The following is a 456,201-nucleotide window of genomic DNA, read 5'->3' on the forward strand; positions in this document are numbered from 1 at the left end:
GCGAAGCCCCCGGCGACCAGCGTGTCCAGCACGGCACGACCCACCGACCCGCGCTTCCGGCCGGCGCCCACCACCGCGACCGAACGGGGCCGCAGTGCCGGTTCCAGACCGGCGCGTCCAGCTCGGGACGACCGGGTGAGTGCGGCAGCCGTGTACCGGGCGGTGCCCTCGGGATCGTCGTCGTCGGGCAGCGTCACGACGACATGCATCGACGGGCCGTCCTGGCGCCGGATGGTCGGGAGGCCGAGATCGGCGAACACCCGCACCATCGCGGTGTTCTCGGTCAGCACCTCCGCGGTCCAGCGGCGGATGCCCTGGCGACGGGACTCGAGCACCGCCCGCTCGAGCAGGGCGGTGCCCACGCCGTGCGCCTGCATCCGATGGCCGACGGTCACGGCCACCTCGGCCTCTGCGGAGGCGGCGGCGTCGCGGGCGAGGTGCATCGCCCCGACCAGCTCGGCACCCAGGAAGGCTCCCCACACCTGGCCGGAGATCGCCGCCGCGGTCGCGTAGGGCGCGAGACCGTGGGAGGACACGGTGGCGAAGCGCAGCCAGCGGTCATGCTCGGGCAGCTCCCGGTGCAGGCGCACGAGCGCCTCGGCGTCGTCGGGGCCGAGCGGCCGGACATCGACGGGGGTCCCGTCGGCGAGCAGGATCCGCTGGTCGAGGGACGCGCGGGAACCGTCGAGGACGCTCATGGCCTCATCCCACGCCGCGGCGTCCTCGATCGTCAGGGTCGTCGGGCCGCGGGACCCGGGACCTCCGGTCCGGCGGGGCGTCGGGCGTGGGTCCCCGTGGCCGCGGGGGAGGGGACCAACGACCCTGACGGCGTACCGGCACGGTGTCGGACGCTCACCGTGGCCGACGTCCGCCGGCGCCCGTATCTCTGGGAGGAGGCGCCGGGATGCTCATCCGCGACGTGATGACACCGGCACCGCTCACCGTGTCGTCGGGGACGTCGGCGCACCGCGCCGCCCGGCTCCTGAGCCGGTACGGGTTCGCCCTGCTGCCGGTCGTCGCCGGCGGGGCGCTGGTGGGAGTGGTGACCGTGTCCGACGTCCTGCGAGCCCGCGACGCCGACCCGGGGCCGCCGGCCCGGGTCGGCGAGGTGATGACCCGGACCGCGTGCGCCGTGCCCCCCGACACCGACGTCGCCGAGGTCGCCGTGCTCATGGTGGACCGCGGCCTGCGCAGCCTCCCCGTCGTCGCTGACGACGGGCTCGTGGGCATCGTGACCCGGCTCGACATCACCCGGGTCCTCGCCCGTAGCGACGCCGACCTGCGCGCGGCGGTGGAGCGCAAGCTCGACGCCTACGCCGGATGGAGCCGGTGGACGGTGCACGCGAGGGAGGGCGAGGTCGCGCTCTGCGACGATTTCGACGATCCGGTGGAGCAGCACCTCGCCACGGTCATCGCCGCCGCCGTCCCCGGCACCGTGCACGTCGACACCCACCACCGGACCGCGTGCCCGCACCATCCCCCGGTGGCCGCGTGAGCGTCGGGACCTCCGACCCTGGTCACGCCGCCGGCCCAGGGCCACGATGGGGCCCGGAGTCCGCCCCGAGGAGCAGGAGACACACATCGTGGGCGACAGCACCGGCGCCCGGCGGCGAAAGCTGACGTCGGTGGGTCGGCACGAGGGTCCCGCCGCCGGCACCGGGGGCCCGGAGCACGTCGGGGCCCTGTACTCCTCGATGATCGCGGTCGCCGAGGGACTGGATCTGGACTCGACGCTGCGCCGGGTGGTCGAGGTGGCGTCCGAGCTGGTCGACGCCCGCTACGGCGCGCTGGGCGTCCTCGACGAGGCCGGCACCGGACTGGCCCGTTTCGTGACGACCGGGCTCGACGACGAGACCCGGGCGCGGATCGGGGACCTGCCCCGGGGCCTCGGCCTGCTCGGTGAGCTGATCCGCCGCCCCGAAGCCCTCCGGCTCAGCGATCTCCACGCGCATCCGTCCTCGGTCGGCTTCCCGGCCCACCACCCCCCGATGGCGAGCTTCCTCGGGGTGCCGATCCGGGTCCGGGGCGTGGTGTTCGGAAACCTCTACCTCACCGACAAGCGTCGCGGTGACTTCACCGCCGAGGACGAGGACGTGACGGTCGCCCTCGCGGCCGCGGCCGGTGTCGCCGTCGAGAACGCGCGTCTGCACCAGGGCACGGAGCGGCTGGTGCTCGAGGGGCAGCGCAGGCGACGCTGGCTGGAGGCCTCCGGCGAGATCACCACGCAGGTCCTGGCCGGCGCGGACCCGGGTGAGGCGCTGGTGCTCGCGGCCGAGCGCGCGGCGGAGCTCGCCGACGGGTCCGGGGCGATCATCACGACGCCGCCGTCGGCCGTGGCCGAGGGCGACGTGGCGCCTCCGGTGCGGGTGACGGTGAGCGTCGGTCTCGAGGACCGTCTGCCGGTCGGGGCCCGGCTCGGACTCGACGGCTCCGCGTTGGCCTCGGTCGCGCGCATCCACGCGCCCCGCGTGGAGGAGGACCTCGTGCTGACCGTCGACGGGCAGGACCGTCGCTTCGGCCCGGCCCTGCTGGTGCCGCTCGACGGCACCACGGCGATCACCGGGGTGCTCGTCGTGGTGCGTCGTGCCGGCTCGGAGGCACTCGACGCCGAGGGCCTGTCCGCCGTGGCCTCCTTCGCCGACCAGGCCGCCCTCGTCCTGCGTCTCGCGGAGTCGCAGCGCGCGCGCCGCCAGCTCGACGTCGCGTCCGACCGCGAGCGGATCGCCGCCGACCTGCACGACCACGTGCTGCAGCGGCTCTTCGCGGTCGGCCTCGGGCTGCAGGCCACCCAGGCCCGCCTCGCCGCGCTTCCCGAGGCGGCGCACAGGGTGAACGAGGCGGTCGACCAGATCGACGGCATCATCCGGGACATCCGCACGAGCATCTTCGACCTGCACGTCGTCGGAGGGGGCACCGGCCTCGGCGGGCGTCTACGAGGCGCGGTCGCCGAGATGTCCGCGCACGTCGCCCTCGAGCCGGTGGTGCGGCTCTCGGGGGCGGTCGACACCGTGCCCGAGGAGCTCGTCGTGCAGGTCGAGGCCGTCGTGCGGGAGGGCGTGTCCAACGCCGTCCGGCACGGTGCCCCGCACTCCGTCGTCGTCACCGTCTCGGTGGACGACATCCTCGCGGTGGACGTGACCGACGACGGGGCCGGTATCCCCGAGAACGTGGCGCGCAGCGGTCTGTCCAATCTCGTGGCCCGCGCCCGTGCCCTCGGCGGGGACGCCGACGTGGGCCGCTCGGCCACCGGTTCCGGGACGCGGCTCTCCTGGTGGGTCCCGCTCGACCCTCAGCCCTCCGAGTGACGACGCGGGGTCGGGTACACCGGACGCCCCCGACCCAGCCGGAGCACGACCTGGGGCCACATCACGCCGCCGAGCAGGGAACGGACCTCGGTCCGGACGTCCGGGAGCTCCACCGGGGGCGCGATGAAGGAGGCGCCCACGCCCCGGGCGGTCGCGGTGAGCAGTACCTGCTGCATCGCCTGTCCGGCCTTGACGTGGGTGAGCGCGGTGTCGTCGTAGGACGTGAGCACGGCGATCGTCGGTTCGTCGTGGCCGGGCTCCGCGGGTGCGGTCGGGCGGTCGGCGTCGGGGACCGCCCCCCCGAAGTCCCGCGGACGCCAGGCACCGTCCGGGCGGGGTGCGCGCCGGGCGTCCGCGGGTGGGAGTCCGTCGTCGACCCGCTCGGGGTTCCCGACCCAACGCTCCCACTCCGCGAGGAAGGCGGGATCGCTCTGCTGCTGCCGGTGGGCCTGGACGGTGATCTCACGGAGCCGGCGTCGCTCCCGCGGGTCCGCCACGACGATCAGCCGACAGCGCTCCCGCCAGGCCGCCCGTTCGAGCTCCGCGCGCAGGGTGACCGACAGCGGTGGCCCGGTGAACGGGTGCCGGTTCGTGTGCCGGCGCGGGATGGCCGCCGCGAGCTCGACCTCCCAGTCCGACGGGATCAGCGGCGCTCCGGGCCGCACGCGACCGAGGAACCAGGGGTCCTCGGGGTCCGGCATCAGCTGTGCGTGCACCCGGCGACCCTGGGTGCGGGCCTTCAGCCGGACGTTGACGAGGGCTGCCCCGCACGCCATCCGCAGCTCGCGTCCCCCCGGATCCGCGGCGGGGAGCATCCGCGCCGGGTCACCGTGCACCTCGACCGCGCCGTCGTGCCAGCGCACCCGCCACGGCTGGCTGTTGTGGCTCGACGGGGCGAGCGCCGCAGCGTGCAGCAGCTCCTCGACCTCGGTCCCGGTCGGCGGTCCGCCCCCGCGGGCCGGCGCGCTCGGCGTCTCCTGGTGCACGGGGCACCTCCTCGTCCTCGATCACCAGCCTCCGTGCCGCTCCGGCGGGTCACCAGGGACCGAAGGACCCCCGAGGCAGGGCCGTCCGCCTCCGGTGCCGTGGCCCTGCCCGTCGGCACGCTGTCCCCGGGAACAACCGCTGATCGGACGACGGGAGTGCACGATGGACGGAACGGAGAACGGCCCCGGAACGATCGTGGTGGGGTTCGACGGCTCGGCCCACGCCGAGGAGGCCCTGCGGTACGCCGTGGACGAGGCCGCCCGGCGTGGTCTCGGTGTGCGTGCCGTGGTCGCGCACGAGCCGCCCGACGCCTGGATGGCCGACTACGGGATGCCGCTGCTGGCGGACGACGGCAGCCTTCGCCAGGCCGTGCAGGACAGCGCGCGCGACCGGGTGGAGGAGCTCCGCGGCGGGATGGATGCCGAGGAGCAGGCCGTCCCGGTCGAGGTCGTGGCCCTGTCGGGGTCTCCGGCGCACGTGCTGGTGCAGGAGGCCGAGAACGCGGCCCTGCTGGTCGTCGGCCACCGGGGCCGGGGCGGCTTCCGCAGTCGGCTGCTCGGCTCGGTCGGCCTGGCCGTGGTCCTGCGCGCCCCGTGCCCGGTGACGGTCGTGCCGCCGTCGCGGGGCGTGGAGGAGACGGCGCCGCAGGACGCGTCGGCGCTGGCCGGACCGCTGCCCGTGGGACCGATCGCCTGAGTGGCACCGCCGACCGCGGCCCACGCCGGCTCATGAGCGCGACCCGTGCACCCTCGACCCCGGCCGGCCGGTGGTCCCCGGCCGAGATCTCCGCTCTCCTGCAGGCGCTCGAACCTCTCGGTGGGCCGGCGGCACCCGCATGCTCGGTGTCGGTCCACGACCGGCGCATCGAGCTCGCGCTCGACCCGTCGGCGGGGATCCCCCGCCATCGTGCGCTCGTGCAGCTCGGGCGCCTCGTCGGAGCGGTCGAGAACACCCTGCGCGCACTCGGGTGGGCGCCCCGCACCGTCATCGCCGAGACCCCGGACGCGCAACCCCTGGCCGTGGTCGCGGGCACCCGCCGACGGCCCGCGGCCCCGATGGACCTCGCGCGACGTCGCGTCAACCGGTACCGGGGGACCGGAGCGTCGCCGCGCTACGCCGCGCCGGCCGACCAGGCGCGCGTCGTCGACGTGGCCCACGCTGCGGGGTCACGCGGCGCCTGGCTGCACCTGCTCAACGGTCCGACCCGTGACGGGAACCCCGCCTGGCACAGCCCGGGCTCGGTGCCCGCGGACACCCTGACGCTCGATCTGCCGTGGCGACGTGACCCCGTCGTGGCGGTGTGCACCCACACCGACAGCGTCCGTGAGGCCGTCGTGGCCGGCATCGTGGCCGAGTCGGCGACCGTGGAGGCCGCCCTGCGCGGTCTACACGCGGACGTGTACGTCGACGCCTTCGACGACGATTCCGTCCGAGGGGCCGTCCTGCTCGCGGACCCCCACGAGACCGGCGTCGGGCACGCGGTGCTCCGCCTCCGGTCCTGACAGCCCGGAGGTCCTCGTGCTCGCAGCGGTGCTCACCCGGTACGGCGGCGTCGACGCCCTGGAGGTGCGCGAGGTCGCGGCGCCGAGCCCCGGGCCGGGAGAGGTCCTCGTCGACGTCGCCGCGGCGGGGGTGAACAACACCGACGTGTGGACCCGCCAGGGCGCCTACGGCCGCGACGAGCCCTCCGGGTGGCTCGGCCCCGTGGACTTCCCCCGCATCCAGGGCGCCGATGTCTGCGGCTACGTCGCGGCAACCGGCGAGGGCGTCGATCCGGCACGGCTGGGCCGGCGTGTGCTGGTGGACCCCGTGCTGCGCTACAGCGACGGGCCCGAGCCCCTGGTGGCCGAGGTGCTCGGCAGCGAGGCCGACGGCGGATACGCCGAACAGCTGGTGGTGCGGGCCGACCGTGCTCACGACGTGACCGGCTCCCCCCTGACCGATGTCGAACTGGCGTGTCTCCCGATCTCGTCGGGCACCGCCATCGGGATGCTCGAACGGGCCGCCGTGCATTCCGGCGAGACCGTGCTGGTCACCGGAGCCTCGGGCGGGGTCGGTCTCGGCCTGGTCTCGCTGGCCGCGGGGCGGGGCGCACGCGTGATCGCGCTGTGCTCGGCGGACAAGGCCGACGCCGTCCGGGCGGCCGGCGCGGACGAGGTGCTGGACCGCCGGGCCGGTGACGTCGGGCAGCGGCTCTCCGAGCTCGTCCCCGGCGGGGTCGATGCCGTGGCCGACGTCGTCGGCGGCGACTTCCTCACCGGCCTCCTGCCGCAGCTCCGGGCCGGGGGTCGATGGGTGGTCGCGGGATCCCTCGCGGGCCCCGTCGTCGAGCTCGACCTGCGGACCCTCTATCTCCGCTCCATTGCGCTGCTGGGCTCCACGATGCACACCCCCGGGCAGTTCGCCCTGCTCGTCGAGGCCGCCCGTCGCGGCGACGTACGGCCCGTCGTGGCGGCGACGTACCCGCTGACCGAGGTCCGTGCCGCGCACGCACGGTTCGAACGCCGCGATCAGGTCGGCAAGATCGCCCTGCTGCCGAGACCCTGAGGTCCGGCGAGACTGCGCAGGACCGTTCGCGCGTCGAGCAGGCCGCGAGCCTCGCCGCCGGACGCCACGAGCAGCAGCGTGTCGTCGTGGGCCAGCATCAGCTCCGCAGCCCGGGAGCGGCGCAGCTCCGGGTCGACGGTCGGCGCCGGGTTCGCGATCGACGAGATCGGGTCGAGCATCCGTGCCGGTCGTGTCCCTGCCTCGAGGAGATGGCGCAGCAGGTCGACCTCACCGACGGCGCACAGCCGGCCGTGGTTGCGGAGCACGAGGTGATCGGTCCCGCGCTCGCGCAGGGCGTGCAGCGCGGTGGCCACGGGCATGGTGAGCGGTACCTCGCTCGGCTCGATCGGGGCCATCACCAGCCGGACGGGCGGATCCTCGAGGAGGGCTTCCGGGGGCGCGACGGGCCCTCGGGACGGTGTGGCCGCGGCGTTCGCGCTCATGCCCCGACCGTCGGGTCCGGACGCGGCTGCGCGCAGGGCCGGAGGGCCCGGACGGACAGGGCCTCCCGGACGCCGCTGCGGGATACCGGAGACCCTGCCGCCGAGCCCGGCTCCCACGACACGGTGATCTGCGGGCGGGAGACCCGTCGCAGCGTCGAACGTGGAGGGAACGTGACGGAGACGAGGGAGTCGGAGCCGGTCCTCGAGAGCGCGACGGCGGCGTCGCCCGCCCTGGCGGACCGTTATCGGGACTGCTCGGTGTGCTCCGCCGCCGCCGGCGTGGTCGGTGCGCGGACCCGGAGCCGCGGGCTCATCCGGATCGGCGCCCTGTGGTGGCCGTTCCGCAGCCACGAGGTGACGCTCCCGACGCACGGGTACTTCCGCGAGATCCGCATGGTCGGCGGCCTCCGGGTCGTCGACTCCTGGGTGGACGGCGAGGCGAGACGGAGCACGACCCTGCTGGGACGGAGCCTCCACCCCGCTCTCGTCGGACCGGACCTCGCCCGCGCCGACGTCGCCCACGCCGCCCTCAGCGCGATGTGGGTCCCGCCGGTGCTGCTGCCCTCGGACACCGCGCGCTGGACCGTCGAGGACCGGGACAGCGCTTCGGTGGCCCTCGTCGTGGCCGGGGCCCCGGTATCGCTGCGGCTCACCCTGCACCGGGGCGGTCTGCCCCGTCGGATCAGCACGATGCGCTGGGGCGACCCCGAGGGCTCCGGCCGCTTCCGCGAGGTGCCCTTCGGCGCGGAGATCCTCGAGCACCGCATGTTCGGGGGGCTCACCGTTCCCAGCACCGGCGTGCTCGGGTGGCGGCTCGATTGCCCGGGGCCCGTCCGGGAAGTCGTGCGCTTCCAGCTCACCGCCCTCGAGCCCGTCCGGTGCACGGCGCCGTTGCCCAGGGAGCTCGTCGACCCGCCGGGCCTCTCGGGAGAGTCCGCGGAGGGGGAGCCCTGAGGTCGTCGGCCGGCTCGCCCCCTGCACCCTGACCGTCCGGCGGGCTAGGGGGTGGGCGCTCCGGGGCCGTTGTCGGCGCGTCGCCGATCCACCTCGCTGCACAGGAAGCGGGCGACGTCGATGAGCTTGACGTTCGTGTCCTGGGAGGCGGAGACGAGCATCTGGAACGCCTGGTCGTCGCTGAGGGTGTGCCGTTCGCGCAGGATGCCCTTCGCCTGGCCGATGACGTCACGGTTGTCGAGCGCCGAGCTGAGGCCGGCGGCCTCGTCGGCACCACGGAGCAACATCGCGGCCTGGCTGGCGAACAAACTGGCCACCCGCTGGTCGCCGTCGTCGAAGGCGTCCGGGCGACGGGAGTAGAAGTTCAGCGCGGCGTGGCCGCGGCTGTTCCTCGAGTACAGCTGCACGGAGAGCATCGCCCGATAGCCGAGCTCCACCGCGCGCGGCGCGAACTCGGGCCACCGGGGCGCGTCGCCGTCCGCGAGGTCCCGCACCAGGATGATCCCGTCGGCGGGCGGGTCGTAGGCGGCGGTCAGGCACGGCCCCTGCCCGAGCTCGGACTGGAGTCGGTCGAGCTCGCCCACGAACGCGTCGGTGGCGTGGCTGGAACGGACCTTGTCGGCCTCGACCCGCGAGAGGCCGCCGCCGTCGGCCCCGGCCACGGTGGACACGCCGGCCGCGACGATGTCGCCGAGCAGACCGTCGCGGTCGCCGAGGTTGCTGTGCAGGACCAGCGACCGAGCTGCTCGACGCAGAGCGCTGACCAGCTCGTCGGTTCCGCTCATCTCCTGTGTCACTGTGCCCGCAGCCTAGGCGCATCCGCTGCTCGCGGGGGCGTCGAGCGCCCGGTGGAGCCCGTCCTACGCGACGAACGAAGCTCCGTCGCCGGCGGCGGACCCCCGACGAACGGAGCTCCGCCGCCCGGCTGCGCTTCTGAACCGGACCTCCGGCGTGCCTCTGGCACGCCGCCCGGACCGGTCCCAGCCCACAGCGCGGTAGCCCCTGTTTGCCCGAACTCGTTGCGTACCGAAACCACACCGCCTCGTGCCGAGGGGCGGGAGCGCGAGCGGACGGACCTCGCGGTCGTCCGCCTGCTGCTGCCCGACAGGCGCCGGAACTGAGCCGTCACCGGTCCGCAGCGAGGAGCGTTGAACGTTCGCCTGTCCCACGAACCCAGGAGCGTCATGGTCCTCTCCGGCCTTGCCCTGAAAGTCCTCGGCTCTGTCGTGAAGTTCGTCGCGGTGGCCGTGGCCCCGGTCGTCGGAGTCCTCGCGTGGGGAGCGGTCGAGGACGGGATCGACAAGAGGAAGAACAGGAACGAGGACGACGCGACGCGTCGGTAGGTTCAGCCGGTTCCGGGAGCGTGCGATGTCCCGGGCTGCCGGTGTTCTCTTCCGCGAGGACGATGAGCCCATGGCCTTCTCCCGCGCTCACGCCAAGGACGTGTCGCGGGCCGCGATGATCGAGGTCGCCCACCTGACCGGCAAGGACGCCGAGAAGGTCGTCGCGCTGCGTCGGGAGGGCGACGACTGGGTGCTGGACGTCGAGGTCGTCGACCTGCGCCGGGTTCCCGACACCACCGATTTCATGGCCACCTACCGTGTCCACGTCGATGACGCAGGCAACGTCCTGCGCATGCACCGCGTTCGCCGCTACGTCCGTGCGTGGGTCGGCGACCAGAGCTGACTAGGGACGGAACCCGGCCCGTTCTGCCAAGGCGATGAGCTCCTGGTGGAGTCGGTGGGGCTGTTCGAGGGGCAGGAAGTGCGTGCCGACGAGGGGCACGAACCGGGCCTGCGGGATCGTCGTGGCGACGGAGCGGATGTCGGCGGCCGCGACGGCGATGTCGAGGGTGCCGCCCACGAGGGTGACCGGGAACGCGACGAAGCCCGTGTCGATCGGGGGATGGTTCCCGGCGGCCAGGAGGAGCTCGGAGTACCAGGTCCACGGGTGCATCGCGAACTCCCGAGCGACCTGCGTCGACGCCGCCAGGTCCGGCAGCGGGGCGACGTGGTCGACCCCGAGTGCCCGCGCGACATTCACCGCCGGGTACGCCAGTGCCGCCGCGGGCGGCCCCATCAGACGCAGCAGCCACGCGGCGCCCCGACCGAGCCCCTCGCGCACGGCCGCAGGCTGAACCGGTGGGCCGAACGCCCGGAACGAGCCGCCGGGCAGCCCGCCGACCCCGAGGATGCCCGCCACCCGTTCGGGGTGGGCGCGGGCGAACTCGAAGGCGACGTCGACCCCGATGGACCACCCGAGCAGCACCGCGCGTTCGAAGCCCGCGTCGTCCATGGTCGCTTCGAGGTCGGCGGCGTGGTCCTCGACGGAGATGCGGGCCGGGTCGACGGGACGCTCGGAGCCACCGAGGCCTCGGTGGCTCCAGGACACCGCCGAGAAGCCGCAGCCGGCGTCGGTCAGCAGAGGCCACGCCGCCGGAGGCGCCCCCAGCCCGTTGCTGATCACGAGAGGGATGCCGTCAGCGCCGTTGGTCCACGAGCGCAGACGAGTTCCGTCACGGCTGACCAGGCCACCGGTCGACGCCGTGCCTCGTGCCGGGTGCGACGGAGCTGTCACCTGGTGCCTCCCGATGCTGTTGTTCCTCGAGGACAGCGACGGAGCGGCGAGGCTAGCCACCGAAGGGCCCGGACGAATACGCGCGCCCGACCGCCACGAGCGGTCGCACCCGCAAGGCGGCCGGCCGCGTGCTCTCGGGGGGAACCGGAGCTCATGGGCTGTGGGGCGAAGGGCCGCCCCGAAAACGGAGACGAGGCCGGGACCGTCCAACGAGGGGCCTTGCCGCCTCCTGGGTGGGACGGCGGTCAGGTCGGCACCGGCTGGGATCGGCTGCGCTCGACGGCCGTCGTACGGGTCGGAAACCGCCGTTGAACTTGATCTGGGCGAGGTGACACTCCATCGATCTGGATTCGCTCGTTCAGCGGATTGCCCAAGGCATTAAATGTAAGTGAGAGTTGAGCCCAACGTCGTACACCTGCCCCCGGTGCCTGTCGTTCGCGCACGCCGTGGTCCGGAGGGGGCGTCACGATGGTTTCGCACGGGCACGAATTCATCTCCGAGTATCGGGCGATGGAGGCGGTCAGGTGGGTGATGTGAGGCATCTGTTCGACACCGGACGGCGTCCCTTGAAAGGGGCTGGCGACACTTCCGTGCCGGGCAGCGCCAGAATCCTCGATCTTGAGAGCTTGCCCGGCATTCTTGGGTCTATCCCCAACGGGTGTGGTGAGGGCAAGGAGCGCGCACTCGACCTCGGCGAAATACTGGATGCCGCCCTGGGATTCCCGCCCGCCGAGGACTACATTCTCCTCGCCGCCGATCTGTCGGTCGGGGGCATCCATGTGTACGGCCCCTACCCCGAGGACGCCGTCCACGACGCGGCGGCCGCGCTGCGTGAGCAGCTCGTGGTCGAAGGCGTCGAGGGCGTCTCGGTCAACATCCTCGCGCTTCACGGCCCGGGGTCTTGAGGTTTCCGGCTCAGCGGTTGGCACTCCGGCCCGGTCAAGGTGACGTGGCCGGATCGCAGGCCTCGACCACCGGCGGCGGCCCCGTCTACGACCATCGCCGATCTCGCCACGGTTGCCGACCCACGGATTCGAGCTCCTTGCGCCTCGTAGATCCACGACTCCGCGCCGCACTGACCGCCTCAGGTGACACGAAAGACCGGCCAGCCGATCTCGGTGCGCCACGCCGCAGGATCGGGTGTGTCACGTGGGCCGACGACATAGACCTCCCGGACCGGCCCGGCCACCGACATCGCGTTCTCCACCACCCAGGCCCCGAGTTCGCCGTACGTGACCTCGATGCCGTCGTGCTCGCCGACGTGGGTGGTGACGGCCAGTTCTGCGGCCGGCAGGGTCGCGGGGTGCACGCGCCCGGTGCGCGGTGGCGCAGCGGTCGGCAGGTAGACGAGCGCGTGACCGCGCTCCTGTTCGAAGAGGGCGTTGTCGTAGCTGCCGCCCGGCGGTCCGGCCACGGCGACGCCGACGGCCGCCTCCAACTCCGCCATCGCGCCTGCGTACCAGGTCGTCACGTCGCGATGCCCGACGACGTCCGCCACCGCAGCGACCGTCCGGGCGGGCTCCGCACGCAGCTCGACGTCGATCGGCGCGGCGTCGGGCCGGAGCAGGCGGCGCAGCGACACGACCGCGGCCCGGGTGCGGTCGAGCTCGTCCTCGAGGCGTTGCAGGTGGCCCGCAACCAGGGTCGCCCGGACACCGGGATCGGAGGTCCGAAGTATCCGTTGCACATCGCTCAGGGGGACGTCGAGTTCGCGGAGCCGGTGGATGACCTGCGCAGTCGGGATCTGGTCGACGCCGTAGTAGCGGTAGCCGGTGGTCCCGTCCACCACGGCGGGTTCCAGCAGAGCCGCCTCGTGATACCGACGCAGGGTCCGCACACTCAGATGGGTCAGCCGCGAGAACTCCCCGATGCTCAGCACCCCCTCACCCTGAACGCTCCCCCCAGGGGAGAGTCCACGGCTTGACCCTCCCGCGCCGGGAGGTCACACGGTGGGCTCATGACACAGCACACCGACCTCCCGACCGATTCGCTCCCGGCCACCGTCCGCGACTTCCTCTCCGCCCACGTGGTTCACGACGCCGCCACCGCCTCGTCGTACCTCGCCGAGGATGCGGTCGTCGTCGACCAGGGCGAGACCGTCCGCGGCCGGGAGCAGGTCCACGCGTTCCTCCGGGACGCCGGGTCCGAGTTCGAGTACACGACCGAGCAGATCGGCGCCCGCCGGGTCGATGACGCCCACTGCGTGGTCACCCTGCGACTCGAGGGCACCTTCCCGGGTGGCGTCGCCGAGCTCGACTACCGGTTCACGCTGCGGGATGACCTCGTCACCGAACTCGTCATCGCCAATCACGAAGCCTGACACGTCGATCGTCACCGGAGAACAGAATGTCCAGTTCAGATCGCGATCGTCTCGACGGTCGCCGAGCGCTGGTCACGGGCGGTTCGAAGGGCTCGGGCAAGGCCGTCGTCGAGAGACTGCGAGAGATGGGCGCCGACGTCTGGGTGACGGCCCGGACGATGCCCGACGGATACGAACCCGCTGACCGATTCATCCGAGCGGACGTGTCGACGATCGACGGTGCCGACGCCGTGGCCGCTCGGATCGCTGGGGCCGGCGGCGCACTCGACATCCTGGTCCACGTCGTCGGGGGCGCATCGACACCGTCCGGTGGATTCGTGGTCATCACCGACGACCAGTGGCTCACCGAGCTGAACCTCAACCTGCTGGCAGCGGTGCGGCTCGATCGAGCTCTTCTCCCGGCAATGCTCGAGGCCGGGTCGGGCGTGGTGCTGCACTTCACCTCGATCCAGCGCGAACTGCCCCAGTACGACGCGTCCCTTGCGTACGCCGCAGCGAAGGCCGCGCTGCGCACCTACAGCAAGGGACTCGCCAACGAGCTCGCGCCGCGCGGCGTACGGGTCAACGCCGTCAGCCCCGGCGGGATCGAGACCGAAGCCTACGAACGCTTCGTGGACCGGATCGCCGAGGGCAACGGCCTCACACGTGAAGCAGCCGAGCAGACCATCTACGACTCCCTCGGAGGAGTGCCTCTGGGACGATTCGCGAACACCGAGGAGATCGCGAACCTGGTCGGGTTCCTGGTCTCGGACCGCGCCTCGGCGATCGTGGGCGCCGAGTACGTGATCGACGGCGGGACCGTTCCGACCGTCTGAGCCAGGCGCCGGGTCCGGAGCAGACACTCGCGACCAGCGGGTCCGGCGGCAGGGCAGCGGGCGCCGAGCTCTCCGAGGCCCAGCTGGCCGCGGCGAGGTTGCGGCCAGAGGCGTTCGGTGGGCGAGGTGAACGCAGTCACGCAGAGGCGCCCCCGTGACGCGCGCAGCGCTCGGATGGTGTTCGACTCCGTCATGAGGACGGGAACGAGAGGCCGACCGTGTCGCCGGTACCCGCCCGACGACGAGCCTCCACCCTCGCCCTCGTGTGCCTCTTGCGGCTGCCTTGCAGATCACCGTCCGCGAACTCGGATGTGAGCTGGTCGGAATGAGTCGCGGCGCCGTACCGGACCCGGCCCGTCCCCCCCTCCGCGGGTCACGGGGTCGCGATGGGTGGTGGTCCGAGGATTTCGAGGTGATGCCGGGCGGCGGCGTGGCCGAGGACCCGAGGGTCGCCCGGGCCTGGTTCGGGGAGTTCGCGCCGGCTCGCCGGCTCGCCGACCTCGGCCGCGAACTCCTCGAACCCGGCCGGTGTGGTGATCTGCAGGGCGCGCAGTTCCTCGTCGGCGCCGACGACGAAGGTGTGCGGCCGCCCGACCGGGAGCAGGACGAAGTCTCCCGGTCCGGCGTCGAACACCAGCTCGTCGCAGTGGAACTGTGCGGTGCCCGAGAGGACGTAGAAGGCTTCGTCCTCCTCGAGGTGGCGGTGCAGCGGCGGAGCGAAGCCGGCCGGGTTGACGAACTCGACCACGGTGAGTCGGCCCCGGGTGTGGGCGCCCCCGACCTTGATCGTGGCGAGGCTGCCGAGGAATCACAGCGCCTCGCCTTCGTCCGCGCGGTAGTGGTGGGGGCGAGCGGTCGTGGAACTCGACATGGTCCCGCCTTTCGGTAGACGACGTCTATTGGATAGACGCGAGTATGCTCGCGAGATGGCTGAGGTCAAGGCGGACCGGCGCCGGTACCGGTCCCCGGTCCGGGAGGAGGCTGCGCTGCGGACACGGCGCGCCGTGGTCACCGCGGCGGCGGAGTTGTTCGCCGAGCGTGGCTACACCGCGTCGTCCCTGCGGGAGGTCGCCGACGCGGCTGGGGTGGCGCGACCCACGGTGGCGGCCGCATTCGGGTCCAAGCCCGCGTTGCTGCGGCAGGTTGTCGATGAGGCGCTGGCCGGCGATGACGGGCCGGTGTCGGTGGCTGACCGGCCCTGGTTCGCGCCGGTGTGGCAGGCCGAGCAGCCCTCGGCGGTGCTCGCGGCCTATGCCGAGGTGTGCACGCTCATCGGGCGCAGGGCGGCTTGGATCTTCGAGGTCGTCCACCGGGCCGCCGCCGACTCCTCCGAGATCGGCGAGCTGTGGACGACCCTGGTCCGCAACCGCCGCCTCGGCGCGCAGATGGTGCTCCGGCGCGCCCGCGAGACCGGGCCCCTGCGGCCCGATCTCGCCGAGGGCCACGCCGTCGATGCGCTGTGGGTGCTCAACGATCCCGCGCTCTACGGCTCGCTCGTGCGGGACCGCGGGTGGTCCGAGGATCAGTACCGGAGATGGCTGGCCGCCCAGATGCAGGCCGCTGTGCTCCCGGCTGCCCCCGGTCGGTGAGCGCGACCGCGCCGGCGCCCGACGTGCCTCGCCGGCGCTTCTCCGACTCGCCGCGGACGAGGACGCCTCGGTGGCGTCTGCGGATGCCCCACGGCCGGACCGCGCAACGCTGGGGGTGACCCCCAGGGTGTTCGGGCCGGGGTCCGCGCAGCCCGGGTATGGCTCGCGAACGCCCGCCGCGCACGCGTCCTCCGCTGCGGCGGAATCGAATGCCGTCGCCCGACCGGTCCCGCCCGACAGAAGGGCGGCCGAGGCAGCAACCGACGGCCGGTCCGCACTCTCGGGGCTCGCGAATTCGGACCCCCGCCCGTTCCTGGCCGTGTGCGCCAGGTGTTCGCTCAGACGCGCCCGGTGTCGGCCTCGACGTTCGTGCGTAGCAGGGTCAGCACCCGGCGCGCCGCGGCGAGGTCGTCGGGGTCGAGGCCGGCGTGCAGGCGCCGGTCGTGGTCTTGAGCGACGCCGCGGAGCCGGGCGAAGGCGTCGCGCCCGGCGTCGGTGAGCTCGACGAGGTGGACCCGGCGGTTCGCCGGGTCGCGGCGACGGGTGAGCAGGCCGTCGGCCTCCATGCCGTTGAGGTGGTGTGTCAATGTCGCGCCCTGGATGCCGACCTCGACGGCGAGCTCGCGCTGGCTGGCGGTGCGGCGGGTGGTCAGGGCGAGCAGCACCAGCCACGTCGACCGCGATCCGCCGGCGGCGGCAAGCGCGGCGTCGAAGGCTCGGCTGACCTCCCGCGCGGTGGTGGTGAGCAACCGACCCAGCGGCAGTCCACCGTGCGGCGACTCGGACTCGGGCATGGGGCCACCCTAGCCCCTCGTCGTCTAACGCATTGACGACTAACCGTTCGATATCTAACGTAATCCTCGACCCGAGGAGGCTCGATGGACACCGTGGTTCGCAGGGGGTCCGGCGTCGCCGCGCCGCCGGCCCGGCGCTGGGTCGCGCTCGTCGTCGTCGCGCTGGCGCAGCTCACGATCGCCCTCGACGGGACGGTCGTGAACGTCGCGCTGCCCTCGGCCCAGGCCGCGCTGGGCTTCCCCGACGTCCAGCGCCACTGGGTGATCACCGCCTACACCACCGCATTCGGGGGGTTGCTGCTGCTGGGCGGCCGGGTCTCCGACCGGCTCGGCCGCCGCCGGGCGTTCCTGGTGGGGCTGGCCGGGTTCGGGCTCGCGTCCGGTCTCGGCGCGCTGGCGCCCGACCTCGCGGTGCTGGCCGCGGCCCGGGGTCTGCAGGGCGCCTTCGCCGCGCTGCTCGCGCCCACCGTGCTCGCGCTGCTGTCGGTGAGCTTCCCGACCCACGCGACCGCGGACGTGCCTTCGCGGTGTTCGGCGCCGTGGCCGGCGGCGGCGGCGCGATCGGGCTGGTGCTCGGTGGGCTGCTGGCGGAGACGGTCGGGTGGCGCGGCTGCCTGTTCGTCAACGTGCCGATCGTCGCGGTGACGGCCCTCGGGGCGCGGTACCTGCCGCGCGCCGGCGGTGACGTGGCCGGCCGGCGCTGGGACGTCCCGGCGCGCTGCTGGTCACCACCGCGCTGATCGCGGTGGTCGTCACCTGCTCGGGCGCGGTGCCCGCGGCGTGGGCGGTCGGGCTGCTTCTGGTCGGGGGCGTCCTGCTGGCCGCGTTCGTGCGTCGGGAGTCCCGCGCGCCGGCGCCCCTGCTGCCGCTGCGGATCCTCGCCGACCGCGTCCTGGTCGGCGCATGCCTCACCGTGGCCCTGGCCGTGGCCGGGATGCTCGGCGCCTTCCTCGTCCTGACCTACGTCCTCCAGGTCGTGCTCGGGTTCTCGCCGCTCGACACCGGGCTGGCCTTCCTGCCGTTGTCCGCGGCGCTGTTCGCGAGCGCACAGGTCGTCGGCCGGGTGATGGCCCGGGTCGCGGCCCGTGTCCTGGTCGTGCCCGGCCTGCTCGTGGCCGCGGCGGGCATGGTCCTGTTGACCCGCCTCTCCGCGCAGAGCACCTTCCTGACCGATGTCCTGCCTGCCGAGCTGCTGGTCGGCCTCGGGATCGGCGCCGTGTTCACCCCCGTGATCAGCTTGGCCACCGGCCGGGCCCCCCGACAGGACGCCGGCGTCACCGCCGCGGTCGTCTCCACTGCCCAACAGCTCGGCGCCTCGATCGGGGTCGCCGTGCTCAACGCCGTCGCCGCCGTGGCGACGGCCGCGGCCACCACGTCGTCGGGCCGACCCACCGTCGACGCCCTGGTCGCCGGCTACACGACGGCCGTCGGGGCGGCGGCGGGCGCGCTCGTGGCCGCCGCCGTGCTGGCCGCCCTCCTGATCACGACGGGGCGCCCCGCCGCCTCCTCCGCCCGCTGAGATCGACCCCAACCGGAAGGAACACCCGCCATGACCGACACCGAGGTCATCCTGGTCACGGGCGCGAGCGGCCATGTCGGCGGCGAGCTGGTCGCCCAGCTCGCGGCGACCGGTCACCGCGTCCGCGCCATGACCCGCAAGCCCCACGACCTCACCGTCCCGTCCGGGGTCGAGGTCGTCGCCGGCGACGCCGCGGACCCGGCGTCCCTGACGCAGGCGTTCACCGGTGTGGACCGGGCGTTCCTGATGTCCGCCGAGAACGTCACCGCCACACGGCCGACCCACCTGCCCGCTCTGGTCGACGCGGCCGTGCGTACCGGTGTCCGGCACCTGGTGCTGCTCTCGGTGTTCCAGGGCGGCGAGGGCGGCGACGTGTTCGCCGACTGGTGGGGCCACTCGGAGCGATCGGTCACCGAGAGCGGTCTGCGGACCACCGTGCTGCGGCCCGGGCGCTTCATGTCCAACGCCCTGGCCTGGGCCCCGCAGATCGCCCGCGGCGACGACGTCGTCATCCCGTTCGCTCACCGCCCCACGACCTCGATCGACCCGGCCGACATCGCCGCCGTCGCCGCCGCGGCGCTCACCGACACCGCGGGTCACCATGACGGCGGGGTCCACCCACTCTCCGGCCCCGCGGTGATGACCCCGGTCGAGGAGCTCGCCGCGATCGCCACGATGGTGGCCCGGCCGCTGCGGGTCGTCGAGCCGCCCCTCGAGCAGATCCGCGCCGGGATGGCCCGCGGGGGGATGTCCGAGGCGGCCATCGACGCCGCGCTGGCCCGGACCCTCGACAGCGACGCCGGCACCGAGGTCCTGCCCACCGTCGAGCGCGTGCTCGGTGGTCCCGCCCGCCCCTTCGCGGCCTGGGCCGAGGCCCACCGCGACGCATTCGCCGGAGTGCGGCCGTGACCGACCTGACCGGGCCCCTCATCGGGGTGAGCTTCCTGGGCGGCGTCGGGGGCGCGATCGCGCTGGCCGAGACCCCCTTCCCGCGTCCCTGGGCCGACGGCGCCGAGGTGCGTACCTACTTCCGCGGCAGCCGCCGCGCCGCCCGCCTCAGCGCCCTCGGCCAGACCGCCTCCGCCGTGGCCCTGGCCCGTTTCACCCGCACCGTCGCCCGTCGCGCCGCCACCCGCTCCCCGGCCCTGCAGCGAGCCGCCGTCGCGGGCGGCGCGGTCGCCGCAGTCTCGCTCGCCACCTCCGCGGCCCTGGCCACCACCCTGACCCTGCGCGACGTCGACGACGACACCGCGCTGCGGATGTCGCGCACCGCGTTCGTCGCCGGCGGTCCGGTGCACGGCGTCGGCTTCGGTGCCCTGACCGCGGCGCTGGTCCTCGGCGGCTCCGCCGACCTGCCCCGCTGGGTGGTGGTCACCGGCCTGGCGTCCGCGGTGTGCGGCGCCGGTTCACCGCTCTACTTCCTCTGGACCCCGGCCGGCTGGCTCATCCCGGCGGGCCGGTTCCCCGGCCTGGTCGTCGCTGCCGTCGCCGGACCGCTCCTGGCCTCCCGGCTCGCCACGGTCGGGTCCCAGCCCTGACGAACGACCACACAGGAGGCGAAAGCGATGGGACGATCGTCGTCACGGAGTCAGGGGCGAGACGGACCGTGTCCGGGCCCGCGCAGCCGTGCTGACCTGTCGCGAGCTGTGCCCCCGGTGGGACTCGAACCCACACCGGACGGGTGCTGAGTCTTCCAGGCTGTGGTGGTTCACCGTGATCATCGGTGCTGCTCAGCGGCCATGCTCGCCAATGTCGATCAGGTGCTGTCTCGACCCATCGGCGGCCGTGGTGTGACGTAAGCGGTACCCAATGCGGTACCCGGTCGGCGGCAACAGCCAGCGCCGCTCAACGGTCGCTCGGGGTCCCTGGAGCTGCCTCTCATCGGGCCATCTCCGTCGTCCCAACGGAACCAGCCTGGCGTCCGAAGATGTGACCGCGATGTGGGACGACGGCCCTCGGATCCTCAGGTCGTCGCGGACGTCGGGGAGAGCCGTGACGGGTCGACGGAGAAGCCCACGCGGGCCCCGCCGTCCGGTGCGTCGGCGACGAACGGGCTGCCGCCGTGGGACTCCGCGACCTCACGGACGATCGAGAGCCCGAGCCCGGACCCGGGCAGGCCACGCGAGACGTCGGCGCGGTAGAAGCGGTCGAACACGCGGTGCGCGTCGCCCGCCGCGATGCCGGGCCCCTGGTCGGTGACGGTGACGACCCCGTTCCGGATGTTGACGTGGATCGGCTCGTGGCCGTCGGCGTCGAACTTCGCGGCGTTCTCGACGAGGTTGCTGATCGCTCGCCCGAGGCCGTGACGGGAGCCGCGCACGACCGAGCCGTCGCCGTCCACATGAATCTGCCGTCCGGTGCGCCGCCGGACGCGCTCGGCGGCGTGCTCGGCCGCCTCTGCGAGGTCCACCGGCTCGTCGCCCCGGTCCTGAGGTCCCCGGCTGGACAGCGAGAGCTCGACGAGCTCGTCCACGAGGTGGCTGAGCTCGCGGGTCTCGCCGACCACGTCGTCGACCAACCGGTCGCGTGCGGTGGGGGAGAGCGCGGCGAAACGGCGCATCACGCTGGCGTTGGTGCGCAGGCTGGTGAGCGGCGTCCGCAGCTCGTGCGCGGCGTCCTGCACGAGGCGTTCCTGGTCGGCGCGCGCGGCGGCCAGCCGGTCCAGCATCGTGTTGAGCGACGCGGAGAGCCGCCCGACCTCGTCCTTGCCGCCGACCGGGACCTGAAGGTCGAGCTCGCCGCTCGCGGTGACCTGCTCGGCCACCCCGACGAGGGTCTTCAGGCGGCGGGTGATCCGCCAGGCCAGGAGCCATCCGGCCGCCGCGGCCACGACGAGCACGCCGAGGCTGACCAGGGCGATCTCGATGGCGACGCCGGTCAGGACGTCCTCGGCCTCGTCGACATCGGCCGCGACCTGCAAGGCGCCGCGACCGTCGCCGAGGGCCGTGGTGAGTACGCGAAAGGTGTCGGACCCGACGTCGACTTCGACGACCTGGGTGTCGCCGGCGGTGCCGGAGGCGGCCAGGCTCCGCTCGGCGTCGGTGATGGGGAGGGTCACCGGCAGGCCACCGATCGCCTGCACGGCGCCGTCGGCTGTCACGGCCTGGGCCACGAGCTGGCGCCCGGCGATGCGCGGGCCGTCGCCATCGCGGCCACCATCGCCGTCGCCACCACTGCCGCCACCGCCGCGGCCGCCGCCCGCATCACCGGAACGGCTCGCCGGGACCGGGGCCAGGATCTGCGTCTGGCCGCTGGCGATGGCGGTGGTCGCCGACCGCAGCTGGGTGTCGATCTCCCCGATCACGCGGTCGGAGGCGGCGTGGAAGCTCAGGACTCCGACGAGGCCCGCGACGACCGCGGCGACGAGCGCGAACGACAGGGCGAGGCGGGTGCGCAGGTTCACGACAGCCTCATCGTGTAGCCCACGCCCCGGACGGTGTGGATCAGCGCCGGTGCGCCGGCGGCCACGAGCTTGCGGCGCAGGTACCCGATGTAGACCGCGAGGTTCTTCGAGTCGGCGCCGAAGTCGTAGCCCCAGATGCGTTCGTAGACGGTGGAGTGGTCCAGGACGATCCCCGCGTTGCGCACCAGCAGCTCCAGCAGGTCGAACTCGGTCTTCGACAGCGTCAGCTCCGCCTCGGCCCACCACACCCGGCGGGCGGCCGGATCGACGCGCAGCGAGTCCAGGCTCAGCGCGGGGTCCTGCCCGGGGGCGACCGCGACCGGCGCGGCTCGGCGCAGCAGGGCCCGGAGGCGCGCGAGCAGCTCGTCGAGCTCGAAGGGCTTGGGCAGGTAGTCGTCGGCGCCGGCGTCGAGTCCGGCGACACGGTCGGGGGTCTCGACGCGCGCGGTGAGCATGAGGACCGGGGTCCGGTCGCCCTCGGCGCGCAGGACGCGGCACACGGCCAGCCCGTCGATGGTCGGCATCATGACGTCGAGGACCAGGGCGTCGAAGTCGGCCTGCCGCGCCCGGGCCAGCGCGCCGACGCCGTCGTCGACCTGCGCGACCTCGTATCCCTCGAGCTCGAGGGCCCGGGCCAGGGACTCCCGGATGGCCCGGTCGTCGTCGGCGATGAGCACGCGGTTCGCCATGGACCCCATCCTCTCGTCGTTAACGCGGACACCCCGAGCGGGACGCCCACCGGGCGGACCCCGCGGCTCACGGCGGGGAGGCGGTCCGGCTCGTGACGCCGGTCCCAGGTCCGAAGCAGGGCACGGTGCGCCGGGCGTTCGACGAACCGGGTCAGCAGCGCCCCGACGGCCACCCCGTTGAGGAGCATCGCCGCGAGCTGCAGGCCGGGACCGGCGCCGAAGTCCTCCTGCAGGCGCAGCATGAGGACGTCGCCGAGGGTCTGGTGGACCAGGAAGATCCCGTAGGAGCAGCCCGCAAGGGAGGTCACCGCACGGACGACCGGGCCGGGAAGCCACGCCGCGACGTCGGGGCCGATCGCCGCCGCCGTCATGGCCAGCAGCCCGAGTCCGACCCCGAGCACCGACCACGGGTCGGTCGCGAGGCCGCCGTGCTGCAGGAGCGTCCCGATCTGCACGGCGTGGGCCGCTACGCAGGTCGCGAGCAGCGCCGCGCCGTGTCCGCGACGCACGCGGCCGGTAGCGAGCATCCAGACCGTTACCCCGGCGACGAACAGGTGCCAGCGGTAGAGCCCGAGGCCGTCGGCGACGGTGTCGTAGATCGGCCCGGCGGTCTGCTCGAGGGGCCACTGCGCCAGCGGGACGAGCACCGCCGCCCACAGCAGCACTCGCAGTCCCCGCCCGCGACCGAGGCGGCTGCGCCGCAGCAGGGGGGCGAGGCTGAAGGCCATGAGCTGCAGCGGGAGCGTCCAGTACGACGGGTCGACGTAGAACCAGTGCCGCACGCCGTTCCAGTTCCACAGCATCACCAGGTTGGTGACCAGGTTGTAGAGGCTCGGGTGGAACATCCCTGCGGGGGCGAGCCAGCGCAGCGCCGCGAACGCGAGCAGGGTGGCGACGACGAAGGCGGGGAGCAGGCGCGTGACGCGGGACCACCACCACCGGGCGGTCGCGCGGGCCGGATCGCTCAGTCCGGCGGCCACGAAGTACGCCGAGAGCGCCAGCAGCAGGCTCGCCCCGATCTGGTGGGCGAACACGAGGATGCGCGGCGCGAACTGGTGGTAGACCAGCGGCGCGATGAACGTGCCGTGGTAGAGCACGACCATCAGCAGGAAGGCGCAGCGCAGCAGGTCCCAGCTCACCCGCCGGGCGGGTCGCGCGGCGGTCATCGCTGCCCGACCTGGTCGTCCGCCCACCGCCGGACGATCGAGAAGGCCGCCTGCTCGCCGAGGGACCCGTCCACCTGGTCGAAGGCGTGGTCGGCGTAGGGGATCGACACCAGCCGCGCGTCGACGCTGACGTCGCGGGCGGCGTGCACGAACCGCGCGGGCCCGCCCGGCGGCACGGTGCCGTCGCGCGCCGGCACGATCACCAGGGTCGGCGGCGCCCCCGCCGTGACGGCCGCAGCACCGGAGACGGCGCGGTACCGCTCGGGGACCTGGTCCGGGCTCCCGCCGGTGTAGGTCGAGCGCGAGCCACCCGCGTAGCCGTCCGCCAGGTCGACCGCCGGGTACTCGACGGCGACGGCCCGCGGGGTGGGGACCGCGCCGCCGCACCACGAGGGCTGGGTGCCCGAGGCGGCGTGGTACCCGACCGAGACGGCCAGCTGGCCGCCCGCCGAGTCGCCGAGGAGCACGATGCGCGTCGGGTCGGCGCCCTGCGCGGGCGCGTCGGCCGCGACCCGGGCCGCGGCGCAGGCCACCTCGGGCCCGGCGACGTCCCAGGTCGGCGCGCCGTCGCGCGCCAGGGTGTACTCGACGCTGACGACGAGCCAGCCGGCGTCGGCCCACCGTCGCATCTCCGTGGCCCGGACCAGCTCCGATCCACTGACCCAGCCGCCGCCGTGGACGTAGATCAGGATCGGGCGCGGCGCCCGGGTGGCAGGGGCCGGGCGGTAGATCGCCAGGTGCAGCGGCAGGGCGTCCGGTCCGGTGCTATAGACGGGGGACTCGTCGGGGCCCGCCGGCGCCGGGGACGGCATCAGGAGGGCGCGGACGGGGTCCACCGAGCCGCCCGCGGCGACGGTCGCCGTGACCACCGCACCGACCGGCACCGCGAGCGCCGCGGTGGCGACGACGCAGACCACGGCCGCGGCCCCGGCGAGGCGCTGCACCCCGCGGCAGCGCCAGGCGAGGACCGACGCGCCCGCCGTCGCGGCGAGGCCGACGGCGACGAGGGCCGGGCCGTAGACGGGGACGATCAGGGGCGTGAGCGGGCCGAGCAGGCCTGCGCGGGGCACGAGGGCGTCGTGGGCGGGGACGAGCAACGCCACCCCGAGGAGGCCCAGGACGACCGCTCCGCCCGCGGCGAGCCCCCGGACGATCGGTCGCTCGGTCACGTCGGCGCCCTCGCGGTCCGCATCCTGTCGGCGACCTGCCGGACGCCGCTGGTCGCGAGCCACCAGGCGACGATCCCGACGAGCAGGTCGACCGGGACGAGCAGCACCGGGGGCACGCCGACGGTGAGCAGGGGGAGCAGGGCGAAGTGGGTGAGGTAGATACCCAGCGACGCGGCGGCGACGGCGCCGACCGGCCCGGCGAGGACGCGGGGCAGCCGGACGCGGGGCACGAGCATCAGGACGGCGAGTCCGGCGAGCACGATGCCGGCGCGGTCGTACTCGGTGCCGAAGAACGGGACGACCAGCGCGGCTGCCGCGATCGCCGTGACCCACTTCTGCGGGACGGTGGTGGCCCGCTGGAGCATCCATCCGAGCACGAACAGCCAGAGCACCAGGTGGGTGCTGTAGAGGTCGGCGACCATGGTGTGGTCGTAGCTGGGCAGCAGGCGCAGGGCGAGCGCGGCTGCCATCGTGGCCGCGGCCAGCCCGAACGGGGCGCGGCAGTCGAGGCGCCGCACGGCGGGTATCGCGAACAGCGCCGCCGTGATGACGAGGATCTGCACCAGGGCGTCGACGAACCAGTAGCCCTGGACCAGCGGGTGGAACACCGAGCCGAGCAGCAGGGCGTCGGCGGCGTGGACGTCGCTCTGGGTGGTGGCGCGGAAGAGGATCCACAGGGCGCTGGGTACGGCGACCAGCGCGGCGCTGCGCAGGATCCGCAGCGAGCGCGCTCGCCCGGTGTCGGCGCCGGGGCCGAGCAGGAAGCGCGCGAAGGTCCAGCCGGCGACGGCGAGCAGCAGGTGCGCGCCGCCGAGCAGCGTCCAGAGGTGGTCGTGCTCGCCGACCACCAGCAGGATCGCCAGGGCCCGCAGCACCACGACGGATTCGAGGGTGGCGCCCCGGGACCGCCGCGGGCTCCGCCGGGCCAGCTCGCCCAGGGGCGTGCGGTCCCACTCGTGGGGCAGGTGTCCGAGGGCCCGCTCGATCTCGGTGGACACCCGGACGTAGGTCAGGGAGTCGCCGCCGAGGTCGACGAACGAGGCGTCGTCGGGCAGGTCGCGGCCCGGGAAGGTTTCGGCGAAGATTCCCCGCACCGTCCGGGTGGGCCGATCGCCGCGGAGACGGGAGCGCAGCCGGGCGACGAGCCCGGTGCGGACCGCAGCAGGCGCCGACGGGGCCGGCACGAGCGCGGCGACGGCGGGGTGGTCGAGCTTGCCGTTCGCCCGGCGGGGGAGCTCGTCGACCACCACGACCGTGATCGCGTGGGCGGGGAGGGGGAGCCGGGCGGTGAGGAGCTCGGTGACGGACGCCGCGAGGTCGTGCTCGCGGCTGGCGGTCGTGAGCGGCCCCGCGTCGTGGGGGGCCTCGTGCACGGCGGCGACGACCAGGCCCTCGTCGGTGCCCGTCACCGCGGCCGCGACGCCCTGGCCGGCGAGCAGGGCCTCGAGACCGTCGAGGTCCACGCGGACACCGAAGGGCTTCACGAACCGGGCCCGGCGCCCGACGACCTCGACCAGCCCGTCGTCGCGGCGCCGCCCCAGGTCGCCGGTGCGCAGGGCGTCGACGGTGCGCCCGAGCGCGAGGTCGGCGGGGGTGGTGGCGTAGCCGAGCATGACGTTGGGACCCGCGTAGACGAGCTCGCCGATCCCGTCGGCATCCGGTCCGTCGATGCGGAGCTCCCCGCCGGGGACGGGGACGCCGATCGCCTCCGGGGCGGCGAGGGCCCGCGACGGCGGCAGGTAGGCCATGCGGGCCGTGGCCTCGGTCTGCCCGTACATGACGACCAGGTCCCAGCCCCGCTCGGCGCCGAGCCGGGCCCACCGGCGCACCTGGTCGGGCGCGAGGCGCCCGCCGGCCTGGGTGACGTAGCGCAGGTGGGGGAGGTCCATGCCGGTGAACCCGGCGCGGTCGAGCAGGTCGAAGGTGTAGGGGACGCCGTGCAGGCTGGTGCCGCGGCGGGCCCGGAAGTCCGCCCAGAACGACGGATCGGTCACCGAGCGCTCGTCGAGGATCAGGGCCGCGCCGGCGTGCAGGTTGCTGTGGACGACCGAGAGCCCGTAGCAGTAGTGCATCGGCAGGGTCGTCACCGCGCGGTCGTCGGAGCGGATCCCGAGCGAGGAGGCGATCGCCACCGCGTTCGCGTCGAGGGAGGACGCGGTCAGGCGGACCAGCCGCGGCGAGCCGGTGGACCCGGACGTCGCCATCAGCAGGCTGAGGTCCGGGTGCAGGTCGTGCCGGCTCACCGCACGGTCGACCCGCAGCTGTCCGTCGGCCGCGACGACGACGTCCGGCTCCCACGCGGCGACGAGCCCGCTCGTCGTCGCCGCGTCGGCCCCGGGGGCGAGCAGGACGACGTGCCCCGCCCGCAGCGCCCCCAGGTAGCCGACCAGCGCCGGGAGGGTGTTCGTCGCCTCGACGAGGACGAGCCTCCGCGGCCCGGCCACCCTCACAGCAGCGGTGTCGACCCGGTCGGCGAGCTCGAGGTAGGTCAGCGACTCGTCGCCGTCGAGCACCGCGATCCGCGTCCCGTGGTCCCGGAGGCCGGTGACGAACGCGGGGGCCGAGGGGTTCCGCGTCGGCCGCGGAGCGGTGTCGATGCTCATCGTGCGCTCGGCGAGGACGCGATCTCGGCGGTGGCGCAGGCAGCGAGACCGCGGGGGCGGTCGACGCGGGTGATGGCGAAGTAGGCGACGACTGCGACGATGACGACGGTCAGGACGATGCTGACCGGCTCCATGCCCAGGGCGATGCCGCCGCGGCCGCGGGGACCGCCGAAGTAGTCGGCGAACGAGGCGCCCAGCGGGCGGGTCATGATGTAGGAGAGCCAGAAGGCGACGATCGCGTTCAGCCCGAACCATCGGTAGGCGACCGCGGGCAGCACGAAGGCGACGAGGAAGATCAGGCCCGAGGGCAGGTAGCCCAGGTGCAGCGTGCTCGCGGTCCAGTCGCCGGCCGCGGTGCCCAGCGCGAAGGTCAGCAGGACGGCGGTCCAGTAGAAGACCTCGCGACGGCGGGTCGTGATCGAGTGGATCGACAGCGTCCCCTCGACCCGGTACCAGAGGGCGAAGGTGAGCCCGACCAGGCCCAGGAGCACGAGGGTCGAGACGGTGTACGGGATGCCGAAGTCGTTGTGGGCCAGGTCGGCGATCGTGGTGCCGAACACCGAGACCATGACGATCGCGAACCAGTAGGCCCAGGGGTTGTAGGCGCGGACCGCGAACTGGGTGACCATTGCGGCCACGAACAGGACGCTGGTGAGGGAGACGGCGACGGCCTGGCCGAGCGAGCCGTCGAACCAGTCCCACGTGGTCTCGCCCATGCCCGTCGTGAGCAGCTTGGCCACCCAGAACATGACCGTGATCTCGGGGACCTTGCTCAGGGCAGGTCGCATGCGCGCGATGAGGTCAGACATGACCGGGGGCTCCAGGGAGTCGTCGGGGACGCGAGGTACCGCCGGCCGCAGGACCTGTGAGGTCCCTGTACCGACGATGAAAAGATCGCGGACCCAGGTGAAGCCCCGACGTGGTCGACTTCCGAGTTCGGTAAGAACCCGCCCTCAGGCCGCGACGACGGCCGCGACCTGGCTCACAGGCTCGTCGAGCGCGTCGATCGACTCGGTCATCCGGCGTGTGTCGTCCGGAGTCAGCTGCGTGTAGAGCACGAAACCGTCACCCGCGCGGTACTGCTCGAGGAGCCGGTCGACGTCGGCGAAGCGCGCGTCGATCGTTCTCCTCGTCAGAGGGTCTGGCGGGCCACGGAACCCATGTCCGACGGGGCCCTCGGGGTCGCCGGCACACGGGGACGGCGGAGGAACAAGGTGAGGACGACGGCGACGTACAGCGCCCAGACGACGGCCTGGAGCACCGTGGTCTGCGGGGAGAAGTTGAAGACGCCCTTGAGCAGGACGCCGTACCAGGAGTCGGCCGGGATGGTGGCGCTGACGTCGAAGGCCAGGGTGCTCAGGCCGGGCAGGAGTCCGGCCTCCTGCAGGTCGTGGACGCCGTAGGCGAGGATCCCCGCCGCGACGAAGACCAGCAGCACGCCGGTGACGGTGAAGAACTTCCCCATGTCGAGCTTCACCGTGCCCCGGTAGATCAGGTACGCGAGCACGATCGATACCGCGATCCCGATCAGGAAACCGATCAGCGGCCCCGTGGTCTCCCCCGCGGCCTGGACCGCGGCGAAGAAGAACACCGACGTCTCGAGACCCTCGCGTCCGACGGCCAGCGCGGCCATGACGACGACTGCGACCGAGCCCATCGCGATCGCCTTCTCCAGGCCACCACGCAGCTCGCTCGAGATCGACCGGGCGACGCGGCGCATCCAGAAGATCATCCAAGTGACGAAGCCGACCGCGACGATCGACAACGACCCGCCGAACGTCTCCTGGGCCTCGAACGTCAGCGCCTGCTCGGTCAGCGTCAGGGCGAGGGTCACCCCGATGCTCACGGCGACCGCGAGCCCGACGCCGAGCCACACCTTCGGGAGCTCTCGACGACGATCGGTGCGGACCAGGAACGCGACCAGGATGCTCACGACCAACGAGGCCTCGAGGCCCTCGCGCAGCCCGATCAGGGCATTCCCCAGCATCCACTACCCCCGTCGTCCGAACTCAGGCGAGCCTCACCGATCTGAGGTGAGGCTCGTCTTATTACTACAGAGAAGTAGGATTTGGCAACGGCGCGCCGCGGCGGATCGGATCAGCGCCGTGTGCCGACCAGGACCGGGGGAGTCGCGCGGCGACCGTCGGGCCGGTCGGGCCTCTGCGTGACGGCCGGGTCGATCGTTCGCGCCGAGGCCCCCTGGATCACCCCGATTCCGAGCAGCAGGACGACGCCGCTCCCGGCGGCGAGCGCGATCGACGCGGCGGTGACCGTCACCTGCTCGCCGAACCCGAGTATGCCGGCGACGAGTCCCACGAGGGGATCGACGACGAGGATCAGCGAGACGACCGCGGTCACCACACGGCCGTGCTGGAGCGCGTTCTGGCTGAGCAGGATCGAGAACGGGCCCAGCACGAGCGCGACGTAGAGCGCGGGGTGGGTCAGCGGCTCGAGCCAGCCTCCCGCGAGCTGGGTGCCGACGAGCTTCAGCGCGATCGCGGTGACCCCGTACCCCAGGCCCGTGGCCAGGGCCGGTGCGAGCGACGCGGCCGCACCGCGACCCCGGCGCGCCCAGGCGGTGAGCGCGACCACGGTGGCCGCGCACGTCGCGCCGAGCACCCAGGTCGCGGTGGTCGACGGGGCGGCGCCCACGGGTCCAGGGGTGGGCGAGAGGGCGAGCAGCACCCCGACCAGTCCCACGGTCGTCAGCAGCATCCCGGCGGTCGCGCGTGCTGTGGGTCTGCGGCCCAGGATCGCCCACTCGGCCAGCGTCACCGACACGATGCTGCTGGTCATGGTGCTCTGGACGACGATGATCGGCCCGAGGGTCAGGGCCAGGACCTGGAGGCCCAGCCCGCCCAGCGAGGCGACGGTGCCGGCCCACCACCACGGCCGTCGGACGAGAGCGCCGACCAGCCGCGGGTCGCCGGCCCGGTAGGTCGGCACCGCACGCGTCGCCCGTTGCTGGGCCACGCTGGCGCTCCCCAGCAACGCCGCCGCGACGACCGCGACGACCGCCGCCCACCAGATCGTCGGGATCATCAGAACCCGCTCACGAGCTGCAGTTCAGGGTGGTGGGCGGACACGGCGTGGGCGACGACCTGCGCGGCGTCGGCGCCCTCGAACCATGGGCGACGCGCGGTCCGCGGCGTCCGGTGGATGCGCTCGATCGCGGCCACGAGGTCGGGGGTGCTCCGGGGCCAGGGCGCGATCCCGGCGTCCTCCAGGACGGCCGCGTTGGCGCGCCCGTGGCCGGGGATCGGCAGGAACGTGACGGCCGGCAGGCCCGCCACGAGGGCCTCGGTGAACGACAGCCCGCCGGCGTTGTGGATCAGCACGTCGGCGCCCGACATGAGGTCGGCGACGTCGTCACGCCACCCGAGGGCGATCACGCGGGCGACGGCCGCGAGCCGGCGGCGCAGCGACTCGTTGCGGCCGCAGAGGACGACGACGCGGGCGGTCGGGTGCGCGAGCACGGCGGTGACGGTCTCGGGGACGGCGCCCATGCCCAGCGACCCGGCGCTGAGCAGGACCACCGGCACGGTGTCCGGGAGCCCGAGCTCCGCACGCAGTGCCCGGCGCCCCTGGACGGGGCGGGCGAACCGCGGGGAGCACAGCGGCCCGGCGGAGACGGCCGCGACGCCGTAGCGGGTGGCGTCGAGCGCGGTCGCCCGCGTCGCCGTGAGGTGGGTATCGACCGAGGGGTGGCACCACAGCGCATGCGCCGCGGGGTCGGTGAGGTAGGTGATCGCGGTGGCCGACAGCCGGCCGGCGTCGCGCAGCCGGCCGAAGGTCTGACCGGCGAGCGGGTAGGTGGCGACCACGACGTCCGCGTCCCGAGCGGCGTAGGCGACCCCGTCCTCTGCGGCCCGGATCACCCACTGCGCGACGTTCCGGAGTCCGCCGCGGTGCTCGAGGCGCTGGAACATCCACTCGAACAGCGCCGGGGTGTACTGCACCGCCGGCGCGTAGAGGTCGCGCAGGGCGTGCCGGACCGTCCACGGCAGCGTGTCCAGGTAGTCCACCACCTCGACCTCGAGGTCCCGACCGGTGAGTCGGCGCGCGAGCTCGCGGGCGGCGCCCTCGTGGCCCTGGCCCACCGAGGCGCTGACGACGAGCACGCGCCCGCGAGGCGCCGGCCGGCGGACCGTGCGCGATGCGGTCGGGACCGGGGCGAGGCGACGGCGCCGGTGGGTGAACTCGGCGCTCGTGATGACGGACATCGTCGGACCCTTCTTGCGAGGACGGGGGTGAAGTCGGGCACCAGCGAGGAGCGGTGTCAGCCCGGCAGGACGGGGGCGGGCGGGGGCAGCGGGGCGTCGTCCCGGTCGTGACCGTGGTGCTCCAGGTGGTTCTCGACGGAGCCCACGGAACCGATCTCGCCGAGGAACGCGCCGCCGGCGCCCCCGACGACGCCGAGTCCGACGGCGGCGGCCAGCAGGATCGCCGCGGGACGGCGGCGGAGGGCGCGGAGCCGGGGGCGGGTCCCCGGGACCTCGGCGCTCACGCGCTCACCAGCGCGGCACCGGCGACCGCGCAGACGAGCAGCCAGACGAGGGCGAGCGAGGCGATCAGCGCCGCGGTCCGTTGCTGGACAGCGGTCGGGAGTCCCTGGCTGCGGTCGCCGGTCACGAGCATCCGCGCGCGCCGGACCAGCGAGGCCCAGAGGTCGGCCCAGGAGGGTGCGTCCGGCCCGGTCGTCCCGCCGGTCGGGAGGTCGGCGAGCAGCGGCGGCAGCTCGTGGCAGTGGCGTGCGGCATAGGCCGCGGCCACCCGGTCGCCGGTCTCCTCGACGTCGAGTCGCCCCTCGCCGAGGGCCCGGTGCAACGCCTCGACGGTGGCTTCCCGGTCGGCGTCCGAGGCGCGGAGCGCGGGGGTTTCCGGCGTGCTCCGGGACTCCTGTGTGGTGGACATGTGGCCTCCTGTGAGGGGGAGCGATCCGATGTGGTTCACAGTGATCGCGGAGGGTGAATCGACGACGTGCTCCCGGTCGGAACCAGGTAAGAGAGCGCTCAGAACGCAAAGGCCTCCTCATGGAGATGCATGCGGGGAAGGCCCGCGTCGCGCAGGGCGGCGCGGACCACCGCGGAGAGTCCTGGGGAGGCGCAGAGGTAGACGTCGCGCGCGGTGATGTCGGGGACCAGCCGGCGCAGGTTGGCGGCGGTCACCGCGTTCTCCGGCCGCGACGACGGGCCGACCATCCAGACGATCTCGGCGCCGCGGCGGCGGGCGATCTCCTCGAGCTCGCCGCGGAACACGACGTCCGCCGGGCTCGAGGCCCGGTAGAGGAGCGTGAGCCGGCCGCCATGCAGGTCGAGGGATTCGAAGAGGGCCCGCATGGGCGTGATCCCCACACCGCCGGCCACGAGCAGCACCGAGCGCCGGGTGCGCCGCCGGGAGGTCAGTGCCCCGGACGGACCTTCCGCGAGGACCAGGGTGCCGGGCTGCACCGAGTGGATCAGTCGACTGCCGTCACCGAGCGCCTTGACGGTGATCCGCAGCAGGTCGCCCCGCGGGATCGCGGACAGCGAGAACGGGTGGGCGGTCCGCCACGTGGTCCGGGTGAGGAACCGCCACCGGAAGAACTGCCCGGCCTCGACATCGAGCTCGGCGACGTGGCGTCCACGCATGATCACGCTCACCACCCCGTCGGCCTCGGGGACGACGGCCTCGACCCGGAGCCGGTGGCGCCAGACGCTCTCGAGTGGGGCGATCACCCGGTAGCGCAGGACCAGGGCGAACGCCCAGGCGTGCATCAGCGTCCAGACCACTTGCACCACGGGCTGCCCGGCGAGGTTCGGCCCGGCGAGCTCGTGGACGAACGACAGCGCGATCGCCAGGTAGGTCAGCAGATGGACGAGATGCCAGACCTCGTAGGACACCCGGCGCCGCGCGGCCCAGACCGAGATCCCGACGATGGCGACGAACAGCAGCGTGCCGACAGTCGCCGCGAGCAACCCAGGCAGGCCCAGGACGGCGATCAGCGCCGTGACGGGATCCTGGCCCCGGCTGCCGGCCCAGGCCGCGACGGCGGTCACGGCATGCGTCCCGACCAGGGCCATGAACGCCCGACCGCCGTGGGCGTGCCAGCGGGCGAGGACGTCGGACCCGACCCGGCGCTCCAGCACCGGCGTGCGTGACATGAGCGCCACCATCACGGCCGAGAGGTAGCCCGCGAGCAGCCCGGTGACGTGGGCGATCAGGCCGGCTTCGACGGCCAGCGGGCCCGGGGGGAGGCCGATGAGGGCGAGGGCGGCCGCAGCGAGGCCGCCGAGCCAGAGCCCCGCCAGGACCCGACGGGCGAACGGTGTCGCGCTCATCCGCGGCGTCCCTGTCCGCCCCGTCCGCCCTGTCTGCCCTGCCCGCCCTGTCCGCCGTCGCCGCGTCCGCGGTCCACCCGGAGGGGCGGGCCGTCGGCGACGGTGACCGCCGGGGCGTCCGCCGCGGCGGCGACGTCAGTGGCGACACCGGCTGGGGGCGGTGCGACCGGAGACACCTGTGCGCCCTGGAGACCGACGCCGACACCGGCCACGGTCGCGGTCAGGAAGACGCCGGCGGTCACCGTCCGGCGGACCCGCTGCCACACCGAGGGGGCGAGCGGTCGTGGGGGAGCGGGACGCGGCCGGTGGCGGCCGGGAGTGGCGTTCATCGATCACCTCGTTCGTCGAACTGGTGATCGCCACCGTGCGCGGCCGTGGTGAAGCGTCGACGTGGCTCAGGTCGGAGGGCGGTAAGAGGTGATCGCCCCCGGACTTACGTCATCATCGCCAACAGCGAGAACACGGCGCCGGTGAGGAGGACGGCGAGGAGTAGGACGGCATCCAGGGCCCAGGGGTGAACGCGGCTCATGGCTCGAGGATGCGTCGCCGACCATGAGACCTGGATGTGTGGCGCGGCCCGGGAGCGCTCTCATGGCCGGTACATGTGCGCGGCCCAGGGTGCGGGTCATGACCCGTCCGATCGCGACACCTCTCCGGCCGCGGGCCGCGCGCCCTCCCCGGACCTGGCCGGTCGCCCTCGCCGCCGTGGCGGCCGTGCTCGTCCCGGTGCTCGGGGCGTGCTCGTCGCCGGCGACCCCGGCGGTCGCGGCCCCGCCCGCCTCCTCGGCCCCGCCCGCGTCCCCGGCGGCACCGGTCCCGGCGACGGGACCGCCGACGTCGGCGGGCCCGCCGGAGGTGAACCCGAGCGGCGACATCCCCGACAACCAGGTCTACGTCCCCTACCCGGCGCCCGACGGCACGTTCACGGTGTCGGTCCCCGAGGGGTGGGCGCGCTCGACGGCGGGAGGCGCCGTCGTCTTCACCGACAACCTCAACGCCGTGCGGCTCGAGACCCGCCCGATGCCGGCAGCACCGACCGAGGCCGGCGTGACGGCCCAGGACCTGCCCGCGCTGCAGGCGAGCGTCCCGGGCTTCGTCCCCGGGCCCGTGACGACCGTGACGCGCAACGCGGGCACCGCCGTGCTGGCCACCTACCAGGCCGTCGCGCCGCCCGACCCCGTCACCGGACGGACACGGACCGACACCATCGAGCGTTACGCCTTCTGGCACTCCGGCCAGGAGCTGGTGATCAGCCTCTCCGGCCCGGTCGGCGCGGACAACGTCGACCCGTGGCGCGCCGTGACCGACTCCCTGCGGTGGATGCGATGAGCGCTCCGGAACCCAGGGAGGCGGTGCTGACCGGCCGCGACATCCACCGCTTCTTCCGTGTCGGGGGCCACGAGACCCTCGCGCTGCGCGGGCTGTCGATCACGGTGCGGCGCGGGGAGATGGTGGCGCTGGTCGGACCGTCCGGCTCGGGCAAGTCCACGCTGATCTCCTGCCTGGCCGGCCTCGACCGCCCCGATGGGGGCGAGATCCACCTCGCGGGCCACCGGGTCACCGGCGTGAGCGAAACGGAACGCTGCCGGCTGCGGGCCCGGCACCTCGGTGTCCTGCGACAGTCGGACAACCTCGTCGAGCATCTCTCTGTCGCCGGCAACATCGCCGTGGCACAGGCCCTCGGCGATCGCCCCGTGCGCCCCGAGCCCCACGCCCTGCTCGGTGACGTGGGTCTGGCGTCCCGGGCCGAGGCACGCCCCAGCCGGCTCTCCGGCGGGGAGGCCGCCCGCGCGGCGCTGGCGGTCGCGCTGGCCAACGATCCGCCGGTCCTGGTCGCCGACGAACCGACCGGCGAGCTCGACGGCGAGACCGAGGCGCAGGTGCTGGCGCTGCTCCGGGACACGGTGGCGCGCGGGGTCGGGGTCCTCGTCGCGAGCCACAGCCCGGCCGTCGCCGCGGCCGCCGACCGTCGCGTGCACCTCGTCGACGGGGCGGTCCGGTCGTGAAGCTCCCGGATGCCGGGACCTCGGCGTGGGCGAGGCGGCACACGGAGCCGCTGCTGTCCTGCGAGCACCTGAGCCGGCACTACCGCGTGGGCACCCACCGCGTGACCGCCGTCGACGACGTCGACGCCTCGATCACCGGCGGGGCGAGGGTGGCGCTCACCGGCCCGTCCGGTTCCGGGAAGTCGACACTGCTGCACCTCTGGGCCGGCCTCGAGGATCCGTCTGCCGGACGGCTCGCCTGGCCGCGGTGGGGCGGGACCCCGACGGGACGCCCGGACACCGTCGCCATGGTCTTCCAGGGCCCCAGCCTGGTGCCCGACCTCGACGTCGCCGAGAACGTCGCGCTGCCCCTGCTGTTCGCCGACGCCTCCGGCGCGACCGAGGATCTCGTCGCCGGAGCGCTGGACCGCGTCGGGATCGGCGAGCTCGCCGCGAAGCACCCCGACGAGATCTCGGGTGGGCAGGCGCAGCGCGCGGCCGTGGCCCGGGTCCTCGTGGCGAGGCCGCAGCTGATCCTGGCCGACGAGCCCACCGGGCGGCTCGACCGCGAGACCGGCGACGCGGTGGTCGGCGCGCTGCTCGAGGTCGCCGACGACCTCGACGCCGCGCTCGTCGTCGCGACCCACGACCCCCGGGTGGCCGAGCGGCTCACCGACCACTGGTCGATGCGCGACGGGCGGCTGCGCCGGGCGCCGGCGACCGAGGGGAGGTGCCGTCGTGACGTGGCTCTGGCTGACGGGCCTGGTCCGTCGCCGGCCGGGACGGCTCGCCGCCACCGCGCTGGGCATCGCGATCGCGGTCGCCCTGCTCGGGGTCCTGGGCACCTTCCTCGCCGCCTCCCGGGCGACGATGACGACCCGCGCCGCCGCGGGAGTCGCCGTCGACTGGCAGGTCCAGGTCGCTTCCGGCGCGGGCGCGGACCAGGTTCGCGAGGTCGTGGCGTCCGCGCCCGGGACCAGCGCCGCGCTCCCGGTCGGGTTCGCCCGCGCCGACGGCCTCGGGGCCACCACCCCGACGTCCCGGGCGACGCCCGGGTCCCCGGTGAGCACGCAGACCACGGGCGGCGCGGTGGTGCTCGGCCTGCCGGCGGGGTATCTCTCGACGTTCCCGGGCGAGGTCCGGGTGCTGGCGGGGCGGGCCGACGGGGTGAGCCTCGCCCAGCAGACCGCCGCGAACCTGCACGCCGTGCCCGGCGACACCGTGACCGTCGACCGCCCGGGCCTACCCCCGGCGTCCGTCGTCGTCGAAGGGATCGTGGCGCTGCCGCAGGCCGACTCGCTGTTCCAGCAGGTGGGCGCCCCGGGCGGCGCGCAGCCGTCGGCGCCGCCGGACAACGTGCTCCTCCTGCCCGAGGCCACCTGGCGATCCCTCGCCCTGCCGTCCGTGACCCAGATCCACGCCGCGCGCAGCCACGCCCTGCCCGACGACCCGGCGGCCGCCTACGTCGCGGTCACCGGAGCGGCCCGGAACCTCGAGGTTCGCGCGGCCGGCGGGGCCGTGGTCGGGGACAACCTGGCGGCGACCCTGGACAAGGCGCGCTCCGACGCCGCCTACGCCCAGGTGCTGTTCCTGTTCCTGGGCGTCCCCGGGGCCGTGATGGCCGGGCTGCTCACCGCGGCGACGGCCGCGGCCGGGGCCGAGCGGCGCCGGCGGGAACAGGCCCTGCTGCGCGTGCGCGGTGCGCCCGCCCCGGTCCTCGTGCGTCTCGCCGCCGTCGAGGCCGCCCTGGTCGCCGTCGTCGGCGGTGCGATCGGCGTCGGAGCGGCCGCGGCGATCGGACGGCTCGCTTTCGGCTCGGCGCGCTTCGGGGCGACGCCGGGAGCGGCCGTGGCCTGGGTGGGCGCCGCGGTCGCGGTCGGCGTGGTCATCGCGCTCGCCACGGTGCTGGTGCCCGCGTGGCGCGACCTGAGCCGGGCGACCGTCGCGGACGCCCGCGCCCCGGCGACGGGAGCCACGGCCCCGTGGTGGTCGCGCACGGGTCTCGACGTCGTGCTGCTCGCGGCGGCGGGCGTCGTGTTCTGGCTCAGCAGCCGCGGCGGCTACCAGCTCGTCCTGGCTCCCGAGGGGGTGCCGAGCATCTCGGTGTCGTACTGGGCGTTCGCGGGGCCTGCGCTCCTCTGGATCGGCGCGGGGCTGTTCGTCCTCCGGCTGGCCGACCTGGGTCTCGGGCGCGGCCGCGGGGTGGTCGCCCGCGCCCTGCGCCCGGTGGCGGGCCGGCTCGCGCCGATCGCGGCGTCCATGGCGTCGCACCGGCGCCGGGCGCTGGCCCGGTCGATCGTGCTGCTCGGGCTCGCCCTCGCCTTCGCCGCGTCGACGGCGTCGTTCACCGCGACCTACAAGGCGCAGGCCGAGGTGGACGCGCAGCTCACGAACGGCGCCGACGTCACCGTGACCGAGCCGCCGGGCGCCGCCGTCGGACCCGCCGCGGGAGCCCTTCTGCAGACCGTCGCGGGCGTGCGGGCGGTGGATCCGCTGCAGCACCGCTTCGCCTACGTCGGCAACGATCTCCAGGACCTCTACGGGATCGACGCGGCCACCTTCCCGCGGGCGACGACCTTCACCGACCAGTACGTGCAGGGTGGATCGGCCCGCGCCCTGCTCGACCGTCTCGCCGCGACCCCCGACGCCGTCCTGGTCAGCGCGGAGACCGTCACCGACTTCCAGCTCGTCCCGGGGGACCTGATCAACCTCAGGTTGACCGACGCGCGGACCGGCACACCGAGGACGGTGCCGTTCCACTACGCCGGCATCGTCACGGAGTTCCCGACCGCCCCGAAGGACAGCTTCCTCGTCGCGAACGCCGGGTACGTCGCGTCCGCCACAGGGAGCGACGCGGTGGGCTCCTTCCTCATCGACACCGGGGGCCGGGACACCGCGGGCGTGGCCGCGCGGATCGGCGCGCTCCTCGGGCCGGGGGCGGCCGTCACCGACATCGCCGCTGCGCGTCACCAGATCAGCACGAGCCTCACCTCGGTCGACCTCGCGGGCCTCGGGCGGGTGGAGCTCGGGTTCGCGCTGGCCCTCGCGGCTGGGGCGGGAGGCCTGGTGCTCGCGCTCGGGCTCGCGGAGCGGCGCCGGAGCTTCGCGATCGCGGCCATGCTGGGCGCGCGGCCCGCCCACCTGCGGCGGCTCTCCGGTGCCGAGGCGATCCTGCTCGGCGCGGGCGGCCTGGCTTCCGGGGCGGCGCTCGGCTGGGCGCTCTCCCGCATGCTCGTGTCCGTCCTCACCGGGGTGTTCGACCCGCCACCCGCGGCGATGACGGTGCCGTGGGGCTATCTCGCGGTCGTCGGGGTGGTCACGGTCGCGGCCCTGGCCGCTGCCGCGGCGACCGCGACCGGCCTGGCCCGGAGGGCGGCCCCCTCTGTGCTGCGCGACCTGTGACGGGGGCGAGCTGTGACCGACGCGATCTCATGAGCCTCACATCGGCCCGGGGACAGGCTCGGGGCCATGGACCTGACGTCGATGCTCCACGCCGTGACCGGACCGTGGACCTACGGCCTCGTGGCACTCCTCGCGGCCCTCGAGTCCGCGGCCTTCGTCGGTCTCTTGTTCCCGGGGGAGACCGTGATGCTCCTGGGCGGGGTGCTGGCGTCCCTCGGGCAGGCCGACCTGACGGGCATGGTGCTGGCCGCATGCGTCGGCGCCGTCGCCGGCGACCAGGTCGGCTACGGCCTGGGACGGGCGCTGGGGCCCTCGCTGCGCTCCGGGCGCCTCGGAGCCTGGGTCGGCCACGAGCGCTGGGCCGCCGCCGAGGACCTCGTGGCGCGCCGGGGCGGGCCCGCGGTCTTCGTCGGGCGCTGGATCGGGTTCCTGCGGGCCGTGGTCCCCGCGGCGGCCGGGGCGGTCGGGGTCCCCCGACCGGTGTTCCTCGCCTGGAACGCCGTCGGCGGGGTGCTGTGGGCGACCACGGTCGTCGGCGCCGGGTTCCTCGCCGGGACGTCGTGGCCGGCGGTCCAGCACGCGCTGGGCGTCGGCGCCCTCGCCGGTGGAGCGATCGTCGCCGCCGGCGTCGCCGGACTGGTGATGTGGCGCCGCCGTCGGGCCGCGGGAGCGCGGGATCCGTGGCGCCCGGGCCGCATCGTCGTCGCTCTCGGGTGGGGAGCCGGGGTCGCTCTGGCCGTCGCCGTCGGTGAACTGTCGGACGAGGTCACCGACCACACTGGCGTGACGGGCTTCGACCCCGCGGTGCTCGCCTGGGTCGTCGCCCATCGCACCCCGGGACTCACCGCCGCCGCCGACGTGATCGGTGTCGTGGCCGGGGGCCTCGCGATGGCGGCGCTCGGCCTCCTCGTGGTCGCCGTGCTCGCGCACCGGCGGCGCTGGCGGGAGGCCCGCCTCGTCGCGGGCGTGACCCTCGGCGCCGGCCTGCTCGTCGAGATCCTCGAACTCGTGGTCGACCGACCTCGTCCACCGGAGACTGTCCGGCTCGCCGTGGAGACGAACTCGTCGTTCCCGTCCGGCCACACCGTCGTCGCCTCCGCGGTCCTCGGCGTCCTCGCCGTGCTGCTCGCGCGGCGCTCCGGGGCGGTGGCCCGGGTCGTCCTCCCGGCGGCGGCCGCCGCCGTCGCTGTCCTGGTCGGGCTCAGCCGGCTCTACCTCGGGGTCCACTGGGCGAGCGATGTGCTCGGCGCCTGGATGGTCGGAGGATGCTGGCTGGTCCTCTGCCTCACAGCGGAGGCGCACCTGGCCGCCGCGCGCACCCGGCCGGACGAGGTGCCGTCCGAACTCGTTCCTACAGAACTGTAGGTTGTCGCGACGATGAGCTGGTTCGAAGCAATCGTGCTGGGCCTGGTGCAGGGCCTGACGGAGTTCCTCCCGATCTCGTCATCGGCGCATCTGCGGATCACGTCGGCGTTCTTCTTCGGCCACGACGCGGGGGCGGCGTTCACCGCGGTCTCGCAGCTCGGCACGGAGACCGCGGTCCTGATCTACTTCTGGTCCGACATCTCGCGCCTGCTGCGGGCGTGGTTCGCCGGGCTGCGCGACCGGGGCGCGCGGGGCTACGACTACCGCCTCGCCTGGTACGTGATCCTCGGCTCGATCCCCATCGGGGTGTTCGGGCTGCTCTTCAAGTCCGCGATCGAGGGCCCGGCCCGCAACCTCTACCTCAACGCCACCGTGCTGATCGTCTTCGCCCTGGTGCTGGCCGCGGCCGAGCGCTACGGGCCGCAGCGGCGCGGCCCCGACCAGCTGACGCTGCGCGACGGACTGCTCATGGGCCTCGCCCAGTGCCTGGCCCTCGTGCCCGGGGTCTCGCGGTCGGGCGGGACGATCAGTGCCGGCCTCGCGCTCGGTCTCACGAGGCCCGTCGCGGTCCGGTTCTCGTTCCTGCTGGCGCTGCCCGCCGTGCTGGCCTCGGGCCTCTACTCGCTCAAGGACGTCACCGAGCCGGTGGCGCCCGGCCAGGTGGTCGCGTCGCCGCTGCAGATCACGGTGGCGACGATCATCGCGCTTGCCGTGGGGTACGCGACGATCGCCTGGCTGCTGCGCTTCGTGGAGAACCACACGATCTACGTGTTCGTCTGGTACCGCGTCCTGCTCGGGCTCTTCGTCCTCGTCGCCGTCTCGAGCGGGTTCGTGGCCGCCGTGTGAGTCGACGGGAGGGAGCGCCGTGATCGTGGACGTCGACGCGCTCGTGCGGCTGGTGGTCGCCCTCGTCCTGCTCCTGCTGCTCCTCACCGTCGTGCTGCGTCTGGGCGGCGTGCGCCTCGGGTGGGCCCCGATCACCGCGGTCCTGCGCGGCGCCGTCCAACTGACCCTCGTCGGGCTCGCGCTGGGCGGTGTGTTCGCGGCGCCCCCGCTGACCGCCGTCGTCCTGCTGGTGATGATCAGCACCGCCACCTGGACCGCCACCCGACGTCTCCAGGGGCTGGAGGGCGCGGGTCGCGCCGTGGTCGTGTCGTGCGTGGCCGGAGCGGCCGCGACGCTCGGGATCGTGTTCGCCGTCGGCGTGCTGCCGTTCTCCGCGCGCTATCTCGTCGCGGCCGGCGGCATCGTCATCGGCGGCACGATGACCGGCGCGACACTGGCCGGGCGCGGCCTGCTCAGCGGTCTGCGGGCCCGCCGGGACGAGGTCGAGGCGTGGTTGGCGCTCGGGGCGACGTCGCGCCAGGCGGCGCGCGACGTCGCCCGCACCGCGGCGGGCGAGGCCCTGGTGCCGGCCATGGACCAGACCCGCACCACGGGCCTGGTGACCCTGCCCGGCGCGTTCATCGGGGCGCTGCTCGGCGGCGCGAGCCCCCTCGACGCCGCCCGCTTCCAGCTGGTCGTGCTGGTCGCCCTGCTCGCCGCGCAGGCGATCGTGGCTGTCCTGCTGACCTTCCAGCTCGGCGCCCCCAGCCCGCTGCCTGGAGACCCACCGGCACGGCGGTGACCGGTTACGGCGAGCTCGTCGTGCCGGCGGCGGTGACGGCCAGGAAGTCGCGCTGGTCGGGCTCGAGGTAGCGCACCGGGCCGGCGTGCATGCCGGGCAGGAGCCGCGATCCCCGGCCCGAGGAGGCGGCCTGGCCCGGGCGGTACTTCAGGAAACCGACCGTCTGCGAATGGATGTCGAGCTGCATGCCACGGACGATCCCGGCCGCGGTCATCGCCTGGGCCAGCCCGGAGAGGGATATCTGGTCGGCGGCCACGTAGACGAGGTTGCCGCCGGCGTCGAGGCCGAGCCCGGAGCGCCACGTGTACTGGAGCTGGTTGCGGGAGGTGCCCCAGGCCGAGGTGCGGTTCGCGTCGAGTCCGGGGACCGGGGCGCCGCCGTCCACGACGAGCGCGAGGTTCTGCCGCACGGCCGCGACGTCCGGCCCGGAGCGGACGTCGCGGCCCCACTGGCCGATCGTGATCCGCCCGGACGTGTCGATCACCAGGGAGGCGGCGCCGTCGACGAGAGGGCGGATCTCGCGGCCGTTGACGGCGTAGCCGCCCCGGGCGTCCTTGAGCCTGAACCCGGAGTTGAAGGTCGCCAGGAGGTCGGGGCGCAGCGAGGTCGGGACCTGGCCGCCCGCCTCGTCGGCGGGCGCCGCGGTTCCGGGCGGCACGGGCTCGATCGTGCCCGCGATCAGGTGGCTGCTGATCAGCGACCTGTTCATCCAGGCCACACCCGCGATGACGCTCGGCGCGGTCGGGTCGGGCCGGAAGTACCCGGTGTACAGGGGGTGGTCGGCGCCGACGACCTGGGCCGACGGAACCCACTGGGCCTCGCCCGGCAGGGCGCCGCTCGCGGTCACGGGCAGCGGGGTGGGCAGCACCCCGGTGGCTCCCGCCGACGACGCGACGCGCGGGAGGCTGGCGGGGTCGGGGGCGGCGCCGGTGGGGCGGTTGCGGGAGTAGACCCAGTACTCCACCAGGTCGACGACCGGTCCGGCGCCGTGGTCGCGGAGCCACTCCACGGTGCGGACGGACACGGGCGCCGACCCCGGTGCGGCGAGGGCCCGGCCGTAGGAGAACTCCACCGGCACCAGGAGCAGCGCCAGTACGGTCGCGACGATCACGAGCCGGCTCGGACGGCGGGGCCTGCGGTGCGGGCCCGGCGGCTCGGGGGACGGGCGGTTCGGGGCGGTGTCGAGCATGCCCACGAGATTCGGGAATCACCGATGTGACCGTGATGTGTGCGGTCCGCGCCGCCGGTGATCACGATGGCGGCGCACATCGTCCTCACATCGCCGGGCTGGGAACCTTGCTCCCGAGGGACAGCTCCAGCGTGACTCTGGCGCCCCCGGCCTCGCTGTTGGCGGCGTTCACCCGCCCCTGGTGGGCTCTCACGATCGTCTCGACGATGGCCAGCCCCAGGCCGCTCCCGCCGTCCGCCCGGGCTCGGGCGGTGTCGGCGCGGCGGAACCTCTCGAAGGCGTGCGGCAGGAAGTCCTCGGGGAACCCGGGACCCTGGTCCGTGACCTCGATCCGCGCCACCCCGTCTGCCGGGGTGGACAGCGTCACGAGCACGATGCCGTGCTCGGGGGAGTGGCGGACGGCGTTGGCGAGCACGTTGTCGAGGGCCTGCCGGAGCCGGTCCGGGTCGGCGTTCAGCTCGAGCCGGTCGGGCCCCTCCACGACGATGTCGATGTCCCGCGCGCCGGACCGGGCGGAGGCCCCCCGGGCGGCCGCGGCCGCGACGGTCGTCACGTCCATCGGCACCGTGCGCAGGAAGGGTCGGTCGCCCTCGGCGCGGGCGAGCAGGAGCAGGTCCTCGGCGAGCCGGATCAGCCGCTCGGTCTCCTGGGTCGCCGAGGTCACGGCGAGGCGCAGCTCGTCGGCGTTGCGGCCCGGGCGGGCGGCGAGCTCCAGCTCCGCGCGCAGCGTCGCCAGGGGGGTGCGGAGCTCGTGACCCGCGTCCGCGACGAAGCCGCGTTGGAGCTCCAGGGAGTCCCGGAGCCGGTCGAGCAGCCCGTTCATCGTCCGGGCCAGTGCGGCGATCTCGTCGCGGGTGGCGGGCACGGCGAGGTGGGCCCCGTCGTCGTGTTCGCTGAGCTCCGCGGTCTGGCGTCGCATGCGCTCTACGGGGCGCAACGCCGCGCCGGCGAGCCACCAGGCGCCGAGCCCCGCGATGAGCACCGTCGGCGGCCCCAGGAACAGGAACCCCTGCTCGACCCGCTCGTCGGCGGCCTCCGCGATGTCGGTCCCGGTGCCCACGATGAGGATCTCGTCGGCCGTGCCGGGCAGGATCGCGGCGAGGTAGCGGGTCGAGTCGTCGCCCTCGGCGACGGTGAACCGCAATGGCCGCGACCCGCCGTGGCGCCGCGCCAGGACGTCCCTCCGGGCGGCCGCGCCGAGGACGGGCGCGCCGGCGACCTCCGGGGAGCTCGCGACGATGGCGCCGTCCGCGGTCAGGACCTGGATCGGCTCCTCGTCCTGGTTCAGGCGCAGCGCGCCCGGCCCGCCGAGCGCGTACTGGTCGGCGAGCACGGCCGCCCGACTCTGCAGGGAGGTGTCGAGGGTTGCCTCGAGGCTCGCGCGCAGCTGCAGGAGGAAAACGAAGGCGACGGCACCGACGAGGGCGGCGGTCGCCAGGGCGAAGAGCAGGCCGAGCCTCACCCGCAGCGGCATGGTCCCACCCCCAGGGGTCGCTCGTCCGCGATCATTCCGTGCGCGCGGCGCGGTGGTCGACGGCGGGGGAGCGCAGGCGGTACCCGGCGCCCCGCACGGTCTCGATCTGCTCGACGCCGTAGGGGCGGTCGACCTTGCGGCGCAGGTAGGACACGTACTGGTCGATCACGTTGGAGACGCCGTCGTAGGCGAAGTCCCACACGTGCTCGAGGATCGTCGTGCGGGACAGCACCTCGTCGGGGTGGCGCAGGAACAGCTCGAGCAGCGCGAACTCCTTGGTCGACAGCACGAGCTCGTGCTCGCCCCGCCACGCGCGCCGGGAGGCGGGATCCAGCGCGAGGTCACCGACGCGCAGGACCGTCGGACGGTCGCCGCCGCCGCGGCGGATGAGGGCACGCACCCGCGCGGCGAGCTCGCCGAAGCTGAAGGGCTTGGTCAGGTAGTCGTCGGCGCCCACGTCGAGCCCGCGAATGCGGTCGGTGACCTCGTCGCGGGCGGTCAGCATGAGGATCGGCGCCCACCGGCCGTCCTCCCGCAGCTTCCGGCACACCTCGAAGCCGTCGGCGCCGGGCAGCATCACGTCGAGCAGCACCGCGTCGTAGGGGAACTCGCCGGCCTGCCAGATGGCGTCCGTGCCGGTGGCGGCCACGTCGACGGCGTAGCCGTCCTCCTCGAGGCCGCGCTTGATCAACGCGGCCATCCGCACCTCGTCCTCGACCACCAGCACGCGCATGAGGTCACGGTAGGACGACGAACATGTCCGCCGGATGAGAGAGACGTCAGTCCCGTGCGCCCAGGTAGCGCCGCCGCAGGCCGGCCACGTCGGGCAGGCGTCCGGGATCGAGCTCGGGCATCGGCTCGCCGACGGCCCGGCGCAGCAGGTGGTCGGCGAGCAGCGGGTTCCGGGCCAGCACGGGCCCGTGCAGATAGGTGGCCACGATCCCCGGACCCTCCGGGTCCTGCGCTGCGGTGGCGGACAGCGCGCCCTCGTCCTGTCCCGACGGATCGTTCGCCGGCCCCCGCTCGCGACGGGCGAGCGGCCAGGCCCCCGGCCCGAGCCGGCTGACCCCGCGGTGGTTGTGGAAGCCGGTCAGACGCCCCACCCCGGGCAGCCCCGACCGGCTGACCGCCTCGCCGACCTGGCGGCGCGCCGCGGCGCGGGTGGTGAGGTCGAGAAGACCGAGGCCCTCCCGGGTGACCCCCGCGGCATCCGTGGTCCGGTGACCGAGCAGCTGGAGCCCGGCGCAGACCGCGACGACCACGGCGTCCTCGGCCGCGTCGGCGAGCACCGCGCGGTGGCGCGCGAGCCAGCCCGCGGCCGCGTCCTGCGCGGCGTCCTCGCCGCCGCCGAGCAGGTAGAGCCGGCAGTCGGTGGGAGGGGCCGCCCCGCTCGGGACCGGCACGATCCGCGCGGCGAGCCCGCGCCAGCGCAACCGCTGAGCCAGGACGTGCGCGTTGCCGGCGTCGGAGTAGGTGTCGAGCAGGTCCGGCAGCAGGACCGCGATGCCGACCTCGCTGTCAGCGGCCACGGCCGGCCCCCACGAGCTCCCGGGACGCGGCGGGCGCAGTGAGGCGCGCGCGCAGGTCGGTGAACGCGGTGTAGGTCGCCAGCACGTCGACGTCCCCGTCCGGCAGGCGGTCGAGGGCGACGAGGGGGTCGGGCTCGGTGTCGTGGGCGATCTCGGCGTACCCGAGCCGGACGCCGAGGTCGGCCGCGCGGTCGCCGGCGGCCACGACGAGTCGCCCGGCCAGGGGACCGGTCTCGAGGTCCCAGAGCCAGGAGACGTCACGGCCGTCGGCCTCGCGGGCGTTGATCGCGACAACCACGGGCCGGCCGGGGACGAGGACGTCGACGGCCTCCCGCCATCCCGCGGGGTTCTTCACCAGCAGCACCCGGACCCGTCGCCCGTGGTGGACGACGACGCCGTAGCGGCCCGCCACATCCCGCAGCGCGCCGAGTCGCGGCGCCGCACGGTCCATCGGCGTCCCGAGGGAGTCCGCCGCGGCGAGCGCCATCACCGCGTTACCGAGGTTCGCCCGACCCGGCAGGTGCAGCGGCAGCGCCACCGGCGGAACGAAGCGGTGGCCGACGGTCGCGCCGTCCACGGTCTCCTGCCACCACCACGCGGGGTCGGGGCGCCGCAGGCCGCAGCCGCTGCACGACCAGGGTCCGTCGTGCGGTCTGTCCAGGAGGGCACCGCACGCAGGGCACACCCGGGTGTCGCCGTCCCACCCGCCGCCGGCCGCGACCCAGACCACCCGCTCCCGGGCGGCGCCGACCGTCCACACCACCATCGGGTCGTCGGCGTTGGCCACGACGACGGTGCCCGGGTGAGCGGTCACGGTGCGGTGGACCGTCTCCGCCACCGCCCGGACCTCGGAGACCCGGTCGAGCTGGTCCCGGCTCAGGTTGAGCACCACCACGACCGCGGGTCGCACCGCACGGAGGATCTCCCCGAGATGGAGCTCGTCGACCTCCAGCGCGGCCAGTCGCGCCGTCGGCGCCGCGAGGAGGGCGCTCACCGCACCGTCGGTCATGTTCGAGCCGGCGGCGTTGTGGGCGATCGGTCCCAGCCCATCGGGACCACCGAGTGCTGCGACCACCAGGTGGGTGGTCGTCGTCTTGCCGTTCGTCCCGGTCACGACCACGGTGCGCCGGCCGGCGGCCAGCGCGGACAGGACGTCCGGCCGGAGGCCGAGCGCCACACGCCCGGCGATGACGGAGCCGGCGCCGATCCCGAGGCGGCGCGAGGTGCGGGCCGCCAGACGTCCCGCGCCGGTGGCCAGGCGCAGAGGGATGCGGACGCGGAGGGCGTGCGATACGGGGGACACTCGGCGACGGTGCGCCGGGGTCGATGAGACGTCGATGTGAGAGCCCGGCTCTCATCGCACTGACATGTCCACCGAGAACGCTCGTCCCATGACCCTGTCCCGTACGTCCGAACCCGCCGATCCGGTGCCACCGGTGCGCCCGGTCCCGGCGGCGTCCCCGGTGCTCATAGCGGTCGTCGTGACCCTGGTGGCCCTGGGAGCCTTCCTGGCCCTGTGGGCGACGCTGGTGTCGACGCCCTTCCTCGCGGCCTTCGACACGGCCGTGGTGACGGAGATCGCGGCGCACCGACCGGCTGGCCTCACCGCCGTGATGGTGGTCGTCACCGATCTCGGGAGCCCGACCGCGATGATCACGCTGCTCGTGGTCGTCGCGCTGGTGCTGGGTCTGCGACGGCGCTCGTGGCACCCGGTGTCCTTCGGGCTGGGCGGGCTGGCTGCGGTCCTGGTCGTCGATGTCGGCATGAAGCTCGTCGTGGTACGCCCGCGACCGCCGCTCGAGCTCCGGGCCGTGGCCGCGAGCGGGTTCTCGTTCCCATCGGGACACGCCCTGGTCTCGGCGGGTGTCCTGCTGCTGATCGCCCACCTCGTGCTCGCACACCACCACCGCCACCTCGTCGCCGCGACGCTCGGCGGTGGACTCGCCATCGTCGCGGTCGGGGTCTCGCGGGTTGTGCTCGGCGTGCACTACCCGAGCGACGTCCTCGCCGGCTGGTGCCTCGCGGTGGTGGCGGTCGGGGCGGTGGTCGTCGTCGACCTGGTGGTCGCGCGGCGGCGGGACGGCCTCAGCGGGGAGGTTCCTCGGAGGCCCTTCGACGGTTCCTGACGATCTCGATGGCCAGCGGGAGCAGGGACACGACGACGATCACGGCGATGACGGGGAGCAGGTACTGGTCGACGCCGGGGATCGAGGCCCCGAGGACGTAGCCGGCCACGGTGAGCAGGACGCTCCAGAGGAGCCCGCCGACCACCTGCCACAGCGTGAAGGTCCGGGTCGGGACGCCGAGCGCCCCGGCCAGCGGGTTGAGCACCGTGCGCACGATCGGGACGAAGCGGGCGAGGACGATCGCCTTGCCGTGGCCGTACCGGGCGAGATACCCCTCGGCCTGTGCGGCGCCCTCGTGGAGCCGGCGCGAGCGCGATCGGGACATCAGCGCCGGCCCGGCACGCCGGCCGATCACGAAACCGGTCTGGGCGCCGAGCAGGGCCCCGGCCACCGCCGCGACGAGGACCCACGGCAACGACAGGTGCAGCGGCGCCGTGACGCTGGTGCTCGCCAGCAGGCCCGCAGTGAAGAGCAGCGAGTCCCCCGGCAGGAAGAACCCGATCAGCAGCCCGGTCTCGGCGAACAGGACCAGGAACACGCCCAGGGTGCCGAGACTCGAGAGCCACGACGTCGCGCTGAGCGGGTTGAATGCGAGCAGCACCGGCGGCCACCTCCCTCGCATTCCGACCCTACAGACGTGTAGGAGGTGACCCCGATCGACGGAGGAGCGGACGTGGTGGACGGCGGCGGCGAGGGAGCGCGGCGCCCGCGCGGGACGCTCGAGGCGGCGGTGCTCGAGGTCCTCTGGGCGTCGGGCACCCCGATGACACCGTCGGAGGTGCAGGTGGCCGTCGGCGGCGACCTCGCCTACACGACCGTGCAGACGATCCTCACGAGGCTGCACGAGAAGGGCTCGCTGCGCCGGAGCCGGGCCGGTCGCGCGCACGCCTACGAGCCCGTGAGCGACGAGCCGGGCCTCGCCGCCCGCCGGATGCGCCGGGTGCTCGACCAGCGGCTCGACCGCGACACGGTGCTCGCGCGTTTCGTCGACGACCTCTCCGACGACGACGAACAGCTCCTGCGGCGGCTGCTGGGTGAGTGACATGACTCTGGCCGTCTACGTTCCTCTGCTGGTGTCCCTCGCTGTGATCGCCCGCGGCTCCGCGGGCACGGCGCGCTCTCTGCCGGATCACCTGCACCCGCGCACGGCGCTCGTGCTCCTGGGTGGCGGCACCGTCCTCGTCGCCGCGGCGAGCACGACGTCGCTGGCGCTGCTCGTGGCGGCGGCGATCGCGCAGATTCCTCAGGTCGCCCGGATCGGCGAGTGGTCGCCGGACGTGCTCGCGCTGCACCAGCCCTGGGCGATCCCGATCGGGGCGCTCGCGGCGCTCGTCCTCGCCGCCCTGCTGGTGCGGGCGACGGTCACCGTGGCCGGGCTCGTGCGGCGCTACCGGCTCGTGGTCCGTGACCTGCCCGCCGACCCGCGGTCCGCCGCCGACGTCGTCGTCGTCGTCGATCCCATGCCGTACGCCGTGGCCCAGCCGCGCCTTGGCCGGCGACCGGGGCACGTCGTCGTCAGCAGCGGCATGCTCGACGGGCTTCGCGACGACGAACGCGGCGCACTGGTCGCCCACGAGCGGGCCCACATCGCCAAGCACCACCACGTGGTCCTGGGCCTGGCCGCGATCGCCGAGGCCCTCAACCCGCTGCTGGCGCCCTGGGGTCGGGCCGTCGCGTACGCGGCCGAGCGCTGCGCCGACGAGGAGGCCGTGCGGTCGGTGGGGGACCGGGGTGTCGTCGCGCGCGCGGTCGGTCACGCGGCGCTCCTGGTGCACCGGGCCGGTCCCGCCATGCCGGCGTGGGGTCCGGGCATGACCTCGGGACCCGTGCCGCGGCGGGTCGGGGCCCTGCTCGTCCCGCCGCCGACCCGGTCACGGCGTCTCGGTCTGGTCGCGGCCCTGCTCGTCCTCGCCGCCGCGGTCGCCCTCGGGGCGACGTTGGACGCCGGCCTCGACCTCCACGGCCTCCTGGAGACGGCCGAGTACGGCGACTGACGACTCATCGTCGGCACATCCGTCGCGAGCACCGTCGTGGCGGTGTCCCGAATCCGCGTGAGGCCCGCGCACGGCGTCGTGGTCGCCGCCCTGGTGCTCCTGCTCACCGGGTGCGGTGGCCGTCCTCCGGTGGCGCCGACTGCGACCGGATGCGCCCCGGTGGAGATCGCCTTCGCCCGGGGGACGAGCCAACCACCAGGCCTCGGCCGGATCGGGGACGCCTTCGCCCGGGCCGTCGTCGCCGCGATGCCGCCGGGCACCGTCCGCGCCCGGGGCGTGGAGTACCCGGCCGCGGGCGACCAGGACGTCGGGTCCGGTGTCGTCGACGTCGTGGAGCACACGCGGGCGGTGGTGGCCGCGTGTCCCGGCACGGTGTTCGTCCTGGGCGGCTACTCGCAGGGCGCCGTGCTGATCTCGGCGGCTCTCGGGCTGCCCGCCGGCGACCGGTCCCGGGGGCTGCCGGTCCTCGACGCCGCGGTCGTCGCGCGCACCGCGGCGGTGGTGGTGTTCGGCAATCCGCTCGGGTCCCGCGGCACCACCCTCGAGACCGCACCGAGCGCGGTGCGCGACCGTGCGCTGGACCTCTGCACCACCGGCGACGCCATCTGCGGTCGTCGCGGGCCCCTGCTCGGGACACACCGCTCCTACGACGAGGGCGCCACCGACCGGGCCGCCGCTTTCGCCGTCGGCCATCTGACGTCGACGCCCTTCCGGTGAGAGCTGCTCACATCACTGTCACATCGAACGCTGCCGATCGTGTGCGCCATGACGACCCACCAGGCGCTCGCAACGCGGCGCGTGATGCTGAACAAGGTCCCCGAGGTCACCGTCTACTTCTGGATCATCAAGGTGCTCTGCACGACGGTCGGGGAGACGGCGGCCGACTTCCTCAACATCGACCTCGGATTCGGCCTGACCGGCACCTCGATCGCGACCGGCGTGCTCCTCGCCCTGATCATGGTCCTGCAGTTCCGCGCCCCGCGGTACGTCCCGGGCCTGTACTGGACGGCTGTCGCGCTGGTCAGCGTCTTCGGCACGCTGGTCACCGACAACCTCACCGACAACATCGGCGTGCCGCTCCAGGCGAGCACGATCGGCTTCGCCGTGATCCTCGCGGGGATCTTCCTTGCCTGGTACGGCTCCGAGCGGACGCTCTCGATCCACTCGATCACGACCACACGGCGGGAGACGTTCTACTGGCTCGCCGTCCTCTTCACCTTCGCCCTGGGCACGGCCGCCGGCGACCTGATGGCGGAGGCCCTCAGCCTGGGGTATCTCGTCTCCCTGGCGATCGTCGCCGGTGTGATCGCCGTGATCGCGATCGCCTGGCGGATGGGGCTCCACCCGGTCCTGGCCTTCTGGATCATCTACGTGCTCACCCGGCCGCTCGGCGCCTCGCTGGGTGACCTGCTCGCGCAGACCCCCGACCACGGCGGGCTCGGCCTGGGCAGCACCGTGACCAGCGTGATCTTCCTCGTGGCCATCGTCGGCACGGTGATCTACCTCGCAGTGAGCCGGGCCGACGTCACCGAGCTCGTGACGGACGAGGACCCGGTCACCGGGCCGGTCCAGGTGCGGCCCCAGCGTGCGAGCGGGCTCGTGCAGACCGTGGTCGTGGTGGGCGTGCTGGTCGCCGCGGCCGGCGCCGGCTACGTCGCTCGCACCGCCGCCCTGCAGGACGCGAGCGCGCCCGCGGCGAGCGGTGCGGTCGCCCAGGGAAGTGCCGCGCCCGCGGCCGGCGCCCCCGCGACGGGACCGAACGCGTCCCTCGGGGATCTCTCGGAGTTCCGGACCATCACCCAGGACACGCTCGACCGTCTGAATGCCGGGGACCAGTCCGGGGCCACCACCCGCGTGACCGACCTCGAGACCGCCTGGGACCAGGCCCAGGGCCGGCTCGAGGCCCGCGACGACGCGGCCTGGACGCGCGTGGACACGAAAATCGACGACGTGCTCACGCAGCTGCGTGCGGGCACGCCGGACCCTGCCGCCGAACGCCAGGCGCTCACCGCCCTGCTCGCCGAGCTCGGCTGAGGTCGCGCGCTGCCCGGCGACAGGTGGATCGCGGGGCGGTGCAACCCGGGAAACGGCGCCGCCTCACGATGGCGTGGCGGGTCGACCAGGACACCCGCCGCGCCGAGGTGCGCGAGTCGTTCATCGATGCGGTTCTCGACGTCCTGGCCGAGCGGGGCCACCACGGCCTGAGCGAGGCCGTCGTGGCGCACCGGGCCGGACGGACGCCGGCGGCGCTCGTCCAGCGCTTCGGGACCGTCGGGACGCTGCTCGACGTCGCGTGGGCGGAGCGATGGCCCCGTCAGCGAAACGCATCTCCTCGGCTCACTGACGAACACGGGTACGGAACCCGGCGCTCGCCTGCGGCTCTTCGTCCTCGATCTCGCGGACCTCTTGCGCAGTGATCCACGCTCGGCGGCGTTCGCCCGCATCCTCTTCCTCGGCGGTGCGCTGCCCGACCCGTTCGCGTCGGAGGTCTCAACGTGGCGGGACTGGTGGAGGAGCGAGGTCGAGGCGACGTTCGAGCGCGGGCACACGATCGAGCCCGGGACGCGCCGGGTGTGGGTTGAGATCCTTGTCGGGGGGCTGGCGGCGAGAGCGGTACCGCCGACCGGCGAGGAGATTCGGGCGCTCGTGGACCGGGTGCTCGGATCGTAACGAGGCGCAAGCTAGTGGCCGTCCTGCAGAGCCTCCATCTGCACGATCTCGGTCTCCTGGGCGGCGACGAGCCGGCCGGCGAGCGCCATGGTCCCGGGATCGAGTCCCTCGGCGAGCTCGAGCTGAGCAGGTCGGGTCGCCGCACGATGGTGATCGATCATCAACTGGAGGAACAGGTGGTCGAACGCGGGCCCGCCGGTCGCCGCCAGCTGCTGCAACTGATCGTCGCTCAGCATCTCGCCCGGGACGGTCGTGCCGGGCTGGGGACGGCGTTCCCCCCAGTTGATCAACATCTGGTTCATCTGATCGATCTCGTGTTCCTGCTCCATGTCGATGCGTCCCGCCAGGGCCTTCACCTCCGGTGACGCAGCCCTCGACCCGACCTGACTGACCATGGCGACGCCCTGGATGCGCTGCGGGATCAACTCGCGCAGGAAGCGCACGTCCGCCGCGTTGTGGCCGGGACAGTGATCGACATTGTGGTCGAACCGTGGAGGGGGCTGCGCCGCCGCACTGGCGCCGCAGCCGCCGAGCACCACGGCGAGGGCCGCTCCGGTGACGGCGAGGCCGAGGCGCGCCCTCGAGCACGGCGCCGCGGACGGCCCGCGGGAGTGGAACATCGGCAGAGTGTGTGCGGCTCCAGATGTCACGACGATGAGGAGCGCGGCCGGGCGGCCGCTCGACGCGGCCCCTCAGATCGCGTAGTCGGTCGAGGTTTCCGTGGCGTAGCGCGACTGGGTGGCGGCGATGTCGTCGGTCGGTCGGTCGGTCGTCGGACGGCCGGTCCCGGCCCACCATGGTCCTCGACGCGATGCAGCATCGGCGAAGGTCGCGGAGCGCACCCCACCAAGACGAGGCAGGTCGATCAGTTCGCCGTATCGATCAGGGTGCCAGCCGTCGAGTGTCGGGTGGAGCCGAAGGTCCAGGCGTGGCCGATGCCCGGGCGCCGTGCTCAGCTCACGGTCGGCTGAAGTGTTCAGCTCCGGTTGGCTACGGCGATCTCGCTGTCGTGTCGGGCATAGAGCGCGGCCATCGCCTCGGGGTCCGGCGGGCCGTCGCCGCCCATGAGGGTGTAGATGTCTTCGACGAGCTGGATCGCCCCGGGCGTGGTGATCACAAGAATCTTGGCGGGCATGTCGGCCGGGTTGTCGAAACCATGTGGCACCCCGCGCGGGATGAACACACACGATCCGGCGGGACAGTCCCTGGTCTGTCCATCGAGGGTGAATGCCACCGACCCGTCGAGGACGTAGAAGGCCTCGTCGTAGACGCGATGCACGTGCGGCGGTGGTCCGTCGAACGACGGCGGCAACGCGGACTCGAACATCGCGAAGTCACCGCCGTCCCCGAGTTCGACCTTGACGTTGATCCCCGGGCCGAACGACCGACCGCCGCCGGGTGCAAGAGCATGTGCTGACACCGCAGCCACCTCCCCAAGATTGAGTACACCGCGGCTGGGATGAACTGACTGATACTGTCCTCAATATGGGAGGGCCGGTCAAGGGGCGGCGGCGTACCTACCGGTCGGTGGTGCGCACGGAGCAGATGCACAACACCCGACGGCGCGCCATCGACGCCGCCCGGCGGCTGTTCCTCGAGCGGGGATACGCCGGCACGACGATCGCGGCGGTCGCCGAAGAGGCCGAGATATCCCCCGAGACGATCTACTCCTCGCTCAAGGGCAAGAGCGGCCTACTCGAGGGCGTGATCGAGGCGGCGATCATGGGACCGGAAGGTGCGGTCAGCGAACAACAGCGATGGCTCGAGTCCGTCGCCCGTCTGCCGAGCCCACGCCAGCGGCTGCGAGGCTGGGTCGATGCCAGTTGTCACACGCTGGCGCGCACCAGCCCGATCCACGCCGTGATCCGCGCCGCGGCCGACCGGGAACCCTTCGCGGTCGCGCTGCGGGAACGACTGCTTCAACGCCGGCTCGCCCAGGTCACCGCCCTCGCCGCGGACTTCCTCCACGGCGCCCTACGCCCGGGAATCTCGGGCGAGGACGCCGGACACCGCTACGCGGCACTACTCAGCCCGGAGATGTATCACCTGTGCACCGCAGACCTAGGCTGGACACCACAGCGCTTCCAGACATGGGCGACACAGCTACTGGAAACCGATCTACTCGACGAGAGCACCGACGCTGAACAACGCTGACCCCGCGCGCACCGCACAACGCGGTCGTCCTACCGGCCGTCACTCCGCATCGAAGCGGCCGCCGAGTGCCACGCAATTCACTGCCGGCGGCAGCTGTCGTTTAAGCGTCGTCCCGCACGGCCGCCGCGCTGACCAGCCTCAGAAATGCATGAGCGGTTGCAGTGAACGGCGGGCAGGAGGCCTAGATGATGCCCGGTCACGCCTCCTCGCCACACCGGGCAGCGGCCGCAGCGACGCGACCGGCAAACTGGCTCCCTATCGGGTCCACTGCGTCCACCCGCCGCGAGCGCGGTCACGACACCTAAGGCCTTGGCCTAAGCGATGATCGCCGGCGGTGGAGTCTGCGCTACCTCCCGATTGCGCCGTGGTGCGGACTAACGGCTAACGGCGGTTCGTGGTGCGGTCAGAGGAGGTTGCTGTCGTTGGCGGACTGCTGCGATCTCCCAATCCGCATTCATACCGGACGAGTCGCGAGTGCAGTTAGCGTCGAGTGTGTCGGAGCGGTAGTTGCCGAAGAGGTTCTTGCTGAGGGGGCCTCGGGCCTTGACCTCGATGCCTTCCTCGTTGGCCCATGCCCGGATGCGTTCGCGCTCGTCGCTGGTGAGTCCGTCCGGGCCCAGACGCGGGGCCGACGAGTCGGTTGTGGCCGGTGAGGGATCTGGGGTCGGCTCCTCGCTCGCCTGCGAGGTAGCGACGGGCGTGGTCGTGCTGGTTGGGGCGCCGGGGCTGGGGAGGCCAGTCGGGTCGCCACGGTGGAACGCGTCGCTGACGGCGCCGGGATGCGACCGCGCGTGGAGATCGGGTGCCCGTGGCGGCTCGCCGGGGTGTCGAGGCGACGCTCTATTACCTGCACTGCGAACGACGGCAGCGGGAGGAGCCTCAGGGCCGCGTCGCTCTTGCCCTCATGTCTGGTGAGGCCCTTGCCCTTGACCCATACGAGGTTCTCGGCGACCGCGAGCACCGGGACTCGCACCTCTCCGGCGCTGGTGCGCACCACGGCACCCTCGAGGTCGATGTCGAGCCGGCGGATGGCAAGACCTTCTCCGATGCGGAGACCGGTGCCGAGGAAGAAGCGAACGAGGTCAGGGAGCTCGGCCCGACGTGCCAGGCGCTGCAGGCGGTGGACGGTCGGGTCGGGCGACGAGGAGTCAAGCCACTCGAGCAGGGCCCGACGTTCGTCGACAGTGAGTCCACGCGGGCCAGCCCTCCGCTTCCCGCGGGTCTGCTCGATGCGTTCGATCTCGCGAGCCGGGTTGCTGTCGATCGCACCGTGGATGACCGCTTGCTGCATGACGCCGACGACCACCGTTCGCACGCTGCGGCGGGTGTTGGCGGAGTACCTCTCGCTCAGCGCGTCGAAGTAGCGGTCGAGCTGCGCGACGGTGCACTCCCGCAGTCGGAGCGCACCGAGCGCGGGCAGGACGTAGTTGTCGAGCCGGGCTCGGTACTCGACCAGGGTCGTGTCCTCGCGCTTGCGGGCGATCTTGGCGAGGTAGAGCTCGGCGGCCTCGGCGAAGGTCGCGCCGGGGGAGAGGCCGCCTGCTCGGGAGGTGCCTCTCTGACGCTCCTCGATCGCCTTGTGGAGCTCGGCTCGGGCGGCAGACTTGGAAGCCCCGTGCTTGCGCAGTCGGCGAGTGACACCGTCGTGTCCCCGGAATCGGCAACGAGCGACCCAGACCCCCGGACCTTCTTGGTTGACGGTGATCGAGCCAGGTGTTCCGAGAGCCAGGGGCGGTCGAGCCGTGTGTCCACCGAGCCGGGTCAGACGAGTAAGCGGCCCGTCAACGGACCACAGGGCCGGCTCCGTGCCTCACGGCAAGCCTGTGACCCGCCACGAAGAGTGCCCCCGGTGGGACTCGAACCCACACCGGACGGATTTTGAGTCCGCTGCCTCTGCCGATTGGGCTACGGGGGCGTGTTACGGCATCCACAGGAGAAAAGCGTCACCGTCGGTGGGTCACCGTAGTCGAGGTATCGTCCCTGAATCGAAACGGCCTGCCCGAACCGGTCGTCACGGCCCTGTGCCGGACCGGCGGGCGGGACCGCCGCCCGGGGTCGACGCAGCGTCGCGCGTGCTGGGGTGGCGCGACGACGCGCATCGAGAGGGAGCCGCACATGAGCCAGTCGGCCGACATCGTCACCGAGACCGACATCGAGGCCGCCGCCGCTCCGGAGGCCGAGGCCGCGCCCGCCGGGCTGCGGGTGGTCGTCGCCGAGGACGAGGCGCTCATCCGTCTCGATCTCGTGGAGATGCTGCGCGAGGAGGGGTACGACGTCGTCGGCGAGGCCGGCGACGGCGAGGAGGCCGTGCGCCTCGCCCGCGAGCTCCGCCCGAACCTGATCATGATGGACATCAAGATGCCCGGCACCGACGGGCTCGAGGCCGCGCGCACGATCGCGGGGGAGCGCCTCGCCCCCGTCGTCATGCTCACGGCGTTCAGCCAGCGCGAGCTCGTCGAGTCCGCCCGCGATGCCGGCGCCATGGCCTACCTGGTCAAGCCGTTCTCCAAGACCGACGTGGTCCCGGCGATCGAGCTCGCGGCCTCCCGGTACGCCGAGGTCGCCGCGCTCGAGGCCGAGGTCGCGGGTCTCACCGACCGTCTCGAGACCCGCAAGGCCGTCGAGCGCGCCAAGGGCCTGCTGATGGCCAAGAAGAAGATGACCGAGCCCGACGCCTTCCGCTGGATCCAGCGCACGGCGATGGATCGGCGCACCACCATGCGGGCGGTCGCCGACGCCGTCGTCGAGACCTTCGGCTGACGTCACCCAGCGTGAGCGCGGCCTGTGGGTGACCAGCCGTCACCTGCTCGGGTCGCGCCGCGCTGATCAGCGCGGATGGGCCGTGACGGTCCCCGTCGCGGTCGTCGCCCGGCCGTGACCTACCGTGGACTCCCGCCACGTATCGAGGTCGGACACGGCAGGGGTTGAAACGAGTGGGCGCGCGAGGACGTCGGGGAGGCCGGGAGACGGAGCGCAGCGGAGCTCGACCCACGGTGGCTGTCGCGGCGCTCGTCGCGACCCTCGCGCTGGTGGTCGCCGGCTGCGGGGGATCCGGCGGCTCGTCGGGCGACGGCGGCGACTGCGACACCAGCCGCGGCACGCTGGTCGTCGGGCTCATCGCGCCGCTGTCGGGCGAGCTGGCGTCGGTCGGTGTCGGCATGAAGAACTCGGCGGACGTCGCGATCAACCAGGCCAACGCCCGCTGCGCCGTGCCGGGCTACCACCTGGCCGTGCAGAGCCAGGACGACCGCGCGGACCCCGCGGTCGGCGCGGCCGCCGCGGCGACACTCGCCCGCGACCCGTCCCTGATCGGCGTCCTCGGTCCGTTCAACTCGTCGGTGGCCCAGGCCGTGCAGCCCGTCCTCGGCGAGGCCGGCGTCGTCCAGGTCTCCCCGGGCAGCACGGCGACGAGCCTGACCCGCGGCGCGAACGCCGTCACCGCACCCCTGCGCCAGTACCAGACCTTCTTCCGCACCGTGGCGACCGACGCCGTCCAGGGCCCGGCCGCGGCCACCTACCTGTCGCGCACCGAGAACAAGCGCCGCGTCGCGGTGGTGTCCGACGGCAAGACCTACGGCGACGGCATCGCCGAGGAGTTCGCCAAGCAGCTGGCGACCCAGGGCGGCCAGGTCGTCGCGCGCGTCCGGGCACCGGTGGGGACGCCGCGCGCCCAGGTCGTGTCGACCGTGGCCGCCGCCCGACCCGACGCCGTGTTCTACGGCGGCGAGTACCCGGAGGGCGGCCCGCTGTCGGCGGCGCTCGCCGCCGGGGGCGTGAGCGTGCCGGTCGTGGGTGGCGACGGCATCGTCAACCCCGGCTACGTCACGGCGGGTGGTCGCGAGGGTGACCTCGGCACCTCCGTCGGCCCTCCGCCCGAGACGCTGCCGGCCGCCCGCGAGTTCGTCGACGCGTACCGCCGCGCGGGCTATCCGGAGAGCATCGGCTCGTACGGGGCGTTCACGTTCGACGCGGCGAACGTCCTCGTCGACTCCGCCGTGCGGAGCCTCGCCGAGGACGGCGAGTGGACGCCGGCGTTGCGCCCGGAGATGGTGCGCGCGGTGCAGGGATTCCACGGCGACGGCATCACGGGGCCGCTCTCGTTCGACCGTTTCGGGGACGTCAGCACCGATGCGGTGACCGTGTACCGCGTCCAGCAGGGGCGGTGGGCGGTCGTCGGCCCTGCCGACTGAGCCACCCGGCCCTGCCCGCCTGCGTCCACGGAGCGGATCTCTGGACCGGTTCGGACGTTACGGTCCGGATACGACAGCGCATGCGCTTGCGTCCGAGACCTCACACGCCTATACCTTCCACACCCGACCGGGCGAGCGGTGATCACGCGACCCCGACGTGAACTGTGACGGAGGTGGACGTGATCCGACGACGGATCGCAGCCGTGGGTGCGCTCGCGGCAGCGGTGGCGCTGGTCCTCAGTGGCTGCGCCAACCAGGGGGGAGGCGAGCAGCAGGGCGGCGGTCCCGCGGCCGGGGCACCGTCCCAGCCCACCGACGCCGCGCTGCCCGCCGGCAACGGCCAGGGGCGCTGCGCTCCCGGGACGTCCATCGGCTACGCCGGCACCATCGCGGGCCAGAACGCCGCTCTCGGCATCGCCATCGTCAACGCCGCGCAGCTCGCGGTCGACCAGCACAACGCGGCGAACCCGAACTGCCAGGTCACGCTGGTGCGCGCCGACACCGGCGGCACGCCGGACACCGCGGTGGGCCCGACCACCGGTCTGATCAACAACCCGGCGGTCCTGGGTATCGTGGGCCTGCCGTTCTCCGGTGAGTCCCGCGCCATGGGCCCGGCCCTCAACGCGGCCGGCCTCGTCAACATCACCCCGTCGGCGACCAACCCCGGCCTGACGCAGAACGGGTGGACGAACTTCTTCCGCGGCCTGGGCAACGACGCCGTCCAGGGCCCGGCCGTCGCCGGGTACATCCAGAACCGCCTCAACGCCCAGAACGTCTGCGTCATCAAGGACGACTCGGACTACGGCATCGGGCTCGCGGGCACGGTCACGCAGGCCCTCGGCCCGCGCGCGAGCTGCCAGATCGACGTCAAGACCAACCAGCGCGAGTTCTCGGCGATCATCGGTCAGGTCCAGCAGGCCAACCCGCAGGCGATCTTCTACGCGGGCTACTACCAGGAGGCCGCGCCGCTGATCCAGCAGCTGCGTGACGCCGGCGTGCAGACCACGTTCATCGGCCCCGACGGCGTGAAGGACGAGCAGTACGTCGTCAACGCGGCCGGGTCCGCCGACGGCAGCCTCCTGTCCTGCCCGTGCGTCCCGCAGGAGGGGTTCACGGACTTCACGAACGCCTACCGTCAGGCCTTCGGCGTCCCGCCGCAGACCTACTCGGCGGAGTCGTACGACGTCACCACGATCCTGCTGCGCGGCATCGACCAGGGTGCCGCCGACCGCGCCGCGCTCCTGAACTTCGTGCGCAGCTACCAGGGCCAGGGGCTCACCAAGCGGTTCGCGTGGAGCCCGACCGGCGAGCTCACGAACACCCCGGTCTGGATGTACCGGGTGCAGGGCAACCAGATCGTCACCGACACCCAGATCGGCTGACCGACCCGTCTGACACCCTCGGCCGCGTCCCCGCGCAGCGTCGCGCGGGGGCGCGGCCGTCGGGTGTCGGACCCCTAGTGGCGGACCCTCTGTGGCACCCGACGCCACGCTGATCGACACTGCCCAACCGGCACCCCTCCGTGCCCGCCCCGGCGGGCGCCCGACGCACCCGGGGAGCGCGTCATCCCGACTTCCGTCCTCGACCTGGCCGTGGCGCACGCCGCGCCGCTGGTCGTGCACGCCGAGCCCTGGATCAACTTCGACGTCGGTCTGCTCGCCGACCGCTTCTGGGCGAACACGATCAACGGGCTCGCCTACGGCAGCGTCTACGCGCTCATCGCGCTGGGCTACACCCTCGTGTACGGCGTGCTCCAGCTGATCAACTTCGCGCACTCCGAGATCTTCGTGATCGGGGTGTTCGCGACCTACCTGACGTTCATCAGCCTCGGCTTCGAGCCCGGCGCGATCCCGAACCTGCCGATCGCGGCGATCATCCTCGACCTGATCCTCGCCGGGCTCGTGGCGATGGCGGTGTCCGGCCTCGCCGCCGTCGGCCTGGAACGGGTGGCCTACCGACCACTGCGACGGCGCAACGCACCGCGCCTCGCGTTCCTCATCACCGCGATCGGCGCCTCGTTCGCCATCCAGCAGGTCATCCGCATCTGGCGGGGGTCGAACCCCGAGGGCACGATCCGCCTGCTGCCGCCCCAGCCGGTCTTCACGATCTTCGGCGCCCCGATCACGAACCTGCAGATCGTCATCATCCTGGCGTCGCTCGCGATGTTCGTCGTCGCCGACCAGTTCGTGAACCGCAGCCGCCTCGGACGCGGCATCCGCGCCGTCGCGCAGGACCCGGCGACGGCGACGCTGATGGGCGTCAACCGCGAGCGGGTCATCATGATCACGTTCGCCGTCGGCGGCATCCTCGCCGGCGTCGCGGCGCTCTTCTACCTCATGACGATCCCCCAGGGCGCGGTCTACAACGGCGGCTTCCTGCTGGGCATCAAGGCGTTCACCGCGGCGGTGCTGGGCGGGATCGGCAACCTGCGGGGCGCCCTGCTCGGCGGGCTGATCCTCGGCGTCGTCGAGAACTACGGGCAGAGCCTGTTCGGCGGCGACTGGCGCGACGTCGTCGCGTTCGTGCTGCTGGTGCTCATCCTGATGTTCCGGCCGACGGGCATCCTGGGCGAGTCGTTGGCGAGGTCCCGCGCATGAGGGAACGGATGGCGGGAATTTCGCACTGGTGGAACGCCAAGAGCCGGCCGGCGCAGTGGGGCTACATGGTCCCGGTCGTGCTCTTCCTGCTCGCGCTGCCGGTGCTCAACCCGCCGATCATCACGACCGAGCCCTACACCGACTTCCCGATCTCGCTGTTCAACGCGGCGGTGTTCGCGCTCATCGCGATCGGGCTCAACGTCGTCATCGGGCAGGCGGGCCTGCTCGACCTCGGCTACGTCGGCTTCTTCGCCATCGGCGCGTACACCGCGGCGCTGCTGTCCAGCCCGGACTCCGAGCTGGGCGTGCGCTACCCGTGGCTGGTCATCGTGCCGATCGCCATGGTGGTCACGATGATCTCCGGGGTCATTCTCGGGACGCCGACGCTGCGGCTGCGCGGCGACTACCTGGCGATCGTCACCCTCGGCTTCGGGGAGATCGTCCGGCTGCTCGCCGACAACGTCGACCCACTGCGCGGCAACCGCGGCTTCCAGAACATCGCGCGTCCCGGGGGCGACTTCCCCGACGGCACCCCGATCTTCTCGCAGACCGACGCCCTGGGCTTCTACTGGCTCGCGGTCATGATCATCGTGATCGTCCTGCTGTTCATGGGGAACCTCGAGCGCTCGCGGGTCGGGCGCGCGTGGATCGCCGTGCGCGAGGACGAGGACGCCGCGGAGCTCTCCGGCGTCCCGACCTACCGGTTCAAGATCTGGGCCTTCGCGATCGGCGCGGCGGTCGGTGGCCTGTCGGGCACGCTGTTCGCCGCCCAGGTCGGCTACGTCAACAACCAGCGCTTCGACATCACGACGTCGACGCTCTACCTCGCCGCGGTGGTGCTCGGCGGGCAGGGCAACAAGGTCGGCGTGATCCTCGGGGCGTTCCTCGTCTCGTACATCCCCGACCGCTTCCAGTTCGAGCCGACCTACCGTTTCCTGATCTTCGGCGTCGCCCTCATCGTCCTGATGATCTTCCGCCCGCAGGGCCTGCTCGGGATGCGCCAGCACCTGCTGGCCAACGGCAGACAGGCGTACCAGAAGTTGTTCGGGGCGGGGACGGCCGTGGCGCCGAGCGGGTTGACGGCGTCGAGCAAGGCGCGGGGCGACCTGCCGGAGACGGTGCCCGACGACCACGCCGGCACCTCGCCGCGAGGAGGTGGGGAATGAGCGAGCCGTCGTCCACCGACACGTCGCTCGACACGCCCCCGAGCGAGGAGGGGCTGCTCGAGTCCCTCGAGCGCATGGACGCCGCCGAGCGCGCGGAGCACGACGCGGCGGTGTCGGCCTCGGTCGCGCCCGACCGGGAGATCAGTGTCGCGAAGGGCGAGACCCTGCTCGCGGTGGACGGGCTGACGGTGCGCTTCGGTGGCCTGACGGCTCTCGACGACGTCAGCTTCGACGTCCGCCGCGGCGAGATCCTCGGGCTGATCGGCCCGAACGGCGCCGGCAAGACCACCTGCTTCAACATCATGACCGGCGTCTACCGGCCGACGTCGGGCGACATCCTCCTCGAGGGCCAGTCGCTGGCGCGGATGAAGCGCTACAAGATCATCCAGACCGGCGTCGCCCGGACGTTCCAGAACATCCGGCTGTTCGGGGCGATGACGGCGCTGGAGAACGTCGTGGTCGGCACCGACGCGCGGCACCGGACGTCCGTGCCCGGGGCGCTGCTGCGGCTCCCGCGCCACCGCCGCGAGGAGCGCGAGGCCGTCGAGAAGGCCATGGCGCTGCTGGAGTTCGTCGGCATCGCCGACCGCGCGGCGGACAAGGCGACGGCCCTGCCCTACGGCTACCAGCGCCGGCTCGAGATCGCCCGGGCCCTGGCGACCGAGCCGAAGCTGCTGTGTCTCGACGAGCCCGCCGCCGGGTTCTCGGCCAGCGAGAAGGACGGGCTCTCCGAGCTCATCCTCAAGATCCGCGACGACGGGTACACGGTCGTCATCGTCGAGCACGACATGCGCGTCGTCCTCGGCGTGACCGACCGTCTCGTCGTGCTCGACTTCGGCCGCAAGATCGCCGACGGGATCCCCGACGAGGTCCGCAGGGACCCGGCGGTCGTCTCGGCGTACCTGGGCGGCGACCTCGATGAGGAGTCCGACCAGTGAGCCTGCTCGAGCTCGAGGACGTCCACGTCGCCTACGGGCGCATCCAGGCCCTGCGGGGGATCGATCTCCGCGTCGAGGAGGGCCAGATCGTCTCGCTGATCGGGGCGAACGGCGCGGGCAAGACGACCACCATGAAGGCGATCTCCGGGATCCTCGGCCTGCAGTCGGGGTCGATGCGGTTCGACGGCGAGGACCTCAACTCCGTCCGCGCCGACCTGCGGGTGGCCCGGGGCATCAGCCAGGTGCCCGAGGGGCGCGGGATCTTCCCGGGCATGACGGTCGCCGAGAACATCGACATGGGCGCCTACCTGCGCTCCGACCGGCGCACCCCGCAGTTCGCGGCCGACCTCGAGCGCGTGTACGAGATCTTCCCGCGGCTCGCCGAGCGGCGCTCGCAGGCCGGCGGCACGCTCTCGGGCGGCGAGCAGCAGATGCTCGCCATGGGCCGCGCGCTCATGGCGAAGCCCCGCCTGCTGCTGCTCGACGAGCCGTCGATGGGGCTCGCGCCGCAGTTCATCGCCCAGATCTTCCGGGTGATCACCGAGATCAACAACGAGGGCACGACCGTCCTGCTCGTCGAGCAGAACGCGAAGCAGGCCCTGGGCCTGGCGCACTTCGCCTACGTCATGGAGACCGGCGAGGTCACCCGCTCCGGCACCGGCGCGGAGCTCCTCGCCGACTCCACGATCCAGGACGCCTACCTGGGCGTGAGCTGAGGCTCGGGCTCGCCGGTCGTTGCAGCGAACGAGTGGTTCGCTGCTTCTAGGCGTACGAACTCCCCGTTCGCTCGGGCACCGGTGAGCCCGACGGCCGCCGCGACGGCGTCGGTGAGCGCTCCGACGGCGTCGGCGACGGGTGCGTCCGCCCGCCAGGCGACGTGGCCGTCGGGACGCACGAGCACCGCACCGCCCTCGGCGAGCCGGTAGGCGCTCACGAGCCGGGGGCCGGCGAGGTCGGGTGCGGCGAGCGACACCTGCGCTGCGGCGGCGCGCCACGACGGGTCGGCGGTCACCAGCGTCAGGCGCCCGTCCCACAGGTCGAGGGTCGAACACCGCCGGCCGTCGACCGTGACCCACACGTGCGGGGCCCGCTCGCCGGGTGCCGCGGCGAGGTCGGCCGGCTCCACGAGAGCCGGGGCGGCGCCGGCGAGCACCGCGGACGTGTAGCCCGTGCCGAGGTCGCCGGCGAGGCCGTCGGCGGGGTGGGGTACGCCCGGCTGCACCGAGCGGCGGGCGTTCCGCGCGCCGATGGGCGCTCGCTCGGCGGCGTAGCTCGCGAGCAGCGGCTCGCCGGCACGGTCGGCAGCCGCCCACGTCAGCTTCCAGCCCAGGTTGTGTCCGTCGTGGACCGCGGTGTTGAGCCCGACCGCGCCGACCGGGGTCATGCGGTGCGCGGCGTCGCCGACGAGGAACGCCGACCCTGCCCGCGACGCCGTGGCGAGCTCGGCGACGAGGTCGAAGACGGCCGTCCCGAGCAGCTCGGGACACAGGTCCGGGATGCCGGTGGCCGTGCGCAGCAGCGCCGTCCAGTGCGCGTCGTCGACGGGGATGTCGGCGTCGGTGGGGCACGGACGGGCGTAGCCCCACCGCTGGTCGCCGAACGCGATGATCAGGCCGCCCTCCAGGGCGTACAGCCCGTGGGCCCGGTCGCCGATCACGGCTCCGAGGTCGGCCCGGAACAGCACCTGGACGTGGCGACCGATCCCGCCGAGGTGCTCGACGTCGATGCCGAGCGCCGTCCGCACGCGGCTGCGCGGGCCGTCGGCACCCACGACGAACCGGGCGCGCACCGCCGTCGTCGCGCCCGTGTCCCGGTCGCGGACGTGCGCCCAGGCGCCCTCGTCGTCGACGGCGAGGTCGACGAGCTCCGTCGCGAACCGGATCTCGGCCCCGGCACGACGGGCCGCGTCGAGCAGGATCGGTTCGAGGAGATCCTGCGCGCAGCAGGCCGGGAAGGACGGGCTGACGGCGAGGGCCTCGCGGGGGAGGGGGAAGCCGATCGGGTTCTCGGTGAGGTCGGGGTCGACGAGGGTCCGACCGAACGCCGCCCGGGCGATGACGTTCGAGCTCGCCGCGCGCACGTCGTCGGCCACGCCCCAGGTTCGGAAGATCTCCATGGTGCGCGTACTCAGCCCCGAGGCCCGGGGGTGGATCGAGGTGCTGTGGTGGCGCTCGACGACGAGCACCCGCGCTCCGTGACGGGCGGCGGAGATGGCGGTGGCGAGGCCCGCGGGGCCGGCGCCGATGACGAGGAGGTCGTTTCCCATGGCGTCGAGCGTCGTGGCGCGGCCGCCGCACCGGATCCGTGCTGACTACGGAATCAACGGCGCCTCCCGCGCCCACGTCCGTAGCCCGCTGCGGTCGGACGTCCCCGTCTTGGCCAGCAGCCGGGCGACGTGGGACTCGACGGTGCGCGTCGAGAGGTGCAGGCGCCCGGCGATGTCGGCGTTGGACAGGTGCTCGGTGACGAGCCGGAGCACCTCGGCCTCGCGGAGGGTGATCCCGAGCCGGCGCAGGTCCGGCGGCACCGGGTCGGCGGTGCGCGACGTCCGGGTGGGTGCGCCGGCGGCCCGCAGCAGGTCACGGCACGTGCGGGCGAGCGCGCGGGCACCCGGGTCGTCGCCCTGGGAGTGCACCGCGAGGTCGGCGCGCAGCGCCGGCACCGGGTCGCCCCAGCCGTCGCGCACGGCGGCGTCGAGGACGACGGTGCGCACGAGGCGGTGCCACCAGGACGTGTCGTCGAGGAAGCCCGCCGCCTCGGCGGCCAGGGTCGTCGCCTCCGCACCGCGCCCCGCCCGCCCGGCGGCGATCGCGTCGGCGTAGGCGAGCATGCCGGCGTTGGGGCGCGTCATCATCATGTGGTGCCCGCGCACCCGGTCGCGGGCCTCGGCGTCGCGTCCCCCGACCGCGGTGCGCAGCAGCGGCCAGAGCCCGTAGAAGGCGAGGGGGCCGCGCTGCGGTGGGCCAGCGCGGCGGGGACGGAGCGGTCGAGGAGCTCTGCGGACCGCGGGAGGTCGTGGGCGAGGAGCGCGGCCAGCGCCGGCACGAGCGGCCCGAGGACGGCGATCTCCGGGGAGACGTCCGCCCGCGAGAGGCCGGCGGCCTGCAACGCGGCGGCCTCCGCCCGCTCGCCGGCGAGCGCGGCGGCCCCGCCGGCGAACAGCTCGGCCATGCCCTGCAGCGAGGTGAGGTGCAGGAGCCCCAGCCGCTCGATCGCGGGCCGGGCGATCGCGAGTGCCGCCCGCGGTCCGTCGAGCTGCAGCGCGGCGTCCGAGCGCAGCAGGTCGCACTGGGCGGCCTGGGCGAGCATCCCGTGCCGTTCGGCCAGCTCCCGGGCCTCGGACAGGCCCGTCGCGCGGACGTCGCCGGCGCTGAGGCGTCGCGCGCCCAGCGCGAAGAGCGCCTCCACCCGCCAGGGCGTCAGCCCGTGCTCGCCGGCGAGGCGCGCCGCGCGCTCCCCGATCGCCGCGCCGTCGAGGTCGTCGTCGGTCAGGGCGCAGCGGCCGAGGACCAGCAGCGCCTCGACGAGGGTCTCGTCCCTGCCGGACCCTGCCTCCGCGGCCGCCACGGCTGCCCGGGCGCGCACGGTGGCGGCGGCGGTGTCGCCGGCCCCGAACGCGGCGTCGGCGGCGAGCACGAGCGAGCGGGCGTCGTCCGGACGGCCGGCGCGCGCGATCCACTGCTCGGCCTCGGCCCAGCGCCCGCCGAGCACCGCGGCCCGGGCGAGGCGCAGGCAGAGCTCCGCGTGCTCGTCGCCGACCACCTCGCCGGACTCGAGCGCCGCGGCGCCGACCGTCAGCGCCTCGGCCGCCCGGCCGCGCAGTCCGAGCACCCGCACCCGCTCGGCGGCCACGCGACCGGGCTCCGCGCCCAGCTCCCCGGCCCGCACGAGCAGTTCCTCGGCGTGGCCCAGGGCGCCCCGGGAGGCGTCGCGGCGCGCGAGGTCGACCAGCAGGGTCGTCGCCCGCCCGTGGTCGCCGGCCTCGGCGAAGCGCGCGGCCGCCGCCTCCCGGTCGCCGGGGAGGCCCGCGCCTCCAACGCCGCCGCGAGCCGGCCGGCCACCGCCGCGCGGTCGGGCGGGAGGAGGGCCGCGAGCACCGCGTCGCGGGTCAGGGCGTGGCGCCAGGCGAGACGTCCGTCGGCGGCGGCGAGCAGGCCCGCGGCCACCGCCGCCCGTAGCGCCGCGAGCACCCCGGCCTCGTCGACGCCGGTGGCCGCGGCGAGCAGGCGGTGGTCGGGGTCTCCGGGGGCGACCGCCGCGGCGTCGACCACGGCGCGTGCCCCGTCGGGCAGAGCTCCCAGCCGTCGGGCGACCAGCCCCGCCCAGCTCGGGGGTACGGCGCCGGGGCCGGCGTCGAGCAGCTCCTCGACGAGGAAGGGCAGGCCCTCGGAGCGGGCGAGGAGATCGCCGAGATCGCGCGGCGGGCTCGCCCGGGTACCGGCGAGGGCGGCCACCGCCTCGGCGCCGAGCCGGTCCAGCGCGACGACGGTGACGTCCGGGTGGGCGGCGAGGGCGGCGACGCCGTGGTGGTCCTCGTCGTCCCGTGCGGCCAGGGCGAGCAGCACGGGGCCCGCGTCGACGGTGCCGGCCAGGTAGTGCAGGAGGTCGAGGGTGTCGGCGTCGGCCCAGTGCAGGTCGTCGAGCACGAGCACGGCGCCACCGTCGCCGTGGAGCTCGGTGAGCAGCGCGAGGACCCCCTCGCCGAGCACGACGGCGGGGTCGGCGCCCGGGCCCGCTGGCGGGTCGACGGGACCGTCCACCGCGCCCGGGACCAGCCGCGCGAGCGCCGTCCGGAACGGCCGCAGCCGGGGCGTCTCCGGGAGCGGTCCGGCGCGCAACGGCGGGGCGAGGGCCTCCGCGAGGGCCGGTACGCGCCTCCGCCGGGCACCGCGCGGCCCCGCAGCACCGGGAGCCCCGCGGCGCGGGCGGCGTCGGCGACCTCGGCGAGGAGTCGTGACTTCCCGATCCCGGCCTCGCCGGTGACCAGGACCGCGCCGCCGGCGCCGTCGGTCAGCGCCCCGACCCGCCCGTGCAGCAGGGCGCGCTCGGCGTCCCGGCCGACGACGGGACAGGGGCGGGACATGGGCCCATTGCAGCGCGCCCGCGGCCCCGTCCACCAGAGCGTCGGACGGGGGCCACGGAGCGGGGTCGCCGTGCCACCGCCCGCGAACCGTCCGGCGGTGGGGCCGTTCGGCGGTGGGACCGCCCGGTCCGGTGTGGTCGGGTCCGGGCAGGCCGTGCCCGTGACGGAGGTGGCCGCGATGCCGAGGACCACGTTCACCGACCTGGTCGGGTGCCGCCTGCCCGTCCAGCAGGCCCCGATGGGGGCGATCTCCCCGCCGGCCCTCGCCCGGGCGGTCGCCGCGGCGGGCGGGCTGGGCACGATCTCCGTGCCGCCCGGCGGCGAGGTCCCTGCGGACCTCGCCGAGCAGACCGACCTGGCCGGCGGGGTGTTCGCGGTCAACCTGGTGGGCGAGGGCGTCGCCCTCGACACGGTCCGCCGCGCCGCCGCGCATGCCCGGGTGGTCGACTTCTTCTGGTCGTGGCCCCACCGTGCGGCCGTCGACGCCGTGCACGCCGAGGGCGCGCTCGCGAGCTGGCAGGTCGGGTCGCTCGCCGAGGCCGTCGACGCGGTGGACGCCGGTGTCGACCTGGTCACCGCGCAGGGGCGCGGGGCCGGCGGCCACGTCCGGGGGACGAACCGCTGGGTGCCCTCCTCGCGAGCGTGGTCGCGGCGGTGCCGGTGCCGGTGCTCGCCGCGGGCGGGATCGAGGACGCCCGGAGCCTGGCCGACGTGCTCGCCGCCGGCGCGGCCGGCGCACGCCTCGGCACCCGCCTCGTGGCGACGCCCGAGAGCGGCGCGCACCCGGACTACGTGGCGGCGGTGCTCGCCGCCCGCTCCGGGTCGACCGAGATCACCGACGCGTTCGCGGTGTGCCCGCTGTGTGCCACCCGGCCGACGGCCCGGGTGCTGAGCTCCGCCGTCGCCGCGGTCCGTGCCCTGCCCGAGGGGCAGGTCGGCGTCCTGCGCACGCCGAACGGCGAGATGGCGCTGACCCGCGGGCACGGGATGCCGCCGTCGCGGGCGGTCACGGGCACGGTGGCGGCGATGGCGCTCTACGCCGGGGAGGCGGTGGGCGCGGTCTCCGACGTGCGCCCCGCCGGCGACGTCGTCGCGGCGATGTGCCGGGGGGCCGACGCGCTCCTGGTCGGCGCCGTCCCTCAGCCGCGGGAGCCCGGCGGCCGCGAGCGATAGACGCAGGTGAGCTTGGCGGTGCAGACGCGGCGGTCCTCGGAATCGGTGATCACGATCTCGAAGGTGCCGATCGTCCGGCCCACCGACAGGGGCGTGCAGACGCCGGTGACCAGGCCGTCGAGGGCCGAGCGGTGGTGGGTGCAGGAGAGCTCGAGGCCGACGGGGAGGCGCTCGGGCCAGCCGTGCATCGCGGCGGCCGTGGAGCCCAGGGTCTCGGCGAGCACGCCGTTCGCGCCGCCGTGCAGCAGGCCGAAGGGCTGGCGGTTGCCGGTGACGGGCATCGTGCCCACCACCCGCTCCTTGGTCCACTCGGTGATCTCGATGCCCATCCGGGCGGCGAGCTGCTCGTCGGGGTACTGGACCTCGATCTCGGGCACCGCGGAGGACTCGGGGGCCGGGGAGCTGGTCATCCCCGCAGGGTAGGGCGGGCGATCGGGCGCGGCCGCCCGGGCGTCCGGGGTGTGTCGGGGGTCGCCCCTAGACTCGCGGCGTGGCTCCGACAGGCACGGCGACCCAGCACGAATCGACGCAGCCCGAGACCGTCCCGGACGCCCCGGCGGGCGGGCGCGGACGTCTGCTGCTGCTCGACGGGCACTCGTTGGCCTACCGGGCGTTCTTCGCCCTGCCGACGGAGAACTTCAGCACCACGACGGGCCAGACGACGAACGCCGTCTACGGCTTCACGTCCATGCTCATCAACCTGCTGCGCGACGAGGAGCCGACACACGTCGCGGTGGCCTTCGACGTCTCGCGGCAGACCTTCCGGGCCGAGACGTTCGCGGCCTACAAGGCCAACCGGTCGGCCACGCCCGACGAGTTCCGCGGCCAGATCGACCTCATCAAGGACATCCTGCGGGTGCTCGCGATCCCGGTGCTCGCGGTCGAGGGCTACGAGGCCGACGACGTCATCGCGACGCTCACCACGCAGGCCGTGGCCGAGGGCATGAGCGTGTCGATCTGTACCGGCGACCGCGACGCGTTCCAGCTGGTCAGCCCCGAGGTCACGGTGCTCTACCCGCGCAAGGGCGTGTCCGATCTCGTGCGCTACACGCCCGAGCAGGTCATGGAGCGCTACACCCTCACGCCCGAGCAGTACCCCGACTTCGCGGCGCTGCGGGGCGACCCGAGCGACAACCTCCCGAGCATCCCCGGGGTGGGGGAGAAGACGGCGCAGAAGTGGGTCCGGGAGTTCGGATCCCTCGACGCGCTGGTCGACCGCGTGGACGAGGTGCGCGGCAAGGCCGGCGACGCGCTGCGCGAGAACCTCTCCTCGGTGGTGCTCAACCGCCAGCTCACCGAGCTCGTCCGCGACGTCGAGGGCATCGGCGCGGGCCCGCACGACCTCGAGGTCCGCCAGTGGGACCGCGACGCCGTGCACCAGCTGTTCGACCAGCTCGAGTTCCGGGTCCTGCGCGAGCGGCTGTTCTCCACGCTCACGGCCGCGCTCCCGGAGGCCGACGAGGGCTTCGAGGTCCGCGGCGCCGCCCTCGAGCCCGGCGCGGTGGCCGACTGGCTGGACGACCACGCCCGCGACGGCTCGCGCACCGGCCTCTCGTTCCGCGGCACCTGGGCCCACGGCGCGGGCGACCTCGAGGGCATCGCGCTCGCCGCGGCCGACGGCGAGAGCGCGTTCGTGGACGTGCGCACGCTCTTCGAGAACGACGAGAAGGCCCTCGCCGGCTGGCTGGCCGACCCCGCCCTGCCGAAGGCGGGCCACGAGATCAAGGGTCCGAGCCACGCGGTGCGGGCGCGCGGCTGGGCGCTCGCGGGCGTCACCAGCGACACCGCCCTGGCCGCCTATCTCGCCCGTCCGGGCGAGCGCAGCTTCGACCTCGCCGACCTCGCGCTGCGCTACCTGCGCCGCGAGCTGCGGGTCGAGGAGAGCGGTGACGCCGGCGACCAGCTCACGCTCGACGGCGGCGAGGAGGAGGCCGACACCGCGCTCGCGCAGGCCGAGATGCTGCGCGCCCGCGCCGTCACCGACCTCGCCGAGAAGCTCGACGAGGACCTCGCCGAGCTCGGCGGCACGGCGCTGCTCACCGAGCTCGAGCTGCCCCTGCTGGCGGTGCTGGCCGACCTGGAGGCCGCCGGCATCGCGGTCGACGTCAGCGCGCTGCACGACCTCGAGTCGCAGTTCGGGGCGCGCGTGCAGGCCGCGGCGCAGGCCGCGTACGACGTCATCGGCAAGGAAATCAACCTCGGGTCGCCGAAGCAGCTCCAGGTGGTGCTGTTCGACGAGCTCGAGATGCCGAAGACCAAGCGCACCAAGACGGGCTACACCACCGACGCGGACGCGCTGCAGACGCTGAACGAGTCGAACCCGCACCCCTTCCTCGAGCACCTGCTCGAGCACCGCGACGCCACGCGCCTGCGCGTGACGGTCAAGGGGCTGCTCGACGCGCTGTCCGACGACGGGCGCATCCACACCACGTTCAACCAGACCATCGCGCGCACCGGCCGGCTCTCCTCCACCGAGCCGAACCTGCAGAACATCCCGGTGCGCACGGCCGAGGGCCGCCGCATCCGCGACACCTTCGTGGTCGGCTCCGACTCCGCCGACGGCGCGTTCGGCGAGCTCATGACCGTCGACTACTCCCAGATCGAGATGCGCATCATGGCGCACCTCTCGCGCGACGAGGCGCTGATCGAGGCGTTCCAGTCGGGCTACGACTTCCACTCCGTCACCGCGGCGCACGTGTTCGGGGTGGCCGAGGACGAGGTGTCGCAGGGGCAGCGCGCCAAGATCAAGGCGATGAACTACGGCCTCGCCTACGGCCTGTCCGCCTACGGGCTCTCCGCCCAGCTCCGGATCTCCACCGACGAGGCCAAGGAGCTGATGGAGGAGTACTTCACGCGCTTCGGCGGGGTGCGCGACTATCTGCGGCAGGTGGTCGACCAGGCCCGCAAGGACGGCTACACCAGCTCGATCCTGGGCCGCCGCCGCTACCTGGCCGACCTCACCAGCGACAACCGCCAGCGTCGCGAGATGGCCGAGCGGATGGCGCTCAACGCCCCGATCCAGGGCAGCGCCGCCGACATCATCAAGGTCGCGATGCTCGGGGTGCACCAGGCGCTGCGCGACGAGGGCCTGCGCTCGCGGATCCTGCTGCAGGTGCACGACGAGCTCGTCCTCGAGGTCGCCACCGAGGAGAAGGACGCCGTGACCGATCTCGTGCGCCGCGAGATGGGCGCCGCGTTCGAGCTCGACGTCCCCCTCGAGGTGTCGGTCGGCTTCGGCCGGTCGTGGGACCAGGCCGCGCACTGACCACCGGGGTGTGACGGCGGGCCCGCTGACTGGTACCGCCGCGTACCGCCCGCTACGGTGGTACGCGTGAGTACCGAGCACCTCGACGTGGTCATCGTCGGCGCGGGACTGTCCGGGATCGGGACGGCCTGCCACCTCGAGCGCGATCTGCCGGGCACCCGGTACGCGGTGCTCGAGGCTCGCGAGGACCTGGGCGGCACCTGGAGCCTCTTCCGCTACCCGGGCATCCGGTCGGACTCCGACATGCACACGCTGGGGTACCGGTTCCGGCCGTGGAGCAGCGCGACCGCCCTGGCCGACGGGCCCTCGATCCTGGAGTACGTGCGCGACACCGCGCAGGAGTACGGGGTCGACGAGAAGATCCGCTACGGCCACCGCCTCACCCGGGCGTCGTGGGACTCCGACGCCCAGCGATGGACGCTCGAGCTGCCCGGCCAGGAGCCGCTGACCTGCTCGTTCCTGCTCATGTGCTCGGGCTACTACCGCTACGACCAGGGCTACACGCCGGACCTGCCCGGCCTCGAGCGCTTCGGGGGCACCGTCGTGCACCCCCAGCTCTGGGACCCCGAGATGGACTACGCCGGCAAGCGCGTCGTCGTCATCGGCAGCGGCGCGACCGCCGTGACGCTGGTGCCGGCGATGCTCCAGGGCTCCGATGACCACGGCGCCGCCGCCCACGTCGCGATGCTGCAGCGCTCTCCGAGCTACGTGCTCTCCATCGGGCGCACCGATCCCGTGGCCGAGGTGCTGTCGCGGTGGCTCCCGCGGTCGGTGGCCGACCCGCTGACCCGCACCAAGAACATCGCCCAGATCATCGCGCTCTACCAGATCAGCCAGCGCTTCCCGCGGTTCGTGCGCGGCCTGCTGCGCAGGGCGACGCAGGCGGCGCTGCCTGAGGGCTACGACGTCGACACCCACTTCAACCCGCGCTACGACCCCTGGGACCAGCGGATGTGCATGGTCCCGGACGGCGACCTCTTCCGCGCCGTCCGCTCCGGGCAGGCCGACATCGTCACCGACACCATCGAGACCTTCACCGAGGACGGCATCCGCCTCGCGTCCGGTCAGGAGCTCGAGGCCGACGTCGTCGTCACCGCGACCGGGCTGAACCTGCAGATGTTCGGGGGCGCCGAGGTCGTCGTCGACGGCGAGCCCGTGCACCTCCCCGACACCATGGCCTACAAGGGCATGATGCTCAGCGGGGTGCCCAACCTCGTCTACATGATCGGCTACACCAACGCGTCCTGGACGCTCAAGGTCGATCTCGTCGCCGAGTACGTCGTCCGGCTCCTGCGCCACCTGCGCGACCACGGGCTCGGCGTCGCGGTGCCCGAGCGGGACCCGGACGTCGAGGAGGCACCGTTCCTCGACTTCGGCGCCGGCTACGTCCAGCGCTCCATCGACGAACTGCCCAAGCAGGGCACGCGCGCGCCGTGGCGCCTCGCGATGAACTACGCCATCGACGCGGTGGCGCTGCGTCGCAGCCGGGTCGACGACGACGCCGTGCGCTTCGTCCCGGCGCGGGCCGGTCGGGTACCGGAGGCCGAGCGCGCGGCGGGATGATCAGCGACATGATGCGGGCATGACCACCGTCGGCGTCGTCGCCCCCGGCGCGATGGGCACGGCCCTCGGCCGGTGCCTGGCCGAGGGCGGCCACCGGGTGCTGACGAGCCTCGCAGGGCACTCGGGCGACACCGTCGCCCGCGCCCGCGGTGTGTTCGAGGACGCGGGCGGGCTCGAGGACCTGGTGCGCGCTGCCGACGTGGTCCTGCTCGTCGTCCCGCCCGGCGCGGCCCGCGCGGCCGGCGACACCCTCGCCGCGGCGTGCGAGGCCACCGGCGCCCGGCCCCTGACCGTCGAGATGGACGCCGTCTCCCCGGACACCGTCCGGGCCGTCGCCGAGCGACTGCCGGGCGACCTCGTCGACGGCGCGATCTCGGGCCCGCCGCCCCGTCCGGACGCGTCCACCCCGACCCGGGTGTTCCTGTCCGGGCCGCGTGCCGGGGACGTCGCCGCCCTCGCTGCGCCCGGTGTGCGCTGGATCGTCCTCGACGGGCCGGTCGGTGCGGCCAGCGCCGCCAAGATGTGCACCGCCTCGGTGCGCAAGGGCTACCAGGCGCTGCTGGCGCAGGCGTTCGTGACCGCCGACGCCCACGGGGTGCTGGACGAGGTGCTCGCGGACGTGCGCCTCGACTTCCCCGGCGCGGGCGTCGCCTCGGCGGCGGTCGCGGCCACCAAGGCGTGGCGCTTCGTCGACGAGATGACCGAGATCGCCGCGACGCAGGAGGCCGCCGGGCTGCCGCCCGCGCTCGCCGAAGGACTCGCTGAGGCGTACCGCGCGTTGGCCACCAGCGGATGGGGCACCCGACGCCCGGACGAGGTCCCGCCGGACCTCGCCGACCCCGCCGATCTGCGTCCGCGCCGTCATGGGGGGGACGCGTCAGGAGAAACAGACCGCATCCCCCGGTCAGTGACGTCGGAGGGCGCGCGGGCCGTCACCCCGCGTGCTCTTCCGTCCCCGGAGCATCTGGCCACTGCCGGCGTGCTCCGACCGGTCGAAGGGCGGGGACCGGACGCTCCGGGAGGATTCTTCTCCTGACGCCGCCCGGACCACGGGCGGCGCACGCCCGGACTCTTTCGGACGCTTTTTCCACGGCCTGTCGGCGTTCGTGAACACACCCGGACAGCCCAGAGGCGACGCGCCGGACGGCGCTGTCGACCTCGGCGTCCGGCCGCTGTGGACACACCCGCGAATGCGGTGTGTGAAATCGTGGGCGACCGATCGGCACGGTGGTACCCCGTTTCCCGGTTCTCCGCGGGAATGGTGAACGGCGCGTGTACGGTTCCGCGCGTTCGTCATCCGCCTCCGGAGTAGGACGGTGAAACGCCGGATGGTCCGTGTCCTGGACTACCTCCCCCGCGGGGACATGGTCGACGACGCGGCATGGCTGCGGCGTCACCATTTCCTGCTGTCGGTCCTGATCGCGCAGACGCCGATCCTGCTGATCTTCGGTCTCGTCGTCGGCAACCCCCCGGCGCTGACGACCGTGATCGCCCTGGTCCCGCTGGTCACGGCGGCGGCCGGATGGTTCTCGAAGGGGCGCATGGCGGGCTCGCTGTGGGTCACCGCGGGCCTGTCGTCGTGCTGCGTCGGGCTCGTGATCCTCTCGGGCGGGTCGATCGAGGCCCACTTCTCGTTCTTCGTGATCATCGGTTTCCTGACGCTGTACCAGCACTGGGCGCCGTTCGTCTTCAACATCGCCTTCACGACGCTGAGCCACGGCATCGGTTCGCTCCTGGTGCCGTCGCTGATGTTCAACCACCACGCGGCGCAGCACTCGCCGTGGGTGTGGTCGATGATCCACGGCGGCGCGGTGCTCCTCGCGTGCCTCGGTGTCGCGATCTTCTGCAAGCTCACCGAGGACGAGCAGCGGCGGCGGGCGGATCTCGCGACGGAACTGCACGACGCGCAGGTGCGCCAGCAGAAGTTCACCTCCGAACTGCTGCTGAACCTGGCGCGGCGCAACCAGAGCATGTTCCACCGGCAGCTCGACATCATCAACGATCTCGAGGAGCGCGAGCGCGACCCCGACGCGCTGGCCGACCTGTTCCGCCTCGACCACCTCGCCACCCGGGTCCGGCGCAACGCCGAGAGCCTGCTCGTGCTCTCCGGGGAGCAGCCCGCCCGTGTGTGGTCGGCGCCGGTGGCGCTGCGCGACGTCGTCCGGGCCGGTGTGGCCGAGACCGAGGACCTCGAGCGCGTCACCCTCGCCGTCGACGAACGGCCCCGCATCCTCGGCAGCACCGTCGCCGACCTCACGCACATGATCGCCGAGCTGGTGGAGAACGCCGCGCGCTACTCGCCGCCGACGGCCGTGGTGTCGATCCAGAGCCGGCCCCACCTGCGGGCGCCGGGCTCCCACCTGCTGATCATCGAGGACACGGGCATCGGGATGCCGCCCGTGGAGCTCGCCGCGGCCAACGAGCTGCTGGCCAACCCCAAGGACGTCGACGTCTCGGACGCGGCGCGCCGCCTCGGCTTCCACGTCGTGGCCCGGCTCGCCGAGCGCCACGGGATCGAGGTGTCGCTGACCCCGACCCCCGGGTGCGGCGTCACCGCCGTCCTCGTCGTCCCGGCCACCCTCTTCGCCGAGACCTCCCCGACGGTGCCGACGGTCGGCGACCAGGGGATGCGGGGCCTCGAGCGGGTGCCCGCCTCGGCGGTGCCCGCGCCCCGCCGCGGGTCCGGCGACAACGGCAACGACTCCACCCCCGCCCACGGAGCCCCGGTCTCGGGCCCGATCGCCATCGACGGCCGGCACGCCTGGCCGGGCGAGCGACGGACGAACGGGGCAGCCGGGTCCAACGGGTCCAACGGGTCCAACGGGACCCACGGCACGGACCCGGCGCTCGGGGACGGCCCCGCCCGGCGGGGGGCGCACGCGGCCCCGGGGGCCGACCAGGACGGCGACCGCTCCTCCGACACCCCCGCGACGGCGGACGCCCCGGTGTCGGCCGAGGCGAAGGCCGGGGCCGGCACGAAGGGCGAGGCCGCCGACGGGTCCGACGGGCACGCCACGGTCGAGGACATGCCCGCCGGCGGCCGCCCGGCCGGCGCGGCCCGGCGGGGGCTCATCCACCCGATCGTCGTGCCGCCCCCGGCGGCCCCCGACCCCGCCCCCGACCCGGCCCGAGCCCCGGTCGTCGAGACCCACGGCGGAGGCAGGCGCCACGCCGGCACCGAGGTGCCGGAGACCGCCGGTACGGCCCCGGCGCCGCGCCGGTCCGACGAGGACGCCCCGCCGGTCGTCGGCCCGAACGGGATCGTCCTCGCCCGCCGCCGCCCGCAGAGCCACCTGGCCCCCGAGCTCATCCGGCGTCCCCGGAGCCGGCCGCGGCGGTGACGCCGGGCATCCCGGCGGCGACCGCCGCGAGCCCGGCCGCGCCGCCCGGGGAGACGCCGGGCACCGGCGCCGGGCGGAACGCCATGGACGCCCTGTCGGCCTACCAGGCCAGCCGCGCCGCGGCCCGCTCCGCGATCGGCGAGCCCGCCGACGTGTCCGGCTCCGCCGCGGACGACCACCACCCGCACCGCGGGACCACCTCCGGGAGGCAGACGTGAGTGCACCGACCGACAGCGGGCTGGACTGGCTGCTCTCGGACTTCGCCGGCGGGACGCCGGGGGTGCGGCACGTCCTCGTCGTCTCCGCCGACGGCCTGCGCCTCGCGGTGAGCGACGGGGTCGACCAGCACCTGGCGGACCAGCTGTGCGCCGCCGTCTCCGGGCTGGTGAGCCTGGCGCGGGGGACCGCGACGCTGCTCGAGTCGGAGCCGGTCGCCCAGACCATCGTCGAGATGGCGGGCGGCTACCTGTTCGCGACCTCGATCAGCCTCGGCTCGACGCTGGCCGTGGTCACCGACCGCACGGCCGACATGGGTCTCGTCGGCTACGAGATGACCATGCTGGCCTCGCGGGTCGGGCACGCCCTCACGCCCGGCGCGGCGCGATCGGCCCGGGCCCAGGACCCGATCGCACCGTGACCGTGGACCGTCGCCAGCGTCCGCACGCCGACGGCGGCCGGGTCGTCCCCAACTACGCGTTCACCGCGGGTCGGACCCGGTCGGCGGCCGGGACCGACATGCCCATCGAGGCGCTGGTGACGGCCACCGACACGGGTCTCGCCAAGGCGCCCGGCCTTCCGCCCGAGGCGCGCGCGATCGTCGAGGCCAGCACCGTGCCGCAGTCGCTCGCCGAGATCGGCGCGCTGCTCGGCGTCCCGATCGGCGTGGCCCGCGTCCTCGTCAGTGACCTCGCCGCCGAGGACCACCTCGCCGTCCACCTGCCGCTGGTGGGGTCCGACGGCCGTCCCCGCCGTGAACTCCTGGAGAGGCTGCTCGATGGACTCCGAGCCCGGTGACCGCAGGGTGAGCGCCGGGGGTACCGCCACCCGCGAGGCCCGCGACCTGCTCCCGCTCAAGATCCTCATCGCGGGCGGCTTCGGCGTGGGGAAGACGACGCTGGTCGCGGCGCTGTCCGAGGTGCCGCCGCTGTCGACCGAGCAGCAGATGACCAGCCTGTCCGACGGCGTCGACGACACCTCGATCGTCCCGGACAAGACGACGACCACGGTGGCCATGGACTTCGGTCGCGTCACCGTCGACGACTCGCTCGTGCTCTACCTGTTCGGGACGCCGGGCCAGTCGCGGTTCTGGTTCATGTGGGACGAGCTCGCCCGCGGAGCGGTGGGTGCCGTCGTGCTCGTCGACCTGCGGCGCATCGACGACTCCTTCGCGGCGATCGACTACTTCGAGAACCGCGGGCTGCCGTTCGTCGTCGCCCTCAACTCGTTCCCGGGCACCGACGGCGTCGACGTCGACGTGGTGCGCGACGCCCTCGCCGTGCCGGCCCGCTGCCCGATCCGCTCCGTCGACGCCCGCGACGACGCGTCGTGCACGGACGTCCTGATCACGCTCGTGGAGCACGCGCTGGCGCGCAGCGTCTGAGGGCCTCCGAGGATCACCGCAACGCGGTCGCGGGCCGGACCTCCCAGAGCGTCCACAGCGGCCGGTAGCCGAGGCGCGGCCAGAACACCGAGGACACCGGGTTGGGCGGGTTGTAGTAGAGGTAGGTCCCCCGGGACCCGGGCGGCTCGAGCCCGGGCAGGGCGGCGGCGACCAGCGCGTGCCCGACCCCCTGCCCGCGGCGACCCGGCAGCACCGACGCGCAGTTGACGTAGCCCCAGCGTCCGACGGGCAGCAGGCCCGCGAGCCAGCTGCCCGGCGAGGCGTCGGCGAGGCCGCACTCGAGCAGCCCGATCATGCGTCCGTCGCGCTCGGCGACCCAGATCGGTTCGTCGCGCCCCCAGCGCTCGCGCAGCGCGGTCCGCTTCACCGCCTCGGCCTCGGGGCGCATGACGCTGCCGCCGACGAGGCTCGAGTACGCGATCTCGTGCATGGCCAGCTCGACGCACCCGTCGAGGTCGTCCTCGCGGGCGCGCCGGACCCGCAGGTGCGGGTCCGGGGACGGCGGGGGCGGCGGCGGGCCGGGGCGGCGCACGGCGAGCACCGCCAGGGGCACGAGGCCGTGGTCGAGGAACGCGCGCGACGCGACGACGTCCCGGCTGGGCCAGGTGACCACGGCCGCCGAGTCCGACGCGTGCCGCACGCGGGCGGGGATGCGGGCGCGCCACTCGGCGACCAGGCCCTCCACGCCGCGCAGGCCCGCGGAGCCCAGGACGGGGTGGAGCTCGGTCACCTCGGCCGCCGACCACAGCAGGGGAGCGCTGCCCGCGGGCCAGCTGTGGTGGGTGAGGACGCCGGCCGCCTCGCCGCCGTCGCCCGCCACCACGATGACGTCGCCGGGCGGGGGAGCACCGCGGGCGGGAGCGCGGGGTCGAGGTCGGCGAACCGGGAGTGCTGCTCGCGCAGGAGGTCGTCGAGCACCACCTCGGGCGCCCGGCCCGACGGCGTGGTCCGCGACCGGCCGATCACGCGACCGCGCTCCCGGGCCGGCGGCAGCAGAAGATCGCGGTGCCGGGGAAGAGGGCCCCGCGCAGCGGCGACCACTGGCCCCACACCTCGTCGAGGTCCTCGGGCCACTCGGGTTCGACGAGGCGCTCGAGGACGAGGCCTGCGCCCACGACGTCGGCCACGCGGTCGCCCAGCGTGCGGTGGTGCTCGACGTAGACGACGCGGTCGGCGTCGTCGACCTCGGCGTAGGGCGTGCGGTCGAAGTACGACTGCGACACCGTCAGCCCGTCCGGGCCGGGGTCGTCGGGGAACATCCAGCGCATCGGGTGGTTCACCGCGAACACCCAGGGCGCCCCGGGCCGCAGCACGCGGGCCACCTCCCGCACCACCGCGGCGGCATCGGCCACGAACGGGAGGGCGCCGAACGCGGAGAACGCGGCGTCGAGGGAACCGTCCCGGAAGGGGAGGGCCCCGGCGTCGGCCTGGACCAGGGGCACGACGGCCCCGGTGCGCCGGTCGGCGGCCCGCGCGTGGGCGAGCATCCCGGCCGAGAGGTCGAGGCCGACGACCCGGGCGCCGCGGCCGGCGAGCCACCGCGAGCACGACGCCGCCCCGCAGCCGACCTCGAGCACCCGGGCGCCGCGCAGCGCGTCCGGGCCACCGAGCAGCCGGGCGTCCTCCTCCCGCAGGCGCTCGGGGCACCAGACGAAGTCGTCGTCGCCGAGGAACGCGCCGTGCTCGTCCTGGTAGTCGTCGGCGTCGGCGTCCCACCAGGCGCGGCTGGCCGCGCTGGACTCCGCGGGCCCGACCGAGCGGCGGGCGACGCCGGCGGCGCCGAGGAGTTCCTCCGCCGAGACCCCCTCTGTCGAGCCCGCCTCTGCCGAGACCCCCTCTACCGAGGACCCCGCCGCGGGCACCCCCTGCGCATGCCCCTCCGCGCGCGCGGAGGAAGGAGGGGGCGCCACCGGGGCATCCTGACACGCCCGGATGCGCGGGCCGTGCCCCCCGGCGACGCTCCTCGAGGAGCGCGACACGCCGTGGCGGTGCCCTGCGACACGCCGGGCGCGAACGAGAGGTGCCCCGATTGCCGGGCACTGCCGGGCGTGGTTACGATGAAGGTCCACGTCAGTGGTCTCGCCCTGTTCCGCGTGCCCTCTGTGGCAGCGGTGGGCGGCGGTCCTCGTCTCCGGTCCTGCTCGAGGTTCACCGGTGCACGCGTCGCAGAGACGACCCACTCCCGTGGAGCCCTTGCCCACTCGATCTGACCATGTTCCCGGAGCCGTCCACCGTATGTCCATCGACACCCACACCGCCCCGCAGTCGACCAGCCCCCAGGTTGCGATCAACGACATCGGGTCGGAAGAGGACTTCCTCGCCGCCATCGACGAGACGATCAAGTACTTCAACGATGGCGACATCGTCGAAGGAACCATCGTCAAGGTCGACCGGGACGAGGTCCTGCTCGACATCGGCTACAAGACCGAGGGGGTCATCCCCTCGCGCGAGCTGTCCATCAAGCACGATGTCGACCCCAACGAGGTCGTCGCCGTCGGCGACGAGGTCGAAGCCCTCGTCCTCCAGAAGGAGGACAAGGAGGGTCGGCTGATCCTGTCCAAGAAGCGCGCGCAGTACGAGCGCGCCTGGGGCACGATCGAGCAGCTCAAGGACAACGACGAGCCGGTCAAGGGCACCGTCATCGAGGTCGTCAAGGGTGGACTCATCCTCGACATCGGCCTCCGCGGCTTCCTCCCCGCCTCGCTGGTCGAGATGCGCCGCGTCCGCGATCTCCAGCCCTACGTGGGCAAGGAGATCGAGGCCAAGATCATCGAGCTGGACAAGAACCGCAACAACGTCGTCCTCTCCCGCCGTGCGTGGCTGGAGCAGACCCAGTCGGCGGTGCGCAGCGAGTTCCTCAACCAGCTCGCCAAGGGCCAGATCCGGTCCGGCCAGGTCTCCTCGATCGTCAACTTCGGTGCGTTCGTCGACCTCGGCGGCGTCGACGGTCTGGTCCACGTCTCCGAGCTCTCCTGGAAGCACATCGACCACCCCTCCGAGGTCGTCGAGGTGGGCCAGGAGGTCAAGGTCGAGGTCCTCGACGTCGACCTGGACCGCGAGCGGGTCTCGCTGTCGCTCAAGGCGACGCAGGAGGACCCCTGGCGCCAGTTCGCCCGGACCCACCAGATCGGCCAGATCGTGCCCGGCAAGGTCACGAAGCTCGTGCCGTTCGGTGCGTTCGTCCGCGTCGACGAGGGCATCGAGGGCCTGGTCCACATCTCCGAGCTGGCCGAGCGCCACGTCGAGGTGCCGGAGCAGGTCGTGCAGGTCGGCAACGACGTCATGGTCAAGGTCATCGACATCGACCTCGACCGTCGCCGCATCTCCCTGTCGCTGAAGCAGGCGAACGAGGGGATGACCACGGAGACCGAGTTCGACCCGGCGCTCTACGGCATGGCGGCCGAGTACGACGACGCCGGCAACTACATCTACCCCGAGGGCTTCGACCCCGACTCGGGCGACTGGCGCGAGGGCTACGACACCCAGCGCGAGGAGTGGGAGCGCCAGTACGCCGCGGCGTACGCCCGCTACGAGCAGCACATCGCGCAGCTCCAGCGCACGCAGGAGCAGGAGGCCGAGGCCGCCGAGGCGGCGCCGGCCAACTACTCCTCGGGCGGTCCGTCGTCCGAGGGTGGGGACGACGAGGCCCCCGCCGCTCGCGACAACGACGAGTCGGACCCGGGCCAGGGCCCGCCGTCCCAGAGCGGCGGCGGCGCGCTCGCCAGCGACGCGCAGCTCGCGGCACTCCGCGAGAAGCTCTCCGGCGGCTGATACCTCCGGCACTGCTCGACCTCGGGCCCTCACCCCTCGCGGGGTGGGGGCCCGTCGTCGTTCCCGGGCTCGGCGTGCGGTACAGCGAACGCCTCGAGAGGGTGCAGCGAACGCGCCGTTCGCTGCTTCTACGCGCGCAAAGTCCCCGTTCGCGGCGCGCGAGGCGCACGGACGTGGGGGAGCGAGGGACGCCCCGGCTGCGTGGGGCGCAGCGAAGGGCGCCCTCGCTGCGTCAGGCGACGGCGGCGCGGGGCGCCGGGCGCGCTGCGGAGCGCTCGAAGGCCGGGCGCAGGTGCCGGGAGCCGGCGAGCAGGCGCTCGACCAGGCCGCGGCGGGCGATCTCGGGCACCGCGAGGGCGGCCGCGATCTGGGGGATGGCCCGGCACGAGACCAGTCCGGGGTCGCCGAGGCGATGACGGCCCGCAGTGCGGCGCGAACGGAACACGGCGGCGACTCCCCGAAAAGTGTGGTGCTGGTGAGGTGCCACCGTAGCGGTGTGACGACTGGGACACGAGTGACTCGCCGATCGGTCTCGACCCCGGGTCGAGTGACGCCCACCCCCGCTCGGGCAGACTGCGGGGGTGCTGAGGCTGGGACTCACCGGTGGGATCGGAGCGGGCAAGTCGACGGTCGCGGCGACGCTGACCGAACTGGGCGCGGTGGTGATCGACGCCGACGCGATCGCCCGTGAGGTGGTCGAACCCGGCACCGACGGGCTCGCCGAGGTCGTCGCCGCGTTCGGGGAGGAGGTGCTCGACGCGGACGGGGCCCTCGACCGGCCGGCGCTCGGGCAGATCGTCTTCGCGGACGACGCCAAGAGGCAGAAGTTGAACGGGATCCTGCACCCGCTGATCGGCGGGCGGACCGCCGAGCTGGTCTCCGAGGCCGACGAGGACGCCGTCGTCGTGCACGACGTCCCCCTGCTGGTCGAGAACGGCATGGGCGCGGCGTTCGCGCTGGTGCTCGTCGTCGACGCTCCAGTGGACGTCCGGGTCACCCGCCTCACCGAGGCGCGCGGCATGACCGTCGAGGACGCCCGGGCCCGGATGGCCGCGCAGGCCGACGACGACGCCCGCCGGGCCGCCGCCGACGTGTGGCTCGAGAACGCGGGGGCCGCGGGCGCGCTGCGCGAGCAGGTCGAGCGCCTGTGGCACTCCCGGCTCGTCCCGTTCGCCGGGAACGTCGAGCGCCGGCGCGCCGTCGAGGTGCCGACCGACGTCGTGACGCCGGCCGAGGACCGCGCCGCCGTCGGCCGGCGGCTGGCCGCCCGCGTCGCCGTGGCCGGCGGCGAGACCGTGCGCCGCGTCGAGCACGTCGGCCCGGGTGCCGTGCCCGGCCTGCCGGCGCCGGCTGTCGTCGACCTCCTCGTGGAGGCCGACCGTCCCGGGATCGAGCTCGCCGAGGCGCTCGCGGTGTCCGGGTTCCCCGTCGTCGACGCGGGTCGGCACGGCTCGGCCGACCCCGGCTGCCCGGCGCGCATCCTCGTGCTCGACGCGAAGGACCGGCGTCAGGCCAAGCAGGCGCGCGGGATCGTCAAGGCGCGCGACGCCGCGCGCAAGGATCCGGAGCGCGTGCGCACCGACCCCGACGCCGTGCGGACCGAGGTCGCGCTGCCCTGAGGAGACTCACCCGGCGGGGCGCCTGCGCAGCTCCAGGCTGATCTGCTCCGCGTCGAGGTTCTCCAGCGCCGTGGTCAGCGCGGCCGAGGCGAACCGGCCCTCGTCGCGGGCGTCGAGCAGCGCGGCGCGCTGTGCCTCGATCATCTCCAGGCGGACGCGGACGCGTCTGTCGGACGAGAGCGCCGGGTCCGGGCGCCCGTCCCGGTCGGCCAGGCGCGCCCGGAAGGCCGCGACGTCGGGATCCTCGGCGTAGCGGTCGAGCACCTCGATGTCGGCGTCCGTCAGCCGCTCGGCCAGCACCGCCTGCTCCTGTGCCGTCGGGACCTCGGCCGGCGCGGGCGCCACCCACCGCACGAGCATCGCCAGCGTGCCGCCCTGCAGCAGCAGCGACCCCGTCGCCACGAGGAACGCCACGAAGACCAGCAGCGAGCGCTCGGGGAAGTCCGCGGGCAGGGTCTGGGCGGCGGCGAGGGTCACCGCACCCCGCATGCCCGCCCACACGATCACCGTGCCCTCGCGTGCCCCGAGCGGGGCGGCGCGGAAGTAGTCGATGTCGGCGATCTGGAGCCGCAGCCGGTGGCGGAACGCCGCGAGACGTCTCGGGCTGGTGAGCGAGACCGCGCGGCCCCGGATCGTCACCTGCTCGCCCGCCTCGAGCTGCGCGCTCATGTTGCTCAGCGTCGGGAGTCTCTCGGCCCCGCGGCGGGCGCTCGAACGCAGCCAGACGACCAGGACGGACACGTAGCCCGAGCGCACCGCGACCGTCGCCACCAACGCCGCGGCCGCGATCCCGAGACCGGGGCCGACCGAGCCGCCGTCGCGGTGGAGCTCCTCCAGCACGCCGGCGAGCTGCAGCCCCATCAGCAGGAAGATCGTCCCCTCGAGGACGAGCTCGACGGTCCGCCAGTTCTCCTTGTCCGACAGGCGGTGCTGCGGGGAGAGATGGCGGATCGCGCCGTGGCCGGTGACGAGCCCGGCCGCCACCGCCGCGACGAGCCCGGACGCCCCGAGCGCCTCGGCGGGCAGGGAGGCCACGAAGGGCGTCGCGAACGAGAGGACGGTGTTGACGGTGGGGTCGGCCACCCGTCGCCGCGCCATCAGGCCGAGGCGGCCGACCACCAGGCCCAGGACCACGGCGACGACCACGGCGAGCGCGAACTCCCCGAGCACCCCGCCGATCGACACCGAGGCCGCGCCGGCGGCGATCGCGGCGCGCAGGAGCACCAGGGCCGTCGCGTCGTTGAGCAGGCCCTCGCCCTCGAGCACGGTGACCACCCGCGAGGTGACCCCGGTGCGGCGCACGATCGCCGTGGCGGTGGCGTCGGTCGGGCTGAGGATCGCGCCGAGGGCGATGCCGCCGGCGAGGCCCAGGTCGGGCACGAGGACGGTGAGCAGCAGCCCGATCGCGCCGGCGGAGAGGACCACGAGCAGCACCGACAGGCCGCTGACGGCGCCGAACGCGCGCCGGAACTCCATGGCGGGCATCGCCACCGCCGAGGAGAAGAGCAGCGGCGGGAGGATGCCGGCGAGGATCCACTCCGGCTCGATCTCCACCACCGGCACGCTGGGCAGGAGGGCGACGCCGACGCCGAGGAGCACCAGCAGCAGCGGTGCGGCGACGCCGATCCGGTCGGCCAGCAGCCGGACCGCCGCGATCGCCAGCAAACCCAGGACGACCACGACGAGAGGGCCCATACCCGGAGCCTCTCGCGATCAGTAGCGGGTCAGCGACCCGATCCCCAGCGACCCCGTCCACGCGTCGAGGTCGTGGCGGGCCTCGCCGAGCTCGCCGAGCACCCGGTGCACCGTGCTCATCGCCTCGTCGGCGTCGGTGGCCGAGAGGACCCCGCCCGCGACGGCGGCGGCGAAGTCGGCGTGGTGCGCCACCCGGGCCGGGCGCCCGTCCAGGATCTCCAGGCCGAGCAGGAGGTCGGTGCAGCGCCACCGCGCGTCGTCGACGTCGATGCGCACGGCGCCGATCTCGGTGGTCACATCGGCCGCGTCGGTGTCCCGCGGCCGGCGTCGCCGCAGGCGCAGGCCGTGCTCGGGCACGTACCAGCAGGTCTCGGCCAGCACGAAGGGGTCCTCGGGGCTCAGGACCGTGGTGCGCAGGCCACCTTCGGTGACCTGCCATCGGTCGAGGGCCTGTTCGAGGACCTCGTCCGGGGCGAGGGGGAGGGTGCGGGTCGCGCTACGGATGTCGACGACCTCGACCAGCTGGCGGGAGACGACGGGGCTCACGGAGCAGGACCCTAGGACACTCGATGGAGGGTCACCGAGGCGGGCCCTACCCGAATGTCAGACGTGTCATTCACGGGGTGACGCGGATCACTCCCACGTCAGGGCAACCTCGTGACCCGCGAGCCAACGGTCCAGGTCGTGGCCGTGACCCGCCAGGCCGGCGAGCGTGCGGTGGCTCGTCCCCAGGGCCCGCTCGGCCCGCTCTGCGTCGAGGACGCCGGCCGCGACGGCCTCGGCGAACTCGTCGAGGTCGAGCACCTCGGTGCGCTCCGCGGTGTGCACGACGAGGTCGATGTAGTGGTCCTCGGTCCACCAGGTCGTCCCGTCGCGGGTGATGTCGACGATGTCGAGGTAGTGGTCCTGGAGGCGCTCGTGGCCGGGCCGCCAGCTGAAGTCGGTGACCCGGACGCCGAGACCGGGCAGCAGCCACGATCGCAGGTGGGTCAGCGTCGGGTGGTCGACCATCGGACGGCTGACGTAGAGCCCGAACGGCTCCTCGCGATAGACCTCGACGGCACGCACGAAGCCCTTGGGGTCGGTGTTCGTGCCGGCGGCGACGTCGAACGTCTCGATCTTCGGAGGGTGCAGGCCCACGAGCGGCGACCCTAGGTCACCAGGGCGGTCCCCGACGACGTCTCGGCACCCGCCCCCACGAGGCGGACGGGTGCCGGGTCGGGGTGAGTCAAGAGGTGTGCGTGGGTGCCGCCTCGCCGGAGGCGACGGCCGGGTCCATCCACACGGCCTCCCAGACGTGGCCGTCCCGGTCGGTGAACGAGCACCCGTACATGAAGCCGTGGTCCTGGTTCGGCTTCCACTCCCCGCCGCCGTGGGCCAGGGCCGCGGCCCGGAGCCGGTCGACCTCCTCGCGGCTGTCGGCGGAGAGGGCCACCAGCACCTCGGTGGTCTTCTGCGCGTCGGCGATCTCGCCGTTGACGAAGTCGCCGAAGCGCTCCGGGGTCATGAGCATCGCGAAGATGTTCTGCTCGATGACGAGGCAGGCGGTCCTCGAGTCGCTGAACTGGTCGTTGAAACCGAAGCCGAGGGCGGCGAAGAACGCGCGGCTGGTGGCGACGTCGGCGACGGGCAGGTTGACGAAGATCGAGCGCACGGTGGTCCTCCGGGGTGTCGGGGGTGTCGGATCAGGAGCGGGCGCGCACGAAGGCGGGCACGAGGACGGCGCCGACGGCGAGGTGGACCGCGACGAGGGCGACGCGCGTCGCCGTGGTCGCCTCGACCAGCGCCACCGGGATCATCGAGGCGGCCACGACGACCACGGCGAGCACGGTCCAGACGGTGGTGCCGTGGCGGCTCAGGCGCTCGAGCAGGGCGAGCACGCCCCAGCCGACCAGCCCGAGCACCACGGTGACCTGGGCGGTGACCACGCCGTCGATGCGGACGGTGCCCTGGCTGTCGGTGATCCAGTAGTCGGCGCCCGCGAGGTGGCCCAGCAGCCACACCGCGAGCGTCACCACGACGGCGAGGACGATCCCGAGCGCCCGCCGGCGGCGCCGGACGGCAGCGCGGCCACGGGAGGCCGTGGTGTCGGTGGTCGGGGTCGGGGCGGTGAGCGTCATGGCGACCTCCGTCGGAGAAACTGTGTCCCGTGGATACTGTGTACGCTAGACACAGTAAGACCGCCGAGGCAAGGGACGGGTCGGATGAGCAGCACGACCGGGACGGACGACCCGGCGTCGGCGCAGGGGCCGAAGGGCCCTCTCCTCTGGCGGAGCCCGGACGAGCCGACGCGGGGCCCGCGTCGCGGTCTGTCGCTCGACGAGATCGCGTGGGCCGCCGTCGAGGTGGCGGACCGCGACGGACTGGCCGGGCTCTCGATGCAGCGGGTGGCCGCCGAGGTGGGGCTGACCAAGATGGCGCTCTACCGCTACGTCGCCAACAAGGACGAGCTCGAGGCGATCATGATCGACGCCGCCGTCGAGGAGCCGCCGGGGCCGGAGGCGCTGGCCGGGACGTGGCGCGAGCAGGCCGAGGAGTTCGCCCGCCTGGTGTCGGACGTCTGGACGAGGCACCCCTGGCTGCCGTGGGTCACCGTCGGCGAGCGGGTGATGGGGCCCCGCGAGGTCGGCTGGGTCGAGGCCGCCGTGCGCGTCGTCGAGCCGCTCGGGCTGGCGCCCGACGAGCGGATGGACGCGGTGTCGATGCTGTTCGGGCACCTGCGCACCACCCTCGCGACCGCCTCGGCCGGCACCCGGCCGTGGACCGCCGACCCCGCGGGCGGGAGCACGATGCGCGACCTCGTCGCCGCCCACGCCGACCGCTATCCCGCCCTCACCGCGGTGATGACCGACCCCGGCCGTCCGGTGGGGTCGCGCTGGGACTTCGGCCTCAGGTGCCTCCTCGACGGGTTCGCGGCGGCCGCCCGGCGGCGCGAGGAGCGCCGGTGACGACGCCGGAGGTCCTGCACCGCTACCTGGCCGCGCTCGACGCCGGCTCGGTCGACGAGGTCCTCGCGTGCTTCGCCCCGGGCGGCGAGGTGGCGTCCCCGCTCTACGGGACGCTGCCGGCCGAGCGCTTCTACCCCGGGCTGTTCGCGGACTCGTCGGCGTCGAGCACCGAGCTGCGGCGCATCTACGTCGATCCCCGGGACGACCGGGAGGTCGCGCTCGCCTTCCACTACGCCTGGGTGCTCGGCGACGGCACGCCCGCGCCCTTCGACGTCGTCGACCTGGTGACGCTCACCGACGAGCGTGACCTCATCGCGCGGCTCACCATCTGCTACGACACCGCGCCCCTGCGGAGCTCGTGGCAGCGGGTGGCGAGCGGCGGCGACGGCCCCTGACCCCCGGCCGACACGGTCGCGCCCCCCGCTGTCGGGGGGCGCGGTTAACCTCGATCCCATGGCGTTCGCGACAGAGGTTCCCGGCTCGGCCCGTGAGGGGGAGAACCCCGAGGGGCTGCCCGACGAGGCGCTCGCGCACTCCGAGCACCGCCCGGTGGGCGAGATCGAGCGCACCGGTGTGCCGTTCGAGGTCGTCAGCCCGTACTCCCCGGCGGGCGACCAGCCCGCGGCCATCGAGGACCTCGAGAAGCGGGTGAAGGGCGGGGAGCACGACATCGTGCTGCTCGGCGCCACCGGCACCGGCAAGTCGGCCACCGCGGCCTGGCTCATCGAGCGGGTGCAGCGCCCGACGCTCGTGATGGCGCCCAACAAGACGCTGGCCGCCCAGCTGGCCAACGAGCTGCGCGAGCTGCTGCCCAACAACGCGGTCGAGTACTTCGTCTCGTACTACGACTACTACCAGCCCGAGGCGTACATCGCGCAGACGGACACCTACATCGAGAAGGACTCCTCGATCAACGAGGACGTCGAGCGGCTGCGCCACTCGGCCACGTCCAACCTCCTGAGCCGCCGCGACGTCGTCGTGGTCGCCTCGGTGTCCTGCATCTACGGCCTCGGCACGCCGCAGTCGTACCTCGACCGCTCGGTGCAGCTGGCCGTGGGGGAGGAGCTCGACCGCGACACCCTGCTGCGCGCCCTGGTCGACGTGCAGTACCAGCGCAACGACATGGCCTTCGCCCGCGGCACGTTCCGGGTCCGCGGCGACACCGTGGAGATCATCCCGGCGTACGAGGAGCTCGCGGTCCGCATCGAGTTCTTCGGCGACGAGATCGAGGCGCTCTACTACCTCAACCCGCTCACCGGCGACGTGGTCCGGCAGGTCGACGACGTCCGCATCTTCCCGGCGACCCACTACGTCGCGGGGCCCGAGCGCATGGAGAAGGCCATCAAGGCCATCGAGGCCGAGCTGGAGGAGCGCCTGGCCGAGCTCGAGCGCCAGGGCAAGATGCTCGAGGCCCAGCGGCTGCGCATGCGCACCAGCTACGACGTCGAGATGATGCGCCAGGTCGGCTTCTGCTCCGGCATCGAGAACTACTCGCGCCACATCGACGGCCGTGGTCCGGGCACCGCGCCGGCCACGCTGATCGACTACTTCCCGCAGGACTTCCTGCTGGTCATCGACGAGTCGCACGTGACCGTCCCGCAGATCGGCGGCATGTACGAGGGCGACATGTCCCGCAAACGCAACCTCGTCGAGTACGGCTTCCGGCTCCCGTCGGCCACCGACAACCGGCCGCTGACCTGGGAGGAGTTCGCCGACCGCATCGGGCAGACGGTCTACCTGTCGGCGACGCCGGGCGACTACGAGATGCGGATGGCCGGCGGCGAGTTCGTCGAGCAGGTCATCCGCCCCACCGGTCTGATCGACCCCGAGGTGGTGGTCAAGCCGACCAAGGGCCAGATCGACGACCTCGTCGGCGAGATCCGCACGCGCGTCGAGAAGGACGAGCGCGTCCTGGTCACCACGCTGACCAAGAAGATGGCCGAGGACCTCACCGACTACCTGCTCGAGCTCGGCATCAAGGTCCGCTACCTGCACTCCGAGGTCGACACCCTGCGGCGCGTGGAGCTGCTGCGCCAGCTGCGCTCGGGGGAGTACGACGTCCTGGTCGGCATCAACCTGCTGCGCGAGGGGCTCGACCTCCCGGAGGTGTCGCTGGTGGCCATCCTCGACGCCGACAAGGAGGGCTTCCTGCGCAGCGAGCGCTCGCTGATCCAGACGATCGGCCGCGCGGCCCGCAACGTGTCGGGCCAGGTACACATGTACGCGGACAAGATCACCGACTCCATGCGCTACGCGATCGACGAGACCAACCGGCGTCGCGAGAAGCAGGTCGCCTACAACACCGAGCGGGGTGTCGACCCCCAGCCGCTGCGCAAGAACATCGCCGACATCCTCGACCGCGTCTACCGCGAGGCCGAGGACACCGAGGAGTCGGTGGAGGTCGGCGGCTCGGCCCGCAACAGCTCCCGCGGCCGGCGTGCGGCGGGCGAGGCCGGCGGCCGCGGCAGCTCGGGCATCGTCGAGCACCGCAGCACCGAGGGCATGGCGCGCGCGGAGCTGGCCGACCTCATCCAGCAGCTCACCGACCAGATGATGGCGGCAGCGCGCGACCTGCAGTTCGAGCTGGCCGGACGCCTGCGCGACGAGATCGCCGACCTCAAGAAGGAGATGCGGGGGATGGACGCGGCCGGGGTGAGCTGAGCGCCGCCGCCCGTACCGTGACCCGGACCACACCGATGACCTAGCATCGCTGTGCCCGGTCCGGGCTCGGGGAGGTGGGTGTGGCTGCTGTCCCCGCCGAGCCCGGTCCCGCGGCGAGCCCGCCCCTCGCGAGCGCCGTGCGGGCGCTCGCGGAGGTCGAGGCCCTCGACATGGCGTTCGCCGCGTCGCTGGACGCCCGGGACGGCACCTTCTGCCTCGGGCACATGAGCGGCGCGCGGGCCGGGAGCATGGACGGCCTGGTCACCGCGGTCGGGCAGGGGCTCGGCGGCAAGGTCCTGGCGGTCGAGCGGCCGCTCGCCGTCGCCGACTACGCCCGCGCCCCGGGCATCACCCACCAGTTCGACCAGGCCGTGTCGGCCGAGGGCCTGCGCGCGGTCTTCGCGCTGCCGGTCCGGGTCGACGGCACCCTGCACGGCGCCGTGTACGGCGCGATGCGGCGCCCGGTCGAGTTCGGCGAGCGGTTCCTCGCCCGGATGGCCGCGACGGTGCGGGCCGCCGTCCGGCCCGGGCCGTCGAGATCCCAGGCCGCCCCGGTCCCGACGCGTGCGACGTCCTGCTCTCGCGCGAGGAGGCCCGCGAGCTGCACGCCGTCCTGCGTGCGGCGCGGGCGAGCACCACCGACCCGGCCGCCCGGTCACGGCTCGACGTCCTCGCGGCGCGACTGCACCAGCCCGGGGCGGCGTCCCCGCCGGCGGTGCACCTCTCGGCCCGGGAGCTCGACGTCCTCGCCCTCGTGGCGGTGGGCCATGCGAACGGCGAGGTCGGGGCGCGCCTCGGGCTCACCGTCGAGACGGTGAAGTCCTACCTCAAGTCCGCGATGGCCAAGCTGGGCAGCCGGACGCGGGGCGAGGCCGTCCACCGCGCCCGCGCGGGCGGCCTGCTGCCCTGAGGCGCCCCCTCGTTCGTGGGTAGTGGGGGCAGGACGCTCCCCCTAACGTCCGCCGCGTCGGACCCGGTCGGACGACGAGGAGCGGCCCGTGGACGTGCCCAGCCTGATGCGCCAGGCCATGACGCTGCACCGTGACCGCACGGCCCTCGTCACCGACCGCCGGAGCCTCACCTTCGACGAGGCCTGGGATCGGGGTGTCCGCACCGCCAACGGTCTGCGGGCGCTCGGGGTCCGGCCGGGCGACCGTGTCGCGAGCGTGGAGGACAACGACCTCGGCGCCGCGGACCTGTTCCTCGGTGTCGCGATCGCCGGGGCGGTCCGCGTCCCGCTCTACGCGCGCAATGCCCGCCGGGCGCACCAGCAGATGATCGAGCAGACGCAGACCCGGGTGCTGGTCGTCGACGCGACGCACGCCGACGAGGTCAAGGGCCTCGACGACCCCACCGACGGGGCGGCCGGCCTGGAGCACCTGCTCGTCCGCGACGAGGGCTACGAGGACTGGCTGGCCGCGCAGTCCGCCGTCGACCCGGAGATCCGCGTCGAGGCCGACGACTGGTACGTCATCCGGCACTCCGCGGGCACGACCGGCCGGCCCAAGGGCGTCGGCTACACCCAGCACGACTGGCTCGTGAACTGCCGCAACTGGTACTACCGCCTGCCGAACCTGCAGAACCACAGCGTCGTCGGCCACGCCGGGCCGATCTCGCACGCGTCCGGCTACCTGTTCCTGCCGGCGTGGCTGCACGGCAGCGCCAACCTGCTCTTCGGGGCGTTCGAACCCGCCAAGGTGCTCACGCTGATGGAGCGGCACCGCGTCACGCACATGTTCGCGCCGCCCTCGATGGTGCAGATGCTCACCGCCGACCCCTCGCGGTCCGGACGGGACCTCGGGGCGCTGGAGTGCCTGCTGGTCGGCGGGGCGCCGATCACCGACGCCACCGCGCTGGCCGGGCGGGCGGCGTTCGGCGACGTCCTGCACCAGGTGTTCGGCCAGACCGAGGCCGTCCCGCTGACCGTGATGACGCCGCAGGAGTGGTTCTCCGACATCCCCGGGTCGTCCCCGCTGCGCGCCGCGGGCAAGGTGCTGCCGTTCGCGCGGATCGAGGTCCGCGACGAGGACGGCACCGTGCTGCCCCTCGGGGCGGAGGGCGAGCTCTGGGCGCAGGTCGAGGGTCAGATGCGCGGTTTCTGGGACGACGACGAGCTGACCGCCACCCGCCTCGTCGACGGGTGGGTCCGCACCCGGGACATCGGCCGGATCGACGGGAACGGCTACGTCTACGTCCTCGACCGGGCGGACGACATGATCGTCTCCGGCGGCTTCAACATCTGGCCCGCCGAGCTCGAGTCCGCCATCGCCGACCACCCCGACATCGTCGAGGTGGCGGTGTTCGCGGTGCCGCACGAGCGCTGGGGCGAGACCCCGATGGCCGTCTGCCGCGTAGCCCCCGACGCGACCGTCACCGCCGCGGAGATCACCGAGCTGGTGCGCGGGGCCCTGGGGTCCTACAAGAAGCCCGGGGCCGTCGAGTTCACCCACGACCCCCTGCCCAAGAACGTCGTCGGCAAGCTGCTGCGCAAGGCCCTGCGCGAACCGCACTGGGCGGGGCAGGCCAGTCGGGTGGCCGGCGCCTGACCTCCACGACCAGGAGCCCGCGATGACTCAGACGTCCGACCGCCCCAGCGGCATCGACCCCGAGCTCGAGCCCGACACGCTCGACGACCAGGACTACGGGGTGCCCTGGGCGCTCGAGGACCACCACCGGGACTGGCAGACGACGTTGCGGGGGTTCTGCGAGCGCGAGGTCGCCCCGGGCGCGGCCGAGCGCAGCATCGCCGGGGTCTTCGATGCCGACCTCGCCCGCGCGGCCGGCCGGCTCGGCGCCTACGGGCTGCTCGCCGACGAGCGCTACGGCGGCGGTGGCGCCGACCTGCGCACGCTCTGCCTCACCGCCGAGGAGCTCGCCCGCGTCGACTCCTCGCTGTCCGTGACCGTCCACGTCCAGGCCATCAGCATCGCCCTGCTCGCCCACCTCGCCAAAGGCCGCGAGGACCTGCTGGGCGAGGTGCTGCCCGGCGCCTGCACGGGGGAGACCTTCGTGTCCTTCGGGCTCACCGAACCCACCGGCGGGTCCGACGCCGGCAACATCGCCACCACGGCGCGCCGCGACGGCGGCGACTGGGTGATCTCCGGGTCGAAGCAGTTCATCACGAACTCCGGCACGCCGTTCTCCCGCTACGTCATCCTCTTCGCCGCCACGGGCGACGCCACGCCGGGCGCGAACGGCCGGTCCCGGCGTCCGGTCTCGGCCTTCCTCGTGCCGCTCGACGCGCCCGGCGTCACCGTCGGCGCGCCCTACGCGAAGCTGGGGTGGCGGTCGTCCGACACCCACCCGCTGTTCTTCGACGAGGTCCGCGTCCCGGGCTCCGCCCTGCTCGGCGAGGAGGGGCGCGGGTACCGCGAGGCGCTCGGCTTCCTCACGTGGGCCCGGTTCCCGATCGCCGCGATGAGCACGGGGCTCGCCCTCGGGTGCCTGGACGACACCCGGCGCTTCGTCGCCGACCGCACCTCGTTCGGCACGCCGCTCGGGGGCCACCAGGGGGTGGCCTTCCAGGTCGCCGACATCGCCGCGCTGGCCGCCACCGCCCGCGTGATGACCTACGACGGCGCGTGGAAGTACGACCACGGCCGGCCGATCGCGAAGGAGGCGGCCACCGCGAAGCTGGTGGCCTCGGAGGCGGCGAACAAGGCGGCGTACCTGGCGACCGAGGTCGCGGGCGGCTACGGCTTCATGGCCGACACCGCGGTCACCCGGCACTACCAGGACGCGCGCATCCTCACGATCGGCGAGGGCACGTCGGAGGTGCAGCGCATGCTGATCGCGCGAGGCCTGGGGCTGCCCGTGTAGTCAGGCGGTGTCGTCAGGCGTGCAGCAGCTCGCCCGCGCGGCGCAGGTCGGCGACGAAGCCCTCCATCATCTCGTCGCGGTCCTGCCCGCGGCTGGGGTCGGCGCGCAGGATCGCCGACGGGTGGATCGTCGGCACCAGGGTCAGGTCGTTCCACGGGCGGGGCTCGCCGCGCTCGGCGGTGATGCGGAACGACGAGCCGAGCAGGGCCTTCCCCGCCGTCGCGCCCAGGGTGAGCAGCACCTGGGGCTTCACCAGCGCGAGCTCGGCGTCGAGCCACGGCCGGCAGGCCTTGATGTGGCCGGCCTTCGGCGTCTCGTGGATGCGCCGCTTGCCCTGGTAGCGGAAGTTGAAGTGCTTGACGGCGTTCGTGACGTAGGCGTCGTCGCGGGCGATCCCGGCGCTCTCGAGGGCCTCGTCGAGCAGGCGTCCCGCCGGTCCGACGAACGGCGCACCCTGCCGGTCCTCCTGGTCGCCGGGCTGCTCGCCGACCATCACCAGGCGCGCCTGCGGGGGACCGGAGCCGAAGACCGTCCCGGTGGTGTCGTGGTGGAGCTCGCACGCCGTGCACCCGGCGGCGCGCTCGCGCAGCGTCTCGAGGTCGGGCGCGTCCGTCTCGAACAGATCCAGCGGCTCGGTCACGGGGCGGGGTGCCCGGTGTCAGTCGAGGCAGAACTCGTTGCCCTCGGGGTCGGCCAGGATGATGTGCCCGCCCTGCAGCGGGGGCGCGGGCTCGTGCCGTTCGAGGCGGGTCGCGCCGAGGCCGACGAGCCGTGCGGCCTCCGCCTCGAGCGCCGCCATGCGCTCCTCGCCCGCGAGCCCGGGCGCCGCGCGCACGTCGAGGTGCACGCGGTTCTTGACCTGCTTGCCCTCGGGCACCTTCTGGAAGAACACGCGCGGGCCCGGGCCGTCGGGGTCGTTGACCGCCGAGGCGTCGTTGCGGTGCTCGGGCGGGACGCCGAACGCCTCGAGGGCGTCGTCCCAGGTGGCGAAGCCCTCCGGCGGGTCCTGGAGGCGGTAGCCCAGCGCCTCGGCCCAGAACGTCGCCAGCTTTCCCGGGTCGGCGCAGTCGAAGGTGATCTGGATGTCGCGGCTCATGCCCGCAGGCTCGCACCGATGGCGGACAGGTGCGGTCCGCCTCGCCGCGAAGTTCGGCGGGCAGGGAACGGCGGCCGGTCTATGGCGCGGCTCACGAGCGCTGCCTAGGCTGCGGCGAGGTCCGTCGACGTCGAGGGGGTTCTCGTGCCTCACGGGGACGACGGGGTCTGCGCGGTCACGCGCAGCACCGACCTTCGTCAGCACGCCCGCCTGCTCCACCAGGCCCATGACGCGCGGCTGCAGGGCACCCGGCCGACGACGGCGCTGCGCCGGGTGGTGAGCCGGTCGTGGGACCGGGTCCTGTCCTACGGCGTCGCCCCCGACGGGCGGTCCCTCGAGGACCCGGCGGCGCCGGACGTCGTCGAGCGCCGGCGGGCGGAGTCGCCCATCGCCGGCGTGCTGCCCCAGCTGCGGGCGAGCCTCACGGCGGTCGCCGAGGACGCCGAGCACATCATGGTCGTCACCGCCGCCGACGGCTTCGTGCTCTGGCGCGAGGGCGCGGTGCGGGTCGGGCGGCTCGCCGACTCCCTGGGCTTCATGCCGGGGGCGGACTGGACCGAGGCCTCCGTCGGCACGAACGCCATCGGCACCGCGCTGGCCGAGCACGCGTCCGTGCAGCTGTTCTCCGCCGAACACTTCGTGCGCGCCCAGCACCCGTGGACCTGCACGGCCAGCCCCATCCACGATCCGCGCACGGGGGAGATGCTCGGCGTCGTCGACCTCTCCGGGCCGGCGCCGACCGTGCACCCGACGACGGTGGCCCTCGTGCACACCGCGGTCCGCCTCGCCGAGACCGGCCTGTGGGGCGCGCACGAAACGCGCCTCGAGGGCCTGCGCGCCATCGCGGCCCCGATGCTGGCGCGGAGCACGGGGCCCGCGCTCGTCGTCGACGACCACGGCTGGGTCGCCGCCGCCACCGGCCTCGCCCCGCGCGAACGCGTCGGCGTGCCCCGGGCGGGCGAGGCGATGCTCGTCCACGGCCTGGGCGCCTGCCTGCCCGACCGCGTGCCCGGCGGCTGGATGCTGCGCCCGTCCGACGCCGCAGGCCCGGGCCGGACGCGCCTGCGCCTCGACCTCGACGCGGAGCCCGCGGGCGCGGTGGTCGAGGGCAACGAGGTGTGGCGGCACGCCCTGAGCCGGCGCCACCTGCAGATCCTCGCGCTCCTCATGCGCGCCGGGAGCCGGGGGATGGACGCCGCGGCGATCAGCCGCGTCCTCTACGACGACGGCGCCCACCTCGTCACTGTCCGCGCCGAGCTCTCGCGGCTGCGACGCGTGCTCGGCGGGCTCATCGCCGCCCGCCCGTACCGGATCGCGCCCGGCGTCGAGGTGCTCGCGCCGACGCCGCAGGACGAGGCGCGCCTCTTCGGCGTCGGGAACGCAACACCGCTGCAACCCTGGTCGTGACCGGGCTCACTCCCGTGGGATGGGGTCACGCCCACCTCAGGAGGACCCATGAAGGCCGCTCGCTTCCACGGACGCGGTGACGTCCGCGTGGAGGACGTCCCGGAGCCCCGACCCGGGCCCGGGCAGGTGCAGATCGCCGTCGAGTGGTGCGGCATCTGCGGCACCGACCTGCACGAGTACCTCGACGGGCCGATCTTCGCGCCGACGACGCAGGCGCCGCACCCACTGACGGGGGGCGCGGTGCCGATCACCCTCGGCCACGAGTTCTCGGGGATCGTCTCCGGTGTCGGCGAGGGCGTCACGGGCGTGTCCGAGGGCGACCGGGTCGTCGCCGAGCCCTACGACGTGTGCGGGGTCTGCGTCGCGTGCCGGGCCGGGCGCTACAACATCTGCCGCTCGCTGGGTTTCGTCGGCCTCGACGGCGACCAGGGCGGGTTCGCCGAGAAGATGGTGATCGACCAGCGGTGGGTGCACCCGATCGCCGGCCTCACCGCCGAGCAGGGCGCGCTCGTCGAGCCCCTGGCCGTCGGCTACCACGCCACCAAGCTCTCCGGGATCGAGAAGGGGCAGACCGCAGCGGTCTTCGGCTCCGGCCCGATCGGGCTGGTCACCGCCGCCGCGCTGAAGGCGCTGGGCGCCGGTCAGGTCGTCGTGGTCGAGCCCGCCGACGCCCGCAAGGCCAAGGCACCGGGCGCGGGTGCCGACCACGTCCTCGACCCCACCGAGGTCGACGTGCCCGAGGCGATCCGCGACCTCACCGACGGCGCCGGCGCGGACGTGACGTTCGAGTGCGCAGGCCTCGATCCCGTCCTCGCGCAGGCCGTCGCGTCCACCCGTCCCGGCGGGACCTGCATCAACGTCTCGATCTGGGGCCACCCGGCGACCTTCGACGTGAACTCGCTGGTGTTCTCCGAGATCCGGCTCATCGGGTCGCTGGCCTACGCGGGCCGGCACCCCGAGGTCATCGACCTCATCCGTGACGGCGTCGTCGACGTCGACCAGTTCATCACCGGCCGCATCGCCCTCGCCGACATCGTCGACCAGGGCTTCCGCGAGCTCATCGACCACAAGGAGACCAACGTGAAGATCTTGGTGCACCCGTGACCGCCGCGGGGACGCGCGTCGCCGTCGTCACCGGCGCCGGACGGGGGATCGGCGCTGCCATCGCCCGCCGGCTCGCCTCCGACGGGCTGGCCGTGATGGTGTCCGACATCGACGCGGCGACCGCGGCCGAGGTCGCGCAGGAGATCACCGACAAGGGCGGGCAGGCCGCGTCGACCGTCACCGACGTCGCCGACCGCGAGGCCTGCCAGGCGCTCGTCGCCGCGACCCGCGAGCGGTTCGGGTCGATCGACGTGATGGTCGCCAACGCAGGGATCGCGCAGGTCAAGAAGCTGCTCGAGGTCTCGCCGGAGGACCTGCAGCGGATGCTGTCGATCAACGTCGGCGGAGTGCTGTGGTGCCTGCAGGCGGCCGCCGAGGCGATGATCGAGCAGGGGCACGGCGGGAAGATCATCAATGCGGCGTCGATCGCCGGGCACCAGGGGTTCGACCACCTCGGGCACTACTCGGCGTCGAAGTTCGCGGTGCGGGCGCTGACGCAGGCGTCGGCGAAGGAGCTGGCGCCGCACCAGATCACCGTCAACGCCTACTGCCCGGGCATCGTCGGCACCACGATGTGGGACGAGATCGACGAGGGCCTCGGCGGCTACCTCGGCACCGGCAAGGGCGAGGCACTCCAGCAGTACTCGCAGCTCATCGCGCTGGGCCGGGTGCAGACGCCCGAGGACGTCGCGTCGTTCGTCTCCTACCTCGCCAGCCGCGACGCGGACTACATGACCGGGCAGGCGGTGATGATCGACGGCGGGATCGTGATGGTCTGATCCCGACGGGCGGCGGGTCGGTTCGACGCAGTGGGAGTGGCGGGGGTAACATCATCGTCATGCAGGCGAAGCGTCTCGAGGTAGTACTTCGGCGCGCCGGGTAGCCAGGGCCCCGGCGCGCATCACCGCTCACCATCAGTGGGCGGTCCGCCGAGACCTGGCTCGGATCCACCTCTCCCACGGATCCCTGGAGTCACCCGTGACCACGCTCGAGCAGCCCGCCACCCCGGCGTTTCCCGCCGCCCCCCGCCGCATGTCCCGGCTGCCGCGCCCCTTCACGATCCTCACCACCGGCGGCATGCCCGGGGTCATGGACCTGGCGTCGGCGCTCTGCTCGTTCGGCTACCGCGTCCCCGACTTCTCGGTCGACGTCCACGAGGGCGTCAGCTGCTCGTGCATCCAGTGCACGGTCGCGCTGACCAGCGCGGAGTGCGCCGAGTTCGCCGACCGCGTCCGCACCCTGCCGGGCGTCCTGTCGGTCGAGCCCGCCTGCTGACTCCTGCCTAGGCGCATGATGGAGCGGTGAGCGACGACGCCCGCCGCGGGCCCGACCGTCCCGGGGAGTGGTCCAATCCCTTCGAGGACCTGATCGGCAAGCTCGTCGAGGGCTTCGGTGATCTGGGTGCCCCCGACGGACGGGACGGCCGGGACGACCCGCCGCCCGGGCGGCCGCGCGGGGACACCCGCACCCCGGTGCTCGACCGCTTCGGGCGCGACCTCACGGCCGAGGCCCGCGCCGGGCGCCTCGACCCGGTGGTCGGACGCGAGCGGGAGGTCGCCGCCGTCCTCGAGATCCTGGGGCGCCGGACCAAGAACAACCCGGTGCTGGTCGGCGACCCGGGCGTGGGGAAGACCGCGATCGTCGAGGGCATCGCCGCCCGCATCGCCGCCGGCACCGTGCCCGGACCGTCGGGTCGGCGAGTCGTGGCCATCGACCTCGCCGGGCTCGTCGCCGGCACCAAGTACCGCGGGGAGTTCGAGGAGCGGCTGCGCCGGCTCGTCGACGAGGTCACCGCCACCGACCGCGGCGTCGTGCTCTTCCTCGACGAGCTGCACACCGTCGTCGGGGCGGGCGCGGGCGTCGAGGGGACGATGGACGCCGCGGACATCCTCAAGCCGGCGCTGGCGCGCGGCGAGCTGCAGGTCGTCGGCGCGACGACGCTCGAGGAGTACCGCCGCCACGTCGAGTCCGACCAGGCGTTGGAGCGCCGCTTCGCCCCGATCACCGTCGACGAGCCGACGATCGAGCAGACCGTGGCGATCCTCGACGGCCTCAAGGGCCGCTACGAGGACCACCACGGCGTGCGGCTGCCCGAGGACACCCGCCGGGCCGCGGTCGAGCTCACCGCCCGCCACGTGCGCGACCGCTTCCTGCCCGACAAGGCCATCGACGCCCTCGACACCGCCGCGGCCCGCGTGCGGCTGCGGCGCGCGGAGGACCCGGGCGCCTCGGGGACGGTCTCGGTCTCCGACATCGCCCAGGTCGTCGCCGACCGGACCGGTCTGCCCGTCGCCCACCTCACCGACTCCGAGCGGACCCGCCTGCTCGGCCTCGCCGACCACCTGCGGCGGCGCGTCGTCGGCCAGGACCACGCGCTCGACGCCGTCACCGACGCCGTGCTCGCCGGGCGCGCGGGGATGGGCGCACCGGGACGACCGGTGGCGTCGTTCCTGTTCGCGGGGCCCACCGGGGTGGGCAAGACCGAGCTCGCCCGTGCCCTGGCCGAGGCCCTGCACGGCTCCGACGAGCGCCTCGTGCGCCTCGACCTCGGCGAGTTCCGCGAGGCCCACACCGTCGCCCGCCTCACCGGCGCGCCGCCCGGCTACATTGGCCACGACCGCCCCGGCGAGCTCACCGAGGCGATCCGGCGCACGCCGTCGTGCGTGGTGCTCCTCGACGAGATCGAGAAGGCGCACCCCGACGTGCTGGCCCTGCTGCTCGGGGTGCTGGACGCGGGCCGGCTGACCGACGGGCGCGGGCGCACGGTCTCGTTCGCCGACGCCGTCGTCATCCTCACCAGCAACCTGGGCGCGAGCGCGCTGACCGAGGGCCGCGATCCCGACGAGGCGCGGTCGGCGGTGCTCTCCGCGCTCGCGCGTGCCCTGCGTCCCGAGTTCCTCGGCCGGGTCGACGAGGTCGTGCTGTTCACCCCGCTCGACCCGGAGGCCCGGCGCCGGGTGGTGGAGCTCCTGCTGGACGGCACGCGCGAGCGCCTCGCGGCCCAGGAGGTGTCGCTGGAGGTGACGCCCGCCGCCGTCGACGCCCTCGTCGTGCGCGGGCACGACCCGACGCTGGGCGCCCGCCCGATGCGCCGCGTCGTCACCCGCGAGGTCGACCGTGCGCTGTCCAAGCGCATCGTCGCCGGGGCCCTGCGCCCGGGCGGCAAGGCGACCATCGACGCGCCCGACGCCGAGGGGCCGCTGACGATCGAGGTCACGGGCTGAGGGTCCGCACGCGCTGACCGGGGCTCTCCATGTCGATCTCTCGGGAGTGCCGTCAGTGTTCTTCGGCGCGACCGCACTGACGACACTGTCGGGAGATCGAACTGGCGAGGCCGCCTGTAGAGGTCCTGCACTACCGTCGCCGACAGGAGCGCCGGCGGGTTCGTCGTGGTGCTCAGGACCCCGCACGTGACCGTCCGGGCCCGGGCGGCGGTGATCGAGATCCGGCAGCGACGACGACTGGGGATTCGCGAGCGTGCTGGTCCTCGCCGTGAGCTGCGTGGCGTGGACGCCCGGCGCGTCGTGCACACCGCGGCGGAGGTCGCGAGGACCCAGCACTCCTGACCGCCGCGAGCGGCACGTTGCGCATGATCGACCGGCGTCGCGGCCTGCGGAACGTGCCCGTCGCGGCGCGCCGGAGCGCCCCGGATCGCCAGGCGTCGCCCTCGGTGATCGACGCGGATTTCCTGGCGCTGAGTGCCAGCGTGGACGCAGGGCTTGCACACGGAGTGCGCCGGTCGGGCTAGCTCGTGATGTCCTTGCGGCGGAACCACCAGACCGCCGTGGCGCCGAAGGCGATGCACCAGACCAGGGCGGAGAGGACGCCGCGGGCGAGGTCGGTGCCGTCGACGTCGAGGGTGAGCAGGTCGGCGAAGGCGAACACGTCGTGGGTGGGCAGCACGTTCCGGATCGAGCCCAGCGCGTCGACGGTGTCGAGGATCTGGGACAGGATCGAGATCAGGACCGCGCCGCCGACGGCGCCGAGCGGGGCGTCGGTGACCACCGAGAGCAGCGAGGCCACGCCGGCCACCCAGAGCAGGTGGACCGCGAGGTAGGCGACGGCGAGGGCGATGCGCACGAGCGCCGTGCCGTAGGGCAGCGACTCGCCGGTGGGGGAGAGGTAGTCGCCCGCCCCGTACACCAGCGTGCCGAGCACCACGGCCACCAGCGGCAGCACGAGCAGCGTCGCCAGCGAGAGCAGCGCGGCCACGATCGCCTTCTGGCGCAGCAGGCGCACCCGGGGTACGGGGATCGCCAGCAGGTAGCGCAGCGACGACCACGACGCCTCGCTGGCGACCGTGTCGCCGAAGAACAACGCCACGACCACCACGAACAGGAAGCTCGCCGAGGAGAAGAGCGCGAAGACCGCGAAGTTCACCCCCGACGCCTGCGCGAGGTCGGTGAGGCTGGTGGCCGCGGCGCCCTGGTCGGGGGCGTCGCCGACCGAGAAGGCGATCCAGAGGATCACCGGCAGCAGCGCGAACAGCGCGAGCGTCACCTGCGTGCGGCGCCGGCGCCACTGCCGGGTCAGCTCGACGCGCACGGGCAGCGTGCGGGACCCGTCCACGGTGGTGGTCACGAGCGGGGCACCTCCTCACCGATCAGCGCGAGGAACGCGTCCTCGAGACGGCGCCGGGGCCCGACGCCGCGGACGTCGAAGCCGGCCTCCACCAGCGTGCGGACGACGGCGGCGCGGTCGACGTCGCCGAGGTCGACGAGGACCACGTCGGCGTCGCCCGGGTCGGCCTCGACGTCGCGCACCCCGTTGCGCCCGCGCAGGACCGAGACGGCCTCGTCGCGCCGGGTGGCGTCGACGGACACCGCGACCTGCCCGTTCGCGACGAGCTCGGCCACCTCGCCGGTGGCGACGACCCGGCCGCGATGCATGACGACGACGTGGTCGCAGGTCTGCTCGACCTCGGCCAGCAGGTGGCTCGAGACCAGGACCGTGCGGCCCTCGGAGGCGCGGGCGTAGGAGCGCAGCACCTCCCGCATCGCGTGGATCTGGGGCGGGTCGAGGCCGTTGGTCGGCTCGTCGAGCACGAGCAGGTCGGGCAGCCCGAGCATGGCCTGCGCGATCGCGAGGCGCTGGCGCATGCCCTGGCTGTAGGTGCGCACCGTCCGGTCGACGGCCGATCCGAGCCCGGCGATGTCCAGGGCCTCCTCGAGGTGCGCCTCGTCGCGGGGGCGTCCGGTGGCCGCCCAGTAGAGCTCGAGGTTGTCCCGCCCGGTGAGGTGCGGCAGGAACCCGGCGCCCTCGACGAAGGCGCCGACGCGCCCCAGCACCGGCGCCCCCGCGACGACGCGCCGGCCGAAGACGCGCAGCTCGCCCGCCGTCGGGGCGATGAGCCCGAGCAGCATGCGCAGCGTCGTCGTCTTGCCGGCGCCGTTGGGGCCGAGCAGGCCGAGGACCTGGCCGCGTTCGACGGTGAACGAGACGTCGTCGACGGCGACCAGGCCGCTCGGCCACGACTTCGAGAGCCCGCGGACGACCAGCGGGGTGTCGGCGAGCGCCTCCTCGAGGGCGAGCACACCGCCGGGCTCCAGGTCGCGGCGCCGGCGGCGGACCGCGAGGACCCGCGCGACGAGCCAGGCGACGAGCACGCCGAGCAGCAGCACGCCCGCCGCGGCGAGCGGGGCGATCGGCACCGAGGTCCCGCTGCGGACGTCGCCGGGCACCGAGGGCACGGAGAGCGTGGAGTCGCCGGCCAGGCCGATCCGGTGCACGGCCGGGGCGGTCGCGGCGGCGTAGGCCTGGTCGGTGGTCGAGACGACGACCTCGAGGCGGTGGCCGGCGGCGAGCGTCGCGACCACGGCGGGGAGGCTCACCGACACCTCGGTCGGCGTCGGTCCCGGGGTGGGCAGGCGCATCGGTGAGACCGCGTTGCCCAGCAGCGTGCGGGTGCCCGGCGCGCCGTCCCCGGCCGCGACGTCGTAGACCTTCGCGAAGAGCACCGGCTCGCCGGCGACCGCGCCCGGCACCGACGACACCGTGAGCCGGACCTCCGGCGTACCGGCGACCACCGTGCGGGCGGGCAGCGGGTCGGTGGAGAACCGCGCCGCCTGGCCCGGGAGGTCGTTCGCGAGCCGGCCCAGCAGCGCCGAGGCCCCGCCACCCCGCCGCCGGCACCGCCGCCGCCCCCACCGCCGCCGGAGCTGCCGCCGCCGTCGTCCTCCTCCTCGTCCCCGGAGCCGTCCCCGGAGCCATCACCCGAACCACCGGCCGCGCCCCCGGCCAGGCCCGCGAGGCCCGGCACCGACGAGATCGCGGACGGGGCGCCCCGGCCGGCGCGACGATGTCCTGGGCCTCGCCGCGCAGCGGCAGCGGGGTGCGGACGGTCCCCGGCCCGCCGTCCAGGCCGGGGTAGACGCTCGCGGTGATCGTGCGCTGCGTGGGGGCCCGGCGGGCCTGCACCCCGGACGGGACGACGTAGGTGAACGCCGCGCCGGGGTCGGCGCCGGTCCCGGCGAGGTGGTGGTCGAACCAGGCCTGCATCCGCTCGGTCGTGCGCCGGTCGGGCTCGCCCCCGTCGTGGCCGCCGGCGAACCAGCTGACCGCGACGGTGCCCCCGCCGGCCGCGATCTGGCGGGCGGTGGCGTCGGCCTGGTCGAGGCCGAAGAGCGTGTCCTGCTCGCCCTGGACGAGCAGCGTCGGCGCGCTGATGCGGCCGGCCACGCTCGCGGGCGAGGCGCGGTCGAAGAACGACGCGAGGGCCGGGGCTCGCGCCCGGTGGTGATGGCGGCGACGTACCCCGCGCAGACCTCGGGGACGAAGCGCCCGCAGACCTGCGGCGGGGCCTGCTCCTGGCCCGGCCCGGGCCGCGAGCCGCTGCCGAAGAACAGCGCCGACCACGCCCGCTTGAACACCCCGTCGGGGGCGGCGGCGCTCGCCGCGGGCGTCGTGGCGGGGTCCGGGCCGGCCCGGTCGGGGAAGAGCGACTGGCCGAGGTCGTTCCAGGTGATGATCGGGATGGTCGCGTCGACGCGCGGGTCCGCGCCGGCGAGCAGCAGCGCCAGCGCCCCGCCGTACGAGGCGCCCGTGACGCCCACCCGCGGGTCGCCGGGCCCGTCCTGGCGCACCTCGGGCCGCGCGGCGAGCCGGTCGACGAGCTGGCGGGCGTCGGTGACCTCGTACTCCGGGGAGTTCAGGGCGATCTGCCCGGTGCTCTCGCCGAACCCGCGCGCCGACCAGGCGAGGGCGACGTAGCCGCGCTCCGCCCAGGCGCGGGCCTCGTCGGCCACCGAGTCCTTGCTGCCGCCGAAGCCGTGGGCCACGAGCACCGCAGGCGCCGGGCCCGAGGTCGCCGGCAGCCAGAGCGTCGCGTCGAGGCTCTGTGGCTGGTCGCGCGCCGGGCCGTCGAGGACGTCGATGCGCAGGTCCTCGCTGCGCACCGAGCCACCGGGCGCGGGAGCTGCGGCCACCGTCGCGGCCCCGACGAGCAGGACGGCGAGCAGGACTCCGAGGGCCCGGAGCGGGCGGCTGATCACGGGCGCACGGTATCCCGGTTCGTCTGAACCGGTCGTGAGCGACCTATTCCCCACGGCCCGGTGCGCATCGCCACCGAGGGCCGCCTTCGCCCTGCGCTCACATCAGTGACACACTCCGTAGCGGAGGGGAGTATCCCCACGCGGGGGCCTCGTCAGCACGGCATCGGAAGTCTCGGTGCCCGGGGCCCTCGGTCGCCGATTCGGCGGCGGGAGAGACCTCCGGTGGATGGCGTCCGTCCCGACGTGCCCCCGGAGATCGGAGAACCCCCGTGAACGTGCCCTTCTGGGTGTGGGCCGCCACGATCGTCGGCCTGCTGGCCGTCCTCGCGCTCGATCTCGCGATCGTCGGCCGCCGCCCCCACGAGGTGGGTGTCCGCGAGGCGGCGCGCTGGGTGGCGGTGTACATCGCCCTCGCCGCGGTCTTCGCCGTCGGCCTGTTCCTCGTGGCCGGCCAGGAGCCCGCGACGGCGTTCGTGGCCGGCTACGTCACCGAGTACTCGCTCTCGGTCGACAACCTCTTCGTCTTCCTGCTGATCATGGGCGCCTTCGCGGTGCCCAAGGTGCACCAGCACCGGGTGCTGCTGTTCGGCATCCTCATCGCCCTGGTGCTGCGCGGGGGGTTCATCCTCGCCGGCGCCGCGGTGATCGAGCGGTTCAGCTGGGTGTTCTACCTGTTCGGCGCGTTCCTCGTGCTCACGGCCATCAAGGTCGTCACGACGGACGACGAGGACGAGGAGTTCCGCGAGAACGCCGCCCTGCGCCTCGTGCGCCGGGTGCTGCCGGTGACCGACGACTACCTCGGCACCAAGTCGGTCGTCCGGCGCCGCGACGCGCGGGGCCGGCTGCGGCTCATGGTCACGCCGATGCTCATGGTGATGATCGCGATCGGCATGACCGACCTGCTGTTCGCGCTGGACTCGATCCCCGCGATCTTCGGCCTGACCCGCGACCCCTACATCGTGTTCACCGCGAACATGTTCGCGCTGATGGGCCTGCGCCAGCTCTACTTCCTGCTGGGCGGGCTGCTGCAGAAGCTCGTCTACCTCTCGTACGGCCTGGGCGTGATCCTCGCCTTCATCGGCGTGAAGCTCATCCTCGAGGCCCTGCACACCAACACGCTGCCGTTCCTCAACGACGGCGCTCCCCTCGACGTCCCCGTGATCGGGATCGAGGTCTCGCTGGCGGTCATCGTCGGTGTGTTGCTGATCACGACCGTCGCGAGCCTCGTCAAGGTCCGGTACTTCACGGCGCCCGAGCCCGAGCAGCCGTCCGACCAGCCGCCCGACCAGCCGACCGACCGGGCCGGCGCGAACGATCCCGTCACCGTCGCCCGCACCCCCGGCGACTAGCGCCTCACCAGGGAGCCACCGCCCGCACGGTTCGGTGGCACCCTCGAACGGGGACGTGAGTGAGGGGAGTCGGGACGCCGGTGGCGGGACGGTCGGGGACGGCCGCGGGGCGTGCCCTGTGGCGATGGGCCGTGGTGGCCGTGGTCGGCGCACTCCTGGTGGGGGTCCCCGCGCTGCTGGCGGCGCGTCCCAGCGACGCGCAGGCCGACCCGCAGCAGCTGCGCGACCGGATCGCGGCGTCCGCGGGGGTCGGGTGGACCGGCTACGCCGAGGCCCGCGCGACGCTCGGGCTCCCGCGTATCGCCGCCCTCGCCGACGTCACCACGCTGCTCTCGGGCGTGACGCGGATGCGCGGCTGGTACGCGGGCCCGGACCGGGCACGCACCGACGTGCTGTCGGCGGTGGGGGAGCGCGACCGCTACGTCACCCCGCGCGGCCAGGCCGTCTGGGACTACGGCGCCGAGCTGCTGACCATCGTCGCCCGTGACCCGGAGGTGCGCCTGCCCCGCTCCGAGGACCTCCTCCCGCCCGACCTGGCCCGGCGCCTGCTCGCCGGCACGGCCTCAAGTGACCCTGCGACGGCCCTGCCCTCCCGGCGGGTCGCGGGCGTCGACGCCGCGGGGGTGCGCGTCACGGTCGCCGACCCGGAGACCACGGTCGACGCGCTCGACGTCTGGGCCGACCCGGCGACCGGGCTGCCCGTCGCCGTCGAGGTGCGGGCCCGCGGGGTCGCCGAGCCGATGATCAGCACGGCGTTCGGCGACCTGGAGGAGGGTCCGCCCGACCCGACGGCCCTCGAGCCGCGCCGCGGACCGGGCGCCGGCGTGACGCGCAGCCCCACGTCCGACCTCTTCGGCGTCCTCGGCCGCGGCGACGGCAGCACCCTGCCCGCAGTGCTCGCCGGGCGGGAGCGCGTGCCGCCGGAGCGCCGCTTCCCGGCGCTCGGCCAGTACGGCACGACGCTCGGGCAGCTGATCGCGGTGCCGCTGCCCGCCGACTTCGCCGGCACCCTCCTCGGCGGCATCGACCGCGCCGGGGCCGGGCGCACCCTGACCGTCGACGGGCAGGGCTCGGCGCTGGAGACCCCGCTGCTCTCGCTCGCCGTGGTGCGCAGCGAGGACGGCGCCCGGGCCTGGGTACTGGCCGGGCTCGTCCCGCCCGCCGCGCTCGACTCCGGGGCCGCGGACCTGCTGGCGGGGGGCCGTCAGTGAGCACGCGGGAGACCCAGCGGATCGACGCCCGGCCGCCGTCGTCCGGGCTCGTGATCGAGACCCGCGGCGTCACCAAGCGCTTCGGGTCGCACGTCGCCGTCGACGACGTCGACCTGCACGTCGCCGAGGGCGCCCGCTACGGCTTCCTCGGCCCGAACGGGTCGGGCAAGACGACGATGGTCCGGATGCTGCTGGGGCTCGTGTACGCCACGCGCGGCGAGATCACGGTCCTCGGGGCGACGGTGCCGAACCGGGTGGCCGACGTGCTGCCGGAGATCGGGGCGATGGTCGAGGGCCCGGCCGCCTACCCGCACCTGTCCGGGCGGACCAACCTCGCGCTGCTCGACGCGTCCGGGCCCCGGCGTGGCCGGGACGGGCGCCGGCGCCAGCGGGTCGAGGAGGTCCTCGAGCGCGTCGGGCTCGCGGCGGTCGACCGGCGGCCCGTCCGCACGTACTCGCTCGGCATGCGCCAGCGCCTCGGTCTGGCGGGCGCGCTGCTGAACCGGCCCCGGCTGCTGGTGCTCGACGAGCCGACGAACGGGCTCGACCCGCACGGCATCCGGGAGGTCCGCGACCTGCTGATCGAGCTGAACGCCGCGGGCACCACGGTCTTCCTGTCGAGCCACCTGCTCGCCGAGATCGAGGCGCTGTGCACCACCGTCGGCGTCGTCGACCGGGGCCGGCTCGTGCTCGAGGACGCCCTCGACGCGGTGCGGGGCCCGACGGGACGGCTCGTGGTGCGCACCCCCGACCCGGACGGCGCGGCCCGGCTGCTCGGCCGGGCGGTGGCCGAGCGCCACGACCACACGCTCGTCGTCGACGCCGCCCCCGGCGGCCCGTCGGCACTGGCCCGCCACCTGGTCGAGCACGGCGTGCCCCTCGACGGGCTCGCCGAGCAGCGCCGCAGCCTGGAGGACGTCGTCGTCGCACTGACAGGGCCAGGCTCGGACACCGCGCGCGACCGGGGGGCCCGCGCGTGATCCGCGTCGAACTGATCAAGCTCGCCGGCCGTCCCCGCACCTGGGTGGCGATCGGCCTGCTGTGCCTGCTGCCCGCGGTGGTCGCCGTCTTCCTCGCGACCACACGCATCTCCCCGCCGCCGGGGCAGGGCGCGGCGTTCCTGTCGGCGGTGCTGCAGTCCGGCTCGCTCTACCCCGCCGCGGCGCTGGCGCTCGTCCTGCCGATCTTCCTGCCGGTGGCCGTGGCCGTCGTCGCGGGCGACGCCGTGGCGGGCGAGTCGTCCCAGGGCACGTTGCGCTACCTGCTCGTACGCCCGGTGCGCCGCACCGCGCTGCTGGGCGCCAAGCTCGTCGCGATCGTGGTGTTCGTCGTGGTCGCGGTGCTCTCGGTCGCCGGCACCTCCTACGTCGTCGGGGTCTCGCTGTTCGGGGCGGGCGACCCGGTGGCCGTGGTGCGCGCGCTGCCCGAGGTCACCGGCGGGGACGACGCGGTCGCGGGCGCGGGACCGGCCGGCGGCCAGCAGCCCTCCTCGGCCGGCGGCCAGGTCGGCGGGTCCGACGCGTCGCAGTCGGGGGCGCAGCCGGGCGCCGAGACCGGCGACAGCACGGTGGCCGCCGACGACCAGGCCGCGCGTGAGCGGGCGCAGTCGTCGGTCTCGTCGCTGTCCGGGGAGGCGCTCGGGCCCGCCGACCTCGCGGCGCGCCTGCTCGGCGCGATGGGCTACGTGGTCGTCTCGATGCTCGGCGTCGCCGCGATCGCCCTGTTCCTCTCGACGGTCACGGCGTCCTCGCTCGGCGCGACCCTCGGGGCCCTCGCCGCACTGATCACCAGCCAGGTGCTCGTGAGCCTCGACGCGGCGTCGTCCGTGACGCCCTACCTGCCGACGCGGTACTGGCTGGCCTGGGTCGACTTCTTCCGCGACCCGATCTTCCTGCGCGACATCTCGTCCGGGCTGTGGCTCCAGGCGGGCTACGTCGTGGTGCTCATGCTCGCCGCCTGGGCGAACTTCACGACGAAGGACGTCACCAGCTAGGTCTCGGGGTCAGCTCCGGCCCTCGTCGCGCAGGGCGTCGCAGGCGTCCGGGTCGGCGGTGGGCAGGGGACCGGTGCCGAGGCCCCGCAGGACGAGCCCGACCGCCAGCGGGTCCACCGGCAGGCGCGAGTGGGGGATCGTCGCGTCGGAGCAGACGTCCTGGAGGCGCACGGCGTCGGTGCCGGGGAGCTCGGCGGAGTCGGGCGGGGTGACGGTCTCGTCGTCGGCGGTCCACAGCGACAGCCAGGGCACCCCGGCCGGCGCGGTCGCGAGGCCGGTGAGCAGCGCGCTCCCCGGCGCGAGCTGCTGGCACGCGCGCGGGCAGGCCCCGGGCACCAGCGCGCCACCCGCGGCGGCGAGCTCGGCGCCCCGCAGCGGCGAGCCGAGGGTGACGACGCGGCGCACGGCCGGGGCGGTCCGCCCGCGGTCGAGGTAGACGCGGGTGGCGACCCCGCCGGCGGAGTAGCCGACGACGTCGACCGAGGGCGCGCCCTCGTCGAGCAGCCCGCGGACGGTGTCGTCGATCGTGGCGGCCTGGGTCACGAGGTCGCCGGTGCCGCCGGAGGGCAGCTCGACGATCACCGAGCGGCGACCCTCGGCGCGCAGGCGCTCGGTGAGCGCGATGAACGCCGCGCGGTTGCCGCCGTACCCGGGCACGAGCACCACGGCGCCGGGGACGGCGGGGTCGGCGGGCGGCGGCACCCGGTACTCGCGGGCCACCGCGATCCCGATCAGCACCAGCAGCACGGCGCCGACCCCGAGCAGCGCTAGCACGAAGGCGCGCCGGCGCGAGGCCAGCCCGCCGAGCGGGGCCCGCGTGGGCCAGGACGCCATGGGTCCCAGTGTGCCGGGCGCGCGGGCGGGCTCCGCGTGAGACGGTGACCGCCGTGGCTGCCCCGACCGACACCGTCTCCCCTGCCGACGCCGCCGCCCTCACCGGCCGGCTCGAGCCCCTGCACTCGCAGATCTACTTCGTCCCGGAGGTCGGCGAGGAGCTCGCGCCCCTGGGGATCACGAAGCCGCGCGCCCAGTACTTCGCCCAGCGCGCCGCCCCGATGGGCGCGGTCGGGCCCGGCGTCGTGGCGGCCACGTTCTTCAACTTCAACGCAGGCCTCTTCGCGCGCTCGGTGCCGGGCGTCTGGGCGTCCGCGGCCCCCGCCGACGTCGTCAACGCCCGGCTGCGGGCCGCCGACTCGTCGCTGCGACGGCTGCTGGGCGACCAGGTCTCCTCGGCCGCGGTGACCGAGTCCGCCGAGCTCGCCCGCAAGGCCTGCGAGGGCGCCACGGGCGAGGACCGCCCGCTCTACGCCGCCCACGCCGACCTGCCCTGGCCCGACGAGCCGCACCTCATGCTCTGGCACGCGGTGACGCTCCTGCGCGAGCACCGCGGCGACGCCCACCTGCACGCCCTGCTCTCCGCCGGGCTGTCGGGCATCGAGGCGCTGATCACCCACGTCGCCACCGGCACGGGCTTCACCGTCGGCTTCGCCCAGCAGAGCCGCGGGTGGTCGCCCGAGCAGTGGAGCGACGCCTCCGCCGGGCTCGTCGAGCGCGGCCTGCTCGACGGCGACGGCGCGCTCACCGAGGACGGTGCCGCGCTGCGTCGGGAGATCGAGGAGCACACCACCCGGATGTCCCTGGGGCCCTGGCGCCATCTGGGCGCCGAGGGCATGGCCCGCCTCGCCGAGGTCTCCCGCCCGCTCTCGAAGGCGGTCCTGCCGGCCTTCGCGGTCGAGGGCGTCTTCTCACCCCGGTCGCCGCGCGCCCAGAAGGGCTGAGCCCGGGTGACACTCCCCGCGTGACCCGGCCGACCGCCCGCGTACTGGCGCTGCTGGAGATCCTGCAGCGCGGTGGGACACGGACGGTCGCGGAGCTCGCCGAGCGGCTCGGGGTCGACGAACGCACGGTCCGTCGCTACGTCGCGCACCTGCTCGATCTCGAGGTGCCGGTGCGCTCGATCCGGGGGCGCTACGGCGGATACGAGCTCGCGCCCGGGTTCCGCATGCCGCCGCTCATGCTCACCGACGACGAGGTCCTGGCCGTGCTGCTCGGGGTCCTCAGCGCCGAGCGGGCGGGACTGGCCATCGATGACGCCGGTGAGAGGGCCGCGGCGAAGATTCGCCGGGTGCTGCCCGCCGCGCTCGCGCGCCGGCTCGACGCGCTGCTGGAGACCGCGAGGATCACCGGTCCGGCGCGGGAGCCGGAGGCGTCCCCGGAGACCCGCGTGATGCTGACGCTCGCCGAGGCCGCCCGGGACCACCGGCCCGTGGCGCTCGAGTACACGTCCCGCGACGGACGGACCAGCACGCGCACCCTGCACCCGTACGGGATCGTCGCCCACGCCGGTCGCTGGTACGTCACCGGCGACGACTCCGCGAGCGGCGAGGTCCGCACGTTCCGGCTCGACCGCGTGCACCACGCCCGGGTGATGACGGGCGAGTTCACGCCACCGTCGGGCTTCGACCCCGAGGAACGCGTGCTGTCCGGTCTTGCCGCCGCACCCCGCGGCACGCCCGTCTCGGTCCGGGTCGAGGCGTCCGCGCAGCACGTCCGAACCCGGCTCCCGCGCGGCGTGGCGGTCGTCGAGCCGGTCCCGGACTCCGACGGCTGGGTGCGCGTCCGCCTCCATGCCGAGCGTCTCGACTGGGTCCCGGCCGCCCTCGCCGGGCTCGACCGGCCCTTCGTCGTCGAGGAACCCGACGCGCTGCGCGACCACGTCCGGGACCTGGCCCGGAGACTCGCGAACTCGGCCGGGAATCCGGGCGCTTCCTGACCGCATGCCCTTCTAGCGTCGACGACATGAACCTCGTCTCCGTCCGCGTGATCACCGATGACGTCGCCCGGCTCGTCGCCTTCTACGAGCGGGTCACCGGTGCGTCCGCCACGTGGTCGACCCCGGACTTCGCCGAGCTGGTGACGATGTCGGGCACCCTCGCGATCGGCAGCACCCGCACCGTCGGTCTCTTCGGCGCCGGCTCGGCGGAGTCCGGTGCGAACCGGTCGGCCATCCTCGAGTTCCTCGTCGACGACGTCGACGCCGAGTTCGTCCGGCTGCGCCCGTGGGTGCCTGCGTTCGTCACCGAGCCCACGACCATGCCCTGGGGCAACCGCGCGCTGCTCCTCCGCGACCCCGACGGCACCCTCGTCAACCTGTTCACGCCGGTCACCGAGGAGGCCGTCGCCAAGTTCGCGGCGACGCCCCGCTGAGGCTCAGCGGATCTGCTGCGGCCGCCCCCGCGCGCCCACCTCCTTGCGGTCCCGCGACCGCTTGACGAGCCAGACCCCGCCGCCGACGACCAGCGCCGCCGGGATCAGCCACACCAGCGTCCCGAGCAGCCACTGCACGAGCGGCAGGACCACCCCGCCGAGCAGCACCAGCGCACCGACACCCACCAGAACCCACACCACGATCCTCATGGCCTCGATGCTGCGCGCCGCTGCGGCCCGGCGAATCGGGGTGCACCCTGAGCCCGACTCGGGGTCGGGAGGGGTGCACATGCGGGTCGTGGTGGTCGGCGCCGGGATCGTCGGGCTGTCGGCGGCGTACGCGCTGCGCGGCACGGGCGCGACGGTGCGCTGCGTCGATGCGGGCGAGCCGATGTCCGGGCGGTCGGCGGGGGACACCCGCATCTTCCGCACCGCGCACGGCGACGCCGCGCTGGTCGCCGAGGCCCGCCGCGCCGCGGAGCTGTGGGACGAGTGGTCGTTCCGGGCGGGCCGCACGTTCCTCGGCGCCGGGGGCACGATCGTCAGCGGGCCGCGGGTGCCTGCCTGGGCGGCGGCGATGGCGGAGGCCGGCGCGATCCACCGGGTCGTGCGCGGAGTCCTGCACGACGCGGCGGGCGGGGTGCTCGACCTCGCCGCGGCCGGGGCGTTTCTGTGCGCGGCCGTCGACCCGGAGCGCCGGGCCGTCGAGGCCGTGACGGCCGACGGGACCGTCCGGTACGCCGACGAGGGCAGCGACGCCGCGGACGCCGTCGTCGTCGCCGCGGGCGTCGGCACCCCCGCCCTGGTGGCGCCGCTGGGCATCGACGTGCCCGACGCGCTCGAGCACCACGCCCGCTTCGCCTTCGACGGGCCCGCCGACGGGCCCTGTCACCTCGACGGACGCCCCGACGGGCCGCTCGCGAGCACCTACCAGCACCGGACGAGCTCCCGGCACTGGGCCGTCGGCGGGCACCTGCCGGACGAGGACACGGCGTGGGAGCTCGGCGCCGACGAGGTCGCCCGCCGGTCCCGCGAGGCGGTCGTCGACCACGTCCGCCGGCACCTGCCCCGCCTCGACCCGAGACCGGTCGCGGAGCTGCGCTGCGTGTCCGGACGGGGCCTCGGTGACGGGGTGCACCGGGCCCGATCGGGGGCCGTGCACGCCGTCTGGGGTGACAATCTGGCCAAGCTCGCACCCCGGATCGGGGAGGTCCTCGCGGCCGACGTGTCCGGGGACACCCCGGTCGCCGCCGGTGGTCGAGATCACGGGCCGTAACCTGGAGAGGTCGAACTGTCTTCTCCGGCTGGAGTCCCTCGCGTGTCCGTCACCGCCCCCGAGCGTTCCGAGTCCACTTCGGGACGCGCCGACCTGCGCAACGTCGCGATCGTCGCGCACGTCGACCACGGCAAGACGACCCTGGTGGACGCCATGCTGCGTCAGTCCGGGGCGTTCGCCGCGCGCGCCGAGCTGGTCGACCGGGTCATGGACTCGGGCGACCTCGAGCGCGAGAAGGGCATCACGATCCTCGCGAAGAACACGGCGATCCACCGGGACGGCGTGACGATCAACGTGATCGACACCCCCGGCCACGCCGACTTCGGTGGCGAGGTCGAGCGCGGCCTGTCGATGGTCGACGGCGTGGTGCTCCTGGTCGACGCCAGCGAGGGCCCGCTGCCCCAGACGCGGTTCGTGCTGCGCAAGGCGCTCTCGGCGCACCTGCCGGTGATCCTGGTCGTCAACAAGACCGACCGCGCCGACGCGCGCTGCGCCGAGGTGGTCGACGAGTCCCTCGAGCTGCTGCTCGAGCTGGCCACCGACCTCGACCTCGACGACGACGTCGTCGCGCACCTGCTCGACCTGCCGGTGATCTACGCCAGCGCCCGCGCCGGCAAGGCCTCGACCCAGCGGCCCGTCGACGGCGAGGTCCCGGACTCCCCGGACCTCCAGCCGCTGTTCGACACGCTGATGACCGAGGTGCCAGCCCCGGCCGACGACCCGAACGGCGTCCTGCAGGCCCACGTCACCAACCTCGACGCCTCGGCCTACCTCGGCCGCATCGCGCTCTGCCGCGTGCGCTCCGGGCGCATCCGCCGTGGCCAGCAGGTCGGCTGGTGCCGCGAGAACGGCCAGGTCACCCGCGTGAAGGTCACCGAGCTTCTGCGCACCGAGGGCCTCGAGCGGGTCTCGGCCGAGTACGCCGACGCCGGCGACATCGTCGCGGTGGCCGGGATCTCCGAGGTGACCATCGGCGACACCCTCGCCGACCCGGACGACCCGCACCCGCTGCCGCGCATCACCGTCGACGAGCCCGCGATCGCGATGACCATCGGCACCAACACCTCGCCGATGGCCGGGCGGGACCCCAAGCCCGGCTCCAAGCTCACCGCACGCCTGGTGAAGAACCGGCTCGACTCCGAGCTCGTCGGCAACGTGTCGATGCGCGTGCTGCCCACCGAGCGCCCCGACACCTGGGAGGTGCAGGGCCGCGGCGAGCTGGCCCTGGCCATCCTCGTCGAGCAGATGCGCCGCGAGGGCTTCGAGCTCACCGTCGGCAAGCCCGAGGTCGTCACCAAGGAGGTCGACGGCAAGGTCCACGAGCCGTTCGAGCGCCTCTCGGTCGACGTCCCGGACGAGCACCTCGGCGCCGTCACCCAGCTGCTCGCGGCCCGCAAGGGCGAGCTGCTCGAGATGCAGCACTCGGCGTCGTCACAGAACGTCCGCATGGAGTTCCGCGTGCCGTCGCGGGGCCTCATCGGCTTCCGCACCGAGTTTCTCACCGAGACCCGGGGCACGGGCATCGCGAACCAGCTCTTCGACGGCTACGGCCCCTGGGTCGGCGAGCTGCGCGCCCGCATCTCCGGCTCGCTGATCGCCGACCGCCCGGGTGCGGTCACCGGCCACGCCGTCGGCCTGCTCGCGGACCGCGGCGACCTCTTCGTCGGCCCGACCACCACGGTCTACGCCGGCATGGTGATCGGCGAGAACTCCCGGTCCGAGGACATGGAGGTCAACATCGTCCGCGAGAAGAAGCTGACCAACATGCGTCAGTCCTCGCAGGACGTCCTCGAGCGCCTCACCCCGCCGCGCATCCTGTCCCTCGAGCAGGCCCTGGAGTTCTGTTCCGAGGACGAGTGCGTCGAGGTCACCCCCGGCTCGGTGCGCATCCGCAAGGTCATCCTGGACTCGAACGAGCGGCACAAGGCCCGCAACCGCTCGAAGATGGGTCTCGCGTAGCTCGTCACCAGAAGGTCGGGCGCTCGATCACCTGGGTCTCCGCCTCCATCTTCCTGACCTCGCGGTGGCGCCGGTAGCGCCGGATCAGCATGGTGATCACGAGCGCACCGAGCACGACGATCACGGCCGTCTCGAAGAACCCGGCGTAACGCTCCACGAGGTGCCAGCGCGAGCCGAGGGCGTAGCCGCCGCCGACGAAGACGGCGTTCCAGATCAGGCTGCCGAGCAGCGTGAGCGCCGTGAACTCGTACCACGGCATCCGGCGCTGACCCGCCGGGATTGAGACGAACGAGCGCACCCCGGGGATCATGCGGCCGACGAACACCGCGAGGCGCCCGTTGCGGTCGAACCATTGCTCGGCCTTGATCACGTCGCGCTCGTGCACCAGCGGCATCGTCGCGAGGGCGCGGCGCAGCCATGCGTCCGAGGCGAGCATGCCGATCAGGTAGAGCACGAGCGCACCGACGACCGAGCCTGCCGTGGTCCAGACGATCGCCGAGATCACCGAGAACTCGCCGCGCCCGGCGGCGAAGCCTGCGAGCGGCAGCACGATCTCGCTCGGGATCGGCGGGAACAGGTTCTCCAGCGCGACGATCAGGCCGGCGCCGGGCGCGCCGAACGTCGCCATGAGGTCGGTCGCCCATCCGGCGAGGCCGGAGTCGGTCGGGGGAGTGGCGGCGAGCATGACCTCCCAACGTCCGGAGATGCCGCCGTTCTCCCGCCGCGGCGCGAGATCGCCTTTCCACCATTCTCGACCGATCTGACCATATTGTTGTGCACTCTGCGCAGCAGATGCTGCTCTTCTCGGGTGACTTGATCGCCACACGGGAATGGTCGCGAGTACTTTGCGTCAACATTTCCGCAGGTGGTGCTGGTCCACGGGGGTGGAGTGCGGTGGGTACAACGGTGGCGCGCGATGTCGCGGCGACGGGCATGGGATTCGACGGACCCGCGAACGCGGTCTGGGTGGCCGGTCCCGGGGGAGCCATCACGACGATCCGGCTGTTCGACGGGGCGGTGCGCAGGCGCGGAGGAGGCTTCGCCGACCCCGTGGCCGTCGGCGCCCTCGCGGACGGTCTGCGGGTCGTGGTGGCGGAGCGCGGGGGCGCGGTGTGGGTGGCACCGCGCGACCGCGTCGACCGCGCCGGCGCGCTCGCGCTGGCCACGATGCCCGGGCCGATTCTCGCGGCCGAGACGGACGGGATGCTCGTCCTGCTGCTCGTCGACCGGGGCGGGAGCGCCGACCTGATGTGTCTCGACCCGGACACCGGCGACGCCACCGTGATCGTCGCGGACCAGCCCGCCGCCCGGGCGATCGCGGTCGATCGTGAGCGCGGACGGACGGTCGTCCTGCAGGGCCCGCCCGACGGGGATCAGACGGTCGTTCTCGTCGACGGCGCGGGCGCCGTGGCCGCCCTGCCGCACGCGCTCACCGGGATCGTCACGGTGCTCGACGCCCCGCCCGGCACGGACGGCGTGCTCGCCGTCGACGACGCCGGTGGACTGCATCTGCTGGGCGTCGACGGCTCGGAGGTGACGGAGTCCGGCGCGGGCCCGGTGTCGTGCGCGGCCCGGTGGGGGTCGGCGATCCTGCTCGCCACGATCGGCGGGGAGCTCATCGCCCGGGAGTGGGGGCTCGACGAGGGTGACCTGCCGATGACGCCGGCGCTCGCGCTCCTGGCAGTCGGCGGGTGGACACGGCTACGAGTGGACCTCGGAGGTCGGGCTCTCGACGACGTCGACTTCGCCGTGGTGGAGGGCCCGGACGGAGGCTCGGTCTCCGCGGGACGGGAACCTCGGGCGGATGACGGGACCGACGGCATCGTCGTGCTGGCCGGGATGCGAACGGGGGAGTACCACGTCCAGGCACTCGAACGGTCGACCGGCGACGTCCTCGGCACCCACCGCTACCGGGTGACCGCCGGCTGGCCCGACGACGAGATCGGCCCGCCCGTCGTGCTCACGGGTCCGTCAACGCTGTTCAACTGGGGTGGTGCCGGGGCGACCCCGAACTACACCGAGGGTCAGGCGGCGCCGGGGACCTGGAAGGTCGCGGTCGTCCTGGCCAGCACCGCGGAGGGGTCCTTCACCCCTTCCGAGGTCACCGCGCTCACCGCGGAGTGGGACGAGCGGCTGCGCGGGCCGGCGGTGTCGGCCCGCACGTACTTCGAGGAGGTGTCCTATTTCGAGGCCGGAAGCCACGGCACGACGATCGAGCTGGCGGGGGACCGTGTGCTCGGGCCGGTGACCATCGAGGACGAGATCGGGCCGTTCTCCTTCCAGTACGGCTGGGGCACACTGTTCGAGCAGAGCACTCCCGGCGACCTGGACGACGGCTGGATCCACCGCGACGAGGCCCGCGACGTCCTGGGCACCTCGGTGAGCCGCTATCTCGACGGTGAACTCGACGGCGACGCGATCCTCCGAGGGGCCGACGCCGTGGTCCTCGTCGTACGCACGCCGATGCCGGACTCGCCGGTGCCCGTGGGCGACGGGACGTCCCTGCCCGCTCGGTACATCCACGCCATTGAGGACCCATTCGTCTACTGGGAGTGGAGCCCGATCGTCGGCGCGCATGCGCCACGGAAGATACCGACGGTCCTGATGCCGAGCGCCTTCCCCGGATACCTCGCGACGGACCCCCTCCACCCCTATCACCGTCCGGAGACGAACACCTTCGACCTCTGCCACGAGCTCGGACACACCCTCGGCCTCGACGACCTCTACGACGGCGGCTACGACATCCCGTCCGAGATCGCGCCCCGGTTGATCGGCGCCGGCGACCTGATGCACGCCAATGTCCGGGGCCCGCACCTGTCGGTCGCCAACCGCATGCGGCTCGGATGGTTGCCCCGCAGCTGGGTCCAGGTCTTCGACTTCCGTGTCAGCGACAGCGGCGGCGAGGTCACGCTGCACGCCATCGAGGCCCTGAACGCCGCCGGACCGCCCGGCACGGAGAAGGCGGCCGTCGAGATCCCGATCGACGACGGATGGAGCTACTTCTTCGAGTACCGCAGGCGACAGTCCGGTCAGGTCGGCGACCAGCACGTCAAGGAGTTCGACGAGGAGTTCCACCACCCGGCGCAGTCCCGTCTGGTGCTGGGCACGGATGTCCGGGTCCCGCCCCCGGGGACGAAGCCGCGTGACGAGCTGCCCTTCCTCGGCGGCGTGGCCCGCCCGCCGATCCTGCGGCTCCCGCTCGACGTCGACCGCGACGGACCAGGTCTGGAGACGGGGCAGAACTACCGCGACAGCGACGTCACCAACCCGGACCGGATGTACGACTTCGTCGCCACGGCGACCGCGGTGCCCGGGGCCGGTGGCGCCGACACGGCGACGATGACGATCGAGTACCTGGAGGCCAACCGACCTCAGCTGCTCATCCATCCCGCACCCGGACGGGGGGACTATCGGAGCAAGGACATCGAGCTCTTGCCAGCCGCCGACGACGTTGCGCCGCGCGTCACCGTGGGCGTCCCGAACACCATACGGGTCACGGTCTGGAACACCGGCACCCTCGACGCGACCGAGGTGCAGATCCGCGTCGGGTGGCTCCCGTTCACCACGACGGGGGGTGCGGTCGAGTGGCTCCCCGATCCGGACAAGTTCCCCGTCCCTAAGCGCATCTCGTCCAGCCAGCCCGGCTCGAACCAGGCGCTCGTCACCTGGGTGCCCGAGTCGGTCACCGATCCGGTCACCGGCGCGGAGGTCGATCACTACTGCGTCCAGGTCCAGGTCCTCGCCTACAAGGACCCGAGGGACGACACGAAGGAGATCGTGCTCGACGACAACTGGGCCCAGTCCAACTTCTCGACCAAGTGGCTGACCCACGGTTCACCCTCGGAGCGCTCCGCCACCGTCGTCACGGCGACCAACACGCGGTCCCGGCCGACGCGCTACCGGTTCGCACTCCATCAGAGCGGTGAGCTCTTCCGCGTGTACCTCGACGCCGCGTGGCGCCGGCTGAACAGCGGCGAGACCGCGTCCGTCGGGATGGCCTACGAATCGTTGGCCGGTGACCCCGTCCACGGGCCGGCCTTCGACAGCGTCGCTGCGGAGCACGTTCCGGTGAGCACGTTGTCCGTGTCGAGCTGGGCCGACCCGGGGCCGGGCACCCGGTGTCGCACGCCGCGCCCGCATTTCGGCGGCACCCTCACGCTGCATGCTGGGCGCCGGTGTTGGGTCTCGGAGGTCGTGCTGACCCCCGACGGGGTCCGAGCGACGTTCCGCTACGGCTCGCCCGAGGCTCCCGACCCCGTGGACGGCGGGGACGCCCGCCTGGTCGCCTGGTGGACCGGAGCGCCGAAGGACCAGTGGCGCTCCGCCGCCACGATCGGTGGAAGCGGTGAGGCGTACCTCCCGCTGTCGCGGGACCTGCGCACCCGGGTGGAGGTCGGCGATGAAGTCGTGTGCCTTGTCGCCCGGGTGGGCGACGTGCATTTCGCCGAGGTCGTCTCCCCGGTCACCCGCCTCTTCGAGGGCTGACCGGAGAGCGAGGACGGGCCGGCATCACCGCTCCTCCTGCGCGCGCCCCTCCTCGGCCCAGAGGGTGTGGAACGTGCCCTCGCGGTCGGTGCGCCGGTAGGTGTGGGCACCGAAGAAGTCGCGCTGGCCCTGGACGAGGGCCGCGGGCAGGCGCTCGGCGCGCAGCGCGTCGTAGTAGGACAGCGCCGTCGAGAACCCGGGCGCCGGGATGCCGAGCTGGGCCGCGACGGCCACCACGCGCCGCCAGGAGTCCTGCGCGCCCGCCAGCGCCTCGCGGAACGAGGAGTCGGTGAGCAGGGTGGGCAGCTCCGGGTCGCGCCGATAGGCGGCGGTGATCTCGTCGAGGAAGCGGGCCCGGATGATGCAGCCGCCGCGCCAGATCGAGGCGACCGCGCCCAGGTCGATCGACCAGTCGTACTCGGCGGCGCCGGCCTGGATCTGGTTGAAGCCCTGGGCGTAGGCGACGATCTTCGAGGCGTAGAGCGCCTGCTCGATGTCGTCGGCGAAGCCCTCGGCCGCCGCGCCCTCGAGCACCGCTCCGGACGTGCCGGGCAGGTCGCGGGCGGCGTCACGCAGGGAGCGGGCGCCCGAGAGCGAGCGCGCGAACACGGCCTCGGCGATGCCCGTGACCGGGACGCCGAGCTCCAGGGCGCCCTGGACGGTCCAGCGCCCGGTGCCCTTCTGCTCGGCCTCGTCGGCGACGACGTCGACGAACGGCTTGCCCGTGTCGGCGTCGACGTGCGAGAGCACCTCGGAGGTGATCTCCATGAGGTAGGAGTCGAGGCGCCCGGCGTTCCACGACCGGAACGTCTCGGCGATCGCCGCGGGGTCGAGACCCAGCCCCTTGCGCAGGAGGTCGTACGCCTCCGCGATGAGCTGCATGTCGGCGTACTCGATGCCGTTGTGGACCATCTTGACGAAGTGGCCCGCGCCGTCGGCGCCGATGTGGGTGCAGCAGGGCTCGCCGTCGACCTTCGCCGCGATGTCCTCGAGCAGCGGGCCCAGCGCGTCGTAGGCCTCCTTGGGCCCGCCGGGCATAATCGACGGCCCGTTGAGGGCGCCCTCCTCGCCGCCCGAGACACCCATGCCGACGAAGTTCAGGCCCAGCTCCCTCAGCGCCTTCTCGCGACGGCGGGTGTCGAGGAAGTGGGCGTTGCCGGCGTCGATGACGACGTCGCCCTGCTCGAGCAGCGGGGTGAACTCGTCGATGACGGCGTCGGTGGCCGCGCCCGCGGGCACCATCAGCACGATGCGGCGCGGGCGCTCGAGGGAGTCGACGAACTCCTGCGCCGACTCCGCGGCGACGAAGGTGCCCTCGTCGGAGAAGTGGTCGACCAGGTCCTTCGTCTTCTGATAGGTCCGGTTGTGCAGAGCCACGGCGTGCCCGTGACGGGCGAGGTTGCGGGCGAGGTTGCGCCCCATGGTGGCCAGTCCGCTGACGCCGATCTCGGCTTTCGCACTCACGCCGCACAGTGTGGCCCGTCGCCCCTGCCACAACACACCCGTTCGGATCACATCCTTTCGTGTCGCCCGCAGTTGAGCGGCCGACGACTTCTGCGGGGGGACGACGATGGCCGAGGGCCTGGCACGACTGCGGTACGCGAATCGCTGGATGATCGGCGCGCTGATCGGGGCACTGATGGCGACGGGCCTGTTGGCCGGGGCGGGGTCGGGGCAGGCGGCGCCCGCGCGCACCTGCGACCAGTTCGGGTCGTTCCCGCTGGCCGGCGCGATGTACGTCGCGCAGAACAACCGCTGGGGCGCGAGCACCGAGCAGTGCATCACCGCGGCGGGCAGCGGCGTCGGCTTCACCGTCGACACCGCCCGGCACACGAACACGACGGGCCCGGCGAGCTACCCGTCGATCTACCGCGGCTGCGTCTACGGCTACTGCACGGTGAAGAGCCCGTTCCCGCGCAAGGTCTCCGACCTCGGGAACCTGCGCTCGAGCTGGGTGACGTCGCGGCCGACCGGCGGCGGCACCCAGCAGTACAACACCGCCTACGACATCTGGTTCGACCCGATCGCCACCCAGGCGGGACGCAACACCGGCGCCGAGATGATGATCTGGCTGAACCGGACCTCGTGGGTGCAGCCGATCGGGACGAAGCGCTACGAGATCACGCTCGCCGGCGCCCGCTGGGAGGTCTGGTACGGCCGGATCGACCTGCCGGTGATCTCCTTCGTGCGCAAGACGCCCGTGACCTCGGTGTCGAACCTGCCGCTGACCGACTTCGTCCGCGAGGCCACCCGGGCCGGGGTGGTGAAGTCGAGCTGGTACCTCACCAGCGTCCAGGCCGGCTTCGAGCCCTGGACCGGGGGCACCGGGCTGCGGACCTCGTCGTTCTCGGTGACGCGCAACGGCGCCTGATCTTCACCTGACGGTCACGCCCCCGTCCGCCGGTCCTCCGCGGGCGGGGTCGCTCGCCGGGTGCGATGGCCGGGTGACGGAGTCGGGCGCCCGGAGGCGCTTCCGCGCGGCCTGCACGGCCGTCGTCGCCGTCCTGCCGCGGCGCCTGCGGAGGGTCGTCGCGCCGAGCATGGTCGGGTTCGCCGTCGTCAACGGGTTCACCTTCGCCGTCGACCTGCTGCTGCTCTCCCTGCTGGTCGACGGCCTGGGCCTCCCGCTGTGGGCGGGGATCACCGTCGCCTACGGCACGGCGTTCGCTCTGAGCTTCGTGCTCAACCGGTGGCTGAACTTCGAGCCGGAGCGTCCCGTCGGCACCCAGATCGGGCGCTACGTCGCGGTCGTCGCCGCGAACTACGCGGTGATCGTGCTCGGCGTGACCCACGGGCTGGCGGCCGCCGGCGCGCCCTACCCGCTCGCCCGGCTCGCGGCGGGGACGTGCGAGGCGGTGGTCATGTACGCCGCGATGCGCTGGTTCGTGTTCGCGAGGTGCGCTGCGCGCATGTGAGCACTTTCGCGTGCCATGGCCCGCGAAAGTGCTCACATGCCGGAGGCACCTACCCTGGAGCCGTGCTGTCCCGGATCGACCTGCGTACCTCCGTCCCCGGCCCCACCGAGCTGCGGGCGCTGCTCCCGCGGGCGGCGGTCGACGTCGACGCCGTCGTCGAGCGGGTCCGCCCGGTGATCGACGCGGTGCGTGAGCGCGGTGCCGAGGCGGCCCTCGAGTACGCCGAGCAGTTCGACCGGGTGCGCCCGGAGTCGGTTCGCGTGCCCCACGCCGCCCTCCGCGAGGCGCTCGACGCGACCGACCCCGAGGTCCGCGCCGCTCTCGAGACCTCGATCGAGCGGGCGCGCGCGGTCCACGCCGACCAGCGCCGCGTCGACACGACGACGCAGGTGGTGCCCGGCGGCACCGTCACCGAGCGGTGGGTGCCGGTGTCCCGCGTCGGGCTCTACGCGCCCGGCGGGCTCGCCGTCTACCCGTCGAGCGTCGTGATGAACGTCGTCCCGGCCCAGACCGCGGGCGTCGAGGGCCTCGTCGTCTGCTCGCCCCCGCAGGCCGAGTTCGGCGGGCGCCCGCACCCCCTGATCCTCGCCGCGGCCGCGCTGCTGGGCGTGGACGAGGTGTGGGCCGTGGGCGGCGCGCAGGCCGTCGCCCTGCTGGCCTACGGCGGCGTCGACACCGACGGGTCGCCGCTCGAGCCGGTCGACATGGTCACCGGCCCGGGCAACATCTACGTCACGGCGGCGAAGCGGGTGCTGCGCGGGCGCATCGGCATCGACTCCGAGGCCGGCACCACCGAGATCGCGATCCTCGCCGACGACACCGCCGACCCCGTGCACGTCGCCGCCGACCTCATCAGCCAGGCCGAGCACGACCCCGCCGCCGCGTCGGTGCTGGTGACGACGTCGCCCGCGCTCGCGGACGCCGTCGACGCCGAGCTCGACGCCCAGGTGGCCACCACCAAGCACACCGAGCGGATCACCACGGCCCTCGGCGGGCCCCAGTCCGGCACGATCCTGGTCGCCGACGTCGAGGACGGGCTCCGGGTGGTGGACGCCTACGCCGCCGAGCACCTGGAGATCCAGACCGGGGACGCGCGCGACGTGGCCGCCCGGGTGCGCAACGCCGGCGCGGTGTTCGTCGGGCCGCACAGCCCGGTCTCGCTCGGCGACTACTGCGCGGGCTCCAACCACGTGCTGCCGACCGGCGGCTGCGCCCGGCACTCCAGCGGTCTGTCGGTGCAGACGTTCCTGCGCGGCATCCACGTCGTCGACTACTCGGCCGACGCGCTGGCCGAGGTGGCCGACCGCGTCGTGGCCCTCGCCGACGCCGAGGACCTCCCCGCGCACGGCCAGGCCGTCACGGCGCGCTTCGGGCGCCGGAAGGACCGCTGAGTTGTCCGACGTGATCGGTGCCGGGGTCGGCCTCGACGACCTGCCGCTGCGCGACGACCTGCGCGGACGCAGCCCCTACGGCGCGCCGCAGCTCGAGGTCCCGGTCGCCCTCAACACCAACGAGAACCCGTTCCCGCCGCCGCCGGCCCTGGTGGAGAGCGTGGCCGTCGCCACCCGCGAGGCCGCCGCGACCCTCAACCGCTACCCCGACCGCGACCACACGGCCCTGCGCGCGGCGCTGGCCGCCTACCTCACGCGCGCCACCGGCGTCCGGCTCACCACCGAGAACCTCTGGGCGGCCAACGGCTCCAACGAGGTGCTCCAGCAGCTCCTGCAGGCCTTCGGAGGGCCGGGGCGCACGGCCCTGGGCTTCGAGCCGTCGTACTCGATGCACCCGATCCTCGCCGCCGGCACGCGCACCGAGTGGGTGCCCGCGCCTCGGCGCGACGACTTCTCGCTCGACGCGGACCAGGCGGTCGGCGTGATCGCGGAGAAGCAGCCCGACGTGCTGTTCGTGACGACGCCGAACAACCCCACGGGCCAGTCGGTGGAGCTCGACGAGCTGCGGGCCATCGCCGAGGCCGCCCCCGGGCTCGTCGTGGTCGACGAGGCGTACGTCGAGTTCTCGTCCGGTCCCTCGGCCGTCGAGCTGCTCGAGCCGCTGGGCCACAAGCTGGTGGTCAGCCGCACGATGTCCAAGGCGTTCGCCTTCGCCGGCGGCCGGCTGGGCTACCTCGCGGCCGCCCCGGCGGTGATCGAGGCGCTGATGCTCGTCCGGCTGCCCTACCACCTCTCGGCCCTGACCCAGGCCGCGGCGCTCGCGGCGCTGGAGCACGCCGACGACACCCTCGCGCTCGTCGCCACCCTGTCCCGCGAGCGCGACCGGATCGCGGCGGCGCTCACCGACCTCGGCGCGAGGGTCGTGCCGAGCACCGCGAACTTCCTGCTCTACGGCGGGTTCCCGTCCCGGCACGGCGACGCCCACGCGGCCTGGCAGGCCTACCTCGACGCCGGCGTCCTCGTCCGCGACGTCGGCATCCCGGGGATGCTGCGGGTCACGGTGGGGACGCCGGAGGAGAACGACCGGTTCCTCGAGGTCAGCGCGGACGTCCTGCGCGCCTGATCCGGGGCTCTCCAGAACGATCTCTCGGGAGTGCGCTCAGCGTTCGTGCACTGCCGGCACTGTCGGGAGATCGAAATGGAGAGGTCGCGCCGAGGGGCACGTTCGGCAGGCGCCCGGACCCGTCGATCATGCGCAACGTGCCTCTCGTGCCCCACGATCAGCCGGCCGCGCGCTCCCGGGCCGCGTCGCGGGCGGCGCGCAGGCGGGCGAGCACCGGCTCGCGGGGGTGGGGCGGGTCCGGCGCGCCGAGGTGGGTCACGCGCAGCTCGGCCATGAAGTCCTCCCACATCGCCGGGCCGCCGTCCTCGAGCAGCTCGGCGCGCACGGCGAGCTCCTCCGTGGTCTCGCGGTGGCGACGACCCCACGAGCCCAGGGCGGCGAACACCGGCACGAGCGCGATCGAGGACTCGGTGAGGCTGTAGGTGGCGCGCCGGCCGCGGCCCGGGTCGTCGCGCGTGAGCATGCCGTCGGCGACGAGGCGCTGGAGCCGGTCGGCGAGGATGTTCGAGGCGATGCCCTCCTCGGAGTTCGCGAGCAGCTCGCGGAAGTGGCGCCGCCCGCCGAAGACGATGTCGCGCAGCACGAGCAGCGTCCACGAGTCGCCGAGCGCCTCGACCGCCCTGTTGATCGGGCAGCCCGATCGCCCGTCCTGTCGCATCCGACCTCCCGGTGAGAGTGGTTGCAACTTACCACCGGAAGTCATTACCTTCCCCTCAACCAGTTGTGAACTGCAACCACTATCGAGTCCGGGAGGATGTCATGGCCCGCCTGCGTGTCCACGCGTTCACGCTCACCCTCGACGGCTTCGCCGCCGGGACGGACCAGCGGGTCGACGCCCCGTTCGGCGACGGCGTCGACGGGCTCCACGAGTGGATGTCCGCGTCGTTCCGCGGCGAGGGCGCAGGGGTCGACCACGCCGAGTTCCTGGCCGGCAGCGAGGACATCGGGGCGACGATCATGGGGCGGAACATGTTCGGCCCGATCCGCGGGGAGTGGCCGGACGAGAGCTGGCGCGGCTGGTGGGGTGAGACCCCGCCCTACGGCCACGACGTCTTCGTGCTGACCCACCACCCGCGTCCCTCGCTGCCGATGGACGGCGGGACGACCTTCCACTTCGTCGAGGCGACCCCGACCGAGGTCCTCGCGCAGGCCACCGAGGCCGCCGGCGGGGCGGACGTCCGGCTCGGCGGCGGCGCGTCCACCGTGCGGGCGTTCCTCGCCGAGGGGCTCGTCGACGAGATGCACCTCGTGATCGTCCCGATCCTCGCCGGTGCGGGGGAGCGGCTCTTCGAGGGACTCGACGCCCTGCCCGCGGGGTACCGGGTCGAGGCGCTGGTCCCGGGCGAGAGCGGGAACGTCCACGCGCGGGTCGTGCGCCGGTAGCTAGGGGCCCTGGTAGACCCCGGCGCCGTCGTCGAGGGGTCCGCCGAGGAGGCGACGCATGCGCCGCACGTGCCAGCCCCGCCCGTTGCAGCGCCGGCACCTCCGGAACGTCCAGGACCCGGGGAGCGGGCCGAAGTCCCGCCCGGCGGCGGGGTAGCACTTGCGGCAGCGCTGCCGTGGCCAGTGGAACACCGACCACACGTAGAGCACGACGAGGACGACCCCGATCACGATCAGCCAGGTCGTCGTCGTCACGTGAACTCCCCCTGTCAGGCGACCATGTCGACGCTAGGTGACAGGAGGGACCAGCACGATCGGCCGTTCGGGGTGGCAGCGTGCTCCTGACCAGGGTGCGTAGCCTGGGCACGTGGGGCGAACGGGACGCGTGGAGCGGGTGACCAAGGAGTCGAGCGTGCTCGTCGAGATCGATCTCGACGGCACGGGGCACACGGAGGTCGCCACCGGCGTGCCCTTCTTCGACCACATGCTCGACGCGCTGGGCAAGCACGGCGCGCTCGACCTGGTGGTCCGGGCGACCGGGGACGTCGACATCGACGCCCACCACACCGTCGAGGACGTCTCGATCGTGCTCGGGCAGGCGCTCAAGCAGGCGCTCGGCGACAAGTCCGGCATCCGGCGGTTCGGCGACGCCTGGATCCCGATGGACGAGGCGCTCGCGCAGGCCGTCGTCGACGTCTCGGGCCGGCCCTACTGCGTGCACACCGGCGAGCCCGAGTCCATGGCCGGGTTCGTCGTCGGCGGCAACTACCCCACGGTGCTCAACCGCCACGTCTTCGAGTCGATCGCCTTCCACGCCGGCATCGCCCTGCACGTGCGGGTCACCGGTGGTCGCGACCCCCACCACATCACCGAGGCCGAGTACAAGGCGCTCGCCCGCGCCCTGCGTGCTGCGACCGAGCCCGACCCGCGTCTCGAGGGCCCCGCGTCGACCAAGGGTGTCCTGGAGTCGTGAACTCCGGTGACCTGCTGATCGTCGGGTTGCTCGCGCTCGCCGGGTTCCTCGTCGGCGGCGTGGTCAGCTTCTGGTCGCGCAACAAGTTCGGCGCGGTCGTGTGCGCCGTGCTCGCGGTGCTGGCGCTCGGTGCCGCGGTGCTGCGTCTCGTGCCCGGCGCCTGAGGTGGCCACCGACGTCGAGGATCGGCTCGCGGCCGTCCTCGCGGCGGGCGAGGTCGAGGAGGTCCGCCGCCTCTACGACGACTGGGCGCCCACGTACGACGGCGAGGAGGTCGCGGCGCTCCTCGGGCACGCCGGGCCCGAGCGCGTCGCCGCCCGGGTCGCCGACATCGTCGACCCGCGCACCGACGTCCTCGACGCCGGGTGCGGGACGGGGCTGATCGGCGCCGCGCTCGCCGCCCGCGGGTTCGGTTCGCTCGACGGCCTCGACCTCTCCCGCGGCATGATCCGCCAGGCCCGGCGGCGGCGGGTCTACCACGACCTGGGCCCCGCCGACCTGAGTCGCGGCGTGCCGGGCGCCCGCGCCAAGTTCGGGGTCGTCACCTGCGTCGGCGCCCTCGTCCCGGGCCACCTCGGGCCGGGCGCCCTCACCGGCTTCGCGCGGGCCGCCGTCGCCGGCGGGTACGTGGTGGCCGCGATCCCCGAGGACACGTGGATCGAGGGCGGGTACGACGCCCAGGTCGCCGCGCTCGCCGAGCAGGGGTACGCGAGCCCCGTCGCGGGCGCCGACGGGCCCGACCCGGACGGTCCGGGACGCCTGCTCGTGCTCCAGGTGCCTCGGTAGCCTGGCGATCGTGACCACCTCGTCCCCGTCGACCACGGAGAACCCCGCCCGCACCCGCTCGCCGCGCGTCGTCGTGCTCGACTACGGCTCGGGCAACCTCCGGTCGGCCGAACGGGCCCTGCAGCGGGTCGGCGCCGACGTCGAGGTCACCGCCGACCACCGCGCGGCCCTCGCCGCCGACGGCCTCGTCGTGCCCGGCGTGGGGGCGTTCGCGGCCTGCGCGGCGGGCCTGCGCTCGGTGTCCGGCGAGCGCCTCATCGAGCAGCGCCTCGCGGGCGGGCGCCCGGTGCTCGGCATCTGCGTGGGCATGCAGGTGCTCTTCGAGCGTGGGGTCGAGTTCGGCGAGGAGGCCCAGGGCGCGGGGCAGTGGCCCGGGACCGTCGAGAAGCTGCAGGCCGACGTGCTTCCGCACATGGGGTGGAACACGGTGTCGGCGCCGCAGGACAGCGTGCTCTTCGCCGGCATGGACCCGGCCACCCGCTTCTACTTCGTCCACTCCTTCGCGGTGCGCCGCTGGGAGCAGGAGGCGCCCGAGCACTTCCGGCCGGCGCGGGTCACGTGGGCGCACCACGGGGAGGACTTCGTCGCCGCCGTCGAGAACGGGCCGTTGTCGGCCACCCAGTTCCACCCCGAGAAGTCGGGCGACGCGGGCGCGGAGCTGCTGACCAACTGGCTCGGCGCACTCCGCTGAGAATTCTCCCGAGAATTCCCGACCACCGTGTCGAAGAACCCCGGAGCCGTTCGACGCGTGGGCGAGCGGCGGGGCAGAGTGCCCCGTCGACGAGCCGCGAGGAGCGACCGATGCGCTACATGCTGATCATGCAGGCCCCCGAGTCGATGAGGATCGGCGAGGCCGACGCCCCGCCGGCCGAGGAGGCCTTCGAGGCGATGGGCCGGTACAACACCGAACTCGTGGACGCCGGCGTCCTGCTGGCCGCCGAGGGCCTGGCGCCCAGCTCCGAGGGGTTCCTCGTGACCCACGACGGCGAGGGCCCGAGCGTCACCGACGGCCCGTTCACCGAGGCCAAGGAACTCGTCGCGGGGTTCTGGATGCTCGAGGTCGCGTCCCGCGAGGAAGCCGTGCAGTGGGCGCGGCGCTGCCCGATCGGCCCCGGCGTGACGCTCGAGGTCCGCCGCATCCCGGAGATGGCCGAGTTCGAGGGTGTCGCGCCTGCCGAGCTGCTCGACGCCGAGACCACCCTGCGCCAGCGGATCGCTGAGCGCCAGCAGGCCTGACCGACCCACCGAGACGGACCAGGAGATCCCCGATGCGTTTCATGCTGCTGCTCAAGTACGACGAGAACGCCCAGAAGGACACGCCCCCGGACCCCGCGATGTTCGAGGAGATGGGCCGGTTCAACACCGCGATGGTCGACGCCGGCGTGCTGCTCGCCGGTGAGGGCCTCGCCCCCAGCTCGCAGGGCGCCGCGGTCACGTTCGACGGCGAGGAGCCGACCGTCAGCGACGGTCCGTTCACCGAGGCCAAGGAGCTGGTCGGCGGGTTCTGGATCCTCAAGGTGGACTCGCTCGAGGAGGCCCTGTCCTGGGCCAAGCGCGCGCCGTTCCGGGACGGGGAGCGCCTCGAGGTGCGCCGCGTGACCGAGGCCGAGGACTTCGAGGGGCTCGCGCCGCAGGAGGTGCTCGACGCCGAGAAGGAGCTGCGGGCGCGCCAGACCCAGCAGCACGGGAGCTGAGGACGACGACCGCCACGGACCCCTACGCCGTCCTCGAGACGGTGTGGCGCATGGAGTCCGCCCGGATCGTGGCCGGCGTCGCGCGGGTCGTGCGCGACGTCGGCCTCGCCGAGGAGCTCGCCCACGACGCGCTCGTCGCGGCCATGGAGCAGTGGCCGCGCGACGGGGTCCCCGACAACCCCGGCGCGTGGCTCGCGGCCACCGCGCGGCGCCGCGCGATCGACGTGATCCGGCGCGAGCAGAACCTGGCGCGCAAGACCGAGCTGCTCGACGAGCCGGGCGCCGCGCCGGCCGCGGACGCGGCGGTCGGGGACGGGGCGGCGGCGGTGGGCGACGACGTCCTCGCGCTGCTCTTCGCCACCTGCCACCCGGCGGTCGCCCGCGAGTCCCGGGTCGCGCTCACCCTGCGACTGTTCGGCGGCCTGACCACCGACGAGATCGCCCATGCGTTCCTCGTGCCGTCGCCGACGATCGGGCAGCGGATCTCGCGGGCGAAGAAGCGGCTGGCGGGCGTGGGGCCCGACGCCCTGGCCGTGCCCGTCGGCGACGAGCTCGCGGCCCGGCTGGGCGCGGTGCTCGAGGTGATCTACCTCGTGTTCAACGAGGGCTACGCGGCGACCACCGGGGTCGACTGGACGCGCCCGTCCCTGTGCGTCGAGGCGATGCGCCTCGGTCGCGTCCTCGCCGCCCTGGCCCCCGACGAACCCGAGGTGCACGGGCTCCTGGCGCTCATGGAGCTGCAGGCCTCGCGCCTGCGGGCGCGCGTCGGGCCGTCGGGGGAGCCGGTGCTGCTGGGCGACCAGGACCGCGCGCGCTGGGACCGCGTGCTGCTCGGACGTGGTCTCGCCGCGCTGGCCCGCGCCGAGGCGGATGGGCGTCGCGGGCGCTACGTGCTCCAGGCGGCGATCGCCGCGTGCCACGCCCGCGCCCGGTCCACCGACGAGACCGACTGGGCGGCGATCGCGGCCCTCTACGGCGAGCTCGCGGCGCTCACCCCGTCCCCGGTGATCGAGCTCAACCGGGCCGTGGCCGTCGCCCGCGCCGAGGGCCCGGAGGCCGGGCTCGCGGTGCTCGAGCCCCTGAGCAGCGAGCCGACGCTCGCCGGTTACCACCTGCTGCCGGCCGTGCGCGCCGACATGCTCACCACGCTGGGCCGCGTCGACGAGGCCGTCGCCGAGATCGAGCGTGCCCTCGATCTCGTCCGCACCGTCGCCGAACGGGAGCTGCTGGAGCGCCGGAAGGCGGCTCTGCTCGGGTCCTCCAGCGCCGCTGGCTACGATCGCGCGCCGTGACCATCGACCTGCTGCCCGCCGTGGACGTCGTCGACGGACAGGCCGTCCGCCTCGTCCAGGGCGTCGCTGGCACCGAGACCGGCTACGGCGACCCCCTCGACGCGGCCCGGGCCTGGGCCGCCGACGGCGCGGAATGGCTGCACCTCGTCGACCTCGACGCCGCCTTCGGGCGCGGGTCCAACGCGGAGCTGCTCGCCTCGGTGGTCGAGAAGATCGACATCAAGGTCGAGCTGTCCGGCGGCATCCGGGACGACGCCTCGCTGCGCCGGGCGCTCGACACCGGCTGCCGGCGCGTCAACATCGGGACCGCGGCGCTCGAGGACCCCGCCTGGTGCGCGTCGGCGATCGCGGAGTTCGGCGACCGGGTGGCCGTGGGCCTCGACGTCAAGATCTCCGAGGGGCGCCACCGGCTCGCGGCGCGCGGCTGGGTCTCCGACGGCGGCGACCTCTGGAGCGTGCTCGCCCGCCTCGACGCCGAGGGCTGCGCGCGCTACGTCGTCACCGACGTGGGCCGCGACGGGACGCTCACGGGGCCAAACACCGAGCTGCTCGAGGCGGTGTGCGCGCGCACCGACCGCCCGGTGGTGGCGTCGGGCGGGGTGTCGTCGCTCGACGACCTGCGGACCCTCAACGGTCTCGCGGACCAGGGGGTCGAGGGCGCGATCGTCGGCAAGGCCCTCTACGCCGGCAACTTCACCCTGGCCGAGGCGCTGGCGACGACCCGTACGTGAGTGAAGTTCCCGGCTATAGCCGGGAAGATCACTCACGGGGGACGCGGTTAGGCTGAACGGTATGGGTGTCGCCGTCCGCGTGATCCCCTGCCTGGACGTCGACGCGGGCAGGGTGGTCAAGGGCGTCAACTTCGTCGACCTGCGCGACGCCGGCGACCCCGTCGAGATGGCCCGGCTCTACGACGCCGAGGGCGCCGACGAGCTCACCTTCCTCGACGTGAGCGCCTCCTCGGGCGAGCGCGAGACCACCTACGACGTCGTGCGGCGCACCGCCGAGCAGGTGTTCATCCCGCTCACGGTCGGCGGCGGTGTGCGGACGAACGAGGACATCGACAAGCTCCTGCGCGCCGGAGCCGACAAGGTCGGCATCAACACCGCCGCCATCTCCCGCCCGGAGTTCCTGGGCGAGGCCAGCCGCCGCTACGGCTCGCAGTGCATCGTCCTGTCGGTCGACGCCCGGCGCGTGCCCGCGGACGGGCAGCCGACGCCGTCGGGCTTCGAGGTCACCACCCACGGCGGTCGCCGCGGCACCGGCATCGACGCCCTGGAGTGGGCGCAGCGCGGCCAGGAGCTCGGGGTCGGCGAGATCCTCCTGAACTCGATGGACGCCGACGGCACCAAGGCCGGCTTCGACCTCGAGATGATCAGCAAGGTGCGCTCGCTCGTCGACGTGCCGGTGATCGCCAGCGGGGGAGCGGGCGCCGTCGAGCACTTCGGGCCTGCCGTGGCGGCGGGGGCGGACGCGGTGCTCGCGGCGAGCGTGTTCCACTTCGGGATCATGCGGATCGGTGAGGTCAAGGACTCGCTGCGCGACGAGGGGGTGGAGGTCCGATGAGCGAGACCTGGACGCTCGACCCCGCCATCGCCGCGCGGCTCAAGCGCACCCCCGACGGCCTCGTCTGCGCGGTGGCCCAGCAGCACGACACCCGCGAGATCCTCATGGTCGCGTGGATGAGCGACGAGGCCCTGGCGCGCACGATCGCGACCCGCGAGGGCACCTACTGGTCCCGCTCGCGCGACGAGCTGTGGATCAAGGGTGCGACGTCGGGACACGTCCAGAAGGTCGTCGAGGTGCGCCTCGACTGCGACGGCGACACCGTCCTGCTGCTGGTCGACCAGTCCGGCGCCGCCTGCCACACCGGCGATCACACCTGCTTCGACGCCGACCAGCTGCTCGGCCCCGAGGCCTGAGCCGGCCTCTCCTGGGCCGCGTCGCGTTCGGCGGCGACGTCGGTGAACGTCGCGACCGCGGCCCGCACCGCCGCGGTCCCGCGGTCGGTGCGCCACACGGCGTCGATGCTGCGGCGCAGCGGCGGCGTGGTCGTCGCCGCGACGACGCCCGGCGGGAGCGGGGGACGGGCCAGGCGCGGGACCAGCCCCGCGACCCCGATGCCCGCGACCAGCTCGACGTGCATCCCGAACCCGCAGACCTGGCACGTCACCCGCGGCTGGAGTCCGGCCCGGCGCAGGGTCTGGAGCAGCCACGCGCCCGCCCGGGTGTGGACGCCGTCGGCGACCCAGTCGAGGTCGTCGACCTCGGCGAGGTCCACCGGTCCCGGACCGGCGAGGCGGTGGTCGGCGGGCAGGAGGAGGTCGATGACGTCGTCGCAGAGACGGGCGCGCGAGGTGCCGGCCGGGACGGGGGCGGGCGAGCCGTCCCAGTTCTCGACGACGGCCAGGTCGAGGTCGCCGGCCAGGACGGCCGGCACGGTCTCCTCGGCCTCCCCGTCGGCGAGCGCGACCCGCAGGTCCGGGTAGGTCGCCCGGAGGCGGGCGAGGGCGGCCGGCGCGAGGGCGTGCACCGACGTCGGGATCGCGCCGATCCGCAGCTCGCCGACGACCTCGTCGCGCAGCCGGTCGAGGTCGAGCCGGGCGGCGGCGACGCGGGCGAGGATGTCCGCGGCGTGCTCGGCGAGCATCCGGCCCGCGGGCGTGAGGCGCAGTCCCCGCCCGGCCGGCTCGGTGAGCACCGCGCCCGCCTCGCGGTCGAGCTTCGCCAGCTGCTGCGACACCGCCGACGGCGTGAGGTGCAGGGCGGCCGCCGCGCCGGCCACCGACCGGTGCGTCGCGAGGGCGTCGAGGGCCCGGAGCCGGTCGAGGGCGAACACGGTAGCGACTCTAACGAGTTCGAGGCAGGAAACCTCGCTGGTCCTCAACGGTCATCGGACCGACGATCGAGGGCGTGACGCGCTCCCTCGTCGGCCCCGCCCCGGCCGGTCCCTCGATCGTGCCCCGCGTCGACCCGCGTCTGGTCGCCGTCGCCGGCAGCCTCTGCATCGCGTTCTCGCCGATCTTCATCGCGCTCGCCGACGTCACCCCGGGCACCGCGACGTTCTTCCGCTGCGCGCTCGCGCTCCCGCTGCTCGTACCGCTGGCGCTGCTCGAGCGGCGGCGCCGCCTGCGGTCGTCGCCCACGACGGGCAACCGTCCGGTCGTGCTGTTCGTCGGCGGCGCGCTGCTCGGCCTCGACATGACGCTGTGGGCGGAGTCCGTGCACGCCGTCGGGGCCGGGGTGTCGACGGTGCTGGTCAACGTGCAGGTCGTGATCCTCCCGCTGCTCGCGTTCCTCGTCCTCGGCGAGCGGGTGCGCCGCACGTTCGTGCTCGCCGTCCCCGTGATGCTCGTCGGCGTCGCGCTGGCCGGCGGTCTCCTCGGCGACCCGGAGGCGGTGACGGGCGTCGCCCCGGTCCGCGGCACGGTCACCGCATTGATCGCCGCGGCCGCCTACGCCGGCTACCTGCTCTTCGTGCGCCTCGGCGCCGGCCCGGGCCAGCGGTTCACCCCGGTCGCAATCGCCACCGTCGGGGCCGCGGTGACGTCGTTCGCCGTCGGCTCGTTCTGGCAGGGCGTCGACCTCGCGCCGGACGCGCGCTCCCTGATGTGGCTCGTCGTGCTGGCGGTGGTCGGCCAGGTCGTCGGCTGGGTGCTCATCGCGTCCGCGCTGCCGCGCCTCGCGTCCTCCACCGGCGCCTCGATCCTCCTGCTGCAGCCCGTGGGCGCCGTGCTGCTCGGCGCGCTGGTCCTCGCCGAGGTGCCCGGGGTGCTCCAGCTCGTCGGCTGCGCCGTCGTCCTCGGCGCCGTGGCGGTGGCGGCGCGGACCCGGGCCACGCCGACGGCGCCGGCCGGGGAGCCGACGCCGGACGCCGACGTGCAAGGACCGGAGACCCCCGCGACCCCTCGTCGGTGATCGACGGGGACTTCGCGCGCGTAGAAGCAGCGAACGGCGCGTTCGCTGCACAAGTCGGGTCCTCCGCGACGGGCACGTTGCGCATGGTCATCAGGCAGGCACCCCTGCCGAACGTGCCCCTCGTCCGACAGAGCCGCGGCCCCCGCACCGATCAACGGGGAGTTCCGGCGCATAGAAGCAGCGAACCGCCCGTTCGCTCCGACGGGTTGCCCCGCGCGCGACCGCGGACCCGGTTGCCGGGGGCTGTCGGGGCCGGGGGCCAGAATGGGGCCGTGGCCGTCTCCGACCCTTCCGCCGCCCCGCTCGGCGCGGTCGTACCCGATCGCGCGGGGTTCCACGCCCTGGCGGCGCACCACCGCGTCATCCCGGTGACGCGGCGGCTGCTGGCCGACGGGGAGACGCCCGTCGGGCTCTACCGCAAGCTCGCGGGCCGGCGGCCCGGCACGTTCCTGTTCGAGTCCGCGGCGCACGGCGAGTCGTGGTCGCGCTGGAGCTTCGTCGGGGCGCGCAGCGCCGCGACGCTCACGGAGGCCGACGGCCGCGCGGTGTGGACCGGGCAGGTGCCGGTCGGTCTGCCCGGCGGCCCGGACGACGAGGCGCACTCGGACGACCCGCTGGTCGTCCTGCGCGAGACGCTCCAGCGCCTGCGCACCGACCCGCTGCCCGGCCTGCCGCCGCTCACCGGGGGGCTCGTCGGCTACGTCGGCTACGACGCGGTCCGCCGGCTCGAGCGCGTGCCGGAGCACGCCACCGACGACCTCCAGCTGCCCGAGATGGTCATGCTGCTCGCCACCGACGTCGCGGCGCTGGACCACCACGAGGGCACCGTCACGCTCATCGCCAACGCGGTGAACTGGGACGACAGCCCCGAGCGGGCTGACGCGGCCTACGACGACGCGCTCGCCCGGCTCGACCGCATGACCGCCGAGCTCGGGGCGCCCGCGCCGTCGACGGTCGCCTCGGTCGACGCGCCCGCCGGTCCTCCGACGGTGCGGCGGCGCCGCTCGCCCGAGGAGCACCACGCCGCGATCGAGGTCGCCAAGGAGCGAATCCGCGCCGGCGACGCGTTCCAGGTGGTGCTCTCCCAGCGCTTCGAGACCGAGACGTCGGCCGACGCGATGGAGATCTACCGGATGCTGCGGATGACCAATCCCAGCCCGTACATGTACCTCCTGCGGCTCGCCGACGCCGACGGCCGGCCCTTCGAGATCGTCGGGTCGAGCCCCGAGGCGCTGGTCACCGTCCGGGACGGCGTCGCCACCACGCACCCCATCGCGGGCACGCGCTGGCGGGGGGCGGACGCGGAGGAGGACACGCTGCTGGCGAAGGACCTCCTCGCCGACGAGAAGGAGCGCGCCGAGCACCTCATGCTCGTCGACCTCGGCCGCAACGACCTGGGACGCGTGTGCGTGCCGGGCACGGTGACGGTGCGCCGCTTCTTCGAGATCGAGCGCTACAGCCACGTGATGCACCTCGTCAGCACGGTCACGGGGCGCCTCGCCGCCGGGCGCACCGCGTTCGACGCCGTCGCCGCGTGCTTCCCGGCCGGCACGCTCTCGGGCGCGCCGAAGCCGAAGGCGCTGGAGATCATCGAGGAGCTCGAGCCCACCCGGCGCGGGCTCTACGGCGGCATCGTCGGCTACCTCGACTTCGCCGGCGACGCCGACACCGCGATCGCCATCCGCACGGGCCTGCTGCGCGACGGCGTCGCCCACGTGCAGTCCGGCGGCGGCATCGTGGCGGACTCCGACCCCGTCGCCGAGGACACCGAGTGCGTCAACAAGGCGCGCGCGGTCCTGGCCGCCGTCGCCGCCGCGGGCACGCTCGCGGCGCCGTCGGGCACGGGTTCGAACGGCACCGCCACGGTCCCGCTCGCCGATCCCCTCCGGCGGCGCCGTGAGCGCGGCGGCGCCGCACCCGCCCGCCGGCGGGCACGCCCCGGCGCGCCTGCTCGGGCTCGTCGTCGTGCTGCTCGTGGTCGCGGCCGCCGTGCTGTGGGGGTCGTCGCGCGCCACGTGGGTGAGCCAGGTGATCGACGGCCTCCCGGCGCCCCGCACGAACACCGCCGAGGGCGCCAGCGCCGAACCGATCCTCGTGCCGTGGGCGCTCCTGTGCCTCGCCGCGGTCGGTGGGCTCCTCGCGACGTCGGGGTGGGGCCGGCGGGTCGTCGGCACCCTCGTCGCCGTCGCCGGCCTCTGGGCGGTGCTGCGGGGCGTGGTGGGACTCGTCGCCCCGACGGCCACCGCGCTGCCCGTCGGCCTGCGTCCCGGCGACCGGCCCCTGCCCGCCGAGGCGGTGCCCGCGGGCCCGATCGTCGGCGTGGTCGGCGGTCTGCTCATGCTGGCGGCGGGTCTGCTCGCCGCCCGGTGGGCCGCGGTCCTGCCGCGCATGGGCGCGCGCTACGACGCCCCGGGCGGCAGGGACGCGCCACGCGTGCCACCCGCCGACCCGGACCGGGCGCTGTGGGAGGCGCTCGACGACGGCCGGGACCCGACACGGGAACCGACCCACGATCCCTCGGCCGAACCAGCGCCGAATCCCTCCCGCAGGCAGGGCTCCGGCCCTCCCGACGGGGTGGGCAGCACGGAAGGGGCAGCGGGTTAACATGGAGCGAACTCGGACGGGGGAAAGGGGCAGACCCGGCGTGAGCGTCCTGGAGGAGATCCTCGACGGGGTTCGGGCCGACCTCGCCGCCCGCGAAGCCGCCGTTCCCTTCGCGGCCGTCAAGGACCTCGCAGCGGCCGCACCGCCGGCCCTCGACGCCCTCGCCGCGCTGCAGGGCCCCGGCATCGGTGTCATCGCGGAGATCAAGCGCGCGAGCCCGTCCCGGGGCCCGATGGCCGAGATCCCCGATCCCGCCTGGCTCGCCGGCCGCTACGTCGACGGCGGCGCGCGGGTGATCAGCGTGCTCACCGAGCAGCGGCGCTTCGGCGGTTCGTTGGACGACCTCGACGCCGTCCGGGCCGCGGTCGACATCCCGATCCTGCGCAAGGACTTCGTGATCGGCACCTACCAGGTGCACGAGGCGCGGGCCCACGGCGCCGACCTGGTCCTGCTCATGTGCTCGGTGCTCGAGCAGAACGCCCTCGACGCCCTCGTCGACCGCGTGCACTCCCTCGGGATGACGGCGCTGGTCGAGGTGCACAACGAGGAGGAGGCCGACATGGCGCTGCGTGCCGGCGCCAAGCTCGTCGGCATCAACGCCCGCGACCTGCACACCCTCGAGGTCGACCGCTCGGTGTTCAGCCGGATCGCCCCCGGCCTGCCCGGCGAGGTGCTGCGCGTCGCCGAGTCGGGCGTGCGCGGGCCCGGCGACCTCATGACCTACGCCGGCCACGGTGCCGACGCCGTGCTCGTCGGCGAGTCGATGGCCACGGCGGAGGACCCGCGGGCGGCGGTGCGCCAGCTGGTCACCGCGGGGTCGCACCCCGCGTGCCCGAAGCCGGCACGCTGAATCCCTTTCGCCCTGAATACCGGTCGCGCTGATTCTTCGTCGCGTTGCCTCGTAGCATCGCCGACGACCCCCGCACATCCCGCAGGAAGAGCTCCACGATGACGTCGGCCAGCACGGCGAGCACGGCCAGCCAGGGCCTCGCCGGGACCACGCACGAACCCGACGACACCGGACACTTCGGGCGCTGGGGCGGGCGCTACATGCCCGAGGCGCTCATCGCCGCGGTCGACGAGGTGGCCGCCGAGTACGAGAAGGCGCGCCACGACCCGGCGTTCCTCGCCGAGCTCGACCGCCTGCAGCGCGACTACGCCGGCCGTCCCTCACCGGTCACCGACGCGCGCCGGCTCTCCGAGCACGCGGGCGGGGCGCGCATCCTGCTCAAGCGCGAGGACCTCAACCACACCGGCTCGCACAAGATCAACAATGTGCTGGGTCAGGCGCTGCTCACGAAGCGGATGGGCAAGACCCGGGTCATCGCCGAGACCGGCGCGGGCCAGCACGGCGTGGCCACCGCGACCGCGGCGGCGCTCATGGGCCTCGAGTGCATGGTCTACATGGGCGAGGTCGACACCGAGCGCCAGGCGCTCAACGTCGCCCGCATGCGGCTGCTCGGCGCTGAGGTCGTGCCCGTCACCACTGGCTCGCGCACGCTGAAGGACGCGCTGAACGAGGCCTACCGCGACTGGGTCGCGAGCGTCGGCCACACCCACTACATCCTCGGCACCGCCGCCGGGCCGCACCCGTTCCCGATGATGGTGCGCGACTTCCACCGCGTCATCGGCCTGGAGGCCCGCGAGCAGGTGCTCGCCGCGTACGGGCGCCTGCCCGACGCCGTCGTCGCGTGCGTGGGCGGCGGGTCGAACGCCATCGGGATCTTCCACCCGTTCCTCGATGACGCCGACGTCCGGCTCATCGGCTACGAGGCCGCGGGTGACGGTGTCGAGACCGGCCGGCACGCCGCGTCGATCACCGGCGGCACCCCGGGCGCCCTGCACGGCGCGATGTCCTACCTGCTGCAGGACGAGGACGGCCAGACGCTCGAGACGCACTCGATCTCGGCGGGACTCGACTACCCGGGTGTCGGCCCCGAGCACGCGTTCCTCGCCGACTCCGGGCGCGCGAGCTACGAGCCCGTCACCGACGCCGAGGCCATGGAGGCCTTCCGGCTCCTGTGTCGCACCGAGGGGATCATCCCGGCCATCGAGTCGGCCCACGCGATCGCCGGGGCCATCCGGCTCGGCACGACGCTCGGTCCGGAGGCCACGATCCTGGTCAACCTCTCCGGCCGGGGCGACAAGGACGTCGACACCGCCGCGCGCTGGTTCGGGGTGGTCGACCCCGAGTCGCTGCCCACCGAGGAACCGCCGCCGGCCGAGGACGCCGACGGGGCCGTCGCGAGCGGGGAGCGGGAGCTGTGACGACGACCGGCACCGGCATCACCCGCCTCGCCGAGGTTTTCACCACTGCGAAGGCCGAGGACCGCGCCGCGCTGATCGCCTACCTGCCCTCGGGCTACCCGACGATCAAGGGCTCGCTCGGGCTGCTCACGCAGGCCCTCGACGCGGGCGCCGACCTCGTCGAGGTCGGGTTGCCCTACTCCGACCCGGTGCTCGACGGCCCGGTGATCCAGCACGCCGTCGACGCCGCGCTCAAGGGCGGGGTCCGGGTCCGCGACACCCTCGCGATCGTCGAGCAGCTCGCCGAGCGGGGCGGGCGGGCCGTGGTGATGACCTACTGGAACCCGGTGCTGCGCTACGGCGTCGACGCCTTCGCCCGCGACCTGGCGGCGGCCGGCGGGCTCGGTGTGATCACGCCGGACCTCGTGCCCGACGAGGCCGGGGGCTGGCTCGCCGCCGCCGACCGCGAGGGCCTCGCCCCGATCTTCCTCGTCGCGCCGTCGTCGTCGGACGAGCGGATCGCGTCCACCACGGCGGCCACCCGCGGCTTCCTCTACGCCGCCTCGACGATGGGTGTCACGGGCGCCCGGGACGCGGTCTCGGACACCGCCACCAGCCTCGTCGCGCGGGCGCGGACGCACACCGACCTCCCGATCGGCGTCGGGCTGGGCGTGCGCAACGGCGCCCAGGCCGGCGAGGTCGCGACCTTCGCCGACGGCGTCATCGTGGGCTCCGCCCTGGTGAGCGCCGCCGAGCACGGCCGGGCGGCCGTCGCCCGCCTCACCACCGAGCTCGCCGCCGGCGTGCGGGGCCAGCACACCGGTCGTTGACCCACGGCAGATAGCGTGGCGGCCGTGCTTGCCGCGGCCCTGCCCACCTACCTGCCCAGCCCGCCGCAGGGCGTCTGGGAGCTCGGGCCGATCCCGTTGCGGGCCTACGCGCTCTGCATCATCGCCGGCATCGTCGTGGCGATCCTCTGGACCGAGCGCCGCTTCGTCGCCCGCGGCGGTGAGCCGGGCACGGTCACCGACATCGCCGTGTACGCCGTGCCCTTCGGCCTCGTCGGCGGGCGGCTCTACCACGTGGCCACCGACTGGCCGACGTACTTCGGCCCCGGCGGGAACCCGATCGCGGCGCTGTTCATCTGGCAGGGCGGGCTCGGGATCTGGGGCGCGATCGCGCTGGGCGGGGTCGGCGCCTGGATCGGCTGCCGGCGCCGCGGCATCCCGCTGACGGCGTTCGCCGACGCCGCCGCGCCGGGCATCGTCACCGCGCAGGCCATCGGCCGCCTGGGCAACTGGTTCAACCAGGAGCTCTACGGGGCGCCGACGACGCTGCCGTGGGGGCTGGAGATCTACCGCCGGATCGACCCCTCGACGGGCGCTCCGGACAACCTCACCGGCGTCGCCGTCGACACCACGCCGATCGTGGTCGTGCAGCCGACGTTCCTCTACGAGCTGCTCTGGAACCTCGCGGTCGCCGCGCTCGTCGTCTGGGCCGACCGGCGGTTCCGGCTGTCGCACGGCCGCGCGTTCGCGCTCTACGTCGCGGGCTACACCGCCGGGCGCTTCGTCATCGAGCTCCTGCGCACCGACCCGGCGACCCGCGTCTTCGGCGACGTGCGGATCAACGTGGTCGTCGCCGCCGTGGTGTTCGTCGGAGCGGTGATCTACATGATCGTGAACCGTGGCCGCCCCCGCGAGGTCTTCGGCCGTGACGCCGCCGGTTCGGGCGACGGGGACCCGGGTACGCCAGGCTCCGTGGCCAGCACCAACAGCACCGGGGATCCCGACGAGGACCAGCGCGCCGACAACGAGGTCGAGGCGCGCTCGAAGGAGAAGTCGTCCGCGGCCGAGGCCGGCGGCAAGGGCGGGGCGTCGAACGCCAGCAGCGTCGACGCGGAGCCCGCCGACCCGGAGCAGGAACGCGAGCAGGACGCGCCCGCGGAGCCTCCGTCGCGCGCCACGAGCTGACGCACACCTCACGGGCGGGCCTGCCACGCGCCCGCTGACGGACTAGGATCGGGCACGCACCGCGCAGGACGTCGGGGTCCGGCGCCGCCGTTATCCGTGCCCGTCACCCTCCCCACCGGGTTCGACCCACGGACCCGCCGCTCGCAGGCCGCGCGGCGGGTGGCAACGCCGTCATCCATCCTGGGCCACCGTCGTCCCCGGGTCTCCACCACCCGCGCGACGACGAGGAGGCACGAGATGCCTGTGTCGAAGGCCGGCTCGGCCCCGGGCCCGCAAGGGCTCTACGACCCCGCGTACGAGCACGACGCCTGCGGGGTCGGCGCCGTCGCGAACACCCGCGGCGTCGCCGCCCACGCGATCGTCCGCGACGCCCTGGTCGTCCTGCACAACCTCGACCACCGGGGCGCCGCCGGCAGTGAGCCGACGAGCGGGGACGGCGCCGGGATCATGCTCCAGGTGCCCGACGCGCTGCTGCGGGCCACGGTCGACTTCGCGCTGCCCGAGCCCAGGACGTCGCCCGACGGCGGCGCGCCGGTCCTGGCGTACGCCACCGGCCTCGCCTTCCTGCCCGCCGACCCCGACGACCGCGCCAAGGCGATCTCGCTGCTCGAGCGCATCGTCGCCGAGGAGGGCCTCGACGTCCTCGGCTGGCGCGAGGTCCCGGTGGACCCCGAGGGCGCCGACGTCGGGTCGGTCGCCCGTGGCGCGATGCCGCACTTCGCGCAGATCGTCGTCGCCACCCCCGACCGGCAGGCCGCGGGGATCGAGCTCGACCGCCTCGCCTGGATCGTGCGCAAGCGCGCGGAGCGCCAGTCCGCCGAGGAGGGCTGCGGGCTCTACATCGCGTCGCTGTCCAGCCGCACGATGACCTACAAGGGCATGCTGACCACCGACCAGCTGCCGCTGTTCTTCCCCGACCTGCGCGACGAGCGCCTGGTCAGCGCCATCGCCGTGGTGCACAGCCGGTTCTCCACCAACACCTTCCCGAGCTGGCCGCTGGCCCACCCGTACCGGGTGATGGCGCACAACGGCGAGATCAACACGATCCGCGGCAACCGCAACCGCATGCGGGCCCGCGAGGCGCTGCTCGCCACCGACCTGTTCCCCGGCGACCTCCAGCGCGCGATGCCGGTGTGCCCGGAGGACGTCTCGGACTCGGCGAGCTTCGACGAGGTGCTCGAGCTCCTCGAGCTCGGCGGCCGGCCGCTGCCGCACGCGGTGATGATGATGATGCCCGAGGCGTGGGAGAACCACGCCGAGATGCCGACCGACCAGCGCGACTTCTACCGCTTCCACGCGAGCCTCATGGAGCCGTGGGACGGCCCGGCGTGCGTGACGTTCACCGACGGCACGCTCATGGGCGCCACGCTCGACCGCAACGGCCTGCGCCCGGCGCGTTGGTGGCACCTCGACGACGACCGCGTGGTGCTGGCCAGCGAGTCCGGGGTGCTGGACGTCGACCCGTCGCGGGTGCTGGCCAAGGGGCGCCTGCGGCCGGGGCGGATGTTCCTCGTGGACACCCGCTCCGGGGCGAGCGCAGCGACGGGGGAAGGCTCTGCGGGCATCGTCGACGACGACGCGTTCAAGAGCGAGCTCGCCGCCGAGGCGCCCTACGGCGAGTGGCTGCACGCCGGGCTGGTGCACCTCGACGACCTCCCGCCGCGCGAGCACATCGTGCACACCCACGCATCGGTCGTCCGCCGGCAGCTGACCTTCGGCTACACCGAGGAGGACCTGCGGGTCCTCCTCGCGCCGATGGCCACCACCGGCGCGGAGCCGCTGGGGTCGATGGGCACCGACACCCCCACCGCGGCCCTGTCGGCGCGCTCCCGGCTGCTCTACGACTACTTCGTCCAGCTCTTCGCGCAGGTGACCAACCCGCCGCTCGACGCGATCCGCGAGGAGCTCGTCACCTCGATGACGCGGGCGATCGGACCGGAGCAGAACCTGTTCCACCCCGGCCCCGCCTCGTGCCGGCAGGTCGTGCTGCCCGACCCGGTGATCGACAACGACGACCTCGCCAAGCTCATCCACATCGACGACGACGGCGACATGCACGGCTTCGCCGCGACGGTGATCTCCGGGCTCTACGAGGTCGACGGCGGCGAGCGGGCCCTGGCCGACGCCCTCGACCGCGTGCGCCGTCAGGCATCCGAGGCGATCGGCGCCGGCAAGAGCATCCTCGTGCTCTCCGACCGCGACTCCGACGCGCAGTGGGCGCCCATCCCGGCGTTGCTGCTGGTCTCGGCGGTGCACCACCACCTCGTCGCCACCCGAGAGCGCACCCAGGCCGCCCTCGTCGTCGAGTGCGGCGACGCCCGCGAGGTGCACCACATCGCGCTGCTGCTCGGCTACGGCGCCGCGGCGGTCAACCCGTACCTGGCCTTCGAGTCGATCGAAGACATGATCACCAGCGGGTGGCTGCAGGACATCGAGTGCCCGGAGGCCATCGACCACTACGTGAAGGCGTTGGTCAAGGGCGTCCGCAAGGTGATGTCGAAGATGGGCATCTCCACGGTGTCGGGCTACACCGCGGCCCAGGTCTTCGAGGCCGTCGGGCTCTCGCAGGAGTTCGTCGACGAGTTCTTCACCGGCACCTCGTCCAAGCTCGGCGGGGGCGGGCTCGACGTGGTCGCCCGCGAGACCGCGGAGCGCCACCGGCAGGCGCACCCGGAGAACCCGGGGGAGCGGGCGTACCGAGCCCTCGACGTCGGCGGCGAGTACGCCTACCGCCGCGAGGGCGAGCTGCACCTGTTCAGCCCCGAGACGGTGTTCCTGCTGCAGCACTCCACGCGGACCAAGCAGTGGGACGTGTTCCAGCGCTACACCGCCGAGGTCAACCGGCTGATCTCCTCCGGCGGCGCGCTGCGCGGGATGTTCCGGCTGCGCACCGAGGACAGGACCCCGATCCCGATCGACGAGGTCGAGCCGGCGACCGAGATCGTCAAGCGCTTCGCCACCGGCGCCATGTCGTACGGGTCGATCTCGGCGGAGGCGCACACCGACCTCGCGATCGCGATGAACAACATCGGCGGCAAGTCGAACACCGGCGAGGGCGGGGAGGACCCGGTCCGGCTCCACGACCCGTCGAAGCGCTCCGCGATCAAGCAGGTCGCGTCCGGCCGGTTCGGCGTCACCAGCGAGTACCTCGTCAACTGCACCGACATCCAGATCAAGATGGCCCAGGGTGCGAAGCCCGGCGAGGGCGGCCAGCTCGCGGGGCAGAAGGTCTACCCGTGGATCGCCGAGGTGCGGTACTCCACACCCGGCGTCGGCCTGATCTCGCCGCCACCGCACCACGACATCTACTCCATCGAGGACCTCAAACAGCTCATCCACGACCTCAAGAACGCCAACGAGCACGCGCGGATCCACGTCAAGCTCGTGGCGTCCGTCGGCGTCGGCACGGTGGCCGCGGGCGTGGCGAAGGCGCACTCCGACGTCGTGCTGATCTCCGGGTGGGAGGGCGGCACCGGCGCGGCGCCGCTGACCTCGCTCAAGCACGCCGGGGCGCCGTGGGAGGTCGGCCTGGCCGACACCCAGCAGACGCTCATGATCAACGGGCTGCGCGACCGCATCACCGTCCAGGTCGACGGCCAGATGAAGACCGGCCGCGACGTCATCGTCGGCGCCCTGCTCGGGGCCGAGGAGTACGGGTTCTCGACGGCGCCGCTGATCGTCAACGGCTGCATCATGATGCGCGTCTGTCACCTCGACACCTGTCCGGTGGGCGTCGCGACCCAGAACCCGGAGCTGCGCAAGCGCTACACCGGCAGGCCGGAGTTCGTGGAGAACTTCTTCTGGTTCATCGCCGAGGAGGTCCGCGAGTACCTCGCCGAGCTCGGCTTCGCCACGTTGGACGAGGCCATCGGGCACGCGGAGCTGATCGACGCCGCCGAGGCGGTGGACAACTGGAAGGCCCGGGGCATCGACCTGACGCCGCTGTTCACCGTCCCCGACGTGCCCGAGGGCGCGCCCACCGACCGCATCCGCACGCGCGCCCAGGACCACGGCCTGGACCGGGCCCTGGACCGCACCCTCATGCAGCTCGCCGAGGGCGCCCTGTCCGACGCGACGCCGGTGCGCCTCGAGATGCCGGTGCGCAACGTCAACCGCACCGTCGGGACCCTCACCGGCGCCGAGATCACCCGCCGCTACGGCGACGCCGGCCTGCCCGACGACACGGTCCACGTCGAGTTCACCGGGTCCGCCGGGCAGTCGTTCGGGGCGTTCCTGCCGCCGGGCATGACGCTCGACCTCGTCGGCGACAGCAACGACTACCTGGCCAAGGGCCTGTCCGGCGGCCGGGTGATCGTGCGGCCCTCGGACGACGCGCCCTTCGCCGGCACCGTCGACGAGACGCACGTGATCGCGGGGAACGTCATCGCCTACGGCGCCACCGGGGGCGAGGTGTTCCTGCGCGGCCAGGTCGGCGAGCGGTTCTGCGTCCGCAACTCGGGGGCGCTGGCCGTCGTCGAGGGCACCGGCGACCACGCCTGCGAGTACATGACCGGCGGCCGCGTCGTCGTGCTCGGCACGACGGGCCGCAACCTCGGCGCCGGGATGTCCGGGGGCATCGCCTTCGTCCTCGACCTGCCCGAGGTGCGCGTGAACCCCGAGATGGTGTCGCTGCTCGAGGTGGACGACGAGGACGCGGACTGGCTGCGCGGCGTCGTCGAGCGCCACCGCGACCTCACCGGGTCGCCGCGGGCGGCGGCGCTGCTCGACGACTGGGCGGCGGCCGTGCCGCGGTTCACGAAGGTGATGCCCGACGACTTCCAGCGCGTCCTCGACGCGACCCAGCGGGCCCAGACCGAGGGGCGCGACCCCCACGAGGTGATCATGGAGGTGGCGGCCGGTGGCTGACCCACGCGGGTTCCTCAAGTACTCCCGTGAGGACAACCCCAAGCGTCCGGTCGAGGAGCGCCGCACCGACTGGCACGAGCTCTACGCGCCGCTGACCGACCCCGCGACGCGCGAGGGCACGCAGACCCAGGCGGCGCGGTGCATGGACTGCGGCATCCCGTTCTGCCACTCCGGCGGCGCCGGCTGCCCGCTGGGCAACCTCATCCCGGAGTGGAACGACTTCGTCCGCCGGGGCGAGTGGGACCGCGCGAGCGAGCGCCTGCACGCCACGAACAACTTCCCGGAGTTCACCGGTGCCCTGTGCCCGGCGCCGTGCGAGGCGGCCTGCGTCCTGTCGATCACCAGCCAGCCGGGTCCGGTGGCGATCAAGCGCGTCGAGTGGTCGATCGCGGAGGCCGCGTGGACCGACGGGCACGTCGTCCCGCAGATGCCGAGCAACCGCACCGGGCGTCGCGTCGCCGTCGTCGGGTCGGGGCCCGCCGGGCTCGCGGCGGCCCAGCAGCTCACGCGCGCCGGGCACGACGTCACCGTCTTCGAGCGCGACGACCGCCTCGGCGGGCTCATGCGCTACGGCATCCCGGAGTTCAAGTTCGAGAAGTGGGAGCTCGACCGCCGGCTCGACCAGATGCGCGCCGAGGGCACCCGGTTCGTGACGAACTGCGAGGTCGGGACGGCGGCACTGCCCGTGGAGCGGCTGCAGGGCGAGCACGACGCCGTGGTGCTCGCCGTCGGCGCGCTCGAGGGCCGCGACGACCGCACGATCGAGGGCCGCGACCTCGACGGCGTGCACCTGGCGATGGAGTACCTGGTGCCCGCCAACCGCGAGTGCGAGGGCGACGGCCCGTCGCCGATCAACGCCCGCGGGGCGAACGTCGTCATCATCGGCGGCGGCGACACGGGGGCGGACTGCTACGGCACCGCGACCCGCCAGGGCGCGCTCGCCGTCCACCAGCTCGACCAGTACCCCCCGCCGCCGACGACCCGGCAGGACTCGTCGTCGCCGTGGCCGACCTGGCCGTACGTGTTCCGGACGCCGCCGGCGCTGGAGGAGGGCGGCGAGCGCCTGTTCGCCACCGCCGTGCGCCGGTTCGTCGGCGACGAGCGCGGCCACGTCCGGGCGGTCGAGCTCTCCTCGGTCGAGGTGCGCCGGGACGCCGATGGCCGGCGGGAGGTCGTGCCGACCTCGGAGGAGGTGCACGAGATGCCGTGCGACCTCGTGCTGTTCTCCATCGGCTTCACGGGCCCCGACGACCGGGCGCTCCTGCCCGCCCTCGGGATCGAGCGCAACCCCAAGGGCGCGGTCGGCTGCGGCTCGGACTGGCAGACCGACGCGCCCGGCGTCTTCGTCTGCGGCGACGCCCACCGCGGGGCGTCACTGATCGTGTGGGCGATCGCCGAGGGCCGCTCGGCCGCCGCGGCCGTCGACCGCTACCTCGACCCCGACGGCACGACCGACCTCCCGGCGCCCCTGCACCCGGGCGCGCTGCCCCTGAGCGCCTGAGGGGTTGCAGCGAACGCGCTGTTCGCTGCTTCTATGCGCGCGAAGTCCCCGTTCGCGTCAGGACGTCGGCGACACCGGGGTGATGTGCGTCAGCGCGCAGCGCCACCGCCCGTCGGCGTGGACGAAGACGTCCGACGTCCACTCGTCAGCGTCGATGTCCGCGCCGCCGTACTGGGCGGTGCTCACGACGCGGACGACGAGGGTCGCGACGTCCCCGTGAACGCGCACCCGGGGCTCGCTCGCGGGCTCCATCCGCGTGTGGCCGAGCGCGCCGGAGCGCACGTACGCGAGGAAGTCGTCCCGTCCCGTGACCCCGCTCCACGAGACGATCACCCAGTCGTCGGTCATGAACTCGCCGATCTTGTCGGCGTCGTTCGAGACGATCGCCGAGTTCCAGTCCCGGGCGAGCGCGACGATCTCGCGCGCGACAGCGTCCTCATCCATGGGGGAACGCTAGGGCGGCGGTCGCCTCGCCGGCTTGGACGAATCGGATGTCGCGGTCATCTGCGTGGCCCTATCGGCGTGCTCCGTTGAATTCGGACACTCGACGTCTGCGGCGCCACGCCGCTGACATCGACGTCAGGGCGCCGGCGGCGCGGCGACGACGGCGCGCTGGATCTGCACCGGGATGCGCGGCGCGCCGCCCCCGGCCTGGTTCGAGCCGTCGTCCCCGCCCGCGCCGACGCGGTCGAGCACCGCGAGCCCGGGGGTCGCGATCCGCCCGACCACCGAGTACTCCGGCGGCAGGGCCGAGTCGCCGTAGACGAGGAAGAACTGGCTGCCCGTCGAGCCCGGCTGCGAGCTCTTGGCCATGGCCACGAGCCCGCGGGCGTAGGTCGACGCCTGGCCCTCGGCGCCCGGGAACGGCGGCAGGCCGGCGGGGGGCTCCTCGGCGTACTGGTAGCCCGGGCCGCCCGAGCCGGAGCCGGTCGGGTCGCCGCACTGGAGCACCTGGAGGCCCTGGCCGGTCACCAGGCGCGGGCAGGGTGTGTCGTCGTAGAAGCCCTGCGAGGCGAGGCTGACCACCGCGTTGACCGCGCAGGGTGCCGACGCGCGGTCGAGCGTCATCGGGATCGCGCCCTGCGTGGTCTGCAGGGTGACGTCGACGGTGCCGGTGGTCGGGGGGTTGGCGTCGGGCGGGGTGTTCGGCTTGGCCGCCGCCTCCGACGGGTTGTACGTGCAGGTCGACGGCGCGGCGGTCGGCGGCGGGGTGTCCTCGGCGGCCACGACGAAGTAGATCCCCGCCGCGACGGCGACCACCGCCACGACCGCGACCACCGAGATGATGGTCAGGCGTTGCCGACGTCGCCTCGCCCGCTCCGCGCGTCGCTCGAGCTGACGCTCCAGCTTCTTCTTGGCGGCCTTCCGGCGCTGTTCGTTCGTCGGCACGGGGGCATCGTAGGAACCGCGCCGCCGGGCCCGGAGCATGGGCTCGACTAGGGTGGGGAAGCGAACCGATCTGTCCGAGGAGGACGAGGACGTGCTGGTCGAGGCCTTCGCGGCCGGGGTGTTCGAGACCAACTGCTACGTGGTCGCGCCCGCCCCCGGGGAATCGTGCATCGTGGTCGACCCCGGGCAGGACGCCGAGGACGGGCTGCGCCAGGTGATCGCGCGGCACGACCTGACCCCGGTGGCCGTCCTGCTCACCCACGGGCACATGGACCACATGTGGTCGGTGACGCCGGTCTGCGACGGCGACGACATCCCGGCGTGGATCCACCCCGAGGACCGCTTCATGCTCGCCGACCCGTTCAAGGCCGTCGGACCCATGGGCGCGCAGCTGGCGCAGATGTACCCGGGGCTGGAGTTCCGCGAGCCGCGGTCGGTCGAGGTGCTCGCCGACGGCGCCGACCTCGAGCTCGCCGGCCTCCGCCTGACCGTCGACCACACCCCGGGCCACACCCGCGGGTCGGTGGTCTTCCGGTCGGCCACCGAGGACGACCGCCCGTTCCTCATCGCGGGGGACACCCTGTTCCAGGGCAGCATCGGGCGCACCGACCTGCCCGGGGGATCCACCGAGGAGATGATGGCCTCGCTGCGCGACAAGATCCTCACGCTGCCCGACGACACCGCCGTCCTGCCCGGCCACGGGCCGATGACGACGGTCGGTCAGGAGCGCGACAGCAACCCCTTCGTGCAGGGCCTCACGAACGCGCCCGGACGCCACCTGTGAGCGCGTCGGTCCCGTCCGGCGGGTTCAGCGCGCCCAAGGGCATCCCCGAGTACGTCGGGCCGGAGTTCACGAGCGTCCGCGACACCCTCGTCCGCGAGGCCGACCGCGCGGGCTACGCCCACATCGAGCTGCCGGTCTTCGAGGACACCGCGCTCTACGCCCGCGGCGTCGGCGAGTCCACCGACGTCGTCAGCAAGGAGATGTACTCCTTCGACGACCGCGGCGGCCGCTCGGTGACCCTGCGGCCCGAGGGCACCGCGGGTGTCGTCCGGTCGGTGATCGAGCACGGTCTCGACCGCGGCGGGCTGCCGGTCAAGCTGCGCTACACCGGGCCGTTCTTCCGCTACGAGCGCCCGCAGGCCGGGCGCTTCCGCCAGCTCCAGCAGGTCGGCGTCGAGGCGATCGGCGTCGACGACCCGGCCCTGGACGCCGAGGTCCTCGCCGTCGCCGACGCCGGGTTCCGCGCGCTGGGCCTGCGCCGCTACCGCCTGGAGATCACGAGCCTCGGCGACGCCACCACGCGGCCGCAGTACCGCCAGGAGCTCACGCGGTTCCTCGAGAAGCTCGACCTCGACGAGGCCACCCGCGAACGCGCCCGGATCAACCCGCTGCGCGTGCTCGACGACAAGCGCCCCGAGGTCCGCGAGCAGCTCACCGACGCCCCGCTGATGATCGACCACCTCTCCGACGAGGCGGCCGCGCACCACGCGGCGGTCAAGCGTCACCTCGACGACCTCGGCGTCGCCTACGTCGAGAACCCGTGGATGGTGCGGGGGCTCGACTACTACACGAAGACGACCTTCGAGTTCGTCCACGACGGCCTGGGCTCCCAGTCGGGCATCGGCGGCGGCGGGCGCTACGACGGCCTGATGGCCGAGCTCGGCGGGCAGGACCTCTCCGGCGTCGGCTTCGGCCTCGGCGTCGACCGCGCGCTCCTCGCGTGCCGGGTGGAGGAGGCGGGGCTCGACACGGCCTCGCGGGTGGAGGTCTTCGGCGTCCCGCTCGGCGACGCGGCCAAGGACCGCCTCGTCGGGATCATCGGAGCGCTGCGCCACGCAGGCATCCGCGCCGACCTCGCCTACGGCGGCCGCGGGCTGAAGGGCGCCATGAAGGCGGCCGACCGCTCGGGCGCCCGCTTCGCGCTCGTGCTCGGCGAGCGCGACCTCGAGGCCGGGGAGATCCAGCTCAAGGACCTCGCCGACGGATCCCAGCAGGCCATCGCCCTCGACGGCGCGGCGGCCGCGGTGGACCGGGCCCTCGAGGACTCCTGACCGCAGGTTACTGGCTGGTATCGCTCGCTCAGCGAGCGATACCAGCCAGTATCCGCCTGATCAGACGGCGGGAACGGGCTCGGCCGTCGGCTCGCGGCGCTCGGTGGCCGCCGCGAGGCGTCGCGAGGCCGGACGAGTCGCCCAGGAGACGCCCGCGACGACGAGCAGGGTCGTGGGCACCACCGCGTTGAACGCGGCGCTTCCCGAGGCCAGGTGCGAGACCGTCGCGCCGCTGAGGTCGAACACGACCCCGGCGTAGGCCCACTCCTTGAGCCGCGCGTAGCCGGGGACGGTGAGGGCGGCCGCGCCGAGCACCTTCCACACGCCGAGCAGGGTGACGACGTAGGCGGGGTAGCCCAGCGCCATCACGCCCGCGACGGCCCACTCGGCGCCGAGGAGGTAGGCCAGGCCGCCCGAGAGCAGCACGACCACGGTGACGGCGGTGGTGGTCCGGTAGGTGAGGGTGCGGGCGTCCATCGTGGGCTCCTCGGGTCGTCGGGGACGTCGACGAGGAGACGCGCGGGCGGGCACGGATGTGACCGGACCGGTCAGCCGTCCTCGGCAGCTCGGGCGGCGAGCACGGCCGCGATGACCGCGTCCCGGCGGGCGAGGAGGTCGGCGCTGTCGCTCCCGGCGAGGGCCTCGTCGACGCCGGCCACGATGCGGGCCACGAGCTCCGGGGTGTGCGACACCGTCCCGAGGTCGGCCCACAGCGCCTCGGTGCCGGGCCCGAGGTGCTCGAGGACGTGCGCGATGCCGCCCGGGCCGCCGGAGAGGTGCTGGTTGGTGAACGGGCCCAGCGCCGCCCACCGCAGGCCCGGCCCCTCGGTGATCGCGGTGTCGACGTCGGCGACCGTCGCCACCCCGCGCGCCACCAGCGAGTACGCCTCGCGCCACAGCGCGGCCTGCAGGCGGTTCGCGAGGTGGCCCGGGAGCTCGGCGCGCAGGCGCAGTGGCGAGCGCCCGACCGAGGCGTAGAACGCCATGGCGGCGTCGACCGCGGCCGGTGACGTCGCCTCCCCGGGGACCACCTCCACCAACGGCACGAGGTGCGGCGGGTTGAACGGGTGCCCGACCAGCACGCGCTCGGGGTGCGCCGGGGCGCCGTGGGCGAGGTCGGTGGGGCGCAGCATCGACGAGCTGCTGGCGACGACGACCTCGGGCCGGGCGACGGCGTCGACGACCGCGAGCAGCTCGTGCTTGACCTCGAGACGCTCCGGGCCGTTCTCCTGGACGAAGTCGGCGTCGGCGACGGCCGCGGCGAGGTCGTCGGTGAACCGCAGGTGCTCCGCGGAACCGAGTGACGCCCGCAGCCGGTCCTCCGCGCCGGGCGCGGGGTCGGTGGCCGTGACCTCGTGGCCGTGGGCCAGGAAGAGCCGCGCCCAGCTCTCGCCGATGACGCCGGTCCCGACGACCGCGATCCTCATGGGCGGGCCAGCGCGGCGAACGGCTCCAGCGCCGCCGGGTCGACGAGGGCGTCCCGCGACGCGACCGTGTCCGGGTCGGCGCCGAGCAGGATCCGTTTGGCGGGCACCTCGAGCTTCTTGCCGGTCCGGGTGCGGGGCACCGCCGCCACGCCGTGGATCCGGTCGGGCACGTGGCGCGGGGAGAGCGACGAGCGCAGCTCGCCGCGGATCCGGGCGACGAGCGCGTCGTCGACCTCGTGGCCCGGGGCCGGCACGACGAAGAGCAGCAGCTCGCCGGGCCCGCCCGCCGGGTCCTCGAGGTGGATCACGAGACTGTCGGCCACCTCGGGCAGCTCCTCCACGACCGCGTAGAACTCGGCGGTGCCCAGGCGCACGCCGCCGCGGTTCAGCGTGGCGTCCGAGCGGCCGGAGACCACGACCGAACCGGACGGCGAGAACCGCACCCAGTCGCCGTGGCGCCACACGCCGGGGTAGGTGTCGAAGTAGGCGGCGTGCAGTCGAGAGCCGTCGTCGTCGCCCCAGAAGAACAACGGCATCGACGGCATCGGGGACCGGATCACCAGCTCGCCGCGCTCGCCCACCACCTCGTGGCCCGCCTCGTCGAACGCGGCCGTGTCGACCCCGAGCTCGCGGCCGGAGATCTCGCCCTCGACGACCTCCTGCCACGGCCCGCCCTGGACGATCCCGGAGCACACGTCGGTGCCGCCGCTGCCGACGAGCAACAGGACGTCGGGGCCGAACTCGTCGGCGACCCAGCGGTAGCCCTCGGGCGGCAGGGGGCTGCCGGCCACGCAGACCTGGCGCAGCGGGGACAGGTCGTGGTCGCGCGCGGGGTGCACGCCCTCGGCCCGGCAGGCCATGAGGAAGCCGGGGGAGGAGCCGAAGTGCGTCGTCCGGGCCTCGGCGGCGAGGCGCCACTGCCACGCCAGGTCGGGGTGCAGCGGGTTGCCGTCGACGAGGATCAGCGCCGCCCCGTGGAGCAGCCCGGAGACCAGCGCGTTCCACATCATCCAGGCGGTCGTGGTGAACCAGAGCATCCGGTCGCCGGGCTGCACGTCCCACGCCAGCCCGTGGTTCTTGAGGTGCTCGACGGTGATCCCGCCGTGGCCGTGCACGATCGCCTTGGGCGGCCCGGTGGTGCCCGACGAGAACAGCACCACGAGCGGGTGATCGAACGGCACCGGGTCGTAGGCCGGCGCCGCCGGGGTCCCGACCAGCTCCGACCACGCCGTCGCGTCCGGGATCGAGCCGGGGCCGTAGGGCACGGCGACGACGTGGCGCAGGCTCGGGAGGGCCGCGCGCAGCGCCGCGACCTCGCTGCTGCGATCGACGGGCTTGTCGCCGTAGACGTAGCCGGAGACGGCGATCAGGACCGTCGGCTCGATCTGGGCGAAGCGGTCGATGACGCTGCGCGCGCCGAACTCCGGCGCGCACGAGGCCCACACCGCGCCGAGGCTCGCGGCGGCGAGGTGCGCGACCACCGTCTCGGGGATGTTCGGGGCGTAGGCGGCGACGCGGTCCCCGCGGCCCACTCCGAGGCGCACCAGGCCGGCCCGGGCGCGGGCGACGGCGTCCCGCAGCTCGCCCCGGCTCCACTGCTGGGGCTCGCGGGTCTGGGAGTACGCGAGCAGGGCGACGTCGTCGTCGGGCTCGGGGCCCTCGACGGCGCGCTCCGCGTAGTTGAGCGTCGCCCCCGGGAACCACACCGCGCCCGGCATCCGGCGGCTCTCGAGCACCGTGCGGGTCGGCTCGTGGAACGGGACCGCGTAGAACTCGGCGATCGCCGACCAGAAGCCGTCGAGGTCGGTGACCGACCAGCGCTGCAGGGCGTCGTAGTCGTCGAACACCAGCCCGCGCTCGGTCGCGAGCCAGTCGACGAAGCGGGCGATGACGGTGCCCGCCGGTGGGGGAGCCGGTGTCGTCATCAGCGGACCTTCCCTGCGCGTCCGTCCAGGAAGGCGCTCATGCGGTCCTGGGCCTCGTCGCTGCTCGAGGAGATCGCGGCCATGAGCGACTCCATGAGGTAGCCCTCCTCGTCGCGCGCGGCGGCGATGCGGGGCAGGGCCTGGAGCACCGCGAACGTGCTCACCGGCGGGTTGTCGGCCATGCGGTGGGCCAGCTCGAGGGCCTTCGCGAAGCCCTCGCCGGGTTCGGTGAGGTACGTGGAGATGCCCAGCGCCAGGCCCTCGTGGGCGTCGAGGACGCGGCCGGTGAGCATCAGGTCGGTCATGCGGTGCACCCCGATGAGCCGGGGGATCCGCACCGAGCCGCCGCCCCCGACGAAGAGGCCGTGGCGCGCCTCGGGCAGGGCGTAGAACGCGGAGCTCTCCGCGACGCGGACGTGCGTGGCGGCGGCGAGCTCGAGGCCGCCGCCCACCACGGCGCCCTTGAGGACGGAGACGACCGGGAGACGCCCGCGCTCCATCCGGTCGAACACGCGGTGCCAGAAGCGCGAGTGCTCGACACCGGCCACGCCGTCGGTGGCCCCGAGCTCCGCGAGGTCGAGCCCGGCGGAGAAGTGGTCGCCCTCGGCGTCGAGCACCACGGCGCGCACGTCCGCCGGCGGCGCGGTGAAGAACGCCTCGAGCCCCCGGACGGTGGCGTCGTCGAGCGCATTGCGCTTGCCCGGCCGCGCGAGGCGCAGCACGGCGACCGGCCCGTCATGCTCCAGCGTCAGCGACGGAGGCAGTTGCGGCGCCATCGATCCCCTTCCGGGCGATACCTGAAATGTCAAGAAGGTTGATATTATCCGGGCGGTCGCCTCGACGGAAGGCGCCGGGGAGGGTGCGGTGACGAGGACCGAGGGACCGCCCTCTCTGCTCTACGCCGTCAAGCAGGTGGAGCTTGCGGTACGCGCCCGCCTCGACGAGCGGCTGCGGGGATCGGGCATCACGGTGCCGCAGTGGACGGCGCTGACGGTGCTCGCGCGTCGCGAGGGGCAGACCAGCGCGGAGCTCGCCCGCAACGCCTTCGTCAGCGCGCAGGCGATGGGCGACCTGGTCGCCGCCCTGGAGCGCGGGCGGTGGATCACGCGCACCCCCGACCCCGCGCACGGGCGGCGCGTGCTCATCGGCCTGTCCGACGAGGGGTGGTCGCTGATCGAGCGGCTCGCCCCGGTGGCCGCGGAGGTCGAGGCGATCATGGTCGACGGGTTCGACGACGCCGAGCGCGCCGACCTGCGCGCCCTGCTCAACCGCTGCCGCACGAACCTCAGTGACTGAGCCGTCGTGCGTGATCTTCTGAGCCGTCACTGAGGAGATCACGCACGTCGGCGATCGCAACCCCATCGTCACCCACGGACTTCACACCTGCCTCACGCTGTGGCATCCGGGGGACGGTGGAAGGGGACACGCATGGCGGATCGGGTGGAGTCGAACGCCGGGACGGGCGCGGGGAGTGACTACCTCGCCGCACGGCAGCTGAAGGCGGGCTCCGCGAGCTGGGTCCTGCTGGCCGGCCTGGGCGTCGCGTACGTGATCTCGGGCGACTACGCGGGCTGGCACTTCGGGCTGGCGCAGGGCGGCTGGGGCGGCCTCGCGATCGCCGCGGTGCTCATGGCCGTGATGTACGCCTGCATGGTGCTCGGGCTCGCCGAGATGTCCTCGGCGCTGCCTGCGGCCGGCGGCGGCTACACCTTCGCCCGCGTCGCGATGGGCCCGTGGGGCGGCTTCGCGACGGGTGCGGCGATCCTGCTCGAGTACGCCGTGGCGCCGGCGGCGATCGCGACGTTCATCGGGGGCTACGTCGAGTCGCTCGGCCTGTTCGGGATCACCGACGGCTGGTGGGTCTACCTCGCCTGCTACGTGATCTTCATCGGCATCCACCTGCTGGGCGTGGGCGAGGCCCTCAAGGTCACCTTCGTGATCACCGCGATCGCGCTGGCCGGCCTCCTGCTCTTCGCGCTGGGCGCCATCGGGTCCTTCGACACCGCGAACCTCACCGACATCCCGGCAGGCGACGCCGTCGGCGCGTCCCCGTTCCTGCCGTTCGGCCTGGTCGGCGTGTGGGCGAGCTTCCCGTTCGCGATCTGGTTCTTCCTCGCCGTCGAGGGCGTCCCGCTGGCCGCCGAGGAGGCGCGCGACCCCGTGCGCGCGGTGCCGCGCGGGATCATCGTGGCGATGGGCGTGCTCGCCGTCTCGGCGGCTGCCGTGCTCTTCCTGGCGCCCGGCGCGCAGGGCTCCCTCGGGCTCTCAGAGAGCGACAACCCGCTGGTCAGCGCCCTCGAGGCCGGCGCCGGCGGGTCGACCTGGCTGTCGACGACCGTGAACTACATCGGTCTGCTCGGCCTGATCGCGAGCTTCTTCTCGATCATCTACGCCTACTCGCGCCAGACCTTCGCGCTCTCGCGCGCGGGCTACCTGCCGCGGGTGCTCTCGCGGACGAACGGCCGCAAGGCGCCGACGCTCGCGCTGATCGTGCCCGGTGCCATCGGTTTCGTCCTCGCCGCGACCGGCAACGGCGACATCCTCATCAACCTCGCGGTGTTCGGGGCGACGCTGTCCTACGTGCTGATGATGGTGGCGCACCAGGTCCTGCGCGTCCGGAACCCCGACATGCCCCGGCCGTACCGGACGCCGGGCGGGCGGATCACCACGGGCGTCGCGCTGGTGCTGGCGCTCGCCGCCGTGGTGGCGACGTTCCTGGTCGACGTCGTCGCGGCGCTCTGCGCGCTCGGCGCCTTCGCCGTCTTCATGACCTACTTCGGGTTCTACTCACGCCACCACCTCGTCGCGTCGGCGCCGGACGAGGAGTTCGCGGCACTGGCGGCGGCCGAGGAGGAGATCGGATGAGCTGGACCACCACGCTCGGCGGGCACTCGTACGGCTTCGCCGACCTGCGCGAGCTGCTCGCCAAGGCGACGCCGGCGCGCTCGGGGGACGTGCTCGCCGGCGTGGCCGCCGAGTCCGCCGCCGAGCGGGTGGCCGCCCAGACGGTGCTCGCCGACCTGCCGCTCGCGCACTTCCTCGACGAGGCCGTCGTGCCCTACGAGGACGACGACGTCACGCGGCTGATCATGGACTCCCACGACGCCGCCGCGTTCGCGCCCGTGCGGTCGCTGACCGTCGGCGGCTTCCGGGACTGGCTGCTGTCCTGGGAGGCCGACACCACCGCGCTGAGCGACCTCGCGCCGGGGCTCACGCCCGAGATGGTGGCGGCGGTCAGCAAGCTCATGCGCGTCGGTGACCTGGTCGCCGTGGGCCGCAAGACCCGCGTCGTCACGGGTCTGCGCACGACGCTCGGCCTCGAGGGGCGTCTGGCGACGCGCCTGCAGCCCAACCACCCGACCGACGACCCCGTCGGCATCACCGCGTCGCTGGTGGACGGGCTGCTGCACGGCGCCGGCGACGCCGTGGTCGGCATCAACCCCGCCACCGACCGGCCCTCGACGGTGCGCGCCCTGCTCGAGCTGATCGACGACGCGCGCCAGCGGCTCGGGGCGCCGATCCAGTCGTGCGTGCTCACGCACGTGACCACCACTCTGGAGCTGCTCGAACAGGGCGCGCCGGTCGACCTCGTCTTCCAGTCCGTCGCCGGCACCCAGGCTGCCAACCGCGGCTTCGGGGTGACGCTGGACCAGCTGCGCGAGGCCCACGCCGCGGCGTCCGAGCTGCACCGCGGCACCGTCGGCAACAACGTCACGTACTTCGAGACGGGGCAGGGCTCGGCGCTGTCGGCCGACGCCCACCACGACGTCGACGAGCAGACCCTCGAGGCCCGCGCCTACGCCGTGTGCCGGGCGTTCGATCCGCTGCTCGTCAACACCGTCGTCGGCTTCATCGGCCCGGAGTACCTCTTCGACGGCAAGCAGATCCTGCGCGCCGGCCTGGAGGACCACCTCTGCGGCAAGCTGCTCGGCGTCCCGATGGGCGTCGACGTCTGCTACACCAACCACGCCGAGGCCGACGCCGACGACACCGACACCCTGCTGCTCACCCTGGGCGCCGCCGGCTGCTCGTTCGTCATCACGGTGCCGGGCGGCGACGACATCATGCTCAACTACCAGTCGCTGTCGTTCCAGGACGTCCTGCAGGTCCGCCAGACGCTCGGGCTGCGGCCCGCGCCGGAGTTCGAGGCGTGGCTGGGGTCGGTGGGGCTGCTCGACGACGCCGGACGCGTGCCGCAGCTGGTACCCGAGCCGATCCGGGCGTTGATGGTATGAGCGAGGTCGATCCCTGGGACGCGCTGCGGGCCGCGACGAGGGCGCGTGTGGGCCTCGGACGGGCCGGCGACGGCCTGTCGACCGCCGAGAACCTCCGCCTCGCCGCCGCGCACGCGCAGGCCCGCGACGCCGTGCACACCGCGCTGGACGCCGACGCGATCCTCGCCGGGCTCGGCGAGCGGGCCGGGCCGGTCGTGCACTCACAGGCCGCCGACCGCGCCGAGTACCTGCAGCGCCCGGACCTGGGACGTCGTCTGGCTCCCGACCACGGCCTCGAGGCCGGCGAGCACGACCTCGTCGTCGTGATCTCCGATGGGCTGTCGGCCCGCGCGGTGCAGGACCACGCCGTGGCGGTGGTCGACGCCCTGCTGCCGCGGCTCGAGGGCTGGTCGGTGGCCCCGGTGGTCGTCGCCGAGCAGGCCCGGGTGGCGCTGGGCGACGAGATCGCCGTCGCGCTCGGCGGGCGCATGGTGCTCGTGCTCATCGGCGAGCGCCCGGGGATGTCGTCGCCCGACTCCCTCGGCGCCTACCTGACCTTCGAGCCGCGGCCGGGGCGCGTGGACTCCGAGCGCAACTGCGTCTCGAACATCCGCCCGCCCGACGGCCTGACCTACGACGGCGCCGCGGAGATCCTCGCCGCCCTCCTGATCGAGTCCTTCCGCCTGCAGCTCTCGGGCGTCGAGCTGAAGGACACCGGCGCCGCCCTGCCGTCGGGAGCGGGCTGAGGAATCCAGCGTGATCCTCTGATCGCCGACCCTGGATTACGTCTTTCGGACGGATTCTTCGTCACCCCACCGTGTCCTCTTCGTTACTTCGGCGTGTGGTTCGACTGCGGCCACATCACCCAAGGGGCGGAAAGGCATCACACACATGGGTCTTCACAGGGCAAAACTCGGACGTCGGGGGATGGCTGCACTCGCGGCCACCGGGGCCCTGATCGTCGGCGGCAGTGCCGTCGCGATGGTCGGGTCCGGCAACGCGGACCCCCTGGACCTGTCGGATGTACCGGTGATCGGCACGACGTACGTGGAGCCGGACCTGGCGCCGTTCACGACTCTCGACACCCGAGCTCCCGGGACCGCTGAGGTCTCCGACGCGTTCGGCGCGCCGACCGGCGGGGGTGAGGCCGCCCTCCGACTGCAGACGCCCGGCGACGAGGGCAAGGCGAAGGCCTCGATCATCAAGAGGTTCGCGGCGACCAGCCCGGACAGTCAGCTCGCGGCCTGGACCACGTCGGCGTACTCGGCCTACCAGGACTCGGCGGACTTCCCGGACCAGTTCCCGAGCCTGCAGCTGGAGGTCGACTTCAACGGTCCGGCCGAGGGCGGCTTCTCGACGCTCACCTACGAGCCGGTCTACAACACCACGCCGGCGGAGCGGACGCCGGGGGAGTGGCACCGCTACCAGGCCGGTACCGGCCGGTGGTGCTCGACCAGGGAGATCCCGGACGTGATCCCGGGCGACCAGACGCGCTGTGACAACGGCGGGGACAAGCCGCTGTCCGCCTACCTCATGTCGGAGGGCATCGTCGTCACCGGCGTGATCATCAACCAGGGGAGTGGCAACCCCGATCTCGACGCCGCGGTCGACCTCGTCGCGACGCCGACCACGACCTACGACTTCGAGCTCACCGCGCCGGAGGTCATCCCCGGCGGGGGCGAGTGCGAGGAGCCGACCCTGCCCGACGTGCCGGAGCTCCCCGAGGTGCCCGAGGGTGAGCACGGCGGCGGTCACGAGGACGGCGGTCACGAGGACGGCGGTCACGAGGACGGCGGCCAGGACAACGGCGGCCACGAGCAGCCCGACGCCGGCCACGAGGACGACGGCGGGCACGAGCAGCCCGACAACGGCGGCCACGAGGAGCCCCAGCCGGACCCGGAGCCCCAGCCGGAGCCCGAAGACCCCTGCAAGTAGGAACTCCTGAACACGCCACGGCCCCCTCGCCCACGCGGCGAGGGGGCCGTCGGCGTTCGCGGCGCCGCCGGTCGTCCCCGAGGGGGGTCGGCGACCTCTCCAGTTCGATCTCTCGGGAGTGTCACCAGCGCGGGGACACTGACGGCACTGTCGAGAGATCGAGATGGAGAGCACCCGCCGGCTCGGTCGGGACCCGCTACCGCTCGTCCGACCTCTTGCGCCCGGGCAGCCGGTCGACGACGCGACCGAGGCGCTCGGTCGTGCCCTGCAGCGGGGCGAGGGCATCGGCGAGGACCTTGATCTGCTCGTCGAGGTTGTCGATCCGACCGGCGAGGGTCCGCAGGTCGGGGCTGACCTTCTGCAGCTCGCCGGCGGCGGTCGACAGTCCGGCGTCGAGATTGGCCAGGCGCGGCGGCACGTCGGGGAACGTGGTGTCGGCGTGCCGGGCGAGGACCTCGACGTGCTCGATCGCCCCGGTCAGCTTGCGCACCTCGTCGACCGCGCCGGCCATCTGCTGCAGGGCCGGGGCGGCCTCGGCGAGCTGGTGGAGGTCGGCGACGGCGGTGCCGAGCGCGTGCAGGTCGTCGACCGCGCCGCCGAGGGTCTCGAGGGTCGGGATCGCCTCGGCCAGCCTGACGACGGTGGGGACGGCGTCGGCGAGCCGCCCGACGGTGGGCACGCCCTCGGCGATCCGCTCGACGGTGCCGGTGGCGCCGGCGATCGTGCCGATGTCGTCGACGGCGCCGGCGAGGCGCTCGAGGGACGGGACCGCGCCCGCCAGGGTCTCCAGCTGCCCGGCCGCCTCGCCGATCTGCTGGAGGGCGGGCACGGCGCTCGCGATGACCTGCAGGTCGTCGGTGGCGTAGCCGAGGCGTTCGAGGGACGGCACGGCGCTCGCGAGGGCGGCGAGGTCACCGCGGGCCGCGGCGATCTCCTGCAGCGCGGGTACGGCCTCGCCGAGGCGCGGATGTCGGGCGCCGCCCCGGCGATCTGCTGGAGCGCGGGCACGGCGCTCGCGAGGGTCGCGATGGACTCGCGCGCCGCGGCGATCTCCTGGAGCGCGGGGACGGCCTCGCCGAGGGCGTGGATGTCGGGGGCGGCGCCGGCGATCTGCTGGAGGGCGGGCACGGCGCTCGCGAGGGTCGCGATGTCGCCCCGGGCCCGGCCCAGCTCCTGGAGCGCGGGCACCGCGCTGGCCAGCGTCGCGATGTCCTCGCGAGCCCGCCCGATCTCCTGCAGCGCCGGCACCGCCTCGCCGAGGACACGGATGTCGGGCGCCGCCCCGGCGATCGCCTGCAGCGCCGGGACCGCGCGGGCCAGGGCGTGGAGGTCGTCGACGGCACCACCGAGCCGGTCGAGGGCGTCGACGGCGTAGGAGAGGCGGGTGAGGTCGGGCGCGATCTCGTCGAGCGTGTGCTGGAGCCCGGACGCCACCGGCGCCAGCTGCTCCAGCAGCCGCACGAGCCGTGGCAGCGCGCGCAGGGCGTCGACGACGAGGGGGCTGAGGTCGGCAGCCGTCCCGGCGCCGGTGCGGGCGAGGTCGGCGAGGCCCCGCACGATCGTCGGCCCCTGCAGCGTGAGCTCCACGGCCGTGCGGGTCGACGCGACGACGAGGGCGCGGGCCGTGTCGAGCACGCCGCTCGGCGGGGCCTCGACGGACCGGGGCAGGGCGGGGCGGCTCATGCGGGACGGCTCCGGCTCGTGGTCGGGGTGGTGCTGGGGCTGACGGCGCGGACGACGACGGCGGCCAGGACGGTCGTCACCGGGACCGAGGCGACCAGGCCGATGCTGCCCACCAGCGTCCGGACGACCTCCTGCGCCACGTCCTCCGCGGTGAGCAGGTCGCCGAGACCCCGGCCCGCCAGCGCGAACAGCAGCAGCAGGGGCAGCGCCGCCCCGGCGTAGGCGAGCACGAGCGTGTTCACCGCCGAGGCGACGTGATCACGACCGACACGCATGGCGGCACCATAGAGGTCGGCGAGCCGGGCGGCCGGGTCCGCGCGATGGAGCTCCCAGACAGCGCTGGTCTGGGTGACGGTGACGTCGTCGAGCACCCCCAGCGCGCCGATGATCACGCCCGCGAGCAGCAGGCCGCGCAGGTCGAGCCCCGGCCCCACCACCCCCGCGAGCTCCGAGGCCTCCTCGCCGAGACCGGTGAGATGCGACAGCGAGGCGAAGAGCAGGGCGAGGACGCCGATGAGCCCGAGGCTCGCGAGCGTGCCGAGCGCTGCGGTCGCCGTGCGGGCCGAGAGGCCGTGCGTCAGCGGCAGCACGATGCCGGCGATCAGCCCGGAGGCCGTGAGCGCGACCGGGACCGGCGGGCCCCCGGTGGCCAGGGCGGGCAGGACGAAGATCGCGAGCACGCCGAGCGTCGCGCCGAGGGCGACGAGAGCGGCGAGTCCCTGCCAGCGGCCGAGCAGCAGCACCGCGAGCGCGAAGAGGCCGCCGAGCAGGAGAAGCGGAAGGCCCCGCTGGTAGTCGACGATCGTGTAGGTCAGCGGGTCCGCCGGGTCCCCGCCGCCCCAGCCGAGCACGACGGCGTCGCCGACGGCGAAGTGTGGCGAGCCGGGTGTGGTCGGCGCCAGGGTGACGATCGTGCTCCCGGCCGCCGGCCCGTCCTGGAGGCGCAGCGTCACCGCGACACAGCCCTCGCCCTCGCCGGGGGAGGGCAGGTTGGGGTCGGTGCAGTCGGACTCCCCGGCGGCGCGCAGGACCTCGGCGTCGACCGGGGTCTGCGCCCCGAGCCCGGGCGCGCCCTGGCCGGTCGCGGCCCGTTCCGCGACCCGGGCGTACTCGGACGGGGACGGGGCGAGCACCACGAGGCCCACCAGCACCGCCAGCCCGCAGGGCACGAGCAGCAGGGCCAGGAGCCGTCGCACCCGCGTGGCCGACGCCCCGTCCAGCGAGCCGCCGCCGTGCCCGTGGCCGTGACCGTGCCCGTGGCTCGCCTCGAGGGGCGCGTCCGCGCGTCGCCGGCGGGCCGGTCGGTCACGCGGCACCTCGATCGGACCGGTCACCGCGTCGTCGCCGGCGTCCTCCTCCGCGGTCGCGGACCGCGTGCGGCGCCCCGCGGGCCGGGAGGAGGTCACCCGGCCATCATCTCCGGGACCATTCCCGTCACGTGCCGGGGGAGGCGAGCTTCCCGCCGAGCCGCAGCACCGAGTCCGGCGCCTTCTTCGCGAGGTTCATGAGCGCCCCTCCGGCCCGGGCGCGGGCGAGCGAGCCGTGGCCGAACTTCCGGCTCACGCCGCCCCGGTCACCGGGCAGGTGGTGGTGCAGCGGGGTGTCGGTGGCTTCCGGGTCGTTCAGCGTGCGTCCGATGACCATCCGCTGGATCTCGCTCGTGCCCTCGAAGATCGTGTAGAGCTTCGCGTCGCGGTACCACTTCTCGACCGGGAGGTCGTCGACGTAGCCCCACCCGCCGCAGGTCTGGACGGCCTGCTCGGCGGCGCGCACGGCGACCTCGGAGGCCTTGAGCTTCGACATCGAACCCTCGCCGGCCTGGAACGGCACGCCGTTGGCGGCCATCCACGACGCGCGCCAGGTGAGCAGCCGCGCGGCGTCGATGTCGGCGGCGAGGTCGGCGAGCGGGAACGAGACCCCCTGGTTGTCGATGATCGGGCTGCCGAAGGCCTCGCGCTCCCGGGCGTAGGAGCAGGCGTACTCGAACGACGCCCGCGCCACGCCGAGTGCCATGGCGGCGACCATCGGCCGCGTCTGCTCGAACGTGCCGAGCGCCGCGGGCTTGCCCTCACCGCGGCGCGCTTTCTCCAGCTTGTGCTCGAGCTTGTCCTCCCCACCGAGGAGGTGCTCGGAGGGGATCCGGCAGTCCTCGAACCGCAGCTCCGCGGTGTGCGACGCCCGGTGCCCGAGCTTGCGCAGCCGGCGGACCTGCTCCATGCCCGGGGTGTCCTTGGGCACCACGAACATCGCCTGGCCCTTGGTGCCGAGCTCGGGGTCGACGACGGCGTTGACGATCGTGACGTCGGCGATCCCGCCGTTGCCGATCCAGATCTTCTCGCCGTCGAGCACCCACTCGTCGCCCTCCTTGCGGGCGCGGGTCTGCAGGTTGGCGACGTCGCTGCCGCCCTGGGGCTCGGACACGGCGAGCGCGGCGAGCTTGATGTCGCCGGACTCGCCGAACATCTCGGGCGCCCAGCGGGCGAGCTGCTCGGGGGTGCCGGCCTGGTTGAGCGCGGACAGCGCGAGGGCGGGGAGCACGACCGTGAGCCCGATGCCGGCGCAGCCCCAGAACATCTCCTCGAGGAACAGCGGGAGCGAGAGACCCGTGGGGTCGGAGATGAGGTCGGCGTAGAAGAGGGCGTTGTAGAAGCCCTCCTGGGCGGCCCGGTCGACGATCTCCCAGGGGCACTCCTCGGCGGCGTCGTACTTCGCCGCCGCCGGCCGGATGACGTCCTCGGCGAAGGCGTGGGTGCGCCGGATCAGCTCGTGGTGGGCGGGCGTCAGTTCCAGGGTGAAGGCACTCATCGGCTACTCCGTTCTGGTGTTACCGACTAGTACCGCGTACCGCGGGTACCGAAACCCGGGATCTCAGGGCCGCGGGAGGCCGATCGGGTTGGGGTAGGGGACGGCGCCCGTGTCGACGACGGCCGCGACGAGCGGCCCGAGGAGGCCGGCGAGCCGGTCGGTGCCCGTCCGTCCGAGCGCCCGCCACGGCCCGGACGCCGCGCGGTCGGTGGCGCGTTCGACCTCGTCGCGGGCACGACGTCCGTCGGCGGTGAGCGCGCCGTGCGCATCGAGCCACCCGCGCACCGCCAGCTCCTCGCCGGCCGCCGCCCACGTCCTGTCGTCGAGCTGCCGGGACTCCCGGAGGCTGCCCGAGGACTCGTCGGCGGCGATCTTGAGCCGGTGGGCGGCGACCGGCCCGACGTCGTGGGCGACGAGCGCCGCGACGTGGCCGTCGCCCCGGTGCTCGCGCAGCGTCGTCGCGGCCTGCCACAGCGCGAGGTGCGGCGGGGCCGGGCGGGGAGGGCCTGGTTCGCGGCGGCGAGCACGCGCCCGGCCGTGTCCGCGGCGTCGGCGGCCTCCCCGGCGAGCCGCGCGGCCTCGGCGACCGCGTCGGAGTCGACGCCGCCGGGGAGGTCGGCGAGGAGTCGCCGCAGCGTCGCGTCCACGCCCGCGAGGCGGGCCTCGAGGCAGGTCGCGGGGTGGCGAGCGCCCAGGCGTCGGGCAGCGCGCGGTGGATGCGGTCGCGGTGGAAGCCGTGGAACGACGCCCACGCCACCTCCGGGCCGACGGCACCGAGCGGCGCCGCGCGCTGGGCGACGTAGCCCATCCAGAACCCCTTGAGGTCCACCGCGTCGGCGGCCGCGCGGGCCTCGGGGGCGAAGTACGTGACCGCGTGCAGGGGTTCGAGCAAGGTCCAGAGGCGCCGGGCGTCGTCCACGGGCACGATGGTGGCCGCCGGACGGGGGTTTGCCTACCGCTCGAACACGTGTTCGAATGGTGGGCGTGCGGTGGGACGAGCAGAAGGTCGCGGGAGGCCCCGAGGAGCTGCCGGGCATGCCGGCGCTCAAGGGCCTCGTGCGCAGCGTCCGCACGCCGGAGTTCGCCGGCATCACCTTCCACGAGGTCCGGGCGCGCTCGGTGCTCAACCGCGTGCCCGGGGCGTCGCCGATGCCCTTCGCGTGGACCGTGAACCCCTATCGCGGGTGCAGCCACGCGTGCGCGTAGCTAGGTAAGCTACCTTATAGCGCGTGACGCGGCGTGCGGGTTGCTACCTGCGAATTTCCTCGGATCGGACTGGCGAAGGACTCGGCGTCACCCGTCAGCGAGAGGACACGCACGCGCTAGCTGAGCGGAACGGCTGGACGGTCCTGCGCGACTACGTCGACAACGACGTATCAGCTAGCACCGGGCGTCGGCGCCCCGAGTACGAGGCGATGCTCGACGATATCCGCACGGGTGCGCTCGAGGCGGTCGTGGTCTGGGATATCGACCGGCTCACGCGTCGCCCCATCGAGATCGAGCAGTTCATCGAGCTAGCTGACGACCACGGAATCGCCTTGGCGTCCGTGGGCGGGGACGTCGACATCGCGACCGACTCTGGCCGGCTCCACCTCCGCATCAAGGGGTCCGTGGCCCGGAGCGAGGTCGACTCCAAGAGCCGACGACAGAAGCGCCAGCGACAGCAGAGTGCGGAGGCCGGGATGCGCAGTGGCGGCCCGAGGCCGTTCGGCTACTCCGCCGACGGTATGCACCTTCATCCCGACGAGGCGCCCGTCCTGGCCGACATGTACCACCAGTACCTCGCGGACCAGTCGCTCGGCGGTGTCGCGACGTCCCTCAACAAACGCGAGATCACGACGCCCAAGGGTCACGCCTGGACCTACGCCTCGGTGAAGTCCGTACTCGCCAACCCACGCAACGCGGGGCTGCGCGGGGTGCGTCGTCTGCGCCCGGGCAAGGACGGGCGCTCTGGGCTGCGCGAGCGGTGGCACGAGATCGTCGGTCCGGCTGCGTGGCCGGGCGTCGTCGACGAGGCCACCTTCACCGCTGCGCTCAATCTGTTGAAGGGCCGCCACCGGGCGATCAACACCCACCCCACAAACTCCACTAAGTACCTGCTGTCGGGGCTCGCGTTGTGCGGTGTCTGCGGCAGACAGGTCGTCACCGGCAACCGCGAGGGCACACGCATCCTGAGGTGCCCGTCGCTGAGCCACGTGTCCCGCCGGGCCGACCGCATCGAGGAGTTCGTGACCAAGGTGCTGCTGGCTCGCCTGAGCCGGCCAGACGCCATCGCTGCGTTCGCCCCGCCCGGTAAGGAGCCGATCGATCTCACGGCGATCCGCACCCAGCAGGCTGCGCTACAGACCCGCCTGTCTGAGGCCGCAGCCGACTACGCCGAGCTGGCGATCGACAGGACCGCGTACCACGCGATCCGAGGGCGCATCCAGGAGCAGCTGACCGAGCTGGACCGTCAGCTCGTCCAGGCCGGCCAGGTTGACCCGGTGGCCCCGCTACTCGGGAGCGAGCGTCCCGACGAGGTCTGGGCCGACCTCAGCATCACCGCACAGCGGCGCATCCTCGATCGGCTCATGACGGTGACCGTGCTGCCGGGGTCCGCCGGTCAGCCGGGCGGGTCGCGCTTCAACGCAGACACCGTCCGCATCACGTGGCGCGAGTCCTGACCACACTTCTCAGCGGAATGCAAACGCGCCCCGAATAGTCGTTCGGGTAGAAGCGTTTAGGTATCCAGAAACTACAGGTGTAGTAGCGACCGAGCCATTTTGACGGAGTCGCGCCGGGCGGTAGCGTTCTGGGCACGGTCAGGATCGTGAGTGGGGAAGCTCGCGGTCCTCGCAACTTCGGGGAGTTGCGGTGTGTTCCGGAGGAATCATGGAAGAGCTCGACGCCCTGGCGACCCGTATTGCCGCTGAGGCCCCGGAGCTGACTGAACCGCAGCGCGCTGACCTGACGCGCCTGGTGCGGAGTGAGAGCCGCGATCAGCCACGCCGGCCAACTGAGCGCGCTAGCTGACTGCTATCCCGCTATTTCAGGGTTCTGCTAATGGAACAGAACTGTCTGAAAATAGTTTTCGGAAGAACGGCGCCGGAGTAGCGCCGGGCTATTTCGGAGGGGTAGTTTTCGTCTAGTCGGAATAACCCGACGATAACCGACGAAAGGCGAACAGGGGACACGAATGTCCAGACTCAAGTCTCCCGAAGACCAGAAGCGCAAGGGCTGGGCCGAGGTCAACATGAACGCGGCTGAGCGTGCGAGGGCGAACGAGCTCGTGCGTCGAGTCGGCAAGGGCAAGGCGACCGTGGTTCGGCTCGCCATTCTCGACCTGTGCGACGAGTACGGCATCCCGGCCGACATGGCCGCTGTGGTGACGGAGAAGTCGGCATGAGCGCGTTCATCGAGGCCTACGGCCAGATGGTGCTGGCCTGCCTCATCGTCGGGTTCACGGGCGGGTGGGTGACCTACATGGTCCACCGCGACATCAAGAAGGCCAACGCCATCATCCGCGAGGAACAGGAGCGGAGCGAGACCGCGGCTGCTGTCGCCTGGTGGAGGACGATTCGGACGAGGCGTCACTGATGGCCACCGATCGGTTCCACGAGCAGGCGTGGCGTGCCTGGGTGCAGACAAAGCAGCGTCGCCACCCGATCACCGGGGCGCCGCTTCCGCCGAACGACGACGACTGGGGCTGGATGAAGGCGAAGGCCAGCACGCTCCGTCGCGTCGCCACCGGCCCGAACACGGGCGAGTGGCTGCTCAACCACTCCAAGCCCGTCTGATGCGTTCCTTCAGAGGAGGACCAATGTTCAAGACCCTGGGCCAGATCGAGGAGCACCTCGGCGGTATTCGGGACTCCCTCAGCGGGGGCGCCGAGGTTGCACCGGACGCTGTCGAACTGATCGCGATCGGGGTGTCTGAGCACGCCGAGGTGATGCAGGGGGTCGCGGCTGAACTGGCCGACGCTTCTTCTGCAATCGACGCCGCACGACAGGAGATCGTCGACGCGAACAAGCTCGTCGTCGAGGCGCTCGTGGAGGTCAAGGACGAACTGGTCACGATGAACACGATTCTGTCCGGGCTGGTTGGGCTCGGAACCATGACTGTAGCGAAAGGCTTCGGCTGAGAACAATGGACATTCCCACGCTCCCCGCGTACTGCACCAAGAACGGCCGTCAGCTCGTCGTCTGGTGCGAGCACGAGCAGTGCTGGCACTTCCACGGTGCGAGCGGCAGGAACGAGCCGGTCGGGTCAGACAACGGCCACCGCGTCGCGCACTGCCTGTGCGAGAACTCTCCGTACAAGGACACCGGGTACTACCTGGTGGAGTTCGGGCCGTTCGACGAGAGGGTCCACGGCGGAGATTCCGACCGTGTCTCGAGGATGAGGTGCCGGTCCGAGGAATGCCGCGGATTGCGCAAGTCAGAACGTCGACCGAGAGCCGCCTAGCGAATAGCGGCAGAGCGTAACGAGGCTATAACGTAAGCGGCCCCGACTCCGCAGGAGGACAAACGGAGTCAGGGCCGAGTACGTGGATGCTCATCCAGTTCGCCGGAGGCTAACCCGGCGGACGAACCCGTTCGGAAGGATCGACCCTTGAAGCGTAGCGCTTCCTCACCCAGCCCCGCTAGGGGTAACGCCGACGCAAATTCGGCCACGCCGATTGTGTTCCGACCGCTGAAGAGCGACGACGGACGCAAGACCGGAATGCCCGGGCCGTATGTGTACATCAAGGTGCCCCAGGCACTTCATCCCATTCGCGAATCGCGATATGCGGGCGAGGCCCTTCCCTACCTCTGGGGCAGTCGGCTCCATCGCGCTGTCGGGTGGCGCAAGCGCATCTCGATCCAGATGACCCGCCGGGGTTCGGTGGTCTGGGTCGTCAACCGGGCGTATCTGGATCAGGTGGTCGAGGAACTCCTTGCCCACTTCTCCGCGGTCGAGCTCCTGCTCGACTACAACTCGCGGACGGTGTGTGACCGGCGTTGCCAGAACGCCAGGGGCTCGGACTGCGAGTGCTCGTGCTTCGGCAACCACCACGGGTCAGGTGATGCCGGACGCGGCTGGGTCAGCATCAGCGACACGGTTGTGATCAAGAACAACACCCATCGGCGCCGGCTTGTTGTCACAAGCGCCGACACGATCGGAGCGGCAGCGTGAGCGAGACCAGCAAGAGAGCCAACAGCGAGGAGGCTCGCAGAGCTGCCGTCAACGCTCGGGCTTGGCGGTGGTGGCACGCGGGGGCGTCACCTGTGGCGGTCCGCGAAGACGGCAGCAAGGCCCCGCTGGGCGCTAGCTGGAAGCGGTACCAGATCGCGCAGCCCACCGAGGCTGAGATGACCGACATGTTCGGGGCTGAGGGCTCCGACGGCCGCCCGGCCGGATTCGGTCTGGCGCTCGGGATGGGCGAGTTCGAGTGCCTCGAGACCGAGGACGCGGCTACCGAGGAGCGCTTCGTCGCGGCGTGTGAGGCGGCGGGCCTCACCGAGCTCCTCGCCCGCATCACCGCCGGATACGCGGACCGGGGGCCCGGGGGCGGCGTTCACCGCGTCTACCAGGTGGAGAACCCCGACCCGAACACCAAGCTCGCGATGCGCAGAGAGTTCAGCCCCGACGAGGCGAAGAAGCGGGCCGCCGCAGGCAAGGACGACCCCGAGGAGCAGACCAACCACACCCAGGTCCTCGTTGAGACTCGCGGTGCCGGTGGCTTCATCGTCTGCGCTCCCTCGGGCGGGCCGGTCCACAAGGGGAAGGGCGCCCGGTTCGCGACGCGCGCTGACCACGAGGCCGGCAAGGTCCTGGTCGGCAAGGTGGCGCCTCGTCGCGCCTGGAAGGACCTCTCGGGCGGACCTGAGACGGTCGTCCGGGTCTCCCCGGCCGAGAAGGCCGCGCTCTGGGCGGCTGCCCGGACGCTCGACGAGCTGCCGACCCGCGAGGAGGCCCCGGCCTACGTCGGGGTTGCGCAGACGGTCCGTGCGAGCGGGGCGAAGACGGTCGGCGACTGGTTCGACGCCAACGTCAGTTGGCGCGAGGTCATGGCCGGCGTGCTCGGGTGGAAATGCGTCAAGACGGTCAAGGCTTCGACCGGCGTCGAAGAGTGGTGGATGCGGCCGGGTGATTCCACGAAGGAACGCTCGGCGGTCTCGAACCACCTGAACAACAAGCGTCTGACGATCTTCTCCTCGTCGGTCGACTGGGCCGGTGAACCGGCCCCCGGCCAGAACTACCCCGCCCACGACAAGCTCGGGGTCATCGCTCGTGCAGAGCACGACGGCGACTTCAGCGCGGCTGTCCGGTGGGTCCGCGAGAACTACGACGTGCCCGAGGGCATCGGAGTATCCGACATCGAGCTCGGCGGGATGTTCGCGGGCAATGCCGCCCGGCCGTCCTTCGGCGACTGGCGTGATCGGCTGCTGCCCCACGAGCTCGACATCATGGAGATCGGCAAGGAGTTCTGGGAGGCGCGGCCGGTCCTCACGGAGGTCCGAGACTTCGCGTATGCACGCCGGGTGTCTCCCTGGGCGCTGCTCGGCAACGCGCTCTGCATGGTGCTGACGGCAGTCCCGCCGAGCTATGTGCTGCCGGGCACCGTCGGGAGCGAGGCTGGACTGAACTTCTTCATGGCGGCCGTCGCGAAGTCCGGCGGGGGCAAGGACACCAGCGCCGGAGCGGCCGAGGACTACGTCCAGCTGGAGAAGGAGCTGAAGCAGGTCACCCCGGGCTCTGGCGAGGGCATCAACAAGCAGTTCGCGGTCAAGTTCAAGCCCAAGGGCAAGCCGTACGTCCAGGTGAACCAGGCGAACTCCGTGATGTTCGTCTGCTCTGAGGTCGACACCCTCAACGCCCTGAAGAACCGGGACTCGTCCACCCTCGGCTCCGAGCTTCGGAAGGCGTGGTCTGGGGACCGGCTCGGGTTCGCCTACGCCACCGAGGACAAGGCCGTCACCATCCAGAAGCACCGCTACCGGATGACGATGACGGTCAATGTGCAGCCCGGACGGGCCGGGGCCATCCTCGGTGAGGCGGCTGGCGGCACCCCGCAGCGGTTCCTGTGGATGCCGGCGACTGACCCGGTGCGGACGCAGTGCCAGATGCCTACGGCTCCCGAGCCCCGCCTGTTCCGTGTCCCGCGTGAGGACTGGGACAGCGATCACGGGTGGGCTGCCGCAGCGATGCGCGGTGGCGCCAAGAGCAAGAAGGACTCGGGTTCGGGCTCGGACGGCGCCGAGGACAACATCAAGTCCGAGAACGCCGAGGCTGCCGAGGCCGAAGCGGAGGCGGACGGGTCGGCCAGCATGGACCTGGGGCTGAACCCTGCCGAGCTGAAGTCTGAGTTCCTGGCTCTCGAAGTTCCGGTCAACAAGGCGGACCTCCGGATCATCGCCATCCCGGAGGAAGCAGCCGAGCTCATCCAGCGCGAGATCGACGCCAAGGAGTTCGCCGACTACGAGGGCGACGAGCTCGACAGCCACGCGCAGCTCATGCAGCTGAAGGTGGCCGCGGCCCTGATGTTCATGGACAACCGCCACGACAAGATCAACGACGCGGACTGGGAACTGGCCGGCATGCTGATGAAGGTCAGCAGCATGACGCGCTCATACGTGCTCAACACGCTCGCGGAGACCGAGCACAAGAGCAACATCGCTAGGGGCAAGGCCGAGGCGACCCGCACCCTGGCCCGCGACGACGTCATCACCGACACGAAGACGAAGGCCATCGCAACGGCCGCCCGACGTATCCGGTCGGCCCTGGTGAAGGCGAGGACCCTGCACGCCGCGGGCGGGCAGGAGAGCGACACCATGAAGCGGACTGAGCTGCGGAGGAGCGTCCACAAGGACCACCGGAAGGACGGCATCTTCGACGCAGCGATGGAGGAATGCGTCGCCGACGGGGTGATCGAGTCCCTGACGGAGGACCCCAGGAGCTTCCGGGTCACCGCCGCAGGTGTTGCTGCCCACGAGGAGGCCCGCGCCGCATAACATGGCCGGCGCAGAGCGCCGCGCAGTAGCAACGAGAGCCGCAGCCTCAGAGGGGCTGCGGCTTTGTCGTGTATGGGGTCGAAGGTTGGCCGTAGTCCGTTTTGACCTACGCTGATCTTCGTGGATCCTGCTCTGATCGGAGTCATCGGCACCGGAGCTGGTGCGATCGTCGGCTACCTCGGAACCCTCACGACGGCGCACCTCACCAGGAAGCGCGAGAGAGACGCCCGCATCTTTGATGAGAAGCGGAAGGTCTATGTCGAGACTCTGTCTTTCTGTAGCAATTTCGCTTCGCTAGTTGATGCGATCAATGAGAGCGACGGCGGGCTCGATGATGCGTTCCATCGCACCAGATTCGAAGACGCAGCCAAGATGCTTAGTGAGCTGGGGATGCTGGCACCCGCGGATGTGGCACTCAAAGCGAACGAGACTCTCACGGCCATCGTGGCGTCGCGCAGTGCCGCCAAGACCGACAACTACGGCGAGGCCCGCAAGGCGGCGGACAAGCAAGTCGCCGAGCTAGCCCGGCTCATGCGGGCAGACATCGACAAGCACAAGTAGGCCAGGGCCAGTTGGCCACGGCCGGGTTCCCCCGAGGCGGTCCGCGCGCGCCCGAGCGGGCCGCCACGGCGGAGTACTCCCGGCCGCCCGCGTCGTACTCCCGGGGGCCGCGTGGGAGTACTCAGGGGCGTGGGAGTACTTACGTGGGAGTACGGCGTTTCCGCAGGTAGACGGTGGGAGTACTCGGGAGTACTGGGAGTACTCAGGGGGTCGAAAACGGCGAAGACCGTCGACTTCGGCAGGTAACGAAGATCGCTACTAAGCGTAAGAGTACCTATAAATCAACAGAATTCATCAATCGCGTTTAGGAAGTTTTCGTCGACCGCCTCGGATACTCCCAGTACTCCCATACTCCCTGTACTCCCAGGGTCTCGCGCGTAGGCGCGTACCCGAGATAAATATCCAGTTCACCAGACTCTCGTGTGCACACACGGCGCATTGCAATGAGTGTCCGGTCGTTCCTACGCGGGAGCGCGCGAGCGCCTGATGCCACCGCCCAGCTATCGTTCTGACACGACGTTGGGAGGCCCAGGGAGGCCCTGTCGTTCATGTTCAGCAAATGTGAACACTGTGGAGCCGACTGTGACTGAACGCCCTTCCTCCGCGAACGAGTGCTTCCCCTGCGGCGCTGAGCTGAGTGGGGACTCGTACCTCTGCAACGACTGCGCCCAGCGGTTGCTCGGTGAACTCTCCGGGGTTCGTGCGCTGGTAGAGGACCTGGACCTGAGCATCACACGGCAGACGGCGTCTGGGACTGAGTCGTGTGGCCGGCGCGGCAACGAGACACCCCTGGCGTTCGAGGAGAAGGCCAGCGAGGCACTGAAGGACCTTCAGGCCGTCCTGCTCCGGTGGTGCCGGGCAGTGGTGGTCGCGGCCCAGGTCCGCTCACTCCCGGCCGTGTACGCCACTCGAGACCCGCGCGATCCCTCGCGCCTGCCCGCCCAGCTGACTGAGGGCGTGCTCGCCGCCCGGCTGCTGGTGGAGCACTACGACACCCTGCGGATGCTCGGGAACGCGGGTGAGGCGTACGTCGAGCTCATGGGCGCCACCCGGGACGCCCGCCGAGCTATTGACCGCAAGGTGGCCAAGCGGCTCGTGGGGGAGTGCGGCGCTGAGGTCGACGAGGTTCTGTGCAACGCCGTGCTCTACGTCCGGGCCGGCGACGACGACGTGGTCTGCCCGACGTGCGGCACCGTCTGGGGCGTCCACGAGCGCCGAGCCTGGCTGAAGACCGAGGCGGACTGGGCTGTCGGCACCACGGCTCAGATCGCGGGCCTGATGTCGGCTGGTGGCGTCGAGACATCGGGGCAGAACGTCCGGCGTTGGGCCCGTCAGGGATGGCTCGCTGCTGTGGGTGCTGACGACCGCGCCCGGCCGTTGTACCGGCTGGGAGACGCGTTCTCTGCACACGAGCGCATTCAGGATCGCAAGAAGATGCTCGCTGAGAAGCGAGCGGAGAATGCTGCCCGTGAGGCCGCCCGCGCGAGCGTCGACGAAATCGACACAGGGGAACTCGACATGAGGGCCGAGCTCGCTGGGGTTTAGCAGCGTGTTGTCGGAACTGCCGAAAAGTAGTTCGGTTCCGGACTAGCGCGGCGACCGAGTTAACGCTACGGTTCCCGAAGATCAGCTTTCTGTCACGAGGCCCGGGTTGAGCGTCTGAGGATGCTCCCCGGGCCTCGCTCGTTCCAACTGACGTTCGCCCCGTTTCTCGCGTTGCAGGGTGCGCTGCCGGACCGAGGCAAGACGAACTGTTCAGGGTGTTGTGGTGGCGCCCCTGGTTCGCCTGATGGCAGATGGAGCGCCAGGACGCCAAGCTGATCCTCAACGAGAACCGGAAACGACAGCCTGGGTTGCACACAACTCCGCTGCCGGTTCTACCGCTGCGTCGACTCTCGGGCTAGGGCGGCTCCGCACCCGAGAGTCGACGTGCGGCACGTTGTGGTGAGACGAGGCGTTAGCTCACACCTGGATAGCTGTTATTCCACCGTTAGCATCGAGTATGAGATCCTTCGTGCCCCACGAGCTGCTTGCGCCAGCAATGTGACCTCCGGCCCCCTGCTGATAGCCAAGCTTATAGACGTACAAATAGTTACCATTCTGGTGCATGTACCATAGTACGACTCCGGAGTCGGAAAACGTGAAGTGGTGGCCCGGCCACATTTGAGGGGTCCAGGCCCAGGGGACCCAGGGCCCCCCGACATTCTCGAAGTTCCTTAAGTGGTGCGTTCCACCTATGTATGTGTTGAATCCCCAATTCTCTGAGTCCTCGAAAAATATCGCTTGGGCTCGCTGGTTGATGATGTATCGGATGTCGGCCATCTCTGACAGCTCCTATGCTTCTCGAAGCGAGTTTGATTCGACATCCACTCTCAGTCCGGTAATGAATTCGGGCAGCTCCTGCTCTCCAATTTCTTCCGGGACCTCAAAGCTGTCGAGTTGCTCCCCTTGCTTGGCGATTGGGCAATCACTTCCCTCGATCGCAGGAGCAGCAGCTTTGATAACTCCTTCTTGATCGTAAACCACTCGAATCTTCATTGTTGTATCCCTGGTATCGGCCCTCGCCCCTCTGGGGCTGCCCGGAGCGAGAAGCGAACAAAGGTAACTCCGCTGTTCGCATTGTTGTTCCGTACTGTATAGCGCAGTCGCCTTTCGCCGTTTGCGATTACAACGGCGGTAGATGTGACTTCTATGTCGGCGTCCTCGTTCGTATCGTGCGGCACCACGAACACGCTCCAGAATTCTTCGCCGATCGTACCCCTAGGGGCCGGATCGCCGTGGTCAATCGATCTTGTCTCACCCGGAGCAATGTACTGCGGGAGGGAAGGTCCGAATTGGGATAGAGCGGCCAATCTGAGTCATCTCCAATCTGAGCGAGTCTTCACTTCGGTCGGCACGATCCCGGGCACGGCAGCCTTACCCAGCCCGGAGGCCTGCGGCCTCAAGTCAAGCATGAGTGTCGACTGTCACAAGGGTTTGCAAATCCACCAATAGGTTGATAGCGGGCCAGCGCGGATGATCCATAGATGCGCGAAGGCGACTAGTTGTGATCAGACAATTACTCCTAGTCCAATTGCTCACGGAACATATTTGGCTGGCTACGAAGAGCGCACACCTAGCTCGACGGAGCGGGTCGGCTTACGGACCTGACGGTGCGGCTGGCCGTAGGGCGCTGCGGACGGCCGAGGGGTACGCGGGCCGCTCGGAAGCCGGGCAGGCCGTGAGCGGCCAGTACGGCTCGGGCAGCACGGACCGGTTCCGACCCGGCCGGACCGAACGCCCCGACGCGGTTCCCGCGCCGAGTAGGGGTGAGTCGCCGGAGTACGCGTGGGTGAGAGCGGAGGCGTTGATGTCTGGCACCAAGAGCCCGTTCGTCGCTGTCGATGGCGACGAGCGTTGGGCGGATCGCGCCGCCTGCGGCTCCACCGGGGTCGACGGTCCGTGGGCTCTGTTCAACCCGGCGCCGCCCAGCGAGCACCGGGCGATGCGTGAGGATCGAGTGCGTCAAGCCTGGATGGGCTACTGCCACTCGTGTCCCGTGCGCGAGCAGTGCCGGACCGACGCTGAGCAGAACAAGTACGAGGGCGTCTGGGGCGGCAACCTGTACAAGGTCAGCACCGTGGCCGGCGGGGGAGTCGAGCACTACGTCGATACCCGGCACCCCGGCCGGCAGATGGCCGACGCCTGATCTAGGACGTCAGCAGGTCCACAAAGAACGCGGCCGACAGAAGCGAGAGGCTGGCGATACGCACCACTCGTACGGTCCGGGGACTCTCCAGGACCGTTGCGATTACTGAAGCCGACTGTTCGTCAAACCCTAAGAGCGCTCCCACGGGCGTCACCGCGAAGAGGGCGATTACCGCGGGCAGTCTAAGTGGCTCAAGGAATCGAAATTCGATAAATGCACTTAGAAATGCCGCTAGAGAAGCCGAGATGAAAATGAGAGCCAGTGTGGCTTCGAGCCATTGTGGTGTATTGACGCGTCGCTTCAGTCGGCGGCCGTAAGCTCGAATTCGTTCCGGGCCGATGATGTCGAGTACTACGACAAGTCCGGCAGCGTAAGTCGCGATCTTCGCAATGCGGCTCCACCAGACGGTCGACAGGCCGTAGAGCGCCATCCCGTCGAGCTTCTGCCCGCTGAACCACACGCTCAGCGCCTCCCCGAGGCCAATGCTCTGCACCTCAGTCAGCGCCCCTTCGTTCGCGCCAGAACTGTCGGTTTCTGTAGTACTTGATGGGCTTCTTCAAGAGCCTTCGGATTCTGGCGCGCCAGACGTACGCCTGCTCCTTGGCGTCCTCCGCTCGGTCCTTCCTGCGGTACCGCTTGACTCGCAGATCATACGCAGCCTCACTGCGAAGCTCGTTCCCAAGGTCTCTCAGCAGTTCAGGGCCCCAGTCGTCATGGAACTTCTTCCACTCCTTGTACTCAAAGAGGTAGTAGCTCAGGCGGTTCACCACGACATGGGAACAGAACAGTGCTAGTTCCTCGAACTTCGCTGGGTCCTCGAATGTCAAGGGCGCGAGGGTTGGAGGATTATCCTCGCCGTCTTGTTTATGGCGCAGAACCCATTCTCGGTGATTGAACACCGCGTTATCGACAGCGCGAACATCCCGCATCAGCTCGAGGTAGATGTTGGCGCGGCGCTCCCAGACATACTGCCCCCGCTCCCTGTTACGGGTAGCCCACGACGTCACAGCGACACCAAGCACCGCGCCGAACACGCCCACCAGGGCTGGCAGAAGCTGAGTCCAGATGGACGTCTGCGGCATCTGGATCACTACGGGTGGCACGACGAGAGGTTCGCACTGATCGTCCTTGGCGTTACCTCGCCTGGAGGTGCTCGTGGCCGGCGGATGGAAGCGAACAGGCCCCTCGCGACGTGACACCCTCCCTCGCGACTGGACCCGGAGGAGGGCGGCCGCGCTGAGGCGTGACGGCTATCGGTGCCGCCACGTGCTGCTGAGTGGCCCCCTTGCTGACACCCGGTGTCCCGAGAGAGCCACCGACGTGGACCACATCGACGATCCGCACGACCACGCCCTCGCGAACCTCCAATCCCTGTGCTCCCACCACCACAAGGCCAAGACAGCGCAGCAAGGCAACAAGGCTCGGTGGGGGAAGAGGGTCCAGGAGAGGACCCAGCACCCAGGCATGGTCTGACTCGTCGGCCTGTGTGGGTGTGACTGTTGGTCATGGGCGATGCGAACACGCAAGAAGAAGTCACAAGCACATGCGCTGCGACACCGCAGTTGAGGTTGTGAGAACACGCAGCACAGAACAGAAGCACCGAGTGGTGCTGGCAGGCGCGCGACGGTGGCAGATGCAGTGGTCGGGGGTGGGGAGGGTCTCCTCCTCCCGGGTCATGCAACGCCGGGACGTAGCTACGGCTCGCGGTGCGCGCAACTCTCCGAGGGTCCGAATCAGGAGGTGTCCGATGGCTGGTAACGGCTTCGCCCCCAAGGAACAGCGGTCTCGAGCCCGGGATACCGCCCGACGTGACGCTGAGATGACCACGCTGGTCGACGACGGCGAGCTCCACGGGCCCGAGCTGCCCATGGGCGTCCTGCCCAACGGCGGCGACTGGCACCCACAGACTCGCGACCTGTGGGATGCCCTGCGGCGTAACCCGCTGCTCGCCGGCGAGCCCGACCTCGGGTGGCAGTTCCTAATCGACACGATGCTCATGCATCACACGATGTGGACCAAGGACAAGTGGGAGTTCGCGGCCGAGGTACGGCTCCGGGTCGCCAAGTTCGGAGCCACGCCCGAGGACCGCATGCGCCTGAAGATGAAGGTGGAGAAGCCCGACACCGACAAGCAGACCGGGCCGGCCACCGTCACCGACGCAACCGCACACCGCAGGAACCTCCGCATCGCGGAGTAGAAGTCCACGCAGGGCTACTCTTCGGACTTGTCGTCGGCCTCTCTATCGATATGCTCGAATTCGGGATCAGACTCGTCCTCGGTATCGGAAACGGACGTCTCCACCATACCGTGACATGCCGCGCTCTTGCCGATGGCAAAGACCGAGCCATCAATCTTGTCGATTCTGATTCGTACGCCCTTCACGTTTGCGGATACCCAAACGTAGTCGCTCAGTTCCTCCTCGGACTCAGGGTCCTTGCTCACGGCAGCCCTCCGCTCCAGGCGCGGTTCAGGAGGGTAGCTATCTCTGCAGCGAGCTCATCTGCCACGTCGGGAGCGAGGACTCCCCAATGCGCAGTGCGAAGAAGGTCAAGAGCAACCCGCTCGAGACGGTCAATTCTCGCATCCGGCTGGGCGGCGTCGAAGTGCCTGTCGTCGAGCCTTTCCTTGTTCAGGTCAAGGGCGGAATAATCGCCGCCGTCGTCGTCAACCTCAACTGTGGCTGCGTCGCCGTCGGCGTACACGTTGAGGGGTGCCAACCGCTCGGCCGACGTGTAGTTGCCCGAGGTCCAGACGTAATCCTTAAGGTCATCGTCATCGGAACTAGGGTCCTTCGTCACTCTGCCCGTCCCCTTCGCCTTTTGGTCTCGCGGGTCCTTTCGATTCTTCGGCGGATTTCCCGCTATCGCATCGGGAAGAACGGTATGGCTCTGAGCTGTGCAGTTCCTTCCTAAGTTTATCGATTCGAGCCTCCAGGTCGGCTCGGGATTCAAGAATGCGCTCCGCTTCCGCTCTTAACTGCTCTCGATCCGGATCGTCAGGGAAGCGCGGCGATTCTTGCCTCTCTCTCGGGAACTCTTCCCTCTGGGTTCGGCTTCGGCTTCGGCTGCGGTACTGTCTGAAGTTGGCCGACGTCCAGACGTAGTCCCTCAGTTCATCGTCATCGTCATCGTCATCGTCATCGGAACCAGGGTCGTCCTTCATCCGACTCGTCCCCCCAGGCCGAGTGAAAGTGCGATAAGTGCAGTCTGGATGATCAACAGCGCCGCCCCGCTCTCGAAGACTCTCTGGCGCATTTTCACGGACTTGGCGTTCGATTCCGCGAAGCGGATCATGGCTGTCGTGACGTTCTTGAACACGGCGTCGACCGGCTTACCAACGTCCTCCAACACTCGCCCGGGGGCCACGCCGTAGCCCCACTTCTGCGCTGGCCAGATGACGATGATGACACAGACGCCGACGGCCAGAACCAGAGCCACCATCGTCCAGCCTGCCCAGATTGGGTACACCCTGCCGCGAGCGGCATCGAGGTTCAGCAGACCGACTGCGGCCGCGACGCTCGTTCCGACGGATGATGCGGCCAGAAGTCCAGTGGCCCGGTTTCTGAGCGCCGCGAGCGTGGCGTCCTGCTGAGCCAGCTTCTGTTTCGCAGAGTCGAACGCAAGCTGAAGTACGGGGTCAACCTTGCGTTCAGGTTCGACTTTGCGTTCAGGTTCGGGCGAGGTGGCGGCTGCTTCGCGAACGACATCACGCTTCGTGCTATCTCGATCACTCAGCGTTGAGCCTCGCGCTGGACTGTCGCTCGGACTCTCCGTCGCGCCCTCGGTCGGACTCACCACACGCACGGCTTACCGCATCTTTTCGATCACCACAATCGGGAGGACGAGTGCCTTGGAGAGGGCCCGACTACGAGGGCGAGTTCCCGAGCCTGGGGCACCAGCTCGTCCCGTACCTCGAGCACTATCTCTGCCACGGCCCGGGCGACGTCATGGGCGAGCCCATCGTCATCGACGACGAGTTCTACGAGTTCATCGTCAAGGCGTACCGCATCGACCCGGAGACCGGCCGCCGTGTGAAGCGCCGAGCCTTCCTGTCGCGGGCCAAGGGCCGCGCCAAGAGCGAGCTCGCGGGGATGCTGGCGTGCGCTGAGGGCATCTTCCCGGTGCGGTTCGCCGGCTGGGACGCAGATGGTGAGCCGGTAGCTCGGCCGGTGCGCTCGCCCTACATCAGGTGCCTCGCCACCGAAGAGGGCCAGAGCGGCAACACCTACGACAACGTGTCGACGATGATGCAGCACGTCTCCGAGCACTTCGGCGACGAGTACCCCGGCATCAACTTCGGCAAGTCGTCGCAGACCAGTACGCGCATCCTGCTCGCCCGCCAAGCCGGTGAGATCGTCCCGAGCACCGCCTCCGGCTCCAGCAAGGACGGCGGCAAGGAGACCTTCGCCGTCTTCGACGAGACGCACCTGTACGTGCTTCCTGAGCTGAAGCGGATGCACAAGACGGTCGGCCGCAACCTGGGGAAGCGGAAGGAAGCCGATCCCTGGTCCCTGGAGACCAGCACGATGTACCGGCCCGGCGAGGAGTCGGTGGCCGAGCTGACGCACAACTACGCGCAGAAGATCGCAGAGGGCAGTGTCCGGGAGACAGGCCTCCTCTTCGACCACCGCCAAGCCCCGCTCAACACAGACCTCACCGACCGCGAGTCGCTGTTGGCCGGCCTGAAGGCTGCGTACGGTCCCGCGTCCGAGTGGATGGACCTCGACAGGATCATCTCGGACATCTGGGACCCCCAGAACGACCCCAGTGACTCGCGGCGCTACTGGCTCAACCAGGTCACCGCGGCCTCTGACGCGTGGCTGCGGCCTGACCAGTGGGACGAGTGCGCTGACGCGACGAAAGCCCTCCACGACGGCGACGTCGTGACGCTCGGCTTCGATGGCTCGATTCGTGAGGACTCCACTGCTCTGGTGGCGTGCCGCGTCGAGGACGGGCACCTGGAGCTCCTGGCGCTGGAGGAGCAGCCCGACGGGCCCGAAGCGGTTGGCTGGCAGGTCGACCGCGAGGCAATCGACGGCGCTGTGCACCAGGCGTTCGAGCGGTTCACGGTCGCGGGCATGTACGCCGACCCGGCGCACTGGCAGGACTACCTGGACCGCTGGACCTCAGAGTTTGGCCGGCGCGCTCGCGTTCGGGCCACACAGGCACGGCCCTTTGAGTGGTCGATGACGCGCTCTCGGGCGGTTGTTGAGGCTCTGGCTCGCTTCCGTGAAGCGGTCATCAGCCAGCACCTCAGCCACACAGGCGACACCCGATTCCGCCGGCACGCGCTGAACGCCAAGCGCCGTGAGTCGCGGGTCGGCACACAGATCCACAAGGAGTTCCCGTCGAGCCCGCGCAAGATCGACGCCATCGTGGCGGCGACTCTCGCGTATGAGGCCCGACAGGACGCCATCGCGCTCGGCATCGGACGCCGTAGTGCAGGAACACGTCGCATCGTCGGCTTCTGAGAGGGGGTAGATCGTGGCCGAAGCCTCGGACCTCACTCCAGAGCAGTGGCTCGCTCGCCTTGGCGAGAAGATCAAGGCACGTCGCTTCTACGTGGACTACTGGCAGCGCCTGTACGACGGCGACCACGACCTCCCAGTGGGGCCGGACAAGGCGCGCGACGCGTACAAGCGGTTCCAGCGGCTGGCCCGCACGAACCTCTGCAAGATCGCCGTCGAGAGCCGCGTCCACCGCACCCGTGCCATCGGGTTCCGCTCGGGCACGGGCCGCGAGGACGTCGACCGTCAGGTGTGGCAGCTCTGGCAGGACGCCCGGCTCGACGGGCGCCAGTCCTCGATCTACCGCAAGGCATGGTCGGTGGGGTCGTCGTACGTCATCGTCGGCGCGGACTCCCGCCGAGCTGGCAAGGCCCGCGTGTCGATCGAGTCCGCGAAGAACGTCATCGTCGAGACCGACCCGGCCGACGACACGACGCGCCTGGCTGCGCTGCGACTCTGGCACGACCCGATCAAGGGCCGCTGGTACGCGACGCTGTGGCTGCCTGGCCGGCGACACCACTGGGAGACCAGGGACAAGTCGGACGGGTCGCAGCTCCCTGAGTTCGGCGAGGGCAAGTGGCAGGTGCGCGCCGATCCGGCGGGCTCCAGTGCTGACGTTCCGGTCGTTGAGTTCAGCGCCGGTGACGACGGCGAGGAGCCGGTGCCGGTGTTCTCCGGTGGCGGGATTGACGTCCAGAACCGGCTGAACCTGACGCTGCTGAACCGGCTCGCGTCGGAGCGGTACTCCGCCTTCCGGCAGCGGTGGGGCATCAACATCCCCATCACTGAGGACCCGGTGACCGGCGAGCCCGTGGCGCCGTTCGACCCGTCGACCAGCAACCTCTGGGCTGTGTCGCAGGGGGAGCCCGGTGACCCGGAGCCCAAGTTCGGCGACTTCGCCCAGACGATGACCGGCGACATCCTCCGTGGTGTCGAGGCCGACATGCGGGCCTTCGCCGCGGTGACCCTGACGCCTGTCTACTACTTGCCCGGCGACATGGTGAACATCGGCGCTGAGGCGATCAACGCTCTCGACGCCGGCCACAACGCAAGCGTCCGCGAAGCCACGACCCGCTGGGGCGAGCGGCTGGAGGAGGTCCTGGCGCTCTGCGCCCCGTACGCGGGAGTGGACGCCGACCTCACCAGCGGCGAGCTCGCGTTCGCTCGGCCGGAGAACTTCAACCCGGCACAGGTGGCTGACTACGGCTCCAAGCTCCGTGGTGTGGGCTACCCGCTGTCGATCGTCGCCGAGCGCATGGGCGACTCTCCGCAGCAGGTCGAGCAGTTGCGTGCGGAGGTCGCGGCCGAGGCCCTGACGTCCTCGCTCACGCTGCCGACCGGCCAGCCGGGTACGCGGCCCACGGGCGAGCCCCCGACGGCGCAGCCGCCAGCTGAGCCCACGCCGGCCACACCCGTGGCCGAGGCAATGTGAACCTGATCAGGCGCCAGATCATCGAACGCCTGATCCGGGCGCTTCTGCTCCTGTTCACCAACCAGAACAGCTACACCGGACCCGACATCGACAAGTTCGTCGATCAGGCCGTACCGCTCGTACGGGGTGCGCAACGGGCCCTTGCCGGGGCGGTGGCCGCCGACATGGCAGCTCGGGCTACGGCGGCCACGGGCCGCCCCGTGCCCCCGCCGCGCATCCCGGACTCGGCTGTCGTCAACCTCCGCGAGGGCGTCGACGACACCGAGGTGTACCGCCGGCCAGCACGGGCTCTGCTGAAGTCGCTTTCTGCTGGCGACGAGCGCGATCTGGCCGAGCGCAAGGGGTCCCTCCGGTTGGAGGGCATCGCCGACCTCGACATGCAGATGACGTACGCCTCGGCTAGCCGCGCCGCCATGGACGGCCTGCCCGAGGGCGTCCGGCCGGAGTACTGGCGTCGAGTGCTTCAGGGCACCGAGTCGTGCGCTCTGTGCGTCATCGCCTCGACCCAGCGGTACCGGCGCGATCGCCTGAACCCGATCCACCCGGGCTGTGACTGCACTGTCGAAGCGATCTTCGGCCAGGTCAGCCACGTCCTGGACGACGACCTCCTCGAACGAGCCCATGCGGCCGTGGCCGAGCTGACTGGCAAGTCAGACCGCACCGGACGCGACGGGCTCGACTACCGCCATGTCCTGCTCTCGACAGTGAAGCGCCACGGCGAAGTGGGCGACATGCTCGCGCGCCCTCTTCACGACTGGACTGGCTCCTCTGATCTCGGCCGCTAGCCCGCACGGGTCTTGGCCGGAAGTAGTGCCCACTGCACGCCGACATGGCGTGCGCGCCCGACACGGGAGAACCGATGGACCCTGAGCAGACCACCCCGACGACCGAGACGCCTGATGCGACTCCGCCGACGCCACCCGCCCAGCCCGAGACACCGGCCGAGCCGGAGACGGACTGGAAGGCCGAGGCCGAGAAGTGGAAGGGCCTCGCGCGCAAGCACGAGGAGCGTCGCCAGGTCGACGGCTGGCTCAGCCCCGATGACGCCAGGAAGCTCTCCGAGGAGCGCGACCAGCTCCGCACGGCCACGGCCGACACGGACGCCCTGAAGCTCGACGCCGCGCAGAACCTGGCGGTCGCCAAGCTCGAGGGTCGTCTCGCGCGGGCGGGGCTGTCTGAGGCGGACATCGAGGCTCTGGCCGGCGCCGTCGACCCGACGCGTCTGCTCGCTGACGGGGCTCCGTCGGCTGAGGCGATCACCAAGGTCGCCACCGCTCTCACCCGTACTGCCGGTGTGAGCACCCCCGACCCGGACCAGGGCGCTGGTCGCAACTCCGGGCCGACTTCACCTGCTTTCAACGACCTGATCCGCGCCGCTCGCGGCGTTGCCTAGAGACCGCTGACGGCGGTCATCCACTGAAAGGAAGGCCATCGTCATGGCTCAGATTTCCCGCAGTGACGCTGCGGCCCTGCTCGCGACTCAGGACATCAAGGAGATCGTCAAGGACGCCGAGAAGTCCTCGGTGGCCCTGTCGAGCTTCCGGACGGTCCCCATGTCGTCCAAGCAGTCCCGCATGCCGGTGCTCTCGGCCCTCCCCACTGGTTCGTGGGTCTCGGAGGCCACGGACTCCAGCGGCGTGAAGCCGACTAGCACGATGGCGTGGGTCAACAAGGACCTGATCGCCGAGGAGCTGGCGGTCATCGTCCCGATCCACGAGAACGTGCTCGACGACTCCGAGTTCGACATCTGGAGCGAGGTCCGCCCGGCCATCGCCCAGGAGTTCGGCCGCATCGTGGACGCCGCGGTCCTCTTCGGCACCAACAAGCCGTCGACCTGGACCGACGCCGCGATCGTTCCCGGCGCCGTGGCGGCCAGCAACTCGGTCACGGTCGGGGCGGTGGACCTCGCCGACGACGTCAACCGGACCTGGGCTGCGGTCGAGGCCGACGACTTCGACGTGAACATCCAGTTCGCGAAGCGCTCGCTGCGTCAGCAGCTCCGCGGTCTCCGCGACGAGAACGGCTCGCCGATCTACCTGCAGTCGTTCCGTGGGGACGGCAACACCGACATGGTGTACGGCGAGACGATCAAGTGGGTCACCAACGGCTCCTGGGCCGACACGACCCCGGACACCGACTTCATCGCTGGCGACGCCAGCAAGGTGATCATCGGCATCCGTCAGGACGTGCGCTACAAGTTCCTCGACCAGGCCACCGTCGGCGGCATCAACCTGGCCGAGCGCGACATGGTTGCCCTCCGCGCGGTGATGCGGGTGGCGTACGCGGTCGCCATCCCGAAGACGATCGAGCGGCCCAACGGGGCGTACCCCTTCGCCGTCCTGCGTCAGGCCTCCTGATGGCCCGGTACATGACGGACCCGCACGGCAACTCGCGGAGTCAGGTCCACAACCAGGGCGACATGGACCTCCTGGCCTCGCTCGGTTGGGTCGAGGTATCGGCCGAGCCGAGCGACGCTCCTGTGGCCGAGCCGGCCAACGAGGAGGACCCCACCGACGAGGGCGACGCGGCGACGCTGCACGAGTCGGCCACGGTCACCGTCGAGGACGCCGAGCCCGCCAAGAAGTCCACGCCCAAGCGCAAGACCGCGAAGGCTGACGACGAGGAGGACTGACCTGTGTGGGCAACAGTCGACGACGTCGCGCTGACGTACGGCGAGGCGATCCCTTCCGATCGGCTCGACGCCGTTGGCTTCCTGCTCGACACGGCTCAGGGCATCCTGCTCGACCTTGATCGCGCACTGCCGGTCAAGGTCGAGCAGGGTCGCGTCTCCCGGACCACGGTCCGGTACGTGCTCTGCAACATGGTCGCCAACGTCCTGCGGAACCCCGAGGGGATCAGGCAGGAGTCGGACGGCGACTACTCGCACACGTTCGATGCGTCGGTGGCTGCTGGCCGGCTCCGGCTCAACCGCGACGATAAGGCGCTCCTCCGGGGTGCTCCTCGGATGGCGTCGCTGTCACTCAACGATCACGGCCTGCGCCGCATGGCGCGGGACGAGCCGTGAGCCTGCTCGACGGTGGCACTCAGACGGTCACCGTCTACCCGCAGGTGCTCGGCGTGGACGACGACGGCAACCCGCGCTTCAAGGCGTCCCCGACAGGGGTCACTTGTAGAGCGTCGGTGCAGCCTCGCGCCGACGAGGGCGAAGGCGACGGCCAGGCGACCAGCGCCAAGTACCGCCTCCGGCTGGAGCGTGGTGCTGGCGTCGAACTCGGGCCGCACGCCGAGGTCGTCTGGCGCAACGAGCGGTGGGCGGTGGTGGGGGAGCCCCGGCGCCACTCGGGCTCACCCCGCACCAGCAGGACGGTTGCCACGATCGAGAGGCGGTGACATGGCTGAGGTCAGTCCGCGCACCGCAGACATCGTGGCGCACCTGCCCGGCGTGATCCGCTCGGTTCGCGGCGAGGCCGAGGAGATCGGTGCTCGAGCTGGCGCCCAGCTATCGCAGCACCGTGCGACCGGCAACGCCGAGATCGAGGTGAGCTCCGGCCGCGTCGACAGCTTCGTGTCGCTGGTGGACCCGGCGGCGCTGTCGATCGAGTTCGGGGCCTTCAACGAGCGCGCTGAGCGCTACGTGCCGGGCCTGTACATCGTCACCAGAGCGGCAGGTTTGTGATGGTCGCTCCGGAGATGCCGTACGTCGAAGGCATGACCGCCCAGCTGCTCCGCGCCGAGCTCGAAGACGACGCCTGGCCCGATCTGCTGGTGGTCACGGAGATGCCTGACAAGGACGTGCGGACGTACCCGCTCGTCCTGATCACCAACGCCAACACGTCCTACGAGTACGACGGCGAGATGGCCCGCGCCACCGTCGACTTCCACGTCTGGTCCAAGGTCTCCCGCCGCCAAGCCGCGGCACTCGGGGAGTCCGTCCGGTTGGTCCTGCGGGCCGCCCGGCGAGCACAGACACGTCTCGAGGATGACCTCGGGGAAGTGGCCGGCCACCTGGTCGGCTTCGACGTGAACTCCTCGGGCTTCTTGCCCTCTGGGGACACGGACGCGCCCTGGCGCTTCCAGCTCCTCGCGTCAATGGCGGTCCGGCCCAACGCCTGATCGTTCTCTCTTGCCCTCCGGGGGCGCGCTACCTGCGCGCTGCGGGTCCGCGCATTCCCGCCCGAAGGGACGCCAACCATGGCACTCACTGATTCGGCCGTGCTCATCCCCGGGACGGGGTCCTTCTACACGGCTGCTCCCGGCACTACCCGCCCGACCGCAGAGGCGGCTCCGGCTGGTCCCACCTGGTCCAACCTGGGCCATACCTCGCGAGAGAACGGTCTCACGATCACTCGCGACGGCGGTGACTCCGAGGTGCTGGGCACCTGGCAGAACCCTGCGCTCCGCGAGCGCATCGAGCCGGTCACCTTCGCGATGACCTTCAACCTGCACCAGTTCGACAACGAAGCGCTCGCGATGTACTTCGGCGTTGGCGACATCTCCGAGGAGAACGTCTTCGGCGTCGCGCTGCAGCCGGTGCCGATTGAGCGTGCGCTGTTCGTGCGCATCGTCGACGGCGACGACGAGCTCGACCTCTACGTCCCGAAGGTCTCGATCAAGTCCGAGGACGACATCGAGGCTGACGTCGAGGCTCTGCTGGAGCTCCCCGTCCGCGCCACGTGGCTCGGCATCACGGGTCAGAACCTCGCGGACTTCATGTTCCCCGGCCTGGGCGACACCGCCTGACCTTCCACCCCTGATCGGCTGGCGGGCGCAGCTCGTCTGCGCGGACCCCCTGCGCCCGCCGGTCTCTCTTCCTGCCCTGGGTCCGCGCTGAGTAAAGAGGTCCGCGCGCAATGACTACCCCCGCTCCGCACCCGAGTGACGTGTACGCCGCCGAGGCCGCCCAGGGTCAGCCCCCGGTGCAGCCGTGGTCGCCCTGGCAGCCGCCGGCCACCAGCCCGGTCGACGCTGTGTCGGCCCCGCCGCCGATCCCGGCTCTGCCGGACTCGGCGCCCTACGCGGGCCCTCCTGCCACCCCGCAGGCGGCCCCCGAGCGGGTCGCCCCGACGGCCCCGGCTCCCGCCGACCGGCCGGAGCCCGACCTCTCGAACGCCCCCGGCCTCTGGCCGCTCAGCAAGCTCCCCTTCAAGAAGCGCGCCGACTTCATGCGGCAGTTCGACAAGATCATGCCGCTGGCCGACGCGATGAAGGACCGCAAGGAGGGCGACGAGGTCGGCGCCGAGCTCGCTGCCGACCTCTACGACATGCTCGACATCGTGGACCAGGCCCTCGGCCAGGTCGCCGCGAACTCCGAGCAGTACCAGGCGTGGGACGGCCGGTTCGACGAGGACAAGCTGATGGCCCTCTTCCAGAAGTACATGGATGGGTTCCAGCCGGGAAACTCCGGGCGCTCGACCAGCTAGTAGGCAAGTACGCGAACGAGGTTGAGTCCGACCTGTCGCAATACCACCGCATAGACATTCGTGATGTGTGGCGCGACGGGTCGGGCTTGACGCCTAGGCGCGTGCTGACGCTGGTCGAGCAGCTTCCGATCGACTCCGCAACAAAGGCCGCTGCTCGCGGCGGGCCTGAACACCGCGCGTGGGTTGTCGACACCTACCTCCTCGCCCAGGTCGCCGACCTGTTGGCCGGCGCGAATTACCAGCGCGGCGGCGGTAAGGGCGGCAAGCCCAAGCCGGTCACGCGCCCTGGAGTCAAGCCGCAGACGCGAACGATGACGGTCGCTGAGCTGAAGGCACTCGGGCGCTCCTCATAGTTGAAGTGGAGGCTGCCCGTGCCACCTGGTGGACAGACTGTTGGTTCAGTCAATGTCCGGGTCGCCCCGGATACCTCTGAGTTCGCCGACAAGCTCAAGGGTTACCTGGAGCGACTGGAGCGCACTCTCAAGGCCGTTCTCCGCGTCGAAATCGACATCGACGACAGCAAGCTGCGGTCCCGCCTCGCAGCGATCAGCCGGACGAACGTCCCCGACATCGAAGTGCCAGTCAGCCCGGAGTTGGCCGCCGGGTTCGCTGCTGAGCTGAAGGGCAAGGTCGCCGCGGCCGCTCGCGCGGCGAAGGCCACGGTCAACGTCGACATCGACGTAGACCGCAACGGCGGACTGTCCCGGGCGGGCTCGTTCCTGAGCTCGGTCGGTCAGGGGCTGAGCAGCACGCTCGGCCTGTTCGGCTCGCTTGGGTCTGTTGCGTCGAACGTCGGGGGCAAGGTCGCCGGGGTCGGTGATGCCTTCATCTCGATGGGGGCTGCCGGAACCGGCGCGCTCAGCAAGGTCGGGCCGCCGATGTTGGCAGCGGCCTCGATCGTCACGGAGCTAGCGGGCGCCGCACTCTCGGCCGGGCTCGAACTGGTCAAGATGGCCGCGATCGCGGGCACGGTCACCTTCGCGATCGGCGCTCTCGCCGTTGCGGCTGGTGGCCTGCCCGGTCTGATCGCTGCTGGTGGCGCGGCCTTCGCGATCATGCAGCTCGGGGCTGACGGCGCCAAGAAGGCTGTCGAGCGCATCAAGCCCCAGATGGACGGGCTGAAGCGCGCGATCAGCTCGATCGTCGAGACCAAGCTCGGGGACACGCTCGCCTCGCTGGCGAGCACCATCGAGGGGCCGCTGACGCGCGGTCTGTCGGTCGTGACCCGCTCGGCTCTGGGCCTGGTCGATGCCCTGGCCGGCGTCTTCCGCACCCCCGCCGGTCAGGCGTTGCTCGAGAAGTCACTCGGCAACGTCGCGATGCTCATCTCGACCATCACGCCAGGCGTCACGAACCTGGCTGGGGCGTTCCTCCGGGTCGCCGCCAACGGCTCGGTCGTGGCGTCGCTCGGCGACATCATCAACGACCTCACGAACAAGACCGCGGTCTGGTTCGACATGATGAACAACTCCGGGCGTTTCTCCCGGGGTATGGAAGTGCTGCGGACGGTTCTGTCGTCCATCAGCGACCTCCTGTTCTCGGTCCTGACCAAGGCAGCGGACTTCTTCATCGGGGCTGGGCCTGGCGTCGCGCTCTTCTTCGACGGCATCAAGCGCGCCATCGACCGCATCGACTTCACGTCGCTCGGTGAGTCGTTCGGGATGATCGCCGGAGCGATCGGCAACGTCATCGGCGCCATTCCTCCGGGCGCCTTTGACGTGATCGTGGACGGCGTTCGGCAGCTGGCCGAGGCTGTTGCGAACTTCCTCAACAGTCCCGGCGGGATCGTCCTCCTGACCGGTGCGATCGTGGCCTTCGGCTTTGCGCTCCAGCTCGCGGCTGGGTTCGTGAGTTGGTTCGCCGGGCTGATGAACGACCTGACCTTGGTCGCCGCGCAGGTGTTCTCGTTCTTCCAGAACCTGGGCCCCAACATCACGGCTGGCTTCGAGTCTGCCCAGGCTGCGGTGGTCGGGTTCTTCGCGAACTTCGTCGCCACGCTCGCCACGACCTTCATGGTCATCTACACGACGGTCACGACGTGGCTCGCCAACACGGTCGCCAGCATTGTGACCAAGTGGAACGAGGCCGTTACCTGGGTCACGAACGCAGTCTCGAACATCTTGGCGGCGGTCCGGTCGGGCTTCTCGACGATGTACAACGTCGTCGCGTCGGCCGTGATGACCGTGGTCAACGCGGTCCGCAACGGCTTCAACAACGCGGTCGCCGCGGTTCGCTCTGCGGGCTCGTCGATCATCGCGGCGGTCGTCTCGGCGTTCAACTCGGTCCGGTCGTCCATCTCCAACGCGATCAGCACGGTCGTGTCGGTCGTGCGGTCGGGCTTCAACAACGTCGTCTCGGCGATGCGCAATGCGATGAGCTCGGCGCTGGCTGCCGTCCGCTCGGCCTTCAGCTCGGTCGTCGCGGCTGTGCGCTCTGGCATCAGCAACGCGGTGAGCGCGGTGCGCAGCTTCGTCGGGTCGTTCGCCTCTGCGGGGCGGGCGATCATCGAGGGCGTCGTCAACGGCGTCCGGGGTGGCGTGGGCGCCCTGGTGGGTGCCGTCCGCAACGCCGCACAGACCGCCCTCAACGCGGCCAAGAACTTCCTCGGGATCAACAGCCCCTCGCGGCTGTTCCGCGAGGTCGTCGGTCGGGCGATCCCGGAGGGCGTCGGCGTCGGCATCACGAAGTACCTGCCGTACGTCGAGAACGCGGCGCGCAACCTGGCGTCCAAGGCCCTCGTGATGACGCGGCGGGTCATGGGCTCCGGCATCAAGGCGGACGACTTCGGGGCTGGTGTCTCGCTGGCCCTGAACAACGCCGCCGACAACCTGCTTAGCAGGCCCTGGTTCGACGCCGGGCGCGACATCGTCGGCGAGCTCCAGAGGGGCCTCGCGTCCCAGGACCTGACGTTGGCCGGCGTGGGTGCGGGGGCCGCCTCCTGGCGCGCTCCGGCCCCTGCCGATCCCGCGCCGACTACCGGCGGGGCCGGGCCCACGCAGGACGTCGTAGAGGCCTTCGCGGCAGCTCTCGACGGCAAGGAGTTCGTGATCGACAGCCAGGGCGGTCAGGTCCTCGCTCGCTGGGTCAACAAGGCCAATGAGAAGAACGAGAGGCGGTAGGTCGTGGCCACCTCTGGCGTGTTCTACATGGGCCAGCTCGGACGGATGGCGCCCCTCCCCGGTATCCCCCGGGGAGGGGTCGTCCCGCAGGACACACTGCGCACCGCTGGTGAGCAGACCTCTCTCGGTGGGCGCGTCACGACCGACATCGTCGCCACCCGCCGCAACTGGGGCTTCGACTGGCACGCCCTGACCACCGCCGAGCGGGACCTGATCGAGAACCACCTTCTCGGCTTTCGCCCCGGTCCGCTGCGGATGATCGACCCGACGCGGCGCAACCGTCTGTCGGTGCGCGGCTCGGGCATCACCACCGGCCTGCTCGGGATGGACCCGGTCCTCACGGGCTCTGGGACCTGGACTGATCAGGACCTCGTCACGACGACCGGGCTCGGGTCGGTCCGGGGCGGTCTGCTGACGCCCAGCACGACGTCCGTGCTTCACGCGCACCTCGACCGCCAGGAGAACCGGCGTGTTCCGGTGCTCCTGGGGGAGACCCTCACCTCCACGGTGTGGGTGTACTGCCCGACTGGCGGCGGCACGGTCGCCCTGACCGCCTCCTACTTCAACCTCGTCGGTTCGTTGATCTCCACCCTGACGGGCACGACCGTCGCCCTCGCAGCGGCGACGTGGACCCGGGTCGTGCACACCTGGACGGTCGGGTCGTCGACGGCTGTCGGGGCCTCTCCGCGGGTCTCCTGGACTCCGCCCTCGGCCGGGGTCGGGCTGTACGTCGCCCAGCCCCAGATCGAAGAGGGCGCCGCCGCGACTGCCTGGTCTTCGGGTGGCGGTTGCCCTGAGGTGCGCCTCCCCAAGTTCCGCTCGACGGCGCTCTCGCCGTCGGAGTTCGACGTGGTCCTCGACGTCGAGGAGGTCTGACGTGCAGGAGCAGGGAGACACCGCCCTCGCGGCGGCCGTCGACGCCACGCCGCGATATCCCGCGGTCAAGCTCGAGGTCGACTGGAACCGAACCGGGCTCTACGACCACCCCGACTCAGTCCTCACCTCCGAGGACCGCGTTGAGACGGTCACGGTCGAGCGGTCGCTGACTTCGGACCTTCCCGAGACCGCAAGCCAGATCGACGGCTACGCCTCGTCGACGCTGAAGGCGACGATTGGTGGGCGCGCCTCGGATGGTCTGCCGCTCGCCGAGTCGCTGTCGCCGTACCGCCCGACTGGCTCGATGTACCGGAAGCCGCTGCCCCTGACCGAGGTCCGTTGCTCGATGGGCCTGCGCTCGGCGACCGGCACGAAGCTGCTCCCGCAGTTCGCCGGCCAGACCCGCGACGTCGACTTCGCTGAGACCAGCCCGAAGATCAGCATCTCGGCGCTCGACCCGGCCGACCGGCTCCGCGCCTCGATCACGCTGCCTGCCTACGCCATCGACCGTCGCTACGAGGCGCGCAATCTCGATGGCTACTCCAAGCTCTACGGTTACACTGCCTTGGAGTACTTCACCGGCAGAGTGAACACTCAGTGGTTCGTCGATTACATCTTGCGACGTAACGACATTTGGGCGACCCCTCGTGTCCGCCAGGACCTTCTGATCTCGGTCACTGGTAATGGTGGTTTTCCTGCGGAAACAGGTATCACCGGACTGCTTCAAGGAAGCACTACAAGCAGACCCGACTATACGGCTGAGACCGGACCTTTCGGTGAGACACTCCAAGAAGGCAACTGGCTCACCTACAACGATGGCTCACTGGTTGTCCCGTACTACACCACCGAGCAGGTGTTGCTGAGGACCGGTAACGGTATCGGTGTCTCGCAGTGGCTCGATGTACAGCCTGACGCAGCAGCATCACCGAGCACTCGCACAATGTGGGCATTCAAGCCCTTCGCTGGATCAGGTGCTGGCGCTCGGGTGCAGGGGGCGTACGACGCGGTCAACAACGAGTTCGTCGTGTCTGCTGTCGGTAATACGACCGGCACGGTGCGGTTTCCGGCAGGAGCCGCCGGCTGGAAGTTCGTTGGATTCCACGCCCGGATGACCAGCACCACGGGCATGACCGTCACCATGCGGCTCGGTGGCGCGATTAGCACCAAGTCTCTGACGTTCGGTGGTTGGCCGGACCAGGCAGCTCCTGTTGGAACACTCGAGGCCTACTTTCCGCTCACCTGGGCGCACTTGCAGATGTGGTCATCGCCGTCTCCGGAGTCGACCTCGTCAGCGGTTCCGTGGACGGGCGAGGTCCACACCCCTGAGGCCGATGTGCCTCGCGGCGCGAACTACATGTACTACCTGCCGGACGTCGTCAACATGGACTCCTGGAAGCTCATGCAGGAAATCATGCAGGCTGAGAACGGCCTGGTGGGCTTCGATGAGAACAAGGAGTTCTTCTACAAGCCTCGTAACCTAACGACCAACATCGGCACCATCGAGAAGACAGTGAAGCTGGCCGACTCGGTCTCGGAGCTGTCGTACACGGTGTCTTCGGACTCGGTCCGCAACACGATCACAACGACGACGCAGACGGCGCATTACCCGACAACTGCAACCGATGTGATGCCGACAGTGTGGTCGACGGATGCGCCCGACGAGCTTGTGATCCCGGTGGGCATCTGGGAGTACGAGATCGCCCTTCCGCCGATGACAGTGCTGCCGTGGCAGGACGTACCGCAGAAGTCCACTGAGCAGTGGAAGGACACGGCCGTCAACGCCACGATCACCTCCGGGTTCGTGGCGACGAGCGCATCCAACACCGCCTTCCCTGCGCCGTGGAACTCTGTGTACGTCACTGTGTGGCAGAACGGCCCACGCTCGGCAATCCTCCGCGTTCGCAATTACTGGGATAAGCCAATTCAGATGTCGACCTGGGAGGCATCTGGCACCAACCCAACTGCCGCCTTCCGTCTGTCCGGCCTGAAGGCCGAGCTCGACAACCCGGTGGTCAAGAAGATCCAGTCACCCGGTTCTGTGGCTCGGTACGGCGAGCGCGTTCTCGAGCTGCCGACCTCGAAGTGGCGGCAGTCGCAGATCAGGATCGCCGGCATCGTCAACGGCCTCCTTGCCCTTCTGGCGAACCCGTTGCCGATCCTGGAGGACATCGAACTCGTCGGTGATCCTCGGGTTCAGCTCGGGGACACAATCCGGCTGGTCGGCCGCACCGACAAGCTCTCGATCCGAGCCACCGTCGTGAAGCTGAAGCGGGTCTTCTCCCGCAGTACTGGGCTGCACGACACGTACGCGGTGCGCCCCATCGCTCCTCCCGGATACGGCGTGATCGGTGACTCCGAGCTCGGCCGACTGGGCTCGACACTCGCCATTGCATCTTAGGAGGCATTCGCTATGGCAGTTCTGCCTGTCTTCGACGATGACGACATTCTTCCGGCGTGGCAGCTCAATGCGCTCCGGAATGAAATCGAGCGCGTGGTCATCGCCACCTTCAGTGACAACACGCGGACGAACAAGCCGCTGTTCAAGGTGCGGCGGACGTCGAATCAGTCGATCACTCAGAACACCGACACTCTGGTGGTCTGGCAGACGTACTCCGAGGACCCGGACGGCATGTGGGACCCGGCGGTGCCGAACCGCGTCACCTCGAAGCGGGCGGGCGTCTGGCTGCTAATGGCGCAGGAGCGGTATCCGCTCAGCGCTTCGGGAGACCGTGCCGGGAAGATCATGTGGAACGGCACATCGGTGTTCGACAACTCGATCGCGTCGTACAAGGGCGCCGCCCGGAACGACGGTGAGGGCACGACCCTCTCCCTCGGGTGCATCAAGCGCCTCGGCGTCGGTGACGCGATCTACCTCAACACCTGGCAGTCGTCGTCGACCGCTCAGAACCTCACGAGCGGTGCAGCTGAGGACGACGACTTCGGCGGCACCTGGCTGTCCGGCGTGTGGCTGGGCCCCTGACCTCCTGATCGACCTCTCGGAAGGAGGGAATGGTGCACCTGACCAATCTCGTCGTCCCTGCGAGTTCTGACTGGGGCTACTCGTGGCCCCTGCTGGGCGAGGACGGCGTCACGCCGCTCGACACCGACGGCTGGTCGGCCTCGGGGCTCGCAACCACCTGGGACCCGGAGACCGGCTCGGTCATCCAGGCCCGGTGGTCCAGCACCCCAGCGACAGGGGAGGGGCTGCTCGACCTCGGCGACTCGGCCCTGACGCTGTTCGTCGCGAGCGAGATGTCGGCGGACTGGCGCTGGGTGCTCGGGCAGTACGAGCTCAGCCTGGTCGACCCCTCGGGGCGCGTCGACCGAACGATCGGCGGGCGCATGACCGTCGACCGTTCCATCTCCCCGGTGGTGGCGTGATGGCACAGATCGGCCGCGGTGCTGTTGTCCGCTTCGTCGAGACCGGGGTTCCGCCGGCCAACCCTGATCCGCCCGACCAGCCGAGCGGCGTCCAGACGATCACCAACCCCGGCTCGCCGCTGGTCCTTCTGACGTCGCGGTATGCCGGGTTCCGGCTCAACGCCTCTGCCGCCGTCCTGCTCGCAGCGCCCGACGCGGGCGCTCCGGGCCAGGCCCTGCGGATCAGGTTCGCCGCCGTCGGGGCGCCCCGCCAGCTGACCTTCGACGAGGACGTCTGGGACTTCGGCTCCACGTTCACCGCCGACGACATCACCCCCACGGCCGCCGGAACCGCTGACTGGTTCGGCGCCACGTTCGACGCGCCGACCGGGCGCTGGGCCGTCGTGGCCTATGCGCGCGGCTTCCCGGCCTGAGTTCGCTCCCCACCCTCCTGATCGGAGTACACCCATGTCTGTCGACGTCGCGACCCTCGACGAGACCATTCAGCTGACCAAGACCACGGAGCTGACGAAGGCCGAGGCCATCGAGCTCGCGCGCTCGTGCGGGGCCGTCGTGTGGGAGGGGCGGGCGACCGTCTCCAAGTTCCACGCGGACGACGACCCCGAGCGCGCCACGCCGTACGAGGTCATCGAGAGCGACCCCAACCTGCTGCTGACGGCGGGTGCGGGCCTGATCTGGTCGCTCGTGACCGGCGGCGCGGGCACGGTGCTGAACAGCACCAACGCCCGTGTGTGCGTCGGTGACTCCAGCACCGCGGCTGCGGCCGGCCAGACGGACCTCCAGGGCACCAACAAGTTCCGTCAGCTCGTCTCGGGCGCGCCCAGCCTGTCGACCAACCAGGCGGTTTTCACCGCCACCGTGGCGACCGGCGACGCCAACTTCGCCTGGAACGAGGCGGGCATCGCCAACGCGTCCTCCGGCGCCACGCTGCTGAACCGCTTCGTGCAGAGCTTCGGCACGAAGACGTCCGCGAGCTCCTGGACGCTCGCGATCACCCTCTCGCTCTCCTGATTCCAGGCGCACCGCTCACCTTCGCCAGCACGTCGTGATCCCTTGGAGGTGAGCGGTGCCCCGTCGGAATCTGCTGCTGAACCCGTCTTGGGAGGCTGGCACGGGTCGGTGGAATGTCACCGCTCCGAGCGGATCAGTGGGCGTGTACGCCCGCGAGATCAACCCTGGCTACGGCGCGCGCTCAGGGTCGTACTTCGCGTACACGAGACGGCCGACGGCCGGACGGCTCAACATCTTCCCGCTCGACTTCGTTCCGGTAACGGCCGGACTGCAGTACGCAGCTTCGATTTGGGTCAACCGGGACGGCACCGGCGTCATCACCCTCGACATCGACTGGTACACGGGCAACGGGACGGGCTACTTCGATACCGACAGCGCAACCCTCAACCCGTCGCCTGCCACGTGGGGGCGAGTCGAGGTGGTCGCGACGGCCCCACCCGGGGCCACTTACGGCCGCATGTTCTTGCACCCAAACAGCATGTTGGCCAACAACTTCATTAGGTTTGACGCCGCCTTGTTCGAGCAGGCGTCGTCGGCTGGAACGTACTTCGATGGTGACTCCGCAGGATTTGAGTGGGAAGGAACCGCAGGCGACTCCACCTCCATCGAGGTTCTGACGCGGAGCGATAGCGCGTCGCTCTCGGAGTCCGTCACGCTCATTCGGTCGTCGGCGGCGTCGGACGAGGGCAGCCTCGGCGAGAGCATGACCATCGCTCGGAGCACCGCCACCTCAGACAGCTTCACGCTGTCGGAGACGACGGTCGCGACGGCGACCGGGGGCCGGGCAGACAGCGGGGCGCTCAGCGAGTCCGCCGCGATGACCGTTGCGGCGGCGGGCACCGACGGGGCGACCCTCGGCGAGTCGGCAACGCTGACGGTTTTCGCCACCGGGCAGGACAACTTCGGTGCCGGCGACGGCGTCGAGCTCGTGGGCGACGAGACGAACCTCGAGCACACCGACAGCTTCGTGCTATCGGACTCGGGCGAGGTCACGACCTTCGAGGGCCTCACCGCCGAGGAGCACATCGCCTTCGCGGACAGCGCCCAGCTGACCGTCTCGCCGATGGGCTTCACCGACGAGGCGGCCCTGACCGAGGTCCGCGAGCTCACGAGGTCGAGCTCCCGGACCGACGCCGGGGCGATGGGAGAGAGCGCCACCCTCCGCCGGACGAGCGCAGCGTCCGACTCCGCGAGCTTGGCGGAGAGCGCGGCGCTGACTGAGGTTCGGACGTTGGCCGGCGCCGACACTGCGTCGCTTGGTGAGTCGGCCGTGCTCATCACGGGCGACGGTTACTCGATCGTCGACCCCGCCCAGCTCAGTGAGCAGGGCCGGATCACTGCGGTTGCCGCGGCTGCGGATGGGGCGTCGCTCTCTGAGTTCGCCGTGCTGCTCGCGTCTTGGGCGAGCAGCGACGTCGTCGTTCTGACCGAGACGTTCGTCGTCTCGGTGGCTGCCGCAATGGGTGACGGAGCCAGCTTCACGGAGTCCGCGGTTCTGACCGTGAACGACGGTCCTGACCCCGATCCCGGTGGCCTCCCGACCAGCCTCTTCTTCGCAGTTCTCTGACCAAGGGAGGGCAGAACATCGTGCCCTAGTCCAACAACGGCTCCGAGTCGGAAGACGAACCACGACCCTGAGCCGCCCGGGTTGTGTTGGCTCCCGACGTCGCTCACCACACCCGTGGGCTACCGGAAGCCCAGCACAACTCGGAGGACGGCGTGCTCCCCAAGCCTCTAGCCGTCGGGATCGTTTGCATCGTCACGCTCGTGTGGCTCGCGAACTTCGCGGCTCAGTTCCTTGTTCCCGGCTATCAGGTGGACGGTTGGGTCCACACGATCTTTCTGTCGGTCGTCGGCGGTGCGCTTGCGTTCTCACGCAAGGACGGCGGCTCGTCGGGAGATGGCAGTAGTCCGGTCTCGACGCTCATCCAGCAGATCACTGGCGGAAACAACCAACCTCCCTCACCTCCTGAGGCACCCCAGACGGCCGCCGCGCCCGAGGCGCCGCAGGAGGAGCCATCCCCTCGTGTTGGCGGGTCGCACCGTGCGCCTGTCGTTCTGTTGCCTCCTTGGAGGTTCGCGTTATGACCAGGTCACATCGCCTGCGACCTCGATGGAAGATCAACTGGTCGGCCGTCGTCGGCGTCCTGCTGATCGTGGTCGCGGCCTACACGGCCGGAGAGACGTACCACCAGGGCGAAGAGGCGCAACGGCGGGCTGAGTGCCAGACGTCGCTCAACCGCACCTTTCTGGAGGCCCTCCAGGGTCGCGACCGCGCGGCCCGCGAGGAGTCGAACGCCCAGCGAGTCCTCCTCGCCACCCCGGCGGCCTCGACCGACCGGCAGAAGCAGGCCGCACGGCAGCGGTACATCGACGCGCTCGCACAACTCGACATCGCCCGCGAGCGCAATCCGTTCCCCAAGGAGACGTCGTGCTGAACCTCCGCGAGAAGCTGGACCGGCTCGGCAGCTCGCGTACGGCCCAGGGGTTCCTCGGGCTGTGCATCCTGGTGGCCGGCGCGCTGCTCGGTGTCGGGTATCAGGCGGCTACGACCGTCGCGACCGAACAGGCGTCGTCAGTAGTCCAGGCGTGCGACCAAGGTGGACCCGCCGGCATCGAGCTCACCCAGCGCGGAACCTGCCAGCAGGCTCGAGCGGTCGTGGCTGACACAGCTATCGGGGCGCCGGGGGCCGACGGAGCGCCCGGTCAGGTCGGCCCCCTGGGGCCTGCCGGTCCTGCCGGGGTCGGCGGGGCCCCGGGCGGAACCGGCAACTCGGGGGCTCCGGGCTCGCCGGGTGTCGCCGGGGCGCCGGGAATGCCTGGTCAGGACGGAACCGAGGGCGCGACGGGCGGCACCGGGCCCGCTGGCCCGACGGGGCCTGCCGGACCACCCGGCAACGACGGCCGCAACGGCTCGAACGGCCGCGACGGAGAGGACGGACAGCCGGGCGCGACTGGTCCCCCTGGCCCGACATGTCCCGAGGGCACGTCGCTCTCACCGGTGACGTTCGCCGGTGGCGAGTCGGGCCTGGGCTGCGTCTCCTCGTCATGACCCGGCTGCTGATCTACGAGCAGCTGATCCAGGACTTCTACACCGGCCAGCTGCTCGACGCGCCGACTCAACCGCTGCCGGTGATTCCGCCCCTGCGCCCGGAGCCACCGCAGCCGCAACCCCGCGAGCCCAGGCACGCCTGGCGCTCTCCGAAGTCCTGAGCGGTCGGCCATGTACCGCTCAGCCTGTCCCGATCACTCACGAGGAGTGTGCTCCATGGAGGTACGACCCCGTACGTCGCCCAACACCGACGGCTCTCTGCCCGTCGACCGCAAGGTGACCAGCGCTTCGGCCTGGTCCTACGTCGGGGGAGTGGTCGCCATGACCCTCCTGTCGGCCCTGGGCGGTCTCGACTACACGCCCCTGCCCGACTACGTCGAGGTGTTCGTCTTCCCGGTGCTCGGTGCGCTGACCACGTTGGCCGGCGGCTACTTCACCAGCTCCCAGAACTACCCGGAGCCTGCGGACTCGGTCCGCCCGCCCCGCTGAGTAGGACCCCAGACCGCGGGTTCGTCAGCTCGGGTGTGCGGCGGGTCGTACTTCGTCGCGCCGCACGTCTCGCACCTCACGGTGCGGTGACCGCCCCGGCCGCTGATGTGCCGGGCGCAGTCGCACGGGTGCCACCCGACCAGCGCCGTGAACGGCTGGTCGATCACGTGGCCGTTGGCGCACAGTCCCGGCTCGTCCACCGACTCATGTTCGCACGTGTGTTCGAGCCGGGCTACTTGCTCGCAGGCGGAGGGTTGTCTTTCCGTCGGAGCACAGGGCGGTGCAGCGTTCTGTAGACGCCGGGCATCGCCTTGAGGATCGCGGGTCGTTCCTCGGGGGTGGTCCCGCGCAGGGACATGATCGCGATGGCGAGCTGAACAACAAGCGAGCGCGCCCACGGAGCGACGACGGCCACGACCAGAACGATGGTGTTGTTCGCGGTAGCCAGCGATGACATCGGCCGTCCTCTCACACGTACGTCAAGCCAAGGTCATGGCTTGCCCCCGCTTCTGGCCTGAGAACAGAAGCTGGTCCTGCGTGTGAGAGGGAGGCGCCCCAGCTGGTGGCCGGTGCGCGTGATCGAGATTACCGGCGCCTAGTTCGAGCGCACAACACGCTCCAGTGCAGTGCGCGTCACACTCTGCTCCCCAGCGACACACGAGCCCCCGACCTGGCACTACGCCGGGTCGGGGGCTTGTTGTGTTTCAGGGGCTGTTGCCCTTCTGTTCCTGTGGCGGTGCACCACCTGGGCCCAGCTGCTCCTGGGCCGGGCCGATGGAGGGAGACTCCTGCGGGGGCTCCTGCGGGGGCTCCTGCGGGGGCTGCTTGCGGCGCCCCACGAGCATCTGCGGTCGGAGTGCCCTGATCACCGCTGGCAGCTCTCGGAGGATCTTTGCGCGTTCCCCGGGCTTCGTGCCGCGCAACGACATGAAGATCACGACGAGCATGGCCGTCGTCGCGAGCCCGATCGGCACCAAGACAGCGAGAACGAGGACAAGCGCACCGCCGGGGGCGAGTGTCGCGGCAGAACCTAGGAGCGAGGCCATCTCACTGATCCGTTCCCTCAGGCCTGGTGGCCTGAGGGCGCAACTAGGCCCTCTAGCCACCAGCCCTGATGCTGGTGAGTAGAGGTCCTAGCTGTCGGTGATCAGCTGGACTCAAGAACTGCTACGAAGGCAGCATGCTCCTTTTCGCCGCTTCAACCGCATCGCACCTCACCGATGGGTGCAACCGGAGGTCGCGTCGTGCCTAGAACGTTGTAGCGCAGATCTTGCTGCATGTGCAAGCACGGCCTGCGTCACATGCCAGCGTCCTGGCTCGCGCCCAACGGAGTACTTACCTACCCCTGCCATCAGTGCGTCGACTATCCGTTCACAGTCCGACGCCGCTCATGGCGTTGTCGCGCCAGCGGTCGACGGCCCTGATGTAGCCCAGGACGACCGGCGAGCCCCGCTTCCATCGGCCGTGGTCGCAGATGGTGGTGATCGGCACGCCCGCCTTGTACGCCTCGGTGGCTCCGCCTGCGCGGAGGCTGTGCGCGCTGTACCGCTCGGGGTTCGGCAGCCCGGCTTGTCGGGCGGCGTCCTGCACGATCACTGACACCGCGCGCCCTTGGAGCGCCCTGCCGATGCGCCCCCAGCGGCTGATCGATCGGAAGATCAGGCCGTCGTGGTGGCCGGCCTGGTCGACAGCCGCGAGCCATGCCCCCAGGACGCGCACTGGGTCAGTGTCGGGGAACTGCCCGCGCGGCAGGTTCACCTGGGCGCCCTTGCCCGCCTGGTCGGTCTTCGACTTCCGGATGCGGACCTCGAGACCGTGCAAGGTCTCGGTGATGTCTGTGCGGCGCAACCCGACCAGCTCCGACCGGCGAGCCATCAGCGCGAACCCCAGGACCAGGATCGCGCGGTCGCGCAGTGCCTTGTCGCCCGTGCTCGGAAGCGCGTCGATCATCAGGCGCAGAGCCTTGACGGTGACGGGCGTGGCGTCGTCCTCGCTGTGGCCGGCGTCGGCTCGGTCGCGGCCGTGGACCTTCAGAACCTCCAGCGCCCGACGAGTGTCGGGCTGGCCGTCGTGGCCCATCTCGGCGTGCGCAGTGCGGACCGTCGCGATGGCGACGCGGATGCTGGCCGGCGCATAGCCGGTATCGCAGAGGCTCGACACATATTCGGTGAGCGTCTCTGGTGTGGCGGGCACCGCGGTCCGGCTGGTCGCGGCGCTCCATGCCTGATAGTGGTTCGCCCACCACTCGTATGTTCGGCGAGTGTTCTCCGGAACGGCCCGAGCTAGCCGGTCGGCCGTTGAGGCGCTTAGTTGCCGGTCTACGGGAGCTACCGCCGCACCCTCCAGACGCGCAAGAAGCGCCCCCGACGAGCTCTGAACCGCCGTCATGTCGGCCCCTTCCGAGGGCGGATCCTGGCCGCCTATAAGCAAGGTTATCGGCACCTATCCTACCGCTATCTGATCCTGTTTCGATACTTCGCGCTTCCGAAACAGAATCGCGGGAGAAGGCGGAGCTACGCACATCGTGCGACTCGACTAGGCCGAACGAGTGACGCGGATTGGCGGCAATCGAGATCGTTGTAACACTCGGTACATGAGGGGGACGGTGCAGGGAAGCAGCGATGGCTGGGCTGCGCTTCGGCATGCGTGATGGCGAGATGCCCGTCTTCCAGGGCATCAAGCACTGGGTCTCAGCCCTGGTCATGGTCGTGTGCCTCGTGAGCCTCGCAGCGATTCTGTCCGCATGCGACGCTCAAACCCCCGGCCCAGGTCCCTTCCCCTGTCGCCCGGGTCCGGGCATCCGTTGCGGGAACATCAGTGACCACGGGATCCGGCCGTACCGTCCGGGCACGTTAGTTTTCAAGCCTCCGTCACCAATACTTCAGGGCACTTGGCAACATGTTCAGGTAACCGCGAGTGACGTTTCCAACGCAATCTTGGCTACCCGCGCCCAGGCCGATAGGCCTCTGATCAACGTGGCGACGGAAGTAGGCAGCCATATGCGCGCGGACCTGTCTGGGGCCGACTTCATCATCAATCGGGCGGAGCCCGGTAGTGGCGATCGTCCACTTGATCTCAACGTAGGCCCAAGAAGCGTTGCGGATTGGCAGTGGGATGTTCAGGCCACCGCATCCGGGCCAAAGCAGCTGACCCTAACAGTTACCGTCGTCGATGACGACCGGCCATCGTTGCCATCCTCAGTTGCTTACTATACCGAGCGGGTAGATGTCAGGTCCAATCCTCCCTATATGGTCGGGCAGTTCTTTCGAAACTATGGGACTGCGACTGGAATCTCCGTCCCCGTCATACTCGGCGCGATCGGCGCGGTCGCGGGAGTCGTCGTCCGTCGTCGGCGAGCGAGGGCAAACGAAGCCGCTGAACGTCAGCGAGCGCTCGCTCTAAGAATGGGCTCGCGACGACGCGGCACCAAGGTCGCGCCCCACGGTAAACGGAAGCGTGCAGCTGTGCCTTCGCGAAAGACGCGCGACCCGTCGCCCTAGGGCGCACACAAGAGAGCCCCGAGCCGGCCAAATGGCCGGTCTCGGGGCTCGTTGATCGTGGTGGCTTCCGTTTCTTCTGCGGCTGCTTAGCCCCCTTCGTCTCCTCGGGCCTGATCGCGACTGTTCGGGCGTCTAGCGCGCGGATGAATCTGTCGGTCCTGGCTTGGTGGTAGGGCCAGGGCTTCTGCGGATGGCGGCGAACCTCCCACCGGCACGGGATGCCGACCTCAGCACCGCAGTAGGTGCACCCCACGTCCTCGATCTTCAGAGGGTGCTGTCTCCTGGGCGGCCGGTCGTCCTCCCTCATACCTCGTCTGACTCTTGCGGCTCGTCAGGTCCCTCGTGGTCGCTGGGGTGGACTTGGCCGTCGAAGTGAATCTGGCCGTTGGACGGTCTCGTGCGGAGCTCGGACAACGCCCGTTCGATGGCCTCTACCAGGAAGCTCAGGTCAGTTGCCGCGGGCCCGACGAGCTCGTATGTGCCGTCCGGTCGAGTCCTGAAGAAGTCGTTGATCGTGGTTGCGATGACGTACTCGTGGGAGCCCGGAAGGTAGAACTCCATTTCCCACCAGGTCATCGAACCACCGCTAACACTTCGGTGGGTGCTTCGTCGCGCTGGGAGGGAGCGTCAGGAGCAGGACGCGATGCCGGTAGGGTCGGCATCGATTCCTGGTCAGACTCGAAGATGGTGCGCATCGACCAGCTGATGACTACGCCCACGACGATCGCGAACAGGAATGCGAACACGTCAGCATTTCCTCTCGGGTAGAGGCGCGCCTTCGCGGCACGTCTCGAGCTTCAGATAGCAGCGAGCGCAGTAGGTGCCGGCCGGGGTCTCGCGGGGCCGGACGCTGGTGCCGCACTGAGGGCAGAACCAGGGGACAAAGTCGAACTCCTGGGCCAGATCGCCCGAGGTCGACTGCTCAGCCGGGGGCATCACGAGTTCTTCTCCCATCCCTGGGGCGGCGTCCAGTTGCGGACGACGCGCTCCGCCTCGGCCGGGTCCATGTGGGGCGGAACTGCCCGCAGCGCTGGCTGGACGGCGTTGATCTGCATCTGAGCGCGGTGGTACTTCGACCACTGCACCAGGCCGATGATCGTGCCGATCACGATCATGAAGATCGCGCCGCTCCACGCCACCCCGCCGAGCACGGCCATCGCGAACAGCGCCGCCCAGATCGCCCAAGGCCAGGGCGACGGTCGGTAGGAGTACAGGAACTGCTGAGCCTCGTGTTCCTGCGCCTGGCTCTGGGCTGCGTCGGCGCGACGGTCGTACTTCTCCTGCAAGAGGTTCTGTGTGTTGCGGTGAGAGCGTCGGGGCTGCTGGCGCTGAGCAGGAGGGCCGTGCCGGTGCGTGTGCTTCCACCCGCCCGGCAGGTCCGTCGTGGTGGTGTTGCGTCGGGTGTTGTGCGAGAAGGGCCCAGCCTTCAACGTCCAAGAGTGCGACCAGCCCTTCTTGGACCGCGAGACGTTGATCCAGATCGGGAGCGGGCCCAGCTTCTTGCGCTTGCGGTATGAGAAGCCCATCAGAACTGCCTTCCGTCTTCGTGGAGGTCGACAACATTGGTTTCGGGCTGGACCTTGAGCCTCTTCTCGAAGTCCTCCATCTTCTGCTGGGTCTTCACCGCGTCAGCCTTCCTGGCCTCGAGCTCCAGGCCGACTTCGATGAGGTGAATGGCGGCCTTGTTCCTGCTGCGACGGGTTCGAGTGGCGAACTCGGCAATGTCGAAAGGGAGCCACGGATTGCTGTCGAACCGCACTAGCATCGACGAGACGGGACCGTTCTGGGAATTGTCACCGGGCATGCCCCTAATAGTAGCTAACCGATATCGTCCGGCTAGGAGCTAAACGGGGTAACTTGATCAACTAGCTCTAGAGCCTTTTGCCCCGGAGACGTGCAATAAGCCAGCTCCACCACGCACGCATTCGATGTTGTTGAACTCGGCGAGGACGATTGCGGCGGGGTTCTGGCTTGGCGCGGTGCCGGCCATTCACACGCGCACTCGCTTGATGAGTCCGAATACAACGGCCAGGTGCCACGCTGACCCCACAAACACCGCGACGACGAAGGTGTACGGGCTCAGCGTCAGTCCGAGGGCCGGGAGCGCCGCCACGACGATCGCCATCCGCACGCCGCACATAAAGATCAAGTGCTCGTTCGGGTGGTTGGTGGTGAACAGCGGGACTCGATGCCGACGCCACAGCCGACCTGGCGTCACGAGGTTCCAGAGCAGCGACAGCGGCACCCCGCCGGGCGTGAGCATGTCGCCGAGCACCACATGGGAGAAGGCAGCCGAGAACGCCACGACGCCGAACTCCACTGACCACGGAGCCAGGAACGAGATGTGGGAGACCGTGAACCAGGTGAGCACGCCGGCCAGAGCGCAAGCCTCGGCCGTGTGGGTCCAGCCGCGGTGCACCCCGTCGTCGTCCGCCAGGTTCACGGATCGGTCGCCCGTGGCGAGCTGGATGACGTACGCCAGGGCCCGGATCGCCTCGGAGAGCGCACAGGACACGGGCCCGAGCTCGCGCGTGGGGGTGGACTCGGTGTGGTCGTAGTCAGGCCAGGCGCCCGCGTGGATCGCCACGCCGACCAGCCCGACCTTCACCAGTACCGGCGCTTCGACAACAGCGACCTCGGCCAGGCCCACGGCCATCGAGACGGAGCGGTGGGTCGTGGTCATCATCGGACGCCCGCCCCCTCGTGCTCGGCGACGAACCGGATGAGGGCGGCAGGGTCGTAGAGCATCACCTGCCGGTCTCGAGCTATCGGCTCGGGGAAGCCCTTGTCCTTGAAGCGGTCGCGCATGTTCTTCAGCGCCTTCACGTCCAGGGGCACCAGGCCGACACCGCTGTCCGTGGCTGCGGTACGCAGGCTCACGGCCTCGTACTCGGCTTCGTAGGCGGGCTGCGCGTCCTGCTCAGCGGGGGTGTCCGCCGGGTCCCGACCGACGTTCGGCAGCCCCGCGAGCTCGTCGGGAGCCGTCGGCACGAGGGACAGGCGACCCCGGCCGGGCCGCGAGTCACCCGAGTCAGCGGAGTCACCCGCGCCCGGGACGACCTGACCAGGCAGAACGCGCTGACTCGCCTGACTCTGACTCGCGCTATCGGGCTGAGGCTGTCCGTTCGTGGCCCACTCGACGGTCTCCTCGGGCGTCAGGAATGCACCCTGGACCACCGTCGCTTCACCGCCGACCGCCAGGACCATGCGGCCCGGGTGGTTGGACGACTTGGGCTTCGGGTCGGTGATCTCGCCGATCAGCATGCGGCGGGCCTGCTCGTCGAATCGAGAGAGCACCCGGAGCATGAACGAGGACCGCACAGCGCCACCACCGATGGCGGCGGCATCGAACCGCTGAGCGACGGCGATGACGTTCATGTCGACGTCTCGGCCCGCGTTGACGATGGTGCGGATCGCCTCGACAGCGGGCGAGCTGGCCGGCTCGCCGGTCTCCCTGATCTTGGCCCAGTACGCCTTCAGCTCAGGCGTCGTGGAGTTCAGCTCCTCCAGCACCACCATCGTCCGCTGGAAGGTCTCGCCTGTCCGTTCCCATCGGGCCTTGCTGCGGCGCTTGCGTTCAGCGGCCCAGCGCACGAGGCCGTCATGACCGGACTCGACGTCGCGGTAGATCTCGATGCCCGGGAGGAGCTCGCCGTCTGCGTCACGGCACCAGTCGCCGTGCGAGCCGCCCTCCTTGGCGATGTCGAAGATGATGACCTTGCCGCCCATGCGGAGCGTCTGGGCCGCGAGAAGACGGACCACCGTCGACTTGCCCGCGCCGGAACCGAACGACAGGGCCAGGTGAGGCGAGTCGAGCGCCCAGCTGATCCAGACCGGGGAGCTGTCCGTGTCGAGGCCGAGGAACAGCGTGGTGGGCGTGACCTGCTCCAGGTACGGCTTGGCGTCCTCGAAGCCCACGAGCTCGGGCGGGACCTTCTGCGCGCGCACCACCAGGACGGAGCGCGGCCCTTCCAGGTCGATTTCCCAGTCCATCTCTCGGACCGGGATGCCAGTCTTGCGGGCGATGAGCTTGGCGCTCTCCTCTTGCTGCTTGTCGCGCTCGCGGTAGTCCAGCGGCAGCATCACGCGCACAGGCCGCTCGGGGTTCGAGCGATGGCCGGCGGGCACGTCGATCCAGGTATGCGGGTCGCCGCCCGAGGAGATGCCCCAGCGCGCGGCCAGGGCGATGGCGAGGGGCATGACCCACCGCTGCTGGACGGTGGCGCGGTCGAGGTGTCGCCACAGCCAGTGAAAGAACACGAGCAGGGCCAGAACCCCGAAGACATGGAGCGCGGTCCAGGTCGCCTCGGGACGGAAGACCCACCCCCACAGCAGCCCCAGGAAGCCGGCCAGCGCAACCAGCCGCCACCCCGCCCGGGCACCCCGGGGGAGGTGGGCCCAGCGGCCCGCGTACAGGTCGTTGCGGGTGCGCTCGTTGCCGCGGTGTCGCCAGGTGGCGTTGGTCCGGCGGCGCCCGTCCATCTCCCGCCCGCTGAGGAAGCGGTACGAGTACACGACCCCCGAGATCAGCCCGCTCACGCGACACCGCCAGGCTCGTCGGTGTCACTCCCGAGGTCCCGCCGGGGGCGGGTGGCTGCCCCTACCCGCGCGCGAGGCGCGGACGCCCGCACAGCCCGCAGAACCGGCGCGCGGCGGGGGTTCCGGCGGTGCACGTTCCGGAAGCCCGGGAGCTGGAGCGCGACGCCAATGACGAAAAAGATGATCAGCACGAAGGCCAGGAAGAGCACCAAGAAGACCGGCGCCATCGGGAGCTCGTCGAGCTTGTTCCACAGCTGCGCCGAGACGAAGTGGTAGATCATCATCGCGAGGCAGAGTCCGAGAGACAGGCCAACCACGATCAAGAACCACCGCTGGTACCGCCGCGACCGGTTGTGGAACACGACCTCTTCGAAGGTGTTGTTCAGGATCGCGTCGAGGATCGCTCCGAAGACCCTGTCCACCACGGTCGGGTCGGGCTCGGGGTCGGGTTCGGCGGCAGGGACGTGAGTGGTTGGCTTCTGCACGGGTCTCCGGTCCTTTCAGGAGGACGGGGATCAAGGGACCCGGCGAGCGGTAGGGTCGCTCGCTGGGTCCCGCCTTTACTTGCACGGGGTTCGAACTAGTGTTCGAATAGATGCGTGCAACGGGCCCGGGAGCTACGAGGTAGCCGGTGCGAGCACGTGTGCACGTACTGCCTCTCGCTCGACACCCGGATCCTCATGGTCGACGGCACCAGCGTCCGGCTGGCCGACGTCCGGGTCGGCGATCTCGTGGTCGGCTCCGAGGTACGCACCAACGGTGTCCGGTCCCTGGTGCCGACGCCGGTGCACGCCGCGTGGACCACGACGAAGGCGGCCTGGCGCGTCCGTCTGCTCGACGGCACGGCGATCGTCGCCAGCGCCGAGCACCGCTTCCTCACGCGCCGCGGCTGGGTCCACGTGCGGCCCGAGGGCTGCGAGGGGGACGAGCGGCCGCACCTGCGGGTCGGCGAGGCACTCGTCGGCGCCGAGACCCTGGCCGACGAGGCGTTCCGACGGCCCGGATCGCCGCCGGTGGCGCCGGCGCCGCCCGGCGACGAGCCGGGTGGGCGCGTCGTGGTCGGGGTGGACGAGCTGCCCGGCGAGCGGGCCCTCGGCGACCTCACCACCGGCACGGGCGACTTCGTCGCCGACGGGGTGATCAGCCACAACTGCTTCGCCCGCAACACCCACACCTATCTCGACCTCGACGCGGGCGACGACTTCGACCGCCAGGTCGTGGTCAAGCTGAACGCCCCCGAGGTGCTGGCCCGCGAGCTGCGCGGGCCGCGCTGGGCCCGCGAGCACGTCGCGATGGGCACCAACACCGACCCCTACCAGCGCGCGGAGGGCCGCTACGCGCTGATGCCCGGGATCATCAAGGCCCTGGGGGCCAGCGGCACGCCGTTCTCGATCCTCACCAAGGGCACGCTGCTCGCCCGCGACCTGCCGGAGCTCGCGGCCGCCGCGCGCGACGTGCCCGTCGGGGTCGGGGTGTCGCTGGCCCTGCTGGACCCGGAGCTGCACCGCCGCGTCGAGCCCGGCACGCCGACGCCCCGGGCCCGGCTCGACCTCGTGCGCCGCATCCGCGACGCCGGCCTGCCGTGCGGGGTCTTCGTCGCCCCGGTCCTGCCCGGCCTCACCGACTCCGACGAGGCGCTCGACGCCCTGCTGGGCGAGATCGCCGCGGCGGGGGCGAGCGGCGCGTCGGTGCTCGCCCTGCACCTGCGGCCGGGCACGCGGGAGTGGTTCCACGCCTGGCTCGCCCGTGACCACCCCGCGCTGATCGAGCGCTACGCCGCCCTCTACCGGCGCGGGGCCTACGTCGACGCGGCCTACCGCAAGGACCTCGCCGCGCGCGTCGGGCCGATGCTCGCCCGCCACGGCCTCACCGGCGGTGGCCACGCCATGGGTGGACGGCAGGGGGACGAGGGGCGGGAGACCGAGCGGTCGTGGCCGGAGGGTGCCGTGCCCGCGATCCCGGAGAAGGTGGTCGAGGCGCCCCCGGAGCAGCTGTCCCTGCTCTGAGGGCGGCCCTAGCCTCCGGGGCATGGACCTCGACGACGCCCGGCAGGTGCTGCGCGAGCAGCACCGCGCCGTTCTCGCGACGCGCCGCACCGACGGCGCGCCCCAGCTCTCGCCCGTGGTCGTCGGCATCGACGACGACGGCGCGGCGACGATCAGCACGCGCGAGACCGCCCTCAAGACGAAGAACCTGCGCCGGGAGGGGCGGGCCTGGCTCTGCGTCCTGCCCGACGCCTTCTTCGGCCGGTGGGTCCAGGTGGAGGGCGACGTCGAGATCGTCGAGCTGCCCGCGGCGCTGGAGGGCCTGCGCGCCCTCTACCGGCAGGTGCAGGGCGGCGAGCACCCCGACTGGGCGGACTTCGACGAGGCCATGCAGCGCGAGCGCCGGGTCCTCCTGCGGGTGCACCTCGACCGGGCGGGCCCCGACAAGAGCGGCTGAGGTTCCGCGTCGACCCGGTCGATAGCCTGGAAGGTGACTCGCCCGACCGATCCAGGAGCACCACCGCCGATGATGCGCACGCACCCCGCCGGCACGCTGCGCGCCGAGCACGTCGGCGCCACCGTCACCCTCGCCGGATGGGTGGCCCGCCGCCGCGATCACGGCGGGGTCGTGTTCATCGACCTGCGCGACGCCTCGGGCGTGGTGCAGGTGGTGTTCCGCGCCGGCGAGGTTGCGCAGGAGTCGCACCGCCTGCGCGCCGAGTTCTGCGTGCAGATCACGGGCTCGGTCGAGCAGCGCCCGGCGGGCAGCGAGAACGCCGACCTCGCCACGGGCGACGTCGAGATCAGCGCCACGGAACTGACGGTCCTCTCGGAGTCCGCGCCGCTGCCGTTCCCGCTCGACGAGCACGCCGAGGTCGGCGAGGACGTCCGCCTGCGCTACCGCTACCTGGACCTGCGCCGCGAGGGCCCGGCGTCGGCCATCCGCCTGCGCAGCCGCGCCAACAAGATCGCGCGCGACGTGCTCTCGGACCGCGACTTCCTCGAGATCGAGACGCCGACCCTGACCCGGTCGACGCCCGAGGGCGCGCGCGACTTCCTCGTCCCGGCCCGGCTGCGGCCGGGGTCCTGGTACGCGCTCCCGCAGTCGCCGCAGCTCTTCAAGCAGCTGCTCATGGTGTCCGGGATGGAGCGCTACTTCCAGATCGCGCGCTGCTACCGCGACGAGGACTTCCGCGCCGACCGCCAGCCGGAGTTCACGCAGCTCGACATCGAGGCGAGCTTCGTCGACCAGGACGACGTCATCGCCCTCGGCGAGGCGATCGTCGGCGCGCTGTGGTCGGAGCTCGGCGGCCACGAGATCCCGACGCCGATCCCGCGGATCTCCTACGCCGAGGCCATGGCCCGCTACGGCTCGGACAAGCCCGACCTGCGCTTCGACATCGAGCTGACCGAGCTCACCGAGTTCTTCGCCGACACCACGTTCCGCGTCTTCCAGGCGCCCTACGTGGGCGCGGTGGTCATGCCCGGCGGCGCCTCCCAGGCGCGGCGCACGCTCGACGGCTGGCAGGAGTGGGCCAAGCAGCGCGGCGCGAAGGGCCTCGCCTACGTGCTGGTCGGCGAGGACGGCACCCTGAGCGGGCCCGTCGCCAAGAACATCACCGACGCCGAGCGCGAGGGCCTGGCCAAGGCCGCGGGCGCCAACCCCGGCGACTGCATCTTCTTCGGCGCCGGCACGCGGGCCGAGGGGCGCGCCCTGCTGGGCGCCACCCGCGGCGAGATCGCGCGCCGCCTCGACCTCATCCCCGAGGGCTCCTGGTCGTTCGTCTGGGTCGTCGACGCGCCCCTGTTCGAGGCCGCGGGCTCGACCGACGACGTCGCCGTCGGGTCGGGCACCTGGACGGCGGTGCACCACGCGTTCACCTCGCCCACCCCGGAGTGGATCGACTCCTTCGAGTCCGACCCCGAGAACGCGCTGGCCTACGCCTACGACCTCGTCTGCAACGGCAACGAGATCGGCGGGGGGTCCATCCGTATCCACCGGCGCGACGTGCAGGAGCGCGTGTTCGCGCTGATGGGCCTCACGCCCGAGCAGCAGGAGGAGAAGTTCGGCTTCCTGCTCGACGCCTTCGCCTACGGGCCGCCGCCGCACGGCGGGATCGCGTTCGGGTGGGACCGCATCTGCGCCCTGCTCGCCGGCGTCGACTCGATCCGTGAGGTCATCGCCTTCCCGAAGACCGGCGGCGGGTACGACCCGCTCACGGCCGCGCCGGCCCCCATCACCTCGCTGCAGCGCAAGGAGGCGGGCGTCGACGCTCCCGCGCCCGGGACGCAGACGACACCGGCGGCGCCGGTGAAACCGCAGGAGCGACCGGTCCAGTGACGGCGGGACGCAGCGCCGCGGAGCTCGACCCGACGTCGCGGTGATCCGCCTGCGGGCCCTGTGCCCGGAATCGGAGACCGGCCTCGTCGACAAGGTGCTCGACGTGCTCGCGAACGAGCCGGGCGCGGCGCACGTCGTGCGCCTGAGCGGCGTGATGGTGGATCCGCCCGGCGACGTCGTGGAGGCCGACATCGCGCGCGAGTCCGTCGACGGCGTGCTCGAGGCCCTGCGCGGGTTCGACTGCGGGCAGCGCGGGGGGATCGTGCTCGAGACCCTGGACACCGTCGTGTCCGACGCCGCCGACCGCGCCGAGGAGGCCGCGCCGGGCGAGGGCGTCGACGCGGTGGTGTGGGACGAGCTGCTCGCGCGGACGGGGCAGGGCTCCCGGCTGTCGGTGACGTTCGTGGTCATGCTGACGATCGCCTGCCTGCTCGCGGCGGTCGGCGTCGTCACCAACTCCCCGGTCACCGTCGTGGGCGCGATGGTGCTGGGTCCCGAGTTCGGCCCGCTCGCCGCCCTGGCCGTCGCCGCGGTCCGGTGGGACGGGCCGAAGGCGCGGTCCGCCGGGGTGGCGCTCGGGGCCGGCTTCGCCATCGCCGTCGCGGTCACCGCGCTCGCCGCGGCCGGGGCGGAGGCGATCGCCCTGATCCCCGAGGACGTGCTGACCAACCTCTCCGGGGTCGCGTTCATCTACCAGGTCGGACCGTTCTCGCTGGTGGTGGCGCTGCTGGCCGGCGTCGCCGGCATGGTCGCGCTGATCGCGGGCGAGAGCACCGGCGTCCTGGTCGGGGTCTTCATCTCGGTGACGACGGTGCCCGCGGCCGGGTTCGCGGCGGTGGCCGCGGTGATCGGCGACTGGGGGCGGGCGCTGAGCTCGCTGCTCCAGCTGGCCGTGAACGTCGCGGGTGTCGTGCTGGCCGGACTCGTCGTGCTCGTCCTCGTCCGGCACTCGCGGCAACGCCGCGGGCTCCCCGATTCCCTCCCGGCGGGCCGCCGGGACCGGTAGACTCCTCCGGCTGATGGCTCCCCTGACGACGGACGACGCGGATACCTCGAACGGTCGCTCCACCGGACCGGACGGAGCGGACGATCGCACCACCGAGGTGGTGCACCTGGCCGAAGAGCTCCTCACGCGGCGCCACGGCGCCACGGTCCGCCTGGCGGATCCGGAGGACCTCGGCGGCAGCACGCGGTCGCTGGTCGTGCGGGTGCGCGTCGCCGAGAACCCCTTCTCGCTGCCGCGCACGCTCGTCGTCAAGCACTTCCTCGACGAGCCGGGGGCGGGCGAGCAGAGCATCGACCGGTTCCACTACGAGGCCGCGTCGTGCCAGCTGCTGACGGCGATGCCGTCGGAGGAGCGGGCGAGCCCGATGCTCGTGGCCAACGACCCCGCCCATCGCCTTCTGGTGCTCGAGGACCTCGGGCGCTGCGCCACCCTGGCCGAGCGCCTCGAGGAGCGTGACCCGAAGGCCGCCGAGCGCGCGCTGCTCGGCTGGGCCCGGGCGCTCGGGCGCATGCAGGCGGCCACGGCGGGTCGCGAGAACGACTTCGGGGCCCTGCTGCGCCGCTTCGGCGAGCGCACCTGGCGCGACCCCTGGCCGACGACGCCCGCGCGGCGCTGGCCGAGGTGCCCGACCAGCTCGCCCAGCTGCTGCGGGTCGAGGCGGCGCCGGCCGGGGTGGCCGAGGCGCGCGACGCGGCCCGCCTGCTGGGCGGGTCCGGCCACCGGGCCTTCAGCCCGGCGGAGGTCCGGCCCGACAACTGCCTGCTCACCGGCAGTGGCGCGCGCTTCCTCGACTTCGAGTGGGGCTGCTTCCGCGACGTCGCCCTGATGGGCGCCTCGCTGCGCCTGCCGCTGCCCAGTGGCGGCCCGGCGCGCGCCCAGCCGCCGGGCATGGCCGAGGCGATGGTGGCCGCCTGGCAGGCCGAGATCACGCCGGTCTGGGGCGAGCTCGCGGACCTCGAGGTCCTGCGCGAGCGCCTGCTGCAGGCCGAGGTGCTCTGGGTGTGGCTCTCGACGCGCGCGCTGCTGCCCGCCGTCGTGGGTGTCCGGCCGTCCGGCCGGGTGGCCCGCGTGGTCGTCGCCGACCCGGGCGAGGACGCGCCCGCGGTGCTCAGCGCGCTCTGGCGGCGCCTCGGCACGGACGCCGAGCGCGCCGGGCACGTCGCCACCGCCGAGGTCGCGGCAGCCGTCGTCGGGGCCCTCGGGCGCCACGGCGGCGAGGCCGTGCTGCCGCCCTACCCGGCGTTCGCCGGAGGCCGCTAGCCGCCGGCTACGCCGCGACCAGCCGGGCGCGGTGGACGAACGCCTCCGCGGCCGGGCCCGTCCAGCTCAGCGCCCCCGCGTCGCGCAGCGACTCGGCGTCGCGGCGCCCCGCGAGCAACAGCAGGAGCCCGCCCGGATCGATCTCGACGGCGTCCGCGGCCTCCGCGGCATCCTCCGGTCGGCCCGGCACGACGGCGCCGTGGGTGACGTGCACGGCGCGGTCGTCGCCGAGGCGCACCGCCACGCGCAGCGTCGCGTCGTCGGCCCCCACCGCCGCGACCAGCAGACGCGGCAGCACCCGCAGGACGAGCCGGCACGCCTCGCGGGCGGCGGGCTCGTGGTCGCGCAGGTCGGCCGGGGCGCCGAGGGCCGCGGTCAGGTCGTGGACGTGCAGGCACATGTCGAGGCACTGGGCGCCCAGCACCGGGTCGCCGCTGGTGCGGCCGGCCAGCTGGGTCTCCGCGCGGTGACGGGCCGCCGCGACGGCCTCGCGCAATGTCTCCGGCCCGGCGTAGTGCACCCCGGTGAGGTGGATCGCGAGCTCCGCCACGTCGGCGGGCCCGACGCCGGCGCCGGGCAGCGGGCGCGCCCAGTCCTCGGCGCCCAGCGCGCGGACGTTCTCGCCGGCCACGTCCCAGAGCCCCATCAGGGCCCGTGTCGCATCGTCCATCGGTCCCAGCACCTCGCTCGCGGCCTTGCTCGGCGTCACGACCAGTGCGACCCTATGTGATACACACCACACGAGCAACGGATCCCCTGGCCCCGGGACCCACGCCAGGGGGCGGCCATGGGCGAGTGCGAACCACGGAACTTCCTGCGCCCCTGCCTGCTCCTGCTGATCCAGGAGCGCGCCGCGCACGGCTACGACCTCGTGGAGCGACTCCACGCCTCGTTGATCGACGACACCGACGCCGGTGGCGTCTACCGCACCCTGCGGTCCTTCGAGCGCGAAGGCCTCGTGCGGTCGACGTGGAGCATCCCGGCCACCGGGCCCGCGCGGCGGACCTACGCGCTGACCCCGGCCGGGTCGGACAGCCTGCGCCGCCAGATCGAGACGCTGGAGGCCACCCACCAGTTGCTGCACTCGTTCCTCGGGCGCTGCGGGCGCGCGATGGGCACGGAGGCGACGTCGTGACCTGGTTCCTGGCCTGCGAGACCGCCGGGCCACCGGTGCCACCGGCCCCGGCGCCCTGCGAGGGCCCCGTCTGCATCACCTGCTCCGACCAGGCGGTCCGCGTGACCGTGGTGGCCCTGCACCCCGACGGCACCGCCCGCGTCGACACCGGGGTCGGTGAGGAGGAGGTCTCGGTGGCCCTCGTGGACGCCGCGGTCGGTGACGTCGTGCTCGTGCACGCCGGGGAGGCGATCGCCGCGCTGGGGCCGCCGTGAGGGTGCCCGCCGTGAGGGTGCCCGCCGTGAGCGTGCCCGCCGTGAGGGTCCGGCCGTGACCGTCCCGCCGCCGGTCCGCGTCCGGGTGCACGTCGAGGGCATCGTGCAGGGCGTGGGCTTCCGGCCCTTCGTGCACGGCCTCGCCCGGGAGCTGGGCCTGGCGGGGTCGGTCGGCAACGACGCCGCCGGGGTGGTCGTCGAGGTCGAGGGCGGCGAGGCGGCGGTCCGGCAATTCGTCGTCGCCCTCCGCGAGCGGCCGCCCGCCCTGGCCGTGGTCGAGTCCGTCCGGTCGGAGGCTCTTCCGCCCACGGGAGCCCGCGGGCTCGTCATCACCGGCAGCGCGGTCACCGGCGCGCGGAGCGCCCTCGTCTCGGCGGACACCGCCACGTGCGGCGACTGCCTCGTCGAGATGCGCGACCGTGCCGACCGCCGGTACCGCTATCCGTTCGTCAACTGCACGAACTGCGGACCGCGCTACACGATCGTCCGCGACGTCCCCTACGACCGGGCGACGACGACGATGGCGGGCTTCACGATGTGCGCGCCGTGCGCCGCCGAGTACCACGACCCCGCCGACCGGCGCTTCCACGCGCAGCCGACGTGCTGCCCCGACTGCGGGCCGACGCTGGTCCTGGAGCCCGGGGGGCCGGGGGATCCGGTGCGCGAGGCCGCGGCCCGGCTGCGCGACGGGGCGGTGCTGGCCGTGAAGGGGCTCGGCGGCTACCACCTCGCGGTGCGCGCCGACGACGCCGACGCCGTGGCCCGGCTGCGCGCCGCCAAGCACCGCGAGGAGAAGCCGTTCGCGGTGATGGCGGGGTCCCTGGACGACGCCCGGTCCCTGGTGGAGGTCGGGCCGGGGGCGGCGGAGGCGCTCGGGTCACGCCGGGCGCCGATCGTCCTGCTGCCGCGCAGACCCGGGGCGGCGGTGGCGCCGGCCGTCGCGCCGGGCAACCGCGACCTCGGGGTGATGCTGCCCTACACCCCTCTGCACCACCTGCTCGCCGCCGAGCTCGGCGTGCCGTTCGTGCTGACCAGCGGGAACGCCTCGGACGAGCCGATCGCCCACGTCGACGACGACGCCCGCACACGCCTGGTGGGCCTCGCCGACGGGTTCCTCACCCACGACCGGCCGATCCACGTCCGCACCGACGACTCGGTGGTACGCCTGCACCAGGGCGCGGAGCTGCCCGTCCGCCGCGCCCGCGGGTACGCCCCCGAACCCGTGCCGCTCGCCTTCGACGTCGGGCGTCCGGTGCTGGGGTGCGGCGCCGAGGTCAAGAACGCGATCTGCCTCGCGGCCGGCCGGCGGGCCTTCCTGTCCCCGCACCTCGGGGACCTCACGAACCCGGCCGCGCTGCGCTCGTTCCACGAGGCCACCGGGCACCTCGGCCGCCTCTTCGGCATCACCCCGCTCGTGCTCGCCCACGACCTGCACCCCGATTACCTCGCCACCCGGTACGCGCTCGACCGCGCCGACGCCGAGCCCGACCTCGAGACGGTCGGCGTGCAGCACCACCACGCCCACGTGGCCGCCTGCCTCGCCGAGCACGGGGCGACGCCCGACGACCCCCCGGTGCTCGGCGTCGCCTACGACGGCACGGGGTTCGGCGAGGACGGCACCATCTGGGGCGGCGAGCTCCTGCTCGCCGGGCTCGGGGTCTACCGCCGCGTCGGGCACCTGGCCACGGTCCCGATGCCCGGCGGGGCGGCCGCCGTCCGCGAGCCCTGGCGGATGGCCGCGGCCCACCTCGGCGACGTCCGAGCCGCCGTGCGCGACCGCCACGCCGACCGCTGGGACGCCGTCGTCGCCCTGGCGCGCTCCGGCACGGCGTCGCCAGCCACGTCCAGCGTCGGGCGGCTGTTCGACGCGGTGTCGGCGCTGCTGGGCGTGCGCGACACCGTCACCTACGAGGGCCAGGCCGCGATCGAGCTCGAGCAGCACGTCGACCCCGACGAGCGCGGCACCTACCCCGTCACCGCCGGCGACGTCCTGCCCGGTGGTGAGCTGGTCGCCGCGGTCGTCGAGGACCTGGCGGCCGGCGTCGCGACGGGCCGGATCGCCGCCCGCTTCCACCACGGGCTCGCGGACGCGACGGTCGCCGCCGTGGCCAGGCTGGCCGGCGAGCACGGGGTGGGCACCGCGGCTCTCTCGGGCGGGGTCTTCGTCAACGCCGTCCTGCTCGAGCGGGTCCGCGCCGGGCTGGAGGCCGCGGGCCTGCGGGTGCTCGTGCCCACCCGGGTGCCGTGCACCGACGGCGGCATCGCCCTCGGCCAGGTCGCCGTGTGCGCTGCGCGCATGTGAGCACTTCGAGGTGCCAGAGCCCTCGAAAGTGCTCACGTGCGCGGAGCGCACCCCCGTTCAGCCGCCCTGATCCCCCGGCGGGAGGTCCGGGCTGCCCTCGGTGACCGACGGCGTGGGGTGCACGCCGCGGGCGTCCTTGCCCGTGTCCGCGGCGTAGGGCCGGTCAGTCGCGCCCTTGCGACCCGCGCGCTCCTCGGCGCGGCGGGCCACGTCCTCCGCCCGCTCGTTGATGCTCTCCCCGACGCCCAGGGGCGGCTCCGGTGCCGGGTCGGTGTCGGTCATCCCCGCGGCCTCCTCGGGCGAGACCTCCCGGCCGGGCCCCGGTTCCGGGGCGTACTCCTTCGCGCGGAACGCCTTGTGGACGCTGTCGTCCTCACTCATCTCTGCCTCCCTGGGGATGGCTCAACAGATCCGGGGGAGCGGGTCGCCGACGAGCACGTCGACGATCCGCGTGCCGCCGAAGCCCGTGCGCAGCAGCACCAGGCCCGGCGGGTCGTCGGCGACCCGCCCGATCGCCACCGCCCCGGCGCCGTCGGGCCGGTCGGTCATGGCCGCCAGCACCGCCGGGGCGCGCTCCGCGTCGACGACGACCACCATCCGGCCCTCGCACGCCACGTAGAGCGGGTCGATCCCGAGCAGCTCGGCGGCCCCGGCGACCTCGGGACGGACCGGGATCGTCGTCTCGTCGACGACGACGGCGACGTCCGAGGCGACGGCGATCTCGTTGAGGATCGTGGCGACGCCGCCCCTCGTCGCGTCGCGCAGCACCCGGACCCCCTCGCCGCCCGCGTCGAGGACCGCCGCGGCGAGCTCGTGCAGCGGCGCGGTGTCCGACGCGAGGTCGGCGTCGATGTCCAGCTCGCCGCGGGCGATGAGGATCGTGACCCCGTGGTCGCCGATCGGGCCGGACACGAGGACGACGTCGCCGGGCCGGGCGGCCGCGGCGTCGAGCACCGTCGGTCGCTCGCGCACCCCGACCCCGGCTGTGGTGACGAAGAGCCCGTCGGCCTTGCCGCGCCCGACGACCTTGGTGTCGCCGGTGACGATGCTGACGCCGGCCGCGGCCGCCGCGCGGGCCATCGACGCCACGATCCGCTCGAGGTCGGCGACGGCGAAGCCCTCCTCGAGGACGAAGCCCGCCGAGAGCCACAGCGGGCGCGCCCCGCACATCGCGAGGTCGTTCACGGTGCCGTTGACCGCGAGGTCGCCGATGTCGCCGCCGGGGAAGAACAGCGGCGAGACGACGTAGGAGTCGGTGGTGAACGCCAGGCGTGTGCCGTCGACCTCCACGGCGGCGCCGTCGCCGAGCCGCTCGAGTGCGGGGTTGCGGAACGCCTCGAGGAACACGGCGTCGATGAGCGTCGCCGTCGCCTTGCCGCCCGCCCCGTGGGCGAGGGTGATCCGCTCCTCGCGCACCCGCGGGCGACGCCGTCGCACCTTCTCGATGCGGGCGAGCACCGCCTCCTCGCTGCGGTCGGGTCCCTGCCGGGGAGCCCGGTCGAGGGCGTCCTGGGCCCACCCGGCGCTGATGTCGCTGCTCACCGGCCCACCACCACCGGGTCGGGCAGGGAGGTCGCCCCCCGGGTCCGCGAGCGGCTGAACCGCCCGTAGTTGTAGTACGCCGCGCAGGCGCCCTCGGAGCTGACCATGCACGTGCCGATCGGCGTCTCCGGGGTGCAGGCCGTCCCGAACACCCCGCACTCCCACGGCTCCAGCGCGCCCTGAAGCACGTCGCCGCACTGGCAGGCCTTCGGGTCGGCGACGCGGCGGCCGGGGATGGTGAACAGCCGCTCCGCGTCGAACGCGGCGTAGGCCTCGCGCAGCTGCAGCGCCGACTCCGGGATCCAGCCCAGACCCCGCCACTCGAAGGTGTCGCGTAGCTCCATGACCTCGTCGACCACCTCGAGCGCGCGGCGGTTGCCGTCCCACGGCACGACGCGCCCGTACTGGTTCTCGACCTCGCAGCGGCCCTCGGCGAGCTGGACCATCAGCTGGTGGATCGACTGCAGGATGTCCAGCGGCTCGAACCCCGCGACCACCAACGGCTTGCCGCGCTCGGAGGCGATGAACCGGTAGGGCTCGCAGCCGATGATCGTCGAGACGTGGCCGGGCCCGATGAAGCCGTCGAGGCGCAGGTCGGGGGAGTCGAGGATCGCGGTCATCGGCGGGATGACGACGACGTGGTTGCAGAACACCGAGAAGTTCTCGAGGCCCTCGCGCGCCGCCCGCAGGATCGTCATCGCCGTCGACGGGGTGGTCGTCTCGAAGCCGATGGCCATGAACACCACGCGGCGCTCCGGGTTCGCCCGCGCGATCTTGAGGGCGTCGAGCGGGGAGTAGACCATCCGGATGTCGGCGCCCTCGGCCTTCGCGTCGAAGAAGGAGCCGTCGCTGCCGGGGACCCGCATCATGTCGCCGAACGCCGTCATGATCACGTCGGGATCGCGGGCGATGGCGATCGCGTCGTCCACCCGCCCCATCGGCAGCACGCACACCGGGCAGCCGGGCCCGTGCACGAGCCGGATCGACTCGGGGAGGTGGTCCTCGAGGCCGTGCTTGTAGATCGTGTGCGTGTGCCCGCCACACACCTCCATGAAGGCGTAGCGCTTGCCCGGCTCGGCCAGCGCGGCGATGCGGGTGCCGATCGCGCGGGCGGTGTCGCCGTCGCGGAACTCGTCGACGTACTTCACAGTCCCTCCCTCCCGGTCGAGGAGGCCACGAACTCCTCGAGCTCCTGGTCGTAGGCCGGGCCCATGCTGTGCAGCATCTCCAGGGCGGCGGCCGCCTCGGCCTCGTCGATCTTGGCCAGCGCGAAGCCGACGTGGATGAGGATCCAGTCGCCGACCACGAGCTCCTCGTCCTCGATCAGCAGCCCGACGTTGACCTTCCGTCGGACCCCGGCGACGGAGACCGTCGCGAGATCGGTGTCGTCGTCGGCGAGCTCGACGAGCTCACCGGGGATGCCGAGGCACATCAGCCCACCTCCTGCTCCGCGCGGACCGGGGCGTCCCGGTCCGCGAGCGTGATCGATTCGAGGATGAGGTCGTCGCCGTGGACGAGCTCGAGGTCGTGGCCCCCGCAGCCGGGGCACGTCGTGATCAGCTCGGGGCCGGTCGCGGTCGCGGCGCACCCGTGGCAGCGGACCTCGACGGCGATCTCGACGACGTCGACCGTCGCGTCCTGCGCGACGCCCCCGTCGGCGATCATCGCGAAGGCCTGGTCGAACACCGAGCGGTCGAGCCGCTGCAGCGCGCCGACGTGCAGCCGCAGCGCGCGGACGCGCCGCCCGGCGGCCCGGGCGTCGACGGCCTCGAGCACCGCGGCGGCCACCCCGAACTCGTGCACGGCGCTACATCGCCCGCAGGCGCAGGTAGCGCTGGACGTCGGTGCGCGACTCCCACGCGATCCAGCCGACGCCGCCGAGCAGGCCCAGCAACAGGATCTTCTTGGTCATGACGCTCCCACCTCGGTGAACGGACGGTGCTCGATCAGGCGCTCGACGATCCGGCCGACGGCGTCGACGGCCTCGTCCACGGCGGCGGCCACCGGCGGGCTCAGCCCCATGCCGGCCCCGACGTCGGCGGGCACGCAGCCCAGGACGAGCACGCGGTCGAGGCCGCCCTCGCCGACCCCGCGGGCCAGCGCGCCGACGAGCTCGAGGACGGCGTCGGGCTCCATGCCGTGCGGGTCGAAGGCGGCGTCGCCGGTGGCGGCCGTGAGGACGTGCTCGACGAGGGTCAGCGTCCCCGGCGCGCCCGCGGCTCGTGCCGCGTCGACGACGACCAGCGCCTCGTAGCCGTCGAGCACCTGGTAGGCGAGGTGCATCCCGCGGATGCCGACGTCGACGACCTCCACCGACGCCGGCAGCGTCTCGGGCGCGGCCAGCAGGCGCCGCGCCACCTCGGAGCCGAAGCCGTCGTCGGAGAAGAAGACGTTGCCCACCCCGGCGACCAGGATCTTCATGAGGGCCCCCCGTCGGCCAGCGCCAGTTCGTCGGGCCGGAAGTAGCGGAAGCGGCCGTGGGTGGCCTGCAGGTCGGCGCCCGGGTCGTCGTCGATCGACACGGCGACGTGGGTGCCGCCGTCGACGTCGCGCAGGACGGCCTGGACGGTGGCCGCCGCGCCGCGCAGGAACGTGTCCTGCGCGTCGCTGCCGCGGCCCGGCACGAGGATCACGGAGCTGCCGCGCGCGATCGGGCGGCCGTCGACGATCGCCTCGTCGGAGTCGGGGTCCACCGAGGCGTCGGCGCCCGGGTCCCACCACGGCGTGCCGGGGGTGGCGATCGTCGGGATGTCGTCCGGCGCGCGGCCGTCGGGGCGGATCGCGCCGTGCAGCCGCTCGAACATCGCCGGTCCCATGGCGTCGACCGCGTCGACGATGTGGGCGGCGCGCGGGTCGGTGGCCCGGGCCTCGCGCTTCTCGTCGTCGGTGAGGGCGAGGGTGCGCAGGGCGAGGATCTCGTCGTTCTCGGTGCCGTCGAACAGGTTCGTCGGGCTCTCCGGGGCGAGCTGCGGGTGGTCCTCGAGGATGATCGGCGTCGCGAGCAGCAGGGAGCCGTCGCCCGGTGGGCCCGCCAGCACCGGCCAGCTGTGCGCGTTGACGCACGCCGCCACGGCGGGCGCGGCCCACTGCGGCGGGTCGGCGCTGGAGAGGAACGCCCCGCGGTCGAGCCCCAGCACGGTGTGCGCCGAGATCAGGGCCGTGCGCAGGGCCTCTGCGCGCGGCGTCGACGGGTCGACGACACCGTCGTTGACGACGTCGAGGCGCAGCCGCAGCGCGCCGTAGGGCCCGGGGATCGGCTCGGTCGCGAGCACCACCCGCCCCGTGACGGCCTCGGCGCGCCGGACGAGGTGCCCGCGCCGCGCGCCCGTCGCGTCGCGGATCCACTCCGACGTCGTCCTGGCCGGGCACGTGACGTCGACCGTCAGCGGCGCTCCGGCCAGGGACTCGAGCGCGACGGCGGCGTCGACCTGGCGCGGCACGCCCTCCTCCCAGGCGGTGTGGGGGACCCCGTCGACCTCGAGGCGGTCGCGCTCGGTGCCGTCGAGGTCGACGATGCTCCGGCGCTGCAGGCCGAGGAAGCGCAGGCGCAGCCGGAGCGTGGCGCCGGGCCGGGCGTCGATCACGCACTCGGTACGGCTGGCCGAGGGCTCGGCGAGGGTCGCCGACACCGCCGGCGGCACGAGCACACCGAACTGCCAGCGCAGCGCGTTCTTCTGTGCCGAGGCGCGGTAGGGGTAGAGCAGGTAGCCCTCGAACAGGACGGCGTCGGCGACCGCGGCCACGGCGTCGAGGGGGTCGGCGGCGGTCATGGCTCGTCACCCGCGGCCGCGAGGAGAGCCGTGAACGTCTGCTCCCACGTGGGCAGCGCCCGCGCCGCCCGCCAGGCGCTGAGCTCGGCGAGCGTGTGCTCGGGCAGCCGGAGCCACGCCATCCCGTGCTGGTGGGCGTCCATCATGTCCGTCCACACGGCCACCGGCAGCCGGAACGTGGCCTCCGAGTGCCACGGGACGAGCCCGATCTGCACCCCCGTCGGCGCTTCGTAGAAGACGGTGCCGCTGAACAACAGGCGCATCGGGGCGTCTCCGTCGTCGCCGACGCCGCGGAAGTACCGGGTGGTCGCGACGTCGGTGTCGAACGTCAGCGGGACCTCGAACACGACCTCCTGCTCGCCGGAGAACGACGGCGTCACCGTCGACACGGTCGCCAGCTGCATCGGGTTCAGCGTGCGGCCCCAGCGCGACGGGTCGCCGAACAGCTCGACGAGGCGCTCCTGCTGGTCGGGGGAGTAACGCCGGGCGGCGGGCTCGAGCCGGATCTGGGCGCGCAGGGCGAGGGCGTGCACCCGCGTGCCCGTGGTCTCGGTGACCGTGGTGTGCAGCCGCAGGGTCGGGCCGGCGGCCTGCGGGTCGTGGTCGGCGTGGGTCACCGCGAAGCCGAACGCGGGTCCCGGGGCGGCGCGGGGGAAGGGCAGGGTCATCTGCTCGGCCCTCCTCGGTGGCTGCCCCCCACGTCGCGGGCCCGGGCGCGGGCGTCGTCGAAGAAGCGGTCGATGTGGTTCCACGCCTCGGCGCCGCCGTCGAACCCCCGCCAGTGCCGCCGGACCAGGCCGACGAGCCGGTAGCAGGCGTCGACGGGCACGAGCAGGCACTCCGAACGGGTGGTGTCGTGCCGGACGAGCAGCGCCTCGACGTCGGGCTCGAGCATCGTGCCGAGCCGTCCGGCGCCGACCCCGTCGACGAACTCCGACAGGTCGAGCTCGCTCTCGGTCGCCCCCGCCGGGCTCGGGTAGCAGGCCACCACGGCGTCCTCGCGCAGCGAGTTGCGCAGGAAGAACGCCATCCCGACCGGGATCTGCAGGGCGTCCCACTGCGCGTCGCCGAGGCTGAACTCCGGGTCGTACCGGTAGCGGTCGGGCACCGTCCGGTACGCCGTGCCGGCCATCTCGCGGGGGCGGTCGACGAAGAGCAGCGCGCACGGGCGGCACGCGCACTTGAGCGCCCGGCCGGCGACGTCGACGAGGTGCGGGTGCTCGGGCGCGACCTCGGCCGCGCACAGCTCGCAGCGCTCCACCGCCGGTTCGACCGGCGGGGCCTCCCGGGGCGCCAGGAAGCGGCGCAACGAGGCTGTCACGACCCCGCCACGGAACTCGGGGGCCGCACCCCGATCTGCAGCAGTGCCGGTCCGGCGGGCTCGGTGACGAACTCGACGGCGACGACCTCCGGGGCGAGCTCGGACACGGCGGTCCGGACGACGTCGCGGACGGTGTCCGACGACGAGCCGCAGCCCGGCGCCAGCGCGACGTGGACGGTGCCGGTGTGGGTGTCGACGCGCTCGAGGCTGATGCCGGAGCCGTGGTGGCCCAGGCGCCGCCGGGCCGTGTCGATGCCGTGGCCGACCCGCGTCGGCAGGTCGACCGGGTGGAGGTCGTGCAGGGCGAGCAGCGCCGCCACCAGGGGATCGGCGGCGAGCCGGTGGACCAGCGCGCCGCCCGACCCGAGCCGGACGATCGACACCATCTGGGCCAGGCCCGCGCCGTAGAACTCCATGAGCACGCGCACGAGGTCCTCGCCGGCCTCGCGCGCGGCGGGGTCGGCCGACATCCCGTCGAGCAGCTCGGCGATGGTCTCGGCGACCCGCTCGGCCTCCGGCGGCTCCATCAGGGCAGGTTCAGCTGGGTCGGAGACGTCTCCCGGTGCAGCTGTTTGCCGTTGCCGAGGTACATGTGCACCCCGCACGGCAGGCAGGGGTCGAAGCTGCGCACCGCGCGCATGATGTCGATGCCCTTGAAGTTGTCGGGGCCGTTCTCCTCGAAGATCGGCGTGTTCTGCACGGCGTCCTCGTACGGGCCGGGCGTGCCGAACTTGTCGCGGACGCTGCCGTTCCACGGCGTCGGCGGGTACGGGTGGTAGTTCGCGATCTTCCCGTCGCGCACCACCATGTGGTGCGAGAGGACGCCGCGGACGGCCTCGGTGAAGCCGACGCTCACCGACTCGTCGGGCACGACGAACGACTCCCAGGTCTTGGTGTTCCCGCCGCGGACCTCGGCGAGCGCCTTCTCCAGGAAGTGCATCGCGGCCGCGGCCGCGTAGGCCTGGAAGTAGGTGCGGGCGCGGTCCCGCTCGATGGCGTTGGACAGCGGACGCCCCTGCTTGTCCACCGGCGGGGTCCACGTGAACGTCGTCTCGGGCTTCGACACCGTGCGCGGGAGGTTGAGCTCGACGCTGTGCCCCGTCGACCGGACATAGCCGCCGGCGTCGACCAGTCCGGCGAGCGCCGTGACCCAGAGCCGGGGCAGCGGACCGCCGCCGGTGTCCATCGCGAGGTGGTCCGTGCCGTCGAACCAGCGCGGCGACATCGTCCACGAGTACTTGTCGTCGAAGTCGCGCTTCTGTGGTGCCGGGATCGTGTGCTGGTTCCAGGGGTGGTCCATCGAGACCGGGTTGCCGAGCGGGTCGCGGTCGACGAACTTCTCCTGGTCCTCCCAGCCCCGGTAGAAGGAACTGCCCAGCAGGATGCGGATGCCGAGGTTGATGTCGACGAGGTCGGTGGTGACGAGCTTCCCGTCGACGATGACCCCGGGGGAGACGAACATCTTCCGGCCCCAGTGCGACATCGTCGTGTAGTCGAAGTCGCAGTGCTCCGGGTCGTTGAACGCACCCCACGAGCCGATGATGACGCGGCGCCGCCCGACCTCCTCGTAGCCGGGAAGGGCCTCGTACATGAAGTCGAAGAGGTCGTCGTGCATCGGCACGACCCGCTTCATGAACTCGATGTACCACATGAGCCGGGTCATGTAGTCGGTGAAGAGCTGGATCGTCGCCACCGTGCCGACCCCGCCCGGATAGAGCGTCGACGGGTGGACGTGCCGCCCCTCCATCAGGCAGAACATCTCGCGCGTGTAGCGGGAGACCTTCAGCGTCTCGCGGTAGAACTCGCCGGTGAACGGGTTGAGGGCCCGCATGATGTCGCCGATGGTGCGGAAGCCGTGGTCCTCGGCGTGCGGGCTCGGCGTCCGGTTCGCGAGTTCGAGGACGCCGGGGTTCGTGTCCGCGACCATCTTCTCGCAGTAGTCCACGCAGGCGAGATTGTCCTGGTAGAGGTTGTGGTCGAACATGTATTCGGCGGCCTCGCCGAGATTGATGATCCATTCGCCCAGGTGCGGGGGCCGCACCCCGTAGGCCATGTTCTGGTTGTAGACCGAACAGGTCGCGTGGTTGTCGCCGCAGATCCCGCAGATCCGGCTCGTGATGAAGTGCGCGTCCCGCGGGTCCTTGCCCTTCATGAAGATGGAGTAGCCACGGAAGATCGACGACGTCGAATGGCACTCGGCGACGCGTTTCGCCGCGAAGTCGATTTTCGTGTAGATGCCGAGACTGCCGACGATGCGCGTGATCGGGTCCCACGCCATCTCGACGAGGTCGGTCTTCTTGCCGGTCGTGCTCTTCGGTGCCACGGCGGTCATCGCGGGCATCCCTTCGGCGTGGTGGTCGTCCGGGGTCGTGCGCGCGTCAGAACGCGGTGGGCCGGTATCCGGTGGTCAGTTGGCGCCCCGGGCGACGCCAGCGCGGTTCCTTGTCGACGGTCTTCGCCGTGATGTCGCGTAGCTTGCGGATCACCACGCCGTAGGCGCCGCTGGCGGCGCCGGAGACCTTGCTGCCCGGCGGGGCGTCCATGAACGGCATGAACTTGTCCGGGAAGCCGGGCATCGTGCAGCCGATGCAGATGCCGCCCACGTTGGGACAGCCGCCGACGCCGTTGATCCACCCGCGCTTGGGCACGTTGCACTTCACGACCGGGCCCCAGCAGCCCAGCTTGACCAGGCACTCCGGGGACCCGTACTCGGTCGCGAACTGGCCCTGCTCGTAGTAGCCGCCGCGGTCACAGCCCTCGTGCACGGTGGCGCCGAACAGCCACGTCGGACGGCCGGCCTCGTCGAGCGGGATCATCGGGGCGTCGCCCACGGCCTGGTAGAGCAGGTAGAGGATCGTCTCGGAGAGGTTGTCCGGGTGCACCGGGCAGCCCGGCACGTTGACGATCGGCAGGCCGGCGGAGGACTTCCAGTCCCAGCCCAGGTAGTCCGCGACGCCCATCGCGCCGGTCGGGTTGCCGGCCATGGCGTGGATGCCGCCGTAGGTGGCGCACGTCCCGACGGCGAGGATGCCCAGCGCCTTGGGGGCGAGCCGGTCGATCCACTCGCTGGTGGTCATCGGCTGCCCCGTCACCGGGTTGTTGCCGAAGCCGCACCAGTACCCCTCGGACTTGATTGACTCGTTGGGGATCGAGCCCTCGATGACGAGGACGAACGGCCCGTCCAGCTCGCCGCGCTCGGCCTTGAAGAACCAGTCGATGAACGACTGGGAGCCGCCGACCGGCCCGGACTCGAAGTCGATCAGGGGCCAGTGCACCGCGACCGTCGGCAGCCCGGGGAGCGCGCCGAGCGCGATCTCCTCGATGCTCGGCTGGGTGGCCGCGGTGAGGGCCACCGAGTCCCCGTCGCACGACAGTCCGGCGTTCATCCAGAGGATGTGCACGGTGGTGTCGCGGTGGTCGGCGAACGTCGTCACGAGGTCCCCCAGCTGGTCGAGGGCGAGCCAGCAGGTGGTGGGCTGCCGACCCAGAGAGGCTGACAGTGACGCCGGTCACCGGTAAGTGACGCGATCACCTAGGTGCGCCGCCGGAAGGCGTACGACGGAGGCATGAGCACCGCCGACAGCAACATCGACAAGGCCCGGGAACTCCAGCGTCTCCACAGCGACCCCGAGCTGCTCGTGGTCGTCAACGTGTGGGACGCGATCACGGCGACCACGGTCGCGAACACCCCCGGCACGAAGGCCCTCGCCACGGCGAGCCACGGCATCGCCGCCTCGCGCGGCTACCCCGACGGCGAGGTCATCCCGCGCGACGAGATGATCGCCGAGGTCGGGCTGATCGCGCGCCAGACCGCGCTGCCCGTGAGCGCCGACCTCGAGGCCGGCTACGGCGACCCGGGCGGCACGATCGCCCGCGCCATCGACGTCGGGATCGTCGGCGCGAACCTCGAGGACCAGCTCAAGCCGCTGTCCGAGGCGGTGAAGGCCGTCGAGGCGGCCGTGGCGGCGGGCGAGAAGGCCGGCGTGCCGTTCGCCCTCAACGCCCGCACCGACGCGTGGGTGCGCGGCGGCGACCGCGACCCGAAGGTCATCCTCGACGACGCGATCGAGCGCGGCCGCGCCTACCTCGAGGCCGGCGCGACGTCGTTCTTCGTGCCCGGCAAGCTCGACGAGGAGACGATCCAGGCGCTCGTCGCCGCGCTCGGCGAGCAGAAGGTGAACGTCATCGGCGTACCCGGGGTGCCGAGCACCAAGCGCCTCGGCGAGCTCGGCGTCGCCCGCTGCTCGTTCGGCCCGTGGAGCCAGAACGTCGCGCTCACCGCGTTGGCCAAGCTGGCCGAGGACGCCTACGCGGGCGGCGGCCTGCCCGACGGCACGCGCAAGCTCAACTGACCCGTGAGCGAAGTTCCCGGCTATAGCCGGGAACTTCGCTCACGTACGGGCGGCCAGGAAACGGCCCATGCGCTCGAGGGCCTCCTCGAGCAGGGGGAGCGCGGTGGCGTAGGAGCAGCGGACGTGGCCCTCGCCCGAGGGGCCGAACACGTCGCCCGGCACCACCGCGACCTTCTGCTCCTCGAGCAGCTGCTCGGCGAAGTCCTGCGACGACAGCCCGCTCGAGCGGATGGACGGGAACGCGTAGAAGGCGCCGCCGGGCTCCGGGCAGCTCAGCCCCAGTTCGTCGAGACCCTTGACGAACAGCCGCCGGCGCCGGTCGTAGTCGGCGACCATCTCGGTGACGTCGGGGTCCGCGCTGCGCAGCGCCTCGATCGCCGCAACCTGGCTGACGTGCGGCGCGCAGAGCATCGTGTACTGGTGGATGCGGTGCATCAGCGCCGCCAGCGGCTCGGGCGCGCAGACGTAGCCGACCCGCCAGCCGGTCATCGCGTAGGACTTCGAGAAGCCGTTCAGCACGACGGTGCGGTCCCAGGCGCCCGGCACCGCCGCGGTGCTGGTGTGCGTGTCGGTGTAGGTCAGCCGGTCGTAGATCTCGTCGCTGACCAGCCAGAAGTCCTCGCGCTCCGCGAGCGCCACCAGCGCGGTGAGGTCCGCGGCGGACTGCGCGGCGCCGGTGGGGTTCGACGGCGACCCGAACAGCACCGCCTTGGTCCGCGGGGTCACCGCCTCGGCGATCCGCTCGGCATCGAGCCGGTAGCCCTGCGCCGGGTCGCTGGCCACCGGCACGGCCACGCCGCCCGCGAAGACCACGCACGGCTGGTAGGCCACGTACGACGGCTCCGGGACGATCACCTCGTCGCCCGGGTTCAGCAGCGCGCGCAGAGCCAGGTCGAGGCCCTCGGAGACGCCGGAGGTCACCAGGCACTCGTCGGCGGGGCGGTAGCTCGTGCCGTGGCGCGCCTCGAGGTCGGCGCAGATCAGCTCGCGCAGCTCGAGCAGCCCCGAGTTGCCGGTGTAGGTGGTGGCCCCGCGGGTGAGCGCGTGGATCGCCGCCTCGCGCACGCCCCACGGCGTGGGGAAGTCCGGCTCGCCGACGCCCAGGGTGATGACGCCGGTCATCGTCTGGGCGAGGTCGAAGAACTTGCGGATGCCCGAGGGCGGGCAGGCCTCGACGACCCGCGACAGGGGCTTCTGCGGCACACCCATCAGGGCATCACCGACAGCCGCTGGTCGGGCTCGGGCTCGGTGAGCAGCTGGTGGTCGTCCTTGTAGCGGCGCAGCAGGAAGTGGGTGCTCGTCGCGGTGACGCGCTCGACGCCCGACAGCTTCTGGGCGACGAAGTCGGCGACCTCCTTCATCGAGGAGCCCTCCACCTCGACCCGCAGGTCCTGCGCGCCGGACACGAGGTGCACCGCCCGGATCTCCCGGAACCGCGCGATCCGCTCGGCCACGTCGTCGAACCCGCGACCCCGCTCGGGGGCGACGGTGACGTCGACGAACGCGGTGACGCGCTCGTCGCCCAGGCGGTCCCAGTCGACCACCGTCTTGTACCGGCGGATGACGCCCTCGGCCTCCCAGGCCACGATCGCCGCGCGCACCTCGTCCTCCGCGATCCCGGTGAGCGCCGCGATCCGTTCCGGCGTGGCGCGGGCGTCGGCCTCGAGCACGGTGAGGATCTCGCGCATGGGGAACGACCCTAGTCGTCCACCGTCGTTCCCGGCCTGCGGAGGCGCACCGATGCCCGTCCACCTCGTCGCCACCGGCGGCACCATCGCCAGCACCGGCTTCCCGGGCCCGCTGCGCGCCGCGCGCGACGGACGCGCGCTCCTGGACGCCGCGGGAGCGGACGCCGACGTCGCGGTCACCGACCTCGCGACCGCCGGGAGCTTCGCCATGGGCTGGGACGACCTCCGACGGCTCCGCACCGCGGTGGCGACGGCCCTCGACGAGGGTGCCGACGGCGTCGTGGTCACCCACGGCACCGACACCATGGAGGAGAGCGCGTACGGGCTGGACCTCCTGCTCGCCGACCACCGCCCCGTGGTGCTGACCGGTGCGCAGCGCGCCGCCGACGAGCCCGGCGCCGACGGCCCGGCGAACCTGCGGGCGGCGCTGACCCTGGCGTCCGACCCGCCGCGCGGGGCGACGGGGTGCTCGTCTGCTTCGACAACGAGGCGTTCGCGGCCCGTGGCGTCGCGAAGCGTCACACCCTCGCCGCCGGCGCCTTCGGCGGATCGGTCGTGCACCGCGTGGTCGACGGGACGGTCCGGCGCGTGACCCGGCCGGAGCGGCGCCCCGCCCTGCCGGCCCCCTGCCCGCGACCGAGACCGACCCGCCGCGCGTCGACGTCGTCGCCGCCCACCACGGCGCCGACGGGACGCTGGTGCGCGCCGCCGTCGCCGCGGGCGCCAGGGCGTCGTGCTCGCCGCCGTGGGCATCGGCAACGCGAGCCCGGACGTCGTCGCGGCGGTCGGCGAGGCCGTCGACGCCGGCGTGGTCGTGCTCGTCGCGAGCCGTGTCCCCGAGGGTCCGGTCTCGCCGCGCTACGCGGCCGGCGGCGGCGCGCTGGTCGACCGTGGGGGGCTGCTCGCCGGCGACCTGAGCCCCTGGCAGGCCCGGATGCTGCTCGGCCTGGCCCTGGCGGCTGACCCGGCGTCTCCGCGGGCACTCCTCGACGAGCACCTGACCTGAGGAGGAACCGTGGCCAAAGAGATCTTCGTGGCGTTCGGGGTGGACGTGGACGCCGTCGCCGGCTGGCTCGGCTCGTACGGGGGCGAGAACTCGCCCGACGACATCTCGCGCGGGCTGTTCGCCGGCGAGGTCGGCGTCCCGCGGCTGCTCGAGCTGTTCCGCCGCCAAGGCATGACCCAGACGTTCTTCTGGCCCGGCCACTCCGTCGAGACCTTCCCGGACGAGTTCGACGCCTGCGTCGCCGCGGGCCACGAGATCGGCGTGCACGGCTACAGCCACGAGAACCCGCTGGCCATGTCCCGCGAGCAGGAGGAGACGATCCTCGACTACTGCGTCGAGCTGATCGAGCGCCGCAGCGGGCGCCGTCCCACCGGCTACGTCGCGCCGTGGTGGGAGTTCAGCCGCGTGACCAACGAGATCCTCCTCGACCGCGGCATCCGCTACGACCACTCGCTCATGCACCGCGACGTGACGCCGTACTACGTCCGCGTCGGCGACACCTGGACGCCGATCGACTACGACCAGCCGGCGGAGAGCTGGATGAAGCCCCTCGAGCGCGGGCACGAGACCGACCTCGTCGAGATCCCGGCGAACTGGTTCCTCGACGACCTGCCCCCGATGATGTTCATCAAGGGCAGCCCGAACAGCCACGGCTTCGTCAACCCGCGCGACATCGAGCAGATGTGGCGCGACCAGTTCGACTGGACCTACCGCGAGTGCGACTACGCGGCGTTCACGATGACCATCCACCCCGACGTCTCCGGGCGCCCGCAGGTGCTGATGGCCCTCGAGCGGCTCATCGAGCACATGAACGGCCACGAGGGCGTGCGCTGGTCGACGTTCGACGCGATCGCGCAGGACTTCGTCACGCGGTCCCCCCGCCCCGCCTGATGTGCCCCGCCTGATGTGCGGCGCCTGCGGATCGGGGCGGGTCCGCGCCCCGTGGGAGGACACGCTCGGCCCGCCCGACCCCGGCGCGGCCCGGCGGCGCGCGGCCGCCCTCACGCGCTGGCTGGCGCCCTGGCGCTGGACGGTCGGGGCGTGGGCCGGCGGGTACACGCTCGCCGGACCGCACGGGGCCCTCGCGCCCGCCACCGGGATCGACGAGGTGATCGACCGGGCGCGCGCCGCCCGGCCCGACGCCCTCCGTCGGCGCTTCCGGGCGGCCACGGAGGACGACGCCGACACGGGCCTCGCCCTCGCCGAGGCCGTCGTGCGGGTCTCGGTGGCGACGCTGTACGGCGGCGGTCCGCTGGTCCTCACCGGCCCCGATCCCGGGGCCCGGCGCCGTCTGCGGGTCCGTGGCGGCGACCTCGACGTCGTCCCGTGCGACGCCACGACCTGGAGCGTGTCGGGAGCCTCAGTACCGTTCGGGGCGTGAGCGACGACGGGCTGTTCGAGGTCGAGGTGCCGGAGGCGCCGGTGACGGGCCCCGATCCCAGCCAGAGGGATCTTGGCCGCCCGGTGACCCGTGGCGTGGTCGACGACCGCCCCGCCCCCACCAGCGGGGACGGGACGCCGCTGGCGGTCCGGATGCGCCCCGCGAGCCTCGACGAGGTCGTCGGCCAGGACCACCTGCTCGCGCCGGGAGCGCCGCTGCGCCGCCTCGTCGAGGGGGCGGCGCCGGCGTCGGTCGTCCTGCACGGGCCGCCCGGCACGGGCAAGACCACGCTCGCCCGCCTGATCTCCCAGGCCACGGGCCGGGCGTTCGAGGCGCTGTCCGCGCTCAACGCCGGGGTCAAGGAGGTGCGCGGGGTCATCGAGGTCGCCCGCCGCCGCCTGGCCGCCGCCGAGCCGCGGCGCACGGTGCTGTTCATCGACGAGATCCACCGGTTCTCGCGCACCCAGCAGGACGCGCTGCTCGCCGCCGTCGAGGACCGCGTGGTGCTGCTCGTCGGCGCCACCACCGAGAACCCGAGCTTCTCCGTCGTCGCCCCGCTGCTGAGCCGCAGCCTCGTCCTCGGCCTGCACGCCCTCGACGACGAGGCCGTCGGGCTGCTGCTCGACCGGGCGGTCGCCGACCCGCGCGGGCTGGGCGGCGCGGTGACCCTGGACCCCGACGCCCGCGCCCACCTCGTGCGGCTCGCCGCGGGCGACGGCCGGCGCAGCCTCACCGCCCTCGAGGCCGCCGCCGACGCCGTGGGGAACGCCGGACCCCTGACCCTGGCCGACGTCGAACGCGTCGTCGACGAGGTCGCCGTGCGCTACGACCGTGCCGGCGACCAGCACTACGACGTCATCTCGGCGTTCATCAAGTCGATCCGCGGCTCGGACCCGGACGCCGCCCTGCACTACCTCGCCCGCATGATCGTGGCGGGGGAGGACCCGCGGTTCATCGCGCGCCGCCTCGTCGTCCACGCCAGCGAGGACATCGGGCTCGCCGACCCCACCGCGCTGCCGGCCGCGGTCGCCGCCGCCCAGGCGGTGCAGCTGATCGGGCTGCCCGAGGCCCGCATCAACCTCGCGCAGGTGACGATCCACCTCGCGACGGCCCCGAAGTCCAACGCCGTCATCACGGCCATCGACGAGGCCATGGGCGACGTCCGCCAGGGCGCCGCCGGGCCGGTGCCCCCGCACCTGCGCGACGGGCACTACGCCGGGGCCGAGGCCCAGGGGAACGCGGTCGGCTACGTCTACCCGCACGCCGACCGCGCCGGGGTGGTCGCCCAGCAGTACCCGCCCGACGAGCTCGTGGGCCGTGACTACTACCGCCCGGCGGGCCGGGGCGACGAACGGAACCGCGGCGAGCGGCTGGCCCGGCTGCGCGAGGTGGTGCGGGGAGGCGGGCCCGAGCGGTGAGGTCCCCAGGTACGCCCCCCGGAAGCACCCGTGGCCGGCATCGCTGCGAGCCCGCCTCGTCGTAGCCTTCCCGTTGTGATCCCCGACGGTTCGCGACGCGGCGTCCGCCGCTGTCCCGGACACCGTCCGGACGCGCATGACCTGCGACGACGCCGACGCCCCGGACAGGCGGCGCGGTGAGCCCCGGCGACACGCCCGCGCAGTTCTGCGCCGACTTCCTCGCCGCGATGCAACGACGCGGGGTCTCGTTCCGGCGTGCGGAAGGGCTCTCGGGCTGGGGCAAGTCGACGATCGCGGCGGCGACGCGCGGGCCCGGATTGCCGAACGTCGACCTCGTCACCGACGTGCTCGCCGCGATCGGCGTCGAGGCGGCCGACGTCGAGGGCTGGCGGGTCCGCCACGAGGCCCTGCGGGACACGGCCCCCGCCGCACCGCCGGAGCCCGGGCACGCCCCCGGGCCACCGACCGCACCGCGCACCACCCGGCGGCGCGTCGAGATCGCGGTGTTCGCGGCCCTCGTCGTGCTCGTCGTCGGCCTCGCGACCGCCCTCGTCGTCGTGCTGGCGAGCCCGCCGACCGTCGAGACCCGCACCGTCGTGGTGCAGAACAAGGTGGCGATCGGGGAGGGGCAGCTGGTCGAGGACCGCACGCCGTCCTACCTGGGGGAGCGGCCCGTCGCACGCTGCGCGAACGTGCCCGGCTGCAAGATCCCCGGCACCGACGTGGGGACCGGTGCCACGGTCGTCGCGGTCTGCCAGCTCACGGGCGAGTCGATCACCAATGCCGACCTCACGTCGACGAGCATCGGCCAGAACCCGAACGCGGCCGTCTCGGAGCTCTGGCTGGGCGCTCGGGCGCCCGACGGGCGGGTCGGCTACATCTCCGAGGTCTACCTCGCGCCGGCCTACCGCGGGGGTCTCGGACTGCCGCCCTGCTGATCACTGGGCTGATCACCGTCCCCCCGAGAGGCCCGGACGGCGCACGGTAACCTGCCGCCACCTGCGCCAGGTGTCGGCCGACGACCCTGCCCCTTGGGTGGTGTCGCCGGGCGGCGGTCCGGGGACCTGTATCGCACCCAGCACCGAGGAGGACCCGTGTCGGTCGGCCAGATCGCGGCGATCATCGCCGCGGGGGCGTTCGTGATCCTGGTGGTGCTGCTCGCCATCCCGTTGATCAAGCTCGGTCGCACGCTCGACGAGGCCACGATCGCGATCCGCAAGACCCACGAGGGCACCGAGCCCCTGCTCTCCGACGCCGGGGTCACGCTCACCACGGTGAACACCCAGCTCGAGCGCGTCGACGGCGTCACCGCAAGCGCCCAGGCCGTCGCGGCCAACACCAAGGCGCTGAGCACGCTGTTCACCGCGACGCTCGGCGGCCCGCTGGTCAAGGTCGCGGCGCTGTCCTACGGCCTCCGCAAGGCCCAGCAGGCCCGACGGCTGAAGAACGCCCCGCCCCCGAAGAAGTCGAAGCGGAGTGCCCGCGCATGAAGCGTCTGTTCTGGGTCGGTGTCGGGGTGGCCGTCGGGGTCACCGCGACCCGCAAGGTCAACGAGTTCACGCAGAAGGCCACGCCGGCGGGGATCGGCACCAGCCTCGGCGAGGGGCTGCGCGAGCTCGGCGCCGGGCTCGGGGCGTTCGGCGCCGAGGTGCGCGCCGGAATGAACGAACGCTCCGAGGAGCTGTACGCGATGGTGGAGGACACGACGGAGATCCCGGTGCGGCCCGAACCCGCCTCGGACGCGCGTCACGCGCGAGCGCCACGGCGGGGAGCTTCGCACGCCCGCTGAGGCCCCCGCGCCCGCTCGCCCCCACCCGCATCTCTGCGAAGCAGGACAGACGTGCAGACCCACGAGATCCGCCGACGTTTCCTCGCCCACTTCGAGAACGCCGGCCACACCCCCGTCCCCAGCGCCTCGCTGATCCTCGACGACCCGACCCTGCTGTTCGTCAACGCGGGGATGGTGCAGTTCAAGCCGTACTTCCTCGGCGAGGCCCCGGCGCCCTACGACACGGCCACGTCGATCCAGAAGTGCGTGCGCACCGGGGACATCGAGAACGTCGGCCACACCACCCGCCACAACACGTTCTTCCAGATGGCGGGCAACTTCTCGTTCGGTGACTACTTCAAGGAAGGCGCGATCCGGCACGCCTGGACGCTGGTCACCGGCACCCTGGAGGACGGCGGCTTCGGCTTCGACCCGGAGCGCATCTGGGTCACCGTCTTCGAGAACGACGACGAGGCCGAGCGCCTGTGGCAGGAGGTCGCCGGCCTGCCGCCCGAGCGCATCCAGCGCCGCGACGGGCGCGACAACTACTGGGACATGGGCATCCCCGGTCCCGGCGGTCCGTGCTCGGAGATCTACTACGACCGCGGTCCCGAGCACGGCCTCGAGGGCGGCCCGGTGGTCGACGAGGACCGGTACGTCGAGATCTGGAACCTCGTCTTCATGCAGGACATCCGCGGGGAGGCGAGCCCGAAGTACGGGGCCGCCCCCATCGGCGAGCTCCCGCAGAAGAACATCGACACCGGGCTCGGCGTCGAGCGCGTCGCGTTCCTGCTGCAGGGCGTGGAGAACGTCTACGAGACCGACCTGCTGCGCCCGGTGATCGACCGCGTGCAGGAGCTCTCGGGCCGCTCCTACGACGAGGGGACCGAGGAGCAGGGCGTCCGCTTCCGGGTCATCGCCGACCACGTCCGCACCGGCGCCATGCTCATCGGCGACGGTGTCGTGCCGGGCAACGAGGGCCGCGGCTACGTGCTGCGCCGCCTGTTGCGCCGCGTCGTGCGCAACGCCCGGCTGCTCGGGATCACCGAGCCGGTGCTCGTCGACCTGGCCGGGGTCGTGCGCGACGCCATGGGCCCGTCGTACCCGGAGATCGTCACCTCCTACGAGCGGATCGCCGCCGTGGTGCGCCGCGAGGAGGAGGCCTTCCTCGCCACGCTCGCCACCGGCTCGCGGATCTTCGAGTCGGCGGTCTCCGAGGTCCGGGCGTCCGGCTCGACGACGCTGCCCGGGTCGAGCGCCTTCGCCCTCCACGACACGTACGGCTTCCCCATCGACCTGACCCTCGAGATGGCCTCGGAGGCCGGGCTCGAGGTCGACGAGGGCGCCTTCCGCTCGCTGATGGACGAGCAGCGGTCCCGGGCCAAGGCCGACGCCGCCGCCCGCAAGCACGGCGGGGCCGACGCCAGCGCCTATCGCGAGGTCCTGGAGCGCACCGGGCTCACCGACTTCCTCGGGTACTCCGACCAGCGCGCCGACGCCACGATCGTGGGGCTGATCGTCGACCACGTCGGCGTCCCCGCCGCCACCGAGGGCGACGACGTCGAGGTCATGCTCGACCGCACCCCGTTCTACGCCGAGGGCGGCGGCCAGCAGGCCGACACCGGCCGGCTGTTCGGCGACGGGTTCACCATCGAGATCACCGACGTGCAGACCCCGGTGCCCGGCCTGTCGGTGCACCGCGGTCGCGTCCTGCACGGTGAGGCCACCCTCGACGCCCCGGTCTCGGCCCAGATCGACGTCGAGCGCCGCGCCGCGATCTCGCGCGCGCACACCGCGACGCACCTCGTGCACGCCGGGATGCGCAAGGCCCTCGGCGACTCGGCCGCCCAGGCGGGGTCGCTCAACGCCCCCGGCCGGCTGCGCTTCGACTTCACCTCGTCGGAGGGCGCGGTGCCGGCCAGCGTGCTCGCCGACGTCGAGGACGAGGTCAACACCGTGCTCCTCGGCGACGACGAGGTGCGCGCCTTCGTCACGTCGATGGACGAGGCCCGCAAGCTCGGCGCCGTCGCCCTCTTCGGCGAGAAGTACGGCGACGCCGTGCGCATCGTCGAGGTCGGCGAGTACTCCCGCGAGCTCTGCGGCGGCACGCACGTCGGCCGCTCCGGCCAGCTCGGCCTGGTCAAGCTGATGGGCGAGGGCTCCATCGGGTCCGGTGTCCGCCGCGTCGAGGCCCTCGTCGGCATCGACGCCTTCCGGTTCCTGGCCCGCGAGCACGTGCTGGTCAACCAGCTCGCCGAGCAGTTCCGCGCCCAGCCCGAGGAGCTGCCCGAGCGCATCGGCGGGGTCGTCGACCGCCTGCGCGCCGCGGAGAAGGAGCTCGAGACGATCCGGGCCCGCGAGGTGCTCTCCTCGGCGGGGTCGCTCGTGGACGGCGCCGAGGACGTCGGCGGGATCGCGCTCGTCGCCGCCCGCACGCCCGAGGGCGTGGGCGGGGGAGACCTGCGCTCGCTCGCCGGCGACGTGCGCGGGCGGCTGCAGGCCCGGCCGGGCGTCGTCGCGCTCTTCGCGCCCGACGGGGACAAGGTCTCGTTCGTCGTCGCCACCACCGAGGGCGCCCGCGAGCGCGGCCTGGCCGCCGGCGACCTGGTCAAGGCCTTCGCGCCCGCGGTGAACGGCCGGGGCGGCGGCAAGCCGGACCTGGCCCAGGGCGGGGGCAGCGGTGTCGGCGGGATCGACGACGCCATCGCCGCCCTGCGCGCGGAGGTGGCCCGCGCTGGCGGCTGACAGCGGCCGGCGCCTCGGCGTGGACGTCGGCAGCGTGCGCGTGGGCGTCGCCCTGTCCGATCCCGGCGGGGTGCTCGCGACACCGCTCGTTACCCTCGATCACGATGAATCGGCCGGCGCCGACCTGGCCCGGCTGGTGGCGCTCGTCGACGAGCACGAGGTGGTCGAGGTGGTCGTGGGGCTTCCCCGCACGCTGGCCGGACGTGAGGGTCCGGCCGCGCAGAAGGCCCAGGACTACGCGACGGCCCTGCGCGGGCGCCTGTCCGCGGCGGGGCGCGACGTCCCGGTCGTGCTGTCCGACGAGCGCCTGACCACCGTCACCGCCATGCGCACGCTCTCGGACCGGGGCGTGAAGGGCCGCAAGCAGCGCAAGGTGATCGACCAGGCCGCGGCCGTCGGCATCCTGCAGGGCTACCTCGACGCCCGCCGCGCGCGTCCCGCCGGCGGCGCGACCGCGGAGGACACGTGACCGGACGTCACGGTCGGCCGGACGCGCCGGAGAACGGGACGCCGTCCGGGCGCCGGATCGTGAAGATGTCGGCGACCACCCAGCGGCCGGGGGTGCGTGCCGGCCGTCCCGTCGCCGGGCGCGGGCAGACATCGGGCCGCCCGGTCGTCGCGCGGCCTGTCGACCACGGGGATGCCGAGACCGAACGTCACTACGCCTCGGCGTGGCTGCGCCCGGAGCAGATCGCACGCGACGCGGCCGACGCCGACGCCGAGACCGACGTCGCGGGGACCGCGTTCGGTGCGTACGGATCCGACCGTGGGCCCGACCGTCGCGACCAGGACCGGCGCGACCAGGACCGGGGCGACCCGGAACCCGAGCCGGAGCCGGCCGAGCCCGAGGCGGACCCCGGCTGGCTCCTCGGCGACGAACCGCCCGCCCCGGGGGGCGACGCCCTCACCGAGGCCCTGCCCCAGGGGCGCGAGGAGCGACCCCGCCGACGCCTCCTGTGGCCGGGGATCGCGGTGCTGCTGGTCGTCGTCCTCGCCGGCGGCGTGTTCTTCGCGCGCGACCTGCTCCCGATCGTCTTCCCGCCCGACTACGACGGCCCCGGCACCGGCCGGGTCGTCGTCGAGGTGTCGGGCGGCTCGTCCACCCGCGAGATCGGCGAGCAGCTCGTCGCCGAGGACGTGGTGGCCTCGGCCCGGTCGTTCGGCGACGCCGCGGAGGACAACCCGAACGGCCGGGGCATCCAGCCCGGCTTCTACGAGCTGCGCCGCCAGATGTCGTCGGCCGGCGCGGTCGAGGCCCTGCTCGACCCGGCCACCCGGGTCGGCCGCCTGGAGATCCGCAGCGGGGTGCAGCTCGACGACACCGTCGGCGCGGGCGACTCCACGGTGCCCGGCGTCCTGTCGCTGATCTCGCGGGCCACCTGCACCGTCGACGACGCCGGCGCCGAGCGCTGCGCGTCCGTGGCGGACCTGCGCGCCGCCATGGCCGACACCGACCCTGCGGAGCTCGGTGTGCCGTCGTGGGCGCTCGACGGCGTGCGGCGCGCCGAGCCGGCCCGCCGGCTGGAGGGTCTGCTCGCCCCCGGCACCGTCGACCTCGCGCCGGGCATCGGCGCCCGGGAGGCGCTGGAGCAGGTGGTGCGTGCGTCGGTGCCGCGGCTCGAGGCCACCGGTCTCGTGCAGGAGGCCGAGGCGCGCGGGGTGCCGCCGTACGACGCGCTGATCGTCGCGTCGCTCGCCGAGCGGGAGGGCGTCGCGGCCGACTTCGGGAAGGTCGCGCAGGTCATCTACAACCGGCTGGCGGTCCCGATGCGCCTCCAGTTCGACTCGACGGTGAACTATCCCCTCGACCGTCAGACGCTCCTGACCAGCCCGTTCGACCGCGCGCGGCCCGGTCCGTACAACACGTACCTCAACCTCGGGTTGACCCCGACCCCCATCGGCGCCGTGAGCCCGGAGGCCCTCGCCGCCGCGCTCGAGCCGACGCCGGGGCCGTGGGTGTACTTCGTGAAGTGCCAGACCGACGGCATCTCCTGCTTCGCGGTCGCCCCCGAGGAGCACGACGCCAACCGCCGCCTCGCCCAAGAGCGCGGGGTCTACTGACCGTGCGCGCCGCACTCCTGGGATCGCCGGTGGCGCACTCCCGCTCCCCGGTCCTGCACCGCGCCGCCTACGCCGCGCTGGGACTCGACGACTGGACCTACGAGGCCGTCGAGTGCACCGCCGAGGAGCTGCCCGGCTGGGTCGCGGCCCGCGACGCGTCGTGGGCGGGCCTGTCGGTGACGATGCCCGGCAAACGCGCGGCTCTCGAGCTGGCGTCGAGCGTGACCCCCCGGGCCCGGCGGGTCGGGGCGGCCAACACGCTGGTACCGCGGGACGGCGGCTGGTTCGCGGACTGCACGGACGTCGACGGCATCGCCGGCGCCCTGCGCGCGGCACAGCTCCGGGACTTCCCGAGCATCGCCGCGGGCATCGCGGACGTGGTCGTCCTGGGCAGCGGGGCCACGGCGTGCGCCGCGATCGCCGGCGTCTTCGAGGTCGGCAGCGAGTCGGTGACGCTGGTGGTGCGCGACGTCGCCCGGGCGGCCGGCACCCTCGCGGTAGCCCGCGCCCACGGCTTCCACCGCCGCCCCGTCACCTGGGACGACCTCGACGTGGGCCACCTGGTCACCGCCAAGTCGTTGATCAACACCACCCCGGCCGACGCCCTCGGGCCCGGGCTGGCCGAGCGCATCGTCGCGGCGCTGCCCCCGTGGTCGGTGGTCCTCGACGCGGTCTACCACCCCTGGCCGACACCCCTGGCCGCGGCCGCCGCGGCCCGGGGCCTGCCCGTCGCCACGGGCCTCGACATGCTCCTGCACCAGGCGTTCGGCCAGGTCGAGCAGTTCACGGGCCGGCCCGCGCCGCGCGAGGCGATGCACGAGGCCCTCGCCGCCACCACCGACGTCACCCTCCTGCCCCTGCCGGGGTGAGCACGCGTCGGTGTCAGCTTGGGGGCCATGCTCGCGTCAGACGTCAGGAAATCCCCCATCGCGGCGGGACCTGATCTGTTCCGGGCGGGATGCTTCGGAAACCGAAGCGTTCGCCGCGCTGCGGACGGGCCTCGACCCTGCCCGCTGCTCCGTCCGCCGTCCCCATCGTCCGGAGATGTCCACAGGTCCTGAGACGGCGCGTGACGGGGGTGAACGGGCTGGCTCAGGCTCGACGGCGTGGTCATCGGAACGGTCCTCGCTGCGGTTCTCATTGCGGTCGTCGTCGCCGGGTCGGCGGGCGGGCTCGCCGCGGTGGGCGTGCGGGCCCTGCTCGCACGGATGCGTCGCGGCGTGCTCGTCCCGGTCCTGCCGACCGCCGGGGCGCTGGCCGTGCTCTGGGCCGTGCCGGCGGCAGTCGTGGCCGCCGGTCTCGTGCCCGCGACCTGGCTCCCGGCGTGGCTGGTCCTCGGCGTGCTCGTCGTCGCCGGCAGCGCCACCGACCTCGTCGCCCGGCGCCTCCCGGACGCCGTGACGGTGCCGGGCGCGGTGCTCGGCCTCGCCGCCCTGGTCCCGCTCGGCACCGGGCACCTCGTCTCCGGCCTCCTGGGAGCCGCCGTCCTCGGCGGGGCGTTCGCCGCGGTGCACCTCGCCGCGCCGGGCGCGCTGGGGGCGGGGGACGTCAAGCTGGCTCCCGCGCTCGGCGCGCCGCTGGCCGCCGCGTCGTGGGGCGGGCTGGTGGCGGCCCCGGTGCTCGCCGCCGTCGGGGTCCTCGTCCTCGTGCTCGCGGGTGGTGCGCGCCGCGTCCCGTACGGCCCGCCGCTGCTCGCGGCGACGTGGCTCACCCTCGTCGCGACCGTGATCGCCCGATGACCGTCGGCGACGTGAAACGATGGGCCCGTGTTGCGGTGGCTGACGGCGGGAGAGTCGCACGGAGCGGCGCTCACGGCCGTGCTCGAGGGCATGGTCGCGGGCGTCTCGGTGAGCTCGAAGGAGGTGTCGGCCGAGCTCGCCCGGCGGCGTCTCGGCTACGGCCGTGGCGCGCGGATGAGCTTCGAGGCCGACGAGATCGAGCTCTCGGGGGGCCTGCGGCACGGCCTGACGATGGGCGGCCCGGTCGCCATCCGCATCGCCAACAGCGAGTGGCCGAAGTGGGAGACGGTGATGTCCGCCGACCCCGTCGACCCGGTGCTGCTGGAGGGCCGCGCGCGCAACGCCCCGCTGACCCGTCCGCGTCCCGGCCACGCCGACCTCGCCGGCATGACGAAGTACGACTTCGACGAGGCCCGCCCGGTGCTCGAGCGCGCGAGCGCCCGCGAGACCGCCGCCAAGGTGGCCCTCGGCGCGGTCGCGAAGGCGTTCCTCGCGCAGGCCCTGGGCGTCGAGGTGCTCTCGCACGTGGTCAGCCTCGGGACCGCCGACGCGACGCCCGACGTGATCCCGAGGCCGGGCGACGGCGAGCGCATCGACGCGAGCCCGGTGCGCGCGGTGGACGAGGCCTCCACCGCACGGATGGTGGCCGAGGTCGACGCCGCGAAGGAGGACGGCGACACGCTCGGCGGGGTGGTCGAGGTCGTCGCCCACGGGCTGCCCGTGGGTCTCGGGTCCTACGTCCAGGCCGACCGCCGACTCGACGCCCGCCTCGCCGCGGCCCTCATGGGCATCCAGGCGATGAAGGGCGTGGAGATCGGCGACGGGTTCACCACCGCGCGCCGCCGCGGGTCCGCGGCGCACGACGAGATCCTCCACGGTTCCCACGACACGGGCGTCGCCCGGTTCACCAACCGTGCCGGCGGCATCGAGGGCGGCATGACCAACGGCGAGCCCCTGCGGGCCCGCGTGGCCATGAAGCCGATCTCCACCGTGCCCAAGGCCCTGCGCACCGTCGACGTGGTCACCGGCGAGGGCACCACGGCGCACCACCAGCGCTCCGACGTCTGTGCCGTGCCGGCGGCCGGCGTGGTGGCCGAGGCCCTGGTCGCGCTCGTGCTCGCCGAGGCGGCGCTGGAGAAGTTCGGCGGGGACTCGCTGCGCGAGACCGCCCGCAACGCCTCGGCCTACCTCGCGGCGATCGACCCGCGTCGCCACGTCGACACCGGGGACGTCGACGGCGCGGGCGTGCCGTGAGCCCGGTCGCGGTCCTCGTCGGGCCCCCCGGGTCGGGCAAGACGACCGTGGGGACGCTGCTGGCCGAGCGCCTGGGCGTGCCCTTCGCCGACAGCGACGCGCTGGTCGAGGCGACGGCGGGCCGGGCGATCAGCGACATCTTCCTCACCGACGGCGAGCCGGTGTTCCGCGCGCTCGAGCGCGACGCGGTGGCCGGGGCGCTGGCCGACCACGACGGCGTGCTGGCGCTCGGCGGGGGAGCGGTGATGACCGAGGCGGTCCGCGACCTGCTCGACGGGCACCCCGTGGTGTTCCTCGGCGTCGGGCTGGCCGTCGGGGTCCGCCGCGTCGGCCTGTCGACGGCGCGGCCCCTGCTCGCCGGGGTCAACCCCCGCGCGACGTTCTCCGCGCTGCTGCAGGAGCGCCTGCCGGTCTACCGCTCGGTGGCCCGCCACGAGGTCGCCACCGACAACGTGAGCCCCGACGACGTCGTCGACGCCGTCCTGGCGGCCCTGCGCGCGGAGGTGGGCGACGGTGCCCGCTGAGCAGGTCCTCGAGCGCCTCCACGTCGCGAGCGCCGCGCCGTACGACGTCGTCGTCGGCCGCGGGATCACGGGCGCGGTCGCCGAGACCCTCGCCGGCACCGCGACCGTCGTCGTCTGCCACCAGCCCGCCGTCGCGGGCGTGGCCGGCGCCGTGCGCGGCGCCCTGGAGGCCGCGGGCACGCGCACCCACCTGCTCGCCCTGCCCGACAGCGAGGACGGCAAGGACCTCGCCACCGCCGGCGCCTGCTGGGAGGAGCTCGGCCGCCTCGGGGTCACGCGTTCCGACGCCCTCGTGGCGGTGGGCGGCGGCGCGGCGACCGACCTCGCCGGCTTCGTCGCCGCCGCCTGGATGCGCGGCGTGCGGATCGTCCACGTGCCGACGACCCTGCTCGCAATGGTCGACGCCGCGGTCGGCGGCAAGACCGGCATCAACACCGGGGCAGGCAAGAACCTCGTCGGCGCCTTCCACGAGCCCACCGCGGTGATCGCCGACCTCGACACCCTCGCCACCGTCAGCCGTCCCGAGCTCGCGGCGGGCCTCGCCGAGGTGATCAAGACCGGGTTCATCGCCGACCCGCGGATCCTCGAGCTCGTCGAGGCCGACCCCGAGGCGGCGCTGGACCCCGCGGGCGACGTGCTCGGCGAGCTCGTCGTCCGCTCGATCCGGGTGAAGGGCGACGTGGTGGCCGCGGACCTGCGCGAGTCCCACCTGCGCGAGATCCTCAACTACGGCCACACCCTCGGCCACGCCGTCGAGCGCCGCGAGCGGTACCGCTGGCGCCACGGCGAGGCGGTGTCGATCGGGCTGGTCTTCGCCGCCGAGCTGGCCCGCCGCGTCGGGCGCCTCGACGACGCGACGGCCGACCGGCACGCCACCACGCTCGCGTCCGTCGGGCTGCCGGTGACCTACCCGGCGGCCGCCTTCGACGAGCTCGCCGACACCATGCGCCTGGACAAGAAGTCCCGCGGCGCCCTGCTGCGCTTCGTCGTGCTCGACGGGCTGGCGCAGCCCGGGCGCCTCGAGGGCCCCGACCCGGCCGACCTCGCGGCGGCCTACGCGGCCCTGGCGAGCTGAGCCCCCAGAGCCTCGCTGGCCGGGCCGCTCAGGACTTCGGGCGGCGCAGCCCGAACTTGCGGCGCGAGGGCTGCTCCGGCGCGGGCTCCTGGTCCGGCACGGCCGCCTGGCTGCCGGTGTCGTCGAGCGGGCCGCCCGGCATCGGGAAGGCGGGCAGGACCGCGACGACCGGCGGCTCGAGCGACTCGGGGGCGTCGGACGTGGGCCGCTCGCGGGCGGGTGTGCTCGCCTCGGCCCCGAACGGCGAGGAGACCGGCTCGGCGGGACGGGCGGTGGTGCGCACCGTCGACACCCGCCGCTCGCCCGCCAGGCGGGGCGCCTCGGGCATGCGGTCGCGCTCGGCGAGCTCCGGGCCGGCAGCGGCGGGCACGCGCTCGGGCGAGCGGCGTCCCGGGGTGCGCACGCCGGGGACGGACGGTCCGGGCGCCGCGCGGGGGAGGGCGTGACGCCGACCCGGGCCGCGGCACGCGCTGCGGCCGCCGCCCGGTCGTCGCCGGCGCCACCGTGGCGCTCGAGACCGGCCTGCCGCGCGACCTCGTCGTCGTCGGCGTCGAGCATCGGGTCGTCGGCGCCCTCGCCGTGGCGGCGCATCGAGAGCCAGCCCAGGCGCGACCCGATGAACACCGCGGCGAGGATGAGCAGCGCGGTGAACGAGGCGCGCCCGACGAGCGCGGCCTGGAGGTCGGCGACGCCGGTGTCGTCCACGAAGGACGCGAGCAGGATCCAGCTCAGCAGCCCCGCCGCGGGCGCGGTGGCGAGCGCGGTGATGAACCACGTCCACTCCGGTGGGCGCCGGTCGAGGACGATCTCGGCCCCCACCCAGCCGATCACCACGGCGACGACGACCAGGAGCAGCACGATGCTCCACAGGCTCGACAGATCGGGGGCCGAGGACCGCAGGGCCACGAACAACGCCTCGGCGATGCCGTAGACCACGGTCAGCACGAGCGTTCGCAGCACCCAGGGATGCAGCCGGATCGATGCGGGGAGAGGAGCACGCCGATAGGGCACACCGACACCGTACGAGACCCCTGTCACCCGTCCTCACCTAGGCTGACGGGTGTGGAGCCCACCCGTCCCGAACGGGCGCCGGGCGGGCATGCCCGGCGCCGCGACGCGCTGCGTGACCTGCTGCGCGGGGCGGATCTCGACGCCCTGCTCGTCACCGACCTGGTCAACGTCCGCTACCTGACCGGCTTCACGGGCTCCAATGCCGCCGTGCTGGTCCACGCCGGCGACGACGCCGACCGGGGCGAGGACCGCACCGTCCTCGCCACCGACGGCCGCTACACCCAGCAGGCCGCGCACGAGACGCCCGACCTCCGGGTCCTCATCACCCGCGCGTGCGCCGCCGGACTCCTCGGCGCCGACGGCGAGCACGGCGCGGTCGGCTTCGACAGCGCCCACGTCACCGTCGACGGCCACGCCGAGCTGACGGCGGCGCTGACGGCGGGCGAGCTGCGGCGGGCCCCGGGTCTGGTCGAGACGCTGCGGGCGGTGAAGGACGCGGGCGAGGTCGACGCGCTGCGCCAGGCCTGCGCCGCCGCGGACGTCGCCCTCGCCGGGATGATCGCCGCCGGCGGCCTGCAGGCCGGGCGCACCGAGCGGGAGGTGGCCCGCGACCTCGAGGAGCGCATGCGCGAGGCGGGCGCCGAGGGCCCGTCGTTCGACACCATCGTCGCCGCCGGCGCCCACGCCGCGATCCCGCACCACCGGCCCACCGACGCGCCGCTGGCCGACGGCGACCTGCTGACCATGGACTTCGGCGCGCTCGTCGACGGCTACCACTCGGACATGACCCGCACCCTGATCGTCGGGACGCCCGGGGACTGGCAGCGCGACCTCCACGACCTCGTCGCGGAGGCCGCCGCCGCCGGGCGCGCCGCCCTCGCCCCCGGGGTCGCGACCCGCGACGTCGACGCCGCCGCGCGCGACGTCATCGCGGCCGCGGGGTTCGGCGAGCACTTCGTCCACGGCCTCGGGCACGGCGTCGGCCTCGTCATCCACGAGGCTCCGGCGGTGTCGTCGACCGCGACCGCTACCCTGGAGGCAGGGATGACGGTCACCGTCGAGCCGGGGGTCTACCTGGCCGGGCGGGGCGGGGTCCGGATCGAGGACACGCTCGTCGTCACCGACGACGGTGCCGCCGCCCTCACGCAGAGCCCCCGGGACCTGGTTCCCCTGTCCCGAGACGAACCGTAGGAGAGAGCGTCACCGTGGCGACCACGAACGACCTGAAGAACGGCCTCGTGCTGCGGATCGACGGCAACCTCTGGACCGTCACCGAGTTCCAGCACGTCAAGCCCGGCAAGGGCGGTGCCTTCGTCCGCACCACGCTGAAGAACGTCATGACCGGCAAGGTGGTCGACAAGACGTTCAACGCCGGCACCAAGGTCGAGACCGCCAACGTCGACCGCCGCGACATGACCTACCTCTACCGCGACGGCGCCGACTTCATCTTCATGGACGCCGCGGACTACGAGCAGATCCCGATCCCCGAGCAGACGGTCGGCGACCAGGCCCGGTTCCTCCTGGAGAACCAGGAGGTCCAGGTGTCGTTCAACGACGGCGCCCCGCTCTACATCGAGCTCCCGGCCTCGGTCGAGCTCGAGATCACCCAGACCGACCCCGGCCTGCAGGGCGACCGCTCCACGGGCGGCACCAAGCCCGCCACCGTCTCCACCGGTGCGGAGATCCAGGTCCCGCTGTTCCTGGAGACCGGCACGAAGGTCAAGGTGGACACCCGCGACGGGCGCTACCTGGGCCGCGTGAGCAGCTGAGGTGACCGCACCCCAGGCGCGGAAGGGCTCCCGGTCCAAGGCCCGGAAACGGGCGCTGGACATCCTGTTCGAGTCCGAGGCGCGCGGCGAGGACCCGCAGGAGGTGCTCGCCCGGCGCATCGCCGGTGCGGACGCCCCGCCGGTGTCGGAGTTCGCGCAGTCGCTGGTCGAGGGCGTGATCTCGCACCGCGACGGCATCGACGAGGTCATCGGGTCGTACGCGCGCGGGTGGACGATGGCCCGCATGCCCGCGGTCGATCGCATGATCCTGCGGATCGGGGTCTACGAGATCCTGCACTCCGACGACGTGCCCGACCCTGTCGCGATCGACGAGGCCATCGACCTCGCCCGCGAGCTGTCGACCGACGACTCGCCGCGGTTCGTCAACGGCGTGCTCGCCGGGGTGTCCTCGGGACGTCCCGGGACGGTCCCCCCGCCGAGCCCCGACCGCGTCGAGGTGCCCGCCGGGGTCGAGATCGCGCCGGCGGGGCAGGACGCCCCGCCCGCCGACGACGAGCCCACCAGCGGATAGTCCGTCGTCACTCGTCCAGGGCGCGCGCGATGCGGGCCTCGGGCGGGAGGACCCCCCAGTCGACGAGCTGGTCGGACAGCTCGCCCGGGCTCATGTCGTAGATGATCGCGAGCGAGCGCAGGTCCTCGTTGCGGATCGAGAGGACCTTGCCGTTGTAGTCGCCGCGCTGGCTCTGGATCGCCGCGGCGTAGCGCGCGAGCGGACCGGCCTTCTCGGCGGGCAGCTGCTGCAGGCGCTCGAGGTTGATGACGATCTTGGCCGCGGGCTCGGACCCGGAGGGCACGCGACCCTCGGGCAGGAGCTCAGCCACGGGCACGCCGTAGAAGTCGGCGAGCTCGGCGAGCTTCTGGACGGTCACCGCGCGGTCACCGCGCTCGTAGGAACCGACGACGACGGCCTTCCACCGTCCGCCGGACTTCTGCTCGACGCCGTGCAGGGACAGACCCTGCTGCTGGCGGATGCCCCGGAGCTTTGACCCCAGCGCCTTCGCGTAGTCACCCATCTGGCGGACACCCCGTCCTCTCGCGTCGCCCGGCTCGCCCCGCCCGTGCACCCAGCGAAGTCGATACGGAGAGTGATGATGCGCCTCAGGTCGTCACATGGTCAAGCCGGGATCTGACGGATCGTGGCCGGTGTGGCTCGTGGCACTCCGTCCGGACACGGACCACGGCGCGTAGTGCCGGGGCCGGGCCGTCCCGGTCCGGAGCGTCCCGTGGGCGGCACCGAGGGGCCCCGTCGTCGCTGATAGTGTTGGGAAACGTCCTGATCGACATCCTTTAAGAGCCGTCCTGCGAGGCGGAGAAGGAGGGTCACCCGCGTGCCGTCACGGCGCCGGGGCGAGCCCGGGTCGGGTGCAGCGGGTGCCGAGGGTGAGCGCGAGCTCCTCTCGGCGGCAGACCTCGCGCGCACCGTCGCCCGCGTCGCCCACGAAATCATCGAACGCAATGCCCCTGATGGCGCAACCGCCCGCGTCGTCCTGCTCGGTCTGCCGACCCGGGGCACCTTCCTCGCCCGCCGGCTCGCCGAGCGCATCGGCGAGATCACCGGGGCCACCGTGCCGACCGGCACCCTCGATCCCACGCTCTACCGCGACGACCTGCGCCTGCGTCCGACGCGCGCGCTCGCCGAGACGGAGATCCCGGCCGTCGGCATCGACGACGCGGTGGTGGTGCTGGTCGACGACGTCCTGTTCTCCGGGCGCACCGTGCGCGCCGCCCTCGACGCCCTGCGCGACCACGGCCGCCCGCGTGCGGTCCAGCTCGCCGTGCTCGTCGACCGCGGCCACCGCGAGCTGCCGATCCGCGCGGACTACGTCGGCAAGAACGTCCCGACCAACCGCACCGAGGACGTCGCGGTGCGCCTGGTCGAGGTCGACGGCGAGGACGGGGTGAGCCTGCGATGAGTGCGCCCACCACCGGTCCCTCGGCCACGGGCCCCGAGCCCACCGGCATCGGCCTGCGCCACCTGCTCTCCACCGACGGCCTGCGCCGCGAGCAGGCCCTGGCCCTGCTGGACACCGCCGCGAACATGGAGCAGGCGCTCACCGGCCGCACGGTGCGCAAGCTCCCCACGCTGCGCGGGCGCACCGTCGTCACGCTGTTCTACGAGAACTCCACCCGCACGCGCGTGTCCTTCGAGGTCGCGGGCAAGTGGATGAGCGCCGACACCATCAACGTCTCGGCCAGCGCGTCCTCGGTGAGCAAGGGCGAGTCCCTGCGCGACACGGCCTCCACGCTGGCCGCCGCGGGCACCGACTGCCTCGTCGTGCGACACCCCGCCTCCGGCGCCCCGCACCGCATCGCGGCCTGGCTCGACCACGTCGCGCACTCGCACCTGGGTGCGGAGGGTCACGTCGCGGTGGTCAACGCCGGCGACGGGACCCACGAGCACCCGACCCAGGCCCTGCTCGACGCGGCGACCCTCCGTGCCCGGCTCGGCCGGGTGGAGGGGGCGCACGTCGCCATCGTCGGCGACATCCTCCACAGCCGGGTGGCGCGCTCGAATGCGCATCTGCTGGCCACGCTCGGTGCGCGCGTCACGCTGGTGGCCCCGCCGACGCTGCTCCCGGTGGGTGTCGACGGCTGGCCGGTGGAGATCAGCCACGACCTGGACGGCGTCCTCGGCGGTGGCCCGGACGCGGTGATGATGCTGCGGGTGCAGGCCGAGCGGATGCACGGCGGGTTCTTCCCGTCGGCCCGCGAGTACGCGATCCGCTTCGGGCTCTCCGAGGCCCGCGCCGACCGGCTGCCCGACCACGCGGTCGTCCTGCACCCCGGGCCCGCGGTGCGCGGCATGGAGATCGCGAGCGCCGTGGCCGACTCGAGCCGCGCCGCGATCTCCGACCAGGTCACCGCCGGGGTGCACGTGCGGATGGCCGTGCTCTATCACCTGTTGGCCGGGGAGGACGTGGCGTGAGCACGATCAAGCTGAGGAACGCCCGCCCCTACGGCGAGGACCCCACCGACCTCTACGTGCGCGACGGGATGCTCGTCGAGAGCGTCGACGACCCCGACGAGACCGTCGACGCCGACGGCCTCGTCGCCCTGCCCGGGCTCGTCGACCTGCACACCCACCTGCGCGAGCCCGGGGGCGAGGAGGCCGAGACCGTCGACACCGGCTCCGCCGCCGCGGCGCTCGGGGGCTACACCGCGGTCTTCGCGATGCCGAACACCGACCCGGTGGCCGACTCCCCCGTGGTGGTCGAGCACGTCTGGCGCCGCGGCCGCGAGGTCGGGCTCGTCGACGTGCACCCGGTCGGTGCGGTCACCGTCGGCCTCGAGGGCAGCAAGCTCGCCGAGATGGGGATGATGGCCGCCTCCCCGGCGCGGGTGCGGATGTTCTCCGACGACGGCCGCTGCGTGAACGACCCGCTGATCATGCGCCGGGCCCTCGAGTACGCGCGGGCCCTGGGCTCCGTGGTCGCCCAGCACGCCGAGGACCACCGGCTCACCGTCGGGGCGCAGGCCCACGACGGACCGGTGGCGGCCCGTCTCGGGCTCGCGGGGTGGGACCCCACCGCCGAGGAGTCGATCGTCGCGCGCGACGTGATGCTCGCCTCGGCGGCGGGCGCACGCCTGCACGTCTGCCACCTCTCGACGGCCCGCTCGGCGGCGATCCTGCGATGGGCGCGGGAGTCGATGGACGGCGGCAACGGATTCCGCGTCTCGGCCGAGGTCACCCCCCACCACCTGCTGCTCACCGACGCGGCGGCCGAGGACTACGACCCGGTGCACAAGGTCAACCCGCCGCTGCGCCCGGTCGCCGACACCGAGGCCCTGCGCCGCGCGCTGGCCGACGGCACGGTCGACTGCGTGGCCACCGACCACGCTCCGCACGCCGTGGAGGCCAAGGACTGCGAGTGGTCCGCCGCCCGTCCAGGCATGCTGGGACTGCAGACCGCGCTGCCGGTGGTGGTGGCGACGATGGTCACCACCGGCCTGCTCGACTGGCGCGGCGTGGCGCGGGTGTGCAGCGAGGCCCCCGCGCGGATCGCCGGCATGCCCGACCAGGGGCGGCCGCTGGCGGTGGGGGAGCCCGCGAACCTGACGCTCGTCGACCCCGACGCCGCCTGGACGGTGCGGGGCGCGGCGCTGGCCAGCCGGGCGGACAACACCCCGTACGAGGGGATGGAGATGCCGGTCTCGGTGGTGCACACCATGCTGCGGGGCCGGTGGACGGTGCAGGACGGAAAGGTGCAGGAATGAGCCAGGCCGGCACGAGCCGGGAGGACGCGGTGCTCGTCCTCGAGGACGGCAGCATGCACCGCGGGGAGGCCTTCGGCGCCCGCGGCCGCTCGCTGGGCGAGGCGGTGTTCGCCACCGGGATGACCGGCTACCAGGAGACGCTGACCGACCCGAGCTACCACCGCCAGATCGTGGTGGCCACGGCGCCGCACATCGGCAACACCGGGTGGAACGACGAGGACGACGAGTCGGCCCACATCCAGGTCGCGGGCTACGTCGTCCGCGACCCGGCCCGCCGCCCGTCCAACTGGCGCTCGACGGCCGACCTCGGCGAGGAGCTCGCCCGCCAGGGCGTCGTCGGTCTCGCCGGGGTCGACACCCGCGCGATCACCCGCCGGCTGCGCGAGGCGGGCTCGATGCGTGCCGGCCTGTTCTCCGGCGACGCGCTGGCCGACCCCACCTCGATGCGCGCCGCGGTGCTGGACAGCCCCGGGATGGCCGGCGCCGATCTCGCCGGCGCGGTGAGCACCGGCGCGCCGTACACGGTCGCGGCCACGGGCACGACGCGTGCGCGGGTCGCGGCGCTCGACCTCGGGATCAAGGCCAACACGCCCCGGATGCTCGCCGAGCGCGGGATCGAGACGCGGGTGCTGCCGTCGTCGGCGTCGATCGAGGAGCTCCTCGACGATTCGCCCGACGGTGTCTTCCTCTCCAACGGTCCGGGCGACCCGGCCGCCGCCGCGCACGCCGTCGCCCTCACCGAGGAGGTGCTGCGCCGCGAGGTGCCGCTCTTCGGCATCTGCTTCGGCAACCAGATCCTCGCCCGCGCCCTGGGCCTCGGGACGTACAAGATGCGCTACGGGCACCGCGGGATCAACGTCCCGGTCGTCGACCACACCGACGGCACGGTGGCGATCACGAGCCAGAACCACGGCTTCGCCGTCGCCGGCACGCCGGGCGAGCGCGTCGACTCGCCGTTCGGGCGGGTGCACCTCAGCCACTCGTGCCCCAACGACGGCACCGTCGAGGGCCTGACCTGCGAGGGCGTCCCCGCCTTCAGCGTCCAGTACCACCCGGAGGCCGCGGCCGGTCCGCACGACGCGGCCGACCTCTTCGACCGTTTCGCGGACATGATGGGCCGGGACCAGGAGGGGAGGCGCTGATGCCGCGCCGCGAGGACATCCACCACGTCCTGGTCATCGGCTCCGGCCCGATCGTCATCGGCCAGGCCGCGGAGTTCGACTACTCCGGCACCCAGGCCTGCCGGGTGCTGCGCGAGGAGGGCCTGCGGGTCAGCCTCGTCAACTCGAACCCCGCGACGATCATGACCGACCCGGAGATCGCCGACGCCACCTACGTCGAGCCCATCACCGTCGAGTACCTCACCAAGGTCATCGAGGTGGAGCGCCCCGACGCGCTGCTGGCCACCCTGGGCGGCCAGACCGCGCTGAACGCCGCGATCGCCCTGCACGACGCGGGGGTGCTCGAGCGCTTCGGCGTCGAGCTGATCGGCGCGGACATCGACGCGATCCAGCGCGGCGAGGACCGGCTGAAGTTCAAGGACATCGTCCGGCGCCTCGGCGGCGACGTCCCCCGCAGCGAGGTCTGCCACTCGATGGCCGACGTGCGGGCCACCGTCGCCGAGGTCGGCCTCCCGGTGGTCATCCGGCCGAGCTTCACGATGGGCGGGCTCGGCTCGGGCCTCGCGTACACCCCCGAGGAGCTCGAGCGCCTCGCCGGCGCCGGCCTCGCGGCGAGCCCGGTGCACGAGGTGCTCATCGAGGAGTCGGTGCTCGGGTGGAAGGAGTACGAGCTCGAGCTCATGCGCGACGGCAAGGACAACGTCGTCGTCGTGTGCTCCATCGAGAACGTCGACCCGATGGGCGTGCACACCGGCGACTCGGTGACCGTCGCGCCGGCGATGACGCTGACCGACCGCGAGTACCAGGTCATGCGCGACACCGGTATCGAGGTGCTGCGCGCGGTGGGCGTCGAGACCGGCGGCTGCAACATCCAGTTCGCGGTGCACCCGACCACGGGCCGTCTCGTCGTCATCGAGATGAACCCGCGCGTCTCGCGCTCGAGCGCGCTGGCCTCGAAGGCCACCGGCTTCCCGATCGCCAAGATCGCCGCCCGCCTGGCCGTCGGCTACACCCTCGACGAGATCACCAACGACATCACGGGCGAGACGCCGGCGAGCTTCGAGCCGACGCTGGACTACGTCGTGGTCAAGGTGCCGCGGTTCGCGTTCGAGAAGTTCCCGGGCGCCGACCCGACGCTGACCACCACGATGAAGTCGGTCGGCGAGGCGATGGCGCTCGGCCGCAGCTTCCCGGAGGCCCTGAACAAGGCGCTGCGGTCGGCGGAGACCAAGGCCGGCGGGTTCTGGACGCTGCCGGACCCCGACGAGGACGTGAAGGAAGCCCTGCACCAGGCGTCGCTGCCGCGCGACGGGCGGCTCTACGCCGTCGAGCGCGCGCTGCGGCTCGGGGCGAGCGTCGAGGAGGTCACCGAGGCCTCGGGCATCGACGGGTGGTTCGTCGAGCAGATCGAGGGCCTCGTCGGGCTGCGCGCCGAGATCGCCGACGCGCCGGTGCTCGACGAGGCGCTGCTGCGCCGGGCCAAGCGCGCCGGGCTCTCGGACGCCCAGGTCGCGGCCGTGCGCCCGGAGCTCGCGGGGGAGACGGGCGTGCGCGCGCTGCGGCACCGCCTCGGCGTGCGCCCGGTCTACAAGACCGTCGACACCTGCGCCGCGGAGTTCGAGGCGCGCACCCCGTACCACTACTCCGCGTACGAGTCCGATCCCGCGGCCGAGACCGAGGTCGTGGCGCAGACCGACCGGCCCAAGGTCATCATCCTGGGCTCGGGGCCGAACCGGATCGGCCAGGGCATCGAGTTCGACTACTCCTGCGTGCACGCGGCGTTCGCGCTGCGGGCCGCCGGGTTCGAGACGGTGATGCTCAACTGCAACCCCGAGACCGTCTCCACCGACTACGACACCTCCGACCGCCTGTACTTCGAGCCCCTCACCGAGGAGGACGTGCTCGAGGTGGTGCACGCGGAGCAGGTATCGGGCCTCGGGGGACCGGGCTTGGTGGGCGTGGTCGTGCAGCTCGGCGGGCAGACGCCGCTGAAGCTCGCGGCGGGCCTCGAGGCCGCCGGGGTGCCGGTCGTCGGCACGCCGCCCGCGGCCATCGACCTCGCCGAGTCCCGCGGCGCGTTCGGGCGCGTGCTCGACGACGCGGGGCTCCCCGCCCCGCCGTACGGGATGGCCACCAGCTTCGACGGCGCCCGCGAGATCGCCGCCTCGATCGGCTACCCCGTGCTCGTGCGCCCGTCGTACGTGCTCGGCGGCCGGGGCATGGAGATCGTCTACGACGACGCCACCCTCGCCGACTACATCGCCCGCGCCACCGAGGTCACGCCCGACCACCCGGTGCTGGTGGACCGCTTCCTCGACGACGCCATCGAGATCGACGTCGACGCGATCTGCGACGCCGACGGCGAGGTCTACCTCGGCGGGGTCATGGAGCACATCGAGGAGGCCGGGGTGCACTCCGGCGACTCGTCGTGCGCGCTGCCGCCGATCACGCTCGGGGGCGCCGAGCTCGCGACCGTGCGGGAGTCGACCGTCGCCCTGGCCCGCCGGCTGGGGGTGCGCGGGCTGATGAACGTGCAGTACGCGCTCAAGGACGACGTGCTCTTCGTGCTCGAGGCGAACCCCCGGGCGTCGCGCACCGTCCCGTTCGTCTCCAAGGCCACGGGCGTGCCCCTCGCCGGGGCCGCCTCGCGGATCATGCTCGGCGCGACGATCGCCGGCCTCCGCGAGGAGGGCCTCCTGCCCGCGGTCGGCGACGGCACCGACCTGCCCCGCGAGCACCCCGTCGCGGTGAAGGAGGCGGTCCTGCCCTTCCACCGGTTCCGCCGTCCCGACGGCCGTGGCGTCGACTCCCTGCTCGGCCCGGAGATGAAGTCCACCGGTGAGGTCATGGGCATCGACCGCGCCTTCTCCACCGCGTTCGCCAAGGCGCAGGCCGCGGCCGCCGGGCCGCTGCCCGTGTCGGGCCACGTGTTCGTCTCGGTCGCGAACCGCGACAAGCGCTCGCTGATCTTCCCGGTGAAGCGCCTCGCCGACCTCGGCTTCGCGATCCTCGCGACGGCCGGCACGGCGAGCGTCCTGGAGCGCAACGGCATCCCGTGCGAGGTCGTGCGCAAGCACTTCGAGGGCGGCGAGGGCCTGCCGACGATCGTCGACCGGATCCTCGCCGGGGAGGTCGACCTGGTGGTCAACACCCCGGTCGGCCACTCCGGGCCCCGCATCGACGGCTACGAGATCCGCGCCGCCTGCCTCGACGTCGGCGTCCCGTGCGTCACCACCGTCCAGGGCGCCGCGGCGGCCGTGCAGGCCGTCGAGGCGGCCATCGCCGGCGAGGTCGGGGTGACGTCGCTCCAGGTCCTGCACGCCCGCCTCGCCGAGGCGCGCGCACGGGACGCGGCGACCCTCACGGTCGAGGTGCCCCAGCCCGCGGGGGTGGCCGGCTCGTGAGCCCGAGCCCCGTGAGCCGGGCCCCGTTCCGCCACCGGCTGCGCGAGGCGGTCGCGGCCCACGGCCCGCTCTGCGTCGGGATCGACCCGCACCCCGGCCTGCTGTCGGCCTGGCGCCTGGACGCCGACGCCGCCGGGGTGGAGCGGTTCTCCCGGGGCGTGGTCGAGGCGCTCGCCGGGCACGTGGCGCTGCTCAAGCCCCAGGTGGCGCTCTACGAGGTGTACGGCGCGGCCGGGCTCGCGGCCCTCGAGCGCACGCTGGCCGACGCCCGGGAGGCCGGCGTCCTGACCGTGGCCGACGCCAAGCGCGGCGACATCGGCTCGACGATGGCCGGCTACGCCCGGGCCTGGCTGGCCGACGACGCCCCGCTCGCCGCCGACGCCCTCACGCTCTCGCCCTACCTCGGCGTCGGCTCCCTCGGCCCGGCCCTGGACCTCGCGGTGGCCACCGGGCGCGGGGTGTTCGTGCTCGCCCGGACGTCCAACCCGGAGGCCGCGGGCGTCCAGTCCGCCCAGGCGTGGGTCGCGGGGTCGGGTGGGGCTCCGAGGGGGATGCGTGAGGTCGCCCAGTCGGTGATCGACGCCCTCGCCGACCACAACGCGGCGCACCGTGACGGCCCCGGGGACGGGTCGGCCGGTGCGGTCGTCGGGCTGACGCGGGGCACCACCGGCCGCGACCACGGGCTCGACCTGTCGGCCCTCGACGGCCCCGTCCTCGTCCCGGGCCTGGGCGCGCAGGGTGGCACGCCCGCCGACGTGGCGACCGCGTTCGGCGCGCCCGACGCGCTCGGCGGCGGCACCGGACCGGTCGTGCCCGTCAGCGCCCGGGAGGTCCTCACCGCCGGCCCCGACCTCGGAGCGCTGAGAGCCGCGGTCGGAGCGCTGAACGGGTCACTGACTGGGTAGCCCGGCCGTGTGACGCCGTTGACCGGACGATCACGAGCCGGTGGGCGCCACGGCCGTCCGACCTGCGGACACTCCCGCCCCACGGACTGTCGGAGCGGGCCGCGGGGGGTACGTTCGCCATCACTGGGCAAGCCAATACGCCACCACGGGAGCCGGTCGCACCGACCGGAGCCCGTCGTCACGACCTTCGGAGGAGAACGTGGCATTACCCGAGCTGACCGAGGAGCAGCGGGCCGCGGCGCTCGAGAAGGCCGCCGCCGCTCGCCGTGCCCGGGCCGAGCTCAAAGAGCGCCTCAAGCGTGGAGGCACCAGCCTCTCCGAGGTGCTCGAGCAGGCCGACTCGGACGAGGTGCTCGGCAAGATGAAGGTCTCGGCGTTGCTCGAGGCCATGCCGGGCGTGGGCAAGGTGCGCGCCCAGCAGATCATGGAGCGCCTGGAGATCGCACCCAGCCGCCGCCTGCGCGGTCTGGGCGATCGGCAGCGCAAGGCCCTGCTCGACGAGTTCTCCGGCGAGTGAGCCGGTGACCCCACCCCCGACGCACGGGCCCGGCCGGCTGCTGGTGCTGGCCGGGCCGTCGGGGGTCGGCAAGAGCACGGTCGTCGCGGAGCTGCGACGGATCGCCGCGCCGCTGTGGTTCAGCGTCTCGGCGACCACCCGAGCCCCGCGCCCCGGTGAGGTCGACGGTCGTGACTACCACTTCGTCACGGCCGAGGAGTTCGACCGCATGATCGCCGAGGGCGAGCTGCTCGAGTGGGCGGAGATCCATCGCGGCATGCACCGTTCGGGCACGCCACGGGCTCCGGTGGACGAGCACCTCGCGCGGGGCGAACCCGTCCTGCTCGAGCTCGATCTCGCCGGGGCCCGTGCCGTGCGCGAGCAGCGCCCCGACGCGCTGTTCGTCTTCCTCGAGCCCCCGTCGTGGGAGGTGCTGGTCGGCCGGCTGATCGGTCGCGGCACCGAGGCGACCGAGGTCGTCGACCGCCGTCTGGCGACCGCGCGCGAGGAACTGGCCGCGAGCAGCGAGTTCGACGTCACCGTCGTGAACCACGACGTCGGGGAGACCGCGCACCGGTTGGTAGAGTTGAGCGCCGGTCCTCCTGTCAGCCGTGCAGGTCGGGGGACCGCACCGACCCGCCGGACCGGTCTTGAGTCCGGCGCCACCCCCGCAGGAGCGAGCGAGTGAGCATTCCCATCGGACGATCCGGCATCATCGAGGGACCGGAGGGCATCACCAACCCCCCGATCGATGAGCTGCTGGAGACGGTGAGCTCGAAGTACGCGCTGGTCATCTACGCGGCCAAGCGCGCCCGCCAGATCAACGACTACTACGCCCAGCTGGGCGAGGGCCTCCTCGAGTACGTGGGCCCGCTCGTCGAGCCCGGCCCGCGCGAGAAGCCGCTGTCGGTGGCCATGCGCGAGATCCACGCCGGCCTGCTCGAGCACACCGAGGGCGAGTGACCGAGGAGTCCACCCGACCCCGGGAGATCGTTCTCGGGGTCTCGGGCGGCATCGCCGCCTACAAGGCCTGCGAGGTGCTCCGGCGCCTGCGCGAGGCCGGGAACCACGTCCAGGTCGTCGCGACGCGGTCCGCGCTCGAGTTCATCGGCGCGGCCACGTTCGAGGCGCTCTCGGGCCGCCCCGTACTGACCGGCGTGTTCGAGCACGTCCCCGAGGTCGAGCACGTCGCCCTCGGGCGGCGTGCCGACCTCGTCGTGCTCGTCCCGGCGACCGCCGACCTGCTCGCCCGCATGGCCCAGGGGCGCGCCGACGACATGCTCACCACCACGCTGCTCACCGCGCGGTGCCCGGTGCTCGCGGTCCCGGCGATGCACACCGAGATGTGGGAGCACCCGGCGACCGTCGACAACGTCGCCACCCTGCGGCGGCGCGGCACCGTCGTCCTCGAACCCGCGTCCGGGCGCCTCACGGGCGCCGACAGCGGTCGCGGCCGACTGCCCGAGCCGCCCGAGATCGCCGAGTTCGCCCGGCTGCTGCTCGAGTGGGGGATCGACGACGGCGGCATGCCGTTCCCCCTGCCGCGCGATCTCGAGGGCCGCCGGGTGGTCGTCTCCGCCGGCGGCACCGCGGAGCCGCTCGACCCCGTGCGCACCCTGGGCAACCGGTCGTCGGGGCGTCAGGGCTACGCGCTGGCCCGCGTCGCGGCCCAGCGCGGCGCCGACGTGACGCTGGTGGCCGGCACGGTCGCCGACCTCGACCCGCCCGCCGGCGTCGAGCTCCGTCGCGTGCAGACCACCCGGGAGATGCGCGACGCCGTGCTCGACGCCGCCAAGGCCGCGGACGTGGTCGTGATGGCCGCCGCGGTCTCCGACTTCCGGCCCGCGTCGACGTCCGTCGGCAAGATCAAGAAGGGGCAGGACGCCCCCTCGATCCCGCTCGAGTTCAACCCCGACATCCTGCGCGAACTGGTCACCGAGGACGTCCCGCGCCGGCTCGTCGTCGGGTTCGCGGCGGAGACCGGCGACGAGGGCGGCAGCGTCCTCGACTACGGGCGCGCGAAGCTCGAGCGCAAGGGGTGTGACCTTCTCGTCGTCAACGCCGTGGGGGCCGGGCGTGCCTTCGAGGTCGAGGACAACGAGGGGTGGCTGCTGGGTGCCGACGGATCGTCGCTGAGCCTGCCCATGGGCTCGAAAGCAGCACTGGCCGCGCGCGTGTGGGACGCCGTCGCCGAGCGGTTGCCCTGAAGCGTTCGACTGATCGGCGCATTCTCACGATTCGTCGATGAACACAACCGCTCTGTGACACGCTTGGCATTCAGCCTGGTCAGGGGCCTCGTGATTCCTGGGGATGCCGTTAGTGTGGACGGGTCCCATTGTCGAGGCAGGGAGAGATTGTGCCCGCTAGGCGTCTGTTCACCAGCGAATCCGTCACCGAAGGCCACCCGGACAAGATCTGTGACGCCGTCAGCGACGGCATCCTGGACGCTCTGCTGGCGCAGGACCCGAAGAGCCGCGTCGCGGTCGAGACGATGGTCACCACGGGCCAGGTGCACGTCGCCGGCGAGGTGACCACCAACGCCCAGGTCAACTACGTGGACGTCGTCCGCAAGACCATCCTCGACATCGGCTACGACTCGTCGGCCAAGGGCTTCGACGGCGAGAGCTGCGGTGTGTCGATCTCCATCGGCGCCCAGTCGAAGGACATCGCGCAGGGTGTCGACGAGGGCTACGAGACCCGCGTCGAGGGCTCCGAGGACGAGATCGCGCGACAGGGCGCGGGCGACCAGGGCCTGATGTTCGGCTACGCCGACGCCGACACCCCCGAGCTCATGCCGCTGCCCATCGGGCTGGCGCACAGGCTCGCGCGCAAGCTCACCGCGGTCCGCCGCGACGGCACGCTGCCCTACCTGCGCCCGGACGGTAAGACCCAGGTCACCATCGCCTACGACGACGACAAGCCGGTCGGCGTGGAGACCGTGGTCCTGTCGACGCAGCACGCGGCCGACATCGACCTGGACAACCTGCTGACCCCGGACATCAAGTCCAAGGTCATCAACCCGGTGCTCGAGGGGATCGACCTCGACTCGTCGAACACCCGCGTCCTGGTCAACCCCACCGGCCGCTTCGTCACCGGCGGCCCGATGGGCGACGCGGGCCTCACCGGCCGCAAGATCATCGTCGACACCTACGGCGGCTACGCCCGCCACGGCGGCGGCGCCTTCTCGGGCAAGGACCCGTCGAAGGTCGACCGCTCCGCGGCGTACGCCATGCGCTGGGTGGCCAAGAACATCGTGGCCGCCGGCCTGGCCAAGCGCGTCGAGGTCCAGATCGCCTACGCGATCGGCAAGGCCGAGCCAGTCGGCGTGTTCGTCGAGACCTTCGGGACGGCCCAGGTCGACCCGGCCAAGATCGAGAAGGCCATCCACGAGGTCTTCGACCTGCGCCCCGGCGCGATCGTGCGCGACCTGCAGCTGCTGCGCCCGATCTACCAGCCGACCGCGGCGTACGGCCACTTCGGCCGCGACGACCTCGATCTCCCGTGGGAGCGCACCGACCGCGCCGACGCCCTGAAGTCGATCGCGACGTAGTGCACCTCCCGGTGCAAGCCCTGCGTCCTCGCTTGCACTGAACGCGAGTATTTCCGCATCCTCGCGCGCCAGACCCACGCCGGCCCGGCACCTCGCACCCCGAGGTGCCGGGCCGGCGTGCGTCTCGGCGGGGCTTGGTTCCGGCCGAAGGTGCCCTTCGCGCGGCTAGATCGGCGAGGGGAGCCCTTCGCCGGATCGACGCGCGATCACGCATCCGCCCGAAGGTGCCCTTCGCGCGGGTAGAGCGGCGAGCGGCGCCCTTCGCCGGAACCCGGGCGCGCTCCGGCCGCTCCGGCGTCCGGGCGCGTCGCACTGCTCTGGTAGACGTGAGGTCGTGACGGTGGGTGAGGCGGGCGACGCGCTGTTCGCCGCGCCCGAGCGCCCGCCGGAGCCCGCGCCCCCGGAGAAGAAGCCCCGCAAGCCCCTGCGCAACGAGCGCGTGCCCGCCGCCGAGCGCCCGGTGGCCCAGGTCGCCGTGGACGTCAACCTCGCGCACCTCGACCGGCCGTTCGACTACCAGGTGCCCGAGCAGCTCGCCGACCAGGCGGTCCCCGGCGCGCGGGTGCGGGTGCGGTTCGCCGGCCGGCTGGTCGACGGCTTCGTGCTCGCCCGCGAGGACACCAGCGAGCACACCGGCCGCCTGGGGTGGCTGGAGAAGGTCGTCTCCCCGGAACCGGTCCTGGGCCCCGAGCTCGCCGGGCTCTGCCGGGCCGTCGCCGACCGCTACGCCGGGACGCTCGCCGACGTCCTGCGCCTCGCGGTGCCGCCCCGTCACGCGCGGGTGGAGGCGGAGACGCCGGCGGAGCGGCCGGCCCCGGAGGCCCCGGAGCAGCACGGCTGGGGTGCCTATCCCCGGGGCCCGGCGCTGCTCGAGGCCCTCGCGGCGCACCGGCCCGCGCACGCCGTCTGGCAGGCCCTGCCGGGCGAGGACTGGCCCGCCCGTCTCGCCGAGGCCGCGGCCACCACGGCCGCCGCCGGGCGTGGCGCGGTGCTCGTGGTGCCCGACCGCCGCGACCTCGACCGTGTCCAGGCCGCCTGCGAGGCCGTGGCGGGCGCGGACGCCGTCGTCGCCCTCGCCGCCGACCTCGGGCCCGCCGAGCGCTACCGGCGCTGGCTGGCCGTGGCGCGCGGGCAGGTGCGCATCGTCGTCGGCACCCGCGCCGCCGCGTTCGCCCCGGTCGTCGACCCGGGCCTGATCGCCGTGTGGGACGACGGCGACGACACGCTCGCCGAGCCCCGCGCGCCCTATCCCCACGCCCGCGACGTCGCCATGACCCGGGCACACCGCGACGGCGCGGCGCTGCTCGTCGCCGGGTTCGCGCGCACCGCCGAGGCCGCCCTGCTCGTCGCGAGCGGCTGGGCCCACGACGTCGTCGCCGACCGCGCCACCGTCCGCGCCCGCGGGCCCCGGGTCACCTCGATCGGTGAGGACGACCGCCAGCTGCTGCGCGACCCCGCGTCGCGGGCGGCCCGCATGCCGGGCGTGGCGTTCGAGGCGGCCCGGGCGGCCCTGGGCGCGGGCGCGCCGGTGCTCGTCCAGGTCCCGCGCCGTGGCTACCTGCCCGCCGTGGCCTGTGCGCGCTGCCGCGAGCCCGCGCGCTGCCGCCGGTGCGCGGGCCCGATGGCGCTGCCGGCGGGCGCCGACGGGGTGCCGACGTGCCGCTGGTGCGGGACCCCGACGCCGCCTACCGCTGCGGCGCCTGCGGGTCGCCCCAGCTGCGCGCCCTGGCCGTCGGCTCGGCCCGCACCGCCGAGGAGCTGGGTCGCGCCTTCCCGCAGACCGTGGTGCGCAGCTCCGGGGTGGGGCGCCGGTGCTCGACACCGTGCCCGGCGGCCCGGCCCTGGTCGTCGCGACGCCGGGCGCCGAACCGATCGCCGAGGGCGGCTACGGGGCGGCGCTGCTGCTCGACGGCGCCGTGCTGCTCGCCCGGCCCGAGCTGCGGGCGGGGAGGAGACGCTGCGACGCTGGTTCGGCGCGGCCGCCCTCGTGCGCCCGGCGTCCGAGGGCGGGCGGGTGGTCGTGATCGCCGAGTCCTCGACGGCCGCGGTCCAGGCGCTCGTGCGCTGGGACCCGGTCGGGCACGCCGCCACCGAGCTCGCCTCGCGCACCGAGCTGTCGCTGCCGCCGGCGATGCGCCTGGCCGCGGTCGACGGCCCGCCCCCGCGGTGGCCGACCTGCTCGCGGCCCTGCCCGACGACGTCGAGGTGCTGGGCCCGGTCGAGCTGCCACCGGGCACGAAGCTCCCGGGCGCCGAGGAGCGCACCGAGGGCGCCGAGCGCTGCCTCGTCCGCGTGCCCCGTACCGAGGGCCGCACGCTGGCCCGCGAGCTCCACGCCGCCCAGGCCGTGCGCTCGGCGCGCAAGGAGCGCGAGCCCGTCCGCGTGCTGCTCGACCCGCTCGACCCCTTGTAGACGGGAGCGGAGCCTGCCATTGTTCAACCAACAGGTTGAACACCAGGAGGCGACCATGACCACCGAGACCCCCGCCGACCGCCACCGCGCCTTCGCCGCGGTCTTCACCGACCGGGTCCACGGCGTGGCCGACTGGGACGTGCCGACGCCGGTCCCCGAGTGGACCGCGCGCGACGTCGTCGGCCATCTGACGACGTGGTCGGCGGGCTTCCTGCACGGGGTCGGCGTGACGCTGCCCCCGGGCCCTGACCCCGCCGACGACCCGGTCGGCGCCTGGGACGCCCACGCGGCGGCGATCCAGGCCCTCCTCGACGACCCGGAGAGCGCCGGACGCACGATCGAGAACCCGCACATGGGCACGATGGAGCTCGGGGCGATGGTGGACCGGATCTACACCACCGACATCTTCATGCACACCTGGGACCTGGCCCGTGCGACCGGCCAGGACGATCGTCTCGACCCCGCGATCACCGGCCCGCTCGTCGAGGGCATGGAACAGATGGAGGAGGTCATACGCAGTTCCGGGCAGTTCGGCGTGCGGGTGCCCGTGCCCGACGACGCGGACGCGCAGACCCGGCTGCTGGGGTTCATCGGTCGCGACCCCGACTGGAAGCCCTGATCGCCGAGACTCCCTAGACTGGACGGTCGAAGCCCCGAGAGAGGACCGATGACCGCCCAGCCCCTGCGCCTGTTCGGCGACCCCATCCTGCGCACGAAGGCCGAGCCCGTCGTCGACTTCGACCGCGAGCTGCGCACCCTCGTCGCGGACCTGCACGAGACGATGCGCGAGGAGGGCGGCGCCGGGCTGGCTGCCCCGCAGATCGGCGTCGGGCTGCGCGTGTTCGTCTTCCGTGCCGACGGGGTCGAGGGCCACATGGTCAACCCGACGTGGAACGCCGCCGACGACACGGAGCAGTTCGGTCCCGAGGGCTGCCTGTCCATCCCCGGGCTGCGCTTCGACTGCCGCCGCTTCGAGCACGTCGTCGCCTCCGGCTGGGACCTCCACGGCGAGCCGCAGACCGTCGAGGGCACCGCGCTGGTCGCCCGCGCCATCCAGCACGAGACCGACCACCTCGACGGGGTGCTCTTCCTCGACAAGCTCGACCCCGAGACGCGGCGCGAGGCGATGGCCGAGATCCGCCGCGCGCCGTGGTTCGACCTGGCGGCGCCGCCGACGGTCAAGACGAGCCCGCACCCGCTCTTCGGCCGGGCCACCTGAGACGTGCGCATCGTCTTCGCGGGCACGCCCGAGCCCGCCCTGCCCGCCCTGCGCGGTCTGCTCGCGAGCGCCCGGCACGAGGTCGTCGGTGTCGTGACGCGCCCGGACGCCCCGGTCGGGCGGTCGAAGCAGCCGCAGCGCAGCCCCGTCGGTGCCCTGGGCGACGAGGCCGGGATCCCGGTCCTGACCCCGGCGAAGGCCTCCGAGCCCGCGTTCCTCGAGCAGCTGCGCGCGCTCGCGCCCGACTGCTGTCCCGTGGTGGCCTACGGCAACCTGCTGCGCCGCGAGGCCCTCGACATCCCCGTGCACGGCTGGGTGAACCTGCACTTCTCCCTGCTCCCAGCCTGGCGGGGGGCTGCACCGGTGCAGGCCGCGATCCGCGCCGGGGACGAGGTCACGGGCGCGAGCACCTTCGCGCTCGAGGAGGGCATGGACACCGGGCCGGTGTACGGGACGGTCACCGAGGAGATCGGGCGCCACGACACCGCGGGCGTGCTGCTCGCCCGCCTCGCCGAGTCGGGCGCGGTCCTGCTGGAGCACACCCTCGACGGGATCGCCGACGGCACGCTGTCGCCCGTGCCCCAGTCGACCGACGGTGTCTCCTACGCCCCCAAGGTGACCGTCGACGACGCCCGCGTCGTCTGGACCCATCCGGCGCCCGCCGTCGATCGGCTCATCCGCGCGGTGACGCCCGCGCCGGGGGCGTGGACGACGTTCCGCGAGGCCCGGCTCAAACTGGGTCCCGTGCTGACCACCGGCGAGGGCGGGCTCGAACCCGGAGCCATCCGTGTGGAGCGCGGTCGTGTCCTCGTCGGCACGGCGGGCGCCGCCGTCGCGCTCGGGGACGTCCAGCCCGGCGGCAAGAAGCCGATGCCGGCCGTCGACTGGGCCCGCGGCGTGCGGCCCGAGCCGGGGGAGCGGTTCGTGTGACCGGGGCGAGCGGAGCGACGGGGCACGTCACAGAGGCGAGCGAAGCGACGGGGCACGTCACAGAGGCGAGCGAAGCGACGGGGGACGGATGACCGACAGCTCCGTCCCGCCCGGCGGGCACCGCTCGGGCCGCGGACCCCGTAAGCGGGACGACAAGCGGCGCAGCGGGCCGCCCCGCGGCCGCCAGGGCCCGAACCGCCCGCCGACCGGCGACCCCGCCCGCGAGGCCGCCCTCGACACGCTGCGCGCCGTCCGCGAGGACGCCGCCTACGCGAACCTCGTCCTGCCCTCCCTGCTGCGCGAGCGCCGGATCTCCGGGCGGGACGCGGCGCTGGCCACCGAGCTCGCCTACGGCGCCTGCCGGGCCCAGGGGCTGCTCGACGCCATCCTCGGTGCCTGCGTCGACCGCCCGCTCGACGGGCTCGACGGCGTCGTCCTCGACACCCTGCGCCTCGGCGCCCAGCAGCTGCTGCGCACGCGGATCCCCCCGCACGCGGCGGTCGGCGCGGCCGTCGAGCTCGTGCGCACCCGGGCCGGGTCGCGGCCCACGGGCTTCGTCAACGCCGTGCTGCGCAAGGTCGCCGAGCACGACGAGGCCGCGTGGGTCGAGCGGCTCGCGCCGTCGGACGACCTCGGGCGGCTCGCCTTCACCCACGCGCACCCGCGGTGGATCGCCGAGGTCTTCGCGCGTGCTCTCGGAGGTGAGGAGGAGCTCACGGAGTTGTCGGCCGCCCTCGCCGCCGACGACACCCGCCCCGCCGTGCACCTCGCCGCCCGTCCCGGGGAGATCTCCGCCGAGGAGCTCGCCGCGATCACCGGCGGCGAGGAGTCGCCCTACTCGCCCTACGGCGTCCTGCTCACCGAGGGCGGCGACCCCGGGGACCTGGCCCCCGTCCGCGAGGGCCTGGCCGTGGTCCAGGACGAGGGCAGCCAGCTGGTCGCGCTCCTGGCGACCCGCGCGCCGGTGGAGGGCGAGGACACCCGCTGGCTCGACCTGTGCGCGGGGCCGGGCGGCAAGGCCGTGATGCTCGGGGCGCTCGTCGCGATCGAGGGCGGCACCCTCGACGCCGTCGACCGTGCCCCGCACCGCGCGCGGCTCGTCGAGCAGGCGACCGAGGGCCTGCCGGTGCGCGTCCACACCGGCGACGCCCGGGAGCTCGCGCTGCCCGAGGCCGCCTACGACCGCGTGCTGGTCGACGCCCCGTGCACGGGCCTGGGCGCGCTGCGCCGGCGTCCCGAGGCGCGGTGGCGCCGCCGGCCCGAGGACGTCGCCGAGCTCACCGTGCTGCAGCGGGAGCTCCTGCGCGCCGGCCTCGAGCGCACGCGATCCGGTGGGGTCGTCACCTACGCGACGTGCTCGCCGCACCCCGAGGAGACCGCCGCCGTCGTCGCCGCCGTCGCCGCGGAGACCGGGGCCGAGGTGCTCGACACCCCCGCGCTGCTGCCGGAGGTGCCGGACACGGCGCTGCCGGACGGCGCGCCGGGCCTCCAGCTGTGGCCGCACCGCCACGGCACCGACGCGATGTACGCCGCGGTCCTGCGCAAGCGGTGACACGGGTCCTCGACTGGTGGCTCGCCGACCGCACCCGCGGCGGGCCCGGGTCGGCGCCGTGGGTCGTCGGGCAGTGGCCGAACCCCGCGCTGGTGGTCTTCCTGCTCGCGCTGGTGGCCCGCCTCGTGGTCCCCGACCCCGCCACGGCGGAGGCGCTCGTCCTCGTCGGACGGGGCGCGCTGCTCGTCTGGGGGCTTGACGAGCTCGTCCGCGGAGTGAACCCGTTCCGCCGGGTGCTCGGGCTCGGGGTGGGCGGATGGCAGGTCGTCGGCCTCCTGACCGCCTGACGCCGCGAGCATCGCCGGGGCCACTACCATCCGTCACGTGTCCCGCATCCCGATGATCGCCCCGAGCATCCTCTCCGCGGACTTCGCGCGGCTCGCGGAGGAGGCGGCCGCGGTCCCGGGGGCGGACTGGCTGCACGTCGACGTGATGGACGGGCACTTCGTGCCCAACCTGACCCTCGGGCTGCCGGTGGTCGAGGCGCTGGAACGGTCGACCCCCATCCCGCTCGACTGCCACCTGATGATCGACGACCCGGACCGGTGGGCCCCCGGGTACGCCGAGGCCGGGTCGCGCAACGTCACCGTGCACGCGGAGGCCGCTCACGACCCCCGCGGGTGTGCGCGCGACATCCGGGCGGCGGGCGCCCTGGCCGGGTTGTCGATCAAGCCGGGCACCCCGCTCGAGGACTGGGTCGAGGTCCTGCGCGACTTCGACACGCTGCTCGTCATGAGCGTCGAGCCCGGTTTCGGCGGGCAGAGCTTCATGCCCGAGGTGCTCGACAAGGTGCGCACCGCGCGACGCCTTGTCGACACCGGGCACCTGACCGTGCTCGTCGAGATCGACGGCGGGATCAGCACGAGCACCGTGGAGCAGGCGGCCGAGGCGGGCGTCGACTGCTTCGTCGCGGGGTCGGCCGTCTACAGCGCCGACGACCCGAACAAGGCCGTCGAGGCGCTGCGGGCCCAGGCCGCGGCGGCGTCCGACCACCTCGGCACGGGGTGAGAGAGGAGTCACCACGGTGGTGCTGCCGGGTGACGACGTCGTGAGGATGATGGCGGACGGGCAGCGACGTCCGGACCAGCCGATGAGGAGACCGCAGTGTTCACGGGGATCGTCGAGGAGATCGGCGAGATCGTCGGCGTCGTCGGACAGGACGACGCGGCGCGCCTGCGCGTGCGCGGCCCCCTGGTGATCTCCGACGCCCGCCCCGGCGACTCCATCGCCGTCAACGGCGTGTGCCTCACGGTCACCGAGCCGACCTCGGACGAGTTCGGCGTCGACGTCATGGGCGAGACGCTGCGCCGCTCCAGCCTGGCGGGCGCGACGGCCGGGACGCGCGTCAACCTCGAGCGGGCCGTGGCCGCGGGCGACCGCCTGGGCGGGCACATCATGCAGGGCCACGTCGACGGCACGGCCACCGTCGTCGAGCGCACCGAGCACGCGCAGTGGACGACGCTGCGGTTCCGGGTCGCGGCCCAGGAGGATGGCGGACCGGGCCTCACCCGCTACATCGTCGAGAAGGGCTCGATCGCCGTGGACGGCGTGAGCCTGACCGTGACCGAGGTCGACGACGACTCGTTCGCCGTCGGGCTCATCCCGACCACGCTGCGGGAGACGACCCTGGGGGAGCGCACCGTGGGATCCACGGTCAACCTCGAGGTCGACGTGGTCGCCAAGTACGTGGAGCGGCTCGTGGGTTTCCAGGCCGGCACATCGCAGGGGAAGTAGGAGTTCGTGGACGGCTTCGAGCACATCGAGCGGGCGATCGCCGACATCGCCGCGGGCAAGGCCGTCGTCGTCGTCGACGACGAGGACCGCGAGAACGAGGGTGACCTCGTCTTCGCGGCGCAGCACGCCACGCCGGAGCTCGTGTCGTTCATGGTGCGCTACACCTCGGGCTACATCTGCGTCCCGCTGACGGGCGAGGCGTGCGACCGGCTGGACCTCCCGCCGGCCCACTCCATCAACCAGGACCGCCACGGCACCGCGTACACCGTGTCCGTGGACGCCCGCGAGGGCATCGGCACCGGGATCTCGGGTATCGACCGCGCGCACACCATCCGCGTGCTGGCGAACCCGGAGTCCGGGCCCACCGACCTCGCGCGCCCCGGGCACCTCGTGCCGCTGCGGGCCCGCGACGGCGGCGTCCTGCGCCGGCCCGGGCACACCGAGGCCGCGGTCGACCTGGCGCGCCTGGCCGGGCTGGAGCCCGCCGGCGCGATCTGCGAGATCGTCTCGCAGAAGGACGACGGCGACATGGCGCGGTTCGACGAGCTGCAGGTCTTCGCCGACGAGCACGAGCTCTCGCTCATCACGATCAAGGACCTGATCGCCTACCGGCGCCGGTCGGAGAAGCAGGTCGTGCAGGTCGCGCACGCCAACATCCCCACCGACCACGGCGAGTTCGTCGCCTACGGCTACGACTCGCTGCTCGACGGCATCGAGCACGTCGCCCTCGTGCACGGCGACCTCGGCGACGGCGAGGACGTCCTGGTCCGCGTGCACTCCGAGTGCCTCACCGGCGACGTCCTGCGCTCCCGGCGCTGCGACTGCGGGCCCCAGCTCGACGCCGCCATGGCCGCGGTGGTCGCCGAGGGCCGCGGGGTCGTGCTCTACGTGCGCGGCCACGAGGGCCGGGGGATCGGCCTGATCCACAAGCTGCAGGCCTACCAGCTCCAGGACGCCGGGGCGGACACCGTGGACGCCAACCTCGCGCTCGGCATGCCCGCCGACGCCCGCGACTACGGCACCGGCGCCCAGATCCTCGCCGACCTGGGCATCAAGAGCATGCGCCTGCTGACCAACAACCCCGAGAAGCGCGCCGGGCTCGAGGGCTACGGCCTGCAGATCCTCGGCCGCGTCTCGCTGCCCTCCCGGGCGACGCCCGAGAACCTGCGCTACCTGCGCACCAAGCGCGACCGCATGGGCCACGACCTCGAGGGCCTCGACGCCGAGGAGGACGGTGTCGTGGCGCAGCCGGCCGACACCGACCGGCCGGCGGTGGGCGGGCGCTCGTGAGCGGCACCGGGCGTCCCGACGCCTCCGTCCCCGACGCCTCCGGCCTGCGCCTGGGCATCGCCGTGACGCGCTGGAACTCGGCCATCACCGACGTCCTGCTCGAGCGGGCCCGCGACGCCGCGGCGAAGTCCGGGGTCTCCGTGCCGACCGTCGTCCACGTCGCCGGCGCGATGGAGCTCCCGGTCGTCTGCCAGGGTCTCGCCGACGGCCACGACGCCGTCGTCGGGTTGGGCGTCGTCATCCGCGGCTCGACGCCGCACTTCGACTACGTCTGCGACACCGTCACCGCGGGCCTGCTCCGGGTGGGGCTCGACGCCCGCACCCCGGTCGGCAACGGCGTCCTCACCGTCGAGACCGAGGAGCAGGCCTGGGAGCGCGCGGGCACCCCGACGTCGACCGAGGACAAGGGCTTCGAGGCCACCGTCGCGGCGCTGGATGCGGCGCTGACGCTGCGGGGGCTGGCGTCGTGACCGCGCCCCTCGAGCCGGTCGACATCGGCGAGGTCGAGCTCGACGTCCGCCCCGTGCGTATCCGCTGGGTGGCCGCGGCGTTGGCCGTGTTCCTGTTCGCGTTCTTCGGCGCGGGCGCGCTGCTGGTGTTCGTCGAGTCCTCGGGCTTCAACTTCCGCCCCGCCGACCAGATCGCGATGGTCGTGCTCGGCGCGATCCTCGCGGGCTGCGCCCTGCTGTTCACCCGCCCGCGGCTGCGGGCCGGGCCGGGCGGGGTCGAGGTGCGCGCGACGATCCTCACCCGCCGGGTGCCGTGGTCGGACGTCGTCGCGGTGAGCTTCCCCGACGGCGCCCAGTTCGCCCGTCTCGACCTGCCCGACGACGAGTACCTGACGATCTCGGCGCTCCAGGCCGTCGACCGGGGCCACGCGGCGCGCGGTGTGACGGCACTGCGCCGGCTGCACGCGCAGTACCGCCGGGCCGGAGCGGACGCCGCGGGAGCATGAACCCGTACGACCTGCTCTTCCGCCACGTCGCGACCCGGGTGCCCGCGGAGCTGACCCACCGGGTCGGGGTGACGGCGCTCCGGGCGGCGACGCCGCTGCTCCCGGCCGGGGAGGTGTCGGCTCCCGTCACGGCGATGGGCCTGCGCTTCGCCAACCCGCTCGGTGTCGCGGCGGGCTACGACAAGGACGCCGAGGGCGTGCGCGGGCTCGCGCGGCTGGGGTTCGGGGCGGTCGAGGTCGGCACCGTGACCGCCCGCCCGCAGCCCGGGAACCCGCGGCCGCGACTCTTCCGCCTGCCCGCCGACCGGGCGCTGGTCAACCGGATGGGCTTCAACAACGCGGGCGCCGACGTCGTCGCCGCGCGCCTGGCCGCCGTGCGCGCGCGGGGCGCCGGGACCGTGGTCGGGGTCAACATCGGGCGCTCCAAGACCGCCACGGACGCCGTCGCCGACTACCGCTACTCCGCGCGGGTCCTCGGCCCCCACGCCGACTACGTGGTGGTCAACGTCAGCTCCCCGAACACCCCGGGCCTGCGCGACCTGCAGGGCGTCGACGCGCTGGAGCCGCTGCTCGCCGCGGTGCGCTCGGAGGTCGGCGCGACCCCGCTGCTCGTGAAGATCACCGCCGACCTGGACGACGACGGGGTCGACGCCGTCGCCGACCTCGCGGTGGCCCAGGGCCTCGACGGGATCGTCGCGACCAACACGACGGTCGCCCGCGCCGGGCTGGCCTCGCCCCCCGACGTCGTCAGCGCCGCGGGCTCCGGCGGGCTCTCCGGCGCGCCGCTGGTCGAGCCCGCGCGGGCGGTGCTGGCACGCCTGCGGGGGCGCGTGGGAGACCGGCTGACCCTCGTCTCGGTCGGCGGGATCGACTCGGGCGCCGAGGCCCGCGCCCGTCTCGACGCCGGCGCCACGCTCGTCCAGGCCTACACCGGCTTCGTCTACGGCGGCCCCGCCTGGCCCCGCCGCGTGCTGGAGGAGCTCACATGACAGCACCCGCCCGCCGTCCCCAGGTCGTCCTCTTCGACCTGTTCGAGACCTGCCTGCAGCTCGAGGGCCTGCGCCCGCGCTTCGCCGCGCTGGGCCGCCCCGAGGACGAGGTGTGGCTGTTCTTCGCCCGCCTCCTGCACCAGGGCATGGCGATGACGCTCGCCGGGGAGGCACCGCCGTTCGCAACCGTCGCCGCCGACATGCTGCGGCGCACCAGCGGGCGCGACCTCACCGACGCGCAGGTCGCGTCGGTGCTCGACGGCTTCCGCGAGCTGCCCGTGCACCCCGACGTCGCGCCTGCCCTGCGGCGCCTGGGCGAGGCCGGGGTGCCCGCCTACGGGTTCACGCACGGCTCGGCGGAGGTCGCCGCCGTGGCGCTGGAGGCCGGCGGCGTCCGCGACCTGTTCACCGACGTCATGTCGTGCGCGGAGCTGAAGCAGTTCAAGCCGCCGCCGGCGGTCTACCACTGGGCGTGCGACCGGATCGCCACCGCGCCGGCCCGCACCGCCCTCGTCGCCGTCCACTCGTGGGACGTGCACGGCGCGATCTCGGCCGGCCTGCTCGGCGGGTTCTGCGAGCGTCTCGAGGGCCGCATCCCCGACGCCGTCGCCCGCCCGCACGTCGCCGGCCCGACGCTCGAGGACGTCGTCGAGGGCCTCCTCGCCCTCCCCGACGAGCCGAGCCCCTGACCCCCTACGTGAGCGGAATTCCCGGCTATAGCCGGGAACATCACTCACGGAGGGCCTCACCCGGCGGTGACGGGGGCGGCGGGCAGACTGGACGGACCACCACGATCATGGAGGTCTCGGTGTCCACCACCACCGGTCCCAACCGCCGCACGGTCCTCTGCGGGCTCGCCGCCGCCCTCGCGGCACCGGGCGCGCTGGCCGCGTGCTCCTCGGACCCCGGCGAGTTCCAGCCCGGCACCCCGACGCAGGCCGCTCCCCAGCCGACGGCCGGCGGCGGCACGCCGCTGGCCCAGGTCCCGGTCGGCGGCGGCACGATCGTCACGAAGGGCGAGCAGACGATCCTGCTCGTCCAGCCCACGGCCGGGACGGTCAAGGGCTTCGACGCCTCCTGCCCGCACCAGGGCACCACCGTCGACCCGCCCCAGAACGGCGTCATCACCTGCCCGAACCACTTCAGCCAGTTCGACGGCGCCACCGGCGCGCTGCGCAAGGGACCCGCCGCCACCGGGCTCACCGAGGTTCCCGTCCGCGTCGTCGACGGCTCCGTGCAGGTGTGAGCGAGGGCGTGCTCGCGCTGCACGCCCTGTGGTCGCCCGGACGCGGCGTCTGCCTCTGGGCCGAGGACCCCGAGCGGCCGGTGCGCACCACGAGCCGGGCCCGCCGCGGTGCGCGTCCCCATCCCTTCGCGGTACCGGCCGAGCGCCTGGCCGCGGTGTGGGGCACCGGCGGCGCGGCGACGGCCGGCGTCGCGGTGCTCGCCCTGCCCTCGGACCCCGACGCCCCACGCGACTCCGACGACCTCGAGCGCGAGGAACCGCGGGAGAACACCGGCGCCCCGGTCCTCGCCGACTGGTCGGTCCCGGTCCTCGAGCTCCCGGTCGGCGCGCCGCCGCCGGTCGCCCCCGCCGGCACCCGCGCGAGCCCCTCGGTGGCGGCGCTGCGGGCCGTCGACGCGCTGGCCACCGACCTGATCGCCCGGGGACGCGTCCTGCCCGCGCCGGACGAGGCGGGGGAGGGCACGGCCTCGTCTGGCACCCCGTCCTCCAGGGCCCTGACCTCGTCGCCGCGGACACCCTCGCCGCCGCGCTGCCGCCGGTGTGCCGGTGCGAGCGCGTGCCCGGCGAGGACCCGCCGACCGCGGCCGCCGTCGTCGAGGCCGCCCTCGCCGCCGCCGTCGACGCCCACGCGCGCCGGCATCACGGGCAGCGAGGAGCTGGCGTCGGCCCCGGACTGGGCGCAGCGCGCTGAGCGCCGAGCCCGTGCTGGGCGGGACCTCCCCGCCCGCGACCCTGCTCGCCGGGCTGCGGCGCTGGGCCGTCGTCGGCGCGCCGCACGCCGGCCCGGCGCGGGCGTCGTTCCGGCTCGACGAGGTGGTGGTCGACCACCTGGGGCACGCCGTCGAGGACCCCGAGCCCGTGTTCCGGCTGACCTTCGCCGTGCAGTCGGCCCAGGACCCCAGCCTCACCGTCGACGCCGGCACCGTCTGGCGCGACCCCACCGCGCTGCGCCGCTGGCTCGACGACCCGGCCGACCTGCTGCTCGGCGAGCTCGGCCGCGCCGCGCGCGTCTACCCCGAGATCGGCGACGCGCTGCGCACCCCGCGGCCCACCGGCATGGACCTCGACCTCGCCGGCGCGCACCACTTCCTCGCCCACGTCGCCGCCGACCTCGACCGCGCCGGCTTCGGGGTCCTGCTGCCCGCGGGCTGGCGCGGCGGGCCGGCGCGCCTCGGGCTCGTCGGCGCCGGGCAGGCCGAGGGGCCCGAGGGCGTCGTGACCACCAGCGCCCGGCTCCGCCGTGACGACCTCGTCGACTTCTCCTGGCGCCTCGCGGTCGACGGCGAGGCCCTGTCGGACGACGAGATGGACGCGCTCGTGCGGGCGAAGGCGCCGCTGGTGCGCCTACGGGGGCGCTGGGTCGCCGTCGACCCCGACCGGCTGCGCGACGGCCTCGCCTTCCTCGCCGAACGCCGGGACCACCCGAGCGTCGGCGACGTCCTGCACCTCGCCGTCACGCACCCCGACGACGTCCCCGCGCCGCTGCCCGTGGAGGAGCTGCGCCTCGACGGGGCGCTCGGCGACCTCCTCGCCGGCGGGGCCTCCCTCGAGCCGCTCGACGACCCGCCCGGCGTGCACGCCACGCTGCGGCCCTACCAGCGCCGCGGGCTCTCGTGGCTCGCGTTCCTCGCCCGCCTCGGCCTCGGCGGCGTCCTCGCCGACGACATGGGCCTGGGCAAGACGCTGCAGGTCCTGGCGCTGGAGAGCCACGAGCGCGGCGCGGGCGCCGCACCCGGCCCGACCCTGCTCGTCTGCCCCACCTCGGTGGTCTCCACGTGGCGGCGGGAGGCCGAGCGCTTCGTCCCCGACCTGCGCGTGGCCGTGCACCACGGCGCCGGGCGCACCGACCCCGCCGCCGCCGCCGCGGACGCCGACCTCGTCGTCACCTCGTACGGCACGCTGGTCCGCGACTCCGAGGCCCTCGCGGGCGTCGCCTGGCACCGCGTCGTCCTCGACGAGGCCCAGATGGTCAAGAACAACCGCTCGCGCGGCGCTAAGGCCGTCCGCCGCCTCGACGCCGAGCACCGCCTCGCGCTGACCGGCACGCCCGTCGAGAACCGGCTCGCCGAGCTGTGGTCGATCATGGACGCGGTCAACCCCGGCATGCTCGGCACCGCCTCGGCGTTCCGCGAGCGCTACGCCGTCCCCGTCGAGCGCCACGGTCGCACCGACGTGGCCGAGGACCTGCGCCGGCGCACGCGACCCTTCCTCCTCCGCCGGCTCAAGACCGATCCGACGGTCGTCGACGACCTGCCGGACAAGATCGAGACCATCGAGCGCTGCGGGCTGACGGGCGAGCAGGCCTCGCTCTACCGCGTCGTCGTCGACCAGATGCTCGACACGATCGACGACGTGAAGCCGGGGATCGAGCGCCGCGGCCGGGTGCTCGCGGCGATGACCAAGCTCAAGCAGGTCTGCAACCACCCCGCGCTGCTGCTGCACGACGGCTCCCCGATCGGGCGGCGGTCGGGGAAGATCGCGCGGCTGGAGGAGATCCTCGCCGAGGTCCTGGCCGCGGGGGACAAGGCGCTGCTGTTCACCCAGTACGCGGCGTTCGGGGACATGCTCGCCCCGCACCTGGCCGCCCGCTTCGACACCGAGGTGGTGTGGCTGCACGGCGGGGTCAGCCGGAAGGCGCGGGACACGATGGTGGAGCGGTTCCAGGGTGACGGGGGCCCTTCCGTGTTCCTGCTCTCGCTGCGCGCCGGCGGCACCGGGATCACGCTGACCGCCGCCCAGCACATCGTGCACCTCGACCGCTGGTGGAACCCCGCCGTCGAGGACCAGGCCACCGACCGGGCCTACCGCATCGGGCAGAAGCGCACCGTCGGCGTCCGCAAGCTCGTCACCGCGGGGACGCTGGAGGAGCGCATCGACGACCTCATCGCCGGCAAGCGCGCGCTGGCCGACCTCGCGGTGCGCGACGGCGAGGACTGGCTGGCCGACCTGTCCACCGACGACCTCGCGAAGGTGCTCCGCCTGGACGCGGAGCCCGACGAGCCCGAACCGGGGGAGGAGGACGACGACGATGGTGCGTGAGACCCGCTCCGGGCCCCGGTTCTCGGAGCGGTTCCCCGAGAGCTACGCCGACTACGGCAAGCGCAAGCCCGTCGAGGACGGCCTGGTCGCCCGCAGCCGCCGGGGCGCGATCGGGGAGTCCTGGTGGTCGGGGCGCTTCCTCGCCGTGCTGACGCAGCTGGGCGTCGGCGGGCGCCTCGACCGCGGCAAGACCTACGCCCGGGCCGGGCAGGTCGTCGACCTCGCGATCGAGCCCGGCGCGATCACCGCCTCCGTGCAGGGCAGCCGCGACGAGCCCTACCGTGCCCGGATCGGGCTGCGGCCCTTCGCCGACGAGGCCTGGGAGGCCGTGCTCGACGCGCTGGCCGCCGACTCCTGGTACGCCGCGGCCCTGCTCGCCGGCGAGGTGCCCGACGACCTCGAGGCCGTCCTCGCCGGCGTGGGCCTCTCGCTCTTCCCCCAGGGGTCGGGCGAGCTGCCGATGGACTGTTCGTGCCCCGACTGGTCGGTGCCGTGCAAGCACCTCGCGGCCGTCGCGTACCTGGCGGCCGAGGAGTTCGACGTCGACCCGTTCGCGCTGCTGCGCTGGCGCGGCCGCGACCGGGCGACCCTGCTCGCGGCGCTGCGCGACCGCCGCGACGCGGGCGCGGGCACCCCGACGGCCCTCGAGGACCTGCTCGACCGCTTCCACGGCCCGGGCGTCCCGGTGCCCGCCCAACCCGAGCGCACGACCCGTCTGCGGCCCGACCCGGAGGCCCTGCTCGACGAGCTGCCGCCGCTCGACGTGGAGGGGGTCGACGCGCGTGAGGTGCTCCGCCCGCTCTACCGGCGCCTCGCCGCGCCGGACGGGTAGGTTGATCGGGGTGGAGCCCGAGCAGTCCGATCCCGCCGAGGCGCTGACGATCCTGATGATCGTCGCCCACCCCGACGACATCGACTTCGGCAGCGGCGGGTCCGTCGCCACCTGGACGAGCGAGGGACACCGCGTCGAGTACTGCCTCGTCACCGACGGCGACGCCGGTGGGTTCGACGAGGGCATCAGCCGTCCCGACATGGCCACCCTGCGCCGCGACGAGCAGGGCGCGGCAGCGGAGATCCTCGGCGTGAGCGACCTGCACTTCCTCGGCTGGCCCGACGGTCGCGTCTACGTCACCCACGAGCTGCGGCGCGATCTCGCGAGGGTGATCCGCAAGGTCCGCCCGGACCGGGTCGTCACGCAGTCGCCGACGCGCAACCTGCGCTCGATGTACGGCAGCCACCCCGACCACACCGCCGTCGGCGAGGCCGCGATGTGCGCGGTCTACCCCGACGCCCGCAACCCGTTCGCCCACCCCGAGCTCCTGGCCGAGGAGGGGCTCGACGCCCACACCGTGTCCGAGGTGTGGATCTCGCACATGGGCGAGGGCGCCGACCACTACGTCGACACCACCGACGCCTTCGAGCGCAAGGTCGAGGCCCTGCGCGCGCACAAGAGCCAGACGGCGCACATGGAGGACCTGCGCGGACGCATGTGGGCGTGGGGCCGGGTGCAGGCCAAGGCCGCCGGCTTCGGCGCGGACCGCGTCGCCGAGGGCTACGTCGTGCTCGACACCCGCTGACGGAGTGTGCGTGACCTAACCGTCGCCACGACTGTCGCCCAGGGCCGAGTGGGTAAACCCTGAAGTACGGAACGCGGGATCGACGACGCTCCCTTCCCGTGAGCCCGTGGAGGGAGAACCCCATGAGTGACATGTCGTGGCTCGGCAACCGGGTCGAGGTCCAGGAGATCGACGGCACCGACCTGACCTACCTGCAATGGCGCCGGCCATGGCACGGCTCGCTGCGCGGCTACCTCGTCGTCGGCTCCGAGGAGTGGGTGCTCGTCGAGGACGCCGTCGAGGACGCGGCCGCCGGGCGTCGGGAGCACCCGCGTCTCGACGCCGCCGGGCAGCCCACCGACCTCGAGGCCTACTTCACCGAGGTCCTCGGGCGCCGGCCGTCCGACCCGGCGCCCCTGGACGCGACGCCCTGAGCCTCGGGACGCCGGCGCCTCAGGACGCCAGCGCGCCCCCGAGCACCGCCTCCAGGACGGCGGAGAGCTCCTCGTCCAGCCGGAACGGGGCGGGCTCGGCGTCGATCCACCGGACGACGGCCGAGTAGTAGCCCAGCGCCAGGAGCCGCCCGACCCGCGCCGGGTCCGACGGCGGGCGCAGCGTCGCCCCGCTCGCCTCCACCAGCGCGGCGAGGTCCTTGGCCAGGACGTGGTCGAGGAACACGTCGTTGCTCTTCAGCGACGCCGGCATCATCGCCTTGGTCTCGGTCCTCGTCTCGAGGTTCACCGCGGCGAGCGCCGCGAAGTACCGCTCGAGCACCTCGCGCAGCGGCAGCACCGAGGGGTCGAACCGGCTCGTCGCCCGCGCCGCGCGCTGGCGCCGTCGCAGCGCCCACTCCTCGAGGAAGAGCCCCTTGCGGGCGAAGTGGTTGAACACCGTGGCGCGGGCGAGACCCGCGCGGGCGGCGATGTCCTCCATCGAGGTCGCGTCGAAGCCCTGCGCCACGAACAGGCCGATCGCGGCCTCGTAGACGCGGTCGCGACGCTCCTCGCGCTTGCGGGCCCGGGTGCTCACCGGCGGGAACCCGACGACAGGCTCCTGCCCCGCCGGCTGCCCGGCCGACACCGTCCCCGCGGCTCGCGCGTCCATCGCGATCAGTAGAGCACACCCGTGACCCCACGAAGCTGGACCCGGGTCTTGTCCCCACCCACGGGTGTGACCTAGGTTGCACCAGGAAGCTGGACCTGGGTCCAGCTTCGTCCCGGCATCGCGAGGAGGCGATCGGGCGTGCGATGGGTCACCTACGACGCGGGGGACGGCGAGCGGGCCGGGCTCCGCGACGGCGACACGGTCCGCGGCCTCGCGGCCGGAACGACGCTCCTGGGGCTCCTGGGTGACGACGGCGAGCGGCTCGCCGAGGCCGGCGCCGCGGCGCGCAGCGACCCGGCCGAGGTCCGGGCCCTCGACGACGTGCGGCTGCTCGCCCCGATCCCGCGGCCGCCCTCGGTGCGCGACGGCCTGTGCTTCCTGGAGCACCTGCGCGGCTGCTACCGGGCGCTCGGCCGGCCCACCGACCTCGCGCCGGTGTGGACCGAGACGCCGGCGTTCTACTTCGGCAACCCCGCGGCGGTGATCGGCCCGTACGACGACGTCCCGATCGCTCCCGGCTCCGGGCTCTTCGACCTCGAGCTCGAGATCGGCGCGGTGATCGGTCGCGGCGGGCGTGACCTGCACCCGGACTCCGCCGAGGGCCACATCGTCGGCTACACGTTCTTCAACGACTGGACCGCGCGCGACCACCAGATGCGCGACATGGCGCAGGGCATCGGCATGGGCAAGGCCAAGGACAGCGCGATCACGCTCGGGCCGGCGCTCGTCACGGTGGACGAGCTCGAGCCCCACCGCGGCGAGCAGGGGTTCACGTTCGAGGTCACGGCGACGGTCAACGACCGCCGGATCGCCAAGGGCTTCCTGGCCGGCATGGACTGGAGCTTCGGCGAGCTGCTCGCGTTCCTGTCGCGCGGCACCGACCTGCGGCCCGGCGACGTGATCGGCTCGGGCACCGTGCCCGGCGGATGCCTGCTCGAGCACGTCGACACCACCGACCCCGCCGCGTTCACGGGCTGGCTTCAGCCGGGCGACGTCGTCTCCCTGGCGTCGGAGGCGCTGGGGGAGACCCGTCAGGTCGTCCGCCCCGCCCCGCCGGTCACGCGTCTGCGCACCGGCTTCTGACCCGCGAGAGCACCCCGAGAGGACGACCCGGCATGAGCACCCAGGACTACCGCAGGGGACTCCACGACCTCGGCCAGGGCTGCCACGCCTGGTTGCAGCCCGACGGCAGCTGGGGCTGGAGCAACTCCGGCCTGGTCACGGGGTCGGGCACCTCACTGATGGTCGACACGCTGTTCGACCTCCCGCTGACCCGGGAGATGCTCGACGGCATCCGGCCGGTCACCGACGCGCACCCCCTCGGGACGCTGGTGAACACCCACTCGGATCCCGACCACGTCAACGGCAACGAGCTCGTCGCCTCGCGGGACGTCGAGATCCTCGCCTCCGCAGCGGCCGCCGAGCTGATGACGCAGGAGGCCCTCGACACCGTCGCGAAGGTCAAGCACCTGGACGGCGCGCTCGGCGAGTTCGCCCGGCACATCTTCGGGCCCTTCGAGCTCGAGGGCATCACCGCGACCGGGCCGGACCGGACGTTCACCGGCGAGGAGAGCGTCGACGTCGGCGGCCGCGAGGTCCGGCTGATCCAGGTCGGACCCGCGCACACCCCCGGCGACGCGCTCGTCCACGTGCCGGACGCCCGGCTGCTCTACGCCGGCGACATCCTGTTCGTCGGCGGCACCCCGATCGCGTGGGCGGGCCCGATCGACCGCTGGATCGCCGCGCTCGACCTCATCCTCGACCTCGAGGTGGACACGATCGTCCCCGGCCACGGTCCGATCAGCGGCAAGCCCGAGGTCTCGGTGATGCGGGAGTACCTGGTCTCGGTGGAGGCCCAGGCGCGCCGGCGGTTCGAGGACGGTATGGACGTCGACGACGCGATCGCCTCGATCGAGCTCGGGAAGTTCGCCGACCTGCCCGAGCACGGCCGCCTCGCCCAGAACGTGCTCAACGTCTACCAGCAGCTCGACCCGTCCATCCCGCGCCCGGACCGGCTGACGGTGCTGACGCAGATCGCCGCCCTCGAGGGTTTCAGCGCCGACGCCTTCACCGGGGCCCCCTCCGCCCGACCGAGAGAACAGGAACCGACGCGATGACCGTGCGGACCACCCATGTCGGCAGCCTGCCGCGGCCCGAGACCCTGACCCGGCTGATGTACCTGCACCAGGAGGGCAAGGGCGAGACCTCCCAGCTCGAGGCCGCGGTCACCGACGCCGTCCACGACGTCGTGGCGATGCAGCACGGCGCGGGGATCGACGTCGTCTCCGACGGCGAGATGGGCAAGCCCGGCTTCGTCAACTACGTCCGTGAGCGCCTCGACGGCTTCGGGGGCCAAGCGCCGCCGTGGAGCATCGACGACCTCGAGGCGACCCCCGAGCTGGCGATCGCGCAGTACGGCGGGGAGGCCGGCGCGCACATCATGCCGGCGAACTGCGAGGGCCCGGTGAGCTACGTGGGCGCCGCCGCCGTGCAGCGTGACATCGACACCCTGCGCCTCGCGCTGGACAAGACCGGGCACTCCGCCGACGGGGGCGCGTTCCTCCCGGCCGCGTCGCCCGGCTGCATCTCGACCGGCAGCCCGAACCTGCACTACCCCGACTACGACAGCTACCTCGACGCGCTCGCCGACGCGATGGCGCAGGAGTACCGCGCGATCGTCGACGCGGGCCTGATCCTCCAGCTCGACTGCCCGGACATCCCGATGGCCGCGCACACCGAGTTCTGGTGCCGCGACGAGGTCCGGCGCCGCGGGCTCGTCGCGTTCGCCGAGCGCCACATGGCCGCGATCGACCGCGCGCTCGAGGGGATCGACGGCTCGCGGGTGCGCCTGCACATGTGCTGGGGCAACTACGAGGGCCCGCACCACCTCGACGCCCCGCTCGCCGAGCTGCTCCCACCCGTGCTCGCCGGCCGCCCCACGATGATCTCCTTCGAGGCGGCCAACCCCCGCCACGAGCACGAGTGGGAGGTGCTGTCGTCGCTCGGCATCCCGGACGACAAGGTCCTGCTGCCCGGCGTCGTCGACACCCTCAACAACATCGTCGAGCACCCCCGCCTCATCGCCCAGCGCCTCGAGCGCGTGGCCGGCGTCGTCGGCCCCGACCGCGTCATCGCGAGCACCGACTGCGGCTTCGGCACCTTCGTCGGCTTCGGCCGCGTCGGCGCGCAGGTGGCGGAGATGAAGTTGCAGGCGATGGCCGAGGGCGCAGCGCTGGTCCGCGCCTGACCTCGCCGGGCCGGCGTCCACCCCGCCCGCGACGCTTCGATTTTCGAATCGTCGTCAGCGGGATCGAGCCGGGCTCTCCGTCCCTCCGACACCCGCGGCACGTACCCCGGCGACGCTTCGATTTCCGAAGGATCGACTTCCACGAACCCACCCCCGCCCGGAGGCCTTCCCTCGTAGCGTCGGCCGTCGGAGCGGGGGAGGACCGGGTGGACGATCGGACGTGGGTGGCGACGGCCCTGGTCCACGACCTCGCGGTCGCCCTGCGGCGCCACCACCACGAGATGGCGAGGCGCCTGGGTCTCCGGGAGGTCGAGCTGGCGTGCCTGCAGATCGTCGACCGGCCACGGGGGATGCCGATGACGGCGCTCGCCGAGAGGCTCGGTCTCAGTCCGGGCGCGGCGACGGCGGTCGTCGACGGGCTCGAGAAGGCGGGCCGGGTCGCGCGGTGGCGCGACCCCGACAACCGTCGCAAGGTCGTGGTGGGTCACCTCGTCGCGCCGAGGGACCACCTGTCGTGGCAGGCGCTGCTCGACGACGTGCAGGCCCGGCAGGCGCCGTTCTCGGACGGGGAGCTGCTCGTGGTGGCGCGGTGGGTGGCGGCGATGGGCAACGAGCTGCACCGACGCGCGAGCGACCTGACGGACGCGCGGGCGGGGCGCGAGGCGCTGGAACGGCGGAGGCGCACCGGGTCGCGGTGAGGCGGTCACGGCGCGGCGCCAGACCGACACGCCGCGACACGCCGTGCGACACGCCGATTCCACCCATCTGGGTGCACGCCGAAGCTCCGGACGGACGCGCCTACGCTGGTGCCATCATGGCCGACCCGCAGACGTACCGACCCGCCACCGGGACCATCCCGGAAGCGCCCGGCGTGTACCGGTTCTCGGACGAGAACGGGCGCGTCATCTACGTCGGCAAGGCCAAGAACCTGCGCAGCCGGCTCAACTCCTACTTCGCCGACGTGGCGGGGCTGCACCCCCGGACCCGCCGGATGGTCACCACCGCCGCGGCCGTCCAGTGGACGGTGGTGCACACCGAGGTCGAGGCCCTCCAGCTCGAGTACAACTGGATCAAGGAGTACGACCCGCGGTTCAACGTCCGCTACCGGGACGACAAGACCTACCCGGTGCTCGCGGTGACGCTGAACGAGGAGTACCCGCAGCTCCGGGTCTACCGGGGGCCCAGGAAGAAGGGCGTGCGGTACTTCGGCCCGTACGCCCACGCGTGGGCGATCCGCGAGACGGTCAAGCTCCTGACGCGGGTGTTCCCGGCACGGGTGTGCTCGAGCGGGGTGTTCAAGCGCCACGGCCAGATCGGGCGCCCGTGCATGCTCGGCTACATCGACAAGTGCTCGGCGCCCTGCGTCGGGCGCGTCGACGCCGAGGAGCACCGGCAGATCGTCCTCGACTTCTGCGACTTCCTCGCCGGCCACACCGACCAGCTGATCGGCCGCATCGAGAAGGACATGCAGGTCGCCGCGGCCGACATGGACTTCGAGAAGGCCGCGCGGCTGCGTGACGACGCGGGTGCGTTGAAGCGGGTCGTCGAGAAGCAGGCGGTGGTGCTCGGCGACGGCACCGACGCCGACGTCGTCGCCTTCGCCACCGACGAGCTCGAGGCCGCGGTCCAGGTGTTCCACGTCCGCGGCGGGCGGGTCCGGGGCCAGCGCGGGTGGGTGGTCGAGACCGAGGCGGACAGCGACCTCGAGAGCCTGGTCGGTCAGTTCCTCGCGCAGTTCTACGGCGAGCAGGCCGCCCTCGCAGGCTCCGCGGACGACGCCGTGCAGCCGGTGCCGCGCGAGGTGCTCGTCCCGGCGATGCCCGCCGATGCGCAGGCGCTGACCCAGTGGCTCTCCGACCTGCGCGGCTCGCGGGTGTCGCTGCGCGTGGCCCAGCGCGGCGACAAGCGCACCCTCGCCGAGACCGTCGAGCGCAACGCCCGCGAGGAGCTGACCCGGCACAAGCTCCGCCGCGCCGGCGACCTCACGGCCCGCAGCGCGGCGCTCGAGGAGCTCCAGGAGCAGCTCGGCCTCGACACCGCGCCGCTGCGCATCGAGTGCACCGACGTCTCGCACGTCCAGGGCTCCGACGTCGTCGCGAGCCTGGTGGTCTTCGAGGACGGGCTGGCGAAGAAGGCCGACTACCGGCGCTACTCGATCCGCGGCGGCGCGGAGGGCGGCGACGTCGCGGCGATCGCCGAGGTGGTGCGCCGTCGGTTCTCCCGCTACCTCCGCGAGACCGCCGAGGAGGCCCCCGACCACACCGACACGGCGTGCTCCGGTGAGACCAGCGACGGCGCGCCGGCGTCGGGGGAGATCGCGCCCGAGGAGCTCGACGGGCCTCTTCCCGGCATCGACCCGACGACCGGACGCCCGCGGAAGTTCGCCTACCCGCCGAACCTGCTGGTGGTCGACGGTGGCGCCCCGCAGGTCGCCGCCGCGGCCGAGGTCCTGGGCGACCTCGGCGTCACCGACGTCGCCGTGGTCGGGCTGGCCAAGCGCCTCGAGGAGGTCTGGCTGCCCGGCGAGGAGGACCCGGCGATCCTTCCGCGCCAGAGCGAGGCGCTCTACCTGCTCCAGCGCGTGCGCGACGAGGCGCACCGCTTCGCGATCACCTACCACCGCCAGAAGCGGTCGTCGCGGATGACGGCGTCCGCGCTGGACGGGGTGCCCGGGCTCGGCGAGGCCCGGCGCACCGCGGTGCTCAAGCACTTCGGGTCGGTCAAGAAACTGCGGGCCGCGTCGGTCGAGGACGTCATGGAGGTGCCCGGCGTCGGCCGCCGCACCGCCGAGGCCATCCTGTCGGCGCTGACGGACGGGGGAACGACATGACGGGGCGCTCGGAGGTACCGGTGCGCACCGGCGGGATCGAGGTCGCGATCGTCTCCGGCCTGTCCGGGGCGGGCCGCAGCACCGCGGCCAAGGTGCTCGAGGACCTCGGCTGGTTCGTCGTCGACAACCTCCCGCCGGAGCTGATCGAGACGATGGTGGACCTGGGCACCCGCTCGTCGGGGCAGGTCACGCGCATCGCCGTGGTCATGGACGTGCGCAGCCGCGCCTTCACCGCCGACCTCGGCGCGGTGATCAAGGAGCTGGACGCGCGCGGCGACCGGCCCCGCGTGCTGTTCCTCGACGCGTCGGACGCCGTGCTGATCCGCCGGTTCGAGGCCAACCGCCGCTCGCACCCGCTGCAGGGCGACGGGCGCCTCTCCGACGGCATCGCCGCGGAGCGCGAGCTGCTCTCGCCGCTGCACGACCTGGCCGACCTCGTCGTCGACACCTCGAACCGCTCGGTGCACCAGCTGCGCGCGGCGATCGAGAGCGCCTTCGGCGACCACGCCGCGGACGTCGGGCACAGCGTCACCGTCGTGTCGTTCGGCTACAAGCACGGGCTGCCGCCGGACGCCGACCTCGTCGTCGACATGCGCTTCCTGCCCAACCCGCACTGGATCCCCGAGCTGCGCGAGCACGACGGGCGCGAGGCCGAGGTCCGCGACTACGTGCTCTCGCAGGAGGGTGCCGAGGAGTTCCTCGACCGCTACCTGGAGCTGCTGCGCCTCGTCGGCGCCGGCTACCGGCGCGAGGGCAAGCGCTACCTGACGGTCGCGGTGGGCTGCACCGGCGGCAAGCACCGCAGCGTCGCCGTCGCCGAGGAGCTCGCGAGGCGCATGGCCGGCCAGGACGGCGTGCGGGTCACGGTGTCGCACCGCGACGTGGGGCGCGAGTGAAGGCCGTCGCCCTCGGAGGGGGCCACGGGCTGCACGCGACGCTCACGGCGCTGCGACGCCTGACCGACGACATCACCGCCGTCGTGGTGGTCGCCGACGACGGCGGCTCGTCCGGGCGGATCCGGCGCGAGCTGGACATCCTGCCGCTGGGCGACCTGCGGATGGCGCTCGGTGCGCTGGCCGGCCAGGAGAACCCCGGCCCCGAGAACACGCTGTGGCAGCGGGTCTTCGAGCACCGCTACGGCGGGCACGGGGCGCTCGCCGGCCACGCCGTCGGCAACCTGCTGCTCGCCGGCCTGCTGGAGGTCCTCGACGACCCGGTGGCGGCCCTCGACCAGGCGTGCCGCCTGCTCGGGGTGTCGGGGCGGGTGCTGCCCATGAGCACGCAGCCGGTGGACATCGAGGCCGACGTCACCGGCATCTTCGGCCCCGAGGGCGGCGACCAGGGACGCGACGTCGCCCACCGGATCCGCGGGCAGGTCGCCGTCGCCACCACGCCCGGGCGGGTGCAGCACGTGCGGCTCGACCCGCGCCGGCCGCGGGCGTGCCCGGAGGCGTGCGACGCCCTGCGCTCCGCGGACGTCATCACCCTGGGGCCGGGCTCGTGGTTCTCGAGCGTCCTGCCCCACCTGCTCGTCCCGGAGCTGCTCAACGCCCTGGTCGAGAGCGAGGCCCGCAAGGTCCTCGTCCTCAACCTCGCGCCGCAGCCGGGCGAGACCGCCGGGTTCTCGCCCGAGCAGCACCTCGAGGTGCTCGCCGCGCACGCGCCGCGCCTGCGCCTGGACGTCGTGGTGGCCGACACCGACGCGGTCCCGGCGCCCGACCTGCTGCGCCGCGGGGCCGAGGCCTTCGGCGCGGACACGCTCCTCACCTCCGTCGGCGCGCCCGACGGCAGTCCCCGGCACCACCCCGAGGCGCTGGCCGAGGCACTCGCCAAGGCCGCCCACCATCGGGTCGATCATCGCGACCCCCTGGGCCCGGCCCGGACCGGCGGGACGAACGGCAGCCCTGCCGCCGTCGCGCCCGGTGCCGACCCCGCCCGCCCCCACCAGGAGGAGGACCGAAGGTGGCCATGACCGCAGCGGTCAAGGACGAACTCAGCAGGCTCGCGGTGACCAAGACGTGCTGCCGGCGCGCCGAGGTGGCCGCCCTGCTGCGCTTCGGCGGCGGGCTGCACATCGTCGCCGGCCGCGTCGTCGTCGAGGCCGAGCTCGACACCGGCTCCGGCGCCCGCCGCCTGCGCGGGGAGATCCACGACCTCTACGGGCACGGCCCCGAGGTCCACGTGCTCTCCCAGGGTGGACTGCGCAAGGGCACCCGCTACGTCGTGCGCGTCGCCGCCGACGGCGACTCCCTGGCCCGCCAGACCGGGCTCCTCGACCCGCGCGGCCGTCCCGTGCGCGGGCTGCCGCCCCAGGTCGTCTCCGGGGGCGTCTGCGACGCCGAGGCCGCGTGGCGCGGGGCGTTCCTCGCCCACGGTTCGCTCACCGAGCCCGGTCGCTCGTCCGCCCTGGAGATCACGTGCCCGGGCATGGAGGCCGCGATGGCGCTGGTCGGCGCGGCCCGTCGGCTCGGCGTGGTCGCCAAGGCCCGCGAGGTCCGTGGGGCCGACCGCGTCGTCGTCCGCGACGGTGACGCCATCGGCGCGCTGCTGACCCGCCTCGGCGCCCACACCTCGGTGCTGGCGTGGGAGGAGCGCCGGATGCGACGCGAGGTGCGCGCGACCGCGAACCGGCTCGCGAACTTCGACGACGCCAACCTGCGCCGCTCGGTGAAGGCGGCCGTCACGGCGACGGCGCGCGTCAACCGGGCGCTGGAGCTGCTCGGTGACGAGGTGCCCGACCACCTGGTGCAGGCCGGGCGCCTGCGGGTGGAGCACGAGCAGGCCTCGCTGGAGGAGCTCGGCCAGCTGGCGGAACCCCCGATGACCAAGGACGCGGTGGCCGGGCGGATACGGCGCCTCCTGGCCATGGCCGACAAGAAGGCCAAGGACATGCGCGTGCCCGACACGTCCTCGGTGGTCACCGAGGAGATGGCGGAGCTGGCGGACCACTGACCGGGCACGTGACGTCGTTCGCGCGACCCGGACAGCACGGCCGTGTTCGTTAGGGTGGCACCCCCACGGGGAACTGGACGGGAACGGCCGACTCACGAGAGGTAGGGCGAGGCGCAGTGACGATCCGCATCGGGATCAACGGGTTCGGTCGCATCGGGCGGAACGTGTTCCGTGCCCTGGAGAAGCAGCGTGCGGCGGGCACCGCCGACATCGAGGTGCTCGCGGTCAACGACATCACCGACAACAAGACGCTGGCGCACCTGCTGCGCTACGACTCGGTGCACGGCCGCTTCGACGGCACCGTCGAGTACTCCGACGACGCGCTGATCGTCAACGGCACCGAGGTGAAGGCCTACGCCGAGAAGGACCCGGCCGCGCTGCCGTGGGGCGACCTCGGCGTCGACGTCGTCATCGAGTCCTCCGGGATCTTCACCGACGCCGACTCGGCCGGGAAGCACCTCAAGGCCGGCGCCAAGAAGGTCGTCATCTCCGCGCCCGCCAAGGGCGAGGACCTGACCGTCGTCATGGGCATCAACGACTCGTCCTACGACGGCAGCCAGAACATCCTGTCCAACGCCTCGTGCACCACGAACTGCGTCGCGCCGATGCTCAAGGTGCTCAACGACAAGTTCGGCGTGGAGACCGGCTTCATGTCGACGATCCACGCCTACACCGGCGACCAGCGCGTGCACGACGCGCCGCACAAGGACCTGCGCCGGGCCCGCGCCGCCGCCGTGAACATCATCCCGACCACCAGCGGCGCGGCCGAGGCCACGGCGCTGGCGCTGCCCGCGCTCGAGGGCAAGGTCACCGGCATGGCCTACCGCGTGCCGGTCAGCGACGGCTCGGTCACCGACCTGACGGCCACCCTGAACAGCGACGTCACCGTCGAGGCGATCAACGCCGCGTTCAAGGAGGCGGCCGAGGGCGAGCTCGAGGGCGTCCTCGTCTACACCGAGGACCCGATCGTCTCCACCGACATCGTCGGCGAGGCCGCGTCGTGCACCTTCGACGCCGGCATGACCAAGGTGCTCGGCAACCGCAGCGTCAAGATCGTCGGTTGGTACGACAACGAGTGGGGCTACTCCAACCGCGTCGTCGACCTGACCACGCTCGTGGGCTCCAAGCTCTGATGCGGACAGTCGACGACCTGATCGCCGACGGGGTGCAGGACCGGTTCGTCCTGCTGCGCGCGGACTTCAACGTGCCCCTCGACGGCTTCACCATCACCGACGACGGCCGCATCCGCGCGGCGCTGCCGACGATCACGAAGCTCGCCGCGGCCGGGGCCAAGGTCCTCGTCATGGCCCACCTCGGGCGGCCGAAGGGCGGCGAGCCGCCCGGCCGTGACCCGGTGTCCTCGCTCTCGCCGGTCGCGGGGCGTCTGGGCCAGCTGCTCGACCAGCGGGTGTCGCTGGCGCAGGACGTGGTGGGGCTGTCGGCCCGCGGCGTGGCCGAGGGGCTGCGCTCCGGAGGCGTCGCGCTGCTCGCGAACGTGCGCTGCGACCCGCGCGAGACGGGCACCGAGGGCGAGCGCGAGCAGCTCGCGACGGAGCTCGCCGAGCTCGTGCCCAGCCAGGATCCGGATCGGCCCAGCGCCTTCGTCTCCGACGGGTTCGGCGTCGTGCACCGCGAGCAGGCCTCGGTGGTCGAGATCGCGCGCAAGCTCCCGGCCTACGGCGGCGACCTCGTCGCCCGCGAGACCGAGGTGCTGCGGCGGCTCACCGGCGACCCGGCCCGGCCGTACGCGGTGATCCTCGGCGGCTCGAAGGTCTCCGACAAGCTCGCGGTGCTGACCAACCTGCTGCCGAAGGTCGACACGCTGCTGGTCGGCGGGGCGATGTGCTTCACGTTCCTGGCCGCCGAGGGCAAGGGCGTGGGCGACTCCAAGTTCGAGTCCGACCAGCTCGACACCTGCCGGGAGCTGCTCGCGCAGTACCCCGACACGCTCGTGCTGCCGGTCGACGTCGTCGTCGCCGACGCGTTCGCGGCCGACGCGAACACCCGCACGGTGCCGGTGTCGGAGATCCCCGACGGCTGGCTGGGCCTCGACGTCGGGAGCGAGACGGTCCGCCTGTTCGGCGAGAAGCTCGCCGACGCCGCCACGGTGTTCTGGAACGGCCCGATGGGCGTGTTCGAGATGGCGCCGTTCGCGGCGGGCACCACCGGCGTCGCCGAGGCCGTGGCCGACTCGCCCGCCTTCAGCGTCATCGGGGGCGGCGACTCCGCCTCCGCGATCCGTGCGGCGGGCCTCGACGAGGTGCGCTTCGGCCACATCTCCACCGGGGGAGGCGCGTCGCTCGAGTTCCTCGAGGGCCACGTCCTGCCCGGCATCGCCGTCCTCGAGGAGAGCTGACATGGCCCGCAAGCCGCTCATCGCGGGCAACTGGAAGATGAACCTCAACCACCTCGAGGCCATCGGCGTCACCCAGAAGCTCGCCTTCGCCCTGCCCGGCAAGTACTACGACGTCGTCGACGTGGCGGTGCTCCCGCCGTTCACCGACCTGCGCAGCGTGCAGACCCTCGTCGACGCCGACTCGATGCCGATCACCTACGGCGGCCAGGACCTCTCGCCCGAGGACTCCGGCGCGTTCACCGGTGACGTCTCCGGCGCGATGCTGGCGAAGCTCGGCTGCACGTGGGTGGTCGTCGGGCACTCCGAGCGGCGCACGATCCACGGCGAGGACGACGCGCTCGTCAACCGCAAGGTCCGCGCGGCGCTGCGGCACGGCCTGACCCCGATCCTGTGCCTGGGGGAGGGCGAGGAGGTCCGCGACGCGGGCACCCACGTGCCGCACTGCACCGGTCAGCTCGACGCGGCACTGGACGGCCTCACGGCCGCCGACGTCGCGAAGATCGTGCTGGCCTACGAGCCGGTCTGGGCGATCGGCACCGGCAAGACCGCCGGCGTCGCGGACGCCCAGGAGGTGTGCCACGCCCTGCGCGAGCGGATCCGCGAGGTGCACGGCGCGACCGTCGCCGACAGCGTGCGCATCCTCTACGGCGGCTCGGTGAAGTCGAACAACGTCGCCGACCTCGTGAAGTCCGACGACGTCGACGGCGCCCTCGTCGGCGGCGCCAGCCTCGACCCCGAGGGCTTCGCGGAGCTCTGCGCCCTCGCCGCGGGCGGCCCCCTGCCCTGAGTCGTTCCGTCGCAGGGTCATGACGGAGTCGTCACGAGGGCGGGGTATCGTCCTCTCCAGGCACCGATCCCGCACGTCGGGGACGGTCAGAGCCCCGTCCGGCCCCGGACGGGGTCGGCACCCGGAGGTCACGGACACCGACATGCGACTGTTCCTCGACATCCTGCTCATCGCGTCCAGCCTGCTGCTGGTGCTGTTGGTGCTGCTGCACCGCGGGCGCGGGGGCGGGCTGTCGTCGCTGTTCGGCGGCGGGGTGCAGTCCAGCCTCGCCGGGTCGAGCGTCGTGGAGAAGAACCTCGACCGGCTCACCCTCTTCGTGGGTGCCATCTGGCTGATCTCCATCGTCGGTACGGGGCTGCTCGTCAAGATCGAAGGCTGACGGGCGGCCTCGGTCATTCGGCCGGGCCGCCCCTGGACGCGGAGGTACTCCGGCGATGGCGACTGGCAACGCGATCCGAGGCACCCGGGTGGGCTCGGGTCCGATGGGGGAGTCCGAGCGCGGGGAGAGCGCGGCGCGCACCGTGATCTCCTTCTGGTGCTCGAACGGGCACGAGACGCGCCCGTCGTTCGCGGTCGACGCGGAGATCCCCTCGAGCTGGGACTGCCCGCGCTGCGGCCTGCCGGCCAACACCGACGAGAAGAACCCCCCGCCCGCGAAGCGCACGGAGCCCTACAAGACGCACCTCGCCTACGTGAAGGAGCGCCGCTCCGACGCCGACGGTGAGGCCCTCCTCGACGAGGCGCTGGCCAAGCTCCGCGCGCGACGCGGCGAGAGCTGAGAGCATCCGGGGCATGGTGGCCCCGGCTCTCGACACACGGTTCGCGCTCGCTCAGTCCGAGCTCCCGACGGCGTGGTTCAACGTCGCGCCGCATCTCGCGACGCCCCTGGATCCCCCGCTCCACCCGGCGACGCGTGAGCCGGTCGGCCCGGACGACCTGGCTCCGCTGTTCGCCCAGGAGCTGATCGGCCAGGAGATGTCGGCCGACCCGTGGATCGACATCCCCGGCGAGGTCCTCGACGTCCTGCGCCTGTGGAGGCCGACGCCGCTGGTGCGCGCCCGTCGCCTCGAGGCCGCGCTGGGCACGCCGGCCCGGATCTACTTCAAGGACGAGTCCGTGTCGCCCGCGGGCTCGCACAAGCCGAACTCGGCCGTGCCGCAGGCGTTCTACAACGCCCGCGAGGGCATCACGCGCCTGGCCACCGAGACGGGCGCGGGCCAGTGGGGCACGGCGCTGGCCTTCGCGTGCGCGCAGTACGACCTCGAGTGCGCGGTCTACATGGTGCGCAAGAGCTTCGAGCAGAAGCCCTACCGCAAGGTGATCATGGAGACCTGGGGCGGCAGCGTCGTCCCGTCACCGATCGACGACCCGTCGCACCCCGGCTCGCTCGGCGCCGCGATCTCCGACGCGGTGCGCGATGCCGTCGGCCGCGACGACACCCACTACGCGCTGGGCTCCGTGCTCAACCACGTGCTGCTGCACCAGACGATCATCGGCCTCGAGGCCCAGCAGCAGCTGGCGAACGCGGGGGAGACCCGCCCGGACGTCGTCATCGCCCCGTGCGGCGGCGGCTCGAACCTCGGTGGCGTCGCGCTGCCGTTCCTGCCCGACCCCTCGGTGCGCCTGCTCGCCGCCGAGCCCGCGTCGTGCCCGACGCTGACGAAGGGCACCTACGAGTACGACTTCGGCGACACGGCGGGCCTGACGCCGCTGATGAACATGTACACGCTCGGCCACGACTTCGTGCCGCCCGGCATCCACGCGGGCGGGCTGCGCTACCACGGCGACTCGCCGATCATCTCCAAGCTGGTGCACGAGGGCCGGATGGAGGCGGTGGCGCACAAGCAGCGCGCGGTGTTCGAGGCCAACGTCCTGTTCGCGCGCGTCGAGGGCAAGATCCCGGCCCCGGAGGCGGGCCACGGGATCGCGTCGGTGATCCAGGAGGCGGCCGAGGCCACGCGGTTGAACGAGGAGCGGGTGATCCTCTTCAACTACTGCGGCCACGGCCTGCTCGACCTCGCCGCGTACCAGGAGTACCTGGCGGGCGACCTCGTCGACGAGCCGTGACCACGGTCCGGGAGGCCTCGCTCGCGGTGCTGCGCGAGCACGGCATCACGACGATCTTCGGGAACCCGGGCTCCACGGAGCTGCCGATGTTCCGGGACTTCCCGGACGACTTCCGCTACGCGCTCGCGCTGCAGGAGTCGGTGGCGGTCGCCATGGCCGACGGGTTCGCGCAGGCCACCGGCCGTCCGGGTCTGGTGAACCTGCACTCGGCCGCCGGGGTGGGTCACGGGCTGGGCAACGTCTTCACCGCCTTCCGCAACCGCACGCCCCTGGTGGTCGTCGCGGGCCAGCAGGCGCGGTCGCTGCTGGTGGGGGAGCCGTTCCTGTTCGCCGAGCGCCCGGCCGAGTTCGGCGAGCCCTACGTGAAGTTCTCGCGCGAGCCGGCCCGGGCCGCCGACGTCCCCGCCACCCTGGCCCGCGCGATCCACGTGGCGTCCACGCCGCCGTGCGGGCCGGTGCTCGTGTCGGTGCCGGTCGACGACTGGGACCGGCCCGCCGGCGAGGTCTCCGCCCACCGGGTCGTCGGCTCGGTGGCGGGCGACCCCGACGCGCTCGCCCACGTCGCGGACCACCTGGCCGCCGCGAGCGCGCCCGCGTTCGTCGTCGGCGGCGAGGTGGACCGTGACGGCGCCTTCGACGACGTCGTCGCCCTCGCCGAGCGGCACGCCGCCCGCGTGTACGCCGCTCCGATGTCGCCGCGCTGCGGGTTCCCCGAGCGCCACCGGCTCTTCGGCGGCTTCCTCCCGGCCGCGCACGACGGCATCCGGGCGGCGCTGGGCGAGCACGACCTCGTGCTGGTGCTCGGTGCGCCGGTGTTCCCGTTCCACACCGAGGGGGTGGTGGAGGGCGACACCGCCGTGCCCGAGGGCACGACGCTGGTGCAGCTCACCGACGACCCGGCGCACGCGGCCTGGACGCCGGTGGGCACCTCGATCGTCACCGGCGTGCGCCACGGGGTGCACGCCCTGCTCGCGGGGCCGCCGCCGCCGGAGCGCCCCCTCCCGGCGCCACGAGCGGCCGTCGCGCGGGTGGAGGCCGAGGACGAGGGCATCACCGAGGAGCTGCTGCTCCAGACCCTCGCGGACCTCCGGCCGGCCGACTCCGTGGTCGTCGAGGAGGCCCCGGCGACCCGCGGGCCGATGCACGACCACCTGCCCTTCGACCGCCCGGCGAGCTTCTTCACCTGCGCCAGCGGCGGGCTGGGGCACGGCCTGCCCGCCGCGGTGGGGATGGCGATGGGTCGTGGCGAGCGGGTCGTGGCGCTGGTCGGGGACGGCTCGGCGATGTACGGGATCCAGGCGCTGTGGTCGGCGGCGCAGCAGGGTGTCCCGCTGACCGTCGTCGTGGTGCACAACGCCCGCTACCGCGCCCTCGACCAGTTCGCCGAGCACTTCGGGATCAGCAAGCCGGTGGGCACCGCGCTCCCGGGGCTCGACTTCGTCGCCCTCGCGGCCGGCCAGGGCGTCCCGGGGGTGCGCGTCGAGCGTCCCGACGAGCTCGCGCCCGCCCTCATCGAGGCCCTGCGCTCGACGGGCCCGGTGGTGGTGGACGTGGTCGTGCGCTGACTCAGTCGCGCACCACGACCACGGTGCACTCGGCGTGGATGACGGCGCTGAGGCCGACCGAGCCGATGACCCGGCTGGCGAGCCCGCCGCGGCCCCGGTGGCCCACCACGAGCACCGCGGCGCCGCGGGAGTGGTGGATCAGGACGGTCGACGCCGGGCCCATGGCGATGTCGGCCTCGACGACGGGCGGCGCGGGGGCACCCCGGGCGGCACGCGTCGCCGACACCTCGTCGACGAGAGCCCGCACGTCGCGCGCCGCCGCGTCGTGCAGGATGCGCGCGTCGGGGATGACGCCCTCGGCGCTCGACCAGACGTCCGGGCCCGCGTAGGCCATGATCGCCCGCACCGGCACGCCGCGGCGCGCGGCCTCGTCCATCGCGTACTCGAGGGCGGCGCGCGACCCGTCGCTGCCGTCCACGCCGACGACGACGGCGCCCGTGGCGGAACCCGGCTCGGACATCTCGGTACTCCTCACGACGACCAGCAGGATCTCTGATCATGCTCCTGCGGGCCCGCCGTGTCAGGCCACGGTCACCATGTTCCGCGGCTCGACCGGAGTGCTCTTGATGACCGAGGTGACCGTGGAGGCGTGCTCCTGCCAGCCCTCGAGGACCCGGTCGAGGTCGGCGACGTCGCGCACCTGCACGCGCATGAGCAGGCAGTCCTCGCCGGTGATCTTGTGGCACTCGACGACCTCGGGCTGCCGGTCCGCGATCTGCTCGGCGATCTTCCCGTGCCCCAGGGCGGGCCGGACGCGGACCCAGGCCGCGATGGGATAGCCCAGCGCCGCGGGGTCGACGTCGAGCCGGTACCCCCGGATCACCCCGAGGCGCTCGAGGCGCTGCACCCGCTCGGTGACCGCGGGCGCCGACATCCCGACGCGTCGTCCGAGCGCCGACATGCTCAGGCGGGGGTCGTCGGCGAGCTCCGTGAGGATGCGGCGGTTGGTCTCGTCGAGCACCTTGTCGTTCTCCAGGCGCGGGCCCGTCCGTACTTCCGAACTCGTCGTCATCCGGCCACTATCCCCGTGAGAACGCCATGGAGTCCAGCGCTCCCGCCTTCGAGAATGGTGTCTGTTCGGCAGAGCGGCGAAGGGGATGACGGAGATGGTCACGTTCTGGGGAGTACTGCTGGTGCTGGGGTTCCTCGCGGTGGCGCGCTACGGCGCGGACACGCGCAGCGAGGCGGATCCGACCGGGCGCGACCCGGCCTGGCCGGTGACCCGCCGGCCGCACACGGTGCGGGGCGACGCGGTCCTGCTGGGCGAACTGGCGCACCGGGTCGCGGCGCACCGCCGCCTGTGGGAGGCCTACGACCGCAGTCTGCGGCCGTGGGAGCAGGAGTCGCAGGACCTCACACGACGGTCGTGAGCGACGGGGCCGCGCCGACCCCCAGCGACTCCCACGCCCGGGCGAGCCGCGCGACGGCGTCGTCGAGGGCGTCGGTGGAGAGGGTGTAGGGCAGGCGGAGGTACTGCTCGAAGGCGCCGCCGGTGGCGAAGCGGGGGCCGGCGGCGAGCAGGACGCCGTGACGGGAGGCGGCGTCGACGAGGGCCGAGGAGCGGGGCGCGCCGAGGTCGACCCAGAGGCTGAAGCCCCCGGAGGGCTTCGGGGCCCGCCACTCCGGGACGGCCCGCGCGAGCGCCGCCCGCAGGTGGTCACGACGGTGGGCCAGGACCCGGCGTCCGTCCGCGACGAGGTCGTCGAGCTTCTCGAGCAGCCCGACGGCCACGAGCTGCTCGAGCACCGGGGTCGAGATGTCGTCCGACGCCCGCACCGCCGCGACCCGCTGCAGCAGGGTCCGCGGGGCGCGCAGCCAGCCGATCCGCAGGCCGCCCCACACGGTCTTCGACAGCGACCCCGTGGTGATCACCGGGGTGGCACCGCCGGTGGACCAGGCGCCGAGCGGCGGCGGGCCGGGGGCGTCGATCCACATCTCGCGCAGGCAGTCGTCGACGACCAGCGGGACGCCGTGGCGCGCTGCGGCGGCCACGACTGCGGCCCGGGTCTCGGCGTCCATCACGGCGCCGGTGGGGTTCTGGTGGTCGGGCACGAGGTAGCCGACGGCCGGTGTGGCGGCCCGCAACGCCGCCGCGATCGCCTCGACGTCCCAGCCGTGGACGCCGTCCTGCTCCACCATCGCCACCGGGACCGCGCGTGCCGAGACGTGGCGGGCGAGGTCGATGGCGCCGGGGTAGGTGGGCTGCTCCATGAGCACGCGGTCGCCGGGGCGTACGAGCGCGCGGGCGACGAGGGCGTGGGCGTGCTGGGCGCCCGCGGTGATCATGACCTCGTCGGCGGAGGTGCGCAGTCCCTGGGCGCTCAGGCGCGCCGCGACGGCCTCGCGGAGCACCGGGAGGCCGAGCACGTCGTAGCCGGTGCTCGCGAGGTGCACGGGCAGCTCGGTCAGCGCGCGGGCCGCGGCCTCGCTCACGGCCTCCATGGGCGCCCACGGCGCGGCGTGCGCGAGGTCGATGACGTCGCGGCCCGGGGACCATCCGCTCACCGGGCCCATCGGCGCGAACGGCGTGTACCCGGCGGCCGGGGTCGGCGTGACCCCGCCGAAGGCGGCCGGGACGACGCCGCCCGACCCGGCCGGTGTCGCGCTCGGGAGGGCCGTCCAGGTGCCCGAGCCGCGGCGGCGCACCAGGTAGCCGTCCTCGCGCAGCTGCTCGTAGGCGGCGGCCACCGTGCCCCGCCCGATGCCCAGGGCCGCGGCGAGCTCGCGCTCGCTGGGCACCCGCGTCCCCGCGGCGAGCCGCCCGTCGGTGAGCAGGGACGAGACGCGGGTCGCCAGCGCGGCCTGGGCACTCGCGCCCGTGCCGCCGTCGTCACGCCACCCGGTGAGCAGGCGGGCGAGGCTCCCGGCACCGAGCTGGACGTCCATGGCCGCAGTCTGCCACTTCTGCCACTGTCTCTGCCACTTGAGCAGAAGTGGCGGTGGCATCACCTGCCACCGGGGGCCACTGTGGAGGACGTCCCGCTCACTGCGATCTCTAGGAGCTCCCGATGGCCCTCACGGTCACCCTGCTCGGCGTCCTCGTCGTCGCCGGGCTCCTGCTCGTCGCGCGCTACGGCGCCGACTCCCGCACGTCCGGCGACCCCACCGGTCGCGACGCCGCCTGGCCCACCGGCCCGGTCCGCGAGCACACGCCGCGAGAGGACCTCCGTGTCGCCCGTGCGTGGTTCGCCCAGCTCCGCTGCTGGGAGCTCTTCGAGCGCTCGCTGCGTCCCTGGGAAGCGCTGGAGGCGCCGGCGGCACCCGTAGCGCCGATGCGAACGGGGACTTCGCGCGCCTAGAAGCAGCGAACCGCGCGTTCGCTGCGCTAGGACAGGTCGCCCGCCGCCGCCTCGTCGAGGATCCAGAGGGTCCGCTCGGTGCCGCGGAGGCCGGCGATCGGGACGTCGGTCTCGGCGGCGCCGGCGTGGGCCCGGGCGATGACCTCGGCCTTGCCCTCGCCGGTGGCCACCAGCCACACCTCGCGGGCGTGGCGGGCCGCCGCGAGCGTCAGCGAGACCCGGGTCGGCGGCGGCTTGGGGCAGTCGCGGACGGCGACCACCCCGGCCGCCGTCGCGTGCACCGCGGGCGAGTCCGGGAAGACCGACAGCACGTGGCCCTCCGGCCCGCAGCCGGCGAGCAGCACGTCGAAGGCCGGGATCGCGTCGCCCCCGAGCCGCGCCGCCGCCGACGACAGCGTCTTGGCGTAGACGTCGGCGGCGAGGTCCGGGTCGCCGCCGCCGGCCTCCTCCGGGGCGTCGGAGGGCGGCATCGGGTGCACCCGCGCCGGGTCGAGCGGCAGCGCGTCGATCAGGTCCTCGCGGGCCTGGGCGTCGTTGCGCTCGGCGTCGCCGGCGGGGACGAAGCGCTCGTCGCCCCAGAACACCTCGACCGCACCCCAGTCGACGGCGTCGCGCCGGCCGGAGGCTGCCACCTCGCGGAGCATCGCGATCCCGACCCCGCCGCCGGTGAGCACCACCGACGCGGTGCCCCGGGCCGCCTGGGCCGTGGCGAGCGCGGTGATCAGGCGGTCGGCGGCGTCGGAGGCCGTCGTGTCGGTGTCGGGGTGGACGACGATCTCGGGGGTGCTCATGCGTCCGCCTTCGCCGCGGTGGGGGTGCCCTTGGACCGGCCGCGCGCCGTCGGCATCGCCTCGATGGCCTCGGCGTAGATGTCGTCGGGGTCGAGCCGGCGCAGCTCCTCGGCCAGGCACTCCCGGGTCGTGCGCCGGGAGAGGGCGACGCGACGGTCGGGCTGCCCGGGCTGGGAGAGCATCGCGCTCTTCGCGTCGAGGCGGACCAGCTCGATCGACCCGTTCGCCCGCTCGAGGCGCACCATCGCGATCTGCCCGCCCTGACCACCCGGCACGTCCCGGGTGGTGCGCGAGACGGGGCAGCCGAGGCGCGAGGCCAGCCAGCCGGTGAGCAGATCGGCGGACGCCGAGTCGGGCGCGCCGCCGACGGCCGCGCGCGTCACGCGATCGTGCGGGGGCTGGTCGAGGGCGGCGGTCAGCAGGGCGCGCCAGCTGGTGATGCGGCTCCAGGCGAGGTCGGTGTCGCCCGGCGCGTAGCGCTGGCGCAGCTTGGCCAGCGCCTTGGACGGCGACTTCGCCGAGCCCACGTCGGTGATGCGACGGCCGGCGACGCTGCCCACCGGGTCCTCGGACGGCGACACCGGCGCCTCGCCCGGCCACCACGCGACGATCGGGGCATCGGGCAGCAGCAGCGGGACCACGATGGAGCCGCCCTGGTCGGCCAGCGGACCGTACATGCGCAGGACGATGACCTCGCTGGCGCCCGCGTCGCCGCCGATGCGGATCTGGGCGTCGAGGCGCGAGGCCGCCCGGCGGACGCCGCGGGCCAGCACGAGCACGCGGCACGGGTGCTCGCGGCTGGCGTCGTTGGCGGCCTGGATGGCGGCCTCCGCGTCCGGGCCGTCCTCCGTGATGATGATCAGCGTCAGCACCCGCCCGAGGGCGACCGCCCCCGCGCTCTCGCGCAGGTCGACCATCGTCCGGTTGACCGCCGACGTGTCCGTCGACGGCAGGTCCACGATCACGGTTGTCTCCTCGTCACGGACGGCGCCACTGGCGGCCGGTGCGGTGGAGCAGGGCGTCGGCCGACGGCGGGCCCCAGGTGCCGGCGTTGTAGCTGTCCGGGGTGCCCTCGCGATGCCACTTCTCGATCACCGGGTCGAGGATCCGCCACGACAGCTCGACCTCGGTGTTGGTGGGGAAGAGCGACGGCTCGCCGAGCAGGACGTCGAGCAGCAGGCGCTCGTAGGCCTCGGGGGAGGCCTCGGTGAACGCCGTGCCGTAGCCGAAGTCCATGGTGACGTCGCGGACCTCCATGCCCGAGCCCGGCACCTTCGACCCGAACCGCAGGGTGACGCCCTCGTCCGGCTGCACGCGCACGACCAGCGCGTTCTGGCCGAGCTCCTCGGTCATGGTCTGGTCGAACGGCAGGTGCGGGGCCCGCTCGAACACGATCGCGATCTCGGTGACGCGCCGTCCGAGCCGCTTGCCGGTGCGCAGGTAGAACGGCACGCCGGCCCAGCGGCGGGTGTTCACCTCGCAGGTGATCGCGGCGTAGGTCTCGGTGACCGAGTCGGGCGGGAAGCCGTCCTCCTGCTGCAGGCCCTTGACCTCCGACGAGCCCTGCCACCCCGCGGTGTACTGCCCGCGGGCGGTGGTCTCGTCCAGCGGCTCGGCGAGCTTCACGGCCGAGAGGACCTTGATCTTCTCCTCGCGCAGGTCGTCGGGGGAGAAGGAGACCGGCTCCTCCATCGCCGTCAGCGCGAGGAGCTGCAGCAGGTGGTTCTGGATGACGTCCCGGGCCGCGCCGATGCCGTCGTAGTAGCCCGCGCGACCGCCGACGCCGATGTCCTCGGCCATCGTGATCTGCACGTGGTCGACGTGGTGGGCGTTCCAGATCGGCTCGAAGAGCTCGTTGGCGAACCGCAGGGCCAGCAGGTTCTGGACGGTCTCCTTACCGAGGTAGTGGTCGATGCGGAAGACCGCGTCCTCGGGGAAGACGTCGTTGACGATCGCGTTGAGCTCCTGCGCCGAGCGCAGGTCGTGACCGAACGGCTTCTCGATCACCACGCGGCGCCACACGTCGCCCTCGTCGTCGGCCAGGCCCGAGCGCGAGAGCTGCTTGCAGACGGTCGGGAAGGCCGACGGCGGGATCGAGAGGTAGAACGCGTGGTTGCCGTTGGTGCCGCGCTGCTCGTCGAGCTCCTGCACGCAGGCGGCGAGGCGGTCGAAGGCGTCGTCGTCGTCGAAGGTGCCCTGGACGAACCGCAGCCCCTCCGCCAGGCGGTCCCAGACCTCCTGGCGGAACGGGGTGCGGGAGTGCTCGCGCACGGCGTCGTGGACGACCTCGGCGAAGTCCTCGTCCGCCCAGTCACGCCGGGCGAACCCGACGAGGGCGAAGCCGGGCGGGAGCAGCCCGCGGTTCGCGAGGTCGTAGATCGCCGGCATGAGCTTCTTGCGCGCGAGGTCGCCGGTGACCCCGAAGAGCACGAGTCCCGACGGCCCGGCGATGCGGGGCAGACGCTTGTCGCGGGCGTCCCGCAGCGGGTTGACCCAGTCGTCGTGCTCGGGCGTCCCGGTGACCGACCGTCGGGTCACCGACTCACCTCCCGGACGGCGTTGGCGAGCGCCACCAGGCCGGCCGCGCGGTCGGCCAGGTGCAGGCGCAGGACGGGCCGCGCGGTACCGCCGTTCTTGGGTGCCGCGAGCACCCCGGCGTCGCCGATGGCCTGGGCGTGCTCGAGCGTGCCGAACGAGAACGGCTGGCCCGGGATCGCCAGGTCGTCGGCGACCGAGCCCGTGATCTGCAGGAACGCACCGTTCTGGTGCCCGCCCTTGTGGTACTGGCCCGTGGAGTGCAGGAACCGCGGCCCCCACCCGAAGGTGGTCTGCAGGCCCGTCGCCTTCGCGAGCTCGGGGCGCAGGGTCTCGAACGAGGCGTCGTCGAGCCGGTCGAGGTAGGCCTGGATCGCGAGGTAGCCGCGCTCGGGCGTCTGGTCCACCAGCGCCTGGATCGCCTCGGCGAGCGTGCTCGGCGTGCCGAGCCAGCTGCCGTCGCCGGCGGTGCGGACCTCGACCGGACCGTCGGTGAGCACCGGGGTGTCGTCGCCGGAGCCGGTCGACCCGCCGCCGTCGGACGCGGACGCGAGCAGGTCACGGGTGGCCTGCTTGGCCGACTCGACGTCGGGCTGGTCGAACGGGTTGATGCCGAGCAGGCGGCCGGCCAGCGCGACGGCGTGCTCCCAGAGCAGGAACTGCCCGCCGAGGCTGCCGGACACCGCGATCTGGGCGCCCGAGCCCTCCGGCCCGATCGCCACCGCCGTGGCGTCCGGTCCGTGGTCGGCGAAACCGGGCGCCTCGGCACCCTCGACGACGACCGGGAGCAGCCCGGTGCCCTGCTTGCCGGTGGACTCCGCGATGAGCTGCTCGGCCCAGTTGCCGAACCCGACCAGCCCGGAGCCGGTGTCGGCGAGCACGACCTTCTCCGCACCCGCGCTGTGCGCCGCGGCCATCGCGGCGGCGAGCACGATCGCGGGGTTGTCGGACGCGTCGCGCGCCAGCTCCGGGGCGGCCGCCGCGGCCTCGTCGAGGAGCTCGCCGATGTCCACACCGGCCAGCGCCGAGGGCACCAGGCCGAAGGCGGTGAGCGCCGAGTAGCGCCCGCCGACACCGGGGTCGGCCTCCACGAGCGAGCGGTAGCCCTCCTCGCGGGCGAGGTCGGCGAGCTTCGTGCCGGGGTCGGTGACCACGACCATCCGCGTCGCCGCGTCGATGCCGTTCGCCTCGAAGACCTGGGAGAAGATCCGTCGCTGGCTGTCGGTCTCGACCGTGCCGCCGGACTTCGACGACACGACGAGCACGGTGCGGCTCAGGTCGCCGGCGAGCGCGTCGGACACCTGGCCCGGGTCGGTGGTGTCGAGCACGACCAGGGGGTGGTCGCCGCCGACCGGCCCGCCCGAGCGGGTGGCGCAGATGACCTCGGGGGCCAGCGACGAGCCGCCCATGCCCGCGAGGACGACGCGGTCGACGCCCTCGTCGTGCAGGCCGCGGCGCAGGGCCGCGAGCTCGTCGACGAGCGGGCGCGAACTCTCGTGCAGCGACACCCAGCTCAGGCGCTTGCTGGCCTCGGGCTCCGCGTCCGGGCCCCACAGGGTGGGGTCACCGGCCGAGAGCTTCGACGCGGCGCCGTCCCCGACGAGCTTCTCGACCAGCGCGGCCGCGGCGTCGGCGAGCGCGCCGTCGGTGATGCGGACCTGGGGTGCCCCCGCGGCGCTCACGCCTGCTCCGGGCTGCGGCGCGTGAGCTGCTCCGACACGGTGTGGGTGAGCTCGCCCCAGGAGTCGTCGAACTTCTTGACGCCCTCGTCCTCGAGCACCTGATAGACGTCGTCGACGTCGACACCCACGTGGGCGAGGCCCGCGAAGACCTCGCGCGCGGCGTCCTCGGTGCCGGACACGGCGTCGCCGTGCAGCTCGCCGTGGTCGGCGAACGCCTTGAGTGTGGCCTCGGGCATCGTGTTGACGGTGTTCGGCGCGGCGAGCTCGGAGACGTAGAGCGTGTCCGGGTAGGCCTTGTTCTTCACGCCCGTCGACGCCCACAGCGGGCGCTGGGGCTTGGCGCCGGCGCCCTTGAGCGCGGCCCACCGCTCGGTGGAGAACACCTCGAGGAAGGCGGCGTAGGCCAGGCGCGCGTTGGCGATGGCGGCGGTGCCGCGCAGGTTGAGCGCGGCGTCGGTGCCGATGGCGTCCAGGCGCTTGTCGACCTCGGAGTCCACGCGGGAGACGAAGAACGACGCCACCGAGGCCATGCCCGTGAGGTCGTGGCCGTTGGCCCGCGCCTGCTCCATGCCCGCGAGGTAGGCGTCCATCACCTGGCGGTAGCGCTCGACCGAGAAGATCAGCGTCACGTTGACGCTGATGCCCTCGGCCAGGGTGCGGGTGATCGCCGGGATGCCCTCGGGCGTCGCCGGGATCTTGATCATCAGGTTGGGCCGGTCGACCGTCTTCCACAGGTCGGCCGCCTCGGCGACGGTCGCCTCGGTGTCGTGGGCCTTGCCCGGGTCGACCTCGAGGGAGACGCGTCCGTCGACGCCGCCGGTGCGCTGCCACACCTCGCGGAACACGTCGCAGGCGCGGCGGACGTCCTCGGTGGTGAGCTCGCGGATCGCGTCCTCGACCGAGGCGCCCCGCGCGGCGAGCGCGTCGAGCTCCTCGGCGTAGTAATCGGCGTCCGCGAAGGCGCTCGCGAAGATCGTCGGGTTGCTGGTGACGCCGACGACCTCGGAGTCCTTGATCAGACCCGCGAGGTTGCCGGACTCGATGCGCTGGCGGGACAGGTCGTCGAGCCAGATGGAGACGCCGGCCGCGGAGAGGTCGGCGAGGGGGGTGTTGCTGGCCATGGGGGTGTCCTTTGCGAAACGCGGACCGGGATCAGGCCGAGGTCTCGTTGGCGCGGGCGAGCGAGCGACGCCCCGCCTCGACCACGTGCTCGGTGGTGAACCCGAACTGCTGGAACAGGGTCTTGTAGTCGGCGCTGGCACCGAAGTGCTCGATCGAGACGCACTCGCCGTCGTCGCCGACGAACCGGTGCCAGGACTGCGCGATGCCGGCCTCGACCGAGACGCGCGCCTTGACGTCCGGCGGGATGACGTGACGGGTGTAGGAGCGGTCCTGCGCCTGGAACCACTCGACGCACGGCATGCTCACCACACGGGTGGGAACGCCCTCGTCCTCGAAGACCTTCCGGGCCTCGACGGCCAGCTGGACCTCCGAGCCGGTGGCGATGAGCACCAGCTGGGGCTGTCCGCCCGAGGCGTCCTGCAGGACGTAGCCGCCGCGCGCGACGCCGTCGGCGTCAGTGCCCTCGAGGATCGGCAGGTTCTGCCGCGTGAGGGCGAGGCCGGCCGGGCCGGTGGGGTTGTCGAGGATCGTGCGGATCGCCGCCGAGGTCTCGTTGGCGTCGGCCGGGCGGACGATCGACAGGCCCGGCACCGCGCGCAGCGAGCTGAGCTGCTCGATCGGCTGGTGGGTCGGGCCGTCCTCGCCGAGACCGATCGAGTCGTGGGTCCAGATGTAGGTCGTCGGCAGCTTCATCAGGGCCGCGAGCCGGACCGCGGGCCGCATGTAGTCCGAGAAGATCAGGAACGTGCCGCCGTAGACGCGGGTGCCGCCGTGGAGCGCGATCCCGTTGAGGATCGAGCCCATCGCGTGCTCGCGGACCCCGAAGTGCAGCGTGCGGCCGTAGGGGTTCATCTGGCCCCACAGGTTCGTCGAGACCGTCGACGGCCCGAACGAGTCCGCACCCTTGATCGTGGTGTTGTTGCTCTCCGCGAGGTCGGCCGAGCCGCCCCACAGCTCGGGGAGCTCCGGCCCGATCTCGCCGAGGATCTTCTGCAGCGCCTTGCGGGTGGCGACGGGGTCGTCGCCGACCGACCAGCTCGGCAGCTTGGCGTGCCAGCCGTCGGGCAGCTGGCGGCGCGCCATGCGCTCGAGCAGCGCGCGGCGCTCCGGGTTCGCCTGTGCCCAGTCGGCGAACTGCTTGTCCCACGCCTCGTGCGCGGCCTTGCCCCGCTCGCCGACCGCCCGGGTGTGGGCGAGCACGTCGTCGTCGATGGCGAAGTGCTTGTCGGGGTCGAAGCCGAGGATCTCCTTGACGGAGCGGACCTCGTCCTCGCCCAGCGCGGCACCGTGCGCGGCGCCGGTGTTCATCTTGTCCGGGGCCGGATAGCCGATGACGGTCCGCAGCGCGATGAAGCTCGGGCGCCCGGTCTCGGCCTTCGCGTTCGCGAGGGCCTCGCGGATGCCGACGACGTTCTCGCCGCCGCGCACCACCTGGGTGTGCCAGCCGTAGGCCTCGTAGCGCTTCACCACGTCCTCGTCGAGGGCGACGGTGGTGTCGTCCTCGATCGAGATGTGGTTGTCGTCGTAGATCACGACGAGGTTCCCGAGCTGCTGCCGCCCGGCGATCGACGACGCCTCGGCGGTGACGCCCTCCTCGATGTCGCCGTCGGAGGCGATCACGAAGATGTGCGAGTCGAACGGGCTCTCGCCGGTGGGGGCGTCGGGGTCGAACAGGCCGCGCTCACGACGGGACGCCATCGCCATCCCGACGGCGGAGGCGAGGCCCTGGCCCAACGGGCCGGTGGTGATCTCGACGCCCGGGGTGTGGCTGTACTCGGGGTGGCCCGGCGTGGCCGAGTCCCACGTGCGCAGCTCCTCGAGATCCCGCATCTCCAGGCCGTAGCCGGCGAGGAAGAGCTGCAGGTACAGCGTCAGGCTGGAGTGCCCGCACGACAGGACGAAACGGTCGCGTCCCTGCCAGCCCGGGTCCGACGGGTCGTGGACCATCGTGTGCTGGAAGAGCTCGTAGGCGAGCGGCGCGAGCGACATCGCGGTGCCCGGGTGGCCGTTGCCGGCCTTCTGCACGGCGTCGGCCGCGAGGACCCGGATGGTGTCCACGGCCCTCTGGTCGAGGTCGGACCAGTCGTCGGGACGATGCGGCGTCGTCAGCGCCTCGATCTCCTCGGCCGACTCGCTCGCGGGCTGTGTGCTGCTGACGTCTGTCGCGGTCACGAACCGTGCCTTCCTTGAGCGTCTCGGGATGCCCGCGCGATGCTCCCACGGGATCGATTCAAGTCCACTCGGACCTGCGTCGATCCTGGTGCATCCCGGCCGACGCTGAATACCCTCACCGCCCGTCACGAACACGGGCCCTATCCTCGTCGAGGTCGTCACCCGCCCGTGACGTGGCGGACACCGCAGCGACCAGGTGGCGCCCCCCGCGAGCGGGCGCGGCCGCGGGGGTGCAGACTTCCCCGACGACAGCGTGTAGGAGACGCGGGTCGTGACCGAAGCAGTCCCGTCCACCACAGCGAGGTGCCACCGAGTGAGCACGGCGGTCGGCCCGGTTCCCGCGACGCGGCGGAGTGGCTTCCTCACCACCGTGAAGGCGTACCTGGCGCTGACCAAGGCACGCATCATCGAGCAGCTGCTCGTGGTCACGGTGCCGGCGATGATGCTCGCCGAGCGCTCCGTTCCCTCACTCTGGCTCGTGCTCTCGGTGCTCGTCGGCGGCGCCGGCGCGGCGGCCAGCGCCCACGCCCTCAACTGCGTGGTCGACGCGGACATCGACGCGAAGATGGCCCGGACGAGCAAGCGTCCGCTGGCCCGCGACGCGGTACCCCGCTCCCACGCCCTGGTGTTCGGGCTCCTGCTCGGCGCGGCGTCGGCGGTGTGGCTGGGCCTCACCTCGAACTGGGTGGCGGCGTGGCTCGCGGTCGCCGCGATCGCCTTCTACATCCTGGTCTACACCCTGCTGCTCAAGCGCCGGACCAGCCAGAACATCGTCTGGGGCGGCGCCGCGGGGTGCATGCCCGTCGTGATCGGCTGGGCCGCGGTCACGGGCACGGTCGGCTGGCCCGCCCTGGTGCTCTTCGCGATCATCTTCTTCTGGACGCCGCCGCACTTCTGGGCTCTCGCGATGCGCTACCGCGACGACTACGCCGCCGCCGGCATCCCGATGCTCCCGGTCGTCGCCTCGCCGCGGCGCGTGAGCCGCCAGATCGTCGCCTACTCCTGGGCCATGGTCGCCTGCTCGGCGCTCCTCATCCCCGCGACGTCCTGGATCTACCTGGCCGCCACCGTCCTCGGCGGCGCCTGGTTCCTGATCGCCGCCCACCGCCTCGACAGCGCCGTGAAGCGCGACGAGGTCGTGAAGTCGATGCGGCTGTTCCACCTCTCGAACACCTACCTGACCGGCCTCTTCGTCGCCGTCGCGGTCGACTCCGCCATCGGCTGGCCGGTCTTCGGCTGGCCCTTCTAGTCGAAGACCTTCGGCGCACTCGGGCGGCGGGGGAAGCGCCCCCGCATGTCGGGCAGGTCGCGCCATCGCAGGCGGTCGACGCGCGCCAGGAACGTCGCGATGTCCTCCACCACCTCGTCGACGGCCTGCTCGCCCTGCCTTCCGATCGAGGCGACCTCCCATCCGTGCGCGAGCAGCTCCTCCGCGCAGGCCCACGCGACGTCGGGGTGGCGGTCGACGAGCACCCCGCACGACCTCTCGGGCCACGAGAGGTCCAGGGAACCCACGGCAGCGCTGCCCTCCGCCCGCGTCACGACGACGTCGACGAGCGGCGGCGGGAGCCGGGCCCGCAGGACGCCGAGCCGCACCCGGGTGCGTCGCGGTGTGTCCGACCCCGGGTGCATCAGAGCCGCGGCGGCCCGCACGCGAGCCATGCCCCGCTCGCCGGTGTGACGGTCGGCGAGCTCGACGACCTCCGCCGGCGTGACCCCGCAGCGACGGGCGAGCGCGTCGCCCACGACCACCGCCTCGACAGTGGGCAGTGCCCGCGCGACCTCCACCAGCGTCCGTGCCGGCGAGGTGAGGCGGAGGACGGCGCCGTCGGTGCCGTCGGGCCACTCGACGACCTCGTCGCCGGGGAGGTCGGTACACCGGACGCGGAGCCCGGCCAGCGAGCGGGTGCCGGAGGCAGGCACGAGCACCTCGGTGGGGGCGCCGCCCCGGCCGACGTCGACCACGGCGTCGATCGCGCCGTGGAAGAGCGCCGCGGTGGTGCCGGCGATCGTGCCCTCGGGGTGCCGCAGCATCGCGACCCGCGCCATCGTCACCTGGTCCACCAGCACATCCGAGGGGACGTACACATCGGGGGCGAGGGGCACGAACCCCGGCCCGCGCAGCCATCCCTTGGTCAGGTCCCCGCGTGCCACGGCCTCGGATCCACGGAACGGTCGATCGAGTCTCATATCCGGGTTCGACGCTGCCGCCACGTCGATGGTTCCGGTTCGCAGCTCTCCGTGCCGATGGGTCGGCGGCGCGCTGAGCGTCCCCGCCGCCGACGGCGGACGGACGTCCCGACTCCGAGCTCTCCATTTCGATCTCTCGGCAGTATCACCAGAGCGGGAGCGCTGACGGCACTGTCGGGAGATCGAACTGGAGAGGTCCCGCCGACCTCCACGCTGGTCGGGCGCCCGTCAGGGCAGCAGGAGGAGCTTGCCCGTCGTGCGGCGGGACTGGAGGTCGCGCTGGGCGTCGGCGGCGTCGTCGAGGGGGTAGCGGCCGCCGATGCGCACGCTCAGGTCGCCGGCCGCCACGGCCGAGAACACCGCGTCGGCGCGGGCGGCGAGCTCCTCGGGGGTGCGGACGTGCCAGTGCAGCGAGGGGCGGGTCAGGTAGAGCGAGCCGCCGCTGTTGAGCCGCTGGGGGTCGACGGGCGGGACGGGCCCGCTGGCGGCGCCGTAGAGGGCCAGGACACCGCGGACGCGCAGGCTCGCGAGGGAGGCGTCGAAGGTGGACGCGCCGACGCCGTCGTAGACGACCGCGACGCCCTCGCCGTCGGTGAGGGCGCGCACGCGGTCGGCGAGGTCGTCGCCGTAGCGCAGCGTCTCGTGGGCGCCGGCCTCGCGGGCGAGGGCGTCCTTCTCCTCCGAGGAGGTGGTGGCGAGGACGCGGGCGCCCAGTGCGCTCGCCATCTGGCAGAGCAGCAGACCCATCCCGCCGGCCCCGGCGTGGACGAGGACGACGTCGCCGGGCGCGACCGGGTGGGTGTCGTGGACGAGGTAGTGCGCGGTCATGCCCTGCAGCGCGACGGCGGTCGCGGTCTCGAGGTCGATGGCCTCGGGCACCACGACGAGGTCGGTGGCGGGTACCGCGGCGACGGTCGTGTAGCTGCCGAGGGTGTTGGTCCAGGCGACGCGGTCGCCGGGCGCGAAGCCCGTGACGCCGGGGCCGACCTCGCGCACCGTCCCGGCGCCCTCCACGCCGGGCACGAGGGGGAGCGGCGCCGGGTAGATGCCCTCGCGGAAGTAGGTGTCGATGAAGTTGACGCCGGCCGCGGCGAGGTCGACGAGCACCTGGCCGTCGCCCGCCACGGGGTCGGGCAGGTCGACGGACTCGAGGACCTCGGGCCCGCCGTGGCGCGGGATGCGGACGGCGTGCACGTCAGGTCCTCCCGGCGAGGGCGGGGGCCGAGGCGGCGTCGGCCGGGGGCGCCGAGGTGACGAGATCGGGCTCGGCGGTCGCCGACCACAGCCATGCCGCCGCGGCGACGGTCGTGACCGCGCCGAGGACGTGCAGGGCCACGAGCAGCTCCGGCACCCCGAGGGCGTACTGGATCCCGCCGAGCGCGCCCTGGGCGAGCGTCAGCAGCACGAGCACCCGGAGGCGAACGACGACGGCGCGCGGCACGGACACCGCGTGGACCATGAAGCCGACCCCCACGAGCAGGCCCAGGAACGCGAACAGCAGGTGCGCGTGGGCTGTCGCCAGCGTCGGGAGCGGGACGGCGGCGAGGCGCGGGGTCGCCGCGTCGCCGCCGTGCGGGCCGGCTGCGGTGACGAGCGTGCCGGCGACGAGCAGGGCGACGAGCACCACGGACGCGACCGCGAGCAGACCGCGCAGGGCCGGGGGCACGGCCGGACGCCAGGGTGTGCCCGGCGGGGCGGCCATGGCGGCGGGGGAGGACTCGCGCACGAGGAGCACGGCGAGCCAGATGAGCGGGATCGTGACGAGGAAGTGCGGCGCGACCGTGTACCAGGCGAGCCCCGTGAGCACGGTGATCCCGCCGATCACCGCCTGGGCGACCACGCCGAGCGGCATCGTGGCGGCGAGCAGCACGAGCCGTCCCCGGCGTGGGCGCACGTTGAGGGCCGCGAGCAGGCAGGCCCCGGTGACGATCACGAGCGCGATGCCGAGGAGCCGGTTGCCGAACTCCACCCACTGGTGCAGGACGGCGATCTCGGCGTGCGGCACCGGGACGAGGCTGCCGGGGAAGCACTGGGGCCACGTCGGGCAGCCGAGCCCGGACCCCGTGACGCGGACGACCGCGCCCGTGACCGCGATGCCGGCCTGGCCGACGACCGCGGCCATCGCGAGGCCGCGCATCAGGCCGGGAGGTGTGGCGGGGAGGCGCTCCAGCACGGCCGCGATCCTACGACGCCCGGTAGTGCGATGCGGCGCGGCGCAGTGCGGTGCTCAGGTCCAGCGCACGGTGCGCGTCGCGATCCCGCCGGCGACGACGGCCCACACGATCAGGACGACCATGTGGCCGAGGGCAGGCGTCCCGCCGAGCAGGGCGGTGCGCAGGCCCTCGGCGAGCGCCCCGGACGGCAGGAGCTGCACGACGACGGCGAGCGGGCCCGGCAGCGCCGAGGCGGGGACGAGCACCCCGCCGGCGAACAGCAGCACGAACCAGACGATGTTGGCGACGGCGAGCACGAGCTCGGCGCGCAGGCTGCCGCCGAGCAGCACCCCGACGGCCCCGAACGCCGCGGTGCCCAGGACGACGAGCAGCAGCGCCCACCCCGGCGAGCCGAGCCCCGGGCGCCAGCCGAGCGCGAGCGCGACGGCACCGAGCACGACGACCTGCACGAGCACGACCGCGGCCATCCCGCCCAGGCGCCCGAGCACGATCATGGAGCGGGGGACCGCCGTGGCCGCGAGCCGGCGCAGCACGCCGTAGCGCCGGTCGAAGCCCAGCGAGATCGCCTGGCTGGTGAACGCCGTCGACATCACGGCGAGCGCGAGCACCGTCGCCAGCGCCGAGTCGACGCGCGGCTCGGGCAGCGGGACGAACTCCAGCAGCGAGAGCCCCACGAGCAGCGCGAGCGGGATGATGAGCGTGAGCAGCACCTGCTCGCCCTGGCGCAGCGCCAGCTTCGTCTCCAGGGCGACCTGCGTGGCGAGCATCCGGCCCAGCGGCCCGCGCCCGGGGGCGGGCGTGAAGGTGCCGGCCTCGAAGCTCATGAGCGCAATTCTCTCCCCGTGAGCTCGAGGAACACGTCCTCGAGGCTGCGGCGGGCCACGCGGAGGTCGTCGGCGAGCACGCCCTGGCGCGCGCACCAGGACGTCACCGTCGAGAGCACCTGCGGGTCGATGGCGCCCTCGACGAGGTAGCTGCCGGAGCTCGGCTCGGACACCGTGCACCCCTCGGGCAGGGCCGCCGTCAGCAGCTCGAGGTCCATGCCCGCGGCCGCGCGGAAGCGCAGCTCGCGGTCGGCACCCGCGGCGGTGAGGTCCTCGGGGCTGCCCTCGGCGACGACCCGTCCGTGGTCGACGATCACGATGTGGTCGGCGAGCGTCTCGGCCTCCTGCATCAGGTGCGTGGTGAGCAGCACCGCGACGCCGTCGGCGCGCAGCGCGCGCACGAGGTCCCACACGAGTCGCCGGCCCTGCGGGTCGAGGCTCGCGGTGGGCTCGTCGAGGAACACGAGCTCCGGGCGCCCCACGACGGCGCACGCGAGCGCGAGGCGCTGCTGCTGGCCGACCGAGAGCCGCTTGTAGGGCGTGCGGGCGCACCCGGCGAGCCCGAGGGTGTCGACGAGCCAGTCGGGGTCGAGCGGGTCGGCGGCGCAGGCGGCGACCAGGCCGAGCATCTCGCGGACGCGCACTCCGGGGTAGGCACCGCCGCCCTGCGGCATGACACCGATGCGGGCGCGCAGGGTGTCCGGCGCGCCCGCCGGGTCGACGCCGAGCACCCGGACCTCGCCGCTGTCGCGGGAGCGCAGCCCCTCGCACACCTCGACGGTGGTGGTCTTGCCGGCGCCGTTGGGCCCGAGGAGCGCCAGCACGCTGCCGGGCGCGAGGTCGAGGTCGAGACCGTCGACCGCCGCACGCCCCTGGTAGCGCACGACGAGGCCGCGCACCGAGAGCGCGGCCGGGGATCCCGACACGCCGACAGCCTAGGCGGCCGGGGTCCGCGGCACGCGCCCGCGCGTCGCGGCCAGCGGGACCAGCGCGAGCAGGGCGGCCGCGGTGATGGCCATCGGGAGCTGGTAGGTCCGGAACGAGAAGTCGGCGCCCGTCGGGGGCACGAGCAGCGCGACGATCGCGCAGATGGCGACGGCGAAGCCGCGGATGCGCGGATTCCGCACCGAGGCCGCCAACGGCACGATCGCCCACAGCAGGTACCAGGGGTGCAGCACCGGCCCGGCGAGGAAGACCGCGCCGAAGCCGTAGCCCATGCCCGCGACGGCGTGCAGACGCCCGTTGAGCACCATGAACAGCAGCAGCACGCACACCAGCGCGGCGACGCCGAGCCCGGCGGCGCGGGTGAGGTCGAGGACGGCGTCGGTGTGGTCGCCGAGGCCGAGGACCCCGCCGAGCCAGCCGCCGAGGACGCCGAGGTCGGTGGTGACCGACAGCCAGCTGCGCAGGAGGTTCGGCACCGAGAGCGCCTGGATCCACCCGAAACCGAGCCCGCTGCCCACCGACACCGCGGCGACCATCCCGAGCCCGAGCGCCGAGCAGGCGGCGCCGTAGCGGACGAGACGCCCGATCCCACCCCCGCGCTCGCGGGCGACGTGCGCGGCGAGGAAGCCCAGCGCGAGCACCGCGGGGATCTTCCCCGAGGCGCCGAGGCCGATGAGCAGCGCGCCCAGCACCCACGAGCGTCGCATCCCGATCTCGAGGCCCGCGAGGACGACGCCGAGCATGATCGCGTCGTTGTGGATGCCGCTGACCAGGTGGAAGAGCACCAACGGGCTGATCGCGAGCCAGAGCGCGGCGATCGGCTCGACGCCGGCGCGGCGCGCGAGGTGGGGCACCGCCCAGATGACCAGGCCCAACGAGGCGAGCGCGAGCACGCGGTGCAGGTAGACGCCGAGCACGATGTCGTCGCCGGCGATGCCGGTGATGAGGCGCCCGAAGGTGAGGAAGCCGGGCCCGTATGGCGACGGCGTCGTCCGCCAGATCGTCGGGATGCTCGCGACGAGCGGGTCGGAGAGCCCGAGGGCCTGGGCGGCGCCGTAGACGTAGGGGTCGAACCCGCGCGAGACGACCTCGGCCTGGGAGAGGTAGCCATAGACGTCGGTGGAGAACAGCGGCGGCGCGACGGCGAGCGGCACCATCCACATGACGAGGATCCGCGTCAGCTGGCGCACCGACAGGCGCACACGCCCCGGCCACGCGAGGCGCCCGAGCCACAGCCAGGCGAGGACGAGCATGCCCATGCCGATGTAGGCGAGCGTCAGCGAGACCGTCGGCATGCGCCCCCACAGGCCGAGCACGCGCGTGCCCAGCAGGGGGTTGTAGGCGGGGGCGGGCGTGGCTCCGCAGCCGAGGGCGCCGACGGCCATGAGTAGCGCGCCCGTGGTGCCGAACCGGCGCACGGTGCGGAGGCGCCGACGCTCGTCGGGCGTCGGCGGGGGCGGGACGGCACCCGGCGGGGTGACGGACGGGGACACCTCGGCAGGCGCCTGCGGGGCCTGCGCCGTCCCGGTCACGCGACGGGACGATACCGAGCGCCCCGTACGACCTCGTCGGCGTCCCCGGAGGCCGGAGTGAGAGCCGGGGTGAGGGTAGGTAACCCTGCGTGAGGGCGATCACCTCGCCGATCAGGGCCGCCACTTTGCCCGGCGCCGATAAATAAGCAAGACTGACGTTGCTAAATAGCGGATAGACTGTGGAGAGCACAGCGAGGAGGTGAGGACCATGGGCACCGACGGACACGACGGCCGCACGCGGGACCTCATCGTCCGCCGCCTGCTGGAGCACGGGCCGACCACGGCGATGGACCTGGCCGGGGTGCTGGGTCTCTCCGGGGCGGCGGTGCGCCGTCACCTCGACGCCCTCGTCGCCGACGGCACCGTCTCCACCCGCGACGCCCCGCGCGCCTCCGGGCGCGGTCGCGGACGGCCCGCACGCCAGCACCTGCTCACCGAGCAGGGACGGCGCCGGGCCGGACGCGGCGAGGACGACGTCGCGGATCTTGCGATCTCGGCGCTGCGCGAGCTCGCCGACGCCGCGGGGGAGGACGCCGTCCGGGCGTTCGCCCGCCGCCGCATCCTCGGTCTCCTCGCGGAGCACCGCGAGGACATCGAGGCGGAGGCCGACCGCCCGGACCGGGTCGAGGCCCTCGCGGGCGCCCTGTCCGGCGAGGGGTACGCCGCCTCGTCCCGAGCTGCCAGCACGGGCGCGCAGCTCTGTCAGCACCATTGCCCGGTGGCCGGCGTGGCCGCCGAGTTCCCCCAGCTCTGCGAGGCCGAGACCGAGGTCTTCGCCGAGCTGCTGGGCACCCACGTCCAGCGTCTGTCGACGATCGCGCGCGGCGATGCCGCGTGCACCACGCACGTACCGGCGCAGGTCACCACCACCACCGTCAAGGGAAGGCAGGTCGTATGACCACCTCCGCGGAGCGGACCACCCCCACCGCCCCCGCCGAGCTCACGCAGGAGGAGACCCTCGCTGCGCTCGGGAACTACCAGTTCGGGTGGCACGACACCGACGTCGCGGGCGCCAGCGCGCAGCGCGGCCTCAGCGAGGCGGTCGTGCGTGACATCTCGGACAAGAAGAGCGAGCCGGACTGGATGCTCCAGCTGCGACTCAAGGCGCTGAACACGTTCGAGAAGAAGCCGATGCCGCAGTGGGGTTCCGATCTCTCGGGCATCCACTTCGACAACATCAAGTACTTCGTCCGCTCGACGGAGAAGCAGGCGGCCACCTGGGACGACCTGCCCGCCGACATCAAGGACACCTACGACAAGCTCGGCATCCCCGAGGCGGAGAAGAGCCGTCTGGTCTCCGGTGTCGCGGCGCAGTACGAGTCCGAGGTCGTCTACCACCAGATCCGCGAGGACCTCGAGCAGCAGGGTGTCATCTTCATGGACACCGACACCGGGCTGCGCGAGCACCCGGAGCTGTTCGAGGAGTACTTCGGCTCGGTGATCCCGGCCGGCGACAACAAGTTCTCCGCGCTGAACTCCGCGGTGTGGTCCGGCGGCTCGTTCATCTACGTGCCCAAGGGCGTCCACGTGGACATCCCGCTGCAGGCCTACTTCCGGATCAACACCGAGAACATGGGCCAGTTCGAGCGGACGTTGATCATCGTCGACGAGGACGCCTACGTCCACTACGTCGAGGGCTGCACGGCGCCGATCTACTCGTCGGACTCCCTGCACTCCGCGGTGGTCGAGATCGTCGTGAAGAAGGGCGGCCGCTGCCGCTACACGACCATCCAGAACTGGTCGAACAACGTCTACAACCTGGTCACCAAGCGCGCCAAGGCCGAAGAGGGCGCGACCATGGAGTGGGTCGACGGCAACATCGGCTCCAAGGTGACCATGAAGTACCCGGCCGTCTGGCTGACCGGCCCGCACGCCAAGGGCGAGGTGCTCTCGGTGGCGTTCTCCGGTGAGGGCCAGCACCAGGACGCGGGCGCCAAGATGGTGCACCTCGCGCCGTACACGTCGTCGACGATCATCTCGAAGTCGGTCGCGCGCGGCGGTGGACGGACGAGCTACCGAGGTCTGGTCCGGGTCAACAAGGGCGCGCACCACTCGCGGTCGACGGTGAAGTGCGACGCGCTGCTGGTCGACACGATCAGCCGCTCGGACACCTATCCCTACGTCGACGTCCGCGAGGACGACGTGACGATGGGCCACGAGGCGACCGTCTCGAAGGTCAGCGAGGACCAGCTCTTCTACCTGATGTCCCGCGGGCTCTCCGAGGACGAGGCCATGGCGATGATCGTGCGCGGGTTCGTCGAGCCCATCGCGCGCGAGCTCCCCATGGAGTACGCGCTCGAGCTCAACCGCCTGATCGAGCTGCAGATGGAGGGTGCTGTCGGATGAGCGACGACACCGTCGCGCGTTCCGGGGGCGGCGTCATCGACGCCCCCGGCGCCCCGGTCCTCGACGTGGACCCGGGCATCAAGACCGCGGGCAGCCCGAAGCTCGCGCCGTGGGAGCTGCGCTTCACCTCCTACGACGTCGAGGCCTTCGAGGTCCCGCGCGGTCGTGAGGAGCAGTGGCGGTTCACGCCGCTGCGGCGCCTGCGCGGGCTGCACGACGCCTCGGTGACGGCCGACGGCCGGATCGACGTCTCGGTGGTCTCCGGCTTCGGGGACGCCGCGGCGGACCTCACCGGCTCCGGCACCCGTCACGAGACCGTCGGCCGGGACGACGCCCGGCTCGGTGACGGCGGCATCCCCGCCGACCGGGTCGCGGCGCAGGCGTGGTCGTCGTTCACCGAGGCCCACGTGGTCACGGTGAACGAGGCCCGCTCCGACGACGAGCCGCTGACGATCACCGTCGGCGGCCCCGGGGCCGGCGCCACCGCGTTCGCGCACCTGCAGCTGCGCCTCGAGCACCACGCCCAGGCCGTCGTGGTCCTCGACCACCGCGGCTCGGGCACGGTCGCGGCGAACACGGAGTTCGTGGTCGCCGACGGCGCGAAGCTCGAGGTCGTCGAGGTCCACGACTGGGCCGACGACGCCGTCTACGTGGGCGCCCAGCACCTCTCGGTGGGTCGCGACGCGACGATCCGGCACACCTCGGTGACGCTCGGCGGCGACCTCGTCCGGCTCTCCCCGGTCATCAACTACCGGGCGCCCGGCGGCGACGTCGAGCTCGACGGGTTGTACTTCGCCGACGGCGGCCAGCACTTCGAGCAGCGGCTGCTCGTCGACCACTCGGTGCCGAACTGCCGCTCGCGCGTCATGTACAAGGGCGCCCTGCAGGGCGTCGACGGCGGGCTCGGGTCATCTTCTGGCCAGGCGCACACCGTCTGGATCGGCGACGTGCTGATCCGGAAGGCGGCCGAGGGCACCGACACCTACGAGCTCAACCGCAACCTGCTGCTCACGGACAACGCCCGGGCCGACTCGGTGCCGAACCTCGAGATCGAGACCGGCGAGATCGTCGGCGCCGGCCACGCCAGCGCCACGGGAAGGTTCGACGACGAGCAGCTGTTCTACCTGATGGCGCGGGGGATTCCCGAGGCCCAGGCACGCCGGCTGGTCGTCCGCGGCTTCTTCGGCGAGGTCATCCAGAAGGTCCGCGTGCCGGCGCTGCGCGACCGTCTCGAGGCGGCCATCGAGGCCGAGCTCGAGGTCGTCGGGGTCTGACGGCTCCGCCCCCCACCACCACGAACACTCCCGAAAGAGGCTTGATGTCCACCCTCGAGATCCGCGACCTGCACGTCGAGGTCGAGACCGAGTCCGGTCCCAAGGAGATCCTGCGCGGTGTCGACCTCACCGTGAACTCGAACGAGACCCACGCGATCATGGGTCCGAACGGTTCCGGCAAGTCGACGCTGGCGTACTCGATCGCGGGCCACCCGAAGTACACCGTGACCAAGGGCCAGGTCCTCCTCGACGGCGAGGACGTCCTCGAGATGGCCGTCGACGAGCGCGCCCGCGCCGGCCTGTTCCTCGCCATGCAGTACCCGGTCGAGGTCCCCGGCGTCTCGATGTCGAACTTCCTGCGCTCCGCCGCCACCGCCACGCGCGGCGAGGCGCCGAAGGTGCGGCACTGGGTCAAGGAGGTCAAGGGCGCGATGTCCGACCTCGAGATCGACCCGGCGTTCGCCGAGCGCAGCGTCAACGAGGGCTTCTCCGGCGGCGAGAAGAAGCGCCACGAGGTGCTGCAGATGTCGCTGCTGAAGCCGAAGATCGCGGTCCTCGACGAGACCGACTCGGGCCTCGACGTCGACGCCCTGCGCGTCGTGTCGAAGGGCGTCAACGAGTACAAGTCGCAGTCGGACGTCGGCATCCTGCTGATCACGCACTACACCCGCATCCTCCGGTACATCGCGCCCGACCGCGTCCACGTGTTCGTGAACGGCCGGGTCGCCGCGTCCGGGGGCCCCGAGCTCGCCGACGAGCTCGAGGAGAACGGCTACGAGCGGTTCGTCGGGGCCTTCGGCGCCGACAAGGAGGAGCAGCCGGCATGACCGCACTCGCATCCGCTCCCGCGGGTGCGACCCTGGATGTCGCGAAGATCCGAGCGGACTTCCCCATCCTGAGCCGCACCGTCCGCGACGACAAGCCGCTGGTGTACCTCGACTCGGGCGCGACCTCCCAGCGTCCGCGCCAGGTGCTCGACGCGGAGAGGGCGTTCCTCGAGACGTCCAACGCCGCCGTGCACCGCGGGGCGCACGCCCTGTCGGAGGAGGCCACCGACGCCTACGAGTCCGCCCGCGAGCGGATCGCGGCGTTCGTCGGCGCCGACGTCGACGAGGTGGTGTTCACCAAGAACGCCACCGAGGCGATCAACCTCGTCGCCTACGGCATGAGCAACGCCTCGGTCGGCGACGGCGTCGACGCGGCGGCCGAGCGGTTCCGTCTCGGGCCGGGCGACGAGGTCGTCACCACCGAGATGGAGCACCACGCCAACCTCGTGCCCTGGCAGGAGCTCTGCCGGCGCACCGGGGCGACGCTGCGCTGGTTCTCGGTGACCAGGGACGGTCGGCTCGACCTCGAGAACGACCCGATCACCGAGCGCACCAAGGTCGTGGCGTTCACGCACCAGTCGAACGTGCTGGGCACCGTCCCGCCGGTCGAGGAGCTGGTGCGACGCGCCCGCGCGGTCGGCGCCTACACGGTGCTCGACGCCTGCCAGTCGGTGCCGCACGCCCCGGTCGACCTGCACGCCCTCGGCGTCGACTTCGCCGCGTTCTCCGGGCACAAGATGCTCGGCCCCTCGGGCATCGGGGTGCTCTACGGGCGGCGCGAGCTGCTCGAGGCGCTCCCGCCGTTCCTCACCGGCGGCTCGATGATCGAGATGGTCCGCATGGAGGGCTCGACGTACGCGCCGCCGCCCGCGCGGTTCGAGGCCGGCGTGCCGATGACGTCGCAGGCCATCGGCCTCGGTGCGGCCGTCGACTACCTGAACCTGATCGGGATGGACGCCGTCAAGGCGCACGAGAACGAGCTGACCGCCGCGACCCTGCTCAAGCTGCAGGACCTGCCCGGCGTCTCGATCCTCGGCCCGCGCAGCACGGAGGCCCGCGGCGGCGCCGTGGCCTTCGAGATCGAGGGCATCCACCCGCACGACGCCTCGCAGGTGCTCGACGACTCCGGCATCGCCGTGCGCGTCGGTCACCACTGCGCCTGGCCGCTGCACCGGGCGTTCGGCGTGCAGTCGTCGATCCGGGCGAGCTTCCACGTGTACAACACGCTGGACGAGATCGACGCGTTGGTGGCCGGGGTGCGTCGCACCCAGGAGTTCTTCGGGGTACGCCCAGAAGGGGTGTCACCGTGAAGCTCGACTCGATGTACCAGGAGATCATCCTGGACCACTACCGCAACCCGCACGGCCGCGGGCTGCGCGACCCGTTCGAGGCCGAGGTCCACCACGTCAACCCGACGTGCGGCGACGAGGTGACCGTGCGCGTGCACCTCACCGGCGGCGAGGGGCTCGACGCCAAGGTCGAGGACCTGTCGTACGACGCGCTCGGCTGCTCGATCAGCCAGGCGGCGACGTCGGTGGCCCACGACCTGCTGGTCGGGCACACCGTCGGCGAGGCGTTCGAGACCCTCGAGGCCTACCAGGCGATGGTCCAGAGCCGCGGCAAGGTCGAACCGGACGAGGACGTGCTCGACGACGCCGTCGCGTTCGCGGGCGTGGCCGCCTACCCGGCCCGCGTGAAGTGCGCGCTGCTGGGGTGGCTGGCGTTCAAGGATGCGGTGGCCCAAGCTCAGGCGTCGCAGGCGTCGGCACAGACCGGAGGAACAGCATGAGCGAAGACACCGTCCAGCGGGGTGCCGCCGGCATGCCCGAGGCCCCGGCGACGTCCGACGACGCGCTGCCGTCGGTCGACGACCTCGAGGAGGCCATGCGCGACGTCGTCGACCCCGAGCTCGGGATCAACGTCGTCGACCTCGGTCTGCTCTACGGCATCGACGTCCAGGGCGACCCGGCCGGTCCCGTGGTCACGCTCGACATGACCCTGACCTCGGCGGCCTGCCCGCTGACCGACGTCATCGAGGACCAGGCCCGCGCGGCGCTGACCCAGGGCGCCGGCGGCGGTCTGGCCAACGACGTGCGCATCAACTGGGTCTGGATGCCCCCGTGGGGCCCGGACAAGATCACCGACGACGGCCGCGAGCAGCTCCGCGCCCTGGGGTTCACCGTCTGAGCTCCGCCCCCTGAACGATCGAACGGCGGGTTCGCTGCTTTCCGTAGCAGCGAGCCCGCCGTTCGTGTGTTCCCGCTCTTGACCTTCGCCGTGATCAACGGGGAGTTCGTGCGCCTAGAAGCAGCGAACAGCGCGTTCGCTGTGATGTAGGTCAGGCGCGCTCGCGGATCACGTGCGGGCGTAGGTGGCGGTAGCCGCGCACCGCGAGCTGGGGCACCGCCCGGACCTCGACGTCGAGGTCGGCCTCGCGGATCGCGTTCGTGAGGTCCTCGTCGACGAGGACGGTGCCCGGGCGCGCCTCGGAGGTCAGGCGGCTCGCGATGTTGACCACAGGGCCGTAGACGTCGCCGTAGCGAGGGAGGACGTCGCCGAGGGCCAGGCCGACGCGCAGGGTGAGGCGGCCGCCCTCGTCGGGCACCTGCTCGTGCAGGCGGAAGGCGATGTCCACGGCGTCCTCGACGCGCTCGCAGACGAAGAGGATCTCGTCGCCGAGGGTCTTCACGATGCGGCCGTGGCGCCGGGCGACGACGTCGGTGCACACGGTCTCGAAGCGCTCGAGCAGGGACCGCAGCTCGGTCTCGTCGATCTTCCGGCTCAGCGCGGTGAAGCCGACGATGTCCGCGAACCCGACGACGACCCGGTTCTCCTCGGGCCGCTCGCCCTCGGGACGCGCGAGCACGGAGAGCATCCGGCCGGCCGTGACGGCGAGGTGCCGACGCCACACGTAGGACTGGAGCCGTTCGAGCGTCGGCACGAGCGCCTCGACGGCCTCGACGACGGCGTCCGGGTCGTCGGCACGGCCCGAGGCGGCGATGGTGCGCCGCACGAGGTTGGCCTGCCACTCCGCGAGCCGGCCGAGGCCCTGCCCGAGGGCCCGGGCCACGGCGAGCTCCTCGGCCTCGTCGAAGGTGTCCTCGTCGAGCAGGCGTCCGGAGAGCTCCAGCGCGTCGATGTCGGCCTCGGTGAATCCGCGGGCGTCGTCACCGGCGGCGGGGAAGCCGAGCGCGCTCCACAGCCGGGCCGTGTGCTCCGGGGTCAGCCCGGTGCGCTCGTGGACCTCCCCGCGGGTCATGGTCCGGGGCCCGCCCAGGAGCAGATCCTCGATCCGCTCCTGGGCGCGCGCCCACCGCTGCGGGTCGTCGGAGGGGTCCGCGGAGGTGGGCTCCGGACCCTCCGTCACGTGGTGTGGACGATGAGGACGTCGCTGCCCGCACGGCGGGAGATGCCCTGCGGGACGGAGCCGAGCAGACGGCCCGCGAGGCTGTTGAGGCCGCGGTTGCCGACCACCACGAGGTCCGCCTTGCGGGCGGAGACGGTCTCGATGACGCGCTCGATCGGGTCGCCCTCCACCGCGACGGTCTCGATCTCGAGCGAGCCCTTCGTGGCGGCGCGCTCACGGGCGTCGCGCAGCGTCTCCTCGGCGGGCGTGGAGCCGACGACGTGGAAGGCGGCGTCCTCGCCGAGGGCCTGCTCGGCCTCGCCGGTGGACTTCGCCGGCTTGTAGGCGCAGATGATGAGCAGGGTCGCCTTGCTGTCGGCGGCGATCGTCGCCGCACGGTCGACGGCGCGGTAGGACGATTCCGAGCCGTCGGTCCCGACGGCGACGGTCTGGTAGGCACCCATGGCGGAGAACCCCTTTCATCGGTGACAGGTCACGATCCCGTCACGATCCCGGTTCGCGAGCGTACCGCTACTGCTCCGTTCGGACGCTGCGGGCCCCGAGCACCGTTCCCCTGATCAGGTGGAGGCGGAGGCGGGGTGTCAGTCCTCCGAACAACGAGGTCATGGCCGCGAGCGATGCGGTGACGTCGTCGCGGGCATCGAGATAGGCCCGTCGGTGGACGTCCGGGAGGGCGAAGAAACGGTCGAAGAACGCCGGGACGTCGGCCGGCGGCATCGCGAGCAGCGTCTCCAGGCCCCGGCGGCGCAGCGCGTGGACGGTGGCCGCCGCGGGGGAGCGCACCACCCGCCGGGCCGCCTTGGCCGCGGCCGCGGGGTCGGCGCCGCCCCGCAGGGCGTCGGCGAGGACGGTGGCGAGCCGCGGGGCCATGCGCAGCGAGGTCGCGAGGCTGAAGCCCGAGGCCGGGTGCACGAGCGGGTCGGCGGCACCGACGGCCACCACGCCGGCGGGGGAGCGGTGCCGGGGCGAGTCGACGGGGAAGCGGACCTTCTCCACGTCGGCGGGATCGTCGGGGATCTCCGCCTCGGTGAGCCCGGCCGCGAGCAGGCGGGCACGCAGGCGGGCGCGCAGCTCGGGCATCGGCAGCCCCGGGCGGCGGGCGAGCGAGGTCTCCTCGAGCAGCACGCGCTCGGCGTCCAGCGGCACGGCGTAGAGGAAGGTGGGCCAGCCCTCGTGCCCGTGGTCGGCGCGCCAGTCCATGAACAGCAGGCGGTCGCCGCTCACGTGGGCGGCCACCTCGCGCGGCACGACCACGCCGAAGGCGGTCTGCTCGGCGCGGGGGCGGACACCCTCGAGCCCGCGGGCGGCGCCGCGGCGGGCCAGGGCCTGGCGGGCGCCGGTGGCGTCGACGACCACGCGCCCGCTCGGGCTGGTGCCGTCGTCGAGCATCACCGCCGGGTTCCGCCCGGGCGCCGCCGGCACCGCGGCCACGACCCGGCCGCGCCGCACGGCGACCGTCGGGTCGGTGAGGTGCACCTGCAGCGCCGCGGTGTCGAGGACGACGTAGGTGTCGTCGAGCTCGTGGGTCCACTCGCCGATGGCCACCCCGCGACCGCGGGCGGCGGCGACGTCGGCCGGCAGGTCGTCGGGCAGCTCGTGCGCCCAGGCGCCGTAGGTGTGGGTCCAGGGCCGGTGGGGACGGGGGTCGACGAGCAGGACCCGCAGGTCCAGCGCGGCGCAGGACCGGGCGAGGGCACGGCCGGCCGGACCGGCCCCGGCGATCACGACGTCGGCGACCGGGGCCGCCGGCGTGGCAGCGGTCACGGACGGGTCACCGGTCGCGGTCCTCCTCGAGGCGGGCCATCTCCTCGAGCGCGGCGCGGTCGGCCTTGGCGCGGGCGTTCCACGCGCGCATCTCGGGCGGGTAGCCGGTGACCTGGACGTCGTGGATCGCGACCTTGCAGGAGCGCGCGAGCTTCTCCGCGGCCTTCGGGGTCCCGACGCGCCGGCGCGTCCACTCCCCGTCGAAGGCGACGGCGACGACCGTCGTGTCGGTGGCCGTGGTCTCGGGCTCGACGTAGAACGCGACGCCCTCGCGGGACTTGGCGAACGCGCGCAGGTGGTCGAGGTCGGCGCTCGTGGCCTCGCGGTCGAGCACCTGGCGCCGTCCGTCACCGCCCACGCCGCCGCTCCCGCGGCGCCATCTGCTGAACAAGCCCATGGGTGTGCACCTCCCCGTTCACCGTCATTCTGCCCGTGTCCGCCTGTGGTGCTCGTGGGGTTCAGGTGCTCCCGGTCGCCAGCAGGCCGCCGTCGACCCGCACGGTCTCGCCGGTGATCCACGACGCGGCGTCGGAGACGAGGAAGCCGACGAGCGCGGCGACGTCCTCCGGGGTCCCGAGGCGGCGCATCGGGTAGCGGGACGCGACGGCGTCCTCGCCGTCGGCGTAGAGCGCCTCCGCGAAGCGCGTCTTCACCACCGCGGGCGCGACGGCGTTGACGCGGATGTCGGGCCCGAGCTCCCAGGCCAGCTCCTCGGTCAGACGGATCAGCGCGGCCTTCGACGCCCCGTAGGCGCCGATCACGCCGCTCGAGCGCAGCCCGCCCACCGAGGCCATGTTGACGACGGCGCCGCCGTGGCCGCCCATCCACGCCCGGTGGGCCTCCTGCACGAAGCCGAGCGCGGCCACCACGTTGACCTCGAAGATCTTCGAGACGGCCGCGAGGTCCGCGTGCACCAGCGGGCCGTACTGCGGATTGATGCCGGTGTTGTTGACGAGCACGTCGAGGGAGCCGAACCGCTCGACGCACCCGTCGACGGCGGCGGCCCGCGCGGCCGCGTCGCCGGAGTTGCCGGGCAGCGCGAGCACGCGCTCCGGGGCCCCCAGCGACGCCGCCGCCTCGTCCAGCTCGGCCTGCTTGCGAGCGGTGATCGTCACGGCGGCACCGCGGTCGAGCAGGTGGCGCGCCACCCCCAGCCCGATGCCCCGGCTCGCGCCGGTGACGAGGGCGGTGCGCCCGGCGAGGTCCTGAGCAGGGGGAGTGGCGTCGGTCATGGGGCGACCCTAGATCGGAGCGTGTGGCCGGGGCGGTGGCGACGGTCGCCTACACTGGGAAGGTCAGCGTGGCGCCCCGTCCGCCCGCACCGACCCTCCCCGAGGACTCCTCCCGTGATCACCGCGTCCGATCTCGAGCTGCGCGCCGGCTCGCGCATCCTGCTGTCCGGGACGTCGCTGCGCGTCCAGCCGGGCGACCGGATCGGGCTGGTCGGGCGCAACGGCGCGGGCAAGACGACGACGCTGCGCAGCCTCGCGGGCGTCGGCGAGCCCTACGGCGGCACGATCCGTCGCACCGGGCCGGTCGGCTACCTGCCGCAGGACCCCCGCGAGGGCGACCTCACCGTGCTCGCGCGCGACCGCGTGCTGTCGGCCAAGGGGCTCGACGAGCTGCTGCGCGACATGGAGAAGACGCAGACCGCGATGGCCGAGCTGGCCGACGACGCCGCGCGCGACCGGGCGATCGCCCGCTACGGCCGCCTCGAGGAGCGGTTCGCCGACCTCGGGGGCTACGCCGCCGAGAGCGAGGCGGGGCGGATCTGCTCGAACCTCGGCCTGCCCGCGCGCGTGCTGTCCCAGCCGCTGCAGACGCTCTCGGGCGGTCAGCGCCGCCGGGTGGAGCTGGCCCGCATCCTCTTCGCCGCCAGCGGCGACTCGGGCGGCAACGCCGGGACGACGCTGCTGCTCGACGAGCCCACGAACCACCTCGACGCCGACTCGATCGGCTGGCTGCGCTCGTTCCTGCTCTCCCACGACGGCGGGCTCATCGTGATCAGCCACGACACCGAGCTGATCGAGGCCGTGGTCAACAAGGTGTGGTTCCTCGACGCCACCCGCGGCGAGCTCGACAGCTACAACATGGGCTGGGCGAAGTACCAGCAGGCCCGCGCGGACGACGAGGCCCGTCGTCGCCGCGAGCGCGCCAACGCCGAGAAGAAGGCCGGCGCGCTGCAGGTCCAGGCCGCGAAGATGGGTGCGAAGGCCACGAAGGCCGTCGCCGCCAAGCAGATGGCCCGCCGCGCGCAGGCCATGCTCGACGGGCTCGACGAGCAGCGCACCGAGGACAAGGTCGCGCACATCCGCTTCCCGGCCCCCGCGCCCTGCGGGCGCGTGCCGATGACGGCGCAGGGCCTGTCGAAGACCTACGGCTCGCTCGAGGTCTTCACCGGAGTCGACCTCGCCGTCGACCGCGGGTCCCGGGTGGTGATCCTCGGCCTCAACGGCGCCGGCAAGACGACCCTGCTGCGCATCCTGGCGGGCGCCGAGGACCCCGACACGGGCGCGGTCGAGGCCGGCCACGGCCTGCGCACCGGCTACTTCGCGCAGGAGCACGACATGCTCGACATGGACCGCAGCGTCTGGGAGAACGCCCGCAGCGCGGCGCCGGACACCCCGGAGCAGCAGCTGCGCACCCTGCTCGGCGCGTTCCTCTTCACCGGTGAGCAGCTCGAGCAGCCCGCCGGCACGCTCTCCGGCGGCGAGCGCACCCGCCTCGCGCTCGCGGGTCTCGTCTCCAGCGCGGCCAATGTCCTGCTGCTCGACGAACCGACCAACAACCTCGATCCGGCCAGCCGCGAGAAGGTGCTCGACGCCCTGCGGCGATTCGAGGGTGCGGTCGTGCTCGTCACCCACGACCCGGGTGCGGTCGAGGCCCTGGAGCCCGAACGCGTGATCCTGCTGCCCGACGGCACCGAGGACCATTTCTCGACCGAGCACCTCGAACTGGTCGAGCTCGCCTGACCCAGCCGGCCACGGTCGCAAGGTAGCTGACATTCCCGCAGGTAGACGGCGTACCGCAAACGGACGCTGATCCACTCCGATCGGCCGAACCGCTTACCGATCACGCGAAATGTGCCGTGGCGCACATCCTACTTTTCGATCACCATGGTTCGACCGGACCTGCGGTCGGAGCAAGGGGTGAGATCGAGATGGCCGATCTGAAGAAGGGTGCACGGATCACGGGCACCCAGCGGGACAAGCTCGCCACGGATCTGAAGAAGAAGTACGAGAAGGGCGCGAGCATCCGTTCGCTCGCCGAGTCCACGGGCCGCTCGTACGGGTTCGTGCACCGGGTGCTGTCCGAGTCGGGCGTGACGCTGCGCGGGCGTGGGGGCGCCACGCGGACGAAGAAGAAGTAGGGGCGCGACCCCTCGGCCGTGTCGGCGAGGGGTACACCTCGTTCCAGAGGATCCGGCGGTCCACCACCCGCCGGCCACGGGACGGCTCGCTTGACCTCGACGATGGTCGAGGTCGCACGCTCTCGGGGTACACGGTCCGAGGAGCGGAGGGCGAACCATGGACGCCTGGTCGTTGATGCAGTCCGCGGCGCGGGCGGACAGCGTGCCGCGCTCCGTGCCGAAGGGGACGCTGCCGCGGATCTGGCGCTTCGCCCACCGACACCACCGCATGCTGGCGGTGTTCCTCACCCTGGCCACCGCATCTGCGGTGATCGGCGTCGCGACGCCCGTCCTCGCGGGGCGGGTCATCTCCGCGATCACCAGCGCCGCGCCGGCCTCGACCGTCGTGCTGATCGCGCTCGTCATCGCGGGTCTGGCCGTGGTCGACGCCGGCCTCACCCTCGCCGAGCGCTGGCTGTCGTCGCGCATCGGTGAGGGCCTGATCTACGACCTGCGCCTCGCGGTGTTCTCCCACGTCCAGCGCATGCCGCTGGCCTTCTTCACGCGCACGCGCACCGGCTCGCTGGTCAGCCGGCTGAACAACGACGTCATCGGGGCGCAGCGGGCGTTCACCTCGACGCTCTCGGGCCTCGTCACCAACTCGATCCAGCTCGTCCTGGCCGTGGTGGTCATGGTGGCGCTCGCCTGGCAGGTGACGCTCCTCGCGCTGGTCCTCCTGCCGATCTTCATCCTGCCGGCCCGGCGCATGGGGCGGCGGATCGCGGCGCTACAGCGGGAGTCGGCCGACCTCAACGCCTCGATGACCGGGCAGATGACCGAGCGCTTCTCCGCGGGCGGCGCGACGCTGGTCAAGCTCTTCGGTCGCCCGAAGGCCGAGGCCGCCGAGTTCGGCGACCGGGCCGACCGGGTCCGCGCGGTCGGGGTGCGCACGGCGATGGTCAACCGGGTCTTCCTCACCTGCCTGACGCTGGTCTCCGCGCTGGCGCAGGCGCTGGTCTACGGGCTCGGCGGCTGGCTCGCGGTCACCGGCACCCTCGACGCCGGCACGGTCGTGGCCCTCGCGCTGCTGCTCACGCGCCTCTACTCCCCGCTGACCTCGCTGGCGAACGCCCGCGTCGACGTCATGAGCGCGCTCGTCAGCTTCGAGCGGGTCTTCGAGGTGCTGGACCTGGAGCCCGTCCTCACCGAGCCGGCGACGCCGACGCCGCTGCCCGCCGGCCCCCTCGGGGTACGGCTGCACGACGTGCGGTTCACCTACCCGTCGGCCTCCGAGGTGTCGCTGGCGTCGCTGGAGGAGGTCGCGCGCCTCGACGACCGGGTGGAGCACGAGATCCTGCACGGCGTCGGCCTGTCGGTGGCGCCCGGCGGCATGCTCGCGCTGGTCGGCCCGTCGGGCGCGGGGAAGTCGACGATCGCCTCGCTGCTGCCCCGGCTCTACGACGTCGACAGCGGCGGGGTGGAGATCGGCGGGGTGGACGTGCGCGAGCTGTCCTTCGCCGACCTCCGCGGCGCCGTGGGCGTCGTCACGCAGGACGGCCACCTCTTCCACGACACCGTGCGGGCCAACCTGGCCTACGCGGCCCCCGACGCGACGGACGCGGAGCTGCGCGAGGCGATGGTCCGCGCGCGGCTCGGTGAGCTGCTCGCCGAGCTGCCGGCCGGGCTGGACACGGTGGTGGGGGAGCGCGGGCACCGGCTCTCGGGCGGGGAGCGCCAGCGGCTGACGATCGCGCGGCTGCTGCTGGCGTCGCCGCGGGTCGTGGTGCTGGACGAGGCCACCGCCCACCTGGACTCGGAGTCGGAGTACGCGGTGCAGGAGGCGCTCACCGAGGCGCTGGTCGGGCGCACGGCCGTCGTCATCGCCCACCGCCTCTCGACGGTGCGGGCGGCCGACACGATCGCCGTCGTCGAGCACGGGCGCGTGGTGGAGCAGGGCACACACGACGAGCTCCTGGCCCGCAGCGGTCGGTACGCGGACCTCTACCACACCCAGTTCGCCTCACGCCCGAGCGCGGCCTGAGTAACCACTCACAGTGACATTCGCTTCGCGGCCACTCGGCGCTCGACCCCATGCGGGGCGCCGAGGGCGCGTGTAGCGTCGCTGAGCGTCCGTGCGCGTCCGCAGCAGTTCCCGGCGGCCTGTCGGGTCGGTCGATCAGGGAGGCTCCGTGCCGAAGTCGTCACCCTCGGTACGCGACTCGGGTGGCGTCCAGAGCGCCCCGACGTCACCACCGGCGGGTCCGCCCGTGATGCGACACCCGGTCGCCCTCGATCCCGCGTCGCCGCTGACCGACCGCGCGACCGCCGAGGCCTACGTCGCCTCCGTGTGCTTCAAGCACGGGCCGCCACGCCTCGTCGGCACCGAGCTCGAGTGGCTCGTCCGCGACGCCCACGACCCCGCCCACCCTCTCGATCCCGCGCTGCTGGCCCGAGCCCTCGGCCCGCACGCCCCCGCCACCCTCCCCTCCCCGAGCACGGTCGAGACCAACGGCCACCGCCCCCACCGACAGACCCCCGAGAGCTCCGGACCCACCCCGCTCCCCGCGGGCGGCGCGGTCACCGTCGAGCCCGGCGGGCAGGTGGAGATCGCCAGTCTCCCGCTGCCGAGCGTCGGCGACCTCGTGCGGGCCGTCCGCCTCGACGCGGGCGCCATCCGCGAGCGGCTGGCCGCCGAGGGCCTGGTCACCGTCCCGCGGGCGAGCGATCCGCTGCGTCCCCCGCGGCGGGTGCTCGACGTGCCGCGCTACCAGGCCATGGAGGCCTCGTTCGACCGCATCGGCCCGCACGGGCGCACGATGATGTGCTCGACCACGGCGGTGCAGGTGTGCGTCGACGCCGGCGAGGGCGCCGACGTCGCCCGGCGCTGGGCCGCTCTCCACGAGCTGGGGCCCGTCCTGCTCGCCGCGTTCGCCAACTCGCCGGTGGTGCACGGCCGCCGCACGGGGTGGAAGTCGACGCGCATGGCGAGCTGGCTCGCGCTCGACCCCGAGCGCACCTCGCCTCCCGCCACCGTGGGCGCCGACCCCGGCCGGGAGTACGCGCGGCGGGCGCTCGACACCCACCTGCTGTGCGTGCGCCGCGACGGCGCCGGCGGGGTCTCGTGGGAGGCACCCGACGTCACGTTCGCCCAGTGGATCGGCGGCGCGCTCGACACCGCGCCCACCCTCGCCGACCTCGATTACCACCTGACCACGCTCTTCCCGCCCGTGCGCCCGCAGGGCCACCTCGAGGTCCGCTACATCGACCAGCAGGCCGGTGACGAGTGGGTGGTTCCGCTGGTCGTCGTCGCCGCGCTGATGCACGACCGGGACACCGTGGCGCGCGCCCGCGCCGCGGCCGAGCCCGCCGTCGACCGGTGGACCGCCGCCGCCCGCCACGGTCTCGACGACCGTGTCCTGCGCCGGGCCGCGGGCGACGTCTTCGCCCAGGCCCACCGCACACTCGCCGGGCCCGCGTTCGCCGACCTCGACGCCGACGTCCGCGAGCTGGTCGACCACGTGATCAGCGAGCGCGTGCTGCGCGGGCGCTGCCCGGCCGACGAGCCGCTCGACCCCGCCGAAGCCCACCTGCCCCCGGCGGCCGCCCCGCCGCCGTTCCTTCCCGACGACCTGGACCCGTCGCCGGGCGACCGATCCTCCTCGGAGGTGAGCAGTCCATGACCGCCACCAGCCACACCCAGGGCGCGACCGGGGACGTCCCCGCGCTGCGCCGGCGCCTCGCCGCCGACCTCGAGGCGGCGCGGGCCCGGACGCGCGCCCTGACCCACGACGTGTTCGCTGCGGACGACGCCGACTTCACCCGCCAGCACTCGCCGCTGATGTCGCCGTTCCACTGGGACGTCGCGCACATCGCGAACATGGAGGACTACTGGCTGGTGCGCCGCGGCGCCCCGGACACCGAGGAGACCGCCGGGGTCCGCGAGGACCTCGACCAGTACTACGACGCGTTCACCAACCCGCGCGCCGGGCGCCCCCAGCTGCCGCTGCTGAGCCCCGCCGAGGCGCGGGCGTACGGCGACCAGGTGCGCGAGAAGGCCCTGGCCCACCTCGAGGCCGGGGCGTTCGACGAGCGCCGCACCCTGGCCGGGGGCTTCGTGTTCGGCATGATCGTCCAGCACGAGCAGCAGCACGTGGAGACGATGCTGGCGACCCACCAGCTGCGCGACGGGGCCCCGGTGCTGCACGCCGACCCGCCGCCGGCCTCGGTCGTGCCCGGGCTCGCCGGCACCGAGATCTTCCACCCCGGTGCGGAGTTCCTGATGGGGACGTCCGAGGAGCCGTTCGCGCTCGACAACGAGAAGCCCGCGCACCCCGTGCGCGTCGACGACTTCTGGCTGGACGCCGCCCCGGTGACCAACGCCGAGTTCGCCCGGTTCGTCGACGCCGGCGGCTACGCCGACCGCTCGCTGTGGTCCGCGGCCGGCTGGGAGCACATCACCGGCGAGGGCTGGGACGCGCCGATGACCTGGGAGAAGGTCGAGGATCGCTGGTACCGGACGTCGTTCGGGGCGCGCGAGGCGATCGCCGATGTCGGCGACCAGCCCGTGCTGCACGTCAGCTTCGGAGAGGCCGCGGCCTACGCCGCCTGGGCGGGGAAGCGCCTGCCCACCGAGGTCGAGTGGGAGTTCGCGGCCCGCTACGACCACGCCTCGGACCTCACCCGACGCTTCCCGTGGGGCGACGAGGACCCGAGCCCCGAGCGCGCGAACCTCGACCAGCGCCACCTGCAGCCCGCGCCGGTCGGCGCCTACCCGGCCGGGGCCTCGCCGCTCGGCGTGCACCAGCTGATCGGTGACGTCTGGGAGTGGTGCGACTCGGGCTTCGAGGGCTACCCGGGCTTCGAGCCGTTCCCGTACAAGGAGTACTCCGAGGTCTTCTTCGGCGGCGACTTCCGGATGCTGCGTGGCTCGTCGTTCGGCGTCGGCACGCCCAACGCCCGCGCCACGTTCCGCAACTGGGACCTGCCCATCCGCCGCCAGATCTTCTCCGGCTTCCGCTGCGCGCGATCGGCGTAACGGGGTGTGCCGCCACCTGGCCCACGTGGGCCCGACGCCGGTGACGCTGGCGTCGCTGCTGACCGAGCCGCCGCACTCCCTGCTCGTGCAGAGCTACGCCCCGGCCGACATGCGCGGCGGCGGCACCGTGAACGCCGACGGGTTCGGTGCGGGGTGGCTTCGCCACGTGAGCACTTCGAGGTGCTCCAGCACCTCGAAGTGCTCACGTGCAGCGGAGCTGCACCTCTACCGGCGCGACGACCCGATGTGGACCGACGCGTCGTTCCTCGACCTCGCGCGGGCGGTGGAGACCACGGCGCTGGTCGCCGCGGTGCGCTCGGCGACGGTCGGCATGCCGGTGTCCACGGCCGCCTGCGCCCCGTTCCGCGGCGAGGCCGGCGGGTCGACGTGGTTGTTCAGCCACAACGGCGTGGTCCGCGGCTGGCCGCACAGCATGGCCGACCTCGCCGCCACGCTCCCCGCGCTCGAGCTGCTCACCCTCGAGGCGGCCACCGACTCGGCGCTGCTGTGGGCCCTGCTCCGTGCCCGGATCGCCGCGGGCAAGGACCCCGCCGACGCCGGCGACGGCGTCGTCACCGACGCGCTGGCCGCCGCCCCCGGCTCGCGGCTCAACCTGCTCCTGGGCGACGGCGAGCAGGTCGTGGCCACGGCCGTCGACCACGCCCTGTCCTACCGGGCCTGGCCCGACGGCGCGGTGACCGTCGCCTCGGAGCCCCTGGACGACGACCCGGCCTGGACCCCGGTCCCCGACGGCTCGCTGCTCGTCGCCCGGCCCGGCGAGGGGCACGACCCCCCGTCCGTCACCGTCGCCGCCTTGTAGTCCGAGGTCGCGGCCCGGCGCTCTCCCGGGGCGCCCCCGAACTCTCTGGGACCCGTTCCCGACGCCGTGAACGACGGCGCGCCAATCCGGCGCCCGCCCCGACACCCAGGACGTGAATCGACACCGATGACCCTGCCCGCGCTCGATGTCCACCTCACCGCCGACGACGCCGACGCCGCACTGCGCACCGACGCGCGGCGCGGCCTGACGTCGACTCCCAAGATCCTCACTCCGCAGTGGCTCTACGACGCCCGGGGGAGCGAGCTGTTCGAGCAGATCACCGCGCTGCCCGAGTACTACCCCTTCAGCGCCGAGCGCGAGGCCCTCGCCGCCCACGCCGACGCGATCGCCCGGACCGCCGAGGCCGACACCCTCGTCGAGCTCGGTTCCGGGTCGTCGTCGAAGACCCCGGTGCTGCTCGACGCCCTGCACCGCGCGGGCACCCTGCGCCGCTACGTGCCCGTGGACGTGTCCCCGTCGGCGCTCGAGGAGGCCGTCCCGGGGCTGATCAGTGCCTACCCGGAGCTCGACGTGCACGCGGTGGTCGCCGACTTCACCAGCGACCTGCGCAGCGTGCCGAGCGACGGCGGCCGGCGCCTGGTCGCGCTGCTCGGCGGGACGTTCGGCAACTTCGAGCCCGCCGACCGGCAGACCTTCCTCGCCGCGCTGGCGGACGCCCTCGAGCCGGGGGAGGCGTTCCTCGTCGGGACCGACCTCGTCAAGGACGAGTCGACGCTCGTCGCGGCCTACGACGACTCCCAGGGCGTCACCGCGGAGTTCGACCTCAACGTGCTGTCGGTGCTCAACCGCGTGCTGGGCGCCGACTTCGACCGCTCGGGCTTCGAGCACCTCGCGGTGTGGGTGCCGCAGTCGAGCCGGATCGAGATGCGCCTGCGGGCCCGACGCCCCATGCACGTGCGGGTGGCGGAGCTCGACCTCGAGATCGACTTCGAGGCCGGCGAGGAGATGCGCACCGAGATCTCGACGAAGTTCACGCGGGAGCGCATCCGGGACGAGCTGGCGGCCGCGGGGTTCTCCCACGACGGCTGGTTCACCGACCCGCAGGGCCGTTTCGCACTGTCGGTGGCCGTACGCCGCTGACCGGGACCAGCGGCGAGGACAGGCCGTTGGCGAGGCCCGTCGTCGCGCCGTCGGTCGCCGGCGACGCCACCGAGGACACCGTCCCCGAGAGGCGGACGATCGTGGACGTCGCCGGTCGGGGTGCGGTGGCGCTCCCCGGGACCATGGCCGAGAGCAGGGGCGCCGACGTGCCGACCGGCGCGGCCGCCGCGGGCTCGTCGGCGCCGACCTCGTCGTCCGACGAGGCCTCCGACGCCCCTCCGGCCCGGGCTCGTCCAGCACCCATCGTCCGTCGACGGGCCGCCGGGCGAGGCTCGGCCCGGCGGTGAGGGCGTCCACCGACACCGTGCGGAGGCGTCGGCGCGCCCGGGCGACGTGACGGGCCGCCCCGCGCACGACGACGGCCACCACCAGCCGGTCGCCGTGCGGGTCGGGCACGGCGTGCAGGACGTGGTGGTGGCCGTCGTCGGTGCTCACGGTGAGCTCGGCGAGCGCGGGGCCCGCCACGGCGGCGGCCGCGCGGACCATGTCCGCGTGGCTCGCCCCGAGCAGCTCGAGGTCGGCGAGCGTGGGGTGCTCGTCGGGTGCGTCGACGTAGCCGTCAAGGACGAGACCGCTGTCGACGTCGACGAGGGTGGCGGCGACGATGCTGCGGTCATCCAGCAACGGGCGCAGCACCGCCGACAGCCCGTCCGAACGGACACACGTCAGATGCTGGTGCCGCCCCACCCTCGCCGCTCCCGTCCGTCGCTCGTGGTCAGCGACGGCCCACGGCGGGGTAGTAACCCTGGTCCTGCGCGGGGACGGCCGCCGCCGACGACGGGTCGTCGAGGTAGAAGCGCTGACCGATCATCCGCAGGTCGCGCCGCGCCATCGCGAGGTTGGCCTGCTGCCGGTTGAGCACGAGGTAGAAGAAGAGCTTGTCCTCGTTGTTCGAGTAGATCGGCCGGATGAGGTGGTACTGCGAGTCGAGGGTGATCAGGATGTCCTCGATCGTCTCCCGCAGGCCCAGCTTCTGCATGACGTCGAACTTGGCCCGGACGACCTCACTGTTGCCGGGCGCGGCGACGTCCAGGTCGAACTCGGCGCTGCCGCCGCGGGAGCCCAGGGTCATGCCGCTGTCGTAGTCGACGATCGCCACGGCGAAGGCGCCCTTGATGTTGGCGGCCTGGTTGAGGGCGTACTCGATGTCGCTCATGGATTGCCTCCGTATCGGGGTCCGCTCCGGGGTCGTGGGAGCGGAAGAGGTGGTCGTGGCCTAGCGGCCGGGGAGGGCCGGTGGCGGACCGTGCGGTGGTGCTCCGGCCGGCGGTGAGCCGCGCCCCAGGCGGAGCAGGCCCGCCAGGACACGACGCAACGTCTCGGGATCGGTGCGCCACCGCTGGTGGAGCACACCGGCGCTGTCCTGCGGGGGTGAGCGCCGGTGCTCGGTGTCGGCCGGTGGGACGGGTCCCGCCGGCCGGGTCGTGGGTGCCTGCCCTGCCGGGCGACGGGCTCCGGCAGTGCGGGCGGGTCGGTGGCCAGGTCGGGCGCCGGGGCGGCCGGCGACGCTGCCGGTCCCCGGGTGGGCCACGAGGTGGGCGGGGCGGCGATCGCCGCCGGTGCGGCCGCGGGGGCCGCGGGCGGGATCGAGCGCTCCGGCACGCGACGGGGGAACGTGCCCCCATCGGGTGGGCCGCGGGCGCCGACGGCGCCGGGGGCGCAGCGGACGGGAGCGGTGTCGCGACGGGCCCCGGAGGCGGAGCGCCCAGCGCCCGAGGTGTGGACCGCGGGGCGGGCGGGGGCACGGCCGGGGTGGGCCGGGCCGCCGGCGGGGACGGGGCCGCGACGGCGGCGAGGCGTCGCCGGGCGAGGGCGAGGTTGCCGCGCTCCCGGTCGACCCGCAGGTACACCCAGGAGCCGCGTGCCGAGGCGCCGTCGACCGCCCTCAGGAGGTGGTGGGCGGTGTCCGAGGTGACGATGACGTCCTCGAGGGCGAGCCCCCGGTCCGTCGCCACCCCGCCCGCGCGCCGGCCCCAGGCGAGCACGGCGCCCGCGGTGCGCCCGTCGGTGCCGATCTCGGCGAGGACGTGCCCGGCCTCGTCGAGGAGGCACGCGTGGGCGAGCCCCGGGAGATCGCGCAGGGTCTCGAGGGCCGCGGTGACCGGCGACGGTGCCAGCGCGACCGAGGTCGACGGGGCCACCGAGGTCGCGGGGGCTCCGGGGGTGTCCCCCCGGCGGGCCGCCGGTCGCGTCGCCTCCGTGATCACGAATCCCTCTCGCTCGCCTCTCGATACGGTCACGAGCCTAGGTTTCTCGTTCACGGAGAGCAATCTACCGAACAGGGAATCCGCACTGTCCGGGTGATGCAACCTATCGTCCGAATGCGGAGTGATTACTCTGCGCCGAACGGACTCCTCGGAGGCCCGATCAGGCCGACGCGCGGGGAACGAGCCGGGACCACAGCCCGCCGGTGCGCCGATCGGGTGTCGCCGCGGCGGTCTCGCCGGCCGCCGTCGCGCACGACGGGCAGCGTCCCGCCGGGGGCGCCGCCAGCGACGAGGCCCACACGGTGGCGCGGCAGAGGGCCTCGTACCGGCCGTCACCGCCCTGCGCGGCGAGGAACGCGGCGTCGGACACGGCGTGGTCCGCGCCGTCGACGGCGCAGGTCAGCCACAGGGTGCGGGTGCCGGGCCGTCTCACGCCGAGCGCTCGCCGAGCTCGTCGGGGAGCAGGTGGTCGTAGGCACCGCCCTTGACGGCGGCGACGAACGCGCTCATCTCGGCGACCGAGAACACGAGCGCCGGCCCCTCGGGGAAGCGGGAGTTGCGGACCGCGACGCCCCGCGCGCGCACGGGCGCGAGCTCGACGCAGTTGCCCTGCTTGCCCGAGCGGGCGCTCTTGCGCCACGCCACGTCGGGGAGGGCGACTCGTGCATTCGCCATGTGGCCCATGCGACCGCCTCGATCATCTGCACGTGCATCCGACAGTGCAGCCACCGTAGCAAGTGCTTTGATCATGTGCACGTGCAGACCGCGTCCGGCGGGTCTCCCGCCGGACGTCAGCCCTCGGCGACGATCTTGGATAGGTGCTGGCGCGTCTCGTCCGGAGTGAGCGCGTCGACGGCGACCCGGTCCATCACGCGGCTGTAGGACTCGACGTCGGCCCGCTTGTCGAGGTACACCGCCGCGGTGAGGTGCTCCTGGTAGACGAGGTCGGGCAGCTCGGGCTCGGAGAACCGCAGGATCGAGAAGGTGCTCTCGGCCGCGTACCCGGACAGGCCGAACGGCAGGACCTGCACGACGACGTTGGGCAGTGACGACAGCTCGAGCAGGTGCTCGACCTGGGCGACCAGCGCCGAGGGGCCGCCGATGGGGCGGTGCAGCACGGACTCGTCGAGGATCGCCCACACCGTCGGGGCGTCGCGGCGCCCGAGGGCCTGCTGGCGGCGCATGCGCACGGCGAGACGGCGCTCGTCGTCGGGCGTCGCGCGGTCCGGGTGGCCCGACGTGATGATCGCGCGGGCGTAGTCCTCGGTCTGGAGCAGACCGGGGACGAACATCAGCTCGTAGGTCTGGATGCGCGAGGCGCTCATCTCCAGGCCCACGTAGTCCTCGAACCAGTCGGGGAGGACGTCGCCGTAGGGCTGCCACCAGCCCGGCTCGTTGCTGCGGCGCGTGGTGTCGAGCAGCAGCTCGCGCTCGGCGTCGTCGGTGATCCCGTAGAGGGTCAGCAGGTCGGCGACGTCGCGTTCCTTGAAGCCGACCTTGCCGGCCTCGAGCCGCGACATCTTGGAGTCCGAGCCGCGGATGGACCACGCGGCGTCGGAGCGGGCGACCCCGGCCCGTTCCCGCAGGCGCCGCAGCTGCGCGCCCAGGATGATCCGGCGTGCGGTGGGCCCGGTGCCCTCCGGCTCGGTCTGGTCCCGATCCGCCACGGCTCGTGCGCTCCCCGTTCGACTACTGGGACTCCACGGCGTGTGCCGCCGGGCACGAGACGTTACACGCCGTCCCGTGTCGGTGTCCGCTGATCGACCCGTCCCGGAGCAGTGACGGTTACCCTCCTAGGGTGAGCGACCGTCCGTGATCGCACCGCCCGATGGGAAGTCATGACCGCTGCGCACTCCTCGTCCCGTCCGGGGTCCGCTCCCGCCTACATCGACACGTCGAAGGCGAGCATCGCGCGGGTGTACGACACCGCGCTCGGCGGCAAGGACAACTACCCGGCCGACCGCGAGGTCGTCGAGCGCCTGCGCCAGGTCGCTCCCGAGATCGGCCAGTTCACGATGGACCACCGCGCCTTCCTGGTGCGCGCGGTCCGTTTCCTCGCGGGCGAGGCCGGCATCGACCAGTTCCTCGACTGCGGCTCGGGACTGCCCACGGCGGAGAACACCCACCAGGCCGCTCAGCGCCTCAACCCCGAGGCCCGCGTCGTCTACGTCGACAACGACCCCACGGTCGTCGCGCACGGACGCGCCCTGCTCGAGGAGAACGACCAGACGTTCTTCGCGCCGGCGGACCTCACCGAGCCCCGCCAGGTGCTCGACGACCCGGTGGTCACGCGGAACCTCGACTTCACCCGCCCGATCGCGCTGCTGCAGCTCGGGACGCTGCACCACTACGACGAGTCCGGGCCGCTGTCCTGCGTCGAGATCATGAAGCAGTACATCGACGCCCTGCCGTCGGGCTCGTACGTCGCGCTGAGCCACTTCTTCGACCCGCAGGACGAGGACAGCGAGCTCGCGCGGCGCATGGAGAACGTCTTCCTGCACAGCCCTCTGGGCAGCGGCACGTTCCGCACGAAGGACCAGATCCTCGCGATGATGCCGGGCCTCGACCTCGTCGACCCGGGCCTCACGCTCTGCGTGCAGTGGTGGCCGGACGGCCCCCAGCTGCGGCCGCTCGTCGCCGCGCAGCGCTGCCTCGTCGGCGTCGTGGGCCGCAAGCCCTGAGCCCGACCCGACCGTGAGCACGTCCGACCGGGAGCGCTGGGACGCCCGCTTCGACGGGCTCGGCGCGGGGAGCCCGCGCCGCCCGGCGCGCTGGTCGGTCGCGAGCACCTCCTCCCGGCCTCCGGGCGGGCGCTGGACCTCGCGTGCGGTCGGGGCACGGTGGCGGTCTGGCTCGCCCGCCGCGGGCTGACCGTCGACGCCGTCGACGTCTCCCCGGTGGGTCTCGCGGCCGGGCGGGAGCTCGCCGGCGCGACGCCCGTGCGCTGGATCGAGGCCGACCTCGACGACGGGCTGCCGGTCGCCGGGCCCTACGACGTCGTCGTGTGCCAGCGCTTCCGCGAGCCGTCGCTCTACCCCGCCCTCGCCGGCCTGGTCGCCCCCGGCGGCCTGCTGGTGATCTCGGTTCTCTCCGAGGTCGGCGACACCGGCGGTCCGTTCCGCGCGCCGCCCGGCGAGCTGCTGGCCGCCTTCTCCCACCTCGAGGTGCTCCACCACGAGGAGGGCGACGGCGAGGCGCGCCTGGTCGCCCGGGCCTAGTCCGGCGGACGCCACCCCAGCACGCCGTCGAGCCCGCGCACCGTCAGGGCGGACGGCGCGAGGCGGCCGAGGCCGTCGCGCACGGCCGTCGGCAGCCGACCGGGCATCCCGGCGACGAGGCCCGCGAGCCGTGACGTCCGGGTCAGGCGGGCGGTGCGGGGTCTGCGGAGGCGGTCGTAGCGGGCGAGGCCCTCGTCGAGGCGTCCGTCGCGCACGCACGCGCCGAGGGTCGCGGCGTCCTCGAGGGCGAGGCAGGCGCCCTGGCCGAGGTTCGGCGTCATGGCGTGGGCGGCGTCGCCGAGCAGCACGACCCGCCCGCCGCCCGGGGCGCTCGCGACGAACGAGCGCAGCGGCGGGAGCCAGCGCAGCTCGGTGACCAGCGCGGTGGCCGGGTCGACGCGGTCGAGGAGCTCCGGGATCGGGGTGTGCCACCCGGCGAGACGCCGGCGCAGGGCGTCGAGATCCGACGCGGCAGGCTCGCCGGCGGGCACCACCGCCCACAGGTGAACGCGGCCGCCCCGGTGGGGAGCGACGCCCGCGTAGGCGCCGACCCCCAGGTCTCGCCGCCGGCCCGGGGCGGCTCGTCGACGACGGCGCTCAGACGCCAGGCGACAGTGCCCGTCGAGCGGGACCGCGCGGTGGGGTCGACGAGCGCGCGGGTCGACGAGGAGATCCCGTCGGCGCCGACGACGAGGTCCCCGGGCCCCGCGTCGGGGCCGTCCACGGGCGCGCCGGTCCGTACGGCCCCGGCGGGCAGGCCGTCCGCGAGCACGCGCAGGAGGTCGGCGCGGTCGAGCACGAGGATCCCGTCGCCGTGCCGACGGGCGAGCGCGGCGTCGTCGGTGCGGGCGAGCCAGCGCCCGCGCCGGTCCCGGATCCCGCCGGCCTCGTTCGCGTGCCCGACGGCCCGGACGTCGTCGCCCACTCCCAGGGCGTCGAGCGCCCGCAGGGCGTTCGGCCAGAGCGAGATGCCCGCGCCCTCGTCCCACGGCGACGTCCGTCGTTCGCGGACCTCGACGTCCCACCCCGCCCGGCACAGCGCGAGCGCCGCCGCCAGGCCGCCGATGCCGCCCCCGACCACCAGCGCGCGTCCGGACACCCCGTCGTGTTCCCCGGACACGCCGGGCGACACGTGCTCCGGTGTCACTCCTCGTGGCCACGCGTGTGGTCCGTGTCAAGAGATGGTGCCGACGGTGGGGGAGGGTCGATACTCACTACGGCCCGCACAGGGCCGACCGGGTGATGTGACCGAGGAGGCGCCGGACGTGGGGCAGCTGTTCATCGACGGAGCGTGGGTGTCGGCGGTCGACGGGGGACGACGGGAGATCCGATCTCCCGCCTACGGGACCCTCGTGGCCGAGGTCGACGAGGCGGGTCCGAAGGACACCGAGCTCGCGATCGCCGCGGCACGGCGATCCTTCGACGACGGCCGCTGGTCGTCCGTGCCGGCGTCGGAGCGCGGCGCACTCCTGCTGCGGGTGGCCGACCTGCTGCAGCGCGACAAGGCCCGGCTCGCCAAGGCCGAGACCGACGACACCGGCAAGCGGGTCGTCGAGTCCGAGATCGACATGGACGACATCACGAACTGCTTCCGGTGGTTCGGGCACATCTCCGCCACCGACGACGGACGGCTGGTCGACACCGGCATCCCCGCCGCGCGCAGCAAGGTCGTCCACGAGCCCGTCGGGGTCTGCGGGCTGATCACGCCGTGGAACTACCCGCTGCTGCAGACCGCGTGGAAGGTGGCGCCGGCGCTGGGGGCGGGGTGCTCGTTCGTCCTCAAGCCCAGCGAGCTGACGCCGCACACCGCGATCATCCTGATGGAGCTGCTCGCCGAGGCCGGCCTGCCCGACGGCGTCGCCAACCTCGTCCTCGGGGCGGGCGCGGCGGCCGGGGCGCCGCTGTCGAGCCACCCCGACGTCGACCTCGTGAGCTTCACCGGCGGCCTGCAGACCGGTCGGAAGATCATGGAGTCGGCGGCGGCCACGGTGAAGAAGGTCGCGCTGGAGCTGGGCGGCAAGAACCCGCTGGTGCTCTTCGACGACGCCGACCACGAGACCGCGGTGGACAACGCCCTGACGGCGATCTTCCTGCACTCCGGCCAGGTGTGCTCCGCCGGCGCGCGGCTCGTCGTCCAGGAGTCGGCCCACGACCGGATCGTCGACGACCTCGTCGCGCGCGCCCAGCGCATCGTCATGGGCGGGCCGGACGACCCCCGCACCGAGACCGGCCCGCTGATCTCCGCCGCGCACCGCGAGAAGGTCGAGGCCTACGTCGCGGCCGGGGTCGCCGAGGGCGCGGTGCTGCGCTGCGGCGGCGAGCGCCCGACCGACCCGGACCTGCAGAACGGCTACTTCTACCCGCCGACGATCCTCGACGGCTGCACCCAGGACATGTCCGTGGTGCACGACGAGTCGTTCGGCCCGGTGCTCACCATCGAGACCTTCACCGACCTCGACGACGCCGTCCGCATCGGCAACGACACCTCCTACGGCCTGGCGGGCGCGGTCTTCTCGTCCGACCACGGCAACTGCGAGGAGGTCGCCGCGCGCCTGCGCCACGGCACGATCTGGATCAACGACTTCGGGCCGTACGTGCCCGCGGCCGAGTGGGGCGGCTTCGGGCACTCGGGCTTCGGCCGGGAGCTCGGCCGCGAGGGCCTCGCGGAGTACCAGGAGGCCAAGCACATCTGGACCAACACCCGGCCGGGTCCGACCGGGTGGTTCCCCTCTTCCAGCCAAGGGAGCGGTTCGTGAGTACGGACAACAAGGACGCCACGGGGACCGACGCCGCGGACATCGACGAGTTCGGCTACAAGCCGAGCCTCGTACGGTCCCTCGGCAGCTTCCACACGTTCGCGGCGGGGATCAGCTACATCTCGATCCTCACCGGCACGTTCCAGCTCTTCTACTTCGGCCTCGGGACCGGCGGCCCGGCGTACTGGTGGTCGTGGCCGATGGTCTTCGTCGGCCAGCTCATGGTCGCGCTGTGCTTCTGCGAGCTCGCCGCCCGCTTCCCGGTGGCCGGCTCGATCTACAACTGGACCAAGCGCCTCACCAGCCCGCACACCGCGTGGCTGGCCGGCTGGACGATGCTGACGGCGTCGATCGTGTCGATCGCGGCCGTCGCGCTGGCGCTCCAGGCGACGCTGCCGGAGCTGTGGGACGGGTTCCAGTTCATCCCCGACCCGACCGGCGAGGACACGGCGGCGCAGGCCCTCAACGGCGTCATCCTGGCGACGGTCCTCATCCTCTTCACCACCGCGATCAACGCCTTCGGCACCCAGCTGATGGCGCGCATCAACTCCGCGGGCGTGTTCATCGAGCTGATCGCGGCCGTGCTGCTGATCGTCCTGCTCGCGATCAACATCGTCCGCGGCCCGCAGATCGTGTTCGACACCGGCGGCGTCGACACCAGCGGGCGACCGTTCGGCTACGCCGGGGCCTTCCTCGTGGCCATGTTCGCCTCGCTGTACGTCATGTACGGGTTCGACACCGCGAGCTCGCTGGCCGAGGAGTCGCACGAGCCCCGGAAGAACGCCCCGAAGGCGATCCTGCGCGCGCTGTTCTTCTCGTTCCTGCTCGGCGGGCTGATCCTGCTGTTCGCGCTCATGTCGGCTCCGGACCTCAGCGACCCGGCCTTCTCGAGCCTCGGCGGTCTCCAGAACCTCATCCTCGCCGTGCTCGGCCCGTTCGGCGGTTCGGTCATCCTCGTCGCGGTCGTCATCGCGGTCATCGTCTGTGCGCTCGCCGTGCACGCCGCGGCGATCCGCCTGGCCTTCGCGATGAGCCGGGACAACAACCTGCCCGCCGGCTCGAAGCTGTGCACGATCAGCCCGCGGTTCGGCACGCCGATCGTCTCGTCGGTCGTGATCGGCGCGCTCGCGATCGTCCTGCTGCTGGTGACCTTCAGCCCGCAGATCTACACGGTGGTCACGTCGATCGCGATCATCATGATCTACACCGCCTACCTGCTGGTGACGGTCCCGCTGCTGATCAAGCGCCTGCGCGGCGAGTGGGAGCCCCGCGAGGGCGCCTTCTCCCTGGGTCGCTGGGGCATCCCGGTCAACATCCTGGCGGTGCTCTGGGGCGGGTTCATGACGATCAACCTCGCCTGGCCCCGCAACGAGGTCTACAACGCCAGCGAGCCGTTCCACTGGTACCTGCAGTGGGGCGGGGTGCTGCTGCCGGGGATCATCCTCGGCGCCGGCTTCGCGTACTACTGGACCGTGCAGCGGCACAAGACCGGCGTCGTGGCCGAGCACGCGCGCGCCGAGGTCCCCACCGACACCCCCGCCCAGGAGGCGTGATGGCCGAGAACGAGTTCGACTACGTCGTCGTCGGCGGGGGCACCGCCGGATGCGCCGTCGCGTCCCGCCTGTCCGAGGACCCCGACGTGTCGGTGTGCCTCATCGAGGCCGGCCCGTCGGACGTCGGCGACGACGCGATCCTCGACCTGAGCCGGTGGATGGAGCTGCTCGAGTCGGGCTACGACTGGGACTACCCCATCGAGCCCCAGGAGTCGGGCAACTCCTACATGCGCCACGCCCGCGCGAAGGTGCTGGGTGGCTGCTCGTCGCACAACTCCGCGATCGCCTTCTGGGCGCCCAAGGAGAACCTCGACGACTGGGCCGCCGGCGGCGCCGAGGGATGGACCGCCGAGGAGTGCTACCCCTTCTACCGCAAGCTCGAGACGGCGCTGGACACGACTGAGGAGGCCGAGGCGCCGGGCCGCGGCACCGACGGGCCGGTGACCATCCGGACGGTGGGGGACCAGGACCCGTGCGGCAAGGCGCTGCTGGCCGCCTGCGAGCAGGTCGGCCTGCCGACCACGCCGTTCAACACCGGCCGCACGGTGCTGCGGGGCGCGAACTGGTTCCAGGTCAACGCCAAGCCCGACGGCTCGCGGTCGTCGGCGTCGGTGGCCTACATCCACCCGAACCTGGGCCGTCCCAACCTGACGCTGATGACCGGCTACCGGGCCGAGAAGCTGAACCTCGACACGTCCGGCCCGCGTCCCCGGGCCACCGGCGCGCGCCTGCGCACCCCGGACACCCGGCACGCCATCGACGTGACCGCCCGCCGCGAGGTGATCCTCTCGTCCGGCGCGATCGACGGGCCGAAGCTGCTGATGCTCTCGGGCATCGGGCCCGCCGAGCACCTGCGCGAGGTGGGCATCGAGGTCGTCGTCGACTCCCCGGGCGTGGGGGAGAACCTCCAGGACCACCCCGAGGGCCTCGTGCAGTGGGAGGCCCTGCAGCCGATGCCGACCGCGTCGACGCAGTGGTGGCAGATCGGGATCTTCGCCGGTTCCGAGGGCCGGACCACGCCCGACCTGATGTTCCACTACGGCTCGGTGCCGTTCGACATGAACATCGTGCGCTATGGCTACCCGACCTCGGACAACACGTTCTGCCTCACGCCGAACGTCACCGGGGCGCAGTCGAAGGGGACGGTGCGGCTCTCGACCCGCGACTATCACGACAAGCCGAAGGTCGACCCGCGCTACTTCAGCCACGACCACGACCGTGAGGTCATGATCCGCGGGATCCGGGTGGCCCGGGAGATCGCGGCGGCGCCGGCGCTGAAGGACTGGGTGGGCAAGGAGCTCGCGCCGGGCACCGGGGCGGAGTCCGACGAGGAGCTCTTCGAGTACATCCGCACCACCCACAACACCGTCTACCACCCGTCCTGCACGGTGAAGATGGGCGCGGACTCCGACTCCATGGCCCCCGTCGACCCGCAGCTGCGGGTGAAGGGCGTCGACGGCCTGCGCGTCGCCGACGGGTCGATCATGCCGGACCTGATCACGGTCAACCCGTGCATCACCACGATGATGATCGGCGAGCGCTGCGCCGACTTCATCACCAATCCGCGCTAGGCGTCCGGCCGGACCCGCCCCGACGGAGGGGCGGGCCCGGCCGGGCGGCGGCCCACGTCCGGGCGCGGGGTCGTTTACGGTTCCGGCCGTGGGTTCGGACGTGATCGACACCGTCGACGGGTTCGTCGACACCCGGCGCTACCCCCTCGACGACCCCGACGACCCGGCCTGGCGCGACGTCGTCGCACGCGCCCGGGACGAGCTGCGGGCGCAGGGCGCCACGGTGCTGCGCGACGTGGTGCGCCCCGAGCGCCGGGAGCTGCTGCGCGCCCAGGGCGACGAGGTGGCGGGCGCCGCGCACACCGAGGTCGCCCGGGTGAACGTCTACAACACCGACCCCGACGACGACCTGCCCGACGAGCACCCCGCGCGGGTCGTGCTGCAGCGGCGCAACGCGTTCGTCGCGCGTGACCGAATCCCCGCCGGACATCTCGTGCAGCGCCTCTACGAGCACCCGGGCCTGCACCGGCTCCTGGCCGCGTGCTTCGAGGTACCCGCCGTGCACCCGCTGGCCGACCCGTACGCGGGGCTGACCCTCAACGTCGTCGCGCCGGGCGGCGACCACCCCTGGCACTTCGACACCAACGAGATCGCCGTCAGCCTGCTGACCCGCGCGCCCGAGAGCGGCGGGGTGTTCGAGTACTGCCCGGGCCTCCGCGCCGCCGGCGACGAGAACCACGCCGGGGTGCGGGCGGTGCTCGACGGCGACCGCGCGCCGGTCCGCCGCCTCGAGCTGCGCCCGGGGGACCTGCAGCTCTTCCGCGGCCGCTTCTCGCTGCACCGCGTGAGCACCGTGCACGGCACCACCTCCCGGCACGCGGCGATCCTCGCGTTCAGCGACCGCCCGGGGGTCGTCGGCTCGGCGACGCGGACCCGCCAGCTGTTCGGCCGCATCGCGCCGGAGCACCTCGCGGCGGCGTCGGTCCGTGGTGACACCCTGCTCGACTGACCCCGACTGCCCAGCTGCCCACCTGCAGAGAGGACCAGCATGACCGGGACCTTCGACGCCGAGGACGACCTGCCCCGGGTCCCGGTGCCGGCCCTGGCCGACAGCGCCGCGCAGTTCCTCGAGTGGTGCGATCCGCTGCTCGACGACGACCAGCGGGCGCAGACCCGCGTCGCGGTCGACCAGCTGCTGCGTCCCGACGGACCCGGCCCCGTGCTCCAGGCGGCGCTCGAGGCGTTCGACGCCGAGCCGACGACCCACACCTGGCTCGACGACTTCTGGGAGTCGCGCTACCTCGGGCGGCGCGACCGCATCGCGCTCAACGCCAACTTCTTCTTCCTCTTCACCGACAGCGCCGACCCCGCCGAGTCGGACCAGGCCGCGCGCGCCGCGGGGCTCGTCCTGGGTGCGCTCGACCACAAGCACCGGGTCGACACCGAGACGCTCCCGCCGGCCACCCGCAAGGGCGCGCCGATGACGATGGAGCAGCACAAGTATCTGTTCTCGGCGACGCGCATCCCCGGCGACGGGCAGGACACCGCCCGCACGCCCTACACCGAGGCCTGGCCCGGACGGTCGCGCGAGCGGCACATCGTGGTCTTCGTGCGCGGCCACGCGTTCCGGATGGACGTGCTCGGGGCCGACGGCACCGCGCACACCGCCGCCGAGATCGCCGACGGGCTGCGCGCGATCCGGGCGCGGGTGGGCGACACCCGCGGGCCCGGCGTGGGCCACCTGACCACCAAGGCCCGCGCCGAGTGGGCCGCCAGCCGGCGGGCGCTGCTCGCGGAGGGCAACGAGGCCGCGCTCGACGACCTCGAGCGTGCGCTGTTCTGCGTGAGCCTGGAGGACGAGGCACGGGGCGACGACCGGGCCATCGGCGCGCAGCTCCTGCACGGCGCCAGCGCGAACCGGTGGTTCGACAAGGCCGTGACGTTCGTGGTCTTCCCCGACGGCACGGCCGGGATCAACACCGAGCACTGCCGCCTCGACGGGACGACCGTGCTCGCGCTGGTCGACGGCATGCTCGACGCGTCCACCGCCAGGCACGCCGAGGCCCTCGGGGCCCGGTCGCAGGGGGTCCCGGACGCCGCGCCCCTGCCGTTCGCGATCACCGAGGAGCGCGCGGAGGACATCCGGGCGGCCGGCGAGGACTTCGCGGAGTTCGCGGCGTCCGTCGCGACCCGGCTCCTGGTCGTCGACGACCTCGGCAGCGACCGCGCCAAGAAGCTCGGCGCCTCGCCGGACTCGCTGGTGCAGATGGCGTACCAGCTCGCCCACGTGCGGTCGAAGGGCTTCGTGGGCGCCACCTACGAGTCGATCGCCACCCTGAGCTTCCACCACGGGCGCACCGAGGCGATGCGCGTCGTCACCCCGGAGATCCTCGCGTTCACCGGAGCCATGGAGGATCCCTCGGCGGACGACGACGCCCGGCGGACGGCGTTCGACGCGGCCGCGAGCGCCCACGTCCGGCGTGCCCAGGCGTGCGCGGCGGGCCACGCGCCCGAGCAGCACCTCTGGGAGCTCTCGCTGATCCAGCAACGGCGCGGCGCCGAGCTCGGGGCCACCGAGCCGCTCGCCGTCGTCGACTCGCCGGGCTGGCGGATCATGCGCGACGACTTCATGTCCACGAGCTCCGCGCCGTCGGAGAACGTGCGCGTGTTCGGGTTCGGGTCGACGAGCACGCAGTGCATCGGCGTCGCCTACGTCCTGCTGCCGTCCCGGCTCATCGTGCACCTGAGCACCCCGGCCGCCGTGGGCGAGCAGATGGAGCGCTTCGCCACCGAGCTGCGCCGGGCCGTCGACGAGATCACCACCCTGCTCGAGGGCCGGTGAGCGAGCACCGTCACGTGCGTTCGGGGTGAGGTCCGCGCCGGGGCGTCGTAGCCTCGTCGTGATGATCACAGTGGGGGCGCGGTGACCGCCCGGCCCGAGACCCGCGAGGCGGAGGTCGCTCCTCTCGAGGACCCGCGTCCGGGGTCGAACGGGCACCACGCCGTCGAGCGGCCCGCGCCCGCCCCGACCGACACCCCGACCGGCACCGCCACCGAGACCCCGGCCTCGGCCCCGGCCGCGCCGGCCGGCGGGCGGGAGACGAACTGGGTCGTCGCCCTGCTCGTGCTGGTGGCGGGCATGTTCATGTCGGTGCTGGACATCAGCATCGTCAACGTCGCGATCCCGGTGATGCAGAACGACTTCGGCGTCACCACCGAGGACATCTCCTGGGTCTCGACGTCGTACTCGCTCGCCGAGGGCGTCATCGTCCCGGCCAGCGCCTGGCTGGGTCTGCGGCTCGGGCTGGGCCGGGCCTACATCCTGGCGATGGTCGGCTTCGCGATCGGGTCGGCGCTGTGCGGGCTCGCGTGGAGCCTCGAGTCGATGATCGCGTTCCGGGTCCTGCAGGCGATCCCGGGCGGTGTGATCCCCGTCGTCGCGCTGACGATGCTCTACAAGATCGTGCCGAAGGAGAAGCTCGGCGCCGCGATGGGCATGTACGGCCTGGGCATCGTCTTCGCCCCGGCGATCGGCCCGACGCTCGGCGGCTACCTCGTCGAGTACGTCGACTGGCGGCTGATCTTCTTCATCAACATCCCGATCGGCGTGGTCGGCACGATCGCGGCGATCATCTGGCTGCCCTCGTTCGGCGGCGGCCGCACCAAGCGCTTCGACCTCATGGGCTTCCTGGCGATCGCGTCGGGCCTGTTCGCCCTGCTGCTCGGGCTGCACGAGGCCGAGGACTGGGGCTGGACGTCCTACCCGGTGCTCATCCTCATCACGTACGGGCTGCTCGCGCTGGCCCTGTTCGTGGTGATCGAGCTCGAGGTCGACCACCCCCTGCTCGACGTGCGGGTGTTCACCTCGTGGGCGTTCACCAACTCGCTGGTGCTGATCGCGATCATCTCGGCCGGGCTGTTCGGCGTGCTCTTCTACATCCCGCAGTCGCTGCAGCTCAACCAGGGCCTCGGCGCCTTCGAGACCGGCCTGCTGCTGCTCCCGCAGGCGCTGGTGATGGCCGTGATCATGCCGGCGGCGGGGCTGATCTACGACCGCGTCGGCGCCCGGTACCCGGCGGTCGTCGGGCTCGCGATCGTCGCCTACGGCACCTACCTGCTGAGCGACCTCACGATCGACACCTCGCACACGACGCTCGCCTGGATCCTCGCGTTCCGGGCGGTGGGCATCGGGCTCGCCATGATGCCGATCATGACCGGCGGGCTGTCGTCGCTGCCCCCGAGCCGGGTCGACGGGGCGAGCGCCTACAACACCGTCGTCCAGCGCTCGTCGTCGGCGATCGGGCTGGCGGCGATGACCGCGATGATGACCGGCCAGCAGTCCCAGGACTACGCGGACCGGGCCGGGATGGTGCCCGCCGACCCGGAGACGTTCGGCTCGGTGCTGGGGGAGTACTCGATGTACCAGCAGCTGCAGACGCAGGTGTTCGACACGTCGTTCGGTGACCTGATGCTGGTCACCACGGTGCTCACGGCCTTCGGCGTCGCCCTCGCGTTCCTGCTGCCCAGCGGGAAGCCGGCGAAGAGCGACGGCCCGCGCGTCATGGAGTGAGCCGCCCGCTCAGCCGTTGCGGTGGATGTTCACCTCGACGTTCATGCCCGGGATGAGCTCCAGGCCCTTGAGGTCGTCGATCCCGATCTTCACCGGGATCACCTGGGTGACCTTCTGGAAGTTGCCCGCGCTGTTCGACTGCGGCAGCGGCGAGAACACGCCCGCGGCGCCGCCCTGGATCTCGCGCACCGACCCGGTGAAGGTCCGGTCGCTGTAGGCGTCGACGGTGAAGTCGACGACCTGGCCGGGGCGGACGTCGTTGATGTCGGTCTCGTCGACGCGGGCGGTCACGTACACGTCGGACGGGTCGTAAGCGATCGCGAGCTGGGTGCCGGCGGTGACGTAGGCACCCTCGGTGGTGTCGCTCTGGGCGACGGTCCCGGCGGCGGGGGCGCGGATGCTGCGCTGCGGGCGCACGTACCCGCCGTCGATCTCGATCCGACCAACGACCTGGTCGGCCCGCAGCACGGCACCCTGCGTGCCCGTCCAGCCGACGAGCGTGCCGCTGGTCGGCGCGACGATCGGGATCTGGGTGCCGTCGACCTGCGCGTTGTCGGTGGTGACGTACTGGCGGGCGTCGAGGAAGTAGCTCACCGTGAAGCCAGCCGCCGCGATCAGCGCGAGGACGAGGATCACCGCCAGCGCGATGCGGGTGCTGCGCTTCATCGGGCGGCGGGGCTGTGCGCTCTCCTCGGCCGGCTCCTGATCGGTGCCGACCGGGCCGGTCGTCGCGGTGTCGTCCGGGCCGGCGCTCACCGGCGGGCCGTCAGCAGGATCTGCTGACCCTCGGTCAGGCCGCTGCGCACCTCGGTGCGGTCGGCGCCGACGAGACCGGGGGTGAACGGTGTCGGGACCTGCCGGCCGTCGGGCTGCACGACCACCACGGACGTCCGGTCGCCCTGCCGGAGCACCGCCGAGTTCGGGACGCTCACCGCGTTCGGCCCCTCGCCGGTGATCACCGCCGCGCGCGCGGTCTGGCCGTCCTTGAGCCGCGGGTCCGGCTGGGTCATCGCGACGGTGACGTAGTAGTTGATCACGTTGGCGATGTCGGTCGACGCGGGCGACACCGCCAGCACGGTGCCCCGGAGCTCGGCGTCGGGCAAGGCGTCGAGGGTCACGTGCGCCTCCTGGCCCGGCAGGAGCGACGCGGCGTCGATCTCCTGGAAGGGCGCGACCACCGAGAACCCGGAGGCGTTCTGCAGGACCAGGAACTGCGAGCCCCCGGGTCGGCCGGGGGAGGCCCCGCCCCCGGAGGAGGCGGACGCGGCGGCCGCGCCGGCGTTCGCGGCGGCACCCGGGATGGCGGCCTCGCCGCCCGGCGCCTGGGGCGTCGTGCCGGAGCTCGGCTGGAGGAACTCGCCGACGGCCCCGTTGACCGCGGTGACCACCGCGTCGACCGGCGCCCGCAGGGTCGTGTTGGCGAGGGTGCGCTCGGCGTTCTGCACGCCGAGCCGGGCGTTGTCGACCTGCGCCTGTGCGGCGTCGAGCTGGGGCGAGCGCATGGCCGCCGACGAGTCGAGCTGGTTCTGGGCCATCACCACGCCGTTGCGGGCCTGCTCGATCTGCACCTGGCCGGAGGCCTCGTCCACCTGCTTCTTGGTGCGGGCCTGGGCCAGCGTGCTCTCGGCCTGCGCGACGCCCTGCTGCGCCATCGCGGCCTGGCTCTGGGCGCCGGGGAGGAGGATGCAGGAGGTGTTGCCCTGTTGGGCCGGCGACGGTGACTGCGGCATGAGCGGGATGAGCGCCGGGTTGTTGTAGGCGGCAGCCCCGCCCCCGGCGGCGCAGGCCTGCTGAGCCTCGGTGAACTGCGCCTGCGCCTCGGCAGCACCGCGCTTGGCCTGGGCCAGAGCCCGCTCCGCCTGGTGGATCGCGTCCCCGTCGGCGTCGAGCGTGGCGTCGACCTGCTCCTCGGTGGCCTCGAGGATCCGCCGGGCCTGGGCCACGGAGTTCCCGGCCCCGTCGACGGCGGTGTTGTCGCGGACCAGCCGGTAGTTCGCCTCCTGGCCCTCGAGCCCGATCTGCGCCTGCTCGAGCGCCTGCCGCGCCCCGAAGTCGTCGATCTTCGCGAGGACCTCGCCGGCGTTGACCCGGTCGCCGACCGCGACGTTGACCTCGGTCAGCTGGCCGCCCTGTCCGAAGCCGATGTTGTTCGTCGCCGTCGCGGACACCGATCCCATGGCCGAGACACCCGTCTCCACCGCCGCCCGGGTGACCGCGACCGTCCGCGGCGGCGGTGTCGGGGCGCTCCCGCACCCCGCGAGCACCAGTGCTGCCACGACCAGCGCCGTCGCCCCGACCGCCGTCCGGGGGGAGAAGATCATGCCCGGGCCAACGACCTTCAAGCAGTTGAGTGACGTCCGTGTGATGGGCCGTGCGCGCTACGTCACACCGACGAGCGGGGGAAGGAGTCAGAGCCGTCCGGTCTAGTGCTCCGCACTCCGACCACCCGGCGAATTCGGCGAAGGGCACCTTCGGCCGCTCTACTCGGCCCGAGGTGCCCTTCGCGCGGCTCGTGCCGGCCGTCAGGCTGCGTGCCCGGGGCTCCACTCGCCCCGGTTGGCCGCCCCGGTGAGCCGCAGGCGCTCCGCGAAGGCGTCCTGCGCGGCCGCGACGTTCTCCTCCGCGCCGGCCCACACCGCCATCGGGCGGCCCTGCAGCGCGCGGGCGTAGGAGAAGCTCACGGTCCAGGGCTGCGGGCCGCGGCGGGCGATGGCGTCGAGGTTGGCTGTGGCCTGCTCGTCGTCCTGGCCCCCCGAGAGGAACACGACGCCCGGCACGGCGGCGGGGATCGTGCGGTGCAGCACCTCGAGCGTGCGGTCGGCGACCTCGTCCGGACCGGCCTGGTCGGGCCCGCCGTAGCCGGACACCACCATGTTGGTCTTCACGAGCACGCCCTCGAGGGCGACCCGCTGGCGCCGCAACTGCTCGACGACCGCGGCCAGCACCTCCTCCGTGACCTCGGCGGACCGGTCGATGCCGTGGTCGCCGTCCATGATCGACTCCGGCTCCACGATCGGGACCAGGCCGGCCTCCTGGGCCAGGGCGGCGTAGCGCGCCTGCCCGTGGGCGTTGAGGTCGATGGCCGTCGCCGTCGGCAGCGTGTCGGACACCGTGATCACCGAGCGCCACTTGGCGAAGCGCAGGCCGAGGTCCGCGTATTCGGCGAAGCGCTCCCGCAGTCCGTCGAGGCCCTCGGTGACCTTCTCGTCCGGGAAGCCCGCGAGGTCCTTGGCGCCCGCGTCGACCTTGATGCCCGGCAGGATCCCGCGCCGCCGGAGGGTCTCGACCATCCCGGTGCCGTCGAGGGCGTCCTGCCGCACGGTCTCGTCGTAGAGGATCACACCGCCCAGGTACTGCTCGATGTCCTTCGTCGTGAACAGCAGGTCGCGGTACCGCCGCCGTGTCTCCTCCGTCGACGAGATCCCCACCGCCTCGAAGCGCTTGGTGATCGTGCCGGTGCTCTCGTCGGCGGCGAGGATCCCCCGGCCGCCGGCGAGGATCTCGTGTGCCGTCTCCTGCAGGTTCATGGCCACTCCTTCCGTCTGCCGGAGGGGTTGACCGGTGGCGGCGCCGGACATGCGCCCTTGCCCTGACCACACCCGCAGAAGTTAGGGTCGCCTCACCTAGCGGCGACGAAGGGTGGGCCCGTGACGACGGCGGCGACACGTCCGGCGACCTGCCTGCGACGCGCGGTGGTGCGCGCGGTCGAACGACCCACCCCGCGGGTGCTCCGGGTGACCCTCGCCGGCCCCGACCTCGCCGACCTCCCGCCCGCCGCGCCCGACGGCTACCTCAAGATGTTCTTCCCGCGGCCGGGGGACGTGGAGCCGGCGGTCCCGCCGATGCCCGAGGACGCGAGGCCCGACGACGTGAGCGCGTGGTTCCGCACCTACCTCGCCCTGCCGGACACCGAGCGCTCGCCGATGCGGACGTACACGCTGCGCCGCCGCCGCGAGGACCCGGTGGAGATCGACGTCGACTTCGTCCTCCACGAGAGCGGCCCGGCGCGGGACTGGGTCCTGCGGGCAGGGCCCGGCGACCACGTCGCCCTCACCGGCCCCTACGGGCTCTACGCACCCCGCGACGAGCACGACGGGGTGCTTCTGGTCGGCGACGAGACCGCGGTCCCCGCGATCGCGGCGATCCTCGAGGACCTGCCGGTCGGTGCCTGCGCGGTGGTGCTGGCGGCGGTGCGCGACGTGACCGAGCAGCTCACCTGGGACACCGCCGGCGACGTCACCACGACCTGGACGACGCCAGACCGGCTCGTCGACGACCTCCGGAGCGTGGTGTTCCCGCCCGGCCGGCCCTACGTGTGGCTCGCGGGGGAGGCGTCGGCGGTGCGGGCGATGCGCCGCCACGCCGTCACCGAGCGCGGCGTCCCGAAGGGCGACGTGTGCTTCACCGGCTACTGGCGTCGGGGCAAGAGCGAGGAGCAGACGGTCCGCGAGGCACTCGCGGCGGCCGAGCGGGGCGAGGCGCCCGAGGACGACTGACCCCCGGAAGAAGCGAACGCGCTGTTCGCTGCGATAGAAGCAGCGAACAGCGCGTTCGTCCCGGATGGCGAGCTCGGTCAGCCCAGCATCTTGCGCAGCACGTACGGCAGGATGCCGCCGTTGCGGTAGTACGCCGCCTCACCCGGGGTGTCGATGCGCAGGCGCGCGTCGAACTCGATCGCGTCGCCGGACTCGGGGGTCGCGGTGACGTGCACGGTGTCGGGCACCTCGCCGTCGTTGAGCGCCGTGACGCCCGAGATCGCGAACGTCTCGGTGCCCGTGAGGCCCAGCGAGTCGGCGTCCTGACCGTCCGGGTACTGCAGCGGCAGCACGCCCATCCCGACGAGGTTGGAGCGGTGGATGCGCTCGTAGGACTCGGCGATCACGGCGCGCACACCGAGCAGCGTCGTGCCCTTGGCCGCCCAGTCGCGCGACGACCCCGAGCCGTACTCCTTGCCCGCGAGCACGACCAGCGGGGTGCCCTCGGCGGCGTAGTTCTGCGCCGCGTCGTACACCGCCGTCTGCTCGCCGCCGCGGGTGAAGTCGACGGTCCAGCCGCCCTGCGGGAGCTCCTTGCCGTCGCCGTCGCGCAGCTCGTTGCGCAGACGGATGTTGGCGAAGGTGCCGCGGATCATCACCTCGTGGTTGCCGCGACGGGAGCCGTAGGAGTTGAAGTCCTTGCGCTCGATCCCGTTCTCCTTGAGGTACCGGCCGGCCGGCGAGTCCTCCTTGATGGCACCCGCGGGGGAGATGTGGTCGGTGGTGACCGAGTCGCCCAGCTTGAGCAGCACGCGGGCGCCGTCAAGGTCGGTGACCTCGCTCGGCTCGCGGTCCATGCCCTCGAAGTACGGAGGCTTGCGCACGTAGGTCGAGTCCGGGTCCCAGGTGAACGTCTCGCCCTCGGGGGTGTCGAGCGACGTCCAGCGCTCGTCGCCGGCGAAGACGTCGGCGTAGCCCTCGGTGAACTGCTCGGGCGAGAGGGCCGAGGAGATCGTCTCCTGGATCTCCTGCGGCGAGGGCCAGATGTCCTCCAGCGTCACCGGGTTGCCGTCGGAGTCGTGGCCGAGCGGCTCGGTGGCGAGGTCGAGGTCCATCGTCCCGGCGAGCGCGTAGGCCACCACCAGCGGCGGGCTGGCCAGGTAGTTCATCTTCACGTCGGGGTTGATGCGGCCCTCGAAGTTGCGGTTGCCCGAGAGCACCGCGGTGACCGCGAGATCACCGTCGTTGACCGCCTGCGAGATCTCCTCGGGCAGCGGCCCGGAGTTGCCGATGCAGGTGGTGCAGCCGTAGCCGACGAGGTTGAACCCGAGCTTCTCCAGGTAGGGCAGCAGCCCGGAGCGCTCGTAGTAGTCCATGACGACCTTCGACCCGGGGGCCAGCGACGTCTTGACCCACGGCCGGCGCTCCAGGCCCTTCTCGACGGCGTTCCGCGCGAGCAGCGCCGCGCCGATCATCACCGAGGGGTTCGAGGTGTTGGTGCACGAGGTGATCGCGGCGATGGTGACGGCGCCGTGGTCGAGCTCGAGCTGGGTGCCGTCGGACAGCGTCACCGGCACCGGGTGCGAGGCCCGGCCGTCGGGGTCGACCGGCTGGCGGTGGACCCGCGGGCGGTCGGCGTCGCCGTTGGGGTGCTCGGCGGGCGGGTCGGAGGCCGGGAACGACTCGCTGTCGGACTCCTCGGACTGGCTGCGCGCCGACCCGTCGTCGTCGACGTAGTCGGGCAGCGCGGCGCGGAACGACTCCTTGGCGGCGTCGAGCGCGATGCGGTCCTGCGGGCGCTTCGGGCCGGCGATCGACGGCACGATCGTCGAGAGGTCGAGCGACAGCGTCTCGGAGTAGTCCGGCTCGTGGCTCGGGTCGTGCCAGAGGCCCTGCTCCTTGCAGTAGGCCTCGACGAGGGCGACCTGCTCGTCGTCGCGGCCGGTGAAGCGCAGGTACTCGAGGGTCTCGTCGTCGATCGGGAAGATCGCGCACGTGGAGCCGAACTCCGGGCTCATGTTGCCGATCGTGGCGCGGTTGGCCAGCGGCACGGCGCCGACGCCCTCGCCGTAGAACTCGACGAACTTCCCGACGACGCCGTGCTCGCGCAGCATCTCGGTGATCGTCAGGACCAGGTCGGTGGCGGTGGCGCCGGCGGGCAGCTCGCCGGAGAGCTGGAAGCCGACGACCTTGGGGATGAGCATCGAGACGGGCTGGCCGAGCATGGCCGCCTCGGCCTCGATGCCGCCGACGCCCCAGCCCAGCACGCCGAGGCCGTTGACCATCGTGGTGTGCGAGTCGGTGCCGACGAGGGTGTCGGGGTACGCCTGACCGTTGCGGGTCATGACCACGCGCGCCAGGTGCTCGATGTTGACCTGGTGGACGATCCCGGTGCCGGGCGGGACGACCTTGAACTCGCTGAACGCGGTCTGGCCCCAGCGCAGGAACTTGTAGCGCTCCTCGTTCCGCTGGTACTCCAGCTCGACGTTGCGCTCGAAGGCGTCCGGCGTGCCGAAGAGGTCGGCGACGACGGAGTGGTCGATGACCAGCTCGGCGGGCGCGAGCGGGTTGACGTTCTGGGCGTCGCCCCCGAGCTCGGTGACGGCCTCGCGCATCGTGGCGAGGTCGACGATGCACGGGACGCCGGTGAAGTCCTGCATCACGACGCGGCCGGGGACGTACTGGATCTCGGTGTCGGGCTCGGCCGTCGGGTCCCAGTCCGCCAGTGCGCGGATGCTGGCCTCGGTGGTGACGAGGCCGTCCTCCGTGCGCAGGAGGTTCTCGAGCAGCACCTTGAGGCTGAACGGCAGGCGCTGCGAGCCCTCGACCGCGGACAGACGGAAGATCTCGTAGGACTGGCCGCCGACCTCGAGGGTCCCCCGTGCGCCGAACGAGTCGGCGCTCCCCGTCGCTCCGTCGGACTGGTCTGGCGAGCTCACGGACACGTTCCTCCTTGGTCCTCACGGTGACGGCGAGTGGCGATCGGCCGCGACCGCGGGGTCGTTTCGGTGTCTGCCGCGTCGTCCTCGGTGGTGGTCCGACGGCGCGGCTCGTGCCGGCCGGCGCGGTGACGACGCCCGACACGGGGGTCTCGCCGGGAGTCTCGCGCACCCACCCGGGTGCCGCACTCCCGCCCTCACCAGCCTACTTCGGAGTACCCCGGACGGAGGGCCGCCGCGCACCCCGAGCGGCCCGGAGACCCCACCCGGGCGGGCGATTCGCGCCACACCTCTGCGTGTCGCACCGGTGACGGGGCGTGCGACGGCCACCCTCCACCCCGCGACCGACGAGCCCGAGACCGACGACCGGCGGAGGAGGACGGCGTGCACGCCCCCCGCACCCGCCGCTGTGCCCGCCGCCTGGTTCTCATCGCCGTGGTCACCGGCGTCCTCGTGCCGGCGCTCGTCCCGGCCGCCCACGCCGGACCGGGCACGCCCCCCACGACGACGCCGCCGTCGTCCGCCACATCTGCTCCGGGCACCCTGCCCCCCGACGACCCAGCCGGCGAGGCCGGCTCGCCTCGTCGCGCGGATCGCCGCGGCGAGGACGGCGCTCGACGCGCTGACCGCGGACCTCGGGCAGCGCCAGGAGCTCGCCAACCGGGCCCTGGCCGACGACACCGCCGCCCGCACCCGCGCCGACGAGGCGCGGCTCGCCGCCGAGGAGAGCCGTCGCGGGGCGGACGCCGCGGCCGCGGCCGCCGAGCGGGCCCGCGCGGACGCCGACGCGTGGATCACCGCCTGGTTCCAGCAGGCCGACGTGCTCGGGCCGCTCTCGGTGCTCTCGGGCTCCGCGGGCCCGGAGGACGTCGCGGCGCGCGCCCACCTGCGCGACGCCGTCACCGCCGACCAGCGCGCGGCCCTCGACGGCGCCGAGCACGCCCGGATCGAGGCCGCCAACGCCGACTCCCGCGCCCGCGCCGCCCGCCTCCGAGCCGACGAGGCTGCCGCGCGGGCCGCGCAGGCACGCACCGCCGCCGACGGCGAGGTCGTCCGCGTCCGCACGGACACCGAGACCCAGCAGGCCCGGCTGCGCGAGCTGACCACCGAGCGCGACGCCGCCGAGTCCCGGTTGCGCGAGCTCGAGGACGCCGACCCGGACCTCGCCGCCCAGCGCGAGCGCGCCGAGGCGTTCGACGAGGCCGCGACCGCACGGGACAGCGCCCGCGACGCCCGGCTGCGCGACGCGGCGACCGCAGGGCTCACCGCGCGGGCCGGCCGCGTCGCCGGGGGTGTCGCCGGGGGCGTCGCCGGGGGTGAGGACGCGCTCGCGGAGGCCGGCGTCGACACCACCGGGATGAGCGACGAGGTGAAGCTCGTGCTCGAACGGGCGCTCTCGCAGCTCGGCGTCGTCTACGCCTGGGGCGGCGGCGACGCGCAGGGCCCGACGAAGGGCATCCGCGACGGCGGCGTCGCCGACAGCTTCGGGGACTTCGACAAGACCGGCTTCGACTGCTCCGGGCTGATGATCTACGCCTTCGCCGGGGCCGGGAAGGAGCTCTCGCACTACAGCGGCTACCAGGCCGAGTCCGGGCAGCGGGTGCCGCTGGAGGACCGCAGGCCGGGCGACATGCTGTTCTGGGCCGACGACGACGGCGCGGGCGCCGTGCACCATGTCGCGCTCTACCTCGGCGGTGACCAGATGGTGGAGGCCCCCGAGTCGGGCAAGAAGGTGCGGATCGCCCCGGTGCGGTTCGACGAGGAGATCGTCCCGACGGTCACCAGGCTGGTGTAGCGGGAGGCTCACGACGCCCATACCGGCCGACGAGTTGCCTGGTGACCGGGCAGGTAGCGTGCCGCCCCGGACGCCCACGTCCGGTTCGGACCGTGGGAGAGCGAGCAACCGAGGGGGACGACGCCGGGTGCGGGGAGTCGGGGAGGGGCGCCGATGAGCGAGCCCACGGACGCGGGGACGACGGGCACCACCGCGACGCCGGCGCACGACGCCGAGCAGCTCGAGCGCACGGTGCTCGAGGTCAAGCGGGTGATCGTCGGCCAGGACCGTCTCGTCGAGCGGATGCTCGTGGGGCTGCTGGCCAAGGGCCACCTGCTCCTCGAGGGCGTGCCCGGCGTGGCCAAGACCCTCGCGGTGGAGACGTTCGCCCGTGTGGTCGGCGGGTCCTTCGCACGCATCCAGTTCACGCCCGACCTGGTGCCCGCCGACATCCTCGGCACGCGCATCTACCGGCAGGGCCGCGAGCAGTTCGACGTCGAGCTCGGCCCGGTGGTGTCCAACTTCGTGCTCGCCGACGAGATCAACCGAGCGCCCGCGAAGGTGCAGTCGGCGATGCTCGAGGTGATGGCCGAGCGCCACGTCTCCATCGGCGGCGAGACCCACCCGATGCCCGACCCGTTCCTGGTGCTGGCGACGCAGAACCCCATCGAGAACGAGGGCGTCTACCCGCTGCCCGAGGCGCAGCGCGACCGCTTCCTGTTCAAGATCCTCGTCGAGTACCCGACGGCGGACGAGGAGCGGGAGATCGTCTACCGGATGGGCGTGAGCCCGCCGTCGCCGCACCGCGTGCTGGACCCCGCCGAGCTCCGCCGTCTGCAGGACGTCGCGGCGCAGGTGTTCGTGCACCACGCGCTCGTCGACTACGTCGTGCGCCTCGTGGTGGCGACGCGCTCCCCGGCCGAGCACGGGATGGCCGACGTCGGCGGCTGGGTCGCCTACGGCGCCTCCCCGCGCGCCTCGCTCGGCATCATCGCCGGTGCCCGCGCGCTGGCCCTGGTGCGCGGGCGCGACTACGTGCTGCCCCAGGACGTCGTCGACATCGCGCCCGACGTGCTGCGCCACCGCCTCGTGCTGTCCTACGACGCGCTGGCCGACGGCGTCCCCGTCGACCACGTCGTCACCCGCGTGCTCCAGACCGTCCCGCTCCCGCAGGTGTCGGCCCGCCCGGTGGGCATGGGCCCGGCGCCCGTCCCGGCGGCGGGACGGTGACGGCGTCGGACGAGCGGGTGACCGCGTGAGCGAGCCCGTCTCCCCGGACACCCCGGCGGCGCGGGTCCCCGAGCCCGGTCCGCGGCCCGAGGGCGCGCCGCCGGCGACGAGCCCGGCCGGCGGACCCCGTCCCGGCTGGGCACCGCCCCCACGTCGCCGGTCCCGAGCGGGCCCGACGAGGTCGCGGGGGAGCGCACGCAGGCCCGGCTCTCGGCGTCGCTGCGCACCCTGGAGCTCTCGGTGCGCCGGCGTCTCGACGGCTTGCTGCAGGGCAACCACCTGGGCCTCGTGCCCGGGCCGGGCACCGAGGCGGGGGAGCCGCGGCCCTACCAGCCCGGCGACGACGTGCGGCGCATGGACTGGTCGGTCACCGCCCGCACCACCGAGCCCCACATCCGCGAGACGATCGCCGACCGCGAGCTCGAGACCCAGCTCGTCGTCGACCTCTCGCCGAGCCTCGACTTCGGCACCGCCGCCTGCGAGAAGCGCGACCTGGCGATCGCCGCGTGCGCGGCGGTCACCCACCTGACCCGCGGCGGCGGCAACCGCATCGGCGCCGTCGTCGCGACGGGCGAGCGCACCGTGCGCCTGCCCGGCCGCGGGGGCGAGACCGCCGCCCGCGAGCTGCTGCGGCGGATCGCGGCGACCCCACCCGCCCCCGAGGGCACGCGCGGCGACCTGCCTGCCGCCCTCGAGGCGCTGCGGCGCCCGCCCCGCCGTCGCGGCCTGGTCGTGGTGGTGTCCGACTTCCTCGGTGACGTCGACTGGGAGCGCGCGCTGCGGGCCCTGCGCGCCCGCCACGACCTGCTCGCCGTCGAGGTCGTCGACCCCCGCGACGAGGAGCTGCCCGACGTCGGCACCGTCGTGCTCGCCGACCCCGAGTCCGGGCGCCGCCGCGAGGTGACGACGACGCCGACCCTGCGCCGGCGCTTCGCCGCCGAGGCCGCCGCCCACCGGGGCCGGGTCGCCGACTCCCTGCGCGCGGCCGGCGCCGGGCACCTCGTGCTGCGCACCGACCGCGACTGGATCGCCGACGTCGTGCGCTTCGCCGTCGCCCGCAAGCGCGGCTGGTCGGGTGGGGCGACGACCGGCCGCGTGCCGACCGCGGCGCCCGGGGGGCGGTGACCGTGTTCGCGCACCCCTGGTGGTTCCTGCTGCTGCTCGTCGTCGCCGCGCTCGCGGTCGGCTACTGGTGGATCAACCGTCGACGCCAGCGCTACACGATGCGCTTCACCAACCTGGCGCTGCTCGAGCGCGTCGCCCCCAAGGGGCCCGGCTGGTGGCGGCACGTGCCGATGGCGCTGCTGCTGGTCGCGCTGGTGCTCATGACGATCGCGCTGGCCGGGCCGCAGGGCACCGCGCAGGTCCCGCGCAACCGCGCCACGGTGATGCTCACGATCGACGTGTCGCTCTCGATGCGCGCCACCGACGTTGAGCCCTCCCGCCTGCAGGTGGCCCAGACGGCCGCCTCGGCCTTCGCCGACCAGCTGCCCGCCGGCATCAACCTCGGGCTCTCGTCGTTCGCCGCGACCCCGAGCACGCTGGTCACGCCCACCACCGACCGCCAGGCGATCAAGAACGCGATCGGGTCGCTGCAGCTCGCGGAGTCCACGGGCACCGGCGACGCGATCCGCGCGAGCCTCGCGGCGATCCGGGCTTTCGGCTCCCAGATCCGGGGCCCGGAGGGCCCGCCGCCGGCCCGGATCATCCTGCTCTCGGACGGCAAGCAGACGACGCCGACCACCGACCCGGCCGACGACCGCGGCGCCTTCCCCGCGTCCGCCGAGGCGCGCGCGGCGGGCGTCCCGATCTCCGCGATCTCGTTCGGCACCGAGTACGGCGAGATCGAGATCGACGGCCGCCCCGTGTCGGTCGCCGTGGCCGACGACCAGATGCGCGAGATCGCCCAGCTCTCCGGCGGCGACTTCCGCCGCGCGTCCACCGAGCTCGACCTGCGCGAGACCTACGCCAACCTCGCCGAGCAGGTCGGCTACGAGGAGCGGATGGTCGACCTCTCGGGGCGCTGGTTCCTCGCCGCCACGATCCTCGTGCTCCTCGGCGTCGTCACCGCGATCGTGACGGGCCAGCGCCTGCCCTAACCCTCTGCCCAGCCGCCTGCCCTAGTCGTGGATCACGTGCAGTCCGTCCACGAACGCGCGGATGTCGGCGATCGCCGCGCGTCGTTCGGCGGGCAGGGCCTGCCGGAAGATCAGCTCGGCACCGTGGGTGAGCCCGAGGTTGGTCCGCCCGGCGACCGGGACGCCCGCGGCGAGGAGCTTGCGGTAGTAGGCGAGGCCCTCGTCGCGCAGCGGGTCGAGCTCGTTGACCGTGATCACGTGCGGCGGCAGGCCCGCGAGGTCGTCGGGCGTCGCGAAGTACGGCCAGGCCAGCGGGTCCTCGGTGTGGCGGGCGTGGGGGTCGTAGGCGGCGACGATCAGGTCCATGCTGGCGCAGCCGAGGAAGTACCCGTCGTTCTCGATCATCGACGGGAGCTCGCGGAGCTTGCGGTCGTCGTCCCAGGCGTAGCCGCCGCTGATGAACGGCACCGCGACGTGCACACCGTCGATGGCGTCGAGGTCGCCGCTGCGCTTCGCGCGCAGGGTGGTGGCGAGCGCGAGGTTGGCCCCGCCCGACTCGCCCTGCAGCACGATCCGGGTCAGGCCCAGTTCGCCGCGCTGGTCGTCGAGCCAGCGCACGGCGGTCGCGCAGTCGTCGAGGCCCGCGGGGAAGGGGTGCGGGCCCAGCTCCGTCCACGCGTTGCGGAACCCGACCCGCACCGCGACGACGCCGCTCAGGGCGAGGTCACGGCACCAGCGGTCGTGGACCCGCGTCTCGGCGTCCAGGATCGTCATCCCGCCGCCGTGGATGTAGACGACGCCCGGCAGCGGCCCGGCCACGCCCGCGGGGCGGTAGAGGCGCAGGGGCACGAGGTGCCCGTCGGGGGAGGCCACGGAGGTCTCGGTGACCTCGACGGCGTCGTCCGGGGCGTCGTCGGGCAGGTCCAGCGGGACGGCGGCGTAGATGGCGCTGAACCCCTCGTGGAGCCCACCGACGGCCTCGCTCACCGCCGCCGGGCCGTCGGCGCGGGTGACCGGGGGCGCGGCCGCCGGCCCGTCGAGCCCGAAGGCCGCCAGCGCGGCGACGAGATCCGGCTTCGCCCGCGGGTCGGTGCGCAGGTCGAGGCCGGGGTCACCGAGGCGGCCGGGAAGGGTCGGGGGGACGTCGGTCGCGGTCATGGATACAACCCTATGAGCGCCGTCACACGACAGGAAGGCGCCGTTCGGTCGCGTCCCCACGGGACGCGGGCAAAGCGGATACCCTTCCGCCGCCGTTGGACCCGAACGAGAGGAGTCGCGTGAGCCGCGTCGTGCTGGTCACGGGAGGCAACCGCGGGATCGGGCTCGCCACCGCGCGGGAGCTCGCGGAGCGGGGCCACACGGTGGTGATCACCCACCGCTCGGGCGAACCGCCGGAGGGCCTGCACGGGGTCACGGCCGACGTCACCGACTCCGCCTCCGTCGACGCCGCCTTCTCCCAGGTCGAGTCCGAGCACGGGCCGGTCGAGGTGGTCGTCGCCAACGCCGGCATCACCCGCGACGGGCTGCTCATGCGCATGCCCGAGGACGCGTTCACCGACGTCCTCGACGCCAACCTCACCGGGGCCTGGCGGGTCACCCAGCGCGCGATCCGGGGGATGGTCAAGGCCCGGTTCGGGCGGCTGATCTACCTCTCCAGCGTCGTCGGGCTCACCGGCGCGCCCGGGCAGGCGAACTACGCCGCCTCGAAGGCCGGCCTCGTCGGCCTCGCCCGCTCGACGGCCCGCGAGCTCGGGGGCCGCGGCATCACCGCCAACGTCGTCGCCCCCGGCTACGTCGACACCGACATGACCGCCGAGCTCACCGACAAGCGGCGCGAGGAGATCCTCGCGTCGATCCCGCTGGGGCGCACGGCCGCCCCGGAGGACATCGCGAAGGCCGTCGCCTTCCTCGCCTCCGACGACGCCGCCTACGTCACCGGCGCGGTGCTGCCGGTCGACGGCGGCATCGGCATGGGCCACTAGACACCCGCCAGCGACAACACGGAGACAATGTGACCCTGCTCGAGGGCAAGCGGATCCTGGTCACCGGGATCATCACCGACGCGTCGATCGCCTTCCACGCGGCGAAGGCGGCCCAGGAGGCGGGGGCCACCGTCGTCCTCACCGGCTTCGGGCGCCTCTCGCTGGTCAAGCGCGTGGCCAAGCGGCTGCCCACCGAGGCGCCCGTGATCGAGCTGGACGTCCAGAACCAGGAGCACCTCGACGGCCTCGCCGACAGCGTCCGCGAGCACGTCGACGGCCTCGACGGCGTCCTGCACTCGATCGGCTTCGCGCCGATGGAGGCCCTGGGTGGCAACTTCCTCCACACCGAGTGGAAGGACGTCGCCACCGCGGTCGAGGTCTCGGCCTACTCGTTCAAGTCCCTCGCGATGGCCTGCAAGCCGCTGCTCGGGCGCGGCTCGTCGCTGGTCGGCATGGACTTCGACAACACCGTCGCCTGGCCGGGCTACGACTGGATGGGCGTCGCCAAGGCCGCGCTCGAGGCGACCACCCGCTACCTCGCGCGCGACCTCGGCCCCGAGGGCATCCGCGCGAACCTCGTCGCCGCGGGTCCGGTGCGCACCATGGCCGCGAAGTCGATCCCGGGCTTCGACACCTTCGAGGAGGCCTGGGTCCAGCGCTCGCCGCTGGGCTGGGACCTCGAGGACCCCACGCCGGTGGCGAAGACGATCTGCGCGCTGCTCTCGGACTGGATGCCGGCGACCACCGGCGAGGTGGTGCACGCCGACGGCGGCTATCACGCGATGGGCGCCTGAGGCCGGAACTCCTCGAGCGGTACCCGGGTCGGGGTGACGACCGCGACCGCCCGCGGCCAGCTCGGATCGGCCCAGAAGTCGCTGTGGCGGCGCAGCGGCAGCAGCGCCCGCCGCTGGAGCCCGGGGTCCTCCGGCACCGGGGGGTCGAGCAGGCGCCAGTCGCCGCCGACCGCACGCGCCCCGCGGTCCTCGGGTCCTCCCGGGCCGATGCGCGCGACCAGGCCGGGCTCCGGGTCCCGGTGCCGCCAGCTCAGGGCCGGGCCCGCCAGCGGGTCGGTGTCCCGGTAGAGGTTGCGCCAGCGGCCGTCGAGGGCGTCCACGAGGCCCTGGACGGCGGGGAGGTTCACGGCCGCCGGGAACGCGCGGGAGAACAGGACCTGGATCTGCGAGCCGAGCGTCAGCAGACCGATCCGGGTGGTGTCGCCGCCGAGTCCGACCTGCCGCACCAGGGCGGCGAAGGAGATCAGGCTGCCCTGGCTGTGACCGCAGAGCACGACCGATCGTCCCTCGGCGAGGTGGTACCGGATGCGATCGGCGAGGCGCGGCACCACCGACTGGGAGTACGGCGGCGGGACGAACGGGTGCACCGCGCGCGGCCAGAAGGCGACGACGTCCCACACCACGTTCACCCCGCGGCGGGTGGTGCTCTGTCGGGCCGCGGCGCGTCCCAGCAGCACGAGCCGGATCGCCGCGGCGGCGAGCACGAGCGTCCCGAGCGCGAGCACCCACCCGCTGCCCGGCCGGGGGTGCTGCGTCGAGGCGGTGAGCACGAACCAGCGGGGGAGGTCCCAGGGTGCGTGGCCGACGGCCTGGGGGAGGGCGGACTCGAGGGCGGCGAGCGACAGCACCGCCCCCGTCAGCGCCAGGGTGGCGGCGATGGCCACCACGTGCTGCTTCACACGGGCGATCCACATCGCGGTCCCGATCTCGCGGACCCGGGTCGCCGGGAGATCGTCGAACCCGGCCGCCACGAAGGCGTCCTGCGCCCGCCGCCGGAAGTCGCCGCGGCGCCGGAGCCAGTCCACGGCGGCGACGACCGCGATCCCCGCCGCGACGATCGTGCTGAGCCCCCAGGCGTACACGGCCCGCGAGAACATCTCCGGCACGACGAGAGGTGCCGTGGCGGCGGCCTCCACGAGCTTCGCCGTGCCGAAGGCGGCGGCACCGGTGTAGCCGATGCCGAGGAAGACCCCGAGGGCGGCGACGACCGTGGCCGCCAGCCCGTGCGCGAACGGGGCGAAGCGCCCGTCCCCCTCGTCCCGCCGCGCCCCGCCGCGCGCGACGACGACGTTCGCGACGAGCAGGACGCCGAGGGCGGCGACCACCGCCACCACGAGCACCGCGCACGCCTGGTCGAGACCCGCCCGCCCGGCCGGCGCCGGCGTGTCGAGCGCCGTCGCCACCGCCGCGACCAGCACCGCCAGGGCGGCGACACCGATCGCGACGGCGGCCGCGATACGGGCGCCCGTCGTGGCGCGGGCCTCCCACGCGGTGCGCGGATCACCGAGCACCGTGACGGCGACGATCGCCGCCCCGAGGAGCGCCACGGTGAGCCCGAGGGCGGGACGCCAGGCACCACCGGCCTCGAGCAGCCCGACCACGGCGACCGTCGCCAGTCCCGCGGCGAGGTGCAGGCGCCGAAGGACGGGAACGTCCGGGTCGCCGGCGAGGGCCCGCGGCCGGGCCAGCACCGAGGCCGCGTCCGCGTCGCCGCCGTCCAGCGGCAGGTTCCGGTCGAGCGACGACCGCGCCAGGACGAAGAAGCCCAGGACGACGGCGCCGGCGGCGAGGACGGCGGCGGCGCGCAGGACAGGGGCCGAGACGGCCGAGATCGCCGACGGCGCCTGGGTGGCGACGAGGTCCACGAGGACGATCCCCGCGCCGAGGGCGACCAGACAGGTCAGCAGGACGCCGAGCGCCCGCAGGGCACCCGCGGCCACCGTGAGCGCGCGTCCTCCCGCCGTGCCCTCCGGCAGCATGAACCGCGCGACGTTCACCATCCCGAACGGCACGAGCAGCAGCCACAGGGCGAAGGTCCACGAGCCCGAGGTGTAGCGGCCCCAGTGCAGGGCCTCGACGACGTGGCCGGGCGACCCGACCTCCCGGCCCTCGTCGTCGATCGCGCGGAAGATCCGGGCCCACTCGTCGCCGGCGACCTGGCGCACCTGCGGCGCGTCGAGGACGGCCTCGGGCGGGGTGCCGCTCACGCCGTGCACCCGCAGTTCGACGACCGTCCCGTCCGTCCCGTTGTCCATCCCGCGCCCTCCCGACGTGTTGCCACGGAGAGTGATCCCGATCACGGGCGGGCGCCACCGAAGTCAGCCGGACAGCCCAGTGCGCTCGCTCGGGGTGAACGTGTCGCCGCCGCGACCTCGGGGGATGCTGGACTGCGTGAGCGCTGCCTACGACGCCGTCCTCCTGTTGTCCTTCGGCGGTCCGGAGGCGCCCGATGAGGTGCGGCCGTTCCTCGAGAACGTGACCCGCGGCCGCAACGTGCCCCCGGAACGCCTGGACGCCGTCGAGGAGCACTACCAGCACTTCGGCGGCGTCAGCCCGATCAACGAGCTCAACCGGCGCCTCGTGGCCGACCTGTCGCGGGCCCTGCGGGAGTCCGGCCGCGAGCTCCCGGTGTACTTCGGCAACCGCAACTGGCACCCGTACGCCGAGGACGCCGTGACGGAGATGGCGCGGGACGGGGTGCGCCGGGCGCTCGTCTTCGCGACCAGCGCCTACGGCGGCTACTCCGCCTGCCGGCAGTACCACGAGGACATCGCGCGGGCCCGCGAGGCGGCCATCGCGCGCACCGGCTCCGCGCCGGACCTCGTCAAGCTGCGCCACTTCTACGACCACCCGCTGTTCATCGCGGCGGTGGCCGACGGGGTGCGGGCCGTCCGCGAGGGCCTGGAGGACCCGCGCCTGGTCTTCACCGCGCACTCGATCCCGGTCTCCGCCGACCGCACCGCGGGGCCGCCGGAGGAGGGCGGGCACCGCTACTCGCGGCAGATGGCCGAGGCCGCCCGTCTCGTGGCCGAGGCCGTCGGCGCCCCGGAGCACGACCTCGTGTGGCAGTCGCGCTCGGGCCCGCCGCAGATCCCGTGGCTGGAGCCCGACATCGTCGACCACCTCGACGACCTCCAGGACCGGGGCGTGGGCGCCGCGGTCGTCAGCCCCGTGGGCTTCGTCTCCGATCACCTCGAGGTGGTCTGGGACCTCGACAACGAGGCCGCCGAGCACGCCGGGAAGCTCGGCATGGGCTTCGCCCGCGCCGCGAGCGCCGGGTCGGATCCGCGCTTCGTCGAGATGGTCGTGGAGCTGGTCCGAGAACAGGTCGACGGGGCCCCCGTGCGCGAGCTCGGCACCGCACCGCGCGCCGGCGTGGGGTGCAACGGGGCCCTCTGCCACCCCGGCTGCTGCGAGCCCGCGAAGCGCCCCGGGAGCTGACGCCACGCTCTTGCCAATCAGGGGCAGGAGCAGGGGAAACGGTCGCTCGGCAGCCGCCATCCGGCGTGTTGCCAGTGATCGTTCGCATCGCTAGTGTCCGGCGTCACGTGGCCGGAGTTGCATCTATTCGCCTCCGCGTCCCCCTCCCATCGGTGGCACGGCGAAGGAGCCCTGAATGGCTGCGAGCGGAGAGATCAAGGTCAGCATCCTGGACTGCGGGATGATGACGGCGGACCTGACCTGGCTGCTGCTCAAGCCCGGGCGGTCGATCCGCCCGCGCCAGATGCGCGACCAGCCCACCGAGTGGGCCGACGTGCCGACGCACTGCGTCCTCGTCGAGACCCCCGACGGCACGATCCTGTGGGACACCAGCTGCCCGCGGGACTGGGAGGAGCGCTGGGGCCCGACGGGCCTGCAGGACTTCTTCCCCTACGAGAAGGTCAGCGACGAGGAGTACCTCGACTCGCGCCTGCAGCAGCTCGGCGTCGGGGTCGACCAGATCGACTACGTGGTGCTCTCGCACCTGCACTTCGACCACTGCGGCAACGCCGGCCTGTTCAAGGACTCCACCGCCAAGCTCGTCTGCTCCGACAAGGAGAAGGACTTCGCGTTCGGGTTCGACGGCCTGTTCACCGGCGCGCACCTCAAGACCGACTACGAGGACCTGAACTGGGAGACGGTCTCGGGCGACACCGAGTTCCTCCCCGGCGTCACGCTCCTGCAGACCCCGGGGCACACCCCCGGCACCATGTCGATGCAGGTCGACCTGCCCGACAGCGGCACCATGATCTTCACGTCCGACGCCGTGTACATGGGTGAGAGCTACGGCCCGCCCACCACGCCGGCCGCGATCGTCAACGACATGGGCCAGTTCTACTCGTCGGTGGAGAAGATCCGCGGCGTCGCCGAGAAGACGGACGCGACCGTGGTCTTCGGACACGACCCCGACCAGATCCGCCAACTCAAGACCGTGGGCAACGGCGGCCACTACACCTGATCGGAGCACGCCTCCCATGACCGTCCCCCCGGTACCCACCGAAGAATCGGTCTTCACCTGGGGCGCCCCGCCGCTCAAGTTCGGCGCGGGTGCCTGCGACGAGATCGGCTTCGACCTCGCCCAGTACGGCGCGAAGCGCATCCTGCTGATCACCGACCCGGGCATGCAGCAGACGGGCCTGCCCGACCGCATCGCCGACCAGATCCGGCGGTACGACATGACCGTCGAGATCTTCGACGGCGTGCACGTCGAGCCCACCGACGACTCGATGAACAAGGCCGTCGGCTACGCCCACGAGCAGGGCCCGTGGGACGGGTTCGTGGCCGTGGGCGGCGGCTCGGCGATCGACACCGCCAAGGCCGTCAACCTGCTGACCACCTTCCCCGGCGAGCTGATGGACTACATCAACAAGCCGGTCGGCAACGCCCAGGTCCCGCCGGGCCAGCTCAAGCCGCTCATCGCCGTGCCCACCACGGCGGGCACCGGCTCCGAGTCGACGGCGATGTGCGTCCTCGACGTCCTCTCGCTGCGCGTGAAGACCGGGATCAGCCACTGGCGGCTGCGCCCGACGCTCGCCGTCGTCGACCCGCTGCTGACCATGACGCTGCCGCCGGAGGTGACGGCGGCCTCGGGCATGGACATCGTCTGCCACGCGCTCGAGTCCTACACCGCGCGCTGGTACACGACGTTCGACCGCAAGTCGCCCGAGCAGCGGGTGACCTACTGCGGCTCGAACCCCGTGTCGGACCTGTGGTGCGAGAAGTCGATGTCGCTGCTCGCCCGCTCGTTCCGCACGGCGGTGGAGCGCGGCGAGGAGGACGTCGACGCCCGGATGGACATGATGATGGCGGCGACCTTCGCCGGCATGGGGTTCGGCAACTCGGGGGTGCACATCCCGCACGCCAACGCCTATCCCATCGCCGGGCAGGTGCGGGACTTCCACCCCGCCGGCTACCCGTCGGACGAGGCGATGGTGCCGCACGGCATGTCGGTGTCGCTGACGGCGCCGGAGGCGTTCCGGTTCAGCTTCGAGGCGGCGCCCGACCGGCACATGGCCGCGGCGCGGATGCTCGGGCCCAACGCCGAGACGCAGTCGAACGCGTCCGAGCAGCTGCCGCACGTGGTCACCGAGCTGATGCGCGACATCCGGATCCCCAACGGCATCGGCGAGGTCGGCTTCGGCGAGGGCGACATCCCCGACCTGGTCGACGGGACGATGAAGCAGCAGCGACTCCTGGCCACCTGCCCGAAGACGCCCACCGAGGACGACCTCGCGGAGATCTTCCGCAAGTCGATCTCGAACTGGTAGCCCGGTGCCGATCTACGACTACCGCTGCGACTGCGGTCTGCGCTTCGAGCGCCTGATCGGGCGCGACGCCCCCGCCCCGGCCTGCCCGGAGTGCGGGGGCGCGGCCCGCAAGGTGCCGTCGCGCCCGGCCCTGCACGGGCGCGCCGACGCGGGCCTGGCCAAGGAGCAGATGCCCCAGACCTGGCGGGGCACCTACCACGGCAACCGGGAGTACGTCACCGGGATGCAACGCAAGTGGGAGCAGCGCGAGCGGCTCGAGGCCAAGCACCCGGAGCTGCGGGGGGACACCCGGCCGGTGGCCGCGCACGAGGGGCGCTACGAGCAGGCCCCGCTGCGGGTGGGGGAGCCGATCCTGGGTTCGGGGTCGTCGGGCTCGTCCGGCTCGTCCGGCGACTCCTCGGGGTCGTCATCGTCCGAGGGGCACGGCCACGGCCACGGTCACGGCCATGGGCACGGCCACGGGCACTAGGCGGCGCTGAGCACCCGGACGGTCTCGGCGACGGCGGCGACCCGGGCGCCCCGCACGGCGGTGGCCAGCGGCCGCAGGGCGTCGTTGCGGGCCAGCGCGGCCGACGAGGACATGGCGCCGCCGGGGTCGTCCCCGGACGCCGCGAGGAGGATCGCCTCCACCTCGTCGGCGTGCTGGAGCACGCGCAGCGGACGGGGCGGGGTGCCCGTCGGCCAGGTCGGGCGGGGCCGGCGGCGGAGGGAGTCCGCGATCTCCTCGCGCACCCCCCGCCGGGGCTTGGCGACGTCGAGCGCAGCGAGGGTGTCGGCCGCGTCGCGCACGAGGCTGCGCAGCTCGTGCTCGGCGTCGGGCAGGCTCGGGTGCGCGGCCGGGGGCACGTCGTCGACGAGGTGCACGGTCCAGCGCAGCACGCCGTCGGCGACCGGCGCGGGGACCGTCGCGAGCCCCGGACCGGCGAGCACCGCGCACTCGCCGGCCTCCATCGCCGCGGTGCGCAGGGAGGCGGGGCCCGGGAGCCCGCGGACGTCCCCGGCGGCGGGCAGGACGATCCGGGCGTCGGGTCCCGTCGGCGAGCTGCGCTTGCGGGCGAGCGCGAGCAGCACCGCGAGGCCCGCGCCGGCCCGGTCCGGGGTCGGCAGGTCGGTGACGGCGGCGGTCGCGGCGTCGGCGGCGACCACGTCGTGGGCCTCGGACCACGGGGTCAGCGCGTCGAGGACGTCGTCGGCCGCGGCGGAGCCCGCGAGCCACGCCGCGCTCCACACGGCCAGGGAAGCACTCGCGCAGGGCACCCGATCACGATACGGGCGCCGCGGCGGTGGGGCTCCCGGGCGGCGGGCTCGCCAGTTCGATCTCTCGGGAGTGTCGTGAGGGTCGTCCGGCCGCGAGGGGCACGTTCGGCAGCCGCGCCAGCGCGTTGATCATGCGCCACGTGCCCCTCGTGTCGGCGGTCCGCAGCGAGGGTGACCCTCGCTCGACAGCACTGGCAGCACTCCCGGGAGATCGTTCTGGCGAGCTCGGGCCGGCCGGGCCACGAGGGGCACGTTCGGCAGGCGCGCCGGCCCGTCGATCATGCGCCACGTGCCCCTCGCGTCGGCGGCCCGCAGCGAGGGTGACCCTCGCTCGACCACCCGTGGGCGTGTCGAGCCCGGACGATCATGGCGCGCCGTTAGCGTCCCGGCCCGTGGCGAGGACTCAGGGCCGGGGCATGCACGGCTCCTCCGGCGATGCCGGCTTCCGCACGACCGGCGGGGCGGTCCGCGCCCCGGGCCGCGCGGGCGGGGGCGGGCCGTCGTCGGGCGCCGGGCGCACCGGCGGGCTGCCGGGGCTCGCGCCGCACAAGCCCACCCGCGAGGTGGTGTCGGTGGTCGCCGAGCCCGGGCTGGTTGTCGAGGACGCCGCCGAGACGTTCTGCGGCGCGGTGATCCGTGCGGACATCCGCGAGGTCGTGCTCGAGGACTCCGCGGGGCGCCGGCGGCTCTTCCCGAACAAGCCCGCCGCCTTCCTGCACGAGGGCCGTCCCGCCACCCTGATCCCGCCGCAGCGCGCCGCCGGGCCGGGCACCGCCGTCCAGCGCTCGGCCTCGGGCTCGCGCCGGGTCGAGAACGTCCGCGCGAAGACCGCGCTGCCGCACCGGATCTGGGTCGAGGGTCTGCACGACGCCGCGATCGTCGAGCAGGTCTGGGGCCACGACCTGCGCGTCGAGGGCGTCGTCGTGGAGCCGCTGCACGGCGCCGACGTGCTCGTCGAGGCGGCCCGCGAGTTCGGCCCGGGCCCCGACCGGCGCCTCGGGGTGCTCGTCGACCACCTCGTCACCGGCTCCAAGGAGTCCCGGATCGCCGAGGGCCTGCGTCGCGAGCTCGGGCCCGCCGCGGCCCACGTCCTCGTGCTCGGGCACCCCTACGTCGACATCTGGGAGGCCGTGAAGCCCGCCGCCGTCGGGATCGCGGCCTGGCCGAGCATCCCGCGCGGCATCGAGTGGAAGCGGGGCGTGTGCGAGGCCCTCGGGTGGGGCGACGACCGCGACGGCGCCCGCCGGGTCCTGTCGTCGGTGTCGTCGTGGTCCGACCTCGAGACTCCCCTGATCACGGCCATGGAACAGCTGATCGACTTCGTGACCGTCGGTCCCTGAACTCACCTCCACCGACACCCCGGCGTGGCACACTCAGCGGTGTGATCCCGCTGCTCTGGCTCGTCGCGGGAGTTCTCCTGATCACGGTCGAGCTCATGTCCGGCACCCTCGTGCTGCTGATGCTCGGCGTCGCCTCGCTGGTCGCCGCCGGCGCCTCCGCCCTTGGCGTGCCCCTCGGGGCCGACGTCGCGGTCTTCGGGCTGGCCGCCACCCTCCTCGTCGTGCTCGCGCGCCCGCCGCTGCTGCGCCGCATCCACGGATCGCGCGAGGACGGCACCGCCAACGCCGGGCCGACGGCGCTGCTCGGGGCGCAGGCCGAGGTGGTCGAGCCGATCACCCCCGCCGACGCGGGCACCGTGCGCATCGGCGGCGCGCTCTGGACGGCCCGCGCGCTGCACGAGGGCGCCGCGCTGGCCACCGGCGACCCCGTGGTCGTCGTCGACATCCGCGGGGCGACGGCGGTGGTCACGGCGGACGTCGCCGGGCCCGCGCACCCGTCCCGCCCGCCCCTGCAGGGAGAGAGCTAGCCGATGGACCCCGTCACGCTCGTGCTGTACGTCGTGTCCGCGATCGTGCTCATCCTGATCATCACCGCGGTGGTCAAGAGCGTCACGGTCGTCCGCCAGGCCGAGGCCGCGGTCATCGAGCGTCTCGGGCGCTACCAGCGCACGGCCGCGCCCGGCCTCACGATCCTGGTGCCGTTCATCGACCGGATCCGCGAGCGGGTGGCGCTCTGGGAGCAGGTCGTCTCGTTCCCGCCGCAGCCGGTGATCACCCAGGACAACCTGACGGTCTCCATCGACACCGTCGTGTACTACCAGGTCACCGAGCCGCGCAACGCGGTCTACGAGATCTCCGACTACATCAACGGCGTCCAGCAGCTCACCACGACGACGCTGCGCGACGTCGTCGGCGGGATGAGCCTGGAGGAGGCGCTGACCTCCCGCGAGACGATCAACACCCGCCTGCGCCGGGCCCTCGACGACGCCACCGGGCCCTGGGGCCTGCGCGTCGTCCGCGTCGAGCTCAAGGCCATCGACCCGCCGCCCTCCATCCAGCACTCGATGGAGCAGCAGATGAAGGCCGACCGCGAGAAGCGGGCCATGATCCTCACCGCCGAGGGCCACCGCGAGTCGTCGATCGCCGCCGCGCAGGGAAACAAGCAGGCGGCGATCCTCAACGCCGAGGGCTCCAAGCAGGCCGCGATCCTCAACGCCGAGGCCGACCGCCAGGCCACCATGCTGCGCGCGCAGGGTGAGCGGGCCGCGGCGTACTACCAGGCGCAGGGCGAGGCCAAGGCGATCGAGAAGACGTTCGCCGCGATCAAGGCGGGGCGCCCGACGCCGGAGATGCTGGCCTACCAGTACCTGCAGACGCTGCCGCAGATGGCGCAGGGCGACAGCAACAAGATGTGGGTGGTGCCCAGCGACTTCGGCAAGGCGCTCGAGGGCTTCACGAAGATGCTCGGGGCGCCCGGCGAGGACGGGGTGTTCCGCTACCACCCCTCGCCCGAGGAGCCGCCCGCCTCGCGTCCGGGCCAGACCGACGACGACGTCGAGGACTGGTTCGACACCAGTACCAACCCCGAGATCGCGAAGGTCGTCGCGGCGGCCGAGCAGCGGGCCGACGCCGCCGTCGCGGAGCCCGAGACGAACGGGCTCGGGCGCCACGCCACCGGCGACGCGGGGCTCCCGCCGACCGAGACCGTCTGAGCCGGGGGCCACCTCGTAGATTGGGGCCATGCTCGATCGCGCCCTCGTCGACGGCCTGTTCCCGGCCGACCTGCCCGAGCCCGCCGAGCTCGAGGAGCGCTACCCGCCGCGTGAGCTCGTCGACGGTGCCCTCGTCACCCGGTTCGGGCCGAGCCCGACCGGGTTCGTGCACATCGGCGGCCTGTACACCGCGATGGTGTCGCGCGACCTGGCGCACTCCACCGACGGCGTCTACGTCCTGCGGATCGAGGACACCGACCAGAGCCGCGAGGTGGAGGGCGCCGACGCGCAGTTCACGCGCGCCTTCGACGCGTTCGACCTCGTCCCCGACGAGGGCGACACCGCGCTCCCGGCCCCGCGCGGGGAGTACGGGCCGTACCACCAGTCGCAGCGCGCGGCGATCTACCAGACCTACGTCCGCGAGCTGATGCGCGAGGGCACGGCCTACCCGTGCTTCGCCACCAAGGAGGAGCTCGCGCAGATCTCCGACGCGCAGCGCACGCTCAAGCTGCCGACCGGTTACTACGGCCGCTGGGCGCCGTGGCGCGACGCGTCCGTCGAGGACGTCCGGGAGGCGCTCGACGCCGGGAAGCCGTGGGTGGCGCGGTTCCGGTCCGAGGGGAAGGTGGGGGAGCGGTTCGCGTTCACCGACCGCCTGCGTGGGCGGGTCGAGATGGAGGACAACCACAACGACGTGGTCATCCTCAAGACCTCGGACAGCCCGGTCCGGCTGCCGACCTACCACTTCGCGCACGCCGTCGACGACCACCTGATGCGCACGAACCTCGTGGTGCGCACCGAGGAGTGGCTCTCGTCGGTGCCGACGCACCGCCAGCTGTTCGCCGCGCTGGGCTTCGAGCCCGTCGACTACGCGCACCTCGCGCCGCTGATGAAGCAGGAGGGCGGGTCGAAGCGCAAGCTCTCCAAGCGCAAGGACGCCGAGGCCGCCGTCGACTACTACCTCGAGGCCGGCTTCCCGGTGCCCGCCGTGCAGTACTACCTGCGCGGGCTCGCCAACCCGCGGCTGGCCGAGGTCCCGCTGGCCGAGGCCCTGGCGACACCGCTGCGCCTCGACGAGTTCGGGCTCGCCGGACCGCTGGTCGACACGGTGAAGCTCAGCGACATCTCCGCCGACCACATCGCGACGCTCCCCGGGCCCGAGGTGCTCGCCGGGGTGCGGGCGTGGGCCGCCGAGTACGACCCCGAGGTCGTCAAGGTGCTCGACGCGAACCCCGAGCTCGCCCTCGCGGCGATCGACGTCGAGCGGGTGGGCGTGGAGAACCCGCGCAAGGACCTCGCGAAGTGGTCGGACTTCCGCGAGGCCTACGGCTTTTTCTTCCCCGAGCTCTTCACCGACGTCACCGACCCCGGCGACGAGCGGTTCGGCGAGCTGGACGCGTCGCTGGTGCGCACGGTCGCGGCGGACCTCGCGGACACGTACACCCACGAGGGCGACCAGCCGACGTGGTTCCAGCAGATCCGCGACCTCGCGACCCGCCACGGCTTCGCGCCCAACCCGAAGACGTACAAGAAGGACCCGGACGCCTACCCGGGCATGCTGCGCGACGCCGCCAACGTCGCGCGCGTCGCGATCACCGGGGCGCAGCGCAGCCCCGACCTCTACGAGGTCACCCGGGCCCTCGGCGCCGACGAGGTCGTGCGCCGGCTGCGCGCCGTGACCGGCTGACGTCGGTGTACGTCCGCACCGGCGACGGCCGCCGCATCGCCTACGACCGCGAGGGCTCGGGCGGGCGGCCGCTCGTGCTCGTCGACGGTCTGGGGCAGATGCGGGCCACCGACACCGCGACCCGCACCCTGTGCGGCGAGCTCGCCGCCCGCCGGTTCGACGTCGTGCACCACGACCGTCCCGGGCGCGGCGACAGCACCGGCGACCCGCCGTTCACCCTGGCCGGGGAGGTGGAGGCCCTGCGGGCGCTGGTCGACGAGCTCGGCGGGCGGGCGGCGCTCTACGGCAGCTCCTCGGGCGGCGCGATCGCCCTGGCCGCCGCCACGCGCATCCCCGGCGTCGACCACCTGGTGCTCTGGGAGACCCCGCTCGGCACCGACGGCTCCGCCGACGCGCGGGCCTGGCACGCCGGCATCGTCGAGCGCGCGAGGTCCGCCGGCCCCGAGGCGGTGCTGCGCTTCGCGATGGACGGCATGCCTCCGGAGTGGCTCGACGGGATGCTGGCCGGCCCGGACCGCGAGCGCTACCTGCGGCTCGCCCCGACGACGGCGGCCGACGCCGAGGCGCTGGCGTGGGCGGCCGACGCCCTGCGCGACGGCACGCTCGCCCGGGAGGTCACGACGCCGACGACGGTGCTGACCGGCACGTCCGCGTGGCCGGTGTTCGTCGAGGCCGCCGACGCGCTGGTCGACGCGCTGCCGCACGCCGAGCGCGGCGAGGTGCCCGGGGCCGCGCACGGCTGGGAACCGGCCGACCTCGCGCGGGTCCTGGCGGAGGTCCTGCTCTAGTCCTGCTCTTCTTGTCGGCGGGAACATTCCGGACGGGCCGGACCGTCGTACCGGTCGAGATCCTCCCCTCGAGCCCCGGCGAGGTGCCCGCATGTCCGCCCCGATCCACCCGTCACCCGCTGCCCTGCGCACGACCGTCGCGCTGGCCGTCGCCCTCGTCGCGGCCGGCCTGCTCGCCGGCTGTGCGGGAGGCACCGGCAGCTCGGTGAGCTGCTCCGGCAACGACTGCCGCGCGACGGTCACGGGCACGCCGATCGAGGTGAACCAGCCCGGCAGCAACCAGAGCAGCGGGTCAGGCCGGAGCACCACCCGCCGGCCCGCGGGCGACGGCGACGGTGTGGACTTCCGCGTGGAGGCGATGGCGCCGGGCTCGGTGGACATCTCCGACGACGGCATCGTCACCCGCGTCGAACAGGGCGGCACCTTCGTCGAGGACGGCTCGACCGTGCGGCTCGAATCCTCGGACGGGCGCACCGCGGTCTTCACGTTCCGGGGACAGTGAGCGCCATGAGCCCGACGACCGTGCCCCTGCACCTCGGAACCCACGCGCCGACCGCGGGCGTGGACCTCTCCGGGGTCGCCGCGGCCGGCGACACGCTCTTCGTGGCCCCGGACGAGGGCTCGTCGCTGCTGGCGCTGCGGCGCGACGGCCAGGGCTGGGGGAGCCCCGAGGAGGTCCCGCTCGGCGAGGCCGTCGACCTGCCGGGGAAGCCCGGCGAGGAGGTCGACGCCGAGGGTCTCGACGTCGTCGACGGCTGCCTGTGGGTCGTCGGCTCGCACAGCCCGAGGCGCAAGCGGGTCAAGCCCGGCACCAACCCGGCCGACGTGCCCGCGCGCCTGGCCCGGACGTCGGCGGAGAAGTCGAGGCGCCTGCTCGCCCGGCTGCCGCTGCAGGACGGGCCGGACGGCCCGCGTCCCGCCCCCGGTGCAGGGGCCCGCCTGCCGTCGGGCCGGCGGGGGCTCTGGGGGGCGCTGGCCGACGACGAGCACCTCGGCCCGTTCCTCGGCATCCCGGGCAAGGACAACGGGTTCGACGTCGAGGGCATCGCGGTGCTGGGGAAGCGGGTGGTCCTCGGCCTGCGCGGGCCGGTGCTGCGCGGGTGGGCCGTGCTGCTGGGCCTCGTGGTGCACGTCGAGGGCGGCGTCGACGGCACCGAGCTGGTCCTCGACGGGATCGACAAGGTCTTCCTCGACCTCGACGGCCTCGGCGTGCGGGATCTCGCCCGCGCCGGTGACGACCTGCTCGTCCTCGCGGGCCCGACGATGGTGCTCGACGGGCCGGCCCGCGTCCTGCGCGTGCCCGGCGCGGCGGCCGCCCCGCTCCCACCGGCGATCCCGCGCGAGGAGATCGAGACGGTCGCGGAGCTCACCGTCGGCGTGGGCTGCGACCGCCCCGAGGGCCTCGCCGTCCTTCCCGAGGGTCTGCTCGTCCTGCACGACACCCCGGCCGCCCACCGCCTGGACGACGAGACCCTCCTGGGCGACCTGTGGCCTCCGGCCATGTGAGCAGTTTGGAGTGCTGTGGCACTCCAAACTGCTCACATGCGCGAAGCGCACCTACACGTTCATCGCCACGTACTTGATCTCGAGGTACTCGTCGATCCCGACGGTGCCGCCCTCGCGACCCAGGCCCGACTGCTTCACGCCGCCGAAGGGCGCGCCCGCGTTGGAGACCATGCCCTGGTTGAGCCCGACCATCCCCGCCTCGAGGCGCTCGGAGAGACGGATCGCCCGGCTCAGGTCCTTCGTGTACAGGTAGCTGACCAGGCCGAACTCGGTGTCGTTGGCGGCGCGGATCGCGTCGTCGTCCTCGGTGAACGTGAAGATCGGCGCCACCGGGCCGAAGATCTCCTCCTTGGCCAGGCGCGCCGACGTGGGCACGTCGGAGAGCACCGTCGGCGGGTAGAAGTAGCCCGCACCCGACGGGATCCGGCCCCCGGTGCGCACGGTGGCGCCCTTCTGCACGGCGTCGTCGACGAGCTCGGCGACCTTGTCGCGCTGGTCGGCCTCGACGAGCGGGCCGACCTCGACGCCCTCCTCGGTGCCGCGCCCGACCTTCATGTCGGACATCCGGTCGACGAGCTTCTTCGTGAACTCCTCGGCGACGTCGGCGTGGATGTAGAAGCGGTTCGCCGCCGTGCACGCCTCGCCGATGTTGCGCATCTTCGCGAGCATCGCGCCCTGCACGGCCTCGTCGACGTCGGCGTCGGCACACACCACGAACGGGGCGTTGCCGCCCAGCTCCATCGACGTCTTGAGCACCTGCTGCGCGGACTGCTCGATCAGCTTCTGCCCGACCTCGGTGGACCCGGTGAACGACAGCTTGCGGATGCGGCCGTCGGCGATCAGCGGCCCCATCACCTTGCCGGTGGAGGTCGTGGTGACGACGTTGAGCACGCCGTCGGGCAGGCCCGCCTCGGCGAGGATGTCGGCCAGCTTGAGGATGGTCAGCGGCGTCAGGCTCGCCGGCTTGATGACCATCGTGCAGCCGGCCGCGATCGCCGGGCCGATCTTGCGGGTGCCCATCGCCAGCGGGAAGTTCCACGGCGTGATCAGCAGGCACGGCCCGATCGGCTGACGCATCACGAGGACGCGCCCGTTCCCGGTGGCGTTGACCTTCCACTCGCCGGCGATCCGCACGGCCTCCTCGGAGAACCAGCGGAAGAACTCGGCGGCGTAGGTGATCTCCGCCTTGGACTCGGCCAGCGGCTTGCCCATCTCCAGCGTCATGATCAGGGCGATGTCGTCGGCGCGCTCGGTGATCAGCTCGAACGCGCGGCGCAGGATCTCCCCGCGCTCACGGGGCGCGGTGGCGGCCCACTCGGGCTGCGCGTCGTGCGCGGCCTTCAGGGCGACCATCCCGTCCTCGGGGGAGGCGTCCGCCACGTCGCAGAGGAGCTCGCCCGTCGACGGGTCCTCGACGCCGAACGTCTTCTGCTCGGTGGCGTCGCGCACCGATCCGCCGATGATCAGTCCCTTCGTGACCTCGTCGATCACGCGACGTTCCCGGTCGGTCTCGGCCATGCGTCCCCTCCCGCTTCGTCACGTCCCGATCGGGACGTGCACGACTCATCCTCGCCCCGCTAGGTGCCCCCGTCTCCGCAGGCCCATGCCGACCGTCCGGCCTAGGCTCCGGCGCGTGTCCCGACCCCACCACCACGTGCGCGCCCGGCCCGACCTGCCTCAGCGGGTGGCACCGGAGGCGAGCGCCCTCGTCGTCGGCGGCGGGATCGCGGGCGTGAGTGCCGCGCTGGTGCTCGCCGAGCGGGGCGTGAAGGTCGAGCTGCTCGAGGCGGCGCCGCACCTCGGCGGGCGGCTCGGCACCTGGGACCGGCGCCTGGCCGACGGCAGCGAGGTGGTGGTCGAGCACGGCTACCACGGCTTCTTCCGGCAGTACTACACGCTGCGCGACATCCTCCGGCGTCTCGACCCGGACCTCGGCTTCCTGCGCGACGTCGGCGGCTACCCCATCGCAAGCCGCCCGTCGGTGGGCTGGGAGCCCGAGGACTTCACGGCGCTGCCGCGCACCCCGCTGCTCAACCTCGTCGCCCTCGTCCTGCGCAGCCCGAGCTTCAAGCTCGGCGAGCTGCGGCACGTGAACGCCGACGAGGCGCTGGCGATGCTGCACTACGACCCCGTCCGGACCTACGCCGAGCACGATCACCGCAGCGCCGCGGAGCTGCTCGACTCCCTCGGCTTCTCCGACCGCGGCCGGGCGATGCTCTTCGAGGTCTTCGCGCACTCGTTCTTCAACGTCGAGCAGCGCTACTCGGCCGCCGAGTTCCTGGCGATGTGCCACTTCTACTTCACGGCCAACCCCGAGGGCCTCGGCATGGACGCCCCGACCGAGGACTACCGCACCTCGCTGTGGGAGCCGTTCACCCGCCTGCTGGAGAAGCACGGGGCGACGGTCAGCACCGGGACGCGCGCGGTGGCCCTGCGTCCCGACGGCGCGCGCGGGTGGGCCGTCGACGTCGAGGGCGAGCCCGCCCGGCACGCCCGCCACCTCGTCGTCACCACCGATGTCCCGGCCACGCGCGACCTCGTGGCCGCGTCCCCCGAGCTCGTCGCCGCCGCCCCGGGGCTGGCCCGGCGGATCGCGGCGCTGCCGAGCGGCGAGCCCTACGTCGTCGCCCGGCTGTTCTGCGAGGGCGACGTCGACCCGGCGCGCGCGGTGTTCACCGGCGTCACCCGGGAGGAGGTCCTCGACTCGGTGACGTTGTTCCACCGGCTCGAGGGCGGGTCGGCGCGCTGGGCGCGGGACCGCGGGGGGTCGGTGATCGAGCTGCACTCGTACGCCTGCCCGTCCGGGACGCCGACCGACGACCTCGTCGCGGCGATGCGCACCGAGCTCGCCGCGCTCTGGCCCGAGACCGCCGACCTGCGCGTGATCGACGTCGAGGCGCACCGCTACACCAACGCGCCCGGGTTCGACCCCGGCTACCACCTCGTGCGGCCCGGCGTCCTCACCGACGCCCGCGGGCTGCGCCTGGCCGGCGACTGGGTGGCCTGCGACGTCCCGTCCGCGCTGATGGAGCGCGCGGCGGTCACCGCGGTCACGGCGGCGAACGACGTCCTGCGCGAGGAGGGCGTCGGCCCGGAGCCGATGCGCTCGATCCGCCCGCGGGGCATCCTCGCCGGCCGCCGTCGTGCGGGATCTTCTCGGTGATGGCTGTGAAGATCACGCACGTGGGGTGCACGGCAGGTGGGGACGCGACGCGATACCGTCTGCGCGCCGCCGGGGAGACCGGCGCGACGACCTGGGAGGGAACCGAGTGCCGAACCGACGGACGGCCGGGCGCACCGCGGCCCTGGCGGCCGTATTGCTCGCCGGGGGCATCAGCCTGAGCGCCTGCGTCTTCCCGGCCGAGCCGGCTCCCGGATCGCCGACGAACCCCCAGCAGTTCTCCACCGAGGGCTTCCCGCCGCCCGGCCCGGCGCCGCAGCCCGGCGTCATCACCCCCGACCCGGTGGCCCCGGCCGCCCCGGCGGACCAGCCGCGGCCGCCCGAGGGCCCGGTGCCCACCGAGGGACCGCGCACCAGCGGCAGCGAGCCCGAGCCCACCGGCGCCCCGGCCCCGCCGCCCGGCAGCTGACGCTCACTCCGGCTCTCCGGGGGAGTCACCGGTCGGGCGCGCGCACAGGGCGACGCCGGCGAGCCCGATCGCCCCGCTGACGACGAAGATCACGATCAGGGTCGGCGAGAGCGTCCCGGTGACCGCGTCGCCCAGCAGCACGACCGCCGTGGTGCCGGGCACCAGCCCGAGCACCGTGCCGCCGAGGTAGTGCCGCCAGCGCACGCTCGTCACCCCGAACGTGTAGTTCAGCGGCGCGAACGGGATCATCGGCACCAGGCGCGCCGACAGCACCGACAGCAGCCCGCGCGACGACAGGCGGGCCTCGAGCAGGCGCACCCGGCCGGGTCCGAGCCGGACGATCGCGCGCCCGCCGAGGCGCCGGGAGATCCCGAACCCGGCGGCCGCCGACGCCGTGCTCGCCACCAGGCAGAGCGCCAGGGCCGGCCAGGGCCCGAACAGCAGGCCCGCGGCCAGCGAGAACGCGGTGCGCGGGATCGGCGTGGTCGTCACGATCGCGTGCGCCAGCAGGAACGTCACCGGCGCCCAGGCGCCGAGGTCGCGGACCCGGTCGCGCAGCTCCAGCGCCGTCGGCAGTGGCACCACGAGGGCGAGGACGACCGCGGCGAGCAGCACCACGGCGAGCACCACCCAGCGGGCACGGCCGGAGGTCAGCGACGGGAGGCGCACGGATTCCGCCTCCACCGCAGCGTCGGGTGCCGAACGGACGCGAGCCTACTCAGCCGATCCGTGTGAACAGCCCCTGATAGGCGACGACGAGGCCGACGGGGTCGACGGTCACCGCGAACTCGCCGTAGGTGGGGTCGGCGTAGGTGTAGGTCGCGAGGCCCCGGGCGTCGTCCGGGCCGCGGCGGTAGACCTGCCGTACGCGGTGCACGGCGAGCGACGGGACGTCGAGCCACGCCACGTCCACCGCCGCCTCGCCGCCGATCGGCAGGTCGAGGCGCCGCACCGGCAGCGCGTTGGTGAGCGGCGTCGCGGAGACGTCCACGTCGGTGCACCCCCGCAGCTCCGGCCAGGGCCGCCCGTCGAGGGTCCAGTCCCCGAGCGCGTCGACCGACAGCGTCACCCGTTCGAGCCCGTCGTCGGCGAGCACCTCGACGAAGACGGTGCGGGTCAGCCACGCGCGGTCGGCGACCACGGAGAACCGCAGCGACCAGGCCCCGTTGTCGTCGCGCACGACGGCGGACCCGTCGAGGAGGTGCGCACCGTCGGGGTGCTCGTGATCGGGGGCGAAGTCGGACACGGCGCCGTGCGCGAGTCCGTCGGCGACGTCGAGGCGTCGCCACAACGCGGAGTGCAGGGCCACGCGGGGGATCGTGGCAGACGCCCGACGGCGATCCGCGCGTGCCGGTCGCACCGGCGTGGCACGATCGCCGCGTCATGGGTCCGGTGCAGGACGCGCCGGTGCGGAGGGAGAGTGCCCGAGGTGAGTGGTCCCTCGTCCGACGAGAACGACGAGCCACGGGAGGCCCGCGCCGACGAACCGACCCCGCCGCGCGGCACGCCCGGTCCGGACACCTCGGTCCCGGCCTGGGACCCGGCGGAAGGCACCGCGGGCGGTGCCGGCGGGTCGGGACCTCCCTCGTCGGGTTTCGCGTCCCCGGCGGAGGGCGCGCCGGGACAGGGCGGCTCGGGATACGGGGCGCCGGGCTACGGCGCCCAGCCCCAGGGCTACGGCGCCTCGGGGAACCAGGGCTACGGCAACCAGGGGTATGGCAGCCAGGGGTACGGCAACCAGGGGTACGGCAACCAGGGGTACGGCAACCAGGGGCCCGGCGGCCCCGGCTACGGGGGTCAGGCGCCCGGCGGCCCCGGCCCCGGTCCCGGCTACGGCAGCCCCGCCGGCCCCCGGCTTCGGCGGCGGCCCCGGGCCCGGCCCGGGCTTCGCCCCCGGCTTCGGGCAGGCCCCCAAGCCCGGCATCGTCCCGCTGCGCCCGCTGGGTCTCGGCGAGGTCCTCGACGGGGCGCTCGGCTACATCCGCGCGCACCCGCGGGTGGTGCTGGGTGCGTCCGCGATCGTCGCGGTGATCAGCCAGATCGTGCAGGTGGTGCTGCAGCTGGTGGTGACGTCTTCGGCGCAGGGGCTGGGCGGGTCGCCGGACCTCGCGCAGGTCACCGGCCTCCTGGCCGGCGCGGGCGTCACCGGCTTCGTCGGCGCGATCATCACGCTCGTCGCGACGGCCGTGCTCACGGGCGTGCTCATGGTGGTCATCAGCCGCTCGGTGCTCGGCGCGCCCGTCGACCCCGGCGAGGTCTGGCGTGCCGCCCGCCCGCGCGTCCCGGGCGTGCTGGGGGTCGCGGTGCTCGTCGCGCTGATCGCCCTCGGGATCCTCGTCGTCGGCGCCGTGCCCGGCCTGCTGCTGCTGGCCGTCGACGGGGTGCTGGGCGGCGTGGTCATCGGTATCGGGGTGCTCGCGGCGATCGTGGTCGTCGTGTGGCTCTCGGTCTCGTGGTCGCTGGCCACGCCCGCCTACGTCCTCGAGGGCGTCGGCGTCACCGAGGCGCTGCGGCGCTCGTGGTTCCTCGTCACGGGCCGGTTCTGGCCGGTGTTCGGCATCCAGCTCCTCGGCGGCATCATCGCTGCGGTGATCGCGGCGGTGATCGCGCTGCCGTTCCAGTTCATCGGCACCGCGCTCGGCGTCGCCACCGCGAACGGGGACCCGGCCGCCATCACCTCGCTCCCGGTCCTGTTGATCACCGCGATCGGCGCGATCATCGCCACCACCCTCACGACGCCCTTCCAGGCGGGCGTCAGCGGCCTGCTCTACGTCGACCAGCGCATGCGCCGGGAGGGCTTCGACATCGAGCTGCAGCGGGCCGCGGTGGGCGGGGGCGGCGGACGCTGATGGTCCCGCCCGGGAGCCCCGCTCCGCCCGGGAGCCCCGCCCCGCACGCGGTACCGATCGACCTCGGCGCCGACCCCGCCCGGGAGCTCGCCCGCGAGGAGCTCGCGCGGCCGATCTACTCCGACGCCGCCCCCGACCCGCTGTCGGCCGCGCTGCAGTGGCTGGCGCGACGGATCGAGGACCTCCTGCGCGCGGCGTCCGGCGTCTCGCCCGGCGGCGGGTGGGGCCTGCTGGTGATCGTCGTGCTGCTGGTGGTCGTGGTGATCCTGGTGCGGCGGCGCTTCGGCCCGCTCGCCCGCACCACGGCCGCGCCCGGCGCCGTGCTCGGCGCCACCGACCGCACCGCCGCCGAGCATCGACGCCTCGCCGCGGAGCACGCCGCGGCCGGGCGGTTCGACGACGCGGTGCGCGAGCGGATGCGCGCGATCGTCCGCTCGCTCGAGGAGCGCACGCTGCTCGAGCCCCGCCGCGGGCGCACCGCCGGCGACGCGGCCCGCGAGGGCGGCCGGGCGCTGCCCGCCGCGGCCGAGGCGCTGCAGGACGCGGCGCGGCGCTTCGACGAGACGGTGTACGGCGGGCGCCCCGCCGACGCCGAGACCGCCGAGCGGATGCGGGCCGCCGACGACGCGGTGGCCGCCACGCGCGCGGTCGGGATCGCATGATCAACGGGGAGTTCGCGCGCGTAGAAGCAGCGAACAGGCCGTTCGCTGCAACCACCGAGGCGCCGACCACCGCGCGACGTCGCTGGCGCGGCCCCGTGCTCGTCGTCGGCCTCGTGCTGCTCGCCGCGCTGGTCATCGCCGTGCTCGGCGCCGCGCCGCGCACCGGGGAGCTGGACCCGGAGGCCGCCTCGCCCGACGGCGCGCGGGCGCTCGCCGCGCTCCTCGAGGCCCAGGGCGTGCGGGTCGAGACCGTCACCGACCTCGACGCCGCGACCGCCGGCGCGGGACGCACCGTGCTCGTCGCCCTGCCCGCGCAGCTCAGCACGCGCCAGCGCGACGCCCTCGCCGCGTCCCGGGCCGACCTCGTCCTCCTGCGCCCCGACGAGCGCACCCTCTCCGCGCTGGCCCCGGCCGTGCGCCCCGAGCCGGTCGAGCTGCCCGAACCCACCGAGCCGGCGTGCGGGCTGCGCGCCGCGGTGCTCGCCGGACCGGTCGACCTCGCCGGCGCCGCGTACTCCACCGCCGACCCGGCCGCGGCGCGCTGCTACCCGACGGGCACCCCGAGCGGTGCGGTGTCGCTGGTCGAGGTCCGGGACCGTGGGCGCACCGTCACCGTCGTCGGGGACGCGGCCCCGTTCACCAACGACGTCCTCGACGAGCGCGGGAACGCCGCCCTCGCGATGGACGTCCTCGGCGCCCACCCCGACCTGCTCTGGTACCTGCCGGTGCCGCCGCCTGCCGAGCCCGGACAGGAGCGCGGCACCTCCGAGCTCCTGCCGCCCGGCTGGGTGTGGGGCCCGGTGCAGCTGCTCGTCGCCGGGCTGGCGATCGCGCTGTGGCGGGGGCGGCGCCTCGGGCGCGTGGTCACCGAGGACCTGCCGGTGATCGTCCCCGCCGGCGAGACCGTGCGGGGCCGGGCCCGGCTCTACCGGCGCGCCGGGGCCCGCGACCGCGCCGCGGCCGCCCTGCGCGCCGACGCGCGCCGCGACCTCGCCGGGCGTCTCGGTGTCCCGCGCGGTGCCGGGGACGGCGCCGTCGTCGACGCCGCGGCCGGCCGCACCGGGTGGCCGGCCGGGGCCGTGGGCGCCCTCCTGGCCGGGCCGCCCCCGTCCGACGACGCCGCGCTGGTGGCGCTCGCGGGCGAGCTCGACCGCCTGCGCTCCGCCGTCCGGGACGCCTCCGGTGCGACCCCCGGCGGCCCCGCACCGCGGGCGTGATCGGATGGAGGCGTGACCGGCACGGGGGAGATCAGCGGTGACGAGGCCCGCGAGGCCCTGCTCGCGCTGCGCCGCGAGGTGGCCAAGGCCGTCGTCGGCCACGACGCCGCCGTGACGGGCCTGGTCATCGCCCTGCTCACCCGCCGGCACGTGCTGCTCGAGGGCGTGCCGGGTGTCGCCAAGACGCTGCTCGTGCGCTCGGTGGCCGCGGCGCTCTCGCTCGACGAGCGCCGGGTGCAGTTCACCCCGGACCTCATGCCCGGCGACGTCACCGGCTCGCTGGTCTACGACGGCCGCAGCGCCGAGTTCTCGTTCCGACCGGGCCCGGTGTTCACGAACCTGCTGCTCGCCGACGAGATCAACCGGACCCCGCCGAAGACCCAGGCCTCGCTGCTGGAGGCGATGGAGGAGTTCCAGGTCTCGGTGGACGGGATCCCGCGCCCGCTGCCCGACCCGTTCGTGGTGGCCGCGACCCAGAACCCCGTCGAGTACGAGGGCACCTACCCGCTGCCCGAGGCCCAGCTCGACCGCTTCCTGCTCAAGCTCGTGCTGCCCCTGCCGGCCCGCGACGACGAGATCCGCATGCTCACCCGGCACTCCGAGGGCTTCGACCCCCGCGACCTCGCGGCCGCCGGCGTCGCCCCGGTCGCGGGTGCCGAGCACCTGCGCGCCGGGCGGGCGGCCGTGGCGCGTGTGACCGCCCGGCCCGAGCTGCTCGCCTACGTCGTCGACCTGTGCCGCGCGACCCGGGCGTCGCCGTCCCTGCGCCTCGGGGTCTCCCCGCGCGGGGCGACGGCGCTGCTGCTCGCGGCGCGCAGCTGGGCGTGGCTCTCGGGTCGTCCCTACGTCACCCCCGACGACGTGCAGGCCCTCGCCCTGCCGGTGCTGCGCCACCGGGTCGCGGTGCGCGCCGAGGCCGAGCTCGAGGGCGTGACCGCCGACGGCGTCGTGTCCGGGGTGCTCGGCGCCGTGCCGGTCCCGCGGTAGACCGATCATGGCCGTCACCGGGCGTCTGGCCCTGCTGGTGGCCCTCGGCGCGCTGGTCGTGGGGCTCCTCGTGCCCTCGTTGCTCGGGGTCCTGGCCGTGTCCGGGGCGCTCGCGCTGCTCGCGGTCGTGGACGCGCTGGCGGCGGTACCGGTGGGGAGCCTGCACCTCGACCGCGAGCAGGACCCGGCCCGCGCGACGACCCTGCGCCTCGGGACCTCGCTCGAGGTCGCGCTACGGGTGGCCAACCCCGGCCGCCGCCGCGCGCACCTGGTGCTGCGCGACGCCTGGGAGCCCTCGGCCGGCGCGGTGCCCGCGCGCCACCGGCTCGTCGTACCGGCGGGGAGCGGCGCCGGGTGGTCACCACGCTCACCCCGACCCGCCGGGGTGACCGGGACGCGGTCCGGGTCACGATCCGCTCGCTCGGTCCCCTCGGCCTCGCCGCGCGCCAGGGCGGGCGCGTCGTCCCGGCCCGCGTGCGGGTGCTCCCGCCGTTCGGGTCCCGGCGCCACCTGCCCTCCCGGCTGGCGCGGATGCGCGAGCTCGACGGCCGCCGCGCGATCCAGGTGCGGGGCCAGGGCACCGAGTTCGACTCGCTGCGCGAGTACGTCGCGGGCGACGACGTCCGCTCGCTCGACTGGCGGGCCTCGGCGCGCTCCACCGAGCTCGTCGTCCGCACCTGGCGCTCCGAGCGGGACCGCCACGTCCTCGTCGTGCTCGACACCGGCCGCAGCTCCGCCGGCCGGGTCGGCGACGCTCCGCGGCTCGACGCCGCCCTGGACACCGCGCTGCTGCTCGCCGCGCTGGCCTCCCGCGGCGGCGACCGCGTCGACCTCCTCGCGCTCGACCGCGAGGTCCGGGCCTCGGTGCTCGGGGCCACGGCCGGCGACCTGCTGCCCGCGCTCGTGACGGCCATGGCGCCGCTCGAGCCGAGGCTGGTCGAGACCGACATGCGCCTGCTCGCCGCGTCCGTCCTCGCCCGCGCCGGGCAGCGCAGCCTCGTCGTGCTCGTCACGGGTCTCGACGAGGCGGCCGTGACCGAGGGCCTCGACCCCGTGCTCGGGAGCCTGCTGCGCCGCCACACCGTGCTGCTCGCCGCCGTCGACGACCCGGAGCTCGCGACGATGGCCGCCGGGCGCGGGGACGCCGAGGCCGTCTACACCGCGGCGGCCGCCGAGACCGCCCGTGCCGCCCGGCGCCGGACCGCCGAGCGCCTCGGCCGGCGGGGCGTCGAGGTCGTCGACGCGGGGCCCGAGGAGCTGCCCCCGGCCGTCGCCGACCGCTACCTGGCGCTCAAGGCGGCGGGGCGGCTCTAACTAGGCGTGCGGGAAGTCCTCGCCGGAGTACGGCCGGGGCTCCACCATGACGAGCCAGTTCCCGGAGTTGTCGCGGAACACCGCCTCGACGCCGTAGGGACGCTCGGCGGGCTCCTGGGCGAACTCGACGCCCAGCTTCACCAGCCGCTCGTGCTCGGCGCGGCAGTCGTCGGTGGAGATCCCGAAGCCGCCCATGGTCCCGTTGGCCAGGGCCCGGCGGACGGCGCCCGCCATCTCCTCGTCCAGCGGCGGTCCCGGGACCATGAGCGTCACCTCGAGCTCCGGGTGGTCCGGGTGCGTCACGGTGACCCACCGGAAGCCGTCGCCCAAGGTCGCGTCGGTGCCCTCGGCGAAGCCCAGGACGTCGCAGTAGAACTTCTTGGCCTCGTCCTGGTCGGTGACGTAGAGCGTGACCAGGGAGATGTTCGTGATCATGCGGAGGATTCTCCTCGCGGGACCCCGTCGACCGGCTTCTCGCGGATTGCTCGGTCGCTCAGCCCGTGCATCAGCACGAAGCACCCCGGGATGCGCGGCGGCCCGGTCCGCGCCCAGCGCGCCTGGTACTCCGACGGGCTGGCGCCGACGAGCCGCCGGAACCGCGTCGAGAACGACCCGAGCGACTCGTAGCCGACGAGCCGGCACACCTCGGTGACGGTGAGGTTGGTGGCGCGCAGGAGATCCTGGGCGCGCTCCACGCGGCGCTCGGTGAGATAGGCGTGGGGCGTGAGCCCGTAGGTGCGGGCGAAGCAGCGCAGGAAGTGGTACTTCGACAGGCCCGCCGTCGCGGCCAGGGCGTCGAGGTCGAGGGGCTCCGCGTAGTCGCGGTCGATGCGGTCGCGCGCGCGACGCAGCCCGACGAGGAGGTCCTCGGGGACGGTGCTCATGTCGGGAGCGTGTGACCGCGACGATCGGCGGCGAGGTCGGCCAGCGCCGGCGCGGACGGACCGTGGCGGCGCACCAGCACCACGCCCCACAGCACGTAGGCGGCGAACCCGGCCTCGGCGAGCACCCCGATCCCGATCCGGGCGGCGGTCGGCAGCCCCGAGGGCGTCACGAACGCCTCGATCACCCCGGAGATCAGCAGCAGTACGGCGACCCCGAGCGCCATCCCCGCGGTGGTGCGCCCCTGCCGGGCGAGGGACTCCGAGCGCGTCAGCGGGCCCGGGTCGATCCAGGACCACCCCAGCCGCAGCCCGGCGCCTGCCGCGACGAACAGGGCCGTGAGCTCCAGCAGGCCGTGGGGGGTGATCAGGCCGAAGAAGAGATCCGCCCGGCCGTTGGCGGCGAGGATCCCGCCGGAGAGCCCGACGTTGACGACGTTCTGCAGCAGCACCCAGAGCACCGGGAGGATGAGCACGCCGGTGATCAGGCAGACGGCGGCGAGCCAGGCGTTGTTGGTCCAGACCCTCGCGGCGAACGACGACGCCGGGTCGGAGCTGTAGTAGGACGCGAAGTCCTCCTCCACCAGCCGGCGCGTCTCCTCGGGCGGGAGCAGGGCCGCCTGGACGTCGGGGGAGCGGGCCACCCAGACCCCGACCGCGACCATGACCAGCGCGCTGACCGCCAGCGTCGTCAGCCACCAGCGCCACGACGACGCCAGCGCCACCGCGAAGCCGACGGTGGCGAACCGCGTGAGGTCGCGCCACGAGGGGCCGGTCGAGCCGGTGATCGCGGTCCGGGCGCGGGCGACCAGCGTCGAGAGCCGCGCCACCAGCGCCGGGTCGGGCGACGTCGAGCGCACCACCGAGAGGTGGGTGGCCGTCCGCTCGTAGAGCGCCACGGCCTCGTCGACCTCGTCGCCGGTCCAGCGGCGCCGGTCGAGCAGGGCGGCCAGGCGGTCCCAGTCGGGCCGATGGGCCGCCACGTAGGCGTCGACGTCCACACCGCCGATCCTTCCACCGAGCACGACGCTGGCACGATGGCCGTCGTGGACCGCGTGGTGATCGGGGAAGCGGTCGAGCTCGACGTGCGCACCGCCCGCCTGCCCAGCCGGGCGCTGGGCCTCGCGCTCGACGTCCTGATCATGCTGGTGCTGCTGCTGGTCGTCCTGCTGGTGATGTCGGCGGTCGGGGCGGACGTCGACCCCGCGCTCGCCGCCGCGGTCTCACTGATCACCGTCGTGGGCGTGTTCGTCGGCTATCCGCTGCTGTGGGAGACGCTCACGCGCGGACGTTCACCGGGGAAGTACGCGATGGGGCTGCGGGTGGTGCGCACCGACGGCGGGCCGATCGTGTTCCGCCACGCCCTCGCCCGTGCGCTCGCCGGGTTCATCGTCGACTTCGGGCTGCTGTCGCTCTTCACGGGCCTGATCGGGATCGTGGTGTCGGCGAGCACCGCCCAGGGGCAGCGGATCGGCGACCTCCTCGCCGGCACGGTCGTCGTCCGCGAACGGCTGCCGCGCACGGGCCTCGAGAGCCTCCCGCCGCCCGACCCCGGGCTCGCGGCCTGGGCGCGGGGCTGCGAGCTCTCCCGCCTTCCCGACGACCTGGCCCTCGCCGCCCGCCAGTTCCTCGTGCGTGCTCCGCAGCTCGCGGGCGGGGTGCGGGCGTCGCTGGCCGACCGGCTCGCGGCCGACGTGTCCGCGCGCGTCGCCCCGCCCCCGCCGGCCGGGGTACCGGCCGAGCCCTACCTGCTCGCCGTCCTGGGCGAGCGCCGCCGGCGCGAGACCGACCGCCTGACGGCCGGGGCGGGCGCCGCGCCGCGGGGGAGCGGGCCTCCGGGGTGGGTCCCGGCGGGCGCTCCCGTGGGCGTGCCGTCCGGACCGGGCATGCCCCCGCCGTCTCCCTACGCACGCCCCGCCGTGCCGTTCGCCCCCGCGTCCGAGGCGCCGCCGGCGACCGCCCCGTCGCACACCCCCTCGCCCCCGGACGAGTCCGCGCCCTCGTCGGGCGGCTTCGCCCCGCCGGGCTGAGCCCCAGTATCGGCCGATCGCGACGCTTCGGAAATCGAAGCGTTCTCGTCGAACCCCGTGGGCCCTCGGCGGAGCTCCCCGGCCCCGCCCGCCCCGCCCCGATACTTCGGAAACCGAAGCGTCCTCGGCGAACCCCTCGGGCCTCGGCCGAGCTCCCGGAAACCGGACGACCCGGTCGAGACCCTTCGGAAACCGAAGCAATCGCCACGCCCCCGCCGACCCCCGCGACGGCCCACCGGGACCGACTTGCCACGATCGGGCCGTGTCCTCTGAGCCCGCCGCGCCACCCACGGACGCCAGCCCGGACGCCAGCACCGCGCGGCGTCCGGGCATCGTCGTGGCCGCGCCGGTGCTGGGCGCCATGGCCCTGGTCAGCGCGTGGACGGGCTGGGGTGGGCTGGCGCTCGGGCTGCTCGCGGTCGTCGTCGCCCTGGCCGCGCTCGCGCGCCTGCGCGGTTCCCGGGACACGAGCCGTCGCGGCCCCCTCGCCGGGCTGGCGCTCGGTCTCGTCGCCGTCGGGATCGCGGTCGTCGTGGAGTGGAGCACCCTCGCCGGAGCCGTGACCTACCTCGAGACCGGCGGCGTGCGGACCCTCGACGAGTGCATGCGCCAGGCGCAGAACGAGAAGGAACAGCACGTCTGCAAGTCCCAGCACCTCGACGAGTACCGCGCCCGGTACCCGAGCGAGATCGACCCGTGACGCGGCGAGCGGCGGTTGTCGGTGCCCTGCTCGGGGTGCTCGCCGCCGCCGTTGCGGTGCTCGTGCGCGGGCCCGTCGGCTACCCGGAGCTCGGGCTCGCCGACCCCGGCCTGGCCGTCCGCGTCGCCGTGCCGGTGCTGCGCACGGTGGTGGACCTGGCCGGCGCGGCGACGGTCGGTGGGCTGCTCGTCGCCCTCGTCGTCACCACCCCGCCCGCCGGCGGCGAGCCGTTCACCCCGCAGGGCCGGCGGGCGCTGGGCGTCGCGCGGTGGGCGGCCTGGGTCGGCGCGGCCGGCGCGGCGCTGTCGGTGCCGGCGACGCTCGCGGACTCGACGGGCGGCGGGCTCCCGCGCGGGCCGGACCTCGTGACGGTGATGCTCGCGCGCGGCGAGCCGGTGAGCTGGCTGGTCGCCGCCGCCCTCGGGGTGGCGACGGCCGTGGCCGCCGGCGAGGTGCGGCGCTGGACCGGGGGCGCCGGGGTCCTCGGGCTCGCCGTCGCGGCCCTGCTCGTCCCGGTCGCGACCGGGCACGCCACGGACGGGGTGGGGCACGACCTCGCCCTGCCCGCGGTCGCGGGCCACGTCGTCGCGGCGGCGGTGTGGACGGGGACGCTCGGGGTGCTCGCGGTCCTGCGCCTGCGCGATCCGCGGGCGACCTGGCGCGCCGCCCGCATCGGCACGGCCGCGGGGGCCGCGACGATCGCGTCGGGGGCCGTGGCCGCGGCGGTCGCCCTACGCGGCGCGCCGGACAGCGGCACCGACTACACCGCTCTGGTCCTGCTCGCCGCGGCGCTCGGCGTCCTGGCCGGCGCCGTGCTGTGGCGGCGGCGGAGCGGCCGCGTGACCTGGCCCGTCGAGCTCGGCGTCCTCGCGGTCGTCGTCGGGCTCTCGGCGGTCGCGACCCGCGCGGTCCCGCCGGTGCAGGCCCCGGGCGCGACGAGCACCCCGACCGCGGTCCTCGGCTACGGCCTGGCCGCCGCGCCCGACCCCGAGGTGCTCGCCACCTCCTGGCGTCCCGACCTGACCGCCCTGGTGCTCGCCCTGGCGCTCGCCGCGCTCTACGCCGGCGGGCTCCGCCGCCTCGCCGCCGAGGGCGCGCGGTGGCCGGCGGGGCGGTCGCTGGCGTGGTTCGGCGGGTGCGCGCTGCTGGTCGTGGCGACGTCGTCGGGGCTGGGGCGGTACGGCCCGGCGGTGCTCAGCGTCCACGTCGCGGGCCACATGCTGGTGGCGACCGCCGTCCCCTCCTCTGGGCGCTCGGCGCGCCGATCGTGCTGGCGCGCCGCACCCTGCGCGAGGCCCCGCCCGGGGGACCGGAGGGCCCGGCGGAGTGGCTCGAGCACGTCCTCGCCGCGCCGACCCTGCGCCGGGCGAGCCACCCGCTGGTCGCCCTCGTGCTCGTCGTCGCGTCGCCCGTGCTGCTGTACCTGACCCCGGTGTTCGCGCTGACCCAGCCGCTGGGCTGGCTGCAGCCGCTGATGACGCTGTGGTTCGTGGGAGTCGGGGTGCTGTTCCTCGGCCCTCTGGTGGGCGGCGCGCCCGACGGCCCGGGTCTGCCGTACCTCGCGCGGCTGACGTTCCTGCTGGCCTCGATGCCGGTGCACGCGCTCGTCGGGCTCGCCCTGCTCGCCGGCGACCGTCCCGTCTCGCGGACGCCGGTGCTGCCCGCGGGCGGGGGCAGCGGGCAGGTGTTCGTCGACGACTTCTTCGTGCGCCTGCGCCTGCCGTGGGCGCCGGATCTGCTCGCCGACCAGCACCTGGCCGGGGTCCTGACCTGGCTGCTCGGCGACCTCCCGCTGCTGGCCGCGGTGCTCGTCGTGCTCGTCGCGTGGTCGCGTCAGACCCGGACGGGGGAGGCCGACCTGCTGGTGGGTCTCGGATCACGTTGAGCTGTCCCACGATGTGGGAGTGATTTCCTGCGGAATGGGCACCGATCGCGTAGACAAGGGTGGTGCGCTCCCGACGACGCTGGGCCGTCCTCGCTGCCGGAGTCGCGGCCCAGACCGCGGCGTCCGCCGTCGTGTACGGCGTCCCGTTCCTCGTGCCCATGCTGCGCGACGAGCGCGGGCTCTCCCTCGCCGCCGTCGGCGTGGTGGTCGCCGCGCCGACCCTCGGCCTGCTCGTCGCGCTGATCGCCTGGGGTGCCGTGGTCGACCGGGTCGGCGAGCGGCTCCCGATGGCGGCAGGGCTCGGGGCCTGCGGCGTGGTCACCGGCGTGCTCGCGCTCCTCGCGCCGCAGTCGATCGCCGTCGCCGTGGGCCTGCTGGTGCTCGCCGGGATCGGCGCCGCCTCCGTGAACGCCGCGAGCGGGCGCCTGATCATGGGCTGGTTCGACGTCGACGAGCGCGGGCTCGCGATGGGGATCCGCCAGACCGCCCAGCCGCTCGGGGTGGCCGCCGCCGGGCTCGCGCTGCCGACGCTCGCGCTGAGCGAGGGCTCCTTCGCCGCGCTGGGCTGGCCCGCGCTCGCCTGCCTGGTCTGCGCGGTGCTCGTCCTGGTCGTCGCGGCGGACCCGCCGCGTCCGTCGCGCGCCCCGGCGACGCCCCGCCGGTCTCGCCCTACCGCATCGTCGTCCTGCCCCGGGTGCACGCGGCGAGCGCGCTGCTGGTGCTCCCGCAGTTCGCGATCTCCGCGTTCTCGCTGGAGTACCTCGTGCGCGAGCAGGGCTGGGCGCCCGCCGCGGCCGGGTTCTTCGTCGCGGGCGCCCAGATCGCCGGCGCCGGCGGGCGCATCGCCAGCGGCTGGTGGTCCGACCGCGTGGGCTCCCGCCTGCGCCCGATGCGCCAGCTCGCGGTGGCCAGTGCGGCCGTCCTGCTCGTGTTCGCGTTCGGCGACCTGACCACCGGGATCATCGCGGTGGCCGCCATCGCCGCGGGGTCGATCATCACCGTCGCCGACAACGGGCTGGCGTTCACCGCCACCGCGGAGATCGCCGGCACCGCCTGGTCCGGGCGGGCCCTCGGCGTGCAGAACACCACCCAGAACATCGTCGCGACGGCCGCGCCGCCCGTGCTCGGCGCGGTCATCGGCGTCTCGAGCTACGCGGCGGGCTTCGCCCTGGCCGCCCTCGCCCCGCTCGCGGCTATCGCGGTCACCCCCGTCGCCGCCGAGCCCGTCCCGGAACGGGTCGCCGCCCGCGCCGCGGCCGCGAGCTCCTCCGACGGAGAATGAGCCGGTGCGCTGGACCATCCGCCGCGCGGTCGACGCCGACGCCCGGCGCATCGGGGAGATCACCGTCGCGGGCTGGCGGCACGCCTACCGCGGCATCGTCGCCGACGAGCGGCTCGACGCCCTCGACGCGGCCGAGATCGCCGAGGTGCGCCGGACGGCGATCGCCGCGCCCGAGCCGATGGCGGTGTTCGTGGCGGACGACGAGCAGGGCCGGGTGCGGGGCTACTGCACCGTCGGTCCGTCGCGCGATCCCGACCTCGCCGGCGACACCACCGAGGTGAGCGGGGTGCTGTACACCCTCTACCTCGATCCGGAGGTCATCGGCACCGGCGCCGGCGGCGCGCTGCACGACGCCGGTGTCGCGCACCTCGCCACCGCGGGCTTCGCCCGGGTCACCCTGTGGGTCTACACCGCGAACACGGGCGGCCAGGCGTTCTACGCCCATCGCGGCTGGCGCCCCGACGGCGAGCCCTACCAAGGGCCCGGGTGGTCGGCACCCGCCACGCGGTGGGCGCTCGATCTGTCGAGCCGGGTCTGCCTCTAGAGCAGGAAGCGGAACGCCGGCGAGCCCGGCTCCAGCGCCTCGATCTGCAGCGGCGAGCGGGCCATGCGCTCGAGCAGGGGCTCGAGGTCGTCGCGCGACCCGATCTCCACACCCACGAGCGCCGGGCCGGACTCGCGGTTGTCCTTCTTCACGTACTCGAAGCGTGTCACGTCGTCGTCCGGGCCCAGCACCTCGTCGAGGAAGCGGCGCAGGGCGCCGGGCTCCTGGGGGAACTCGACGAGGAAGTAGTGCTTGAGGCCCTGGAAGCGCAGCGAGCGCTCGATGACCTCGGCGTAGCGCGAGACGTCGTTGTTGCCCCCGGAGAGGACGACGACGACGGTCTCGCCCGGCACGAGGTCCAGGCCGGGCCCGTCGGGGCGGATCGCGGCACCGGCCAGGGCGCCCGCGGGCTCGGCGATGATGCCGTCGGTCTGGTAGAGCGAGAGCATCTCGGTGCAGACCAGGCCCTCGTCGACCGCGACGAGCTCGGCGCCCGAGCGGCGGATCAGCGGGTAGGTCACCGCGCCGGCCTTGCGCACAGCGGCGCCGTCGACGAACCGGTCGAACCCGTGCTCGTCGAGCACCACCGGGCTCCCGGCGTGCAGGGCGGCGGCCACGTTGCGGGCGCCCGCGGGCTCGACGCCCACGACGCGGGTGCGCGGGTGGGTGGCCTGCAGCCAGGTGGCGGTGCCGGCGAGCAGGCCGCCGCCGCCGACGGGCACGACGATCGTGTCGGGCGCCTGGCCGAGCTGCTCGACGATCTCGGCGACGACCGTGGCCTGGCCGGCGACCGTGCGGGTGTCGTCGAACGCGGGCACGAGCGTCGCGCCGGTCTCCTCGGCCCACCGGGTGGCGGCGGCCGACGACTCGTCGTAGGTGTCGCCGTCGACCACGAGGTCGATCATCTCGCCGCCGAGCGCGACGATCCGCTCGCGCTTCTGGCGCGGGGTGGTCGACGGGATGACGACCCGACCGTGCACCCGGTGCGCCGCGCACGCGAAGGCGAAGCCCTGGGCGTGGTTGCCGGCGCTCGCGCACACGACGCCGGCGGCCCGGGCCTCGTCGTCGAGCTGGCTGATGAGGTTGTAGGCCCCGCGCAGCTTGTAGGAGCGCCCGACCTGGAGGTCCTCGCGCTTGAACCACACCTCGGTACCGGTGGCCGCCGAGAGCCGGGTGTTGCGCTGGAGCGGGGTGCGCTCGGCAATGCCCGACAGACGCTCCGACGCCTCGAGGACCTGCTTCTCGAACGTCGTACCGTCGCCGCGCGCCATCGTCATCCCGATTCCTCGTCACCGATTGATCCATCGATGGTAGGTGTCCCCGGCGCCCGGACCGGGGTCCACCCCGAGGGATCCCCGGGTCGCGTACGTCGGAACGCTGACGACGACGCCCCGGCGCACCCCTAGCGTCACCGGGGTGACCCCCAACGCCCGGTCGTGGTGGCCCCGGCCCACCGACGTCGCGCTGGCCGCGGCGCTGGGCGCGGCGTCGATCCTGGGCACGGCCCTGACCGCCCAGCCCGACAACCGGCCGTGGTGGCCCGGCGGCGCCGCGCTGATCGTCGCCGCCGCTCTGGCCCTCGTCTGGCGTCGCCGCGCGCCGGTGGCCGTGCTCGCCTCGACCCTGCTCACCGTGGCGCCCTACTACTGGATGGGCTACCCCGACGGGCCGGCGTCGTTGATGGTCGCCGTCGCCATGTACACGGTCGCCACCCGGCTCAGCTGGCCCCGGTCGGTCGGGATCGGCGTCGTGCTGTTCGTGGTGTGGCTCGGGCTGGAGCGCCTCGTCTCGTTCCAGGAGGACGTCGTCGCGCCGCCCGACCGCGACCGCCTCATGTGGATCATCGTCACGGTGGCGGTCGGCGTCGCGGTCGGCGGGCTGCGCCGCGGGCAGAACGAGGCCGGCGAGCGCGCCGAGGAGCAGGCCCGCCGCCGCGTGGAGCAGGAGCGGCTGCGCCTCGCCCGCGACGTGCACGACGTCGTCTCGCACAGCCTCGCGATGATCGCGGTGCAGGCCGGAGTCGGCGCCCACGTCGCCGACCGGCGCCCGGAGCAGGCCGTCGCGGCACTGCTCGAGATCAAGGAGGCGAGCCGGTCCGCGCTGGCCGAGCTGCGCGTCACCCTCGACGTGCTGCGCGAGCCGGAGTGCCCGGAGTCGTCGGGCCTGGAGCGCCTCGACGAGGTCGCCCGGGTCGCGCGGCTCGCGGGCGTCGGCGTGGAGGTGCGCGGGAGCCCCGGCGCCCTGGCCGCGCCCGTCGACGAGGCCGCGTTCCGCATCGTGCGCGAGGCCGTCACCAACACCGTGCGCCACGCGCGCCACGCACGGCGGGTCACCGTGGACCTCGAGCGCGACGCCGCCGAGCTGCGCCTGCGGGTGGTGGACGACGGGGGACCGGCCGCCGAGGTCACCCCCGGCAACGGGCTGCGGGGCCTCGCCGAGCACGCCGCGGTGCTCGGCGGGCGCTCGTCGGCGGCGCCGGGTCCCGACGGCTTCGTCGTGGAGGCCGCGCTGCCGCTCGTCGGGACGGGCACCCCGTGATCCGCGTCGTCCTGGCCGACGACCAGCAGCTGATCCGCGCCGGCCTGCGCGTCCTGCTCGAGACCGAGGACGGCTTCGCGGTGGTCGGCGAGGCGGCCGACGGCGCGCAGGCCGTCGCGCTCGTCCACGAGACCCGTCCCGACGTCGTCGTCATGGACGTGCGGATGCCGGGTGTCGACGGCCTGACCGCCCTCGACACGATCGTCGCCGACCCCGCGCTGGCCGGCACCGCGGTGCTCGTGCTGACCACCTTCGACCTCGACGAGTACGTCTACCGCGCCCTGCGCGCCGGGGCGGCGGGGTTCCTGCTCAAGGACGGCGAGCCCGCCGACCTCGTCCGCGCGATCGCCCTCGTCGCCCGCGGCGAGGCGCTGCTCGCGCCCGCGGTGACCCGCCGGCTCATCGCCGAGTTCGCGGGACGCCCGGAGCCGCGGGTCCCCGCGGCGCGCCTCGACGTCCTCACCCCGCGCGAGCGGGAGGTGCTCGCGCTCGTCGGCGGCGGGCTGACCAACGACGAGATCGCCGCCCGCCTGGTGATCAGCCCGGCCACCGCCCGCACCCACGTGGGCCGCCTGCTGACCAAGCTCGACGCCCGCGACCGCGTCCAGCTCGTCGTCGTCGCCTACGAGACCGGGCTCATCACCCCGAGGTGCCCTGCGGGCAGGTGAGCAGTTCGGAGTGCTCCAGCACTCCGAAGTGCTCACCTGCGCGCAGCGCACCTCAGGGTCCCTACGCCCCCGGGCGTACGACGCGGACACGTCGTCGCGACGACGACCGGCACCCCCGCCCGCGGCGACGCTCCTCGTCGTGTCCCCGTTGTCCCGCCGCCGCTTCCTGGGCGCCACGCTCGCCGCGGCCGGCGCCGTGGCCGTCAGCTCCGTCGCCGGGTGCGCGAACGGCAACCCCGGCGTCCGCCTCCTGGGCGCCGCGCCACGCCCCTCGCGATCCCGCCGCTCGCACCGTCCACCCGCGACGCCGCGGGGCGGCGGGTCGTCGAGCTCGTCGCCGCCCCCGGCACGAGCTCCTTCCTGCCCGGCGTCGCGACCCCGACCTGGGGCTACGGCGGCCTGCCCTTCGGGGGCCCCACGGTGCGGGTGGCGCGCGGGGACGACGTCGTGCTCCGGGTGACCAACCGGCTGCCCGAGACCACGACCACCCACTGGCACGGGGCGAGCGTGCCCGCCCGCGCCGACGGCGGCCCGCACCAGCCGATCGCCCCCGGCGCCACGTGGGAGGCGTCCTGGCGCGTCGACCAGCCGGCGGCGACGCTCTGGTACCACCCGCACCCCCACGGGCAGACCGAGCGCCACGTCCTCCGGGGGCTGTTCGGGCTGTTCCTGGTCGACGACGACGACGATGATTCTGGCTGGGTCGCCCTGCCCTCGACCTACGGCGTCGACGACGTGCCGCTCGTGCTCACCGACCGCAGCTTCGCCCCGGACGGGAGCTTCGACGAGCAGCACCGCAACGCCGTCGGCCTGCTGGGCGACACGGTGCTGGTCAACGGCACGGTCGCGCCGTACCTCGACGTCACGACGACCCGGGTGCGCCTGCGCGTCCTCAACGCCTCGTCGGCACGCAGCTACCGGGTGGCGTTCGAGGACGAGGCGCCGCTGACCCTCGTCGGCACCGACGGCGGCCTGCTCCCGGCGCCGCGCACGGTCACCGGCGTCGTGCTGACCCCGGGGGAGCGGGCCGAGGTCGTCGTCGACGTCGCCCCCGGCCGCCGGCGGGTGCTGCGCTCGCTGTCCCACGACCTGGGGGCGGTCAACGGCGTCACGCGGGCGGCGGGGGCGGACGACTCCTTCGACCTGCTCGAGCTGCGGCCCGCCGACCGGCTGACGGCCTCGCCCCCGGTGCCGGCACGGCTGTCCCGCGAGACCCCGCTCCCCGAGGGCGATCGCACCCGCCGCTTCGTGCTCTCGAACAACCGGATCAACGGCCGGGCGATGGACATGTCCCGGGTCGACGAGGTCGTCCCCGCCGCGGCGACCGAGGTCTGGGAGTTCACCAACCGGCACACGCTGCCGCACAACATGCACGTCCACGACGCCCGGATGCAGGTGCTCGACCCGGACGTCCCGGCGGGCGAGCGCGCGTGGAAGGACACCGTCGCCGTGCCCCCGTCGACCACCGTGCGGGCGCTGGTGCGCGTCGGCCCGCACACCGACCCGGAGGTGCCCTACATGCTCCACTGCCACCTGCTGCGCCACGAGGACGACGGCATGATGCTGCAGTTCCTCGTCGTCGGCCCCGGTCAGCGGGCCGCGACCACGATCGCGAGCCACGACCATGGCTGATCGCCTGGCCGTGGGCCTCTTCCGCATCGTCGCCGTGCTGCACGCGGCCATGACCGTCGTCCAGGCCGTCGCCGCCGGCGGCATCCTCCAGGCCTCGGCGGTCGGGCTGATCGTCCACCAGGCCGTCGGCGGGACGTTGCTGCTGGTCGCGACGGTGCAGGTTCCCCTCGCGGTGCTCGCCTGGCGACCCGGCCGGCTCCCGGCCTGGCCGATCGGGGTCTCGGCGGCGCTCGTCGTGGTCGAGGTCGCGCAGGTCGCCCTCGGGGCCACGGGCGTTCTGGCGGTCCACGTCCCACTGGGCGTCGCGATCGTCGGCACCGCCGTGGCCCTGGCCGCCTGGGCGGTGCGGGCCCGGCCACGGAGCATGATCGCTCCGGGTGCTCTCGCAACCTGATGACGTCGGGTTCCCGGAGCACTCGGAGGGATCATGCGGCGAGGGCCGCCTCCACGACAGCGAGGATCGCGTCGGCGTCGCCCTCGATCTCGTGCCAGTTGATGCGCAGCACCGTCCACCCCGCGAGGACGAGCGCGTTCTGACGGGCCTGGTCGCGGCGGAACGCCGGCAGGTCGCGGTGGTAGGCCCAGCCGTCGATCTCGACGACGACACGAACGTCCGGGAAGGCGAGGTCGAGCACCGCGGTCCCGTAGCCCGGGAGCACGACGCGGTGATCGGCGAGCCAGCCGGTGACACCCGCCGCGCGCAGGAGCTCGTGGGTGCGTCGCTCGGCTTCGGACCGCGCGCCACCGGCGGCGAGCGCCAGCAGACGCGCGACGATCACCGAACCCGGCCGGCCGAGACGCGAGCGGTGAGCGCGCCGCAGGCTCTCGAGGGTCACACGACCCGACAGCAGGGCCCGATCCATGAGCGCGGCGCCGCCGTGCAGTCCCAGCTCCGCGGCGGCGTCGACCACGGCGTACGCCTTCGGGACCACCGGCACCCCGTGCAGCATGGTGCGCGCGCCCTCGAGGGCCCGCCGCACGACCTTCACGTCGGCGCGTGAGCGGACACGCCGCTCCGGTGGCACGGCGAAGCGCAGGATCTCGGGGGGCTCGTCGAGCAGCCGCCACCACCACGCCGCGCCGGCGCCGATCAGCGTGGCGCCCGGACCCAGCCACAGCGACGCCGCCCGCACCCGGACCCTCGGTCCGAGCGCATGCGCCGCCGACAGGTACACACACGGCCACAGCAACGTCCACAGCCCCCGGGCGAGGCGGTGGTCGATCGCTGCGCGAGTGAGGCCGCAGGCGAGTGCCTGGGCGCGGGAGAGCACTCCGTCCTGGCGACGGAGGAGAGCGGCGAGATCGTTCTCGGTGTCCATACCCCGGTTCGACGCAGCGCGTCTCCTGCCGGATCCCTCGTGCTGAGGGCCATGATCCGCCCGGGTGCTCCTGGGACGCCGTCACATCGGGTTCACGGAGCAGCGGGAGCGATCTCTGGTCTCGACGGCGCGCTCCGGATCGCCGTCGAGCTGAGGCCACCCTGCCCCGCACCCCCGGAACGCGCGGCGTGCGGTCGATATCCTCGACAGCGCACCGCGAGACCCACCCCGGGGAGAGGACGTATGAGCGAGACGATCGAGTTCCAGGCCGAGGCCCGTCAGCTGCTCCAGCTGATGATCCACTCGATCTACTCCGACAAGGACGTCTTCCTGCGGGAGCTGGTGTCCAACGCCTCGGACGCGCTGGACAAGGTCCGGCTCGCGAGCTACGTCGACAAGGACGTCGCGGTCGAGACCGAGGACCTCCACGTCGACCTCGTCACCGACGCCGAGGCGCGCACGCTGACCGTGCGCGACAACGGCATCGGCATGACGCGCGAGGAGGTCGTCGAGCTCATCGGGACGATCGCGAAGTCCGGCACCGCCGAGATGCTCGCGCAGATGAAGGCGGCGGAGTCCGAGGAGCAGACCGCCGAGCTGATCGGCCAGTTCGGGATCGGCTTCTACTCGAGCTTCATGGTCGCCGACCGGGTCGAGATGACCACACGGAAGGCCGGCACCGCCGAGGGCGTGCACTGGGAGTCGGCGGGGGAGGGGACCTACACCCTCGACCCGGCCCCGGACGCCCCGCAGGGCACCGCGATCACCCTGCACCTCAAGCCCGAGGACGCCGAGGACTCGCTGCACGACTACGCGAACCCGGACACGGTGCGGCGCATCGTCAAGCGCTACTCCGACTTCATCACCTGGCCGATCCGGCTGAACCCGGGCGAGGAGGAGGGCTCGCAGGAGCCCGTCAACTCCCGCAAGGCGCTCTGGGCGCGTTCGCAGTCCGAGGTCAGCGACGAGGAGTACGCGGAGTTCTACCGCCACGTCTCGCACGACTGGCAGGAGCCGCTGGAGACCATGCGGCTCTCCGCGGAGGGCACGTTCGAGTACCAGGCGCTGCTGTTCCTGCCGAGCCACGCGCCGCTGGACCTGTTCATGCGCGAGCACAAGCGCGGCGTGCAGCTCTACGTCAAGCGCGTGTTCGTCATGGACGACTGCGAGGCGCTCGTCCCCGAGTACCTGCGCTTCGTCAAGGGCGTCGTCGACGCACAGGACCTCTCGCTCAACGTCTCGCGCGAGATCCTCCAGCAGGACCGCCAGATCCAGATGATCCGCAAGCGGCTGGTGCGCAAGGTCCTGCAGACCGTCAAGGCGATGCAGGAGAACGAGCCCGAGAAGTACGCGACGTTCTGGCGCGAGCTCGGGAAGGCCGTCAAGGAGGGCCTGCTCTCCGACCACGACAACCAGAAGGCCATCCTCGACATCTGCTCGTTCCCGTCGACGCACAGCGCCGACGAGCCGACGACGCTCGCGGCCTACAAGGAGCGCATGCCCGAGGGCCAGGACTCGATCTACTACGCCACCGGCGACTCCCGCTCGGGGCTGGAGAACTCCCCGCACCTCGAGGCGTTCCGCGCGAAGGGCTACGAGGTCCTGCTGCTCACCGACCCCGTCGACGAGGTGTGGGTCGACGCCGTCTCCGAGTTCGACGGCACCCCGCTGGCGTCGGTGGCCAAGGGCGAGGTCGACCTCGGTGACGAGAAGGAGACCCCCGAGGGCTTCGACGACCTGCTCTCCTGGATGGGCACCGAGCTCGCCGAGGAGGTCAAGGAGGTGCGCCTGTCCTCGCGCCTGACCACCTCGCCGGCCTGCCTGGTCGGCGATCCCGGCGACCTCACCCCGACCCTGGAGAAGATGTACCGGGCGATGGGGCAGGAGCCGCCGAAGGTCAAGCGGATCCTCGAGCTCAACCCGTCGCACCCGCTGGTCACCGGACTGCAGTCGGCGCAGTCGGAGGGCAAGGCCGAGAAGGACCTCGCCGAGCTGCTCTACGGCATGGCGCTGCTCGCCGAGGGCGGCGACCTCGCCGAGCCGGCCGCGTTCGTGACGACCCTGGCCGCGCGTCTGCAGAAGGCCCTCTAGTGGCCGACCCCGTGCTCCTCGGCGTCGACAGCTTCGTCGCCCGCGTCACCGACCCGTCGTCCGGGCGCGAGATCGGCCCGGAGGAGCGCTTCGAGCACCTCCTGGAGGAGATCGCGCTCGCCGACCGCGTCGGCCTGCACTCCTACGGGATCGGCGAGCACCACCGCAGCGAGTACTACGACGCCGCGCCGCCGGTGATCCTTGCGGCGGCGGCCGCGCGCACCGAGCGGATCCGCCTGCGCAGCGCGGTGACCGTGCTGTCGGCTGCCGACCCGGTGCGGGTGTTCCAGGAGTTCGCGACGATCGACCTCATCTCGCGCGGCCGGGTCGACCTCGTCGTCGGACGGGGCTCGTTCGTCGAGGCGTTCCCGCTGTTCGGGCTCGCGTTCGAGGACTACGACGAGCTGTTCACCGAGAAGCTCGACCTGCTCCTGAAGATCAATGAGTCGCCGGTCGTGACCTGGTCGGGTAAGCACCGCCCGGCGCTGACCGATCAGCCCGTCTACCCGAGGCCCGCCCAGGAGCGGCTGCCGATCTGGGTCGGGGTCGGCGGGACGCCCGAGTCGTTCGCGCGGGCCGGGCTGCTGGGGCTGCCGCTGATGATCGCGATCATCGGGGGCGAGCCGAAGCAGTTCGCCCCGCTCGTCGACCTCTACCGACGCGCGGGCGAGCACGCCGGGCACCCGCCGGAGGCGCTGCGGGTGGGCCTGCACTGCTTCGGCTTCCTCGGCGACGACGTCGCCAAGGCCACGAACTCCTTCTACCCGGGGTGGGAGGAGATGTTCACTACGGTCGCCGCCGAGCGCGGCGGGATGCCGCCGACGCGGCGCGCGTTCGACGCCATGCGCGGTCCCGACGGTGCGTTCTTCGTCGGCGACCCGCGCACCGTGGCCGAGAAGGTCCTGCGCGTCTCCGAGCAGCTGGGGGGCGTGGAGCGGATCAACCTGCAGATGACCAACCCGCGCCTGGCGCACGAGGATCTCCTGCACTCCATCGAGCTCCTGGGGACCCAGGTCGTCCCGCTCGTCGAGAAGGGTCAGACCAGCCCCTCGTAGTCGACCACCGTGCCCGGCGCCTCGTCGCTGCCCGGGACGTCCTGCCCGGGCGCGGTCTGGTCGGCCTTCGCCACCTCGACGGTGACCTCGGCCGGCCCGGGGTCGGGGAGGGCGAAACGCAGCGGGAAGGTCCGCTGCTCCCCGGGAGCCAGCGCCCCGGACGGGCCGTCCTCGACGGCAGGCGCCTCCCGGTCCTCCGTCGCTCCCGGCGCCCCCGGGACCGACGCGTCGAACCCGAACCGGGACAGGTCCTCGGCCACCGGGGTCCCGTTCCGGACGGTGACCGTCACCTCGAGGGTGCGCGGGAACGGCGCGCCGGCCACCGGAGCCCCGGCGACCGGGGCGGCCACGGTGACCGCGTTCCCGTCGGCGAAGACGTGCGTCGCACCGAACGCCAGCACCGGACCGTCCGGCGTCTCCGGCGACGCGGCGTCGTCGTCGACCGGCGCCGCCGAGGCGGTCGGACCGGGCGCCGACGCGGGTGCGGGGACCGGGGGCGATCCCGAGCCCGACGCGCAGCCCGCGCCGAGGACGAGCACGGCCGCCACCACGAGGGTGGCGCTCGTCGACCTCATCGATGTCCCTCCGTGGTCTCCGCCATCTCGCGGGCCGGATTGCCGCCCCACCGCTCGCCCGGAGGCACCTCCTCACCCTTCATGAGGAAGGTGTCCGCGGCGAGGACGGCGTCGTCGCCGACCGTCGTCCCGTAGTGCACGAAGGCGCTCACGCCGAGCGTGCAGCGCGCGCCGATCCGTACGTGGTCGGACTTGAACGCGCCGTCCTCCTGCGAGTGGCACTGGAGCACCACGCCCTCGTTGAGCGTCGTGTCGTCACCGATGGCCGCGAACGTCCGCTCGGTGATGCCGGCACCGTCGTCGAACACACGGGCGCCGATCCGGACGCCGAGCAGTCGCCAGACGAGGTTCTTCCAGGGGGTGCCGTTGAACAGCTGCATCCAGTCCGGCATCGCGATCTTCCAGAACCGTTCATGGCGCCAGAAGGAGCCGTCGTAGATGGAGCACCCCGCCGGGACCCGCACCGCCAACCTCCGTACCGAGCGGTCGACCAGGGTGAACCACGCGACGCTGAACAGCAGGACGAGGACCTCCGCGATGAGCATCTCCACGGCTCCCCAGTGGACCGGGAGCGTGGCGACGGCCGCCACCAGCACGGTGAGCTCGAGGACGAAGAACCACCGCACCAGCAGGTGGACCACCATCGAGACCGCGTTATGGCGGTTCTTCTGTCCGAGCAGCCGGTGCACCTCCTCCGGGCCGTGGCTGCCGAGGTCACAGTCGCGCGCCACGGTCCGCGGGATCTCGAAGCTGGGTGAGCCGAGGAGCCCGACACCGTGTCGCACCGGGCCGTCGATGGGGACCATGACCTTGGTGGCGAGGAGGCAGTCGTCCCCGGTGCGCCCCTGCGAGGGGTAGGCGACCCGGTTGCCGAGGAAGTTGTGCGCTCCGATCGCGGTCGGCGAGACCCGGAACGAGGTGCTCGAGTAGTCCGCGTTCATCACCGACAGACCGTCGGCGATCACGGTGCCGCTGCCCACCGAGGTCAGGTAGGGGCTCTCGTGCTTGACCGCCATGCCGAAGTTCGATCCGGTCTGCACCAGCGGCCGCAGCCCGTAGCCCAGGCGGCCGAGGTAGTGCGCGATCGCCGAGCTGTCGCCGAAGAGGTAGGTGAAGGTCATGACGTTGGTGAGGGCGACCACCGCCTGGTGCAGCCAGTAGTGCACCCCGTAGAGGGGGTAGACGCGGTCCGGCCGGACGAGGAGACCGAGCAGGCGGGGAAGGGTCATCACCAGCAGCAGGCCCACCAGCATCACGCCGAAGTAGAGGACGGCCGAGACCGCGACCGTCTCGACGTAGAACGCCGGGGTGGTGAACGCGCCGACGCCGGGCTCGAGCAGCGCGGCCAGCTGCGGCACCTCGCGGAAGACGAACGCCGCACCGCCGGCGCCGAGCGGGACGACGACGATCAGGGTGAGGAGCAGGACCGCCGTCGAGTAGGCGACCCGGCGCAGCCGGCCACAGGGCATCGGGGCGACGCTCCGGTAGACCACGTCGGTCGGCCGCGCCGGCGACCCGTGCCAGGTCTCGCCGGGGGGCACCGAGTGACCTCGGTGCAGGGACGACGTGTGGCCGAGGGTGGCCCCGTCACCCATCGAGGTGTCGATGTCGAGCACCGTCGTCTCGCCGACGACGACGTCCTTCCCGAGGGTCACCCGACCCGTCTGGATGCGGCCGTCGTGCGCCCGGTAGCAGGAGTGGAGCGAGTCCTTGCGGACCACGGTCCCGTCGCCGGCGCTGAACAGGTCGGTGCACACGGGGACCTGGCCGAAGACCGCGACGCCACGCCCGATCCGCGCGCCCAGCAGGCGGAGGTAGACCGAGTAGATCGGTGAGCCGGCGAAGAGCACCAGGGGGTTCGTCCGGATCAGGGTCTTGACGATCCAGAAGCGCACGTAGGCCGGACCCCAGACACGGAACTCGGTCGGCCGCCAGCGGCCCACGAGCAGCCACTTGAGCAGGATCGGGAGGATCACCAGCACGGCGGAGGCCGCGGCGCCGATCACGAGCGCGTCGAGGTACAGGGCCGCCAGGGTCGGCGCGGCCGAGATGCGCTCGAAGGCCCAGGTGACGCCGGCCGCGACGAGGAGGGCGTAGCCGAGGACGAACAGCAGCTGGATCACCCCGCACACCGCGGCGGCGGGTCGCCCGGCCCGTGGCGTCGTGCCGGTCGCCGGCACGAGGTCGGTGGAGGGCGCCGGGGCCGGGGTGAGGGCGGTGGCGAGGGCGGCGATGGTGGGGTGGGTGTAGACGTCCTTGATCGCGATCGAGGGCAGGCCGGGGTGTTTGCGGACCCGGGCGCAGAACTTGGCCATGACCATCGAGTCGGCACCGAGGTCGTCGAAGACGTGGGCGTCGGTGGGGACCTCGTCGCGGTCCAGGACCCCGGCGAGCAGCTCGGCGAGCAGCGCCTCGGTGCCCCCGGGCGCGGCCGCCGGCGCCGGGGCGAGGGCGGTGGCGAGAGCGGCGATGGTGGGGTGGGTGTAGACGTCCTTGATCGCGATCGAGGGCAGGCCGGGGTGTTTGCGGACCCGGGCGCAGAACTTGGCCATGACCATCGAGTCGGCACCGAGGTCGTCGAAGACGTGGGCGTCGGTGGGGACCTCGTCGCGGTCCAGGACCCCGGCGAGGACCTCGGCGAGCAGCCCCTCGGTGCCCCCGGGCGCCGGGGTCGCCCGCGGGCGCGGTGAGAGCGGCACCAGGACGCCCGGCCGGGGTCGGGGCCGGGGTGTCGGGCGCCGACCCGGCGGAGCGGTGACCCGCACCGGCGGTGCCGGTACGGGCACGACCGAGTGGAGCGCGGGGACGGGTCGCCAGGTCGACGGAAGGCCGCGCACCTCCCGTCGCCCGGGTGCTGTCCGTCCTCGCCGGACGATGGTCACCGGCAGGACCCGGTGTGCGCGGCGGACGGTCTCCTCCCGTGGTGTCACCGCTCCTCCTGCCCGCCACGACCCGTCGGGCCGGACCCCGGCACTCCGCCGCCCGGCACGGGTCAGGCCGTCCGGACGTCGGCGACGACCTCGACCGGCGCCCCGGAGACACCGTCGCCGTAGTGCTCGTCCAGCCAGGACGGCGAGTAGACGGTGTCGAGGTAGCGCTCCCCGAGGTCGGGAGCGATCGCGACGGCCGTGAGGTCGGCACCACCGTGCCGTCGCAGCCAGGTGGCGGCTCCGCTGACGATGGTCCCGGTGGAGCCACCGAAGACGAATCCGCGCGCCGCGAGCAGGTGGCAGGTGCGGATCGCGTCCTCCTCCTCGACGTGGACGACGTCGTCGACGAGTGACGCGTGGAGCTGCGGCGGGGGAACGCTCATGCCGAGGCCCGGGATGAGTCGCCGACCGGCCGGGCCACCGAAGCTCACCGAGCCGACCGCGTCGACGGCGACGATGCGCACCCGGGGGTTCCACCAGCGGAACCAGCGCGCGCAGCCCATCAACGTCCCGGTCGTGCCCGCGCCGACGAAGAGGACGTCGAGGTCGGGGAACTGGCGAGCGATCGCGGGTGCCGTCGTGCGGTGGTGGGCCTTCCAGTTGTTCGGGTTGGCGTACTGGTCGAGCCAGACATAGCGCGCGCTGGAGGCGCAGAGCCGGCGGATGTGATCGAGGCGGGCTCCCAGCAGGCCGGAGACCGGGTCCGGCTCCGCCACGACGTGGACCCCGCTGCCGAGGGCCTGGATGAGGCGGCGGGTGGTGTCGTTGCACCGGGAGTCGGTCACGCAGAGGAACCGGTAGCCCTTGCTCGCCGCCGCCATGGCCAGGGCGACACCCAGATTCCCGGACGACGACTCCACGAGGATCGACCACTGGTTGAGCAGTCCGTCGCGCTCGGCCGCCTCGACCATCCCGACGGCGGCCTTCAATTTGATGGAGCCCGCGAAGTTGAATCCTTCGCACTTGAGGAAGAGCGACCGGTCGACGACGGAGTGGAGGTCGACGAACAGGTCGTCCTCGTTGTATTGGAGGGGATTGGAGATGATGGTCATGCTGCTTCTCCCCGTCGGGCTCTGTTGTGGCCGGCCGTCCTGACCGACGGGGGCCGGGGACGCGGGCCGGATGTCGGACGAGCGTCGGGACCACCTCCGGCCGCTCCGTCGGGGCACGCGACCGCGCCGCCGACGCTCGCGCGTGGGCGCGGCCGTGTCGTCCGGTCCTTCCGCGGTTCACCCATGTCGCCCCCATGCCGCGCCACGCTGTGTCGACCTACATGTTCCACTTCACCGCGCCACCACTCCCCGTTACGCGACGGCAGGATCACACCGACCTTTCACTCTGATGGACCTATGAATCGATCAATAGCTACGCTTAGCAACGCCGGATAGCCAGCAAGCGAACGCAGATCGTCACAATCGTCGAGGTCTCTCGGCATCAGTGGCGGCGATCGGCGCCCTCGAGGTCGGCGCGCCCGAGCGCTCGCCACGGTGCATTCGTCCGGATGCCATCTCTTCCGAGCCCGATCTCACTCTCCGCGTTCTTGGCCGCTCGGAGCGTCCGCCGCGTCGGACCGTCGGTCCCGGCCGTCGCCCGCGTCCGGCTCCGCGGTGGTCGTCGCGGGCTTCGGAGCGGTAACGATTCCTTGTCCGCGTGACCGGACAGGGGCACAGTCGACGTTCTTCCTCGGCGTGCGGGCGGCCTCCCCGTCGGGCGGCGACGTCCTCGTCGCACGGCCGGGATCGGCGCGGCCCGTCGTGCAGGAATGGTGCGGGGGAGCGCCTGGAACAACGGGAGGACGTGGGGGGACGTGGTCGTCGATGACCTCGACATGCAGGCGGCGGAGGCGTCGCTGGGAGACCGCCGCGCGCTCGAGGAATTGCTCACCCGACTCACCCCGATTGTGCACCGCTATTGCCGGGCGCGGCTCGGGCGACGCGAGCGGCCCGTCATGTCCCCCGAGGATCTGACCCAGGAAGTGTTGCTCTCCGTGATCACCGCTCTGTCGCGCTGGCGCCGCGAGGACGGCCCGTTCCTCGGCTTCGTCTACGGGATCGCCGCCCACAAGACGGCCAACGCCTTCCGGTCGCTCGGCCGGGACCGCAGCGCGGCGACCTCCGACGTGCCCGAGCTGCTCGAGATCACCGAGAGCGCCTCCGGACCCGAACAGCTGGCCGTCGACGCCGCGGTCCGGCACCGGTTGAACCTCCTGCTCGAGCACCTTCCCGACCGGCAGCGCGAGGTCCTCCTCCTGCGCACCGTGGTCGGGCTGAGTGTCGACGAGGTCGCGGACGCCACCGGCATCACCCTCGGCGCGGTCCGCATCGCCCAGCACCGGGCGCTGTGCCGCCTGCGGCAGTTGTTGGCGGTCGACGTCGCTGCGCGGCGACCGCCGCACCGACGGGTGACCGAGCTGATCGACGGGGACGTGGTGGGGACGCCTGCGGGTCATCGGGGCCGGCGATGACGGTGGACGAGCCCGGGGACCCCGCGCGCCCCGACGGCCGGTGGCCGGATCGAGAGTGCTCCTGCGGCGGGCGGATCTGTGGCCCTGCGGCGGACGACGCCCTGCTCGACAGCATCGCCGCGGGGATCCGGGCGGTCGAGGAGCCGGTCGTCGTGGACCTGGACGAGGACGTGGAGCGGGAGCTCGCGGCCGTCCTGATCGAGTGGCGCCGTTCCGTCCGGCGGCACCCGGAGACCTGGTCGGTGGACGTCGACCGCGCCGCCGTGCTGGTGTCCCGCGGCCGCGTGACCTCACCCCGCCGCCGGCGGCTGCTTCCCGGCACCTCAGCCGCCGCTGCCGTCGTCGCGGGCCTCGTGGTGGTCATCCTGTGGGGCACGCCGCCACCGGCCCCGAGGGCCCCCGATGCGGTCGCACTCGCCACGTCGGTCGACCTCGACCGGGCGTCGGCAGCACTGGAACGCGGTGACCTGTCCCAAGCACGGATCGCCCTGACCCATGCGGAACGCCGCCTTCCCGCGGCGCCGAAGGACGACGCCGCTCGCCGGCTCCGGGTGCGGTACCGGGCGCTGCAGGACGAGGTGGCCGCCAACACGTCCCACCGACGCAGGGCCCAGGGTCCGCGGGCCGGGTCGGCACCGCGGAGCGAGACCGACGGACCCTCCCCGCGCCGCTCAGCCCGGGCGCCGTGGTCCGGGGCCGCCTCCGAGCGTGTGGGCGCTGACGAGCCGTGGATCGCACGATCCGGGTCAGGACGCCCCCGGACGGACCGGCCTCGGGCGGAAGGTCACCGGGCGGAAGGTCACCGGTCGGAAGGTCACCAGGCGGAAGGTCACCGGGCGGAAGGTCACCGGGCGGAAGGCCCCCGGCCGGAACATTCCTGGGTCGAGCGCCCCCGGGGGGAGCGCCACGAGCAGGCGGCTCCGTCCCCTCGCACGCCGACCGCGCCGGCGACCGGTCGGGACCATCCCCGTCCCCGGCGCACGACCGGTCAGCCGACCACCGACCGGGACAGCACCGCACCGTCCGAGGCGGACGACCACGACGACACCCACGACGACACCCACGACGAGGAGCACGACGACGAGGACCAGGCCCACCACCACCACGACGAGGACGACGAGGACGAGGACGACGAGGACGACTGACCCTCGAGGAATGGCGGTCTCGGCGTGCGAGTGCCCCGCGATCCGGGGGTCACGCGCCCTCGTCGATCCGGGCGCGCAGGGCCTTCTTGTCCACCTTGCCCTGGGGGTCGCGGGGGAGGACGTCGACCACCTCGAGGCGCTCGGGCAGGTACCACTCGGTGGTCCCCTGGTCGCGCAGGTGCTGCTGGAGGTCCGGGAGGGTGGGGGCCCGCCCGTCGACCGGGACGACGACCGCCGCCGGTGCCTCGGCCTGCTCCGAGGGGTGGAAGGCCACGAGGACGACCTCGTCGACGTCCGGGTGGCCCGCGAGGAGGTCCTCCACCTCCGCACCCGGGATGATCATGCCGCTCGAGCCCTTGATCTCGTCGGAGTCGCGGTCGACGAAGGCGAGCTCGCCGGTGGTGTCGCGATCGGCGATGTCGCCGGTGGCGTACCAGCCGTCGTCGTCGGTCGGCGACCACACGAGGTGGCCGTCGCCCGTGTCGAGCAGGCCGACGGCCACCTGCGGTCCGCGCACGACCACCTCGCCGAGCCCCTCGTCGCCGCCGGGCACCGCGCGGAGCTCGCGCTCGAGGCCGGGGACGGGGTGTCCCATGGTGTGCCAGGACGTGCCGGGGACCTCCTGCCCGCGGGAGACGCCGCCTCCGGGCACCTCGGTCATGCCCCAGTGGATGCGCAGCACCGCGGGGAGCCGGTCGGCCTTGCGCAGGACGCCCCGGGCCAGCGGGGCAGCGCCGAGGGCGATCATCCGCAGGCTCGGCGGGGCGGCGCCGGCGCCGGCGCCGTCGGGACCGAGCGCGTCGAGCAGCGAGTCGTAGCCGCGGGGACCGACGAGCAGGTGGGTCACCTGCTCCTCGTGCACCGCCCGCAGCACCGCCTCCGGGCTGCCGTCGTCGTCGAGCACCGCGCCGTGACGGTGCAGCAGGGGGCTCAGCACGCTGGTCATCACGCCGATCGCGTAGGTCGCCACCGACGGTGTCATCACGCGCGGATCGGGCCCCGGGTCCTCGCACACCAGCGCGCCCAGCGCACCGCAGGTGCTCGCGTGCAGGGTGTTCGCGGTGTGCAGGACGGCCTTCGACGTCCCGGTCGTCCCGGAGGTGAACAGCACGAGCGCGACGTCGTCCGGGGCGATCGCCGCGTCGCGCGGGGGTGCGTCGCCGGCGTCCGGCAGATCGTCGAGATCGATCAGACCGGCGCCGTCGTCGTCGACGGCGAGGACCGCGCCGACGGCCGTCGTCCGCTGCTCGACCTGGGCCGGGCCCAGCGAGGACGGCAACGGCACGGCCACCGCGCCCAGCCGGCCGCACGCGAAGAACAGGGCGACGGTCTCCCAGCGGTGGGCCAGGCGGTAGGCGACGCGGTCGCCCGGACCGACGTGGGGCCGCAGCGCGGCGGCCAGCCGGTCGACACCGTCCACGACGTCCGCGACGGACAGGACCCGCCGCCGGCCACGTAAGCGGTCGACGAGCAGCGTGCGGCCGGGATCGCGGGCCAGCTCGTCCCGGAGGTCGTCGAGGTGCGTCCGGTCCCGCCAGTGGCCCGCGCGGCGATAGGTCTCCGCGGCCTCGGGCAGGGTCGGTCGGGCGACGGCGTCCGATCGGGGCATGGTCCAGGCGCTACCCGCGGCCTCGCGAGCCGGAAACGACGGGTCCGCCCGGGAATGACGAGGCCCACGCCCGACCTCTGGAGAGGTGGAGGTGCGCCATGACGATGCGGGTCGCCGCCCTGCACACCGCCCCGGCCCGCAAGGCGCCGATGGTCGCGGTGGACCGGGTCGAGGCCGAGGCCGGGCGCGGTCTCGTCGGCGACCGCTACCACGGCACGCGGCACCGCCACGTCTCCGTCCAGAGCCGCGACGACCTGGCGGCGGCCGCCGACGCGCTCGGCGCCCCCGTGCCCGAGGACCGGACGCGGCGCACCCTGACCCTCGACCACGGCGAGGTGCCCACCGAGCCCGGCCGCCGCCTGGTCGTCGGCGACGTCGTGCTCGAGGTGGTCCGCCGGGCCGCCCCGTGCCGGGTGATGGACGAGACGATCGGGCCGGGCGCGGCCCGGGCGATGCACGGCCGTGGCGGCGCGATCTTCCGCGTCCTCACCTCGGGCACGATCACGGTCGGCGACGAGGTCGAGCCCGGCTGACGGTCAGGCGCAGGGCCCGACGCCGGCGGTGATGCCGTCGTGGTCGGAGCCCGCGAGCGGGAAGCGCCGCGGACCCTCGCCGCACCAGCCCGGGCCGACCATCAGGTGGTCGATGCGCAGGAGGAACGCCTGCCACTGCGTCACCGAGGTGGGCCCGGTCCAGCCCTCGCGCATGACGTCGGTGAGGCCGGTGTCGTCGGCCAGCAGCCGGTAGTCGCGGCCGCGGTCGGTCGAGTTGAGGTCCCCGGCCACCACCACGGGCCCCGGCTCGCGGGCGACGCGGTCGGCGAGGGCGACGACGAGGCGGCGGTGCTCGGCGGGGGTCGCCTGGTAGCTGCCGCCGCCGGTCCACCACGGGCGCGGCACGTGCATCGCGTAGAGCACGAACGGCGTCGGCGCGTCGACCGCCACCCGCAGCCCGGGAAGGTCCGGGCCGGTCCCGTCCAGGAGCCGCACCGGGAACCGGCTGTACACCCCGACCGACGGGATCCCGCCGCTGTAGACGCGGTGCGGGTGGTCCGCGTCGAGCTCCCGGTCGATGCTCGGGGTGTCCTCGACGACGACGAGCACGTCCGCGGCGGTTGCCCGCAGCGCCGGCAGCGTCGTCTCGAGACCGGTGACGTTGGCGCTCGCCACCGTCACCGCGGCGCCGGGGCGGACCGGCGCGGCGTCGACCGGCGTCCACGGGCCGACCACCGCCACCGCGCCGGCCACCAGCACGGACACCGCGGCGACGAGGCCACGTTGCCGTCCCACGACGAGGGCGGCGACCGCCGCCACCACGGCGAGCACCGGGAGCACGATCGCCACCACGTCGCCGACGAGCCCCAGCTCGTCGCGCAGGGGGAACCAGGTCCAGGGCAGGACCGCGAGGAGCAGCCAGATCCACCACGGACCCCGCGGCGCACGGCGCGACGGGGGCACGACGACGTCCCCCCGTGCGTTCGGCATCCGGATCGACAGTACCGAGGCAGCGCCGGCGCCACGGCCGGCGACTCAGCCGACCTCGATCACACCGAAGCGTGCGCCCGCGGGATCGGCCAGGGTGGCGTGACGCCCGCGCGGGCCCGGCGCCACGGGCGTCACGACCTCGCCGCCGGCCCCGCGGGCCGCCGCGACGGCGGCGTCGACGTCGGCCGCCGCGAAGAACGGGAGCCAGTGGGGCAGGGCGTCGCCGGCGAGCCCGAGACCCGCGACCGGCGCACCGTCCACGAGGCCGTGCTGGTGGCCGGGCTGGTCGCCCCCGTCGACGAACCCCCACCCGAGGAGCTCGCGGTAGAAGGTGCGCGTGGTGCCCGGCTCCGCCGAGGCCGCCTCGGCCCAGCACAGCCGTCCGGGCGACGGCGCAGGGATCCCGTCGTCGGACTCCCACAGGCCCACCACGGCGGCGCCCGCGTCGAGCGCGACGAGCAGCCGCCCGCCGGCGCCGTCGTCCTCGGGGCCGTGCAGCACCTGCCCGCCCAGCTCCTCGAGCTGCTCGGCGGCCGCGTCGACGTCGTCGACCGCGAGGTACAGCGTCCAGACCGGTGGTGCCGCGACGCCCGGCGACCCGATCGCGGCGACGGGGCTCGCGCCGTGGCGCAGGACGCGGGCCTGGTGGTCGGCGACGCCCTCGGCGTCCGCGGACCAGCCGAGCACCGCGGCGTAGAACGGCGTCACCGCACCGGGATCGTCGACGTCCAGCTCGGCCCAGCAGGGCACGCCGAGCGCCCGATCCGTTCCTGCCATTCCGCACTCCTCGCCACGATGACGCGACGAGTGTGGGCGCCCCGCGAAGATCGGGGAAGGAGAGAAGAGGAGTGTGTCCGAGGGGGGACTTGAACCCCCACGCCCTACTAGGGCACTAGCACCTCAAGCTAGCGCGTCTGCCATTCCGCCACTCGGACCTGCGGGAACACAGCCTAGACGACGCCGCGCGGTCCGATCACGGTGGGTGGCAGGATGCGGCGCATGGGTCGTGCCGAGGACGAGGTCGTGTCGCTGACCAGCGAGCTCATCCAGATCGACAGCCAGAACACCGGAGAGCTCGCGACCACCACGGGCGAGGCCGAGGCCGCCGCCTACGTGGACGCGAAGTTGCGCGAGGTGGGATTCGAGACCGAGGTGATCGAGTCCGGGGCTCCCGGACGCCACAACGTGTTCGCGCGGCTGAAGGGCGCCGATCCCGAGCGCCCCGCGCTGCTCGTGCACGGGCACCTCGACGTCGTGCCCTTCGACGAGAGCGAGTGGTCGGTCCACCCGCTGTCCGGCTCGGTCCAGGACGGCTACGTCTGGGGCCGGGGCGCGGTGGACATGAAGGACATGGACGCGATGATCCTGGCGCTCGCGCGCCAGTTCGCCGCCGAGGGCACCGTCCCCCCGCGCGACCTCGTGTTCGCCTTCCTCGCCGACGAGGAGGCCGGCGGCGCGTACGGCTCGCACTGGCTCGCCGAGAACCGTCCCGACCTGTTCGAGGGCTGCACCGAGGCGCTCGGTGAGGTCGGCGGCTTCTCGCTGACCCTCGGTGAGGACGTCCGCGTCTACCCCGTGATGACCGCGGAGAAGTCGATCGCCTGGATGCGGCTTCGCGTGCGGTCCCGTCCGGGGCACGGGTCGATGATCCACGACGAGAACGCCGTGACCATCCTCGCCGAGGCCGTCGCCCGGCTGGGCCGCCACCGCTTCCCGCTGGTGCTCACCGAGTCGGTGCAGGGCTTCTTCGACGAGATCACGGCGCTCACGGGGATCGAGTTCCCGACCGACTCCGCGGCCGCCCTCGACGGCGCGGTGGCGAAGCTCGGCGGGGTCGCCCGCGTGGTCGGCGCGACCACCCGCGACACCGCGAACCCGACGATGCTCTCGGCCGGCTACAAGGCGAACGTCATCCCGTCGGTCGCCGAGGCCACCATCGACTGCCGGGTGCTCCCCGGGCGCCAGGAGGCTTTCGAGCGTGAGCTCGACGAGATCCTCGGCCCCGACGTCGAGCGCGAGTGGATCCGCAACCTGCAGGCCGTGGAGACGAGCTTCGACGGCGAGCTCGTCGACGTCATGACCCGGGCGGTGCAGGAGGAGGACCCGCAGGCCCACACGCTGCCCTACATGATGTCCGGCGGCACCGACGCCAAGGCGTTCGAGAAGCTCGGGATGCGCTGCTTCGGGTTCGCGCCGCTGCGGCTGCCCCCGGACCTCGACTTCACCGCGCTCTTCCACGGCATCGACGAGCGCGTGCCGGTCGACGCCCTGCAGTTCGGGACGCGGGTGCTCGAGAAGATCCTGCGCCGGTGCTGAGGGACGCGCCCCCCGTCGCGCTGGTCACCGGAGGTGCCGCCGGGATCGGCGCCGCGGTGTGCGCCCGGCTCGCCGCTGGGGGCCACCGGGTGGCCGTGGTCGACCGCGACGCCGAGGCCGCGACCCGGGTGGCGGCGGAGTGCTCGGGACTCGCCGTGGCCTGCGACGTCACGTCGGACACGGCCGTGGGCGCCGCGGTCGACGAGGTGGAGACCTGGGGCGGGCGCCTCGACCTCGTCGTGCTCAACGCCGGCTCGGTCGGGGGCCAGTCGGGGATCGACGCCCTCGACGTCGCCGCCTACCGCCGAGTGATGGGCGTCAATGTCGACCACGTCGTGTTCGGGCTCAACGCCGCCCTCCCGGCGCTGCGGCGCGCGGGCGGCGGCACGGTGATCGCGACGTCGTCCCTCGCGGGCCTCGTCGGCATGCCGGGCGACGCGATCTACACGTTGTCCAAGCACGCCGTCGTCGGCTACGTCCGCTCCGCCGCGGCGAGCCTGGCGGGCGAGCCGATCCGCGTGATGGCGGTCTGCCCCGGCTTCACCGACACCGCGCTGATCGCGGACGTCCGCGACCGGTTCGGCGGGTTCCCGCTGCTCGGCGCGTCCGACGTCGCCGACGCCGTGTCGTCGATGGTGGAGAAGGGTGAGTCGGGGGAGTGCTGGTTCGTCCAGCCCGGGCGGGAACCGGCGCCGTTCCGCTTCCGCGGCGTCCCGGGCCCGGCCGAGGCCGGCGCCCCGCCGCCGCTGCACGGGGAGGGCTGAGCAATGCGCGCCTGGCGGGTGCCGCGGTACGGGCCGTTCGACGAGGTGCTCGAGATCGCCGACGTCCCGAGCCCCTCGACGGAGGACGGGACGCGCGTGCGGGTGGAGGCCGCGGCACTGAACTTCGCCGACATCCTCTACACCGCAGGCGAGTACCAGGAACGCGTGCCGCCGCCGTTCACGCCCGGCCTCGAGGTGGCGGGCGTGACCGACGACGGCCGGCGGGTGTTCGGTCCCGTGACGATGCCGCACGGCGGCTTCGCGGAGGAGGCGGTGCTGCGCACCACCTGGCCGTGGCCCGAGGGGATGAGCGCGGCCCAGGCCGCCGGCTTCTTCGTGGCCTACCAGACCGGCTGGTGCGCGCTGCACCACCGCACGACGCTCGACGCGGGCGAGACGCTGCTCGTCCTGGCCGCCGCGGGCGGGGTGGGGGCGGCCGCGGTGCAGCTGGGCAAGGCCGCCGGGGCGCGGGTGATCGCGCAGGTGGGCGACGAGGCCAAGGCGGCGGTGGTGCGGGCGCTGGGAGCGGACGAGGTGGTCGTGGGTCACGACGACCTGGTCAGCGCCGTGCGTGATCTCACCGACTCCCGCGGCGCCGACGTCGTCTACGACCCGGTGGGCGGCGACCTGTTCGACGCCGCGCGGCGGGTCGTGGCGTGGGAGGGGCGGCTGCTGGTGATCGGGTTCGCGGGCGGCCGGATCGCCGACGCGCCCACCAACCACGCGCTGGTGAAGAACTACGGCGTGCTCGGCGTGCACTGGGCGGCGTACCAGCAGCGGGCGCCGGAGCTCGTGGTGGCCTGGCAGCGGGAGATCGAGGCGCTCTGGGCCCGGCGGGCGATCGACCCGCTCGTCGGCGCCGAGTACGCGTTCGAGGACCTGCCGGCGGCGTTCACGGAGCTGCAGGCGCGGCGGACCACCGGGCGCGTGGTGCTCCTACCGCCTCGCTGACGAAGCGGGATTCCGCGCACCCAGTGCCAGCGAGGACGCAGGGCTTGCGCTGGGTGCCAGGAAAGCCGCTTCGTCAGGTCGCGAGGCCGGCCTGGAGGGCGCGGGAGACCTTGCGGCGCAGCCAGACCTTCCGGGTCCCGTCGCTGTAGAGCAGCGTGCGGGCGAGCTCCCAGCCCCCGAACTCGGCACGGATGCCGAGCTGCACGGTGGCCGAGATGCGCGTGATGTCCGGGGGGAGGCGGACGGGCTGGTACTCCCAGTCGCCGTCCACCACGGGCGCCCCGATGAGCGCACCCTCATCACCAGCATCGTTCACGAGCTGATCACCTCCGGGACACGTGGCGGAGCGACGTCCACCGTACGCACCCGATCGCGCTCCGCGCACGTACCGCGACGCCGTCCGGATCACTCCCAGGGCGGGGTGTCCGGCTCGTCGGTCTCGTCGTCCGGGGCGGTGGGGGAGCTGACGTCGTCGAGGGCGCCGCGGATGGCCGGGGGCAGCACGAGGTCCTCGGCGGCCAGCGAGCCCAGCAGCTGGGCCCCGTCCCGCGCGCCCACCACCGGGGCCACGACCCCAGGCCGGTCGCGCACCCACGCCAGCGCGACGGCCAGCGGCGAGGTGCCCAGCCCGTGCGCTGCGGTGACGACGGCCTGCACGATGCGCGCGGTGCGCTCGGTGCGGTGCCGCCCGACGTAGCCCGCCAGGTGCTCCGACGCGCCGCGGGAGTCGGCGGGGACGCCCTCGCGGTACTTGCCGGTGAGCACCCCGCGCCCCAGCGGCGCCCAGGGGAGCAGCCCCAGCCCGTGGTGGCCGGCGGCCGGCAGCACCTCGTTCTCGACCGTCCGTTCCAGCAGCGAGTACTCCGACTGCACCGACACCAGCGGCAGCGACGTCAGGGCCTGCCGGGTCGCGGCCGAGGCGACCTGCCAGCCCGCGTAGTTCGCGATCCCGGCGTACCGGGCCCGTCCCGTGGTCAGCGCCACGTCGACGGCCGCGAGGGTCTCCTCGAGCGGCACGTCGTCGTCCCACGCGTGCAGCTGCCAGAGGTCGACGTAGTCGGTGTTCAGACGGTCCAGCGAGTCGTCGAGCGCCGTGAGCAGCGCGCCCCGCGAGGCGCCGCCGCCGAACGGGCCGTCCTCGCGCCGGGCCCCCGCCTTGGTGGCCACGACGACCTCGCCCCGCGGGATGACGTCGTCGAACAGACCGCCCAGGATCCGCTCGGCCTCGCCGCCCGCGTAGACGTCCGCGGTGTCGACCAGGGTGCCGCCGGCGTCGAGGAACGCGAGCAGCGACGCGCCCGCCTCGTCGGCGTCGGTGTCGCGGCCCCAGCTCATCGTGCCGAGCGCCAGGCGCGAGACCCGCAGCCCGCTCGTGCCCAGCCGTCGCTGTTCCACGGTCGGCCAGCTTACGAAGGCGTCACGACCACCTCCGAGGGGCCCGAGGGGGAGGCGGGCACGGGGTGCCCGTGGGCTACCGTCCGTGCCCGTGCAGGTGGGTGCCCCGATGGGCTGGCTCGAGGCCGTGGTCCTCGGGATCGTGCAGGGACTGACGGAGTTCCTGCCGGTCTCGTCGTCCGCGCACCTGCGCATCACCTCGGCGTTCTTCTTCGGCAACGACGCCGGCGCGGCCTTCACGGCGGTCACCCAGCTGGGCACCGAGACCGCGGTGCTCATCTACTTCTTCGGCGACATCTGGCGCCTGCTCCGGGCGTGGTTCGTGGGCCTCGCCCGCAAGGACGAGCGCGGCTACGACTACAGGCTCGCCTGGTACGTGATCCTCGGCTCGATCCCGATCGGCGTCCTCGGGCTCGCCTTCGAGGACCTGATCAAGGGCCCGGCCCGCAACCTGTACCTCAACGCGACCGTGCTCATCGTGTTCGCGCTCGTCCTCGCCGCCGCCGAGCACTACTCGCGGCAGCGTCGCGGCCCCGACCAGCTCACGCTGCGCGACGGGCTCGTCATGGGCTGCGCGCAGGCGATGGCGCTGATCCCCGGCGTCTCGCGGTCGGGCGGCACGATCAGCGCCGGCCTCTTCCTGGGCCTCGAGCGCGCCGTCGCCGTGCGGTTCTCGTTCCTGCTGGCGCTGCCCGCGGTGTTCGCGTCCGGGCTGACCCAGATCCCCGACATCCTCGAGCCGTCCGCCGCCGACGTGCAGGGCAGCCTCGTGGTGGTCCCGAGCATCCCGCAGATGATCGTCGCCACGATCATCGCGTTCGTCCTGGGGTACGCCTCGATCGCCTGGCTGCTGAGGTTCGTCGAGAACCACACGATCTACGTCTTCGTCTGGTACCGGGTGCTGCTCGGACTGGCCGTCCTGCTCGCCGTGAGCAACGGGGTCGTCCCGGCGACGTAGTCGGACACCCGCGTACGGTCGTGTCGTGACAACGGTGATCCTTCTGCGGCACGGCCGGTCGACGGCCAACGTGTCGGGTGTGCTCGCCGGTCGCAGCACCGGCGTCGGTCTCGACGACCACGGCCGCGCGCAGGCCGAGAAGCTGGTCGACCGGCTCGCCGAGCTGCCCCTGGCGGCCGTGGTGACCTCGCCGCTGCAGCGCTGCCAGGAGACGGTGGCCCCGCTGCTGGCCGCCCGCGGCCTGGAGGCGACGGTCGAGGACGACCTGTCCGAGGTCGACTACGGCGACTGGACCGGACGCAAGCTCGGCGACCTGGGCAAGGAGGACCTCTGGAAGGTCGTCCAGGCCCACCCGTCCGCCGCGGTGTTCCCCGGCGGGGAGGGCCTCGCCGCGATGCAGGCCCGCGCGGTCGCGGCGATCCGCCGGCAGGCCGCGCGCATCGGCGCCGAGCACGGCGACCGCGCCCTGTGGGTGGCCTGCAGCCACGGCGACGTGATCAAGGCCGCGGTCGCCGACGCGCTCGGTCTGCACCTCGATTCGTTCCAGCGCATCGTCGTCGACCCCTGCTCGGTGAGCGTCATCAGCTACACCCCGACACGGCCCTTCGTGGTGCGGGTCAACGACACCGGAGGCGACCTGTCCGCGCTGGTCCCGAAGCCGGAGAGCGAGGAATCCGAGGGCTCGGCGGACGCGGCCGACGACCCCACCGCGGCCGCCCCGGGGGGCCCCCTGTCCGATACCGCCGTGCCCGAGGAGGCCACCGTCGGGGGGTCGACCGGAGTAGCATGAGAGCGCCGTTGACGCCAGGGGATCCGCACCTCCTCCAGCGGGGTCCCTCCGTGAGTCCTACGATCGAGAAGCCATGCCCAGGGTGATCCACGTCTTCCGCCAGCCCGACCGGTTCGTCGCCGGCACCGTCGGGCAGCCCGGCGAACGCTCCTTCTACCTCCAGGCCACCGAATCGGCCCGGAGGGTGAGCGTGCTGCTCGAGAAGCAGCAGGTGTCGGTGCTCTCGGAGCGGATCGGCACCCTCCTCGAGGAGGTCTCCCGGCGCTTCGGCGCGGACGTCCCCGTCACGGTGCCCGAGGACGAGGTCGACACCTCGCCGCTCGAGGTGCCGGTGGAGGAGGAGTTCCGCGTCGGCACCATGGGGCTGGGCTGGGACGCCGAGTCCCGCAACGTCGTCGTCGAGCTGCTCGCGGTCACCGAGGAGGAGGTCGACGAGTCGGTCGTCCTCGACGACACCGACGAGGGCCCCGACGCGCTGCGCGTGTTCCTCTCGCCCGCCGGCGCCCGCGCGTTCGCCACGCGCGCCGAGCGGGTGGTCGGCGCCGGACGGCGTCTGTGCCCGCTGTGCACCCAGCCGCTCGACTCCTCGGGCCACATCTGCCCGCGGCAGAACGGCTACCGACGCGTCGCCTCCCCCGAGTAGGCGCGTGAACGGGGACACGGGCGCGAACGGGTCGACCTCCGAGGACCGGGAGCTGTTGCTCCACGGGCGGATGGAGGTCGAGGGCCGTCTCACGGAGGCCTCCAACACGACGCTGCTGTGCGTCATCGACTTCAACGGCGTCGAGGGCCGCTGCGTCTACAAGCCCGTGCGTGGCGAGCGCCCGCTGTGGGACTTCCCCGACGGCACGCTCGCCGGGCGCGAGGTGGCGACGTACCTGGTCAGCGAGGCGGCCGGGTTCGGGGTGGTCCCGACGACGGTGCTCCGTGACGGCCCCTTCGGCCCCGGCATGGTCCAGCGCTGGATCGACACCGACGAGGAGCGCGAGCTCGTCGACGTCGTCCCGGCGCGCTCGGTCGGCCAGGGCTGGCGCACCGTGCTGCGCGCCCGCGACGCCGCCGGCGACCCGGCGCTGCTCGTGCACGCCGACGACCCGGCGCTGCGGCGCATGGCCGCGCTCGACGTCGTCGTCAACAACGCCGACCGCAAGGGCGGGCACGTGCTCGCCGGCGTCGACGGCGGCGTCTACGGCGTCGACCACGGCATCTGCCTGCACCGCGAGGAGAAGCTGCGCACGGTGCTCTGGGGCTGGGTGGGCGAGCCGCTCTCCGACGACGTCGTCGACGGCCTGCGTCGCCTGCGCAAGGCCCTGTCCCCGGGCAACAAGGCGGGGCTGGACGACACCCTGCACGAGCACCTGACCCGCGCCGAGGTCTCGGCTCTGCGCTCCCGGCTGTCGAAGCTGCTCGACGCGAACGAGCTGCCCGCGCCGGGAGGACGCTGGCCCCCGATCCCGTGGCCGGCGTTCTGAGCCGGCTGCTCCCGCCCCGCTTGCTCCCACCCCGCTTGCTCCCACCCCGCCGGGACCCGCGCTGGCCGCGCGACTTCCACCACCGCCGCACGTCGGACCTGCTCAGCCCGCGGCAGGCCTACGAGCTGCTGCGCGTGTTCCCGCCCCGGGCCGAGCGCGACGGGTCGGGCGTGCCGGTCGTCGACGCCCTCCCGCTCCCGCCCGCCGGGCCCGGCGAGATCTCCGTGACGTGGCTCGGGCACGCCTCGACGCTGCTGCGCGTGGACGGCGTGACGCTGCTGGTCGACCCCGTCCTCGCGGGCGGCATCCCGGGGGCGGGCACCCGCCTGCGGCCCTCGCCGGTGACCCCGGAAGAGCTGCCGCACATCGACGCCGTGCTGCTGAGCCACGACCACTACGACCACCTCGACGCGCCGACCCTGCGCCGTCTCCCGCGCTCGACGCGGGTGCTGGCCGGCGGCGGGAGCAGGCCCCTGCTCGCCCGGCTCGGGTTCACCGACGTCACCGAGCTCGACTGGTGGGAGAACGTCGAGGTGGGAGGGGTGACCGTCGAGTTCGTCCCCGCCCACCACTGGTCGCGGCGCACCCTGCTCGACACCTGCCGGCGGCTCTGGGGCGGCTGGGTGGTGACGGGGGCCGGCGGGCGCAGCGTGGTCCACGCCGGCGACACCGGCTACGGCCCGTTCCCCGCGCGGATCGCGGCCCGGCACCGCGACCTCGGCCACGACCTCGCCGTGGCCGTGCTCCCGATCGGTGCCTACGCGCCCCGCCACCTGCTCCGTGGGGTGCACATGGACCCGGCCGAGGCGGTGCGGGCCGCCGCCGACCTGGGCGCGCGGCACGTGGTACCGATCCACTGGGGCACGTTCGTGCTCTCCGGTGAGCCGGTCACCGAGCCGCACGAGCGCGTGCGCGCCGCGTGGGTGCGCGCCGGGCGCGACCTCGCGGACCTCTGGGACCTCCCGATCGGCGGGACGCGGGCCCTGTGAGCACGGTGGTTCCCCCGCGCCGGTCCGGGCGGGCTCTCGTGGTGTGGGGCGTCGCGGTCCTCGCGTACGTCGCCGCGGTGCTCGGACGGTCGTCGCTGGCCGCCACCGGCGTCACGGCGGCCGAGCGCTTCGACGTCTCGTCGGGCGTGCTCTCGCTGCTCGCGGTGGTGCAGCTCGCCGTCTACGCCGCCCTCCAGGTGCCCGCCGGGGTGCTCGTCGACCGCGTCGGGCCGCGGCGGGTGATCGCCGGCGGGGCGGTGCTGGTCGCGGTCGGGCAGGCGGTGCTCGCGCTCGCCGCGCCGTTCTGGCTGGCGGTGGTCGGCCGGATGCTCGTCGGGGCCGGGGACGCGGTGACCTTCGTCAGCGTCCTGCGCCTCATCCCCGCGTGGTTCCCCGCCCGGCGGGTGCCCGTCTACAACCAGCTCGCGGGCATCCTCGGCCAGCTCGGCCAGGTGATCTCGGCGATCCCGCTGGCCGCGCTGGTCGTCGGCACGGGCTGGGCGCCCGCGTACCTCGCCGCGGGCGGGACCTCGGTGCTCGTGGCCGTGCTCGTGCTGGTCGTGGTCCGCGACGGGCCGGCCGGAGCGGTCCTGACCAGTGCGCCGGCGGTCGCCGGCGGGCTCGGGGCGGCGCTGCGCGAGCCCGGGGTGCGGCTGGCCTTCTGGTGCCACCTCGCCTCCCCGTTCCCGGGCAACGTCTTCGGGCTGCTCTGGGGCTTCCCGTTCCTCACCGGCGGCGAGGGCGTCGCGAGCGGGACCGCCCGCGGGCTGCTCGCGCTCTACGTCGGTGCGGGCATCGTCGTCGGCCCCTTGTTCGGGGTGCTGGCCGGGCGGTGGCCGCAGCGCCGCGTCCGGCTGATCGTCGTCTCCGTCCTCGCGCAGGCCACGGCGTGGATCGTCGTCCTCGCCTGGCCCGGCCCGGCACCGATGGCCGTGCTCGTGGGCCTCGTCGTCGTGATCGGCGGCGGGGGGCCGGCGTCCCTGGTGGCCTTCGACCTGGCCCGCGCCGCGGTCCCGCCCGCGCGGCTCGGGCGGGCCTCCGGGATCGTCAACGTCGGCGGCTTCGTCTCGACCATCACGGTGGTGCTGTGCGTCGGCCTCGCCCTGGACCTGCAGGGCGCCGGGATCCCGGACGCCTACGACCTCACGGCCTTCCGCGTCGCGATGCTCGTGCAGGTCCCGGTATGGATCGTCGCGCTGGCGGGGATCGCGCGGTCCGCTCGGAGGGTTCCTCAGTCGGCCGCCGACGGGAAGCGGGGCTCGCGCTTCTCGCGCAGCGCGGTGTAGCCCTCGACGACGTCGGGGCCGAGGAACGTGAGCATCTCGTAGGCCGCGGACTGGTCGAAGGTCGGTCCCGCGCTGCGCAGCCAGTTGTTGAGGCTGCGCTTGGTGAGCCGGATCGCCTGCTGGGAGCCGGTGCCCAGGGTGTCGGCGACGCGCAGGGCCTCGTCGAGCACCTGGTCGCGGGGGAGCGCCTTCGCCACCATCCCGAGGCGCTCGGCCTCGGCGCCGGTGACCATCTCGCCGGTGAGCAGGTAGTACCGCGCCTTCGCCATCCCGGCCAGCAGCGGCCAGATGATCGCGGCGTGGTCGCCGGCGGCGACGCCGAGCTTGACGTGCCCGTCACCGAGCTTCGCGTCCTCGGCGGCGATGGCGATGTCGGCGAGCAGCGCGACGACCACCCCGGCCCCGACCGCGACGCCGTTGATCGCCGAGACGATCGGCTTGTCGCAGTCGATGATGTTGTAGACCAGGTCGGACATCTCGCGGAGCATGTGCTGGACGCGGTCGTAGTCGCCGGCCATCCGCTCGACCATCGCGAGGTCCCCGCCGGCGGAGAACGCCTTCCCGGCGCCGGTGATGACCGCGACGCGCGTCTGCTCGTCGGCGCCCACGTCGCGCCAGACCCGGGCCAGCTCGCCGTGGAGCCCCTCGTCGGCCGCGTTGTACTTGTCGGGGCGGTCGATGGTGATCAGCAGGACGCCGTGGTCGCGGCGCTCGAACGTCAGCTGCTGGTAGTCCTCGAAGGACACGCGGAACTCCTCGGTGGTCGTGGGGCGTCGTCAGCTCATCGAGAGTCCGCCGCTGACGGACAGGGTCTGGCCGGTGATGTACGCGGCCTCGTCGGAGGCCAGGAACGCGACGGCGTTGGCGAGGTCGGCGGGCTGGGCGAGCCGGCGCAGCGGGATCGCCCTGATCAGCGCGTCGCGCAGCTTCGGGTCGTCCTCGGTGACCGACGCGAACAGGGCGGTGTCGGTCGGGCCGGGGCACACGCAGTTGACGGCCACCTGGTGGCGGGCCATCTCGCGGGCGGTGGTCTTGGTGAACGCGATGATCCCGCCCTTGGCCGCCGAGTACACCGCCTCGCCGGACGAGCCGACCCGGCCGGCGTCGGAAGCGAGGTTGACCACCCGCCCGCCGCCCTGCTCCACCATGATCGGGAGCACCGCCTTGGAGGTGTGCAGGACGCCGTAGAGGTTGATCCCGATGATCCTGTCCCAGTCGGCGGGGTCGGAGTCGACGAACGGACCGACCTTGTCGTAGCCCGCGTTGTTGACCAGCACGTCGATGCGGCCGAAGTGCTCGCGGACGGCGGCGACCGCGGCGTCGACGGATTCCCGCGACGCGACGTCGCACGTCAGGCCGAGCGCATCGCCTCCCAGGGAGGCCGCGGTGTCGTTCGCCGTCGCCCGGTCGACGTCCGTGGCCACCACCGTGGCGCCCTCGGCGGCGAGCTTCTCGGCGATCCCGCGCCCGATCCCGCGCCCGGCCCCGGTCACGATCGCGATCTTCCCGTCCATCCTGCCCATGGGCCGGCCCCTCCTCGCTCGCGTGACGGCGGCACGGAGCGAAGCGGACGCGCGCCGTCGTGCGCAAGCGGGAGCCTCTCCGCGAGGGATGCTTCGGGAACCGGAGCGAGTCCCGCCGACGTCGTCTCTCCGGGACTCAGCCCTGCCCGGTCAGCCGGGCGTAGACGATCAGGTCGTCCCCGGCGGCGGCACCGCCGTAGGCGATGAGCCGCAGCTCGGCGTCGCCGGTGTCGGCGTGCACCTCGCGGGCCGGGAACTTCACCGGCGAGACCTGCACGGTCCCCGTGACGGTGAAGACCGCCGTCGACCCGTCGCGGCGCCGCACGGTGACCCGGTCGCCCGCGGTCGCGTCGGCGAGGCCGGCGAAGACACCGCGGCGCCCGTCGCCGTCGACGCGACCGACGAGCACGGCGGGGCCGCGCGCTCCGGGCGCCGGGCCGGGACGGAACCAGCCGGCGTGCTCCGGGGCTTGCGGAGAGGGCATCGCGACCCGGGTCTGCCCGTCGACCTCCCCGTCCACCTCGGCGCCCGCCCCGACCGGCACCAGCGACGAGCAGGCGTCGATGCGGTCGATCGTCAGCTCGACCGGGTCGGCCGCGCGCATCGGTGTCGGGTCGGGGCGCCAGGACGCGGCGCTGGGCGGGCAGGGGTCGGGCGGACGCTCGGCGGTGGCGACGCCCGTCGCGATCCCCGTCGCGGCGCACCCGGCGCTGAGCAGGAACGCCAGCGCCGCCAGCAGGCGGTTCATCAACGACGGCGCCGGACGGGGCGGGACCGGTCGACGGTGCCGCCCTGCGGCCGTCGCACGCGCCATGTTCCCCCCACGGATCGCGACCACTCCTGTGACCGTCGAGAGTGCACGCTGCGTGACGAGACGTCAGGAGCCACCTTCGGGTCACCGCGCTCCGCGCGCGATCTCCGCTCACGGAGGCCGGATCGCCGTCGCGGACGTAGCGTGGGGGAGTGAGCACCCCTTCCGCTCCTGCAGATCTCCCCACCACCGCCGGTGAGCTGGCGCGCAGCGGCCACCCGGCGGCGACGCCCAAGAGCGTCCGTACCGAACTGCGCGACAACCTCCTCGCCCGGCTGCGCGCCGGCGCCGACCCGTGGCCGGGGATCGTCGGGTTCGACCGCACCGTGCTCCCGCAGTTCGAGCGCGCGGTGCTCGCCGGGCACGACGTGGTGCTGCTCGGCGAGCGCGGGCAGGGCAAGACGCGCCTGCTGCGCAGCCTCGTGGCCCTGCTCGACGAGTGGACGCCGGTGATCGCCGGCTCCGAGATCGGCGAGCACCCCGGCGAGCCGATCACGCCGGCGAGCCGTCGCCGCGTCGCCGACGAGGGCGACGACCTGCCGATCACCTGGCGGCACCGCTCCGAGCGCTACGCCGAGAAGCTGGCCACCCCGGACACCTCCGTCGCCGACCTCATCGGCGACGTCGACCCCGTCAAGGTCGCCGAGGGCCGCAGCCTGGGCGACCCCGAGACCATCCACTACGGCCTCGTGCCGCGCGCGCACCGCGGCATCGTGACGATCAACGAGCTGCCCGACCTCGCCGAGCGCATCCAGGTCGCGCTGCTCAACGTCATGGAGGAGCGCGACATCCAGGTGCGCGGCTACACGCTGCGCCTGCCGCTGGACATCATGCTCGTGGCCAGCGCGAACCCCGAGGACTACACGAACCGCGGGCGGATCATCACCCCGCTCAAGGACCGCTTCGGGGCCGAGGTCCGCACGCACTACCCGCTCGAGATCGCCGGCGAGATCGCCCTCGTGCACCAGGAGGCGCACCTCGTCGCCGACGTGCCCGACCACCTCGTCGAGGTCCTCGCCCGCTTCACCCGCCACCTGCGGGGCTCCGGCGCGATCGACCAGCGCAGCGGCGTGTCCGCGCGGTTCTCGATCGCGGCGGCCGAGACCGTCGCGGCCGCCGCCCTGCGCCGGGCCGCGGTCACCGGCGAGGAGACCGCCGTGGCCCGTCCCGTCGACCTCGAGGCGGTGCCGCCGGTGCTGCGCGGCAAGCTCGAGTTCGAGTCGGGGGAGGAGGGCCGCGAGGACGAGCTGCTCACGCACCTGCTGCGCCGCTCGATCTCCGAGACCGCCCGCGCCCGCCTCGCCGGGGTCGACCTGACCCCGCTCGCCGAGGGCGTGTCCGCCCTGGAGGGCGACCGCCGGGTCGTCACCGGCGACCGGATCGCCGCCAAGGACGTCGTCGACGCCCTGCCCTCGATCTCGGTGGTCTACACGGTCGCCGAGCGCCTCGGCGCCGCCGGCACGGAGGCCCCCGGGCCCCTGGCCAGCGCCGTCGAGCTCGCCCTCGAGCACCTGTACCTCACCCGCAAGCTGGCGAAGGACGACGACGCCGAGGACGGAACGGTGGCCTATGGCGGCTGACCCGAACCCGAGCGGCGGCCCCGAGGGCGGACCGCGCAGCGGGCGCTATTCCTACGGCCGCTTCTACGACGGGCCGGACCCCCTGGCGCCGCCGTTCGACCTGCGCTCGGCGATGGACGAGCTCGGCCGCGACGTCATGGAGGGCACCTCGCCGAGGCAGGCGATGCGCGAGCTGATGCGCCGCGGGCTGGGCGACCAGCAGGGTCTCGACGACCTCATGCGCCGGCTCAACGAGCGGCGCAGCAAACTGCAGCGCGAGCACCGTCTCGACGGGACGCTGCAGGAGGTCCGCGAGCTCCTCGAGCGGGCGCTCGAGGCCGAGCGGAACTCCCTGCAGGCCGAGGACTCCGACGACGCCCGGTTCCGCGAGATGCAGCTCGACGCGCTGCCCCCGTCGCCCGCGGGGGCCGTCGCGGAGCTGCAGGACTACGACTGGCGCAACGCCGAGGCGCGCCAGGCCTACGAGCAGATCCAGGACCTCCTGGGCCGGGAGGCGCTCGACCAGCGCTTCCAGGGCATGAAGCAGGCGATGGAGAACGCGACGCCGGAGGACGTCGAGCGGGTCCGCGAGATGATCTCGGACCTGAACGACCTGCTCGAGGCGCACGCGCGCGGCCAGGACACCGCGGAGCAGTTCGGCGAGTTCATGGCCAAGCACGGCGAGTTCTTCCCGGAGAACCCGCAGACCACCGACGAGCTGATCGACCTGCTCGCCGAGAGGGCCGCCGCGGCCCAGCGGATGATGAACTCGCTGTCGGCCGAGCAGCGCGCCGAGCTCGAGGGCCTCATGCAGCAGGCCTTCGGCGACCCGCGGCTGGCCGAGCAGCTCGCCCGGCTCGACCAGCAGCTCCAGGGCATGCGCCCCGGCGAGGACTGGCAGGGCCGGGGCCGCTTCCGCGGCGACGACCCGATGGGCATGGGCGAGGCCACCCGGGCCATGGAGGAGCTGGGGCAGATGGACGCCCTGGCCGAGCAGCTCTCGCAGTCCTACCCCGGCGCCCGGATGGAGGACATCGACCTCGAGGCCCTCGAGGCGACCCTCGGCGAGCAGGCGCGCATCGACGCCCAGCGCCTGGCCGAGCTGCAGCGCGAGCTGGAGGAGCAGGGCGTGTTCCAGCGCGCCGCCGACGGCTCGCTGATGCTCTCGCCGAAGGCGCTGCGCCAGCTCGGGCAGTCCTCGCTGCGCGACGTCGTCGGCTCGATCTCCACCCGCCGCGGCGAGCGGGAGACCCAGCGCTCCGGCGCCGCGGGGGAGGCGACGGGCGCGACACGCCCGTGGTCGTTCGGCGACACGGAACGCTGGGACGTCTCGCGCACCCTGCTGAACGCCGAGATGCGCAAGGCCGGCGGGGATCGGCGGGACCTCGACGTCTCCGACGTGGAGATCGTCGAGACCGAGCAGCGCACCCGGGCCGCGGTGGCGCTGTGCGTCGACACCTCGTGGTCGATGGTCGCCGACGGGCGCTGGGTGCCGATGAAGCGCACGGCGCTGGCCCTGCACCACCTGGTGTCCACGCGGTTCCGGGGCGACGCGCTGCAGCTCATCACGTTCGGCCGGCTTGCCAAGGAGGTCGAGCTCGGGGAGCTGACCGCGCTGGAGGGGGCCTGGGAGCAGGGCACGAATCTGCACCACGCGCTTCTCCTCGCGGGCCGTCACCTGCGCAAGAACATCGATGCGGCGCCGGTGGTCCTCGTCGTCACCGACGGCGAGCCGACCGCACACCTCGAGCCGGACGGGCACGCGGCGTTCGACTACCCGCCGAGCCCGGAGACGCTGCGCGCGACGCTCAACGAGGTCGACGCGCTGGCGCGCCTGCACGCGGCGATGACCGTCTTCATGCTCGGGGAGGACCCGCGCCTGGAGGCGTTCGTCGACCTCGTCGCCCGGCGTGCGGGCGGGCGGGTCGTCAATCCGGATCTGGACGGTCTCGGGGCCGCTGTGGTCAGTGACTACCTGGCGAGTCGCCGACGACGCTGAGGCATCGGGCGCGGGGTGCATCCACCACACGGCGCAACGCCTCGTGTCCGATTGACCCTGCCTCGACCACGGGGCGCCACCGCGAGGGAAAGCGGTTACGCTCGATCGTGGCTGGAGTCGATCCCCCCCGCGACTCCTGGCCACCCCGGCCGGGTCCGTCATCCCGTGCAGGGCGGAGTGCTCGCCCACGACGTCCTGCTGACTCGACCCGGCCGGGGTCCACCACGGTGTTCGCACCGCAGGCGCGAGCGGTTCGCCACGGGTCGGGGCGGGCACCGCTCCGACGGGCTTAGGCTCGGGGGCATGCGAGCGTGGTCATCGGTCGACGTCCCGCGGGTGCCCGGCAGCCCGCCCCCGCTGAGGTTGCACGACACGGCGGGTGGGGACATCCGACCCACCACGCCGGGCGCCACCGCCCGGATGTACGTCTGCGGCATCACGCCCTACGACGCGACGCACCTCGGCCACGCGGCGACCTACCTGGCGTTCGACCTGATCCACCGCCTGTGGCTCGACGCGGGCCACGACGTCCACTACGTCCAGAACGTCACCGACATCGACGACCCGCTGCTCGAGCGGGCCGAGCGGGACAAGGACGACTGGGTCGTGCTCGGGATGCGCGAGACGGCGCTGTTCCGCGAGGACATGGCCGCCCTGCGGATCCTCCCGCCCCGGGACTTCATCGGGGCCGTCGAGGCCATGGACGAGATCAGCGAGCTGGTGGGCAAGCTCCTGGCCAGCGGCGCGGCCTACCGCGCCGACGACCCCGAGTTCCCGGACGTCTACCACGACCACACCGCCACCCGGGACTTCGGCTACGTCTCGCGCTACGACGAGGCGCGGATGCGCGAGGTCTTCCCGCAGCGCGGCGGCGACCCCGACCGCCGGGGCAAGCGGGACCCGCTCGACGCGCTGCTGTGGCGCATGGCCCGCGAGGGCGAGCCGTCGTGGACCTCCGACCTCGGTGAGGGACGCCCCGGCTGGCACGTCGAGTGCGCGGCCATCGCCCTGAACCGCCTCGGCGACCAGTACGACGTCCAGGGCGGCGGCTCGGACCTCGCCTTCCCGCACCACGAGTACGGCTCGGCCCACGCCGAGGCCCTCACCGGAGCGCACCCGCTGGCCCGGCACTACTGCCACGCCGGGATGATCGGGCTCGACGGCGAGAAGATGTCGAAGTCCAAGGGCAACCTCGTCTTCGTCTCCCGCCTGCGGGCCGACCGCGTCGACCCCCTGGCCGTGCGCCTGGCCCTCATGAGCGGGCACTGGCGCTCCGACCGGTCCTGGACCGCGGACCTGCTCACCGGCGGTCAGGCACGGCTGCACCGTTGGCGCGACGCGGTCGCGGCGCCGACCGGGCCCGACCCCGAGGACACGATCGCCCGGGTGCGCGCGCACCTCGCCGACGACCTCGACACGCCCGGGGCGCTCGCCGCCATCGACGCCTGGGCCGACGAGGTGCTCCTGCGCCGCGGCGGCGAGGGGTGGACCGCCGACGGGCCGACGCGCCTCGCCGACGCGGCCGACGCCCTGCTCGGGGTCACGCTGCGCTGACGCGGGTACCTCCCGCGCATGCCCCGCAACGTCCTCGGCGGCGAGCTCGCCGACTGCAGTCACGATCCCGTCACCGGCTTCTACCGCAACGGCTGTTGCGAGACCGGTCCCGACGACGCGGGCGTGCACACCGTGTGCGCCCGCGTCACCGAGGAGTTCCTGACCTACTCCGCGGAGCGCGGCAACGACCTGACCCGCGCCGACGCCGGCTTCCCCGGACTGAAGCCCGGCGATCGCTGGTGCCTGTGCGCGAGCCGCTGGCAGGAGGCGCTCGAGGGCGGCGTCGCCCCGCCGGTCGTGCTCGAGGCCACCCACGCCCGCACCCTCGAGTGGGTCGACCTCGCCCAGCTGGACGCGCACCGCGCACGCGAGTGATTCGGGTCGTTCCGACGACCCGGCTCGCTCCCATGCGGTACGCATCCCGCTGTGCCCTCCGACTCCGACGGGTCGAGCTCCGCTCCGCCGCGTCTCCCGGGGCCGCCTTCCGCGACCCAGGTCCAGGCGCACCGCTTCGCCGTGCGCCGCCTGGAGTCCGCGCTGGTCGGCCGCGACCCGTCGCCGCGCCACGACCCGGGGCGACGGCAGAACCGCGCGCTGCTCGTGGGCACGGTGCTCGCGGTGCTGGCGCTCGTGGGGTTCGCCGTGCTGGGGCTCGTGCGCGGCGACGAGGGGTGGCGCGACGAGTCGGTGGTGCGCGGCGAGCCCTCCGGGACGCTCTACGCGGTGGCCCACGGTCCGGACCGCCTGGTCCCGGCCCTGAACCTCGCGTCCGCGCGCCTGCTCGCCGGGGCCGCCGGCAACACGGAGGTGGGCGGGCCGCCGGTGCCGGTGCGCGACGACACCCTCGCCGACGCGCCCCGCACCGCGCCGGCGGGCATCCCGGGTGCCCTGTCGGTGCTGCCCGACCCGGGTGCTCCCGCCCCCGACGCCTGGGCGATCTGCGACCGCGCGACGCTCGACCCCTCGGTGCCCGACCCCGCCGCCGACCCCGCGATCACCACCGTCGCGCTCGGCGGGGTCCCGGCGCCCGGGCGCCCGCTCGCGGCCGACGAGGCGCTGCTGCTGCGCGGTCCGGACGGGTTCTGGCTCGTCACCGAGGGACGACGGGCGCGGATCGACCCCTCGCTGGGGTCGGTGGTCCGCGGCCTGGAGCTCACCGGCGCGCGTCCCCGCAACGCCGGCCCGGCCCTGCTCGGCACGCTGCCCGAGGCCCCGCCGCTGGTCCCCGTCCAGGTCCCCGGCAGCGGGGCGCGCCCGCCGACGCCCGCACCGCCGCGCTGGGCGTGCCCGTCGGCGCCGTGGTGAGCCCCGACGGCGGGCGCTTCTTCCTCGTCGCCGCCACCGGGGTGCAGGAGGTGCCGGCGGTGATCGCCCAGCTCGCCCGCTTCGCCAATCCCGACCCGCGCGCCGACCCCGGGATCGCCGCCGTCCCGGCGGGCCGGCTGGCCGACGTCCCGCGCGTCGCGGTCGTCGACGTGCGCGCCTACCCGTCGGCGACCCCCCGGCTGGTCACCTACGACGAGGCCACCACCACCTGCGTGCGCGCCGAGGCCTCCGGCGCCGCCACCGTGTTCGCCTCGTCCGCGTTCCCCGGGCCGGTCGAGCCCACCCCGTTGGTCGGCCCCCCGCTCGACGGCGCCTGGGTCGCCGGCGGCGGGAGCTACGTCGTCCCGGTCGCGCCGGGAACGCCCGCCGAGCCCGCCTCGACCGATCCTGCCGCGGGGGTGCTCGTCGACCCGGGCGGGCGGGTGTTCGCCGTCCCGGACCCCGCGAGCGCCGCCGCCCTGGGACTCGGTACGCCCCGGCCGGCTCCCCGGGCGGTGCTCGACCTCCTCCCGCGCGGCCCGACCCTCGACGCCGTCGCGGCCCAGTCGGCGCGCTGACCGTCCGCGAGGGGCACGGTGCGCAGGGTCGACGGGCTCGAACGGCTGCCGGACGTGCCCCTCGAGGCACGGGACGCTTCGGAAACCGAAGCGTCGCGCCGGGGTCGGTCGCGCCCGGGCGCCGTCGCCGCGCAGCCGGCGCGACGGATCAGCGCCGCGGCACCAGCGCCGCCGCCCCGGCGAGCAGGACGCCCGCCAGGCCGAAGGCCGCGACGGGGAGAGGTGATAGGGCGCGAGGAACACCGCGGGCGCGGCGGCGGCGCCGAGGAAGCGCAGGGCCTGCACCACCGACACCCCGCCGGCGGTGCCCCCGCGCAGGACGAGCGCGTTGACTCCGACGAGCACCAGCTGGGCGGTGGCCCCGGCGAGCGCCCAGACCGCGGCCACCGCGATGGCCGACGGCAGCAGGCCGATCGCGGCGACGAGCACCGCGGCGGCGAGCGCGCCGAGCCGCACGACGACGCGCGGCCCGAGGCGGTCCACGCCGGCTCCGACGAGCCGCGCGGTGAGCAGCCCGGCGACGCCGAAGCCCGTGAGCAGCGCGCCCCGGAGCCCGGCGCCGAGGGCGAAGGCGTCCTCGACGCGGAGGGCGACGAGGAACGACAGCCCGCCCAGCGCGCCCCACGCCAGCCCGGCGACGAGCCCGAGCCGCAGCACCGACGGGCGCCAGGCGTCGCGCAGGCGCGGCCGGTCGCCGGGGTCGGCGGGCGGGTCGGCGGGGATCCCCGCCACCGCCAGCAGCGCGGCGACCACGGCCACGCCGACGAAGGCGAGACGCCAGTCGACCTCCGCGGTCAGGCCGCCGACCAGCGGCGCGAACGTCATCCCGGCCGCCTGCAGGGAGCCCATGACGCCGAGCGAGCGCCCGAGGCGCTCCGGCGGCGTGGCCGCGGCGAGCGAGGCGAGCAGCAGGGGAGTGGTGAACGCGTTGGCCGCCCCCTGCAGGGCCCGCGCCCCGAGGAAGAGCCACCCGGAGCCCGCCACGGCCCCGAGCAGCGAGAACACGACATAGGCGACGTAGGCGATGCGCACGGTGCGGGCCGCGCCCCAGCGCTGGCCGAGCGTCCCCGACACGAGCATGAGCAGCGCGAACGGGAGCAGGTAGGCGGTCAGCGACGCCGAGGCGGCCGACGGGGACAGCCCGAGGTCGGCGCCCAGCTCGGGCAGCATCGACGCGGTGACCCCGCCGCCGAACGGGCCGAGGAAGCCGCCCGCGTAGAGCGCGGCCAGCCGCAGCCGGGCGATCCCGGAGCGCTCTGCCGCCGGAGCGGCGCTCACCGCTCCCAGGGGGCCTTGCCGGGCCCGGGCGGGCCACCCGCGGTGCCGCCGGGACCGTCGCCGCCGGGGCCGCGCCGGCGCAGGTAGCGCTCGAAGTCGGCCGCGATCTCCTCGCCGGAGGCCTCCTCGAGGTCGGTCTCGGCGTCGCCGGCCTCCTCGAGGGCCTTGACGTACTCGCGGACCTCGTCGTCCTCGTCGGCCATCTCCGAGACCGTGCGCTCCCACTTCTCGGCCTGCTCGGGGAGGCCGCCGAGCGGCACCTCGACGTCGAGGACCTCCTCGACGCGCTGCAGCAGGGCGATCGTGGCCTTGGGCGCGGGCGGCTGCGAGACGTAGTGCGGTACGGCGGCCCAGAACGAGATGGCGGGGATCCCGGCCTGGACGCAGGCGTCCTGGAGGACCCCGACGATCCCGGTGGGGCCCTGGTAGCGCGAGCGCTGCAGCCGGTAGCGGGCGGCCGACGCCTTGTCGAACGAGGTGCCGGTGACCGGGACGGGCCGCGTGTGGGGCGTGTCGGCCAACAGGGCGCCGAGGGTGATCACCGTGCCGACGCCGAGCTCGCGCGCCCGGTCGATGATCTCCGCGCAGAAGGCGCGCCAGCGCATGTTCGGCTCGATGCCGCGCACGAGGATGAGGTCCTGCGCCGATCCCGGGGGACGGCAGCGGGTGAGCCGGGTGGTGGGCCAGTCGATGGCGCGGCTGACCCCGTCGACCATCCGCGCGGTCGGCCGGGACACCTGGAAGTCGTAGTACTCGTCGGGATCGATCGCCGAGAGTTCGGTGGCGTCCCAGTGCAGGGCGAGGTGCTCCACGGCCGTGCTCGCGGCGTCCCCGGCGTCGTTCCAGCCCTCGAACGCCGCCAGCATCACGGGCGCGTCGTCGCTGATGGGGGCCGTTTCCGACGCGTCGTCGGGGGCCTCGAGCTGTTCCGTTCCCTCGGCCTCGTCGCTGGGCACGGGCTCGTCGAGGTGGTCGTCGGACTCGGGCACCCGCACAGCCTACGGGTCGTGACGAGGCTCGCAGTGCGTCCGGGACTGCTCGCCGATCACGTTACGATCGTGTGATGACTACTTCGAGTGAGTCTGGATTCCTGTCTGCCCTGCACTCCCGGGTGCTCATCGGAGACGGTGCCATGGGCACCGCACTGCAGGACCAGGATCTCTCGCTCGACGACTTCCAGGACCTCGAGGGCTGCAACGAGATCCTGAACGTCTCGCGTCCCGACGCCGTCCTCAGTGTGCACCAGGGACACCTCGAGGCCGGCGCCGACGTCATCGAGACCAACACCTTCGGCACCAACTGGGCCAACCTCAACGAGTACGACATCGTCGACCGCGTCCGCGAGCTCGCCCGCGAGGGCACGAAGATCGCCCGACAGGCCGCCGACGAGTACGCCACCGCCGACCGCCCGCGCTTCGTCTTCGCGTCCAACGGCCCGGGCACCAAGCTGCCGACGCTGGGCCACGCGCCGTTCGCGCTGCTGCGCGACCACTACAAGGAGTCGGTCCTCGGCGCCCTCGAGGGCGGCGCGGACGCCGTGCTCGTCGAGACCTGCCAGGACCTCCTCCAGGCCAAGTCGGCCATCCTCGGCGCCTACCGCGCGATGGACGAGTACGGCCTGCGGATCCCGGTCATCTGCCACGTCACCGTCGAGCTCACCGGCACGATGCTGGTCGGCTCCGAGATCACCGCGGCGCTGACGGCCCTCGAACCCCTGGGCATCGACGGCATCGGCCTGAACTGCGCCACCGGCCCCGCCGAGATGAGCGAGCACCTGCGCGCCCTGAGCCGCCAGAGCCGCATCCCGGTCTCGGTGATGCCCAACGCCGGCCTGCCCGAGCTGGGCGCGAACGGCCCCGAGTACCCCCTGCAGCCCGACGAGCTCGCCGACTACTGCGCCTCGTTCGTCACCGACTACGGGCTCCAGCTCGTCGGTGGCTGCTGCGGCACGACGAACGCGCACATCAAGGCCCTGGCCGAGAAGTGCAAGGACCTCACGCCGGCCGACCGCGACCCGAAGCCGGAGCCGGGTCTCGCGTCGGTGTACCAGGCCGTCCCGTTCCGCCAGGACACCGGCTTCCTCATGATCGGCGAGCGTTCGAACGCCAACGGCTCGAAGGCGTTCCGCGAGGCGATGGTCGAGGACGACTACGAGCAGTGCGTGGAGATCGCGAAGGCGCAGACCCGCGAGGGCGCGCACTTCATGGACCTCTGCATCGACTACGTCGGCCGCGACGGCAACGCCGACATGGACCGCCTCGCCCACGACATCTCGACCGCCTCGACGCTGCCGGTGGTGCTCGACTCCACCGAGGCCGCGGTGCTGCAGGCCGGCCTCGAGCAGCTCGGCGGCCGCAGCGCGATCAACTCGGTGAACTACGAGGACGGCGACGGCCCCGAGTCGCGCTTCATCAAGATCATGACGGTGGCCAAGGAGCACGGCGCCGCGGTCATCGGGCTCTGCATCGACGAGGAGGGGCAGGCCCGCACCGCGGAGTGGAAGACCCGCGTGGCGTTCCGCCTCATCGAGGACCTCACCGAGAACTGGGGCATGCAGGTCGAGGACATCATCATCGACTGCCTGACCTTCCCGATCTCCACCGGCCAGGAGGAGGTCCGCAGGGACGGCATCGAGACGATCAACGCGATCAAGCAGCTCAAGGAGCGCTACCCCGGGGTCCAGACCACCCTCGGCCTCTCGAACATCTCGTTCGGCCTCAACCCGGCCGCGCGGCAGGTGCTCAACTCGGTGTTCCTCCACGAGTGCACCGAGGCCGGCCTCGACTCGGCCATCCTCAACGCCTCGAAGATCCTGCCGATGTCGCAGATCGACGACGCGCAGCGCGACGCCGCGCTCGACCTCGTCTACGACCGCCGCGACGAGTCCCGCGACACCCCGGACCCGCTGCAGCACTTCATGAACCTCTTCGAGGGCGTCTCGGCCTCGTCGGCCAAGGACGCGCGCGCCGAGGAGCTCGCGGCGCTGCCGCTGTTCGAGCGCCTCGAGCGCCGGATCGTCGACGGCGACCGCAACGGCCTGGAGGCCGACCTCGACGCGGGCATGGAGGAGAAGGACCCGCTCGAGATCATCAACGAGACGCTGCTGGCCGGCATGAAGACCGTCGGCGAGCTGTTCGGCGCCGGCAAGATGCAGCTGCCGTTCGTGCTGGCCTCGGCCGAGGTCATGAAGGCCTCGGTGGCGCACCTCGAGCAGTTCATGGAGGCCGACGACAACGGCGGCAAGGGCAAGATCCTGCTGGCCACGGTCAAGGGCGACGTCCACGACATCGGCAAGAACCTCGTCGACATCATCCTGAGCAACAACGGCTACGACGTCGTCAACATCGGCATCAAGCAGCCGATCAACGCCATCCTCGAGGCCGCCGAGGAGAACAAGGTCGACGCGATCGGGATGTCCGGGCTGCTGGTGAAGTCCACCGTTGTCATGAAGGACAACCTGCAGGAGATGAACGACCGCGGGGTCGCGCAGAAGTACCCGGTGCTGCTCGGCGGCGCCGCGCTGACCCGCTCGTACGTCGAGAACGACCTCGGCGAGCTCTTCCAGGGCGACGTGCGCTACGCGAAGGACGCCTTCGAGGGCCTGCGCCTGATGGACACCGTGATGAGCGGCGACACCGAGCGCACCGAGGCCGAGGCGGCCAAGATGGCCGAGCGCAAGGAGCGCCGCGAGCGCTCGCAGCGCATCCAGGCCAAGCGCGAGGCGGAGGCGGAGCCGGAGGAGATCCCCGACCACTCCGACGTCGCCCGGCGCATCGAGGTCCCGCAGCCGCCGTTCTGGGGCACCCGCGTGGTCCGCGGCATCCGGCTCAAGGACTTCGCCGGCCTGCTCGACGAGCGCGCCACCTTCTTCGGGCAGTGGGGCCTGCGCGGCTCCAAGGCCAGCGAGGACGGGCCGTCGTACGAGGAGCTGGTGGAGACCGAGGGCCGGCCGCGCATGCGCTACTGGCTCGACCGGCTGCAGTCCGAGGGCATCCTCGCCCACGCCGCCGTGGTCGCCGGCTACTTCCCGGCGATCTCGGAGGGCCAGGACATCATCGTGCTCGCCGAGCCGGACCCGGACGCCAAGGAGGTGCACCGGTTCTCGTTCCCGCGCCAGAAGCGGGACCGCCACCTGTGCCTGGCCGACTTCTTCCGGACCCGCGAGGAGGCCAAGGAGCTCGGCGGCGTCGACGTGCTGCCGATGAACCTGGTGACGATGGGCCAGCCCATCGCCGACTTCGCCAACACGCTGTTCGCGGAGAACTCCTACCGCGACTACCTCGAGGTCCACGGCCTCGGCGTGCAGCTCACCGAGGCGCTCGCGGAGTACTGGCACCGCCGCGTGCGTGAGGAGCTCGGCTTCTCCGACGGCTCGGTCATGGCCGACTCGGACCCCGAGAACGTCGAGGAGTACTTCAAGCTCGGCTACCGCGGGGCCCGGTACTCGCTGGGCTACGGCGCCTGCCCGAACGTCGAGGACCGCGTGAAGATCGTGGACCTCCTCGAGCCGGGCCGCATCGGCGTCGAGCTCTCCGAGGAGGACCAGCTGCACCCCGAGCAGTCCACGGACGCGCTCGTCGTGCACCACCCGGAGGCGAAGTACTTCAACGCATGAGTGCTGAGCTCCGCGTGGGGTTGCAAGCGGTCCTCTGGGACATGGACGGCACGCTGGTCGACACCGAGGGCCTCTGGTCGGTGACGATCCAGGAGCTCGCGGCGCACCACGGCGGCGAGCTGTCGGCCGAGACCCGCGAGGAGCTGACGGGATCGAGCCTCACCCGCACCGTGCGCGCGGTGCGGGCCGAGGTGGGCCTCGACCCGGACGACCCCGACGGGGTGGCCACGGACGGCCGCTGGCTGACCGACCGCACCGCGGAGGTCTTCGGCCGCGGCGTCCCGTGGCGCCCCGGCGCCCGGGAGGCCCTCGCGATGGTGCGGGCCTCGGGGCTCCCGACGGCGCTGGTCACCAGTACCTACCGGGAGCTCACCGAGGTCGCGCTGGACACCATCGGTCGCGAGTTCTTCGACGTCACCGTGTGCGGGGACGAGGTGCCGGCGACGAAGCCGGACCCCTCGCCCTACCGGCTGGCCACCGAGAGGCTCGGCGTCGACCCCGGCGCGAGCGTGGCCGTCGAGGACTCACCGACCGGCACGCGCTCGGCCGTGGCGGCCGGCGCGACGGTGCTCGTGGTCCCCGCCGAGGTGCCCGTGCCGGCGGGGGAGCGCCGCGTCCTGCGCGAGAGCCTCGTCGGGCTGACCCTCGACGATCTCCGCGACGCCCTCCGCGACGGGTCGGGGAGCGACCACCGGACGCGGGCCGTTGCGCGCTGAGCGCTCCGTCACACGGTCGGCACAGCGCCCGTGCACGAAGGAACCAGCGCCGTGACCGGTTTCCCGACCGACCGCCCGTTCGGCGCGCCGGAGAGCCCGGACGGCGCCCCGGACGAGCGAGGGACGAACAGCCCGGGCGTACGGGGAGAATCCCGTGGTGTGCGACCCCACGTGACGCCGTGCGACGATGGCTCGACGTGAAGACGTTCGACGTGCTCTTCGACGAGCTCACGACCAAGGCGCGCGACCGTCCGGAGGGATCCGGCACCGTCGCGGCGCTGGACTCCGGGGTCCACGCCCAGGGCAAGAAGGTGCTCGAGGAGGCCGGTGAAGTGTGGATCGCCGCCGAGTACGAGACCGATGACAAGCTGGCCGAGGAGATCTCCCAGCTGCTCTATCGTGTCCAAGTGATCATGCTCGGGCGCGGTCTCACGCTCGACGAGGTCTACAAGCACCTGTAGTCGACACCCACAGGTGTCAGGAGGAGGAGCCGTGCTCCGCGTCGCCGTACCCAACAAGGGGTCCCTGTCCGAAGAGGCGTCGACGATGCTGCGCGACGCCGGCTACCGGCAACGGACCGACAGCCGCGACCTGAGCCTCCACGACGAGGCCAACGGCGTCACGTTCTTCTACCTGCGCCCCAAGGACATCGCGACCTACGTGTCCGAGGGCCAGCTCCACCTCGGCATCACCGGGCACGACCTCACCGAGGAGTCCAGCGCCTCGGTGAACCAGCTGCTGCGCCTCGGCTTCGGGCACTCGAAGTTCCGCTACGCCGCTCCGGCGCGCAACGAGTGGACCGTGCAGGACCTCGCGGGCAAGCGGATCGCGACGTCCTATCCCCGGCTCGTGCGGGCGAACCTCGCCCAGCAGCGCATCGCGGCCAAGGACGTCATCCGCCTCGACGGCGCCGTCGAGATCTCGATCGAGCTGCAGGTGGCCGACGCCATCGCCGACGTCGTGAGCTCCGGGCGCACCCTGGCCCAGCACGGCCTGGTGGCGATCGGCGACCCGATCACGGAGTCCGAGGCCGTGATCATCGACCGCAACGCGAAGTTCGACCAGGCGCCGGACACGGCCGACATCGAGCGCTCGAAGTCCCGCTTCGTCGAGCGGCTGCGCGGCGTCGTCTACGCCCGGCGCTACGTCATGCTCGACTACGACTGCCCGATCGACCTCAAGGAACGGGCGATCGAGCTGACCCCGGGCATCGAGTCGCCCACCGTCGCGCCCCTGTCGAACGAGAAGTTCGTCGCGGTCCGCTCGATGGTCGAGCGCAAGCGGGTCAACGACATCATGGACGAGCTCGCCGACCTCGGTGCCACGGGCATCGTGACCTCGTCGCTGCAGTCCTGCCGGGCCATCGGCGCCACGAACGGCACGCGCTAGGCGTCAGCGCGGCCGGACCGTCACCGCGGCCGGACGGTCAGCGCCTGGGCGGCCCGTCCGACCCGTCCGTGCTCGTCGTGGAGCACCGAGAACGCCGTCCCCAGCCCCTCGGGGCCGATGACGCTGTCGGCGTCGAGCCCGATCCACTCGCCCCGCGGGGCGCGGTGGACGTGCAGCGTCAGGTCGGTGTTGACGAACAGCCAGTCGTTGAGGTCGAGGCGTGACGCCGCGCCGTTGGTGGAATCGGCCACCGAGGCGAGGCGCTGCCACGGGGTCGGCTCCTCGTCGTCGACGACCGGCACCAGCAGGCGGCCCCACGCCTGCCCGGGCCCGGACTCGCCCAGGTGCCCGGCGATCCAGCGCCACTCGAGGGCGTCGAGGTAGCCCGGCAGCCAGCCCTCGGGGGTGGGGATGACGCGGCCCTCGTCGGGGCCGGGCATCGCCGGTCCGGGGTCGGTGGCGGCGGCGGACGTGTCGGTGACCGCCAGCCGCCAGCCCGCGGCGCGCGCCACCGCCCGACCGTCGGAGGCGAGCTCCGCGGACACCAGCTCGATCGTGCGCCCGGGGCGCTCCACGCGGGCGGACACCGTCAGCTCGCCCACCGGAACCCGCCCCAGGACCTCGACGGTCAGGCGCGAGAGCACCACCTCGTCCCGGGGCTCGCAGCGCTCCAGCGCGCGGACCAGCAGCGCGCTCGGCGGGCCCATGTGCTGCGCCCCGGGGAACCAGGGACCGGCCGTCGAGTCGGTCGCGAGCACGCGCTGGACCCCGGGCGGGTCGTCGGCCGCGGGCGTCAGGAGGCGGAAGAAGGGCTCGGTCGGGGTCACGGGGGCTCTCCGGAGCGGGGTCGGGGAGGGGAGCGGGACGGGGCCGGGGGTCGCCCTCGCTACGATCATGGCCTGCCACCGACCAGGGGGACCGTGTGACGGGAGCCAGGACACGCGTCCTGCTGGCGGTGCTCACCGCCGCCATGGCCATCGCGGGCGTGCTGGTGGCGACGTCGCTGGGCGGGCTGGGCTCGGGGCCGGAACCCTATCGAGGGCCGTCGCGCGACCTCTACACGCATCCCTTCGCCTGGGACTCCGTCTGGAACCTGCCCCTGGCGCAATCGGCGCAGTTCGCGCCGTTCAACACGCAGGCCCGCGACGTCTACCTGGACATCGAGAACATCAGCGTCGACCCGGCGTTCCCCGTGCGCGAGGCGGTGTCGCCCCGCAGCCGCGTCGACGTGCACGTCGATCCGGGGCTGTCGGCCGACGGCTCGTACAACAACTGCTCGACGTTCCTCGCCGACACCCCGGACGGCGAGACGGTGGTGGCCGGGCAGCCGCTGCGTCTGCGCCCCGGAGGCGACCCGTCCTACGACGTCTCCTTCCCCGCGGTGCCGCTGCGCGGTGACGGCCGGCTCGGCTGCCACGGCGGCTCGAACCTCTCCGGGATCGGCGGCACCATCCGGGCCGGCGAGATGTCCAAGCCCGAGCCCCTCCGGCACCCGCTGAAGATCAACCTCAACTGCGAGCTGAGCTGCAGCACCGCGCAGGAGGGGTTCCGCTGGCCGGCCTTCAGGGCCGACGGGGCCTTCCGCGACGTCTATCGCGGCCCGGACCCGCGGGTGAACATGGGGACGCTCATGGGGCTGCCTCCCGACGCCGACCTCAGCTGGATCACCGAGCCGGACACCCGCAAGATCGCCGAGGCGTTCCGCGACTACGGCGCCTACGTCGTCGACGAGACGGGCGGAGAGCCCTCCAACGCCCTCAACGCCCAGGCCGGCGCCCAGGACGAGATCCCCAACATCGACTCCCGGCAGATGGTGCGGCTGTTCACCTCGCTCAGCATCGTCACGAACAGCACCGAGGACACCCCCGGCGGCGGGGCGCTGGGCACCCCGCGCCGGGCGCCGTGCGCGCTGCCGTTCCCCGACGGCACCGGCGGGGCGCCGCCGGGTTGCTGAGGCCGAGCTGCCGACGGGTCACCCCGGCTCCCGAGGGCGGGGGACGGGCAGCGGCGTGGGCCAGCCCGGGTAGGGCGGCGGCGTCCCGCCCCACGCCGGGCACCGCGGGCGGTGGTCGCAGAAGGCGCACCCGGGGCCGGGGTTCGGACGGAAGTCGCCGGTGGGCGCGGCCCGGCGGATCGCGGACCACACCGCTCGCAGCACGCCGGCGAACCGTTCGAGCTCCGCGGCCGTGGGGCGCAGGGTCAGCGTCGTCACGTCGCCGAGCTGCAGCAGCCGCACCGTCGGCACCACGCCCCGGCTGCGCGCGAGCAGGAGCGCGTAGAACCGCACCCCGAACAGCGCCCGCAGCTCGCCGCGCACCGGCGGTGCCCGCCCGGACTTGTAGTCGACCACCGTGAGCCCGTCCGGCCCGGTGTCCAGCCGGTCGAGGTGCCCGCGCAGGGGCGTCGGCCCCTCGGGCCCCTCCAGCTCGGCCTCGACCCGCAGCTCGCGCGCCTCCGACGTCACCCCGCGCGGGTCCTCGAGGGCGAAGTAGCGCTCGAGGAGCGGGGCGAGCCCCGGGTCGTCGCCGAGCAGCGCGCGGTCGCCGGGCTCGAGCTCGTCGAGCACGACCCGGGCGAGGTCCCGGGCGGCGTCCGGGCGACGGTCGGCGGGCGCGAGGGCGTGCAGCCGCTCGAGCACCGCGTGCACCACCGTGCCCCGCAGCGCGGCGGGCGAGGGCGTCTCGGGCAGCCGGTCGATCGCGCGGAAGCGGTAGAGCAGCGCGCAGCGCCGGAAGTCGACCGCCCGCGACGGCGAGAGCGCGGGCGGGCGCGACGGTGCGGCGGGGACATCCGTCGCGTCGGCCTGCGTGCTCATGGTGGCCACGGTAGGTCGGCACCCCGACAACTCCTGTCCTCCTCGCCACGAGGGGCACGTTGCGCATGATCGACGGGCGCGGCGCGCTGCCGGACGTGCCCCTCGCGGCGCCGGACCCCGCGGTCCCTAGGGTGGGTCGTCGTGCAGAGCGACGGAGCGGTCACCGACGAGACGCCGGTCGAGACCGTCGCGCCCGAGGACAGCGGGGCCGCGGACAGCGGGGCCGAGGACAGCGGGGCCGCGGACACCCCGCCCGAGGACGCCGCCCCCGACGACACCCCGCCCGACGACACCCCCGACGAGCGCGGCCCGGTCCGCAGCGGCCCGTTCCGTCCCGGCGACCGGGTGCAGCTCACGGACCCGAAGGGCCGGCACTTCAGCCTCGTGCTCGAGCGCGGGCAGAGTTACCACACGCACCGCGGGGCGATCGCGCACGACAAGCTGATCGGCGCCCCCGAGGGCAGCGTGGTGCTCTCGGCGGCGAACACGCCCTACCTCGCCCTGCGCCCCCTGCTGCCCGACTACGTGCTCGCCATGCCGCGCGGCGCCCAGGTGATCTACCCGAAGGACTCCGCGCAGATCCTCATGTGGGGCGACGTCTTCCCGGGCGCGCGGGTGCTCGAGGCCGGGGCCGGGTCGGGGGCGCTGACCTGCAGCCTGCTGCGGGCCGTGGGACCGGCGGGCCACGTGCGCTCCTACGAGGTGCGCGCCGACCACGCCGAGCACGCGGTCGCGAACGTCGAGCGCTTCTACGGCGAGCGCCCGGAGAACTGGGACCTGCGGGTCGGCGACCTCGCCGACCACGACCCCGAGGAGACGGCCGACCGGATCGTCCTCGACATGGCCGCGCCGTGGGAGTGCCTCGACGTCGTGCGCGCGACGCTGGTGCCGGGCGGGGTGCTGGTCGGCTACGTCGCGACGACGACGCAGCTCTCGTCGCTCACCGAGGCGCTGCGCGAGCAGGCCTGCTGGACCGAGCCGGAGGCGTGGGAGGCGATGGTCCGGCCGTGGCACGCGGTGGGACTCGCCGTCCGCCCGGAGCACCGGATGATCGCGCACACGGCGTTCATCGTGACGGCGCGACGGCTCGCGGACGGCGTCACGCCCCCTCGCGTCCAGCGGCGACCCAGCCGGGGCTGAGCCCCACCAGGTCGGATCTCGACCGAGGGTGAGCAAACACGCGGCTCCGTGCGCGTCAACTCACCCACCGTGACGCCACGCAAGGGGGTGGCGTGAGAAGTCCGTCACCGGGACGCTACTCCACGGACACCTCGATTCGCGGGTACGGTTGCGCCACGGAGTAGCGGAGGAGGGCGCCGTGACGACTGACGACGACCCCAGGGGCCGATCCGACCAGGGCCGGGACCGCGGTGAACGCGGCTCGGCGGACATGGCAGCACAGGTGCGCTTCCTCGAGGACGAGGTCGCGCTGTTGCGGCGCAAGCTGACCGAATCCCCTCGGCACGCGCGCATCCTCGAGCAGCGACTGGGGGAGGCGCAGCAGCGCGTCTCCCAGCTGACCGAGCGCAACGACAAGCTCACGGAAACGCTGAAGGAGGCGCGCGCGCAGCTCGTCTCCCTCCGCGAGGAGGTCGACCGGCTCGCGCAGCCGCCGTCGAGCTACGGCGTCTTCCTGGTCGCCCACGAGGACTCGACCGTGGACGTGTTCACCTCCGGCCGCCGCATGCGGGTTGCGGTGTCGCCGGCGGTGGAGACCGCCGAGCTGACCCGCGGGCAGTCCCTGCGGCTCAACGAGGCGCTCACCGTGGTCGAGGCCGGCGAGTACGAGCGCATC

Annotated in this window: 442 protein-coding genes, 2 tRNA genes and 14 pseudogenes (2 of these 458 cut by a window edge); 300 read left to right on the forward strand and 158 right to left on the reverse strand. The window is 73.4% G+C overall.

Features of this window, described 5'->3' with window-relative positions:
• Positions 1–698: the 5' portion of a GNAT family N-acetyltransferase gene (locus tag ACQPYN_RS15265; RefSeq protein WP_433038279.1), read on the reverse strand. Its footprint begins 1,099 nt before the window's first position; only the first 698 of its 1,797 coding nucleotides appear in the window; its start codon is at positions 696–698; its stop codon lies beyond the left edge, outside the window.
• Between the two features lie 206 nt (positions 699–904).
• Between ACQPYN_RS15265 and ACQPYN_RS15270 the strand changes: the two genes are divergently transcribed.
• Positions 905–1,495, forward strand: coding sequence for a CBS domain-containing protein (locus tag ACQPYN_RS15270; RefSeq protein ID WP_433038281.1), 591 nt, complete (start codon positions 905–907; stop codon positions 1,493–1,495).
• 88 nt (positions 1,496–1,583) lie between these two features.
• A complete protein-coding gene (locus ACQPYN_RS15275) occupies positions 1,584–3,305 on the forward strand; it encodes a GAF domain-containing protein (protein ID WP_433038283.1) in 1,722 nt (573 codons plus the stop codon).
• Here the strand turns inward: ACQPYN_RS15275 and ACQPYN_RS15280 are convergent.
• Complete coding sequence (locus ACQPYN_RS15280) at positions 3,290–4,291, reverse strand: Acg family FMN-binding oxidoreductase (RefSeq protein WP_433038285.1); 1,002 nt, start codon at positions 4,289–4,291, stop codon at positions 3,290–3,292. The genes ACQPYN_RS15275 and ACQPYN_RS15280 overlap by 16 nt on opposite strands.
• A gap of 163 nt (positions 4,292–4,454) precedes the next feature.
• Here ACQPYN_RS15280 and ACQPYN_RS15285 point away from each other — a divergent pair, with 163 nt between their 5' ends.
• The 3 genes from ACQPYN_RS15285 (at position 4,455) to ACQPYN_RS15295 (ending at position 6,839) form a co-directional block, all read left to right on the forward strand.
• Positions 4,455–4,988, forward strand: a complete 534-nt coding sequence (locus ACQPYN_RS15285) for a universal stress protein (protein WP_433038287.1) — start codon at positions 4,455–4,457, stop codon at positions 4,986–4,988.
• A gap of 146 nt (positions 4,989–5,134) precedes the next feature.
• Entirely contained in the window at positions 5,135–5,794 is a 660-nt protein-coding gene (locus ACQPYN_RS15290) for a hypothetical protein (RefSeq protein ID WP_433038289.1), read from the forward strand.
• Positions 5,795–5,810: 16 nt separating this feature from the next.
• Positions 5,811–6,839, forward strand: a complete 1,029-nt coding sequence (locus tag ACQPYN_RS15295) for a zinc-binding dehydrogenase (protein ID WP_433038291.1) — start codon at positions 5,811–5,813, stop codon at positions 6,837–6,839.
• Here the strand turns inward: ACQPYN_RS15295 and ACQPYN_RS15300 are convergent.
• Positions 6,803–7,282, reverse strand: coding sequence for a hypothetical protein (locus tag ACQPYN_RS15300; protein ID WP_433038293.1), 480 nt, complete (start codon positions 7,280–7,282; stop codon positions 6,803–6,805). The genes ACQPYN_RS15295 and ACQPYN_RS15300 overlap by 37 nt on opposite strands.
• A 171-nt stretch (positions 7,283–7,453) precedes the next feature.
• Here ACQPYN_RS15300 and ACQPYN_RS15305 point away from each other — a divergent pair, with 171 nt between their 5' ends.
• Positions 7,454–8,236, forward strand: coding sequence for a DUF6544 family protein (locus ACQPYN_RS15305; protein WP_433038295.1), 783 nt, complete (start codon positions 7,454–7,456; stop codon positions 8,234–8,236).
• Between the two features lie 44 nt (positions 8,237–8,280).
• On the opposite strand, the gene ACQPYN_RS15310 is transcribed toward ACQPYN_RS15305, so the two are convergent.
• A complete protein-coding gene (locus ACQPYN_RS15310; RefSeq protein WP_433038297.1) occupies positions 8,281–9,021 on the reverse strand; it encodes a GAF and ANTAR domain-containing protein in 741 nt (246 codons plus the stop codon).
• A 399-nt stretch (positions 9,022–9,420) separates the two neighbouring features.
• Between ACQPYN_RS15310 and ACQPYN_RS15315 the strand changes: the two genes are divergently transcribed.
• Entirely contained in the window at positions 9,421–9,579 is a 159-nt protein-coding gene (locus tag ACQPYN_RS15315) for a hypothetical protein (protein ID WP_433038299.1), read from the forward strand.
• Between the two features lie 70 nt (positions 9,580–9,649).
• Positions 9,650–9,922, forward strand: a complete 273-nt coding sequence (gvpO, locus tag ACQPYN_RS15320; protein WP_433038301.1) for a gas vesicle protein GvpO — start codon at positions 9,650–9,652, stop codon at positions 9,920–9,922.
• On the opposite strand, the gene ACQPYN_RS15325 is transcribed toward gvpO, so the two are convergent.
• Entirely contained in the window at positions 9,923–10,702 is a 780-nt protein-coding gene (locus ACQPYN_RS15325; protein ID WP_433038303.1) for an alpha/beta fold hydrolase, read from the reverse strand.
• Positions 10,703–11,337: 635 nt separating this feature from the next.
• On the opposite strand from ACQPYN_RS15325, the gene ACQPYN_RS15330 reads away from it, so the two are divergent.
• A complete protein-coding gene (locus ACQPYN_RS15330) occupies positions 11,338–11,718 on the forward strand; it encodes a hypothetical protein (RefSeq protein ID WP_433038305.1) in 381 nt (126 codons plus the stop codon).
• A 179-nt stretch (positions 11,719–11,897) separates the two neighbouring features.
• Here ACQPYN_RS15330 and ACQPYN_RS15335 read toward each other — a convergent pair whose 3' ends face one another.
• A complete protein-coding gene (locus ACQPYN_RS15335; RefSeq protein WP_433038307.1) occupies positions 11,898–12,692 on the reverse strand; it encodes a MerR family transcriptional regulator in 795 nt (264 codons plus the stop codon).
• A gap of 78 nt (positions 12,693–12,770) precedes the next feature.
• On the opposite strand from ACQPYN_RS15335, the gene ACQPYN_RS15340 reads away from it, so the two are divergent.
• Both ACQPYN_RS15340 and ACQPYN_RS15345 read left to right on the forward strand, forming a co-directional pair.
• Positions 12,771–13,133: a nuclear transport factor 2 family protein gene (locus ACQPYN_RS15340; RefSeq protein WP_433038309.1), complete on the forward strand. Its 363-nt coding sequence runs from the start codon at positions 12,771–12,773 to the stop codon at positions 13,131–13,133.
• Positions 13,134–13,159: 26 nt separating this feature from the next.
• Positions 13,160–13,948 carry an SDR family oxidoreductase gene (locus ACQPYN_RS15345; RefSeq protein ID WP_433038311.1) on the forward strand — a complete coding sequence of 263 codons (789 nt, stop codon included), beginning with the start codon at positions 13,160–13,162 and terminating at the stop codon, positions 13,946–13,948.
• A 373-nt stretch (positions 13,949–14,321) separates the two neighbouring features.
• Here the strand turns inward: ACQPYN_RS15345 and ACQPYN_RS15350 are convergent, their stop codons facing one another.
• The gene (locus tag ACQPYN_RS15350; RefSeq protein WP_433038313.1) at positions 14,322–14,696 is read right to left on the reverse strand and encodes a cupin domain-containing protein; all 375 of its coding nucleotides are present in this window, start codon (positions 14,694–14,696) and stop codon (positions 14,322–14,324) included.
• A gap of 178 nt (positions 14,697–14,874) precedes the next feature.
• Here ACQPYN_RS15350 and ACQPYN_RS15355 point away from each other — a divergent pair, with 178 nt between their 5' ends.
• Positions 14,875–15,537, forward strand: a complete 663-nt coding sequence (locus ACQPYN_RS15355) for a TetR/AcrR family transcriptional regulator (RefSeq protein WP_433038315.1) — start codon at positions 14,875–14,877, stop codon at positions 15,535–15,537.
• A gap of 338 nt (positions 15,538–15,875) precedes the next feature.
• Here ACQPYN_RS15355 and ACQPYN_RS15360 read toward each other — a convergent pair whose 3' ends face one another.
• On the reverse strand, positions 15,876–16,331 hold the full coding sequence (locus ACQPYN_RS15360) for a MarR family winged helix-turn-helix transcriptional regulator (RefSeq protein WP_433038317.1): 456 nt from the start codon (positions 16,329–16,331) through the stop codon (positions 15,876–15,878).
• Positions 16,332–16,415: 84 nt separating this feature from the next.
• On the opposite strand from ACQPYN_RS15360, the pseudogene ACQPYN_RS15365 reads away from it, so the two are divergent.
• The 5 genes and pseudogenes from ACQPYN_RS15365 to ACQPYN_RS15385 form a co-directional block, all read left to right on the forward strand.
• A pseudogene (locus ACQPYN_RS15365) lies at positions 16,416–16,745 on the forward strand (MFS transporter); the annotation flags it as partial.
• A 113-nt stretch (positions 16,746–16,858) separates the two neighbouring features.
• The gene (locus ACQPYN_RS15370; protein WP_433038319.1) at positions 16,859–17,071 is read left to right on the forward strand and encodes a hypothetical protein; all 213 of its coding nucleotides are present in this window, start codon (positions 16,859–16,861) and stop codon (positions 17,069–17,071) included.
• A 5-nt stretch (positions 17,072–17,076) separates the two neighbouring features.
• Entirely contained in the window at positions 17,077–17,850 is a 774-nt protein-coding gene (locus ACQPYN_RS15375) for an MFS transporter (RefSeq protein WP_433038321.1), read from the forward strand.
• A gap of 30 nt (positions 17,851–17,880) precedes the next feature.
• On the forward strand, positions 17,881–18,759 hold the full coding sequence (locus tag ACQPYN_RS15380) for an SDR family oxidoreductase (protein ID WP_433038323.1): 879 nt from the start codon (positions 17,881–17,883) through the stop codon (positions 18,757–18,759).
• Positions 18,756–19,388, forward strand: coding sequence for a hypothetical protein (locus ACQPYN_RS15385; RefSeq protein WP_433038325.1), 633 nt, complete (start codon positions 18,756–18,758; stop codon positions 19,386–19,388). Before ACQPYN_RS15380 ends, ACQPYN_RS15385 begins: the two co-directional genes overlap by 4 nt.
• Positions 19,389–19,813: 425 nt before the next feature.
• Here the strand turns inward: ACQPYN_RS15385 and ACQPYN_RS15390 are convergent, their stop codons facing one another.
• From ACQPYN_RS15390 to ACQPYN_RS15445, 12 genes are all read right to left on the reverse strand, one after another.
• Positions 19,814–21,253, reverse strand: coding sequence for an ATP-binding protein (locus ACQPYN_RS15390; RefSeq protein ID WP_433038326.1), 1,440 nt, complete (start codon positions 21,251–21,253; stop codon positions 19,814–19,816).
• Positions 21,250–21,891 carry a response regulator transcription factor gene (locus tag ACQPYN_RS15395; protein ID WP_433038897.1) on the reverse strand — a complete coding sequence of 214 codons (642 nt, stop codon included), beginning with the start codon at positions 21,889–21,891 and terminating at the stop codon, positions 21,250–21,252. The genes ACQPYN_RS15390 and ACQPYN_RS15395 overlap by 4 nt, the downstream gene beginning before the upstream one ends.
• The gene (locus ACQPYN_RS15400) at positions 21,777–23,108 is read right to left on the reverse strand and encodes an acyltransferase family protein (protein WP_433038328.1); all 1,332 of its coding nucleotides are present in this window, start codon (positions 23,106–23,108) and stop codon (positions 21,777–21,779) included. The genes ACQPYN_RS15395 and ACQPYN_RS15400 overlap by 115 nt, the downstream gene beginning before the upstream one ends.
• Positions 23,105–24,277, reverse strand: a complete 1,173-nt coding sequence (locus ACQPYN_RS15405) for an alpha/beta hydrolase (RefSeq protein ID WP_433038330.1) — start codon at positions 24,275–24,277, stop codon at positions 23,105–23,107. Before ACQPYN_RS15405 ends, ACQPYN_RS15400 begins: the two co-directional genes overlap by 4 nt.
• Entirely contained in the window at positions 24,274–26,880 is a 2,607-nt protein-coding gene (locus ACQPYN_RS15410) for an AMP-binding protein (protein ID WP_433038332.1), read from the reverse strand. Before ACQPYN_RS15410 ends, ACQPYN_RS15405 begins: the two co-directional genes overlap by 4 nt.
• Positions 26,877–27,689 (reverse strand): COG4705 family protein, encoded by an 813-nt coding sequence (locus ACQPYN_RS15415; protein ID WP_433038334.1) that lies wholly within the window; start codon positions 27,687–27,689, stop codon positions 26,877–26,879. The genes ACQPYN_RS15410 and ACQPYN_RS15415 overlap by 4 nt, the downstream gene beginning before the upstream one ends.
• 323 nt (positions 27,690–28,012) lie before the next feature.
• Positions 28,013–28,867 carry an iron uptake transporter permease EfeU gene (gene efeU / locus ACQPYN_RS15420; RefSeq protein ID WP_433038336.1) on the reverse strand — a complete coding sequence of 285 codons (855 nt, stop codon included), beginning with the start codon at positions 28,865–28,867 and terminating at the stop codon, positions 28,013–28,015.
• A gap of 110 nt (positions 28,868–28,977) precedes the next feature.
• Positions 28,978–29,922 carry a DMT family transporter gene (locus ACQPYN_RS15425; protein ID WP_433038338.1) on the reverse strand — a complete coding sequence of 315 codons (945 nt, stop codon included), beginning with the start codon at positions 29,920–29,922 and terminating at the stop codon, positions 28,978–28,980.
• Positions 29,922–31,103, reverse strand: a complete 1,182-nt coding sequence (locus ACQPYN_RS15430; RefSeq protein ID WP_433038340.1) for an MGDG synthase family glycosyltransferase — start codon at positions 31,101–31,103, stop codon at positions 29,922–29,924. The genes ACQPYN_RS15425 and ACQPYN_RS15430 overlap by 1 nt, the downstream gene beginning before the upstream one ends.
• 56 nt (positions 31,104–31,159) lie before the next feature.
• A complete protein-coding gene (locus ACQPYN_RS15435; protein ID WP_433038342.1) occupies positions 31,160–31,387 on the reverse strand; it encodes a hypothetical protein in 228 nt (75 codons plus the stop codon).
• Complete coding sequence (locus ACQPYN_RS15440) at positions 31,384–31,794, reverse strand: DUF1707 SHOCT-like domain-containing protein (protein ID WP_433038344.1); 411 nt, start codon at positions 31,792–31,794, stop codon at positions 31,384–31,386. The genes ACQPYN_RS15435 and ACQPYN_RS15440 overlap by 4 nt, the downstream gene beginning before the upstream one ends.
• 98 nt (positions 31,795–31,892) lie before the next feature.
• On the reverse strand, positions 31,893–33,200 hold the full coding sequence (locus ACQPYN_RS15445; RefSeq protein WP_433038346.1) for a ferredoxin reductase family protein: 1,308 nt from the start codon (positions 33,198–33,200) through the stop codon (positions 31,893–31,895).
• 627 nt (positions 33,201–33,827) lie between these two features.
• On the opposite strand from ACQPYN_RS15445, the gene ACQPYN_RS15450 reads away from it, so the two are divergent.
• The 7 genes and pseudogenes from ACQPYN_RS15450 to ACQPYN_RS15480 all read left to right on the forward strand — a co-directional run bounded on the left by ACQPYN_RS15450 (position 33,828) and on the right by ACQPYN_RS15480 (position 41,579).
• Positions 33,828–34,529, forward strand: a complete 702-nt coding sequence (locus ACQPYN_RS15450) for a hypothetical protein (RefSeq protein WP_433038348.1) — start codon at positions 33,828–33,830, stop codon at positions 34,527–34,529.
• Positions 34,526–35,206, forward strand: a complete 681-nt coding sequence (locus ACQPYN_RS15455) for an ABC transporter ATP-binding protein (protein WP_433038350.1) — start codon at positions 34,526–34,528, stop codon at positions 35,204–35,206. Before ACQPYN_RS15450 ends, ACQPYN_RS15455 begins: the two co-directional genes overlap by 4 nt.
• 101 nt (positions 35,207–35,307) lie before the next feature.
• Positions 35,308–35,727 (forward strand): annotated as a pseudogene (locus ACQPYN_RS15460) (ATP-binding cassette domain-containing protein); the annotation flags it as partial.
• Positions 35,728–35,923: 196 nt separating this feature from the next.
• Positions 35,924–38,587 carry an FtsX-like permease family protein gene (locus ACQPYN_RS15465; RefSeq protein ID WP_433038352.1) on the forward strand — a complete coding sequence of 888 codons (2,664 nt, stop codon included), beginning with the start codon at positions 35,924–35,926 and terminating at the stop codon, positions 38,585–38,587.
• Between the two features lie 66 nt (positions 38,588–38,653).
• Complete coding sequence (locus tag ACQPYN_RS15470) at positions 38,654–39,952, forward strand: bifunctional DedA family/phosphatase PAP2 family protein (protein ID WP_433038354.1); 1,299 nt, start codon at positions 38,654–38,656, stop codon at positions 39,950–39,952.
• Between the two features lie 12 nt (positions 39,953–39,964).
• Positions 39,965–40,798: an undecaprenyl-diphosphate phosphatase gene (locus ACQPYN_RS15475; RefSeq protein WP_433038356.1), complete on the forward strand. Its 834-nt coding sequence runs from the start codon at positions 39,965–39,967 to the stop codon at positions 40,796–40,798.
• Positions 40,799–40,817: 19 nt separating this feature from the next.
• Positions 40,818–41,579, forward strand: coding sequence for an ABC transporter permease (locus tag ACQPYN_RS15480; protein WP_433038358.1), 762 nt, complete (start codon positions 40,818–40,820; stop codon positions 41,577–41,579).
• A gap of 4 nt (positions 41,580–41,583) precedes the next feature.
• Here ACQPYN_RS15480 and ACQPYN_RS15485 read toward each other — a convergent pair whose 3' ends face one another.
• The 5 genes from ACQPYN_RS15485 to ACQPYN_RS15505 form a co-directional block, all read right to left on the reverse strand.
• Positions 41,584–42,768 carry a hypothetical protein gene (locus ACQPYN_RS15485; RefSeq protein WP_433038360.1) on the reverse strand — a complete coding sequence of 395 codons (1,185 nt, stop codon included), beginning with the start codon at positions 42,766–42,768 and terminating at the stop codon, positions 41,584–41,586.
• An 85-nt stretch (positions 42,769–42,853) separates the two neighbouring features.
• Positions 42,854–44,242, reverse strand: a complete 1,389-nt coding sequence (locus ACQPYN_RS15490) for a sensor histidine kinase (protein ID WP_433038362.1) — start codon at positions 44,240–44,242, stop codon at positions 42,854–42,856.
• 31 nt (positions 44,243–44,273) lie between these two features.
• Entirely contained in the window at positions 44,274–44,975 is a 702-nt protein-coding gene (locus ACQPYN_RS15495; protein ID WP_433038364.1) for a response regulator transcription factor, read from the reverse strand.
• A 46-nt stretch (positions 44,976–45,021) separates the two neighbouring features.
• Positions 45,022–45,771, reverse strand: a complete 750-nt coding sequence (locus ACQPYN_RS15500) for a glutamine amidotransferase (protein ID WP_433038366.1) — start codon at positions 45,769–45,771, stop codon at positions 45,022–45,024.
• The gene (locus ACQPYN_RS15505) at positions 45,761–47,074 is read right to left on the reverse strand and encodes a MurT ligase domain-containing protein (RefSeq protein ID WP_433038368.1); all 1,314 of its coding nucleotides are present in this window, start codon (positions 47,072–47,074) and stop codon (positions 45,761–45,763) included. Before ACQPYN_RS15505 ends, ACQPYN_RS15500 begins: the two co-directional genes overlap by 11 nt.
• 88 nt (positions 47,075–47,162) lie before the next feature.
• On the opposite strand from ACQPYN_RS15505, the gene ACQPYN_RS15510 reads away from it, so the two are divergent.
• Positions 47,163–47,897 carry a phosphatase PAP2 family protein gene (locus ACQPYN_RS15510; protein ID WP_433038370.1) on the forward strand — a complete coding sequence of 245 codons (735 nt, stop codon included), beginning with the start codon at positions 47,163–47,165 and terminating at the stop codon, positions 47,895–47,897.
• Here ACQPYN_RS15510 and ACQPYN_RS15515 read toward each other — a convergent pair.
• The gene (locus tag ACQPYN_RS15515; protein ID WP_433038372.1) at positions 47,857–48,498 is read right to left on the reverse strand and encodes a DedA family protein; all 642 of its coding nucleotides are present in this window, start codon (positions 48,496–48,498) and stop codon (positions 47,857–47,859) included. The two genes, ACQPYN_RS15510 and ACQPYN_RS15515, sit on opposite strands and share 41 nt — an antisense overlap.
• Positions 48,499–48,543: 45 nt before the next feature.
• Here ACQPYN_RS15515 and ACQPYN_RS15520 point away from each other — a divergent pair, with 45 nt between their 5' ends.
• The 4 genes from ACQPYN_RS15520 to ACQPYN_RS15535 are packed head-to-tail and all read left to right on the forward strand — an operon-like array spanning position 48,544 to position 51,925.
• Positions 48,544–48,939, forward strand: coding sequence for a BlaI/MecI/CopY family transcriptional regulator (locus tag ACQPYN_RS15520; protein ID WP_433038374.1), 396 nt, complete (start codon positions 48,544–48,546; stop codon positions 48,937–48,939).
• Between the two features lie 31 nt (positions 48,940–48,970).
• A complete protein-coding gene (locus ACQPYN_RS15525) occupies positions 48,971–49,891 on the forward strand; it encodes a M56 family metallopeptidase (RefSeq protein ID WP_433038376.1) in 921 nt (306 codons plus the stop codon).
• A 42-nt stretch (positions 49,892–49,933) separates the two neighbouring features.
• Positions 49,934–50,608 carry a cutinase family protein gene (locus ACQPYN_RS15530; RefSeq protein WP_433038378.1) on the forward strand — a complete coding sequence of 225 codons (675 nt, stop codon included), beginning with the start codon at positions 49,934–49,936 and terminating at the stop codon, positions 50,606–50,608.
• Between the two features lie 48 nt (positions 50,609–50,656).
• The gene (locus ACQPYN_RS15535) at positions 50,657–51,925 is read left to right on the forward strand and encodes a COG4705 family protein (RefSeq protein ID WP_433038380.1); all 1,269 of its coding nucleotides are present in this window, start codon (positions 50,657–50,659) and stop codon (positions 51,923–51,925) included.
• Between the two features lie 647 nt (positions 51,926–52,572).
• Here the strand turns inward: ACQPYN_RS15535 and ACQPYN_RS15540 are convergent.
• A complete protein-coding gene (locus ACQPYN_RS15540) occupies positions 52,573–53,100 on the reverse strand; it encodes a DUF305 domain-containing protein (RefSeq protein WP_433038382.1) in 528 nt (175 codons plus the stop codon).
• A gap of 437 nt (positions 53,101–53,537) precedes the next feature.
• Positions 53,538–53,990 (reverse strand): cupin domain-containing protein, encoded by a 453-nt coding sequence (locus tag ACQPYN_RS15545; protein WP_433038384.1) that lies wholly within the window; start codon positions 53,988–53,990, stop codon positions 53,538–53,540.
• 98 nt (positions 53,991–54,088) lie between these two features.
• Between ACQPYN_RS15545 and ACQPYN_RS15550 the strand changes: the two genes are divergently transcribed.
• Positions 54,089–54,715 carry a TetR/AcrR family transcriptional regulator gene (locus ACQPYN_RS15550; RefSeq protein ID WP_433038385.1) on the forward strand — a complete coding sequence of 209 codons (627 nt, stop codon included), beginning with the start codon at positions 54,089–54,091 and terminating at the stop codon, positions 54,713–54,715.
• Between the two features lie 454 nt (positions 54,716–55,169).
• Here the strand turns inward: ACQPYN_RS15550 and ACQPYN_RS15555 are convergent, their stop codons facing one another.
• Both ACQPYN_RS15555 and ACQPYN_RS15560 read right to left on the reverse strand, forming a co-directional pair.
• The gene (locus ACQPYN_RS15555) at positions 55,170–56,510 is read right to left on the reverse strand and encodes a tyrosine-type recombinase/integrase (protein WP_433038899.1); all 1,341 of its coding nucleotides are present in this window, start codon (positions 56,508–56,510) and stop codon (positions 55,170–55,172) included.
• A 46-nt stretch (positions 56,511–56,556) separates the two neighbouring features.
• Positions 56,557–56,630 (reverse strand) — tRNA-Leu (locus ACQPYN_RS15560).
• A gap of 200 nt (positions 56,631–56,830) precedes the next feature.
• Here ACQPYN_RS15560 and ACQPYN_RS15565 point away from each other — a divergent pair.
• The 7 genes from ACQPYN_RS15565 to ACQPYN_RS15595 all read left to right on the forward strand — a co-directional run bounded on the left by ACQPYN_RS15565 (position 56,831) and on the right by ACQPYN_RS15595 (position 64,322).
• Positions 56,831–57,475 carry an ANTAR domain-containing response regulator gene (locus ACQPYN_RS15565; RefSeq protein ID WP_328307834.1) on the forward strand — a complete coding sequence of 215 codons (645 nt, stop codon included), beginning with the start codon at positions 56,831–56,833 and terminating at the stop codon, positions 57,473–57,475.
• Between the two features lie 233 nt (positions 57,476–57,708).
• Positions 57,709–58,905 (forward strand): branched-chain amino acid ABC transporter substrate-binding protein, encoded by a 1,197-nt coding sequence (locus ACQPYN_RS15570; protein WP_433038388.1) that lies wholly within the window; start codon positions 57,709–57,711, stop codon positions 58,903–58,905.
• 203 nt (positions 58,906–59,108) lie between these two features.
• Positions 59,109–60,287, forward strand: a complete 1,179-nt coding sequence (locus tag ACQPYN_RS15575) for a branched-chain amino acid ABC transporter substrate-binding protein (protein ID WP_433038390.1) — start codon at positions 59,109–59,111, stop codon at positions 60,285–60,287.
• A gap of 210 nt (positions 60,288–60,497) precedes the next feature.
• Entirely contained in the window at positions 60,498–61,502 is a 1,005-nt protein-coding gene (locus tag ACQPYN_RS15580) for a branched-chain amino acid ABC transporter permease (protein WP_433038392.1), read from the forward strand.
• An 8-nt stretch (positions 61,503–61,510) separates the two neighbouring features.
• Entirely contained in the window at positions 61,511–62,668 is a 1,158-nt protein-coding gene (locus ACQPYN_RS15585) for a branched-chain amino acid ABC transporter permease (RefSeq protein WP_433038394.1), read from the forward strand.
• On the forward strand, positions 62,665–63,606 hold the full coding sequence (locus tag ACQPYN_RS15590) for an ABC transporter ATP-binding protein (protein WP_433038396.1): 942 nt from the start codon (positions 62,665–62,667) through the stop codon (positions 63,604–63,606). The genes ACQPYN_RS15585 and ACQPYN_RS15590 overlap by 4 nt, the downstream gene beginning before the upstream one ends.
• Positions 63,603–64,322 (forward strand): ABC transporter ATP-binding protein, encoded by a 720-nt coding sequence (locus tag ACQPYN_RS15595; RefSeq protein WP_433038398.1) that lies wholly within the window; start codon positions 63,603–63,605, stop codon positions 64,320–64,322. Before ACQPYN_RS15590 ends, ACQPYN_RS15595 begins: the two co-directional genes overlap by 4 nt.
• Here ACQPYN_RS15595 and ACQPYN_RS15600 read toward each other — a convergent pair.
• From ACQPYN_RS15600 to ACQPYN_RS15620, 5 genes and pseudogenes are all read right to left on the reverse strand, one after another.
• A complete protein-coding gene (locus tag ACQPYN_RS15600; RefSeq protein ID WP_433038400.1) occupies positions 64,304–65,872 on the reverse strand; it encodes an FAD-dependent oxidoreductase in 1,569 nt (522 codons plus the stop codon). The two genes, ACQPYN_RS15595 and ACQPYN_RS15600, sit on opposite strands and share 19 nt — an antisense overlap.
• 45 nt (positions 65,873–65,917) lie before the next feature.
• Positions 65,918–66,457, reverse strand: a complete 540-nt coding sequence (locus ACQPYN_RS15605; protein ID WP_433038401.1) for a response regulator transcription factor — start codon at positions 66,455–66,457, stop codon at positions 65,918–65,920.
• A gap of 2 nt (positions 66,458–66,459) precedes the next feature.
• On the reverse strand, positions 66,460–67,494 hold the full coding sequence (locus ACQPYN_RS15610; RefSeq protein ID WP_433038403.1) for a hypothetical protein: 1,035 nt from the start codon (positions 67,492–67,494) through the stop codon (positions 66,460–66,462).
• On the reverse strand, positions 67,401–68,366 hold the full coding sequence (locus ACQPYN_RS15615; protein ID WP_433039198.1) for a hypothetical protein: 966 nt from the start codon (positions 68,364–68,366) through the stop codon (positions 67,401–67,403). Before ACQPYN_RS15615 ends, ACQPYN_RS15610 begins: the two co-directional genes overlap by 94 nt.
• Positions 68,367–68,500: 134 nt before the next feature.
• A pseudogene (locus ACQPYN_RS15620) lies at positions 68,501–68,689 on the reverse strand (ATP-binding protein); the annotation flags it as partial.
• Positions 68,690–69,331: 642 nt separating this feature from the next.
• On the opposite strand from ACQPYN_RS15620, the gene ACQPYN_RS15625 reads away from it, so the two are divergent.
• Positions 69,332–69,862 carry a nitronate monooxygenase gene (locus ACQPYN_RS15625; protein ID WP_433038405.1) on the forward strand — a complete coding sequence of 177 codons (531 nt, stop codon included), beginning with the start codon at positions 69,332–69,334 and terminating at the stop codon, positions 69,860–69,862.
• Here the strand turns inward: ACQPYN_RS15625 and ACQPYN_RS15630 are convergent.
• The gene (locus ACQPYN_RS15630) at positions 69,829–70,272 is read right to left on the reverse strand and encodes a PaaI family thioesterase (protein WP_433038407.1); all 444 of its coding nucleotides are present in this window, start codon (positions 70,270–70,272) and stop codon (positions 69,829–69,831) included. The genes ACQPYN_RS15625 and ACQPYN_RS15630 overlap by 34 nt on opposite strands.
• 164 nt (positions 70,273–70,436) lie before the next feature.
• Between ACQPYN_RS15630 and polA the strand changes: the two genes are divergently transcribed.
• From polA to ACQPYN_RS15670, 8 genes are all read left to right on the forward strand, one after another.
• A complete protein-coding gene (gene polA, locus ACQPYN_RS15635; RefSeq protein ID WP_433038901.1) occupies positions 70,437–73,127 on the forward strand; it encodes a DNA polymerase I in 2,691 nt (896 codons plus the stop codon).
• A 66-nt stretch (positions 73,128–73,193) separates the two neighbouring features.
• Complete coding sequence (locus ACQPYN_RS15640; protein ID WP_433038409.1) at positions 73,194–74,690, forward strand: flavin-containing monooxygenase; 1,497 nt, start codon at positions 73,194–73,196, stop codon at positions 74,688–74,690.
• Positions 74,691–74,709: 19 nt separating this feature from the next.
• The gene (locus ACQPYN_RS15645; RefSeq protein WP_433038411.1) at positions 74,710–75,726 is read left to right on the forward strand and encodes a DUF1932 domain-containing protein; all 1,017 of its coding nucleotides are present in this window, start codon (positions 74,710–74,712) and stop codon (positions 75,724–75,726) included.
• 292 nt (positions 75,727–76,018) lie between these two features.
• A complete protein-coding gene (locus ACQPYN_RS15650) occupies positions 76,019–78,031 on the forward strand; it encodes an ATP-binding protein (protein ID WP_433038413.1) in 2,013 nt (670 codons plus the stop codon).
• A complete protein-coding gene (locus ACQPYN_RS15655; protein WP_433038415.1) occupies positions 78,028–78,249 on the forward strand; it encodes a hypothetical protein in 222 nt (73 codons plus the stop codon). The genes ACQPYN_RS15650 and ACQPYN_RS15655 overlap by 4 nt, the downstream gene beginning before the upstream one ends.
• Positions 78,246–78,668, forward strand: coding sequence for a roadblock/LC7 domain-containing protein (locus tag ACQPYN_RS15660; RefSeq protein ID WP_274186843.1), 423 nt, complete (start codon positions 78,246–78,248; stop codon positions 78,666–78,668). Before ACQPYN_RS15655 ends, ACQPYN_RS15660 begins: the two co-directional genes overlap by 4 nt.
• Positions 78,665–79,045: a DUF742 domain-containing protein gene (locus tag ACQPYN_RS15665; RefSeq protein WP_433038417.1), complete on the forward strand. Its 381-nt coding sequence runs from the start codon at positions 78,665–78,667 to the stop codon at positions 79,043–79,045. Before ACQPYN_RS15660 ends, ACQPYN_RS15665 begins: the two co-directional genes overlap by 4 nt.
• A gap of 7 nt (positions 79,046–79,052) precedes the next feature.
• On the forward strand, positions 79,053–79,631 hold the full coding sequence (locus tag ACQPYN_RS15670; protein WP_433038419.1) for a GTP-binding protein: 579 nt from the start codon (positions 79,053–79,055) through the stop codon (positions 79,629–79,631).
• A gap of 13 nt (positions 79,632–79,644) precedes the next feature.
• Here the strand turns inward: ACQPYN_RS15670 and ACQPYN_RS15675 are convergent, their stop codons facing one another.
• Positions 79,645–80,475, reverse strand: a complete 831-nt coding sequence (locus ACQPYN_RS15675; protein ID WP_433038421.1) for an N-acetyltransferase family protein — start codon at positions 80,473–80,475, stop codon at positions 79,645–79,647.
• A 139-nt stretch (positions 80,476–80,614) separates the two neighbouring features.
• A complete protein-coding gene (locus ACQPYN_RS15680; RefSeq protein WP_433038423.1) occupies positions 80,615–81,514 on the reverse strand; it encodes a class I SAM-dependent methyltransferase in 900 nt (299 codons plus the stop codon).
• 373 nt (positions 81,515–81,887) lie between these two features.
• Between ACQPYN_RS15680 and rpsA the strand changes: the two genes are divergently transcribed.
• On the forward strand, positions 81,888–83,423 hold the full coding sequence (gene rpsA / locus ACQPYN_RS15685) for a 30S ribosomal protein S1 (protein WP_433038425.1): 1,536 nt from the start codon (positions 81,888–81,890) through the stop codon (positions 83,421–83,423).
• Positions 83,424–83,655: 232 nt separating this feature from the next.
• Here the strand turns inward: rpsA and ACQPYN_RS15690 are convergent, their stop codons facing one another.
• Entirely contained in the window at positions 83,656–83,868 is a 213-nt protein-coding gene (locus ACQPYN_RS15690; protein WP_433038427.1) for a hypothetical protein, read from the reverse strand.
• A 136-nt stretch (positions 83,869–84,004) separates the two neighbouring features.
• On the opposite strand from ACQPYN_RS15690, the gene coaE reads away from it, so the two are divergent.
• Complete coding sequence (gene coaE / locus ACQPYN_RS15695) at positions 84,005–85,042, forward strand: dephospho-CoA kinase (protein WP_433038429.1); 1,038 nt, start codon at positions 84,005–84,007, stop codon at positions 85,040–85,042.
• Positions 85,043–85,048: 6 nt separating this feature from the next.
• Here coaE and ACQPYN_RS15700 read toward each other — a convergent pair whose 3' ends face one another.
• The 5 genes from ACQPYN_RS15700 to ACQPYN_RS15720 form a co-directional block, all read right to left on the reverse strand.
• On the reverse strand, positions 85,049–86,737 hold the full coding sequence (locus tag ACQPYN_RS15700) for a cation:proton antiporter (protein ID WP_433038431.1): 1,689 nt from the start codon (positions 86,735–86,737) through the stop codon (positions 85,049–85,051).
• 18 nt (positions 86,738–86,755) lie between these two features.
• The gene (locus ACQPYN_RS15705; RefSeq protein WP_433038433.1) at positions 86,756–87,283 is read right to left on the reverse strand and encodes a DUF402 domain-containing protein; all 528 of its coding nucleotides are present in this window, start codon (positions 87,281–87,283) and stop codon (positions 86,756–86,758) included.
• 87 nt (positions 87,284–87,370) lie between these two features.
• The gene (locus tag ACQPYN_RS15710; RefSeq protein ID WP_433038435.1) at positions 87,371–87,877 is read right to left on the reverse strand and encodes a DUF402 domain-containing protein; all 507 of its coding nucleotides are present in this window, start codon (positions 87,875–87,877) and stop codon (positions 87,371–87,373) included.
• An 88-nt stretch (positions 87,878–87,965) separates the two neighbouring features.
• Positions 87,966–88,391: a VOC family protein gene (locus tag ACQPYN_RS15715; RefSeq protein ID WP_433038437.1), complete on the reverse strand. Its 426-nt coding sequence runs from the start codon at positions 88,389–88,391 to the stop codon at positions 87,966–87,968.
• Between the two features lie 31 nt (positions 88,392–88,422).
• A complete protein-coding gene (locus ACQPYN_RS15720; RefSeq protein ID WP_433038439.1) occupies positions 88,423–88,857 on the reverse strand; it encodes a DUF6069 family protein in 435 nt (144 codons plus the stop codon).
• 84 nt (positions 88,858–88,941) lie between these two features.
• Between ACQPYN_RS15720 and ACQPYN_RS15725 the strand changes: the two genes are divergently transcribed.
• The 7 genes from ACQPYN_RS15725 to ACQPYN_RS15755 all read left to right on the forward strand — a co-directional run bounded on the left by ACQPYN_RS15725 (position 88,942) and on the right by ACQPYN_RS15755 (position 96,165).
• Entirely contained in the window at positions 88,942–89,685 is a 744-nt protein-coding gene (locus ACQPYN_RS15725; RefSeq protein WP_433038442.1) for a TetR/AcrR family transcriptional regulator, read from the forward strand.
• Positions 89,682–90,080 carry a nuclear transport factor 2 family protein gene (locus ACQPYN_RS15730; RefSeq protein WP_433038445.1) on the forward strand — a complete coding sequence of 133 codons (399 nt, stop codon included), beginning with the start codon at positions 89,682–89,684 and terminating at the stop codon, positions 90,078–90,080. Before ACQPYN_RS15725 ends, ACQPYN_RS15730 begins: the two co-directional genes overlap by 4 nt.
• A 58-nt stretch (positions 90,081–90,138) precedes the next feature.
• Positions 90,139–92,346 carry an excinuclease ABC subunit UvrB gene (uvrB, locus tag ACQPYN_RS15735; RefSeq protein WP_328307783.1) on the forward strand — a complete coding sequence of 736 codons (2,208 nt, stop codon included), beginning with the start codon at positions 90,139–90,141 and terminating at the stop codon, positions 92,344–92,346.
• Between the two features lie 80 nt (positions 92,347–92,426).
• On the forward strand, positions 92,427–93,164 hold the full coding sequence (locus tag ACQPYN_RS15740; protein WP_433038447.1) for a GAF domain-containing protein: 738 nt from the start codon (positions 92,427–92,429) through the stop codon (positions 93,162–93,164).
• Entirely contained in the window at positions 93,107–93,256 is a 150-nt protein-coding gene (locus tag ACQPYN_RS15745; RefSeq protein ID WP_433038450.1) for a response regulator transcription factor, read from the forward strand. Before ACQPYN_RS15740 ends, ACQPYN_RS15745 begins: the two co-directional genes overlap by 58 nt.
• Before the next feature lie 88 nt (positions 93,257–93,344).
• Positions 93,345–94,892, forward strand: a complete 1,548-nt coding sequence (locus ACQPYN_RS15750; protein WP_433038454.1) for a class I adenylate-forming enzyme family protein — start codon at positions 93,345–93,347, stop codon at positions 94,890–94,892.
• Between the two features lie 22 nt (positions 94,893–94,914).
• Positions 94,915–96,165: an acyl-CoA dehydrogenase family protein gene (locus ACQPYN_RS15755; RefSeq protein ID WP_433038456.1), complete on the forward strand. Its 1,251-nt coding sequence runs from the start codon at positions 94,915–94,917 to the stop codon at positions 96,163–96,165.
• A 13-nt stretch (positions 96,166–96,178) separates the two neighbouring features.
• On the opposite strand, the gene ACQPYN_RS15760 is transcribed toward ACQPYN_RS15755, so the two are convergent.
• Entirely contained in the window at positions 96,179–96,805 is a 627-nt protein-coding gene (locus tag ACQPYN_RS15760) for a UdgX family uracil-DNA binding protein (protein ID WP_433038458.1), read from the reverse strand.
• Positions 96,806–96,823: 18 nt separating this feature from the next.
• Positions 96,824–97,261 (reverse strand): VOC family protein, encoded by a 438-nt coding sequence (locus tag ACQPYN_RS15765; protein WP_433038460.1) that lies wholly within the window; start codon positions 97,259–97,261, stop codon positions 96,824–96,826.
• 144 nt (positions 97,262–97,405) lie between these two features.
• On the opposite strand from ACQPYN_RS15765, the gene ACQPYN_RS15770 reads away from it, so the two are divergent.
• From ACQPYN_RS15770 to ACQPYN_RS15790, 5 genes are all read left to right on the forward strand, one after another.
• Positions 97,406–98,668, forward strand: coding sequence for a GAF domain-containing protein (locus ACQPYN_RS15770; protein WP_433038462.1), 1,263 nt, complete (start codon positions 97,406–97,408; stop codon positions 98,666–98,668).
• A 48-nt stretch (positions 98,669–98,716) separates the two neighbouring features.
• Entirely contained in the window at positions 98,717–99,772 is a 1,056-nt protein-coding gene (locus ACQPYN_RS15775; RefSeq protein ID WP_433038464.1) for a 2,3-butanediol dehydrogenase, read from the forward strand.
• The gene (locus tag ACQPYN_RS15780; protein ID WP_433038466.1) at positions 99,769–100,551 is read left to right on the forward strand and encodes an acetoin reductase; all 783 of its coding nucleotides are present in this window, start codon (positions 99,769–99,771) and stop codon (positions 100,549–100,551) included. The genes ACQPYN_RS15775 and ACQPYN_RS15780 overlap by 4 nt, the downstream gene beginning before the upstream one ends.
• Before the next feature lie 199 nt (positions 100,552–100,750).
• On the forward strand, positions 100,751–101,047 hold the full coding sequence (locus tag ACQPYN_RS15785; protein ID WP_433038468.1) for a hypothetical protein: 297 nt from the start codon (positions 100,751–100,753) through the stop codon (positions 101,045–101,047).
• Between the two features lie 26 nt (positions 101,048–101,073).
• Positions 101,074–102,996 carry an ATP-dependent Clp protease ATP-binding subunit gene (locus tag ACQPYN_RS15790; RefSeq protein ID WP_433038469.1) on the forward strand — a complete coding sequence of 641 codons (1,923 nt, stop codon included), beginning with the start codon at positions 101,074–101,076 and terminating at the stop codon, positions 102,994–102,996.
• 520 nt (positions 102,997–103,516) lie between these two features.
• Here the strand turns inward: ACQPYN_RS15790 and ACQPYN_RS15795 are convergent.
• Positions 103,517–104,353, reverse strand: a complete 837-nt coding sequence (locus ACQPYN_RS15795; RefSeq protein ID WP_433038471.1) for an ABC transporter permease subunit — start codon at positions 104,351–104,353, stop codon at positions 103,517–103,519.
• Positions 104,350–107,259 (reverse strand): annotated as a pseudogene (locus tag ACQPYN_RS15800) (alpha/beta fold hydrolase). Before ACQPYN_RS15800 ends, ACQPYN_RS15795 begins: the two are co-directional and overlap by 4 nt.
• Before the next feature lie 272 nt (positions 107,260–107,531).
• Between ACQPYN_RS15800 and ACQPYN_RS15805 the strand changes: the two are divergent.
• The 4 genes from ACQPYN_RS15805 (at position 107,532) to ACQPYN_RS15820 (ending at position 111,815) form a co-directional block, all read left to right on the forward strand.
• The gene (locus tag ACQPYN_RS15805; protein ID WP_433038473.1) at positions 107,532–108,611 is read left to right on the forward strand and encodes a TerC family protein; all 1,080 of its coding nucleotides are present in this window, start codon (positions 107,532–107,534) and stop codon (positions 108,609–108,611) included.
• An 80-nt stretch (positions 108,612–108,691) separates the two neighbouring features.
• Complete coding sequence (locus ACQPYN_RS15810; RefSeq protein ID WP_433038475.1) at positions 108,692–109,822, forward strand: hypothetical protein; 1,131 nt, start codon at positions 108,692–108,694, stop codon at positions 109,820–109,822.
• The gene (locus tag ACQPYN_RS15815) at positions 109,819–110,802 is read left to right on the forward strand and encodes an ABC transporter ATP-binding protein (protein WP_433038476.1); all 984 of its coding nucleotides are present in this window, start codon (positions 109,819–109,821) and stop codon (positions 110,800–110,802) included. Before ACQPYN_RS15810 ends, ACQPYN_RS15815 begins: the two co-directional genes overlap by 4 nt.
• Positions 110,799–111,815: an ABC transporter permease gene (locus ACQPYN_RS15820; RefSeq protein ID WP_433038477.1), complete on the forward strand. Its 1,017-nt coding sequence runs from the start codon at positions 110,799–110,801 to the stop codon at positions 111,813–111,815. Before ACQPYN_RS15815 ends, ACQPYN_RS15820 begins: the two co-directional genes overlap by 4 nt.
• Positions 111,816–111,824: 9 nt before the next feature.
• On the opposite strand, the gene ACQPYN_RS15825 is transcribed toward ACQPYN_RS15820, so the two are convergent.
• Positions 111,825–112,649, reverse strand: a complete 825-nt coding sequence (locus tag ACQPYN_RS15825) for an esterase/lipase family protein (protein ID WP_433038479.1) — start codon at positions 112,647–112,649, stop codon at positions 111,825–111,827.
• Between the two features lie 53 nt (positions 112,650–112,702).
• Between ACQPYN_RS15825 and ACQPYN_RS15830 the strand changes: the two genes are divergently transcribed.
• From ACQPYN_RS15830 to ACQPYN_RS15840, 3 genes are read left to right on the forward strand one after another with little or no spacing between them, the layout of a single operon-like run.
• Entirely contained in the window at positions 112,703–113,593 is an 891-nt protein-coding gene (locus tag ACQPYN_RS15830) for an SCO6745 family protein (protein WP_433038481.1), read from the forward strand.
• A 20-nt stretch (positions 113,594–113,613) separates the two neighbouring features.
• Entirely contained in the window at positions 113,614–114,588 is a 975-nt protein-coding gene (locus tag ACQPYN_RS15835) for a helix-turn-helix transcriptional regulator (RefSeq protein WP_433038483.1), read from the forward strand.
• A 26-nt stretch (positions 114,589–114,614) separates the two neighbouring features.
• Complete coding sequence (locus tag ACQPYN_RS15840) at positions 114,615–115,022, forward strand: VOC family protein (RefSeq protein WP_433038485.1); 408 nt, start codon at positions 114,615–114,617, stop codon at positions 115,020–115,022.
• Between the two features lie 3 nt (positions 115,023–115,025).
• Here the strand turns inward: ACQPYN_RS15840 and ACQPYN_RS15845 are convergent, their stop codons facing one another.
• Positions 115,026–115,232: a hypothetical protein gene (locus tag ACQPYN_RS15845; protein WP_433038487.1), complete on the reverse strand. Its 207-nt coding sequence runs from the start codon at positions 115,230–115,232 to the stop codon at positions 115,026–115,028.
• Positions 115,233–115,311: 79 nt separating this feature from the next.
• On the opposite strand from ACQPYN_RS15845, the gene ACQPYN_RS15850 reads away from it, so the two are divergent.
• Both ACQPYN_RS15850 and typA read left to right on the forward strand, forming a co-directional pair.
• Positions 115,312–116,298 (forward strand): FAD-dependent oxidoreductase, encoded by a 987-nt coding sequence (locus ACQPYN_RS15850; protein WP_433038489.1) that lies wholly within the window; start codon positions 115,312–115,314, stop codon positions 116,296–116,298.
• Positions 116,299–116,340: 42 nt separating this feature from the next.
• The gene (typA, locus tag ACQPYN_RS15855; RefSeq protein ID WP_433038491.1) at positions 116,341–118,257 is read left to right on the forward strand and encodes a translational GTPase TypA; all 1,917 of its coding nucleotides are present in this window, start codon (positions 116,341–116,343) and stop codon (positions 118,255–118,257) included.
• A 4-nt stretch (positions 118,258–118,261) separates the two neighbouring features.
• Here typA and ACQPYN_RS15860 read toward each other — a convergent pair whose 3' ends face one another.
• The gene (locus ACQPYN_RS15860) at positions 118,262–119,083 is read right to left on the reverse strand and encodes a DedA family protein (protein ID WP_433038493.1); all 822 of its coding nucleotides are present in this window, start codon (positions 119,081–119,083) and stop codon (positions 118,262–118,264) included.
• 80 nt (positions 119,084–119,163) lie between these two features.
• On the opposite strand from ACQPYN_RS15860, the gene ACQPYN_RS15865 reads away from it, so the two are divergent.
• Entirely contained in the window at positions 119,164–122,742 is a 3,579-nt protein-coding gene (locus ACQPYN_RS15865; RefSeq protein ID WP_433038495.1) for a hypothetical protein, read from the forward strand.
• Between the two features lie 24 nt (positions 122,743–122,766).
• On the opposite strand, the gene gndA is transcribed toward ACQPYN_RS15865, so the two are convergent.
• Positions 122,767–124,206, reverse strand: a complete 1,440-nt coding sequence (gndA, locus tag ACQPYN_RS15870; RefSeq protein WP_433038497.1) for an NADP-dependent phosphogluconate dehydrogenase — start codon at positions 124,204–124,206, stop codon at positions 122,767–122,769.
• A gap of 106 nt (positions 124,207–124,312) precedes the next feature.
• On the opposite strand from gndA, the gene ACQPYN_RS15875 reads away from it, so the two are divergent.
• From ACQPYN_RS15875 to ACQPYN_RS15890, 4 genes are all read left to right on the forward strand, one after another.
• Positions 124,313–125,113, forward strand: coding sequence for a GH12 family glycosyl hydrolase domain-containing protein (locus tag ACQPYN_RS15875; protein ID WP_433038499.1), 801 nt, complete (start codon positions 124,313–124,315; stop codon positions 125,111–125,113).
• 73 nt (positions 125,114–125,186) lie between these two features.
• The gene (locus tag ACQPYN_RS15880; protein ID WP_433038501.1) at positions 125,187–125,657 is read left to right on the forward strand and encodes a GtrA family protein; all 471 of its coding nucleotides are present in this window, start codon (positions 125,187–125,189) and stop codon (positions 125,655–125,657) included.
• Between the two features lie 62 nt (positions 125,658–125,719).
• A complete protein-coding gene (hisD, locus tag ACQPYN_RS15885; RefSeq protein WP_433038503.1) occupies positions 125,720–127,048 on the forward strand; it encodes a histidinol dehydrogenase in 1,329 nt (442 codons plus the stop codon).
• A gap of 1 nt (position 127,049) precedes the next feature.
• Positions 127,050–128,171: a histidinol-phosphate transaminase gene (locus ACQPYN_RS15890; protein ID WP_433038505.1), complete on the forward strand. Its 1,122-nt coding sequence runs from the start codon at positions 127,050–127,052 to the stop codon at positions 128,169–128,171.
• Between the two features lie 157 nt (positions 128,172–128,328).
• On the opposite strand, the gene ACQPYN_RS15895 is transcribed toward ACQPYN_RS15890, so the two are convergent.
• On the reverse strand, positions 128,329–128,829 hold the full coding sequence (locus tag ACQPYN_RS15895) for a winged helix-turn-helix transcriptional regulator (protein ID WP_433038507.1): 501 nt from the start codon (positions 128,827–128,829) through the stop codon (positions 128,329–128,331).
• Positions 128,830–128,930: 101 nt separating this feature from the next.
• Between ACQPYN_RS15895 and ACQPYN_RS15900 the strand changes: the two genes are divergently transcribed.
• Positions 128,931–129,554, forward strand: coding sequence for a dihydrofolate reductase family protein (locus ACQPYN_RS15900; RefSeq protein WP_433038509.1), 624 nt, complete (start codon positions 128,931–128,933; stop codon positions 129,552–129,554).
• On the opposite strand, the gene ACQPYN_RS15905 is transcribed toward ACQPYN_RS15900, so the two are convergent.
• Positions 129,555–129,809 carry a hypothetical protein gene (locus ACQPYN_RS15905; protein WP_274186805.1) on the reverse strand — a complete coding sequence of 85 codons (255 nt, stop codon included), beginning with the start codon at positions 129,807–129,809 and terminating at the stop codon, positions 129,555–129,557. It abuts the gene before it with no gap.
• A gap of 112 nt (positions 129,810–129,921) precedes the next feature.
• On the opposite strand from ACQPYN_RS15905, the gene hisB reads away from it, so the two are divergent.
• The 10 genes from hisB to hisI all read left to right on the forward strand — a co-directional run bounded on the left by hisB (position 129,922) and on the right by hisI (position 136,221).
• Positions 129,922–130,527: an imidazoleglycerol-phosphate dehydratase HisB gene (gene hisB, locus ACQPYN_RS15910; RefSeq protein ID WP_433038512.1), complete on the forward strand. Its 606-nt coding sequence runs from the start codon at positions 129,922–129,924 to the stop codon at positions 130,525–130,527.
• Positions 130,524–130,691, forward strand: coding sequence for a hypothetical protein (locus ACQPYN_RS15915; RefSeq protein WP_433038514.1), 168 nt, complete (start codon positions 130,524–130,526; stop codon positions 130,689–130,691). Before hisB ends, ACQPYN_RS15915 begins: the two co-directional genes overlap by 4 nt.
• A gap of 1 nt (position 130,692) precedes the next feature.
• Positions 130,693–131,313, forward strand: a complete 621-nt coding sequence (locus tag ACQPYN_RS15920) for a class I SAM-dependent DNA methyltransferase (RefSeq protein WP_433038516.1) — start codon at positions 130,693–130,695, stop codon at positions 131,311–131,313.
• Between the two features lie 10 nt (positions 131,314–131,323).
• A complete protein-coding gene (hisH, locus tag ACQPYN_RS15925) occupies positions 131,324–132,004 on the forward strand; it encodes an imidazole glycerol phosphate synthase subunit HisH (RefSeq protein ID WP_433038518.1) in 681 nt (226 codons plus the stop codon).
• Between the two features lie 110 nt (positions 132,005–132,114).
• A complete protein-coding gene (locus ACQPYN_RS15930) occupies positions 132,115–132,549 on the forward strand; it encodes a YciI family protein (RefSeq protein ID WP_433038520.1) in 435 nt (144 codons plus the stop codon).
• 32 nt (positions 132,550–132,581) lie between these two features.
• Positions 132,582–133,007 (forward strand): YciI family protein, encoded by a 426-nt coding sequence (locus ACQPYN_RS15935; protein WP_433038522.1) that lies wholly within the window; start codon positions 132,582–132,584, stop codon positions 133,005–133,007.
• Between the two features lie 50 nt (positions 133,008–133,057).
• Positions 133,058–134,299: an RNA polymerase sigma factor gene (locus tag ACQPYN_RS15940; protein ID WP_433038524.1), complete on the forward strand. Its 1,242-nt coding sequence runs from the start codon at positions 133,058–133,060 to the stop codon at positions 134,297–134,299.
• Entirely contained in the window at positions 134,296–135,030 is a 735-nt protein-coding gene (gene priA, locus ACQPYN_RS15945; protein ID WP_433038526.1) for a bifunctional 1-(5-phosphoribosyl)-5-((5-phosphoribosylamino)methylideneamino)imidazole-4-carboxamide isomerase/phosphoribosylanthranilate isomerase PriA, read from the forward strand. Before ACQPYN_RS15940 ends, priA begins: the two co-directional genes overlap by 4 nt.
• Positions 135,031–135,091: 61 nt before the next feature.
• Positions 135,092–135,865 carry an imidazole glycerol phosphate synthase subunit HisF gene (hisF, locus tag ACQPYN_RS15950; RefSeq protein WP_433038528.1) on the forward strand — a complete coding sequence of 258 codons (774 nt, stop codon included), beginning with the start codon at positions 135,092–135,094 and terminating at the stop codon, positions 135,863–135,865.
• Positions 135,862–136,221, forward strand: coding sequence for a phosphoribosyl-AMP cyclohydrolase (hisI, locus tag ACQPYN_RS15955; RefSeq protein ID WP_433038530.1), 360 nt, complete (start codon positions 135,862–135,864; stop codon positions 136,219–136,221). The genes hisF and hisI overlap by 4 nt, the downstream gene beginning before the upstream one ends.
• On the opposite strand, the gene ACQPYN_RS15960 is transcribed toward hisI, so the two are convergent.
• On the reverse strand, positions 136,176–137,138 hold the full coding sequence (locus ACQPYN_RS15960; RefSeq protein ID WP_433038532.1) for a LysR family transcriptional regulator: 963 nt from the start codon (positions 137,136–137,138) through the stop codon (positions 136,176–136,178). The two genes, hisI and ACQPYN_RS15960, sit on opposite strands and share 46 nt — an antisense overlap.
• Before the next feature lie 74 nt (positions 137,139–137,212).
• Between ACQPYN_RS15960 and ACQPYN_RS15965 the strand changes: the two genes are divergently transcribed.
• The 9 genes and pseudogenes from ACQPYN_RS15965 to ACQPYN_RS16005 all read left to right on the forward strand — a co-directional run bounded on the left by ACQPYN_RS15965 (position 137,213) and on the right by ACQPYN_RS16005 (position 151,408).
• Positions 137,213–138,217: a DMT family transporter gene (locus ACQPYN_RS15965; RefSeq protein ID WP_433038535.1), complete on the forward strand. Its 1,005-nt coding sequence runs from the start codon at positions 137,213–137,215 to the stop codon at positions 138,215–138,217.
• Between the two features lie 272 nt (positions 138,218–138,489).
• Positions 138,490–140,052, forward strand: a pseudogene (locus ACQPYN_RS15970) (anthranilate synthase component I); the annotation flags it as partial.
• Positions 140,053–140,236: 184 nt separating this feature from the next.
• Positions 140,237–140,821 carry a Trp biosynthesis-associated membrane protein gene (locus ACQPYN_RS15975; RefSeq protein ID WP_433038903.1) on the forward strand — a complete coding sequence of 195 codons (585 nt, stop codon included), beginning with the start codon at positions 140,237–140,239 and terminating at the stop codon, positions 140,819–140,821.
• Between the two features lie 40 nt (positions 140,822–140,861).
• On the forward strand, positions 140,862–141,671 hold the full coding sequence (gene trpC / locus ACQPYN_RS15980) for an indole-3-glycerol phosphate synthase TrpC (RefSeq protein ID WP_274195027.1): 810 nt from the start codon (positions 140,862–140,864) through the stop codon (positions 141,669–141,671).
• Positions 141,672–141,769: 98 nt separating this feature from the next.
• The gene (gene trpB / locus ACQPYN_RS15985; RefSeq protein ID WP_433038537.1) at positions 141,770–143,089 is read left to right on the forward strand and encodes a tryptophan synthase subunit beta; all 1,320 of its coding nucleotides are present in this window, start codon (positions 141,770–141,772) and stop codon (positions 143,087–143,089) included.
• A 17-nt stretch (positions 143,090–143,106) separates the two neighbouring features.
• Positions 143,107–143,898, forward strand: a complete 792-nt coding sequence (gene trpA, locus ACQPYN_RS15990; RefSeq protein ID WP_433038905.1) for a tryptophan synthase subunit alpha — start codon at positions 143,107–143,109, stop codon at positions 143,896–143,898.
• 24 nt (positions 143,899–143,922) lie between these two features.
• The gene (lgt, locus tag ACQPYN_RS15995; protein ID WP_433038539.1) at positions 143,923–145,041 is read left to right on the forward strand and encodes a prolipoprotein diacylglyceryl transferase; all 1,119 of its coding nucleotides are present in this window, start codon (positions 143,923–143,925) and stop codon (positions 145,039–145,041) included.
• Between the two features lie 237 nt (positions 145,042–145,278).
• Complete coding sequence (gene gltB, locus ACQPYN_RS16000) at positions 145,279–149,907, forward strand: glutamate synthase large subunit (protein WP_433038542.1); 4,629 nt, start codon at positions 145,279–145,281, stop codon at positions 149,905–149,907.
• A complete protein-coding gene (locus tag ACQPYN_RS16005) occupies positions 149,900–151,408 on the forward strand; it encodes a glutamate synthase subunit beta (RefSeq protein WP_433038545.1) in 1,509 nt (502 codons plus the stop codon). The genes gltB and ACQPYN_RS16005 overlap by 8 nt, the downstream gene beginning before the upstream one ends.
• A gap of 57 nt (positions 151,409–151,465) precedes the next feature.
• On the opposite strand, the gene ACQPYN_RS16010 is transcribed toward ACQPYN_RS16005, so the two are convergent.
• Together ACQPYN_RS16010 and ACQPYN_RS16015 are read right to left on the reverse strand one after the other, a co-directional pair.
• Positions 151,466–151,852 carry a nuclear transport factor 2 family protein gene (locus ACQPYN_RS16010; RefSeq protein ID WP_433038548.1) on the reverse strand — a complete coding sequence of 129 codons (387 nt, stop codon included), beginning with the start codon at positions 151,850–151,852 and terminating at the stop codon, positions 151,466–151,468.
• A 135-nt stretch (positions 151,853–151,987) separates the two neighbouring features.
• Positions 151,988–152,797 (reverse strand): peptidylprolyl isomerase, encoded by an 810-nt coding sequence (locus ACQPYN_RS16015; RefSeq protein WP_433038551.1) that lies wholly within the window; start codon positions 152,795–152,797, stop codon positions 151,988–151,990.
• Positions 152,798–152,888: 91 nt separating this feature from the next.
• Here ACQPYN_RS16015 and ACQPYN_RS16020 point away from each other — a divergent pair, with 91 nt between their 5' ends.
• Positions 152,889–153,581, forward strand: a complete 693-nt coding sequence (locus tag ACQPYN_RS16020; protein WP_433038907.1) for an MBL fold metallo-hydrolase — start codon at positions 152,889–152,891, stop codon at positions 153,579–153,581.
• Entirely contained in the window at positions 153,578–154,852 is a 1,275-nt protein-coding gene (hisS, locus tag ACQPYN_RS16025; RefSeq protein ID WP_433038553.1) for a histidine--tRNA ligase, read from the forward strand. Before ACQPYN_RS16020 ends, hisS begins: the two co-directional genes overlap by 4 nt.
• Positions 154,853–154,912: 60 nt before the next feature.
• On the opposite strand, the gene ACQPYN_RS16030 is transcribed toward hisS, so the two are convergent.
• The 4 genes from ACQPYN_RS16030 to ACQPYN_RS16045 all read right to left on the reverse strand — a co-directional run bounded on the left by ACQPYN_RS16030 (position 154,913) and on the right by ACQPYN_RS16045 (position 158,980).
• Positions 154,913–155,329 (reverse strand): DoxX family protein, encoded by a 417-nt coding sequence (locus tag ACQPYN_RS16030; protein ID WP_433038555.1) that lies wholly within the window; start codon positions 155,327–155,329, stop codon positions 154,913–154,915.
• A 71-nt stretch (positions 155,330–155,400) separates the two neighbouring features.
• Entirely contained in the window at positions 155,401–156,279 is an 879-nt protein-coding gene (locus ACQPYN_RS16035) for a 3-hydroxyacyl-CoA dehydrogenase NAD-binding domain-containing protein (protein WP_433038557.1), read from the reverse strand.
• Positions 156,276–158,204: an acetoacetate--CoA ligase gene (locus ACQPYN_RS16040; protein ID WP_433038560.1), complete on the reverse strand. Its 1,929-nt coding sequence runs from the start codon at positions 158,202–158,204 to the stop codon at positions 156,276–156,278. Before ACQPYN_RS16040 ends, ACQPYN_RS16035 begins: the two co-directional genes overlap by 4 nt.
• Complete coding sequence (locus tag ACQPYN_RS16045) at positions 158,204–158,980, reverse strand: crotonase/enoyl-CoA hydratase family protein (RefSeq protein WP_433038563.1); 777 nt, start codon at positions 158,978–158,980, stop codon at positions 158,204–158,206. The genes ACQPYN_RS16040 and ACQPYN_RS16045 overlap by 1 nt, the downstream gene beginning before the upstream one ends.
• Positions 158,981–159,068: 88 nt before the next feature.
• Between ACQPYN_RS16045 and ACQPYN_RS16050 the strand changes: the two genes are divergently transcribed.
• From ACQPYN_RS16050 to ACQPYN_RS16070, 5 genes are all read left to right on the forward strand, one after another.
• Positions 159,069–159,500 carry a MarR family winged helix-turn-helix transcriptional regulator gene (locus ACQPYN_RS16050; RefSeq protein WP_433038566.1) on the forward strand — a complete coding sequence of 144 codons (432 nt, stop codon included), beginning with the start codon at positions 159,069–159,071 and terminating at the stop codon, positions 159,498–159,500.
• Between the two features lie 132 nt (positions 159,501–159,632).
• Positions 159,633–161,069, forward strand: coding sequence for an ethanolamine permease (eat, locus tag ACQPYN_RS16055; protein WP_433038568.1), 1,437 nt, complete (start codon positions 159,633–159,635; stop codon positions 161,067–161,069).
• Complete coding sequence (locus ACQPYN_RS16060; RefSeq protein WP_433038570.1) at positions 161,066–162,439, forward strand: ethanolamine ammonia-lyase subunit EutB; 1,374 nt, start codon at positions 161,066–161,068, stop codon at positions 162,437–162,439. Before eat ends, ACQPYN_RS16060 begins: the two co-directional genes overlap by 4 nt.
• A complete protein-coding gene (eutC, locus tag ACQPYN_RS16065; protein ID WP_433038572.1) occupies positions 162,436–163,164 on the forward strand; it encodes an ethanolamine ammonia-lyase subunit EutC in 729 nt (242 codons plus the stop codon). The genes ACQPYN_RS16060 and eutC overlap by 4 nt, the downstream gene beginning before the upstream one ends.
• Positions 163,165–163,345: 181 nt before the next feature.
• Positions 163,346–164,353 (forward strand): hypothetical protein, encoded by a 1,008-nt coding sequence (locus ACQPYN_RS16070; RefSeq protein ID WP_433038574.1) that lies wholly within the window; start codon positions 163,346–163,348, stop codon positions 164,351–164,353.
• Positions 164,354–164,549: 196 nt separating this feature from the next.
• Here ACQPYN_RS16070 and ACQPYN_RS16075 read toward each other — a convergent pair whose 3' ends face one another.
• Positions 164,550–165,242 (reverse strand): hypothetical protein, encoded by a 693-nt coding sequence (locus ACQPYN_RS16075; protein WP_433038577.1) that lies wholly within the window; start codon positions 165,240–165,242, stop codon positions 164,550–164,552.
• 78 nt (positions 165,243–165,320) lie between these two features.
• Here ACQPYN_RS16075 and ACQPYN_RS16080 point away from each other — a divergent pair, with 78 nt between their 5' ends.
• Positions 165,321–165,728, forward strand: a complete 408-nt coding sequence (locus ACQPYN_RS16080; RefSeq protein WP_433038579.1) for a hypothetical protein — start codon at positions 165,321–165,323, stop codon at positions 165,726–165,728.
• Positions 165,729–166,032: 304 nt separating this feature from the next.
• Here the strand turns inward: ACQPYN_RS16080 and ACQPYN_RS16085 are convergent, their stop codons facing one another.
• From ACQPYN_RS16085 to ACQPYN_RS16100, 4 genes and pseudogenes are all read right to left on the reverse strand, one after another.
• Positions 166,033–167,442 carry a YibE/F family protein gene (locus ACQPYN_RS16085; protein WP_433038581.1) on the reverse strand — a complete coding sequence of 470 codons (1,410 nt, stop codon included), beginning with the start codon at positions 167,440–167,442 and terminating at the stop codon, positions 166,033–166,035.
• 28 nt (positions 167,443–167,470) lie between these two features.
• Positions 167,471–168,841 carry an acyl-CoA dehydrogenase family protein gene (locus ACQPYN_RS16090; protein ID WP_433038583.1) on the reverse strand — a complete coding sequence of 457 codons (1,371 nt, stop codon included), beginning with the start codon at positions 168,839–168,841 and terminating at the stop codon, positions 167,471–167,473.
• A 63-nt stretch (positions 168,842–168,904) separates the two neighbouring features.
• A pseudogene (locus ACQPYN_RS16095) lies at positions 168,905–169,593 on the reverse strand (SCO6745 family protein).
• Positions 169,536–169,766: pseudogene (locus ACQPYN_RS16100) on the reverse strand (helix-turn-helix domain-containing protein); the annotation flags it as partial. The pseudogenes ACQPYN_RS16095 and ACQPYN_RS16100, both read right to left, overlap by 58 nt.
• A gap of 50 nt (positions 169,767–169,816) precedes the next feature.
• Here ACQPYN_RS16100 and ACQPYN_RS16105 point away from each other — a divergent pair.
• The 10 genes from ACQPYN_RS16105 to ACQPYN_RS16150 all read left to right on the forward strand — a co-directional run bounded on the left by ACQPYN_RS16105 (position 169,817) and on the right by ACQPYN_RS16150 (position 178,920).
• On the forward strand, positions 169,817–170,047 hold the full coding sequence (locus ACQPYN_RS16105) for a hypothetical protein (protein ID WP_433038586.1): 231 nt from the start codon (positions 169,817–169,819) through the stop codon (positions 170,045–170,047).
• A gap of 23 nt (positions 170,048–170,070) precedes the next feature.
• The gene (locus ACQPYN_RS16110) at positions 170,071–171,504 is read left to right on the forward strand and encodes a recombinase family protein (RefSeq protein ID WP_433038588.1); all 1,434 of its coding nucleotides are present in this window, start codon (positions 170,071–170,073) and stop codon (positions 171,502–171,504) included.
• A 512-nt stretch (positions 171,505–172,016) separates the two neighbouring features.
• Complete coding sequence (locus ACQPYN_RS16115; protein ID WP_433038591.1) at positions 172,017–172,226, forward strand: hypothetical protein; 210 nt, start codon at positions 172,017–172,019, stop codon at positions 172,224–172,226.
• Positions 172,223–172,417: a hypothetical protein gene (locus ACQPYN_RS16120; protein WP_433038593.1), complete on the forward strand. Its 195-nt coding sequence runs from the start codon at positions 172,223–172,225 to the stop codon at positions 172,415–172,417. Before ACQPYN_RS16115 ends, ACQPYN_RS16120 begins: the two co-directional genes overlap by 4 nt.
• Entirely contained in the window at positions 172,417–172,617 is a 201-nt protein-coding gene (locus ACQPYN_RS16125) for a hypothetical protein (protein WP_433038596.1), read from the forward strand. Before ACQPYN_RS16120 ends, ACQPYN_RS16125 begins: the two co-directional genes overlap by 1 nt.
• A 23-nt stretch (positions 172,618–172,640) precedes the next feature.
• Positions 172,641–172,961, forward strand: coding sequence for a hypothetical protein (locus tag ACQPYN_RS16130; protein ID WP_433038598.1), 321 nt, complete (start codon positions 172,641–172,643; stop codon positions 172,959–172,961).
• 539 nt (positions 172,962–173,500) lie between these two features.
• On the forward strand, positions 173,501–173,995 hold the full coding sequence (locus tag ACQPYN_RS16135; protein WP_433038601.1) for a hypothetical protein: 495 nt from the start codon (positions 173,501–173,503) through the stop codon (positions 173,993–173,995).
• A gap of 92 nt (positions 173,996–174,087) precedes the next feature.
• The gene (locus ACQPYN_RS16140; protein WP_433038909.1) at positions 174,088–176,814 is read left to right on the forward strand and encodes a hypothetical protein; all 2,727 of its coding nucleotides are present in this window, start codon (positions 174,088–174,090) and stop codon (positions 176,812–176,814) included.
• Positions 176,815–176,934: 120 nt separating this feature from the next.
• Positions 176,935–177,375, forward strand: a complete 441-nt coding sequence (locus ACQPYN_RS16145) for a hypothetical protein (RefSeq protein WP_433038603.1) — start codon at positions 176,935–176,937, stop codon at positions 177,373–177,375.
• A 561-nt stretch (positions 177,376–177,936) separates the two neighbouring features.
• Complete coding sequence (locus ACQPYN_RS16150) at positions 177,937–178,920, forward strand: hypothetical protein (protein WP_433038604.1); 984 nt, start codon at positions 177,937–177,939, stop codon at positions 178,918–178,920.
• A gap of 789 nt (positions 178,921–179,709) precedes the next feature.
• Here ACQPYN_RS16150 and ACQPYN_RS16155 read toward each other — a convergent pair.
• A complete protein-coding gene (locus ACQPYN_RS16155; protein WP_433038606.1) occupies positions 179,710–179,913 on the reverse strand; it encodes a hypothetical protein in 204 nt (67 codons plus the stop codon).
• Positions 179,914–180,724: 811 nt separating this feature from the next.
• Here ACQPYN_RS16155 and ACQPYN_RS16160 point away from each other — a divergent pair.
• Positions 180,725–181,063: a WhiB family transcriptional regulator gene (locus ACQPYN_RS16160; RefSeq protein ID WP_433038608.1), complete on the forward strand. Its 339-nt coding sequence runs from the start codon at positions 180,725–180,727 to the stop codon at positions 181,061–181,063.
• Position 181,064: 1 nt separating this feature from the next.
• On the opposite strand, the gene ACQPYN_RS16165 is transcribed toward ACQPYN_RS16160, so the two are convergent.
• Both ACQPYN_RS16165 and ACQPYN_RS16170 read right to left on the reverse strand, forming a co-directional pair.
• Positions 181,065–181,556: a hypothetical protein gene (locus ACQPYN_RS16165; protein ID WP_433038610.1), complete on the reverse strand. Its 492-nt coding sequence runs from the start codon at positions 181,554–181,556 to the stop codon at positions 181,065–181,067.
• 1 nt (position 181,557) lies between these two features.
• A complete protein-coding gene (locus ACQPYN_RS16170; protein WP_433038612.1) occupies positions 181,558–182,145 on the reverse strand; it encodes a hypothetical protein in 588 nt (195 codons plus the stop codon).
• Positions 182,146–182,882: 737 nt separating this feature from the next.
• Between ACQPYN_RS16170 and ACQPYN_RS16175 the strand changes: the two genes are divergently transcribed.
• Positions 182,883–183,260 (forward strand): hypothetical protein, encoded by a 378-nt coding sequence (locus ACQPYN_RS16175; protein WP_433038614.1) that lies wholly within the window; start codon positions 182,883–182,885, stop codon positions 183,258–183,260.
• Positions 183,261–183,274: 14 nt separating this feature from the next.
• Here the strand turns inward: ACQPYN_RS16175 and ACQPYN_RS16180 are convergent, their stop codons facing one another.
• The 3 genes from ACQPYN_RS16180 to ACQPYN_RS16190 all read right to left on the reverse strand — a co-directional run bounded on the left by ACQPYN_RS16180 (position 183,275) and on the right by ACQPYN_RS16190 (position 184,857).
• Positions 183,275–183,505 (reverse strand): hypothetical protein, encoded by a 231-nt coding sequence (locus ACQPYN_RS16180; protein WP_433038616.1) that lies wholly within the window; start codon positions 183,503–183,505, stop codon positions 183,275–183,277.
• Positions 183,502–183,861, reverse strand: a complete 360-nt coding sequence (locus ACQPYN_RS16185; protein ID WP_433038618.1) for a hypothetical protein — start codon at positions 183,859–183,861, stop codon at positions 183,502–183,504. The genes ACQPYN_RS16180 and ACQPYN_RS16185 overlap by 4 nt, the downstream gene beginning before the upstream one ends.
• 360 nt (positions 183,862–184,221) lie before the next feature.
• A complete protein-coding gene (locus ACQPYN_RS16190; protein WP_433038620.1) occupies positions 184,222–184,857 on the reverse strand; it encodes a hypothetical protein in 636 nt (211 codons plus the stop codon).
• A 152-nt stretch (positions 184,858–185,009) separates the two neighbouring features.
• Here ACQPYN_RS16190 and ACQPYN_RS16195 point away from each other — a divergent pair, with 152 nt between their 5' ends.
• The 24 genes from ACQPYN_RS16195 (at position 185,010) to ACQPYN_RS16310 (ending at position 205,310) form a co-directional block, all read left to right on the forward strand.
• Positions 185,010–186,533 (forward strand): Terminase, encoded by a 1,524-nt coding sequence (locus ACQPYN_RS16195; protein WP_433038623.1) that lies wholly within the window; start codon positions 185,010–185,012, stop codon positions 186,531–186,533.
• Positions 186,534–186,546: 13 nt separating this feature from the next.
• Complete coding sequence (locus tag ACQPYN_RS16200) at positions 186,547–188,001, forward strand: phage portal protein (protein WP_433038625.1); 1,455 nt, start codon at positions 186,547–186,549, stop codon at positions 187,999–188,001.
• Positions 187,998–188,786 (forward strand): hypothetical protein, encoded by a 789-nt coding sequence (locus ACQPYN_RS16205; protein ID WP_433038627.1) that lies wholly within the window; start codon positions 187,998–188,000, stop codon positions 188,784–188,786. The genes ACQPYN_RS16200 and ACQPYN_RS16205 overlap by 4 nt, the downstream gene beginning before the upstream one ends.
• A 74-nt stretch (positions 188,787–188,860) precedes the next feature.
• Complete coding sequence (locus ACQPYN_RS16210) at positions 188,861–189,394, forward strand: hypothetical protein (RefSeq protein WP_433038629.1); 534 nt, start codon at positions 188,861–188,863, stop codon at positions 189,392–189,394.
• 43 nt (positions 189,395–189,437) lie between these two features.
• The gene (locus ACQPYN_RS16215; RefSeq protein ID WP_433038630.1) at positions 189,438–190,358 is read left to right on the forward strand and encodes a phage major capsid protein; all 921 of its coding nucleotides are present in this window, start codon (positions 189,438–189,440) and stop codon (positions 190,356–190,358) included.
• Positions 190,359–190,369: 11 nt separating this feature from the next.
• The gene (locus ACQPYN_RS16220) at positions 190,370–190,633 is read left to right on the forward strand and encodes a hypothetical protein (protein ID WP_433038632.1); all 264 of its coding nucleotides are present in this window, start codon (positions 190,370–190,372) and stop codon (positions 190,631–190,633) included.
• A gap of 3 nt (positions 190,634–190,636) precedes the next feature.
• The gene (locus ACQPYN_RS16225; protein ID WP_433038634.1) at positions 190,637–191,026 is read left to right on the forward strand and encodes a hypothetical protein; all 390 of its coding nucleotides are present in this window, start codon (positions 190,637–190,639) and stop codon (positions 191,024–191,026) included.
• Entirely contained in the window at positions 191,023–191,352 is a 330-nt protein-coding gene (locus tag ACQPYN_RS16230) for a hypothetical protein (RefSeq protein WP_433038636.1), read from the forward strand. The genes ACQPYN_RS16225 and ACQPYN_RS16230 overlap by 4 nt, the downstream gene beginning before the upstream one ends.
• A 1-nt stretch (position 191,353) precedes the next feature.
• Positions 191,354–191,638, forward strand: a complete 285-nt coding sequence (locus ACQPYN_RS16235) for a DUF5403 family protein (RefSeq protein WP_433038639.1) — start codon at positions 191,354–191,356, stop codon at positions 191,636–191,638.
• Positions 191,639–191,652: 14 nt separating this feature from the next.
• Complete coding sequence (locus ACQPYN_RS16240) at positions 191,653–192,075, forward strand: hypothetical protein (protein WP_433038641.1); 423 nt, start codon at positions 191,653–191,655, stop codon at positions 192,073–192,075.
• Between the two features lie 255 nt (positions 192,076–192,330).
• Entirely contained in the window at positions 192,331–192,702 is a 372-nt protein-coding gene (locus ACQPYN_RS16245) for a hypothetical protein (protein WP_433038643.1), read from the forward strand.
• Positions 192,703–192,842: 140 nt separating this feature from the next.
• Positions 192,843–193,382: a hypothetical protein gene (locus ACQPYN_RS16250; RefSeq protein ID WP_433024684.1), complete on the forward strand. Its 540-nt coding sequence runs from the start codon at positions 192,843–192,845 to the stop codon at positions 193,380–193,382.
• 101 nt (positions 193,383–193,483) lie between these two features.
• Entirely contained in the window at positions 193,484–193,735 is a 252-nt protein-coding gene (locus tag ACQPYN_RS16255; protein WP_433024687.1) for a hypothetical protein, read from the forward strand.
• An 18-nt stretch (positions 193,736–193,753) separates the two neighbouring features.
• Positions 193,754–196,501 (forward strand): phage tail protein, encoded by a 2,748-nt coding sequence (locus ACQPYN_RS16260; RefSeq protein ID WP_433024690.1) that lies wholly within the window; start codon positions 193,754–193,756, stop codon positions 196,499–196,501.
• 3 nt (positions 196,502–196,504) lie between these two features.
• Positions 196,505–197,377 carry a hypothetical protein gene (locus tag ACQPYN_RS16265; protein WP_433024693.1) on the forward strand — a complete coding sequence of 291 codons (873 nt, stop codon included), beginning with the start codon at positions 196,505–196,507 and terminating at the stop codon, positions 197,375–197,377.
• Position 197,378: 1 nt separating this feature from the next.
• Positions 197,379–199,775 (forward strand): hypothetical protein, encoded by a 2,397-nt coding sequence (locus tag ACQPYN_RS16270; RefSeq protein WP_433024696.1) that lies wholly within the window; start codon positions 197,379–197,381, stop codon positions 199,773–199,775.
• A 12-nt stretch (positions 199,776–199,787) separates the two neighbouring features.
• Positions 199,788–200,357: a hypothetical protein gene (locus tag ACQPYN_RS16275; RefSeq protein ID WP_433024699.1), complete on the forward strand. Its 570-nt coding sequence runs from the start codon at positions 199,788–199,790 to the stop codon at positions 200,355–200,357.
• Between the two features lie 32 nt (positions 200,358–200,389).
• Positions 200,390–200,758, forward strand: coding sequence for a hypothetical protein (locus tag ACQPYN_RS16280; protein WP_433024702.1), 369 nt, complete (start codon positions 200,390–200,392; stop codon positions 200,756–200,758).
• Positions 200,758–201,171, forward strand: a complete 414-nt coding sequence (locus ACQPYN_RS16285) for a hypothetical protein (RefSeq protein WP_433024705.1) — start codon at positions 200,758–200,760, stop codon at positions 201,169–201,171. The genes ACQPYN_RS16280 and ACQPYN_RS16285 overlap by 1 nt, the downstream gene beginning before the upstream one ends.
• A gap of 34 nt (positions 201,172–201,205) precedes the next feature.
• The gene (locus ACQPYN_RS16290) at positions 201,206–201,769 is read left to right on the forward strand and encodes a hypothetical protein (RefSeq protein WP_433024708.1); all 564 of its coding nucleotides are present in this window, start codon (positions 201,206–201,208) and stop codon (positions 201,767–201,769) included.
• 142 nt (positions 201,770–201,911) lie between these two features.
• Positions 201,912–203,336, forward strand: coding sequence for a hypothetical protein (locus ACQPYN_RS16295; protein ID WP_433024711.1), 1,425 nt, complete (start codon positions 201,912–201,914; stop codon positions 203,334–203,336).
• 517 nt (positions 203,337–203,853) lie between these two features.
• Positions 203,854–204,207 (forward strand): hypothetical protein, encoded by a 354-nt coding sequence (locus tag ACQPYN_RS16300; protein ID WP_433024714.1) that lies wholly within the window; start codon positions 203,854–203,856, stop codon positions 204,205–204,207.
• 610 nt (positions 204,208–204,817) lie between these two features.
• Positions 204,818–204,982 (forward strand): hypothetical protein, encoded by a 165-nt coding sequence (locus ACQPYN_RS16305; protein ID WP_433024717.1) that lies wholly within the window; start codon positions 204,818–204,820, stop codon positions 204,980–204,982.
• Positions 204,983–205,037: 55 nt separating this feature from the next.
• Complete coding sequence (locus ACQPYN_RS16310) at positions 205,038–205,310, forward strand: hypothetical protein (protein ID WP_433024720.1); 273 nt, start codon at positions 205,038–205,040, stop codon at positions 205,308–205,310.
• A 232-nt stretch (positions 205,311–205,542) separates the two neighbouring features.
• Here the strand turns inward: ACQPYN_RS16310 and ACQPYN_RS16315 are convergent, their stop codons facing one another.
• From ACQPYN_RS16315 to ACQPYN_RS16360, 10 genes are all read right to left on the reverse strand, one after another.
• Positions 205,543–205,767, reverse strand: coding sequence for a hypothetical protein (locus ACQPYN_RS16315; protein WP_433024723.1), 225 nt, complete (start codon positions 205,765–205,767; stop codon positions 205,543–205,545).
• A gap of 914 nt (positions 205,768–206,681) precedes the next feature.
• The gene (locus tag ACQPYN_RS16320; RefSeq protein ID WP_433024726.1) at positions 206,682–207,503 is read right to left on the reverse strand and encodes a site-specific integrase; all 822 of its coding nucleotides are present in this window, start codon (positions 207,501–207,503) and stop codon (positions 206,682–206,684) included.
• Between the two features lie 1,110 nt (positions 207,504–208,613).
• The gene (locus ACQPYN_RS16325; RefSeq protein WP_433024729.1) at positions 208,614–209,117 is read right to left on the reverse strand and encodes a zinc finger domain-containing protein; all 504 of its coding nucleotides are present in this window, start codon (positions 209,115–209,117) and stop codon (positions 208,614–208,616) included.
• The gene (locus tag ACQPYN_RS16330) at positions 209,114–209,386 is read right to left on the reverse strand and encodes a hypothetical protein (RefSeq protein ID WP_433024731.1); all 273 of its coding nucleotides are present in this window, start codon (positions 209,384–209,386) and stop codon (positions 209,114–209,116) included. Before ACQPYN_RS16330 ends, ACQPYN_RS16325 begins: the two co-directional genes overlap by 4 nt.
• Complete coding sequence (locus ACQPYN_RS16335) at positions 209,383–209,556, reverse strand: hypothetical protein (RefSeq protein WP_433024734.1); 174 nt, start codon at positions 209,554–209,556, stop codon at positions 209,383–209,385. The genes ACQPYN_RS16330 and ACQPYN_RS16335 overlap by 4 nt, the downstream gene beginning before the upstream one ends.
• A gap of 189 nt (positions 209,557–209,745) precedes the next feature.
• On the reverse strand, positions 209,746–210,336 hold the full coding sequence (locus ACQPYN_RS16340) for a DUF4236 domain-containing protein (RefSeq protein WP_433024737.1): 591 nt from the start codon (positions 210,334–210,336) through the stop codon (positions 209,746–209,748).
• The gene (locus ACQPYN_RS16345) at positions 210,336–210,614 is read right to left on the reverse strand and encodes a hypothetical protein (protein WP_433024740.1); all 279 of its coding nucleotides are present in this window, start codon (positions 210,612–210,614) and stop codon (positions 210,336–210,338) included. Before ACQPYN_RS16345 ends, ACQPYN_RS16340 begins: the two co-directional genes overlap by 1 nt.
• Positions 210,615–210,800: 186 nt before the next feature.
• The gene (locus tag ACQPYN_RS16350; protein WP_433024743.1) at positions 210,801–211,466 is read right to left on the reverse strand and encodes a metal-dependent hydrolase; all 666 of its coding nucleotides are present in this window, start codon (positions 211,464–211,466) and stop codon (positions 210,801–210,803) included.
• Between the two features lie 26 nt (positions 211,467–211,492).
• The gene (locus ACQPYN_RS16355; RefSeq protein ID WP_433024746.1) at positions 211,493–213,349 is read right to left on the reverse strand and encodes a helicase HerA domain-containing protein; all 1,857 of its coding nucleotides are present in this window, start codon (positions 213,347–213,349) and stop codon (positions 211,493–211,495) included.
• Entirely contained in the window at positions 213,346–213,834 is a 489-nt protein-coding gene (locus ACQPYN_RS16360) for a hypothetical protein (protein WP_433024749.1), read from the reverse strand. The genes ACQPYN_RS16355 and ACQPYN_RS16360 overlap by 4 nt, the downstream gene beginning before the upstream one ends.
• A gap of 156 nt (positions 213,835–213,990) precedes the next feature.
• On the opposite strand from ACQPYN_RS16360, the gene ACQPYN_RS16365 reads away from it, so the two are divergent.
• The 6 genes from ACQPYN_RS16365 (at position 213,991) to ACQPYN_RS16390 (ending at position 219,941) form a co-directional block, all read left to right on the forward strand.
• Positions 213,991–215,355 carry a radical SAM protein gene (locus ACQPYN_RS16365; protein ID WP_433024752.1) on the forward strand — a complete coding sequence of 455 codons (1,365 nt, stop codon included), beginning with the start codon at positions 213,991–213,993 and terminating at the stop codon, positions 215,353–215,355.
• 22 nt (positions 215,356–215,377) lie between these two features.
• A complete protein-coding gene (locus ACQPYN_RS16370) occupies positions 215,378–215,791 on the forward strand; it encodes a PPOX class F420-dependent oxidoreductase (protein WP_433024755.1) in 414 nt (137 codons plus the stop codon).
• A 69-nt stretch (positions 215,792–215,860) separates the two neighbouring features.
• Complete coding sequence (gene aspS, locus ACQPYN_RS16375; protein ID WP_433024758.1) at positions 215,861–217,675, forward strand: aspartate--tRNA ligase; 1,815 nt, start codon at positions 215,861–215,863, stop codon at positions 217,673–217,675.
• Between the two features lie 40 nt (positions 217,676–217,715).
• Positions 217,716–218,681 carry a DUF389 domain-containing protein gene (locus ACQPYN_RS16380; RefSeq protein ID WP_433024761.1) on the forward strand — a complete coding sequence of 322 codons (966 nt, stop codon included), beginning with the start codon at positions 217,716–217,718 and terminating at the stop codon, positions 218,679–218,681.
• A 13-nt stretch (positions 218,682–218,694) separates the two neighbouring features.
• On the forward strand, positions 218,695–219,507 hold the full coding sequence (locus ACQPYN_RS16385) for a hypothetical protein (RefSeq protein ID WP_433024764.1): 813 nt from the start codon (positions 218,695–218,697) through the stop codon (positions 219,505–219,507).
• Positions 219,507–219,941 (forward strand): hypothetical protein, encoded by a 435-nt coding sequence (locus tag ACQPYN_RS16390; protein ID WP_433024766.1) that lies wholly within the window; start codon positions 219,507–219,509, stop codon positions 219,939–219,941. The genes ACQPYN_RS16385 and ACQPYN_RS16390 overlap by 1 nt, the downstream gene beginning before the upstream one ends.
• A 7-nt stretch (positions 219,942–219,948) precedes the next feature.
• Here the strand turns inward: ACQPYN_RS16390 and ACQPYN_RS16395 are convergent, their stop codons facing one another.
• On the reverse strand, positions 219,949–220,611 hold the full coding sequence (locus tag ACQPYN_RS16395; RefSeq protein ID WP_433024769.1) for a hypothetical protein: 663 nt from the start codon (positions 220,609–220,611) through the stop codon (positions 219,949–219,951).
• Positions 220,612–220,728: 117 nt separating this feature from the next.
• Here ACQPYN_RS16395 and ACQPYN_RS16400 point away from each other — a divergent pair, with 117 nt between their 5' ends.
• From ACQPYN_RS16400 to hypF, 3 genes are all read left to right on the forward strand, one after another.
• Complete coding sequence (locus tag ACQPYN_RS16400; protein ID WP_433024772.1) at positions 220,729–221,076, forward strand: helix-turn-helix transcriptional regulator; 348 nt, start codon at positions 220,729–220,731, stop codon at positions 221,074–221,076.
• A 74-nt stretch (positions 221,077–221,150) separates the two neighbouring features.
• The gene (locus tag ACQPYN_RS16405; RefSeq protein ID WP_433038911.1) at positions 221,151–221,330 is read left to right on the forward strand and encodes a HypC/HybG/HupF family hydrogenase formation chaperone; all 180 of its coding nucleotides are present in this window, start codon (positions 221,151–221,153) and stop codon (positions 221,328–221,330) included.
• 55 nt (positions 221,331–221,385) lie between these two features.
• On the forward strand, positions 221,386–223,632 hold the full coding sequence (gene hypF, locus ACQPYN_RS16410; protein WP_433024775.1) for a carbamoyltransferase HypF: 2,247 nt from the start codon (positions 221,386–221,388) through the stop codon (positions 223,630–223,632).
• A 57-nt stretch (positions 223,633–223,689) separates the two neighbouring features.
• Here the strand turns inward: hypF and ACQPYN_RS16415 are convergent, their stop codons facing one another.
• The 13 genes from ACQPYN_RS16415 to ACQPYN_RS16475 form a co-directional block, all read right to left on the reverse strand.
• Positions 223,690–224,013: a hypothetical protein gene (locus ACQPYN_RS16415; protein ID WP_433024778.1), complete on the reverse strand. Its 324-nt coding sequence runs from the start codon at positions 224,011–224,013 to the stop codon at positions 223,690–223,692.
• Positions 224,014–224,034: 21 nt separating this feature from the next.
• On the reverse strand, positions 224,035–225,090 hold the full coding sequence (gene hypE / locus ACQPYN_RS16420; RefSeq protein WP_433038913.1) for a hydrogenase expression/formation protein HypE: 1,056 nt from the start codon (positions 225,088–225,090) through the stop codon (positions 224,035–224,037).
• Positions 225,091–225,170: 80 nt separating this feature from the next.
• Positions 225,171–226,322 (reverse strand): hydrogenase formation protein HypD, encoded by a 1,152-nt coding sequence (hypD, locus tag ACQPYN_RS16425; RefSeq protein ID WP_433024781.1) that lies wholly within the window; start codon positions 226,320–226,322, stop codon positions 225,171–225,173.
• The gene (locus ACQPYN_RS16430; protein ID WP_433024784.1) at positions 226,319–226,606 is read right to left on the reverse strand and encodes a HypC/HybG/HupF family hydrogenase formation chaperone; all 288 of its coding nucleotides are present in this window, start codon (positions 226,604–226,606) and stop codon (positions 226,319–226,321) included. Before ACQPYN_RS16430 ends, hypD begins: the two co-directional genes overlap by 4 nt.
• On the reverse strand, positions 226,606–226,977 hold the full coding sequence (locus ACQPYN_RS16435) for a hydrogenase maturation nickel metallochaperone HypA (protein ID WP_433024785.1): 372 nt from the start codon (positions 226,975–226,977) through the stop codon (positions 226,606–226,608). The genes ACQPYN_RS16430 and ACQPYN_RS16435 overlap by 1 nt, the downstream gene beginning before the upstream one ends.
• Positions 226,978–226,981: 4 nt before the next feature.
• On the reverse strand, positions 226,982–227,086 hold the full coding sequence (locus ACQPYN_RS16440) for a DUF6893 family small protein (RefSeq protein ID WP_420791802.1): 105 nt from the start codon (positions 227,084–227,086) through the stop codon (positions 226,982–226,984).
• The gene (locus ACQPYN_RS16445; protein WP_433024787.1) at positions 227,083–227,595 is read right to left on the reverse strand and encodes a hydrogenase maturation protease; all 513 of its coding nucleotides are present in this window, start codon (positions 227,593–227,595) and stop codon (positions 227,083–227,085) included. The genes ACQPYN_RS16440 and ACQPYN_RS16445 overlap by 4 nt, the downstream gene beginning before the upstream one ends.
• Positions 227,592–228,944, reverse strand: coding sequence for a hypothetical protein (locus ACQPYN_RS16450; RefSeq protein WP_433024790.1), 1,353 nt, complete (start codon positions 228,942–228,944; stop codon positions 227,592–227,594). Before ACQPYN_RS16450 ends, ACQPYN_RS16445 begins: the two co-directional genes overlap by 4 nt.
• The gene (locus tag ACQPYN_RS16455; RefSeq protein ID WP_433024793.1) at positions 228,941–229,612 is read right to left on the reverse strand and encodes a DUF6084 family protein; all 672 of its coding nucleotides are present in this window, start codon (positions 229,610–229,612) and stop codon (positions 228,941–228,943) included. Before ACQPYN_RS16455 ends, ACQPYN_RS16450 begins: the two co-directional genes overlap by 4 nt.
• Entirely contained in the window at positions 229,609–230,265 is a 657-nt protein-coding gene (locus tag ACQPYN_RS16460) for a DUF5947 family protein (RefSeq protein ID WP_433024796.1), read from the reverse strand. The genes ACQPYN_RS16455 and ACQPYN_RS16460 overlap by 4 nt, the downstream gene beginning before the upstream one ends.
• Positions 230,262–230,792 (reverse strand): NifU family protein, encoded by a 531-nt coding sequence (locus ACQPYN_RS16465; RefSeq protein ID WP_433024799.1) that lies wholly within the window; start codon positions 230,790–230,792, stop codon positions 230,262–230,264. The genes ACQPYN_RS16460 and ACQPYN_RS16465 overlap by 4 nt, the downstream gene beginning before the upstream one ends.
• Positions 230,792–232,597: a nickel-dependent hydrogenase large subunit gene (locus ACQPYN_RS16470; RefSeq protein ID WP_433024802.1), complete on the reverse strand. Its 1,806-nt coding sequence runs from the start codon at positions 232,595–232,597 to the stop codon at positions 230,792–230,794. Before ACQPYN_RS16470 ends, ACQPYN_RS16465 begins: the two co-directional genes overlap by 1 nt.
• Positions 232,598–232,643: 46 nt before the next feature.
• Positions 232,644–233,651 carry a hydrogenase expression protein HypE gene (locus ACQPYN_RS16475; RefSeq protein ID WP_433038914.1) on the reverse strand — a complete coding sequence of 336 codons (1,008 nt, stop codon included), beginning with the start codon at positions 233,649–233,651 and terminating at the stop codon, positions 232,644–232,646.
• 180 nt (positions 233,652–233,831) lie between these two features.
• Here ACQPYN_RS16475 and ACQPYN_RS16480 point away from each other — a divergent pair, with 180 nt between their 5' ends.
• The gene (locus ACQPYN_RS16480; protein ID WP_433024805.1) at positions 233,832–234,617 is read left to right on the forward strand and encodes an isocitrate lyase/PEP mutase family protein; all 786 of its coding nucleotides are present in this window, start codon (positions 233,832–233,834) and stop codon (positions 234,615–234,617) included.
• Between the two features lie 39 nt (positions 234,618–234,656).
• Here ACQPYN_RS16480 and ACQPYN_RS16485 read toward each other — a convergent pair whose 3' ends face one another.
• Both ACQPYN_RS16485 and ACQPYN_RS16490 read right to left on the reverse strand, forming a co-directional pair.
• Positions 234,657–235,826, reverse strand: coding sequence for an aminotransferase class I/II-fold pyridoxal phosphate-dependent enzyme (locus tag ACQPYN_RS16485; RefSeq protein ID WP_433024808.1), 1,170 nt, complete (start codon positions 235,824–235,826; stop codon positions 234,657–234,659).
• The gene (locus ACQPYN_RS16490; protein ID WP_433024811.1) at positions 235,826–236,305 is read right to left on the reverse strand and encodes an Lrp/AsnC family transcriptional regulator; all 480 of its coding nucleotides are present in this window, start codon (positions 236,303–236,305) and stop codon (positions 235,826–235,828) included. Before ACQPYN_RS16490 ends, ACQPYN_RS16485 begins: the two co-directional genes overlap by 1 nt.
• Before the next feature lie 52 nt (positions 236,306–236,357).
• Here ACQPYN_RS16490 and ACQPYN_RS16495 point away from each other — a divergent pair, with 52 nt between their 5' ends.
• From ACQPYN_RS16495 to aroB, 16 genes and pseudogenes are all read left to right on the forward strand, one after another.
• Positions 236,358–236,897, forward strand: coding sequence for an asparaginase domain-containing protein (locus ACQPYN_RS16495; protein WP_433024814.1), 540 nt, complete (start codon positions 236,358–236,360; stop codon positions 236,895–236,897).
• Positions 236,898–237,035: 138 nt separating this feature from the next.
• A pseudogene (locus tag ACQPYN_RS16500) lies at positions 237,036–237,311 on the forward strand (asparaginase); the annotation flags it as partial.
• A gap of 9 nt (positions 237,312–237,320) precedes the next feature.
• On the forward strand, positions 237,321–238,202 hold the full coding sequence (locus ACQPYN_RS16505; RefSeq protein WP_433024817.1) for a polysaccharide deacetylase family protein: 882 nt from the start codon (positions 237,321–237,323) through the stop codon (positions 238,200–238,202).
• Between the two features lie 13 nt (positions 238,203–238,215).
• Positions 238,216–238,692: a hypothetical protein gene (locus ACQPYN_RS16510; protein WP_433024820.1), complete on the forward strand. Its 477-nt coding sequence runs from the start codon at positions 238,216–238,218 to the stop codon at positions 238,690–238,692.
• A complete protein-coding gene (locus ACQPYN_RS16515) occupies positions 238,689–240,110 on the forward strand; it encodes a replication-associated recombination protein A (RefSeq protein ID WP_433024823.1) in 1,422 nt (473 codons plus the stop codon). Before ACQPYN_RS16510 ends, ACQPYN_RS16515 begins: the two co-directional genes overlap by 4 nt.
• Before the next feature lie 176 nt (positions 240,111–240,286).
• Positions 240,287–241,048, forward strand: a complete 762-nt coding sequence (locus ACQPYN_RS16520) for a hypothetical protein (RefSeq protein WP_433024826.1) — start codon at positions 240,287–240,289, stop codon at positions 241,046–241,048.
• A 156-nt stretch (positions 241,049–241,204) separates the two neighbouring features.
• Positions 241,205–241,600: a DUF948 domain-containing protein gene (locus ACQPYN_RS16525; protein ID WP_433024829.1), complete on the forward strand. Its 396-nt coding sequence runs from the start codon at positions 241,205–241,207 to the stop codon at positions 241,598–241,600.
• Entirely contained in the window at positions 241,597–241,899 is a 303-nt protein-coding gene (locus tag ACQPYN_RS16530) for a hypothetical protein (RefSeq protein ID WP_274186743.1), read from the forward strand. Before ACQPYN_RS16525 ends, ACQPYN_RS16530 begins: the two co-directional genes overlap by 4 nt.
• A 51-nt stretch (positions 241,900–241,950) precedes the next feature.
• On the forward strand, positions 241,951–244,623 hold the full coding sequence (alaS, locus tag ACQPYN_RS16535; RefSeq protein ID WP_433024832.1) for an alanine--tRNA ligase: 2,673 nt from the start codon (positions 241,951–241,953) through the stop codon (positions 244,621–244,623).
• Between the two features lie 19 nt (positions 244,624–244,642).
• Positions 244,643–245,092, forward strand: a complete 450-nt coding sequence (ruvX, locus tag ACQPYN_RS16540) for a Holliday junction resolvase RuvX (RefSeq protein ID WP_433024835.1) — start codon at positions 244,643–244,645, stop codon at positions 245,090–245,092.
• Positions 245,089–246,684, forward strand: coding sequence for an endolytic transglycosylase MltG (locus tag ACQPYN_RS16545; RefSeq protein ID WP_433024838.1), 1,596 nt, complete (start codon positions 245,089–245,091; stop codon positions 246,682–246,684). The genes ruvX and ACQPYN_RS16545 overlap by 4 nt, the downstream gene beginning before the upstream one ends.
• A gap of 2 nt (positions 246,685–246,686) precedes the next feature.
• Positions 246,687–247,553 (forward strand): shikimate dehydrogenase, encoded by an 867-nt coding sequence (locus ACQPYN_RS16550; RefSeq protein WP_433024841.1) that lies wholly within the window; start codon positions 246,687–246,689, stop codon positions 247,551–247,553.
• A 237-nt stretch (positions 247,554–247,790) separates the two neighbouring features.
• Positions 247,791–248,423 carry a prepilin peptidase gene (locus tag ACQPYN_RS16555; RefSeq protein ID WP_433024844.1) on the forward strand — a complete coding sequence of 211 codons (633 nt, stop codon included), beginning with the start codon at positions 247,791–247,793 and terminating at the stop codon, positions 248,421–248,423.
• Between the two features lie 27 nt (positions 248,424–248,450).
• Positions 248,451–249,677 (forward strand): chorismate synthase, encoded by a 1,227-nt coding sequence (aroC, locus tag ACQPYN_RS16560; protein ID WP_433024847.1) that lies wholly within the window; start codon positions 248,451–248,453, stop codon positions 249,675–249,677.
• The gene (locus ACQPYN_RS16565) at positions 249,674–250,201 is read left to right on the forward strand and encodes a shikimate kinase (protein ID WP_433024850.1); all 528 of its coding nucleotides are present in this window, start codon (positions 249,674–249,676) and stop codon (positions 250,199–250,201) included. Before aroC ends, ACQPYN_RS16565 begins: the two co-directional genes overlap by 4 nt.
• Positions 250,191–251,276, forward strand: coding sequence for a 3-dehydroquinate synthase (gene aroB / locus ACQPYN_RS16570; protein WP_433024852.1), 1,086 nt, complete (start codon positions 250,191–250,193; stop codon positions 251,274–251,276). Before ACQPYN_RS16565 ends, aroB begins: the two co-directional genes overlap by 11 nt.
• A 28-nt stretch (positions 251,277–251,304) precedes the next feature.
• Here aroB and ACQPYN_RS16575 read toward each other — a convergent pair whose 3' ends face one another.
• Complete coding sequence (locus ACQPYN_RS16575; protein WP_433024855.1) at positions 251,305–251,679, reverse strand: hypothetical protein; 375 nt, start codon at positions 251,677–251,679, stop codon at positions 251,305–251,307.
• A gap of 231 nt (positions 251,680–251,910) precedes the next feature.
• Here ACQPYN_RS16575 and ACQPYN_RS16580 point away from each other — a divergent pair, with 231 nt between their 5' ends.
• The 4 genes from ACQPYN_RS16580 (at position 251,911) to nusB (ending at position 254,588) form a co-directional block, all read left to right on the forward strand.
• Positions 251,911–252,207: a hypothetical protein gene (locus ACQPYN_RS16580; protein WP_433024857.1), complete on the forward strand. Its 297-nt coding sequence runs from the start codon at positions 251,911–251,913 to the stop codon at positions 252,205–252,207.
• A gap of 131 nt (positions 252,208–252,338) precedes the next feature.
• Positions 252,339–253,478, forward strand: coding sequence for a M24 family metallopeptidase (locus tag ACQPYN_RS16585; protein WP_433024860.1), 1,140 nt, complete (start codon positions 252,339–252,341; stop codon positions 253,476–253,478).
• Between the two features lie 14 nt (positions 253,479–253,492).
• A complete protein-coding gene (gene efp, locus ACQPYN_RS16590; protein ID WP_274194964.1) occupies positions 253,493–254,056 on the forward strand; it encodes an elongation factor P in 564 nt (187 codons plus the stop codon).
• A gap of 1 nt (position 254,057) precedes the next feature.
• Positions 254,058–254,588 carry a transcription antitermination factor NusB gene (gene nusB, locus ACQPYN_RS16595; RefSeq protein WP_433024863.1) on the forward strand — a complete coding sequence of 177 codons (531 nt, stop codon included), beginning with the start codon at positions 254,058–254,060 and terminating at the stop codon, positions 254,586–254,588.
• Positions 254,589–254,595: 7 nt separating this feature from the next.
• On the opposite strand, the gene bldD is transcribed toward nusB, so the two are convergent.
• On the reverse strand, positions 254,596–255,090 hold the full coding sequence (gene bldD / locus ACQPYN_RS16600; RefSeq protein WP_274186731.1) for a transcriptional regulator BldD: 495 nt from the start codon (positions 255,088–255,090) through the stop codon (positions 254,596–254,598).
• Positions 255,091–255,405: 315 nt separating this feature from the next.
• Here bldD and pyrR point away from each other — a divergent pair, with 315 nt between their 5' ends.
• The 30 genes and pseudogenes from pyrR to ACQPYN_RS16750 all read left to right on the forward strand — a co-directional run bounded on the left by pyrR (position 255,406) and on the right by ACQPYN_RS16750 (position 285,124).
• Positions 255,406–255,990, forward strand: a complete 585-nt coding sequence (gene pyrR, locus ACQPYN_RS16605) for a bifunctional pyr operon transcriptional regulator/uracil phosphoribosyltransferase PyrR (protein ID WP_274194962.1) — start codon at positions 255,406–255,408, stop codon at positions 255,988–255,990.
• A 53-nt stretch (positions 255,991–256,043) separates the two neighbouring features.
• Positions 256,044–257,003, forward strand: coding sequence for an aspartate carbamoyltransferase catalytic subunit (locus ACQPYN_RS16610; protein ID WP_433038916.1), 960 nt, complete (start codon positions 256,044–256,046; stop codon positions 257,001–257,003).
• Positions 257,000–258,292 carry a dihydroorotase gene (locus ACQPYN_RS16615; RefSeq protein WP_433024867.1) on the forward strand — a complete coding sequence of 431 codons (1,293 nt, stop codon included), beginning with the start codon at positions 257,000–257,002 and terminating at the stop codon, positions 258,290–258,292. Before ACQPYN_RS16610 ends, ACQPYN_RS16615 begins: the two co-directional genes overlap by 4 nt.
• The gene (gene carA / locus ACQPYN_RS16620; protein ID WP_433024870.1) at positions 258,289–259,434 is read left to right on the forward strand and encodes a glutamine-hydrolyzing carbamoyl-phosphate synthase small subunit; all 1,146 of its coding nucleotides are present in this window, start codon (positions 258,289–258,291) and stop codon (positions 259,432–259,434) included. The genes ACQPYN_RS16615 and carA overlap by 4 nt, the downstream gene beginning before the upstream one ends.
• On the forward strand, positions 259,434–262,817 hold the full coding sequence (gene carB, locus ACQPYN_RS16625; protein ID WP_433024873.1) for a carbamoyl-phosphate synthase large subunit: 3,384 nt from the start codon (positions 259,434–259,436) through the stop codon (positions 262,815–262,817). Before carA ends, carB begins: the two co-directional genes overlap by 1 nt.
• Positions 262,814–263,722, forward strand: a complete 909-nt coding sequence (gene pyrF, locus ACQPYN_RS16630; RefSeq protein WP_433024876.1) for an orotidine-5'-phosphate decarboxylase — start codon at positions 262,814–262,816, stop codon at positions 263,720–263,722. Before carB ends, pyrF begins: the two co-directional genes overlap by 4 nt.
• A gap of 199 nt (positions 263,723–263,921) precedes the next feature.
• Complete coding sequence (gene mihF / locus ACQPYN_RS16635) at positions 263,922–264,239, forward strand: integration host factor, actinobacterial type (RefSeq protein WP_274194957.1); 318 nt, start codon at positions 263,922–263,924, stop codon at positions 264,237–264,239.
• Positions 264,240–264,243: 4 nt separating this feature from the next.
• Positions 264,244–264,906 (forward strand): guanylate kinase, encoded by a 663-nt coding sequence (gmk, locus tag ACQPYN_RS16640; RefSeq protein WP_328307554.1) that lies wholly within the window; start codon positions 264,244–264,246, stop codon positions 264,904–264,906.
• Positions 264,903–265,181 (forward strand): DNA-directed RNA polymerase subunit omega, encoded by a 279-nt coding sequence (gene rpoZ, locus ACQPYN_RS16645; RefSeq protein ID WP_274186726.1) that lies wholly within the window; start codon positions 264,903–264,905, stop codon positions 265,179–265,181. Before gmk ends, rpoZ begins: the two co-directional genes overlap by 4 nt.
• Positions 265,178–266,425: a bifunctional phosphopantothenoylcysteine decarboxylase/phosphopantothenate--cysteine ligase CoaBC gene (coaBC, locus tag ACQPYN_RS16650; protein WP_433024880.1), complete on the forward strand. Its 1,248-nt coding sequence runs from the start codon at positions 265,178–265,180 to the stop codon at positions 266,423–266,425. The genes rpoZ and coaBC overlap by 4 nt, the downstream gene beginning before the upstream one ends.
• A gap of 146 nt (positions 266,426–266,571) precedes the next feature.
• The gene (metK, locus tag ACQPYN_RS16655; protein WP_274187146.1) at positions 266,572–267,768 is read left to right on the forward strand and encodes a methionine adenosyltransferase; all 1,197 of its coding nucleotides are present in this window, start codon (positions 266,572–266,574) and stop codon (positions 267,766–267,768) included.
• A gap of 340 nt (positions 267,769–268,108) precedes the next feature.
• Positions 268,109–270,180, forward strand: a pseudogene (locus tag ACQPYN_RS16660) (primosomal protein N').
• 106 nt (positions 270,181–270,286) lie between these two features.
• Positions 270,287–270,799 (forward strand): annotated as a pseudogene (locus tag ACQPYN_RS16665) (TIGR03086 family metal-binding protein); the annotation flags it as partial.
• Between the two features lie 48 nt (positions 270,800–270,847).
• A complete protein-coding gene (gene def, locus ACQPYN_RS16670) occupies positions 270,848–271,399 on the forward strand; it encodes a peptide deformylase (RefSeq protein WP_274194953.1) in 552 nt (183 codons plus the stop codon).
• Between the two features lie 3 nt (positions 271,400–271,402).
• Positions 271,403–272,329 carry a methionyl-tRNA formyltransferase gene (gene fmt, locus ACQPYN_RS16675; RefSeq protein ID WP_433024883.1) on the forward strand — a complete coding sequence of 309 codons (927 nt, stop codon included), beginning with the start codon at positions 271,403–271,405 and terminating at the stop codon, positions 272,327–272,329.
• 88 nt (positions 272,330–272,417) lie between these two features.
• Positions 272,418–273,881 (forward strand): RsmB/NOP family class I SAM-dependent RNA methyltransferase, encoded by a 1,464-nt coding sequence (locus ACQPYN_RS16680; protein WP_433024886.1) that lies wholly within the window; start codon positions 272,418–272,420, stop codon positions 273,879–273,881.
• Positions 273,878–274,168, forward strand: a complete 291-nt coding sequence (locus tag ACQPYN_RS16685; RefSeq protein WP_433024889.1) for a hypothetical protein — start codon at positions 273,878–273,880, stop codon at positions 274,166–274,168. The genes ACQPYN_RS16680 and ACQPYN_RS16685 overlap by 4 nt, the downstream gene beginning before the upstream one ends.
• Before the next feature lie 52 nt (positions 274,169–274,220).
• Positions 274,221–274,889, forward strand: a complete 669-nt coding sequence (gene rpe / locus ACQPYN_RS16690) for a ribulose-phosphate 3-epimerase (RefSeq protein ID WP_433038918.1) — start codon at positions 274,221–274,223, stop codon at positions 274,887–274,889.
• Positions 274,890–274,985: 96 nt separating this feature from the next.
• Positions 274,986–275,615, forward strand: a complete 630-nt coding sequence (locus ACQPYN_RS16695; protein ID WP_433024892.1) for a riboflavin synthase — start codon at positions 274,986–274,988, stop codon at positions 275,613–275,615.
• A 6-nt stretch (positions 275,616–275,621) separates the two neighbouring features.
• On the forward strand, positions 275,622–276,905 hold the full coding sequence (locus ACQPYN_RS16700) for a bifunctional 3,4-dihydroxy-2-butanone-4-phosphate synthase/GTP cyclohydrolase II (protein WP_433024895.1): 1,284 nt from the start codon (positions 275,622–275,624) through the stop codon (positions 276,903–276,905).
• Positions 276,902–277,375 carry a 6,7-dimethyl-8-ribityllumazine synthase gene (gene ribH, locus ACQPYN_RS16705; RefSeq protein ID WP_433024898.1) on the forward strand — a complete coding sequence of 158 codons (474 nt, stop codon included), beginning with the start codon at positions 276,902–276,904 and terminating at the stop codon, positions 277,373–277,375. Before ACQPYN_RS16700 ends, ribH begins: the two co-directional genes overlap by 4 nt.
• Positions 277,372–277,860: a PH domain-containing protein gene (locus ACQPYN_RS16710; RefSeq protein WP_433024901.1), complete on the forward strand. Its 489-nt coding sequence runs from the start codon at positions 277,372–277,374 to the stop codon at positions 277,858–277,860. Before ribH ends, ACQPYN_RS16710 begins: the two co-directional genes overlap by 4 nt.
• Complete coding sequence (locus ACQPYN_RS16715; RefSeq protein WP_433024904.1) at positions 277,857–278,849, forward strand: quinone-dependent dihydroorotate dehydrogenase; 993 nt, start codon at positions 277,857–277,859, stop codon at positions 278,847–278,849. Before ACQPYN_RS16710 ends, ACQPYN_RS16715 begins: the two co-directional genes overlap by 4 nt.
• Entirely contained in the window at positions 278,846–279,538 is a 693-nt protein-coding gene (locus ACQPYN_RS16720; protein WP_433024907.1) for an HAD family hydrolase, read from the forward strand. Before ACQPYN_RS16715 ends, ACQPYN_RS16720 begins: the two co-directional genes overlap by 4 nt.
• Before the next feature lie 119 nt (positions 279,539–279,657).
• On the forward strand, positions 279,658–280,095 hold the full coding sequence (locus ACQPYN_RS16725; protein WP_433024910.1) for a Rieske (2Fe-2S) protein: 438 nt from the start codon (positions 279,658–279,660) through the stop codon (positions 280,093–280,095).
• A 556-nt stretch (positions 280,096–280,651) separates the two neighbouring features.
• The gene (locus tag ACQPYN_RS16730; RefSeq protein WP_433024913.1) at positions 280,652–280,786 is read left to right on the forward strand and encodes a hypothetical protein; all 135 of its coding nucleotides are present in this window, start codon (positions 280,652–280,654) and stop codon (positions 280,784–280,786) included.
• An 11-nt stretch (positions 280,787–280,797) separates the two neighbouring features.
• Positions 280,798–283,134, forward strand: a complete 2,337-nt coding sequence (locus ACQPYN_RS16735) for a DEAD/DEAH box helicase (protein WP_433024916.1) — start codon at positions 280,798–280,800, stop codon at positions 283,132–283,134.
• A complete protein-coding gene (locus tag ACQPYN_RS16740) occupies positions 283,124–283,966 on the forward strand; it encodes an SWIM zinc finger family protein (RefSeq protein ID WP_433024919.1) in 843 nt (280 codons plus the stop codon). The genes ACQPYN_RS16735 and ACQPYN_RS16740 overlap by 11 nt, the downstream gene beginning before the upstream one ends.
• Before the next feature lie 10 nt (positions 283,967–283,976).
• Positions 283,977–284,711, forward strand: a complete 735-nt coding sequence (locus ACQPYN_RS16745; protein WP_433024922.1) for a PIG-L deacetylase family protein — start codon at positions 283,977–283,979, stop codon at positions 284,709–284,711.
• 122 nt (positions 284,712–284,833) lie between these two features.
• Entirely contained in the window at positions 284,834–285,124 is a 291-nt protein-coding gene (locus tag ACQPYN_RS16750) for a hypothetical protein (RefSeq protein ID WP_433024925.1), read from the forward strand.
• A gap of 19 nt (positions 285,125–285,143) precedes the next feature.
• Here ACQPYN_RS16750 and ACQPYN_RS16755 read toward each other — a convergent pair whose 3' ends face one another.
• Positions 285,144–285,794, reverse strand: a complete 651-nt coding sequence (locus tag ACQPYN_RS16755; RefSeq protein ID WP_433024928.1) for a TetR/AcrR family transcriptional regulator — start codon at positions 285,792–285,794, stop codon at positions 285,144–285,146.
• Positions 285,795–285,932: 138 nt separating this feature from the next.
• Here ACQPYN_RS16755 and ACQPYN_RS16760 point away from each other — a divergent pair, with 138 nt between their 5' ends.
• The 15 genes from ACQPYN_RS16760 to mdlC all read left to right on the forward strand — a co-directional run bounded on the left by ACQPYN_RS16760 (position 285,933) and on the right by mdlC (position 301,598).
• Positions 285,933–286,877: a fumarylacetoacetate hydrolase family protein gene (locus ACQPYN_RS16760; RefSeq protein WP_433024931.1), complete on the forward strand. Its 945-nt coding sequence runs from the start codon at positions 285,933–285,935 to the stop codon at positions 286,875–286,877.
• A gap of 32 nt (positions 286,878–286,909) precedes the next feature.
• Complete coding sequence (locus ACQPYN_RS16765; protein ID WP_433024934.1) at positions 286,910–287,911, forward strand: MBL fold metallo-hydrolase; 1,002 nt, start codon at positions 286,910–286,912, stop codon at positions 287,909–287,911.
• Positions 287,908–289,041, forward strand: a complete 1,134-nt coding sequence (locus tag ACQPYN_RS16770; RefSeq protein ID WP_433024937.1) for a cobalamin-independent methionine synthase II family protein — start codon at positions 287,908–287,910, stop codon at positions 289,039–289,041. The genes ACQPYN_RS16765 and ACQPYN_RS16770 overlap by 4 nt, the downstream gene beginning before the upstream one ends.
• A gap of 206 nt (positions 289,042–289,247) precedes the next feature.
• Positions 289,248–289,739: a MarR family winged helix-turn-helix transcriptional regulator gene (locus ACQPYN_RS16775; RefSeq protein WP_433024940.1), complete on the forward strand. Its 492-nt coding sequence runs from the start codon at positions 289,248–289,250 to the stop codon at positions 289,737–289,739.
• Positions 289,740–289,855: 116 nt separating this feature from the next.
• Positions 289,856–291,871: an excinuclease ABC subunit UvrC gene (gene uvrC / locus ACQPYN_RS16780; protein WP_433024943.1), complete on the forward strand. Its 2,016-nt coding sequence runs from the start codon at positions 289,856–289,858 to the stop codon at positions 291,869–291,871.
• Positions 291,868–292,767: an RNase adapter RapZ gene (gene rapZ / locus ACQPYN_RS16785; RefSeq protein WP_433024946.1), complete on the forward strand. Its 900-nt coding sequence runs from the start codon at positions 291,868–291,870 to the stop codon at positions 292,765–292,767. Before uvrC ends, rapZ begins: the two co-directional genes overlap by 4 nt.
• The gene (locus ACQPYN_RS16790) at positions 292,764–293,843 is read left to right on the forward strand and encodes a gluconeogenesis factor YvcK family protein (protein WP_433024949.1); all 1,080 of its coding nucleotides are present in this window, start codon (positions 292,764–292,766) and stop codon (positions 293,841–293,843) included. Before rapZ ends, ACQPYN_RS16790 begins: the two co-directional genes overlap by 4 nt.
• On the forward strand, positions 293,834–294,823 hold the full coding sequence (gene whiA, locus ACQPYN_RS16795) for a DNA-binding protein WhiA (RefSeq protein ID WP_433024952.1): 990 nt from the start codon (positions 293,834–293,836) through the stop codon (positions 294,821–294,823). Before ACQPYN_RS16790 ends, whiA begins: the two co-directional genes overlap by 10 nt.
• A 116-nt stretch (positions 294,824–294,939) precedes the next feature.
• Positions 294,940–295,956 (forward strand): type I glyceraldehyde-3-phosphate dehydrogenase, encoded by a 1,017-nt coding sequence (gene gap / locus ACQPYN_RS16800; protein WP_433024955.1) that lies wholly within the window; start codon positions 294,940–294,942, stop codon positions 295,954–295,956.
• Positions 295,956–297,179 carry a phosphoglycerate kinase gene (locus ACQPYN_RS16805; protein ID WP_433024958.1) on the forward strand — a complete coding sequence of 408 codons (1,224 nt, stop codon included), beginning with the start codon at positions 295,956–295,958 and terminating at the stop codon, positions 297,177–297,179. Before gap ends, ACQPYN_RS16805 begins: the two co-directional genes overlap by 1 nt.
• Position 297,180: 1 nt before the next feature.
• On the forward strand, positions 297,181–297,966 hold the full coding sequence (gene tpiA / locus ACQPYN_RS16810) for a triose-phosphate isomerase (protein WP_433024961.1): 786 nt from the start codon (positions 297,181–297,183) through the stop codon (positions 297,964–297,966).
• A gap of 142 nt (positions 297,967–298,108) precedes the next feature.
• The gene (secG, locus tag ACQPYN_RS16815) at positions 298,109–298,345 is read left to right on the forward strand and encodes a preprotein translocase subunit SecG (protein WP_274186696.1); all 237 of its coding nucleotides are present in this window, start codon (positions 298,109–298,111) and stop codon (positions 298,343–298,345) included.
• Between the two features lie 55 nt (positions 298,346–298,400).
• The gene (locus ACQPYN_RS16820) at positions 298,401–298,745 is read left to right on the forward strand and encodes an RNA polymerase-binding protein RbpA (protein ID WP_274186695.1); all 345 of its coding nucleotides are present in this window, start codon (positions 298,401–298,403) and stop codon (positions 298,743–298,745) included.
• A 13-nt stretch (positions 298,746–298,758) separates the two neighbouring features.
• Positions 298,759–300,033 (forward strand): TrpB-like pyridoxal phosphate-dependent enzyme, encoded by a 1,275-nt coding sequence (locus ACQPYN_RS16825; RefSeq protein WP_433024965.1) that lies wholly within the window; start codon positions 298,759–298,761, stop codon positions 300,031–300,033.
• The gene (gene mdlC, locus ACQPYN_RS16830; RefSeq protein ID WP_433024968.1) at positions 300,030–301,598 is read left to right on the forward strand and encodes a benzoylformate decarboxylase; all 1,569 of its coding nucleotides are present in this window, start codon (positions 300,030–300,032) and stop codon (positions 301,596–301,598) included. Before ACQPYN_RS16825 ends, mdlC begins: the two co-directional genes overlap by 4 nt.
• Before the next feature lies 1 nt (position 301,599).
• Here the strand turns inward: mdlC and ACQPYN_RS16835 are convergent, their stop codons facing one another.
• On the reverse strand, positions 301,600–302,058 hold the full coding sequence (locus ACQPYN_RS16835) for a universal stress protein (RefSeq protein ID WP_274194922.1): 459 nt from the start codon (positions 302,056–302,058) through the stop codon (positions 301,600–301,602).
• 60 nt (positions 302,059–302,118) lie between these two features.
• Positions 302,119–302,610, reverse strand: coding sequence for an Lrp/AsnC family transcriptional regulator (locus tag ACQPYN_RS16840; RefSeq protein WP_433024972.1), 492 nt, complete (start codon positions 302,608–302,610; stop codon positions 302,119–302,121).
• An 85-nt stretch (positions 302,611–302,695) separates the two neighbouring features.
• On the opposite strand from ACQPYN_RS16840, the gene ACQPYN_RS16845 reads away from it, so the two are divergent.
• Complete coding sequence (locus ACQPYN_RS16845; protein WP_433024975.1) at positions 302,696–302,968, forward strand: hypothetical protein; 273 nt, start codon at positions 302,696–302,698, stop codon at positions 302,966–302,968.
• Here ACQPYN_RS16845 and ACQPYN_RS16850 read toward each other — a convergent pair.
• Positions 302,952–304,484, reverse strand: a complete 1,533-nt coding sequence (locus ACQPYN_RS16850) for a PLP-dependent aminotransferase family protein (RefSeq protein ID WP_433024978.1) — start codon at positions 304,482–304,484, stop codon at positions 302,952–302,954. The genes ACQPYN_RS16845 and ACQPYN_RS16850 overlap by 17 nt on opposite strands.
• A gap of 122 nt (positions 304,485–304,606) precedes the next feature.
• Here ACQPYN_RS16850 and ACQPYN_RS16855 point away from each other — a divergent pair, with 122 nt between their 5' ends.
• A complete protein-coding gene (locus tag ACQPYN_RS16855; protein ID WP_433024981.1) occupies positions 304,607–304,897 on the forward strand; it encodes a hypothetical protein in 291 nt (96 codons plus the stop codon).
• A gap of 26 nt (positions 304,898–304,923) precedes the next feature.
• Here ACQPYN_RS16855 and pgl read toward each other — a convergent pair whose 3' ends face one another.
• The 6 genes from pgl to tkt are packed head-to-tail and all read right to left on the reverse strand — an operon-like array spanning position 304,924 to position 313,145.
• The gene (gene pgl, locus ACQPYN_RS16860) at positions 304,924–305,688 is read right to left on the reverse strand and encodes a 6-phosphogluconolactonase (protein WP_433024984.1); all 765 of its coding nucleotides are present in this window, start codon (positions 305,686–305,688) and stop codon (positions 304,924–304,926) included.
• Positions 305,685–306,653 carry a glucose-6-phosphate dehydrogenase assembly protein OpcA gene (locus ACQPYN_RS16865; protein ID WP_433024987.1) on the reverse strand — a complete coding sequence of 323 codons (969 nt, stop codon included), beginning with the start codon at positions 306,651–306,653 and terminating at the stop codon, positions 305,685–305,687. The genes pgl and ACQPYN_RS16865 overlap by 4 nt, the downstream gene beginning before the upstream one ends.
• A gap of 13 nt (positions 306,654–306,666) precedes the next feature.
• A complete protein-coding gene (zwf, locus tag ACQPYN_RS16870; protein WP_433024990.1) occupies positions 306,667–308,226 on the reverse strand; it encodes a glucose-6-phosphate dehydrogenase in 1,560 nt (519 codons plus the stop codon).
• Positions 308,223–309,905, reverse strand: coding sequence for a glucose-6-phosphate isomerase (locus tag ACQPYN_RS16875; protein ID WP_433024993.1), 1,683 nt, complete (start codon positions 309,903–309,905; stop codon positions 308,223–308,225). Before ACQPYN_RS16875 ends, zwf begins: the two co-directional genes overlap by 4 nt.
• Entirely contained in the window at positions 309,902–311,026 is a 1,125-nt protein-coding gene (tal, locus tag ACQPYN_RS16880; protein ID WP_433024996.1) for a transaldolase, read from the reverse strand. The genes ACQPYN_RS16875 and tal overlap by 4 nt, the downstream gene beginning before the upstream one ends.
• A gap of 31 nt (positions 311,027–311,057) precedes the next feature.
• Positions 311,058–313,145 carry a transketolase gene (gene tkt, locus ACQPYN_RS16885; RefSeq protein WP_433038920.1) on the reverse strand — a complete coding sequence of 696 codons (2,088 nt, stop codon included), beginning with the start codon at positions 313,143–313,145 and terminating at the stop codon, positions 311,058–311,060.
• A gap of 367 nt (positions 313,146–313,512) precedes the next feature.
• Between tkt and ACQPYN_RS16890 the strand changes: the two genes are divergently transcribed.
• Entirely contained in the window at positions 313,513–314,448 is a 936-nt protein-coding gene (locus tag ACQPYN_RS16890; RefSeq protein ID WP_433024999.1) for a heme o synthase, read from the forward strand.
• On the opposite strand, the gene ACQPYN_RS16895 is transcribed toward ACQPYN_RS16890, so the two are convergent.
• From ACQPYN_RS16895 to mptB, 6 genes are all read right to left on the reverse strand, one after another.
• Positions 314,445–315,353, reverse strand: a complete 909-nt coding sequence (locus ACQPYN_RS16895) for a hypothetical protein (protein WP_433025002.1) — start codon at positions 315,351–315,353, stop codon at positions 314,445–314,447. The two genes, ACQPYN_RS16890 and ACQPYN_RS16895, sit on opposite strands and share 4 nt — an antisense overlap.
• A gap of 264 nt (positions 315,354–315,617) precedes the next feature.
• Positions 315,618–316,583: a quinone oxidoreductase family protein gene (locus ACQPYN_RS16900; RefSeq protein ID WP_433025004.1), complete on the reverse strand. Its 966-nt coding sequence runs from the start codon at positions 316,581–316,583 to the stop codon at positions 315,618–315,620.
• 1 nt (position 316,584) lies between these two features.
• On the reverse strand, positions 316,585–317,562 hold the full coding sequence (locus tag ACQPYN_RS16905; RefSeq protein ID WP_433025007.1) for a COX15/CtaA family protein: 978 nt from the start codon (positions 317,560–317,562) through the stop codon (positions 316,585–316,587).
• 54 nt (positions 317,563–317,616) lie between these two features.
• On the reverse strand, positions 317,617–318,387 hold the full coding sequence (locus ACQPYN_RS16910; protein ID WP_433025010.1) for an ABC transporter permease: 771 nt from the start codon (positions 318,385–318,387) through the stop codon (positions 317,617–317,619).
• Positions 318,384–319,313, reverse strand: a complete 930-nt coding sequence (locus ACQPYN_RS16915; RefSeq protein WP_433025013.1) for an ABC transporter ATP-binding protein — start codon at positions 319,311–319,313, stop codon at positions 318,384–318,386. Before ACQPYN_RS16915 ends, ACQPYN_RS16910 begins: the two co-directional genes overlap by 4 nt.
• A gap of 9 nt (positions 319,314–319,322) precedes the next feature.
• Positions 319,323–320,864, reverse strand: a complete 1,542-nt coding sequence (gene mptB, locus ACQPYN_RS16920) for a polyprenol phosphomannose-dependent alpha 1,6 mannosyltransferase MptB (protein WP_433025016.1) — start codon at positions 320,862–320,864, stop codon at positions 319,323–319,325.
• Positions 320,865–321,072: 208 nt separating this feature from the next.
• Here mptB and ACQPYN_RS16925 point away from each other — a divergent pair, with 208 nt between their 5' ends.
• The 7 genes from ACQPYN_RS16925 to ACQPYN_RS16955 are packed head-to-tail and all read left to right on the forward strand — an operon-like array spanning position 321,073 to position 327,498.
• Positions 321,073–321,762, forward strand: coding sequence for a helix-turn-helix transcriptional regulator (locus ACQPYN_RS16925; protein WP_433025019.1), 690 nt, complete (start codon positions 321,073–321,075; stop codon positions 321,760–321,762).
• Positions 321,759–323,210 carry a Fe-S cluster assembly protein SufB gene (gene sufB / locus ACQPYN_RS16930; protein WP_274190343.1) on the forward strand — a complete coding sequence of 484 codons (1,452 nt, stop codon included), beginning with the start codon at positions 321,759–321,761 and terminating at the stop codon, positions 323,208–323,210. The genes ACQPYN_RS16925 and sufB overlap by 4 nt, the downstream gene beginning before the upstream one ends.
• The gene (gene sufD, locus ACQPYN_RS16935; protein ID WP_433025022.1) at positions 323,207–324,484 is read left to right on the forward strand and encodes a Fe-S cluster assembly protein SufD; all 1,278 of its coding nucleotides are present in this window, start codon (positions 323,207–323,209) and stop codon (positions 324,482–324,484) included. The genes sufB and sufD overlap by 4 nt, the downstream gene beginning before the upstream one ends.
• Positions 324,485–324,528: 44 nt before the next feature.
• Positions 324,529–325,311 (forward strand): Fe-S cluster assembly ATPase SufC, encoded by a 783-nt coding sequence (sufC, locus tag ACQPYN_RS16940; RefSeq protein WP_274194907.1) that lies wholly within the window; start codon positions 324,529–324,531, stop codon positions 325,309–325,311.
• Positions 325,308–326,621, forward strand: coding sequence for a cysteine desulfurase (locus ACQPYN_RS16945; RefSeq protein WP_433025025.1), 1,314 nt, complete (start codon positions 325,308–325,310; stop codon positions 326,619–326,621). Before sufC ends, ACQPYN_RS16945 begins: the two co-directional genes overlap by 4 nt.
• Entirely contained in the window at positions 326,618–327,100 is a 483-nt protein-coding gene (gene sufU / locus ACQPYN_RS16950) for a Fe-S cluster assembly sulfur transfer protein SufU (protein WP_433025028.1), read from the forward strand. The genes ACQPYN_RS16945 and sufU overlap by 4 nt, the downstream gene beginning before the upstream one ends.
• A complete protein-coding gene (locus ACQPYN_RS16955; RefSeq protein WP_274190348.1) occupies positions 327,097–327,498 on the forward strand; it encodes a metal-sulfur cluster assembly factor in 402 nt (133 codons plus the stop codon). The genes sufU and ACQPYN_RS16955 overlap by 4 nt, the downstream gene beginning before the upstream one ends.
• Before the next feature lie 151 nt (positions 327,499–327,649).
• On the opposite strand, the gene ACQPYN_RS16960 is transcribed toward ACQPYN_RS16955, so the two are convergent.
• The 5 genes from ACQPYN_RS16960 to ACQPYN_RS16980 all read right to left on the reverse strand — a co-directional run bounded on the left by ACQPYN_RS16960 (position 327,650) and on the right by ACQPYN_RS16980 (position 331,674).
• Positions 327,650–328,678: an adenylate/guanylate cyclase domain-containing protein gene (locus tag ACQPYN_RS16960; protein WP_433025032.1), complete on the reverse strand. Its 1,029-nt coding sequence runs from the start codon at positions 328,676–328,678 to the stop codon at positions 327,650–327,652.
• Positions 328,675–329,121 (reverse strand): universal stress protein, encoded by a 447-nt coding sequence (locus tag ACQPYN_RS16965; protein WP_433025035.1) that lies wholly within the window; start codon positions 329,119–329,121, stop codon positions 328,675–328,677. Before ACQPYN_RS16965 ends, ACQPYN_RS16960 begins: the two co-directional genes overlap by 4 nt.
• Before the next feature lie 67 nt (positions 329,122–329,188).
• Positions 329,189–330,442, reverse strand: coding sequence for a lycopene cyclase family protein (locus ACQPYN_RS16970; RefSeq protein ID WP_433025038.1), 1,254 nt, complete (start codon positions 330,440–330,442; stop codon positions 329,189–329,191).
• A 7-nt stretch (positions 330,443–330,449) separates the two neighbouring features.
• Positions 330,450–330,839, reverse strand: coding sequence for a hypothetical protein (locus ACQPYN_RS16975; RefSeq protein ID WP_433025041.1), 390 nt, complete (start codon positions 330,837–330,839; stop codon positions 330,450–330,452).
• A gap of 61 nt (positions 330,840–330,900) precedes the next feature.
• The gene (locus ACQPYN_RS16980; RefSeq protein WP_433025044.1) at positions 330,901–331,674 is read right to left on the reverse strand and encodes an SDR family oxidoreductase; all 774 of its coding nucleotides are present in this window, start codon (positions 331,672–331,674) and stop codon (positions 330,901–330,903) included.
• A 114-nt stretch (positions 331,675–331,788) separates the two neighbouring features.
• On the opposite strand from ACQPYN_RS16980, the gene ACQPYN_RS16985 reads away from it, so the two are divergent.
• The 8 genes from ACQPYN_RS16985 to ACQPYN_RS17020 all read left to right on the forward strand — a co-directional run bounded on the left by ACQPYN_RS16985 (position 331,789) and on the right by ACQPYN_RS17020 (position 341,055).
• Positions 331,789–333,414, forward strand: coding sequence for an ABC-F family ATP-binding cassette domain-containing protein (locus ACQPYN_RS16985; RefSeq protein ID WP_433025047.1), 1,626 nt, complete (start codon positions 331,789–331,791; stop codon positions 333,412–333,414).
• 188 nt (positions 333,415–333,602) lie between these two features.
• Entirely contained in the window at positions 333,603–333,812 is a 210-nt protein-coding gene (locus ACQPYN_RS16990) for a helix-turn-helix domain-containing protein (protein WP_116707459.1), read from the forward strand.
• A gap of 157 nt (positions 333,813–333,969) precedes the next feature.
• The gene (locus ACQPYN_RS16995; RefSeq protein ID WP_433025050.1) at positions 333,970–335,832 is read left to right on the forward strand and encodes an ABC transporter ATP-binding protein; all 1,863 of its coding nucleotides are present in this window, start codon (positions 333,970–333,972) and stop codon (positions 335,830–335,832) included.
• 229 nt (positions 335,833–336,061) lie between these two features.
• The gene (gene egtA / locus ACQPYN_RS17000) at positions 336,062–337,471 is read left to right on the forward strand and encodes an ergothioneine biosynthesis glutamate--cysteine ligase EgtA (protein WP_433038922.1); all 1,410 of its coding nucleotides are present in this window, start codon (positions 336,062–336,064) and stop codon (positions 337,469–337,471) included.
• Positions 337,468–338,826, forward strand: a complete 1,359-nt coding sequence (gene egtB / locus ACQPYN_RS17005) for an ergothioneine biosynthesis protein EgtB (protein WP_433025053.1) — start codon at positions 337,468–337,470, stop codon at positions 338,824–338,826. The genes egtA and egtB overlap by 4 nt, the downstream gene beginning before the upstream one ends.
• 4 nt (positions 338,827–338,830) lie before the next feature.
• Positions 338,831–339,646, forward strand: a complete 816-nt coding sequence (gene egtC / locus ACQPYN_RS17010; protein ID WP_433025056.1) for an ergothioneine biosynthesis protein EgtC — start codon at positions 338,831–338,833, stop codon at positions 339,644–339,646.
• A gap of 126 nt (positions 339,647–339,772) precedes the next feature.
• A complete protein-coding gene (egtD, locus tag ACQPYN_RS17015; protein ID WP_433025059.1) occupies positions 339,773–340,747 on the forward strand; it encodes an L-histidine N(alpha)-methyltransferase in 975 nt (324 codons plus the stop codon).
• A gap of 26 nt (positions 340,748–340,773) precedes the next feature.
• A complete protein-coding gene (locus tag ACQPYN_RS17020; RefSeq protein ID WP_433025062.1) occupies positions 340,774–341,055 on the forward strand; it encodes a hypothetical protein in 282 nt (93 codons plus the stop codon).
• Between the two features lie 428 nt (positions 341,056–341,483).
• Here the strand turns inward: ACQPYN_RS17020 and ACQPYN_RS17025 are convergent, their stop codons facing one another.
• From ACQPYN_RS17025 to ACQPYN_RS17040, 4 genes are all read right to left on the reverse strand, one after another.
• Entirely contained in the window at positions 341,484–341,924 is a 441-nt protein-coding gene (locus ACQPYN_RS17025; protein WP_274194894.1) for a hypothetical protein, read from the reverse strand.
• 1,211 nt (positions 341,925–343,135) lie between these two features.
• Positions 343,136–343,408: a hypothetical protein gene (locus ACQPYN_RS17030; RefSeq protein ID WP_433025065.1), complete on the reverse strand. Its 273-nt coding sequence runs from the start codon at positions 343,406–343,408 to the stop codon at positions 343,136–343,138.
• Positions 343,405–343,650: a DUF397 domain-containing protein gene (locus ACQPYN_RS17035; RefSeq protein WP_433025068.1), complete on the reverse strand. Its 246-nt coding sequence runs from the start codon at positions 343,648–343,650 to the stop codon at positions 343,405–343,407. The genes ACQPYN_RS17030 and ACQPYN_RS17035 overlap by 4 nt, the downstream gene beginning before the upstream one ends.
• A 116-nt stretch (positions 343,651–343,766) precedes the next feature.
• A complete protein-coding gene (locus ACQPYN_RS17040; protein ID WP_433025071.1) occupies positions 343,767–344,642 on the reverse strand; it encodes a helix-turn-helix domain-containing protein in 876 nt (291 codons plus the stop codon).
• 171 nt (positions 344,643–344,813) lie between these two features.
• Between ACQPYN_RS17040 and ACQPYN_RS17045 the strand changes: the two genes are divergently transcribed.
• Positions 344,814–345,656, forward strand: a complete 843-nt coding sequence (locus ACQPYN_RS17045) for an SAM-dependent methyltransferase (RefSeq protein WP_433025074.1) — start codon at positions 344,814–344,816, stop codon at positions 345,654–345,656.
• A gap of 159 nt (positions 345,657–345,815) precedes the next feature.
• Positions 345,816–346,193 (forward strand): class I SAM-dependent methyltransferase, encoded by a 378-nt coding sequence (locus ACQPYN_RS17050; protein ID WP_433025076.1) that lies wholly within the window; start codon positions 345,816–345,818, stop codon positions 346,191–346,193.
• On the opposite strand, the gene ACQPYN_RS17055 is transcribed toward ACQPYN_RS17050, so the two are convergent.
• Together ACQPYN_RS17055 and ACQPYN_RS17060 are read right to left on the reverse strand one after the other, a co-directional pair.
• Positions 346,190–346,501 (reverse strand): FAD-dependent monooxygenase, encoded by a 312-nt coding sequence (locus tag ACQPYN_RS17055; RefSeq protein WP_433025079.1) that lies wholly within the window; start codon positions 346,499–346,501, stop codon positions 346,190–346,192. The two genes, ACQPYN_RS17050 and ACQPYN_RS17055, sit on opposite strands and share 4 nt — an antisense overlap.
• Positions 346,471–347,313, reverse strand: coding sequence for an FAD-dependent monooxygenase (locus ACQPYN_RS17060; RefSeq protein ID WP_433025082.1), 843 nt, complete (start codon positions 347,311–347,313; stop codon positions 346,471–346,473). Before ACQPYN_RS17060 ends, ACQPYN_RS17055 begins: the two co-directional genes overlap by 31 nt.
• 145 nt (positions 347,314–347,458) lie before the next feature.
• Here ACQPYN_RS17060 and ACQPYN_RS17065 point away from each other — a divergent pair, with 145 nt between their 5' ends.
• The 6 genes from ACQPYN_RS17065 to ACQPYN_RS17090 all read left to right on the forward strand — a co-directional run bounded on the left by ACQPYN_RS17065 (position 347,459) and on the right by ACQPYN_RS17090 (position 356,583).
• A complete protein-coding gene (locus tag ACQPYN_RS17065; RefSeq protein ID WP_433025085.1) occupies positions 347,459–348,949 on the forward strand; it encodes an aldehyde dehydrogenase family protein in 1,491 nt (496 codons plus the stop codon).
• Positions 348,946–350,502, forward strand: coding sequence for an APC family permease (locus tag ACQPYN_RS17070; protein WP_433025088.1), 1,557 nt, complete (start codon positions 348,946–348,948; stop codon positions 350,500–350,502). Before ACQPYN_RS17065 ends, ACQPYN_RS17070 begins: the two co-directional genes overlap by 4 nt.
• Positions 350,502–352,073, forward strand: a complete 1,572-nt coding sequence (locus tag ACQPYN_RS17075; RefSeq protein WP_433025091.1) for a GMC family oxidoreductase — start codon at positions 350,502–350,504, stop codon at positions 352,071–352,073. Before ACQPYN_RS17070 ends, ACQPYN_RS17075 begins: the two co-directional genes overlap by 1 nt.
• Before the next feature lie 88 nt (positions 352,074–352,161).
• Complete coding sequence (locus ACQPYN_RS17080; protein ID WP_433025094.1) at positions 352,162–353,022, forward strand: HalD/BesD family halogenase; 861 nt, start codon at positions 352,162–352,164, stop codon at positions 353,020–353,022.
• A gap of 39 nt (positions 353,023–353,061) precedes the next feature.
• Complete coding sequence (locus tag ACQPYN_RS17085; RefSeq protein ID WP_433025097.1) at positions 353,062–354,855, forward strand: choline/carnitine O-acyltransferase; 1,794 nt, start codon at positions 353,062–353,064, stop codon at positions 354,853–354,855.
• 81 nt (positions 354,856–354,936) lie between these two features.
• Positions 354,937–356,583 (forward strand): DHA2 family efflux MFS transporter permease subunit, encoded by a 1,647-nt coding sequence (locus ACQPYN_RS17090; RefSeq protein WP_433025100.1) that lies wholly within the window; start codon positions 354,937–354,939, stop codon positions 356,581–356,583.
• 9 nt (positions 356,584–356,592) lie between these two features.
• Here ACQPYN_RS17090 and ACQPYN_RS17095 read toward each other — a convergent pair whose 3' ends face one another.
• The 3 genes from ACQPYN_RS17095 to ACQPYN_RS17105 form a co-directional block, all read right to left on the reverse strand.
• Positions 356,593–357,339: an efflux RND transporter periplasmic adaptor subunit gene (locus ACQPYN_RS17095; protein WP_433025103.1), complete on the reverse strand. Its 747-nt coding sequence runs from the start codon at positions 357,337–357,339 to the stop codon at positions 356,593–356,595.
• Complete coding sequence (locus ACQPYN_RS17100) at positions 357,336–358,904, reverse strand: HlyD family efflux transporter periplasmic adaptor subunit (RefSeq protein WP_433025106.1); 1,569 nt, start codon at positions 358,902–358,904, stop codon at positions 357,336–357,338. Before ACQPYN_RS17100 ends, ACQPYN_RS17095 begins: the two co-directional genes overlap by 4 nt.
• 201 nt (positions 358,905–359,105) lie before the next feature.
• Positions 359,106–360,110 (reverse strand): class I fructose-bisphosphate aldolase, encoded by a 1,005-nt coding sequence (locus ACQPYN_RS17105; RefSeq protein ID WP_433025109.1) that lies wholly within the window; start codon positions 360,108–360,110, stop codon positions 359,106–359,108.
• A 120-nt stretch (positions 360,111–360,230) separates the two neighbouring features.
• Between ACQPYN_RS17105 and ACQPYN_RS17110 the strand changes: the two genes are divergently transcribed.
• A complete protein-coding gene (locus ACQPYN_RS17110; RefSeq protein WP_433025112.1) occupies positions 360,231–361,079 on the forward strand; it encodes a siderophore-interacting protein in 849 nt (282 codons plus the stop codon).
• Between the two features lie 77 nt (positions 361,080–361,156).
• Here the strand turns inward: ACQPYN_RS17110 and ACQPYN_RS17115 are convergent, their stop codons facing one another.
• Entirely contained in the window at positions 361,157–363,997 is a 2,841-nt protein-coding gene (locus ACQPYN_RS17115) for an aconitate hydratase (RefSeq protein ID WP_433025115.1), read from the reverse strand.
• A gap of 307 nt (positions 363,998–364,304) precedes the next feature.
• On the opposite strand from ACQPYN_RS17115, the gene ACQPYN_RS17120 reads away from it, so the two are divergent.
• The 4 genes from ACQPYN_RS17120 (at position 364,305) to ACQPYN_RS17135 (ending at position 369,100) form a co-directional block, all read left to right on the forward strand.
• Complete coding sequence (locus ACQPYN_RS17120) at positions 364,305–365,792, forward strand: NlpC/P60 family protein (RefSeq protein WP_433025118.1); 1,488 nt, start codon at positions 364,305–364,307, stop codon at positions 365,790–365,792.
• A 153-nt stretch (positions 365,793–365,945) separates the two neighbouring features.
• A complete protein-coding gene (locus tag ACQPYN_RS17125) occupies positions 365,946–367,001 on the forward strand; it encodes an AAA family ATPase (RefSeq protein WP_433025121.1) in 1,056 nt (351 codons plus the stop codon).
• 219 nt (positions 367,002–367,220) lie between these two features.
• Positions 367,221–368,126 (forward strand): DUF58 domain-containing protein, encoded by a 906-nt coding sequence (locus tag ACQPYN_RS17130; RefSeq protein ID WP_433038924.1) that lies wholly within the window; start codon positions 367,221–367,223, stop codon positions 368,124–368,126.
• Complete coding sequence (locus tag ACQPYN_RS17135; protein ID WP_433025124.1) at positions 368,123–369,100, forward strand: VWA domain-containing protein; 978 nt, start codon at positions 368,123–368,125, stop codon at positions 369,098–369,100. The genes ACQPYN_RS17130 and ACQPYN_RS17135 overlap by 4 nt, the downstream gene beginning before the upstream one ends.
• Positions 369,101–369,121: 21 nt before the next feature.
• On the opposite strand, the gene ACQPYN_RS17140 is transcribed toward ACQPYN_RS17135, so the two are convergent.
• On the reverse strand, positions 369,122–370,237 hold the full coding sequence (locus ACQPYN_RS17140) for an alpha/beta hydrolase fold domain-containing protein (protein WP_433025127.1): 1,116 nt from the start codon (positions 370,235–370,237) through the stop codon (positions 369,122–369,124).
• Between the two features lie 119 nt (positions 370,238–370,356).
• On the opposite strand from ACQPYN_RS17140, the gene ACQPYN_RS17145 reads away from it, so the two are divergent.
• Together ACQPYN_RS17145 and fabI are read left to right on the forward strand one after the other, a co-directional pair.
• Complete coding sequence (locus ACQPYN_RS17145) at positions 370,357–371,061, forward strand: beta-ketoacyl-ACP reductase (protein ID WP_433025130.1); 705 nt, start codon at positions 370,357–370,359, stop codon at positions 371,059–371,061.
• A gap of 29 nt (positions 371,062–371,090) precedes the next feature.
• Positions 371,091–371,855, forward strand: coding sequence for an enoyl-ACP reductase FabI (gene fabI, locus ACQPYN_RS17150; RefSeq protein WP_433025133.1), 765 nt, complete (start codon positions 371,091–371,093; stop codon positions 371,853–371,855).
• Here the strand turns inward: fabI and ACQPYN_RS17155 are convergent.
• Positions 371,837–374,110 (reverse strand): hypothetical protein, encoded by a 2,274-nt coding sequence (locus tag ACQPYN_RS17155; protein ID WP_433025136.1) that lies wholly within the window; start codon positions 374,108–374,110, stop codon positions 371,837–371,839. The two genes, fabI and ACQPYN_RS17155, sit on opposite strands and share 19 nt — an antisense overlap.
• Positions 374,111–374,246: 136 nt before the next feature.
• Between ACQPYN_RS17155 and ACQPYN_RS17160 the strand changes: the two genes are divergently transcribed.
• The 4 genes from ACQPYN_RS17160 (at position 374,247) to ACQPYN_RS17175 (ending at position 378,071) form a co-directional block, all read left to right on the forward strand.
• Entirely contained in the window at positions 374,247–375,296 is a 1,050-nt protein-coding gene (locus tag ACQPYN_RS17160) for a ferrochelatase (protein WP_433025139.1), read from the forward strand.
• A gap of 175 nt (positions 375,297–375,471) precedes the next feature.
• On the forward strand, positions 375,472–376,293 hold the full coding sequence (locus ACQPYN_RS17165; RefSeq protein WP_274194874.1) for an N-acyl homoserine lactonase family protein: 822 nt from the start codon (positions 375,472–375,474) through the stop codon (positions 376,291–376,293).
• Between the two features lie 16 nt (positions 376,294–376,309).
• Positions 376,310–377,602: a hydroxyacid-oxoacid transhydrogenase gene (locus ACQPYN_RS17170; protein ID WP_433025142.1), complete on the forward strand. Its 1,293-nt coding sequence runs from the start codon at positions 376,310–376,312 to the stop codon at positions 377,600–377,602.
• 4 nt (positions 377,603–377,606) lie between these two features.
• The gene (locus ACQPYN_RS17175; protein WP_433025145.1) at positions 377,607–378,071 is read left to right on the forward strand and encodes an FmdB family zinc ribbon protein; all 465 of its coding nucleotides are present in this window, start codon (positions 377,607–377,609) and stop codon (positions 378,069–378,071) included.
• On the opposite strand, the gene ACQPYN_RS17180 is transcribed toward ACQPYN_RS17175, so the two are convergent.
• A complete protein-coding gene (locus tag ACQPYN_RS17180) occupies positions 378,068–378,859 on the reverse strand; it encodes a hypothetical protein (RefSeq protein ID WP_433025148.1) in 792 nt (263 codons plus the stop codon). The two genes, ACQPYN_RS17175 and ACQPYN_RS17180, sit on opposite strands and share 4 nt — an antisense overlap.
• A gap of 392 nt (positions 378,860–379,251) precedes the next feature.
• Between ACQPYN_RS17180 and ACQPYN_RS17185 the strand changes: the two genes are divergently transcribed.
• The 7 genes from ACQPYN_RS17185 (at position 379,252) to ACQPYN_RS17215 (ending at position 385,892) form a co-directional block, all read left to right on the forward strand.
• Positions 379,252–380,199, forward strand: a complete 948-nt coding sequence (locus tag ACQPYN_RS17185) for a DUF3097 family protein (RefSeq protein ID WP_433025150.1) — start codon at positions 379,252–379,254, stop codon at positions 380,197–380,199.
• Between the two features lie 41 nt (positions 380,200–380,240).
• Entirely contained in the window at positions 380,241–380,726 is a 486-nt protein-coding gene (locus tag ACQPYN_RS17190) for an NfeD family protein (RefSeq protein ID WP_433025153.1), read from the forward strand.
• 3 nt (positions 380,727–380,729) lie between these two features.
• A complete protein-coding gene (locus tag ACQPYN_RS17195; RefSeq protein WP_433025156.1) occupies positions 380,730–381,911 on the forward strand; it encodes an SPFH domain-containing protein in 1,182 nt (393 codons plus the stop codon).
• 28 nt (positions 381,912–381,939) lie between these two features.
• On the forward strand, positions 381,940–383,598 hold the full coding sequence (locus ACQPYN_RS17200) for a glutamate--tRNA ligase (RefSeq protein WP_433025159.1): 1,659 nt from the start codon (positions 381,940–381,942) through the stop codon (positions 383,596–383,598).
• Positions 383,599–383,603: 5 nt separating this feature from the next.
• On the forward strand, positions 383,604–384,386 hold the full coding sequence (locus tag ACQPYN_RS17205) for an alpha/beta fold hydrolase (RefSeq protein WP_433025162.1): 783 nt from the start codon (positions 383,604–383,606) through the stop codon (positions 384,384–384,386).
• A gap of 91 nt (positions 384,387–384,477) precedes the next feature.
• Positions 384,478–384,888 (forward strand): hypothetical protein, encoded by a 411-nt coding sequence (locus ACQPYN_RS17210; RefSeq protein ID WP_433025165.1) that lies wholly within the window; start codon positions 384,478–384,480, stop codon positions 384,886–384,888.
• A 5-nt stretch (positions 384,889–384,893) separates the two neighbouring features.
• The gene (locus tag ACQPYN_RS17215) at positions 384,894–385,892 is read left to right on the forward strand and encodes a DUF3616 domain-containing protein (RefSeq protein WP_433025168.1); all 999 of its coding nucleotides are present in this window, start codon (positions 384,894–384,896) and stop codon (positions 385,890–385,892) included.
• A 51-nt stretch (positions 385,893–385,943) separates the two neighbouring features.
• Here the strand turns inward: ACQPYN_RS17215 and ACQPYN_RS17220 are convergent, their stop codons facing one another.
• Positions 385,944–387,410: an NAD-dependent succinate-semialdehyde dehydrogenase gene (locus ACQPYN_RS17220; protein WP_433025171.1), complete on the reverse strand. Its 1,467-nt coding sequence runs from the start codon at positions 387,408–387,410 to the stop codon at positions 385,944–385,946.
• Between the two features lie 115 nt (positions 387,411–387,525).
• Here ACQPYN_RS17220 and ACQPYN_RS17225 point away from each other — a divergent pair, with 115 nt between their 5' ends.
• Together ACQPYN_RS17225 and ACQPYN_RS17230 are read left to right on the forward strand one after the other, a co-directional pair.
• The gene (locus ACQPYN_RS17225; RefSeq protein ID WP_433025174.1) at positions 387,526–389,055 is read left to right on the forward strand and encodes an FAD-dependent oxidoreductase; all 1,530 of its coding nucleotides are present in this window, start codon (positions 387,526–387,528) and stop codon (positions 389,053–389,055) included.
• A 106-nt stretch (positions 389,056–389,161) separates the two neighbouring features.
• Positions 389,162–389,482 (forward strand): hypothetical protein, encoded by a 321-nt coding sequence (locus ACQPYN_RS17230; protein WP_433025177.1) that lies wholly within the window; start codon positions 389,162–389,164, stop codon positions 389,480–389,482.
• A gap of 3 nt (positions 389,483–389,485) precedes the next feature.
• Here the strand turns inward: ACQPYN_RS17230 and ACQPYN_RS17235 are convergent, their stop codons facing one another.
• A complete protein-coding gene (locus ACQPYN_RS17235; protein ID WP_433025180.1) occupies positions 389,486–390,151 on the reverse strand; it encodes a TVP38/TMEM64 family protein in 666 nt (221 codons plus the stop codon).
• A gap of 49 nt (positions 390,152–390,200) precedes the next feature.
• A complete protein-coding gene (locus ACQPYN_RS17240) occupies positions 390,201–390,791 on the reverse strand; it encodes a putative glycolipid-binding domain-containing protein (protein WP_274194859.1) in 591 nt (196 codons plus the stop codon).
• 406 nt (positions 390,792–391,197) lie between these two features.
• Here ACQPYN_RS17240 and ACQPYN_RS17245 point away from each other — a divergent pair, with 406 nt between their 5' ends.
• The 5 genes and pseudogenes from ACQPYN_RS17245 (at position 391,198) to ACQPYN_RS17265 (ending at position 396,511) form a co-directional block, all read left to right on the forward strand.
• The gene (locus ACQPYN_RS17245; RefSeq protein WP_433025183.1) at positions 391,198–392,331 is read left to right on the forward strand and encodes a glycerophosphoryl diester phosphodiesterase membrane domain-containing protein; all 1,134 of its coding nucleotides are present in this window, start codon (positions 391,198–391,200) and stop codon (positions 392,329–392,331) included.
• Positions 392,331–392,993: a DUF4129 domain-containing protein gene (locus tag ACQPYN_RS17250; RefSeq protein ID WP_433025186.1), complete on the forward strand. Its 663-nt coding sequence runs from the start codon at positions 392,331–392,333 to the stop codon at positions 392,991–392,993. The genes ACQPYN_RS17245 and ACQPYN_RS17250 overlap by 1 nt, the downstream gene beginning before the upstream one ends.
• Positions 392,990–394,210: a DUF4350 domain-containing protein gene (locus ACQPYN_RS17255; protein ID WP_433025189.1), complete on the forward strand. Its 1,221-nt coding sequence runs from the start codon at positions 392,990–392,992 to the stop codon at positions 394,208–394,210. The genes ACQPYN_RS17250 and ACQPYN_RS17255 overlap by 4 nt, the downstream gene beginning before the upstream one ends.
• 12 nt (positions 394,211–394,222) lie before the next feature.
• Positions 394,223–395,197, forward strand: a complete 975-nt coding sequence (locus ACQPYN_RS17260) for an AAA family ATPase (RefSeq protein WP_433025192.1) — start codon at positions 394,223–394,225, stop codon at positions 395,195–395,197.
• Positions 395,198–395,204: 7 nt separating this feature from the next.
• A pseudogene (locus ACQPYN_RS17265) lies at positions 395,205–396,511 on the forward strand (DUF58 domain-containing protein).
• Here ACQPYN_RS17265 and ACQPYN_RS17270 read toward each other — a convergent pair.
• From ACQPYN_RS17270 to ACQPYN_RS17280, 3 genes are read right to left on the reverse strand one after another with little or no spacing between them, the layout of a single operon-like run.
• The gene (locus ACQPYN_RS17270) at positions 396,512–396,946 is read right to left on the reverse strand and encodes a VOC family protein (RefSeq protein ID WP_433025195.1); all 435 of its coding nucleotides are present in this window, start codon (positions 396,944–396,946) and stop codon (positions 396,512–396,514) included.
• Positions 396,943–397,395: a helix-turn-helix transcriptional regulator gene (locus ACQPYN_RS17275; protein WP_433025198.1), complete on the reverse strand. Its 453-nt coding sequence runs from the start codon at positions 397,393–397,395 to the stop codon at positions 396,943–396,945. The genes ACQPYN_RS17270 and ACQPYN_RS17275 overlap by 4 nt, the downstream gene beginning before the upstream one ends.
• Positions 397,392–398,393 carry a stage II sporulation protein M gene (locus ACQPYN_RS17280; protein ID WP_433025201.1) on the reverse strand — a complete coding sequence of 334 codons (1,002 nt, stop codon included), beginning with the start codon at positions 398,391–398,393 and terminating at the stop codon, positions 397,392–397,394. Before ACQPYN_RS17280 ends, ACQPYN_RS17275 begins: the two co-directional genes overlap by 4 nt.
• Before the next feature lie 36 nt (positions 398,394–398,429).
• Here ACQPYN_RS17280 and ACQPYN_RS17285 point away from each other — a divergent pair, with 36 nt between their 5' ends.
• From ACQPYN_RS17285 to ACQPYN_RS17305, 5 genes and pseudogenes are all read left to right on the forward strand, one after another.
• Positions 398,430–399,422: an RDD family protein gene (locus tag ACQPYN_RS17285; RefSeq protein ID WP_433025204.1), complete on the forward strand. Its 993-nt coding sequence runs from the start codon at positions 398,430–398,432 to the stop codon at positions 399,420–399,422.
• A gap of 262 nt (positions 399,423–399,684) precedes the next feature.
• Positions 399,685–400,122: a hypothetical protein gene (locus ACQPYN_RS17290; protein WP_433025207.1), complete on the forward strand. Its 438-nt coding sequence runs from the start codon at positions 399,685–399,687 to the stop codon at positions 400,120–400,122.
• A gap of 374 nt (positions 400,123–400,496) precedes the next feature.
• A pseudogene (locus ACQPYN_RS17295) lies at positions 400,497–402,007 on the forward strand (cytochrome c oxidase assembly protein).
• Positions 402,008–402,165: 158 nt separating this feature from the next.
• Positions 402,166–403,289, forward strand: a pseudogene (locus ACQPYN_RS17300) (MFS transporter).
• Between the two features lie 4 nt (positions 403,290–403,293).
• Entirely contained in the window at positions 403,294–403,833 is a 540-nt protein-coding gene (locus ACQPYN_RS17305) for an N-acetyltransferase family protein (RefSeq protein WP_433025210.1), read from the forward strand.
• On the opposite strand, the gene ilvA is transcribed toward ACQPYN_RS17305, so the two are convergent.
• Positions 403,830–405,110, reverse strand: a complete 1,281-nt coding sequence (gene ilvA / locus ACQPYN_RS17310; protein WP_433025213.1) for a threonine ammonia-lyase IlvA — start codon at positions 405,108–405,110, stop codon at positions 403,830–403,832. The genes ACQPYN_RS17305 and ilvA overlap by 4 nt on opposite strands.
• A 139-nt stretch (positions 405,111–405,249) precedes the next feature.
• On the opposite strand from ilvA, the gene ACQPYN_RS17315 reads away from it, so the two are divergent.
• From ACQPYN_RS17315 to ACQPYN_RS17330, 4 genes are all read left to right on the forward strand, one after another.
• Positions 405,250–406,371 carry a sensor histidine kinase gene (locus tag ACQPYN_RS17315; RefSeq protein ID WP_433025216.1) on the forward strand — a complete coding sequence of 374 codons (1,122 nt, stop codon included), beginning with the start codon at positions 405,250–405,252 and terminating at the stop codon, positions 406,369–406,371.
• Positions 406,368–407,039, forward strand: a complete 672-nt coding sequence (locus tag ACQPYN_RS17320; RefSeq protein WP_328307335.1) for a response regulator transcription factor — start codon at positions 406,368–406,370, stop codon at positions 407,037–407,039. The genes ACQPYN_RS17315 and ACQPYN_RS17320 overlap by 4 nt, the downstream gene beginning before the upstream one ends.
• 219 nt (positions 407,040–407,258) lie before the next feature.
• A complete protein-coding gene (locus tag ACQPYN_RS17325) occupies positions 407,259–408,671 on the forward strand; it encodes a multicopper oxidase family protein (RefSeq protein WP_433025220.1) in 1,413 nt (470 codons plus the stop codon).
• Positions 408,664–409,065 (forward strand): hypothetical protein, encoded by a 402-nt coding sequence (locus ACQPYN_RS17330; protein WP_433025223.1) that lies wholly within the window; start codon positions 408,664–408,666, stop codon positions 409,063–409,065. The genes ACQPYN_RS17325 and ACQPYN_RS17330 overlap by 8 nt, the downstream gene beginning before the upstream one ends.
• A gap of 31 nt (positions 409,066–409,096) precedes the next feature.
• Here the strand turns inward: ACQPYN_RS17330 and ACQPYN_RS17335 are convergent, their stop codons facing one another.
• Complete coding sequence (locus tag ACQPYN_RS17335) at positions 409,097–409,990, reverse strand: endonuclease domain-containing protein (RefSeq protein ID WP_433025226.1); 894 nt, start codon at positions 409,988–409,990, stop codon at positions 409,097–409,099.
• A 243-nt stretch (positions 409,991–410,233) separates the two neighbouring features.
• Here ACQPYN_RS17335 and htpG point away from each other — a divergent pair, with 243 nt between their 5' ends.
• On the forward strand, positions 410,234–412,081 hold the full coding sequence (htpG, locus tag ACQPYN_RS17340) for a molecular chaperone HtpG (protein ID WP_433025229.1): 1,848 nt from the start codon (positions 410,234–410,236) through the stop codon (positions 412,079–412,081).
• Positions 412,081–413,136, forward strand: a complete 1,056-nt coding sequence (locus ACQPYN_RS17345) for an Atu2307/SP_0267 family LLM class monooxygenase (RefSeq protein WP_433025232.1) — start codon at positions 412,081–412,083, stop codon at positions 413,134–413,136. The genes htpG and ACQPYN_RS17345 overlap by 1 nt, the downstream gene beginning before the upstream one ends.
• Here the strand turns inward: ACQPYN_RS17345 and ACQPYN_RS17350 are convergent.
• The 3 genes from ACQPYN_RS17350 to sbnA all read right to left on the reverse strand — a co-directional run bounded on the left by ACQPYN_RS17350 (position 413,118) and on the right by sbnA (position 417,693).
• Complete coding sequence (locus ACQPYN_RS17350; RefSeq protein ID WP_433025235.1) at positions 413,118–413,711, reverse strand: hypothetical protein; 594 nt, start codon at positions 413,709–413,711, stop codon at positions 413,118–413,120. The two genes, ACQPYN_RS17345 and ACQPYN_RS17350, sit on opposite strands and share 19 nt — an antisense overlap.
• Entirely contained in the window at positions 413,708–416,410 is a 2,703-nt protein-coding gene (locus ACQPYN_RS17355; protein ID WP_433025238.1) for a Pls/PosA family non-ribosomal peptide synthetase, read from the reverse strand. Before ACQPYN_RS17355 ends, ACQPYN_RS17350 begins: the two co-directional genes overlap by 4 nt.
• 293 nt (positions 416,411–416,703) lie before the next feature.
• Complete coding sequence (gene sbnA, locus ACQPYN_RS17360) at positions 416,704–417,693, reverse strand: 2,3-diaminopropionate biosynthesis protein SbnA (protein ID WP_433025241.1); 990 nt, start codon at positions 417,691–417,693, stop codon at positions 416,704–416,706.
• A gap of 776 nt (positions 417,694–418,469) precedes the next feature.
• Between sbnA and ACQPYN_RS17365 the strand changes: the two genes are divergently transcribed.
• Positions 418,470–419,105: a sigma-70 family RNA polymerase sigma factor gene (locus tag ACQPYN_RS17365; RefSeq protein ID WP_433038926.1), complete on the forward strand. Its 636-nt coding sequence runs from the start codon at positions 418,470–418,472 to the stop codon at positions 419,103–419,105.
• The gene (locus ACQPYN_RS17370) at positions 419,102–420,250 is read left to right on the forward strand and encodes a hypothetical protein (protein ID WP_433025244.1); all 1,149 of its coding nucleotides are present in this window, start codon (positions 419,102–419,104) and stop codon (positions 420,248–420,250) included. The genes ACQPYN_RS17365 and ACQPYN_RS17370 overlap by 4 nt, the downstream gene beginning before the upstream one ends.
• Before the next feature lie 49 nt (positions 420,251–420,299).
• On the opposite strand, the gene ACQPYN_RS17375 is transcribed toward ACQPYN_RS17370, so the two are convergent.
• The gene (locus ACQPYN_RS17375) at positions 420,300–421,859 is read right to left on the reverse strand and encodes a class I adenylate-forming enzyme family protein (RefSeq protein ID WP_433025247.1); all 1,560 of its coding nucleotides are present in this window, start codon (positions 421,857–421,859) and stop codon (positions 420,300–420,302) included.
• A gap of 98 nt (positions 421,860–421,957) precedes the next feature.
• Here ACQPYN_RS17375 and ACQPYN_RS17380 point away from each other — a divergent pair, with 98 nt between their 5' ends.
• A complete protein-coding gene (locus ACQPYN_RS17380; RefSeq protein ID WP_433025250.1) occupies positions 421,958–422,392 on the forward strand; it encodes an MOSC domain-containing protein in 435 nt (144 codons plus the stop codon).
• A gap of 3 nt (positions 422,393–422,395) precedes the next feature.
• Here the strand turns inward: ACQPYN_RS17380 and ACQPYN_RS17385 are convergent, their stop codons facing one another.
• The 3 genes from ACQPYN_RS17385 to ACQPYN_RS17395 all read right to left on the reverse strand — a co-directional run bounded on the left by ACQPYN_RS17385 (position 422,396) and on the right by ACQPYN_RS17395 (position 424,278).
• Positions 422,396–423,343, reverse strand: a complete 948-nt coding sequence (locus ACQPYN_RS17385; protein ID WP_433025253.1) for an endonuclease/exonuclease/phosphatase family protein — start codon at positions 423,341–423,343, stop codon at positions 422,396–422,398.
• 45 nt (positions 423,344–423,388) lie between these two features.
• Positions 423,389–424,120: a VOC family protein gene (locus tag ACQPYN_RS17390; RefSeq protein ID WP_433025256.1), complete on the reverse strand. Its 732-nt coding sequence runs from the start codon at positions 424,118–424,120 to the stop codon at positions 423,389–423,391.
• A gap of 74 nt (positions 424,121–424,194) precedes the next feature.
• Positions 424,195–424,278: transfer RNA gene (locus ACQPYN_RS17395), tRNA-Leu, on the reverse strand.
• A gap of 64 nt (positions 424,279–424,342) precedes the next feature.
• Here ACQPYN_RS17395 and ACQPYN_RS17400 point away from each other — a divergent pair.
• Genes ACQPYN_RS17400 through ACQPYN_RS17410 form a run of 3 tightly spaced genes read left to right on the forward strand, consistent with a single transcriptional unit; the run spans position 424,343 to position 427,374 of the window.
• Complete coding sequence (locus tag ACQPYN_RS17400; protein ID WP_433025259.1) at positions 424,343–425,659, forward strand: M20/M25/M40 family metallo-hydrolase; 1,317 nt, start codon at positions 424,343–424,345, stop codon at positions 425,657–425,659.
• Positions 425,653–426,423 carry an SDR family oxidoreductase gene (locus tag ACQPYN_RS17405; protein WP_433025262.1) on the forward strand — a complete coding sequence of 257 codons (771 nt, stop codon included), beginning with the start codon at positions 425,653–425,655 and terminating at the stop codon, positions 426,421–426,423. The genes ACQPYN_RS17400 and ACQPYN_RS17405 overlap by 7 nt, the downstream gene beginning before the upstream one ends.
• Positions 426,424–426,426: 3 nt before the next feature.
• On the forward strand, positions 426,427–427,374 hold the full coding sequence (locus ACQPYN_RS17410) for an NADPH:quinone oxidoreductase family protein (protein ID WP_433025265.1): 948 nt from the start codon (positions 426,427–426,429) through the stop codon (positions 427,372–427,374).
• A 73-nt stretch (positions 427,375–427,447) separates the two neighbouring features.
• Here ACQPYN_RS17410 and ACQPYN_RS17415 read toward each other — a convergent pair whose 3' ends face one another.
• Together ACQPYN_RS17415 and ACQPYN_RS17420 are read right to left on the reverse strand one after the other, a co-directional pair.
• Positions 427,448–427,690: a DUF5703 family protein gene (locus ACQPYN_RS17415; protein WP_274190422.1), complete on the reverse strand. Its 243-nt coding sequence runs from the start codon at positions 427,688–427,690 to the stop codon at positions 427,448–427,450.
• 89 nt (positions 427,691–427,779) lie between these two features.
• The gene (locus ACQPYN_RS17420) at positions 427,780–428,769 is read right to left on the reverse strand and encodes an aldo/keto reductase (protein WP_433025269.1); all 990 of its coding nucleotides are present in this window, start codon (positions 428,767–428,769) and stop codon (positions 427,780–427,782) included.
• A 109-nt stretch (positions 428,770–428,878) separates the two neighbouring features.
• Between ACQPYN_RS17420 and ACQPYN_RS17425 the strand changes: the two genes are divergently transcribed.
• From ACQPYN_RS17425 to ACQPYN_RS17450, 6 genes are all read left to right on the forward strand, one after another.
• Complete coding sequence (locus tag ACQPYN_RS17425) at positions 428,879–429,727, forward strand: undecaprenyl-diphosphate phosphatase (protein WP_433038928.1); 849 nt, start codon at positions 428,879–428,881, stop codon at positions 429,725–429,727.
• Between the two features lie 25 nt (positions 429,728–429,752).
• Positions 429,753–430,517 (forward strand): histidine phosphatase family protein, encoded by a 765-nt coding sequence (locus tag ACQPYN_RS17430; RefSeq protein ID WP_433025272.1) that lies wholly within the window; start codon positions 429,753–429,755, stop codon positions 430,515–430,517.
• 73 nt (positions 430,518–430,590) lie between these two features.
• Complete coding sequence (locus ACQPYN_RS17435; RefSeq protein ID WP_433025275.1) at positions 430,591–431,160, forward strand: DUF3090 domain-containing protein; 570 nt, start codon at positions 430,591–430,593, stop codon at positions 431,158–431,160.
• A gap of 70 nt (positions 431,161–431,230) precedes the next feature.
• A complete protein-coding gene (locus ACQPYN_RS17440) occupies positions 431,231–431,989 on the forward strand; it encodes an SCO1664 family protein (protein WP_274195279.1) in 759 nt (252 codons plus the stop codon).
• A 35-nt stretch (positions 431,990–432,024) separates the two neighbouring features.
• Positions 432,025–432,978 carry an MBL fold metallo-hydrolase gene (locus ACQPYN_RS17445; protein WP_433025278.1) on the forward strand — a complete coding sequence of 318 codons (954 nt, stop codon included), beginning with the start codon at positions 432,025–432,027 and terminating at the stop codon, positions 432,976–432,978.
• On the forward strand, positions 432,975–434,264 hold the full coding sequence (locus ACQPYN_RS17450; RefSeq protein ID WP_433025281.1) for an MFS transporter: 1,290 nt from the start codon (positions 432,975–432,977) through the stop codon (positions 434,262–434,264). Before ACQPYN_RS17445 ends, ACQPYN_RS17450 begins: the two co-directional genes overlap by 4 nt.
• Here the strand turns inward: ACQPYN_RS17450 and ACQPYN_RS17455 are convergent.
• The 3 genes from ACQPYN_RS17455 to ACQPYN_RS17465 all read right to left on the reverse strand — a co-directional run bounded on the left by ACQPYN_RS17455 (position 434,210) and on the right by ACQPYN_RS17465 (position 436,535).
• Positions 434,210–435,010, reverse strand: coding sequence for an enoyl-CoA hydratase/isomerase family protein (locus tag ACQPYN_RS17455; protein ID WP_433025284.1), 801 nt, complete (start codon positions 435,008–435,010; stop codon positions 434,210–434,212). The two genes, ACQPYN_RS17450 and ACQPYN_RS17455, sit on opposite strands and share 55 nt — an antisense overlap.
• 30 nt (positions 435,011–435,040) lie before the next feature.
• On the reverse strand, positions 435,041–435,787 hold the full coding sequence (locus ACQPYN_RS17460; RefSeq protein ID WP_433025287.1) for an SDR family NAD(P)-dependent oxidoreductase: 747 nt from the start codon (positions 435,785–435,787) through the stop codon (positions 435,041–435,043).
• 136 nt (positions 435,788–435,923) lie between these two features.
• On the reverse strand, positions 435,924–436,535 hold the full coding sequence (locus ACQPYN_RS17465) for a sortase domain-containing protein (protein ID WP_433025290.1): 612 nt from the start codon (positions 436,533–436,535) through the stop codon (positions 435,924–435,926).
• A 215-nt stretch (positions 436,536–436,750) separates the two neighbouring features.
• Here ACQPYN_RS17465 and ACQPYN_RS17470 point away from each other — a divergent pair, with 215 nt between their 5' ends.
• The 6 genes from ACQPYN_RS17470 to ACQPYN_RS17495 all read left to right on the forward strand — a co-directional run bounded on the left by ACQPYN_RS17470 (position 436,751) and on the right by ACQPYN_RS17495 (position 443,593).
• Positions 436,751–438,178, forward strand: a complete 1,428-nt coding sequence (locus tag ACQPYN_RS17470; protein ID WP_433025293.1) for an ATP-binding protein — start codon at positions 436,751–436,753, stop codon at positions 438,176–438,178.
• The gene (locus ACQPYN_RS17475; protein ID WP_433025296.1) at positions 438,168–440,156 is read left to right on the forward strand and encodes a hypothetical protein; all 1,989 of its coding nucleotides are present in this window, start codon (positions 438,168–438,170) and stop codon (positions 440,154–440,156) included. The genes ACQPYN_RS17470 and ACQPYN_RS17475 overlap by 11 nt, the downstream gene beginning before the upstream one ends.
• A 303-nt stretch (positions 440,157–440,459) precedes the next feature.
• Positions 440,460–441,710, forward strand: coding sequence for a cysteine--1-D-myo-inosityl 2-amino-2-deoxy-alpha-D-glucopyranoside ligase (mshC, locus tag ACQPYN_RS17480; RefSeq protein WP_433025299.1), 1,251 nt, complete (start codon positions 440,460–440,462; stop codon positions 441,708–441,710).
• Between the two features lie 18 nt (positions 441,711–441,728).
• The gene (locus tag ACQPYN_RS17485; protein WP_433025302.1) at positions 441,729–442,085 is read left to right on the forward strand and encodes a DUF2237 family protein; all 357 of its coding nucleotides are present in this window, start codon (positions 441,729–441,731) and stop codon (positions 442,083–442,085) included.
• A gap of 51 nt (positions 442,086–442,136) precedes the next feature.
• Positions 442,137–443,015, forward strand: a complete 879-nt coding sequence (gene eccB / locus ACQPYN_RS17490) for a type VII secretion protein EccB (protein ID WP_433025305.1) — start codon at positions 442,137–442,139, stop codon at positions 443,013–443,015.
• Positions 443,009–443,593, forward strand: coding sequence for a type VII secretion protein EccB (locus ACQPYN_RS17495; RefSeq protein WP_433025308.1), 585 nt, complete (start codon positions 443,009–443,011; stop codon positions 443,591–443,593). Before eccB ends, ACQPYN_RS17495 begins: the two co-directional genes overlap by 7 nt.
• Before the next feature lie 258 nt (positions 443,594–443,851).
• On the opposite strand, the pseudogene ACQPYN_RS17500 reads toward ACQPYN_RS17495, so the two are convergent.
• Both ACQPYN_RS17500 and ACQPYN_RS17505 read right to left on the reverse strand, forming a co-directional pair.
• Positions 443,852–444,871: pseudogene (locus ACQPYN_RS17500) on the reverse strand (MFS transporter); the annotation flags it as partial.
• Positions 444,868–445,737 carry a PAC2 family protein gene (locus ACQPYN_RS17505; RefSeq protein WP_274195278.1) on the reverse strand — a complete coding sequence of 290 codons (870 nt, stop codon included), beginning with the start codon at positions 445,735–445,737 and terminating at the stop codon, positions 444,868–444,870. The gene ACQPYN_RS17505 and the pseudogene ACQPYN_RS17500, both read right to left, overlap by 4 nt.
• 197 nt (positions 445,738–445,934) lie before the next feature.
• Between ACQPYN_RS17505 and metH the strand changes: the two genes are divergently transcribed.
• The 4 genes from metH to hisG all read left to right on the forward strand — a co-directional run bounded on the left by metH (position 445,935) and on the right by hisG (position 451,591).
• Positions 445,935–449,486 carry a methionine synthase gene (gene metH / locus ACQPYN_RS17510; RefSeq protein ID WP_433025311.1) on the forward strand — a complete coding sequence of 1,184 codons (3,552 nt, stop codon included), beginning with the start codon at positions 445,935–445,937 and terminating at the stop codon, positions 449,484–449,486.
• Positions 449,483–450,202, forward strand: a complete 720-nt coding sequence (locus tag ACQPYN_RS17515; protein WP_433025314.1) for an HAD family hydrolase — start codon at positions 449,483–449,485, stop codon at positions 450,200–450,202. Before metH ends, ACQPYN_RS17515 begins: the two co-directional genes overlap by 4 nt.
• A 197-nt stretch (positions 450,203–450,399) precedes the next feature.
• Complete coding sequence (locus ACQPYN_RS17520) at positions 450,400–450,663, forward strand: phosphoribosyl-ATP diphosphatase (RefSeq protein WP_274194808.1); 264 nt, start codon at positions 450,400–450,402, stop codon at positions 450,661–450,663.
• Positions 450,664–450,694: 31 nt separating this feature from the next.
• Positions 450,695–451,591, forward strand: coding sequence for an ATP phosphoribosyltransferase (hisG, locus tag ACQPYN_RS17525; RefSeq protein ID WP_433025318.1), 897 nt, complete (start codon positions 450,695–450,697; stop codon positions 451,589–451,591).
• Positions 451,592–451,611: 20 nt separating this feature from the next.
• Here hisG and ACQPYN_RS17530 read toward each other — a convergent pair whose 3' ends face one another.
• Positions 451,612–452,418: a thioesterase family protein gene (locus ACQPYN_RS17530; RefSeq protein WP_433025321.1), complete on the reverse strand. Its 807-nt coding sequence runs from the start codon at positions 452,416–452,418 to the stop codon at positions 451,612–451,614.
• Between the two features lie 95 nt (positions 452,419–452,513).
• Here ACQPYN_RS17530 and ACQPYN_RS17535 point away from each other — a divergent pair, with 95 nt between their 5' ends.
• The gene (locus ACQPYN_RS17535; RefSeq protein WP_433025324.1) at positions 452,514–453,545 is read left to right on the forward strand and encodes a hypothetical protein; all 1,032 of its coding nucleotides are present in this window, start codon (positions 452,514–452,516) and stop codon (positions 453,543–453,545) included.
• Positions 453,546–453,563: 18 nt separating this feature from the next.
• Here the strand turns inward: ACQPYN_RS17535 and ACQPYN_RS17540 are convergent, their stop codons facing one another.
• A complete protein-coding gene (locus ACQPYN_RS17540) occupies positions 453,564–454,406 on the reverse strand; it encodes a RecB family exonuclease (protein ID WP_433025327.1) in 843 nt (280 codons plus the stop codon).
• 141 nt (positions 454,407–454,547) lie between these two features.
• On the opposite strand from ACQPYN_RS17540, the gene ACQPYN_RS17545 reads away from it, so the two are divergent.
• Positions 454,548–455,546 (forward strand): tRNA (adenine-N1)-methyltransferase, encoded by a 999-nt coding sequence (locus tag ACQPYN_RS17545; protein WP_433025330.1) that lies wholly within the window; start codon positions 454,548–454,550, stop codon positions 455,544–455,546.
• A gap of 178 nt (positions 455,547–455,724) precedes the next feature.
• Positions 455,725–456,201, forward strand: the 5' portion of a protein-coding gene (gene arc / locus ACQPYN_RS17550) for a proteasome ATPase (protein WP_328307264.1). It continues 1,326 nt past the right edge of the window; the window shows 477 of its 1,803 coding nt (coding positions 1–477); its start codon is at positions 455,725–455,727; its stop codon lies beyond the right edge, outside the window.

It is taken from the genome of Actinomycetospora sp. CA-053990, from assembly GCF_050948445.1.
In the GTDB taxonomy this organism is placed as follows: Bacteria; Actinomycetota; Actinomycetes; order Mycobacteriales; family Pseudonocardiaceae; genus Actinomycetospora; species Actinomycetospora callitridis.

Coding starts and splice junctions, on each gene's coding strand:
- ACQPYN_RS15270 (WP_433038281.1), top strand. CDS start 905: ATGCTCATCCGCGACGTGATGACACCGGCACCGCTCACCGTGTCGTCG.
- ACQPYN_RS15285 (WP_433038287.1), top strand. CDS start 4,455: ATGGACGGAACGGAGAACGGCCCCGGAACGATCGTGGTGGGGTTCGAC.
- ACQPYN_RS15300 (WP_433038293.1), bottom strand. CDS start 7,282: ATGAGCGCGAACGCCGCGGCCACACCGTCCCGAGGGCCCGTCGCGCCC.
- ACQPYN_RS15310 (WP_433038297.1), bottom strand. CDS start 9,021: ATGAGCGGAACCGACGAGCTGGTCAGCGCTCTGCGTCGAGCAGCTCGG.
- ACQPYN_RS15315 (WP_433038299.1), top strand. CDS start 9,421: ATGGTCCTCTCCGGCCTTGCCCTGAAAGTCCTCGGCTCTGTCGTGAAG.
- gvpO (WP_433038301.1), top strand. CDS start 9,650: ATGGCCTTCTCCCGCGCTCACGCCAAGGACGTGTCGCGGGCCGCGATG.
- ACQPYN_RS15340 (WP_433038309.1), top strand. CDS start 12,771: ATGACACAGCACACCGACCTCCCGACCGATTCGCTCCCGGCCACCGTC.
- ACQPYN_RS15345 (WP_433038311.1), top strand. CDS start 13,160: ATGTCCAGTTCAGATCGCGATCGTCTCGACGGTCGCCGAGCGCTGGTC.
- ACQPYN_RS15355 (WP_433038315.1), top strand. CDS start 14,875: ATGGCTGAGGTCAAGGCGGACCGGCGCCGGTACCGGTCCCCGGTCCGG.
- ACQPYN_RS15360 (WP_433038317.1), bottom strand. CDS start 16,331: ATGCCCGAGTCCGAGTCGCCGCACGGTGGACTGCCGCTGGGTCGGTTG.
- ACQPYN_RS15380 (WP_433038323.1), top strand. CDS start 17,881: ATGACCGACACCGAGGTCATCCTGGTCACGGGCGCGAGCGGCCATGTC.
- ACQPYN_RS15400 (WP_433038328.1), bottom strand. CDS start 23,108: ATGACCGCCGCGCGACCCGCCCGGCGGGTGAGCTGGGACCTGCTGCGC.
- ACQPYN_RS15410 (WP_433038332.1), bottom strand. CDS start 26,880: ATGAGCATCGACACCGCTCCGCGGCCGACGCGGAACCCCTCGGCCCCC.
- ACQPYN_RS15415 (WP_433038334.1), bottom strand. CDS start 27,689: ATGTCTGACCTCATCGCGCGCATGCGACCTGCCCTGAGCAAGGTCCCC.
- efeU (WP_433038336.1), bottom strand. CDS start 28,867: ATGCTGGGGAATGCCCTGATCGGGCTGCGCGAGGGCCTCGAGGCCTCG.
- ACQPYN_RS15425 (WP_433038338.1), bottom strand. CDS start 29,922: ATGATCCCGACGATCTGGTGGGCGGCGGTCGTCGCGGTCGTCGCGGCG.
- ACQPYN_RS15430 (WP_433038340.1), bottom strand. CDS start 31,103: ATGTCCGTCATCACGAGCGCCGAGTTCACCCACCGGCGCCGTCGCCTC.
- ACQPYN_RS15440 (WP_433038344.1), bottom strand. CDS start 31,794: ATGTCCACCACACAGGAGTCCCGGAGCACGCCGGAAACCCCCGCGCTC.
- ACQPYN_RS15445 (WP_433038346.1), bottom strand. CDS start 33,200: ATGAGCGCGACACCGTTCGCCCGTCGGGTCCTGGCGGGGCTCTGGCTC.
- ACQPYN_RS15450 (WP_433038348.1), top strand. CDS start 33,828: ATGACCCGTCCGATCGCGACACCTCTCCGGCCGCGGGCCGCGCGCCCT.
- ACQPYN_RS15455 (WP_433038350.1), top strand. CDS start 34,526: ATGAGCGCTCCGGAACCCAGGGAGGCGGTGCTGACCGGCCGCGACATC.
- ACQPYN_RS15470 (WP_433038354.1), top strand. CDS start 38,654: ATGGACCTGACGTCGATGCTCCACGCCGTGACCGGACCGTGGACCTAC.
- ACQPYN_RS15475 (WP_433038356.1), top strand. CDS start 39,965: ATGAGCTGGTTCGAAGCAATCGTGCTGGGCCTGGTGCAGGGCCTGACG.
- ACQPYN_RS15485 (WP_433038360.1), bottom strand. CDS start 42,768: ATGCTCGACACCGCCCCGAACCGCCCGTCCCCCGAGCCGCCGGGCCCG.
- ACQPYN_RS15490 (WP_433038362.1), bottom strand. CDS start 44,242: ATGCCGCTGCGGGTGAGGCTCGGCCTGCTCTTCGCCCTGGCGACCGCC.
- ACQPYN_RS15495 (WP_433038364.1), bottom strand. CDS start 44,975: ATGCGCGTGCTGGTGGTCGAGGACGAGGTGCGGATGGCCGCGTTGATC.
- ACQPYN_RS15510 (WP_433038370.1), top strand. CDS start 47,163: ATGACCCTGTCCCGTACGTCCGAACCCGCCGATCCGGTGCCACCGGTG.
- ACQPYN_RS15535 (WP_433038380.1), top strand. CDS start 50,657: ATGACGACCCACCAGGCGCTCGCAACGCGGCGCGTGATGCTGAACAAG.
- ACQPYN_RS15565 (WP_328307834.1), top strand. CDS start 56,831: ATGAGCCAGTCGGCCGACATCGTCACCGAGACCGACATCGAGGCCGCC.
- ACQPYN_RS15585 (WP_433038394.1), top strand. CDS start 61,511: ATGGCGGGAATTTCGCACTGGTGGAACGCCAAGAGCCGGCCGGCGCAG.
- ACQPYN_RS15590 (WP_433038396.1), top strand. CDS start 62,665: ATGAGCGAGCCGTCGTCCACCGACACGTCGCTCGACACGCCCCCGAGC.
- ACQPYN_RS15600 (WP_433038400.1), bottom strand. CDS start 65,872: ATGGGAAACGACCTCCTCGTCATCGGCGCCGGCCCCGCGGGCCTCGCC.
- ACQPYN_RS15605 (WP_433038401.1), bottom strand. CDS start 66,457: ATGACGCGCCCCAACGCCGGCATGCTCGCCTACGCCGACGCGATCGCC.
- ACQPYN_RS15630 (WP_433038407.1), bottom strand. CDS start 70,272: ATGACCAGCTCCCCGGCCCCCGAGTCCTCCGCGGTGCCCGAGATCGAG.
- ACQPYN_RS15645 (WP_433038411.1), top strand. CDS start 74,710: ATGACCACCGTCGGCGTCGTCGCCCCCGGCGCGATGGGCACGGCCCTC.
- ACQPYN_RS15650 (WP_433038413.1), top strand. CDS start 76,019: ATGGTCCGTGTCCTGGACTACCTCCCCCGCGGGGACATGGTCGACGAC.
- rpsA (WP_433038425.1), top strand. CDS start 81,888: ATGTCCATCGACACCCACACCGCCCCGCAGTCGACCAGCCCCCAGGTT.
- ACQPYN_RS15700 (WP_433038431.1), bottom strand. CDS start 86,737: ATGGGCCCTCTCGTCGTGGTCGTCCTGGGTTTGCTGGCGATCGCGGCG.
- ACQPYN_RS15720 (WP_433038439.1), bottom strand. CDS start 88,857: ATGACGCTCACCGCCCCGACCCCGACCACCGACACCACGGCCTCCCGT.
- ACQPYN_RS15725 (WP_433038442.1), top strand. CDS start 88,942: ATGAGCAGCACGACCGGGACGGACGACCCGGCGTCGGCGCAGGGGCCG.
- uvrB (WP_328307783.1), top strand. CDS start 90,139: ATGGCGTTCGCGACAGAGGTTCCCGGCTCGGCCCGTGAGGGGGAGAAC.
- ACQPYN_RS15755 (WP_433038456.1), top strand. CDS start 94,915: ATGACTCAGACGTCCGACCGCCCCAGCGGCATCGACCCCGAGCTCGAG.
- ACQPYN_RS15765 (WP_433038460.1), bottom strand. CDS start 97,261: ATGAGCCGCGACATCCAGATCACCTTCGACTGCGCCGACCCGGGAAAG.
- ACQPYN_RS15775 (WP_433038464.1), top strand. CDS start 98,717: ATGAAGGCCGCTCGCTTCCACGGACGCGGTGACGTCCGCGTGGAGGAC.
- ACQPYN_RS15825 (WP_433038479.1), bottom strand. CDS start 112,649: ATGGCGTCCTGGCCCACGCGGGCCCCGCTCGGCGGGCTGGCCTCGCGC.
- ACQPYN_RS15840 (WP_433038485.1), top strand. CDS start 114,615: ATGAACCTCGTCTCCGTCCGCGTGATCACCGATGACGTCGCCCGGCTC.
- ACQPYN_RS15845 (WP_433038487.1), bottom strand. CDS start 115,232: ATGAGGATCGTGGTGTGGGTTCTGGTGGGTGTCGGTGCGCTGGTGCTG.
- ACQPYN_RS15850 (WP_433038489.1), top strand. CDS start 115,312: ATGCGGGTCGTGGTGGTCGGCGCCGGGATCGTCGGGCTGTCGGCGGCG.
- ACQPYN_RS15875 (WP_433038499.1), top strand. CDS start 124,313: ATGGCCGAGGGCCTGGCACGACTGCGGTACGCGAATCGCTGGATGATC.
- ACQPYN_RS15895 (WP_433038507.1), bottom strand. CDS start 128,829: ATGCGACAGGACGGGCGATCGGGCTGCCCGATCAACAGGGCGGTCGAG.
- ACQPYN_RS15900 (WP_433038509.1), top strand. CDS start 128,931: ATGGCCCGCCTGCGTGTCCACGCGTTCACGCTCACCCTCGACGGCTTC.
- ACQPYN_RS15930 (WP_433038520.1), top strand. CDS start 132,115: ATGCGCTACATGCTGATCATGCAGGCCCCCGAGTCGATGAGGATCGGC.
- ACQPYN_RS15935 (WP_433038522.1), top strand. CDS start 132,582: ATGCGTTTCATGCTGCTGCTCAAGTACGACGAGAACGCCCAGAAGGAC.
- ACQPYN_RS15940 (WP_433038524.1), top strand. CDS start 133,058: ATGGAGTCCGCCCGGATCGTGGCCGGCGTCGCGCGGGTCGTGCGCGAC.
- hisF (WP_433038528.1), top strand. CDS start 135,092: ATGGGTGTCGCCGTCCGCGTGATCCCCTGCCTGGACGTCGACGCGGGC.
- hisI (WP_433038530.1), top strand. CDS start 135,862: ATGAGCGAGACCTGGACGCTCGACCCCGCCATCGCCGCGCGGCTCAAG.
- trpB (WP_433038537.1), top strand. CDS start 141,770: ATGACGTCGGCCAGCACGGCGAGCACGGCCAGCCAGGGCCTCGCCGGG.
- gltB (WP_433038542.1), top strand. CDS start 145,279: ATGCCTGTGTCGAAGGCCGGCTCGGCCCCGGGCCCGCAAGGGCTCTAC.
- ACQPYN_RS16010 (WP_433038548.1), bottom strand. CDS start 151,852: ATGGATGAGGACGCTGTCGCGCGCGAGATCGTCGCGCTCGCCCGGGAC.
- ACQPYN_RS16030 (WP_433038555.1), bottom strand. CDS start 155,329: ATGGACGCCCGCACCCTCACCTACCGGACCACCACCGCCGTCACCGTG.
- ACQPYN_RS16035 (WP_433038557.1), bottom strand. CDS start 156,279: ATGAGGATCGCGGTCGTCGGGACCGGCGTCATCGGCGAGAGCTGGGCG.
- ACQPYN_RS16040 (WP_433038560.1), bottom strand. CDS start 158,204: ATGACGACACCGGCTCCCCCACCGGCGGGCACCGTCATCGCCCGCTTC.
- ACQPYN_RS16045 (WP_433038563.1), bottom strand. CDS start 158,980: ATGGCGCCGCAACTGCCTCCGTCGCTGACGCTGGAGCATGACGGGCCG.
- eat (WP_433038568.1), top strand. CDS start 159,633: ATGGCGGATCGGGTGGAGTCGAACGCCGGGACGGGCGCGGGGAGTGAC.
- ACQPYN_RS16060 (WP_433038570.1), top strand. CDS start 161,066: ATGAGCTGGACCACCACGCTCGGCGGGCACTCGTACGGCTTCGCCGAC.
- eutC (WP_433038572.1), top strand. CDS start 162,436: ATGAGCGAGGTCGATCCCTGGGACGCGCTGCGGGCCGCGACGAGGGCG.
- ACQPYN_RS16070 (WP_433038574.1), top strand. CDS start 163,346: ATGGCTGCACTCGCGGCCACCGGGGCCCTGATCGTCGGCGGCAGTGCC.
- ACQPYN_RS16080 (WP_433038579.1), top strand. CDS start 165,321: ATGTCGGGCGCCGCCCCGGCGATCTGCTGGAGCGCGGGCACGGCGCTC.
- ACQPYN_RS16090 (WP_433038583.1), bottom strand. CDS start 168,841: ATGAGTGCCTTCACCCTGGAACTGACGCCCGCCCACCACGAGCTGATC.
- ACQPYN_RS16105 (WP_433038586.1), top strand. CDS start 169,817: ATGGTGGGCGTGCGGTGGGACGAGCAGAAGGTCGCGGGAGGCCCCGAG.
- ACQPYN_RS16115 (WP_433038591.1), top strand. CDS start 172,017: ATGTCCAGACTCAAGTCTCCCGAAGACCAGAAGCGCAAGGGCTGGGCC.
- ACQPYN_RS16120 (WP_433038593.1), top strand. CDS start 172,223: ATGAGCGCGTTCATCGAGGCCTACGGCCAGATGGTGCTGGCCTGCCTC.
- ACQPYN_RS16125 (WP_433038596.1), top strand. CDS start 172,417: ATGGCCACCGATCGGTTCCACGAGCAGGCGTGGCGTGCCTGGGTGCAG.
- ACQPYN_RS16130 (WP_433038598.1), top strand. CDS start 172,641: ATGTTCAAGACCCTGGGCCAGATCGAGGAGCACCTCGGCGGTATTCGG.
- ACQPYN_RS16155 (WP_433038606.1), bottom strand. CDS start 179,913: ATGAAGATTCGAGTGGTTTACGATCAAGAAGGAGTTATCAAAGCTGCT.
- ACQPYN_RS16160 (WP_433038608.1), top strand. CDS start 180,725: ATGTCTGGCACCAAGAGCCCGTTCGTCGCTGTCGATGGCGACGAGCGT.
- ACQPYN_RS16170 (WP_433038612.1), bottom strand. CDS start 182,145: ATGCCGCAGACGTCCATCTGGACTCAGCTTCTGCCAGCCCTGGTGGGC.
- ACQPYN_RS16175 (WP_433038614.1), top strand. CDS start 182,883: ATGACCACGCTGGTCGACGACGGCGAGCTCCACGGGCCCGAGCTGCCC.
- ACQPYN_RS16195 (WP_433038623.1), top strand. CDS start 185,010: ATGGGCGAGCCCATCGTCATCGACGACGAGTTCTACGAGTTCATCGTC.
- ACQPYN_RS16210 (WP_433038629.1), top strand. CDS start 188,861: ATGGACCCTGAGCAGACCACCCCGACGACCGAGACGCCTGATGCGACT.
- ACQPYN_RS16215 (WP_433038630.1), top strand. CDS start 189,438: ATGGCTCAGATTTCCCGCAGTGACGCTGCGGCCCTGCTCGCGACTCAG.
- ACQPYN_RS16220 (WP_433038632.1), top strand. CDS start 190,370: ATGACGGACCCGCACGGCAACTCGCGGAGTCAGGTCCACAACCAGGGC.
- ACQPYN_RS16235 (WP_433038639.1), top strand. CDS start 191,354: ATGGCTGAGGTCAGTCCGCGCACCGCAGACATCGTGGCGCACCTGCCC.
- ACQPYN_RS16240 (WP_433038641.1), top strand. CDS start 191,653: ATGCCGTACGTCGAAGGCATGACCGCCCAGCTGCTCCGCGCCGAGCTC.
- ACQPYN_RS16275 (WP_433024699.1), top strand. CDS start 199,788: ATGGCAGTTCTGCCTGTCTTCGACGATGACGACATTCTTCCGGCGTGG.
- ACQPYN_RS16285 (WP_433024705.1), top strand. CDS start 200,758: ATGGCACAGATCGGCCGCGGTGCTGTTGTCCGCTTCGTCGAGACCGGG.
- ACQPYN_RS16290 (WP_433024708.1), top strand. CDS start 201,206: ATGTCTGTCGACGTCGCGACCCTCGACGAGACCATTCAGCTGACCAAG.
- ACQPYN_RS16300 (WP_433024714.1), top strand. CDS start 203,854: ATGACCAGGTCACATCGCCTGCGACCTCGATGGAAGATCAACTGGTCG.
- ACQPYN_RS16305 (WP_433024717.1), top strand. CDS start 204,818: ATGACCCGGCTGCTGATCTACGAGCAGCTGATCCAGGACTTCTACACC.
- ACQPYN_RS16310 (WP_433024720.1), top strand. CDS start 205,038: ATGGAGGTACGACCCCGTACGTCGCCCAACACCGACGGCTCTCTGCCC.
- ACQPYN_RS16315 (WP_433024723.1), bottom strand. CDS start 205,767: ATGTCATCGCTGGCTACCGCGAACAACACCATCGTTCTGGTCGTGGCC.
- ACQPYN_RS16325 (WP_433024729.1), bottom strand. CDS start 209,117: ATGAGGGAGGACGACCGGCCGCCCAGGAGACAGCACCCTCTGAAGATC.
- ACQPYN_RS16330 (WP_433024731.1), bottom strand. CDS start 209,386: ATGACCTGGTGGGAAATGGAGTTCTACCTTCCGGGCTCCCACGAGTAC.
- ACQPYN_RS16340 (WP_433024737.1), bottom strand. CDS start 210,336: ATGGGCTTCTCATACCGCAAGCGCAAGAAGCTGGGCCCGCTCCCGATC.
- ACQPYN_RS16345 (WP_433024740.1), bottom strand. CDS start 210,614: ATGCCCGGTGACAATTCCCAGAACGGTCCCGTCTCGTCGATGCTAGTG.
- ACQPYN_RS16350 (WP_433024743.1), bottom strand. CDS start 211,466: ATGGCCGTGGGCCTGGCCGAGGTCGCTGTTGTCGAAGCGCCGGTACTG.
- ACQPYN_RS16370 (WP_433024755.1), top strand. CDS start 215,378: ATGGACCTCGACGACGCCCGGCAGGTGCTGCGCGAGCAGCACCGCGCC.
- aspS (WP_433024758.1), top strand. CDS start 215,861: ATGATGCGCACGCACCCCGCCGGCACGCTGCGCGCCGAGCACGTCGGC.
- ACQPYN_RS16385 (WP_433024764.1), top strand. CDS start 218,695: ATGGCTCCCCTGACGACGGACGACGCGGATACCTCGAACGGTCGCTCC.
- ACQPYN_RS16390 (WP_433024766.1), top strand. CDS start 219,507: ATGGGCGCCTCGCTGCGCCTGCCGCTGCCCAGTGGCGGCCCGGCGCGC.
- ACQPYN_RS16395 (WP_433024769.1), bottom strand. CDS start 220,611: ATGGACGATGCGACACGGGCCCTGATGGGGCTCTGGGACGTGGCCGGC.
- ACQPYN_RS16400 (WP_433024772.1), top strand. CDS start 220,729: ATGGGCGAGTGCGAACCACGGAACTTCCTGCGCCCCTGCCTGCTCCTG.
- ACQPYN_RS16415 (WP_433024778.1), bottom strand. CDS start 224,013: ATGAGTGAGGACGACAGCGTCCACAAGGCGTTCCGCGCGAAGGAGTAC.
- ACQPYN_RS16430 (WP_433024784.1), bottom strand. CDS start 226,606: ATGTGCCTCGGCATCCCCGGTGAGCTCGTCGAGCTCGCCGACGACGAC.
- ACQPYN_RS16440 (WP_420791802.1), bottom strand. CDS start 227,086: ATGACCAAGAAGATCCTGTTGCTGGGCCTGCTCGGCGGCGTCGGCTGG.
- ACQPYN_RS16445 (WP_433024787.1), bottom strand. CDS start 227,595: ATGAAGATCCTGGTCGCCGGGGTGGGCAACGTCTTCTTCTCCGACGAC.
- ACQPYN_RS16450 (WP_433024790.1), bottom strand. CDS start 228,944: ATGACCGCCGCCGACCCCCTCGACGCCGTGGCCGCGGTCGCCGACGCC.
- ACQPYN_RS16455 (WP_433024793.1), bottom strand. CDS start 229,612: ATGACCCTGCCCTTCCCCCGCGCCGCCCCGGGACCCGCGTTCGGCTTC.
- ACQPYN_RS16465 (WP_433024799.1), bottom strand. CDS start 230,792: ATGGAGCCGCCGGAGGCCGAGCGGGTCGCCGAGACCATCGCCGAGCTG.
- ACQPYN_RS16470 (WP_433024802.1), bottom strand. CDS start 232,597: ATGACCGCCGTGGCACCGAAGAGCACGACCGGCAAGAAGACCGACCTC.
- ACQPYN_RS16475 (WP_433038914.1), bottom strand. CDS start 233,651: ATGAACGCCGGACTGTCGTGCGACGGGGACTCGGTGGCCCTCACCGCG.
- ACQPYN_RS16480 (WP_433024805.1), top strand. CDS start 233,832: ATGAGCACCGCCGACAGCAACATCGACAAGGCCCGGGAACTCCAGCGT.
- ACQPYN_RS16485 (WP_433024808.1), bottom strand. CDS start 235,826: ATGGGTGTGCCGCAGAAGCCCCTGTCGCGGGTCGTCGAGGCCTGCCCG.
- ACQPYN_RS16490 (WP_433024811.1), bottom strand. CDS start 236,305: ATGCGCGAGATCCTCACCGTGCTCGAGGCCGACGCCCGCGCCACGCCG.
- ACQPYN_RS16495 (WP_433024814.1), top strand. CDS start 236,358: ATGCCCGTCCACCTCGTCGCCACCGGCGGCACCATCGCCAGCACCGGC.
- ACQPYN_RS16510 (WP_433024820.1), top strand. CDS start 238,216: ATGTGCGGCGCCTGCGGATCGGGGCGGGTCCGCGCCCCGTGGGAGGAC.
- ACQPYN_RS16530 (WP_274186743.1), top strand. CDS start 241,597: ATGAAGCGTCTGTTCTGGGTCGGTGTCGGGGTGGCCGTCGGGGTCACC.
- ACQPYN_RS16580 (WP_433024857.1), top strand. CDS start 251,911: ATGAGCAGCGCGGTGAACGAGGCGCGCCCGACGAGCGCGGCCTGGAGG.
- bldD (WP_274186731.1), bottom strand. CDS start 255,090: ATGGGTGACTACGCGAAGGCGCTGGGGTCAAAGCTCCGGGGCATCCGC.
- carA (WP_433024870.1), top strand. CDS start 258,289: ATGAGCCAGGCCGGCACGAGCCGGGAGGACGCGGTGCTCGTCCTCGAG.
- carB (WP_433024873.1), top strand. CDS start 259,434: ATGCCGCGCCGCGAGGACATCCACCACGTCCTGGTCATCGGCTCCGGC.
- def (WP_274194953.1), top strand. CDS start 270,848: ATGACCGCCCAGCCCCTGCGCCTGTTCGGCGACCCCATCCTGCGCACG.
- ACQPYN_RS16680 (WP_433024886.1), top strand. CDS start 272,418: ATGACCGACAGCTCCGTCCCGCCCGGCGGGCACCGCTCGGGCCGCGGA.
- rpe (WP_433038918.1), top strand. CDS start 274,221: ATGATCGCCCCGAGCATCCTCTCCGCGGACTTCGCGCGGCTCGCGGAG.
- ACQPYN_RS16715 (WP_433024904.1), top strand. CDS start 277,857: ATGAACCCGTACGACCTGCTCTTCCGCCACGTCGCGACCCGGGTGCCC.
- ACQPYN_RS16720 (WP_433024907.1), top strand. CDS start 278,846: ATGACAGCACCCGCCCGCCGTCCCCAGGTCGTCCTCTTCGACCTGTTC.
- ACQPYN_RS16740 (WP_433024919.1), top strand. CDS start 283,124: ATGGTGCGTGAGACCCGCTCCGGGCCCCGGTTCTCGGAGCGGTTCCCC.
- ACQPYN_RS16750 (WP_433024925.1), top strand. CDS start 284,834: ATGAGTGACATGTCGTGGCTCGGCAACCGGGTCGAGGTCCAGGAGATC.
- ACQPYN_RS16755 (WP_433024928.1), bottom strand. CDS start 285,794: ATGGACGCGCGAGCCGCGGGGACGGTGTCGGCCGGGCAGCCGGCGGGG.
- ACQPYN_RS16765 (WP_433024934.1), top strand. CDS start 286,910: ATGAGCACCCAGGACTACCGCAGGGGACTCCACGACCTCGGCCAGGGC.
- ACQPYN_RS16770 (WP_433024937.1), top strand. CDS start 287,908: ATGACCGTGCGGACCACCCATGTCGGCAGCCTGCCGCGGCCCGAGACC.
- uvrC (WP_433024943.1), top strand. CDS start 289,856: ATGGCCGACCCGCAGACGTACCGACCCGCCACCGGGACCATCCCGGAA.
- rapZ (WP_433024946.1), top strand. CDS start 291,868: ATGACGGGGCGCTCGGAGGTACCGGTGCGCACCGGCGGGATCGAGGTC.
- ACQPYN_RS16805 (WP_433024958.1), top strand. CDS start 295,956: ATGCGGACAGTCGACGACCTGATCGCCGACGGGGTGCAGGACCGGTTC.
- tpiA (WP_433024961.1), top strand. CDS start 297,181: ATGGCCCGCAAGCCGCTCATCGCGGGCAACTGGAAGATGAACCTCAAC.
- secG (WP_274186696.1), top strand. CDS start 298,109: ATGCGACTGTTCCTCGACATCCTGCTCATCGCGTCCAGCCTGCTGCTG.
- ACQPYN_RS16820 (WP_274186695.1), top strand. CDS start 298,401: ATGGCGACTGGCAACGCGATCCGAGGCACCCGGGTGGGCTCGGGTCCG.
- ACQPYN_RS16825 (WP_433024965.1), top strand. CDS start 298,759: ATGGTGGCCCCGGCTCTCGACACACGGTTCGCGCTCGCTCAGTCCGAG.
- ACQPYN_RS16835 (WP_274194922.1), bottom strand. CDS start 302,058: ATGTCCGAGCCGGGTTCCGCCACGGGCGCCGTCGTCGTCGGCGTGGAC.
- ACQPYN_RS16840 (WP_433024972.1), bottom strand. CDS start 302,610: ATGACGACGAGTTCGGAAGTACGGACGGGCCCGCGCCTGGAGAACGAC.
- ACQPYN_RS16845 (WP_433024975.1), top strand. CDS start 302,696: ATGACGGAGATGGTCACGTTCTGGGGAGTACTGCTGGTGCTGGGGTTC.
- ACQPYN_RS16850 (WP_433024978.1), bottom strand. CDS start 304,484: ATGGACGTCCAGCTCGGTGCCGGGAGCCTCGCCCGCCTGCTCACCGGG.
- ACQPYN_RS16855 (WP_433024981.1), top strand. CDS start 304,607: ATGGCCCTCACGGTCACCCTGCTCGGCGTCCTCGTCGTCGCCGGGCTC.
- pgl (WP_433024984.1), bottom strand. CDS start 305,688: ATGAGCACCCCCGAGATCGTCGTCCACCCCGACACCGACACGACGGCC.
- tal (WP_433024996.1), bottom strand. CDS start 311,026: ATGGCCAGCAACACCCCCCTCGCCGACCTCTCCGCGGCCGGCGTCTCC.
- ACQPYN_RS16910 (WP_433025010.1), bottom strand. CDS start 318,387: ATGAGCTTCGAGGCCGGCACCTTCACGCCCGCCCCCGGGCGCGGGCCG.
- ACQPYN_RS16925 (WP_433025019.1), top strand. CDS start 321,073: ATGGGCACCGACGGACACGACGGCCGCACGCGGGACCTCATCGTCCGC.
- sufB (WP_274190343.1), top strand. CDS start 321,759: ATGACCACCTCCGCGGAGCGGACCACCCCCACCGCCCCCGCCGAGCTC.
- sufD (WP_433025022.1), top strand. CDS start 323,207: ATGAGCGACGACACCGTCGCGCGTTCCGGGGGCGGCGTCATCGACGCC.
- sufC (WP_274194907.1), top strand. CDS start 324,529: ATGTCCACCCTCGAGATCCGCGACCTGCACGTCGAGGTCGAGACCGAG.
- ACQPYN_RS16945 (WP_433025025.1), top strand. CDS start 325,308: ATGACCGCACTCGCATCCGCTCCCGCGGGTGCGACCCTGGATGTCGCG.
- ACQPYN_RS16955 (WP_274190348.1), top strand. CDS start 327,097: ATGAGCGAAGACACCGTCCAGCGGGGTGCCGCCGGCATGCCCGAGGCC.
- ACQPYN_RS16965 (WP_433025035.1), bottom strand. CDS start 329,121: ATGGGTGCCTACCAGACCGTCGCCGTCGGGACCGACGGCTCGGAATCG.
- ACQPYN_RS16975 (WP_433025041.1), bottom strand. CDS start 330,839: ATGGGCTTGTTCAGCAGATGGCGCCGCGGGAGCGGCGGCGTGGGCGGT.
- ACQPYN_RS16980 (WP_433025044.1), bottom strand. CDS start 331,674: ATGACCGACGCCACTCCCCCTGCTCAGGACCTCGCCGGGCGCACCGCC.
- ACQPYN_RS16990 (WP_116707459.1), top strand. CDS start 333,603: ATGGCCGATCTGAAGAAGGGTGCACGGATCACGGGCACCCAGCGGGAC.
- ACQPYN_RS16995 (WP_433025050.1), top strand. CDS start 333,970: ATGGACGCCTGGTCGTTGATGCAGTCCGCGGCGCGGGCGGACAGCGTG.
- egtA (WP_433038922.1), top strand. CDS start 336,062: ATGCGACACCCGGTCGCCCTCGATCCCGCGTCGCCGCTGACCGACCGC.
- egtB (WP_433025053.1), top strand. CDS start 337,468: ATGACCGCCACCAGCCACACCCAGGGCGCGACCGGGGACGTCCCCGCG.
- egtD (WP_433025059.1), top strand. CDS start 339,773: ATGACCCTGCCCGCGCTCGATGTCCACCTCACCGCCGACGACGCCGAC.
- ACQPYN_RS17025 (WP_274194894.1), bottom strand. CDS start 341,924: ATGAGCGACATCGAGTACGCCCTCAACCAGGCCGCCAACATCAAGGGC.
- ACQPYN_RS17035 (WP_433025068.1), bottom strand. CDS start 343,650: ATGGCGAATGCACGAGTCGCCCTCCCCGACGTGGCGTGGCGCAAGAGC.
- ACQPYN_RS17045 (WP_433025074.1), top strand. CDS start 344,814: ATGACCGCTGCGCACTCCTCGTCCCGTCCGGGGTCCGCTCCCGCCTAC.
- ACQPYN_RS17075 (WP_433025091.1), top strand. CDS start 350,502: ATGGCCGAGAACGAGTTCGACTACGTCGTCGTCGGCGGGGGCACCGCC.
- ACQPYN_RS17085 (WP_433025097.1), top strand. CDS start 353,062: ATGACCGGGACCTTCGACGCCGAGGACGACCTGCCCCGGGTCCCGGTG.
- ACQPYN_RS17100 (WP_433025106.1), bottom strand. CDS start 358,904: ATGATCTTCTCCCCCCGGACGGCGGTCGGGGCGACGGCGCTGGTCGTG.
- ACQPYN_RS17105 (WP_433025109.1), bottom strand. CDS start 360,110: ATGAACCTGCAGGAGACGGCACACGAGATCCTCGCCGGCGGCCGGGGG.
- ACQPYN_RS17125 (WP_433025121.1), top strand. CDS start 365,946: ATGAGCGAGCCCACGGACGCGGGGACGACGGGCACCACCGCGACGCCG.
- ACQPYN_RS17140 (WP_433025127.1), bottom strand. CDS start 370,237: ATGACCGCGACCGACGTCCCCCCGACCCTTCCCGGCCGCCTCGGTGAC.
- ACQPYN_RS17155 (WP_433025136.1), bottom strand. CDS start 374,110: ATGGACAACGGGACGGACGGGACGGTCGTCGAACTGCGGGTGCACGGC.
- ACQPYN_RS17165 (WP_274194874.1), top strand. CDS start 375,472: ATGGCTGCGAGCGGAGAGATCAAGGTCAGCATCCTGGACTGCGGGATG.
- ACQPYN_RS17170 (WP_433025142.1), top strand. CDS start 376,310: ATGACCGTCCCCCCGGTACCCACCGAAGAATCGGTCTTCACCTGGGGC.
- ACQPYN_RS17195 (WP_433025156.1), top strand. CDS start 380,730: ATGGACCCCGTCACGCTCGTGCTGTACGTCGTGTCCGCGATCGTGCTC.
- ACQPYN_RS17200 (WP_433025159.1), top strand. CDS start 381,940: ATGCTCGATCGCGCCCTCGTCGACGGCCTGTTCCCGGCCGACCTGCCC.
- ACQPYN_RS17210 (WP_433025165.1), top strand. CDS start 384,478: ATGTCCGCCCCGATCCACCCGTCACCCGCTGCCCTGCGCACGACCGTC.
- ACQPYN_RS17215 (WP_433025168.1), top strand. CDS start 384,894: ATGAGCCCGACGACCGTGCCCCTGCACCTCGGAACCCACGCGCCGACC.
- ACQPYN_RS17220 (WP_433025171.1), bottom strand. CDS start 387,410: ATGGCCGAGACCGACCGGGAACGTCGCGTGATCGACGAGGTCACGAAG.
- ACQPYN_RS17245 (WP_433025183.1), top strand. CDS start 391,198: ATGGCAGCCAGGGGTACGGCAACCAGGGGTACGGCAACCAGGGGTACG.
- ACQPYN_RS17250 (WP_433025186.1), top strand. CDS start 392,331: ATGGTCCCGCCCGGGAGCCCCGCTCCGCCCGGGAGCCCCGCCCCGCAC.
- ACQPYN_RS17255 (WP_433025189.1), top strand. CDS start 392,990: ATGATCAACGGGGAGTTCGCGCGCGTAGAAGCAGCGAACAGGCCGTTC.
- ACQPYN_RS17270 (WP_433025195.1), bottom strand. CDS start 396,946: ATGATCACGAACATCTCCCTGGTCACGCTCTACGTCACCGACCAGGAC.
- ACQPYN_RS17275 (WP_433025198.1), bottom strand. CDS start 397,395: ATGAGCACCGTCCCCGAGGACCTCCTCGTCGGGCTGCGTCGCGCGCGC.
- ACQPYN_RS17285 (WP_433025204.1), top strand. CDS start 398,430: ATGGCCGTCGTGGACCGCGTGGTGATCGGGGAAGCGGTCGAGCTCGAC.
- ilvA (WP_433025213.1), bottom strand. CDS start 405,110: ATGACGATGGCGCGCGGCGACGGTACGACGTTCGAGAAGCAGGTCCTC.
- ACQPYN_RS17330 (WP_433025223.1), top strand. CDS start 408,664: ATGGCTGATCGCCTGGCCGTGGGCCTCTTCCGCATCGTCGCCGTGCTG.
- ACQPYN_RS17335 (WP_433025226.1), bottom strand. CDS start 409,990: ATGGACACCGAGAACGATCTCGCCGCTCTCCTCCGTCGCCAGGACGGA.
- htpG (WP_433025229.1), top strand. CDS start 410,234: ATGAGCGAGACGATCGAGTTCCAGGCCGAGGCCCGTCAGCTGCTCCAG.
- ACQPYN_RS17350 (WP_433025235.1), bottom strand. CDS start 413,711: ATGAGGTCGACGAGCGCCACCCTCGTGGTGGCGGCCGTGCTCGTCCTC.
- sbnA (WP_433025241.1), bottom strand. CDS start 417,693: ATGACCATCATCTCCAATCCCCTCCAATACAACGAGGACGACCTGTTC.
- ACQPYN_RS17365 (WP_433038926.1), top strand. CDS start 418,470: ATGCAGGCGGCGGAGGCGTCGCTGGGAGACCGCCGCGCGCTCGAGGAA.
- ACQPYN_RS17370 (WP_433025244.1), top strand. CDS start 419,102: ATGACGGTGGACGAGCCCGGGGACCCCGCGCGCCCCGACGGCCGGTGG.
- ACQPYN_RS17375 (WP_433025247.1), bottom strand. CDS start 421,859: ATGCCCCGATCGGACGCCGTCGCCCGACCGACCCTGCCCGAGGCCGCG.
- ACQPYN_RS17380 (WP_433025250.1), top strand. CDS start 421,958: ATGACGATGCGGGTCGCCGCCCTGCACACCGCCCCGGCCCGCAAGGCG.
- ACQPYN_RS17385 (WP_433025253.1), bottom strand. CDS start 423,343: ATGCCGAACGCACGGGGGGACGTCGTCGTGCCCCCGTCGCGCCGTGCG.
- ACQPYN_RS17390 (WP_433025256.1), bottom strand. CDS start 424,120: ATGGCAGGAACGGATCGGGCGCTCGGCGTGCCCTGCTGGGCCGAGCTG.
- ACQPYN_RS17400 (WP_433025259.1), top strand. CDS start 424,343: ATGGGTCGTGCCGAGGACGAGGTCGTGTCGCTGACCAGCGAGCTCATC.
- ACQPYN_RS17410 (WP_433025265.1), top strand. CDS start 426,427: ATGCGCGCCTGGCGGGTGCCGCGGTACGGGCCGTTCGACGAGGTGCTC.
- ACQPYN_RS17425 (WP_433038928.1), top strand. CDS start 428,879: ATGGGCTGGCTCGAGGCCGTGGTCCTCGGGATCGTGCAGGGACTGACG.
- ACQPYN_RS17435 (WP_433025275.1), top strand. CDS start 430,591: ATGCCCAGGGTGATCCACGTCTTCCGCCAGCCCGACCGGTTCGTCGCC.
- ACQPYN_RS17440 (WP_274195279.1), top strand. CDS start 431,231: ATGGAGGTCGAGGGCCGTCTCACGGAGGCCTCCAACACGACGCTGCTG.
- ACQPYN_RS17460 (WP_433025287.1), bottom strand. CDS start 435,787: ATGGGCAGGATGGACGGGAAGATCGCGATCGTGACCGGGGCCGGGCGC.
- ACQPYN_RS17465 (WP_433025290.1), bottom strand. CDS start 436,535: ATGAACCGCCTGCTGGCGGCGCTGGCGTTCCTGCTCAGCGCCGGGTGC.
- ACQPYN_RS17475 (WP_433025296.1), top strand. CDS start 438,168: ATGGCGGCTGACCCGAACCCGAGCGGCGGCCCCGAGGGCGGACCGCGC.
- mshC (WP_433025299.1), top strand. CDS start 440,460: ATGCGAGCGTGGTCATCGGTCGACGTCCCGCGGGTGCCCGGCAGCCCG.
- ACQPYN_RS17485 (WP_433025302.1), top strand. CDS start 441,729: ATGCCCCGCAACGTCCTCGGCGGCGAGCTCGCCGACTGCAGTCACGAT.
- ACQPYN_RS17505 (WP_274195278.1), bottom strand. CDS start 445,737: ATGCTGGCGGCGTTCGAGGGCTGGAACGACGCCGGGGACGCCGCGAGC.
- metH (WP_433025311.1), top strand. CDS start 445,935: ATGACTACTTCGAGTGAGTCTGGATTCCTGTCTGCCCTGCACTCCCGG.
- ACQPYN_RS17515 (WP_433025314.1), top strand. CDS start 449,483: ATGAGTGCTGAGCTCCGCGTGGGGTTGCAAGCGGTCCTCTGGGACATG.
- ACQPYN_RS17540 (WP_433025327.1), bottom strand. CDS start 454,406: ATGAGCACGCAGGCCGACGCGACGGATGTCCCCGCCGCACCGTCGCGC.